Origin of the sequence: Erythrobacter sp., from assembly GCA_019739335.1 — a bacterium.
GTDB lineage: Bacteria > Pseudomonadota > Alphaproteobacteria > Sphingomonadales > Sphingomonadaceae > Alteraurantiacibacter.
The window spans coordinates 1304959-1755996 of sequence record CP073261.1 but is presented as its reverse complement, the minus strand read 5'-3'; the positions used below and the strand labels follow the sequence as shown (position 1 = coordinate 1755996).

Here is a 451038-nt window from a genome sequence, read left to right as displayed (position 1 = left end):
GAGCTGGCGAACGAGGTGATCGGCAACGGCTTCCTCTCGCGGCTCAACAACGATCTGCGCGAAACCCGCGGCTGGACCTACGGCATCGGCTCTGGCATCCCCGGATCGCGCGGGCCGCGCCGCTTGCAGGTCGGCACGCAGGTGCAGGCCGACCGGACGGCCGATTCGATCCGCGTGATCCTCGACCAGATGGCCGCCTTCCCCGCCACTCGCCCGGTCGATGCTGCTGAAGTGCAGCGCGTGACCGACGGCAATGTCCGCAACCTGCCCAACCGCTACGAAACCAACGCGCAGGTGCTCGGCGCGCTGCTCGGCAACCAGTTGCTCGGGCGCGACCTGCGCTATGACGTGACGCTCCCGGCGGTCTATCGCTCCATCGACGGCGCAGCGATCAACGCGGCGGCGGCGCGCTATCTCCAGCCGGACGATTTCGTGATCGTGGTGGTGGGAGACCGCGCGGCGATCCAGAACCAGCTGGACGAACTGGGAACCGAAATCGAATATCTCGACGCATCAGCACTTTAAGGGACAGAAATATGAGCAACGTGGCCGGCAGCTATGACTTTGCCGTCGATACCCCGATGGGCCGCCAGACCGGCACGATGACCGTGGTGCCCGACGCGGCGGGCACCGGCTTCGACGGCTCGCTCACCGGCACGCTGGGGGCGATGGACATCAGGGGCGGCACCATTTCGGGCCAGACCCTCACCTGGCAAATGAAAATGAGTATGCCGCTGCCGCTGACGCTCGATTGCGAAGCCACGGTGGATGGCGACGCGGTGACCGGTACCATCGACGCCGGGATGATGGGCAAGATGGCGCTGACAGGCACGCGGCAGGGCTGAAGTCCATCTGGCGGTTGGCATCCGGCCTACCTAACTACTCCCGCTCACCCTGAGCCTGTCGAAGGGTAGCCACTACCTCGCCCCAATTGGGGGAGAGCATGGTGGCTATGCTTCGACAGGCTCAGCATGAGCGGGTGTGGGGTTGGCTTCCTCGCCTTCCCTCGCCAGCAGGAGCATCCCCAGTGGACGACGAGACCCCCGACTACCGCAGCCGCAAGGTGCCGAGCAGCCGCGCCGCGCGGATCGGCGCTTTCGGCAAGCTTGCGGGCGGGGTCGCAGGAGGAGTGCTGGCCGAAGGCGCGCGGCGGCTGGCTCGCGGCGAACGGCCAAGCCTGCGGCAGGCGATCCTCACCCCCGGCAATGCCATGCGGTTGGCGGACCAACTCGCCCACCTGCGCGGCGCGGCGATGAAGCTGGGGCAGATGATCAGCATGGATGCGGGCGACATGCTGCCGCCCGAACTGGCCTTGATCCTAGCCCGTGTGCGCGAGCAGGCGGACCGGATGCCGCCGAACCAGTTGCGCGATGTGCTCGATGCCGAATGGGGCAAGGGCTGGCTGGCGCGGTTCGACAAGTTCAATCCCCGCCCCATCGCCGCCGCCTCGATCGGCCAGGTTCACCGCGCCGTGGCGAAGGACGGGCGCGAGCTGGCGATCAAGGTGCAGTATCCCGGCGTGCGCGAAAGCATCGATGCCGATGTGGACAATGTCGCCACCCTGCTCAAACTGTCCGGCCTCCTGCCCGCCGAACTCGATTTCGCCCCGTTGCTGGCCGAGGCCAAGCGGCAATTGCACGAGGAAGCCGACTACGCGCGCGAGGGCGAGCAGATGATGCTCTACCGCGAACGGCTGGCGAGTGAGGATCACTTCGTCGTCCCTGCCATTGCGTCCGAATTCTCGACCGCGCGGGTGCTGGCGATGGATTTCGTCCCCGGCCGCCCGGTGGAGGAACTCGAAAGCGCCCCGCAGGACGAACGCGACCGGGTGGCCACGCAGATCATCGCGCTGGTGCTGCGCGAGCTGTTCACTTTCGGGGTGATGCAGACCGATCCCAATTTCGCCAATTATCGCTACCAGCCCGAAAGCGGCAAGCTGGTGCTGCTCGATTTCGGCGCCACCCGCGCGGTCGATCCGCAGGTGGCCGCGAGCTATCGCGACCTGCTGGCGGCAGGGCTGGCGCAGGATCGCGATGCGGTGCGGGTGGCAGCGCTCGAAGCGGGCTTCGTCAGCCCCGGCGTGATCGCCGCGCAGGGCGAACGCTTCGCCACGATCATCGATGTGATCGTCACCGAAATGAACCGCCCCGGCCTGTTCGACTTTGGCGACCGCGCCTTTATTGCCGTCCTGCGCGACGAAGGCATGGAAATGGCCGCAGACCGCGCCGCCTGGCACATCCCCCCGGTCGAAACGCTGTTCGTCCAGCGCAAGATCAGCGGCACGGCTCTTTTGTGTGCGCGATTGAAGGCAATGGTGGACGTGCGCGGGCTGGTACGGCCTTATCTGGAGAGTGCGGGCCTCAGCGCCTGATAGGCCACCGCCGTCACCGTATTCGCCAGATTGAGCGAGCGGATATGCTCCGACCGCATCGGCAAGTGAAACTCCCGCCCGCGATAAAGCTCGCGAATCGCATCGGGCAGACCCTTGGTCTCGCACCCGAACACCAGATAGGCGTCGTCCGGATAGTCCGGCTCGTAGAAGTTGGCGGGTGCATCATCCTCGAACAGGAACAGTTGCTCCGCCCGCGGCTGCCGCTCCGTCAGAAATGCCTCCCAACTGGCAAATTCTGCCAGCCGCACGTGCTGCCAGTAATCCAGCCCCGCGCGCTTCAGCCGCGTATCCGTGATAGTGAACCCGAGCGGATGGATAAGCACCAGCTCGATATCGAGCGCCACACAAGTGCGCCCGATCGCACCGGTGTTCCCGGCGATTTCGGGGTGGACGAGGACGATGGAGGTCAATGGCTGCTCGCGCGCCAAATCACCCCAGCCGCTCCTTCAGCACCGCGTTCACCACCGCCGGGTTCGCTTTGCCCGCCATCGCCTTCATCGTCTGGCCGACGAAGAAGCCGAACAGCTTGTCCTTGCCGCTGCGGTATTCTTCCACCTTGTCCGTGTTGGCGGCCATGATCGCGTCGATCGCGGCTTCGATGGCGCCGGTGTCGCTGACCTGCTTGAGGCCCTCGGTCTCGGCCACCTCGTCGGGTTCGCGGCCCGTCCGCAGCACGATCTCGAACACTTCCTTCGCCTGCCCGCCGCTGATTTCGCCCGCGTCCTGCATCTTCAGGATCGCCGCCTGCCGCGCGGCGCTGGCGTGGGCGACATTGCCCTCGTCCCCCAGCGACTTGATCACACCGGGCGCGACCGAGAGCGACCAGTTGGCCACCTGCGTCGCCACCGCCGCTTCGGGCTTGCCGAGCGCGCGAGCTGTCTCGCCCAGCAGCGTTTCGAAGCGCGCGAACACCTCGACATCGGCGGTCAGTTCGCGGGCGTTGTACGGCGTCAGCCCCAGTTCGCCTTCGTAGCGCTGCCGCTTGGCATCGGGCAGTTCGGGCAGGCTCGCGCGGCATTCGGCGAGGAAGCTCTCGTCGAGTTCCAGCGGCAGCAGGTCGGGATCGGGGAAGTAGCGGTAATCGTGCGCGTCTTCCTTGCTGCGCATCGAGCGGGTGGTGCCGGTGCCCGGATCGAACAGCCGGGTTTCCTGCACGATGGCGCCGCCATCCTCCAGCACCTCGACCTGGCGGCGCGCCTCATATTCGATCGTCTGCATCACGAAGCGCACCGAATTGACGTTCTTCGTCTCCGTCCGCGTGCCGAGCTCGGTATCGCCCACCTTGCGCACCGAGACGTTGACGTCCGCGCGCATCGATCCTTCTTCCATGTTGCCATCGCACGAACCGACATAGCGCAGGATCGCCCGCAGCTTGCGCACATAGGCGCCCGCCTCAGCGGGCGAGGTCATATCCGGGCGGCTGACGATTTCCATCAGCGCGACGCCTACGCGGTTGAGATCGACGTAGGACATGCTGGGGTGCTGGTCGTGCATCAGCTTGCCCGCGTCCTGCTCGACATGGATTCGCTCGATGCGGATCACCTTGTCTTCGGGAATCCCCGCCTTCTCGTCCGCCTCGATAGTGATCGCGCCCTCGCCCACCAGCGGGTGGTAGAGCTGGCTGATCTGGTAGCCCTGCGGCAGATCGGCGTAGAAGTAGTTCTTCCGGTCGAACCGGCTCCACGCATTGATCTGGGCCTTGATCGCCATGCCGGTGCGCACCGCCTGGCGGATGCATTCGCGATTGGGCACCGGCAGCATTCCGGGCATCGCCGCGTCGATCAGGGAGACCTGCGTGTTCGGCTCCGCCCCGAAGGCGGTTGCCGCGCCGGAGAACAGCTTGGCCTGCGAAGTGACCTGCGCGTGGACTTCAAGGCCGATCACGACCTCCCATTCGCCGGTTGCGCCGTGGATGCGGTAGTTACTCATATGATGCCCTGTCGGTTGTCGGCGCGGTCGATGCTCGCAGTCCATCCCGCGATGCGCGCGGCGAATTCATCCGCCACCCGCGTGCGGTCGGCCCCGTCGTAATCGTCTGTTCCATAGGCGAGGAATGGCGCTTCATAGGCGAAATCGCACTGGTTTGCCGTCACTTCCCACGGCCGGAGCAGGTCTTCCAGTGGATAGAGATTTCTTCCACCCGGACGATAGGTGTCCTGAGCCATCCCTGCCGTGGCGGCGACCATGAACGGCAACCCCTTGAGCCGCTTTCCTTCATCCGGACTGGTAAAGAACATGCGGTTCAGCACCAGGTCCTGCCACGCCATGGCCCGCGGGGTAGCCGCGAACCAGTGGATCGGGAACTGCACGCAGAGCCTTTCAGCGCTGTACAGCCGCTCGATCTCGGCATCTTCGGCCGCCTTCATCTGCTCTTCTTCAGGGTAGAGCGCGTACATGTCGACGGTCTCGACCCCGTCCATCCCCGACACTGCGGCAGTCATCGCGGCATTGACCTTTGATGGCACATAGCCGGGATGGAACTTCAGGATCAGTGTGCGACCCATCCTACCACCACTTCTCCGGCTGCGCTACAAACCCCGCGCGCTGTTCGATCGCCAGCCCGGCGTTCAGCACACCCTGTTCGTCCATCGCGCGGCCGATGAGTTGCAAGCCCAGCGGCAAACCATCCGCCGTCAAGGTCGCCGGAACGCTCATCGCCGGGAGCCCCGCAAGCGAGGCGGGCACCGCGAACACGTCGTTCAGGTACATCGCCAGCGGATCGTCCTGCATCTCCGCCAGCGCGAAGGCGGGGGTCGGCGTGGTCGGGGCGAGGATCACGTCACATTGCGCGAAGGCCGCATCGAAGTCGCGCTGCACCAGCGTGCGGACCTTCATCGCCTGGGTGTAATAGGCGTCGTAGAAGCCCGCCGAGAGCACATAGGTACCGATCAGGATGCGGCGCTTCACTTCGTCCCCGAAACCGGCTGCGCGGGTGGCGGCGTACATGTCCTGCAGGCCCGCACCCTCGGGCAAGTCGCGCAGGCCGTAGCGCACCCCGTCATAGCGGGCGAGATTGCTCGACGCTTCCGCGGGGGCGACGATGTAATAGGCGGCGAGGCCATACTTGCTGTGCGGTAGGCTGACATCGACGATTGTCGCCCCGGCATCGCGCAGCCACGCCTTGCCCTGCTCCCAGCTGTCGAGGATGGACTGATCCATCCCCTCCACCCGGTATTCACGCGGAATGCCGACCTTTTTGCCGCGCATATCGGCGTTCAGATTGTCGAACCACTGGGGTGTCGGGGCATCCAAACTGGTCGAATCCTTGGAGTCATAGCCTGCCATCGCGCCAAGCATGATGGCACAGTCTTCCACCGAGCGCGCCATCGGCCCCGCCTGGTCGAGACTGCTGGCAAAGGCGACGATGCCCCAGCGCGAGCAGCGGCCATAGGTCGGCTTGATCCCCACCGTGCCGGTGATCGCAGCGGGCTGGCGGATCGAGCCGCCGGTGTCGGTGCCGGTGGCCGCAGGGCACAGCCGCGCGGCAATCGCGGCAGACGAGCCGCCCGACGAACCGCCGGGGGTGAGCGTGACGTTCGATCCCGCCTTCTTCCACGGGCTCTTGACCGCGCCGAAATACGATGTCTCGTTCGACGAGCCCATCGCGAACTGGTCCATGTTCAGCTTGCCGAGCATCCCCGCGCCCGCATCCCACAGCTTCTGGCTGACGGTGCTTTCGTACTGCGGAGTGAAGCCTTCGAGGATATGGCTCGCGGCAGTGGTCTGCACGCCTTTGGTGGCGAACAGGTCCTTCATGCCGATGGGCACGCCTGCGAGCGGGCCGAGCCGTTCGCCCTTGGCCCGCGCCGCGTCCACCGCGTCGGCTGCAGCGAGCGCGTGATCGGGGGTGGTGACGATGAAGGCGTTGAGCTCGCTCGCGGCGGCGACGGCGGCATTGTGCGCCTCGGCGACTTCGCGCGCGGTGAAATCGCCTGCGGCCACGCCATCGCGCAGGGCCCGGACGCCAAGCTGGGTCAGGTTGGTCATGGGAATATCCGGAATGTTGGTGGCTGGCCTTCGACAAGCTCAGGCTGAGCGGATTTGTGTTCTATGTTCCCAGACCCGCTCAGGCTGAGCCTGTCGAAGCCCGCGTGCAATACTCGATCCAAGACCAGCATCACTCGATCACCTTTGGCACGCCGTAAAACCCGTGCTCCGCCACCGGAGCATTGGCAAGCACATCGGCCTGCCGCCCGCCACCGGTGAGCGGATCGGCATCGACCACGTCGGCGCGCAGCCGCAGCGCCTGCGGGATCACCGCGGTCATCGGTTCGACACCGCTGGTATCGACCTCGCCCAGCTGTTCGACCCAGTCGAGGATCTTGTTGAATTCGGGCACCATGCGGTCGAGATCGTGCTCGTCCATACGGATGCGCGCCAGCGCGGCGATTTTCGCCACTTGTTCTCGGGTAACGGACATGGGTTGCCGATAGCGAGACGGCGGGCGGGCTTCAAGCTGCGATGATGCTCTTAGGTTCCCAGAAAACTGAACGGGCCATATGCTGGCTGACCATCAATGAAGATGTAGCGGGTGGGAACATCCCTCACTTCTACCGTCGAATCTTCTGTCAGCTCTGGTCGGGACCGTGGTGGGCTATCAGGGCAACCGTTCTCAACGCATTCGGCCTTTGGTGAGGTTAGAGCTGCGACCCAATATTGATCCTTTTCGACAACCGCCACTTCACGCTGCCCAGTGTCGTTTTCTCCCCAATCGAGAACCACACAGAACTCCAAGCACCTTGCCTCGTTGCGAAGCATGTCGACGACCAAAGTCCTTAACGTCTCATCCTGAGACTCTAAACGAAAGTTTAGGTCAGCTTCGTCTCTCGGCTCTGCAACTTCGTCATAGACATACCGCTCCCAGTCATAAGGCCGCTCGGTCTGCGCCTGCGCCGCCGTAGCCAGATCGGCCACCTCGCCCTCGCCCTCAGCCAGTTCCGCCAAAGCCTCGCGCCCGGCATCACCGAAATCCCAGCGCAACGCGGCATAATCGAACTCCTCCGGCGTCACCTTGCCGCTTTCCAGCCGCGCCACCTGATCCCGCGCCGAAACCGCCCCGAAATCCACCAAGGGCAGCGCCAGCAGCAGCGCCACCACGCAGGTCACCGCCGCGAGATGCAGGTTCGCGCGCCGCAGGTAATGCGACCACGCCGCCAGCCGCCCGCGCGCCAGCCCGGCCCAGTAGGCCACGCCATAGGCACAGGCGATCACGATGGCGATCAGCGCCCAGATGCGTTCGGGCGCGAGGCCGTACTGGTCGATCCGGATACCCATGCTGATCGCCGCGAACAGGCTCAGAGGCAGGATGCACGCGGCCAGCGCAATCGCCGCCGCCTGCATCACCACATTGCGGCTGCGCGCTTCGTCATCGTCGCGCACCACGGCATTGGTGAGCACGAAGGCGCCCACCGCGCAGGCGAGCAGCACCGGAGTCGCCGCATCGGTCGCGTCCCACAGCGCGCTGCCGCCCGATGCGAGCAGGATCACGAGGAAAATCAGCAGCGCCACGGCAAACGGCACCGCTAGCAGCGCGAAGACCAGCATCACCACCCGTTGCAGCGTGCCGATGATCGAAAGCTGGTTGCGCAGCACCCCGAGCGCGCCGCCGAAGGTCGCGCCAATGAACATGGGCGGGAACCAGCCCTCCATGATCAGGTCCTCGATGGCATTGATGCCGATCAGCCCGAACAGCGCATCGAGCAGCCACAGCAGCAGCCATGACAGGCCCATGAAGGCCACTGCTCCGCCCGCGCTGACCGCATCGGACCAGACGTGGAAGTGAGTTTCGGCATAGGGCGTGGCAAAGCGGGTGCGATGGAAGCCTGCCTGGAACAGCGGCACTGCCAGCACCGAGAAGAACACGCCCGCCCCCAAAGCGAATTCCTCACCCGCCAGCCGCTCGCCCGCATCGGTGACGAGGAAAGCTACCCCGCCCATCACCGCGCCGAGCAGCAGCGAAAAGATCACCGCTTCAAGCGGGCGCTTTTCGTTGAGAGTGAAGGCTGCGGCAACGCTGGCGAAGAACACGAAAGCCGCCCCGGCAAAGCGCGCAGGCGATTCGGTATCGCCATCGTCGAGCAGCAGCCACATCGCCAGCCCCGCCAGCGCGCCCAGCGCCGCCAGCAGCCACGGCCGCAGCGGCCATTCGTCTTGATCGTGACCGCTGCTTGCGGTTCCGACTCCGCTTTCGCCCATGCTCTCGCTCATTCCCGCACTCCCTGTTTCCGGTCACCTAGCGTGGCGGAAACAGGGCGTCGAATCATGATGCTTTCATGAGCAATTGGAGAAAGCGCCTACTCAGCTGGAATGGGAACCGGCTGGTCTTCAGGAGCAGGAGCACCCGGTGCACCCGGCGCGCCACCTTCAGGCTGCATCTGCTGCATCATCTGCACCATCGTCATATAGCGCTGCTGCGCTTCTTCCTCGGGCAGGAAATCGACCAGAGTGACGTTGAAATAGAGGTCCGAACCCGGCGGGATCGGCGATCCTTCGCGCTGCTCATCGCCATAGGCCAGTTCGGCCGGGATGAAGACTTCGTAAGTGCCGCCCTTCTGCATCTGCAGGATCGCCTGGAGGAAGCCGTCGATCAGCGCGCCTTCCTGCAAGCCCATCGGCGCACCGTCGGGCATGATGTCGGGGATCGGCCAGCCGCCACCTTCTGACTGGTCGAATACCGTGCCGTCTTCCAGCCTGCCGCTATAGCGGATGAAGGCAATATCGCCCATTTCCGGCGTCGGCCCTTCCCCCGCAGTTACCGTATCCACCGTCAGGCCCTTGGGCATCGCGGCCCAGGCAATGCCTGCCGCAACCAGCACGGCGATCAGGACGCCCAGCCACAGCTTGAGCAGCGAACCCTTGGCAATCGGCTGCAAGGGGACACGGGTAACTTCGGTCATTGGCTGGGATTCCTGCTGGTATGGTAGGGCGTAAACACTGGCTTGATTAGCCCAATGGAAAAGGGCGCGGAGGTTCTCTCTCCACGCCCCTTTGGCTTAGCAATGCGGCGCAATCAAGCGCAGCAACAGGTTAAACCTTGATGCCGTCCCGTTCCATGCGCTTGCGATCCATCTTGCGGGCGCGGCGCACGGCAGCGGCCTTTTCACGGGCGCGCTTTTCGCTCGGCTTTTCGTAGTGGCGGCGCAGCTTCATTTCGCGATACACCCCTTCGCGCTGCAGCTTCTTCTTGAGCGCACGCAGGGCCTGCTCGACATTGTTATCGCGGACGATGATCTGCATAAAACCTAAGCCACCTTTCAAAACCTGTACGAACCCGCGGCGATCTGGCGCGGGGGCACCGGATATTCGATCAAAGAAAAATGCGCCGAATCCTGTGGGGATCGGCTCGATTGGGCGCGAATAGGCGAATCGGGGGCAAAAGGCAAGGCGCGGCGTGCCGCAAAGGTGGCTTTAGGGTTCCGCGCGCCCTCGCCTTGGTCTAACAGGCGCGCCATGTCCCAAACCGCTTCCCCGTTTCTTGCATCGCTGAGCGTCGCCTTTGGCGGCGGGATCGGTGCGCTGGCGCGATACCAGCTTGGCCGGGCGATGACCGGCTGGCTCGGTGCGCCGGCGATCAACGCCTTTCCCTTTGCCACGCTGGCGGTCAACACGATCGGCAGCCTGCTGATGGGGCTGCTGGCGGGCTGGCTGGTCCGCTCCGCCCCGGAAAATTCGGAGCACCTGCGGCTGCTGCTGGGTGTCGGCCTGCTCGGCGGGTTCACCACCTTCAGCGCTTTCAGCCTCGAAATGGCCTACCTGATCCAGCGCGGGCAACTGGGTCTGGCGGCGATCTACATCATGCTTTCGATCGGGCTCGGGGTGTCGGGGTTCATTTTCGGCCTTACCGTATCGAGGCTCTTTACATGAGTACTGCCCCGTCCGACCAGGTTCGCCAGTTCACCGTCGATGCGGATGACGACGGCTTGCGGCTCGACCGCTGGTTCAAGCGGCACCTGCCGCAGGTCGGCTTCGGCACGGTCAGCCGCTGGGCGCGCACCGGGCAATTGCGGGTGGACGGGAAGCGGGTGAAGCCGGAGGACCGGATCGCCACGGGGCAGGTCGTTCGAGTCCCTCCCGGCGGCGAAGAGCCGAACCGCGCCCCCCGCCCGCGCGCAGAACTGACGCCGGAGCAGGAAGCCGAAGCCGAAGCGATGCTGATCACGCGCACCAATTCGGCGCTGGTGCTCAACAAGCCGCCGGGCCTTGCCACACAAGGCGGCACCAAGACGAACAAGCACGTCGACGGCCTGCTCGACGCCTATGCCAACGATGACGAAGCGCGCCCGCGCCTTGTCCACCGGCTCGATCGGGATACCTCCGGCGTCCTGCTGGTCGCCCGCAGCGCAAGCAGCGCGGCGTTCTTTGCCAAGCGCTTTGCCAGCCGTGGCGCGCAGAAGATCTACTGGGCGCTGGTGGTCGGCGTGCCCGATGTCCACGAAGGCACCATCGACGCACCGCTCGCCAAGCAGCCGGGCAGCGGCGGCGAGAAGATGCACGTCGACACCGAAAACGGCCAGACCGCGCGGACGGTCTACCGCGTGGTCGAGCGCGCGGGCAATGCCGCCGCCTGGGTCGAAATGCAGCCCTTCACCGGGCGCACCCACCAGTTGCGCGTCCACATGGCCGCCATCGGCCACCCGATCGTGGGCGACGGCAAGTACGGCGGGCAGGATGCCTTCCTGACGGGCAGCGTCAGCCGCAAGATGCACCTCCACGCCCGCCGCCTGATCATCGAGGCGCCCAAGGGCGAAACCATCGACGTCACCGCGCCCCTGCCCGATCATTTCGCCGCGAGCATGGCGCAGCTGGGGTTCGACGAAGGGCTGAGCGATGCAAGCCCGCTCGCCCAGCCGAAGCCGGAACGCACCAAGGCGGAAAAGAAGCAGGCGTCGAAAGCCCACAACAAGCAAGAACGCCGGAGCAAGCCCACGCGGCGCGGACGCGGTGCGGCGAAACTTGATGCGAAGGCAGAGGCAAAGCCGCCAGCCAGGAAGACTTTCGGGAAGCCTTTGGGGAAGCCGGTGCACAAGCCCAAGGCTCCGGCGAAACCCCCAGCCAAACCAAGGCCGAAGCCGAAACCATGATTGTGTCACGCGGAGACGCGGAGTCTCGAGCACTCGCATGGCGGTAAGGCTCGCCGTCTTCGATTGCGACGGCACCCTGACCGACGGGCAGGCGGGCGTTTGCAATGCTATGGAACTGGCCTTCGCCGCTGCGGAACTGCCCGCGCCGGAGCGCCACCTCGTCCGCCGCATCGTCGGCCTGAGCCTGCCGCAGGCGGTGCGTGATCTTGCGCCGGAAGCCCCGCCCGAACAGCACATGGTCGCGGTCGAGGCCTACAAGCGCGCCTTCCGCGAATCGCGCGAGAACGGATCCTTGCGCGAACCGCTCTTTGAAGGAATGGCGGACCTGCTCCGCCAGCTTCACGGCCAAGGCTGGCTGCTCGGCGTCGCCACCGGCAAGTCCGATCGCGGTCTCGCCGCCACGCTCACCACCCACACACTCGGCGACCTGTTCGTTACCACTCACACGGCGGACCGCCACCCCTCCAAACCGCATCCGGCGATGCTGCTGGCGGCCATGGCGGATGCTGGCGCCGACCCCGCCGACACGGTGATGATCGGCGATACGGTGTACGACATGCAGATGGCCAGGGACGCAGGCACCCGCGCCGTTGGCGTCGCCTGGGGCTATCACGAACCTGCCGAACTGATCGCCGCCGGGGCGCTGGGCGTGGCGCAGGACATGGCGCAATTGAAGGACATGCTCGATGGCTGACGAACCTGCCGACCCCGCGAAATCGCGCTTCATCATGCTCCAACTGATGCGGCTTGGCGGCCTGTTGCTGATCCTCGGCGCAATCCTTATCCTGACCGACAAGGTCGCAGGCCCGCATCTGCTTGGCTATGGCCTGCTGGTGTTCGGCCTGTTCGAATTCTTCTTCCTGCCGCTGATCCTCAACCGCCGCTGGCGCACCCCCAAGGGACCGCCAAAGGAATGAAGCGGTTCTACAAGGACGTTACTGTCGAGCATTCGGATGGCGGCTGGCGCGTGCTGCTCGACGGAAAGCCGATCCGCACCCAGCTTGGCAGCGCGCAACTGGTGCCGACACAAGCGGCGGCGGAATTGCTGGCGGGCGAATGGCGGGCGCAGGGCGAAAAGCTCGATCCGCGCAGCTTCGTTTTTCGCGATCTCGCCGATCTCGCCATCGACGTGATCCGCCCCGACCGCGCGGCTGCACTGTCCAAACTGCTCGCCTTCGCCGGAACCGACACGCTCTGCTACCGCGCCGATCCCGACACGCCGCTGTTCGAGCGCCAGCAGACTTTGTGGGAGCCGCTGGTTAGCACCTGCGAAGCACGCCACGGTGTGCGGCTGGAACGGGTCAGCGGGGTGATCCACCATGCGCAGCCCCAAGCCACGCTGGCCGCGTTCCGGCAACGGCTGGAGCTTGAGGGCGACTTCACCCTTGCCGCGCTCATCACCCTCGCCACGCTCGCCGCTTCGCTGGTGGTGGCGCTGGCCACGCTGGAAGAGGGCGCGGATGTGCCCGCGCTGTTTTCGGCGGGCAATGCCGAGGAGGACTGGCAGGCCGAGCTGTGGGGCTGGGACTGGCAGGCGGAAGATGACCGGAAACTGCGGCTGGAGGCGTTCAGCAAGGCAGCGGAATTTGCTGCGGCGGTGCGGGGCTGATCATCACACCTGATCTTGTCACCCCGGACTTGTTCGGGGGGTGGTGCTAACTTCTAGCGTTGAAAAAATGAGAAGCACTGGCCCGGAACAAGTCCGGGCTGACAGAAGCACACTACCCCACCCAATCCGCAACCTGCGCCGCCACGCGGTTGCTCGCCTCATTCAGCGCCGCCCCCACCGCGCCAGCCTCGGCCGGAATACCGCTCACCCGCTCCTCGAACCGGCGCGTCAGGATCCGGCCTTCGGGCAGTTCGAGCACCGCGTCATACCGCACCACCACGCTGCCGCTCAGCGCATCGTAATCCATCGCCACCAATTGCCCACCAAGCTGGGTCTGCGCGACATATTCGAGCTCTCCGCCACCAACCACCAGCCGGTTCCCATTCGCCCGGATGGTTTCCATGAGCACGGTGCGGAACAGGTCTGCGGGCTTTTCGACCCAGACGGCATCGGCAAGATAGGCGAGCGAACTGTCCGAAGTGATGACGGGAATCCGGGGGACATTCAGCCGCTGCTCTACGCTCGGCACCAGCACCGCCAGCGCGGCGCTGGCATTGCCTTCACTGGCAGCACCGGCGGGGACGCTGGCCGCTGACGTCAGCGTCAGCAACTGATCGGGTGGCTCCGCACCGAAGCTGATGCAGCCCGACAGCAGGCCAAAGGCAGCGAGAGCGGGAAAGATGATGGCATTGCGCATGGGGTTCACTCTCATGGCTCGTAATCGGGCAAGGCCGGGCCGCCAAGCAGCGAAGTCACGCCCTCGGTTTCCAACTGTTCGGTTAGGCTGCGCAAGGTTGCCGATGTCGCCCGCAGATCGCGCATGGTGGCGGTGGCGGCGGGCAGGGTGTCCTGCGAAAGTTGGCGGGTCAGCGGTTCGACATTGGCGAGCGAGGCCTCCAGCGCTGCCGCTGCTTCGCGCGCAGAAGCCAGCGTCTGGCGCAGATCCGCAGTCAGCGCCGCGCCGTCGTTCTCGACCAGACCGTCTACCGAAACCAGCGTGTCCTCGAACGCGGCCAGCGTGGCGGTGGACTGGTTCAGCGTGCCCTGCAATTCCTGAAGGGTCCGCTCGATCTCCGGCGAGGTGCGGGCCAGTTCGCCGCTGATGGCATTGGTATTGCGCAGGATCCCGGCGATCGAATCCTGGTTGTCGTCGTCCAGCACGCGGGTCAGCCTGTCGGTCAGGGTCGCTAGCCGTTCGAGCAACAACGGCGCGCTGGCGAGAATTTCCCCGATCGCGCCTGGCGCTGGCGGGATCACCGGCACGCCTTCGGGGCAATCTGTGGTCTCGCAGCTGATTGGTGGCAGGTTACTGCGCCCACCCGTCAGCGAGATATTGGAAACGCCGGTGAAACTGGCGGAAACGCTTGCCTGGGTGCCGACAAGGATGGGCGTATCGGCATCGATCCGGACCCGCACCTTGACGAATTCTGGATCCTTGTCCCAGATCGAAATGTCGGAGACCTGCCCCACTGGCACCCCCGAATAAGTGACTACCGAACCGTTGGCCACGCCACCGACCGACTGTTCGAAGAAGATGTCATATTCCTTGTTGTTCTGGTCTCCCAGCCGCGCGAGCCAGACGAAGAACACCGCCAGGGCGGCGAGCAGCAGGAGGGTGACAGCCCCAACCCAGACGTGGTTTGCTCTTGTTTCCATGGGCTTCGTCCTATGAACCCTTGCTCATTGCATTGTCCATTGCTTTCCCTTTCGCCTCCCCGCGTGCAGTCTGGCGATCGCGGCTCTGCGCCGCGGCGCGGCTGCGCGGGCCGTCGAAATATTCCTGGATCCACGGATGGCTGGTTTGCAGCAGTTCGGGAATGGTGCCTACCCCGATAACCTGCTTGTCGGCAATCACCGCCACCCGGTCACAGATGGCATAGAGCGTATCGAGATCGTGGGTGATGAGGAACACCGTCAGCCCCAGCGTATCGGTCAGTTCGCGCAGCAACTCGTCGAACTTGGCCGCGCCGATGGGATCGAGGCCCGCGGTCGGCTCATCGAGGAACAGCAGTTCGGGATCGAGCGCCAGCGCCCGCGCGAGGCCGGCGCGCTTCTTCATCCCGCCCGAAAGCTCGCTCGGAAACTTGCTCGCCGCATCTTCGGGCAGGCCGGTCATCACCGTCTTGTAGCGCGCGATCTCGTCGAGCAGTTCCTGCTTCAGTTCCGGGTAGAACTGTTTCAGCGGCACCTGCACGTTTTCTCCCACCGTCAGAGTGGAGAACAGCGCCCCGCCCTGGAACAGCACGCCCCAGCGGTTGCGCACGCCGATCACCTCGTCCGGCTCGGATTCGGTAATGTCCTTGCCGAACACCTCGATCTCGCCCGCCGACGGAATCTGCAAGCCGATGATCGAGCGCATCAGCACCGATTTGCCGGTGCCGGACCCGCCCACCACGCCAAGGATTTCGCCGCGCCGGACGTCGAGTTCGAGATCCTCGTGGATGACGTTTTCGCCAAAGGCATTGACCAGCCCGCGAATGCGGATCGGATAATCGCCTTCGAAGCGATCCGGAATATCTTCCGCGGCTTCTTCCAGTACCGGATCGGGGGCGGTGTTCTCGTTCATCCCCAGCCCAGTTCGGTAAAGAAGACCGCAAAGAAGGCATCGAGCACGATCACCATGAAGATCGCTTGCACCACCGCCATCGTCGTGCGCAGGCCGACTTCCTCGGCATTGCCCTTGACCTGCATCCCCTGATAGCAGCCTGCCATCGCGATGATCAGGCCGAACACCGGCGCCTTTATCATGCCGACGTAGAAATCGTACATCGGCACCACTTCCTGAATGCGGGCCAGGAAGGTGAGGAACGGGATGCCCAGCATCAGGTCCGCCACCACGGCCCCGCCGATGATCGCAACCACCGAAGCGTAGAAGCCGAGCAGCGGCATCATCAGCACCGAGGCCAGGATGCGCGGCAGGACCAGCGCTTCCATTGGCGAAACGCCGATGGTGCGCATCGCGTCGATTTCCTCGGTCAGCTTCATCGTACCGATCTGCGCGGCGAAGGCGGAACCGGACCGACCCGCGACCATGATCGCGGTCATCAGCACGCCCAGTTCGCGCAGGGTGATCCGCCCGACCAGGTTCACTGTCAGCGTTTCCGCGCCGAACTGTTGCAATTGCACCGCGCCCTGCTGCGCGATGACGATGCCGATCAGGAAGCTCATCAGCCCGATGATCGGCAACGAGGAAACCCCCACCAGCTCCATCTGCCGCACCAGTGCCTTCATCCGGAACCGGCGCGGGTGGCGCACTACCGAGAGAAAGGCCACCAGCACCGCGCCAAGGAAGCCAAGATACTGGCGAAAGCCCTTGGCGAATTCAAAAACCTTGATACCGACTTCTTCGCTCACCCGGCCGAACACGTAGGGTCGCGGCGGTGTGACGGCGGCAGTGCTGGCGCTGTCTTCCACCGCTTGCAGCAGCACTTCGGCAGCCTCGCTCGCGCCGGTGATTTCCGCACCCTTTTCCTCGGCAAAGCGATGCACCACCCAGGCGCCGACCGTATCGACCGAGCTCGCGCCGGAAATATCGACGAACTGCACCGAGCCATCGTGCGCGCGCAATTCCGGATCGAGCTTGCCGATGCCCGACACCAGCAAGGGGCCGGTGATCGAGAGCGTTACCCGCCCCCCGCGTTCGTCCACGCTATACTCGGCCCATTCACGCATCGGGGGCAGCTATGCGCACAAATGGCGGCGCGGGCAAGATTTTCGCGTGTTGCCCTTGGGGGTAGTCGCTGGCAAAGCGCGGCCCATGACCACCGAGCTCGACAAGACTTTCGATCCCGCCGCGATAGAGGCGAAATGGTACGCGCATTGGGAAGCCACGGGCGCCTTCCGCCCGCACCGGCCGGACGCGGAACCCTTCACCATCGTCAATCCGCCCCCCAACGTGACGGGATCCCTGCATATCGGCCATGCGCTTGATAACACTCTGCAGGACATAATGATCCGCTACGAACGGCTGCGCGGCAAGGATGCCCTGTGGGTGGTGGGTACCGATCACGCCGGGATCGCCACGCAGATGGTGGTCGAACGCCAGCTGGAAGCGCGGCAGGACAAGCGCACCAACTATTCGCGCGAGCAATTCATCGAGAAAGTCTGGGAATGGAAGGAGGAAAGCGGCGGCACGATCACCGGCCAGCTCCGCCGCCTCGGCTGCTCGATGGACTGGTCCAGAGAACAGTTCACGATGGACGAGCATTTCACCAAGGCGGTGCTCAAGGTGTTCGTCGATCTCTACAATGACGGGCTGATCTACCGCGACAAGCGGCTGGTGAACTGGGACCCGAAGCTGAAGACCGCGATCAGCGATCTCGAAGTCGAGACGCAAGACGTGCAGGGCCACTTCTGGACCTTCTCCTACCCGCTGGCCGACGGTTCGGGCGAGATCCGCGTCTCCACCACCCGCCCCGAAACGATGCTGGCGGACATGGCGGTGGCGGTGCATCCCTCGGACGAACGCTACGCCGATCTGGTCGCGCGCGGAGCCACGGTGCGGCTGCCGATCACGGGCCGCGAAATTCCGGTGATTGCCGACGAGCACGCCGATCCGGAACTGGGTTCGGGCGCGGTGAAGATCACCCCGGGGCACGATTTCAACGATTTCGAAGTCGGCAAGCGCGCGGGGATCGCGGCGGGCGAGATGCTCAATATGCTCGATGCCGAGGCGCGGGTCTGCCAGACGGCGGACGGGCTGATCCCGGCGGAGCTGCTGGGGCTGGATCGTTTCGAGGCGCGCAAGCGCGTGGTGGAAATGCTGCGTGACAGCGGCCACCTGGTGCCGTGGGCGGACGCGGACGGACTCTTCCACGACGCCGAACCGCGCGTAATCGCGACGCCTTTCGGTGATCGCGGCGGCGTGGTGATCGAACCCTGGCTGACCGACCAGTGGTATGTCGATGCGGCCGAACTGGCGAAGAAGCCGATCGAAGCCGTGCGCTCCGGCGAGATCGAGATTGTCCCCAAGACGTGGGAGAAGACCTTCTTCAACTGGATGGAGAATATCCAGCCGTGGTGCGTCTCGCGGCAGCTCTGGTGGGGGCACCGGATTCCGGCTTGGTATAGCGAGGACGGCAGCGTGTTTGTTGCGAAGACGGAAGCCGAAGCACAAGCGAAAGCAGGCGCAGGCGTAAGCCTGATGCGCGACGAGGACGTCCTCGACACCTGGTTCTCCAGCGCCCTGTGGCCCTTCGCCACGCTGGGCTGGCCGGGCGACCAAACTCCCCTCCCGCTGGCGGGAGGGGCCGGGGGTGGGCCTGAAACCGCTAGCCTCCTCGAAACCGACAGCGTGGTCGCTCCCACCCCTGACCCCTCCCGCCAGCGGGAGGGGGATTCACTCCTCGCCAAACACTACCCCAACTCCCTCCTCATCTCCGGGTTCGACATCCTGTTCTTCTGGGACGCGCGGATGATGATGATGGGGTATTACAACACCGGCCGGAAGCCGTGGGACAAGCTCTACCTGCACGGGCTGGTGCGCGCGGCGGACGGGTCGAAAATGTCCAAGTCAAAGGGCAATGTCGTCGATCCGCTGATCCTGATCGAGCAGTACGGCGCCGATGCGCTGCGCTTCTTCATGGCGGCGATGGAAAGCCAGGGCCGCGACATCAAGATGGATGAGCGGCGGGTGGAAGGATACCGCAACTTCGCCACCAAGCTGTGGAACGCGGCGCGGTTCTGCCAGGCAAACGGCGTGGGGCTGTCGCGCCACGTGGCGGCGCCCGAAGCGAGGCTGGCGGCGAACCAGTGGATCATCGGCGAACTGGCGCAGACCGCCGAGGCGCTCGACAAGGCGATGGCCGAACTGCGCTTCGATGCAGCGGCGAACACGGTGTACCACTTCGTCTGGGACCGGTTCTGCGACTGGTACCTGGAACTGATCAAGCCGGTTCTTTCTCCCCTCCCGCTGGCGGGAGGGGCCGGGGGTGGGCCCGACACCGATAGCGTGGACAGTCCCACCCCTAACCCCTCCCGCCAGCGGGAGGGGGACTTTGATCCCGCCACCGAAACCCGCGCGGTTGCCGGCTGGGCGCTCGACCAGATCCTCGTCATGCTGCACCCGTTCATGCCGTTCATCACCGAGGAGCTGTGGCATTCGCGCGGGCATCCGCATGATCTGATCGTCGGGGCCTGGGTCGATCCGCAGGCGAAAGTAAACAAGCACGCGACCGATGCGATCGACTGGGTGATCGAGCTGACCAAGGCCACCCGCAGCGCCCGCGCAGAACTGGGCATTGCCCCCGGCGCCAAGCTGGCGGCGTGGATCGCTGCGCCTTCCGACCTGGCCGCAAGCGTGATCGACCGCAGCAGCGCCGCGATCGAACGCCTCGCGCGGCTTGCACCGCTTACCGTGGGCGAAGCACCCGCTGGCGCGGCGATGCAGGTCTCGGCGGGCGGCGATGTGTTCGTTGTCCCGCTCGAAGGCGTGATCGATGTCGCCGCCGAACGCGCGCGGCTCGAAAAAGCGCTGGCCGCCTCGCAGAAGGAAGCGCAGGGGCTCGCCGGGCGGCTGGGCAATGCCGCCTTCGTCGAAAAGGCCAAGCCCGAAGCGGTCGAAAAAGCCCGCGCCGATCTCGCGCACCATCAGGGTGAGGCCGAGCGGTTGCAGGCGGCGCTGGCGCGGTTGGGGTAGCTATCGAATCCCCCTCCCCTTAAGGGGAGGGAGGAGGCGAGATTTCCTACATCGCCGCTTTGTGCCATGGGACCGGGGATGACTTTCGCTGCCTTTATCCTGTCCCACGAGACCTGCTCGGACACCGGGCACAACACCGCGCTTTGGCGTCAACTTGGTGTAAACTTCGGCGCACCGCGATGCTGACACTCGCCACCCAATCCCCGGGAGAACCCGAGATCTTCGCCAGTCTGCAGGGCGAAGGGCCGAGCGCCGGAATGCCGGTCGCGTTCCTGCGCATGTCGCGCTGCAATCTCGCCTGCGTGTGGTGCGATACGGATTATACGTGGCATTTCGAGGGCGACGACCGCCCGCACCGCTCCGGCGAAACGCATGATCGCCGCGCCAACCAGCTTGAACTGGAGGAGGCGGATGTCGCCGCGCGGATTGCCGCGCTGGGGCAGAATCGCCTCGTTATCACCGGGGGCGAGCCGCTGCTGCAGGCCGGCAGGCTGGCAGCGATGCTCGAACACCTGCCGGACATCGCGGTGGAAATCGAAACCAACGGCACCGTTGCGCCCCCCGCGCGGCTCGACGTGCGGGTCGATCAGTACAATGTCAGCCCCAAGCTTGCCCATTCGGGCAATCCGGCGGAACTGGCGCTGAAGCCGCAAATGCTCGACCATTGGGCGAGCGACCCGCGCGCGTGGTTCAAGTTCGTGATCGCCCAGCCTGCCGATGTGGAGGAAGTGCTGGCGCTCGTGGAATGGCATCGCGTACCGCGCAATCGGGTGTTCCTGATGCCCGAAGGCACCGACAGCGCTACCCTGCGCGAACGCGAGCAATGGCTTGCGCCGCTATGCCTCGAACACGGTTTCCGGATGAGCGACCGGCTGCATATCCACCTCTACGGCGATACGCGGGGAACGTGAGAATAGTCGAGACCCCGACGACGGGCCGAATGACCTGCGAGGGCGACCGCCCGCCCGCAGGTGCCCCGCAGCGCAGCGGAGGGAATAGCACCGAGGACGAAGCCGCGGAAGCGGCCTCGCAAGATCAGGAGCCCTGCGCGCGCCAGCGTTGGACGGTGCGGTGGACCATGTCCTCCTCGCCGCCGCCCTGGTTCCACAGCTCGACAAAGCTCGGGTCTTCGGAAGCCGGGCGCTTGTTCTCTTCGAGGTTGTCAAAGGATACCCGCATCGGGATCGACACACCTTCGCCGCAGATGATGCATTCGCGGTTGCGCAGCGCCGGGATGGAATCGAGGAAGCCGCGCGCGCCTTCGGGCATGGCTGCTCTCACGAAGGCCTGGTCGCGATCGTTGTTGAGGCGCATCGAAATGATGGTGCCGCACTGCGACAGCACCCCTTCCGCAAGATCGCTCGGCCGCTGGGTAATCAGGCCGAGAGAGATGCCGTATTTGCGCCCTTCCTTGGCGATCCGGCTGAGCACGCGGCCCACGGAATTGCCATCGGCATTGCGTTCATTCGGCACGTACCGGTGGGCCTCCTCGCACACCAGCAGGATCGGACTGGTCTTCTCGTTGCGGCCCCAAATGGCGAAATCGAAAACGAGTCGGCTGAGTACCGCCACCACCGTACTGGTGATATCCGACGGTACGCCGGATACGTCGATGATGGCGATCGGCTTGCCGCTGCTCGGCATCCGGAAAATCTTGCCGATGAAGTCCGACATCGTGTCACTTACGAGCATGCCGGAGAACATGAACTGGTAGCGCGGATCGGCCTTCAGCTCGTCGATCTTGGTCTTCAGCCGCATATAGGGCGCGGTGTTGGTGGCCTTGTCCAGCTTGCCCATCTCGTCCTGGATCAGGTTGGTGAGATCGGAAAGCATATAGGGGATCGGCGAATCGACGGTGATCTTGCCCATGGTTTCGGCAAGCCGGTTCTTCTGCCGCGCGGCGAGCAGGCATTTGGCAAGGATGTCCTTGTCGCTCTGCATGTCCGCGCCCTTGTTCTTGATGAGGACTTCGCAATGCTCTTCGAAGTTCATCAGCCAGTAAGGCATTTGCAGGTTGGACACGTCGAAGATCTGCCCGGTATTGCGGAATGCGGCGGAATATTCGCCGTGCGGGTCGATCATCAGGATATGGCCCTGCGGCGCAGCCTGGCAGATGCGGTGCAGGATCAGTGCGGCACTGGTGGATTTGCCGGTGCCGGTGGAACCGAGCAGCGCAAAATGCTTGCCAAGCATCGCATCGACATACACCCCGGCGCGAATGTCGCTGGTGGGATAGACCGTGCCGATCTGGATCGAGCTGCGCCCGTCGCTGGCGTAAATCTGGCGCAGATCCTCGCTGGTGGCGGGATAGATCATCGCGCCGGGAATGGGATAGCGCGTTACGCCGCGGCGGAAGCTGTGGATCTTGCCAGTCAGCTTTTCCTCGCGCCCTTCGCCGAGGAAGTCGATATTGGCGACGATGGAATTGCCGTCACCCCGGCGGTCCTGCCGTTGGTTGCGCACGCTGGCGAGCAGCCAGCCGTCGTTCGTCTTGATCTTGATTTGCGAACCGACCTGGCCAGCCAGGGCGATGGAGGGATCGGCATCGTCCATACATTCGTTCAACCGCCCCAGATCGAGCGCGATGGCCGATCCCGATCCGGCGATCTCGAGGACGATGCCAATGGGCTGGCGCGCACAATCCGCGCTGCGCGCTTCCTGCACTTCGCGTTCGTGCGCAACATAATCGGGTTCTGCGCCGGGGCCACCGGCCAGACTTGCGTTGGTAAACTGGCTGCCGTGCATATCGGTCATAGGGGCTCACATGGCTGACGAACTTCCCGCTTGCCCTATGCTGACAGGGTTAAGATCAGGTCAATTGCGCCGGATGAGCGGGTCAGACCCCCGATCAAGTCCCGATCAAGCCCCCCCGATCAAACAAGCGCAAACAGCCGACCTGCGACCCAGCCCATGAACAGCGATAGCCCGACCGCAAACAGACCATAAAGAAACGCATTGTCCTCAGCTTCCTCCGCTACCACCCCCTCGAAACCTTCCTTGCGAACCAGAACTTCGGAGGTAGCCGAAGTGATCACGCGGCCGTCGGCAATCGCAAAGGTTTCCGCCACATAGCGCCCCGGGATAACGTTGGAGGGAATGGGAAAGCGAGCGCGGTAGAGGACGTCTTCGCTCACCGTTACTCCGGTATCGTATTGTGCATATAGCCCCTGCCGTTGCCGCAGATCGACCAGCCCGGCGGAGAATCGGGTCTGTTCGCCAGGATCAATCGAGCCAGTGGGCGAAAGCTGGAGCCACGGGAGGCCCAATTCGTATATGGCAGCGGTGCTGTCATCTACGATCTCGGCAATCGGGCGCGAACTGGCGATGGCGTAGAAACTGGGCACCGAGCGATAGGCAGTGCTGTCGGCATTCACCCAGATGCCGAACCACCGTTCCTTTTCGCGCAGGCGGATCTCCTCGGTCGGGCCTTTCAGTACGACCACAACGTCATATGCACCATTGGCGCGCCCGCCCGACGGATCGAGCAGCGCCCCGAACAGCAGCAGGTCCGCGCCCGTGAAGCCCTGACGCAGCACGATGTCATGTTCCGAGATATCCGGCACCAGAATTGGCTCGCGGCCTTGTGCGAAGGCCGGACCAGCTATGCCGAGCGCCAGCAACAGGACGAACAACAGGCGCATCATAACGGCACCACGGTGTACACCTCGTCGGGCCGCACTGTCAGCCCGTAGGCCATGCGAAGCGCGATCAGGAGCACAATCGCCGCAAGGGCCAGCCGCAAGTGTTCGGGCTTGGCGAACTGGGCGATGCGGGTGCCGAACTGCGCGCCGGTCACCGATCCGATCAGCAGCAGGCCTGCCAGCACGATGTCGACCGCTTGGGTGGTAAAGGCATGGACCATCGTCACCAGCATGGTGGTGAAGAGGATGTTGAACAGGCTGGTGCCCACCACCACCCGTGCGCTCATGCCGAGGATGTAGAGCATCGCGGGCACCATCAGGAAGCCGCCGCCCACGCCCATCAGCATCGTCAGGATTCCCACCACCAGCCCCAGCAGAAGCGGCGCAATCGGGGAAATGTAGAGGCCTGAGCGGTAGAACCGCCAGCGGTAGGGCAGCGCCGCGACCCACGGATGATGGCGACGTTTGGCCGCGCGCGACTGATCGCCGCCGCCAGGTGCGATCAGGCCAATCGATTGCAGCGCCTCCTTCAGCATCACCCCGCCGATGGAGCCGAGCAGCACGACATAAAGGATATTGATGACCGTATCGATCTGGCCGACCGCACTGAGCAAGGCAAATAATCCCGCCCCGATCAGCGCGCCGATCATCCCGCCAGCCACCATTACCAGCCCGATCTGGTAATCCACCCCGTTATTGCGACTGTGCGCGAAGACGCCCGAGACGCTGGCCCCGGTTACCTGCGTTGCGGCAGATGCGGCGGCCACGGTGGGCGGGATTCCGTAGAAGATCAGCAGCGGCGTGGTCAGGAACCCGCCACCGACACCGAAAATGCCCGACAATATGCCCGTCGCCAGGCCCAGGACGATAATGACCAGCCCGTTGACCGCGAGATTCGCTATGGGGAGGTAAACGTCCATCCCGCTCGCCTACCCCAGCCGGGCGCGGTTATGAAGGCGAATGACAAGCCGTTGCTAAAATCCGGCGGACAGTGTGAGCGCAGGACCACTTGCGGGTTTGGCATCGCCTGCCACCCGGAAACGGTAGTCCGCGGAAATCCGCCCACGCGCCGCGCCGACGCGGAAGCTCACTGCGGCGCTTGGTCCGACATCGAGCCGCCGCGCATCCTCCTGCGCCCCACCCCATGCCCCGCCGCCCGCTTCCAGCCGGAAGTCCTCGCTACCTGCCAGTTCGCGTGTGATCCGCGCCTGCCCGTCCACAAACGGCGTGGCGAAATTGCCGCTGACATAGCCACCCTGCGCGTAGACTTCGCCGCTAAAGCCACCCGGCAAACGGACCGGCGCAAGTTCGGTTACCGCATAGGCTGCCGCGCGAGCTTCGGTACCGCGATCGGTTTCACTTACCCGCGCTTCGGCAGCCAGCCGCACCGGTACACCGGGAATCGGCCGCGCCGATCCGCCGAAGGCCGCCTCGCGCTCCTGCAGCCCTTCCAGCGCGACACTGCCGCGCAGGTGCAGTTGCGGGGCGTGTCCGCTCGCCGGGGCGAGGTGATAACGCAAAACTGCGCCCGCCTGGCTACGGCCATAGCTGGGCCTACCGGAGAGCAGCGGTGAGGGATCGTCCTGCCGCCACATCGCCCATGCATCCATCGACCAGCGCGGGAGGTTGACAGGATCGCGCCGCATTGCTTCGGCCGCGTGCGGAACGTAGGTCGGCTGCGGATTGCCGTCTGCCTGCGCGAAATTGGCGGGCGGGGACAGTGGTTCGGCGCTCCCATTGCCGCGATAGCCGGCCTGCAACAACAGGACATGCGCGACAAGATTGCTCGCTCCCGCAAAGCCTCGCCGTGCGAGTGGAGAATTGCCGGGCGCAAGTTGCGGAAGAAAGGAAATCTGCTCGGGCGGGAGATCGGTTCCAAGTCGCAAAGCCAGCGGCACCGGATTCCACGCGGGAAGCACAGGCACGGGCGCAATGGGGTATGCCGGCGATGCCTGTTGTACCGGCACGGGCGGCTCAGCCAGGGGCATCGGATTCGAAACCGCAGGCACATCTCCCAGCGGCAGTGCCGCCAGCGAGGCGGGCGCGAACGGTGCTTCCCATATCGCTGCGCGCAGCACCAGCCAGACGGCCACGGCTCCGCCCAAGGTTACCAGGGCACCGCCCCGGCGGGACGACGAAGTCGGTCCGGCGCGGCTCACCCTGCGCTTTCCAGCGAAGTTACCTGCAATGCTGCGAACGAGGGATGGTCTTCGCGCGTGGTCTTGTCCCACGTGGGGTCACCACCGCCCATCGTGCGGGCATAGGCAAACAGCGCGCGACGCCCCGCCATGATGGCGATGATGTTGGCGAGCGGTATGCGTACGATTGCGCGCAAGCCTTCCATCGCTCCGTATTCGCGCGCGGTGAAGCCGAAACGCATCACAGCCCGCCACAGAAAGGCAGCGAGGTTAATTCCGAGCAGTGCCAGCAGTAACGGCGTGGGTTCCCAAGGGCGATCGTATCCCGCGAAATCGAGCGCCGTCAGGCCCGCCGCAAGAACGAACAGCGTATATCCGGTCAGCAAGACCAGCGCGGACAGCGGCCCGCGGCGGTCGCGCATGCGCATCCAGTTTTCCGCCAGCGAACCGGTCCAACCCAGCCGGTCCCAACCCTGAAATGCAATGCCGTGCAACCAGCGCGACTTCTGCCGCACCGACTGCGCAAGTCGGGCCGGAAAATAGGCGCGGGTAGCGATCAGTCGCCCGTCGTCGCCGCGCACCCGCAGGAACCGCGACCGCCCGCCCGAGACTGCGACTTTCAACCCGAGTTCGTAGTCTTCGGTCAGCGAGGCATCTGAAAAAGGGCCTTTCTCAGTGCCATTGGCCAATGCCATTTCTGCCAACATCGAACGGCTGAACCCGCAGCCAACGCCTGCCGCCGGGATTCCTGTTCCCAGAGCATCGCGGACCACCAACGCCTTGGCGTGCGATTCGGCAAATTCCTCGCAATAGTGGCTCCCCACCCAGCGCGACGAGGGGTGCGGGATCGGCAGCACCGGCAATTGCACGAAATCGCAATCCTGCATTGCCCGGTCGATCAGCGCGATGGCGGCGGAATCAACCATGTCCTCGGCATCGTGCAGCAGCACGGTGTGGATTGTGCGCCCGCGCCGCACCTCATCCTGAGCCATCGCCTGGTACAGGCAGTTGAGGCAATCGGCCTTGGTTGTCGGCCCATCGCGATCATGCACCACCAGCCGTACACGCGGATCGCATTCCGCGCCGGCCATTGCCGCCTCCAGGCTGGCGGGATCGTTGCGATAGAGGCCGATATAGAAAAGCACATCGGCTTGCGGCCATGCGGCGCGGGCGTGGGCCAGTGTATCCCCGATCACGCGCGCTTCCTGCCATGCGGGGATCATCACCGCGACCGCAGCGGAGAGCTGCCGGTGCAGCAGGCTGTCACGCGATACGGTCAGCGTCTTCGCGCGGCCCGTGGCGCGCAGCCACAGCCAGATCGCATCCATCGCGAACTCGTCGATTGCGCCAAGCAGAAAGAAAAAGCCTGCGAACAGCAGCAATTCGTATTCGGCCAGCGCCAGCCATTCCAGCGCGGACCAGGCCCCCCACTCCATACCGCAGCCCCCTGAATTTACGTATGACTACGCAGGACTACATTTTACATCGCCGATTGCAACCGGGGCGGAGAAATTCCCGGACCGGGCGACAAATTTCGCCAAGGTCATTAGCCAGCACACTTGAAAAGTCGGGGCAATTGCGGAAGGGACAGCCGCATGGCCAAACCAAGCATTATCCGCACCGCTGCCCGCAACTTCAGCGCGCTGTTTCGCGCCGACGCGTTTTCGGGGATATTGCTGATCGCCGTTGCGGCACTGGCGATGATCGTCGCCAATTCGGGCGTCTCTGGCGCCTATATGGAACTGTTCAACGGCTACCTCTGGTCGAAAGAGGCTTTTTACCTCAACACGCTGCACCTGTGGATCAATGACGGATTGATGGTGATCTTCTTCTTCGTCGTCGGGCTGGAAGTGAAGCGGGAAATTATCGCTGGGAACCTGGCCGATCCGAAGGCGCGCACCTTGCCGATCCTTGCCGCGATTGCCGGCATGGCCGCCCCGGCGGCGGTCTACATACTGATCGCGGGCAGTGAACCCGGTCTGGCGCGAGGCTGGGCGATTCCCGCCGCTACCGACATTGCCTTCGCTATGGGCGTGGTAGGGCTGCTCGGCACCCGTGTTCCGGCACCGCTGCGGCTATTCCTGCTGACGGTTGCCATTGTCGACGATATCGGCGCGGTGGCGATCATCGCCATTTTCTACACCGAAGACATCAACATGATGTTCCTCGCCGCTTCCGCCGTGGTGCTGGCGATCATGTTCGCCCTGAACCGGATCGGGTTCAGCTCGATGTTCCCATTCATCCTGCTGACCGTACTGCTCTGGTACTGCGTCCTTTACACTGGCGTGCACGCGACGATCGCGGGCGTGCTGGCGGCGCTGATGATCCCGTTCCGAGACCGCAAGGGCAATCCCATGCTGGAAAACATGGAGCACGCGCTGGTGCCGTGGAATGCCTATCTGGTGGTGCCGATTTTCGGCTTCGCCAATGCAGGGGTAAACCTGTCAGGGATGGGGCTCGAAGCCCTGCTCGACCCATTGCCGCTGGCAATTGCTGCGGGTCTGGTTGTCGGCAAGCAGGCGGGCATTTTCGCAATGGTCTGGGCGGCAGTGAAATTGAAGATTGCGCCGAAACCGCCCGGCTGCACCTGGCCCGAAATCTGGGGCGTTACCGTTTTATGCGGGATCGGCTTCACCATGAGCCTGTTCATCGGCGAACTCGCATTCCCGGGATCCACTGAAACAGCGCGCTTCCTGCGTGACGAAGCGAAGATCGGCGTGCTGGTCGGCTCGCTGATTTCGGCGCTGCTGGGCTATGCCATCCTGCGGTTGACCGCCACGCATCCGGAAATGCGCGACGATCCCAACGATCCGGTGGTGTGATTCGAGGGCCGCTCAGTCGGCCTTGGCGACGGGCGCGTCTTCGCCCAGATCCTCGAACCAGGCTTCGACCGGGCCGTTCAGCTTGATCGTCAGCGGGCGGCCCTTGCGGTCCATCGTCTTGCCTGCCTGCACCCGCACCCAGCCTTCGGAGATCGAATACTCCTCGATATCGGTGCGCACGCGACCCTTGAAGCGGATGGCAACGCCGCGTTGCAACAGGTCAGCGTTGAAATGCGGACTGCGCGGATCGATCGCCAGATGATCGGGCGGGGTGTCGGCAGCAGCGGTAGCCGGGGACGTTTCGGGAGTGTTTTCTTCGCTCATGTCCACGCCCCTAGCCGCCGCGCTGCAAAAATCAATCGGGCGATGGCGGAGTCACCGGGGCAATTTCGTCGGGTGTGGTCCCGGGATTGCTGGTATCGTCTGGAAGCGGGCCGACTTCATCCGGACCGCGGCCGGGATCTTCGGTATCGTCCGGCAGCGGCGTGACCTCGTCCGGCGTTTGTCCCGGATTGTCGATATCGTCACCACCGGGGGTGGGTTCGCTGGCGTCCTGTTCAGGGAAAATCATTATCCAGACCTTTCGTTTGAGCCTGCAATCAATACGTCCCGCGCAGCAAACCCGTTCCCTGTGCATTTTCCCCATATCGTGCGCCTTGCCCTTTTGCCCGCGCCCTTATAAGGGCACCGCTTCGTTTCGCAGGCGCATCGCCTGTTGGTTCGCATGGCTGCGGGCGTGGCGGAATTGGTAGACGCGCTGGTTTTAGGTACCAGTATCGCAAGATGTGGGGGTTCGAGTCCCTTCGCCCGCACCAGTTCCGCTGGTCAATTCCCGCCGTGCAGAACCGGTATTGAGAGAGATTAGAAGGCTGGACATGCAGATCGTCGAAACCACCAATGAAGGCCTCAAGCGCGCCTATACCCTGACCATCGCCGCGAAGGATATCGACGCGAAGATCGAAGCCGAGGTGAAGAAGGTTGCCCCGCAGGTTCGGATGCCCGGCTTCCGCCCCGGCAAGGTGCCCGCCAACCTGGTGCGCAAGATGCACGGCGAGGCGCTGCATGCCGACGTCCTGAACACGACGCTGCGCGAATCGGTCAACAACCTGATCCGCGACAAGAAGCTTCGCCCCGCGCTGCAACCCAAGGTCGAAATGGCCGAAGGCTATGCCCAGGGCAAGGATGCCGAGCTGACCGTGGAAGTCGAAGTGCTGCCGGAAATCACCGCGCCTTCGCTCGACGGCCTGAAGCTGGAAAAGCTCACCGTCCCGGTCAGCGATACCGAGCTGGACGAAGCACTGGCCAAGATCGCCGAGGGGCAGAAGGCCTACAAGGATGCTCCCAAGAGCAAGAAGGCCGCCGCAGGCGACCAGCTCATCATCGATTTCACCGGCAGCATCGATGGAGAGGAATTCGAAGGCGGCAAGGCCGAAGACGCTCCGCTGGTGATCGGCTCGGGCCAGTTCATCCCCGGCTTCGAAGAACAGCTGACCGGCGCCAAGACCGGCGATGAGAAGACCATCACGGTCACTTTTCCTGAAGACTATCCCGCCGCCCATCTCGCAGGCAAGGACGCGCAGTTCGCCATCGTGGTGAAGCAGGTGAAGGTCGAAGCCGAGACCAAGGTGGATGACGATTTCGCCAAGTCGCTCGGCCTCGAAGGGCTGGACCAGCTCAAGGGCCTCGTGAAGGGCCAGATCGAGCAGGAAAGCGCCGGCCTCACCCGCACCCAGATGAAGCGCCAGCTGCTCGACACGCTGGCTGCCGGGCACGATTTCGCCGTTCCGCCAACCATGGTGGAAGCCGAGTTCGAGCAGATCTGGCAGCAGCTGACGCAGGAAGCCGCGCGCGAGGAAGATCCCGAAGCGGCGATGAAGGAACTCGAAGCCGAGAAGGCCGATTATAAGCGCATCGCCGAACGCCGCGTGCGGCTCGGCCTGCTGCTGAGCGAAATCGGCCAGGCTAATGGAGTCGAGATCAGCCAGCAGGAAATGCAGATGCTGATCCAGCGCGCGGCGCAGCAGTATCGCGCCGAAGATCGTGAGCGCTTTATCGAGTATGTCCGCAACGAGCCGATGGCACAGGCCCAGCTCCGCGCTCCGCTGTACGAAGACAAGGTGGTCGATTTCCTGTTCGACAAGGCCGAAGTGACCGAGCGCGAAGTGACCCGCGAGGAGCTGGAAGCCGCAATCGAAGCGGAAGAAGCCACGGCCGCTCCGGCCCCGGCGGCAAAAAAGGCTCCGGCCAAGAAAGCCCCGGCGAAGAAGGCAGCTGCGGCGGAAGACGAGCCTGCGGAAAAGCCTGCTGCGAAGAAGGCCCCGGCCAAGAAGGCTGCTCCCAAGAAGGAAGCGGCTGAAGAGCCTGGTGAAGCCAAGAAGCCCGCAGCCAAGAAGCCTGCGGCGAAGAAGCCAGCGGCAAAGAAGGCTTCGGCCAAGAAGTAGACACTCGGTCCGCTCGTCATTGCGAGCGACCGCAGGAAGCGCTGCAATCCGGTCCCCAATCTTGCGCACAAAGCGAGAGGCCGGGACTGGATTGCTTCGTCGGCTACGCCTCCTTGCAATGAGAAGGAGGCTCTCTAGAAGCTCCCCGAAATCGTCAGGTTGATAACCTGCCCGATTTCGCGGCGACGATCCTCGGTGAACAGCACTGCACCACTATCGCGCGGCCCGTCATAGACGGTGCGCAGCAGCGTGGTGTTGGCGTTGAACAGGTTTCCCACCCGAATCCGCGCCGTCGCACCCAGCACGTCCTTGTGCTCGAAGAAAACCGCAGCGAAGGTGCTGGGAGAATGGTCGAAGAACACTTCGCGCACCCGGTAAAGCGGTGCCCGCTCGGTGTCGCGCAACGACAGGCCCCAAGCATAGTCCGTCTGCGGCACATCGTGGCGGAAATCGAGCGCGATCTGGAACGGATCGTTGCCATCAAAGCGCCGCTCGATAGCCGTCACCGGATCAACGAGTTGAGAGTCTTCCCAAGCTAGTTGCACGTCCAACCGCCCGCCGCGCAGACCCAGCGGCTCCATTTGCAGCGTGCCCGTCAGGCCCATGCCGGTGCGCCGCGCACTGGCGATATTGCCGCGCGCCTCGCCCCCGCCTGCCACCGGCACGATCAGCACCAGGTCCTCGATCCGCTCGTCGAAGAGCGAAAGTGTCGCCGATCCCCAGCGGCCGAAGTTCTTCGCAACTTCCACCGTGATATCCCAGTTCTGCTGCGGGCGCAGGTTGTTGTTCCCGGCATCCGCCTGATCCTCGGACAGGCTGACGCTGGCGAGAAAGTCCTCGAAATCGAGCTGGCCGATCCGGCGCGCGATCTCCAGATTGAAGTCCAGCCCGGCAACCGGAGCCCAGGCAAGGTTGAGCGAACCCTTGGGCCGTTCGAACGTTCGTGAAAGTGCGTTGCTGCCGGTCTGCGCGATCTGCGAATATTCCGCCCCGCCAATCAGTTGCAGCGTCAGGTTATCAGCAAGCGGGAAGCCGACGCTGAGCAGGCCCTCGTAGCGATCCTCGCGCACTCCGCCCACGCCAGCCGGGAAATCAACCTCGACATAGTCCGTCACCAGCGGATCGTAGCTGAACAATCGCCCCACCTGATCGAGCCGGTTGAACGCAGCTTCGCCGGATACTTGCCAATCCGCGCCCCACATCCCCCAACTGAACTCGCCGCGCCCGATCCGTTCGCCTTCCTGCGAACTGCGATTGAATCGGAAGCCACTCGCGCTCTGGTCCTCGGTTTCGAGCAGCGATGTCGAATTGCTATCGCCGTCTTCGAAACTTTCCAGCACGATCAGTTTCATCTGTCCGCCGGCCAGCGGGAAGGTGATGTCGCCGCCAATCTCGTAATACCATTCGTCGCTGTCGGAGCGAAAGCGTTCGAGCAAGGGGGGCAGGGGATTGCCCGCCACCCGCCGCTCGCGTTCCTGACTGCTAAAGAATTCCAGCCCCGCCGTCATATTCAGATTGGCCGTCACATCCGGCGCGGGATCGAAGGCAAAGTTGCCGTTGATGCGCGGGCGATTGAATTCGCCGGTGGAGAAATTGCGCCGTGCGTCCACCACGCCTGCCGCATCGGTGAAGATTGCCGGACCAGCCGACCCGCGAATGAAAGCGCCGTTCTCCAGCGACAGCGTGTAATTCACACCAGCGGTCGATCCGGTGAGCGAGACTTCGCCTTCGAACCAGCCGGGGGTGGCGACCCCGGTGGAAAACTGCGGTCGCCATTCGAACTGGCCCGATGCTCCGCCCTGTATCACGATGATGTTCGCGACCCGACCGGACAAACCTGGGATGCCAAGCGTCGCTCCATCGACCACTTCGATCCGCACGACGTTTGCGATCGGAATGCGGGAAAGCTGGTCGGCGGTGCTGGTGGACTTGCTGGAAATCCGCGCACCGTTGATCAGCAGGTTCTCCCCCGCCTGCCCGAAGCCGCGACTGCTCCCTCCGTCGTCGGCAACGGTGAAGCCGGGGATACGTTCGATCAGGTCGAGCGCGTTGCGCGGAGCGAACCGGGCAAAGTCCTCCGCCGTGTAGATCTCGCTGGAAACGGCTACGGCGATCGGCGGAGTGTCCTGCGCCCGCAGCGGTGCAACCCCGCCCGCCAGCCCACTGGCAAGCGATGCGGCAAGCACCAGCATTCCTGTCTGCACGCGGCAAGGTGACACGCGATATCCATCCCAGATTGATTATGTCCGGCGCGGCTAGAGCAAAGCCACGTCTGCGGCAAGGCGTGTTATCAATCGGTTGGAGTGGCCTGCGCTTGCCAGCGTTCGAACTCCGGCACCGGCGGTGGCACAGTGCGCGCGCGCTCGTAGGCTGCACCCGCCTGGAGGATGGCGTGGTCATGCCATTTGGTGCCAATGAAGGATAGACCCACTGGCAGGCCTTCGACCTGCCCCATTGGCACGGTCAGGTGCGGATAGCCGGCAATTGCGGCCAGGCTTCCGATTCCTACGCCGCCGCGCCAGTGATCGCCCAGCAGCACATCAATGTTCCACGCCGGTCCGGTGGTGGGCGCGATTAGGAAAGCGAGATCGTTTGCCGCCAGCAGCGCATCGATCCCTTCCGGCCCGGCGAGGCGGAAGCTGTTTGCGCGCGCGGCTTCGTAAGCGGCGCGGTCAGTGGTTTGCTGCGCCTGCTCGAAAATGTCCTGCCCGAACCAGCGCAACTCGGTGGCGGCATTAGCCTGGTTGAAGGCAATCAGATCGGCGAGCGAGCGCACCGGGATATCGGCGGGTGACGCTGCCAGATAGGCGTCGATTCCCTCGCGGAATTCGTACAGCAGCACGGTGTATTCGTCGCGGCCCATCGCCGGATCGGTCGTATGGGTGATATCGACCAGCACCGCGCCTGCCGCGCGCAGATCGGCAAGCGCCTGTTCGTAGACCGCGCACAGCGGGCCGAAGTTACCGCATCGCTCGCGCAGCACGCCGATGCGCACGCCTGTGAGCGAGTAATCCGCCAGTCCATTGGTGAAATCGTAGGCGAGATCGGCCTCACCCATCTCACCATAATCCGGCCCGGCGATGGCGGAAAGCAGCAGCGCGGCATCGTAAACGCTGGAGGCCATCGGCCCGGCTGTGTCCTGGCTGGCGCTGATCGGGATCACCAGCTCGCCACTGACGAGGCCCACGCTCGGCTTGAAGCCGACCACGCCGTTGACGCTTGCGGGGCAGGTAATCGATCCGTCGGTCTCGGTGCCAATCGCTGCCCAGGCCAGCCCCGCCGCCACCGCCGCCCCGCTGCCGGAGGAGGAGCCGCAGGGGTTGCGATCGATGGCGTGCGGATTGCGCGTCTGCCCGCCCACCGCGCTCCAGCCGCTGCTGCTCTCGCTGGAGCGGAAGTTGGCCCATTCGCTAAGGTTGGTTTTGCCCAATACCACTCCGCCATTGGCGCGCAGCCTGGCAATCAACGGCGCATCGCGGCCGGTCATGTTATTGGCGAGCGCGAGGCTGCCCGCTGTGGTCGGCCATTCGCGGGTTTCGATATTGTCTTTGACCAGTACTGTCAGGCCCGCCAACATTCCCTCGCCATGCGAGATGTTGAAGGCGTCGGTCCACGCATCTTCATTGAAGGTGATTACCGCGTTGAGCGCAGGGCCTGCATCGTCGATGTCGGCGATGCGTTCAAGGTAGGCCCGCGCTTCTCCCTCCGGTGTCCAGTCGTCGGCAGACAGCGGCGAAGTGCTTGGCGGCAGTTCCGCTTCCTGCGCAATTGCACCTGACGGGAAAGCGAAGGCGCTAGCGAGGATGACGAACGACAGGGGCTTTTTCATCCTCCCTGTCTGCCCCTCGCCCCCACGCGACGCAATACCCCTAAAAATCCCCGCTCAGCCGGAACTGGAAGATCGGCTGCACCGAGAGGTTCTGCGTTTCGCGGAACAGCAGCGGGCTGCGGTCGCGATAGCCTTCGTAAACGTAGCGATCCTGCCGCCCCCGCCCGTCGGTGAGATTGAACACGGTGAGGTTGGCGGTCATTCCGAACACGTCCTTGTGCTCGATAAAGCCGAAAGTGTAGGTCGGCCCTTCGTAGTTCAGGCCCGTCTCGCCCAGCCGGTAATAGGGGAGCGTGTGGTTGTATTCCGCGCCCACGCCCCAGGCCCAGTCGCTTCCGGGGATGTCGTGGCGGAGGCTGATATCGACCTCGCGATCCTCGTGCCCACCCCATGGCCGCGACAGGCCGGTGAGTGGATCGGTGAGGTCGGTCTCCTCCGCCTGCAAGGTCAGTTCGAGCTGCGCGCCGTTGAAGCCCAGCGGGGCCAGCTGGAAAGTGGAATTCCAGCGGATGCCGTAGATGCTGGCAGAATCGATATTGCCGCGAGTTTCCAGCCCGCCTTCTACCGGAATGAACTCGATGTAGTCCTCGATCGACTGGGCGAAAATCCGCAGCTCGGTGCTGCCCCAGCGGCCAAGGCTCTTGGTCAAATCGAGGCTTGCTTCCCAGCTCTGCTGTGGCACCAGTTCGACGTTGCCGGCGTTCTGCTGGTCCTGGTTGAGGGAGACGGTAGCGAGAAAATCCCCGAATTCGAGCTGTCCTACCCGGCGTGCCAGTTCGAGCGATACGTCCAGCCCCTGCTCCACCTGCCAAGCGAGGTTGAGCGAGCCCTTGGGCCGCCAGAAGCTGCGTGTAAGGCCATTGGCGCCCGTCTGCGCGATGGTCGAGTATTCGCCGCCGGCGCCGATCTGAAGCGTCAGGTTGGAGGCGAGCGAACGCGAGTGGGTCAGGATCGTTTCGTAACGATCCTCGGTCACTCCGCCGGTTCCGTTGGGGAATGGAAGTTCGACAAAATCGCCAGCAGGCGACAGCTCGAACAATTGCGCCGAGCGGTCGAGCCGGTTGAAGGCGGCTTCGGCATCGAGCTGCCAGTCCCCGCCCAGCATTGCCCAGCGATATTCCGCGCGGCCGATCCGCTCGCCGGTCTCCCGCCGCGCGGCGAAGCGGCTGCCCGCGTCGGGCGAGTCGTCATCGAAAATCAAGATCGCGTCCGAAGTAGAACGTCCGCGGGAGTACCGCTCCAGCCCGATCAGCTTCAGCCGCCCAGGCCCCAGCCCGAATTCCACATCTCCACCGAATTCGTAGCCCCAGCCACGAAAGCGATCCTCGAAGGTGCGCAGGCGATCGACCCCGGTGGTCAGGTCGCGGTACTGGGTCTCGCGCATGTTCTGGTAATCGCGGCGGTAATTGGCGTTCGCATTGACGATGGTGCCACCGGGACTGGTCCATTGCACAGTGCCCGATGCGCGCGGGAAATCGCCGACGAACTGCATCCGGATGTCGCGCTGTTCGAGCACATTGCCCTGGGCATCGTAGATAAAGGCATCGCTGCCCCCCGCCGCGCCGCGCCCGACTCCATTGGCCACTGCCACCGTCCATTCGAGGCTCTCGGTCGATCCGCTGAGCGAGACTTCGCCGCCGATAAAGCTTGGTTCGGCGTACCTGGGGCGGAAGCTGGCGCGGTAGGTGAAGCGCCCGGAAATGGCGCTCGGGCGGGTGATGACATTGGCGACTTGTCCGGAGAGCCCGGCGATACCCAGCGTCGCGCCGTCGACGATCTCGATCCGCTCCACGCGGTCGGTAGCAATCCGCTGCAAAGTGGTGAACACACCCTCGGACTTGCTGGTGATGCGCTGGCCGTCGATCAGCACATTGGCGCTGGCCTGGCCCAGCCCGCGCTGGCTTTCCTCGCCGCGCAGGGTGAAGCCGGGTACTTCCTCCAGCATGTCGAGCGCATTGCGCGGTGAAAATCGTTCGAAGTCGGCGGGGATAAAGGTGCGCGTACCACCGGCGGCTTCGGCGGCGACCGGCGGCGGAACATCCCCCGCTTCCTCGATCGATTCCTGTGCGAATGCCGCTCCGGACCAGCCCGCCATCAGCGCCGCAGTCGCAACAGTGGTAAAAATTCCCCGCAAGACCAATCCCTTCCCTCAACCACACTTGTAATCGTGCTGGTCTCACAGGAAACCGGATGCGGCGCGCGGCATTCGACCGGAGTCACAATTGCGCCGATCAATCGACCAACGCCTATCCTTGGCGGACGAAGGGATTACCTCTTGAACTTGGTGCGGTGCGGGGCGACATAGGCGCCTTATCAGCGAGACGAGAGGAACGCCCGCATGCTCGACCTGTTCGGCGACAGCAAAGACCAGTTTACCCACGATCCCATCACCGGCCAACTGGTGCCGGTCGTTGTCGAATCGACCAGCCGGGGCGAACGCAGCTTCGACATTTTCAGCCGCCTGCTGCGCGAACGCATTGTCTTCGTCACCGGCCAGGTGGAAGACAACATGGCCAGCGTGATTGTTGCCCAGCTGCTGTTCCTCGAAAGCGAGAACAGCAACGATATCTCGATGTACATCAACTCGCCCGGCGGCGTGGTAACGGCCGGCATGGCGATCCATGACACCATGCAATATATCAAGCCCAAGGTCCGCACCGTGTGCATCGGCCAAGCGGCGAGCATGGGGAGCTTCCTGCTGGCGGCAGGCGAGCCGGGAATGCGCGTGGCACTGCCCAATGCGCGGATCATGGTCCACCAGCCGAGCGGCGGCGCGCGCGGGATGGCATCGGATATCGAGATTCAGGCCAAGGAAATCCTCCGCATCCGCGCGCGGATGAACGATCTCTACGTGCAGTACACCGGGCGGAGCCTGACCGAGATCGAGCGCGCGCTGGATCGCGATACCTTCCTCGAAGCCGACGAAGCGCTGAAATTCGGCATCGTCGACGCGGTGTTCGCGCATCGCCCGAAGGATGACGAAGGCGGCGAGGCCAAGGGCTCGGGTGGCGCACCCACCAAGGACTGAGCGTCGCGCAATCCCTCCCGCCGGTAACGTCCGGCGGAGGGATTGTAGCATTTTGGCAACCCTGCCCCTTCAGGATGGAGCAAGGCGGGGATGTTAAGCATGGGCAAGATTGATATTGCGGAACCTCGCCCTAGGGTGGGCGTCTGATTCCCGCGCCTTGCGCAAATGGCCGAAAAGGCGCACTGGATTAAGGACTATGACCAAGTTGAGCGGAACCGATAGCAAGAGCACGCTGTATTGCAGCTTCTGCGGCAAATCGCAGCACGAAGTGCGCAAGCTGATCGCGGGCCCCACCGTCTTCATCTGCGATGAATGCGTGGAATTGTGCAACGACATCATCCGGGAAGAAGCCAAGAGCGGGCTTGCCGGGCGCAAGGACGGCGGCATCCCCACGCCCCGGGATATCTGCGATACGCTGAACGATTACGTAATCGGGCAGGAACGGGCCAAGCGCGTGCTCAGCGTTGCCGTGCACAACCACTACAAGCGGCTGAAGCACAGCGGCAAGGGCAGCAACGAGGTCGAACTCGCCAAGTCCAACATCCTGCTCGTCGGCCCCACCGGTTCCGGCAAGACGCTGCTGGCGCAAACACTGGCACGCACCTTCGACGTGCCGTTCACGATGGCCGATGCCACCACCTTGACCGAAGCAGGTTACGTGGGCGAGGATGTCGAAAACATCATCCTCAAGCTGCTCCAGTCGTCCGACTACAATGTCGAGAAGGCGCAGCAGGGCATCGTCTATATCGACGAGATCGACAAGATCACCCGCAAGGCGGAAAATCCGTCGATCACCCGCGACGTGTCCGGCGAAGGCGTGCAGCAGGCCCTGCTCAAGCTGATGGAAGGCACCACCGCTTCGGTGCCGCCGCAGGGCGGTCGCAAGCATCCGCAGCAGGAATTCCTTCAGGTGGACACCACCAACATCCTGTTCGTGGTCGGCGGCGCGTTCGCGGGCCTCGACAAGATCATCAGCGATCGCCTCCAGAAGCGCTCGATCGGTTTCGGTGCCAACGTGGCAGAGCCGAGCAAGGCCAAGATCGGCGAGATGCTGGAGAAGTGCGAGCCGGAAGATCTGCTCAAGTTCGGCCTGATCCCCGAATTCGTCGGCCGCCTGCCGGTGATCGCCACCCTGCACGACCTCGACGAGGAAGCGCTGGTGACGATCCTCAAGGAGCCGAAGAACGCGCTGGTGAAGCAGTATCACAAGCTGTTCGAGCTTGAAGATGTCGATCTTTCTTTCACCGACGATGCGCTGGTCGAAATCGCCAAGAAGGCGATCAAGCGGAAGACCGGCGCGCGCGGCCTGCGTTCGATTGTCGAGGCGATCCTGCTCGATACCATGTTCGACCTGCCGTCGATGGATGGGGTGTCAGAGGTCGTGGTCGATGCGGAGGTGGTGGCAGGCCGCAAGGAACCTGTGCGTGTCCTCGCCAATGACAATCCGAAGCGCAAGAAGGATGAAGCGGCTTAACTCCCGCCTGCACGCGGCAGGCTGGAGGCCGACACAATTCGCTGATCGGCAAGTGCGGGAACCGCCCGTCGGAGCGGGGCTGCAATCAGCCCTCGCCGTGATAGCCGTCGAGTTCGTCGCCCTCCACCGCCACCACGTGCACGAGGTTGGTGGCCCCGGCTTGGCCGAACGGCACGCCTGCCATCACCGCCAGCCGCGATCCCGAGCCGCCGAAGCCATGGCGCAGCGCCATGCGCTTACCCTTGGCGATCATTTCCTCGAAGCTGCCGATGTCCCTGGTGGCCACCGGATGCGCGCCCCATAGCAGCGCCACGCGACGGGCCACCGATACAGAGGGTGTGAGCACCATCACCGGCACTGCCGGACGCTCGCGCGCCACCCGGCGGGCGCTGCTGCCCGAACTGGTGAACACGGTAATCGCACTGATTTTCACCGTGTCGGCAATCGTCATGCAGGCGTGGGCCAGCGCGTCGGCGGTGGTGGCATCGGAGGGCGTATCGAGCATCCGCACGCGGGCGAGGTAGGTCTCGTCCTGCTCCACGCTCTTGGCGATATTGGCCATCATCGTCACCGCTTCCTCGGGCCAGTCACCCGCTGCGGTTTCGGCGCTGAGCATTACCGCATCGGCGCCGTCATAGACCGCATTGGCCACGTCCGAGACTTCGGCGCGGGTCGGGGCGGGGCTTTCGATCATCGATTCGAGCATCTGCGTCGCCACGATCACCGGCTTGCCGGTCAGCCGGGTGGCATTGACGATCTTCTTCTGGAGCGGCGGCACTTCTTCGGGAGCGAGTTCGACACCGAGATCGCCGCGCGCGACCATGATCCCGTCGGCCGCCTCGATGATTTCGTGCAGCCTCCGGATCGCCTGCGGCTTTTCGATCTTGGCGCAGAGCGCTGCGCGCTGTTCTCCATTGGGGCCGCGCATCAGGCGCTTTGCTTCGGCCAAATCTTCGGGTCGCTGGACGAAGCTGAGGCCGATCCAGTCCACGCCCTGATCGAGCGCAAAGGCCAGATCGCGGCGGTCCTTGTCGGTCAGCGCGGGGATCGGGATTTCGGCGTCGGGCACGTTCACGCCCTTGCGGTCCGATATCACTCCGCCAACTTCGGCCTTGCAGACGATCGCCTCCGGGCTGACCGACTTGATCCGGAAGCGCATCTTGCCATCGTTCACCAGCAGCCGCTGGCCCTCTTCGGCAACGTCGAAAATTTCCGGATGCGGCAGTTCGACCCGCGCTTCATTCCCGGGTTCGGGCGATCGGTCGAAAGTAAAGCTGGCCCCGTGCGCGATGGTCGCCCTGCCCTCGGCGAACTTGCCCACCCGCAGCTTCGGCCCCTGCAAATCGGCGAGGATGGCGATCGGCTTGCCGAATTCCTTTTCCAGCTGGCGGATATTGTTGATCGTTTCGGCGTGGACCGCGTGCTCGCCGTGGCTCATATTGACGCGGAAGGCATCGGCCCCGGCGCGGAACAGGCGGCGCAGTACGTCCGGATCGGCAGTGGCAGGCCCGGTGGTGGCGAGAATTTTGACCTTGCGGCCGCGCGGTTCGAGTTTCGAGCGTTGATGCTGTGCCATGGCGCCGCTTATGGCGCGCCGATACGACAACACAAGGTCACAATTGAGGAGAAATTGGTATGCACGATTCATCCGACCCGCTCGACATGCTGCCGGATGCGGTGGCTGCAGACGCTTTCCGCCGCCTGGTGCGGCACCTGCGCCATCGCCACGATGCGCAGAATATCGAACTGATGGGGCTGGCCGGATTCTGCCGCAATTGCCTCGCCGACTGGATTCGCGACGCCGGTTACGATGGCGACAAGGCCGCGGCGCGCGAACTGATCCACGGGATGCCGATGGACAAGTGGAAAGCGGCGCACCAGTCGGAGACGACGCAGGAACAGCTTGAGCGGATGGATGCGAGCCTGGCGAAGAACGCTCCCGATTTGCGTTAGGGGAAAACTGCCACGCACGTTTCCCTTGGCCCTTCACCGTTGCAGGCATCACCGCTAACCAGCCGCCAACCGATTCTCGCATTACTGGAGTTTACCCCACATGGCCGAAGCCACCGACGACCGCCTGCGCTTGCTGATCGAGCGCATCGAACGCCTCGAAGAGGAAAAGAAGGGCATCGCCGACGATATCCGCGATGTTTATGGGGAAGCCAAGGCCGTGGGATACGATCCCAAAATCATGCGCCAGATTGTTCGCCTGCGGAAGATGGAACCCAACGATCGCAGCGAACAGGAAATGATCCTCGACACCTACAAGGCCGCGCTCGGCATGGGGTAAGGCCGGGGCAGGCTTGCCGCGCCGCCCGGTCTGTGCCAGCCTCGTTTGGCTCGGCAGAATAGGGGTCGACTGGATGCTTTCTCGCTTTCTCAGGCAGACCACAGTTGCGGTTTGCGCTCTTCTGCTCCCCGGTACGGCACTGGCGCAGCAGGTCATCGAGCTCGAAGCGGGAGAAGCGTTCACTCATCCGCACAGCGGCGTGGTGATCCCGGCCATTCTGGGCGGCAATCCGCGTACCGCGGCCTATGTGTATGCCGAGGATTTTCTCGACATCGGGGTAAATTTCGAAACCGAGGGGGCCGCGCAAGCGCTCAGCGTCTATATTTTCCGTAATACCAACGGTTCGGTTCCCCTGTGGTTCGCGCAGGCACAGTCGGTGGTCGAAGGGCGCGATGCCTACGATGATCCCCAACTGGTCGCGGGTCCAGAAGCGTTCAACCCACCGGGACAATTGAACGCATCGGGGCTGCGGGCGATTTACGAGGCTGGGCGGCGCAGTCCAACGCGCACCACCGGCGTGGCCCTGTTCGCGGTGGGCGACTGGTACGTCAAGCTGCGCGCGTCCTCCGCCACGCGGACACCGGATGGCTTGCAGCACTGGATGGAAAGCGTGCTGGCGGAGCTCACGCTGCCCGCACAAGAGACCAGCCCGGTTGCCCCGATTGCCGATTGCCCTGAACCGCTGCGTTTTCGCGGCCGTGCGCGAGATGCACAGGTCGATCCTGCGGATGCGGTCGTGAACCGCATGTTGAGCGGGATGCTCAGTTCTGCAGCAGCGGTACAACGGATCGAACAGCTTCCGACGGTCTGGTGTCGCGATACGGAAGTGACGCTGGGACAGGTGGTTTATCGGACCGAGGCCAGCAGAGACAGCTATCTGTTCGCGCTGGGCGACAATGGCAACGCCGTACGGGTTGCCCAGGAACTGCGGCTGGATGGCATTTCCCCCGGTAGCGATGATGACCAACGGCGCTACAGCGTCGAACTCATCACCGCCGGGCGCAGTATCAACTACGTCACACAAGACCGTCTGCCTTCGCCGCAGCGGGTGATCGAACTGGTAGAAGCGGATCGCGTAATCTCTGCCGCCAACACCTGGGGCAATGACCGGGCTATCGAGGTCAACTCCGGCTTGTTTTCGGACTAGCCAGTCGCCGCTTCCACGCCCGGCATGGGGTGAAATGACCGCGGGTTGCGGTGATTCCCCGGAACATCGCGCCGCCTCTTGCCGTTGGTCCTGCATTCACTCGCAATTGCAGGACCAGCACCATGACCAACGATCTCGAAACGCGCGACAAGGCGCATATCGCCGAAACGCCCGAAGAACCGGCAATGCCCGGCCACGAATCCGAACTCGACCGGCAGCCCAAGTGGCAGCCGCGCTATCCGGGATCGGGTCGCCTCGAAGGCAAGGTGGCGATCATCACCGGCGGCGATAGCGGCATCGGGCGGGCGACGGCCGTCCTGTTCGCCCGCGAAGGGGCCGATGTCGCGATTGCCTATCTCGAGGAACACGACGATGCACACGAAACCCGCGATGCCTGCGAGGCCGAGGGCGCCCAAGTGCTGCTCTGTCCCGGCGATCTCGGGGATCCCGTCCATTGCCAGAACTTCGTCGAGAAGGTGATCGGCAAATTCGGGCGGATCGACGTGCTGGTGAACAACGCGGGCGAGCAGCATCCCGATGAAGAGATCACCGACATCACGACCGAGCAGCTCCAGCGCACGTTCCAGACCAACATCTTCTCTATGTTCTATATGGTCCAGGCCGCGCGTCCGCACATGGGAAAAGGCTCGGCGATCGTCAATTGCACCAGCGTGACAATGTACAAGGGGGCAAAGATCCTGCTCGATTACAGCGCCACCAAGGGAGCGATCACCGCCTTTACCCGTTCGCTGAGCGAGAATCTGGTGAGCGACGGTATCCGCGTCAACGCCGTGGCGCCGGGACCGATCTGGACCCCGCTCAATCCCTTCGGCGGCCAACCTCCCGAGAAGATGGAGGATTTCGGCAAGGGCACTCCGATGGGCCGCCCCGGCGAACCGAACGAGGTTGCCCCCGCCTTTCTGTTCCTGGCTTGCGAGGACAGCTCCTACATGAGCGGCCAGGTGCTGCATCCCAACGGCGGGATAATCGTCAACGGATAGGCTTCGTGCTAACCCGGGGTGATGATTCGACGCCTTGGCCCCGGCGACCTTCCAGGATTGCGCGCGCTGAACCGACTGTTCGGCGAGGTATTCGATGAAGCGGAGAACTATACCGCAGCGCCGCCGGACGACGCGTACTGCGCGGAATTGCTCGCCGATCGGGATATCGTGCTGCTCCTTGCCGAAATGGATGGCCAGGCAGTTGGTGGGCTTGCCGGCTATATGTTGCGCAAGTTCGAGCGCGAACGAGCGGAATTTTTCATCTACGATCTGGGCGTTGATGAAGCCTTTCGGCGACAGGGAATCGCTACAGCGCTGATAGACCAGGCACGCCAGATCGCTCGCGAATGCGGCGCATGGACCGTCTTCGTCCAGGCCGACGTATTTCCGGAAGACGAACCCGCGCGCCGCCTCTATCGCAAGCTGGCGCGCGAGGAGATGACCGCGCTCCATTTCGACATCGCACCCTGACCGTCGAACCTTGGCGATTGTCGCCCCGCCCCCGCTTCGCTAAGGGCAGCGGCATCCCAATTCCACTGCAACATTGAAAAGACTCATGGCAGGCCATTCCAAGTTCAAAAATATCATGCACCGCAAGGGTGCGCAGGACAAAAAGCGGTCCAACCTCTTTTCCAAGCTCAGCCGCGAGATCACCGTGGCGGCGAAGATGGGGATGCCCGATCCGGACATGAACCCGCGGCTGCGGCTGGCGGTGAACGCCGCCAAGGCGCAGTCGATGCCCAAGGACAATATCCAGCGCGCGATCGACAAGGCCTCCGCCAACGACGGCGAGAATTACGAGGAAGTGCGCTACGAAGGCTACGGCCCCGGCGGCAGCGCGATCATTGTTGAGGCGCTGACCGACAACCGCAACCGCACCGCCACCAACATCCGCACCGCCTTCTCCAAAAACGGCGGCAACCTTGCCGCATCGGGCGCGGTGAGCCACGGGTTCGACCGCAAGGGGCTGATCGAATACCCCGCCAGCGCCGGGGATGAAGAGACCGTGCTGATGGCCGCAATGGAGGCGGGCGCGGACGATATTGAATCGAGCGAGGACGGCCATGTCATCTGGACCGAGGCCGATGTCCTGCACCAGGTCGCAGGCGATCTGGAAAAGGTGCTGGGCGCGGCGGACGGCGTGAAGCTGGCGTGGAAGCCCAGCCTCACGGTAGCGATGGACGAGAAGGATGCGGGCACGCTGATGAAGCTGGTCGATGCGCTCGACGACGATGACGACGTGCAGACCGTCTGGGGCAATTACGAGATCCCGGACGAAGTGATGGAGAAACTGGGCGGCTGATGTGGAGCCTGGTCGCCAAGGCATTGCTCGCAGGAGCGATGATCGCGGCGATCGCGGAAGTGGGCAAGCGCCTGCCGACCATGGCGGCGCTGGTCGCCAGCCTGCCACTGGTGTCGATCCTTGGCATGATCTTCCTGTGGCACGCACGGCCCGATGCGGAGAACATGGCGCGCCATAGCGAAGCGACCTTCTGGTTCGTACTTCCCAGCCTGCCGATGTTCCTCGCGATCCCGCTGATGCTGCGCAGCGGCCTGCCGTTCTGGCTGGCGCTGGCGCTCGGCTGCGCGCTCACCGTGGGGCTGTACCTGCTGATGGTGCAGTTCGGGCCGCGGCTGGGAATCCGGTTGTGACGCTCGCTTGCCGATGCGGGTAATCCCATGCTGATCCTCGGCCTCGATCCCTCGCTCTCCTGCACCGGCTGGGGCGTGATCCGCAGCGAGGGGAGCCGCCTGTCGCACGTCGCCAACGGGCAGATCGCCACCGATACCAAGGCCCCGATGGCACAGCGGCTGGCGCAGCTTCACCGTGAAGTCGCAGCGGTGATCGCCCTCCACGGTCCCGATCGCGCGGCCTGCGAGGAAGTGTTCGCCAATTCCAACGCCCAGAGCACGCTCAAGCTGGCGCAGGCGCGCGGGAGCGTGCTGGCGGCCTGCGGGGTCTCCGGACTGGAAGTGCACGAACATGCCGCGCGGCTGGTGAAGAAGGCAATTGTCGGCACCGGCGCGGCGGAGAAGGCTCAGGTGCAGGCGATGCTCAAGGTGCTGCTGCCGGGAGCGAAGATCGCCGGGGCCGACGCCGCCGACGCGCTGGCGGTGGCGATTGCCGACGCCAATCTGGGATAGGAGAGCCGCGATGTATCTCGTCGTATTCCGCAACCGCAAGCGCGCAGATATCGATCAGGCCACCTACAGCGCCGACGCCGCGCATATGGAAGCGATGGCCAAAGAACAGCCCGGCTACCTCTTCTTCAAGAGCTACACGGCAGACGATGGCGAAGTCGTCGCACTTTCCGAATGGACGGACGAAGCCAGCGCGCGGGCCTGGGGGCGGCAGGAAGAGCATCGCGCCATGCAGGCCCATTCACGCGCGGCCTATTACGCCAGTTACACGCTATTTGCCTGTTCGCCGTCACGGATACACAGATTCACCACCAAGGACGAAACATGATCCATTTCTACGGCATTCCCAATTGCGACACGGTGAAGAAGGCCCGCGCCTGGCTCGACGCACGCGGTCTCGAATACACCTTCCATGACTACAAGAAGGAAGGCGCCGATGTCGTCCAGCTCGAACAGTGGATCGGCGCCGAGGGGCTCGACGCGGTGCTCAACCGGCGCGGTACGACCTGGCGCAAGCTGCCCGACGCCGACAAGGCACGCGCCGACGATGCCGCCCACGCAGCGGCCTTGCTCGCCGAACAGCCGAGCATGATCAAACGCCCGGTGGTGGAGCATCCGGGAGGGCTGCTGGTGGGCTTCGACGCGGTGGCCTGGCAGGCGGCGCTGGGCGGTTGATCGGGCAGGCATGAACCCGCTGGAAATTGCCGCGGTGATGCTGGGGCTGGCCAACGTCGGCCTGCTCGTCCGGCGCAGCATCTGGAACTACCCCTTCGGCATGGCCATGGTGGCGCTCTACCTGTTGATCTTCTGGGAAGCGCGACTGTACGGCGAATCGCTGCTGCAGGTGTTCTTTTTCGTGGTGCAGGGGTGGGGCTGGTACCTGTGGGCCAAGGCGGGCGGTCTCGCGCAGCCAGTGCCGGTGCGGTGGATGGGCTGGCCTGCGCGCGTCGTCTCGCTGCTTGCCGTGGTCGCTGTGACCCTGTCGCTCGGCTGGGCCATGCACCGGTTCACCGATGCCGCCATGCCCTTTGCCGATGCCGCGATCACCGGGGCCAGCGTGGTCGCCCAGATATTGCTGTCGTGGCGGCGGGTGGAAAACTGGGTGCTATGGGTGGCGATCGATTGCGGCGCGATCTGGCTCTATATCGAGCGCGACCTGCACCTCACCGCAGGGCTCTACGTCGCTTTCCTGCTGCTGGCCATGCTGGGCCTGTTCCAGTGGGTGCGCGCTGCGCAAAGCGGCAAGGCCCCGGAGTGACCACGCGCGGCTTCCTGCTCGGCAAGTTCATGCCGCCGCACGCCGGGCACGTGGCGCTGATCGAGGCGGCGCAGGCGCTCGTGGACGAATTGACCGTGCTGGTCTGCTGGCTGCCGGACGATCCGATCGCGGGCGAGACGCGGCTCGGCTGGATGCGCGCGCTCTTCCCCGCGTGCCGGGTGCTCGGCCACGGCGAGGTGGTGCCGCAGGAACCCGACGAAAGCGCAGAGTTCTGGCCGGAGTGGCGCGGCATCGTGCGCACGGCCCATCCCGAACCGATCGACTATGTGTTCGCGGGGGAAGGCTATGGCGCGCGGCTGGCGCAGGAACTGGACGGGCGCTTCGTGCCCTTGGGCGGGCGCGTGCTGGGCATGGCGGACGTGCTTTCCGGCATCTCCGCAAGCGCGGTGCGCGCCGATCCGGCAGCGCACTGGGCGCTGCTGCCGCCTCCGGTACAGGTGCACTACAGGCGGCGGGTGTGCCTGCACGGGGCGGAGAGCACGGGCAAGTCGACCCTAGCGGCGCAGCTTGCCCAGCGCCTTGGAGCTATCGTCGTGGGCGAATACGGTCGCAGCCATTGCGAGGTCCACCGCGAACCGCTGACTATGGCCGACCTGCTGTTGATCGGCCGCGCGCAGCAGGCGATGATCGCCGCAGCGGAGCGCTGGGCAGGACCGATCCTGTTGGGCGACACCGATGCGCTGATGACCGCCGCATGGTGCGAAATGCTGCTGGGCGAGCGGCCCCATGAGCTGATGGATGCGCCAAAGGCCGATCTCTACCTGTTGCTGGAGCCGGACCTGCCCTGGATCGACGATGGCACCCGCTTTTTCGCCGATCCGGCTGAACGCGAGAAATTCGCCGCGATCACCGAACAGGTGCTGCGCGATGCGGGGGTACCCTTCGCGCGCATATCCGGCGCGGGCGAAGCGCGGCTGGCATCGGCCATGGCGGCGCTGGATGCGTGAAGTTGTCACAAACTGTTGGCAAAAGAGCTGCTTGGTTCAGTCTTCGACTGGTGCTCGCCAGTGGCACATTCAAGGATCCTTCATGCTGAAGCATTTGATAGCTATAACAACACTTTGCTGCGCAGCATTTGCCGCAATATCGGCGCCCGCTTTTGCGCAGCACGAAGGGGGTCGGACGATGCTGATTATCGCCCATCGCGGCGCATCGGGGGATCGGCCCGAACACACGCTGGCGGCCTACGAACTGGCAATCGACCAGGGTGCCGATTACATCGAGCCGGACCTTGTGGCGACGGCGGACGGCGTGCTGGTGGCCCGCCACGAGAACGAGATTTCCGGCACCACCGACGTCACCGACCGTCCCGAATTCGCCAGTCGTCGCACTACCAGGGTGATCGACGGCGAGGAAGTCACCGGCTGGTTCACCGAGGACTTCACCCTCGCCGAACTCCGCACCCTGCGCGCGCGTGAACGGCTGCCGGAGATCCGCCCGCAGAACACTGCTTTTGATGGGCTCTATCAGGTACCCACACTGTCAGAGATCATCGCATTGGTGCGCGCCAAAGAGGCCGAGACCGGCCGGGTGATCGGGCTTTACCCGGAGATCAAGCATCCGACCTACTTCGCCGGGATCGGCCACGATTTGGCGGCGATCCTGGTCGAGCAACTGCACGCCGCAGGATATCGGGGCGCGGACGCCCCTGTGTTCATCCAGAGCTTCGAGGTAGCGCCTCTGCGGCGGCTCGATACGATGACCGAGCTGCGGCTCGTGCAACTGGTAGCGGCGGAGGGCGGACCTGCGGACGAGCCCGCAATGGCCTACGCGCAGATGGTAACGCCAGTGGAGCTGGCAGCGATTGCGCAGTATGCTGACGGGATTGGGGCTGCCTTACCTCTCTTGATTGGCGATATGGGACTCCCGCTCAGCCTCACCATGGACGCTCATGCTAGTGGCTTGCTCGTCCATGCATGGACAGCGCGAAAGGAGAACGCTTTTCTCCCGGATTTGCTGCAATCGTCTGACGATTTGAGTGCAACAGGGAACCTGCCTGCACTCATAGTTCTGCTCGATCTGGCGGGAGTCGATGGCGTATTTACCGATGATCCGGGGATCGTCCGCTCGACGATTCCTGAGGATGGGGAAGCAAATCTGCTTCGAACCGTCATGACTACTGGTGCAGACGGACGTTAGCGATTCCGCGCCGTCAGGATGTAGTTCAGCGCCATGTCGTCCGACAGGTGCAGCCCCTTCACCGGAGAGAAGCCGATGCCCTTCACCTGCATCACTTCCAGCCCTGCCACCGCCAGCAGGTCGGTCAGCTCATCGGGCGTCACGAAGTCCTCCCAGTGATGCGTGCCGCGCGGGACCATGCCGAGCAGTTCCGCCCCCTCCACCAGCAGCGCGCGGCTCGCCAGCGTGCGGTTGGGGGTGGACATCACCAGCAGCCCATCCGGCGCGAGGTGCGCGGCGAGGGCAGCGGCGAACATGCGCTTGTCGGCAACGTGTTCGATCACTTCCATGCAGGTGACCAGATCGAACTGGCCCAGCCCCAGGGTGGCCAGCTCGCCGGGAACATAGCGAATATCCAGCCCCGCGCCCTCGGCATGCAGCGCGGCGACCTGGGTGTTCTCCGGCGCGGCGTCGACGCCCGTCACCGCAGCACCCAGCCTTGCCAAAGGTTCGCAAAGCAGCCCTGCCCCGCAACCCACATCGAGCGCCGCCTTGCCCGCCAGCGGTTTCCCCTGCCCGAGATCGCCGCCCCAGTGCAGGTCGATCGCGTCACGGATAAACCCCAGCCGCACCGGGTTCAGCCGGTGGAGCATCGCCGAGGAGCCCTTCGGGTCCCACCATTCGCGCGCCAGCTTGCCGAAATGCGCCGCCTCTTCGGGGCGGATGGTGGCCGAACTGGTTGCAGTTGTGACAGTTGCATCGCTCATCACGCCATCCTAACAGCGCGCCGGGGATTCAACCATACCTGCAAAGAGAGTGGCGAGAGAACACCGTGGCACGGATAGTGATGAAATTCGGGGGCACCTCGATGGCGGGGACCGAGCGGATTCGCCGCGTCGCCAACCTCGTGCGCGCGCAGGCGGCCGGAGACGGTTTTGGCGGCAACGAGGTCGCCGTGGTGGTCAGCGCGATGGCGGGGGAGACAGACCGGTTGGTCAACTTTTGCCGCGAGGCCAACCCGCTCTACGATCCGGCCGAATACGATGTGGTCGTCGCTTCAGGCGAACAGGTGACCAGCGGGCTGCTTGCGCTAACCCTGCAGGCGATGGGCTGCAAGGCGCGCTCATGGCTCGGCTGGCAATTGCCGCTGCGCACTTTTGCCAATCATGCCAATGCCCGCGTGGGCGATATCCCGGCCGACGCGATGGTTGCGGCCATGGCAGCGGGCGAGATTGCGGTGATCCCCGGCTTCCAGGGTATCTCCGACCTCGGTCGCATCACCACCATGGGGCGCGGCGGATCGGATACTTCGGCAGTGGCCATTGCGGCGGCGATCGGGGCGGACCGCTGCGACATCTACACTGATGTCGACGGGGTCTACACCACCGATCCCCGCATCGTGGCGCGGGCGCGCAAGATCAAGCATATCTCGTTCGAGGAAATGCTCGAACTGGCCTCGGTCGGCGCCAAGGTTCTGCAGACCCGTTCGGTCAGCATGGCGATGAAGCACAATGTGCGGGTGCAGGTGCTTTCGTCCTTCGTCGATGAGGACGCCCCGCCCGCCGATACCCTGCCCGGCACTATGATCGTGTCCGAGGAAGAAATGAGTAGATTACTGGAGGAAGGCCAAGTGGAACGCCAGTCCGTTACCGGCATCGCGCATGACAAGAACGAAGCGCGCGTGGTGCTCACCCGCGTGCCCGACAAACCCGGCGCGGTGGCCGAGATCTTCACCCCGCTCGGCGATGCCGGCATCAACGTCGATATGATCATCCAGAACGTCGGCCGCGACAAGGGCGAGACCGACGTGACCTTCACCGTCCCGCAGGCCGAACTGGCGCGGGCCCAGGCGCTGCTGGAAGACAAGCGCGACCTGATCGGCTTCAACCGCATCATCACCGATGCCAAGGTGGCGAAGATCTCCGTGGTCGGCATGGGGATGAAGAGCCACGCGGGCGTGGCGGCGACGATGTTCAAGGCATTGGCCGATCGCGGCATAAACGTGCAGGCGATTTCGACTTCGGAAATCAAGGTTTCCGTGCTGATCGACGAGGACGAGACAGAACTGGCGGTGCGCGTGCTGCACACCGCCTACGGGCTCGATGCGGAAGATCCGGTGGCTTGAGCGGACCATAGGTTCGCGACGACAACGCCGCGAACCCTCAGAGCGTCAGTTGAACTGGATGGTGTAGACCGCGCAGACATCGACGTTGCGCTGTTCGATTTCCCGTCCGCTCGCTAGCCGCGCCTTAAAGTCGAAACGGCAGGCGCCCGAAGCATCGTCCACCGTCACGTTCCAGTTCTGCCCTGCTGCCAGCACGCCCGATCCCAGCCGGTCCTCCCCCCAGCCGCTGGCAGCGACGTTGGACCAGTAGAGGTACATGATGGTTTCGCCGGTAGCATTGACGATGGAGACATCCCGGTTGTTGCCGTCATTCGATCCCAGCACCACGCCGCCGGGCTTGCCAGAAGCGGCCACTGGCGCCACGCTGTCATAAACCAGATCGGTGAGCGACACCTGGTAGAGATTGTAGACTCCGCCAAGGTTGGTGGTGGTCAGGTCGAACTCCTCGCACTCCACCCCGCTGGCGCGGTACAGTACAGCGGAGGTGCGATCGGTCAGGCCGTAGTCCGAATGCGCCGTGGCCCCGCGCGAATTGGTGATGACGTAATCGAGATCGGTGTCGCCGTCGCCGGCAATGTCGATGCGGACCTGCGGGTTGCAGATCGACAGGTCCACCCGGTGCACGCCATTGGCTTCCACCCGGTAGCTGGCCGTGCTGACCGAGGCGCCGTCATTGTTCTGCAGCGTGTTCATGGACACGTCCATCAGGTTCCAGATATTGCCAAGATTGCGCGTTTCGACAGTGAAATTCTCGCATTCCACGCCGGGGCGGCGGCGCAGGGTGGCCACCGTCTCGTCGCTGAAGCCGTAGTCCGAATGGACAATCTCGCCGCGCGAATTGCGGATCACGTAATCGAGGTCGGTATCGTCATCGCCATTCAGCCGCACTTCGACCACCGGATTGCACACGGTCAGTTCGGTGGTGTGCGTGGCATTCGCTTCTACGCGATAGCTGTCGGTTTGTGCCGCTACGCTCCCCGAAGCGAATGCGAAGCCTAATGTGGCCACCGCGATCGCAATCATGCGTGAGAATTTCATTGTTCGAAGCCCCCTGTCGTCTTGCAGGATTCGCCCCGAATCCATCGCAAGGACGCTATGATTCTTCGCTCGCCGCCGCAAGATGTTGTGGTAAAACTAACAGCATTCTTCACCGACGCTTCGATCCTTGTCATCTGCGCGCAAATTGCAATCGCTTGTCCGCAAGCGAGGCCGTGGCTAAGGGGGGCGCGCATGGACACCTATCCCAAGACCCACGCGCTGATGGCGCGCGCCACCCAGTTTCTCGGCACCGAACACGCCATCATGTGTGGCGCAATGAGCTGGGTTTCCGAACGCCACCTTGTTGCCGCGATCAGCAACGGCGGCGGGTTCGGGGTAATTGCCTGCGGTGCAATGACGCCCGAACTGCTCGACGCCGAAATCGCCGCGACCAAGGCGCTGACCGGCAAGCCGTTCGGCGTGAACCTCATCACCATGCACCCGGACCTGTTCGCCCTGATCGGGGTGTGCGAGCGGCACGGGGTCAGCCACGTGGTGCTGGCTGGCGGTATTCCGCCCAAGGGCAGTGTGGAGGCGATCAAGGCCTTCGGCGCGAAAGTGATCGTGTTCGCGCCCACGCTAGCGCTGGCGAAGAAGCTGCTGCGGAGCGGAGCAGATGCGCTGGTGATCGAAGGCAGCGAGGCGGGCGGGCATATCGGCCCGGTCTCCACATCGGTGCTGGCGCAGGAATTTCTGCCCGAACTGGCGCAGGAATTTGTGGTCTTCGTGGCCGGCGGGATCGGCACCGGGACAATGATCGCCGCCTATCTGGAAATGGGCGCGAGCGGCGTGCAGCTCGGCACCCGCTTCGCTTGCGCCACCGAGAGCATTGCCCATCCCAAGTTCAAACAGGCCTTCTTCCGCGCCAAGGCCCGCGATGCCGAAGCCAGCGTCCAGGTCGATCCGCGCCTGCCGGTGATCCCGGTGCGGGCGCTGAAAAACAAGGGCACAGAGGAATTCACCGCCAAACAGCGCGAAGTCGCCAGAATGCTCGACGAAGGTCAGGTGGACATGGGCGAGGCCCAGTTGCTGATCGAACGCTTCTGGGCTGGAGCACTGCGCCGCGCGGTTATGGACGGCGATGTGGAAAGCGGCTCCTTGATGGCGGGCCAATCGGTCTCGCTGGTGCGCGAGGAAGAGCCCGCGGCAACTATCATCGCGACGCTGATGGCGGAGTGCGAAGCGGCGCTGCGGCGGCGGTGATCAGCCGTATTTGTCGGTGAATTGCTCGTCCTCCATCGTCATGTAGACGATCCCTTCGATCAACCCGAGGATGGCCGGGATTCCGGTCCAGAAGAACAGCGTGTAGAGGACCCCCTGGCCAACCCGGCCAAGATAGTACTTGTGCGCGCCCATCCAGCCGAGCAGCAAGGCAAGCAGGAAAGCGGCGATCTTGTTCTTCGAGCCGGTGCGCGGAGCGACCCGTCGCAGCTGCGTGCGCATGGCCGGATCGAGAACCTCGCCGCAATGACGGCATTTCTTTGCGCGAGCGGAAATCTCCTCATCGCAGACCGGGCAATTCACCCGGTCCTCGGCAGTCGCTGGCAAGGAAGCGGGCTCGTCCACTGCAACCCTGACGCTTGGATTTGTAATATCCAACGGGCCCTTGCGGCTCAGCCTGCGGATTTCTTCGACGCGCTTGTCCATGTCCCCGAGGATGCCCGCAAACGGGAACGGAATCCAGTCCTAGCAGTACTGGCATTTCCCGAAAGCACGATACCAAGGCTTGCCTTAAGGTGCGAGCCAGCTGCGCAGGACCATTGCGACGGCTCCCAGCACGGCAACACTCGCCGCCCAGATGCCCGCCATCCAAAGCAGTCGCTTCCACAAGGAAGACGGCTCACTTACGTTTTCTTCAGCGCTATCGCTTCGCTGCTTGAGCGCCATCAGTGATACCCCTCGTCGGCCACCTTCCCGCGGAATACCCAGTAGGCCCAGGCTGTGTAGCCGATGATGAGCGGCATGGTGATCGCCACGCCTACCAGCATGAAGATCTGGCTCCGTTCCGGCGCGGCGGCGTCCCATATCGTGATCCCCGGCGGCACGACATAGGGCCACATCGTCACGCCCAGTCCGGCCATGCCGAGGAAGAATAGCGCAATGGCGAGCCAGAAGGGCTTAGAATGCCGCTCCGTCGATAATGCCCGAAGCAGCGCCAGCGCCACTAGTCCCGTCAGAACCGGCACCGGCGCGGCGAAGTAAATCTCCGGCGCGGTCAGCCAGCGGGCGGCATAGTCGGCATTGAGCGCGAGATTGTACAGGCTCACCGTGCCCATCAGCGCGAAAGTGGCCAAGGCGGCGCGTTTGCCCAGCTTGCGGGCGTGGTCCTGCGCCGGTCCTTCCAGCTTCCAGACCAGCCATGCCGCGCCGAGCAGCGCATATCCCGCCAGCGTGCCCAGCCCGGTGAGCAGCGTATAGGGCGTCAACCAGTCCCACCAGCTACCCGAGTAGGAGCGGCCGGTTACTTCGATGCCCTGCAACAATGCGCCAAGGATCATCCCCTGCGCCATGGCCGCGACAATGCTCCCGCCGGTAAAGGCCGCGTCCCAGTACCGCCGGTGGCCCGGATCGCGCCAGCGGAACTCGAAGGCGACGCCGCGAAACACCAGCCCCAGCAGCATGGCGATAATCAGCGGATAGGTTGCGGGCAGGATCACTGCGTAGGCAAGCGGGAAGGCCGCGAACAGGCCGCCGCCGCCGAGCACCAGCCAGGTCTCGTTGCCGTCCCACACCGGCGCGATGGAATTCATCGCCCGGTCTCGCTCGCTGCCGACGGCGAAGGTGGGGAAGAGAATGCCGATCCCCAGATCGAACCCGTCCATCACCACATAGGCGAAAATGCCGAAGGCGATGATGAAGGCCCAGATTACGGTGAGATCAATGGCCATCGGTCGCCTCCCCCTTCGAGGTGGGCAGGACATCGGGATCGCCGGGGTTCTGAGTCGGCCCTGGTGTGATCCCGGCGGTGCGGATCGGCCCGCTCTCGCCGCGCTTCACGCCAATCTCGCCGGTGTGTGGGATGTGGCCCATCAGCTTGAGGATATAGAGGGTGCCCGCGCCGAACACGGCGAAATAGATTACTACGAAAGCCAGCAGCGATGCGCCGACAGCGGGTGCATCGAGCGGGCTGGCAGCATCGGCGGTGCGCAGCAGGCCGTAGATCACCCAAGGCTGGCGGCCGACCTCGGTAGTGATCCATCCGGCGATCACCGCGACAAAGCCCGATGGCCCCATCACCAGCGCGGCGCGGTGCAACCAGCGCCAGTCGTACAGCCGCCCGCGCGTGCGTGCCAGCAGGCTCCATGCGCCGATCGCCAGCATGGCCATCCCGATCGAGACCATCACCCGGAACGACCAGAACACGATTCCGACCGGCGGCTGCTCGTCATCTGGAATAGTGTCAAGCCCGGCCAGCGGGGCATCGAGATCGTGCTTGAGGATCAGGCTGGAAAGCTTGGGAATGCCGAAGGCGTAATCGAGCCGCTGCTCGTCATCGTTGGGGATCCCGAACAGGTAGAGCGGTGCGCCTTCGGGGTGGCTTTCGTAGTGGCCTTCCATCGCCATGACCTTGGCGGGCTGATGCTCCAGCGTGTTGAGCCCGTGCATATCGCCGACGAAAATCTGGACCGGGGCAACCAGCGCCGCCATCCACATCGCCATCGAGAACATGGTTCTTGCGTGAACATTGGTGCGGTCGCGCAGCAGGTGCCACGCACCCACGCCGCCGACCACGAAGGCCGTGGTGAGATAGGCGGCGATCACGGTGTGGACCAGCCGATAGGGAAAGCTGGGATTGAAGACGATGTCCCACCAGCTCGGACCCGGCAGGAACTGACCGCTGGCCGCTATTTCGAACCCCACCGGAGTCTGCATCCAGCTGTTGACCGAGAGAATCCAGAAGGCCGAAACGAAGGTCCCGGCAGCGACCATACAGGTGGCGAAGAAGTGCAGCCTCTTGCCCACCTTGTTCATCCCGAACAGCATCACGCCGAGGAACCCGGCTTCGAGGAAGAAGGCGGTCAGCACTTCATAGGCCATCAACGGCCCGATCACCGGCCCGGCCAGATCGGAGAACACCGACCAGTTGGTGCCGAACTGGTAGGACATGACGATGCCCGAGACGACCCCCATCGCGAAAGTCACCGCAAAGATCTTCAGCCAGTATTTGAACAGGTCGAGATAGCGCTGCTGCCCGGTCTTCAGCCACAGCCCTTCGAGCACCGCAAGGAAGCTCGCCAGCCCGATGGAAAAGGCCGGAAAGATGAAGTGGAAGCTCACCGTGAAGGCGAACTGGATGCGGGCGAGCAACAGGGCGTCTGCCTGATCGAACATAGGCTGGCTCTCTAGCACAAGTGGCGGTTCCGCCGAAGCGGCTCAACCGCACCAGGTGTTGCGGTGTTTGCAACAGGGATGCCGATGCGTCCCGGGAGGGTAGGACGCACCGGCAAGGCAGCAGGTCAATCGACCTTGGTCATCCGCAGGTACGGCTTGAGGGTGGTGAAGCCCTGCGGGAATTTGGCCCTCGCGTCCTCGTCGCTTACCGAAGGCGGGATGATGACATCGCCGCCCGGCACCCAGTCTGCCGGAGTGACGACGCCCGCGCGATCGGCCAATTGCAGGCTGTCGATCACCCGCAGGATCTCGGCAAAATTGCGCCCCACGCTCATCGGATAGGTCATCATCAAGCGGATCTTCTTGGCGGGATCGATGATGAAGACCGAACGCACGGCAGCAGTTTCGCTCTGGCCGGGATGGATCATGTCGTAGAGGTTTGCAATCTTCAGGTCGGCATCGTCGACGATCGGGAATTGCAGGTCCACGCCCTGCGTTTCGTTGACATCGGCGATCCACGCGCGGTGCTCGGCAGCGGTATCGGTAGAGAGGCCGAGCGGCTTCACGTTGCGCTTGGCGAACTCCCCGGCGAGCCGCGCGGTGGCACCCATTTCGGTGGTGCAAACGGGCGTAAAATCGGCCGGGTGGCTGAAGAAGAACACCCAACTGTTACCTGCCCACTGGTGCAGGCTGATCGGCCCGATGGTGCTGTCGGTAGTGAAATCGGGGGCGGTGTCGCCAATGTGCAGGCTCATGTCGATTCTCCGTTGATTGATAGGGGCGTGATACGCGCCCGTCGGATGATCGGCAAATTCAATTATCAACTTACACTAAACGATTATCTCATAATGTGCATTTGCCAGGGAATTGGCGATATTTGGCAAGGAAATTGGCTATTAATCATTGAATTTCGTAAAGTGAATACCGCCGAATCTGCACTGCCTTCTCTCAAATCATCCCGCGCGCAAAGTCGTCGGGTGGGCCAGTGGCAGACCCGTCATCCGGCAGCAGCTCGGCAAAGGCGCGCGATTGGGAAAGGTAGACCCTGCCGTTGAGTTCTTCGACGAAATGGGTGCGTTGCAGGCGGTCCATCACCGGGCCTTTGACTTCAGACAGGTGCAGCCCGATCCCGCCGTCCGCCAGCCGGTGGTTGATCGCTTCGAGGCTCTCCAGCCCTGAGGCATCGATCTCGTTGACCGCGCTGGCCATCAGGATCACGTGGCGCAGCTCGGGCCGTTCGGCCACGCGCTCCAGCACATATTCCTCCAGCCAGCGGGCGTTGAGGTATGTCAGGCTTTCGTCGATGCGGATCGAGAGCACATGCGGCGCGGTGAACACCTGATGCCGCTCGACATTGCGGAAATGTTCGGTCTCCGGCACCCGCCCGACAATCGCGGCGTGCGGGCGGCTGGCGCGCCACAGGTAGAGAAGCAGGCCCACCGCCACCCCCGCGATCACGCCAAGCTCGACTCCCGCCAGCAGCGTGACGCCGATGGTGGCCATATGCGCGGCGAAATCGGGCTTCGAATAGATCCACAACTGGCGCGGGGTCTTGAGATCGACCAGGCTTAGCACCGCAACGATGATCGTTGCCGCCAGGGTGGCAATCGGCAAGCTGAACAACAGCGGAGTAAGGAACAGGCTGGCGAGCGCGATGCCCACGGCGGTGTAGGCTCCGGCGGCGGGGGTCTCGGCCCCGGCATCGAAATTCACCACCGAGCGGGCAAAGCCGCCGGTCACCGGATAGCCGCCGGAAAGGGCGCTGGCGATGTTCGATGCGCCGAGGCCGATCAGTTCCTGATTGGGGGCAATCCTTTGGCGCCGCTTGGCGGCCAAGGTCTGCGCCACCGAGACGCTTTCGACAAAGCCGATGATCGAGATCAGCAGCGCGGGCACCCAAAGCTGCTCGATCAGCGCGAGGTCGGTAGAGGGCAGAGCGAAGGGTGGCAGCCCGGCGGGGATCGCGCCGACAAGGTTCACGCCCTTTTCGCCCAGCTCCAGCGCTACCGCGGCAAGGATTGTCACCGCCACTGCGAACACCGGTCCTGCCTTGGCCGCGATTTCCGCGGTGCGCGGTTTCAGGCCCAGCTTGACCAGCGCAGGCTTCAATCCCTTGCGCACCCAGAACAGGAACAGGGTGGTCGGTATGCCGATCGCCAGCGTCCAGACATTCGTTTCCCCTATCGTCGAGGCCAGTCCGCCCAGCATGTCGGGCCAATTGTCCCCGCCTGCCGAGATGCCGAGAATGTGCTTCACCTGGCTGGTAGCGATCAACACTCCGCTCGCGGTGATGAAGCCGCTGATGACGGGATGAGAGAGCAGGTTGGCGAGGAAGCCCATCCGCAGCACCCCCAGCACTGCCAGCATCACGCCCGAAAGCGCGGCCAGCGTGATCGCCGCTTCCCAGTATTCGGGCGTTCCCTGTGCCGCTACCGCACCCGCCGCGCTCGCGGTCATCAGGCTGACCACCGCCACCGGCCCCACCGCCAGCGTGCGGCTGGTGCCGAAAATGGCGTAGGCGACCAGCGGCAGGATGCTGGCATAGAGGCCGACCACCGGCGGCAGTCCCGCCAGCAGCGCATAGGCAAGGCTTTGCGGGATCAGCATGATGGTGACGATCACCGCCGCCACCAGATCGTTGGTCAGCACCGCGCTGTTGTAGCGGCGGCCCCAGTCGAGAATGGGAAAGGTGCGGGCCAGCGCACCGATTGCTCGGGGGGAAGCGCTGGCCCGCGGCCCTTCGGGAGAGACCGCTTCGGGGGGCGAAGCGGCCAGGTGCGACCCGTCGGGCTTATCGATAGACATTAAACGTCCTTCGGCTGCAAAAGGTTACTGCCGCGCAAGAAAATCAGGGCGCGATGAGGTTGCCCGGTCCCGCCAGCCATTCGCGGCCCTTGAGCATCCCGTTCCAGTAGATCCACGGCAGCGCATCGGCTTTCAGCATCCATGAGAGGCGCTGCGCCTTGGTGCCGTCGATCAGCCACTTCGGAAAGCTGGGCTGCAGCACCCCGCCATAGCCGAATTCGGCCAGCACGATCTTGCCGCGCTCTACCGTCAGGGGGCAGGAGCCGTAGCCGTCATAGCCCACGGTCGGCTGCTTGCCGTCGAGCACGTTGAGCGCGTTCACCGCCACCACCGGCGCCTGCTTGCGCACGGCAGCGGCGGTCTTGGCATTGGGCATGCCGCCGGCATCGCCCAGCGCGAAGACATTGGGATAGCGCACATGCTGGAGCGTGTGATGCTCCACATCGGCAAATCCGCTGGCCGCCGCGAGCGGGCTACTGGCGATAAAGTCGGGCGCGACCTGCGGCGGGACGACATGCAGCATGTCGAATTCCACCACTTCCTCGCCTTCGGCAGTGGCGAAGGTCGCCTGCCGGTTCGGCCCGTCCACCTTCACCAAATTGCTGCCGAGCCGCAGCCCGATGCCGTATTTCTCGACATATTCCATCAGCGCCGGGACATAGGCCTCGACCCCGAAGAGCACGCCGCCTGCATTGCGGAACTGCACGTCGATGGCGTTCAACACCCCGGTATGCCGCCAGTGATCGCACGAGAGGTACATCGCCTTCTGCGGCGCGCCTGCGCATTTGATCGGCATCGGCGGCTGGCTGAAGATCGCGCGCCCGCTCTTCAGGCCCTGCACCAGTTCCCAGGTGTAGGGCGCGAGATCGTAGCGGTAATTGGAGGTGACGCCGTTCTTGCCCAGCGTCTCTTCCAGCCCCGCAATCTTCTCCCAGGCCAGCCGGATGCCGGGGGAAACAATCAGCAGGCGATAAGTGATTTCGGACCCGTCTTCGAGCGTGACCAGATTGCGTTCGGGATCGAAGCGGGCGGCTGCGCCATGCAGCCATTTGGCGCGGTCCGGCATGACATCGGCCATGGCCCGGCGCGTCTGTTCGGGCTGGAACACCCCGCTGCCCACCATCGTCCAGCCGGGCTGGTAGAAGTGATCCTCCGCCGGTTCGATGATCGCAATATCGAGCCCCGGTCGCCGCGCCAGCAGCGAGGAGGCGACGGCAATACCGCCCGCGCCACCGCCGACGATAACGATCTCATGGCTGGCGTTCACGACGAAAGATGCCCGGCAAGGCTGGAGAGATCATACCCCGCCGCCGCCGCGCGTGCGATCCGCTCTTCGACGGGGAGGTCCATCGGGTTGGCCAGCGCATCCATCGTGATCGAACGGGTGCCGCTGCGGCAATAGGCGAGCACCGGTCCGGTCGCTTCCTGCCGGATGCGGCGGAATTCGGCGAGCGCCTCGGAAGGGAACATTCCGCCGCTTACCGGCACATGATGGAATTCTAGCCCCGCAGCCTCTGCCGCCGCGCGCAGCACTGCCAGCGGCGGCTGGCCGGGTTCCTCGGCGTCGGGGCGGTTGCACATCACCGTGGTGAAACCCAGCTCCGCCAGCGCCGCCATATCCTCCGGCTGCACTTGCGGGGCGACCGCGAATGTCTCGTCTACTTGCCGAATATCCATTACGCCTTGCCTTCCATCAACCGGTGCAGTGCCATCCCTGCCAGCAGCGCGACCACAAAGATCGCCGCGCTGACCGGCTCGATGGCGAGCGCGGCGAAACCCGGACCGGGGCACAGGCCAGCCACGCCCCAGCCTATCCCGAACAGCGCCGCACCGCCCAGCAATTTCGGATCGAGATCTTTCGATGTCGGAACGTGAAACCCTTCATCGAACAAGGGCCGCGCCATGCCGGGAACGATCCGCCAGGCAATCGCCATCACCACCAGCGCTCCGCCCATGACGAAAGCGAGGGTCGGGTCCCAATTGCCGAACAGGTCGAGGAACCCGCGCACCCGCGCCGGATCGGTCATCCCGCCGACAGTGAGACCCGCGCCGAACACGGTTCCGGCAACAAGGGTGACAATGGGGCGCATCATGTCAGCTTCTCGCGCAGGTCTTGATGCCGAACGGCAGGTAGGCAGGACAAGTGCCGACAAGACTGGTGAGGACAAACACTGCGGCAACGACATAGGCGACTATCGCCCAGGTGCCGGTGATCGCGCCCGTCGCAGCCAGCGCCACCAGGACGATGGCAACCACCAGACGCAAACCGCGATCAAGCGAACCCATATTCTTGCTCATGACAGTACCTCCATGCCGAGTGCATTCATTATCGTGACGGTGGCTATGCCGGTGCCGATAAACACCAGCGTGGCGACAATCGAGCGGACCGAGAGGCGGCTGATCCCGCAGACGCCGTGGCCGCTTGTGCAGCCGCTGCCCACGCGGGTGCCGAAGCCGACCATCAGGCCGGCGATCACCAGCGGAACAGGGCCGGCAAAGCTGGGCTCCAACCCGCCCATTGCCAGAGCAATTAGGAAGGCGCCGAGCGGCAGCCCGATGATAAAGGCAAAGGCGCTGGTGCGGTCCATCCCGCTGCCGCCCATGCCAGCCGCCTTGGCCGCGATGCCGGAAACGCCCGCGATTCGGCCGACGCCCAGCAGCATGATCGCTGCCGCCAGTCCGATCAGTCCGCCGCCGATCAGGCCTTCGACGGGAGCTGCGTCTGGGAAGCCGGGAATAATCATACCGCGTTCACCGGAATCTTGAGGTAGGTCACGCCATTCTCCTCCGCCGGGGGCAAATGTCCGGCGCGCATGTTGACCTGCACGCTCGGCAGGATCAGCCGCGGCATGTCGAGCGTCGCATCGCGTGCTTCGCGCATCTGCACGAATTCGTCTTCGGTCACCCCGTCATGCGCGTGGATATTGCCTTCGCGCTCCGCCGCCACGGTGGTTTCCCAAACGTAGTGATTGCGGTTCTTGGGGAGGTAATCGTGGCACATGAACAGCCGTGTGGCAGGCGGTAGCGAGAGGATCCGGCGCAGGCTCTGAAACAGCTTGCGGGCATCCCCACCAGGAAAATCGGCGCGAGCGGTGCCATAATCGGGCATGAACATCGTATCGCCGACGAACACCGCATCGCCCACGACGTAGGCAATGCAGGCGGGGGTGTGGCCGGGGACGTGCAGCACTTCGACTTCGAGGTTGCCGATGGCAAAGGTATCGCCGTCAGCAAACAGCACGTCGAATTGCGAACCGTCATGAGCGAAATCGCTGCCGGTATTGAACAGCTTGCCGAACACGTCCTGCACCGTCGTGATATGCTCACCGATAGCGATCTTGCCCCCAAGCCTTTCCTGGAGGTAGGGCGCGGCTGAAAGATGATCGGCGTGAGCGTGGGTTTCCAGCAGCCATGTCACTTTCAGATTATGTGTAGTAACATGATCGATCACGCGGTTCGCGGCATCAAAGCCCGTGCGGCCCGAAGACGGGTCGAAGTCGAGCACCGAGTCGACGATCGCTGTTTCTTTCGTCGCCGGGTCGGTGACGACGTAGGTGACGGTAAAAGTCGCTTCGTCAAAGAAACCCGTCACTTCCGGGCGCAGCGCGGCATCGGCCTGCGCGCGCTCGACGAGGGCATGGGCCTTGGCGAGTGCAGAATCGGTGGCGCTCATCGCAATCTCCAATTAAATTACATAAAATGTGTATATGACTTGCATTCGATTTGTCAAGTGCTAGTCAGTGCCGATGAGCAACGAAACCACTCTCCAGCCACTTGGCGCTGGTCTGCGTATAGGCGACCAGGCACCTGACTTCACCGCCCGCAGCACCTGCGGCGATGTTCGGCTGTCCGACTTCGCCGGAAAATGGCTGATCCTGTTTTCGCACCCGGCGGACTTCACCCCGGTCTGCACCACCGAATTCGTCGAACTGGCGCGGCGGGCGGAAGACTTCGCTGCGCGCGACTGCAACCTGATGGCGCTATCGGTGGACAGCCTGTTCTCGCACCTCGCGTGGCTGCGCCTGATCCGCGACCGCTTCGACGTCGAGGTGCGCTTCCCCATAGTGGAAGACCCGACGCTGGTGGTGGGCCGCGCCTATGGCATGGTCCACCCGCAGGACGATGACAGCGCGACAGTGCGTACCACCTTCTTCATCGATCCCGAAGGCACGATCCGGGCGATGACCTGCTACCCCGCCAATGTCGGTCGTTCAGTGCCGGAAATGTTGCGGCTGCTCGATGGCTTGCAGGCGGTAGATGCGCAGGGTGCGCTCGCCCCTGCCAACTGGCAGCCGGGGGACGCGCTACTCGCCCCGCCACTCACCGGCCTCGACGATGTCTATCGCGCCAAGGGCGATGGTGACTGGTTCCTGCGCGATGCCAAGCCCGCGAAGGGGAGGGGCAAGTGAGCGCCGAGCCGCCGATCGAGGCGCTGAAAGCCGTCGCCCATCCGCTGCGCTTCCGCATTCTCGAAGCATTGCAGAGTGGGGAACGCAATGTCGGCGAGATCGAGCAGGCGACTGGTATCACCCAGCCTTCACTCTCGCAGCAACTCGCCGTGCTGCGCGCCGCTGATCTGGTGGAAACCCGCAAGGATGCGAAGCTGGTCTATTACAAGTTGGATGGCAAAAGCCTTTCCGCACTGGCCGCTGCCCTGGGCCAGTTTGCCGGAGACAATGCTTCACCGGCCCCGCCTGCCCGCCGCCGCGCCGCCGGAGCGGCCAATTTTGCTCGCCTGACCTAGCGACTTTCTCCGGCCAGCAAAGCCAGCAGCGCAAAGCTCGCCAGCCAGTGCGAGCCCATGTAATCGCCGTCCACCGCGCCCATCGACGCGGCGAGGTGGTGCCGGGCATTCTCATCGGGCAGGTCCAGTTCGCGCCAGCACCAGGCGCGGGTGAAGTTTACGCCATCGAGATGCGCGGCCTTGCCGTCGGTCGGGTCGGTGACAAGTGCGGGCGTGAAAAATGCCACCGGTTCGCCTCTATCGAGGTGCGGCAGGAAAGCAGCAAACCACCCGGCAAAGTCATCCGGCGCAAGCATTTGCCGCATGAGCGCGGCTTCCACCAGTATCGGCGAAAGGAATTCGTCGCCTCCGGGTTCGTTGCAGGGCAGGGCGCGATCCTCGGCAAAGAACCTCTTGCCCGACTGCTCGATCAATCCGGCCAAATCGCTATCGAAGACTCTCGCCCATTCAAGTGAGATTCGCAGCGCAAAAGCCGTATTGGCATGCGCACCGTGACGGATCGGATGCGCTAGCGTAGCGAGGTAATCGCGCCAGCCTGCCGCGAAGTGCCGAGCCAGCGGCTCCAGTCGATCGGCCCATCCGTGACCTTCATGACGACTGGCCTCAAGCTGCAGGTAGAGCAGCCATGCCCAGCCATAGGGCCGCTCGAACCCGCGCGCGGTCGGACGCCGGGCATAGGACAATTCGGCCGCGAGATTGGCCTCGCTCAACGTCTCCTCTGCCAGCGCGGCGATTTGTGCCGCTCCGGGCAAGCCGGGATACAGGCGACGAATGGTCAACAGCGTCCACCAGCTATGGACACAGCTATGCCAGTCATAGCTCCCGTAGAAGGCGGGGTGCAGTTCGCGCGGCGAACGGGCATCCTCTGGCCCGACCATCACATGATCGAGCTTGTTGGGATATTCCTGCGCGACATGCCCCAGCGCGGTGCGGGCGAAGCGCGCGGCTAATACTGCGCCGAGCTTCATTCCGCTTCCCCATAGCCGCCACCACCAGGCGTACGGATCACCACAACATCCCCCGGCCCGACATCCGCCGCGCCGGTTGCGCCCAGCGTGGTGACCGAACCATCGTCGTGCTCGACAAAGGTATCCCCCGGATGCGCGTCGCCGCCACCCATGATCCCCCGCGGGGCCACCAGCCGGCGATTGGCGAGGATCTGCGCCCGCATCGGTTCGAGGAAGGCGATCCGCCGTTCAACTCCGTCTCCGCCGCGATGTAGCCCCGCGCCGCCCGAACCCTCGCGGATCGAAAAGCTTTCCACCCGCACCGGCAGCCGGGTTTCGAGCACTTCGGGATCGGTCAGGCGCGAATTGGTCATATGCGTCTGCACCGCGCTGGTGCCGTCGAAATCCGGCCCCGCGCCCGACCCGCCGCAGATCGTTTCATAATATTGCCGCGTCGCGTCGCCGAAGGTGAAATTGTTCATCGTTCCTTGTGACGGTGCCAGGGCCCCGCAGGCGGCGAGCACGCAATCGGTGACGACCTGGCTGGTCTCGACATTGCCCGCCACGATCGCCGCGGGCGGCTGCGGCGCAAGCATCGATCCGGGCGGAATGCGCAGGGTGACCGGGCGCAGGCAACCGTCGTTCAGTGGCACCTCGTCGTCGATCAGGCAGCGCAGGGCATAGAGCACAGCAGCGCGTGTAATCGCTTCAGGAGCGTTGAAATTGTCGGGCAACTGGTCGCTGGTCCCGGCGAAATCGAACAGCGCCATACGTTTGTCTCGGTCGATAGTGATAGCCAGACAAACCTGCGCACCGTTGTCCATCGCGTAGCTGAACCGGCCTTCGGGCAAGTGACGCAACAGCGCCCGCACCGCCGCTTCGCCGTTGTCGAGCACGTGGCCCATATAGGCGGCGACCACTTCCCCGCCATGCTCTGACGCCGCCGCCTTGAGCAGGTCCGCCCCGCGCGCGCAGGCAGCGAGTTGCGCCTTCAGGTCGGCCAGGTTGCGATCCGGATTGCGCGCCGGATGCGGGCCGGAGCCGAGCAGGGCGCGCATCTCCGCTTCGCAAAGGTGCCCCTCGTCCACCAGCAGCACATCGTCCAGCCGCACCCCTTCGTCATCGATGCTGCGGCTGTCGGGCGGCATCGAGCCAGACGCGATTCCGCCGACATCGGCATGGTGGCCGCGCGCGGCGACGAAGGCGTCGGGGCTGGTGCTGCCGTCACTCCAGAACACCGGCACGATCACCGTTATATCGGGCAGGTGGGTGCCGCCGTGGTAGGGATCGTTGAGGCAATAGGCATCGCCGCGCCGAATGCCGCGCGCGCTCTCGGCGCGATTTGAAATCACACGGCGGATACTCGCCGACATACTGCCCAGATGCACCGGAATATGCGGCGCATTGGCGATCAGCGACCCCTCGGCATCGAACAGCGCGCAGGAGAAATCCAGCCGTTCCTTGATGTTGACCGAGCTGGCCGTGGCTTCGAGCACCACGCCCATTTCTTCGGCAATCGCCATGAAGCGATTGTTGAACAGCGCAAGGCGGAGCGGATCGACCGCAAGATCGTCAGGCGTGCTTTCTGCTTGATGCTGCGCGCGCGAGGCAGTGCGGGTGACCACATAGCTGCCGCAGGATCTCCGCCGTGCTTGCCAGCCCTTCTCGACGATCAGGGTAGAGCCGTCTCCGGCGATCATGGCCGGGCCGGTTACCTCGGCTTCGTCGCCTGTCTCCGCCGCCTCCACACCGTCCAGCCCCCCGGCGCTCCCCTGCGCTTCCACGCTCAGGGCTTCGAGCACTACCGGAGCGTTGTCGTCCGACCAGCCAAAGCGGTGGCGGTGTTGGGTGCGGAACGCGACATCGGCATCGTCGGTCAATGGCAGGTCGAGCGTCGTATCGCTGCCTTCGAACCGGAGCCGCAGGCGTGGTGTGAGCGATATGCGATCCGCAGAGATGCCCTGCGCCAACAGGTCGCCCTTGGCCTGCTCCTCCAGCATGGCGAGCGCCGCCGAAAAATCTTCAACCAGTGGCTTCACCACCCCCGCCTCGCGGATTGCCACCACCGGGGCAAGGCCGATGCCGTAGGCGCTCAGCATCCCGGCGAGCGGGTGGACCAGCACTGTTGCCATTCCCAGTTCGTCCGCCACGCGGCAGGCGAATTGCCCGCCTGCGCCGCCGAAACTGGCGAGCGCATGGCTGGAGACATCGTGCCCGCGCGCGGTGCTGATCTTGCGGATGGCATTGGCCATTTCGTCCACCGCCAGCGCGAGGAAAGCCTCGGCCAGTTCCTTCGCGCTTACCGGCGTCGGCAGCGTGGTGCGCATTTCCTCCAGCCGCGCCAGCGACGCTTCGGGATCAAGCGGCAGATTGCCTTCAGCGCCGAATACGTGCGGGAACTGCGCCGGGTCGATCCGGTCCAGTACCAGGTTACAGTCGGTCACCGTCAGCGGCCCGCCCTTCCGATAGCAGGCCGGACCAGGGTCCGCCCCTGCGCTTTGCGGGCCGACGCGCAGCCGCTGCCCGTCGAACCAGCACACCGAGCCGCCGCCCGCCGCCACCGTGTGCAACTGCATCATCGGCGCGGCAATCCGGACGCCTGCTACCACGCTGCTGCCGGTCCGCTCATACTCGCCCGCATAGTGGCAGACATCGGTGCTGGTTCCGCCCATGTCGAACCCGATCAGCTTGGTATAGCCGAGCGCGGCACTGGTCTGCACCATGCCCACCACGCCTCCCGCCGGGCCGGACAGCACGGCATCCTTGCCGCGAAAGGCATGGGCGTCGGCCAGCCCGCCGTTCGATTGCATGAAGCGCAGGGCGCCATGATCGGGCAGCCGTGCGGCCAGTTGTTCGACATAGGTGCGGATCACCGGCGAGAGATAGGCGTCCGCCACGGTGGTATCGCCGCGGGGCACCAGCCGGATCAGCGGCGAGACCTCATGGCTGGCGCTCACCTGCGTGAACCCCAGTTCGCGGGCGATTGCCGCCAGCCTTGCCTCATGATGGGTGAAGGTCCAGCCGTGCAGCAGGATGATCGCGAGCGCTTCCACCCCTTGTTCGCGCAGGGCCACCAGATCGCGCCGCGCGGACTCCTCATCGAGCGGGTGGATCACTTCACCCTGAGCGCCCACCCGTTCGTCGATTTCGATCACATGCCGTTCGAGCCGTTCGGGAAGGACGATATGGCGGGCGAAAATATCCGGCCGCGCCTGATTGCCGATCCGCAGCGCATCGCGGTGGCCGCGGGTGATGGCCAGTGCCACTTTCGCGCCCTGCCGTTCCAGCAGCGCATTGGTGGCGATGGTGGTGCCGATCCGCAGTTCGGAAATTGGGGCAGGACCGTGCTCGGCCAAGATCCGCCGTACGGCCTCGCTGGCGGCATCGGCATAGTGCTCTGGGTTGCTTGAAAGCAGCTTTGCCGTCGCCAGCCGCCCGTCGGGCAATTGCGCGACTACGTCGGTAAAGGTGCCGCCGCGATCGATGGCGAAGCGATAGGAGCCGGTCATGCGCGCCGGTCTAGGCATTCGCTCCGCCCGCGTCGAGCGGTTGCGCCGTGCCCTCTTCGCGGGCAGGATGGCGCCCGGAGAAATTGGGCCGGGGAGGGCCGGATGACCACATTCACACGCCGCAACGCCATGGCGAGCGCCGCCGGAGCCGCCACGCTGGCGCTGACCGTGCCGGGACTGGCCCATACACCCGGACGCAGGCCGAACTTCCTGTTCATCATGGCCGACGATCTGGGCTACGCCGATCTCTCCTGTTACGGACGGCGTGACTATGAAACGCCGGTGCTGGACGGGCTTGCGGCGCAGGGAATGCGCTTTACCCACGGCTATTCAAACAGCGCGGTCTGCTCCGCCACGCGCGTGGGGCTGATCACCGGGCGATACCAGTACCGCATTCGCATCGGCCTGGATGAGCCGCTGGGCACGCCCGGCATCGGTCTGCCGCCCGACCATCCCACCCTGCCATCGCTGCTGCGCGCCAGCGGCTATCACACCGCACTGGTCGGCAAATGGCACATGGGGCCGCTGCCCGACTTTGGCCCATTGCAAAGCGGTTACGACGAGTTCTGGGGCAACCGCGGCGGCGGGGTCGATTACTTCACCCATGAAGTGAATAATGCGCGCGATCTGTGGGATGGCGACGTGCCGATCGAGCGGGTCGGCTATTACACCGATCTGCTGGCGGACCGCAGCATTGAATTCCTCGACGCCCGCGCCGCCGAAGCAGACAAGCCTTGGCTCCTCTCGCTGCACTTCACTGCGCCGCACTGGCCGTGGGAAGCCAACGACGCGCAGGGTCGCGCCGAATCCGCGCGGCTCGCCGATCTTCCACCGGACAGGCTCGGCCTGACGATCACCCATTTCGACGGCGGCGACATGGAAACCTATGCCGCTATGGTGACCAATCTCGATGCCAACATTGGCCGGGTGCTGGCGCGGCTGGCCGTACTGGGGCTGGAACAGGATACCGTGGTGGTATTCACCAGCGACAACGGCGGGGAGCGGTTTTCGGACACCTGGCCGTTCAACGGGCGCAAGACCGAACTACTCGAAGGCGGGATCAGGGTGCCTTTCATCGTCAAGTGGCCGGGCCTCACGCCGCCGGGCAGCGAAAGCGACACCCCGGCGCTGTCGATGGATTTCCTGCCGACTTTCCTTGCCGCCGCAGGCAGCGCTCCCGATCCGGCGTTCCCCAGCGACGGGGTGGATATTCGCCCCGCACTGGCTGGCGGTGCCATGCCCGAACGCACGCTGTTCTGGCGTTACCTGTCGGGAGACCAGAAGGCGGTGCGGCGGGGGCCGTTCAAATACCTGTCGATCCGCGGAAACGAATTCCTCTTCAACGTCGTTGACGATCCGATGGAGCGCGCCAATCTCAAGACCCGGATGCCTGACCTGTTTGCCGAACTGCGCGATGCTTTCGATGCCTGGAACGCGAGGATGTTGAACGATCCGACCGCGCGCAGCTACCAGTTCAGCCCCGGCGAAATGGTCGACAGGTTCGGTTCGCCCAATCCATGATCGAAGTGCCCGACGACCAGCCGCCGCCCAGCTTTGCCGCGACCCGCAAGCGGCTGGACTGGAAGCTCGTGCTGCTGCTGGTGCTGTTCCACCTGGCGGTGCTATATGGACTTGCGCGGCTGCTGGTGCCCGAATTCACCGCCAGCGTGATCGAGCAGGCGACCTCGATCGTCACCGTTACCGTGCGCACCTACGAAGAGCCCGAAGTTGAGCCGAGCATTTCCCCGCCTGCGCCGGACGAAGGCGCGGCGGGCGAGGAGGGGCGCGAGGCGACGCCGCGCGCGGTTGTCGCGCCTGAAAACCCGCTACCGCGCCCCAGCCCCGCGCCGCGCGCCTCCTCCACTGGCGCGGAGAACAATTCCGGCGCGCGCAATGATGGCGACGGCACCGGCGCTGGCGGAACAGGGAGCGGCACCGGCAGCGGGCGCGGCGGATCGGGGACTGGCGGCGCGGTGGCCGTGGGGCCATCGGTGCGTTCGGGCCGGATCGATGCGGCGCGCGATTTCCCGATTCCCGCAGGCGGTCGAGAAATCCGCTATGGAACGTCGGTAACCGTAGCCTTCACCGTGGGAGTGGACGGGCGCGCTTCGGATTGCAGCGTGACCAATCCCGGCCCGGACCCGGCCACCAACGCGCTGGTCTGCCCGCTGGTGATCGAGCGCATCCGCTTTAACCCGGCCACCGACGCGGCGGGCAATCCGGTGCCCGCGCGCTACGGCTGGCGGCAGGATTTCACCCGGCGGTAGCAATTCTGCGCCATCGCGCTATTCGCAATGAAACCGCGTTTACGAAGGCCCAGCATGACCCTGATCCATCCTGTCATCATGTGCGGCGGCAGCGGCACCCGGCTCTGGCCGCGCAGCCGCAAGGTCAAGCCCAAGCCGTTCCTGCCACTGGTGGGGGAAACGACACTGTTCGAACAGACGCTCGCGCGCTGCGCTGACCCCGCGAAATTCGCCGCGCCGACGATCGTCACCGGCACGGCACATCTGGAACATGTCGAGGAACAGTTGCACGGGGCGCAGGCGCGGATCGTGGTGGAGCCCGAAGCGAAGAACACCGCCGCCGCCATTGCGCTCGCCGCGCTGCTGCTGCCCGCAGATGCGGTGATGCTGGTTTGCCCGAGCGATCACCATATCGCCGATGTCCCAGCCTTCCGCGCCGCTGCGCAGGCCGCTGCTGCATTGGCCGCACAGGATTACATGGTCGCCTTCGGCATCACTCCGACCCATCCCGAAACCGGCTATGGCTACATCTTGCGCGGCGAGGAATTGCCAGGTGGTTACGCCGTGGAGCGGTTTGTCGAAAAGCCCGATCTGGAGCGTGCGAGCCAGTTTCTCGCCCACGGCGGCTACAGCTGGAACGGCGGGATTTTCGCCTTCCGCGCCGGGGCTTTCTTGGCGGAATTGGAGCGTCATCGCCCGGCGCTCGCTGCGGCGGCGCGGCAATCGGTAAGCGAAGGCCGGGAGGATGGCGCGCGCTTTCATCCCGCTCCAGAGCCCTTTGCGTCAGTCGAATCTGAATCGGTCGATTACGCGGTGATGGAAGCCACCGACCGCGCGGCGATGGTGCCGGTGTCGATGGGCTGGTCCGATATCGGCGGCTGGCCTGCGCTGCGCGATGCGCGCGAAGGTGACGCGCAGGGCAACCGGGTGCGCGGCAATGTCGAGCTGATCGATTGCACCAATGTCCTCGCCGATACCGATGGCCCGCGCATTTCGGTGATCGGGCTTTCCGATGTGGCCGTGGTGGTCGATGGCAACGAAGTGCTGGTCACCAGCATGGCGGGCGCACAGAAAGTCGGCAAGCTGACCGGGGCGAGTAACCAGTAGCATGGGCGGGCTGATCGGCAGCGACGGGATGATCGCCCAGACCATCCAGCTGGCGCTGGCGCCGGTGTTCGTGCTGGTCGCGATCGGCAACCTCATCGCCACGCTTACCCAGCGGCTTGGCCGGGTGGTCGATCGCAGCCGCGAACTGCAGCAGCTGCATAGCACGACCGAGGGGATGGAGCACGACATGGTTGTGCGTGAAATCCGCACGCTCGATCACCGCATCGCGCTGATCGGTCGGGCGCTGCTGCTGCTGGTGCTGGCTGGGCTGGCGATCGGAGTCACGGTGATGCTGCTGTTCGTGGAGGAATTCGCCCACGCCGGGCTCAATCCGGTGGCGGCCGGCACGTTCATCTGCGCCATCGGCCTGCTGATGGCGGCGCTGCTGACCTTCCTGCGCGAAACCCGGGAGGCGACGGCGGCACTGCGGATCCCAGAGAGCTATCTGGAAAAAGGGCGGAAGCTTTAGAGTCATCTCGCACGTCGCGAAACGGAACGGGAAAGTGGCTGACGAGGAGTTTCACTGCTGGGTGACCCATCCCCCCTTTGCAGCGTCTGCTCAGGATGGCGGGTATCCGGGCGGCGAATGTGGCCACGCTGGGATTGGTCGGAATGATCCTGCGCGGTTGGCTTTAGTCCTGGCGCGCGCCCCCGAGCACACGCCGGTCGAATTCGGTCTGGGCGAAATCGGTATTGTTGCGGGCATACCAGCGCGGCGCGGGTAGGTCTCGCTGCCAGGCAATCTGCTCGGTCAGGGTGCCCTGCGCAGAGGGCGTGTCGTAGGTCGCGGCGAGAGGCGCGATGGGATCGGCGAAGGCCTCGTCGGCGGAGATGATCGTCCAGCCGTTCGCCCGTAGCGCCGCCACCAGATCGCCGATATAGAGCGCGGCCAGATCGGTCTCGTGCAGCAGCATAACGTGCGCAGGCGAGCGGCCCAGCGCCTGCTGTGCCAGCGCATCGTAGAACTCCGCCGCCTCGACATGGCTTTCGACATAGAGGTCGCGCAGCGCTTCCCGGTCGATTGCTTGCCCTGCCGCGGTGGCATCGATGGCCGCCTGCTCGTAGAACCAGTCGCTGGCATCGACGGTGACATAGCCGTTGACTAACCCCCGCTCGGCCAGCGCCGCGCGCACCGCATCGCGCTTGGCCACATCATTGCGTCCTTCGTCGAGATAGGGATAGCGGAACCACGGGCGGTGGCCTTCCAGTTGCGAGAGCCATGCCTCCGCCGCATCGATATCGGCGATGTAGTCCGCCGCCGGGGTCTGGCTGAGCGCGGGGTGGGTGTTCGAATGGTTGGCGAGCACGTGGCCATCGGCGGCATAAGCGAGGATCTGTGTCACCCCGTCAGGATGCCGGTTCAGGCTGGCGGGATTGATGAAGAACGCGGCCTGCTCCACCCCCGCCTCGCGCAAAGCCGCGCGCAGCATGGCGGGTCTCTCGCCGCGGTCGAGGAAGGCCCCGGCATCGCGCGGAATGTCGTCGAAGGTCAGTGCTATGCGCTTCTCGCCAGAGCTGGGCTGCACTGCCGCGCAGGCGGCGAGCGCAAAGGCCAGCAACAGGGCGCAAAACGCGCGCAACACAGCGCCTAGCGCCCCTTCCACGCCGCCGGGCGCTTCTCGACGAAAGCCTTCATCCCTTCCACCCGGTCCTCGGTGGCGGTGAGGATCTGGAACAGGCGACGTTCGTGCAGCATCCCCTGCGCCAGCGTGGTCTCGAACGCGGCGTTGACCAGTTCCTTGTTCACCATCGCGGCCATCGGCGGCATTGCCGCAATCGCCTCGGCGGCCTTGATTGCTTCCTCCAGCAGGTCCGCGTGGGGCACCACGCGGCTGACCAGCCCGGCGCGCTCGGCTTCGGCCGCGTCCATCATCCGCCCGGTCAGGCACAGGTCCATCGCCTTGGCCTTGCCCACCGCGCGGGTGAGCCGCTGGCTGCCGCCCATGCCGGGGGCGACGCCGAGGCGGATTTCCGGCTGGCCAAACTTGGCATTCTCCGAAGCGATGATGAAATCGGCCATCATCGCCAGCTCGCAGCCGCCGCCGAGCGCAAAGCCGTTGACCGCCGCGATCCACGGCTTGCGGGTGCTGGCGGTCATCGTGTTCCAGCCGGCAAAGAAATCTTCGAGGAAGAAATCGGCGGCAGGCTTGTCGGCCATTTCCTTGATGTCGGCACCGGCGGCAAAGGCCTTGTCGCCCGATCCGGTCACGACGGCGCAATGCTGCCCCGCAACGGCCTCGAAGGCGGCGAAAGCGTCGCTCAGTTCGGCCAGCACCGTGCTGTTGAGCGCGTTCAGCGCTTCGGGGCGGTTGAGGGTGATGACGGTGACAGCACCGTGGGTGCGGGTGGTGATCGTTTCGTAAGCCATCGGGGTTCCTATTCGAGTTCCAGAATCACCGCGTCCACCACCAGCGTTTCGCCTTGGGCAGCGTTGATTTTCGCGACCTTACCCGACTTTTCGGCGCGGAGGATGTTTTCCATCTTCATCGCTTCCACCGTGGCGAGCGGCTGACCAGCTTCCACCGCTTCGCCTTCGCCGACGTGCAGTTTCACCAGCAGGCCGGGCATTGGGCAGAGCAGCAGCTTGGAAGTGTCGGGCGGCACCTTCTCCAGCATGTGCGCGGCGTGGCTGGCGTGCCGCGCAGGGAGCGCCATGCCGCGATGGCGCGCGCCGCGGGTGGTGAGCTTCCACCAGGCTCCGTCGCGCTGCAATTGCACGCCAAGTTCGGTGTCATCGGCACTGGCGGTGGAAAGCCGCATTCCCGGCTGCCAGTCCCAGGTGCCCGCGACCCACTCGCCATCGACATGCGCGCCGCCGTCACCCAGCGTGACCGCATATTGCGCTCCGCCCAGCTTCACGGCCCAGTCCGATCCGGGCGACGGCGCACCGTTGAGCCGCTCGCTGATCCGCCCGGCGCGGGCGCGGTGGGTGCATTCGGCCCCGGCGATCAGCGCCGCGATAGTGCGCAGCAGTTCGGGCGAGGTCTCCGCCCCGGTAAAGCCATCGGGATATTCCTCCGCGATGAAGCCGGTGGTGATCTCGCCGCTGCGGAAGCGCGGGTGTTGCATCAGTGCGGAGAGGAAATCGATGTTGTGGCCGAGGCCTTCGATCTCGAACTTGTCGAGCGCGGCGATCTGGAGATCGGCGGCTTCCTCGCGGGTCGGTGCCCAGGTGATCAGCTTGGCGATCATCGGATCGTAGAAGATCGACACCTCCCCGCCTTCGGTGACCCCGTCATCGACGCGGATGTAACTCCCACTCCCGCTTGCGGGAGGGGGCTGGGGGGTGGGCATGTCGGAGTGCGCGCCAATTTCAGGCCCACCCCCGGCCCCTCCCGCAAGCGGGAGGGGAGTGCGATACCGCACCAACCTGCCCGTGCTCGGCAGGAACCCGCGATAGGGGTCCTCCGCATAAACCCGGTTCTCGATCGACCAACCATTGATGCCGACGTCGACCTGCGTAAACGCCAGCGCCTCGCCCGCCGCCACGCGGATCATCTGTTCGACGAGGTCGATCCCGGTGATCGCTTCGGTCACCGGGTGTTCCACCTGCAGCCGGGTGTTCATCTCGAGGAAGTAGAAGCTCTCCCCCGTAGGGTCCGCGCCCGAGACGATCAGTTCCACCGTCCCCGCGCTGAAGTAGCCCACGGCCCGCGCCAGCGCGACGCATTGCTCGCCCATCGCCTGCCGCATTTTCGGCGTCACGAAAGGCGAAGGCGCTTCCTCCACCACCTTCTGGTGGCGGCGCTGGATCGAGCATTCGCGTTCGTTGAGGTAGAGGATATTGCCGTGCTGGTCGCCGAGGATCTGGATTTCGATATGGCGCGGGTTGAGGATGAATTTCTCGATGAACACCCGGTCATCGCCGAACGAGTTCAGCCCCTCGCGCTTGGTCGCCTCGAACCCTTCGCGCACATCGGCTTCGGAGTACGCCAGCCGCATTCCCTTGCCGCCGCCACCCGCAGAGGCCTTCATCATCACCGGATAACCGATCTCGCCCGCGATCCGCACCGCGTGCTCGGTATCGGCGATCTCGCCGACAAAGCCGGGGACGACATTGACGCCTGCCTTGAGCGCGAGCTTCTTGCTCTCGATCTTGTCCCCCATCGCGGCGATGGCATTGGCGGGGGGGCCGATGAAGGCGATGCCCTCTGCGGCGAGTGCTTCGACGAAGCTCGCGCGTTCGGAGAGGAAGCCATAGCCCGGATGCACGGCCTGCGCGCCGGTCTGCTTGCACGCGGCGATGATCTTCTCGGCGACCAGATAGCTTTCGCTAGCGGGCGACGGGCCGATATGCACCGCCTCATCCGCCATCTGGACGAAGGGGCTGCGCGCATCGGCATCCGAATAGACCGCGACCGTGGCAATGCCCATGCGGCGTGCAGTGCGGATGATCCGGCAAGCGATTTCGCCGCGATTAGCGATGAGGATTTTGGTGAACATGTGGCTCTCTTGGCCCCTCTCAGTTTTCAGCAAGCCTCACAGCCAGCGGTATTGGGTCTGCAATTGTCTGGTGCGGTCATTAGTTAGTTCAGCGAGACAACCGTATTGCCAGATGAGCTCTTCTCGACCGCCAATCGCACCATTCTGGGAAGTGCACTCCAAGTCGCGCCACACCAACCAAGCTCGCTGTGCCTCGATAAGTCTCTCAGGATGCGGCATTCGGCGCCATTGCTCGTTGAGCTCTTGATCAGCTGTTTGCCAAGCATCGTAAGCACAACCTAGAAGCTCATTGTAGACCGTAGAATCGCAACGGGGATCATGGTCAACCTGAAGCGTCGCCAGCGCGAGCAGTGCAAGAATCATTCGATCCTCTCCCCCAAAGGCGGCATATTGTGCCCCAGCAGCCGCAACAAATCCGCTGCCGCTTCGACCACATTCGTGCCCGGGCCGTAGATCCCCTGCACCCCGGCCTGGCGGAGGAAATCGTAGTCCTGCGGCGGGATCACGCCGCCGGCCACCACCTTGATATCGGCGCGGCCTGCGGCGCGCAGGTGCTGGATCAGTTCGGGGATAAGCGTCATGTGGCCCGCCGCCAAGGATGACGCGCCCACCGCGTCCACCGCGTTGTCCAGCGCCAGCTTCGCGGTTTCCTCGGGCGTCTGGAACAGCGGGCCGGAAAGCACGTCGAACCCCATGTCGGCAAAGGCGCTGGCGATCACGTTCGCCCCGCGATCGTGCCCATCCTGCCCCATCTTGGCGACCAGCACGCGCGGGGTATGACCGAGCCGCCGCGCCACCGCCTCGACGCCCGCGACCACCTGCTCGTACCGCGCATCGCCCGCATAGGCGCTGGCATAGATACCGCGCACCGGAGTGGGGCGGGTTTCGTAGCGGCCGAACACATCCTCCATCGCGGCGCTAATTTCGCCAAGGGTGGCATCGTGGCGGGCGCATTCGATGGCCAATTGCAGCAGATTGTGATCCCCCGCGAAGGCGGGGGTCTCAGGCCGGGGAGCGCCATCGGCTGGGAGGTCCCCGCCTGCGCGGGGACTCGCACGCTGGGCTGCCCCTTCCGCCAGCGCCTTGAGCGCCGCTTGGCACGCCGCCTCATCGCGCCCGGCCCGCACGGCTGCCAGCCGCGCCACCTGCCCCGCGCGCACGGCGTGGTTATCGATATCGAGCGTGTCCAGCCGGTCTTCGGTGGCGAGGCGGTACTTGTTCACCCCGACGATCACCGTTTCGCCCCGGTCGATGCTCGCCTGCTTCGCCGCTGCCGCGCTTTCAATCGCCGCCTTGGGTTTGCCCGAAGCGACATACCGGGTCATCCCGCCCGCCGCGTCCACTTCGGCAATCAGTTCGCGCGCCTTCTCGGTGATCTCCGCCGTCAGCGCCTCGATATAGTACGAACCGCCCAGCGGATCGGCCACATTGCACACCCCACTTTCCTCCTGCAGGATCAGCTGCGTGTTGCGGGCGATGCGGGCGGAGAAATCGGTCGGCAGGGCAATCGCTTCGTCGAGCGCGTTGGTGTGCAGGCTCTGCGTCCCGCCGAGCACGGCCGAGAGCGCCTCCAGCGTGGTGCGGATCACGTTGTTGTATGGGTCCTGCTCCTGCAGGCTAACCCCCGATGTCTGGCAATGGGTGCGCAGCATCTTCGACTTTTCGCTTTTCGCGCCCAGCTCGGTCATGACATCGTGCCACAGCGTACGCGCGGCGCGCATCTTGGCGATCTCCATGAAGAAGTTCATCCCGATGCCCCAGAAGAAGCTGAGGCGCGGGGCAAAGGCGTCGATATCAAGCCCGGTGGCGATGGCGCGGCGGGCATATTCCTTGCCGTCGGCGATGGTGAAGGCGAGTTCCTGCACCGCCGTCGCCCCGGCTTCGTGCATGTGATAGCCGCTGATCGAAATGCTGTTGAACTTGGGCATGTGCGCGGAGGTGTAGGCGATGATATCGCCGACGATCCGCATCGAAGGCTCGGGCGGGTAGATGTAGGTGTTGCGGACCATGAACTCCTTGAGGATGTCGTTCTGGATCGTGCCGCTGAGCTGTTCCTGCGCCACCCCCTGCCGCTCCGCCGCGACGATATAGAAGGCCAGCACCGGGATCACCGCGCCGTTCATCGTCATCGAGACCGACATGGTATCGAGCGGGATCGCGTCGAACAGGATCTCCATGTCGCGCACCGTATCGATGGCGACCCCGGCCTTGCCGACATCGCCGACGACGCGCGGATGATCGGAATCGTAGCCGCGATGGGTGGCGAGGTCGAAGGCGACCGACAGCCCCTTCTGCCCTCCCGCGAGGTTGCGGCGGTAGAAGGCGTTGCTCTCCTCCGCCGTCGAGAAACCCGCGTACTGCCGGATCGTCCACGGGCGGCCGGTGTACATCGAGGCATAGGGGCCGCGGGTGAATGGCGCGAAGCCGGGGAGGCCTGCGTCTTCTGGCGCATCCTGCGCCGTGTAGAGCGGCTGCACGGCGATGCCTTCGGGCGTGTGCCAGGTCAGGTCCCGCCCCTTGACTTCCTTCGCGGCGGCGGTCTGCCAGTCGGATTTGGTGGTCATGCCCCCCCTCCCGCTTGCGGGAGGGGGCCGGGGGGTGGGCCTGTCCGGCTGGCGATGGACAGGCCCACCCCCAGCCCCTCCCGCAAGCGGGAGGGGAGTTTGATTGTATCAATGCCCATCCGGCGTCTCCATGATCTCGGTCAGCATTCCGCCCATGTCCTTGGGGTGGAGGAAGAAGATCGGTGTCCCGTGCGCGCCCACGCGGGTGGGGCCGAGAATGCGCTTGCCCAGCCCTTCGAACCATTCGCGCGCCGCGCCGATGTCCTCGACTTCGAAACAGACATGGTGCTGCCCGCCGAGCGGGTTCTTGGCGAGGAAATTGTGGATCGGAGAAGTCTCGTCGAGGGGCTCGATCAGTTCGATCTGGGTGCCGTTGTTGGGGGTGTTGACGAAGCAGACCAGCACGCCCTGATCGGGCATGGCGAAGGGTTCGGTAATGTCGGTCGCGCCCATCGCGTCGCGGAAATGCGCGATGCTATCCGCGATGGACGGCGTGGCGACGCCGAGGTGATTTAGGCGTCCGAGTTTCATTGACCGAACCCCGTCATTGCGAGGAGCGAAGCGACGCGGCAATCCAGTCCTGCACTATCCATGCGCAATCTCCTCGAACAAATCGCGCCAGGTCGGGTTCATGCCCTCTATCAGCGCCAGTTTCCGCTTCCGCGAGCCGCCCTTCACTTGCTTCTCCCGCACAATCGCTTCTTCCATTGTCGCGTGCTGTTCATACCATACCAGCAGCTTGCAGCCGTACCGCTTGGTGAACCCTTCGACAGCGCCCTCACGATGCTGCCACACACGTTGCGGCAGGTCAGAGGTGACGCCAGAGTAGACGGCGCCGTTCTGACGGTTGGCCATCAGATAGACGCACGGGTTCTTCTCCAACTCACACCTCCCTCGTCGTTGCGAGCGCAGCGAAGCAATCCAGTCCTGCCGATTGCCCGAAAGTCCGACGGCGGGACTGGATTGCTTCGTCGCTTCGCTCCTCGCAATGACAGTTCCTAGAGAGGCAGGTTGTCATGCTTCTTCCACGGGTTCTCCAGCACCTTCCCGCGCAGTTTCCGCAGCCCCAAAGCGATCCGTCGCCGCGTCGAATGCGGGTGGATCACCTCGTCGATATAGCCGCGTGATGCTGCCACGAACGGGTTCGCGAACCGATCCTCGTATTCCTTCGTCTTCTCGGCAATCTTCTCCGGATCGTCGCGGTCCTGCCGGAAGATGATCTCTACCGCTCCCTTCGCGCCCATCACCGCGATTTCCGCCGTGGGCCAGGCGTAGTTCAAGTCGCCGCGCAGGTGCTTGCTCGCCATCACGTCGTAGGCGCCGCCGTAGGCCTTGCGGGTGATGACGGTGATCTTGGGCACGGTCGCCTCGCCATAGGCGAACAGCAGTTTCGCGCCGTGCTTGATGATCCCGCCCAGTTCCTGCGCGGTTCCGGGGAGGAAGCCGGGGACGTCCACGAAAGTGACGATCGGGATCGAGAAGGCATCGCAGAAACGCACGAAGCGCGCCGCCTTGCGGCTGGAATTGATGTCGAGCACGCCCGCCAGCACCATCGGCTGGTTGGCGACCACGCCCACCGGGCGGCCCTCGATCCGGCCGAAGCCGGTGATGATATTGCCCGCGAACCTGGGCTGGATTTCGAAGAAGGTTCCCTCGTCTACAACCTTGGCGATGACTTCGTGCATGTCATAGGGCTGGTTGGCATTGGCGGGAATGATCGTATCGAGGCTGTCCTCGCGCCGGTCCCAAGGGTCATCGGTGGGCAATTCGGGGAGCGGGGCGCGGTTGCTGGCGGGGAGGAAGCCGATCAGTTCGCGAGCGGCGAGCAGCGCTTCGATATCGTTTTCCAGCGCCAGATCGGCGACCGAGGTCTTGGTCGTATGCGTGATCGCCCCGCCCAGTTCCTCCTGCGTGACGACCTCGTTGGTGACGGTTTTCACCACTTCCGGGCCGGTGACGAACATGTACGAGCTGTCCTTCACCATGAAGATGAAGTCGGTCATCGCCGGGGAATAGACCGCCCCGCCCGCGCAAGGGCCCATGATGAGCGAGAGCTGCGGCACCACGCCGCTGGCGAGCACGTTCAACTGGAACACGTCGGCATAGCCGCCAAGGCTGGCGACGCCTTCCTGGATGCGCGCGCCACCGCTGTCATTCAGGCCGATCACCGGCGCACCGACCTTCATCGCCATGTCCATCACCTTGCAGATCTTCTCCGCATGGCGCTTGCTGAGCGAGCCGCCGAAGACGGTGAAATCCTGGCTGAAGACGTAGACCAGCCGCCCGTCGATCGTGCCAGAGCCCGTCACCACACCGTCGCCGGGGATCTTCTGGTCCTGCATCCCGAAATCGGTGCAGTCGTGCTCCACGTAAGTGTCGAGCTCTTCGAAGCTGTCTTCATCGAGCAGCACATCAAGCCGCTCGCGCGCGGTCAGCTTGCCCTTGGCGTGCTGCGCGTCGATCCGCTTCTGCCCGCCGCCCATGCGGGCAGCGAGACGGCGGCGTTCCATTTCGGCGATATTGGCGGACATCGGCAGGCTCCTCTGCGGCCATGCCGTTGCACGGGAAACCTGATGCGGTCAACCGGAGCGGACCGCGCTGCTGCGATGCATGGCGCTACCAGCGGGCGGGCGCGAAATTGCTGGCGCAGGCGGTGAGCAGGGCGCGGATCTGCTCGACATTGGCGGCATTTGCGCCGGGCGGGAGGGGGAGCATTTTCTCCGGTGGCGGGAAAGTGCCGTAGCCTGCGAAAAGGCAATGCCAGCTCGAGGCGGAATAGGCTTCGATGCGGTATTGCTGACGATTGGCGGTGCCCATGTCCTGATGGGTGAACCACGCGGTCAGCATCGCTTTCAGCCCGTCCGACAGGTTCTGGTTGGCCGCATTGTCGCGCCAATAAGGCGTGTCGCGCCGCTGGTTCAGGCGGTAATGCGCGACGATGTAATCGCGGATCGCATCGTAGCGCGCGACAATGTCGGCGTTGAACTGGTCGCGGTGTTGCGGGGTGAACCCACCCCTCTCCCACGCATCGGCGAATTCGAGCGCGGTGGCGATGACAATGTGCAGCGCAGTCGCCTCCAGCGGTTCGATGAACCCCTGCGCCAACCCGGCGGCAAGGCAGTTGCCGCGCCAGCTTTCCGCCATCCGCCCGACCTTCATCTTGAGGAAGCGCGGCTCCGCCTCGCCTTCCTCGAGCCCCACGGCGGCGAGCAGTTCGGCGGCGGCGGCCTCGTCGGAAATGTAGCGCGAGGAATAGACGTAGCCGTTGCCGGTGCGACTGGTGAGCGGGATGTTCCAGCGCCAGCCCGCCGCCATCGCCACGGCCCCGGTCTGCGGGCGGAGCTCGGCCACCCGCGCAGTGGGGATGACTACCGCACTATCGTTGAACAGGTTATCCGCGAAGGGCAGGAATTCGCCCCCCAGCGCACCCTGCGCGATCTTGGCGCGGAAGCCCGAGCAATCGACGAACAAATCGCCTTCGACCCGCTCCCCGCCCTCGCAGAGCAGCGCGGCGACTTCGCCCTCGCCCGCAAGTTCCACCTCGACCACTTTCAGCGACCGGTGCTCAACACCGCGCGCCACCGCCCAGTCGCGCAGGAAAGCACCGAGCTTGTAGGCATCGAAATGGTAGCCGTAGCTGGGCGCGAAGGGGAAGTTCTCCGCCGGATGCGGCCCCCTGCCCGCTTCCGCCAGCACGCTCGCCAGAAACCAGTCATCGGGATGCGCCGGCACATCGAACCCGCGCCGGGCGAGCGTGCAATTGTGGACAAAGCCGGGTTCGGAATGCAGGTCCACCGGGCCGGGAAAGGGATGGAAGTAGCTGTCGAAGCCCGCCCGCTCGCTCCAGCCGGTGAAACAAATGCCGAGCTTGTAGGTGGCATCGCAGGCGGCCATCCATTCGGCTTCGGCAATGCCGAGATGATCGAACATCGCCTTCAACTGCGGGGTCGAGCCCTCGCCCACGCCGATGATGCCGATTTCCGGGCTCTCGACCACCGTCACCCGCCCGCCCTTCGCTCCCCAGCGATGGTGCAGCAGGCAGGCGGTGATCCACCCGGCGCTGCCCCCGCCGAGGACGACGATGTGCGGTGTGGGCGTGCTCTCGCTCACTGCACCGGCTGGAGCCGGATCGCCAGACCGCCGCCGGGCGCGAGGTGGAAGCTGTGTTCCTCACCCGCACGAACCTCGAAGCTGTCATAGGCAATGTTGTGCCGCGCCTCGGTAAGGTAGGTCGCACCTTCGCCGTCCTCCCACACCGTCGCGCGATAGGTCACGCCCTCTTCGAGGAAGGCGAAATCGAGCGTCACGTCCCGCGGCGTAGCGTCGTTGATGCCGCCCGCATACCAGTCCTGAGAATTGCGGTCCTTGCGCGCGAAAATCGCGTAGTCGCCCACTTCGCCCGCGATCAGGTGGCTTTCCGCCCAGTCGGCGGGCACGGCGCGGATGAATTCGAGCTCGCGCGGGTGCGCTTCGAGGCTTTCGATGAAGTCCGCCGCCATCTGGATCGGCGAATAGATCGCCAGATAAAGGCCAAGCTGCTTCGCGAGGGTCGAGGAGAACGGCACGCCATTGTCGCCCATCAGGCTGAGCACGCCCGGTGTGTAGTCCATCGGGCCGGACAGCATCCGGGTATAGACCAGCGTCGGTTCATGATCGGGGCCATTGCCCCATTCGCTCCAGGCATTGTATTCCTGCCCCCGCGCGCCCTCACGCGCCACCCAGTTGGGATAGGTGCGGCGCAGGCCTGTATCCTTCACCGGCTCGTGCGGATTCACCGCCACGCGGTTGGCTGCCGCTTCCTGCACCACGCGCAGGTGATGCTGCACCTGCCGCTGCCCGTCGTGCCATTCCATCACCTGTCCCTCGCACGGATCAGCAATATCGGCATTGCAGGAGATGATCGAACCCGCATCGGCGACATAGCCGGTCTTGACCAGATCGACACCCAGCCGCCCGTAGAGCGCCATCGCGTCTTCAAGCTGCGCTTCGTAATTGGCGATGTTGCCGCCGGTTTCGTGATGGCCGATCAGCCGCACGCCGCGTTCACGGGCATAGCTTGTCACCCGCCCCAGATCGAAATCGGGATAGCTTTCGGTAAAGCTGAAATCGCGCCCGTTGCCGAACCATGTTCCGTCCCAGCCATAGTCCCAGCCTTCGACCAGCACCCCGCGAAAGCCGTTCTCGGCGGCGAAATCGATATATTCCAGCGTCCGTTCGGTCGTCGCGCCGTGGCGGTCGCCCTGCGCCCAGGTCCAGCGGTTGGAAATCATCCCCCACCAGATGCCGATGTACTTGGCCGGTTCGAACCAGCTGACATCGCCGAGCACATTGGGTTCGTTGAGGTTGAGTTCGAGATCGTTCTCGACCAGCCCAGCGGCGTCATCGCTGATGCGCAGCGTCCGCCACGGGGTAGTGAAAGCCCCGTTGCGCACGACCTTGGCCCCGCGGCTCGACGGCGCGAGCGTCGAGCGGAAGCGTTGCCCGCCCATGTGCTGCAACCACATGCCCGAGTAATCGACCAGCGCGGCTTCGTGCAGCGACAGGTGGGTGCCGTCTTCCAGCCGGAAAGTGATCGGCGTGTGCGCCATGGAAACCGCGTCGATCGGTGTGTTGTGGTAGAGGTATTCGTAGCGGTTCCAGTCGCCTGCCTGAATCCACCACGCCTCGCCTTCGGGCGCGATGACGAATTCGGTCAGTTCCTCGGCAATCCGCGTTTCGCCGCGATCGGGCATTTCGTAGCGAAAGCCCAGGCCATTATCGAACACTCGCAGGCGCACGGTGAATTCGCGCGCCATCGCGTCCTGCTGGCGGAAGGTGACCGCCAGTTCGTTGTGGTGATCGACCACGAACCGGCGCTCGCCCCACGGCTGTTCCCAGGTGCTTTCGCTGCTCGAAGTGCCTTCGGCCACGATTGCGAAATTGCGCCGCAGCGGATCTTCGTTCTCGAGATTGAAGCCGAGGCCCGACGGCGCGATCAGTACTTCGCCGTCGCGTGTCACCGTCCAAGTGGGCTTGCCCTCGCCGTCCACAGTGAGCGAAGCGGTGATGCGCCCGTCAGGCGAAGTGACTTCTCCCGCCAGCGCGAAGCCGGGAACGGCCAGAAACGCCGCAAATGCGATCAGCGAACGAAGATAGGTCATGCCTGCACCACCAGTACTGCAAAGGGAGGAAGGATTGCGGCGCTCGCGCCATTGACGGCGGCGAGCACTTCACCATCGGCCTCGCCCGGAACGAGCGCGACCGGATCGGGGCCGAGATTGACGAAGGCGCGCACACATTCCTCGTCGGAGCGGCGGCCGAGCACCAGCATCTGGCCGCGCACGTCGCAGCGCGACACCGCACCGTGCCGCAGCGCCGGATGCGCGCGTCGCAGCGCCAGCATCGCGCGGGTGTGGTGGAGCAGCGAGGCTTCTTGCGCGTTCTGCGCCTGCACCGCGCGGCCAAGGTTTTCCTCGCCCAGCGGCAGCCATGGGGCCGTCTCGCCGAACCCGCCGTGTTCGCAGCTCTCCCACGGCATCGGCGTGCGCGCGCCATCGCGGCTCAGGGTGAGCGGCCAGTTGGCGATGGCTTCGGGATCGTGGAGCTGTTCGAACGGAATATCGACCTGAGTCAGTCCCAGCTCCTCGCCCTGATAGAGGATGATGTTGCCGCGCAAGACAGCCAGCAGCGCCATCTTCATCCGCGCGAAGGCCTCGCGCTGATCGGGTTCGCACCAGCGGCTCAGTGCACGCGGGGCATCGTGGTTCTCGAACGCCCAGCTCGGCCAGCCCACGCCTTCGGTCGCGGGCCAGTGCGACAGCGCCGCGCAGACCAGCGAAGGGGTCAGCCGCTCGGCGTAGAGGAAATCGAAGCCGTAGGCGGAATTGAGGTGAGTCTCTCCCGCCGTGAAGGCCTTCATTTCGGCATCGGCCTCATCCCCGCCCACTTCGGCAACGGTGAAAATGCCCTGATAGCTGTCGGTCAGCGCACGGATGCGTTCGATGAAGCGCGGAATGTCAGGGTGCGACTGGTTGTGCACCTTGAGCTGGAAATCGAACGAGCGGGTGCGCTGCCTGTTAGTCTCCGGCGCGGGGGGATTATCGCGCAGCGCGGGATCGTGCATCGCGAAATTAAGCGCATCGATGCGGAAGCCATCGACTCCGCGATCCAGCCAGAAACGCATCACGTCCAGCACGGCGTCCTGAACCGCAGGATTGTGCAGGTTCAGCTGCGGCTGCGAGCTGAGGAAATTGTGCAGGTAATACTGCCGCCGCCGCGCATCCCAGGTCCATGCCGGGCCGCCGAACACCGACTGCCAGTTCGAAGGCGGCGAGCCATCGGGCTTGGGATCGGCCCAGACGTACCAGTCGGCCCTGGCGTTCTCGCGGCTGGAGCGGCTTTGCGCAAACCACGCGTGTTCGTCCGAAGTGTGCGAATAGACCTGGTCGATCAGCACCTTCAGATCGAGCTCATGCGCCCGCGCCACCAGTGCATCGAAGTCTGCCAGCGTCCCGAAGATCGGATCGACATCGCAGTAATCGGCCACGTCGTAGCCGAAATCCTTCATCGGGCTGGTGAAGAACGGGCTGACCCAGATCGCATCGACGCCGAGCGAGGCGACGTGATCGAGGCGGCTGGTGATGCCCGGCAGATCGCCGATGCCGTCGCCGTTCGCGTCCATGAAGCTGCGCGGATAGATCTGGTAGATAGCCGCGCCCTTCCACCAAGGGAGGCCAGTGCTCATGCGGCTGCTCATTCGGCGCTCTCGCTCACACGGCACACTGCCCAGCCGAAGGCGGGCACCGTGAATGCCGCGCTACCGGGGGCGGTGACGGCCGCGGGGCATGCTCCGGCCAGCGTCTCGAACTCGCGGGCGGCGTAGTTGACCCAAATGTTGGCCGAGCGTTCCTCACCGGTGGTGTTGAACACCGCGAGATATTCGGTGCCGTCATCGGGATCAAAGCGAGCGGCGGCGAACAGGCCCGGTTCCTGCTCGTAATGGCGAACCTGCTGGCGGCCACGAGTGAGCGCGGGGTGCGCGCGACGGATCGCAGCAAATTCGGCGATCAAGCGGTAGAGCGGATGGTCCTGATCGAAATTGCTGTCAGCCGTGGTGGCGCTGGTGCCGATCAGCACGTTGTCGTTGTATTCGGCGGTCCGGCTGGGGAACATGTCCTCGCGCGCGCGCTGGTCGTTGCCGTCGCCGACGAAGCCCTGCTCGTCCCCGTAATAGATCACCGGCGAACCGCGCAGCGTGAGCATCATCGCGTGGCCGAGCATCACGCGGGCGAGCAGTTCCTCCTGCGAAATGCCGGGGCGGTCCTCGCGGATCAGGGTGGAGAAGCGGCCCATGTCGTGATTGCCGAGGAAGGTCGGCAGGGTCAGCGCGGTCTCCTCCCCGCCTTCATAGAGCACGTCGCCATCGAACATGTGCGCCAGCACCACGGTGCCGCTCTCGCGTCCGATCAATTCGCGCATCGCCGCCTGGAAGGCGAAATCGAGAACAGCGGGCAGCCCATCACGGCGGGTATATTCGGCGATATAGCCGTTCTGCGGAATGTCCTTGTAGACTTCGCCGAACATGTGGAAGTTCGGGATGCCTGCGCCTTCCGAGCAATCTTCCATCGCCGGGACGAAGACCTGCCAGAAGCCAGGATCGACATGCCGCGCAGTGTCGATGCGGAAGCCGTCCACGCGGGTCCGGGTGATCCAGTCGCAGAAGATTTCGATCATCCCTGCCCGCACGCGCGGATGTTCGGTGAACAGGTCGTCGAGCCCGGAAAAGTCGCCGAAGCGGCTGTCCTCGCCAGTGAAGCTGCTGTTGCCACGGTTGTGGTAGTAGATCGGATCGTTGAGCCAGGCAGGCACTTTCACCTCGCGCTCGGCTTCGGGCACTTGCGGGATATAGGCGTAGTTCGGATCGACCAGTCGCGCGAAATTCTCCTCGCTCGAATCCTCGTGCCCCATGAAGCCGGGATTGACCGGCTCCCCATCCGGCCCGCCGCGCGTGGAATAGGGATAGTCCGCCATGCTGCGGTATTCGAAGTTCGTCTCGTCGCCATCGGCATAGGTGATGACATCGGCGGTGTGGTTGGTGATGATGTCCATGTAGACCTTCATCCCCCGCGCGTGGGCGGCATCGACGAAGGCAGTAAACTCTTCCCGCGTGCCGAAATGCCCATCGGGCCGGGTGAAATCGGTGACCCAATAGCCGTGATAGCCCGCGCTCTCGTCGCCCGGCGGGCCTTGCACCGGCTTGTTCTGGAATATCGGCGCGAACCAGATCGCGGTGACGCCCAGCCCTTCGAGGTAATCGAGCCGCGCGGTCAGCCCCGCCAGGTCGCCGCCGTGGAAGAACCCGCGCGCGGCGGGATCGAAGCCGGTTTGCAGCCGGTCGCCGGTGAAATCGCCGGTGTCGTTGCTGGGATCGCCGTTCTCGAACCGGTCGGGCAGGACGAAGTAGACGATCTCCTCGCTCGGCGCGCGGTCGAGGAAGGTGGTTTCGGCGGGAGCGTCGGCCTGTTGCGCGGTGGCGCAGCCCGGCAGCGCGGCGCTCGCCAGCAGCAGGGCGACAAGGTGGCGGGAAATCATGCGGGTTCCTCCATGCGGGCCGCCCCGCGCACATATTTTTGCAGGAAATCGAGATGGCCGGCCATTGGCCGCACCGCTTCGACCAGCGCCAGTTCGGTCTCGTCCAACAACCTGCGCAGATCTGCCTCGGGCAGTGCATCGGCAATCGGATTGTACCCGCGCGAGGCTACGCCCTGCCCCGCCAGCACCTGGAACCAGCCCACTTCGGTGAACAGTTCCTCATGCTCGCGGTGGATGAAGCCGCTCGCGCGCCACTGCTCCAGCTTCGCCGTCAGCGTAGAGGGCAGTTCCATCGTGCGGACGTGATCCCAGAACGGCTGCCCCATCCGCTCGTTCGCGGTGTAGTGCAGCACGAGGAAATCGCGGATGCGCTCCCATTCGAAATCGGCCTGCGCGTTGAACCAGTCGACCGTTGCCGCCTCACCCCGCCCCTGCGGCAGCACCGCCATGAAGCGGCTGATCGCACTCTGGATCAGGTGGATCGAGGTCGATTCCATCGGTTCCATGAACCCGGCGGCGAGGCCCACGGCGAGGCAATTGTTCTTCCAGTGGACCCGCCGCTTGCCGGTGGTGAAGGAAATCGGGCGCGGATCGGCTTGCGGCGCACCGTCGAGATTGGCGAGCAGGATTTCGCGCGCTTCCTCGTCCGAAAGATAGTCGGTGCAATAGACCAGCCCGTTGCCGATCCGGTGCTGCAAGGGGATGCGCCATTGCCATCCGGCCTTGCGGGCGATGGCCTTGGTATAGGGCGTGAAATCGCCGCCGCCTTCGCAGGGCACCGCCATTGCCCGGTTGCAGGGGAGGTAGCGGCTCCAGTCATCGAACCCCGCGCCCAGCGCCTGTTCGATCAGCAGGCCGCGAAAGCCGGTGCAGTCGATGAAGAAAGTCCCCTCGATCCGCTCCCCGTCGCCCAGCACCAGCGCTTCAATATCGCCGCTGTCGCCGTGCTGTTCGACATCGGCAATCGTCCCTTCCAGCCGCACCACGCCGCGCGCCGCGGCATAGCGGCGCAGGAACGCGGCATAGAGACCCGCATCGAAATGATAGGCATAGGGCATTTCCCGCCCCGCAGCGGTCTTGCCGCGATGCATCCGGAAAGTGCGCGCAGCGAGTTCGTTGAGCGAGTAGCGTTGCAGCGGCTTGGCGAACCCCGCCTTTTGCGCGCGCAGCCAGTAATGCTGGAACGGCAACAGGCCGAGCGGGCGGCCCACGTCACCGAAGGCGTGCATGTAGCTTTCGCCCTCGCGCCGCCAGCCGGCAAATTCGATACCGAGCTTGAAGCTGCCGCGCGTTTCGCGCAGGAATTCGGCCTCGTCGAGCCCCAGCGCGGCGTTGAACAGGTGGATCTGCGGGATCGTCGCCTCGCCCACGCCCACGGTGCCGATGGCGTCGCTTTCGACCAGCACGATCTGCGTGCCGGGCGGGGCAAAGCGCGCCAGCGCCGCTGCCGTCATCCACCCGGCGGTGCCGCCACCGGCGATCACATATCGGGTCTGGACGTTCTCAATCATGGCTTCCCCCTGTGCCCGGGCCTGCGTCGATTTCTGTCATACTCAGGCCGTAAGGCACAGTGAACCGGCGGGAAGTCAAAGGGAGGAGCAACTCCCCGCCGGCCATCGATCGGTCAGAAGCGGTAAGACGCCCCGACCAGGTAAGTGCGACCATACTGTTCGTAATCGATGATCTGTTCCGGATCGCCATTCTGGAACGAAACGAACGGCTCGTCGGTGATATTGAGCGCCTGCACGGTAATCGACAGGCCATCGAGCGTGCCACCATCGAAGCGGTAACCGATCTGCGCGTCAAAAATCGATTCCGGCTCGGTTTCGCGGAAGGTGCGGCTGGCCGAGATGCCGATGAATTCGGCAAGGAATTCGGTCCGGTAACGATGGCTGACGCGCGCCTCGAAGCCGCTCTGTTCGAAGAATGCGGTGGAGTTCACCACCCATTCGGACAGACCCGGCACATCGACATTGAACGAACCGCCGCCCGGAGGAGTAACCGTCAGTTCGCTCTCGGTGTAGGACACGCTGGTCTGGAAGCCGAAGCCTTCGAGCGCATCCGAAAAAATCCCGAAGGGAAGCGCGAGACTGGCCTCGACACCGAAGATGTGACCCTGCGCACCGTTATCCGGACCGGACACGAACCCGCGGGTTTCCTGACCGCTCTGGTTGAAGGCCTGCAATTGCGCTCCGGAAAGCGACGGCACCAGATAGGAGAAATCGCGCAGCACCGAAGCATTCGGGTTCACGAAATCGTCCAGCCACTTGTAATAGGTGGCGACGGCCACATAGCCTTGCGATCCGGCGAAATAGTGTTCCATCGACAGATCGACACTGTCCGCGACATAGGGGCGAAGCTGAGGATTGCCGCCGCCACCGCTGAAGATCGAGCCGAGCGGCTGCTGCGGCTGGTTGGCGATGCTGGCATTGGACGAGGCGTTGAGCTGGTCCATGCGCGGACGGGCCAGCGTGCGCGCTGCACCAAGGCGTACCAGCGTATCCGGAGCGACTTCAAAGCTCAGCGTTGCGCTGGGGAGGACGTGCAGATACTCGTCGCCATCGGTCACCGGGATCAGCGTCGCGCCGATCCCGCCGGGGGAGTTGAACCCGCTGGAGGACTGGTCGGTATGCACGAATTGCACGCCCACATTGCCGGTCATCGGGATCGAGGCCACTTCGGTGTCCAGGTCCATCCGAACATAGCCGGTGTAGACTTTCTCGTTCACCACCCAATCGCCGGGGAAGGGCAGGCTGGAGCTCTGCACATCGGTCAGCACATAGGTGCCATCGTTAAGCAGCACGAACGGATCGTAGATCACCTGCGGACCGAAGCCGAGAAAGTCGAGCGCGGCAGTCGGCTCAAGCAGTGCGGACTGCGGGATCGGCAGGCTCGTTACCGCCCCCTGATCGGCATAGACCGACGGGCCGCCCGACAGGCTGAGGAAGTTCTGCACGATGTCGCGCGCCTTGCTGCGATCGTCATAGGCTGCGCCCAGCACAATGGCATCGATCACGCTGCTCGATTCGACCGGGAAGGCGGCTTCGCCGCGGATCGTCCATAGCTCGTCTTCGGTGTTGGTATCGTTGATGAAGCCTGCCTGGACGATGCCGTTGGCACCCCAGCCGCGCGGATCGGTCAGCTGGATCAGGTTGGTGTTCGAATAGTCGATGGTGTTGGTGAACTGGAACGGGAAGCCGCTTGAACTGCGGTTGTAGGTCACCGTATCCGAGGGAGCGGAGGTATCCGGGCGGAAGCTCAGACCTGCGTAGCTTTCGATCTGCTGGAGGCGGCGGTCCGAGCGCGAGTAGGAGACGTCGAGCATCAGGCTGACGGCTTCGGCATCGTATTCGGTGTTCCAGCCGATGGCGAAAGTTTCGGTATCCTTGCGGTCGAAATCGTTACGCACAACCGGCTGCACCTGCGAGTAGGTCACGCTGTCGGCAATGCCATCATTGTTGCTGACATCGGTAATGACCGTGGTCGCGCCCCAACCGGGATTGAGCGGGAATTCGATGCCGCGCTGCGCGATGCGCTCGCGGTAATCGGCGTAGAAGACGTCGATGGTGGTGTTCCATTCAGGGGCTGGTTCCCACTGCACCGTGCCGAACAGGCCGAGCCGGTCAAGATCGACCGAGCGGGCGTAAGGCTTCATCCCGCCGAGCACCAGCGCGCCCTGCGACCCTTCGGGGGCCACGCCATTGTCGACATCGCCCTGGCCAAGGCCCGGATAGCCCCACGAGTTGAAGCGCTGCACCTGGCTGGGGCTCGACTGGTAGGCCACGCCGAGCGCGATCCCCAGCGTGTCGTTGGCGAACTGGTCGACATAAGTCGCCGTGGCGCGATAGCCGTAGCCGTCGATATCGGGATTGAGCGAACCGTCTTCGTTGAATTCGCCGCGCGCGCTGACCGCGATCACCCGGTCGTTCTGGTCGAGCGGACGGATCGTGCGCAGGTCCACCGTCCCGGCGAGACCCTGGCCGATCAGACCCGCGAACGGAGTCTTGTAGACTACGCCGCTGTTGATCAGTTCGGAGGGATACTGATCGTATTCCACCGCGCGGTTGTCGCCCGAGGACACCAGCTGGCGGCCGTTGAGCAGCGAGGTCGAGTAATCGGGGCCGAGGCCACGGATCGAGAGGCTCTGCGCACGGCCATCGACACGCTGTACGGCGAGGCCGGGGAGGCGGCCGAGCGTTTCGGCGATCGAGACGTCAGGCAGCTTGCCGATATCCTCGGCGGAGAAGGCTTCGACAATCGCGGTGTTGGTGCGCTTCTGGCCGATCGCGCTTTCCAGTGCCTGGCGATATCCGGTGACGAGGATCGTGCCCTCGACATCGTCCATATCGTCTTCGGCGGTGGTTTCGTCCTGCGTATCCTGCGCGAATGCAGTGCCCGGCAGGGTCAGCGCGGCGATGGCGAAGGCGGTGGTGCTGGCGCCAATGCGAAGTGTGTTACGGATATTCATTCGGTCCCCCGGATCTATGGCCGGCGGACACCTGTGGTCGCTTCCGGCATTCCTGCTCCTGACTCGCGGGTCTTGCCACGTGTGGCCCTGCTCGCTTGAGCATTACATACGTCCGCAGAATGGCAGGCGGGAAGTCAGCATACGTATACGCAAATATGCAGGAGCGTGATGCGTGGCTGAAATGGCGCAGCAGCCCTGTGTGTTTTCAGGCTCTTAGGAAAAGGTTGAGCGTCAGTCTGCCGTGGCGCGGATCGGTGTCCGGCACGAATTGGGCGGGCATGGCGGCGCAATGCAGGGTGTTGCCGCGATAGGCGATCAGGCGGTTGGCTGCGCCGTCGACCTTGAGGGTCCGTTCGAACATTGGTGAGTTTTCGCCGATGTATTCGGCGTGCGGCAGGCCATGATGTGCGGTGGCCGTTTCCAGTTCCGCCCGGTAATGATCGAACCGGGCGGCATCGACGCTTTCGTAGCCGGTGCTTCGCTGGCGATAAAAGGCCGTGCCGCCCTCGCTGTCATCCGAAAGGTAAAGCAGCACCGCAATCCGCTCCGGCTCGGTCCCGTCGAAATGCGGCAGCCGCTGGATCGGTGCCAGTTCGCCCGGAGCCTTGGTGACGATGGACAGGAAACATTCGAAATAGGCCGGCTCGCGCGCCAGTCCGAACAGGTCCGCCATCTGCTCCAGCAGCGGCGCGACCAGCGGCATCGCCACGGCTTTCGAAACCGAAGCCCGGATTCCGGGATAGAACGGCCCGATGGGTTTGTAGGAATGGCGCGCGGCAATGTCCCGCACCAGTTGCAGGTCCGACAAGGCATCGTCCACCACCATCAGCGGCTGCCCCTCGGCCCCGAACCGGGTGAGCGAAAGCCGGTGGTTCGGCGACAGGGCAAGCGGGGACGATTGAACCATTTGTGCGGTGCGCTGAAGGCCGAAAGGTGCAGAGGAAATGTCACACCCACCATGCAACCCGAAGGGCAGGTTTGCAATCGCGGGGGTCGGCTATACAACCGTTGGGCCGGGCGAAGAGGAGCCGTGCGGCGGGAGAGGACATGGGACGCACGCCAACGGGTCGGCCGACCAGTTTCGATATTGCCTATCTGGCCGGGGTCTCCAAGCCCACCGTCAGCCGCGCGCTGCGTGGCGACAAGTCGGTCAGCGAAGCCACCCGCGCGCGGATCCGGAAGATCGCCAGCGAGCTCAATTACACCGTCGACAAGAACGCCTCCTCGCTGCGCTCGCAACGCTCCAACACCATCGCCCTGCTGTTCTTCGAGGACCCGACCCCCGACGAATCCATGATCAATCCGTTCTTCCTCGCCATGCTGGGATCGATCACGCGGGCCTGCGCCAACCACGGCCTGGACCTGCTGATCTCGTTCCAGCGGATGGAGGATGACTGGCACGTCCGCTACCAGGACAGCCACCGGGCCGACGGACTGATCCTGCTCGGCTACGGCGATTACACGCTCTACCGCGAGCGGCTGGAGCAGCTGGCGCGGCAGGGGACGCATTTTGCGCGCTGGGGCTCGGTGAGTGGCGATACGTCGGGCAGCACCATCGGTTCGGACAATTTCGGCGCGGGGCGGCTGGCGGGCGAACACCTGCTGGCGCGCGGACGGGGGCGGCTGGCTTTCCTCGGTCATGCGAGTGACCAGTATCCCGAGTTCGCGCAACGCTATCGCGGCATGTGCCGGGCGTTGCAAGAAGCTGGTATCGCACCGGAAAATGCGCTCCAGCGCGATGCCATCACCACCGAGGAAGCGGGGTACGAAGCCACGCGGAGCCTGATTGCGGGGGGCGTCCATTTCGATGGCGTGTTCGCCGCCAGCGACTTGATCGCCATCGGCGCGCTGCGGGCGCTGACCGAAGCCGGGCTGGCCGTGCCCGGTGATGTCGCGCTGGTGGGGTTCGACGACATTCCCGCCGCCAGCCTCACCAACCCGCCGCTGACCACGATCATGCAGGATATCGGCGGCGCGGGCGAGCGGCTGGTGGAGACGTTGCTGGCGAAGATCGAAGAGCGCGAAGGGCCGGACAACCGCCTGCCCACCCGCCTGATCGTGCGCGCCAGCAGCGGCGGTGCGGCCGCGCTCGCCCCGTCCTGATCCGGGCCCGATCGCCTGCATACATTCGTATACGTGTTGTCGCGGCGGCGCATTCGTGCCAGCCGAAGGCATCGATCGAGGCGGCGGAGACTGCCCGGATCAAGTGACAACGGGAAGAGGAAACGCGAATGGCATCGGTTCAGGGGCCTGCGCCCGTAACCACTTCGGCACGCAAGCCGCAGATGGGATGGGGCGGTCTCGCCAATATCAGCTTCGGCTTTTTCGGCATCCAGATCGGCTTCGTGCTGCAGAATTCCAACATGAGCCGGATCTTCCAGACGCTGGGCGCCTCCATGGACGATCTGCCGATCCTGTGGGTGGCTGCACCGCTGACCGGACTGATCGTGCAGCCGATCATCGGCCACTTGTCGGACAAGACCTGGAACCGCTTGGGCCGCCGCCGCCCCTATTTCATGACCGGCGCCCTGTTCGCCGCGATTTCGCTGCTGCTGATGCCGCTGGCACCCACATTTGCGGCACCTCTTCTCTTCGCGGCAGCGCTGCTGTGGGTGCTCGATGCCAGCCTCAATATCGCGATGGAGCCGTTCCGCGCTTTCGTCGGGGACATGCTCGACAAGTCTCAGCATTCGACCGGCTACGCCGTGCAGACTGCATTTATCAGTGCGGGCGCGGTGGTGGCGGCAATTTTTCCCTGGCTGCTTGAACAGTTCGGGGTCAGCAATGTCGCCGCCGCGGGCGAAATTCCCGCCACCGTCCGCTGGAGCTTCTGGGCCGGCGCACTTGCGCTGTTCCTCGCGATCGGCTGGACCGTGATGACCACACGCGAGTATTCGCCCGAGCAGATGGCTGCTTTCGAAGCGGGGCGAGAGGCAGCAGGCATCGCGACAGACGGCGCGCTTGCCGCCAAGAGCTTTGCCACTCCTCTGGTCTGGATCGGCCTCGGGGCAATCGTCGCCCTCTCGGTCGATCCGCTGGAACTCGAAAAGGAGATTTTCCTTCTCGGTGGCCTGCTGGCGACCTACGGCATCCTAAGCGCGGTGGGAATCTGGCTGGCCAAGCAGGGCAGGTCGGCGAACATGCTGTCGAGCATTGTCGGCGACTTTTCCGGCATGCCGCCAATGATGAAGCGGCTCGCACTGGTCCAGTTTTTCAGCTGGTCGTCGCTGTTTATCATGTGGATCTATTCCGGCCCGATCGTCTCGCAATACTATTTCGGCAGTGCCGATCCGACCACCGCCGCCTATAACGAGGGCGCCAACTGGTGGAACCTGATCTACACGGTGCAGAACGGGGTCGCCGCCGTTGCCGCAATGCTGGTGCTGCCCGCGCTGTCACGCAGGTTCGGCAAGGCGCTGACCCACATGACCTGCCTCCTGCTGGGCGCGCTGGGTTTCCTCGGCTTCTTCCTCCTCCGCGATCCGAACCTCCTGATTATCTGCGAAGTGCTGAAGGGCATTGCCTGGGCCAGCATTCTTGCGATGCCCTACGCCATCCTCGCCTCCAACCTGCCGCAGGCGAAGCTGGGCATCTACATGGGGCTGTTCAACATTTTCGTTGTGGTGCCGCAATTGCTGGTGGCGACGGTGATGGGATCGATCATGCAGGCGTTCTTCCCCGGTGAACCGATCTGGACGATGCTGTTCGCGGCGCTGGCCTGGGTCCTCGCCGCCGCCGCGATGCTGCGGGTGAAGGCCGCTATGCCGGAAGATGCGCGATGATTGGCGCGGTAGAGGCTGGGGGCACGAAATTCGTCCTCGCGCTGGCGCGACAGGACGGCACGATTGTCGAGCGCACGCGAATCGACACCCGCCATCCGGACGCGACCTTTCCGGCGATGGCCGACTGGTTCGCCGGCGCTGCCGAACGACACCGCCCGATCGCCGCCTTCGGCGTTGCCAGCTTCGGCCCGATCGACATCGATCCCGCCTCCTCCGCCTATGGCACCTTCACCACCACCCCCAAGCCGGGGTGGAGCGGCGCGCGCTATCACGATGCGCTGGCGCGGTTCGGCGTGCCGCTGGCCATCGAAACCGATGTGAACGGCGCGGCGATGGGCGAGGCCATGGCGGGCGCAGGGCGCGGGGCGCGCACACTCGCCTATACCACTGTCGGCACGGGCATTGGCACCGGCGTGGTGACTGGTGGCAAGCCGCTGGCGGGCCTGTCGCATTACGAAAGCGGCCACATCCGCCCTGCCCGCGCAGCCGGAGATGACTGGCCCGGCTTCTGCCCGTTCCACGGTGCTTGTCTGGAGGGTCTGGCTAGCGGCCCCGCCATCATCACCCGCTGGGGGCACGATCTCTCGCAGGCGAGCGCCGACCAGATCGCTCTGGTCGCCGATTATCTCGCCGAATTCGCGATGACGCTGGCGCTGCTGCACATGCCCGACAGGATGATTTTCGGCGGCGGCGTGATGAAAGCTCCCGGCCTGATCGAGGCCCTTCGCGAGAAAACCCGCGCCAAACTGGCAGGCTATGTCAGCGCCTATGACCGGCCGCTCAACGATGTGATCGTCCCGCCGGGGCTGGGAGACGACGCCGGGATCACTGGCGCCATCGCATTGGGGCGGTCCCTGCTTCAATCGAAAGGACAACTTGCATGAAAAAGCTCCTCACCGTCTCCGCGCTCGCCCTGCTGGCGGGCGGCACTGCTTTTGCCATGACCAGCGGGGCGGACGAGCCCGGCGCGCAGGAAGCGACTGCCGAAACGTGGGCGCCGCAGCCGTTCGTTCAGATCGAAGCGCCCGAATGGACGCGCAACGCGGTGCTGTACCAGATCAACACCCGCAATTTCACCGCCGAAGGCACCTTCGCCGCTGCCGAAGCCGAATTGCCGCGGCTGAAGGAACTGGGCGTCGATATCCTCTGGCTGATGCCGATCCATCCCATTGGCGTGGAAAACCGCAAGGGCACGCTCGGCAGCCCCTATTCGGTGCAGGACTATTACGCGGTGAATCCCGAATTCGGCACCGAGGAAGACTTGCGTAGCTTCGTCGATGCGGCGCATGAACAAGGCTTCCACGTCATCCTCGATCTGGTCGCCAACCACACCGCGTGGGACAACGAACTCGCGACCGAACATCCCGACTGGTACGAAAAGACCTGGGACGGCAATTTCCGCCCCACCCCGTTCTGGGACTGGTCCGACATCATCGATCTCGACTGGAGCCAGCCGGGCGTACGCGAGCATGTGGGCGGGGCGATGGAATACTGGGTGCGCGAGTTCGGGATCGACGGCTACCGCGCCGACGTGGCGGGCTATGTGCCGATCGATTTCTGGGAAACCATGCGCGCCCGATTGGATGCGATCCGTCCGGTGTTCATGCTCGGCGAAGTGCAGCAGACCGTCCACCACCGCGCCGCTTTCGATGCCAGCTACGGCTGGGACTGGCACGTTGCCTCCAAGCGCATCGCGCAGGGCGGCGCGGATGCGACCGGGTTCTTCGGCTATTATGCGGAGCACCAGAGCCTGTGGCCCGCAGAGGCCATGCGGCTGACCTATATCGAGAACCACGACAGCAATGCCTGGGAAGGCACGATCTACGAGAACTATGGCCCGGCGCTGGAGGCGATGACTGCGCTCAGCTTCACACACGAAGGGCTGTCGATGGTCCACAACGGACAGGAAGCCTGCAACGCCACGCGGCTCGAGTTCTTCGAGAAAGACCCGATCGACTGGAGCCAGGGCGAGGACTGCACCTATGGCGACCTGCTGGCGGACCTGATTGCGTTCCGCACCGAAAATCCGGCGCTCCACAATGGCCGCTGGGGCGCGCGGATGAACCCGGTGACGAGCGACAAGCCGCAGCAGTTGTTCGGCTTCGTGCGCGAACGGGACGGCAACCGGGTGCTGGCCTTGTTCAACCTGTCGGGCCAGCCGGTGACGGCGACTCTGGCGGACGCGCTGGCGGCGGGGAGCTATGCCGAGTTCCAGTCCGGCGAGGCGGTGACCATTGCCGAGGGCGATACGGTGTCGCTCCCGGCCTGGGGCTTCCGGCTCCTATCCAGCACGGCGGAGGCCAGCGCAGAGTAACGCCGCGCTGGACAACGGGCAGCCAGAAAAGGCATAGGCCGCGCCCATGCACGACCTGCGCCTGATCCGCGAAAATCCTGACGCCTTCGACGCCGCGCTGGCCACGCGCGGGGTGGAACCGCAATCCGCGCGCCTGCTGGCGCTGGACGAGGAACGCCGCGCCTTGCAGACGCAATTGCAGTCCGCGCAAAGCCGCCGCAACGACGCGTCCAAGGCTATCGGCGCGGCGATGGGCAAGGGCGATAAGGACCTGGCGGAGACGCTCAAGGCCGAAGTAGCGGCGATCAAGGCGGACATGCCCGCGCTGGAAGAGCGCGAGAAGGTGCTGGGCGTGGAACTGGACGGCGCGCTCGCCACCCTGCCCAACCTGCCCGCCGAGGACGTGCCGCAAGGTGCGGACGAAGAAGGAAATGTCGAAGTCAGCCGCTGGGGCACCCCGCGCTCCTTCGACTGTACTCCGCAGGAACACGCCGATCTCGGCCCCGAGCTGGGGATGGAATTCGAAACCGCCGCCAAGATGAGCGGCGCGCGCTTCACTTTCCTGCGTGGGCCCATGGCGCGGCTGCACCGGGCTTTGGCGCAGTTCATGCTCGACTATCAGGCGGGGGAGCGCGGTTATACCGAATGCAATCCCCCAGTCCTGGTGCGTGACGAGGCGCTGTTCGGGACGGGGCAGTTGCCGAAGTTTGCCGAGGACCAGTTCCGCGCCAACGAGCACTGGCTCATCCCCACCGCCGAAGTCTCGCTCACCAATTCGGTGCGCGAGGCGATCATCGACGATCTCACCCAGCCGATTCGCCTCACCGCACTCACCCCCTGCTTCCGCTCCGAAGCGGGCGCGGCGGGGAAGGATACGCGCGGGTTCATCCGCCAGCACCAGTTCGAGAAGGTCGAACTGGTCAGCATTTGCCGCCCCGAAGACGCCGATGCCGAGCACGCGCATATGGTCGAAAGCGCGGAGGGCGTGCTCAAGGCGCTCGACCTGCCCTATCGCAAGATGCTGCTATGCACCGGCGACATGGGCTTCACCGCGAAGAAGACTTTTGATCTCGAAGTCTGGCTGCCGGGGCAGAATGCCTATCGAGAAATCAGCTCGGTCAGCTGGTGCGGCGATTTCCAGGCGCGGCGGATGCAAGCTCAGTATCGACCTGAAGGCCAGAGCAAAGGTCCGTGGCCCTATGTCCACACGCTCAACGGCTCGGGCCTCGCGGTCGGGCGCACGCTGGTGGCGGTGCTCGAGAACTACCAGCAGGAGGACGGCTCGGTGCTCGTGCCGGAGCCTTTGCGCGGCTATATGGGTGGTGTCTCCAAACTGGAACCGATCATTTGATGCGCATCCTCCTCACCAATGACGATGGCATCCACGCTCCCGGTCTCACCGTGCTGGAGGAACTGGCGGCGCAATTGTCCGACGATGTCTGGGTCTGCGCCCCGGCAGAGGAGCAATCGGGCGCGGGCCATTCGCTGACGCTGCACATGCCGGTGCGGCTGCGCGAGCATGGCGGGCGGCGCTTTTCGGTTACAGGCACGCCGACCGACAGCGTCAATCTGGCGCTGCGCAAGCTGTTTCCCGACCAGCCCCCCGATCTGGTGATTTCCGGTGTCAACGCGGGCGAGAACCTCGGCGACGATATTACCTATTCGGGCACCATCTCCGCCGCCATCGAAGGCGCGCTGGCAGGCATTCCGGCCATCGCGCTGAGCCAGGCCTTCCGCGACAACGGCGCCAGTTTCTCGGCGACGCAGCACTGGGGCGCGCGCGTGCTCGAACCGCTGATCGATATGGCGATGGCGCGGCGCACGCTCATAAACGTCAACTTCCCTGCCCTGCCCGCCGAAGCTGTGCGTGGCATCCGCGTGGTGCGGCAGGGGTTCCACGATTACGGACGCGGATCGCTGGTGGAAGGCGAGGACCCGCGCGGTCGGCCCTATTACTGGTTCGGCCTGCAGGATGCCGAACATACATTGGACCACGGCACCGATCTGGAAGCGGTGGAGGACGGCTACATTTCCGTCACTCCGCTGCAATTGGACATGACCCAGCACTCGGCCATCGGCGCTTTGGCTGAGCGATTTGAGGCGGAGCGGTTTGCCGGATGATGGGAGCACGCTGACCGATGGCGCTTTCAACCAGGAAAACGGCGAAGCGCAAGGCCGATGCCGGGCTGGTGCCCCTGCGCCGGGCGGTGAAGATACCGGTCTGGGGCGATCTGGGTATCCGCCTGGGCGTGGCACTGTTCCTGATCTTTGCCGTCATCATGATCCACTGGTGGGATCGAGACGGGCTGGTCGATAACGTCGACGGGCACATCAGCTTTTCGGATGTCGTCTATTTCACGATGATATCCGTCACCACCACCGGCTTCGGCGATATTGCTCCGATCAGCGACCGCTCGCGGATGATCGAGGCGATCATCGTGACCCCGGTGCGGGTGGCGGTGATCTTCATTTTCGTGGGAGCGGCCTACAGTTTTGTCATCAAGCGCAGCTGGGAGAAATGGCACATGGCCCGCATTCAGGAGAAGCTCTCCGACCATATCGTCGTCCTCGGCTTCGGTGTCTCCGGCTCCGAAGCCGTGGGCGAACTGATCGATCGCGGGATTGAACCGGAATGCATCGTGGTGATGGACCCGAGCGCGGAGCGGCTGGAGAAGGCCGAGGCGCTCGGCTGCAACGTGATTCAGGCCGACGCCACGAGAGACGAAAGCCTTGAGGCAGTACGCATTCGCGAAGCGCGGACGGTGCTGGTATCGGCAGGGCGCGACGACAGTTCGATCCTGATCGTTCTCACCGTCCGCCACCTCGCGCCCAATGTCCCGATCAGCGTGGTGGTGCGCGCCGCGGACAACGAATTGTTGGCACGGCAGGCCGGGGCGGACAACGTGATCAATCCGGTGCGCTTTACCGGCCTGCTGCTGGCGGGCAGCGCTGCGGGCGCGCATATCGCCGAATATATGTCCGATCTGGCTTCGGTAAGCGGGCGGGTGCAACTGATCGAACGCAAGGTGCTGCCCGAGGAAATCGGCAAGCCGCTGAGCGAACTCGCTACCGGCGGCAAGGGCGTGCGGGTCTATCGCAACGGCAAGCCGTGTGGCTTCTGGGAACACGAAGCCGATTGCCTGCAAGCGGGCGATGTGGTGGTGGAAATCCTCCCCAGTGAAGCAACCGAAAGCGACGAGGACTAGTCGAACGCGGCGAAAACCCCGCCCATCAGCGCCATGCCGACGATGAAATGGCCCGCATCGATGGCGAACAGCTTGCCCGGCCGCATCTGGAACAGGTAATTGATCCCCAGCGCCGGGGCCATCAGCGTCGCCCCATAGCCCACCGCGATCATCATCTTGCCGCGATCCGAAGGCGTGGTCATCGCGAACTGGTGTGCCAGCATCAGCGCGATCAGCAGTTCGAACGCGAAGGCCAGCCCCATGATTAGCCAAGTCGGGTTCTGACCCGGCTGCGGCCCGGCCTTCACCATTTCGTCTGTGATTCCGTTCATCGCGCGCCACGGCTTGCCGAACAGCATCCCGTACCACAGCGCGCCAAGCACGAAGAAGGCCGTGGCCGCCAGAAACACCGCCAGCAGATTGATCTCGCCCATGATGAATTCCCCTCCAGATTGCGTCCCACCGCTACCCCTAGCCGAAAGCGCCCCGCACGTGTAGGGGCGCGCTCGTGATGGCAACGCAAATCCCCGAGCAAAAGAAAGTCGGCATGGTCAGCCTCGGCTGCCCCAAGGCGCTGGTCGATTCCGAACGCATCCTCACCCGCCTGCGCGCGGACGGCTATGCGATGAGCGCCGACTACGCCGGGGCCGACGTGGTGCTGGTCAACACCTGCGGCTTTCTCGACTCCGCCAAGGAGGAGAGCCTCGACGCGATCGGCGAAGCGATTGCCGAGAACGGGCGGGTGATCGTGACCGGGTGCATGGGCGAGGAAGCCGACGTGATCCGCGCCCGCTTCCCGCAGGTGCTGGCGATCACCGGGGCGCACCAATACGAGGATGTCGTCCACGCGGTTCACGAAGCTGCGCCGCCCACCCAAGGTCCGTTCATCGACCTGATCCCGCAGCCGGACGTGAAGCTGACACCGCGCCACTACAGCTATCTCAAGATCAGCGAAGGCTGCAACCATTCCTGCGCCTTTTGCATCATCCCGCAACTGCGCGGGAAGCTCGCCAGCCGACGGATCGATGCAGTGCTGCGCGAGGCGGAAAAGCTGGTCGCCGCCGGGACGAAGGAGCTGCTGGTCATCAGCCAGGACACCAGCGCCTACGGGGTCGATACGCGGCACGAGGAGCGGATGTGGAAGGACCATCCGGTCCGCGCCCACATGACCGATCTTGCCCGCGAGCTCGGCCAGCTGCGCACGCCCGAAGGCGCGACGCCGTGGGTGCGGCTGCACTATGTCTATCCCTACCCGCACGTCGATGCGGTGATCCCGCTGATGGCGGAGGGGCTGCTGACGCCCTATCTCGACATTCCGTTCCAGCACGCCAGCCCCTCGGTTTTGCGGGCGATGAGACGCCCTGCGAACGAGGCGAAGGTGCTCGAACGCATCCGCAACTGGCGCGCGATTGCGCCCGATCTGACCATCCGTTCCAGCTTCGTGGTCGGCTTTCCGGGCGAGACCGAGGCCGATTTCCTCTACCTGCTAGAATGGCTGGAGGAGGCTCAACTCGACCGGGTCGGCGCGTTCCGCTTCGAGCCGGTGGCGGGCGCGGCGGCCAACCTGCTGCCCGATCCGGTGCCTGATGCGCTGAAGGAAGAACGCTACGCGCGGCTGATGGAACTGACCGAGCGGATCAGCGCCGAAAAGCTCGCCGCCAAGGTCGGCCGCACCATGCCCGTCATCATCGACGAAGTGGGCGAGCCGGACGAGGACGGCGACATCGGCGCGACCGGACGCAGCCAAGCGGATGCGCCGGAAATCGACGGCGCGGTCTACCTGCGCAATGTGCCCGCAACGCTCGTCCCCGGCGACCTCGTGCAGGCGACAATCGAGGATGCCGACGCGCACGACCTGTTTGGGTCGCTTGCCTGATCCTCTGCGCGCCGACTGAACAATGCGGCGAAGTTTACACTAAGGCGACACCAAAATCGTGCTCCGCGCGAGCTACCTGAATGGCAAAAGGGAACCGACGCGGAGAAAAAACCTGCCCTTCGCACGAGGCAGTGCGCGTCGGATCTAATCAGCATATCCAGCTGTAGGAAAGCGCTGTTCGGCCGGCATTTGTCCTACCGCACCGCGCGGCTTTCCACCACGCCCTCGATCACCACGCCGGTGACATGGCTGGTATATTCGAACGGATCACCGTCGAACATCGCCACATCGCCATCCTTGCCGACTTCCAGCGATCCGATCCGCTCGCCCATGCCGATGATCCGCGCGGCATCGATGGTGATGCTCGCCAGCGCATCCTGCGGCGCGAGGCCATTGCCCGCCGCAAACCCCGCTTCCCAGAGCACCACGCGGGTCTTGGGCACATAGGCTTCATATCCCGATTGCAATGCGAACGGCACGCCCGCTTCGGCCAGCATCGCGGCAGTGGTGAAGGCGGCGTTTTCCAGCTCGCCATCGTTGCGCGCCATCGTGGGGTGGAGGATTACCGAGACCCCCGCTTCGCGCAGTTCGTCCAGCATCAGGTGCGCGTCCGCCGCGCCGTCGAGTACCACGGTGATGCCGAATTCATCGGCCAGCCGCAGTGCGCTCTGCATGTCCTGCATCCGGTTGGCGGTAATCATCAGCGGGGTTTCGCCGCGAATGACCGACTGGAACGCCTCGCGCACCAGATCGCGTGCGCCCGCTTCGCCCGCTTCCTCATCGTCGTCGTCCGCATCGCCAGCACCCTGCGCGTCGAGCAGCGCCTGGCGCAGCATCGCCATCTGCTTGGCGCGGGTACCCGGCGAACTGTCCTGATCGAGCGCCCATGCACCGAGGTTGGTGGCGATCATCGTGCCGTCTTCCACCAGCGCCGCTTCCACGGTGTTGCCGCGCGTCTTGACCACCATTGTCTGCCCCGACACCAGCGCGCCGGGGCCATGCCCGGTGTGCAGCGTCGTCACGCCCAGTTCGCGCACCCATTGCACCAGCCGGTCATGCGGATTGTAGGCATCGATCGCGCGCAGCTGCGGTTGCATCGGCGCGCTTTCGTCCAACTGGTCCTGATCGTCGGGCTGGTTGAGATAGCCGGTCAGTCCGACGGTCGAATGCGCGTCGATCAGGCCGGGCGTCACCACCGGCGCGCTCAGCACTTCGATGCCCGCCGGGATCGGCGTGCTCGCTGCCGGGCCTACCGCCACGATGCGCCCGTCCGCGATCACCACTACGCCGTCGGCAATCACGCCCTGCGGCCCCATCGTCCAGACCTGTTCGCCGCGCACGGCGACATCTTGCGCCAGGGCAGTGGAGGATAGCAACGCGGCAGCGAGTGTGCCTGCGAGAGCCTTTACCAGCGTGCTCAATGGACATCCTCCTGCATATGCGCTTCCCGTTCGAGCACGTGGGTATTGGTCTGCGGATTGCCTGCACCAAAACCGCCGGTCGCATGGACCAGGTCTTCCGGATCGTCCGCATCGTAAAGCAGTTCGCCCAGCACCCAGGTTTCCGCAATGTCGGTATAGACCGAGAGCGGATCGCCGGTGAGGATCAGGAAATCGGCATATTTGCCTTCTTCCAGGCTGCCCACGCGGTCCTCCAGCCCCAGCTGCACCGCGCCGTTGATCGTGAGTGCGCGCAGCGCCCCATCGCGGCTCATCCCTCCGCGCACCGCAAGGCCTGCCTGCCGGAACATCAGGCGGCTATCGATGATGTTGTCATCCGAATGCAGCGAGAGGAACACGCCCGCCGCTTCCAGCGTGGCTGCGGTTTCCAGATTGGCCTCGACCGCTTCCAGCTTGCCGCCGGGGCTGTCCACCAGGATCGCCGAAACGGGCACGCCTTCGGCAGCGATTTCCTGCGCCACCCGCGCGCTTTCAATCCCGTGCTGGAGCAGCATCTCGAAGCCGAATTCGCGGCGCAGGCGCAACGCGGTCATGATGTCGTCCGAACGGTGGGTGTGGAAATGGACCAGCCGTTCGCCTTCGAGCACTTCGCACATGGCGTCCATGCCGATGTCGCGCGGCGAACGCTCGCCGCCGCAATATTCCTGCGCCGCCACGAAGTGCGAACGCACCATCGCCGCCGACCGCGCGCGGGTGCCAGGGAAACCGGGCGTCTCGCGCAGGGGATTGGTGCCGTTGGCCATTTTCATTCCGCCGATCATGTCACCGTCTTCATCCAGGAAGGCGTAATCCTCGATCCGGTTGGCATCCACCAGGTGCATATAGAAGGTCTGGCCGCTCATCAGATAGCCGGAGCCGGGCATGATATTCGCCGTCGTCACACCGCCCGAGCGGGCGCGGGCAATCGAGCTGTGGCGCACGTTGATCGAATCGAGCGCGCGCACATCGGGCTGGATCGCGCCCGAACTGTCCGCCCCGGAAACCTGCCCGATATGCGAATGGGTATCGACGATACCGGGCATGATGACCATGCCACTGGCATCGCGCACCTCGGCATTTGCGGGGATGGCGACATTCGCCCCCACGGCAATGATCCGCCCGCCCTGCACCACTAGCGTGGCCCCTTCGATCGTGCCGGTGCCACCGGTGCCGGACATCGTGTGGATGGTCGCGCCGGTAAAGGCGATGGGCTGGTCTTGCGCGGCAGCAGGCGCAGCCGCAATCGCGCCGAGCGCGCTGGCGGCGAGGATAGCCGCTTTCAGGCGTGTCATTCGGATTAACTCCCTGTCGTTGCAGGCGAGACTAGTCGCTGGGCGCTCATGCACAAGCCCTGTTTCACCGCCCTGTTTCACCGGGCCTGTTTCACCGGGCCTGTTTCGCCGCCCCAGTGCGTGCTAGCTTCAGGCGATGCAGCAACGGCAAACCACTTTCACGCTGAACACCCGTGGACAGGCGCTGTACGAATTCACCGGCGAGGTGAGCGACTGGCTGGCTGGCACCGGGATCGCCACCGGCCTCCTCACCCTCTTTTGCCGCCACACATCCGCCAGCCTGCTCATCAACGAGAACGCTGCGCCCGCGGTGCAGCGCGACTTGCTGCGCTGGCTGGCGCGAACAGTTCCCGAAGGAGAGGGGTACGAGCACGACAGTGAAGGCCCGGACGACATGCCCGCGCACATCCGCACGATGCTGACCGGCACATCGCTCTCGATTCCCGTTACTGCCGGCCTTATGGCGCTGGGTACGTGGCAGGGGCTATACCTTGCCGAACACCGCCGTGCCGCCCACCGGCGCGAAGTGGTGGCGCATTTATTCGGCGAATGATCCCCCCGCGAAACCCGCCGGTTCGCCAGCCGTTGAGCGTTCCATGACCATCGAAATCACCAGCAGCTTCTCTTTTCATATCGACCAGCCGACCGATCTGCTGTTGCAGTTCCAGGCTGCGGCCATTCCCGAACAGGTCATCCTCGAACACGATACCTGGCTGACCAAGGCGCTGCACCTTGCCAGCATTCCCGCGCAGGCGCGGATCGGGGAGCGGCTGTGGGTGCGGGCGACGGGGGATTACCGCGTCGATTACACAGCGAAAGTGGACGTCAAGCGGCAGGTCCACGATCTCGGCAGCCTCGCCCAGCTCGATCCGCACGACCTGCCGGGGGAGGCAGTCGAATACGTATTCGATTCGCGCTACTGCCAGGCCGACCGTATGCAGAACTTCGTGGCGGACACTTTCGGCAATCATGCGGGCGGCGCAAAGGTGGTCGCCATGCGCGACTGGATCGCCGAGAATTTCACCTATACGCCAGGCGCTTCGGATGCGAGCACCACCGCTCTCGAAACTTTCGTGGAACGGCGCGGGGTGTGTCGCGATTTTGCCCATGTGATGATCTGTTTCGCCCGCGCTTCCACCATCCCGGCGCGCTACGTCAGTTGCTATGCACCCGGCGTAACGCCGCAGGATTTCCACGCGGTCGCCGAGGTGTTCCTGGCGGATCCGCAAATGCCCGGCGGTGGATCATGGCAAATCGTCGATCCCACCGGCATGGCCGATCCGGCCACGACGGTGAAAATCGGCATCGGGCGCGATGCGGCGGATGTCAGCTTCATGACCAGTTTCGGCTTCGCCCGGTTCGACGGCAGCAGCGTGGACGTGCGCGAAATGGCGTGAGGCTTGCGCCGCAGACAGGTTTATGTTGCACTGCAAAATGTTGGTGCAGACCAGAGGAATCGAGATAACTTCCATGCAGACCAAGGCCGATACGCTGATCCTGTTCGGGGCGACCGGCGACCTCTCGCAGCGGATGCTGCTGCCCTCGCTCTGCGCACTGGCGGCGGAAGGCCTGCTCGCGGACGACCTGCGTATTGTCGGCACCGCACGATCGGCGCACAGCGATCACGAATTCCGCAATTTCGTGCGAGCGGCGGTGGAGAAATACCTGCCTGCGCACCGGCGCGGCGGGATGGCCGATTTCCTCAACCGCTTCAGCTACAGCCAGCTCGATGTGACCACGCCCGAAGGCTATGCCGATCTGGCGGCAAAAGTCGGCACTGATCGGCAAGTCGCGATTTTCCTCTCCACCGCGCCCAGCCTGTTCGAGCCCACGATCAAGGGGCTGGCCGACCACGGGCTGGCGGGGCCGAATTCGCGCATCTGCCTCGAAAAGCCGCTTGGCACCGATCTCGCCAGTTCCTGCGCCATCAACGATGCCGTGGCCGCCGCTTTCAGCGAAGACCGGATTTTCCGCATCGATCACTATCTCGGCAAGGAGACGGTGCAGAACCTGATCGCGCTGCGGTTTGCCAATATCCTGTTCGAACCGCTGTGGAATGCCCAGCATATCGACCATGTGCAGATCACCGTGGCGGAAACCGTGGGGCTGGAAGGTCGCGCCGATTTCTACGAGAACGCCGGCGCGCTGCGCGATATGGTGCAGAACCACATGCTGCAATTGCTAGCACTGGTGGCGATGGAGCCGCCGAGCAGCTTCGATGCCGGGGCCGTGCGCGACGAAAAGGTGAAAGTGTTGCGCGCTTTGCGCTCGGTCGAAGCGAGCGAGAGCGTGACCGGCCAGTATCGCGGCGGGGCTTCCACAGGGGCGATCGTTCCCGGTTATGACGAGGAACTGGGGCGCGACAGCAATACCGAGACCTTCGTTGCCCTCAAGGCGCATATCGACAACTGGCGCTGGCACGGGGTGCCGTTCTACCTGCGCACCGGCAAGCGGCTGCCCGAACGGGTTACGGAGATCGTCGTGCAATTCCGCTGCGTCCCGCATTCGATTTTTCCCGGCGCAAAGCTGAAACCGAACCGGCTGGTGATCGGCATCCAGCCCGAAGAGAACATTACCCTGTCGATGATGTCCAAGGTCCCCGGCATCGAGCATGAGGGGATGACGCTGCGCGAGCTGCCGCTCCACATCGCCATGCCCGATGCTTTCACCGGCAAGCACAAGCGGATTGCCTACGAACGGCTGCTGCTCGATCTGGTTGGCGGCGACCAGACGCTGTTCGTACGGCGTGACGAGGTCGAAGCCCAGTGGCGCTGGGTGGACGATATCCGCGCGACCTGGCTCACCGAAGGCAAGCAGGTGAAGACCTACAGCGCCGGAAGCTGGGGCCCAAGTGCGGCCATCGCGCTGGCGGAGCGTGACGGAGTAAGCTGGCATGAGTAACCTTCACCCCACCATCGCCCGGGTCACCGATCGCATCATCGAGAAGTCGAAAGACAGCCGAACGGCCTATCTGGCGCTGATCGAACGCGAAGCCGCCAACCGGCCGGACCGCAGTCAGGTGAGTTGTTCCAACCTCGCCCACGCCTATGCCGGGGCAATGGAGGACCAGGCGGCGCTAAAGGCCAATCGCGGGCCGAACATCGGTATCGTCACCAGTTACAACGACATGCTGAGCGCCCACGCGCCCTATTACCGTTATCCCGAACGGCTGAAAATCTATGCGCGCGAGATCGGCGCGACCGCACAGGTGGCCGGCGGAACTCCGGCGATGTGCGACGGGGTGACGCAAGGCGAGACCGGCATGGAACTCAGCCTGTTCTCCCGCGATGCCATTGCCATGGCGACGGGGATCGCGCTTTCCCACGCGATGTATGACGGCGTGTTGCTGCTCGGCATCTGCGACAAGATCGTCCCCGGCCTGCTCATCGGCGCGCTGCGGTTCGGGCACCTGCCCGCCGTCTTCGTGCCCGGCGGGCCGATGCCCAGCGGGATTTCCAACCGCGAGAAGCAGCGCGTCCGCCAGCTCTATGCCGAAGGCAAGGCGACTCGCGCGGAACTGCTCGACAGCGAACTGGGCAGCTACCATTCGGCAGGCACCTGCACCTTTTACGGCACGGCCAATTCCAACCAGATGATGATGGAACTGATGGGGCTGCACGTGCCGGGTGCCGCCTTCATTCAGCCGGGCACGAAGCTGCGGCAAGCGCTCGACCGGGCGGCAGTACACCGCGTTGCCGCGTTGGGGCAGGACGGCAATGACTATCGCGCGCTCGGCCACTGCGTCGATGAGAAGGCGATCGTGAACGCGATGGTCGGGCTGCTGGCGACCGGCGGATCGACCAACCACGCGATCCACATTCCCGCCTTTGCCCGCGCGGCCGGGGTGCAGGTGGACTGGACCGATCTTTCAGAGCTTTCGAGCGTCGTACCGCTGCTGGCGCGGGTCTATCCCAATGGCGCAGGGGATGTGAACCATTTCCACGAAGCGGGCGGAATGGGCTTCGTTACGCGCGAACTGCTCGATGCCGGGCTGGCGCATCGCGACGTCGTCGGTGTCGGTGCGCAGCGCGGCATGGACGAATACGCGCAGGAGCCGGGACTCGATGAAGACAATCTGGTGTGGCGCGATGTCGGCCCTTCGGGCGACGCAGAGATGCTCCGCCCCGCCGCCGCGCCGTTCCAGCCCGACGGCGGGATGAAGCTCGTCACCGGCAATCTGGGTCGCGCCTGTTTCAAGAGCTCCGCCGTGGCAGCGGACCGCATGACGATCGAAGCGCCGTGCCGGGTGTTCCAGACCCAGAAGGCTGTGGCAGAGGCCTTCGTCGCCGGGGAGCTGGACCGGGACGTGGTGGTAGTGGTGCGCTTCCAGGGGCCGCGCGCCAACGGGATGCCCGAATTGCACAGCCTCACGCCGCCGCTGGGCGTGTTGCAGGATCGCGGCTACCGCGTGGCGCTGGTCACCGATGGCCGGATGTCGGGCGCAAGCGGCAAGGTGCCCGCGGCAATCCACTGTTCTCCGGAAGCACTGGGCGGCGGGCCGCTGTCGCTCTTGCAAGACGGCGACATCGTGCGTCTCTGCGCGGCAACGGGCGAGCTTTCTACCAGCGCCGATCTCAGCACCCGCAGCCCTGCCCCCGATCCGGTTCCCGAAGTGGGCACCGGGCGCGAACTTTTCGCCATGTTCCGTTCCTTGGCGGACGAAGCCGAAAAGGGTGGCAGCGCGATGCTGGCGAGCGCGGGGCTGTAATAAAAATGGGACAGGGGGAAGAGGGCATGACCGAGATTGTTACCGTAGACATCGGCGGCACTCACGCCCGCTTTGCGCTGGCCAGCCAGTCGGGCAACGGCACGATCACGCTGGACGAGCCGATCACCCTGCACACCGACGATCACGCCAGTTTCCAGACCGCCTGGGAAGATTACCGCGAACGCAAGGGCGGCACCCTGCCCCCGCGCGTGGCGATGGCGATTGCCGGGCCGGTGGGCGGTGACGTGATCCGCTTCACCAATAACCCGTGGATCATTCGCCCGGCGCTGATCCCGGAAAAGCTGGGGTGCCAAGGGTACGTGCTGGTCAACGATTTCGAAGCCGTGGCCCATGCGGTTGCCCGCGCCCCGGCAGACCAGTTCCTGCATCTCGCCGGGCCGGACGAGGATCTTCCTGCCAGCGGCACGATCAGCGTGCTTGGCCCCGGAACCGGGCTGGGCGTTGCGCACCTTTGGCGCGACGGCAAGGGATTCACCCATGTGCAGGCGACCGAAGGCGGACACGTCGATTTTGCCCCGCTCGATCCCATCGAGGATGCGATCCTCGTGCGGCTGCGCAAGCGCCACAACCGCGTTTCGGCCGAGCGGGTGGTATCCGGCCCCGCTATTGTCGATATCTACGAAACGCTCGGTGCGCTCGAAGGTCGGGCGATGGCCGAACTCGATGACGTTGCGATCTGGACCGCCGGAATGGACGGCAGCGACAGCCTCGCTGCTGCCGCAATCGACCGCTTCTGCCTCTCGCTCGGCGCCGTCGCGGGCGATACCGCACTGGCGCAGGGGGCAAGCGCAGTGGTGATCGCGGGCGGTCTGGGGTACCGGCTGCGCGATCATTTGCCCAAGTCGGGCTTTGCCGAACGCTTTCGCGCCAAGGGCCGCTTCGAAGGGCTGATGGCGAAACTGCCGGTCAAGCTTATCACCCACCCGCAGCCGGGCCTGTTCGGCGCGGCGGCAGCCTATTTCCTCCAGCACGGAGAGCAAGCATGAGCATCAGCGCCGCTATCGACAGGATAATGCGAACTGCTCCGGTCATCCCGGTGCTGGTGGTGGACGATGTGGGCCACGCCCGCGAAACCGCGGAAGCGCTGGTGGAAGGCGGGCTCAGGGTGCTCGAAGTCACGCTGCGCACGCCCGATGCGATCGCCGCGATCCGTCGCATGAACCTCGTTCCCGGCGCGATTGTCGGCGCGGGCACAGTGGTAAACGAAACGCAGCTCGAAGAGGCGCTGGCAGCAGGAGCGGAATTCATCGTCTCCCCCGGCCTGACCGAGAAGCTGGGCAAGGCGGCGATCAAGCACGCCGTGCCGTTCCTGCCAGGCATTGCCAACGCCGGCGACATCATGCGCGGGATGGATCTCGGTTTGAAGCACTTCAAGTTCTTCCCTGCCATGACCAACGGCGGCATTCCCGCCCTCAAGAGTCTCGCCGCGCCGTTTTTCCAGTGCAAGTTCTGCCCCACCGGCGGCATATCGCTCGACAATGCGGCGGACTGGCTGGCTTTGGAGCCGGTGCTCTGCGTCGGCGGCAGCTGGGTCGCGCCCAAAGGCGCCTCGCCCGAGGAGATCGTGGCGCTGGCACGCGAAGCGAGCGGATTGGCGGCGGCATGAGCCGGGTCGGCGAACTGACCGACCGCTTGCAGGCGCTGCACCAGCGCACCGTCGAAACCCCGCTGTTCAATCCGGTCTTCCAGCTGGCCCACGATGTCTCGCGCCAGCTTGAGGCGGGCGAGCTCAGCCTCGACGACATCGAGGCGATGATTGCCGAGCTGGAAGTGGCAGCGCTGGAAGCGCGGGCGGACCGACTGGTGCGAATGGTCGCCCCGCTCGATCATGCCAGCAATGCGGATGCGCTCGCGGAGGTGCTGGATGCGGGCGATTTCGACGCATTCCGCGCGCGCTGGGAGCGGCCGAACCTGCACGCAGTGTTTACCGCGCACCCGACGTTCCTGCTGACGCCCAGCCAGTCCGAGGCGGTGGCATCAGCGGCTTCGCAGGGCGATGCAATTGCGGCAGAGGTTGTGGGCGGCCCGCGCCCGCAGGTCACGCTCGCCTACGAACACATGCGCGCCATGCAAGCCATCGCCCATGCGCAGGACGCGCGCGATGCCATCGTCGCGCAAGTGCTTACCCATGCGCAGGCGACCTGGCCCGGCCGCTGGCACGAATTGGCCCCCCTCCCCTTCCGCTTCGCCAGCTGGGTGGGATACGACATGGACGGGCGGACGGATATCACCTGGGCCAATTCGATCGGCTTCCGCCTCTCCGAAAAGGCCGAGCGGCTGGCGCGGTACACGGCCTCACTTGAAGCCATCGATGTCGCGCACCCGCTGCTCGGTGAAGTGCGCCCCGCCGCCGATTATGCGCGGGAACGCGCCGACGACTTCGCCGCCGACTTGTCCGATCCTGCCGCGCTTTCGGTCGCCGCCAACCGGCTGACCGCCAGCGACCCGCGCAAATTGCTCTCGCTCGGGAACTATATCGATGCGCTGGAGGCAGAGGCGGAAGACTGCACGGATGGTCCCCGCGCCGTCGCTCTCAAATCCCTCGCCGCCGCCATGCGCGCAGACGGGCTGGGCATGGGCTGGATCCATTTTCGGGTGAACGCCAAGCAACTCCACAACGCCATCCGCCGCCGCATCGATCCCGACGGCAATCTCGATCTCGCCAGCAAGGGTGCAGTGGTGCACCTGCGCCGGGCGATTGCGGAGATCAAGCCGAGGCGGAGTAATTTCGGTGCGCTGGCGATCGAGGCCTCCACCGCGATCCGGCAATTCCTGGCGATGGCGCAGATCCTTGCCCATGTGGACGCCGATGCGCCGATCCGGATGCTGGTGGCCGAGTGCGAGGAGCCCGCGACGGTACTCGCCGCGCTCTATTTCGCGCATCTGTTCGGAATTGCCGACAAGGTCGATGTCTCGCCGCTGTTCGAAACCGAATCTGCGCTGGAGCACGGCGGGCGGTTCCTCGACGAGCTGCTCGCCGAACAGGTCTATCGCGATTACGCCCGCAAGCGTGGCCGGGTGGCGATCCAGACCGGGTTTTCCGATGCCGGACGCTTCGTCGGGCAGGTGCCCGCGAGCCTCGCCATCGAGCGGTTGCAGGGCCGCCTCAGCCAGGCGATGGAAGCGAACGGTCTCACCGATGTCGCGGCGCTGATCTTCAACACCCACGGCGAAAGCATGGGCCGCGGCGCCCACCCGACCAAGATGGCGGACCGGCTCGACTGGGCGCTCTCGCCCTGGGCCAAGCGGCGGTTTGCGCGCGCTGGCATCGTGCTGGAACCCGAGGTGAGCTTTCAGGGCGGCGACGGCTACCTTTGGTTTGCCACCCCCGAACTGGCGCGCGCCACGCTCACCCGGATCGCCTGCCTGCGCCCCGCCGATACCGATGCCGATGCCCCGGTCGATCCGTTCTACCGCCGCACCGATCTCTCCCTCGATTTCTACCGCGCGATCAAGGATCACCAGCGCGAGCATCTCGAAAGCCGTACCTATTCCCGCGCGATCACTGCCTTCGGGCTGGGCCTGCTCAACGCCACCGGCAGCCGCGTCAGCCGCCGCCAGAGCGACCTTTCCGCCGACCGCGAAATGTCCTTAAGGCAAATCCGCGCCATCCCGCACAACGCCATCCTGCAGCAACTCGGCTATCCGGTGAACGTGATCGCCGGGATCGGCCATGCCGCGGAGAGCAACTACGAAGAACTCGGCGCGCTGCTGGCCGAAAGCCCGCGCGGGCGCGAGCTGGTGCGGCTGGTTCGCGCCGCCAGTGCGCTCGCCAGCGTCAAGACCGTGGCCGCCTATGGCGAACTGTTCAATTCCGCCTACTGGGCCAGCCGACCCTATCGCGGCACCGAAAGCCAGTTGACCTCTGCCTGCGAGGCGCTGAGCGAGTATCTGGTGAAGGATGACCGCGTCGGCGTGTTCCGCCGCCTCGCCAGCCGCTTGCGGGTGGATGCGATGAAGCTGCACCGGCTGCTCGCACACATTCCCGACGAAGCCCCGACCGAGGGCCGCGAGGACAAGCGGCGGATGATCGGGGTGTTGCAGGCGCTGCGGCTGGCGCTGCTGCAGGCGATGTTCATCCGCGCGGTGAGCGTGCCGGTGTTCAGCCGCGCCAACGATGTCAGCCGTGACGACGTGCTGGAAATGGTCTTTACCCTGCGCATTGACGAGGCGCTGGCACAGTTACGCCGCGCCTATCCGGTCAGCTTCCCGCAGATTTCGCGCTTCGATCTTAGCGAACCGACCGACTGGCCCGATGGCTCCGACGAAGGCTACGAAGCGATCCACAGAGACTTCATCGACCCGATTGAACGCGCCCACGCGCTCTCGCTGCGGATCGGCACCGCGATTGCCAATGTGTTCGGTGCGCATGGTTAGCTGCGCTTAACTTCCTGGCAGGCGCCGTCTCGCATCGGGACGAGCCGCAGCGGGCGATGGAAATTGCAGCGAATTTCCGGTAAGCCCGTTCGCATGAACACTGGCGTGAAATGGATCGGCGGACTGACGCTGCTCGTGGTGGCGCTGCTGGGCAGCGTGCTGTTCTTCGGCAATCCGCTCGAAGCGCAGGAGCAGGATGTCCGGCTCTCCGCCGAGGATGTGCTGGCTGACGAGGATGGTGCCATCGCCACTGCGGACAGCGCGCCGACGGCAGCGGACGAGCACTATTACGGCAACGATCCCGCGTCCGCGGAGGAGATGGCCCGCTTTGAATCGCGCGCAGTGGTGCAGGATGTGCCCGCCTATGACGCGGACAACCCCTTCGTTATCAAGCGGGTCCTGCCGATCGAAGGGCCAATCCGCTACGGCGAATGGCACTGGGATGACGAGGGCGTTCCGGATGGCCCGCTGGTCATCACCGTCGACTTGCAGGCGCGCGTCATCAGCGTGTTCCGCAATGGCTATGAAATTGGCGCCGCCGCCGCGCTGCTCGGCACCGAACGCCACCCGACGCCGACCGGCGTGTTCCCGATCCTGACCAAGGAGCGCCACAACGTCTCCGAACGCTACAACAACGCGCCGATGCCCTGGACGCTGCGGCTGACCTGGGACGGCATCGCCATCCACGGCGGCTCGACGGTGGAACTGGGCTACGCCAGCCACGGCTGCATCGGCGTGCCGGACGAATTCGTCTCGCGCCTCTACGAGATTGCGGAAGTGGGCGACGTGGTGATTATCACCGACGGGGTGATGACTGGCGTCGGCGGTTCGCTGGAGCATTCGGACGGCTGAGTTCTCCCTGAGCGCAGAGTATCACCCCGTCCGCCGCGGCGGTTCGGGGCGGAACACCCACTCGTCACCGTCGATCGTAGCGAGGACGCCGCCCACATTTCCTCCTTCGCCGCGCCTCAGACCAACTAATAACCTCCAGACCGCGTCCCCACGGACCGACTTTTCATCTGTGAAACACAGGCTGCGGACGATGCGAAAGTCCAGCGAAGCATATCCCGTGGGGCGGAAGCGCGTTTCCCCACCAACCCAGCGGACTTGCCGGTAAATCGCCTCCGCTTCGAAGGCAGTCAGAATTCCATCTGTTTCTGCAATCAGACGAACGGACTTGGCAACCGCCTGAAAATCGATCCAATCGCATTCGGCAAGAGCCTTGCGCATGCGCACGCGATCATAACGGTCATCCTCATTGCTCGGGTCGCTTGCGTAGGCCACCCTGCTGCTAGCGATGATGCCAGCTAATTCGGCGCGCCGAAAAGTTAGCAAGGGGCGGACAAGGGCGATAATCCAGACAGGATGTGGAACTACATCGCTTTCCCGGATCGCGGACAGTCCAGCCAATCCACTACCGCGATTCAACCGCATGAAGAACGTTTCGACCTGATCATCCAGATGATGTGCTGTCGCCACCGTCTCGATAACCTTCGCATTGGCCCAATCGGCGATTGCATGATACCGCGCTTCCCGTGCCATCGCCTGCACGTTCCCCGCGCCCACCTGCACGGTCAGCACCTCGCACGGCACCCCCCGCTCCGCACAAGCCGCCACCACCAGCGCGCATTCGTCCTTCGCCTCAGGTCGCAGTCCGTGATCGACCGTCGCCACCTCGAACCCGCCGGGAATCGCTTCCTGCGCCAGCAGCAGCATCGCCATCGAATCCGGCCCGCCGCTGACGGCAAGGCCGATCCTGCCGCCATCGGGGTTCAGCCGATCGAGCACTGCCTTGAAGCGTGCGACCAATGCGGGGTCTACGGCAGGATCGGAGGGGCTATCAATCGCAGTCGACCCTTCCGGTCAGCGTGGCGTACTGGCCCTGCAAGCGGCCCGTCGCCAGCGCCGGATAGCCTTCACCGAACTCGGCAAGCGCGATGCAGGCGCGGCGGGTGTCGTTCAGGGCGATCATGCTTTCGGCGAGGTAGAGCAGGCTGTCGGCTGCCCGCGCGCCCTGGCCGTCGGACTGGTAGTTCTCGAAGAAATGCGTCGCCGCGGTGCGTGGATCACCGGCATCGAGGAACGCCCGACCGAGCAGGTTGCGGCCGAAGGAAATCATCCGGTGGCCGGGATAGCGTTCGATAAACAGCGCCAGCTGCTGCTGCGCTTCGGGGTAGAAGCCCGCATCCCAGAGGCGGAAGCCATAGGTATATTCGTCCTCACCCTGATCGCCGGTGGCGGGCTTTGCGATCGCCTGTACGGCGGCGACGCGCGCAGGCGTGGGCGCGGCCTGCTGGGGTTGCGGTGGCGGGGCGGGAAGTGCCGCATTTCCCCCCGGAACCGGAATCGTGCCCGTCGGCGCGGGCGTGGGCGCAGGTGTGGCGGCCGCCGCGAGCGGTGGATTTGCAGAGGCGCCGCTTTCCAGCGCCACCAGCCGCGTCTCCAGCGAGGAAAGCGCATTCTCGTTCACTTCGGTCGCAGCGGTGAGGCGGGCGAGCTGCGTTTCGATGGCATCCAGCCGTGCCAGCACATCGGTGAGCGCGCTGGTGTTGACCTGCGGCAAGGGCTGTTGCGGATTGGTGGTGCGGGCTTCGGGGGTAATCTCCGGCTCGAAAAAGCGCTCATCCCCGCCAGGGAAGACGGCGCGCTGCAGGGCGCTCAATTGCGCTTCGATCCGTTCGAGCCGCGAATTCGACTGCGCCGCCGCCGGGGTAGCAACCAGCACCAACGCCGCGCCCACCGCGCCAGCCACGAACCGGGGTGCCAGCGGAGCGACCACAATCCTGTCCGCGCTCAACCATTTCATCGCCTAAATCCTCCTCGTCACACTTCGATGCCCAGATCCTGAGCGAAGCGACCCTGCCATGCTGCGCCAAGATAGAGGATTAACCATGCGGCGAAAGCGGGCAATCACCCTTATTCCCCGCTAATCGGCGCTTACTCGGAAGTTGCGGCAGGCGGTCCGGCACCGGTTGCGGTCGGCGCTGGCGCGTTGCGCGCCAGCAAGCCGGCGGCAGAGACGTCCACGTCGCTAACGGTCACCAGCTCCTCCGACAGCGGGGGCACCGCTTCCCCGCCCACGGTGATCGTCAAAAGATCGGGCCGCCCGGTGATGATTTTCGGACCCACCGCATCGGCGGGCACGGTATAACTCTCGCCTTCGGCAAGCGTCTGTTCCGAAAGAATGCGATCCTGCGAATCGTAAAAGCGCACCCACACCTCGCCCGTTGCAGTGAATACCACCGGCCCTGTAGCATTCGCGGGCGCGGCAGTGTTGCCCGAAGTCCCGGCCTGTTGCGCTTGTGCTGCCTCTTGCCCATCCTGTTCGGCCTGCGTCAGCGAGGGCAGTTCTGCGGCCGGGGCAAAGAATACCCGCGCGGCGAAGAAAATCCCCGCCAGCAACAGCACCACCGCGAAAAGCGAAAACCACACCAGCCTTCCGCCCGGCGATCGGGCCGGATCACCCGGCTCGAATGTTCCGCCACCTGTTCCGGCATGGCGATCACGCGGGCGATCGTCCTGCATTTCGGCGTGCACCATCGCCACCACGTCGGCCTGATCCAGCCCGACCGTCTTGGCCAGGGTGCGCGAAAAGCCTACGGCGTAGGCGCGCGCAGGCAGGGCATCGAATTCGCCCGCCTCGATATGTTCGATATGCCGTTTCGAGATACGAGTTTCCGCAGCGACCTGTTCGAGCGACAGGCCCTTCTCCTCACGCGCCCTGCGCAGGTGCCAGCCCACGCCATTCGGCTCGGAAACCTCCGGCAACTCGTTTTCCAATTTCGTATTATCGACCATGTGTGTTCCAGCTGGGGGATGCTGGGTTATGCGCGAACCCGGTGGCGCGCATTTCCACTGCCAAGACCCTATGAGTCAAGCCATTGTGCAGCGCAACAGCGACTAATCCACTTCGATACCCCGCTCCCCGGCCCAATCCTGCAATGCCTTGCGCATATTCGGCGGGGGCGAGGCGAGCCAGCCGCGCATGGCTTCGCCGATCTCGCGGGTATCGACCTTGCGCACCAGTTCCTTGATCGGCCCGACCCCGGCAGGCGTGATCGAAAGGCGACGGATGCCCAGTCCGATCAGCGCCAGTGCTTCCAGCCTTCGCCCACCCATTTCCCCGCACACGCCCAGATCGACCGGATGGCCCACGCAGTTCTGCACCACGCGCGCCAGGAAGCGCAGGATCGAAGGGCTGACCCAGTCGTAGCGCTCCGCCAGCATTGGATTGGCGCGATCGGCAGCGAACAGGAATTGCGTCAGATCGTTGGTACCGATCGAAATGAACGACAGCCGCGGCAGCAGCAGATCGAGCGTTTCGGCGAGCGAAGGGACCTCCAGCATCACCCCGTAACGGATCGCGCTGGGCAGCTGGCGGCGCCGTTCCTTCATCCACGCCAGCTGCCCATCGAACACGGCCTTGGCGGCGTCGAATTCCCACGGTTCGGAAACCATCGGGAACATCACGTTCAATTCGCGCCCCGCCGCGCCTTCCAGCAGCGCGCGGGCCTGCGCCTTCATCAGTCCTTCGCGCTCCAGCGCCAGCCGCAACGCGCGCCAACCCATCGCCGGGTTCTCGTCTTCCTGCGCGCTGGCGCTCGAAATATAGGGGAGCGACTTGTCACCGCCGATATCGACGGTGCGGAAAATCACCTTCTTGCCCTTCGCAGCATCGAGCACTTCGCGATAGAGCCGCGCCTGTTTTTCGCGCGCCGGAAGCGCGGAGGACACGAGGAACTGGAATTCGGTACGATAAAGTCCAATGCCGTCCGCCCCGGTCATCGCCAGCATCGCCAGATCGTCTCTCAGACCGGCGTTCATCATCACCTGGATGCGTTCGCCATCGCGGGTGAAAGGCTCGACATCGCGCATTTCCGCATAGGCGGCCTGCTTCTCGCGGCTGCGCAGGAAGCGCGTTTCGAAGGTGGACAGCACACTCTGGCCGGGTCGCAGCGTCACCTTGCCGGCATCGCCATCCACCAGCACCATATCGCCATCGCGCACTTGCCCGCGCAGATTGCGGATACGGCCGACCACCGGCACCCCCATCGCCCGCGCCACGATTACCACATGCGCGGTGAGCGAGCCTTCTTCCAGCACCACCCCTTTCAGCCGCCGCTTGTCGTATTCCAGCAGTTCTGCCGGGCCGAGGTTCTTGGCGACAAGGATCGAATCGCGCGTCAGCCCCTTCTGGGCCGCTGTGCCGAGTTGGCCGGAAACCGTGCGGATCAGCCGGTTGGCGAGATCTTCGAGATCGTGCATCCGGTCCTGCAACAAAGGATCGGCGATTTCCCGCATCCGCATCCGGGTGCGTTGCTGCACCCGCTCGATCGCGGCCTCGGCGGTGAGGCCGGAATCGATCGCTTCGTTGATACGGCGGCTCCAGCCTTCGTCGTAAGCGAACATCTTGTAGGTCGCGAGGACCTGCTCGTGTTCCTCACCTGCGCCGAATTCAGCCAGATTGGCCATATTATCGATCTGTTCGCGCATCTTGTCGAAGGCGAGATAGACACGCTGGCGCTCGGCCTCGGTATCTTCGGCGACTGTCTGCTCGATCTGGATGCGCGGCTGGTGGAACACCGCCTCGCCAATGGCCAGCCCGGCCACCAGCTTCAGCCCGTCGCAAACCAGCTGTCCGGTAAGCGCCTCGGAGGCTGCGCCGTTGAGAACCTCGCCATCGACCAGCCCGGCGCTGTAGATCAGTTCGGCGAGCACCATCGCCACTGTCTGCAGGGCCTCGATCTCGACTTCTTCGTAGCGGCGCGACTCGACATGCTGGACGGTGAGGACGCCGATGGCCCGTTCGCGCCTGACGATCGGCACCCCGGCGAAGGAATGGAACTTCTCCTCGCCGGTTTCGGGCCGGTACTGGAATTCGGGATGCGCGGTGGCTTCGTCGAGATTGAGCGTCTCGATATTCTGCGCAATGGTGCCGGTCAGCCCTTCGCCCACCCCCAGCCTGGTGACATGGACGGCGGCCTGGTTCAGCCCGCGCGTGGCGTAAAGCTCCAGCATCCCCTCGCGCAGGAGGTAGACCGAGCAGACCTCGCTATCGAGGGCTTCGCCGATGGTCTCGACCACCTGGTTCAGCTTGGCCTGCGCGTGGGTACGCGAAGCCATTACCTCATGCAGCGACTTCAGGATCGAGCGGGCGGCGGTAGCTGCGGTCATGCTATGGGTCTCATGCTATTTGACTATAGCACGCCGCAGCTTTTGCAAATCGTCCCTGCGGTGCGACCCGAAGGGATCCAAGTGAATCTAATGCAGGGCGATTTCTTCCTTGATCCGCAGCTTTTGCTTCTTGAGCATCTGGATTGTCACTTCGTTGGGTGCCGGGCGGTTCATTTCTTCCTTCAACCGGCTTTCCAGGCCCCGGTGCTTTTCCTGAAGGGCGCTGACATGCGAAGATTCCATCTGCTCGTCTCCTTGCCTCTGGCGGGCGGCCAATCCGCCCTTTGATGGAGCGGCCGGGAGGCGGATAAAGCCTGTAAGACCGCTTCGAAGCGGCGACTCGCCAGGTGCGACGAGCGCCGCGCAATTGTCATCAAACCATAATAGTCCTAATTCTCCAAATCCTCTGGCGACGAATTGCCCTTGTGCCCGGACGGGCGGGAGTTGATAGGCCGCACAGGTTCGTGAGGGGTCGGGAAATAGCGGTGGGCGCACAGGCGTGACGGAGCAGGAAATCATCAAGCGGCTGGCGGCGCTGCGCACCGAGCACCGCGATCTCGACACCGCGATCGCCGCGCTGCTGGAAACCGGCGGGCCCGATCAGTTGCAGGTCGCTCGCCTCAAGAAGCGCAAGCTGCTGCTGCGCGACCAGATCGCAATTCTGGAAGACTATCTCACCCCCGATATCATCGCCTGAACTGCGCAGATTCCACCAGTGAACCGTACCCGCGCGGGACAGAGCCAATTCGCTGCGGAGATTAACCCTGTTGCTGCTGGCGCAGGGAAGGCAACGGGCGTAGTCTCTCGCCTCCATGGCCATAGCTGCAACTATAACCCCGGCGATTGTAGAAGCTCTCTACGAGGACGCGCTCGCGCTGACCGAGGAAGCGCGGATGGTGTTCGAGCTGGAAGACACGCGCGCACCGCGCGGCGCACAGGAAAATGCGCGGCGAGTGGCACTGTCCTGCGAGGCTTTGCGAACGACCACGCGGATGATGCATGCGATGGCCTGGCTGCTCAACCACCGGGCCCATTTTGCCGGCGATCTTTCGGAATTCCAGCTGCGCCGCCACGGCCGCCTGCCGCCGGCCCAGCCCGATCCGGACCGGGCGCAGGTGGCCCTGCTCGATTTCTATATCCGTGACGTGGTGGAACGCTCGCTCACGCTCTATGCCAGGATAGAGCGTCTCGATCGGGCCTGGCGCGCGCAATTCAATATGCAGCCCGAAGCCGTGCATCGCTTGCGCGAGCGGCTGGGGCAGGCATTCTGCTAGATCCTCGCCAGCGCCGCCTTCCAGCGCGCTAGCCGTTTTGCGCGAATTGCAGGGGCCATTTGCGGAAGAAAAGTCCGCCCCGGTCCGATCATGGCCTCTGCCGCCTCCTCCAGTGACGCGTGCCAGCCGCAGCCCACTGCCGCCAGCATTGCGGCGCCAAGCGCAGTCGTTTCGACGAAGTCGGGACGGCAGACTTCGATATCGAGCAGGTCGGCGATGTCCTGCGCCATCCAGTCGTTGGCGGCCATGCCCCCGTCGATCCGCAGCGATTTCCAAGGCGCGGCATCGGCAGCGAAGGCCGTGGCAAGATCGCGGGTCTGGTGGGCCATCGCTTCGAGCGCAGCGCGGGCGATGTGGGCGCGGCCGGTATCGAAGCCAAGCCCGGAAATTATCCCCCGCGCTTCCGGCAGCCAGTGCGGCGCGCCAAGGCCGGAGAGCGCCGGCACGACTACAACCCCCCCATTGTCCGGCACCGATCGCGCCAGCGCCTCGGTCTCCGCCGCGTTGCTGATCAAGCCGAGGCTGTCTCGCAGGTATTGCATCAGGCTCCCGGCGACGAACACCGCACCCTCGATGGCATAATGCCTTGTGCCCTCGATCTGGTGCAGCACCGTGCCGAGCATCCGGTGTTCCGATTGCGGGGTGCTGGCGCCCGTATTGCCCAGCACGAAGGCCCCGGTGCCGTAGGTAGCCTTAGTCTGCCCCGGCGAGAGGCAGCCCTGGCCGATAGTGGCCGCCTGCTGGTCGCCTGCCATGCCGGCGATCGGAATGCTTGCGCCGAATAGATGGGGATTGGTCATGGCCAATTCGCCCGCGCAATCGACCACTCGGGGAAGCGCAGTTCGTGGCACGCCAAACAGGTTGCACAGGCCTTCGTCCCAATCTGCCCCATCAAGAGCCATCAGCAGCGTGCGGCTGGCATTGCTGGCATCGGAAATATGCCGCGATCCGCCGGTGAGATTCCACACCAGCCAGCTTTCGACTGTGCCGAAAGCCAGCCTGCCATCTGCCGCAGCAGACTTTACCGCCGCGTCATGATCGAGCAGCCAGCGCATCTTGGTAGCCGAGAAATAGGGATCGAGCAGCAGGCCAGTCTTGCGCTGAACTGCCTCCTCGTGCCCCGCCACCTTGAGCTCGGAGCAGAAATCGGCAGTGCGGCGATCCTGCCAGACGATTGCGCGGGCAAGCGGTTCTCCGGCCTTACGGTCCCACGCCACCACAGTCTCGCGCTGGTTGGTGATGCCGATCGCGGCGATATTTTCCGCCCCACCGGCCTGAGCCACCATCGCCTGGGCGCAGGCGAGCGTCTTCGCCCAGATTTCTCCCGCGTCGTGCTCCACCCACCCTGACTGCGGATAAAACTGTGTCAGCTCCTCCTGCGCCACGCCGCGCAAGCTCCCATCGCGCGCGAACAGCATCGCGCGGGCGCTGGTGGTGCCTTCATCCAGCACGAGGATGGACGGGTCGGTCATTACAATCTCCTCCCCTCCCGCTAGCGGGAGGGGTTGGGGGTGGGTCTGTTGCGCATTCTTGCCCACCCCCGGCCCCTCCCGCAAGCGGGAGGGGAGTGACTTGCACATTGGCAATCACCATAAAGGGATCATGTCCATTCCCCCGCAACCCTGGCCGACCGGCCTTGTCGATCAGGTCGAACCGCTGGTGGCGCGGGTGCTGGCGCCCAATCCCTCGCCTTTCACCTACACCGGCACCCAGACCTGGCTGGTGGGTGCCGACGACTTGGCTGTGATCGATCCCGGTCCCGCCGATCCGGCGCACCTTGCCGCGCTCACCAGCGCGATTGGCAGCCGCAGGGTGGTCGCGATCATGTGTACCCACACCCACCGCGACCATTCGCCCGCCGCTGCGCCGCTTGCCGCCGCGACCGGCGCGCCGATTGTTGGCTGTGCGCCGCTGGCGCTGGCCGACGATGTGCCGCGGCTCGATGCGGCCTTCGACACCAGCTACGCGCCGGACCGAGTGCTGGTGGACGGCGAGACCATTTCGGGCACCGGCTGGACGCTTACCGCCGTCGCCACGCCTGGGCACACCTCGAACCACTTGTGTTATGCGCTGGAGGAAAGCGGCGCGTTGTTCACCGGCGATCACGTGATGGGCTGGGCCACCAGCGTCGTTGTTCCGCCCGATGGCGATATGGGCGATTATCTGGCCAGTCTGGCGCTGCTCTACGATCGCGAGGATCGCATCTACTATCCCGCCCACGGCCCTTCCGTCGAAAAGCCGCGCCAGCTGGTGCGCGGCATGATCGGCCACCGCCGCGCGCGGGAAAGGCAGATTGCGAAGCTCCTCACCTCCGGGATCCTCCCGCAGGCGGGGACCTCAGGCGATAATGGCATGGGGTCCTCGCCTGCGCGGGGACTCGGTATTTCGGAGATGGTCCCCGTCATGTACAAGGGCGTCGACGAACGCCTCTGGCCTGCCGCCGGGATGAGCGTGCTCGCCCATCTCATCGATATGGAACGCCGCGGCCAGGTCAGCCGTTCGGGGGATCTATGGTCGATCAGCTGAGAGAAAGCGAAACCCTGCGCCCCACCCTGCGCGAACAACCGCGCGCCTACGGAGAACCGGCGCTGCGCCCCGCTTCGCCGGCATTGTGGGTCCTCATAACGCTGATGGCTGTCGCACTAGCCTGGCTCGCGTGGGAGAAATGGGGGCCGCAAGAGGAAGGCGACGTGGTCGCCAGCGCGATGGTCGCCTTCGAGAAGCAGAATTCGCTGACGGTCTTTTCCAGCCGCTTCGATGTGGTCGCCGAAAGCGTATCCACTCCCAGTCTGGGTCCGGTGGAAATCGGCGCGCTGGAATCGCGGCAGGCGATGATCGTGCCCGCGACGGTGGAATACCGGCTCGACCTGTCCACCATGGACCGCGCCGACTTCGTCTGGGACGAGGCCAGCGCCACGCTCGACGTGGTGCTGCCCGCACTGACCGTCTCGACGCCCAATCTGGATGAGGCTTCGGCGCGCTATTTCACCGATGGCATCTATGTCAGCCGCGACGCCTCGACTTCGCTCAGCCGCAGCAATTCGCAGATCGCCGAACGCAGCGCGCGCCAGTTTGCGGAGAACCCCGAAGTCATGGCGCTCGCCCGCACCGCCGCGCGCGAGGCGGTGCAGCAGAATCTCGCCATTCCCCTGCAAGTCGCGGGCTTTGGCGATGTCACCGTGAGCGTCCGCTTCGAAGGGGAGCCTGCTCCCGGCAGTTGAGCCGAAGTCCGTAAAGTGGTAAGGAGCCCCCACAGGTTCGGCAGGGGGCAGGCCGTGGCAACCAGGCAAACTTCAAGTAGACCGTTTTCCGGCGCACAGGATCGCGGCGAAGCGACCTTTTTCCTCATCATGGCCTGCGTCATGTCGGCGACGATCCTCGCCGGGTTCACGCTGAACATCGCGACGGGCCGATCCAGTTTCGCCGCGCCGCTGCTGGTGCATCTGCACGCTGCCGTGATGCTCGGCTGGATCGGACTTTATCTGGCGCAGAACAGTCTTATTTTCCTGAACCACGTGGCGCTGCATCGGCAACTGGGCTGGCTGTCGGTGCTGATGATCCCAGCGGTGGTCACCATGGGGCTGCTCATCACCCGCTATTCGATCCAGTCGCACGGCGGGCCGCCGTTCTTCGACGTGAACCAGTTCCTGATCAGCAATCCGCTGCACCTGCTCGGTTTCGCCGGACTGGCGAGTGCGGCCATCGTGGTCCGCCGCAACACCGGCTGGCACCGGCGGCTGCTGTTCTGCGCTTTCGCCATGCTCACCGGGCCGGGGGTCGGACGGCTGGTCCCCGCGCCCTTGCTGATCCCTTATGTGTGGTACCTCACCGCCGTGCTCCCGGCGCTGCTGTTCATGGGCACCGGCGCGCTGGCGGACAAGCGCCGCTACGGCGCGGTGCATCCGGCGTGGCTGGTGGGGATCGGCACCGTGATCGCGATCCAGATCGTGGCTGACCTGTTCGCCTACAGCGCCTTGGGCGAGCAATTTACGCTGTGGTTCATCGAAGGCACAGCGGGGGCACAGCGGCCTTTGGAAGCGTTCTTCCCGCCCCTTTGATGTTGCTGTCCACTCCCTTGCCGCCTATCTCCCACGCATGACCGACCAGCCCACCAGCCTTGCAGGGCTTGACCTGCGCGCCGAGATCGACCGCCTGCGCAAGGAGCGCAACGCCGTCATCCTCGCGCACTATTACCAGAAGCCCGAATTGCAGGACCTCGCCGATTTCGTCGGCGATTCACTGGAACTGTCGAAGAAGGCGGCGGAAACCGATGCCGATGTGATCGCCTTTTGCGGGGTCAAGTTCATGGCCGATACGGCCAAGATCCTCTCACCCGAAAAGATCGTGGTGCTGCCGGATATGGACGCCGGCTGTTCGCTGGAGGATTCCTGCCCGCCGGAGAAATTCCGCGCCTTCCGCGAAAAGCATCCCGATCATATCGCGCTGACCTACATCAATTGTTCGACCGAGGTGAAGGCGCTGAGCGACGTGATCGTCACAAGCTCGTCTGCGGAAACCATCCTGTCGCAGATCCCCAAGGACCAGAAGATCATCTTCGGACCGGACCGGCACCTGGGTGGCTACCTCAACCGCAAGTTCGATCGCGAAATGCTGTTGTGGCCGGGCGTGTGCATCGTCCACGAGGCGTTCAGCGAAAAGGAACTGCTCAAGCTGAAGGCGCAGCACCCCGATGCGCCGGTGGCCGCGCATCCCGAATGCCCGCCGCACATCGTCGATCATGCCGATTACGTCGGCTCGACTTCTGGCATCCTCACCTTCGCGCGTACTTTCCCCGGCGACACGCTGATCGTGGCGACCGAGCCGCACATCATCCACCAGATGGAAAAGGCGCTGCCGGAAAAGAATTTCATCGGCGCACCGGGCGCGGACGGCAACTGCAACTGCAATATTTGCCCCTATATGGCGCTCAACAATCTCGAAAAGCTGTACCTGTGCCTGCGCGATCTCGAACCACGTATCGAGATCGAGGAAAGCCTGCGACTGGCCGCGAAGAAGAGCCTGGACGCTATGCTCGAAATGGCGAGTGGGACTATCGGCAAAGGCGATTTGGGGAGGGTGTGATTGAGGCGGATCGGGCCGCCAAAGTCATAGCCAGATCACGTAAGCCGCTTCGCCGGTTTCTAGCGCACCGCATGATGCCCTAGCGGTCCGTTACCCAGCCCATAGCCCGGGGCTGCCATCAGCGCCGCCCGGACGAAACGGCGGGCTTCGGCTACGGCCTCATCAAGCGCAAGCCCGCGCGCGAGGTGAGTGGCGATGGCGCTTGAGAGGGTGCACCCGGTGCCGTGAGTGTGCTTGGTGACGATGCGAGCTTCAGTCCACACGACATCGACCATGCCGGTACGCACCAGCCGGTCCTCCACCATCGGGCCTTCCGCGTCGCCGCCCTTGGCGAGATAGGCGACACCTCGATCAGCCATCGCCGCGGCACCGCCGAGTGCCGCCAGTTCGGGCACGTTGGGCGTGGTCAGCGTGGCCAGTTCCATCAGCCATTCGAACACTTCAATGGTTGCCGGATCGGCCAGTACCGATCCGCTGGTAGCCACCATCACCGGATCGAATACGATCGGGCAAGGCAGGTCTTCCAGCCGGTCCGCCACCACTTCGGCGATATCGGCGCTGCCAAGCATGCCGATCTTCACCGCGTCCACGCCAATATCTTCAAGGCAGGCATCGATCTGCGCGGCGACGAAATCGGGCGACAAAGCTTCCACCCCGCGCACACCGCGAGTATTCTGCGCAGTAACGGCGGTAATCGCGGTCATCGCGTAGCCGCCGAGCATGGTGATGGTCTTGATATCCGCCTGAATGCCCGCGCCGCCCGAGGAATCCGATCCGGCGATGGCAAGAATTCGGGGGGGGCGTGCGGGATTCCCGCTCACACGACCTCGCTAACTGCCTTGGAAACGGCATCGCAGATTGCGTCCACCACCCGCTCGACCTGCACTGCATCGTCGCCTTCGGCCATTACCCGCACCAGCGGTTCGGTGCCTGACTTGCGGATCACGAGGCGGCCCGATTCAGCCAGTTCCGCCTCGGCATCGGCGATCACCGCCTGCACGCTCGCCGCCGCCAGCGGATCGCCGCTTTCATAGCGAACGTTCTTGAGCAATTGCGGCACCGGCTCGAACAGGTTGAGTAGCTCGGAGGCGCGTTTGCCGGTGCGAATCATCGCCGCCAGCACCTGCATGGCCGCGATCGTGCCGTCGCCCGTGGTGGCATGATCGAGCAGGATCATGTGCCCCGACTGCTCACCGCCGACATTGTAGCCGCCGCTGCGCATGGCTTCGAGGACGTAGCGGTCCCCCACCCTCGTGCGGACAAGATCGAGCCCCTCGCCCTGAAGGAAGCGTTCGAGCCCGAGGTTGGACATGACGGTGGCAACCACGCCGCCGCCCTTGAGCAAGCCTTTCAAATTCCAGCGGCTGCCGATCAGCGCCATGATCTGGTCGCCGTCCACCGCTTCGCCCTTCTCGTCGATCACGATCAGCCGGTCGGCATCGCCATCCAGCGCAATGCCGATGTCCGCGCCTTCGGCGATCACGCGGGCCTTGATCGCATCCAGCGATGTCGAGCCGACCCCGTCATTGATATTCAGGCCATTGGGTGTGACGCCCATTGCGATCACATCCGCGCCCAGTTCCCAGATCGCGGTGGGGGTAACATTGTAAGCCGCCCCGTGCGCGCAATCGATGACGATCTTGAGCCCGTCGAGCCGCAGGTCCGAAGGCAGCGCGCGCTTCACCGCGTGGATGTAGCGCCCGCGCGCATCCTCGATCCGCCGTGCGCGGCCGATGGCCTCGCCCTCCGCCAGCTCCTGCTCCTGTCCCATCAGCGCTTCGATGGCTTCCTCGTCGGCATCGGAGAGCTTGAAACCGTCCGGGCCGAACAGCTTGATGCCGTTATCGGCAAAGGCATTGTGACTGGCGGAGATCATCACCCCGATATCGGCGCGCATTTCGCGCGTGAGCAGCGCGACGGCCGGGGTCGGCATCGGCCCGGTCATGATCACGTCCATGCCCACGCTGGTGAATCCGGCCACCAGCGCGTTTTCCATCATGTAGCCCGAAAGCCGCGTATCCTTGCCGATCACAACCCGGTGCTTATGATCGCCGCGCAGGAAGTGGCGGCCCGCCGCCTGCCCCACTTTCATCGCGATGGCCGCGTTCAGCTTCTTGCCGTTGGCCCGGCCACGAATGCCGTCGGTACCGAAATAGGTGCGTCCCATAATTCTCTCTTGCCGCGCGTCAGATGCGCGGCCATGCATGCCGCCTGTCGCCCGTATTGTCACGCCCCAAGCGGGCGGACAGGGTGGATGGTGAAAACTCCGGCCACGATGCAACTTGCGCGGACCTGACGCATTGTATCGATACGACCGGAAGCGAACAACAGGAAGGACATAACCCCATGGCTATCACTCTCATGCCGCTCCCCTACGATGTCGAGGCGATTGCGCCTGCCATCACAGCAGAGACATTCAGCTACCACCACGGCAAGCATCACAAGGCCTATGTCGACAAGACCAACGCTGCGATCGAAGGGACCAACCTGGCGGACAAGCCGCTCGAAGACATCATTGTTGCTTCGCGCAAGTCCGACAAGGGCCTGTTCAACAACTCGGCGCAGGTGTGGAACCACGGCTTCTACTGGCACTCGCTGGCGCCGCAAAGCACGGGGCCGAGCGGCGAACTGGCCGCGATGATCGATGAAAGCTTCGGTTCGCTGGGTGAACTGAAGGATCAGCTGAAGGCCAAGGGCGCAGGCCATTTTGCCAGCGGCTGGGTGTGGCTGGTCGCAAAGGGTGGCACGCTGCAGGTGACCGACACCCACGATGCCGACACGCTGGCTGATAGCGGCGCGAACCCGCTGCTGGTGATCGACCTGTGGGAGCACGCATACTATCTCGATCACCAGAATGCCCGCCCGAGCTACCTCGATGCAGTGGTGGACGGTCATCTCAACTGGGATTTTGCTTCCGACAACCTGGCACGCGGCACGGCGTGGACTTACCCCGCCTGACGCCATCAGGTCCAAGCTTGCGAAAGGCCCGCTCCGCCGGAGCGGGCCTTTTGCGTTGCAGATTCAGCTTTCGGCCTGCAAATCCAGCACGTTGGAGCGGAACAACGGTTCTCCAAAGAGGAAACCGATGAAATTCGGTCTGCCAAGATGGTCGACCAGCGCGGTCAGCGTCAGCAGGATCGGCACCGAGAGCAGCGCTCCGGCGACGCCCCAGATCCAGCCGAAGTAGGACAGTGCCAGCAAGATCGCCACCGGGTTCATGGTGAAACGCGCGCCCAGTACGCCGGGGGTCACGACATTGGCCTCCACGGTGTGCAGCCCCAGATAGGCGGCGGCGGGTATCAAGCCGACGAACACCGAATCTGCCGATCCCAATCCAAACAGGCCGAGCAGCACCATCATCAGCAGCGGACCGATATAGGGGACAAAATTGAGCAACGCGGCCAGCCCGCCCCACATGATCGGTGCTTCAAGGCCCAAGGCCCAGGCACCCACCGCGACGATAATCCCGACACCCACATTGATCAGCCCGACGGTAAGAATGTAGGCAGCGACCCTGTCCTGCACTTCGCGCAGCGCGCGCGCAGCCTTGAGGCTGGCACCGACCTGCTGCCGCTCCAGCAACAGGCGACGACGCAACCGCACCCGCGCTTCGATCATGAAGAAAGCCAGCAGGAAGGTAAGCAGGACTTCGAGCAGCACCGTGGGCGTCGCGAAGGCGAGCTGTTCGAGCATGGTCGGGCTGGCGAGGACGACTTTCTCCCCCTCTTCCCCGGTCAGTGCCGCGAGTTGCTCGTTGAGGTCGCCCACCCAGGCGAAGGTCACTTGCAGATCATTGAAATGCCGCGCCACCTGCGCCGACATTTCGGGAATCGAATCATACAGGGTGATCGCCGGGGTCAGCACAGCTGTCAGCGCCAGGGCCAGCACTGCGAGAAACACCAGCAGCGCCAGCAGCGAAGCGAGGAAATTGGGAATGCCCCAGCTTGCAAGCTTGTCGGCCAGCGGGGAAAGGATGATCGTCAGGATCAGGGCCGCCACCAGCGGCAGGAACACCACCGACCCGATTGACAGGACAAACGGCAGGGCCAGGAATAGGCCGATCGCCAGCAGCACCACCAGCGCGGAAATCAGCCGCAGTTCCTGCGCGGCGAAAGTCATGGCGCGGCGGCGCGGCGGCGGCTCGCTCATTCCGGCGATATTGTCACTGTCCCCCGCCGGTGTCATGCCGCTGCCTTTTCGCTGAATTGCCGGCTCTTATCGCAGATGTCTACTTGCTGGAAGCGGCAGCTTCACCGCGACCGGCGGCGACCTCGTCGAGTTCGTGGAGTATCGCCCGATGGGCGGAAGGATCGCCGATCGCCCGGTCAGGAATGCCGCCGTCCTCGATCATGCTCGCAAGTGTGGCACGGGCACGGCCCACACGACTCTTGATGGTACCGACAGCGCAACCACAGATATTTGCCGCTTCCTCATACGAGAAGCCGCCCGCGCCCACCAGCAGCAGCGCCTCGCGCCGCTCCGCGGGAAGCGTGAGTAGCGCGCGATGCAAGTCAGACAGATGAATCGGTTCTTCTTGCCCCGCAGGTGCGGTAAGAATGCGTTCGGCCACACCCTCATCGTATTCCCCGCGAAAGCGATTGCGGCGCATATCGGTGAGGTAGGCATTGCGGAGGATAACGAAAGTCCAGGCGCGCATCGAGGTGCCGGGCTCGAACCTCTTCTGCGCCGCCCAGGCCTTGAGCAGGGCTTCCTGCACCAGATCGTCCGCCATGTCCGGTCGACCGCAGAGGCCGCGTGCGAACGCCCGAAGGTGCGGGATGACCTCGGTCAGTTCCCGCTTGAAGGCGCGTTTGTCGTCCGAACTGCGTTCGGTGACTTCGGCTTGCTGACTATGCTCGCTCATTTGCTCTCGTTTTCGTCCAGCTTGGAGAGCAAGGCTTTGAAGGTGTCCGGAAGGGGCTCATCCAGCACACTGTCGTAAAGACGCTTCAGTCCTGAAGTCCATTCAGGCTCGGAGTCCTTTATTTTTTCACTTGTTTTCAAAGGCTTGGAAATCTTCTTCTGATCCTCAGGCGGAGCCATGGCATTATTAATCCCGTCGATCCCACCCGATACGATCCTGTCCCGGAAGGGCCAAATTTGCAAAATCACGCGCAATCTAGTTAGGCAGGAACGAAACCGCCCGTCTCTTGTTCCCGCATAACAAGATTTTTGCACGTGTATTGCGTGGGAAATCACGGCAAAGCGTGCAGACGGATGGGGCGCGGTGCTGTGGGATACCGCAGGCGGGGATTTGAGTTGCAGCAGCCAGGGCGACGGAGCAGGACGAAGCGGTGGCTACTCCGCTATCCCCGCGGCATGCCGATCGGCATCTTTTTCCTGCTCTCTGCGATTACCATCCTCAGCATTTTTGCTATCGAACGCGGCGAAGATCAACGGCAGTGGGCCCAGCTCAACGCGCGCACGGTGGCTGTCGCCTCGGCTCTCGAGCGTCGGGCCAACGCCAGCAGCGCCTATCTGCGTGCAGGGGCGGCGCTGCTATCGACGATGGACGAAGTGCCCCCGGATGATTTTCGCCGCTTCGTTTCAGAGCTGCGGCTGGATGCAGATTATCGCGGCGCCGACGGCATTGGCTGGGCACCGGTCGTAACCGCTTCGCAGGTCGAAGCTTACAATGCGCGCGCAGCGGAACAGACCCCCGCGTTCGAACTCTATCCCCGGCCCGACGGCAGCCAGCCCTTTGCAGCGCCGGTCACCTATCTGCAACCCGATACCGAGCGCAATCGCCGCGCTTTGGGGTTCGATATGTTCTCCGAACCGGTCCGCCGCGCGGCAATGCAGGAGGCCCAGCGCACGGCGCGTCCCGCCGCAACTGACAAGGTGGTGCTCCGGCAGGATGTCGACAATGAACAACCCGGGTTCGTTATCTATATGCCCGTGTTCGAAGCGGGCGCGGGCGGTCGGGCCCTCAAGGGCTTTATCTACAGTCCGTTCAATGCCGAAGACTTCCTGCAGAGTGCGCTAGCGCTGGAAGATGCGGGTGCTTTCGGCGTCCGTGTGTACGATGGCGACGGGGAAGACGCGACGCTCCTCGCAAGCACCTTCGAGGGCGAGGCCGACTCTTTGCGGCGCGTCGTCCAGACCGTAACGATTGCGAACAACCCGTGGCAGCTGGTCATCAGCGAACGTGGCCAAGGTGGATTGTCCGGCCTCTCGATGGCGACACTGATCTTCGGCTTGCTGGTGGCGGCGCTACTGATGCTGCTGGTGCGGATGCTGACGCAGCAGGCGCAGGAGGATGAGGCCTCGCTGGCCTGGTTCGAGGAACAGGCGTCGATCCGCAATTCGTTGACGCGTGAACTCAACCACCGCGTGAAGAATACGCTGGCCAATGTGCTCTCCATCATCGCCCTGACCAAACGACGGGCGGACAATGTCGATACCTTTGCCAAAAGCCTCGACGGTAGAATTCGCGCGCTTTCGGCAACGCACGACCTGCTCACCCAGTCGGACTGGGGCTCCACTCCCGTGGGCGCGGTGATCCAGGCCGAACTGCTGCCCTATGCACACGGCAGTGATCGCGCCGTGACGATGACCGGACCCGAGGTGGATCTGGCTCCCAACGATGCCCTTTCGCTGGGATTAGCCATTCACGAACTGGCCACCAATGCCGCCAAATACGGTGCGTTGAGTACGCCGGGTGGTCGGGTGGAAGTCGAGTGGCAACCGGTTGCGGATAATCTGGTCCGGGTCGAATGGGTCGAGCGAGGCGGCCCACCGGTCAAGCAGGAACGGACGCGCGGCTTCGGCACCGATCTGATCGAGCGGATTGTGGCGCACGAATTGCGCCATCCGGTTGAACTGGAATTCGATCCGGCCGGCGTGCGCTGCGCGCTTTTGATCCCCGTCCGCCGCGCGACCGAATTCGTGATCCGCGCCGGTCGCAGCGAAGTGAAACCAGACTGATCCTTCGGCCCGCTGGACGCTGTGTCCCGCGCCGATTAAGCATCGGCTGGATGAATTCTTCCGGTTTCTTCAAACGCTGCCTTGCGTTCATGCTCACCCCGTTCCTGCTAGCCTCCTGCGGGCAGGAAGTGCCGCGCGGGCCGGTGGTGCTGGCGGCGGCCAGCATGCAGGAATCGTTGACAGAAGTGGCGGCGGCCTGGGCTGCGCAGGGGAATCCCGCGCCGGTGCTGTCCTTTGCCGGAACCCCGGCGCTGGCGCGACAGGTCGAGCAGGGTGCACCTGCCGATCTGGTCATTTCTGCCGATGCCGGGTGGATGGATTGGCTGGAGGAAAACCGGCTGGTGAATACCGCAAGTCGGCGTGATATCGCCGGCAATGCTCTGGTATTCGTCGCCTCAGGAAATACCGACCAAACCGCTGATATCGCAGAAATTGTGCGTGGACTGGGTGACGGACGGCTGGCGCTGGCCGATCCGCAAAGCGTGCCTGCCGGGCGCTATGCCCGTGCCGCGCTGGCAAGCATGGGGCTATGGGACGAGGTAGAAAGCCGCGTCGTCCCGGCAGAGAATGTCCGCGCAGCGCTGGCGCTGGTGGAAGCGGGCGAAGCACAACTCGGCATTGTCTATGCCACAGACGCCAAGGCTTCGCAGCGAGTACGGGTAGTGGCACAATTCGCTCCCGAACACGCACCAGCGATCACTTATCCCGCTGCACAACTGGTTCAATCTCGCCATCCACAGGCTGCCGACTTGCTCGCCTTCCTATCCAGTACGCAAGCGCAGCAAATTTTTGCCGGGCATGGCTTCGTGCCTCCAGCGAGTGCCGAGTGATGCTCACCGCAGCCGAATGGTCAGTGGTCGAACTTTCTTTGCGGGTCAGCCTGATGGCGGTGCTGGTGACCCTGCCGGTCGCCTATGCGCTGGCATGGCTGATCGCGCGGCGGCGGTTTCCGGGGCGGACCTTATTGGATGCAGCGATCCATCTGCCGCTGGTGTTGCCGCCGGTCGTGACCGGCTGGCTGCTGCTGCTGTTGCTGGGCCGCAACGGGGCGCTGGGCAGCTGGCTTTACGAGACCTTCGGGCTGGTGCTGGTGTTCCGCTGGACCGGCGCGGCTGTGGCGGCGGCAGTGATGGCGCTGCCGCTGATGGTGCGGGCGATGCGGCTGTCGATCGAGGCGGTGGACCGGCGGCTGGTGGGCGCGGCGCGGACCCTGGGCGCATCGCGCTGGCATGCTTTCCTGACGATCACCCTGCCGCTCAGCCTGCCCGGTATCGCCGCCGGGGCGATGCTCGGCTTCGCCCGCTCGCTGGGCGAATTCGGCGCGACGATCACCTTCGCCGCCAATATCGAAGGGCAGACCCGCACCCTGCCGCTGGCGATATATTCCGGCCTGCAGATTCCCGGAAGCGAGAGCATGGTGGCGCGGCTGGCGGTGATTTCGATCGTGCTTTCACTCGGCGCGCTGCTGCTGTCCGAATGGCTGGTGCGGCGATCGCAGGGGAGCCGCGCGCATGTTCTTTGACGTGGATGTGGCGCTGCGGGTGGGCGACAACGAGATCGCCCTCACCTTTGCCTCCGATGCGAAGCTGACCGCACTGGTAGGGCCTTCGGGCGTTGGCAAGACCAGCGTGCTCAATGGCATTGCCGGATTGCTGAAGCCCGCTTCCGGCCGCATCGCGGTGGCGGGCGAAGTGCTTTTCGACAGCGCGCGGGGCGTGGACCAGCCGCCCGAACGCCGCCGCGCGGGCTACGTATTCCAGGATGCCCGCCTGTTCCCGCACAAGCGGGTCGCCGCCAACCTTGCCTATGGCGAGAAACTGGCCGCGCCAGAGCACCGCTGGATCGGTCAGAACGAAGTGGCCAAGCTGCTCGAAGTGGGCGACCTGCTGCACCGCTGGCCCGCTACGCTGTCGGGCGGCGAGGTCCGCCGCGTCGCCATTGCCCGTGCGCTGCTGTCGGCCCCGCGCTTCCTGCTGCTCGACGAACCGCTGGCTTCGCTCGATGCCGGAAGGGGCGAGGCGCTGACCGTGCTGATCGAACGCATCCGTGACACGCTCGAAGTGCCGATCCTGCTGGTCAGCCACTCCGCCGCCGAAGTGGATCGGCTGGCGGGCAAGGTGGTGGAGATGGTTGGCCAGTAACACCCCTCCCGCAAGCGCGAGGGGTGTTTCAGGTAAACAGCGCCGGATCGATCGGCAGGCTGCGCACCCGCTTGCCCGTCAGCGCGAACAAAGCATTGGTCAGCGCCGGGATCACCGGCGGCAGCGCCGGTTCGCCCAGTCCCGTCGGAGCATGGTCCGACAGCACAAATTCGACGTGGATTTCGGGCGTCGCCGGCATCCGCGGCAGCTGGTATTGATGGAAATTGCTCGGCACCGCCGCGCCGCCTTCTATCTCCACCGCCAGTTGCGTCGCGTGGCCGATGCCTTCGATGATCGATCCGTGCACCTGGTTGAGCGCCCCGTGCGGATTGATGATCTGGCTGCCGACATCGCCCGCGCACCACACCGTGTGCACGACCGGGCTGCCGCGCGCATCGAGGCTCGCTTCGACCACTTCGGCGAAATAGCCCATGTGGCTGTAATAATAGCCGAACCCTTTCGCGCGGCCTTCGCCTGCCGGCGTGCCCCAGTCCGCCATGTCGAGCACCTTGCGGGTGACGGCGGTGAGGCGGCCCGGATCGAAGCCGGGCACCGGGCCGGTGAAGCTCATCGAAGCCGGTTCGGCTTGCTCGCCTTCCACCAGTTCGAGCATCAGCGTCGGCAGGTCCTTGCCGGTGGCATGGGCCACTTCGTCGAGCATCGACTGCATGACGAAGGCCATCGCGTTCGATGTCGGCGCGCGCAGGGCGCCCATCGGCACCTTGCTCGCCATCTTGGTCTGGCCGAATTGCAGGTTATCCACGTAGCGCGCGGGGAATTCATCGGGCGACATCACCGCCGGATTGAATGGCCCGTCACCCAGATCGAAAGTGACGAAATGATCGGCCCAGCCTGTCAGCCGGCCCTCGGCATCGACCGCCGCGCGCAGCTTGTGCCAGCCGGCAGGGCGGTAGAAATCGTGACGGGTATCGTCCTCGCGGCTCCAGATCAGTTGCACCGGAACGCCCGGCATCTGCTTTGCAATCGCGGCTACCTGAACCATGTAATCGTTGTTCAGCCGCCGCCCGAACCCGCCGCCCATGCGGGTAATGTGGACGATGACCTGCGACGGCTCCAGCCCGAGGTAGCGCGCAACATTGGCCTGCCCGCCCTGCGGCGTCTGCGATGGCGCCCACATTTCCATCCGCCCGTCTTCGTGCATCAGCGCGGTGCAATTCATCGGCTCCATCGCCGCATGGGCGAGGAAGGGGTAGGAATACTCCGCCTCGATCACCTGCGCCGCCTGCGCAAAGACCGCGTCAACGTCGCCCTTCTCGGCAAACACTTCGTCCGGCGTGCCGTTCGCCCATGCGGCCTGTGCGGCAGCAGCGTATCCGGCGGAGGAATGCGAGGCCCACTCGCCCGTGTCCCACTGCGCCGCCAGCGCGGTGCGCGCCTTGTTGGCCAGCCACCAGTTGCTGGCGACCACCGCAATGCCCGGATCGAGCTCGACCGAAGCATCGCCTTCGATTACGAACGCATCCCGCACCCCCGGCTGCGCCTTGGCGGCATCGAGATCGGCGGAAACGAAACTCGCCCCGAACACCGGTGAGCGTTCGTAGGCGGCATAGACCATACCGGGAAGTTGGGTATCGACCCCGAAGATCGGTTCCCCGCGCACCACCTTGTGGCTGTCCACCCCGCCGATGGCACGGCCGATGATGCGGAAACTCGCGGCTTCTTTAAGCGTCAGGCTGGCAGGATCGGGCACGGGCATCAGCGCGGCGTCGGCAGCCAGTTCGCCATAGGTAGCGCTGCGGTTGGTGCCCGGCTGGACCACCCGGCCCGGCTCGGTCGCCAAGGCCGAGGCGGCGACGTTCCAGCGCTGCGCGGCGGCGGCGATCAGCATCGCCCGCGCGGCGGCACCCGCCTGCCGCATGGGAATCCAGTTCATCGGGGTAGCGAAACTGCCGCCCGCCAGTTGCAGGCCGTACCTGGCCATATCGGCATCGGCCTGTTCGACCCGGACATCATCCCAGTCGGCATCCAATTCTTCGGCGATCAGCATCGGCAGCATCGTCTTGATGCCCTGGCCGATTTCTGGGTTCTTGCCGATGATGGTGACGGTGTTGTCGGCGTGGACGGTGACGAAGGCGGAAAGCTCCGCCCCGGTCGCCTCTGCAGTCGCCTGAGCGGAACCCGGCAGGCCGATCCCCAACATAAAGCCGCCCCCGGCCACGGCGCTGGCTTGCAGGAACAGGCGGCGCGAAAGTTGCCCGGTCTTAGCTATCACCTCAGACATCGGCCGTCTCCCCGTTGCGCGCCACTGCGGCGATGGCCTTGTGGATCCGCCCGTAGCAGGCGCAGCGGCACAGGTTGCCGCCCATCGCGCTCTTGATTTCCTGATCGCTGGGATTGGCATTGCGGTTGAGCAAGGCGGTAGCGCTCATCAACTGGCCCGCCTGGCAGTATCCGCACTGCATCACGTCCTCGTCCAGCCACGCCTGCTGCAGCGCCTGCCCGACGGGAGAATTGCTCAGCGCCTCGATCGTGGTGACTTGCTTGCCGCCGACCGCTGCCAGCGTCAGCGAGCACGAGCGGGTGGCCTGCCCGTCGACATGGACCGTGCAGGCCCCACACATACCGATCCCGCAGCCGAACTTGGTCCCGACCATGCCCAGCTCGCCCCGCAGTGCCCAGAGCAGCGGCATATCCCCCGGCGCATCGATCTCGCGCGTTTCCCCATTGATGCTGACCGAAAAGGCCATGTGCTTGCTCCCGCTGAATACCGAACCCGTTGCAGATTGACTCTGTCTACAGGAGGAATGGCGAGCTGCCAACCGGGGCCAAGGGCTTACGTTCCGGCATACAAATTACGTATCCACAGATCGGAAGGATGCGCAGGTTCTTCCCCCTGCAGCCATGACCTGTCGGCCGCAGCGAAACGGATAGACAAGGGCTGCGAATTCCACGATGGATCGCCCGAATGCGCGAATCCGTCGTGGTTTCACAAGGTCTCTCCCGATGTTTCCCGGATCGCCTGCTGGATGTTGACGGAGTATTCGGCCCAGATCGGGCTTCTCATGCTGCTGGCATTGTTCGTTGCCTTTGCCCTCGAACGCCGGCCTCCGGTCGTCATCGCCCTGTTCGGTGCAGCGGCGATGATGGTGCTCGGCTATCTGCCCACCGCGGACATGCTGTCGGTGTTCGGTAACTCGGCTCCGATTACCATTGCGGCCATGTTCATCCTCTCCGGCGCCCTCATGCGCACCGGGGCGCTGGAGGAAGTGACCGGCTGGGTCATCCGCCGCACCTTGCGCAGGCCCAGGCTGGCCTTGGGCGAGGTCGCGGCGGGAACGCTGGTGGCTTCGGCTTTCATGAACAACACCCCGGTGGTGATTGTGATGATCCCGATCGTGCGCCGCCTCGGGAGGGTACTGGGAATCGCGGCAACGCGGCTACTTATACCGCTCAGCTACCTCACCATCCTCGGTGGCACGCTGACGCTGATCGGCACCTCCACCAACCTGCTGGTGGACGGGGTGGCGCAGGAACAGGGACTTGAGCCCTTCGGCATTTTCGAGATCACCGGAGTCGGGCTGGCGGGCGCGGCGGCCGGGCTGCTGACGCTAGTTGTGCTTGGCCCGCTGCTGCTGCCCGCGCGCGGCCCGCGTTCGATGGATGAGGACCGCGAAAGCGATGTCTATCTCTCGCATCTCACGCTGGCACCCGAAAGCAAGCTGCGCGGGCGCAGGCTGGATGAAACCAGCGTTTTCCGCCGCCCCGGCCTCAGCTTCCTCGCGCGCCAGAACGGGCGCGAGCTGGAGCGGAACGGGTTTGGCGCGGGGGAACTGGTGGAGGGCGACCAGTTCGTCGTTTCCGCCACTCCCGAGGAACTGGCATCGCTTGCCGAAGCGGTGGATTTCCGCACCGGGCTTGTCGGCCTGGGGGGCGGGGTGCTGACCCGGAAAGATCAGCGACCGCAGGACCTGCGGATTGTCGAGGCGGTGGTTTCCGCCTCGCACCCGGTCGTCGGGCGACGGCTGGCGGAAATTCCGATGCTGGCCCGGTTGCAAATCCGGGTGCTGGGCATCTCGCGTCCGCGCCATCTCGCCGGGCCGACCCTTGCGGATGTGCGGGTGCGCGCCGGGGACCGGCTGCTGATCGCTGCCACCGAGGATGCGGCGCAAGCGATCCAGGCGAATGTCCAGCTCACAAATGTTTCCGAAAGCGGCGTGCGCTCTTTCCGTCGCGACAAGGCTCCACTGGCACTGCTGACCCTGGCGGCAGTGGTGGTGGGAGCGGCGATGTTCGGTGCCCCGATCGAGGCGATGGCGATCATGGGCGTCGCCTTCGTGCTGATAACCCGCTGCCTCGAGCCGGATGAAGCCTGGTCGAGCCTCGAAGGGAGCACGCTGGTGCTGATCTTCGCCATGCTCGCGTTCGGGATAGGGCTGGCGAATGCCGGAACCGTCGAACTGGTGGTTGCGGGGTTGCAACCGCTGATGGTTGGCGGATCGCCGCTGGTCATGCTGGTGCTGGTCTATGCCATTGCCAGCGTGCTGACCGAAGTGGTCACCAACAACGCCGTTGCCGTCATCCTCACTCCGATCGCCATCGGGCTGGCCCAGACCGCCGGGATCGATCCGCGCGCGCTGGTGGTGGCGGTGATGTTCGGTGCCAGCGCCAGCTTTGCCACTCCGATCGGTTACCAGACCAACACGCTGGTCTATGGCGCGGCAAATTACCGCTTCATGGATTTCGTGCGTATCGGCTTGCCAATGAACCTGATCGTCGGCGCGGCAGTCTGCGCCGCAATTACCGCATTCTACTGACCGGCTGACAATGCAGCTAGCGCGCGGTCCCGCTCCAGTCCGAAATGGGCGGCAAAGGCGCGGGTAGCCATGGACAGCAAATCACCAGTGGGGCGCAGGTCGCGGCCGTCATAAAGCTGGTTACGGGATAGCCCCGGCCAGTCGCTTTCCACCATCTCGCCCGCAGGCAGGGAGCCCCCCAGCAGTAGCGCCGCCGACGCCGTACCGTGATCGGTACCCATCGTGCCATTGATCGCAGCAGTGCGACCGAATTCGGTGGCTACCAGCACGAGCGTATCCGCCCATGCCGCGCCGAGACCCTGCCTGAGCGCGACCAGCAGGCTGTCCATCGCTGAAAGCTGGCCAGCCAAAGCCCGTTGTTGCGCCCGGTGTGTGTCCCAGCCGCCGGTTTCAATCATCAGCACATCGGCGCCGCCCTCTCCTGCAAGCAGCGTGGCCGCGAGCTGGCCAAGGTCAGCACCACCACCGGCAGCAGTATTGCCAAGCCCCCCTGTCACCATGCGCGTGCGCATGGCCTCGTCCCACATCGGGCCGAGCTGCGCGTCCTCGGCATACATGATGGCAAGCCTTGCGAGCAGGTCTTCGTTGGGATCGGGCAGGCGATTGGGCGTGTAGGTCGCCACCGGGACCGACCCGCGCAACGCCATCGGTGCGGTAGCGGAAACTGCCATGGCCCCGGTCCCTTCGGGCAGCAGCGGCATCATCCGGCCAAGCCAGCCGGTATTCACGGCGTAGGCCCGCTCACCGCCTGTCTCCAGCACGTTTTGCGCTTCGAAGTGCGAGCGCTCGCGATAATTGGTGGCGACCGCATGCCAGGCACGCGCCTCGCCGCTGTGAAAAAGCCCGGCGGTGCCCGCCAGCGCGGGGTGCAAGGCGAAAAAGCCGTCCAGCCGAAGCGCGTCATCGTCAACCAGTGCCCCACGCAGATCGCGCAGATTGCGATCACCGTGCGGCTGGACGATAGCCAGTCCATCCGCCGCGCCGCGCTGGATCACGAAGACGAATTTGCGCCGTCCTGTCGCTGCGCGGGCAATCGATAGCGGCACGGCACTGGTGCCCAGCAAGGCCGAGCTAGCCAATGTTCCTGCCAGCAGCCGGCGGCGGGTGATCGGCAAGGAATGGGTGCGGGCCATCATGGTGTCATCTCCGCTGGAATTCCGGGCTCGCGAACAACAGCGCCAGCCGCAGGGGCTGTTCGGTCACGCTATCGATGGCATCGCTCGTGGTGCTATGCAGCGCGTCGCCCAGGACTTCGCGAGCGAGCGCTGCGGCATCGGCAACATTGCCGACGCGGCGGGCAACCAGGCTGGCGATTTCCACCCGCGTAAGGAGGGCTCCGGAACCCGCCCAATCCTGCGCCGTGTCTCCCCAGCCAGCCGGGCTGTCGACCCGCCATACCGACTGGCCCATCTGTTGCAGCAAACCGGGCGACAGCTCTGCGAGCCGGGCAGATCGTTCGACACCCACGGCGCGGTTCGTGGCCACCATCCAGTCCCAGGGATTGCGAATCTTGGTCCGTTGCGCGCGCCACACTTCCGGCTCATCGATCAAGGCAGCATAGACCGAAGGCAAATCGCCCCCGCTATCCTGGTAAGCCCGTTGCAACCTTTCGATAGCGGCAGCGGGCGGATCATCCGCGATGAAATGGCGCGCCAGCTTGGTGGCAATGTGGCGCGCGGTCGAAGGATGCAGGGCAAGGTCGCGAAGGATCGCCACCGCTTGCTGCTGGCCATCTTCGGCATAGTTCCGCCCCAGCACAGTTCGCCGGCCGGGTTCATGTGCGGCCGGAAGGAATCCAGCCTCACCGGGAGCCCAATCGATCTCCCGCGCAATTCCCCCACCTCCGAGGCCGGCTACCGTCCAGCCCGTCAGCGCCAGAGCCAGTTCGGTCACGTCGGCTTGGGAATATCCTCCACCCGCACCCAACGTATGCAATTCCAGCACTTCGCGACCGAGGTTTTCATTGAGTCCCTGCAATCGTCTGTAGCGGCCTGCCAGCGGACTCGATGGCCCGATCGAAATGTTCTGGTCGAGGTATTGCAGCATCGCCGGATGCAACACCGCAGACCGCAGCAGATCGCGGAAGTTGCCCATGACGTGCGGGCGAACGGCCGAAAACTCGAAATCGGCGACGAACGACCCGACCAGCACCTTTTGCATCGAGACGGAAAAGTGGTTGGACCAGAAATGGACCAGACGTTCCGCGAACGGGGTGGCACTTGCGGTCGCCACCCGAAGCCGCGCCAACACGGCCTCGGCATGGGCACGCCGGATATCCTCGCCAAGTTCGCGATTGCTCGCCAGGGCGGCATCCTGCTCGGCCTGATTGCCCTCCCGTTTCAACCGGTTGTTCGCCACGCGCGTCGGCAGGATACGGGCAAGCTCCGCCATCCGCGCGGTGCGGCTGCCAAGCGCCGCCGGAGCGGGATCGAACTGGCGCAACTGGCTCGTAAGCCAGCCACGCAAGTCGCCCGGCAGCGTCTCGCCGGGAATAGCTCCCAGACCGAAACGGTCGGTGGCAATGCGAATTGGCGCGGTCATGTCATCGGCAATACAGCGCCAAGCGCTTGAATTGCACCTGAACCCGCCGTTCCGGCTGCGGTTAACCCAGGATCCCCGCGCTCGCCAGCACCGCCAGGGTCAGCACATCGGGCGCGATGGCGGTCATCGGGGCGATCTGCACCGGTTTTTCCGAACCGATCAGCATCGGCCCGATGGTGGCATCACCCGACAGTTCGCGGAGCAGCTTGGCCGATAGATTGGCGCTTTGCAGCCCCGGCATGATCAGCACGTTGGCCGGACCGGACAGGCGGCTGAACGGATAGAGCTTCATCACCTTTGGATTGAGAGCAGCATCGGGAGCCATTTCGCCTTCGTATTCGAAATTCACGGTTTCGTCCGCGTCGAGCAGCGCCACCGCCTCACGGATGCTGCCGAGCCACTGGCCCGACGGATTGCCGAAAGTCGAATAGGAGAGGAAGGCGACGCGCGGCTCGTGCCCCATCCGCCGCGCCACAGCAGCGGTTTCTTTGGCGATATGTGCCAGTTGGGTCGCGCTGGGGCGTTCGTTGATCGTGGTGTCGGCAAGGAAGGTAGTGTGGTTCTTGCCCACGATCATGTGGATGCCGAAGGGTGTTGCGCCGGGCTTGGAGTCGAGCACGCGGGCAATTTCGCGCGCGGTCTGGCTGTAGGTGCGGGTGAGGCCGGTGATCATCGCGTCGCCTTCACCGATCGCAAGCAGCAGCGCGGCGAACACGTTGCGCTCCTGATTGACCATGCGCCGCACGTCACGCTCGGTATAGCCGCGCCGCTGGAGTCGCTTGTAGAGGTACTCCACCATCGGCTCGATCTTCTCGTAGTTCGCCGAATTGGCGATCTCGAAGCTCTCGGGATCGTCCACCTGCAATTCGCGCAGCTTGTCGAGCACCTTCTCAGTCCGCCCGACGAGGATCGGGGTGCCGTAACCGAAATCGCGGAACTGGATCGCCGCTCTCAGCGCGACGTCCTCTTCCGCTTCGGCGAAGACCATCCGCTTGGGGTTGGCCTTGGCATCCTCATATACGCGGGTGAGCGCGGAGGTGGTGGGATTGAGGCGGCTGCGCAGCCGCAGGGTATATTCCTCGAAATCGGCAATCGGCTCCTGCGCCACGCCCGAATCCATCGCCGCCTTGGCTACGGCGCAGGACACCCGCTCCATCAGCCGGGGATCGAAGGGCGCGGGGATGATGTATTCGCGGCCGAACTTCTGGTTGATGCCATAGGCGGCGGCGACTTCTTCGGGCACCCGTTCGCGCGCCAGCTCCGCAATCGCGCGCGCGGCGGCGACTTTCATCTCCTCGTTGATCGTCGTCGCCCGCACATCGAGCGCACCGCGGAAGATGAAGGGGAAGCCGAGCACGTTGTTGACCTGGTTGGGAAAATCGCTGCGCCCGGTGGCGATGATCGCGTCCGGGCGGACGGCTTTGGCTTCGTCGGGCATGATTTCGGGCGTGGGATTGGCCATCGCGAAGATGATCGGCTGGTCCGCCATCTTGCGCACCCATTCGGGCTTCAGCGCGCCCGCTGCCGAGAGGCCGAGGAAGATGTCCGCGCCTTCGAGCGCTTCCTCCAGCGAACGGTGCGGGGTGTCCACCGCGTGTGCGCTCTTCCACTGGTCAACCCCCTCGCGACCCGGATAGATCGGCCCGGACCGGTCGCAGACGATCACATTCTCGTGCGGCACGCCCATCGCCTTGATCAGCGCGGTGCAGGCGAGCGCCGATGCGCCCGCGCCGTTCACAACCATCTTGCAATCCTTGAACTCGCGTCCGGTCAGATGCGCGGCATTAAGCAGGCCCGCCGCCGCGATGATCGCGGTGCCGTGCTGATCGTCGTGCATCACCGGGATCTTCATCCGTTCGCGCAGCGCCTGCTCGATGATGAAGCATTCGGGCGCGGCGATGTCTTCCAGGTTGATGCCGCCGAAGGTGGGCTCCATCAGCGCCACGGCGTTGATGAAGGCTTCAGGATCTTCAGTATCCAATTCGATATCGATCGAATCGACATCGGCGAAGCGCTTGAACAGCACCGCCTTGCCTTCCATCACCGGCTTGGACGCCAGCGCGCCGAGATTGCCGAGGCCGAGGATCGCGGTGCCGTTGGAAATCACCGCCACCAGATTGGCGCGTGCGGTATATTTCGCCGCCAGCGAGGGATCGCGGGCAATGGCTTCGACCGGGGCGGCCACGCCGGGGGAATAGGCGAGGCTGAGATCGCGCTGGGTGGTCATCGGCTTGGAGGCGATGATCTCGATCTTACCGGGGCGGATCGTCTCGTGATAGAACAGCGCTTCGCGCGTGGTGAAACCGGTATTCTCTTTTTCGTCCAAGGCTCGCACTCCTGTATTGCGGCCCGCATAGAGGCACTTGCCGCGCGGGGATAGGGGAAAGCTGGTCCGTTGCCCTTCCCGAATCGCCGCATTGGCCGCTACGCCTCGCGGTTCGATGGCCGGCCCCGCAACTCCGATGATGCAGCAGTATTTCGCCCTCAAGCAGGAGGCCGGGGATTGCCTGCTGTTCTACCGCATGGGAGACTTCTTCGAACTGTTCTTCGACGATGCAAAAGTGGCGGCGGGCGTGCTCGATATCGCGCTCACCAGCCGGGGCGCGAACGATGGCGAGCCGGTGCCGATGTGCGGGGTGCCTGTGCATGCGGCAGAAGGCTACCTGGCGCGGCTGATCAAGGCGGGCTGCCGGGTGGCGATTGCCGAGCAGGTGGAAACGCCGGACGAAGCCCGTGCGCGCGCCAAGCGCGAGGGCACGCCATCGTCCAAGGTACTGGTGAAGCGCGACATCGTCCGATTTGTGACGGCGGGCACGCTGACCGAAGAAGCGCTGCTCGAACCGCGCCGTGCGAACGTGCTGGCGGCGGTGTGCGAAGTGCGCGGGGTGATCGGGGTGGCGGCCTGCGATATTTCCACCGGGGCAACCACGCTTGAGGAATGCGTGCCCGAAGTACTGCCAGGAGTGCTGGCGCGGATCGGAGCGAGCGAGCTGGTCGCGCCGGAAGATATGGAAGGGTTGCCGCTCGATACGGTGCCACGCCCGCGCGCCGACTTTTCCAGCGACGGCGGCGAAGCGCATCTGCGGCGCGTCCACGGAGTGGCGACGCTCGACGGCTTCGGCCAGTTCAGCCGCGCCATGCTGGCAGCGGCAGGCGGCTTGCTGGCCTATCTCGATCACGCAGGGCGCGGCACGCTGCCGCTGCTGCTGCCGCCGGTGGCACGGCCAGCGGGTGGTCACATGGCGATGGACGAGGCGACCCGTGCCAGCCTCGAAATTCTCGCCAGCCAGCAGGGCGGGCGCACCAATTCGCTGATCGCCGCGGTCGATCGCTGCGTGACCGGGGCCGGGGCGCGGCTGCTGGCGGAAGACCTCTCCGCACCGCTGGCAGAGAAAGCACCGATCGAGGCGCGGCTGGCACTGGTGCAGTGGTTCTACGCCGACCCGCTGCTGCGCAACGATGTACGTAGCGTTCTGCGCGCCTTGCCCGACCTCGGCCGCGCGCTGGGGCGGCTGGTGGCGGGGCGCGGTAGCCCGCGCGATCTGGGGCAGGTGCGCGATGGCCTGATCGAAGCGCGGCGCCTGCACGATCTCCTGAAGGGCAAGCCCGATCGCCCTGCCCTGCTCGATCTGCTGCTGCCGGCGCTGACCGGTCACGCCGAACTGACCGACCTGCTCAGCCGCGCGCTCGTCCCCTCCCCGCCCACCGAGCGGGCCAGCGGAGGTTTCATCGCCGCGGGATACGACTTCGCGCTCGACGAATTGCGCGAAGTCTCGGGCAACGCCCGCCGCGCCATTGCCGCGCTTGAAGCGCGGTACCGCGAGCAGATCGATACTCCCTCGCTCAAGATCCGCCATAACGGCGTGCTCGGCTATTTCATCGAAGTGCCCGCGCGCCACGCCGATGCGCTGATGGCGCCCGACAGCGGCTTCACCCACCGCCAGACGATGGCCGGCGCGGTCCGGTTCAATTCGATCTCGCTGCACGAGGAAGCGACGCGCATTGCCGAGGCCGGCGGACGGTCGCTGGCGGCGGAAGAAGCGCATTTCGAGGAGTTGTGCGAACAGGTGGCGCAGCGCCGCTTGGCGATAGCCGATTGCGCCGCCGCTCTGGCGCGACTCGATGTGACCGCGGGGCAAGCCGAGCGCGCCAGCGAAGGCGAATGGTCGAGGCCCAGCATTGTCGATGAGCCTGTGCTGGCCATCGAAGCGGGGCGGCATCCGGTGGTGGAGGCGGCGCTGGCGAAAGCAGGCGAACGCTTCGTCGCCAACGATTGCGCGCTTTCGGATCGCAACCGGTTGTGGCTGGTCGGCGGGCCGAACATGGGCGGCAAGTCCACCTTCCTGCGCCAGAACGCGCTTATTGTCCTGTTGGCGCAGGCTGGCGGCTTCGTGCCCGCCGCATCGGCCACAATCGGACTGGTGGACCAGCTGTTCAGCCGGGTCGGCGCATCGGACAATCTCGCACGCGGGCGCTCCACCTTCATGGTCGAGATGGTCGAGACCGCTGCGATCCTCACCCAGGCCGGGCCGCGCAGCTTCGTGATCCTCGACGAGGTCGGGCGCGGCACTTCCACCTACGACGGGCTGGCGCTGGCCTGGGCCGTGGCCGAGGCGATCCACGAGACCAACCGCTGCCGCTGCCTGTTCGCGACGCACTATCACGAAATGGCGCGGCTGGCGGAGACCTGCGACGCGCTTTCACTCCACCATGTCCGGGCGAAGGAGTGGAAAGGCGATCTGGTGCTGCTTCACGAACTGGCCGAAGGCGCGGCGGATCGCAGCTACGGTCTCGCGGTGGCCAAGCTGGCAGGCGTCCCCGCCCCGGTCGTGAAGCGCGCCAGATCGGTGCTCGACCGGCTGGAGAAGGGACGCGCCGAGACCGGCGGGCTGGCAGCGGGACTGGGCGAACTGCCGCTGTTCGCTGCTGCTTTCCGGGCCGAGGAAGCAGAGGCGGATGCCCTGCGCGAGCGGCTCGACACCACCGATGTGGACGCCTTGACCCCCCGCGAGGCGCTTGACCTGCTCTACGAACTCAAGCGACTCGCGGCGCAAACCGGCGGTTAACCTGCTGCTGGTATCCCCGTCCCATGCGTGGTTACATGTTCCGCAGCAGGCTGGGTGCGCTCGTCTTTCTGGGCAGCATCCTGTTCGCCGTTTACCGGATGGTTGGAACTGAAGATCAGGCGGGCGAGATCGCGCTGGCCGGCGAACGGATTGCGGCGCAGCGCGAGCAGGTTGCTTCGCAGCAAGCTGGACCTTCTCGTCACCAAAGCTGGCAAGAAGACGACCTTGCCGCAGACGGCTGGGGCGACGCGGCCATCGCACCGGATCGATAACCGGCGGAACTTACCTGCGCCTCCGGCCATTTGTCCGGCATGGCTACCTACGATCCCGATCGCGACGGAGACAAGAACACCCAGTGGGCGGAAGAGCGTACCGACTGGGCGGAGGATCGCACGATCATGGCGCTGGAGCGGACTTTCGCCGGGTGGATGCGCACCGCCTTCGCGGCCATCGCCATCGGCATTGGTTTCAATGCGCTGTTCGGTGAGTTCGAGCCGCCGTGGCTGGCCCGCGCTATTGCAACCCTGTTCATCGCCCTTGCCATCGTCTTCGCGATCAGCGCGGAGCGGCGTGCGTGCCGGGCTTTCCAGCGACTGTCGTCGCACGATGTCGATTCTCCCAGGATGCCGAATATCCGCCTGATCGCCTGGTCGATTTCCGCAGGTGCGGGCCTGCTGATCTTCGCACTGTGGTGGCTAGACGACGGCGCGCTTTCGCGGATCTAGGTTCCGTCGCCGCGCAGGCCGTCGGGCTTGTTCGCCTTGCCGTACTTGTCGACATTGTCATCGTGGTTCGGCTCGCCGTCAAAGGCGTGCATGTCGATCCGGCCCGAGCTTTCCATGTCACGCATGTGATCGACCACGTCCTGCGTCGAATCGTTCATCAGGTCGCTCTTGGTCGGACTCTTGGTGCTTTCGGTGGGGCTTGCACTCTCCTCGGTCAGCGCTTGCGCTTCCTCGGCGACTTGCTGCGCCTGGTTGCGATGATCGTCCTGCTCGTCGTTATGCGTCTCTGGAGCAAGGTCGGCCTGGCGTGCTTCGGGACTTTCGTTGGACTTGGTATCGGTCATGTCGATCTCCTTTGCAGGCTCAACGGACCGGCTGCCATGCGCGTTCCCGACTAGCGACTCGCCCCCGGCTTCCAGAGCACATCGGCTCTGCCGCCATCGTTCACCGCACGGCCGAGCACGAACAGGTAATCGGACAGGCGGTTGATATAGGCGAGCGCTGCCGGATTGACCGGTTCTGCCGATGCCAGCGCGGTCATCGCGCGTTCGGCACTGCGGGTGGCCGTGCGGGCGAGATGCAGCCGCGCGGCCAGTTCGCTGCCGCCGGGCAGGATGAAGCTGGTGAGCGGCTCGAGATCGGCGTTCACCGCATCGATCCGCGCTTCCAGCCACTCGACCTGCGAGGGGACCACCCGGAGCACCATTTCGGATGGCGTGAAATCGGCGCCGCCCACTTCGCCCAGCGGGGTGGCGAGATCGGCACCAAGGTCGAACAGGTCGTTCTGGATCCGCGTTATATCGGCCCCCGGTTCGCCGCTCATCAGGATCGCGGCGAAGCCCAGCGCCGAGTTGGCGCTGTCCACCTGCCCGACCGCTTCCATGCGCGCGGCGTGCTTGGGCAAGCGCGAACCGTCGACGAGGCCCGTCGTCCCGTCATCCCCGGTGCGGGTGTAGATCTTGTTGAGCTTGACCACGATGCTAAACTTAGCGGTTCACGGCCAGCAGCACCGCGATCACCACGATGGCAAGCGCCTGGTACTTTATGCGCGCGAACATCGCCTGGTTCTGCTTGGCCTGCATCGCGGGCAGGTTTTCGCCGCCGGTCTCCAGATCGATCTTGGTGGTCTGCAGAAAGGCGACGATGCCGCGCACCAGCGAAACCACCACCATGATGGCGAGGAGGGCGATCACGATAACGAGGAATGTGTTCATGGGGCACCATGTGGGAACGGGGACAAGCTTATGCCATAGGGCATTTGGCCCATGCGGAGGCTTTGCGCCAGTGCCTTGCCGTCCTCGCCTGCATTTCGGCGGTCGGAAAGTGAAGGCGAACCACGCCGCTTGGCCAGCTTCTCCCCGCTTTCGTCGAGCAGCAACGCGTGGTGATGCCACACCGGCACCGGCAGGCCGAGCAGCGCCTGGAGCAAGCGATGGACATGGCTGGCGGCAAACAGGTCCGCGCCGCGCGTCACCAATGTCACCCCGTCCGCCGCGTCGTCCAGCGTGGCGGCGAGATGGTAGCTGGCTGGGGCATCCTTGCGCACCAGCACGACATCGCCAAACTGACTTGGGTCAGCCTCTTGCGTTCCAGCGAGTTCGTCCTCCCACTTCATTGATCCCGCCTCGTGGATAGCCCAATTCATATCGAGCCTTAGTGCAAACTCCCGCCCGGGACTTAGCTTTGTCTTGCACGTGCCTGGATAAATTGGCCCCTCAGGCCCGATGTGAGGATTTAGAGCCTCAATCTCGGTCCTGGTGCAGGTGCAAGGGTAAAGCAAACCTCGATCGAACAACTCGATAAATGCGTGCCGATAGCTTGCCAGCCGGGTCGATTGCGCGGGCACTTCCTCCCATTCCAGCCCCAGCCATGCCAGATCGCGGCGGAACTCGTCCGCCAGTTCGGGGCGGCTGCGCGCGCCGTCGATATCCTCGATCCGTAGCAGGAAACGCCCGCCGCGTTCTCGCGCCAGATCGTGCGCGACAATGGCGCTGTAAGCGTGGCCCAGATGCAGCGGGCCATTGGGACTGGGGGCGAAACGGGTCACTATCACCCCTCGTCTTTGCGAGAAGCGCAGCGACGAAGCAATCCATCTCCTGCACTCGCGAATAGCGCGACATTTGCCCGCGCCGAACCTTCAGGTGATGGATTGCCGCGCCGACTTTGTCGGCTCGCGATGACGAGGAAACGCGGGGTGCTTGTGAATATCCCTGTGGAAAGCCTGCGTGTAACGGGGTTGACGCTTTTGCGTGCAAGTGCACATTCCCGATCAATCAGGAAAGGCACCCTATCGTGTTCAAGGCCGAACTGATCGAACGGGCGGCGGTGTTCCGCAGCTCCGATGGCGATCCGCATCGCAAGCTGGAAAGCTGCCCCGCGCTGGTGCTCAACGCGGATTACACCCCGCTGTCCTATTACCCGCTCAGCCTGTGGCCGTGGCAGACCGCGATCAAGGCGGTGTTCCTCGAGCGGGTGGACATCGTCGCGAGTTACGATCGCGCGGTGCATTCGCAGTCGCTCGACATGAAAGTGCCCAGCGTCATCGCGCTGCGCCAGTACGTCAAGCCCAGCCAGTTTCCCGCCTTCACCCGCTTCAACCTGTTCCTGCGCGACAAGTTCGCCTGCCAGTACTGCGGCAGCCCGAAAGACCTGACCTACGATCACGTTGTCCCCCGGCGGCAGGGCGGGCGCACCACCTGGGAAAACATCGCCACCGCCTGCGCCCCGTGCAACATGAAGAAGGGCGGACGCACCCCGAAGCAGGCGGGAATGCACCTGCACGTGCCGCCGATCCGCCCGACCAGCTGGCAATTGCAACAGCAAGGCCGGGCGTTTCCGCCGAACTACCTGCATGAGACGTGGCGCGACTGGCTCTATTGGGACATCGAGCTGGAGGAGTAGCGGGTATTTATGGAGCGCCGACCGGGGGTGTTTCAGAAACTTTGGTTTGCGGGTTTTGGCTGCGATTGCAGGGGTTTGTGGCGGATTTCCGTGCGCGAGGTGTCACCTTTGCGAATTGGGCGGTAATCGTTGGGGTGGAGGTGAACATGGGGATGTTCAGCCGGAGTTGGGGGAGAGTAGGAAAGCCGCGGGTTAAACCATGACAAAAATGTTATCCGGTTGGCTAACCTACAACCTCTCATCACCTTCGGCGGAAAACAGGCTTAAATCCATTCGTCTATAGCTGTGAATTTCTTCGATAAAGAAAGTTCGTCTTGAGCTTTCACTTTCCTGGATCGTTTCAATGTAGCCAGAAAACTCAATCTCAATGGGAAAATTATCTTGAACCTGACTTATGGTTATAAGGTCTTTTAATTGATTATTTATCTGCGCTTGATAGTCAAGGAGCGATAGGTCAACAGCGATTGCCGCATTATTGCAATCCGGAATTTGAATGAATGAGCCGTGAAAACTGGGCTGCAGAGTAACTTTCGTTCGTGTTATTCTCTCGGTATATTCGGAACGAATTGTATCGCAAAATTTAAGCTGACTTTCAAAGTCGCTTGTTTTGCACCCGGCGGACAACATAGAGGTAACAACTATTAGAGAAGCTGCTTTCACACTATCCATATGTTGCTTCATTTTTCACCTGAGAACATACGGCCTGCGATTGAGCCCGCCAATAGTGTTGCGCGTTTGAGCGAGATAATCAAACGTTCCATACGACGCCGTCGCTGGATGAGGATTTCCCGCTTGATCTACTTTTTGACTTTCAAGTCACCCTCCCCCGCTCCGCATATTCTGGCTCCCGCCATTCCCCGCTGTCGAGAATGTCCCGCAGTTCCCGCACCGCGCTTGTCCGGCGATCCTATCCAATCGCTTCCAGCGCCCGCAGGATCGCGGTCAGGTCGTAGGGTTTGTTGACCGTCGGCACCCCGGCAAAGCGCGGCGGGTGGGTGACGCTGCCGTAGCCGGTCGCGAAAATGAACGGGCAGCCGCGATCGGCGAGCATGTCGGCAAGCGGATAGCTGACGTCCCCGTGCAGGTTCACATCAATGATCGCCATGTCGAAACGAGTTTCGCCCAGCGCCTGTTCGGCATCGGCCTTTGACGAGGCGAGCGTCGTCCGTGCACCCTCTCCGGAGAGCATGTCATCCAGTGCGAAGCCGATGATGATCTCATCCTCGACCAGCAGGATACGCTTGTCTTGCAATGTCATTCTTTCTCCACCCTTGCGCGCATGGAGAAAAGCAGCCCGTCGGGCTCGAATTCCATCCTGGCAGTTCCGGTTGCGCGATCGCCGATCCCGCGTGTTATGAGCCGCGTGCCGAAGCCCGCGCGGGCGGGAGGCGTGACTTCCGGCCCGCCGCTTTCCTTCCAGTGGAAGACGAGATCGCGGCCATCCTCACCCTCGGTTTCCCACCAGATGCGCACGCTGCCTGTGGCGTTGGAAAGCGCGCCGTACTTGATGGCGTTGGTGCACAATTCGTGGACGATCATCGCCAACGAAACCGATGTCTGCGGCGGCAGGCGGACAAGATCGCCCCCGAATTCCATCCGGCTCACGGCGTCGCCGGCTGCCGCTTCGGCGGACTGGCGGACGATATCGCGCACTTCCGCCTCGCCCCAGAAGCCTTCGGTGAGAAGATTGTGCGCGGCGGCCAGCGTTTTCAGCCGCGCTTCGAACACGTGCCGGCCCGCTTCGCTCTCACTGCCCCTGAAGGACTGCATCGCCAAGCCCTGGACGATGGAGAGCGTGTTCTTCACCCGGTGATTGAGTTCGTTCACCAGCAGGCTCTGCCGTTCCAGCGCAAGGACTTCCTCAGTCACATCGTTGCCCTGGACGATGATCCCGAGCGGCTCCTTTTCGCCGTCGAAAATCGGCTGGAAAATGAAATTGAGGTAGCGCGCGCGGGGAGCCTCTTCACCTTCTCCCCCGAGCAGCACTTCCTCGCGGTGCGCGTGATAGGCCTGGCCGCTCACATAGACTTCATCGAGCGTGGCGACGAACCCCTGCTCAACGATTTCGGGCAGCGTTTCGAACACGGTGCGACCCACCAGATCGTCCCGCCCCACCAGCGCCCGATAGGCCTGGTTCACCATGCCGAAACGATGTTCCGGACCGACCAGCACGGCGGTAAATCCGGGCGCCTGGTCGAAATATTCGAGCAGTCTTTTCGTCTCGCTTTTCAGGCTCTGGTTTTCGTCCTGCACGCTGCGCGCGCGCCGGATCAGGCCCATGCCGTCGCGCGACTGCCGCCATTCCTCCAGTTCGGTCACGTCAACCGTGTGCTGGAGAATATAGCGCAGCGCCCCGTCTTCATGGATGGGCGTGTGGGTCGCGCTCCAGTAATGGGTTTGAGAGGTCCCGTCGGGCGCAGCGATATCGTAGCGGATCAGCGCGATCTCGTCGGCTTCGCCGCTCTGCAGCACTTTCTCCAGCGAATTGACCAGCAGGCGGTGGCTCTCGCCTTCGCTGGGAAAAGCATCGAACATCCGGCGACCGATGATGTCTTCCCGGCTGCGCATGGTCGCCGCAAGATAGGCCTCGTTCATCCAGACGAGAACCAGGTCGGTATCCATAATGACATAGGGGTTCGGTGATGCCCCCAGAATATCTTTGAAATCCAACGTCCAACGCCCTTTAGGGGCGATAACTCGGTCGTCCCTGCCTGCATCAACGCAGGTGGGCGGAGTTGGTTTCCGCCTCCCCAGATTTCGCGCAGGCCATCGAGAGGCCGGACTGCTACCTTTTCAGATGGTAGAACTGCGCTATCGCATCCCATGCCTCTTCCGCGGTTTCGCACCAGGTGAGCAGGTCCAGGTCTCGCCGGGAAATCGTCCCTTCCTCCGCCAAAGCCTCGAAATTGATCACGCGGTTCCAGAACTCCTTGCCGAACAGCAGGATCGGGATCGGCTTCATCTTGCCGGTCTGGATCAGGGTGAGCAGTTCGAACATTTCGTCGAAGGTCCCGAATCCGCCAGGGAACACCGCCACCGCGCGGGCGCGCATCAGGAAATGCATCTTGCGCAGCGCGAAATAATGGAACTGGAAGCTGAGGTAGGGCGTGACGTAAGGATTGGGCGCCTGTTCGTGCGGCAGGACGATGTTCAGCCCGATGCTCTCCGCTCCGGCTTCGCTTGCGCCGCGGTTGGCCGCTTCCATGATCGAGGGGCCGCCGCCCGAACAGACCACGAATTGCCGCTTGCCGCCTTCGATAATGGCCTTTTCGCCGACCACCTTGGCGAGCTTGTAGGCCTCGCCGTAATACTTCGCCTTGGCCGCCAGGTTGCGGACGATCAGCGCCTCGGCTTCGGGCAGCCTTTCGGCTTCTTCCAGCGCCAGTTCGACCGCTTCGGGCGGCGGAATCCGGGCCGAACCGTACATCACCAGCGTCGAGCCGACGCCCGCCTCTTCCAGCAGCATTTCCGGCTTCAGCAGCTCGAGCTGGAAGCGTACCGGGCGCAGTTCCTCGCGCAGCAGGAAATCGGTATCGCGGAAGGCCAGCTTGTATGCGGGATGCCTTGTCTGTGGCGTCGACGGCGCGAGCTTGTCGGCAAATTCGGCTTCCCGGTCGGCATGGTAGAACCGATGATCGCCCAGTTCGCCATCACACTTGTCGTCTTTCGCGCTCACGCATCACTCCTCAAAGTCCTGAAATCACCACCTAGTGCCGAGTGGTGTGGATGGGAAGGACCGATGCCCGCCGCGATCTGCACTTCGCGTACCGCCGCGTGGGAAGTCGATCGCAATGCCCCGTGTGCGGCGCGCTGAAACCAAACGCCGACTCAATCGCTTTTCCCCCAGGAGGCATTCGCATGGCAGCACGTGCATATTGGCAGGGTCAGATCAGGCTGGCGCTGGTATCGATCCCGGTCGAAATCTATTCCGCCACCAAATCGGGCGCGAAAATCAGCTTCAACCAGATCCACGAACCCAGCGGCAAGCGCATCGCCTACGAAAAGGTGGTGCCCGGCGTCGGTCCGGTCGATCGCGATGACATCATCAAGGGCTACGAGATTTCCAAGGGCAATTATGTCCTGCTCGACGAAGACGAGATCGAGGCGGTGAAAATCGAGAGCAAGCGCACGCTGGAACTGGTGCAATTCGTCGATAGCAGCGAAATCGACCCGCTCTATTTCGAAAAGCCCTATTACGTGGCTCCGCAGGACCAGTTGGCCGAAGAAGCATTCGTGGTGCTGCGCGAGGCGCTGCGCAAATCGAAGAAGATCGCGCTGGGGCAGCTTTCCCTCCGGGGCAGCGAAAAGCTCGTCGCGCTCAAACCCTGCGGCAAGGGCATGCTGCTCGAAACGCTGCGCTATGCCGACGAGGTTCGTCAGGGGCAGTCGTTCTTCACCGAGATCGACGATATCAGGCCGGACAAGGAATTGCTCGAACTGGCAACCACCCTGATCGACAAGCGCACCGCGCCTTTCGATGCCAGCGTGTTCAAGGATCGCTATGTCGATGCCTTGCGCCAGCTGATCGAGAAGAAGGCCAAGGCAAAGGGCGGCAAGAAGGTCATCGAAGACGCGGGCGAACCTGCGGGAAAGGGCAGTGGCAATGTGATCGACCTGATGGCTGCGCTGAAAAAGTCCGTAGGCGAGGCGAAACCGGCACCTGCCCGCAAACCGGCCAGCAGGAAGAAGAGTGCCTGATGGAGCTCAACGATCCCGTACTGGTGAGCTGGATCGACTATGACCTGCTTGCGCGGCTGGGCATTGCTGCCGTCCTTGGGCTGCTGCTGGGGCTGGATCGCGAACTGAGAGGCCACTCTGCGGGCCTGCGCACGCACGGGCTGATCTGCTTCGCTGCGGCGGCCATGACCGTGTCGATCCTGGGCTTGTGGCATTCGCTGGACGCCCCGCGCGCCGATCCGCTGCGCATTTTCGAAGCGGCAGGCACGTTCATCGGAATTATCGGTGCCGGCCTGATCGTGTTCAGCCGCGGTGAGGTGCATAACCTGACCACCGCCGCGCATCTCTGGCTGACGGCGGTGATCGGGATCGCCTGCGGTGCGGCGCAATGGCCGCTGGTGCTGATCGCCAGCGTCATCGGAGTGATCATGCTCACACTACTGCGGCTGATCGAACGCAAGGAAAACCAGCGCCGTCTGGGTAGAGGCGACAATGCCCCGCAAGAGTGACCCCCTTGCCGCCTACAATGCCAAGCGGGACTTCGGCAAGACGCCCGAACCCGCCGGCAGGGCGCAGCGTAGCAGCAAGGGCAACCTGTTCATCGTCCAGAAGCACGATGCGACCCGGCTGCACTGGGACCTGCGGCTGGAAGTGGACGGGGTGCTGAAAAGCTGGGCAGTGACCAAGGGACCGTCTCCCGATCCGGATATCAAGCGTCTCGCGGTGCGGACCGAGGATCACCCGATGGCCTATGCCGAGTTCGAAGGCACCATCCCGAAGGACGAATACGGCGGCGGCACGGTAATGCTGTGGGATCGCGGCACCTGGCAGCCGATCGAAGGGAAAAGCGCCAAGGACCTCGACAAGGGCCACCTCCATTTCTGCCTCCAAGGCGAGCGGATGAAGGGCGAATGGCTGCTCATCCGGTTGAAGAAGAAGCCCGGCGAAAAGCGCGAGAACTGGCTGCTGCGCAAGCTGGCCGACGATCACGCAGAAGCGGGCGACGCACTGGTCGAACGCGAATTGACGAGCGTGCTGACCGGGCGCGCGATGGCGCAGATCGCGGCGGACAAGGAAGGGCAGTTCGCACTGTCGGGAAAGCAGGACGATGCTTTTCTCGAGCAGATGCAAAAGGCCTCAGCCCACAATGCCTCAGCCGCGAAGCCGAAATCCCGCCGCAAGACCGCAGCACCGCTGCCCAAATGGCGCCAGCCCCAGCTTGCCACGCTGGTCGATCATGTTCCGGCGGGAAACCGCTGGATGCACGAGATAAAGTTCGACGGCTATCGCGCGCTGGTGGCCTGCAAGGGCAGGGAAGTGCGGGTCTATACCCGGAACGGCAAGGACTGGACCGACAAGTTCGCGCCGCTGGTCTCCTCGTTCGCCGAACTCGACCTGCCGCCTTCGCTGATCGACGGGGAGATCGTCGCCTATGGCAAGTCGGGCAATCCCGATTTCTCCACCTTGCAAGCGGTGCTGAAGCGCGGCCACGGTTCGCAATCGGCTTCGGACAACCTCGCCTTCCACGGTTTCGACCTGCTCGAACTCGACGGTCAGGATCTTTCCGGGCTGCCCAATATCGAACGCAAGGAACGGCTCGAGGCGCTGCTCGGTAGTGCCTCTGCGCCGATCCATATTTCCGATCACGTCATCGGCGCGGGCGAGCAATTGTATCGCTCGCTGTGCGACAATGGCCAGGAAGGGATCATTTCCAAGACCATCGATGGCACCTACGCCGGACGGCGCAGCAAGGGCTGGGTGAAGGTCAAATGCACCCGGCGACAGGAGTTCGTGGTGGTGGGTTGGAAGGCTTCCAGCACGCGCGCACGCCCGTTTGCTTCGCTGCTGCTGGCGCAAAACGAGGGCGGGGAACTGGTATACAAGGGCAATGTCGGCACCGGTTTCGACAGCGATACGCTCGCCGATCTGGCCGCCCGGATGAAGCGGATCGAGCGCAAGACCGCGCCCGTTGCAGTGGCCAAGGCTTCGGCCCGCAGAGTCACCTGGGTCACGCCCAGTCTGGTCGCCGAGGTGGCCTTCGCCGAATTCACCGCTGACGGAAACGTCCGCCACGCCAGCTTCCTCGGCTTGCGCGCCGACAAGCCCGCGCGCGATGTTACCCCTGAAAGGCCCGCCGAATTGCCCGATGCCGAGAAAAGCGTAGCGATCAGCAATCGCGAACGGGTGATCTTCCCCGATAGCGGCCAGACCAAGGGCGAACTGGCCGACTATTACGAAGCGGTGGCCGGGATCATGCTTCCCTTCGCGGGGAAGCGCCCGCTCAGCCTGGTCCGCTGCCCGCAAGGCCGGGCGAAGAAGTGCTTTTTCCAGAAGCATGACAGCGGCCAGTTTGGCGACGGGGTTCACCAGGTCCCGATCCGCGAGAAGGACGGCGGCACCGAGGATTACCTCTTTGTCGAGGATGTGCGCGGCCTGCTCCAGTGCGTGCAGATGGGCACGATCGAATTCCACGGCTGGGGCTCGCGCAGCAGCGATGTCGAGGCGCCCGACCGGATGGTGTTCGATCTCGACCCTGACGAAGGGCTGGATTTCGATGACGTCAAGCAAGCCGCGCGCGATATTCGGGATCGGCTGGCCGATCTCGGCCTCACCAGCTTTGCCTTGTTGTCGGGCGGTAAAGGCGTGCACGTGGTCGTGCCGCTCGCCACCGGCCACACGTGGGACGCGCACAAGGACTTTTCGAAACGGTTTGCCGAAGCGCTGTCGATTGCCGAACCCGATCGCTTCGTGGCCACGATGAGCAAGGCCAAGCGCAAGGGCAAGATCTTCATCGACTGGCTGCGCAACCAGCGCGGCAGCACCGCGATCCTGCCCTATTCGGCCCGCGCCCGCAGCGGCGCGCCGGTGGCAGTGCCGCTGGCCTGGGGCGAACTTGCGGAGATGGACAACGCCCACCCCTGGTCTATCTCCGACATCAGGCTCCTGCTCGACCGGTCGGCTTCCCGGTCACTCGCGGGCTGGGGCTTCGCCGAACAAGGCTTGCCCGACCTGTAAGGCCCGGGTTGGAAGGCCTACAGCATGTAGCGCATGCGGATCGTCTGCCGCACAGCGGAGGAGCCGACGGTAATCGCGGCTTCGTCGAACGAGGGCGGACCCATGCGGACCGCTGCATCGCGGGAGAAGCCGAAGCCTTCGCGCGGCATCATGCCCAGCGCCCGGTCGGCGCGACCATTTCCGTTCTCGTCATGCAGCAGGGCGATGGCATAGGTGCCGGGCGCGACATCGTTGAAGCGCAGCACGGTAGCTTCGCCCGCCGGAAGCGCGACCCGGTACCCTTGCGTCGAATCCTGGCAGCGCGGGAAGCGGGCTGCGTCGCGCGTCATGCAGGCGCGCACGGTGCCATCATGGTTGCGCAGGTTGGTGACTTCGATCGTCACCTGCACGCCGGGAGGCGCAGCCTCGGTCGCGCTGGCGATGAAAGGCACGGCCAGCGCCGCCGCCACCGCGGTCAGGCCCGCTGCCCTGAATGCTCCTGAGCCAGATACTTGTCGGCCAAACCCTCGTCGGTGTTGCACAGGCGATCCCAAAATCTGAAGTAAAGACCATAATTGCAGCGATATTCGTCATGATGCCGCTGGTGATGGCTGGCGGTTATCAGCCAGTTTCCCAACCTTGTATGAACAAGCCAGCGCGGGAACATCTCCCAACCCATGTGATTGGTCACCCCCATAAGCGTCATGATCGCCAGCACCAGCCCCAATATGCCGACATGCACCGGGATCACGAAGACCAGCAGCGGGATCACGAAGGCCCCGGTCAGCGCCTCGATCGGGTGAAAGCTCATCGCTGCCCAGGCGGTGGGCGGGCGGCTGGCGTGGTGGACGGCGTGAGCAATGCGGAACCACTTGGGCCGGTGCATCCAGCGATGGGTCCAGTAAAACCATGTATCGTGCGCGAACAGGTAGAGGAACAGCGATAGCGGCAGGTACCACAGCGGGAAATCCGCGACATCGGTATAGATGCGCGTCCAGCCGCGTTCCTGCCAGCCCCAGGCGACCACGCCCGCAGGCACACCGTAGATCCCGGCGGAAGCGAGCGACCAGAAGATCTCCTTGCGGATCTGCGGTTCGAGCCCGGCATAGAGCCCCGGCCGCACCCGCGCTGTCGCCCAGGCGAACAGTCCGCTGGTGGCGAGATAGCGCAGGCCCACGATTGCAGTCATCGCCAGCGCGGAAAGGAGGATGGCCGTGTACATCGTGGTCCAGCCTATAGGGCGGCAGACCCGCGCTGCACAGCCTGCCTTTCGGCTACCCCGCCAGCTCGCCACCCCAGTTGTGGCAATGCGGGTCGAGCGCCACCAGTTGCCGCCGCAGTGCGGTGCGCGCCAGCCGTTCGACTTCCACTCGGCGGCGGGCGGCGGCGAGCGGGTGGCTGGGGGCGGGGCGGACGATTTCGGCATCATATTCATCCGCCACGATCACTCCGCAGCAATCGGGGCGATAGTCAGCGCTTTCGAGGATCTTGCGGTCCAGTTCGGGCGGCAGGCCCCAGTAGAAGCGGTCACAGAATTCGAGGTAATCGGGCCATTTGCCATCGCCGAGCAGATCGCCGCGCGCGGTTTTCACTTCGACGATGACGATCTTGCCCTTGGCATCGATGCCCATCAGGTCTGCGCGTCGCCCGTTGCGCAGCGGCATCTCGGCCAGCGTCCAGATATCGTTGCGCGCGAACAGGCGGGAAATCCCCCGGCACACCGCGCGCGAACGCAGCGCGAGTGGATCATTGAGGGCGAGAGCAGGGGCAACGGTTAGCGAATCACTCATGCAGTGAAATTGGAACGAATGTGGAACACCGTCAAGCACGATGCTCGCGCCTGTCAAAATCAGGCGCTGCGCTTCGGCCCCATTCCGCCGCTCGGCGGCAGGAGCGCCAGCATGGCCCGGCGCGCAGCGGTGAACTCTTGCCAGAGGGCATGGGCGGCGGGGCGACAATCTGCGCCGCGCGCGTGGATCGCCAGCAGCGCGGAAATCCCCGGCTCCATGATCGCAGTGAGATCGGCGCAGCCATTCTCGGCCAGTGTGCGCCGCCACGGATCGGCATCGCGGATCAGCACCGGGAAGCTGCGCACTTCGCGGTCTTGCTCCTCGCTGTCGACGCCAGCCAACATGGCGACGACCTTGCCCGCTTCGGCGAGCGCGGCCCAGCGCTTGCCGGCGGTGTTTCCGGCAGGCGGTGCCGTGCGCGGGGCGCGGGGACCGAATTTGGGCGTGACGGCGTTCATGCCGCCGGACTACTCCGGCAGTGGTTGCCAACAGGTTACCCTGGTTGACGGCTACCCTTATTCGACGGCGGGGCCGAACGGATCTTCCTCGTCCAGCCCCAGATCGACATCGGCGCCGTTCTCGCCCTCGATCAGCCGGTTGTTTTCCGAACAGACATATTCGCGGATCTCCCAGTCCGGCTGGCGGCGATAGGCCAGCCGCTGGACGAACGGGCGGGCAAGCACGCCGGGATCGGTGATCGTCGTCTCCAGCCACAGCAGATCGTCGCTTTCGAGCCAGAAATGCTCGTGAATCCGCATGTTCTCGGACGGTGTGACCCCGGCTAGGTAGGTGACGAAGGGATTGAAGCCCACCGTATCCACCACCAGCATGTCGCCCTGCCAATATCCAACGGATGTGCCGTTGAACAAAGGATCCGGCTCTGCGGGCAGGTCGCGCTGCGCATCGACATAGATGCGGCGCGCCTGGCTGTAGGTTTCTGCGAATATTGTGACGCGGCCCGGCGAGAACAGGAACTCGATCGGGTAAGGCTGGCGCATGATTCCGGGCATTCCCGGCGGGATGCAATTCACCTGCAGGAACTGGTCCACCCCATCGCGCGCCTGCCGTTCAAGGAAGGCATTGTACTCCGCCTGCGCTTCGGGCGTAAGCACCGGCCGCGCGGGCACGCGCCCGTTGCGCCCGAACAGGAACGACCAGTCGGGATTCCAGACGCCGGTGAAATCGGGCCATGATGTTACCGGCGCATAGTGGTCCGCACGCGCGGGGCTGAAGGTGTCGGCCTCCTGTGCCAGGACGGGGACTGCTGCCGGAGCTGCCAGCCACAGCGCCATAACCGCGCTCATTATCCACTTTCCTGCCATCGCCACCTCTCCCCGGTTGCCACTCTCATTGACTGTGTTTTTCAGCAATCTGCTGCCTCGTGAGGGAACAAGTCAAGCTAGAGGTTGATTCTGTCCGGCTTTTGCAGGAAACTGCCGATACAACAGCAGGTGGCCCGCAGTGGCCCCGCGAGGAGAGAGAAACGCCATGATCCGCAAGCTCGCCACCATCTTCGGCACCTCGCTGATTGGGCTTGCCCTGCTCGCCGTCCCCGGATCGGCGCACCACTCCACCGCGATGTTCGACTGGGGCAACGAAACCCGGCTGGAAGGCATGACGGTGGAGCGCTGGGTGTGGACCAATCCGCACACCTTCATCTACGCGCGCGACGGCGCGGGCAATCGCTGGGCCTTCGAAGGGATGAGCCCCAACCACCTCAGCCGCGCCGGCTGGTCCCGCGCCTCGCTGCGCCCCGGCGAGGAAGTGGACCTGACCTACTACCCCCTCCGCGACGGCCGCCGCGGCGGGTTTAATGTGAGAGTGTTCCGCGAAGGCGGGGAGTCGCTGCTGCAATTGCCGAGCGCGATGTAGGGTAAACAGGAGACTGGCGCACCCGACAGGATTCGAACCTGTGGCCTCTGCCTTCGGAGGGCAGCGCTCTATCCAGCTGAGCTACGGGTGCGGACAGGAGGGGGCGATTAGCAATGCGCGGGCGTAACGCCAAGCCAAAAGCTACGCCCAGCCCTTTTCCAGGAATTCCGCCGCGCAGCCGGCAAGGAATGCCGCGCCTTTGGGCAACACGCTCTCGTCCACCACCATGCGGCTCGAATGGAGGCCGCAGCAGCCTTGCCAGTCCACGCCTTGTGCTGCCACGCCGAGGAAGAACATCGCGCCGGGAACCTTCTCCAGCACGTAGGAGAAGTCCTCCGCGCCCATCGTCGGGGTGGCGCGGTCGGCCCAGGGCTCTTCGCCGCCGAGCCCTTCGGCAACCTGCCGCCCGAGCGCCACGGCGCGGGCGTCGTTGATCGTGGGCGGGAAGCCGGGGGTGATCGTGATCTCGGCCTCGCAGCGGTGAGCGCGGGCGATGTTCTCGGCCACTTCGCGCACCGCGTCCTTGATCGCCGCGCGACGTTCTGGCGAGAGGTTGCGCATAGTGCCGAGCAGGTAGGCGCTATCGGGGATGATGTTGTTGGTTGTGCCAGCCACGATCTTGCCGATCGTCAGCACACTCGCCTCGGTGGCGGCAAAACGGCGAGTTATCATGGCTTGCAGTGCGAGAACGATTTCTGCGGCCACCGGGACCGGATCGATTGTATCTTGCGGCATCGAGGCATGGCCACCGCGCCCCTTGATGGTGATCTCCAGCATGTCCGCCGATGCCAGCAAGGCGCCAGTGCGCGATTCCAACCGTCCGTGCGGGGCATTGGGCCAGACGTGGATCGCGAAGGCGGCGTCGGGCAGCGGATAGTCCGCGCTTCCTCCTAGCAGCCCGTCCTCGAGCATGAAGCGCGCGCCGTGGAAGCCTTCCTCGCCCGGCTGGAACATGAAGCGGACCTCGCCCGCCAGATCGCCCGCGCGCCCTGCCAGAATGCGCGCCGCGCCCGCCAGCATCGCCGTATGCGCATCATGCCCGCAGGCATGCATGCGGCCGGGTACGGTGGAGGCGAAGTCGAGCCCGGTGTGTTCGTCCATCGGCAGCGCGTCCATGTCGCCGCGCAGCAGTACCGCCGGGCCGGGCCGCGTACCCTTGAGAACCGCCACCGCGCCGGTGCAGCTTGGGCCTTCGTGCCATTCGAGCGGCAGATCGGCCAATGCCGCCTTCACCTTGGCCAGCGTCTTGGGTGTTTCCAGCCCCAGCTCCGGCTCGGCATGGATGGCGCGGCGCAGGGCCACGATCGCGCTCTCCTCGCCCTTGGCGGCGTCGAGCAGGCTGGCGGTCAGCATAGGTTCACTCCAGAAAGAACAGGCGCGCATCCTATGCCGGATTGCCGCCAGCTTGCAACGTGGCCGATGGCCCCCATCTTGCGGACCAGGAACAGGCGGCTTGTTGCAGGCGGATGACAGTTTTGCGTCAATTGTGCAAAAGCGATAGCCTTCACAGTGGCCCAGTGTGTAAGGCGAGCCGGTAATGCAGGGTAGCATCCATCTTTTCGAGCGCTTGCCGCAAATTGATGCGCGCCCTGCCGCGGCCAACGATCATGTCCTGTCCGCGGTGCGCAGCAGCCCGCTGGTGGGGCTGATCCGCAATGCCCGCAGCCATCGCAATGCGGGCGGAGACGGGGGCGGGGGTGAGCCCGAAGGGGTGATCGTCACCTCGCCGCGCCGCCGGAGCGAACTTCCCGGCATCCTCGCCGATTTCGCCGCGCGCGGGGTCGATTGCATTGCCATCGACGGCGGTGACGGGACCGTGCGCGACGTGCTTACCTGCGGTGCGGGAGTGTTCGGCGATGCATGGCCGGCGCTGATCGTGCTGCCCAACGGAAAGACCAACGCGCTGGCACTCGATCTCGGTATTCCGGTGGGCTGGACGCTGGACGCGGCGCTGGAAGCGATGCGGCGCGGGCAGGCAGTGCGCCGCCAGCCGATCGTGATTTCCGAGCGGGCCAATCCGTCGGCACAGGTGCGTGGCTTCATCATGGGTGCAGGCGTGTTCAACCGCGCCATCGCGCTGGGGCAGCGCAGCCACGATCTCGGCGCGTTCAACGCGGCAGCCGTGGGGGTTACGCTGGTGTGGAGCGTGTTGCAGGCGCTGCTCGGTACCCGCAACAATGCCTGGCGACGCGGCACACCGATGCGCCTGCGTGGCGCGGACGGCACCGAAGTGCCGCATTATGGCGGACTGCCTGCCGAAGAGCGCTATCTGATGCTGGCCTCTACGCTGGAAAATTTCCCCGTCGGGATCGACCCGTTTCGCGGGATTTCCGAAAAGCTGCGCGTGGCGGTGCTGGACAATCCGCGCCGCAGCCTGATCCTGCGCATCGGCGCGCTGGCGCGCGGCACGGCGAGCGAGGCGACCATGCGTCGCGGGGGCCATGTGCTGGGGACCGAGGCGCTCGACGTCGATCTGGCGGACAGCTTCATCCTCGACGGCGAGGCCTTCCCGGCGGGCCATTACCGGCTGACGACGGGCGCCAAGCTGCGCTTCGTCGTTCCCTGATCTGCCGCTAGTGTCCTCTCTGGCGAGGTCGTGACTCTCCAAGCCCGTATCGAAGCATCCCAGTCCCGCCCGGTGGACGTGGCAGTGCGCAGGTTTGCCGCGAAGCTGGGCGAAGAGGCGGGCGCGCTGGCAGTGCTGTTTTACGGTTCCAACTTGCGCACCGGATCGCGTGAAGGGGTGCTCGATTTCTACGTGCTGCTTCCAGGGGAGGCCGAGCGCGGCATGTGGCCGACGGTTTCCTATCGCGAGTGGGAGCATGAAGGCGAGACGCTCCGCGCCAAGATCGCTACGATGACGCTGGCCAAGTTCGCAGCGGCGGCGGCGGGGCAATCGCGCGATACGACAATCTGGGCGCGCTTCGTGCAGCCGAGCGTGCTGGTCTGGAGCCGCGATGCCGCACAGCGGGACAAAGTGGTACACGCCATCCATTCCGCCTGCATAACGGCGGCGCGGCTGGCCATGGCGGTGGGACCGCAATCGGGTGAGGAAGCGGATTACTGGCGCGCACTGTTCCGCGCTACTTATCGGGCGGAACTGCGGGTGGAAAAGCCCGGGCGCGAGGATTCGATCATCGCCCTCAACGCTGCGCATTTCGACGGGCTGTTGCCCGAAGCACTGGCTGCTGCGGGCATTCCGTTCACCAGCCAGGGCGATGCCATCCGACCGACCATCACGAAGAACGAGCGGAAGCGGGTGCTACGCTGGTGGCGAAGTCGCAGCCGCCTCGGCAAAGCGCTTAACATCGCCCGCCTGCTGCGCGCCACTCGCACTTTCGACGGGGCGGGACGCTATGCCGCGTGGAAGATCGAGCGGCACACCGGAGTGAAGGTGAAGGTTACGCCGTGGCGCGAGCGGCACCCGGTGCTCGCGGCACCGTGCGTACTCTGGCAGGTCTGGCGCGCCAAACGCCAGCCTTAGCGGCTTACATATAGCGCATCCGGATCGACATGGTCTTGACCTCTTGCCCGATCGAAAAGCGGGTGCGATCGATGCTGGGACGGCCAAGGTTGAACACGTTGATGCTGGGATTGTTCGACATTCCGCCACCATCGGTGCTGATGTCGGTGCGGCCATTGCCGTTGACATCATGCCGGATAGCGATGGCGTAATTCCCCGCGCTGGGCACAGGCATACACACTTGCATTGAACCCGCCCGCGCGGGCACCTCGATGCGGTGCAGCCAGCGACCGCTTTCGAGCCAGTCGGCGCGGGTGCCGGGATAGAGCTGGATGCGCATCGTTCCGGTTGAAGCCTCGACTTCGGTGATGTTGATCCACACCGCCGGGCCACTGCCCCGGCATGGGGCGACCGAATGGCGCAGTTCCTGCCGGTATTCCTGCGCCTGCACGGGTGCGGCGACCCCTGCTGCAAAAACAGGCGCAAGCAAAGCGGCGCCCAAAAGGCTGGTGAAGCGAGTGTTCATGGCGACCCTGTTCCTAACAACAATTCTGTCCGGCGGGAAATGGGGCAGTTTCGCCCCGTGACATTTCCCAAAGTTGCGCAGAGTTTTACTACTATTTCACTGAATGGCGGCTGAAGCCCGGGCTTATCCGCGCGAAATGCGGAGTTTTCCCCCGCGAAGGCCGAATTTGCCCCTCTCTACTCCTTGAGGCGCGAATCACAGAGCCGTATCGTCCGGGCGCAGCCATGAACCGCCCGCTAATCTCACCCTCGATCCTGTCCGCCGATTTTGCCCGGCTGGGGGAAGAGGTGCGCGCGATCGACGCTGCGGGCTGCGACTGGATCCATGTCGACGTAATGGACGGGCATTACGTGCCCAATATCACCATCGGCCCGGACGTGGTGAAGGCACTGCGGCCGCATTCGGCCAAGACCTTCGATGTCCACCTGATGGTTTCCCCGGTCGATCAGTGGATCGAGGCCTTCGCCGCTGCCGGTGCCGATATCATCACCGTCCACCCCGAAGCCGGGCCACACGTTCACCGTTCGGTGCAGGCGATCCGCGCGCTGGGCAAGAAGGCAGGGATTTCGCTCAATCCCGCCACGCCCGCCAAGATGCTCGATTACCTGCTCGAAGAGATCGACCTGGTGCTGATCATGAGCGTCAATCCCGGTTTCGGCGGGCAGAGCTTCATCCATTCGCAATTGCGCAAGATCGCCGCAATCCGGTCGATGATCGACAAGGGCGGCCATCAGGTGCTGATCGAAGTCGATGGCGGGGTAAATGCGGAAACGGCGCGCCTGTGCGTCGATGCCGGTGCCGACGTGCTGGTGGCGGGATCGGCCACGTTCAAGGGGGGGCCGGAGCACTACGCCGGCAATATTGCTGCGCTGCGCGGCGGCGATGGCAATGGCAATGGAGGCGAGCAGTGAACGCCCAGTCGCCCGGCCTCAAACTTGAAGCACGGGCGCGCGCTGCCGAAGCGAAGTCGGAACGGGCCCTGCCGCTCGATCACGGTATCGAGGCAGGGCTGGTCGAAAGCACGACACCTCCCGCCAGCACCAGCGAAACCATCGCTGCGGACCGCGCGCTGGTGCTGACCGATTTCGACCCGCCGGCGATTTCAGCAGGCGAGCGGCTGCTGCGGCTCGCCTATCGCATGGGAATTCCCGGCAGCACGCTGGCTGCACCCTTTCGCAAACCCGCGCGTCCGCGGCTGCTGGCGACGGTTGAAAACCCGCTGGCGGGCGAACGCGCCGCCGGAATGGCACTGCGCGCCGGGCATTTCTACGTCCATGGCGTAAAGGCCCCCATAGCCCAGGTGGATTTCGGGTCGACAGCCAAGCTCACTCCGCCGTTCGAGCGCGTGGTCCACGGTTTCACCTGGCTGCGCGATCTGGAAAGCTGTGCGCCGCGCGCGCAATGCACGCAGGTGGCGGAGCGAGTGCTCGATAAATGGCTTTCCGCAAACCCGCGCCCCGGAAAGGGTCCGGCGTGGAAGGTGGAACACGCCGGGCTGCGACTGCTCGGCTGGCTGGTCCACGCACCGCTGATCCTTTCGGGTGAAGACAAAGGCCGGCGGCTCAAGATGATGCTCGCCATTGAGGAAACCGCGCGCTGGCTCGATCGCAACGTCACCCGCGCACCCGACAGGATGGGTGAAGTCGCCGGATGGTGCGCGATCATCGCCACCGGGCTGCTGCTTCCCGACGGCAAGCCGCGCCGCCTGTTTGGCGAAGCGGGTTTGGCCCGGGCATTGGGCGAGCTGGTGGGCGAAGATGGCGGCGTGCTGTCGCGCAGCCCGCTCGCGCAGATGCAGGCGATCGAACTGCTGGTGGACCTCTCGGCCTGCTATCGCGCGGCCAAGCGCGAGATCCCCGATGCGATCCAGGCAGTGCTGGCGCTGCTGGTGCCGCCATTGCTGGCGCTGACCCATGGCGACGGCGGGCTGGGCAGTTGGCAGGGCGGTGCGGCGGTTCCGGCTGACCGGCTGGCCGCGCTCGTGGAGGCGAGCGGCGTGCGCGCCCGTCCCTTACGCGAACCGCGCGGCTGGGGCTATCACCGGCTGGTCGCCAAGCCGGCAATATTGCAGGTCGATGCTTCGCCGCCGCCGCTCGCCCGCCATGCGCGCAGCGGCTGTGCTTCCACGCTGGCATTCGAATTCAGTCACGGCGACCATCGCCTGATCGTCAATTGCGGCGGCGCAGCGCTGGCAGGCGGGCAGGTGCCGATCCGCATTGAACAGGGGCTGCGCGCCACTGCGGCGCATTCCACGCTGACCTTGGGCGATGCCAATTCCACCGCCGTCCTGCTCGATGGAAAGCTGGGTAGCGGCGTGGGCGAAGTCGAGCTGGATCTGCGCAGCGTTACGCTGGGTCACGGCTCCGCGCGACGGCTGGAAGCCAGCCATGATGGCTATGCGGCGCGCTTCGGCCTGCTGCACAAGCGCATCCTGATCCTGCGCGATGACGGCAGCGAATTGCGCGGGGAGGATGTGCTGCTGCCTTCGGGGCGCAAGGGCAAGCGCGGCAAGGTTCCCTTCGCCATTCGCTTCCATCTTGGCCGCCATGTCGAAGCGACCCTGGCGCAAGGCGGCAAGAGCGCCAGCCTGTTATTGCCCGATGGCAGCCTCTGGCAGTTCGGCACCGGCGCGGAAGCGCTCGAAATCGAGGAAAGCATGTGGGTCGATGGCAATGGCCGCCCGCATCCGGTACAGCAGCTGGTGATCCAGGGCCTCGCCTCGCGCGGCGGCGGCACCTTCGCCTGGCTGCTCAAACGCATGGGATAGAAAGCCTTAGATGACAGACGTTGCGATAAAGCGGGCATTGCTTTCGGTGTCCGACAAGGCGGGCATTGTCGAACTGGCGAGCCGGCTGGCCAAGAACGGGGTAGAGCTGGTCTCGACCGGCGGCACCGCAGCGGCGCTGCGCGATGCCGGATTGCAGGTGCGCGACGTATCGGACGTAACCGGCTTTCCCGAAATGATGGATGGGCGGGTGAAGACGCTGCACCCGCTGATCCACGGTGGGCTGCTGGCGGTGCGTAGCGATCCCGCCCATGCAGAGGCGATGGACGTGCACGAGATCGGTGCTATCGACCTGGTGGTGGTCAACCTCTATCCGTTCGTCAACACGGTGATGCGCGGGGCGGACCGCGATACGGTGATCGAGAATATCGACATCGGCGGGCCGAGCATGGTGCGCTCTGCGGCCAAGAACCATGCCTTCGTCACCATTGTCACCGATCCTTCGGACTATGCCGCGCTCTATGACGAGCTGGCGCAGTACGACGGGGCGACCACGCTGGACTTCCGCAAGCGCATGGCGGCCAAGGCCTTCGCCGCCACCGCCGCCTACGATTCAGCGATTTCGAGCTGGTTCGCCTTCGCCGATCAGGGACAGCGGTTCCCGGAAGCGCTGACCCTGGCGGTGAACCTCGATTCCACCCTCCGTTACGGCGAGAACCCGCACCAGCAGGCCGCGCTCTACCTGCCCAATGGCCCGGCCTCCGCCGGGGTGCCGCAAGCCGAACAGGTGCAGGGCAAGGAGCTCAGCTACAACAACCTGAACGATGCCGATGCGGCGCTGGGGCTGGTAGCCGAATTTGCCGCCGACATGCCCGCCATTGTCATCGTAAAGCACGCCAATCCCTGCGGCGTCGCGCAAGGCGCGAGCCTGCTTGAGGCATGGCAGAAGGCGCTCGCTTGCGATCCGGTCTCCGCCTTTGGCGGGATCGTCGCAGCAAATGTGCCGCTCGACGGACCAACCGCCGAAGCGATCACGCAGATCTTCACCGAAGTGGTCATCGCACCCGGAGCCGACGATGCCGCGCGTGCAGCCTTTGCCGCCAAGCCCAACCTGCGATTGCTCCTGATCGAGAACTTGCCCGATCCGGCGCGCCCCGGCCTCGAAATGAGGAGCATTGCCGGAGGAATGCTGTTCCAGTCGCGCGACAACGGGGTGATCGGGGAGAGCGATCTCAAGGTTGTGACGAAGCGCCAGCCTTCGCCACAGGAAGTCGCTGACGCCCTTTTCGCGTGGAAAGTCGCCAAGCACACCAAAAGCAACGCCATCGTCTATGCGAAGGACGGGGTGACGGCAGGCATTGGGGCAGGGCAGATGAACCGCCGCGATTCCTCGCGCATCGCCGTGCAGCGTGCTCGCGAGGCTGCCGAGACAGCAGGCTGGAGCGAGCCGATGACTGCGGGCAGTGCGGTGGCATCGGACGCCTTCTTCCCCTTCGCCGACGGACTGCTCAGCGCCATCGAAGCAGGCGCGACGATGGTGATCCAGCCCGGCGGATCGATGCGTGACGATGAAGTGATCGCCGCCGCCGACGCAGCCGACATCGCGATGGTGTTCACCGGGATGCGCCACTTCAAGCACTGATATTGCCGAGAACTTTCTGGCGGGTTTTAACCCGATCTTGACCATGTTCGCGCCAATGGCCCGAACATGAACGGCACAATGTGGGCGAGTTCACCAACAGGTCAGTAACCCCGCGCTACCCGGTCACCAAGCACATCATCGACCCGACATTGACCGGACAACCGCCATGAGCCTTTTCAACTCCGAACTTTTCCGCTCCTTCTTTCTGGGTTTCGGCGTAACTGCTACTATCCTCGTAGCGAATATCCTGCCGCAACTCGGAGGAACCTGATGCGATTGAAGTCCGTTTTCCTGGCCCTGGCTCTTGGTGCCGGTACCCTTGCCTGCTCGCTGCCCGCCTCCGCCGAGGTTTTCGACGCTCCGGTGGCGACGCGGCAGGCGGATGAAAGCGGACTGCAGACGGCGATTTTTGCAGGCGGTTGTTTCTGGGGGATCGAGGCCATTTTCAGCCACACCCGCGGGGTGACCAGCGCGGTTTCGGGCTATCATGGCGATACCGAAGCCAATGCCACCTATGAGCGCGTGTCCGGCGGGTTCACTCGCCACGCAGAAGCGGTACGCGTGACCTACGATCCCTCGGTGGTGCGTTACGACCAGCTCTTGCAGATCCTGTTTTCGGTCGGCGCCGATCCCACCTCGCTCAACCGGCAGGGGCCGGATCGCGGTACCCAGTATCGCGCCGCCATCGTGCCGATGAATGCCGAACAGCGTGCCGTGGCGCAGGCCTATGTCCGACAGATGGGGACATCGGGCGTGTGGGACGATCCCATTGTCGTGCGGATCGAGAACCACCAGCGGTTCTACGAGGCTGAGGCCTATCATCAGGATTATCTGCTGAACAATCCCAACAGCGGCTACATCCGCCGCTGGGACGCGCCCAAGGTCGAGGCCTTGCAGGCGAATTTCCCCGGCCTCTGGCGCGCCCGATTCCGGACCGGCTGATTGCCGTTTGGCCCGCGCGCTCCTATGTAGGCCCAATGGCCAGCCATCATAACCATCACGAGCATTCTGGCGACAAGCTGATCGCCGAAGCCTCCGCCGCGCTCACCGGCGCGGGTGAGCAATGGACGGCCATGCGCGAAGACGTTTTCCGCGCCCTTGCCGCGCGGGAGCGGCCCGCCAGCGCCTATGACATTGCCGAGGATGTCGGCAAGGCGCGCGGCAAGCGGGTGGCGGCGAACTCTGTCTATCGCATTCTCGACCTGTTCGTGCGGACCAATCTCGCCAACCGGATCGAGAGCGCCAACGCCTATCTCGCCAACAGCCATCCCGGTTGTCACCATGATTGCATCTTCCTGATCTGCGACGATTGCGGCCAGGCCGATCATTTCGACGACGACAAGCTGACCGGCGCCCTGCGCGAGGCTGGACAAAAGGCGGGCTACACCAACGTCAGCCCGGTTGTGGAACTGCGCGGCCTTTGTCGCGATTGCACCGGCTAGCCCGCGACGAAGCGTGCATCTCTATAGGTAAAGCGTTCATCGACAGGCGAGATTTTGCCGTGTAAGACCGCACGATGACTTCAACACGTCCTTTGACCCCATTGCTCGACACTGTCGATGTTCCCGCCGACCTCCGCCAGCTCAAGCCCGAGCAATTGCGCCAGCTGGCCGACGAATTGCGCACCGAAATGATCGATGCGGTCGGCTCCACCGGTGGGCATCTCGGTTCAGGGCTGGGCGTGGTCGAGCTGACCGTGGCGCTGCATTACATTTTTAACACTCCGACCGACCGGCTGATCTGGGATGTCGGCCACCAGGCCTATCCGCACAAGATCCTCACAGGACGGCGGAGCCGGATTCGGACCTTGCGGCAGGGTGGCGGGCTTTCGGGCTTCACCAAGCGCAGCGAAAGCGAATACGATCCGTTCGGCGCGGCGCATTCCTCCACCTCGATTTCGGCGGGGATCGGCTTTGCCGTCGCGAACAAGCTGAACGACCGGCCGGGCAAGGCCATCGCGGTGATCGGCGACGGCGCGATGAGCGCGGGCATGGCCTACGAAGCGATGAACAATGCCGAAGCGGCGGGCAATCGGCTGATCGTGATCCTCAACGACAACGACATGTCGATCGCCCCGCCGGTGGGCGGCCTGTCGGCCTATCTCGCCCGCATGGTCTCCTCCAGCGAATATCTCGGCCTGCGCTCGCTCGCCAGCCGGGTGGCGAACAAGATCAGCCGCCGGGTGCACAATTCGCTGCACAAGGCGGAGGAATACACCCGCGGCATGGTCACCGGCGGGACGCTGTTCGAGGAACTGGGCTTCTACTACGTCGGCCCGATCGACGGGCACAATCTCGATCACCTGGTGCCGATTCTGGAAAACGTGCGCGACAGCGAGCAGGGGCCGATCCTCGTCCACGTCGTTACCACCAAGGGCAAGGGCTACGCCCCGGCCGAGGACAGCGCCGACAAGTACCACGGCGTGCCCAAATTCGACGTGATCACCGGGGAAAAGGCCAAGTCCAAAGCCGGGCCGCCCGCCTACCAGAACGTATTCGGGGAAACGCTGGCCAGGCTGGCGGACACCGATCCGCGCATCTGCGCGATCACGGCCGCCATGCCGAGCGGCACCGGAGTGGACAAGTTCGCCAATGCCCATCCGGCCCGCGCCTTCGACGTCGGCATTGCCGAACAGCACGGCGTCACTTTCGCGGCGGGGCTGGCTGCACAGGGAATGCGGCCGTTCTGCGCGATCTATTCCACCTTCCTCCAGCGCGCCTACGATCAGGTGGTCCACGATGTGGCGATCCAGAACCTGCCGGTCCGCTTTGCGATCGATCGCGCCGGACTGGTGGGGGCCGACGGGGCGACCCACGCGGGCAGCTTCGATCTCACCTACCTCGCCAGCCTGCCCAATTTCGTGGTGATGGCCGCCGCCGACGAGGCGGAGCTGATGCACATGACCTATACCGCTGCCGAGCATGACTCTGGCCCGATCGCCTTCCGCTATCCGCGCGGCAACGGCGTGGGTGTGGAGATGCCGGCAGAGCCGCAACTGCTGGAGATCGGCAAGGGCCGGGTGGTGCGTGGCTCTGCGGAGCGCGGCGGCAAGGTGGCCATCCTTTCGCTCGGCACCCGGCTGGAAGAAGCGCAGAAGGCCGCTGATCAGCTCGAGGCCAAGGGGCTTTCCACTACGGTGGCCGACATGCGCTTTGCCAAGCCGCTCGACGAGGCGCTGATCCGCCAACTCGGCGCTACGCATGAAGTGCTTGTGACGGTGGAAGAAGCCGCCATCGGCGGGCTCGGCGCGCATGTGCTGACGATGGCCAGCGACCTCGGCCTGACCGATCCCGACAGCGCCACCGGCGGCCTGAAAATCCGCACCATGCGCCTGCCGGATGTGTTCCTCGATCACGACGATCCGATGAAGCAGTACGACGCCGCCCGGCTGAATGCGCCGCATATCGTGGAAACGGTGCTTGCGGCTTTGCGGCACAACAGCGCGGGGGTGGAGGAAGCGCGGGCGTAACGATCAATCTATCCGACGTAGAGCAGGGCGTCGACCTCAAGGTCTTCCACTCGGGGCTGGTGACGAGTGGCGGGCATGTGCTTGATGTGACGGCTTTGGGGCGTGATGTGGCTGCGGCTAGGGATGCGGCCTATACGGGCGTGGATGCGGTGGTGTTTCCGGGCGGGTTCTGTCGGCGGGATATTGGCTGGCGGGAGATTGAGCGGGGTTAGATGAGACACGTTGAAGAACTTCCCGCAGCATTCAATCGCTACCGGAAGATCGGCGGCGTCCTGGATTTCGCTGTCTTCGAAGGAACAAAGGGGACCGACGAAGAGGTCCTGAAGGCGATCCCTCACGCATTGCAGCGGTCCAAACACTTCAACCAGAACAAGCTGCGCTCGCTGGGATACCGCCGGATTAAGGAGCGGAAGTTCTTTGGCGAATGGTATGACTTTGACAGCCGGCAATTGCTGAAGCGGGGAAGCTGGCGCACGGCTGGTGGAACAGAGTTGCAAGACCCGACTCTGAAGGTGCTCGACCAATACAAGATCGTCTCCGGCGCGGCGCCATGCCCTGAAATCGGTTTGGGCGGCCAGTTCGCCTATGCCTTTTCAAGCCCGCCCTATAATTTGCACGATCGACCCGGCAAAGTGCAGGAGCTATTCGACGCAATCACAGATTTCATCCTGCCGCCATCGCTTCAAAGCGACATTCGCGACTGGAGCAGCCCGCAGATGCTGGAAGTGTCAGACTATTTCGCCGCAGGGATGGGATGGTGGGGCGTATTCCTGTTTAGCATCCATATTCCAGCAATCGAGCGGCTTACTATCATAGCGGGCTCGACCACGGACTGACGCGGAGGTGGCACCGGATGCTTCGACAGGCTTAGCATCAGCAGGGTCTTTGGAGCACACCAGCCAAGGAGCGCGACCTGCGGTTATCGCTCCACCCGTTCCCTCTCCCCTTGCGGGAGAGGGTTCCTGCCGCGTTAGCGGCGGAGGGAGAGGGGACGGCGGCGCGAGCCGCCGCTTGTGTGCATCGCCTGAACGCCCCCTCACCCTCCCACCGCTGCGCGGCGGGCCCCTCCCTCTCCCGAAATGGGAGAGGGGTTGATAGTCGAGTATCTGCCAGACAATCTCCGGACTGGACTGTGTAAGCTCGACAAGGCTCTTTCCTACACGGCGGATGCGCGCCTAGCCTAGCCTCGCCGCGCTTCGCCTCTCGCGAGGGGCGGCAGGCTCTTTCACTTTGTCGATCCGCCGGCCAGTGTGGCCACCGCCGAACGTCGATATTGGTGTCAACTTCGTGTAAACTTTCGCCGCATCAGAAAAATCCTCCCCAGCAAGGGGAGGGGGACCGCGCGCGCAGCGCGGGGTGGAGGGGCTTCCCGACTCTCGCAGATTCGAGCAGCCCCTCCACCATCCTGCGGATGGTCCCCCTCCCCTCCTGAGCTTGTCGAAGGGCCGGGGAGGATTTACAGTGTCAACCCTCCAGCTTCTCCGCCATCAACGCCGCCAGATCGGCTTCGGGCCTTGCGCCATAGTGCGAGATGATTTCCGCCGCTGCGATCGCGCCGCGCTTCAGGCAACGGGCGGGTTCCTCGCCGCGGACGTGGCCGAACAGGAAGCCCGCCGCGAACAGGTCGCCCGCACCGGTGGTGTCGACCACCTTGTCGATCGGCTCGGCGGCAACATCGGTGCGGGTGCCACCGGTGACGCAGGTGGCGCCCTTTTCCGAGCGGGTGGCGACCAGCACCGGCACCTTGGCGCTCAGCGCATCGAGCCCGGCGTCGAAGCTGTCGGCCCCGGTCAGCGCTGCGAGTTCGACTTCGTTGGCGAAGAGGATGTCGATCATCCCTTCGGCGATCAGGTCACGGAAATCGTCGCCGTGGCGGCTGATGACGAAAGCGTCCGAGAGCGTGAAGGCAACCTTTCGCCCCGCGGCGCGTGCCGCCGCAATCGCCGCGCGCATTGCCTTGCGCGGTTCTTCCGGATCCCACAGGTAGCCTTCGAGATAGAGAATGCTCGCGCCCGCGACGGCCTTCTCGTCAAGCGCGGCTGCGGGGAGGAACTGCGTCGCGCCGAGGAAGGTGTTCATCGTCCGCTGGCCATCCGGGGTGACGAAGATCAGGCAACGCGCGGTCGGCGGTTCGCCTTCGCGCGCGGGCACGTCGAAATCGATGCCCACCGCGCGGATATCGTGCGCGAAGACGCTGCCGAGCTGGTCATCCGCCACCTGGCCAACAAATGCGCACTGCGCTCCCATCGCCGAAAGCCCCGCCAGCGTATTCGCCGCCGAACCACCCGAAATCTCCCGCGCCGGGCCCATCGCCGCGTAAAGCTCTTCCGCCTGGTCGGCGTCGATCAACTGCATCCCACCCTTTGTCAGGCCCAGTTCCTCAACCAGTTCGTCCGAAGAGGGAGCCATCACGTCGACAATGGCGTTACCGATGGCAATTACGTCGTATCGGGGGGCAGTCATGCAGTCTCCTGAAGCTTTTACGGCGGGTTTCGCCGCGTCGGCGTTGACTTGGCGGAAGGGCCGCGCAATCGCAAGCGACGATGGCATCGGTTCCCGCATCTCTGGCTTTGGGCTTCGGGCAATTGTTCGACTGGGCAGTGCTGCGGATACTGCTCAAGAGCATTGCGGTGACCCTGCTGGTGTTCGTGATTGTCGCCTTTGTGGGCTGGTACGCGCTCGACTGGGCGCTGGCGGCTGGTGGGCTGGAAGACGGTTCCTTCGCCGGAGCCGATGGCCTGCGTGGCGCGCTGTCGGCTGTGCTCACCCTCATCGCACTGTGGTTCACCTGGCGGATCGTGGCGATGGTGGTGGTGCAGTTCTTCGCCGACGAAGTGGTGCAGGCCGTCGAGGCCAGACACTATCCGGACGAGGCGAGCACCGCGCGCGATCTCTCCTTCGGCGAGGAACTGCGCAATGCCGCGCGCGCCGGGGGACGGGCGCTGCTGTTCAACCTGATCGCCGCGCCGGTGGCGCTGGTGCTGCTGTTTACCGGAGTGGGCACCTTCGCGGTGTTCTGGCTGGTCAATGCATTGCTGGTCGGCCGCGAATTGCAGGACATGGTCTGGCTGCGCCACCGCGCGGACAAGGACCATGCCGCGCCGGTCGGGCGAGGGGAGCGATTCCTCCTTGGCGGCGTGATCGCGGCGCTGCTGGCAGTGCCCTTCGTCAATTTCCTCGCGCCGGTGCTGGGCGCGGCGAGTGCCACCCATCTCGTTCATCGTTCCAACCGCAAGGTTCTGCCTGACTGACATGCGCCTGATCCCGCCCCTCCTTGCTGCCGGCTTGCTGTCCGCCTGCGCCACAACCGCGCCGCAACAGCAAGCGCCGCCCCCGCCGCCGCGCCCGGTCACGCAGACGCAGGTGCCACCCACGCGCCCGCCGCCGCCTGCGCCGGTTGCGGGCTTTCGACTGCCGCAGATCATGGAAGGACCGGGACTCGGCGGAATCATCCGCGAGGGTGCGAGTGCGCTCACCCGCCGGTTCGGCCAGCCCCGGCTCGACGTGGCCGAAGGCGATATGCGCAAGCTGCAATTCGCCAGCGAGGCCTGCGTGCTCGACATTTTCCTCTATCCGCTCGCGCCGAATGGCCCGCTGCAGGCAACCTGGATCGAAGCGCGGCGCGCATCGGACGGGGCGGAAGTGGATCGGCTGGCCTGTATCCAGGCTTTGTCCCGGCCAGGATCGTGACGGGGCCAGCAGGGCGGTAACGCGAATTTAAGCCTGTTGGGGCATATCCTCCGCCAAACGAGGGGGACAGACCCAAGCCATGAGCATGCATTTCGCCGATATCGCCCGTTCCGCCGCTGCCGATGGCGGTGTGTCGCCAGAGGAAGTCCTCGCCCTGCGCCGCGCCGGCTGGGCCGACGGCAAGATGACCCGCGCCGAAGCGGAGAGCCTGTTTGCCTTGCAGCAGGCTACTGCCAATCCGGGCGCGGAGTGGAGCGATTTCTTCGTCGAGGCCCTCCAGGTCCACGTCCTCGAAGCCAGCGAACCGCGCGGCTACGCCAGCGAGGAAGAAGCGCGCTGGCTGATCGAGCAGGTCAGGGCGGACGGCAAGGTCTGCTCGATGACCGAGCTGGAACTGCTTACCCGCGTGATCGAAAAGGCGGGCAATGTGCCCGACGTGTTGAAGGACTTCGTGCTCGAAGTACTCGAAGCCGCGGTGCTGACCGGCACCGGCCCGACCCGCAACGGCGGCGAATTGTCCGCCACCTATGTGACCGATGCCGAATGCAAGCTGATCCGCCGGGTGATCTTCGGCTCCGGCGGCGATCGCCCCGCAGCCGTCAGCCGCCGCGAGGCCGAAATGCTGTACCGCATCAAGGATGCCAGCGAGCACGCTGCCAATGCCCCCGAGTTCCAGCGCCTGTTCGTGCAGGGGGTGGGCAACTACCTGATGGGTTTCGCCAGCGATACCGCGCAGTTGAGTCGCGAGCGCACGCTCGAACTCGAAATGTTCGTGGCAGACAATTCGGTCAGCATTGGCCGCTTCATGGGCGCAATGGCGACCACTGCCCCGAATGCTTTCGGCAAGGTGTTCGGCCAGCGCAAGCCGGAAAGCCGCGAAACACAGGTGCAGAAGGATGCAGCGGTGACCGTGAGCGAGCAGGACTGGCTCGACCGGCAAATTGCGCTAAGCGGCAAGATCGACACCTACGACCGGGCGCTGCTGGACTTCATCGCCGAGGAGTGCGGGCAGGCCTGAGCCTGCTCCGCTAGACCATAAAACTCTCGCCGCAGCCACAGGCGCCCTTGGCGTTGGGATTGGTGAACACGAATCCGGCGGTGAAATCGTCCTCAACCCAGTCCATCGTGCTGCCCACAAGGTACAGCACCGAAGCCCCGTCGATGTAGAAGGTGCCCCCGGGCGTGACGATCTTCTCGTCGAACTTTACCTCTTCCGACACGTAATCGACCGAATAGGCGAGGCCCGAACAGCCCCGGCGCGGGGTCGAGAGCTTCACGCCGATCGCATCGGCCGGCGCCTTCGCCATCAGCTCGGCCACCCGCGCTTCGGCGGCCGGGGTGAGCGACACAGCGGCGGGCAGGGTGCGGACCTTGGTGTCGGCCATCACAACATCCCCAGTTCGAGCCGCGCTTCGTCGCTCATCTTCGACGGGTCCCAGGCCGGATCCCAGGTCACTGCCACTTCGGCATCACGCACGCCGGGCAGGCCCATGATCCGCATCTCGATTTCGCCAGGCATCGTTTCGGCCACCGGGCAATGCGGGGTGGTGAGCGTCATGGTGACGACGACATCGGAATCGCTGCTCACCTCGACATTGTAGATCAGGCCGAGATCGTAGATGTTCACCGGGATTTCCGGATCGTAGATATCCTTCAGCGCCTCGATCACGCTTTCGTACAACGCCCCGCCGGGTTCGCCCGCGCTGACCTCGATCGGCTTCTGCGAGAGAAAGCCTTCGAGATAGTCGCGCTTGCGCTCCAGCTTCGCGCCCATGCTTTCAGGCGCCGTTTCTTCCGGCAGTTCCGCATCGGAAACGCGGGCGCGCGGGGGCTTGGTGGTCATGTCGTCGGAGTGCTGTTCCATCAGCCGAAAATCCTTCTTGTGCGTTCAATCCCGCGCAACAGTGCGGCAACGTCTTCCTCGTCCGAATAGATGCCGAAGCTGGCGCGCGCGGTGGCGGTAATGCCCAGCTTGGCCATCAGCGGCTGCGCACAGTGGTGCCCGGCGCGGATGGCGACATTCTCTTCGTCCAATATGGTGCCCAGATCGTGCGGGTGAACCCCGTCAATGAGGAAACTGACGATTCCGGCGCTGGCTTCCGGGCCGAACAGGGTGACATCGTTCATCGCCCGCAGGGCTTCGCGGGTCTGCGCCACCAGCCGCGCTTCGTGCGCGTGGATCGCGTCCAGCCCCACGGCGGAAACATAATCGCAGGCCGCACCAAAGGCGATCGCCTCGACAATCGCGGGCGTCCCGGCCTCGAACCGCTGCGGCGGCGGGGCATAGGTGGCGCGTTCGAACGTGACCGTGTCGATCATCGCCCCGCCGCCCTGCCACGGCGGCATCATATCGAGCAGTTCCGCCCGACCCCACAGCGCACCGATGCCGGTGGGGGCGTAGAGCTTGTGTGCCGAAAAGGCGTAGAAATCGCAATCGAGCGCCGCGACATCCACGGGCAGGCGCGGCACCGCCTGGCAGCCGTCGAGCAGCAGCTTCGCACCAACGGCGTGGGCGAGATCGGCCGCGCGCTTCGCGTCGAGTACCGAGCCGAGCACGTTGGAGACATGCGCGAAAGAGACCATCGTGTGCTCGCGCGTCAGCATCGCTTCGGCGGCGTCGAGATCGATTCGCCCGTCGGCGGTAAGCGGGCAGACATCGACCTGCCACCCGGCGAGCTGCCAAGGGACGATGTTCGAATGGTGCTCCAGTTCGGACAGCAGCACCCGGCCCTTGTCAGGAAAGCTGTAGGCGACAAGATTGATCGCCTCGGTCGCGCCGCGCGTGAACACCAGCTCGCTTTCCGCGCCGCCGATGAACCGCGCGACCTTGCGCCGCGCCTCTTCGTAGCCGAGCGTCATTTCCGCCGAACGAGAGTAAACCCCGCGATGCACGGTGGCGTAATCGACGCCGACCGCGCGGGTCAGAGCGTCGATCACCACTTGCGGCTTCTGCGCTGTCGCGGCGCTATCGAGATAGTGCCAGCGTTTGCCAGAAGCGGTCACGAGGCCGGGGAAGTCGGCTTTCCAGTCCCCCTCCCGCTGGCGGGAGGGGTTAGGGGTGGGAACGACCACCGCCCGCGTTACAGGCCCACCCCCGGCCCCTCCCGCCAGCGGGAGGGGAGAAGTTTGCACTTCACTCACGCCACATCCCCCAACACATCAAGCGCCGCTGCCAGCAGCCGCTCGGCTTCGCTCTCATCATCCAGCGCGGCAAAGGCATCGGCGATGAAGGCACGGATCAGCAGGGCGCGGGCTACATCGGGCGCAAGGCCACGGCTGGCCATGTAATAGCTTGCCGCCTCATCAAGCTGGCCGACCGTCGCGCCGTGGGCGCATTTCACGTCGTCGGCGAAGATTTCCAGTTCGGGCTTGGCATTGGCCGAAGCTCCGCGTTCGAGGATCAGCGCCTTGAAATCCTGCGCCGCATCGGTCTGCTGACCGCCGCGCCCAACATGGATCGCGCCGAGGAAATTGCCGCTCGCCTGTCCCCAGTGGACCGCGCGGACCACCTGGTTGCTGGTCGCGGCCAGCGCATCGTGGCGGGTGCGGGTAACGATCTCGCGCACCGCGTCCCCGCCGCCGATGGTGACGCCGCCAAATTCGAAATGCGCGCCTGCGCCCAGTTCGACCTCGACTTCGACGCGGGTGTAATCCTCGCCCGCGATCACCACGAACAGTTCCGCCCGCGCGCCTTCAGCCACGTTCAGGCGGATGCGGTGCAGTTCGGGTGCATTCCCGCCTACCACCATGCAGTGGCGGCGGGTCTCGCCGGGAGCGAGCGCGATCTCTTTCCAAGCATCGAGCGCCGCCACGCCCAGCCGCTCGATCGCGGCCACGTCGGCGTAGCGCCAGCTTTCCTCGCGGGTGGTCGGAAGCGCTGTCATGCCGCCATCACCTCGTCATAGCCCTCGGCCTCCAGCTGGCGCGCGAGATCGGCACCACCAGTCTTCACGATCCGGCCCTTGGCGAGGATGTGGACGAAGTCGGGCTGCACATAGTCGAGCAGGCGCTGGTAGTGCGTGATCAGGAGCACGCCCTTTTCGGGCTTGCGCATGATCGCATTGATCCCTTCACCCACCACCTTGAGCGCGTCGATATCCAGCCCGCTGTCGGTCTCGTCGAGCACGGCGAACATGGGATCGAGAATGCCCATCTGCACCATCTCGTTGCGCTTCTTCTCGCCGCCCGAAAAGCCGACGTTCACGTTGCGCTTCATCATGTCCATGTCGAGCCTGAGCAGCGCCGCCTTTTCCTTGGCGAGCCGGAGGAAATCGCCGCCCGAAAGCGGCGCTTCGCCGCGCGCCTTGCGCTGCGAATTGAGCGCTTCGCGCAGGAACTGGACGTTGGACACGCCGGGAATCTCGACCGGATACTGGAAGCCGAGGAAGAACCCCGCCGCCGCGCGTTCGTGCGGTTCGAGCGCGAGCAGGTCCTGCCCCATGAATTCGACCGAGCCGCCGGTCACTTCGTATCCGGGCCGCCCGCCGAGCACATAGGCTAGCGTCGACTTGCCCGCGCCGTTCGGGCCCATGATCGCATGGATTTCCCCCGCGCCCACTTCGAGCGTGAGGCCGTTGAGGATTTGTGTTTCGCCGATGGTGGCGTGAAGGTCAGTGATTTTCAGCATCAGTCTTTCCTGTCGCGGCCCGTGGGCCGGCGCGGTGGGCCATTGCCGTCGCGATCGTTGCGCGGCGTGGTCTGGCGGGGATGGTTGGCATTGTGCTCGCGGCGCGCGACACCCTTGTCGGCGATGCGCATGCGCATTCCGGCGGTGATGCGGGCGAGCACGTCGTCCATGTTTTCAAGGATATCCTCGGCCTTCAGCCGCATCACCCGGATGCCCACCGATTCGAGGCTCTTGTCGCGGCGCTTTGCCAGCGCATCGTCCTGCTCCGGCTCGTCGATCACGATCGCCATGCCGAGATTGTGGCAGTTGAAGTCGACAATCGCACTGCCCACCACCGCGTGGCGGGTGAAGGCGTAGCGCCCGAAATCCGCCTTGGCGAACCGTTCGTGGAGCGCCTTGTGCGCCTCGGACGAATAGCGCCGCATCTCCCGCGCCCGCTCATGCAGCGCATCGAGCCGCGAATCGGAAATCTCCCACCCGCGCCCCTTCTTCTTGAGCGCGGGGGCTTCGGTGGGTTGGTCCGAGGGATCGGGGAGGGCGAGGGTTTTGCGGGTGGTCATTCGCTTCGTCCGGAATTCCGTGCTGCCCGTGCTTCGAACATCTGAGCTTTCACGTCATCCTCAACCATTCCGGAATATCGCTCCCGGAACCAAGCTGCAATTTCCACGATATCCTCGGTGCTTCTTTCAGGAAATGCCCGCTGTGCATCGCCCAAAATATTCATATTGAACGATAGCTTTTCCTCGGCGCACATTGCGTCGATGACTTCCCATGTTGCCTCGATTGGCTCATTCGCGGGCTCCAGACGCAAGGCGTTTTGTGAGGTGCAGTCGTGATATGCTTGGAGGGATGCATTTGTCTCCGCACTCCGAAACTCTGACTCTTGGGCCTCAACAGGCGTGGCGAATGCCACCAAGCTAGCAAGCAGCAAAAGCTTCATCACCCCACGCTCCCCTCAAGCGAAATCGCCAGCAGCTTCTGCGCTTCCACCGCGAATTCCATCGGCAGTTCCTTCAGCACTTCCTTGGCGAAGCCGTTGACGATCAGCGCCACCGCTTCCTCCTGCGCCAGCCCGCGCTGCATCGCGTAGAACAGCTGGTCGTCGGAGATCTTCGAGGTCGTCGCCTCGTGCTCGATCTGCGCGGTGGGGTTCTTCACTTCGATATATGGCACAGTGTGCGCGCCGCATTCCGCGCCGAGCAGCAGCGAATCGCACTGGGTGAAGTTGCGCACATTGTCCGCGTTCGCGCCCACGCGCACCAGCCCGCGATAGGTGTTGTTTGATTTGCCCGCAGAAATGCCCTTGGAAATGATCGTCGAGCGGCTGCCGCGCCCGTTGTGGATCATCTTGGTGCCGGTATCGGCCTGCTGGTAATTGTTGGTGACGGCAACCGAGTAGAACTCGCCCACCGAATCCTCGCCATTGAGCACGCAGCTGGGATATTTCCACGTCACCGCAGAGCCGGTTTCCACCTGCGTCCACGAAATCTTGCTCCGCGCGCCCTGGCACAGCCCGCGCTTGGTGACGAAATTGTAGATCCCGCCAACACCCTCGGCGTTGCCGGGATACCAGTTCTGCACGGTAGAATACTTGATCTCGGCATCTTCGAGCGCCACCAGTTCCACCACGGCGGCGTGGAGCTGGTTCTCGTCGCGCATCGGCGCGGTGCAGCCTTCGAGGTAGCTGACATAGCTGCCCTTTTCGGCAATGATCAGCGTGCGTTCGAACTGGCCGGTATTCTCGGCATTGATGCGGAAATAGGTGGAGAGCTCCATCGGGCAGCGGACGCCTTCGGGAATGTAGACGAAGGTGCCGTCCGAAAAGACCGCGCAGTTCAATGTGGCGAAGAAATTGTCGTGCTGCGGCACCACCTTGCCGAGCCACTTCTTCACCAGTTCGGGGTATTCGCGGATCGCCTCCGAAATGCTACGGAAGATCACCCCCGCCTTCTCCAGCTCGGCGCGGAAGGTGGTGGCGACGCTGACAGAGTCGAACACCGCATCCACCGCCACCTTGCGCGCGCCTTCGACACCCGCAAGCACTTCCTGCTCGGCAATCGGGATGCCAAGCTTGTCGTAGATCGCCTTGATTTCGGGATCGAGTTCATCGAGCGAACCCAGCGTCGGCTTCTTCTTCGGTTCGGCGTAGTAGAAGGCGTCCTGATAATCGATCCTGGGATAGCCGACCTTGGCCCAGTCCGGCTCCTCCATCGTCTGCCACAGGCGGAAGGCCTTCAGCCGCCAGTCGAGCATCCATTCGGGCTCGTTCTTCTTGGCCGAAATGAAGCGGACGGTGTCCTCGGTGAGACCCTTCTCCGCGAACTCTGTTTCGATTTCGGAGGACCAGCCGTGTTCGTAATCGGCGGCCTTGGCGGCGGCTTCGCGCGCGTCCCTGTCGGTTTCAGGGCGGTCTGTAAGTTCAATCTGATCGGTCATGCCACTTCCGGCTCTTTGATGGGGGCGCGCGAGAGCTGGACGAGCGAGATATTCGCCAGCGCTCCGCGCAGGGCCGCATTGACCAGCGGCCAGTGCGGTTTGACGCTGCAATTGTGATCGACCACGCAATCATGCCCGTCGACGCAGGCGGTGAGCGCGATCGGCCCTTCAACGGCTTCGACTATATCCGCCACGCTGATCGCCGCCGCCGGACGCGCCAGCTGCAACCCGCCGCCCGCGCCCCGCGTCGAGCGCAGCAGCCCGGCGGCGGTCAGCTTGCTGACGACCTTCTGCACCGTAGGCACCGGCAGGCCGGTTTCCGCCGCCAGCTCGGCCGCAGAGGTCCGCCCGCCGCCACAATGGCGGGCAGCCGCACACATGGTGACGACGGCGTAATCGGCGAGGTTTGACAGTCTCATTTCTGGCGCATAGCTTAAATCGGACCAAATCGTTCTGATTAGCCACCTATGCAGGATCAGCGCGGAATCAAGCCGAAACCGACTGTTGCGAGTCGTTAGCATTCTTGTTTGTGAAGCCGCCTCCGCGGCTTCATCCTCGCTATGCGCGCAGCAAAGCTGCGCCCGCTGCGGGCGGCCAGTCGGCCTTGCGGTCAGCTGCGCCGCCCGGAACGTGCCTTTTCAATCCTGCTCCGCAATCCACGCGTCAACCTGCTCTTCGAGAATATCGAGCGGAACAGGGCCATTGACCAGCACCACCTCGTGGAATTCGCGGATATCGAAATCATCGCCCAGCGCCGTCCGCGCCCGTTCGCGCAGTTCCATGATCTTCAGCTTGCCGATCATGTAAGCCGTCGCTTGCCCCGGATAGACGATGTAGCGCTCGATCGCCTTTTCGATGTCGCCGGGCGGGTTGGGAGTATTCTCGGCCAGGTAGGCAATCGCTTCCTCGCGGCTCCAGCGCTTGGAATGGATGCCGGTATCCACCACCAGCCGCGCCGCGCGCCACAGTTCCATCTGCAGGCGCCCGAAATCGGAATAGGGATCGGTGTAGAAGCCCATGTCCTTGCCGAGCTCCTCCGAATAGAGGCCCCAGCCCTCGGTATAGGCGGTGAAGCCGCCGAACCGGCGGAACGGCGGCAAGTCGCCCAGCCCGGTCTGGATCGCGCGCTGCATGTGGTGGCCTGGCAGCCCTTCGTGATAGGCGAGTGCTTCCAGTTCGTTGCGGCTCATGTCGTTGAGATTGTACAGGTTAACGTAATAGGTGCCGGGGCGCGATCCGTCGGGTGCGGGGCTCTGGTAGAAGGCCTTCCCGGCGCTTTGTTCGCGGAAGGCTTCCACCGCTTTCACCTGCAATTCGTATTGCGGCAGGGTGATGAAATAGTCGGGCAACCGCGCGGTCACGGCGTCCAGTACGGTATCCACCTCCGCCAGATAGTCCTCGCGGCTGGTGTGGTAGAATTGCGGATCGCTGCGGGTAAATTCGAAGAAGGCCTGCAGATCGCCCTCGAACCCGACCTGCGCCATAATCGCGCGCATTTCCCCGTGGATACGCTCGACTTCGTTGAGCCCGATGGCGTGGATTTCGTCCGCCGTCAGATCGGTGGTGGTATAATAGGCAAGCAGCGCATCGTAGTACTGCGCGCCCTGCGGGAAGCGCCAGATCCCGTCCTCGGTGGGCGCCATCGCCTGCTGGCGGAGCATTTCGCCGCGCAGGCGCTGGTAGGCGGGCACGGCGGAGGAGGCCCAGGCGGCTTCGGCCGCAGTGATCAGGCTGCCGCTCTCGTCTTCGGACAGATCGAGCGCGGCGACTTCGCTGCGGAAGTCTTCCAGCACTGCGTTGTCCATCCCGGCATCGAGCAGGTTCTGGATGTCTGACAGGACGTAGGGATAGACCCAGTCGGGCGGCATTACGCCGTTCCCGGCACGCTCGGCCGACCGTGCGATCAGCGTGTCCATCAGCGGGCCGATGCCCTCGATCCGCGACACATAGGCCCGCGCATCCGATGCACTCGTGACCGTGTGCGTATTGATGAGGAAGGCAGGGATTCCGCTCTGCTCGCCGTTCATCTGGTCGAAAATGAAGCCATATTCGCGATAGGGTTCGAGCGACGCGGAGCGCGCGGCACTGGCTTCGAACAGGCGGTAGGACAGTGCGTCCTGCCCGGTGAGCGCAGAGAGATCATATCCGCTGCGCATCTGCGCGAGATACTGATCGCGCAACGCTTGCTGGGCTTCATCTGCCTCGGCGCTGGCGTCGTCCCACAGGCCGTAATCCTCGTCGCGAATCCCGCGATAGGCCTTGCTCTGCGGCGAAAGGGCGAGGCTGGCGGCATCGTACTGCTCGAAGAAAGTGCCAATATCAGACGGAGCCTGTGCCGGGGCGCTGGCGGATGGGGTAGCCGCGCCCGATTCGCCCGATGCTGCCGTGCAGGCCCCCAGAGCGAGCAGGGCAGAGGCAAGGGCCGCGGAGCAAAGCAGGGGGAACTTCATCGAATATCCTTTCACATGATACCTTTAGCCTAGGTGAAAGCGGCGGGCGAGGAAAGGGCGGGCGAAAAAAGGGGGCGGCAACCGTTGCCGGTTACCGCCCCTCTAAGTGGAGAACTCGTCACGCCTGGCGCTTCGAGCCCTTCGGGTCGCAGGGGTCGTCTAAGCGAGTCGTGTGACAATTGCTTGTAGAAAGGCGACAGGAATGGCCGGAAAAGCAAATCTGACGGAATTTGTGTGCTTTTCGTTGCGTGCAAGCCTCGGCTGCTGCCAAGGAAGGGCATGATTTACCGCCTGCTGCGCCCAGCCCTGTTCACGCTCGATCCCGAACGCGCACATCGACTTGCGATCGTGGGATTGAAGGCCTCGCCTGCGGGCAAACCGGTGCCGCCGGGTGGAGCGCTGGCCATCGAAGTGGCGGGGCTGCACTTTCCCAACCCGCTCGGCATGGCAGCCGGGTTCGACAAGGATGCCGAGGTGCCAGATGCGCTGCTCGGCCTCGGCTTCGGCCATGTCGAAGTCGGCTCGATCACGCCGCTGCCGCAGGCGGGCAATCCCAAGCCCCGGCTGTTCCGGCTGACCGAAGATGCTGCCGTCATCAACCGGATGGGGTTCAACAATGGCGGGGCAGAGCTTGCCCATGCGCGGATCAGGGCGCGCGCGGGCAGGCCGGGCGTGCTCGGCATCAACATCGGCGCGAACAAGGATAGTGATGACCGGATCGCCGACTACGCATTGATGGCAGAGGTGATGGCTCCGCTGGCGAGCTATCTGGCGGTCAACATTTCCAGCCCCAACACGCCGGGATTGCGGGCCTTGCAGGATGAGGGGGCCTTGGCAGGCCTGCTCGATGCCGTGCTGGCGGCGCGCGGGGCGGAGGGGCCGCCGGTGTTCCTCAAGGTCGCGCCCGATCTGGAGCCGGCCGACGTGGACTCGATTGCGCGGATCGCTGTCGGAAAGGGGCTGGGGGCGCTGATCGTCTCCAACACCACGATCGACCGGCCGCCACTGAAATCCGCCCAGCGCGAAGAGACGGGCGGCCTTTCGGGCGCGCCATTGAAGGCTAAGGCACTGGAAAGACTGCGTGATTTCCGCAAGGCCACGGGTGGTGCGATCCCGCTGGTCGGCGTCGGCGGGATCGCCACGTCGGAGGACGCGTGGGAGCGGATTCGCGCGGGAGCAAGCCTCGTCCAGCTCTACAGCGCGATGACCTATCGCGGCCCCGGCATCGCCCGCGAGGTGACGCGGGGGCTGGAGGCGCTGATGGCGCGTGACGGGTTCGCCACGATTGCGGATGCGGTGGGAAGCGAATAGCAGTCCCCCCATGACTATCTTGCGTGCCATTTTCGCCCCGTTTGCGCTCGTTTTGCTGGCCGGATGCCAGACAATTGCTCCCGAACCGGTCGCACAATCGGTTCAATCGTCCGTTTCCGGCGTTGTCAGCGCGGCAGACCCGCGCGCCGCGGCAGCCGGAGCCGAAATTCTGCGACAGGGCGGCAGCGCGACCGATGCAGCGATTGCGGTGATGCTGGCGCTGACAGTGGTTGAACCGCAAAGTTCGGGCATCGGTGGCGGCGGGTTTTTCCTTCATTCCGATGCGACCGGTTCGCTCGCAACTTTGGACGGGCGCGAAACTGCTCCTGCGGAAGCGGGAGCGGACTGGTTTCTCGATGAGAGTGGCGAACCATTGGGCTATCGAGAGGCGGTACTGAGCGGACGCTCGGTGGGCGTTCCCGGCAATGTGGCGCTGGCCGCCGAAGCGCACCGGCGGCATGGCAGCTTAACGTGGGAAGCGCTGTTCCAGCCAGCCATCGCACTGGCGCGCGACGGCTGGACGCTTTCCGAACGCGGCGCCGATTTTGCCGAGCGGTTTCGCGAACGCGCAGCAAGCGATGCCGGGGGGCAGGCGCTATTCTATGACGAGTCGGGCAATGTCCTGCCTGTCGGCACCCGCATCACCAATCCGCAGCTCGCCGAAACTCTGCAAGCTATCGCCACGCGCGGGCCGGACTGGCTTTATCGGGACAATGCCGAGGTACTCGCCCTCACGGTCAGCTCCGCCACCCCCGGCAATGCCGGAATGCGCACCGCCGACCTTCACAATTACGCCGCCGTTGAGCGCCCAGGAATCTGCGGCCCTTATCGCGAATACCTGATTTGCAGCATGGGCCCGCCCTCTTCCGGCGCGACGACGGTGCTGGCGATCCTCGGCCAGCTTGAACGGTTCGACATTGCCGCGCTCGGCGCGCAGTCTCCCGTCACCTGGCACCTGTTCGCCGAAAGCCAGCGGCTCGCCTATGCCGATCGCGAGGCCTATCTCGCCGATCCCGCCTTCGTCCAAGTTCCCGCCGGGCTGACCGATCCCGCCTATCTCGCGCAGCGCAGCATGCTCATCAGCGCCGATTCGCGCATGGCCAGCGTTGCCGCCGGGACTCCCTCGGGTCTCGCGCTCGCCCCGCCCGATGGCGACGAACCGGTGGACAACGGCACCAGCCATTTCTCGGTGGCGGATGACGAAGGCAATGTGGTTTCGTGGACTTCCACCATTGAAGGGCCGTTCGGCTCCGGCCTGATGTTCGGGGGCTTCTATCTCAACAACGAGCTGACCGATTTCAGCTTCGTACCCGAACGCGGCGGCGTGGCCGTGGCGAATCGGGTCGAAGGCGGCAAGCGCCCGCGCAGCTCGATGGCCCCCACCATCGTTTACGATGCCGAGGGCCGCGCGGTGCTCTCCATCGGTGCGGCGGGCGGATCGACCATTCCGGTGCAGGTAGCCAAGGCACTGGTCGGCTACATCGATTTCGATCTCACAGCGCAGGAAGCGATCGCCATGCCAATCGTCTTCGCGCCAGGTGACACGGTGACGCTGGAAGCGGACAATGCGCTCCCCGGGCTCGCCGAAGCGCTCACCGCGCTGGGCCACACCGTTTCCGCGCGCGAACTGCCGCTCAAGGCCAATGCCGTAGAGTTCCGCGACGGTCGCTGGATCGGCGCCGCCGACCCGCGCAGTGAGGGCGCGGTGATCGCGCCATAGCACAACCCTTGCCGGGGAACGCCGCGCGCCCTAATTCGCTTGTCAAACTGCGGCAGCCAGAAAAATCCGGTGCCCATCGGGAGACCCTTAGCGTGCAACTGGACCACATCGATACCACGCCCAATCTCGTCGCGCTGTTTCTTGCCCGCGCGGATGAAAAGGGCGATGCGCCGTTCCTGACCACCAAGATCGACGGCAAGTGGACTTCCACCAGCTGGCGCGACGTGGCGCAGAAGGTCTGCCTGATGGCCGAGAACCTGCGCGCACTGGGCCTGCGCGACGGAGACCGAGTGGTAATCGTCTCCGAAAACCGCCCCGAATGGTGCATTGCCGATCTGGCAATCATGGCGGCAGGTTGCGTGACCACGCCCGCCTACACCACCAATACCGAGCGCGATCACAGCCACATCCTCGACGATTCGGGCGCGGCCGCGGTTATCGTTTCCACCGCCAAACTTGCCAAGGCGCTGTTTCCGGCGATCATGAGGACGGGCAAGGTGCGCCACGCGATCACCATCGAACCCATCGCCAGCTCGCAATCAGGATCGTTCGATGTCCACGGCTGGGACACGATGATGGCGGGCGATCCGGAAGCGGCCCGCGCCGCAGTGGACGCGCGGCTGGCCGGAATCGCGCGGGCGGACGTGGCCTGCATCATCTACACCAGCGGCACCAGCGGGGCACCGCGCGGAGTGATGCAGCCGCACGGGGCAATCCTGTGCAATGTCAGCGGCGCGGCGGAAATCCTGTCCAACGATTTCGGTGTGAAAGACGAACGCTTCCTCTCCTTCCTGCCGCTTAGCCACGCCTATGAACATTCGGGCGGACAGTTCCTGCCGATCGGGGTGGGCGCCGAAATCTGGTATTCTGAGGGACTCGAAAAGCTCGCCAGCAATATCGAGGAGGCGCGGCCCACACTGATGGTGGTGGTCCCTCGCCTGTTCGAAGTGCTGCGCACGCGGATCATGAAGCAGGTCGAAAAGCAGGGCAAGTTCGCCAACTACCTGATGGATCGCGCGCTGGAGATTGCCCAGCACGAAGCCGCGCACGGCAAAAAGCGACTGCTAGACCGGCCGATGGACATGCTTCTCGAACGGACGCTGCGGCCCAAGATCAGGGCCAAATTCGGCGGGCGGATGAAAGCGATGGTTTCCGGCGGTGCGCCGCTCAATCCCGAAGTCGGCACTTTCTTCGAAGCCATGGGGCTGACCATGCTGCAAGGTTACGGCCAGACCGAAAGCGGTCCGGTGGTCAGCTGCAATCGCCCCAGGGCCGGCCTGAAGATGGATACCGTCGGCCCGCCAATGCGCGGGGTCGAAGTGAAGATTGCCGAGGATGGCGAAATCCTCGTGCGCGGCGAACTGGTGATGAGCGGTTACTGGCAGCGGCCCGAAGATACCGCGCGGACCCTGCAGGACGGCTGGCTGCACACCGGCGATGTCGGGCATCTGGACGAGAAGGGCCGGATCAAGATCACCGATCGCAAGAAAGACATCATCGTCAACGACAAGGGCGACAATGTCGCGCCGCAGAAGCTGGAAGGGATGCTGACGCTGCAACCCGAAATCAGCCAGGCGATGGTTTCGGGCGACCAGCAGCCCTACATGGTGGCGCTGATCGTGCCCGATGCCGAATGGGCGCTGCAATGGGCGCGGGCGAACGATATTCCTTTCGATCTGAAGAGCTTGCAGGACCTGCCCGCTTTCCGCAGCGCGATGAAGGCGGCAATCGACCGGACCAACGCGGACCTCTCGGTAATCGAAAAGGTCCGCAAGTTCGCCTTCGCGGATGAGCCGTTCAGCACCGACAACAACCAGATGACCCCTACGATGAAGATCAGGCGGCACCAGATTCGTGAGGTTTACGGGGAGCGGCTGGCGGAGTTGTACTAGGCCGCCTCAGCCTCGATCTTTTCCGGATAGAATGCCGGTTCGCGCGGGGACCAGCCGGGGGCGGTGGCGGCGGCTTCGCTCAGCGATTGCAGCAGCATCTTGCGGCGGCACGGGCGGATCTGTGGCAGGGCTGCCGCGCCGCAGAAGGCTGCGGGGAGGAATGGCCGCGCGCTTGCGCCGAGCAGGCGTTCGTAGAGGAATCGGTAGGCGGAAAAGCCGTCGAGCTTTTCCTGCGCCAAGTCGGCGGCGCTGATGCGGATCATCGGGCCGATGAAGCTCTCGATCCCTTCGAACCCGTTGCCGCCGGGGATCAGGCCGCGCAATTGCCGCAGTTCGCGATAGGCGAGATATTGCGAACGAATCGCCCGCTGGTCATCCGCACAGCGGCTCCACACCTTGAAGGCATCGCCGCGCCCCATGCCGATATCGAGCGCGCGTTCGATAAAGCCGCGCTCATGCTCGGCAAAGCCGGCAAATTCGCGCATTTCGGCAATCGTCAACGAAGCGGTCTGCGATGTCGCCATTGTGGCTCTCCATCAGATTAGGAGAGCAGCTTCGCGCATGATGGTTAATATTGGGTGTTTGGGGCGCTTTTGTATTCCGCACGCCCGTCCGGGCGCGCGGTCCTCGGTGCTGTTCCCTCCGCTTCGCTGCGGGGCACCTGCGGGCGGGCGGTTGCCCTTGCGGACGGCTTCGCCGTCCGATTGCCGTCAGATCAATCCTGCCAGCGGACTAGAGGGATCGGCATATTTCCGCCGTCCCATACGCCCCGAAAGATAGGCCAGCCGCCCCGCTTCCACAGCCAGTTTCATCGCGCGGGCCATGCGAACGGGATCCTTCGCTTCGGCGATGGCGGTGTTCATCAGCACCCCGTCGCAGCCCAGTTCCATCGCTACGGCAGCGTCTGACGCGGTGCCGACTCCGGCATCGACCAGCACCGGTACGCTCGCGCCTTCGACGATCAGGCGGATCGTCACCTGGTTCTGGATTCCCAGCCCCGAACCGATCGGTGCGCCCAGCGGCATGATTGCCACCGCGCCGACATCCTCCAATTGCTTCGCGGCAATCGGATCGTCGGTGCAATAGACCATAGGCTTGAACCCTTCGTTCGCCAGAACTTCGCAGGCGCGGATGGTTTCGACCATGTTGGGATAGAGCGTTTTCGCCTCGCCCAGCACTTCGAGCTTCACGAGGTCCCAGCCGCCCGCCTCGCGTGCCAGCCGCAGGGTACGGATCGCATCCTCGGCGGTGAAGCACCCGGCGGTGTTGGGGAGATAGGTGATCTTTTTCGGATCGATGTAGTCCATCAGCACCGGCTGGTTGGGATCGGAAATGTTCACCCGCCGCACCGCCACGGTGACGATCTGCGCGCCCGAGGCTTCGACCGCGGCGGCGTTCTGGGCGAAATCCTTGTACTTGCCGGTGCCGACGATCAGGCGGCTGGTGAAGCGGTGCCCGGCGACTTCCCATGAGTCATCGGTGGAGTCAGGTGCGGTGTTCAGTGTTTCGGTCATGCCGGGGCGGTATCTGCCTGTTCGCGCAGTGGCAAGACTGTTGCCTCTCCTTCGCGCAGGCGATCAGCCGCCGCCGACGAAGTGGACGATTTCCAGCACGTCGCCGTCAGCCAGCGCCACCTGCTCCAGCGTCGAGCGGGGAGCGATTTCGCCGTTATGTTCCACCGCCACCTTCTGCGGCAGCAGGCCGAGTTCGCGCACCAGATCGGCGATGCTGGCAGCGGCGGTTCGGCGCATATCGCCGTTGACGGTGATGGAGTTGAGTGCGGACATGGTCCACCAGACATAGTGCCTGTCAGGCGTGGCGCAAGTTGAGCAGGTGCCCGGCGGCAACGAGACCGACGCCGATCACCGTCAGCACCACTTCTTCGGCACCATGACCCACGGCGAGTGCGCCGCCCATGAAGGACAGCCCCATCATCGCCACCACGAAGGGGCCGGCGCGCCGGTGTCGCACCGCGCCAATGCCGATCGCTACCCCGGCCACCAGAGTCGCCAGCAGCAGCCCGACCTTGTGCACCACCGGATCGAGCAGGAACCCCGCGCCAAGGCCGAGCCCTGCCACCAGCACCAGTCCGGCAATGCAATGCAATACGCACAGGGCCGACAACAGTATGCCGGCGCGGTCAAGCCTGCCGCGAATCCAGGGGAGCATCTGCGCCATGCAGGCTATCTATGTAATCATATCTCATTACGCAAGCCATGGTTTGGAAGAACTTACGCTGCCCGGCCCATCGTCCCGCTTGCGATTCGGGCCGGAATGGGCAAATCGGCGGACACTATGGTCGCAAATGTATCATCCTTCGACGAGACGCCACGCAGCCAGGGCATTCCCCGTCCGCTGGCGCTCGCCAACTGGCTGTTCGCGGTCGCCGCGCTGGTGCTGGTGATGGTCGCGGTGGGCGGAATCACCCGGCTGACCGAGAGTGGACTGTCGATCACCGAATGGAAACCCGTCACCGGCGCATTGCCACCCTTGAGCGACGCTGCATGGCAGGCCGAGTTCGATCTGTACAAGGCCACCGGCGAATACCGCAATGTCACCGGCCCGGCGGGTATGGACCTTGCGGCGTTCAAGTTCATCTACCTCTGGGAGTGGTTCCACCGCCTGCTCGGGCGGCTGCTGGGGTTGGCCTTCGCGCTGCCGCTGGCATGGTTCTGGATGAAGCAGGCGATCCCCACCGGCTACAAGCCGCGCCTTGTTGCGCTGCTGGCGCTGGGCGGGATGCAGGGCGCGTTCGGCTGGTTCATGGTCCGCTCCGGGCTGGGCGGCGAAATGACCGATGTCTCGCACTTCTGGCTCTCGATCCACCTGCTCACCGCGCTGTTCACGCTGGCAGGGCTGATCTGGACCGCGCTCGACCTGCGACAGCTGGCCGCCGGCAATGCGCGTTCGGCGGGAGTGACCGGATTGGTCGGCTGGGTCGGGGCAGTGCTGTTCGTCCAACTTCTGCTCGGCGCCTGGGTCGCGGGCCTCAATGCGGGGTTGGCGTCGGACTCGTGGCCGCTGATGCAGGGGCAATTGGTGCCCGAAGTGAGCTGGGCGCGCGGAGTCCTGTGGACTTTCCTGCACGATCCCTTCTGGCTGCATTTCCTCCACCGCTGGTGGGCCTGGGTTGCCGTGGCGGCGTTGGTGGTCATGGCGCGCAAGCTACGCCCGCTCGACCGGCGTGCCTCGGTGGCGATCCATTCGGCCTTCGGCGTGCAGATCATCCTTGGCATTGCCACCGTGATGACGGGCGTCGAATTGTGGATCGCCGTGGCCCATCAGCTTGTCGGCGCACTGCTGGTGGCGAGCTTTGCCTGGGGTTCGCACGTGCTGGGGCGCCGCGCATGAGCGAGGCTGCCGAGGCAGCGCTGATCTGGTGCCCCTTCGGCGATGAAGCCAGCGCGCACGCCGCGGCGGTCACTCTGGTCGAGGAAAGGCTGGTCGCCTGCGCCAATGTGTTGCCCTGTGTCACCTCGATCTATCGCTGGCAGGGCGAAGTGATGCAGGGGCGCGAAATTGGCGTACTGTTCAAGACCACTGCCTTGCTGCTAGGGGAAGCGAGCGAGCGGCTGGCGCAATTGCATCCCTACGACGCCCCCGCGATTGTCGGCTGGCAGGCCGACCGGGCACCGCAAGTGACGCTGGACTGGCTGGTGGGGCAGACACGGCAGGGGAGCCGGGAATGACGGACGAAGAGGGCAGAGCAATCGATCGGCGCGCGGCCCTGCGGCTGGCGCTGGCTGCTGCGCTGGCACCTGCCACCATTTCTGCGCAGGCGCGCGCCCAGCAATTCTCCGGTGGCCTGATCGCCCCGCCCACAGACCCGATGCGCTACAGCCGGATCGTCAGCCGCGACTTGGTCGATGGCCGCAGCTTCCGCGTCGCGCGCAGTTTCGCCGTCGAGTTCCGCCGTTTCGATCAGGGGTTCATGTTGCACGGGCGGCAGGTCGAGGTTGCGGTGTACGCGCCCGCGCCGCTGGCGCAATTCGCCGAGCTTGAACGCAGTCGCGACGAAAGCGGGCTGTTCCCGATCGCGCTCGATCCGTTCGGGCGCATCCTTTCGCCCGGCAGCGATCTGGGCGATCAGGCCAATGTCGGTCGGGCAGTCGAACGCGCCTTTGCCGCCCTGTCCCGGCAGCAGCTGGCGCAGGATGAGCGGGCGACGCTCGAAGGCTTCGTGGCGGCACTGCACGCGGCGGGTGGCGAACTGGTTGCCCATTTGCCGGTCGACCTGTTTGCTCCTGCGGGCAGCCCACGTCAGCGGGAACAGCAGGTGGCGCTGCCCGATGGCAGCCAAGGGCGCGTGCTTACTCGCTTCGAGGCCGAACTGGACGACGCGACGGGGCTGATGCGGTCGGCCCAGCGCGAGGTCGTGACCGAAGTGAACAACACCCGCCGCGCTACCAGCGAAAGCTGGAGTCTGGCCCTCGCATCAGGCAGCCACTAATCGAACGGTATTATTTTACCTCTCTCGAATCGCCCGGATTTGCTTGACTTGCGGGGTGCAAATCGACAGATGCGCGCCTTCGCCGGGTCTGGCGGATGATTCCGGCAGGCCCGCGCAAGCACTTCGCAAAACGAAACACAGGAACGAACAGCCATGAAGGCGCTGACCAGGACCACACGGTCGATCAAGCCGGCCGAGGTCGAGAAGAACTGGCATGTTATCGATGCCGAGGGGCTGGTTGTCGGCCGCCTCGCCACGATCATCGCCAATCTCCTCCGCGGCAAGCACAAGCCGAGCTACACTCCGCACGTCGATTGTGGTGACCACGTCGTCGTGATCAACGCGGGCAAGGTGCAGTTCACCGGCAACAAGGCCGGCAAGAAGCACTATTACAAGCACACCGGCTACGCCGGCGGCATCAAGGACGTAACCGCAGACAAGGTTCTGGCCGGTCGCTTCCCCGAGCGCGTGCTGGAAAAGGCTGTCGAGCGCATGGTGCCGCGCGGTCCGCTGGGCCGGGCGCAGATGCGCAACCTGCACCTCTACAACGGCACCGAGCACCCGCATGACGGCCAGCAGCCGACCGTGCTCGACGTTGCCTCGATGAACCGCAAGAACAAGGTGTCCGCATAATGGCGACCGAAGAAAACAACACCGCCAACGACCTTGCCGATATCAAGGACGTGATCGGCGATGCGCCCGTGGCCGCCGAAGCCGCTGAAGCCGCTGCCCCTGTTGCTCCCGCCGCGCCGACAATGCCGCTGCGTGAGCAGGAAATCGACGCACAGGGCCGCGCCTATGCGACCGGCCGCCGCAAGGATGCCACTGCTCGCGTCTGGATCAAGCCCGGCACCGGCAAGGTGACTGTCAACGGCCGCGACCAGGAAGTCTATTTCGCGCGCCCGACGCTGCGCCTCGTCATCAACCAGCCTTTCACCATTTCGGAACGTGAGGGCCAGTATGACGTGGTCTGCACCGTTGCCGGTGGCGGTCTCTCCGGCCAGGCCGGTGCGGTAAAGCACGGCATCAGCCAGGCACTGACCCGTTACGAGCCTGCCCTGCGCAGCATCATCAAGGCCGCCGGTTTCCTTACCCGCGACAGCCGCGTGGTGGAGCGCAAGAAGTACGGCAAGGCCAAGGCCCGCCGCAGCTTCCAGTTCAGCAAGCGCTGATTTGGGGCGCTGATTCAGTTCAAGAGTTCCCGCGACGGTGGGAAATGCGAAGGGCGGCTCCCCACGAGGGGGTCGCCCTTTTTGCTGCCCCCCTCTGATCGGCTTCGCGTCAGGAGGGTCATTCTCGATCTCGAAAGCGCGGCTTGCCGAGTCCCCTCACGTACATCGCCGCGGCAAGCAAAGCAGTCAGCGTCAATCCTGCCTCAAGGAGCCAGTTCAGGCGCACCGGGCCCGAATAGAGCAGGCTGTCGACAGCGTGCAGCGAAATTATCCGCATCGCGAACAGCGGTATGAACAACAGCACTGCCTGCCGCGAAATCCATACGGCCAAACGCGGTGGCGATCCCTTTCCGGGGAAGCTCCTGACTGCCAACCACACCAGGATGATGCCGAGCAGCGCCGCAATAGCGGCGAGCGGGGCCTGCCATGCAAAGCGATCGGCATAGAGGTTCTCGTCCTGCGCGAACGATCGCAGAGTTGCTCGCACGCGTTCTTCGAGATCGAATGCGCGGATCACCACAAGCGATGAAAAAAAGATCGCGCAAGCCAGCCAATGCAGATTGTCCATGCGCGGGCGCCCGCCACTCGCGCCTTTCCGAAGCGCCAGCAAGCTGACGCCGACCGTTACCCCGTAGCCGAGGACGGCGAGGCCAATCAAGATCGAGGACATGGCCAACCGTCCGTACCTTTACCCGAGTGCCCACAGCCATCTGATACTGGGACTATTACGTAAGTCCAGCTTGCTTAGCCGATGATGCCCGCGTGATAATGCATTGTGACGTGGCCGATCTACGTCTAGAACATGGTAAATATACGGGGGTTGCAAATTTGAAGACGGGGCTTCCATCGCCAAGGCCTGTGCGCGCTTGCGCCTGGCTTCCAATGCTCGGGCTCGCCGGGGCGGCGCTTGGCGCCTGTGCGCCCGCCATGCAGGTTGCGCCGGGTCCGGCAGTAATGGTGCCGTCAGCGGGACTGAACCAGCAGCAATTTTCGGCCTTGAACGATGTCGAATATGCATTGCGTCCCGCCGACGTTGTATCTGTAACCGTGTTCCGCGAACAGGAGCTGTCACTCGAACGTGTGATCATTGCTGCTGACGGATCGGTCATCATGCCATTGCTGGGCCAGGTACAGGCGCAGGGGCTTACGCCTGGACAGTTCGCCGGTCGCCTGGAGGGGCTGCTCGGCAACCGTTATCTCCGCTCGCCAGATGTCACGGTCAATGTGATCGAATATGCATCGCATATCGTGACAGTGGAAGGCGCAGTGGAACGACCGGGGATGTATCCCTTCCAGCCCGGCACGAGATTGTCTGGCTCGATTGCGCTGGCCGAGGGGCCGACTCGCGTGGCGAGGGGCGGAGAGATCGCCGTATTCCGCCAGGTCGAAGGCGGGATCGAAATCGCCAAGTTCGATTATGCCGCACTCCAGGCGGGCGCAATGCTCGATCCGGTGCTGCAACCCGGAGACCGGGTGGTGGTAGGAACCGATCGCCTGTCGCAATTCTGGCAGGACTTCCTCACCGCGCTGCCCGCATTCGCACTGTTTACCCGAATTTGAGGCGTGCCCGCTCCGATGAACGATAACTCACCCATTGTGACCAGGACGCCGTCGTTCGTCGATCGCTACCTGCCTGATCGTGGCGAAGCTTATCGCGATGCCGCTCCGGCCAAGGTGCTCAGCGCCGAAGCACTGCGCGCGATGCTGTGGCGGCAGCGGTTCATCCTGGTCACGGTCATCACCTTTGCGCTGCTGCTCGGCTTCATCTTCTACCTGCTGGCAACCCCGGTGTTCCAGGCTACGGCATCGGTCCGGGTCGATCTCAACACCGGTGGCCGGCAATTGGTCGAAGGGCAAGAACTGGCCGATCCCTACGTGCCCACCAACCAGATCGCGACCGAACTGGAAACGCTGTCGCAAGTCATCGCCAGCCGCTCGATGGCCCGTAACGTGGTCGATTCGCTCGATCTGCAGAACAGCGCGACCTTGCTGGGAGACCTAGTGACCGAGGGCCCGCCCGCCGGGATGGACGAGGAGAGCTTCGCGCAGCAGCGGCGGGAAGCCGCAGTGTCGATGGTTCGCGCGGGCGTGAGCACCGAGATTCCGCCCAACACCCAGATTATCAGCATCTCTTTCGCTTCGCGGGATCGGGTGCTGGCGGCGCAGATCGCCAATTCCTATGCCGAGAATTTTCTCGCCGACGACCTCAACCGCTCGATCGCGGCAAACGCATATGCGCGCGAATTCCTTGAGGAACAGATCGCCGACGTGCGCGGGCAACTGGGTGAGGCGGAGGTCAGTGCCAACCAGTATGCGCGCGCAAATCGCATCATCGGCGAGCCGTTGCAGATGGCTTCCGAAGACGGGAGCGAGAGCGGCTCTGCCCCCACTCTCGCCGCTGCCAACCTTATGCAGGTGAACCAGGCTTTCGGGGATGCCCGCGCAGCGCGGATTGCCGCAGAGCAGCGCTGGCTCGCGATTGCCAATGTCCCGGCAGCGCAATTGCCCGAAGTGCAGCAGAATTCGACGATTCAGACGCTGCGAACGCAACTGGCGCAGCGCAGCAGTGCGCTGGCCGATCTGCAGGAGCGATATCGCGAGGACTATCCCGAAGTGCGCGAATTGCAGTCGGAAATTTCTGTACTGGAGCGCCAGATTGCGCGGGCATCGGAAGAGATCAAGGCCGGCATCCGCAACGAATACCGTGTTGCCCAGCGACAGGAAGTTGGCTTGCAGCAGGAACTGTTGTCGGTCACCGATGCCTCGCTGGATGAGCAGGATCTCCAGATCCAGCGCAGCCAGCTCGATCGTGAAGTCGTCTCGCTGCGCGACCAGCTTGCCGCGCTGATGGAGCGCTACAACCAGATTTCGGCAGTGGCCAATCTGCGCAGTTCCAAAGTGACACCGCTTGATCCGGCGATTGTGCCGACAGTGCCTTCGTCGCCCAATCTGCTCAACAATCTGATTGTCGCACTGGTGCTCGGCATTGGCCTCGCAGCTGCGATCGCGCTGTTGCGCGAAATCCTCGATGACCGTCTGCATTCGATCGACGACGTCGAAAACCGGCTGGGGATGCCCGCTATCGGCCAGACGCCCTTTGTGTCCGAACAGGCGGCGGAGGAACTGGAAGATCCGTTCAGCCCGCTCAGCGAGGCCTATTCCTCGATCCGCGCTTCGCTCGATTTTGCCCTTTCAACGGGCGAACAGAAAGTGATCCAGTTCACCAGCAGCCAGCCGGCCGAAGGCAAAACGACGTCCTGCGTAGCCGTGGCGCAGAAATATGCGTCGGTCGGGCGCAAGGTTCTGTTGATCGATCTCGATCTCCGGCGTCCTTCGGTCGCCCGCCATCTGGGTATGGCCAAGTCCGATGTGGGCGTGGTCGACGTGCTGTTCGGGCGGGTGACGCTGGCGCAGGCTGTAAAGAAATCGACGCAGGGCAATCTCGATGTGTTACCAGTCGCCGCGATCCCGCGCGAACCGGTGGAAATCCTCTCCTCCGCCTTGGTGGCGGAAATGCTGAAGCAGGCGCGGGAGACCTACGATATCGTGCTGATCGACAGCTCGCCGGTGATCGGCATCGCCGATGCGCCGTTGCTATCGCGCTTTGTCGATGCGGTTGTGTTCGTGGTTGAAGCCAATCGCGCCAATGGTCGCGTGACCCGCAGTGCGGTACGCCGCCTGCGCGACATGAACGCCCACATCGTCGGTGCCATTGTCACCAAGTTCCGCGCGCTTGAAGCGGGACAGGGCTATAACTACCAGTACCAGTACTATTCCTACGAAGCGAAAGCGTGAGGCTGCCGGAAGGTAAGCGCAGCAAGAGGAAAACCGTGCCAGCCGGACGCAAGCCTTCGGTGCTACACCTGTCGGCCGACTATCCTGACGCAGTGGCTGGCAAAAAGACGCAGGCGATACGTACCTTGATTGGGCTGACCGATGACGCTTTCGACAACCGGGTTATCTCGCTCAATCGCCGGGGAGTGAACCCGGCGCGTTTTCTAAGCTCTGTGTTTGGAGGCTTGGGCAAGCCGCGGCTGGATGTGGAGCGCGTGCCGCCGCAGGTGAAGGCCGAGGTAGGGGGACCGCCGCAAGCCATCATCTATTGCGCGCCTGGCAAGGGCCTGTTCCACCGCACCATGCTCGAACAACTGGCCGATACGCTTGTCGCGGACATCGGCGCATCCGCCGTGCCGGACTTGCTGGTGGGCCACAAGCTGACGGTGGAGGGCCTCTGCGTCCGCCGCATGGCTGGCGCACTGGGGATCCCCTATGCAGTGACAATCCAGGGCGATACCGACACGAAGATTCTTCACGCCCGTCCCGATCTCTCGCCAGCGCTGCACCAAGTGTTTCACGAAGCAGCAACGGTTGTTTCTTTCGCGCCATGGTCGCTATCGGCAGTGGAAGCGAAACTGGGCAAACGCAGCGGGCCTGTGGCGGTCATCCCCTGCCCGACCGATCTCGATGAGATACTCCGCCCCAATCCCGATGGCAGCGGGTTGGTGAGTGTATTCCATCTCGCCAGCGCCCGCCGCAAGAACCTGGCGCTGTTGGTGCAGGCGATGGAATTGTTGCACCGGCAGGGACGATCGGCGACGCTGTCGATCGTGGGCGGCGGCAGCGAGTCGGACATGGCACAGGCTCGCGAGATAATCGGCGCTACAAGGGGCATTCGGCTTGAGGGACCGCTGGATCGCGCCACCTTGGCTGCACGGCTGAACCGCGCTGCCGGATTCGTGCTGCCCTCAAAGCGGGAAACCTTCGGGCTGGTGTTCACCGAGGCGCTGTTCGCCGGGTGCCCCATCATTTATCCCGAAGATCGCGCGGTTGCAGGCTATTTCGACGATTGCACTTTTGCCATGCCAGTCTCGCCCCGCGATGCTGCAGGATTGGCTCGGGCAATGGCGGACTTGCTGGATCGGCAAGCCGAATTGAAGGCTGCGCTGGGAGATTGGCAGGCGAATGGCGAGGCTCAACGCTTCACCCGCCCGGCCATTGCGCAGGCCTATACTGCTGCGCTCCGCGCTGCGCTCGGCGCAGGTGAGGCGGTATGAGCGCCGCTTCTTCCCCCCCTGAACCGCAGGTTTCGGTGCTGGTCGTCGCCTACAACTCACGTCGCTGCATCACCCGCGCAATCGCAGCAATTGCGCCGGCAGCGCGCGAGACCGCAGTGGAAGTGCTGCTGGTGGACAACGGACAGGACGGCACCGGAGATCTGGTGGCAGAGCAGTTTCCGCAGGTCCGGATCGTCCCGTCTCAGGGAAATATTGGCTTTGCCCGCGGCAACAATCTGCTCGCCATGCACGCCCGCGCCCCGCTCCTTTTGCTGCTCAATCCGGACATGTATTGCGAGCCCGGTGCGATCGACGCGCTGGCGGCTGCCGCGCGCCGCTATCCCGATGCGGTGGCCTGGGGCGGGATTTCACTCGATGCCGCCGGTCGTCCCGATACCGGCAATGCCATCATCGTGCCCTCATTGCGACAGTATGCCTCGGCGGCGCTGGGGCGGACACTGGCGCGGCGCGATCGCCTGCAACTGACGCAGGACGAGCGGGCCAAGGTATTGCTCGGGGGGTTCGTGATGATTGCGCGGCCTGCATGGGACGCGGCAGGAGGGTTCGACGAGCGGTTCTTCCTCTATTGCGAGGAGGTCGATCTGTTTGCTCGGATGGGCAAGGCCGGGGGCAAGCTCTGGTCGATCCCCGCCGCGCGGGCGCAGCATGAACTGGCGCATGGAGAGAATCTTGCGCCGCGTCGCCTGCTGTATATGGCGGCGGGTACTGCCGAATACCTGCGCAAGCACTGGAGCGCTCCCAAACGCACGCTCGGTTTGGGGCTGCTGTGGCTGGCTTCGTGCGAGCGCTATCTCGCGGGCAAGCTGCTCGCCAAGTGGCGCCCACGCCTGGCGGCGCTGGGTGACGGCCATCGGCTGGTAGCGACGCGACCGGGGCTGTGGTTATATGGCTATGACCCGGTGCGCGGATTGAAGGCAAAACTCGATCGCGGCGAAGCACCCTGACCATGCCGACGCAGCATTTCCTGCTCACCCGCTTCAACATCGCCAGTCCGGGGCGCGAAAGCGCGATCCGTAATGCCCCCGGCTGGCTGGAGCGACGCTTTGCGCTGTTCGAGGCCTATTGCCTGCCCAGCATCGCCGCGCAGACCACGCGCGATTTCCATTGGCTGATCTACTTCGATCCCGCCACGCCGGAGGCATTCCGCGAACGGATCAGCGCCGCTCAGCAGAGCTTCCCGTTCGAAGCGCGGTTTGTCGAAAGCTTCAGCGCGGAAATGGTCGCGCGCGATGTGGTGGAACGGCTGAACCCCGCCGCCCGCCGTGTGCTGTCCACGCGGCTCGACAACGATGATGCCGTATCGCGCGATTTTCTGAAGCGTGTGCGGGCGGCGGCAGAGGCGCACGCGCCGGGCACGGTGCTCAATTTCCCGCAGGGTATCGCGCTTCGGCACGGGCGGCTGTTCTCGGCCGATGACCCCAGCAATCCTTTCACCACGCTGATCGAGGACACATCCGGCCCGGTGCAGACCATCTGGTCGGCCCAGCACCGTGATCTCGGGACAAAGTGGCAGCTGGTGCAGATCACTTCTCCGCCGGTCTGGCTGCAAGTGGTGCATGGCGAAAATGTCGCCAACCGGATCAAGGGCGCACTGCTCGACGGGGCAGACTTGCCCGCCGTGTTTGCAATTGCCCCCGAAGTGCCGCTGCTGCCGTGCAGCCGTGCGGCGCTCTTGGCGGATCGTTTCGTCGCCTATCCGCTGCGATGGCTGCGCGAGCGCGCGATCGGGTTGCTCAAGGCCGTTCGCGATGCCCTGAGACAACGATAGCAGCATCGATCAGGCCGGTTCCTCGAGCGGCTGGGCCGCGTGGTAATTGCTGACGATACCGATACCCATATTGCCCTGCGCCGGGTCTTCCACAATCTCCTCGGTGGCGTAGCGCGCCTTCACTTCCTCCCAGAAGCGATCCACCTGGATTTCCGCATCGTAGCGATTGGGCAGGACATCGTGCATCACGATGATGCCGCCGGGCGCCACCAGCGGGGCATAGAGTTCGAAATCGCGCTTCACCCCTTCGTAGCGGTGATCTGCATCGATCATGATCAGGTCGAACGGTTCGCTTCCCGCCTGCCGCAGAACCTCGTCGCGGCTGGCGGCCAGGTGCGAATCGCGGCGCAGCAGGATCAGTTGCTGCTCGCTTTGCGCGAACGAGCGATAGATCGGCGCCTTCCACTCGGGATAGCCGCCGCCGTTGATGGCATAGGGCAGGTCGAGGCTGACAATCGTCGCATCCGGGGCAGCATTGCGGCAGAACAGGAACAGCGTGCCTCCGCGTGCGGTGCCGATTTCGAGAATGCGCCTGGGCTGCATGGCGCGCACCCGTTCCATCAGTCGGACAAGTTCGCTGCGGTTCTGCATCGGGCGCAGGAAGCGGTCTGCCGCCTCCATCGCGAAGTCCACCTGCCGGTCAGGTGCCGTGTCCGGCGCTATGGCGGACAGGGAATTGTCCAGCTTCCGGCGGTTGAAATAGTCGCGCAGATTAACCCGCTGGTAATTGGCCTGCGCCAACAGGGTCAGCGGCGCGACGAACTTCCCTTCGGACCGCAATTTGCGCAAACGGGATTTGAGCCGCATTATCATTGTCCAGTTTGGGTGCCGCGTGCAGACGGGGTGGCAATGGCCAACGATACGGCGATTCCCAACAGCATGAAGAACCACACCTGGGTGGATTGCCACAGCGTAACCGAGATCGCCCCCATCGCGAACACCGCGAGAGCGACTGCAGTGCCGCGCAGCAGCCGCCGGTCGGCCAGCGAGTACTGACTGGATCTCACGCCGAGCTTGACGACCGCATAGGCGGCCGCGCCAAGGACCAGGAGAGGTGTCATGATGCCGTACTGGATCGCCAGCAGCAGCCAGTAATGGTCGATCGAAGATATGACCATCCATGCCGGCCGCTCATACTCCGCGAAACCGATCCCGAACACCGGGTGCTCGACCACCGAGGCTGAACCGTAGCGCCATGTCAGCACGCGATAGTAGGAACTGCTCGAATTGAACGAGGCGAAACGTACCAGCAGCGAATAGGTGCCCGACTTAGTCGCCAATTCCAGCACGAAAAACAGGATCGATCCGACGATCACGAAATTGCGCCACGAGAGGATCGCCACCCGCTCGCTCGCCCAGTTGTACAGCGTGGTTAAAATCCCCGCCATCAGCACCAGCAAGGCAGCCGAACTAATCGTGAAGAAAGCGCAGCAAGCGGCTACGAAGCCGACCACCTTGGGCCAGCCGCGAATGGCCGAGAAGGAATACAAGGTGAGGAACGAGCCGAGAAACACCCCGGCCAGGATAGGATGCGGGAAGGGGCCGGGCGCGCGCAGCAAGCCCAGCCGGGAATTGTAACCGATGCTTGCAGCAAGCATATCAGCCTGCCCAAGCAGGGCGGCGAACAAGGGCTGAACGATGTAGCCGCCGGTCAGGGATTCGGCAGCGATCAATGCGCCAGTCAGGAACAGGCCAGGAGCAAGCAGGATCAGGAACATACGCAGATCGGTCAGAGATCGCAGCGTGGTGCGAGCAAAGAAGTAGCCGATCACGCAATCGACAAACTGCGATCCCGCCCCCTCGGACGCGCGTTCGAAACCCATCGTTGCGCTGAGCGCGAAGGCCATCCACACGCCGGCGCCAAGGATCATCAGGTCGGGCAGGCAAATCCGTAGCCGCCCATTGAACAATGCGGCCAGGATAATGAAGACGGCCCCGAGCAGGGCGGCGCGATAGGCCGGGAGAATCAAGGGGCCGATCGTCACGCTCACCTGCGGCGGGAACAGCAGCAGATAGCCCATCGAGGTGGCGAGCAGCAACAACCAGGGCACACCGCCAAACCCAGCGCGCGGGAAGGATGACGCCGATAGATACGGGTTATCTCGCGGAATGCTGGCCATCGCTACCCCGTCACCCTAGCGACTTTGTTGCGCGACCTTAAGTGCTGCGGCGCAGCATGGGAAGCCCCGTAGCGGGTGGGCGAGATCATTCCTTCACCTTGGGACGCAACAACTGCCCGTGTCGCGAGAAATCGCCAAGGCCGGGCACCCGCGCGAGAAGGCGCTTCACTGCCTGCGCAGGCCAGGATTTGTGCCGCAGCGCCGGGGCTTCGATGAAGTGCCAGCTGCACGCCGCTACCAGGCAGGAGCAGCCAAGTCCTAGCGCGAACAGGGCCCACCAGTGCGCGAAAGGATAGAGGTTTACCAGTATCATCAGGATCACGCTGTGGGTGAGGTAAACGCCATAGGACAGATCGGCGCGCGCCAGCTTCGCTGTCCATGGGAACCGCAACAGGCCAATGCCGATGGCGACGTAGGCCGTGAGCAACGGCGCGAAGACGTGGCCTGCGCCGAGAACCAGCGCGAAAACAAGCAACATCAGCGCGGTCAGCAGCGTTGAACGGGAAAAGCGGATCACATCGCCGAACAGAAACACCAGCGCCCCGGCACCGAAATAGGCGAACAGATACAGTAGGACATACAGATTGCCCTGTGGCTCGTCTGCGATGGTCGGTCCGTAAGCTATTGCCAAAACGCTCATCGCTGCCAGCCATAGCGCCAGAAATGCGAGACGGTGGCGCAACAACGCCAGCAGCGAGGCGGCAGCGACCAGCAGATAGCAGAGCCATTCGTAACGCAACGTCCAGAGCGGATCGTTGATGGTGTTCCCGCCGTCGAGATCGATCACGCCAGGTAACGGCAAGCTGAGCGAAGTTGTTATATTGCGCAGGTAGAGCCAGGTTTCAGGCCGTGCGAAATACTCGCCGGCGGGCAGCGTGGTGAACAGCGGCCCGATCACCAGCGCGGTGACAATCACCACAAAGACCAGCAACGGCATGATCCGCATGAACCGGCGGCTGAGATATTCGATCACGTCTCCGTTCTTCACCAGCCCCGGCGTCACCAGGAAGCCGCTGATGGCGAAGAACACCGCCACTGCCAGCAGCCCGGTGTGGGTATAGCCGCCACTGAAAGCGAACAGCGCATCGTTGCGGACGATGTCGTATTCCACTCCCAGTGCATGGTGCAGCACCACTGCGCTCGCCGCCAGTAGCCGGACAGTATCGAAACCGGGGCCGCGGTTACCGCAATCATCCAGCCTCGCGTGGATGGTTGAAGCACGCAGGAGAGGGGAAGCCGCCATCGGCTTAAGGCGATAAACCTGTGGTTTCTACTTGGGAAGACGTTCCGGCAGTTTTTCCTTTCCTACAGCCGTTCCGGTGCCTAGCCCGCGTTCCTGTTTTGTTTTGCCTATTCGACAGGAGCCCCCATGATCGACGATCCTTTCCGCAACACCGCCGATAGCCCGATGGCTCCGGCAGAAGACTGCTTTGCCATCCTCCCCAGCGACAACGGCGATCTCGCTCGCTCGCCCAAAGCCATTTTCGTCGGCGAAGGCGGTGACATTGTGCTCAGGCCGCTCAAGGGTGAGACAGATGTAACCTTCCGCAATCTGGCATCGGGATCGGTGCTCGAAGTGCGAGTCCGCGCCATCCGCGCCACGGGCACCACTGCTGCCAGCATTATTGGCCTCGCCTGATGCCGGGTTTTGGATACGGCTTCGGGATCGGCCACCGCTCGCTGGCCAGTGCGGTGATGCCTCTGCCCCAGATCGCGCCATCGCCCCTCTGGATTGGCACTGCCGGAAGCGGCTTCGCCTCTGTGCCGCTTGATCCTGTCCGCACCACGGCGAAACCCGCTTGTCGCCTGCTGGTGCCGCCGGGGCAGTTCTTCACCGATTCGCTGGTGGTGGGCGTGGCGGCGGCCGCGAATGACGGGGGTTCGTTGATCGCCAATCTCGGGCTAGCGAAGGTCGTGTTCCACTACGAGGGCGAAAGCGTCGAAGTGCTGGCCCCCAGCTATCACACGCTGAGCGATGCCAACGGTGTCGAGCGGACCTACCTGGGCTGGTGGGCACGGCTCCAACCTCCCGCCAGCGGCGTAACGCAGGGGCTCGCCCGGCTTTATGTCGAAGCCGTGGCTATCGATCCGACGATGCAAAAGCGGGTGATCGGCCCGTACCTGTTTTGCCCTTCCGCACAGATTTACGACGTGGCGGTGGATGTCGCGCCATTGCAGCCGACAATCGCCGGACAGCGCTATCCCTCGATCACCGCCGCCGCGACCTATGTGAAGGCGCAGCTGGCCAAAAATCCGCATATCTGCATCATCGAGGCCGGCACCTACGATATCGGCGACAGCAATCCCGATGCCTGGACCATTCCCGGATACTGCACGATCAGCGCAACCCAGCCGGTCACCTTGGGCAAGAGCGCCTATACCACCGACAATGCCTCCCGCATGACCGCGCACCGGATGCCGCTGCATCTGCTCGGCGCGAATATCACCGTGGATTTCCGCCATGTGCTGGAAATCGACGCGCCTTCGATTGTCGGGGTCAATCACTGGCTGGACGGGGTGACGCTCACCAATTCGCATCCCGACGGGCGCGATATGCTCTGGCGCGGCGGGCCGCCTGCGATTCTCGGGCGGCTGGTGGAAGGCGAGCCGTGGTTCACCGAATGCGTGTTCTCCGAAGTCCACACGCCTGCCCGCAATGCCAATCTGGTGCGTGGGTGCACTTTTACGCGGATTTCGCAGGATGTGGTCTCGAACGCGCGCTGCGTGGTCGGGACCAGCGTGGTCGATCATTCGAACCTGACATGGAACACCGACTTCCCGGCTTTCACCGTCACCTATTCCGGGGCGGAGGCGACGGCCACGCTGGCGCGCAGCGGCGGGACCGAAAGCAGCGGCGGTGGCGGGCTCTATACCGCGCGATGGGGTGCAAGCAGCGCCACCTTCGATGTCGGCAACGGCTCGTTCAATCACTATGCCGGGACCGCTGGCCAGGGCTACTGGTTCGCCGATGTCGTGGCATGGCTCAACACTCTGCCGGGCTGGAACGCAACCCTACTGATCAACCCCGATCGCCGCGCCTGCACCGGATCGCTGGAAGGTGACAAGGGACTTGGCTTCGACGGCGTGGCAGGGCGCAGCGCGCCGGTGAACGTGAAGGATGCGACCGTCACCATTGTCTCGCTGCACGACAAGCACGGCGACTGGTACCAGCAGGACACCGGCACCTCCGAAAACGTGATCGTTTACGACAACACCGGGGTGGACATGGAAGTGCAGTGCATTTTCCTCTCCCCGATCGCCAATGGCGACAGCCTCGATTACGTGTTCTTCAACAATGCCTTTTCGATCACCGCCACGGTCAGCGACTACTTCACCGCCGCCTATTCCGCCAGCCAGCTTGGGCGCGACAATACCTTGATGAGCCATGTGGTGATCGCGCACAACAGCTTCGCCAATCAGGGGTTCCTGATGCGGACGGATCGCCCCGGCTGTGATTTCGATTCCTATTGCCTGTTCGCGAACAATGTCAGCCGTTCGATGGTTTGGCAGGGCGCCGTAGACACCGATCTGGTCAATACGGCCAATCACCAGCATGGCGGCTTCGCCTTGCCGGGGGGTGACAGCGGGACGAGCAGCGGGGGCAGTGAGGCAAGCCTGTTTGCCGGTGCCTCGGCTGGCGACTTTACACCAGCCGGGGAACTGCTGGCCAATCCGGCAGCACCCGTGGTGTCCTACGATCTGTTCGGTAAACGGCGCGGAGCGTCGGCGGCGAAGGGCGCGGTGGCGTAAAGGTGAGAGTCAGGCGGCTGCTGGCTTGGCCTTCCGGCACAGCCACAGGCTTTCGAACGGATCGAGCTGCCAGTCGGTTGCTGCCTGACCGTTTTCTGCGAAGGAATCGAACAGGTCCACCGCGAATCCCGCCGCCTCCAGCGCAAGCTGATAATCGCCTTGGGTGAACAGCCGCAGGTGATCGTCTTGTCCGGCCAAGGCGATCCGCTCTGCCGGAGTGCTGGCGCTGCCCAGTTCGATCATGGTCTCCAGCTTGAGCGCAATGGGAACCTGCAGCACGGCCACCCCGTCCGCTGCCAGTACGCGGAATATTTCTCCGAGCGCGCGGGGCACGTCCGGCACGTGCTCGATCACGTGGTTGCAGACCAGCAGGTCGACGCTGCTGCTTTCGATAGGCAGGTCGGAGAGGTCGGCAGGCCGCACTTCCGAAAGGTGCCGGTAGCGCGAAGGATCGAAATCGTAGGCGGTGTAGTTCTTCCCCGCTGCCGCGCGTAGGCGTGCCGAAAGTCCCTTTTCGGGCGCGAAATGGGCAATCCGCAGGTCCGGCGCAAAGCGGAAGTCCGCGCCGCCCTGGGTGAGCCAGAACCACAACAGCCGCTCGCGCGAGGTCGCATGGCAGATCGGGCAGCGATCCGCGCGCCGCTTCAGCCCGCCGACCACCTGCAGGCGTTCGAGCACTTCGAAACCGTAGCCGCTGTCTCCCAATCGCCGAACGCGCCCGCCGCAGACCCGGCAGCGATGCGGCCCGGCATGGATCAGCCGACGCCCCGCTTCGATCAGCGGATAGGGAATCATCCGGCCGACCCGCTTTTTCATGCCCGTTGCTGCCGTTCTTGCCATGCCTGCGAAAAGCACCCAAAGCCGCGCTCTGCAAGCCTGTTGTGGCCGGGGGTGAATATCGATGCGGATCGGCGGGGGCCTGCACTGGGACATGCTGCTCGGCCTCGGCCTGCGGGCGGCGGGAGCGCTGGCGAGTTTCGTCCTGGTCTGGCTGGTGGCGCGAATGTTCGGTGCCGATGCGGTCGGCCTGTACCAGCTGGGCGTGACCACCGCGACCACGGTATCGATGTTCGTCAGCCTCGGGCTCGATATCCTGCTGGTCCGTGAAGTCGGGCCGCTGCTGAGCGGCGGACAGGCGGACAGGGCAATGGCGATCTACCGCGCCATGCAGAAACTGGTGCTCCGAGCCGGGGTGGCGATGCTGGTGCTGTTGGTGTTGCTCGCCCCGCTTCTGAGCGATCGGGTGCTCGACCAGCCCGAGGCCCTCGCTTTCCTCCAGTTGTCCGCACCGATCGTGCTGCTGCTGCCTTTGCTCAAGCTGGCCAATGCTTTCCTGCGTTCGCGCGGCGACGTGGTGCTGTCGCAATCGCTGGAGGGAGTGTTCTATTCGGGCCTCGCGGCGCTGGGGCTGGGGCTGGTGTGGTTCTTCGGAGCAGACTCGGGACCGCTGTTGCCGCCTGCGCTCTACGTCGGCGGGTTGCTGCTGGCGACCGGGGTCGGGCTTTATGCCGTGCATCGGATGGTCACGGGCGATCCCCTCCCTGCCGTTGAGCGACCCGATACCATGCGTGGTGCGGCGATCATCGCTCCACAGATCATCCAGATGCTGGGCGATTGGCTGCTGCTGGTGATCGTCACCGCATGGCTCAGCGTTGCCGATACCGGGATTTACCGCACCGCGTTCCAGATCGCGCTGCTGCTCGGCATCGTTTACGCCTCGTTCGGGCTGATGGCCTCGCCGCATCTGGCCAAGGCAGCGGCGGGTGAGGACCGCGGCGAGATCTTCCGCATCCTGCGCAGCGTGCGCTTGCTGGGTTTGGCGTTATGCCTCCCTGCCGCTATCGGCATTGCCCTGCTCGCCGACCCTTTGCTTGGCCTGTTTGGCGAGACCTTTGTTTCGGGCGCACTTGCGCTGCAACTGCTGTTGCTGGGGCAACTGGTGAATGTGGGCTTCGGTCCGGTGGGTGGCGCTCTGGTGATGATGAAACGCGAGGGGTTGGTGGCCGGGATTGAAGTGGTCGCGACGTTGGCCGGAATGGGGCTGGCCGCCGCACTGATCGCGCCTTACGGGCTGGCCGGAGCAGCGGCGGGGGCGTTGGCGGCAGTGCTGATCCGCAATTTGGCCCAGTTCATCGCCCTGCATTGGGTCGCGCGGCGGATGGCGTTATCGCAATAGCGACCGCCACCACACCTCGTTTTCAAGATACCAGCACAAGGTCTGCGCCAGCCCGGCGGCAAAGCCATGCTGCGGCGCATAGCCCAGTTCGGCTCGCGCGCGCGAAGCATCGATGGCATAGCGGCGATCATGCCCCGCACGATCGGTGACGAAGGACTTGAGCTCTGCCGTCGACCGGCCCTGCGCGGCGGGAGCGTCCGGGAACCGTTCGGCCAGCCCGGCAATCCCGGCAAAGGCGCGGTCCACTTCAGTACACAGCGTGTCGATCACCGCCAGATTGGGCAATTCCGCGCCGCCGCCGATATTGTAGGTCTCGCCCGGCGTGCCGCGCGCCAATGTGGCAGCGATTCCCCGGCAGTGGTCCTCGACATGCAGCCAGTCGCGCACGTTCATCCCGTCGCCATAAATCGGCAGGGGGCGGCCGTGCAGCGCGTTGAGCAGGAACAGCGGGATCAGCTTCTCGGGATACTGGTACGGCCCGTAATTGTTCGAGCAATTGCTGGTGGTGACCTGCAGCCCGAAGGTGTGATGCCACGCCCGCACCAGATGATCGGACGCGGCCTTGCTCGCGGAATAGGGTGAATTGGGCGCGTAGGGCGTGGCTTCGTGGAACGCCGGATCGTTGGGGCCGAGCGAGCCGAACACCTCGTCGGTCGAGATATGGTGGAACCGGTGCGGCACGCCGCTTCCTTCCAGCCACACCGCGCGCGCGGCCTTCAGCAGACTGTTGGTGCCGAGGATGTTGGTCTCGATAAAGGCATCCGGCCCACTGATCGAACGATCGACATGGCTTTCGGCGGCGAAGTGGACAATGGTTTCAATGCCCCGCTCACGCAAAAGGCGCTCGACCAGCGCGGTATCGCGGATATCGCCCACCACCAGTTCGGCCTGGGGCACCCCGGCAATGGTCGAGCGATTGCCCGCGTAGGTCAGGCTGTCGAGCACCACCAGCGTGTCGTCGGGATGCTCCGCTGCCCAGTAATGAACGAAGTTGCCGCCGATAAAGCCCGCGCCGCCGGTAATGAGCAGGTTAGCCAAGCGCCTCCTCCTCGCGCAGCATCAGCCGCAGATTCTCGCGCCAGTGGGTGTGGCCGTCGCCCAGCAGCGCGCGAGTCTTGCTGCAATCGAGCAGCGAGAAGGCGGGTCGCGCGGCGGGGGTGGGGTAATCGGCATTAGTTATGGGGATCACCGGCACCGCACGGCTGAGCATCCCCAGCGCGAGTGCCTCCTCCTGAATCGCGACAGCGAAATCGTACCAGCTTGCCACTCCGGCATCGCAGTGGTGGAATATGCCCTGCGCTTGCTTGTCCACCAGTCCCCAGATCGTCCGCGCGAGGCCGGTCGCCCATGTCGGCGCACCGATCTGGTCTGCCACCACCCGCACTTCGTCGCGCTCGCGCATCAGTCGCAGCATGGTGCGCACGAAATTCGCACCGCCTGCGGCATGGACCCAGGCGGTGCGCACCAGCAGGTCGGAAACGCGCAAGTGATCCTCCCCCTCTGCCTTGGTGCGGCCATAGGCGGAAAGCGGTGCGCGCTGGTCATCCGGCCTGTACGGACGGCTGGAGCGGCTATCGAAGACGAAATCGGTCGAGACATGCACCAGCTTGCCGGAATGCGCCTGTACCAGCGCGGCAACGGCGTCGGCGTTGATCGCCCGCGCTGTGGATTCGTCGGTTTCGGCCCGGTCGACGGCGGTATAGGCGGCGGCGTTGATGATGAGATCGGGAGCCAGGCCGGCGACCAGTGCCTTGGTCGCTTCGGTATCGGTCAGGTCGCACTCATCGACATCGACGGCGTGAATGTGCGCACCTTCGGGCGCAGTCGCCAGCAAGGCGCGGCCCAATTGGCCCTTGGCTCCGGTCACCAGCACCTTCACGCGAATGTCTCCACGTCGGCAAGACACTTGCCCACGCGATCCTTGGCCGCGAGCTGCACATCCAGACCGTCGAGCGGCCAGTCGATTCCCACATCGGGATCATCCCAGGCCAGCGTATGCTCCGAACCGGGCGCATAGGGGGCATCGCATTTGTAGAGGAAATCGGTGTCATCCTCCAGCGTCAGAAAGCCGTGGGCGAAGCCGCGTGGCACCCACAACATCCGCCGGTTCTCTGCCGACAACTCGAACCCGGACCATTGCCCGAATGTCGGCGAGGAGCGGCGCAGGTCCACCGCCACATCATAGACCGCACCCGATACCACCCGCACCAGCTTGCCCTGCGCGCCGGGGTTCTGGAAATGCATCCCCCGTAGAACGCCCTTCTGCGAGCGCGAGTGATTGTCTTGTACGAAGGACACATCCAGCCCCGCCGCCGCGAATTTCTCTGCGCTCCAGCTTTCCAGAAAGAACCCGCGGTCATCGCCGTACACCTGCGGTTCGATCAGCAGCAGCCCTTCGAGGGCGGTGGGAACGAACCGCATCAGCGCGCGCCTTCGCGCAGCAGGCCGAGCAGGTATTCGCCATAGCCCGATTTGCGCAAGGGAGCGGCAATCGCTTCCAGCTGCGTGTCGTCGATAAAGCCCTGTCGCCAGGCGATTTCTTCCGGACAGCAGATCTTCAGTCCCTGCCGTTCCTCGGTGATGCGGACGTAGGTGGCGGCATCGAGCAGCGAGCCGTGGGTGCCAGTATCGAGCCAGGCAAACCCGCGCCCCATGATCTCCACTGCCAACCCGCCTTCGTCGAGATAGAGGCGGTTGAGATCGGTGATTTCCAGCTCGCCGCGCGGCGAGGGCTGCAACTTGCGCGCGCGTTCGACCACCGTCTCGTCGTAGAAATAGAGTCCGGTGACGGCATAGTGCGATCTGGGCTGCGCGGGCTTTTCCTCCAGCGACCCAGCCTTTCCGTCCGCGTCGAACGAGACGACCCCATAATCTTGCGGGTTGTTCACCCGATAGGCGAAAATGCTAGCCCCCACCGCGCGCGCCGAGGCGCACGCCAGCAGTTCGGGGAGGCCGTGGCCGTAAAAGATATTGTCCCCCAGCACCAAGGCAACGGGGTGATCGCCGAGGAAATCCGCGCCGATGTGGAAGGCCTGCGCCAGCCCTTCGGGCTGCGGCTGGACGGCGTAGGAAAGCGAAATCCCGAAGTCGGAACCGTCGCCCAGCACGCGGCGGAACTGGTCCTGATCCTCCGGCGTAGTGATGACGAGAATCTCGCGAATCCCCGCAAGCATCAGTGTGGACAGCGGATAGTAGATCATCGGCTTGTCGAACACCGGCATCAGCTGTTTCGAAACACCGCGCGTCAGCGGGTAGAGCCGCGTGCCCGATCCACCGGCCAGGATGATGCCTTTGCGGGATTTCATGCGCCATGCCCCTGCCCGCGCCTGGCGGTGGAGCCTCGCGGGAATACGTAGCGCATGGCAACGGGCGTGCCTGCGGTCAACCGCGAACTGGTGGAGTGCGGGGGCCAATCGCGCTAGGTGCGCGCAATGACGGGCGAAAGCGATATCGATGGCTTCCTGACCGATTGCCTCGCCGGGAAAGCGGCGCTGTGGCCCGCTATGTTTGACAGTGCGAACGTATCGCAGCGCGTCTCCTATCACGGCATCGCCGGACTACTGCTGGCGCGCGAAGAGTTGATGCACGGTTGGCCCGATAGCTTGCGCCACGCGATCCGCGCCGAAGCGCATTTGCAATCGCTGTGGGAGGCCTCGCATCATGCTGTGCTGGCAGCACTGATCGAACGGCTGGCCGCCGCCGGAATGGCCTCGCTGGTGCTGAAGGGAACGGCACTGGCCTATTCGGTCTACGCCGATCCGGCGATCCGGCGGCGCGGGGATTCGGACGTGCTGGTGCGCGCGAGCGATCTGGCCAAAGCGCAGCAAGTACTGGCGCGCGAGGGATTCATCCGCAACGAAGGCCGCCAACTGGCGCAGGAAACCTGGTTACGCACTGCCGGGGACGGTTTCACTCACGCAGTGGACCTGCACTGGGAAGTGACGGGTTCCCCGGCGCTGAACACGGTGTTGCGGGCGGAGCAGTTCTTTGCCCAGCCGATGGCCCTTCCGCGCCTGTCCCCCTCCGCGCTCGCTCCCGATACCGTCAGCCTGTTCCTCCACAACTGCGTCAACCACGCACAGCACCGGGAACTGGGCTATCTGGCCGGAAATGCGCGGGTGCTGTCGCGCTATCGGCTGATCTGGTGCCACGATACCTTCCTGCAAGCCGCTGATTTTGAGAGCAGCGAATGGCGAAGTCTGGCCGAAAAGGCTCTGTCCGCCGGTCTTGCCAAACTGTGCCTTTCCGACTTGCGGCAGGCCGCCGCGATTTTCGCTTTTGCAATTCCGCCGGAAGTCGAAGACACTTTCGCGCAGGCGTCGGAACAAACACCCGCCAGCCATTATCTCTCGCGCGCATCGGCGCACCAGCGGATCATTGCCGATTTTCGGGCAACGGCGCAATTCGGGGATCGCTTGCGACTGATCGGCAATCACTTGTTCCCCTCAGGCGCGCATCTGCGTGAGCGATATCCCGAAGCGGAAAAGTGGCCGCTGCCGATGCTGCAACTGCGCAGGCTCGCAGCCTTGCCGTGGCGGCTTGTCACGCGCCGCTGAAAGTCAGCCCTTCACCGTGTCCAGCAGTCCGTTGGCGCACAGATCGCTGGCTAGCGCGAGGACATCGGCGCGGGCTTCGCTTTCGTCGACCTCGTATTCCTCCACCAGCATCGCGCAGACTTCGCCGAGAGTCCGGACCTGCCCGTCAAGGAAGCTCCAGATCCGTCCGCCCACCGGGTTGAGGCCGAAATAGGTCCCCTCGGTGAGATGCAGCAGCACGGTCTCGCCGCCGACTTCGCGGGCGACGACTTCGCTCGATTGCTGCACCCGGTCAGTCAGTTCCATCGGCTGCTTCGCTCTCTGCAAAGTGGTCGGCGATTGCCTCCACCACGCCTGCCAACTGGTCAAACCGGCGGGGGTAGTCAAGCCGATAGCATGGCACGGCCCCAGCCAAAGCCGCGACCCTGCCAAAGTGGGCGTGCAGCCGCGCCTTGTCCTCGACGTCGAGAATGAAACCGTGGCGCAGCACTTCGGCCAGCGCCGCCGCCTCGCCGAGCGGAGTCATCTGCAAGGATTCCGCAACGCCCGGGCCGAGAATGCAGATCGCCATCAGGGGAACAGCCTTGTCGGCAGAAGGCAGGCCAGCGCTACTCGACAATTCGTGCTTCTCATCTTCGGGGTGCGCCTCTGCGGCAACACCCAGCAGCCAGGCCGCGCTATCGCCGAAAACCCGCAATCCCGGAGCTTGCGGAGCGACAAGATAGCCGCCGTCACGCGGTTCCAGCGCCAGCACGTCCTCGGTCAGGAACGGAAAGCCGGCCTTGGCAAAAGCTCCCGCGAGCGTGGTCTTGCCGCGGCGGGAGAGGCCCATGAATGCCAGTGCCTTCCCATCCACCACCACCGCGCTGCCGTGCAGGTTCAACTCGCCACGATGGTTGCCGATCACCGGGGCGACCGAATTGGCGAACAGCGCGGCAATAGCCTTGGAATCGGAATCGGACACGGGGTGACAAGTCGCGCTGCTTCCATCGGCGGCAATCGCGAAATCGGCGCGGTCGGGGAAGCGCAGCAGGAAACCGGTGGGCGTACGATGGAATTCGGCCACCGTGTAGCCATCGGGGGAGAGCCAGCGATCGTAGGGTGCGCTCGCCAGCTCTTCCTGCTCCCGCGCTTCGCCTTGTTGCAGGCGCGGCCCCGGGCTCATTCGCTCACGCTGCCGAGCTCGGCTTTCACGAAGCGGCGCAGTTCTGCGCTGGTGGGGAACAGCGGCGGCTCGACGGTGAGCAGGTGGGCTTCGATTTCGGCGGCATTGCGTGTCCCGTCGAGCAGCGCCAGCAGTGCCTTGCGGGCGCGGGCCAGAGCATTGGGGCGCAAATTGCGCCCTGTCTGCACGGCGAGATCGGCCTGCGTCAGGATCGTGCTTTTCCAGGTGGACATGACCTGCCGCTCGCCCGTGCGGGGAACGGTGAGAGTCCAGGTGATGATGGGGTGATCGTGGCGGATCGAGAACGCGACATCGATCAACTCACCCTTCTCCACCGCCAAAGTCGTTGTCAGCGGGAAGAATGCTTGCGAACGCCTGATCGAATTTTCCGCAAGCGGCGAATTGGTCATCCACACGCCTTCTGCCAATTCGCAGTCGAACCACCCGGCCAGTCCGTGAAGCTGGCCATCGTGCGACACTTCGATCCGGGCGCTGAATTGGAGGGTGGCAGGATTATCCTCGCCCAGCGGAACGCTGCCCAGTGTGACCGGCGGCGAGCAGACATCCCCCGCCCCCAGATCAACTGCATGGCGGGCATTTGCGGCATAGCTGTCCAGCCAGTGATATTCGCGGGGCACCGGCGGCTGGCTCCACATCCGCGCCAGATCGCCGCATCTCGCGGAAGAGACCCCCGCCACTTGCAGCACGATCCGGCGCGGCATCACTTTCCCGCCCGGCTTGAGCATCCGGCGGTGCGCGTCCTCCAGCATTTCGACTATGCCATAATCGACGCCGAAAAAGCCGACATGGTCGCAAATGATGACATCGACGAGTGCGGGCAGTTCGGCGCGGAAGCTGCTGGCGCGAATGCAGGTGTAGTGATCGCCCAGTCCCTCGCGGGACACGGTTTCGCGGGCAATCTCAATCGCGTCGGTACGATCGATCCCGATCACATGGGCCGCACCCGCTTGCAGGCACTGGATGCCGAGAATGCCGAAGCCGCAGCCCAGATCGGCCACCACGTCTCCGGAGCGGACGACTTGGGCAATAGCCCGCGCGTAAAGCGCGTGGCGGTTCTTGAGCGCAAGATAATCGTGATGTTCGGCAAGGACGCCTGCCATTGTCACTGCGTCCCCCGGCGTGCGCCGAAGCGCCGTACCACAAGCTCAATCAGGCGAGTGCAATGCCAAGTTGCGCGTAATCGACGCGGGCATAACCGCTGGCATCGCGGATCACGGCGGCCGGAACGATCGCTTCCACTTCGTCCGCCATCACCCCGAACTGGCGACCGGCGCCGTGTGCGTCGCGGTATTCCGGGCGATAGTCGAACCGGTAAAGCCCGAAGCCCGCAGGATGAGTGCCGACGCGCTGGATGTTTTCTTTCGCGCGCGGATCGGACATGACCATGCTTTGCACTCCGCCGTCGCCAACATCGCCGAGGCTGCCGCCAGTGAGGTTACGAACAGATCCGAACACCGTGAGTGCGGGACGAACGTAAACTGTCTTGCCGGTTTTCTGGCTGTTGTTCATTGCGATAAACCCCCGTGCAGTCCGCTATTTCGGGCTTCAAGAAATGCTGCGGATGCGAAGCTCCCCCATAGCGTCCATATTGGCATCCGGTCAATCGAGTCTTCACGCGCAATTGTAAATTCTCGCCGGAGCTCGTCCGGCACAATGAGCTTGCTATACATGTCATCCTCAAGTGCGTCAGTGCAAGCGGCTTCCAGCCGGGAGAGATGCAAGTGAAAGGTCTGGCTGAAGTGCGCTTTACTTTCGCGCTCGAGCACCTTGTCGGGCAAGATGCCCTGTAGCGCCAGACGATGAATGTATTTGGTGGTCCCGCCGCGCCAGCGGATGTGTTCGGGCGTCGCTGCGCTGAACTCTATGAATTTGCGTGACAACATCGGGTAGCGATATTCGATGCCTACTTGTGACGCTTGCAGGTTCATCATGTCATAAACGAGCCTGGCAAAGGGAAACTCAAGCTTGGCGAGTTTCAGGCGTGCATCGGGAGAGGCACTTGCCCGTCGCTCGATCTGGCTTTGGCGGCGAGCTGCCAGAGCATCCCGCATGGCCGGGCTGAGCAGGCTTGGGTTCGCGCCCTCAAACGGTTTCTCCTGATCCCGCCTGGCGAGCAGTATGCCGCGCAAAGAGTCGGGCAGACAGGCCGTCACAGTCTGGCGCACCATTTCCCTCATGGTCCAGCCCGCGCCCATACCGCTCCAGTCGGCGCGCAGGTTCTGCCGCAGAGCCCGCCAATCGCCCATCCGCAAGGCCTGACGGATGTGGTGCGGGTGTCCGTCGAGCCACTGGTCGCCGCCCTGCCCGACCAGATTTACCCGGCAACCCCGTGCGGCGGCGGCAGCGGCAATATCGCGCAGCATCACGGTGTTGGGCAGGAAAGGAAGGCGGCGGTCGGCTGCGCCCTGCGCCGCGAACCAGTCGAGATCGGGACAGAAAAGGTCAACCGCTTCAACGGTACGCCCGGTCTGCCGTTCGACCGCGCGGACATAGTCCGCCTCATCCGCCGGCGTTCCCGTCGGCGCGCGCAGCGTGAAGCCGAGCAAGTCGGGCGCGGGCAATCGGCCTTCGTGGGCGAGCCGGTCGGCAAGGCAGAAGATGGCCGAGGAATCGAGCCCACCGCTGACATCGCAGGCGAGCGGCGCGTGGGTGCGGGCGCTGGCAGATACACATTCGGTCAGCACGCTGCGATAATGTTCGGCGTATTCCGCGTCGCTCTTGTGGCGAATAGTGACGTCCGTCGGCAAGTGCCAGTATTCGCGCAGGCGCGGCCCGTTCACGTCCAGCGTGAGGCAATGCGCGGCGGGAAGGCGCATTAGGCCCTGCCACGGGGTCTCATTGCTGGTGAACCAGGCATTGGCCACATGTTCTGCGAGATAGGGCAAGTTGGGCGGCGGATCGAAAGGCAGTGCGGCAAGCACTCCGGCGATATCGGTGGCAGCGACGAATGTCCGACCATCCCAGTGATAATGCAGCTGGCGCAGGCCGGTATGATCGCATGCGCAGAACAGCCGCTGCTGGGTCTTGTCGAAAATGATGAAGGCGAACTCCCCGTCTAGGTGATCGAGGCAAGCCTCCCCCCACACGCGGTAGGCGTGCAGCACCAGTTCTGCATCGGACGCGTTGCGGAGGAGGGCGCTCCGCGCCGTAAGATCGTGCCGCAGGTCATAGAAATTGGCGAGATAGCCGTCCAGGACCAGGACGAGGCTTTCGCATGCGCTTGCGAGTGGCTGGCGTGATGTCAGTTCCTCGGCGCTGGTGTCAAAGGCGCAATGACCCAGCGCCAGCCAGCCCTGCTGCCAATGACGGGTGCCATCCGGGCCACGATGCGCCAGGGTGGCAGTCATTGCCGAGATCGTGCAAAGGTCCGCCGCCGGTCCATCGCTATGGAAGACTGCCGCTATTCCGCTCATGCTTTGGCGATAAGCGCGCAGAGAGGAGGCGTCATCAGCAATTAAGTATTACCCCTTATTCGCAGTTGCGGGATAGGCGGCGGTGGAGTATCGTACTTCTGCTGCATTCTTCGAACGGGAGCCAGCCAATGCTGAAAAAGATATTCGCCTCCTTTGCGGCTGCTGGTCTGGCCTTCGCACCGATCGCCGCTCAGGCCAATACGCGTTCGTCGGATGCTGTCGTCAGTTTCGACCGGGCCGCCGTTCCGGTTGGCATGGCAGAAGGCGTGATTGATGACGACGATGACGATTTCGGCGGCCTATGGTGGCTGTTCGGCGGGGCCATTGTTGTCGGGCTGATCTTCGTGATTGCAGGCGATGTCGATGAAGATAACGCCTCCCCTGGTGCCAATTAAGCAAATCGCGAAATCCTACATAGTCGCAGTTGGAATGGCTTCGACTGAGAATGCGGGCCGTTTCTGTCCCGGCAAATCAGTCCCTGCATTTCGCGGCTGATGGTCGGCTCGACTGCAAGGCAAATGTTGGTCGCTCCCTTGCTGCACTTGCAAGCGCTGGTCGTACTGGCCTTGGCCATTGGCGGTGGCGGCGTGGCCTATGGCCTGCACAATCTGGCGATCCAGCTTGCCGCCCTAGCACTGCTTGCCGTCCATGCCGGACGACTGGTGGCGTTTGTCGAGCAGGCACCGCGATTGCTCCTTGCCCTGCTCCTCCTGTCGCTGGCGTTTCCACTGCTGCAGATCATCCCGCTCCCGCCCACAATATGGCAGGAACTGCCGGGACGAGCACCCGTGGTGGAGAGTCATGCCCTGGCAGGGATCGACCCGGCGACCTGGGCTCCGCTGAGTCTCGATCCTGCACGCTCGCTCGTTGCATTCCTCGGCATGTTTGCCCCCGCCGCGATCATCGCGATCGGCAGCACGCTGGCGAGCGAAGAACGAGCGCGGCTTGCGCTGACAATGGCGGCCGCAGCCTTCGCGGCAATGCTCCTGGGAACAGTGCAGCTGGCATCGGTCAACAGCACCGCCATGATCTACCCGATCTCCCCCGCGCCCGATGTCCTCTACGCCACTTTTGCGAACCGCAATTCCACCGGACTGCTGTTCGTCCTTTCGCTGATCCTGCTGGCCGCGCTGCCGCTGGCGCAGCGGAGGTTGTGGCTGCTGGCGCGGGGTGTGGCTGCGACACTGCTGGCATTTGGCGTTGTGTTGACCCAGTCGCGCAGCGCGATGGTGCTACTGGTGCCGGCTGGCGCATTTGTGCTGGTGCGGCTGGCATTTGCGGCTTGGCAGAGGCGGGTTGGTCGGGCGCTCCATCCCGCTCCGATAAGTCCGCAGACATTCATGGCGGGCGTCGCTCTCGCAGGCGTTTTGGCAGCCATTCTGGGGGTATCGGCGCTGTCCGGCGGGCGGGTAGCGGAAAGCCTCGACCGGTTTGATCGGCTGGAAACCGATCGCGTGGAGATGTGGGACGACGCCTATTTCGCTACCGGAAACTATTGGCCGGTGGGCAGCGGAATGGGCACGTTCGACGAAGTGTTCCAGCTCCATGAATCGCTGGAGTACGTGTCTCCGAGAAAGGCAGGCCGGGCCCATAGCGACTGGCTTGAGATCGCCATCGAAGGGGGTATCATTGCGCTGCTTCTTGCCGGGGCCTGGTTGGCTTGGGTGCTGTTCTCCGTACTGCGCGGCCCGGCTAAAGGCGATGGCTGGCTGCATTTCGGCGCCGGGACGGGGCTAGGCTGCATCGCGCTGCAATCACTGCTGGATTACCCGTTGCGCAACCAGGCGCTGTTATGTGCGGCTGCGGTGCTGGTAGTGCTGGTCGCGCGACAGCGGGAGCCAGCTTAGTGATTGGACGGGCCATCTGGTTCACCCTGCTGACTCTGCTCGCATTGCTCGCCACTGTTGCGCAGGTCGATCGCCGTTCACGGTATGACGGAGAACTGGCATCGCTGGTGCCCTCTGCATACGTCGGGTTCGCCAGCGAACAGCGCACGCGACAGGCACTGGCTCAGGGCTACGGCGAGCGCGCGTTGGCCGAGGCGCAGCGATTGCTGCGCTATCGCCCGCTCCCGGCCAATCACCTCACCATGCTGGCGCTGGCCGAAGGGATGCAAAGCAATGCCGCTTCTGCAACTGCCGCGCTCGAAGTCGCAGCGGCGCGCAGCTGGCGCGATCCACTGCCGCAGGCGGCAAGTGCACAGGCGGCGCTCACGCAAGGGGAACACACCATCGCCGCTCAGCGAGTCAGCGCATTATTGGCGACGGGCGAATTGCCCGATCGGGCGGGGGAGTTGTTTGCCCGACTGGTTGCATCCCCGGAAGGGCGCGAAGCGATGGCCGCGCGCTATGCGGCGCCGGGGCACTGGCAAGCCAACTCCCTGACGGGTGCCGCGCTGGTTGCCCGTCCTCCCGATATTGCCCGGGCGCTGGAACTGGCGCTCGAAATGGGTGCGGAACTGCCGTGCGACCGGCTCCTGCGCCTGGCCGAAGATTTCGTCCGTCGCGGTTATGCGAAAGATGCTTCGCGCTTCCAACCGGTAAATTGCACCCGGCGTTAGGCCACGAGGTAACTGCCGAGGCCCGCCGCATGGCTTTCTATCACGTTACTGCCGCCCGCTCGGCAAATTCCGGCTTCAGCCATTCCTCGCTATCGAGAATGCTGCGCAACTCAATCACTGCACGCCAGCAATCGATGAAGCGAACATAGGCGGGGGCAAATCCGAAGCGCAGCACATCGGGGGCTCGAAAATCTCCCACGACCTTGCGAGCAATCAGGGCCTGACACAACTCGTAAGCGTGTGGATGCCGGAAAGAGAGTTGGCTCCCGCGCGCTGTCGCGTTGGCGGGGGAAATGCAGGCGAGTTCGGGTACCAACTCGGCCATTGCTGCACGGAAAAATTCGGACAAGACTCGTGATTTCTTCACCAGCGGAGCAATGCCGATGCGCCCTACCAGCTCCACACCCACTTCCAGCGCGCTCAGCGCCAGGATCGGCGGGGTGCCGCAGAGCAGGCGGGCTACTCCGGGCGCGGGCTGGTAGTCATCGGCGAAGGCGAAGGGTGCAGCGTGGCCCATCCAGCCGGAGAGGGGCTGCACCAGATCGGCGTGGTGGCGCTGCGCAACATAGGCGAAGGCGGGGGCGCCGGGGCCGCCGTTCAAATACTTGTAGCCGCAGCCGACAGCAAAATCGGCCTGTGCGGCAGTGAGGTCCACCGGCACCGCGCCCGCCGAGTGCGACAGATCCCACAGCACCAGCGCGCCCGCCTCGTGCGCCGCCTTGGTCAGCGCGGCCATGTCGAACATTTCGCCCGTCTTGTAATGCACGTGGGTGAGGAGGAGCAGCGCCACATCTTCATCCAGCGCCGCCGCCAAGTCCTCTCGGGCGGCCAGCCGCCGTTCGGCGAGGCCCTGCGCTTCGAGCCCTGCAATCATGTACAGATCGGTGGGGAAATTGCCCGGCTCGCTGAGCACAACCTTGCGCCCCGGCAGCATCGCGAGCGCGGCGCTGATGAGTTTGAACAGGTTGACCGAAACGCTGTCCGCCGCGATCACTTCGTCGGGCGTAGCGCCAATCAGCGGGGCGATCTTCGCGCCGACGCGTTGCGGCTGGTCGATCCAGCCGGCAGCATTCCAACTCGCGATCAGCCCCTCGCCCCATTCTCCGCGCACCACCTGCGCGACCCGCTCCGGCGTCGCCTTGGGCAGCGCGCCGAGCGAATTGCCGTCGAGATAGGCGAGATCTTCGTCGAGCCGGAATTCGCCTCGCCACTGCGCCAGCGGATCGGCGGCGTCGAGCCGCGCGGCTTCCTCGGCCCAGTTCAAAGCTCGGTCCTCACCGCCAGCAGTTCGGGGAAGAACCCCAGCTTGAGCACGCTTTCGAGATAGGGAATCCCCGCCGTGCCGCCGGTGCCGCGCTTGAAGCCGATCACCCGTTCGACCGTTTTCAGGTGGCCGAAGCGCCAGCGCTGGAAATGGTATTCCAGATCGACCAGTTTCTCCGCCAGCTCGTAAAGGTCCCAATAGCGGCGCGGTTCGCGGTAAACCTGTGCCCAGGCCTCGACCACGGCTTCGTTCAGGGCGTGCGGCGCGCGCAGGTCGCTCGCCAGCACCTCGTCGGGGATCGCGAAGCCGCGCCGCGCCAGCAGCGCCAGTACTTCGTCGTAGAGGCTCCGCCTTTCCAGTTCGGCGTGCAGCTTGGCCGCCACTTCGGGCACCGCCTCGTGCATGGTCACCATATCAGGATTCCGCCCCCCGAGGATGAATTCCATCAGCCGGTACTGCGCCGACTGGAACCCGCTCGACTTGCCCAGATGCGGGCGCACCAGCGAGTAATCGTGCGGGGTCATCGTCGCAAGCACGTCCCAGCTCGAAATCAGCTGTCGCTGCGCTTGCGCCACGCGGGCGAGCATCTTGAACGCGGGGCCAAGATCGTCGGCGATCACCAGTTCACGCGCCGCCTCCAGCTCGTGCAGGCACAGCTTGAGCCACAGCTCGCTGGCCTGATGGACGATGATGAACAGGAATTCGTCATGCGCATCGGACGCGGGATGCTGCGCCGAAAGGATGCGCTCGAGATCGAGGTAGGAGGAATAGGTAACGTTGCTTTTGGCCATGCCGCAGCCTTAGCGGCAAGCCGTGACCAATGAAACTACTGCTCGATCACCCCCTACTGCTCGATTACCTTGGTATGCGGGTGATGCTTGTCGAGATGCTTCTTCACGATCCGCAGGTTGCGGCTGTTGGAACGGAACATGAAGTCGAACAGGTCGCCCACCACCGGCACCGCGCCTACCGCACTGTCCATCGCCACATTGCCTGCCATGCGCAGCAACTGGAACTTGGACATACCGAGATTGCGCGCTTCCCAGACGATGTAGGCGCCCATACCCATGGCGATGATATCGCCGACCACGGGAATCAGGCCGACAATCGCATCGAGCCCCACCGGGCGGTTGATGCCGGGAATCACGAAAGCGCGTTCGAGCACCTGCTCCATCGCCTCGATGCGGCGGCGCGCCGAATGCGGATCGTTGCCCAGCGGCAGGTCCAGCCCCATCGGGCGCGGACGCATCGGATCGCCAGTGATTGGAACGGGTTTGCGCAAATCGGCCATCGCAGCGGTTCTCCTTCCCGCTTATCTGGGGAGCTGCGCCATCGGCGGCAAGGGATGGAAGGCATAGGCATTCGCCTCGAACCCATCGACATTACCGCGCACCAGCGACCAGCGCAGCGGCGAGCCGAACGGGATATAGACATTCTCCAGCGTCAGCCGCGCTTCGGCCTGCGCCATCATCGTCGCGCGGAGGGCAGGATTGGCCTGCGCTGCTGCCTGCGCAAGCAGCCTGTCAGCATCCTCGCTGCACAGCCCCCGACGCAGGCCGCAGTGAAACTGGCCGAGGAACCAGCGCGGCGCGGGATAGCGGGCGATCCGGTCGACCAGCACCAGATCGGCATCGCGCAAGGATTCCGCTCGTTCGAGCCTTATGCCGATCTGCGCGAGTTGCTGCGACAGACCGCGCAGGAGCAGATCCCAGCCCGGCCCTTCGTCCATCGACACGGTCAAAATGGCGGGCGCGGCCGGATCGCCTTCGTCGAATTGTCGGCGCCAGGCGGCAACCCTTGCTGCCGCTTCCTCCCGCAATTCGGCAATCTCGGTATCCTGCCAGCGTTCCAGAACGAGCCCGGTATCACCGGGCAGGCCGGGTGATACCGGGCGCGTCGTTGCAGCCCAACCGCCGATGTTGAAGGGGCTGAGCAATGCGGTCCGGTCAATGGCCATTGCCAGTGCCTCGCGTACCCCGTCATTGCCAAGCAGCCCCTCGGCGCGGCGCACATGCAGGCCGAACAGTCCAATAGTGGAATCGATCCGCAGCGTGCCCGAAGTCAGCGGCCCGGTTTCTACCAGCGGCAGACTGCCCAGATCGCCGCCCAGCACCAGTTCGACCTCTCCGGAATCGAACATTGCGATAGCTTCGGCGGCGGAAGCCACCGTAATCTCTACTGGCTGGACTTCCTCCTGCCAGTCCTCGTCCATTGGCAAGCCGCGTTCGATGGGTGGTCGGAATTCGAGCCGCGCTGTGCTGCGCTCTTCACCGTCATTGGTCTCGACGCCCTGCACCAGTGTCATCGGCCCGGTGGCCCCGCCACTGTGACGTAGTGCCAGTTCGGGCTGCGCGAGCAATTGCAGCAGATCGGGTTCGGGCACCGAGAGGCGGATTTCGATCACCCTGCCTGCCATTGCCCGCACTTCCGCAATGGGTGCAAGATCCTGCGCGAGTGATGTACCTGCAAGATCGTCCATCGCCTCCAGCAAGGCGCTGCGGGCGCTCTGCGCGGTCATCGGGCTGCCGTCCGGCCACGGAATGTCTCGCAGGCGGAAGACGTAGCTCATTCCGTCTTCGGTCGGCAGCCAGGTTTCGGCGAGTGCGGGTACGACTTCGCCTTGCGCGTCGAAAGCCACAAGGCCGCTCTGGGTTGCCGCGCGCAAGTGCTGCGCGGTCGCCGAAAGCCGCAGATCCTCGGTAAAAACCGCTTCGGGGGTGCCGATCAGCGCGACATCGAGCGTTCCGTCATTCCCCGAACCGCAGCCCGCCAGCAGCAGTGTCGTCACCAGAGCGAGGCCGGCGCGACAGCCAAAGCGCGTAAGGGTGTGCGGAAAGTCCATCGTGGTCAGCGATAGGCCCCGGCGCGGCCTTCATCAACCGCAAGCGCGTCGCAGTCTTGTCAGAGCTTGCGCAGCGAAGCCGGATCGTCGTTAAGGCCGGCAGGCAGGCGCCGCAGTTCAAAAGTGCTCGGCGCGGTGGCCACCGGTGCGCGAACCAGCCGGGGATCGATTTCGTCGACGAAAGCGATGCCGAAGCGGTTGTCCTGCTTCCACGCCACCGATCCTTCGACCCAGCCGATATTGCGCAACTCCACGGAGACATGCGCACCGCGCATCACCTTGACATCGCCCTCGGCCATCATGCCGCCTGCCGAAAGGTTCCGGACCTTGACGCGGGCCTCTTTCTCCTGCCCGTCCACGCGGACTTGGGCCAACAGGAAGAGACTGTCACGACCGACCTGGCGGGTATCGACGTTGCTCATCGTGTTCACTGTCGTCCTCGAAATCCTGCGCTCCCGGCCCCAATCTGCAATGCGACGGAAGCACGGACTTTGCTATGGCGTGAATTTGCTCCGAAGAAGCCTAACGAGGCGTTAATTTACCCGCCCAAATGTAAAACTGTGCCGGAACGGGTCAGTCGTCGCGGGAAATCTTTTCGCGCCGTTCGTGCGCGGCCTGTGCTTCCACCGTCATGGTGGCAATGGGGCGTGCGATCAGCCGGTTGACGCCGATCGGCTCTCCCGTCACCTGGCACCAGCCGTATTCGCCCTCGTCGATCCGGCGCAGCGCGGCATCAATCTTGGCGATGAGTTTGCGCTGGCGATCGCGAGTGCGCAATTCGATTCCCCAGTCGGTTTCGCTCGACGCACGGTCATTCAGATCGGGTTCGCGGATCGGCCCGTCCTGAAGGCTTTGCAGCGTGCCCTCCGCCGCCTGAACCACCGACTTTTTCCATTCGAGTAGCAGAACACGGAAATAATTCAGCTGCTTGGCGGACATGTACTCTTCGGCGTCATCCGGCGTGTAATCGCGCGGCAGGGCTCGCTTGGCTTTGGTCAGGATGTCGATATCGTCATGCGTGGCAGTAGCCATCAGGTGCTCCGGATCCCTCTACACTGGGCCTTCCCTGCTGCGGCACCGGCCGCCCGTTTACCGGGTCTGTCACCATGCGCCGCAAAGGCGTATCGGTCGGGCGCGCCTATAGGGGCGGCTGTTTGGCCGCACAAGCGGCAATCTGGAACAAGAGGTGTAAGAAACAGCAATGTGCATCGGCATGACACACCAAGCGTCGGGTTTGCCGGACCGGCAAACCCAGAAACCGCCGTCTGCGTTAACAATTTCTTGACCACGTTCGTCAAAACATCGGCCCCACGGAAGCCGGGCGTGTTCGCCGGGCCGAAAACAGGGGTAACAGGATCATGCAACTGGCCAGGATCGAAACTTTCGCCAAGCACACGCCCGCCGATGTAAGCGGGGCCGACATGCTGGTGGCGCGCTGCCTTGCTGCTGCGGCCGACGGGGATACCAATGCCTATTACGATCTCGGGGTCGCTTACTCGACCGGCAGCCACGGCGTGAACTGCGACCTGATCGAGGCACACAAATGGTTCAATCTCGCCGCGACCGGCGGACACGAGGCCGCCAGCTGGTGCCGGGCCGATATTTCCGACGAAATGACTGCGCGCGAAATCTCCGAAGCCCAGCGCCGTGCCCGCGAATGGCTGCGGCAGGGTGAAAGCCGCGCGGCCTAGTTTTTCCGGAACGGTGTGCGCCGCTCCAGGTGCAGCCGGTCCATTGCCACCCCGCGCCGCTCGGCTTCGAGGAATTGTGCCACGGCCTGCCGGAAGCCCGGATCGGCAATGTAGTGCAGCGAATGGGTCGCCACCGGAGCATAGCCGCGCGCCAGCTTGTGCCCGCCTTGTGCGCCCGCCTCCACCCGCTTGAGACCAAGTTCAATCGCCGCATCGATCGCGCGATAGTAGCAGAGCTCGAAATGCAAGAAGGGCTTGTCGACCAGACAGCCCCAATAGCGCCCGTAGAGCGCGTCCCCGCCGATGAAATTGAGCGCCCCGGCAATTGGTCTGCCATGCTCGAAGGCCAGCAGCAGCAACAGCCGGTCGCCCATCCGTTCCCCGAACAGGTCGAAGGCTTGGCGGGTCAGGTACGGCGTACCCCATTTGCGTGATCCGGTGTCCTGGTAGAACAGCCAGAAAGCGTCCCATTGTTCGGGCCGGATATCGCCGCCGGTGAACGCCCGCACCTCCACCCCTTCGTTGGCCGCCGCCCGTTCCTTGCGCAGGTCCTTGCGTTTGCGCGAAGTGAGGGTGCTGAGAAAATCGTCGAAGCTGGCGAACCCGTGATTGGTCCAGTGAAACTGGATGTCCTCCCGCCGCAGCCAGCCCGCCGCCTCGAACAGCGGCACCTGCTCCGGTTCGACAAAGGTGGCGTGCGCGCTCGACCAGCCGTTCTGCGCCACCAGTTGCTGGGCAGACCGGAGCAGCGGTCCAGCATAGACGGGGTCGGCGAGCAGCAGGCGCGGGCCAGTGGCGGGGGTGAAGGGAGCGCTGATCTGGAACTTGGGGTAGTACTGCCCGCCCGCGCGGTGCCAGGCATCGGCCCAGGCGTAGTCGAACACATATTCGCCCTGGCTGTGCAGCTTGAGATAGCTTGGCATGGCGGCGAGCAATCGGCCGGTCTCATCCTCCAGCACCAGCGGTGCGCTTTGCCAGCCGGTGTGGCCCTGCTCGCCCAAGCGGTCGACGCTGCCCGATTCCTCCATGATGGTGAGGAAATCGTGGCTGACGAAGGGATTCGCGCCACTGGCCAGCCGGTCCCAGTCCGCCTTCGGAATCGCGCCAACGGCGGGCAGGATGCGGGCGGTCAGCGCTTGGTCGGCCATGCGGACCTATCTAGGCGAGCGACTCCCACGCCGCCACCCCCGGACCTTCGGCTATGGGGGTCGCTCCTGCGGCCTTGGCGGTCTCAACCTGCGCGGCGCTCCGCACGGTCCATGTCAGCAGCGCCAGCCCCGCCTTCACCTGCCGCGAGGCGAAGCGGCTGGGGAGGTCACGAATATCGTAGGCCAGAAACTGCGGCCTGGCATGGAGCACAGACAAGCGTCGCTTGACCCCGCCCGCCACGGTACGCGAATTCTCCTCGGTCACCACCAGCCCGCGCACCACATCAGGCATCCGCTGCGCGAACCATTCGCCGATCCGCGGATCGAAGCTCATCACCGCAAGTTCGCCTGTGTAGCCGTCGATATCGCGGCGCACCGCGCGGCACAGCGCGTGGACGCTTTCGCGACGATCGGTCTTGAGTTCGAGCAGCAGCGGCACGCGCCCTGCGACCATGGCCAGCATATCACGCAGCGTGGGAATCGTCTCCGATGTACCGCCCAGCGTCAGGGCGGTCAGTTCGCCGACGGTCTTTTCCTGCGTCAGCCCCGGCTGCCCGGTGAGCCGTTCGATATCGGCATCGTGGAACACCATCGCCCGCCCGTCGGCGCTCACCCGAAGATCACATTCGATCCCGAGGCCGCGTTCGATGGCGGCGGCAAAGGCGGCAAGCGAGTTCTCAGGAATCTCGCTGTCGTGCAGCCCGCGATGGGCATAGGCCTGCCGCGTCAGCCAGTCGGTCGCGCCAGAAATCGCTCCAGCCACGGCTTCAGCCAGCGGTCAGCGCAATCACGGCATCCACTTCCACCGCCGCACCCAGCGGCAGCGCGGGGACGCCGACAGCAGCACGGGCGTGCTTGCCCGCTTCGCCGAACACTTCCACCATCAGCTCGCTGGCACCGTTCGCCACCTTCGGCTGATCGGTGAAGTGCCCGGTCGAATTGACGAAGGCGCCCAGCTTGACCACCCGCTCCACCCGGTCGAGCGCGATGCCTGCCGCGCGGACCTGCGCCAGGATCATCAGCGCGCAGGCGCGGGCCGCCGCTTGTCCCTGCTCCAGCGATATGTCTTCGCCCAGCCGCCCGGTGACGAGCTGGCCGTCAATGAAGGGCAGTTGCCCGGATACATGGGCCAGGTTCCCTGCCACCACCACCGGGAAATAGGCGGCCACCGGTGCAGCGGCCTCAGGCAGGGTGATACCCAGTGCGATCAGACGGGCTTCAATCGACATTTCAATCTCCGGAATGCAGCTTTTCGAGAACCCACGGGAGGGCCAAGGCCCAGTCATCTATCCGCGCATGGGCATGGCCTGCAACATGTGCGCAAGGGACATGCGGCGCAATCGCCGGTTCGCCGCACAGGTGCAGGCGATGGACATGGGGCGCTTCTTCCATGGCCGACAGATGGTGCTGGGCAATATCGTCGACGAATACGATCCGGGCCGCGCCATGCTCCGCCACGATCCGCCGCAAGGCCGCGCCCTTCGGCCCCTGGTTGGTGAACACGGGCACATCCACGCCATGCTTGCGCAATTGCGCGGCGCGCGCTTCGTTGCGTTCATCGGTGAGATTGGTCAGCACCACCACGTCGGCATGGCGGCTGATTTCTGCGATCGCTTCGAGCGCGCCCGCGATCGGCTGCTGCGCATCCATCTGCGTATCGAAGAAAAGGCCGAGCATCCGCCAGACTTCGCTCTCGGCCATTGGCTCGGTACTGCCGCGCCGCCGCATCGCCTGAAGGAACGGATTGCCTTCGAGCGCGAAATCGATTGCGTGCTCGCGCCCCAGCCAGTCGCGGAAATGGCGGACCATGTGCAACAGCACTTCGTCGCAATCGGTTACCAGCAGCGGGCGGCTCATGCGCGCAGCTCCATCTGCGCGCGCACCAAAACCTCGGGAGCAATGTCCAATGCTTCTGCCGCACCAATCAGGTCGGGTTCGTGTGCGGCGAGGAAATCGAACACTGCACGATGCGTTGCCGGATCGCCGACTCCGGCCCGCAGGCCTTCCGGAGTCAGCCCGGTCAGATCGAGGAACCGCTGCGCACGATCCTGATCTTCGAGCACCCAGCCGAGTGCGGCGAGAGCAAGGGCAGAACTATCGTTAAACAAAATTTTACATTCCTCGCCAATTGTAACATTCGAGGGTAAGGGGTAGGAAGACAAATAGGTAAATCGCTACAAGCGAGGCCTTCGGGGGCGCAATGACGAAGAGAATCCTCGTTGTCGAGGACAACGATCTCAACCGCAAACTTTTCTGCGACGTGCTGCGCGCCGGGGGTTTTTCGGTCGAACCCGTGGCTGACGGTAATCTCGCCATCGCGGCCGCCCGCGCATTCTTTCCCAATCTGGTGGTGATGGATATCCAGTTGCAAGATGTCTCCGGGCTGGACCTGATCGCCACCCTCAAGGGCGACAGCGCGCTGGCCGACGTGCCGGTGCTGGCCGTCACCGCCTATGCCGGCAAGGGTGACGAGGAGCGGATTCGCGAATCGGGTGCGGAAGGCTATCTCTCCAAGCCGGTGAGCATCGGGCCATTCATGGCCGCCGTGCGCGGATTGATGGACAGCGCGGCGGCGCGGGCCGCCACGGCCTGACCCCCCGGCCTGACCCTAAGCCCTATTTCGAAAAATTTGCGGGCGGGCCATGCACCGCCTATGGGCAGGGCAATCAATTTACCCAAGAGGATTGGACCGTTCATGGACCGTGCCGCCGCCGACAGCAAAATCCGCGACATCATCGAACCCTTCAACAAAAAGGGCGTGGCCATTGCGGATGCCACCACTTTTGCCGGGGACCTGGAATTCGACAGCCTGACGGTGATGGATTTCGTCGCCGCGATCGAGGACGAATTCGACATCATCATCTCGATGAACCAGCAGGCGGAAATCGAGAATTTCGGGCAACTGGTCGATGCGGTCACCGCTTCGGCGAGCAAGTGAGGCCAGCATGAGCGAAGGCGTGATGCAGGCCGACCGGCCCGAAGATCTTGACGGGGGAACAAGGGACCTGTTCTCCAAGTTCGATCCGATCATCCAGATGCGCGAGGGCCTGCTCTCTACCGGGCAGGAAGATCCGTTCTCCCTGGTGATGGAGAAAGTGCTCTCCCCTACCCGCGCGGTGTGCAACGGGCGCGATACGATCCTGCTCGGCACCTACAATTACATGGGCATGACTTTCGATCCCGACGTGATCGCCGCAGGGCAGCAGGCGCTGGCCGATTTCGGCGCGGGCACCACCGGCAGCCGGGTGTTGAACGGCACCTATCAGGGCCATCGCGAGTGTGAGGATGCCCTGCGCGAATTCTACGCGATGGATCACGCGATGGTCTTCTCCACCGGCTACCAGGCCAATCTGGGGATCATTTCCACCATCGCCGGGAAGGGCGATTACATCGTCCTCGATATCGATAGCCACGCCAGCATCTGGGACGGCTGCGCACTGGGCAATGCCGAAGTCGTGCCGTTCAAGCACAACGATATCGAAGCGATGGAAAAGCGCCTGAAGCGGATTCCCGAAGGCGCGGGCAAACTGGTGATTCTCGAAGGCGTCTATTCGATGCTCGGCGACATCGCTCCGCTCGCCGAAATGGTGAAAGTGGCCAAGGCCAACGGCGCGATGGTGCTGGTGGACGAGGCGCATTCGATGGGCTTCATCGGCGAACACGGGCGCGGCGTCTGCGAAGCGGCAGGCGTGATCGACCAGTGCGATTTCATCATCGGCACTTTCTCCAAGAGCGTGGGCACGGTGGGCGGCTTCTGCGTATCCAACCACCCCAAGTTCGAGATCCTGCGGCTGGTGTGCCGCCCCTATGTGTTCACTGCTTCACTTCCGCCAAGCGTCGTGGCGACCGCCGCCACCTCGATCCGCAAGCTGATGGACGCGAAGGACAAGCGCGACCATCTGTGGGAGAATTCGAAGCGCCTGCACCTCGGGCTATCGGCGCTCGGCTTCCAGCTCGGCACCGATGCGCCGCAGAGCGCCATCGTCGCCGTCATCATGCCGGACCTGGAAAAGGGCGCGGCGATGTGGGAAGCGCTGCTGAAGGAAGGCCTCTACGTCAACCTCGCCCGCCCGCCCGCGACGCCTGCGAACATGACCCTGCTGCGCTGCTCGCTCTGCGCCGAGCATACCGAGGAGCAGGTGGGGACGATCCTGGGCATGTTCGAACGTGCGGGCAAGGCCGTGGGGATTATCTAGTCTTCCCGAATGCGGCCAAGGCTCTGCGGCTAACCGGTTCGAGGTATCCGACCGGCGTCAAATCTCTTCGAGGCTGGTCACCTGCGCACACTTGTCCGCCGGATCGCTTTCGCCTTCGCCGCTGCCAAGCTGGGTCAGCAGTACGAAGCCGCCGATCAGCAGCACCACGAACACGGTGGTCACGGTGCCGAGATACTTGTCGATCACCGCCTTGATCGGGGCGCCGAACAGCCGGAACAGGATCCCCACGGTCATGAAGATGAACGCCCGCCCGGCAATCGCCGCCAGCGTGAAGGTGAGGAGGTTCATCTCGATGAACCCTGCCGTGATCGTCAGCAGCTTGAACGGCACCGGGGTGGTGCCCGCCACCACGATCACTTCCCAGTCGTACTCACGCAGGTAGCAGGCGGCCGGCGGAAAGCTTTCGCTTAGCCCTAGCGCGCCGATCAGCCACGCCCCCACCGCCTCATAGAGGAAATAACCGATCGCATAGCCGAACAACCCGCCCAGCACCGAAGCGACGGTGCAGATCAGCGCAAAGCGGATCGCCCTCTTCGGCTCTGCCAGGCACATCAGCCCCAGCAGCGGATGCGGCGGGATGGGGAAGAACGAACTCTCGATGAAAGAGAAGAATGCCAGCCACCATTCCGCTTTGGGGTGAGCGGCCTTGGCCATTGTCCATTCGTAGAGGCTGCGGATCAGGCCCATCATGCGCGCAAAACCTTCGTATTGGCTGGAAGACGGGCCCCTAGGGCAGCCCGATGACAGGTGCAAGTCCTACAAACTAACCGTTATGGCACTTTGTTATTGACATTGTGACGCTGTTAGGTTAGAGAAACGGAACATCGCGATAAACCGAATCGGCAACAGCCGAGCAACGGGCGGTTCCCCACATCGGGAGCCGCCCTTTTGCGTGCCCGGCCCGGATCGCGCCTGGGATTGCATCACATGGATGACAACATCGACACGGCCCCGGAATGGTGCGCCGCGTTTCTCGAAAAGCTGGCCGCCACGTCGAATATCACCGCTTCGGCGCGCGCCGCCGGGATCAACACCAGCAAGGCCTATGCCTTCCGCCGCAAGGATCGTGATTTCGCCCGCGCCTGGCGCAAGGCGCTCTGCGAAGGCTATGACAATCTGGAACTGGAACTGCTGGCGCGGCTGCGCAAGGGCCAGCCGCCCAGTTCCAAGACCCGTTACGACAACGCCGCAGCCATCCGCCTGCTGCTCGCCCACCGTGACGAGGTGAGCCAGCAGCGCGCGCTCGACGAGGAAGAAGACGAGGAAACGGTTCTAGCCTCGCTCACCGCAAAGCTCGACGACATGCGCAACCGGCAGCTCGCTGCCGATGCCTTGCGGGCAGAGCTCGGGATTACCAGGGACAGCGATGCGCTCGATCATTGATCTGCGCGACTGGCTGCTCGAAGAGCCGCCGCTGCGCCGCCAGCAGCGCCTGCGCACGTTAAGCCTTGCAGAACGCAACGGACTGCAAGGCTACTGGAATGTCTGGGCGCGGCCCGAGCAGCTGCCGCCGCCGGGCGACTGGTCGAGCTGGTTGATCTGCGCCGGACGCGGTTTCGGCAAGAGCCGCGCGGGGGCAGAATGGGTCTGCGGGCAGGCGCTGACCGATGGCGAGGCGCGGATCGCGCTGGTCTCCAGCTCGCTGGCGGAAGCCCGTGCAGTGATGGTGGAGGGCGAGAGCGGCATTCTGGCGTGTATGCGGCGTCGCCGGAAGCAAGTGAATTTCGAACCCTCGTTGCGGCGGCTGACCTGGCCGAGCGGCGCGCAGGCAACGCTCTACTCCGCCGCCGAGCCGGAATCGTTGCGCGGCCCGCAGCACAGCCACGCCTGGTGCGACGAAATTGGAAAATGGGACCATGCCCGCGATCGAGCAATCGCGGCGTGGGACAATCTCTGCCTCGGCCTGCGGCTGGGCGAGCGCCCGCAAGTGCTCGCCACCACCACCCCGCGGGCGGTGCCGCTGGTGCAGCGGCTGTTCACTGAATCCGAAAGCGGTGCGGCCGCGATCACGCGAGGCAGCACATATGACAATGCGGAAAACCTGCCACCGCGCTACGTGCGCAATATCAGCCAGCGGCTCGGGCAGACCGCGCTGGGGAGGCAGGAACTCGACGGCGAACTGCTTACCGATATCGAGGGTGCGCTGTGGACCCGTTCGCTGATCGAGCGGTGCCGGATTGCGGCACCTTTGGAAGACACCGTTCGGGTGGTCGTCGCCGTCGATCCGCCTGCTTCGGCAGGGGGCGACGAATGCGGGATCGTAGTCTGCGCGCTGACAGAGTCAGGAATGGGACTGGTGCTCGCCGACGCATCGGTAAGCAAGGCCAGCCCCGAACGCTGGGCGCGCGCGGTGGCTGGTTCGGTGGAGGCGTGGCAGGCCGACCGGGTGGTGGCGGAGGCCAACCAGGGCGGAGCGATGGTCGAAAGCGTCCTGCGCGCCGCTGACTGCGCGATGCCGATCCGTTTGGTCCACGCGAGCCGCGGGAAAGCTGCGCGGGCGGAGCCGGTGGCGGCTCTGTATGAGGCGGGGCGGGTTCTGCATGTGGGCCAGTTCGCCGCGCTCGAGGACCAGTTGTGCGGGATTATGGCGGGGGGTGCTTACGAAGGGCCAGGACGATCGCCGGATCGGGCGGATGCGCTGGTCTGGGCGCTGAGCGAGTTGATGCTGGGGAAGCGGGGGGTGGAACCCTCAGTGAAGCGACTTGACTAATCAGCCCTGTCACCCCGGACTTGTTCCGGGGTGGTGCTTTTCTTCCACACCGCCGTCAAATGAGGAGCCCCGACCCCGGAACAAGTCCGGGGTGACAAATGGGGGACCTCCCGAGGGGACACGAAGGTGGCGAGAGGCCTAATTCTTCTTCACCAGCGGATCGAACCCGAAATCCAGCGCCAGATCGCGCCAATCCGGGTTCTCGGCCTCGATCAGATTGAACTTCCACCGGCGCGGCCAGCGTTTGACGGTCTTCTCCCGCCGTATGGCGAACTCGATATCGTCATGCCGCTCTAACCACACGAGCAACCCGATATTCCGCCGCTCGGTATAGCCGGGCACCACCTTATTACGATGCTGGTAGAAGCGGCCGAGCGGGTCGGTGGTCATGCCAGTGTAAAGAGCGCCGCGGTAGCGGTTTGCGAGCAGATAGACCGTCGGTTCGAAGGTGCGCATCGGGCGGTTTTTGCCCCACGCCGCCGAGTTCGTCACCCCCTTCTGTCACCCCGGATTTATTCCGGGATCGGTGCTTCCCCTTCGAGGGAGGCATGAAGAAAAGCACCACCCCGGAACAAGTCCGGGGTGACAAAGAGAGGTAATCCAATGACATTCCTCAACACCCTGCGCTCCGCCTTCAAGGGCGGGGCGGGCACTCGTGTGCCTTTGGCGCACGCGTTTCAGTCGCCCTGGGGGTGGCATTATGCCAATGGCGGGACGCGGGCGCCGTTCGAATACAACAGCGCAGTGCGCCATGCCTTTCTCGACAACCCGGTGGCGCAGCGCGCGGTGCGGATAGTCGCCGAGGGGGTGGGCTCTGCGCCCTTGGCCGAGGCCGATCCCAAGGCGCTGGCCTTGGTCAAGGCGACCAGCGCGGGGCAGAGCCTGCTCGAAACGCTCGCGGCGCATCTGCTGCTGCACGGCAACGGCTTCGTGCAGATCGCCCGCGATGCCGCTGGCCGCCCCATCGAACTGTTCGCGCTGCGCCCCGAACGGATGACGGTAATCCCCGGAGTGGACGGCTGGCCGCGCGGCTACCGCTACAAGCTCGACGACCGCGCACTCGATCTGCCGGTCGAAGATGCCGAGGGCTGGCCATGCCTCGTCCATCTCAAGGCCTTCCACCCGGCGGACGATCACTACGGCGCGGGATGCCTTTCGGCTGCCGATCAGGCGGTGGCGATCCACAATGCGGCTGCCGCGTGGAACCGGGCGCTGCTGGAGAACGCGGCGCGGCCCAGCGGCGCGCTGGTCTATGATGGCGGGGCAGAGGCGGCTGGGTTGACTGCCGACCAGTTCGAACGGCTGAAGGGCGAATTGCAGGCGGCCTACCAGGGCGGCGGCAATGCCGGGCGGCCGATGCTGCTCGAAGGCGGGCTGAAATGGCAGAGCCTATCGCTCTCCCCCGCCGACATGGATTTCGCCACGCTGAAGGAGGCCGCCGCGCGCGACATTGCGCTGGCTTTCGGGGTGCCGCCGATGCTGCTCGGCCTGCCGGGGGACAATACCTACGCCAATTACCGCGAGGCCAACCGGGCGCTGTGGCGACTGACGCTGCTGCCGCTGGCCGGCAAGATCCTGAACGGGCTGGAGGAAGCGATCAAGCCCTCGTTCCCCGGTCTCGACCTCGCCGTCGATCTCGACCGGGTGCCCGCGCTCTCCGAGGATCGCGAGCGGTTGTGGGCGCAGGTAAGTGCGGCCGATTTCCTGTCGCCCGAAGAAAAGCGCGCGATGCTCGGCATTCGCGAGGAGGCAAAACCATGAACCGCGAAGACATGCTCGCCGCGCTGATCGCGCAGGCGCAAGGTGCAGGAACCGATCTGGTTACCCTGCGTGCCATTGTGGAGGAAGCCAGCGAAGTGGGCGCGCGGCGTGTGCTCGACCGGCTCGGTCTTGGCGACGACAATGCGCAGGACGATCTCGACGAATTGCGCGACCTGCTCGGTGCCTGGCGCACCGCCAAGGCGAGCGCGTGGAAAGCCGTGGTCGACTGGTTCGTGCGAGTGATCGGTGCGCTGCTGCTGATCGGCATCGCCGTGCGGCTCGATATCGCGGGACTGCTGCGATGAGGATCGCCGGATACGCCGCGCTGTTCGACATTGCCGACGGCGCGAAGGACACGATCCGCCCCGGCGCCTTCTCGCGCACGCTGGCGGAGCGCAAAGTGCCGCTACCCCTCTACTGGCAGCACCGCCCCGATCAGCGGATCGGCACGGTGGAGCTGGTGGAGGAAGACGCGCGCGGGCTGCGGGTGATTGCGCTGATCGACAATTCGGGCAGTCGTGCCGTGTCCGCTTTACTCGCCAAGGCGGTGAACGGCCTCAGCTTCGGCTACCGTGCGCGAGCCTTCCGCCATTCCCCTGCGGGACGAGTGCTGGAGGATATCGAACTGCTCGAAGTCAGCCTCGTCACCCACCCGCTCCAGCATGGGGCGCGAGTTCACCTCGTCCAATCCTGAATCCTCCATTTTGTCTCCCCTCCCCCAAGAAAGGTAAGTCCCCTATGGATACCCTCATTGATACCCCCCAGCTCGCCGAAAGCTTCGACATCGTCGCCCGGCAGGACGCTGCCGACGAAAAGATTACCGTGCTGCGTTCCGACGTGGACGAAGTGAAAGCGCGGCTCGACAAGGTCAGCCGGGCAGCTGCCCGTCCGGCCATCGGCGGCAGTGCCGAAACCAGTCCCGAAGTGAAGGGCTTTGTCGACGGCTACCTGCGCCACGGCCGCGAGAGCGAGATCAAGTCGATCAGCGGCGCTACTCCGGGCGACGGCGGCTATGCCGTGCCGCGTGAAATCGACGCGATGATCGCTGCCGAACTGAAGGACGTCTCCCCCATCCGCGCCCTCGCGCAGGTGGTGCAGGTCGGCACCAGCGGCTATCGCAAGCTCGTCACCACCGGCGGCGTGGCTTCGGGCTGGGTCGGCGAGACGGCGGCACGCCCCGAAACCGACACGCCCGAATTTGCCGAGATCGCCCCGCCCTCTGGCGAGCTTTACGCCAATCCGGCGGCGAGCCAGGCCATGCTCGACGATGCGGCCTTCGATCTCGAAGGCTGGCTGGCGAGCGAAATCGCCATGGAATTTGCGCGTGCAGAAGGCGCAGCCTTCGTCGGCGGCAACGGGGTGAACCAGCCGCGCGGCTTCCTCGCCGCCCCCACCTCGCTGGCAGGCGATGCGGCGCGGCCGTTCGGTTCGCTGCAATATATCGGCTCGGGCGATGCGGCGGGCTTCGATGCCAACCCCGAAAGTCGGCTGATCGACCTGGTCCACACGCTCAAGGCGGGCCATCGCCAGGGCGCAAGCTGGGTGATGAATTCGGCTACCCTCAGCGAAGTGCGCAAGCTCAAGACTGCCGACGGGGCCTTCCTGTGGCAGCCGGGCATGGTGGACGGCCAGCCCGATCGCCTGCTCGGCTATCCGGTGGTCGAGGCCGAGGACATGCCCGATGTGGCAGGCGGCGCTTTCCCGATCGCCTTCGGCAACTTCCGCGCGGGCTATATCATCGCCGAACGTAGCGCGACGCAGATCCTGCGCGATCCCTTCACCAACAAGCCGTTCGTGCATTTCTACGCCACCAAGCGCGTGGGCGGGCAGGTGCTCGACTCTGCGGCGATCAAGCTGCTGAAGATCGAGGCGTAGTTTGTGTTGCGTGAGCGCCTCCGCGCTCACGTCCTCGGTGCTGTTCCCTCCGTTTCACCGCGGGGCACCTGCGGGCGGCCGGTCGACCTTGCGGTCGGCTGCGCCGCCCGAAGGGGATCACATTAAATGGGCATCGCGAGAGGACCCTCCATGAACCGCACTATCCTGACGCCGCCGGTGCTCGCGCCGGACGCGCTCGACGAAATCAAGGCCTGGCTCGCGATCACCACCGCGCGCGACGATGCCGCACTGCTCGCGCTGCTGCGCGCGGCGATCGACACATGCGAGGGCTTTACCGGGCAGATGCCTTTGGAAGCCATTGCCGAGGAAGTGCTGCCCGCCACGGGCGGTTGGCACAGTCTGGCCACCGCACCGGTGCGGGCAATGACGGCGCTGGAGGCACTGGCGCAGGACGGCACCCGGTCCGCGCTTGATCCGACATTCTACCTGTTCGACATTGCGGCGGACGGCTGCGGGCAGGTCAGCATCACCGGTCCGGTGAGCGAAAACCGCGTGGTCGTCCGCTTTGCTGCCGGGATCGCGCCCGACTGGGCGAGCCTGCCCGACGGGCTTCGCCACGGCGTGATCCGCCTCGCCACGTACCATTATCGCGAGCGCAATGACGGCGGGTCAGAACGCGGCCCACCCGCTGCGGTGGCGGCACTGTGGCAGCCATGGCGGCGGATGCGGCTCGCATGAGCAGCGGCATGATTCGGGCGCGCTCGACAATCCGCACCGGCTTTGCCGCACGCCTTGCCCGCCGCGCACAGGTGCTGGCGCAGGCCGCCGCCGAAAGCGCATTGCGCGCCCGCCGCGCCGACCCCGCCCGGTGGCGCAAGGCGCGGCTGCTCTGGCCGCTGTTCAGCAGGGATAACTGACGATGGAAACCCAATTGCGCTCTGCGCTGGTCGAATGGCTGGCGAGCGACCCGCTACTTGCCGATCTGCTCAACGATATCACCGAGGAAGCGCCTTCGCGCGCCGCGCCGCCGTGGCTCGCCATTGCCGCCAGCGCTTCGGTCGATTGGAGCACCAAGGAGCGCCGCGGGCGCGAAGTCCGCGTGGCGCTGGAACTGCACCATCGCGGCGAGGAGGCGGGCGAAACTGCATCGCTGATCGCGCTGGTGGAGGCCCGCATCGAGGCGCTGCCGCGCGCGCAGGCGGGCTTCCACATTGCCAGCACGCAGTTCCTCCGCGCCCGCGCCGAACAGCGCGCGCACAACCGCCGTGCGGTGCTGATCGAGTACCGGTTCCGGTTGCTCGAAATGTAACAACCCCTCCCGCAAGCGGGAGGGAGCGAGACTTGGTGAGCCGAAGGCGAACCTAGTCGCAGCGGGGTGGGCCTGTCCGGCCTCCCGCGGTTTCAGGCCCACCCCCAGCCCCTCCCGCCAGCGGGAGGGGAGTTTTTTCCAAGGAGAACCCCACATGACTGCCCAGAAAGGCTCCGCCTTCCTTCTCAAGATCGGAGACGGCGCCCAGCCGCCCGTGTACACCACTGTCGCCGGCCTGCGCACCACGCAGATGTCGATCAATGGCGATGCGATTGTCGTCACCCACAAGGGATCGGGAGGCTGGCGTGACCTGCTTTCAGGTGCTGGCGTGCGCTCGGTTTCGGTCAGCGCGGCGGGGATCTTCCTCGGCAGCGAGGCCGAAGCCGCGATCCGCGCCCATGCCCTGGCCGGGACGATTGCCGATTACGAATTGTCGTTCGAGGACGGCGAGCGGCTGCGCGGGCGGTTCCTCGTCCAGCGGCTCGACTATGCCGGGGACTTCAATGGCGAGCGCAACTACACGCTCCAGCTCGAAAGCTCGGGCGCAGTGGTGCCGGTATGAGTCGCGCTCAAGTAGCCGAAGGCGGTAGTGCATACAAAAGGCTGGCTAACCCTGCGCGCGGCGAGGCCGCCTTCATGATTTCGGGACGGCCATACACCCTGCGCCCGACCTTCACCGCGCTGGTGGCGGCGGAGGAAGAACTCGGCCCGCTGTTCGCCCTGGTGGAGCGCGCGAGCGAGGGACAATTGCGCCTGTCCGAGATCGCGGCGCTATTCTGGCATTGCCTCGCCGAGCGCGAGAGCGTGGCTCGCGAGCACGTGGGCGAGGCGGTGATGCAGGCAGGGCTGGCTGCGGCGATGGCTCCGCTGCGGGTGCTGTTGGCGCAAGTGCTGCAGGGCCGTGGCTGAAAGATTCACCGCTTCTGCCGCACGGTTGGCGGGGCTGAGCGGGCGACTGCTGAGCTGGCCGCCCGACTGGTTCTGGCAGGCCACCCCCGCCGAACTGGCAGCGATCCTGTTTGTCGACCCTGAGGCGACGACGAGCGGCATCGACCGCCAGACAATCGAACAGATGATGGAGCGCGAGCGCGATGGACGATGAAATCGAAACGCTGATGGTCGAAGTGCGCGCCAGCACCGCTGGGTTCCGCGCCGACGTGGAATCGATGCGCTCTGCGCTCGATTCCTCGCTGCTTGGCGGGTTTGCGCAGGCGGGCGAAGTGCTCGAGCGCAGCCTGCTTTCAGCGATACGCCGGGGCAAACTGGGGTTCGATGAACTGAAGGCGATTGCCCTGCGGACGATGGGCGAAATCGCCGCACAGGCGCTGCAATCGGGGATCGGTTCGATTTTCGGCGGCGCCTCTCCTGTGGGCGGCGGGACCAACATCGGCTCACTGCTGAACGGAATTTTCGGCTCGCTGTTCGGCCTTCCCGGTCGCGCGACCGGCGGGCCGGTCTCGCCGGGACGCGCATTTATGGTCGGCGAGCGCGGTCCGGAACTGTTCGTGCCGACCAGTGCCGGACGGGTGGAGGCAGCGCAGGTGGGTGGCAGTCGCGAAGTGCGGGTGGCGATCAATCTGGCCGCCCCGCGCGGCACGCAAGGCCCGGTCATGCTGCGCAGATCCAGCCGCCAGATCGCCAGCGCGGTCGCCCGCGCCATGCGTGAATTCTGAGGAACGACAGGTCATGGCTTATTGGCTCGCCACCGCCCGCGAGGGGCAGGACAGCGACTTTATCCAGCGGTTCGATCCGCGCTTCTGGACGGTCGATTTCCCGCGCCCGATGATGGCCAGCGTGGTCTCGACCGGACCCGATGCGCTGCGGGTGGAATGCGAATTCCATCACCTCGACGCACTGGCGGGATTGATCTGGGACAGCGAGGATCGCTTCGATCACCCGCTCACCGCCTATGCCACCAATCTGGACTACACCAACACCAGCCTGGCCTTTCGTTGGCGCTCGGAAGGCGTGCTCCCGCTCGATGCCGTGCACGGGCCGACTTTGACCATCGAGGGGCGCGATGCTGCCGGGACGGCGCGGGTCTGGTATGTGCGGCTGTGGAATTACGCCGCTGGGACTTCAACCGACGCCGCGATCAGCATAGACTTCTCGGACCTTCGCGAAGGCTGGCTGGCCGACGGCGCGCCGGTGCATCCCGCCGATATCGACCGCATGTTCATTTCGCTCGCCCCCACGGGTTACGATCCGGCGAGCACCGCGCTACTGCCCGCGCGCGTCAATGGCTGGGTCGAACTGAGCGCGATTGCCGCCGACGGCCAGCACGCGATGCTGGTGATCGGCGAGGCGCTGGTGCCGCCGCACGGGATCGGCATGGCGACGGCCTACGACGACAGCTACAACCTCACTCCTGCGAGGATGCTGCGCAATGTGCTGCATCTCGGCTATCGTGGCAGGCTGATCCACTATGTCGGGATGAGCCACTTTTTCCGGCTGGTGCCGAGAGCGGGCGATGCGCTGGTGGTAGATGCGGGCGGAGCGCTCTGCCAGCCGTGCGAAAGCTGGCACGCGGCCTTTCTGGCGGAGTGCGCGCGGCTGGGATTCGAACCGATTGTCTCACTTTCCTACGAGTTGTTCGAAGCGCATTGCCCCGATGCATGGAAGCAGCGGACCTTCGACGGCACGCCGGCACGTACCGGCTGGGTGCCGCCGTCCAACCTGCTGTCCCCCGCCTCTCTGCCTGCGCGTGCCTGGCTCCAGAGCGTCGCGGCGAAATTCGTCGCGCTGGTACAGGCAGCGGGGCTGCCGGTATTGTTCCAGATCGGCGAACCGTGGTGGTGGATCGTTCCCGGAACTTTCGAACCCTGCATCTACGACCCGTCTGCCCGGACGGCATTCCTTGCCTACGTCAGCGTGGCGCCGCGAATAGATGACATGCGCCTGCCAATGGGACCGGCGCGCGCGGCCTTGCTCGATGCCGCCGGAGCCATTCTCGCCGAATCGACCGCTGCGCTGGCAGCCAGCGTGCGCGCCGCTGCCGGAGGACAGGCGGAAGTGTTGTTGCTGGTCTTTACCCCCACCGTGCTCGATCCGTCCATGCCCGAACTGCGTCGCGTCAACATGCCGGAACAATGGGCCTGGCCCGCTTACGACCGGTTGCAACTGGAAGATTACGACTGGTTGACCGGCGGTGCCGAAGCCCTGCGCCGCAGTGCCTATGTGCAGGTGCAGGCACGGCTCGGCTATCCGCTGGAGCAGCAGGATTACCTGTCCGGCTTCGTCCTCGATGCCGTTGATGCCGAAGTCTACTGGGCGCGGATCGACGGCGGGATCGAGGAAGCAGGGCGGCGGGGGATCACGCAGCGCTACGTCTGGGCGCTGCCGCAGGTCGCCCGCGATGGATACGTCCGCCTGCCGCAAGAGGAGACCCAAGTGCAAGCCTTCGACGATGTGCTCTATCCGCTGGCGCTGGGCCGCGATGCCGGGGTCAGCCCCGAATTCTCGACCGCGATCTCGCTCACCGCTTCGGGCCATGAACGGCGCAACAGCCAGTGGAGCGATGCACGGCTTCATTACGATGTCGGCCCCGGCATCCGCAGCCACGCAGAACTGGGCGTGCTGCTGGAGTTCTTCCGCGCCCGACGCGGCCCGGCGCGCGGGTTCCGGCTGGCCGATCCTTACGATTTCAGCTCCAACGGGTTGACCGGGACGCCGACTGCGACCGACCAGCTGATCGGCGTGAGCGACGGGCTGGCGGCGACCTTCCGGCTGCGCAAGAACTACGGCAGCACCAGCGATCCGCAGGTGCGCTTCATCACCCGCCCCCGCGCCGAAACGATTCTCGTCAGTGTGAATGACACGCCACGCACCGACTGGGTGCTCGAAGCGGGTGGCCGGATCGTCTTCAACGCCGTGATCCCCGCAGGCGCACAGGTTCGGGCGGGCTTCCTGTTCGACGTGCCGGTGCGCTTTGCCGAGGACCGTCTGGACATAACTGGCAATACTTTCGCGGCGGGGGAAGCGGCATCGGTGCCGCTGATCGAAGTGCGGGAGGAAGTATGAGCCACGTGTTTCTTGCGACCGCGCTCGAAGGCGTGGCCACCTGGTGGAGCATCAAGCGACGGGACGGTGTGGCGCTGGGTTTCACCAGCCACAATCGCGATCTGGCCTTCGGCGGCATGACCTACCGCGCCGCGCCGGGGATGATCCCCTCCGCCATCCGCCGCACCGCCAGCCTCGAACGCGATGCGGTGGAGGTGGAAGGTGTGCTGGCGCACGATTCGATATCCGCCGCCGATCTGGAGGCAGGGCGCTATGCCCGGGCGCGAATTGCGATTGGGCTGGTGGACTGGGAGACGCTTGACCGGACCACGCTGTTCCACGGCGAACTCGGCAACGTGGCACAGCAGGACGGGACGTTCGAAGCGGAGTTGCGCTCAGCCAAGGCGAACCTCGAACTGGACATGGTGCCGCGCACCAGCCCGACCTGCCGCGCGGTGTTTTGCGATGCGGACTGCGGGGTAAATCCCGCGCGGTTCACGCACCTGCTGGCAGTGACCAGTATCGATCTGTTCGCCAACAGCGTGGGCTTCGCGGGTGCTCCGGCGGCGAGGGAAATGCAGGGCGGCTGGATTAAATGGGTCGACGGTCCGCTCGCCGGAGTGACCATGCAGGTGATCGATGACCTCGGCGCCGCGCTGGTCCTCGACCGCCCGCTAGTCGACGGAATTGCAACCGGCCAGCTCGCTTACCTGCGCGAGGGCTGCGACCACACTGTCGCCACCTGCGCCAGCCGCTTCGGTAATGCCGTAAACTTTCGCGGCGAACCGCACCTGCCGGGGAACGACCTGCTGGCGCGCTACCCGTCCAGTTCGGGATGAACGCCCATTCGCGCGCCCTCGCCGATGCGGCGCGGGCACTGCTGGGGACCCCCTTCCGCCTGTACGGTCGCGATCCAGCGAGCGGGGTGGACTGCATCGGCCTGGTCGCCTGTTCGCTCGTCGCCTGCGGGCAAGAGGTGCCGGAAATCCCGCGCTACGCCCTGCGCAACCTCAGCCTGTCGCCCTTCCTTGGCCTGCTGGCGGAGGCCGGATTTGCGCCCGTCACCACGCAAGTGCAGCCCGGCGACCTGCTGCTGCTCAAGCCCTCGCCCGGCCAGTTCCATCTGGCGATTGCCGTCGATGGGCGAGCCATCGCCCACGCCCACGCCGGTCTTGGGCGCGTCGTTCTTTCTCCCCTGCCCGCCCCGCATTGCATCTCCGGCCGCTGGCGGCTCACCTGAATTGGACCACTCCCCATGGCCACGCTCGTCCTTTCCGCCGTCGGCACCTATTTCGGCGGCCCCATCGGCGGCACCATCGGTTCGCTGATCGGCAGCCGGATCGACGCCGAACTGTTTGGCCCGTCCGACCGCGAAAGCCCGCGCCTGACCGAACTGAAGATCACCACCTCCAGCTATGGCGCGCCGGTGGGCCGTCACTTCGGCAAGATGCGCGCGGCGGGCACGATTGTCTGGGCGACTGAACTGCAAGAATCGAAAGAGAAGGTGGGCGGCGGCAAGGGCCAGCCGAGCACCGTGACCTACAGCTATTCGGCTTCCATCGCAGTGGCGCTCGCCAGTCGCCCGATAGCCGGACTGGGGCGGATCTGGGCGGACGGCAACCTGCTGCGCGGCGCGGCGGGCGACCTGAAGGTGGGCGGGACTTTGCGGCTCTACAAGGGCACCGGGAACCAGCAGCCCGACCCGCTGATCGCCAGCGCCGAGGGCAGCGAAGCGAGCGGCTTTCGCGGCCTCGCCTACTGCGTGTTCGAGGAACTGCAGCTCGCCGAATTCGGCAACCGCATTCCCGCGCTCACGTTCGAAATCATTGCCGACGATGGCGAAGTCAGCCTGACCGAGCTGGCAGCTACGGCGGGCGCGGAGGTAACGGTCGAACGCACCTTGCCCGCGCTCGAAGGCTTTTCCGATGAGGGCGGCGCGCTGGCGGAGACGCTCGCCGCGATCGATCTGCTCTATCCGCTTGCCAGCCACGCCTCGGGCGGCAACCTGACCATCGGCGATGGCGATCCGGCGGGCGAGCCGCTGCTAACCCTGCTCGAAGCGGTGGTCGATGCATCGGGGGACAGCTTCGGCGGCGCTTCCGGCAAGGCCCAGCGCCAGCGTGCCGACGACAACCGCGTCCCCGCGGGCCTGCGCTATTACGATGTCGAACGCGATTTTCAGGCAGGCCTGCAGCGTGTCAGCGGCCGCGCAGCGCCGGGGCGCAGCCGGATCATCGACTTTCCTGGTGCCTTGCAGGCCAGCAATGCCAAGGCTCTAGCCGATCATGCCGCCGAACGGGCGAATTTCGCGCAGGAGCGTATCGCTTGGCGGATCGCCGAAATCGATCCGGCGCTCGTCCCCGGCCAGGTCGTCGCCGTCCCCGGCAAGCCCGGCAAGTGGCGGGTTGATGCGTGGGAGTGGCGCGAGAATGGCGTAGAGCTGGAACTGCAACGGCTGCCGCAACGACGCGGGGCGGCGGTGGCGACGGTTCCGGGGCGGTCGCTTACCCCGGTGGATGCTGTCGCCACCCCCACGGTGCTCGCGGCTTTCGAATTACCGTGGGACGGCATGGGCTCGCCCGATTCGAGCCGGATCTATGCTGCCGCCAGTTCTCCGAGCGCAGGCTGGACCGGGGCAGCGCTCTATGCCGAGGATGGCGGCAGCCTTGCTCCCATCGCTGCGAGTGGATCGCGGCGGAGCGTGATCGGAATCACGCAAGGTCCGCTTGCGGCCATACGCACCGCGCTGGTGGATCGCCAGTCGGCACTGGTCGTAACGCTGGCATCGGCCGACTTCGTACTCGAAAGCCGCAGTCTCGAAGACCTCGCGCAAGGCGCCAACCGGGCGCTCGTGGGCGAGGAGGTGCTCCAGTTCGCCCATGCCGTTCACCTGGGCGGGGCAAACTGGCGAATTTCCACCCTGCTGCGGGGGCGCGGCGGAACCGAGCACGTCTCTCTTGCCGGTACACCAGCCGGAGCGGTCTTCGTACTGCTCGATGATCGACCCTTGTTGCTCGACGAAAGCCAGCTTAACTCAGCGCTTTCGATTGCTGCCATCGGTCTTGCGGACAGCCATCCGGTGCTCGCTTCGATCATCGGGTTCGGCACAACCTTGCGCCCGCTCACTCCGGTGCATCCGCGCGCCGCCGAATTGGCGGACGGTGGCCTTGCCCTGTGCTGGATCCGCCGTGCACGGGGAGCCTTCGGCTGGCCCGCGACCGTTGAAGTGCCGCTCAATGAACAACGCGAGGCGTGGGAACTTGGCCTGGGCGATCCGGACGCGCCAGTAATGCGCTGGGAAGTCTTCAGCCCCGCGCTGACGATCAGCGCGGCAGTGATGGGCCAATTGCGCGCAGACCATTCCGGCCAAGCGCTGTGGGTCCGCCAGATCGGCACCCACGCCCGTTCGCTCCCGCTTTTCCTGACCACCATTGCTTGAGGACCGCCATGACTGATCCCATCGCTTTTGCTTCCGCCACCCCGCGCTACGCCCTGCCCCAACTTTTCGTGGCGCAGGCACAGAAGGAACTCACATTGAACGAGGCACTCGCCCGGATTGACGGGCTGCTGCACCCGGTAGCGGAGGGCGAGGCCGACGCACCCCCCGCCAGCCCTGCCGATGGCGAATGCTGGATCGTCGGGACCGCTCCAACAGGCGACTGGAGCGGCCAGTCCGGCGCAATCGCGCTGCGGCAGGCCGGGAACTGGCTATTCGTTGCTCCGCGCGAGGGCACTTCCGTTTACGACAGGGCGGCAGGGAGCATGGCGCGTTATGACAGTGGGTGGCAGCGCAACTCCGCGATCTCTGCTCCTTCAGGAGGCACTTTCACCGATGTGGAAGCGCGCGCCGCAATTGCCGGACTGATTGCAGCACTGGCCGTAGCCGGGATCGTTCCCGAAATTTGATGGACCTTTCGTGCCGCTTATGAGTTAGGACGGGTGCATGCACGAAAGGACATTCCCCATGGCTTTGCGCCCCCTCCTCGCCGCCCCCTTGGCCCTGATCGCGCTGGCAGGCTGCCAGACCGCTTATGAAACCGCAGCCACGCAGATCGCAGAGGCATCGGTACTCGATCGGCAGGGCCAGCAAGTCGGCACCGCGCGAATGTTTTCGCTAGGTGGCGAAGTGACGCTGAACGCCAGCTTCACCGGGCTGCCCGCAGGCACGCGCGCGGTTCACCTCCACACCACTGGCGATTGCAGCGCCGCCGATTTCACCTCGGCAGGCGGGCATCTCAATCCCGGCGGCAACGAACACGGCACCCGCAATCCGCAGGGCGCGCATCTGGGAGACCTGCCCAATGTCACCATAGCCGCCGACGGTTCGGGCACGATGAGCACAGTGCTGCGCGGTACCCGCGAAAGTGTCGAGGCCGCGGTCTTTGACGCTGACGGTACCGCCATTGTGGTGCATGAAAGTGCCGACGATTATGCGACCGATCCTACCGGCGCAGCTGGTGGCAGGATTGCCTGCGGAGTGGTGGCGCGGGGTTAGAGCGGGGATCTAGGCCGCGTAGGTCGTGGTGTCCGTGACGCCCGCCTCGATAAAGCCCTTACGCCGCAGACGGCAAGAGTCGCACAGCCCGCAGGCCAGCCCCTCCCCCGTCGGATCATAGCACGACCAGCTCCACGCCGGATCGAGCCCCAGTCGCGCGCATTCGCGGGCAATATCGGCCTTGGTCATGTGCTGGAGCGGGGTGTGGATGATGAAGGGATTGCCCTCTATCCCCTGCTTCGTCCCCAGCCGGGCGGTCTCCGCAAAGCTGGCGATGAATTCGGGTCTGCAATCGGGGTAGCCCGAATAGTCGAGCGCATTCACTCCGATAAAGATGTCGCCCGAAGCGCAGCTTTCCGCGAAGGCCGTCGTCAGCGCCAGGAATAGCAGGTTGCGCGCCGGAACATAGGTGACGGGGATATCCTCTCCCACCCCGCCCTTGGGCACGTCGATTTCCGCCGTCAGCGCTGAGCCGCCAAAGGCGCGCAAATCGAGCGGCAGGGTGACATGGCGCACGACACCCAGCCGCTGCGCAATGGCCTGAGCCGATTGCAGTTCACGCCGGTGCCGCTGGCCGTAATCGATGGTCAGCGCGTTCAGCGCAAAGCCCTGCTCCAGCGCCAGCGCCGCCGAGACCATCGAATCCAGTCCGCCCGAGAGCAGAACGATAGCGGTTTTGTTCGGCGCGTTCATGGGGCGGCGCTAGGCAAGTGTGGCGGCGCGGGCAAGCCCGTCAGCAGCTCCCGGTGCGTCGCGCTTCGCCTTCAATGGAAAAAGGCGCACCCGCGCGAATGCCTTCGCTGCGGATCTGCACCAGGGCGTTGCCTTCCTTGCGGATCGTAGTGCGGCCATATCCGTTACCGCGGCAGGTGTATTGCACTGTCACCACATTGGCCTCGTCACGCACCACGAACTGCTCACATCCCGGCTGGCGGTGGCGCAATTGGATGAATTCGCGCCCGGTGCGCACACAGATCTGCTCACTGGTGCCTTCCTCGCGCAGGGTCAGCGTCCAGCTACCGCGCGTCAGGGTATCGAGCATGGCCAGTTCGGGAGCCTGCGCGGCAACGGGTGCGACCAGAAAGGCGGCCGCCAGCAGTCCGCCGGTCAGTCTTTCAGCTATTGCCAAACGCATTGTCGAATTCCCCACGTGCATTTGTCTCCCATAGCAGAACAATTCTGAACGACCAATTGCCCTTTTCGAGGGATGAGTCGTGATATTGCCGAGGTTGCTAGTCCTGAATGGCAAACTCCTTCGAACAGAACGCGCAATCGACCACGATTATCCCGGCTTCATTGGCCATTTCACGGCGCTCTTCCTTCGGGAAGCGCGCCAGTACCTCTTCGAAATGGGTCACCGTGCAGCGGCACCCCTTCCTGATACGCGCACCCGGCACCACCAGCACTTCAGGCTCTTCGTGGTACAGACGCCAGACCAGATCTTCGAGCGACAAATCCGGATCTGCCAGTTCCTCGTGGCGAAGGGTGTCGGCCAGAATCGCAACGTGCTCCCACTCCGGGTGATCGAGCCGTGCATGCAACCGCTCGCGGCCTTCCTCGCCATCGGGCAGGTGCTGGATCAGCATTCCGGCGGCGCAATTGCCTGCTGCGCCTGAGCGGATCGCGGTGCGGATGCGCGTGGGCACCTGCTCACTCTGCGCGAAATAGCCTTCCACCGCAGCAGACAGCGAATCACCTTCCAGCGGCACGATGCCCTGATAGCGCTTGCCCTGACTGCCGATATCGAAGGTGATCGCCAGGTGGCCTTTGCCGAACAGGTTGGCCAACGACACGTTGGCTCCGCCCAGTTCGCCGACCCGCTCCGCATCATGCTCGATATAGCCCCGCAATTCGCCGTTGCGATAATCGCAGACCAGCAGGCTGGCCACGCCTCCCACACTTTGCGCCTGCAGGGTCAGCTGGTCGTTTTCATCCTTGAGCAGACCGCCCATCAGCACGGTCAGCACCAGCGCTTCGGCAAGGCAATGGGTCAGCGCAGGCGGATAGTCGTGCGCGCCGAGAATCTCGTCGAGCACCGGCCCCAGCCGTACGATCCGCCCGCGGCAATCGCGGTCGGGCAGGGTGAAGCCGAGCAGGCGGTCGGTGTGAATGTCTTGATCGATCCGGTTCATGCCCGGAATATGGGGAGTGCTTTCATCCGAGCAAGCCGAAGCACCACAGCAGCACCGACTTCTGCGCGTGAATGCGGTTCTCCGCCTCGTCGAACACAACAGATTGCGGGCCCTCGAACACGCCCTCGCTCACCTCTTCCCCGACATGGGCGGGCAGGCAGTGCAGGAACACCGCGTCAGGCTTGGCCAGCGCCATTAGTGCGGAATCGACGCGATAGGGCTCCATCGCGGCGAGCTTTTCTGCCGAATCGGCCTGCCCCATCGACACCCAGGTATCGGTAACCAACACATCGGCCCCGGAAGCAGCCGCCGCTGCGTCCTGCGTCAGCACGACAGCACAACCGGCAGCGCGCGACATATCGACGAATTCGGCCTCGGGCTCATAGCCCGCAGGCGTAGCGATCCTGACGTTGAACTTCATCAGCGCCGCTGCCTCAAGGATCGAATGCAGCACGTTGTTGCCATCACCGAACCAGGCCACTTCCAGTCCAGGCAGCGGCTTCTTGTGTTCGATCATGGTCAGCAGGTCGGCGACGATCTGGCATGGGTGCGAACGATCGGTCAGGCCGTTGATCACCGGCACGCTGGCATGGCGCGCCATCTCCTCGATCTTGGCGTGGTCGCTGGTGCGCACCATGATCGCATCGGCCATGCGGCTGAGTACGCGTGCGGTATCGGCAATCGATTCGCCGCGCCCCAATTGCGAAGTACCCGCATCGAGGATCAGAGCAGAGCCCCCGAGCTGGCGCATCGCCATATCGAAGCTGACGCGGGTGCGGGTGGAGTTTTTTTCGAACACCATCGCCAGCACCCGGCCTGCCAAAGGCGCATCGGCATCGGCGCGCCCCTTGGGCTGGCCCTGCCGCGCGGCCTTGCGATCGATCGCATCGCCCAGCATCGCCGCGATGGCGTCTCCCCCCGCATCGCTCAGATCGAGGAAATGCCGCGCGGTCATGCCGGAACCGGCTCAGGCTGGTAACTCGCCGCAGCTGCCGACAGCTTGTCGAAGAATTCGTCCATCTCCGCATCGCCGATCACCAGCGGTGGCAGCAGCCGCAGCGTCGAATCCCCCGCCGCAACGGTCAGCAGTTGGTGGTTGTCGCGCAGGTGGATCATGAATGGACGCGGTTCACCCTTCATCTTGAGGCCGAGCATCAGCCCCATGCCGCGCACTTCGACGAACAGATCGGGGTAATTGCCGATGAACTGTTCGAGCCGCCCGCGCAGCCGCTCGCCCTTGGTGCGGACTTCGGCAAGGAATTCCTCGTTCGCCACTGCGTCCAGCACGGCCATGCCCGCAGCCATCGCCAGTGGATTGCCGCCGTAGGTGGATCCGTGGGTGCCCGCCACCATGCCGCGCGCGGCCTTTTCGGTGGCGAGGCAGGCGCCGATCGGGAAGCCGCCGCCGATGCCTTTCGCCGTCGCCATGATGTCGGGCTCCACGCCGTACTGCTCGTAGGCATAGAGCGTGCCGGTGCGGGCAACGCCGCACTGCACTTCGTCGAAGATCAGCATCAGGTCGTGCTTGTCTGCCAGCTCGCGCAGTCCCTTGATGAATTCGGGCGAACCGGCGCGGATGCCGCCCTCGCCCTGCACCGGCTCGACCAGAAAGCCCGCCGTGTTCGGGCCGATGGCCGCCTTGGCGCCTTCCAGATCGTCGAAATCGACGTATTTGAAGCCCGGCAGCAACGGCATGAAACCCTTGTGCATCTTCTCCTGATTCGAAGCGCTGATCGTGGCCATCGTCCTCCCGTGGAAGGCGTTCTTGAAGGTAATCAGCTCGAACTTGTCGTCATTGCCGACATGCTGGTGATAGGCGCGCGCGGTCTTGATCGCGCATTCCACCGCTTCGGCACCCGAATTGGTGAAGAACACCGTATCGGCAAAGGTCAGATCGACCAGCCGCTGCGCCAGTGCCTCGCCCTGCGGGCTGCCGTAGAGATTGGAAACGTGCATCAGCTTCGCCGCCTGCTGCTGGATCGCCCCGATCAGCCCTTCATGGTTGTGGCCAAGCAGGTTGACCGCGATGCCCGCAGCGAAATCGAGATAGCGGGTGCCGTCCTCATCGATCAGGTGGCAATGCTCGCCGCGCACAGGCCGCACGCCGCACCGGGGATAGACGGGCATCAGCGCAGGTATCGACATCGGTTATTCCTTCATCAGACAAAAAGAGAAAGGGCGGCCAGGCCCCGTGGGACCGACCGCCTTTACGCTTCTCTCTTATGATGGAGCAGGCGGCCGGTCAAACGCTCGGCCGCCCAAAACCCGGTCTTGCACCGGGAGCGGCCTTCAGGCCTGAACCGGAACCAGGTTAACGGCCGAGTACTTGCCTCGTCGATCGACTTCGAGATCGAACTCGAAGCGGTCACCCTCTTCGATGCCCTGCAGGCCCGAGCGTTCCACCGCGCTGATGTGCACGAAGGCGTCTTCCTTGCCATCGTCGCGCGTGATGAAGCCGAACCCTTTCATCGCATTGAAGAACTTGACCGTGCCCACGGCCTTGTCACCGGTCAGCTCGCGCTGCGGTGCTGCCTTCGCAGGAGCAGCGATGACATCGCCGACGATCTGCAGATCGGCCGCCGAAACCTTGCCGCCGCGATCGACGAGATTGAATTGCAGCTCCTGCCCTTCGGCAAGCGCTTCCAGGCCGGCACGCTCGACCTGACTGATGTGGACGAACACGTCTTCCCCGCCTTCATCGCGCTGGATGAAGCCGAAGCCCTTCGCGGCGTTGAAGAACTTGACCTTGCCCTGGCCGGTGCCGACGACCTGCGCGGGCATGCCGCCACCGCCGCCACCCGGACCGCGCGGAGCACCGCCGGCGCCACCGCCACGCGGGCCGCCGCTGAAGCCGCCACCACCGCCGCGGTTGCCACCGCCGAAGCTGCTGCCGCCGCCGCCGCCGAAGCGATCACCGCCGCCACCACCGCCAAAGCGATCATTGCCGCCGCTGCGCCAGCCGCCGCTTTCCATCGGCTTGGGTTCGCCGAAAGGATCGAACCCTTCTTCTCCGAAACCATCCCGCTTGTCGCGTCCCCGCCCGCGACGTCCTTTGTCGTAACCCATGTAAACCAAAAACCCTTGACCGCGTCCTGCCACTCAAGCCGGCGATACGGACGATATTCCCGCCGACCGGAAGCGATGGACTTGCCCGCCACTCCAGTTGCGGGCTTATAGACGCAAATCCGGGCCGATGCGAATGATTTAAGAATGCTACCTATTGGCGCCGGTTTGGCCCCACGATTTGAATGCGAAGCGGCGCTTTCGGTAGATATTTGGGAGCAGGAATTGGGTTGGTAATGACAGGTCAGGTTGCACAGTTTACCGCATCGCTCGGCGCAGTGGTGGCGCTGGTTCTGCTGGTGCATTTTCTCGGCTTTTCCAAAGGTGGACTGCTCGGTTCGGAAGCCGAAGCGCGCGAGATGCTGCGGCTGGCTCCCGGTGGGTTCGAACCGATTGCTCTGGCGCTCGATAGCGAGGGGAGCGGAGCCATTGCGCGCGACAGGGATGGCCGGATTGCGCTGCTTGCGCCCCACGGCGGGCAGTTCGTAGCGCGGGTGCTGCTCCCATCCGCCAGACTATCGGCCAGTGACGGCAGGCTCACCATCGTTTGCAAGAATATCGGCCTAAGCGCGTTCACCCTGCGGCTCGGCGATTCGGCAGGAGACTGGGCGGCGCAGCATGAGGATGCTAGCTGACAACATGCCTTTCGATCCTGTCGCCTATGCCATTCCCGTATTCGTGTTACTGATCGTCGCCGAACTGCTGTGGGCAAGGAAGCGCAATCCGGCAGCCTACGAATCGCGCGACACCGCGACTTCGCTTGCCATCGGACTGGGGAGCACGGTGGCGAGTGGATTCGCTGGCGGGGCGGTGGCGGGACTGCTGGTCTGGGCTCACAGCATCGCGCCGGTCGAGATCGGCTGGGCCTGGTGGGCCTGGCCGTTGTGCTTCGTGCTCGACGATCTGGCCTATTATTGCTTCCACCGCAGCGCGCACCGGGTGCGCTGGTTCTGGGCGAGCCACGTCAACCACCATTCCAGTCAGCACTACAACCTCTCGACGGCGCTGCGGCAGAGCTGGACGGGGTTTGTCGCGCTGTCGTTCGTGTTCCGGCTGCCGCTGGCGCTGGCGGGATTGGAGCCGGGAATGATCCTGGTCTGTGGCGGGTTCAACCTGATCTACCAGTTCTGGATCCATACCGAAGCGATCGGGAGGATGCCGCGCTGGTTCGAAGCAGTGATGAACACGCCCTCGCACCACCGAGTCCATCACGCGGTGAACGCGCGCTATCTCGATCGCAATTACGCGGGAACTTTTATCGTCTGGGACCGGGTGTTCGGCACATTCTCACCCGAGGACGATGCGGACCGCATTCGGTATGGGATCGTTCACCAGCTCGGCAGCTTCAACGTGCTGAAGGCGGTGTTCCACGAATGGGTGGCCATTGCCCGCGATATCGCGCGCGCGCCGTGGCGGCACAAGTTGTCCTACCTCTGGCGGGAGCCGGGCTGGAGCCACGATGGAAGCCGCGAAACTTCGGACATGATTCGGGCGCGATGGAGAGAAGGAAACTTGCAGCCGCCCCGGTAATCTCCCCGTCAGGACCAGGAAGCTAGCAAGGCCCAACACAAAGGGCCGGGAGATTGCTCTCCCGGCCCTTCGTTTGTGTGCCGTTGTGGCAGGTTAGGGCTCAGTTGCCCGAACGCCCTTAGTTACCGGAGCCGGGGCCGTAGGTAACTTCCACGCGGCGGTTCTGCAGTTCGCGGACACCGTCGGCAGTGGCGACGCGGGGCATCGATTCGCCGAAGGCTTCGCTGCTGATCCGCGCGGCAGGAATGCCACGACCGGTGAGGTAGTCACGCACCGCAGCGTTACGACGCTCGGACAGGCCGACGTTGTAGGTGGCTGCACCCGAACGGTCAGCGTGGCCTGCCAGCATGACGCGGGCGGTGCCGCAGTCGCGATAGGCAGTGGTGGCCGAGTTGAGCACGGTAGCCGCTTCCGGCGTGATCGCCGACTGATCCCAGTCGAAGAACACGATGTAAGGCCCGGTGTTGCACTGCGCCTGCGGCGGCGGAGGCGGCGGGGGCGGAGGAGGCGGAGGCGGCGGAGGCGGCGGTGGCGGAGGAGGCGGGGGAGGCGGAGGCGGCGGAGCCACATCGCCACCCAGATTGATAATCACGCCAAGCCGCGCCGAATGCGTCGCCAGTTCGAATTCATTGGTCCGGCCGATAGAATCGGTCAGGGTGAATTCCTGGGTGCTGAAGTAGCGATACCCCAGAGAAACTTCGACATCATCGTTCACAGGGAAGCGTAGTTGCGCCAGCGCCTGCCATGCCCACTGGTGATCTTCGTCATCCAGATGACCGGGACCGCTGGGGGAAGCGGTGGTATCGGCGCCAAGCCAAGTGTGACCCGCGCCCGCTCCGATCGAGAAGCCGATGCCGTCTTCACCACCGAAATCGAGCAGCGCATTGGCCATGACCGAAGTCTGCCGCAGTTCGCCACCATAATTCAGTGTTCCGGTTACCGGAGTGTCGTCGAACAAGGGGATGCCAACGCCGTCATCAGGAGTGGAGATTTCGGCCACGTCCCATTCGCGATACGAGCCTTCGATCTCGGTGCGGAGCACACCCCAGTCATAACCCAGGAAACCGGCGAGTTCCCAGCCGATATCGCTCGAGGTGGTCGAGGCATCGGAGACATCGCCAATGTCGGTATCGAAATCATCCGGGAACACCACGCCGCCTTCGGCACCGAAATAGGCCTGGCCGTCCCGGGCCATTGCCGGCACCGAAAGGGCAACCGCAGCAACACCCAGTCCGAGAGCAATTTTACGCATAGCAATAAATCCCCTTTGAACCTTCACACTTCCCCTTAAGAGGCGCGTGGAATTAAGGCAACCGGCACTCCTTTCGAAGCCACTTCAAAAGAAGTTAAGCGATTGGCTTGGAACGCGATACCGCATCGCGGCATAATGGCCAAGTCCCTATAATTCAGGCGCAATTAGCCTGCCGAAGGCAATTCGCTGCCCATCCGCGCCGCACTGTTGCAAAAATATAACGTAGTCGCGAATCTGACACTTCGCGAAGCAATTTGATAAATGCTGCCTCAGAGCGCGAGTTCGCCTTCTTCGCCCGTACGGATTCGCGTTGCGCTACCCAGTTCGAGAACGAAGATCTTGCCATCGCCAATCTGGCCATTGTTGGCCGCGGCACGAATGGTTTCGACTATGCGCGGGGCAAGATCGTTACTGGCGGCGATTTCCAGCCGCACCTTTGGGAGCATGTTCACCGCATATTCTGCACCGCGGTAGATCTCGGTCTGCCCCTTCTGCCGCCCGAATCCCTTGGCTTCGCATGCGGTCATCCCGGTGACACCGATCCCGGCCAAAGCCTCGCGTACATCGTCCAGCTTGTGCGGCTTGATGATAGCGATCACGAGTTTCATCGGGAGTTCTCCTGTTGCTGCGTCACTTGTGCGGCGGATCGCCCCCGGCTGGCAACTGGAAAGTCTGGCAGCGGTTAGGTCTGGTAACAGGAAAAATGACAAAAAAGGGGCCGGAGCGGGTGGCTCCGGCCCTTGTCAGTTGTACGTTCGCAGGAGGAACGTGGTGAGGCGGGGTCGAGAGGGAGAGGAGGAGGTTCCCGACCCCGCCAAGCTGGGTATCAGTTGTAGGCGCGTTCCCCGTGTTCGGAGATGTCGAGCCCTTCGACTTCGGCTTCTTCGGTAACCCGGAGGCCGACGACCATCTTGGTCAGCAGACCGGCAATCAGGGTGCCGATGCCGGCCCAAAGGATGGTGATGACGACGCTCTTGAACTGGATGAACAGTTGCGTACCCATCGCCGTCGATCCGTCGCCGGGGCCGCCCAGGAAGGCCTGGTAGACCACCGCCGTGCCGATCGCGCCGACGATGCCGCCGATCCCGTGGATGCCGAAAGCATCGAGCGAGTCGTCATAGCCGAACTTGCCTTTCACCTTGGCCACCGCGAGGTAGCAGATCAGCGATGAGACAATGCCGAGCAGGATCGCGCCGAACGGCCCGGAATTGCCCGCCGCCGGCGTAACCGCAACCAGACCGGCGATCACGCCCGAGCAGAAGCCCAGCGCCGAACCCTTGTGACCGGCAATCCGCTCGATCACCATCCACGCCAGACCGCCCGCCGCCGTGGCGACAAAGGTGTTGATCATGGCGAGGCCCGCAGAACCGTCGGCTTCGAGCGCCGACCCGGCGTTGAAGCCAAACCAACCGACCCAGAGCAGTCCGGTGCCGACCATTGTCATGGTCATCGAGTGTGGCGGCATCTGCTCATCGGGGTAGCCGCGACGCTTGCCCAGCAGGTAGGCGAGGACGAGGCCCGAAACACCGGCATTGATATGCACCACGGTGCCGCCAGCGAAATCGAGCGCGCCGTCTTCGAACAGCAGGCCACCGCCGGCCCACACCATATGCGCGATGGGAAAATAGACGATGGTGAGCCAGAGCGGCACGAACATCATCGTGGCGGAAAACTTCATCCGCTCCGCCGTCGATCCGAGGATCAGCGCGGCGGTGATGGCGGCGAAAGTCATCTGGAAGCTGATGAAGACATATTTGCTGATGACTTCATCGGTGAAGGTGGCTGCCGTGCTGCTGGCATCGGTGCCGGACAGGAAATAGCTGCCGCCGCTGATGAACAGGCCCAGCGTGCCTTCATAAACCGTATCGCCAAAAGCCAGCGAATAGCCCCACATCACCCAAACCAGCATCGCCAGAGCGGCAGTCGCGCCAATCTGGGTCATGGTGGAAAGCATGTTCTTGGATCGGGTCAGGCCGCCGTAGAACAGCGCCAATCCGGGCAGGATCATCAGCAGGACGAGGATGGTAGCGGTCATCATCCAGGCGTTGTTGCCCGGATTGGGCACGGCCGGAGCAGCTTCAACCACTGCTTCAGCGACTTCCGCCACGGGCGCATCGGCCACGACGGCAGCAAGCGCCGGGTGCGATGCGAGCAGTGCGGTCAGGCCGACAGCACCGATTTTGATAAGTGTCGATTTCATGTTCTTGACCCCCTGATCAAAGCGCGGTTTCGTCGGTTTCGCCGGTGCGGATCCGCGTGGTCGACGCGAGGTCGAGCACGAAAATCTTCCCGTCGCCGATGCTTTGCGTGCTGGCGGTTTGCTGGATGGCTTCGACCACCTTCGGCATCATCTCGTCGCTCACCGCGATTTCGAGCTTCACCTTGGGCAGCATGTTGACCGAATATTCGGCGCCGCGATAAATTTCGGTCTGGCCCTTCTGGCGGCCGAACCCTTTCACTTCCGAGACGGTCATCCCGGCGACACCGACCCCGGCGAGCGCTTCACGCACTTCGTCGAGTTTGAACGGCTTTATGATGGCGATGACAAATTTCATCACTGACCCCTGTTCTTCGCCGGCGTCATCCCCGGCCAGGGGTTCCTTCTGCAAGGGGTGTGCCAGTTTCGCTTTCGGGTGGATTTACAAAGGCGTTAGAGCGAGCGGCACGGTGGGCGCATGTTGCAGCGCACAAAAACCGGGCAGCGGCGCTTAAAATTGAGGCAGGGTTGCGGGCGTCAGGCCTTCAGCGAAAGCACGGCGCGGATCGGCAGATGGTCCGATGCCTGCCGCGCAAGCATGCTATTGTGAACGCCCATCTCCTCTACCTGCCAGTCAGGCGTGTGCATCAGCCGGTCGAGCGCGAGCACCGGGCGGCGCGCAGGGAAACTGTTGCCAGGCGCGATCACTTCCCAGTGCGCCGCCAGCCCGCGCTCGCCGCCGATCGGGCGAATCCATTCGTTGCAATCGCCGAGCATCACCGCAGGGAGGCCGGGCGCGCGGCTGGCGTTGCAGACATGCGCGAACTGCCGCTTGCGCCGCAGCCCGCTGAGATCGAGATGCATGCCCGTCACGCAAATCTCCTGCGTGCCGCTGCGCAGGGTCGCCCGGATAGCACCGCGCGGTTCGATGCGCGGGAGATGCGCGGCCTCGACTTCGACGATCTCCAGCCCCTCGCGCACCAGCAGGGCATTACCGTGCCAGCCCATGCTGGCCGGCAAGGTGGGGACAGCGCCCACCTGCCAGCCGCGCGCGGTCAGGTCGCCCAGATCGAGCACGCTCTGGCGATTGCCGAAGCGGATATCGACTTCCTGCAGCGCGACCACATCGGCATCCAGCTCATCGATCACGTCGAGAATCCGCAGCGGATCGCGCCGCCGGTCCCCGCCAACGCCCTTGTGGATGTTGTAGCTCGCAAAAGTGAGCCGCATCAGCTTTCCCCCCTCAATTTTCGGGGTTCGGCATGGTTCCGGCAATATAGCGATCGGTCGGGCGCGTCGGCAGGCCGTCGATAGATTCGCGCCGCCGCTTGTGCTTGCCCGCCCATTCGACCGGATCGGCCTGCGCATGGTATTTCACCAGCGTTTCGCGGTGCCGCTCGAAATCCATCATCGGCACGCCCCAGCCGCAGCTGGTCTGGACACTTTCGACCGCGATATCGAAAATCTGCCGCGTGCCGGGGAGCAGTGTGAAATGCGCGGAAATCTCGTCCCAGCCGCTTTCCCAAGGCAGCACCGGCTTGCCCGTGCCGTAGATGCGCAGGATCAGCGCCGGGTTCTCGAAATTGCAGACCATCAGCGTTATTCGCCCGTCTGCTATCAAATGCGCATTGGTCTCGTTCCCCGATCCGCCGAGATCGAGATAGGCGACCCGGTCTGGCGCGAGTACCCGAAAGGTATCGGCCAATCCCTTGGGCGACAGGTTGATACGCGCGTCAGGTGCAGCCGTGGCAACGAAGAACACCGGCTGGCGTTCGATCATCGCGATATGCTTGTCGGTGAGGGTGTCGGTGAAATCGGCCATCAGGAAGGTCTAACTGCCCTTTCCCTGACTGTCACCGCTCCTTGGTCGCCGAGAACACGATCTCCGGGTTCTTTTCCTGCTGGTAGCCGACATCCCACGCGCTGCGGGCCATGAACACCAGGTCGCCGTCGCGGTCTTTCGCCAAGTTGCCCTGGTTGAACCGCTCGAACTCGTCGAGCTTGTCCTGCGGTCCCTGCATCCAGCGGGCGGTGGCGAAGGGGCTGGCTTCGAGCGCCGCTTCCACCTTGTATTCGGCTTCCAGCCGCGAAATCAGCACTTCCAATTGCAACTGCCCGACCACGCCGACAATGCTCGATCCGCCGATCACCGGGTAGAACACCTGGATCACGCCCTCTTCGGACAGATCGTCGAGCGCTTTCCGCAATTGCTTGGTCTTGGTGGGATCGCGCAATTGCACCCGGCGGAGGATTTCCGGGGCGAAATTGGGCAGGCCGGTGAAGCGGATGGTATTCTTCTCGCTCAGCGTATCGCCCACCCGCAGCGTGCCGTGGTTGGGAATGCCGATGATGTCGCCCGCTTCCGCCGTATCGGCAATCTCGCGGTCCTGCGCGAAGAACAGGATCGGCGAATGCACGGCAATCGGCTTGCCCAGCCCTGAGGGGGTAAGCTTCATGCCGCGTTTGAAGGTGCCCGAAACCTGCCGCATGAAAGCAATCCGGTCGCGGTGCTGCGGGTCCATGTTCGCCTGCACCTTGAAGATGAAACCGGTCACTTCGTCGCGGCTCGGGCTGATTTCGCCCTGGTCGCCCAATAAATCTTGGCAGGGCTGCGGGCGCGGCGGCGGGGCGTACCTGGCGATGCCCTCGATCAGTTCGGCAACGCCAAAGTTCTTGAGCGCAGAGCCGAAATAAACCGGGGTCAGGTCACCGTGGCGGAAGGCGGCGAGATCGAATTCGGGGTAGCCGCCGCGTGCCAGATCGATCTCGTCACGGTAGTTCTCCGGGATCGCCGCGTCGGCATCGCGCCGCCCGAGATATTCCTTCGATGGCCCATCGGGCCGCGCCACTTCGCCGGTGCGGAAATCGAGCAGCCCTTCGAACAGCCCGCCCATGCCCACGGGCCACATCTGCGGGCTGACATCGAGCGCCAGCTTGTCGGCGACCTCGTCCAGCGTCTCGAACGGGTCGCGGCCCTCGCGGTCCACCTTGTTGACGAAAGTGATGATCGGCACCGAGCGCAGGCGGCAGACCTCGAACAGCTTCAGCGTCTGCGGCTCGATCCCCTTGGCCGCGTCGATCACCATGATCGCCGAGTCGACCGCGGTCAGCGTGCGATATGTGTCTTCGGAGAAATCCTCGTGCCCCGGCGTGTCGAGCAGGTTGAAAGTGATCGTCTTGCCTTCGTGCGCTTTCTCGAACGTCATCACGCTGGACGTGACCGAAATGCCGCGCTGCTGTTCGATCTTCATCCAGTCAGAACGCGCCCGTCGCGCCTGGCCGCGCGCCTTGACCTCGCCAGCGAGATGGATCGCGCCGCCTTGCAGCAGCAGCTTCTCGGTCAGCGTTGTCTTGCCCGCGTCAGGGTGCGAGATGATGGCGAAGGTGCGGCGGGAATTGGTCATGCTAGGCGCGCGATCCCTTGAACAATGTGTGGCGCAAGGCAACGACAATCAGTGCGTAAGAGATGAATACGAACGATACCATCCCGACGATTGCCATGCCCATTCCGCCGTCGTTGGTGGCATAGGAGAGTTCCCACACCCAATAGCCACAAAGGAGTCCGGCAACCCCCACGAGAGACAGTGCATACCTGACTGGAATCGCCGCCAACATCGCCGGGAACAATGCTAGAACTCCTGCGCGTCGCCAGAATGCCACCTTGTTGATGTCACCGACCTCCATCCCAAGGACGAAGATGGCAAGCAGCAAAGTGATCAGTAGCCCGACGAGGAATACCAAGGCTGAAAAGATGCCTAGTCGACGCACTAACCACGCAATTCCGCGCCCAGTTTCGCCGCCGCTGCAACAACGGCATCGGCAATCGCCTTCAGGTCGGCGTCCTTGTAGCTCGCCTCGCCGGGTTGGAGCGTCACTTCGATCGCCACGCTCTTCTTGCCTTCCGGCACGCCTTGCCCGGCGAACACATCGAACACGCGGGCATCGACAATATTCGTCTTGTCCGCGCCCTTCACCGCGCGCAGCAGGTCGGCAGCGGCAAGCGCGGCGGGGACGAGGAAGGCGAAATCGCGCGACACGGCTTGCAGCGCGGGCGGGGCGTAGTCGGGCTTGGCGAAGCCCGCCTTGCCCTGCCTTGATGTTCTTTGGGCCGGGATTGCGTCGAGATAGATCTCCACCGCCATTACCGGGCCATCGACATCAAAGGCATCAAGCGTCGCGGGATGCAGCGCGCCGAAGCGGGCGAGCACCGCCTTGGGGCCGAGCCGCAGCGTGGCGGACTGGCCGGGGTGGAACTGCGGACCTGCCTCGCCCATCACTTGAAGCTTGTCGACCGGAGCACCCGCCTCGGCGAGCAGCGCTTCGGCGACGGCCTTGGCGTCGAAGGCATCGTAAATGGCCGCCTTGCCGGTTGCCCAGCCGCGAGGGGTCTTCTCGCCCGCCAGCAGCAAGGCAAGCGTCGGGCGCTCGTCGCTGGTGCCGTCGGCCCCGCGAAGGTAGCGGCGACCCAGTTCGAACAGCCGCAGGGCATCCGCACCGCGATCCAGATTGCGCTTCGCTGCCGCCAGCAGGCCGGGGAGCAGCGAGGGGCGCATGGCCTTCATTTCCTCGCTGATTGGGTTGTCGAGCACCCACAGCGGCGCGCGCTCATCCTGAGCCTGTCGAAGGGCGGCAAAATGCTCGGCGTGGGCCACCGGCAGGAAGGACCAGGTCACCGCCTCGTTCAGCCCGCGCGCGGCAGCCGCACGGCGCAGGCGGCGTTCGAGCGCCTGCATGGGGGTGGCGGTGGGACGAGCAACACCTTCCTGGCGTGGCAGGGCGACGCTGGCGACCTTGTCCAGCCCGTGGATGCGGACCACTTCCTCGACTATGTCGGGAGCACCTTCGATGTCGTGCCGCCGCAGCGGAACGGTGACGGTCCAATCGCTGGAGATGCTGAAATCGAGCGCCTGGAGGATGCGCTTTTGCTCCGCCTCTGGCACATCCACGCCGCCCAACTTTGCGGTCAGCCCCGGATCGAAGGCAATCACCTTCGGCTCGCTCGGCGGCGAACCTGCGCGCACCACTTCGCTCGCCTCTCCACCGCAGAATCGCTGGATCAGGCTGGTGAGGCTTTCCAGCCCCTCCTCCAGCCACGCCGGATCGACCCCGCGTTCGAACCGCGTGCGGGCATCGGTCGCCAGCCCCAGCTTGCGCCCGGTCACGCCGATGCGCTCCGGATCGAAGTAGGCGATTTCCAGCAGCACATCGGTGGTTTCGGGCTGCACCGAGCTCTGCTCGCCGCCCATGATCCCGGCGATGTCATGCACGCCCGCGTCGTCGGCGATCACCGTCATGCTGGCATCGAGCGTGTAGGTCTTGCCGTTCAGTGCCTCGACCTGCTCACCATCGCGCGCGCGGCGGGCGACCACCGGGCCGGTGAGCTTCGCCAGATCGTAGACGTGCGCCGGGCGACCGAAGGCGAGCATCAGGTAATTGGTGATGTCCACCAGCGCCGAAATCGGACGCTGGCCCGCAGCCTTCAGGCGGCGCTGCATCCAGTCGGGGCTGGCACCGTTGCTGACCCCGCGAATGACGCGGCCGTAGAAGGCGGGGCAGCCCGCAGGATCATCGGTGCGAATTTCCACCGGACATGGGAAAGTCGCGGCAATGTCGTGTTCGCGCAAGGGCTTGAGCGTGCCGAGCCCCGCCGCCGCAAGATCGCGGGCGATGCCGTAGACACCCATGCAATCGGGGCGGTTGGGAGTAACCGCCACGTCGAACACCGGCGATGCGCCGTGGTATTCGGCGAAGAGGGTGCCGACCAGCGCATCACCGGGCAGTTCGATGATCCCGTCGTGCTCGTCGCCCAGTTCGAGCTCGCGCACAGAGCACATCATGCCGTTCGATTCGACCCCGCGAATGGCGCTCTTCTTGAGCACCATGCCGTTGGCGGGAACCACCGCTCCCGCCACGCCGAGCACGCCCTTCATCCCCGCACGCGCATTGGGCGCACCGCAGACCACCTGCAAAGGCTCGCCTTCACCCGTCGAGACGGTGAGCACCTGCAACTTGTCGGCATCGGGATGCGGGGCAGCAGTCAGCACTTCGGCCACGCGGAAGCCCGCCAGCTTGTCCGCCGGGTCCTCGATCCCTTCGACCTCGATCCCGATGGCGTTGAGCGTCGCGGAGATTTCCGCCACGCTCGCCTGCGTGTCGAGGAAATAGGTCAGCCATTCGAGCGAGAATTTCATGCTTTCGCTCCTACGCCAGCGGAAAGCGTCGGCTGGTCGAGCCCGCTGAATCCGTAATGCGCCAGCCAGCGCACATCGCCGTCAAAGAAGGCGCGCAGGTCGTCCATCCCGTATTTGAGCATGGCAAGCCGGTCGACGCCGACGCCGAAGGCAAAGCCCTGCCACTCATCGGGATCGAGCCCGGCAAATTCGATCACCCGGCGGTTGACCATGCCGCTGCCGAGCAGTTCCATCCAGCCATGCCCGGGCGCATCGCCGCTGCCGCCAAGCACCCGCTTGCCATTGACGAGCGCGAAGCCGACATCGACTTCCACCGAAGGCTCGGTGAAGGGGAAGTAGCTCGGACGCAGGCGGAGGACGATGTCCTCGGTCTCGAAGAAGGCCTTGAGGAAAGTTTCCAGCGTCCATTTCAGGTGGCCGAGGTGAATGTCCTTGTCGATCACCAACCCTTCGACCTGGTGGAACATCGGCGTGTGCGTGGCGTCGCTGTCGCTGCGATAGACCCGCCCCGGCGCGATGATCCGGATCGGCGCTCCCTGCGCCATCATGCTCCGGATCTGCACAGGCGAGGTGTGCGTCCTCAACAGCATCTTGCCACCCTTAGGGGCCGTGTCGGGGAAGTAGAACGTATCGTGCATCGCTCGCGCCGGGTGGCTTTCGGGCATGTTGAGCGCGGTGAAATTATACCAGTCGTCCTCGATCTCCGGCCCCGTGGCAACCGCGAAGCCGAGATCGGCGAAAATCTCCGCCAGCTCGTCCATCACCTGGCTGACCGGGTGAACCGAACCCTTCGGCGCGGCAGGCGCAGGCAGGGTAAGGTCGAGCGTTTCGGTCGCCAGCCGCGCCTCGCGCTCCGCCGCCTCCAGCGCCGCCTTGCGCGCTTCGACGGCATCGGCCACGCGGGCGCGCAGGCCCTGGATGCGCGGGCCTTCAACCTGCCGCTCATCGGGCGACATGCCGCCCAGCGTCTTCATCAGCGCGCTGATCCAGCCCGCCTTGCCCAGCGCCTCGACGCGGATCGCCTCGACGTCAGCGGCGCTGCCCGCCGCTTCCAGCCGCGCCAGAGTCTCGTCTGCCAATTGTTCGTGATCGGTGCTCATGATGGCCGCTCGCTTAGTGGGGACAAACAAAAAGCGCCACCCTTTCGGATGGCGCTTCCTGTATTTCAGAACATCATCAGGTCAGGCGGGAAGCGCTTCCTTGGCCTGCTTGATGATGAGGCCAAAGGCCGCCGCTTCGTTCATCGCCAGATCGGCCATGACCTTGCGGTCCAGCTCGATCCCGGCCAGCTTCACGCCGTGCATGAACTGCGAATAGGTGAGGCCTTCGCCGCGCACTGCCGCGTTGATGCGCTGGATCCACAGCGCGCGGAAATTGCGCTTGTTCACCTTGCGATCGCGATAGGCGTACTGGCCGGCCTTTTCGACGGCCTGGCGGGCAACGCGGATCGTGTTCTTGCGACGGCCGCGATAGCCCTTCGCCTGTTCGAGAATCCGCTTGTGCTTGGCGCGGGTGGTAACACCGCGTTTGATGCGAGTCATAGTCTATTCCTTTCCAGAGCGCGCGGTCAGCCGAGGCCGTAAGGGGCCCAGCGCTTGATCGTCGGCGTGTCCGCAGTGGACAGGACCGAAGTGCCGCGGTTCTGGCGGATATACTTCGCATTGTGGCTGATCAGGCGGTGGCGCTTGCCGGCGACACCATGCTTGACCTTGCCTGTGGCGGTGAGCTTGAAGCGCTTCTTCACGCCGCTCTTGGTCTTCAACTTGGGCATTTTCATCTCCTTTGACAGAGACACGTCCAACCAGCCCTGGCAGCCCTTGATGGCCAGACCGGAAAATAATCACGTGTCAGTGAAGCGGGCGCGCATACCGATTCCTGCGGCAATTGCAAGGACCGCGTGCCGCGCCCGCTCCTGAAGTTGCGCTCGCTTAGAAGCGGGCACCCACGGTAACACCGGCATGGCGGCGCTGGAAATTGATGCCGTAGACATCGCCAAGGTCGGCATAGCCAAGCTCGACGCTGCCGTAGAACGTGTCGCCGAAGCCATGTTCGTAACCTGCTGCAAAGGCCACGCCTTCACCGGTTTCAGTCGAATCGAGACCAAGGCCACTGGTTTCGAAACCGAGCTGGCCGTAGCCCAGCTTGCCGAAAAGCTGGCCTTCGGCGTTCAGCGCCACGCCAATATGCAGACCGGCTTCAAGATAATCGGTCGTCGACACGCAGAAGCCTTCTTCGCAGCTTTCGACGCTGGAAACCTCGTACTGGCCATAGGGACCGACGACTACCGAATTGCTCACCGCCAGATCGAAGCCGACTTCGCCACCGAAAGCGAAGGCGCTGCCCAGCTTGTAGACATCGTCGTCTTCTTCGATCGAGCTGACCGTCGGGGTCTCGTAAGTGGCCCGTGCTTCGATGCGCACACCGTCACGAGCAATGGAATCGGTCGTATTGGCTTCCTGTGCGGCAGCCGGAACGGCGACGGCGGCGCAGAGCGCTACCGGAACAACAAACAAACGCATGCAGATTTACCCCTGTTAGATCGCCTCGACGCTCGAAGCGCGGGCGCGCCCTAGGGGAAAGCCTCTGCCCAAGCGATTACCATCGCTTGGGCAGTTGCGAATTGACCGTTACTGTTGCGTGGCAGCAACTTTATTGCGCGGCCAGGCTGCGGAAGTCGGAGCTGGGCAGTCCTAGGTTCCCAACACCTCCACCACATCCTCCAGCCGCGCCGGATCGCCCAGCGCCAGCACGGAACCGTCCGATCCCGCGTGCAAAGGCTCGCCGCGCCAGTCGCTCATCACGCCGCCTGCGCCTTCGACCACCGGCACCAGCGCGGCGTAATCGTGCAGTTTCAGGCCTGCTTCGGCGACGATGTCGATATGGCCGCTCGCCAGCGTGGCGTAGTTGTAGCAGTCGCCGCCCATCACCATGCGCTTGTGATCGGTCTGCCCGGCCAGCGCCATGAAGCGGTCGCCCTGCTCCACGGTGAAGTAATGCGGGCCGGTGGTGGCGATGGTCGCGTGGTCGAGTTCGGGGCACAGGCGCGTGCGCACGGGCTGGCCGTTGAAGGTGGTGGGTTTGCCGACCACGCCGAGCCAGCGTTCGCCAAGGATCGGCTGGTCGATCACGCCGAGCACCGGGAAGCCACCTTCCAGCAGTGCGATCAGGGTGCCGAAGATCGGCCGCCCGGCGAGGAAGGCGGTGGTGCCGTCGATCGGATCGAGCACCCACTGGCGGCCCGATACGCCCTGCTTCTCGCCATATTCCTCGCCGAAAATGCCATCCGCGCTGGCCTCCGCTTCGATCAGGCGGCGCATAGCGGCTTCGGCATTGCGATCGGCCAGCGTTACGGGAGTCGAATCGCCTTTCGATTCGCTGTCCATCAGGGTGCGGAACAGCGGGCGGATTTCGGCGCGGGCAGCATCTGCCAGCCGGTGAATGAGTGCAATATCAGTGCTGGAGGCCATAGTGCTCTCCTAGTAGAAGTTAACGGCGTTGCAATCGCCGGGTTTGTTACGCAATCTTCCGCATAATGAAAAACGGGCCGCAGATTAAGTCGCAGACCGGCGCTACGCGGGGCGGTTCGCCACTGGCCCTGTCGCGCGCTCCGGCCTGGGACCTGCTGCCCTGGGGTTACTGGTGGAGCATTGCCGAGGGCGAGCTTCCCGCAGGGATGCGCATCGAATGCGGGCGGGTGATCGATCATCCGTGCATCACCATCATCTATCATGACGCCTGGACCGCGGGCACGGCGGACGGAGTACAGGTCTGGCAACCCGGTCCCCACGGCACCGCGCTCTATTTCGGGCCGCAATCGCGGCGGATGTCGCTCGGCATTTCGGGCAAGTATGTGGCTATCACCCTGCACCTGAATGCGGGCGCGGCGAGCCTGCTGGGCTTTCCCGAGAACGGCGAAGTGCTCGACCGGATTGTCGATGTCGATGAGTGGTTCGGGCGCGACTTGCCGCTGGGCTCGCTCGTGCCCATGGACCAGCCCTACGAAGCATGGCTGCGCGCGCTGGAAGACGAGTTCCTCCGCCCGCTGGTGGAAGCATCGGGCCGCAAGATTCCCGATCCTATCGTCATCGATTTCGAGCGCCAGTGCCTCGCCAATCCCGATATCAGTGTGGAGCAATTCGCCGAACGCCACGATGTCTCCAAACGCACGATCGAGCGGTTGATCAAATCCGCATTCGGGATCACCCCCAAGCAGGCGCTGCGCCGCGCACGGGTGCTCGACATGGCCTCGGCCCTGCTCGATGTCGCCCGACCCGAGGACCGCCCGGAAATCGAGCTGCGCTATTTCGACCAGTCGCACCGGGTGAAGGAAGTGCGCGCATTTTTCGGGATGTCGCCGAGCCAGCTCAAGAACGGACCGCACCCCTTCCTGCGGCTAGCGCTGGAAGTGCGCCAGCGGCGGCGTCTCGACGCGCTCAACCGGTTGAAGCCTCAAGAGCTGGGCCCGTGGCGCGATCCCGACAGCGAACCGCGTTCGCGCGGACAGGGCTGGTCGGCAAACTGAACCTGCTTCCGCTCGCTAGGCGCAGCTCGCACTGTCCGTGCTCAACGGCGGCGGAACCGGAAGTACCACACTTCGTGCCCGTAGGTATGGCGCGCCTTGTATTCGTAGCGCGTTTCGGGCCAGCCGGAGGGGCGCTGGCGGAACTGGTCCGGCCCGTCGATTACCCATTCGAATTCCTCGCGGAAGCGCCGCATCACCATCAGCGCGTGGCGGACATAGACCGCGTGATCGGTGCCGAAGCGGAATTCGCCGCCGGGCTTCAGCTTGTCGGCGATCATCCGGACCGGGCCATCGTTCATCATCCGCCGCTTGGCGTGCTTGGCCTTGGGCCAGGGATCGGGATGCAGCAGGTAAACCATTGTCAGCGCGCCGTCGGGGATGCGTTCGAGCACCTGCAAGGCATCGCCGTGATGGATGCGGACATTGCCCAGCGCCCCGTCGCGGACGTGGACCAGCGCCTGCGCCACGCCGTTGACGAAGGGCTCGGCTCCGATGAAGCCGTGATCGGGCAGCAGGTCGGCGCGATAGGCCAGATGCTCTCCGCCGCCGAAGCCGATCTCGAAATGCAGCGGGCGCTCCCCATGCGAACTTGGGCCGAACAGCCCCTCCGCCGTCACCGGCCCCTCAAGCGGCACCGCAATCTGCGGCAGCAGCGTGTCGACCAGGTCCTGCTGCCCGGCGCGCAGGGCCTTGCCCTGGCTGCGCCCGTACAGCCGCTTCAGCGTGGTCGGATCGCCTTCCTTGTTCGCACTCATGGCGAGCGCGCTAGAGAAGAACGCCCCGAAAGCGCAACTGCTTTCGAGGCGTCCCCGGGTACCCCTTGCCCCCTCGGGAGCAAAATCACTATCAGGCGGCGACCTGTTCCTCGCCCGGATCGCGCAGCACATAGCCGCGGCCCCAGACGGTTTCGATGTAGTTTTCCCCGCCGCAGGCACTCGAAAGCTTCTTGCGCAGCTTGCAGATGAACACGTCGATGATCTTCAGTTCGGGCTCGTCCATCCCGCCGTAAAGGTGGTTGAGGAACATTTCCTTGGTCAGCGTGGTGCCCTTGCGCAGCGACAGCAGCTCGAGCATCGCATATTCCTTGCCGGTCAGGTGCACCCGCGCGCCATCGACTTCGACGGTCTTGGCATCGAGGTTCACCGCCAGCTTGCCGGTGCGGATCACGCTCTGCGAATGGCCCTTCGAGCGCCGCACCACAGCGTGGATGCGGGCGACCAGTTCGTCGCGGTGGAACGGCTTGGTCACGTAATCGTCCGCGCCGAAGCCGAAGCTGCGGATCTTGCTGTCCATTTCGGAAATGCCCGACAGGATCAGCACCGGGGTCTGCACCTTGGCCACGCGCAGCTTCTTGAGCACATCGTACCCGTGCATGTCGGGCAGGTTCAGATCGAGCAGGATGATATCGTAATCATACAGCTTGCCCAGATCGAGGCCTTCCTCGCCCAGATCGGTCGAGTAGACGTTGAAGCCTTCGGTGGTGAGCATCAGCTCGATCGCCTTGGCGGTCGTCGGCTCGTCTTCGATCAGCAGAACACGCATTGGAAACCCCTTTGCTCCCGGTGGTAACCCTCAATTCAGAGGTGTTGCCGTGAATTAACCACGTCGCTTCTCACCAAAAAAGGTTAACAATCGGTTTCCGCGTTAAGACTTTTGCGGTGAGTCTTTCCGGCAACAGGGGAAATCCGGTTAATTTCTGCGGCTTCGCGGCGGCTGAAAGTGAAGATCGGCCCACTGCGAACTTCGCCGTCACACAGTAGCAGGCACTCGGTTCGTCTCACGTACGGGGCTTTTGGAGCATATGGAGCACGGTTAAGGGCAGGAAAAACCACTTGTGTCACCGTTGGAGACAGAAGTGTGACCTTTCTCGCGTCCAGGCGAGCGGAGGGTGGAATGCGGTCCATGCCATTTAGGGAAGCACAGCGGGCTGCCTGTAGGAAACACACACGCGGCGGCGTAGGGCACAATATCCCCGCATGCGCCTTCGCCGCGGCCCCGGTGAGCCAGCGAGAGGATAGTCCGACACCGGCGTCGTTCGCTGAGCGCGCTTCACTCCTCGCGCACCAGCAGCTTGTCGATCTTGCGGCCGTCCATATCGATCACTTCGAAACGCCACCCCTGGTCGGTAAAGTATTCCCCTTCGGCGGGTAGGTGCTTGAGCATGAACAAGACGTAACCTGCCGCCGTTGCAAATTCACGGCCTTCGGGAAAATCGAGCCCCAGCCGCTCGGCCAGCGCATCGGCCGAAAGCGCGCCCGACACCAGCAGCGATCCGTCCTCGCGCGCGACGATCATCGGCGTGTCGCCTTCGTCCTGGTGGCTGGCGAAATCGCCGGCAATGGCTGCCAACAGATCCGCCGTGGTCACGATCCCGTCGAGATGGCCGTACTCGTCATGCACCATCGCCATGCCGGTGCCCGATTGCTGGAGCACCCGCAGCGCGTCCATCGCATCGAGCTGGTCGGGCACGACCTGGCTCTTGCGCAGGATGTCGGCGAGCACCACCGGCTCACCGGTCAGCATCTGCGCCAACAGTTCGCGCACCTTGATAACGCCGATCACCCTGTCGGCCGTACCGTCCGCCACCGGCAGCAGCGAATGGGGCGATTCTTCGATCACCCGGCGCATTTCAGCTTCGTCGGCATTCGCATCGAGCCAGTCGATCTGTGTGCGGGGGGTCATCAGTTCGCGCACTGGACGATCCTGAAGGCGCATGATGCCAGAAAGGATCGCGCGCTCCTGTTCCTCGATCACTCCGCTGCGCGTAGCATCGGCAAAGATCATCTGCAGTTCTTCGCCGGTCAGGCCGTGCTCGCCCTTGTGACGCACTCGCAACAGCCGCAGCAGCATCGCGGAGGAATTGTCCAGCAACCACACGAACGGCTTCGACACCTTTGCCAACAGGTCCAGCGGCAGCGCCATGATGATCGCCACCGGTTCCGCCGCCCGCAGGGCGAGCTGCTTGGGCACCAGTTCGCCGATCACCAGGCTGAGATAGGTGGTGACGGCAATCACCACGATGTAACCCACATTGTCGGCGATATCCGCATCCACGCCCAGCAGCGCGATCCGGTCCCCCACCGGCCCGCCCAGTGCGGCACCCGACACTGCGCCGTTGATAATGCCGATCAGGGTGATGCCGATCTGCACCGTGGAAAGAAACTTGCCCGGCTCGGCCGCCAGCCGCATTGCCACGGCCGCGGCTTTGCTGCCCTTTTCCGCTGCCATCCGCAGCCGCGCGGTGCGTGCCGAAACAATTGCGAGCTCGGACATGGCAAACACGCCATTGAGAACAATCAGGAAAATGAGCGCGGCGAGATAATGCCAGGGAAACGGATCCATCAGGTCTGCGGCGCTAGCAGATATGCCCGCAGGTGCGAACCCTTCACGTCATCACCGATGTTACGAGAAGTTACGGAACGCTCCGCTGGCCAAACCGTTGTGCGGGATGCAACATGATTACTCGCATCGTGGTCTGCGTGATTCTGGAGGAAGAACCAATGTATTCTAAGAAAGTCCTCATGTCGTCCATCGGCGCGCTTGCGCTGGTCGGTACGACCACTGCTTGCGTCACCGATCCCAATACCGGCAACCAGGTTATTTCGCGCACCGCCATCGGCGGTATCGGCGGGGCCGGGCTCGGCTATCTGCTCGGCGGTTTGATCGGCGGCAAGACCGCCCGCATCGTCGGCGCGGGGATCGGCGCAGCCGCAGGCGGCTATGTCGGCTACCGGATGGACGAACAGATCCGCGAACTGGAAGAAGTCACCGCCGGTACCGGCGTGGACGTGACCGAGACCCCGAATGGTGACGGCATCCTGGTCAACTTCCCTGACGTTACCTTCGCGGTCGATTCGACCAACATCTCGCCCACCATGCGGTCCACGCTCGATGGCGTGGCGCAGAACATGGTTGATCGGCCCAACAGCCTGATCGACGTGATGGGCCACACCGATTCGACCGGCAGCGAGCAGTACAACCTCGACCTGTCGCGCCGCCGTGCCGAATCGGTCGCCAACTACCTCGTCTCGCGCGGCGTTGCCCGCGCCCGCATCGAGACGATCGGCTATGGCGAGCAGTACCCGATTGCCGACAACACCACCGAAAGCGGCCGCTCGGCAAACCGCCGCGTGGAAATCCGGATTACCCCGGTAACGCAGGCGGACGTGAACGCCGCCTATTGAGCAAGTCGCTCTGGCAAGAGTGAGGGCGTCCCGCAAGGGGCGCCCTTTTTCTATTCTCCCACGATCCGCGCCGCGCGTTCCGCCAGTCGCTCCACGGCTGCATCATGGATGGCAGGCGCGGTGACGAGCAGGCCGAAGGCGCGCGGATCGCGTTTGTTGTAGGCGAGCGGTTGGCCGAAGGCATCGGTCACGCGCGCCCCTGCCTCGCGGGCGATCAGCGCGGCGGCGCCGATATCCCATTCATAGCCCCAGCGCAGCGTGGCCAGCAGGTCGGCCTCGTCAGCAGCTACCATTGCTACCCGAAGGGCGATCGAATTGGGCTTGTCGACTGTCGTCAGGTCGCGGTCCTCCTTCGCCAGCGAATCGGCGGGCACCCGCGCGCCGGAAAACTCGCGCCGCGTGCTCGCCGCCAGCCGCTCACCGTTGCGCCACGCACCCCTGCCCGCCGTGGCCGACCAGACTTCGCCGCGTGCGGGGGCAACCAGCGTGCCGATCAGGGGCCGCCCGCCGCTGATCAAGGCCACCGACACCGCCCAGCCCGGCCGCCCACGAATGAAATCGCGCGTGCCATCGATGGGATCGACCAGCCAGATCAGTCCCTTGTCGAGCCGCCCGGCATGGTCCGCAGTCTCCTCGCTCAGCCAGCCCGCCGCAGGCAGCAGGCGACCCAGTTCGCGCTTGAGGAAGGCGTCGACTTCCATGTCGGCCTCGCAGACCGGATTGCCGGGCGATTTCTCCCAGCTCTTCAGGTCATGGCCACCACCGGGCCAGCGGCCATGGGCCATGTGCCCCGCCTCTCGGCAAATCTGTTCAAGTTTCATGCTGTCGATCATGGGTGATCGCGCCAATGATTGAGGAAGAGAGGGTTTGCAAGCCGCGCTTGATGATGCTTAAGCGCCCGACGAAAAGCTGACCAATTGCTCTCCCAAGATACGAAGGCCCATTCCCATGAACATCCACGAATATCAGGCCAAGGAACTGCTGGCGAAATTCGGCATCGGCGTGCCCACCGGCTATCCGGCGCAGAGCGTGGAAGAAGCCGTGGCGGCTGCGGGCAAGCTGCCGGGGCCGCTCTACGTGGTGAAGGCGCAGATCCACGCGGGCGGACGCGGCAAGGGCAAGTTCGCCGAACTGCCCGCCGATGCCAAAGGCGGCGTGCGGCTGGCCAAGAGTGTCGCCGATGTCGAAGCCGATGCGAAGGACATGCTCGGCAACACGCTGGTGACGATCCAGACCGGCGATGCGGGCAAGCAGGTCAACCGGCTCTACGTCACCGACGGGGTGGATATCGCCAGGGAATTCTACCTTTCGATGGTTATCGACCGCGAAACCAGCCGTGTCGCACTGATCGTGTCCACCGAAGGCGGGATGGATATCGAGGAAGTGGCGCATTCCACGCCCGAGAAGATCACGACCCTCACCGTTGACCCCGCAACCGGCTTCATGCCGCACCACGGCCGCGCAGTGGCCTTCGCGCTCGGCCTGTCGGGCGATCTGGCCAAGGCGGCGCAGAAGCTGGCGAAGCAGCTCTACGATGCCTTCGTCAAGCTCGATTGCGCGATGCTGGAAATCAATCCGCTGGTGGAAACCGCTGGCGGCGAACTGCTGGTGCTCGACACCAAGATGAGCTTCGATTCGAACGCGCTCTACCGCCACCCCGATGTCGAGGCGATGCGCGACGAAACCGAGGAAGACCCGATGGAGGTCGAGGCCTCCAAGTACGATCTCGCCTATATCAAGCTGGATGGCGATATCGGCTGCATGGTCAACGGCGCGGGGCTGGCGATGGCGACGATGGACATCATCAAGCTGAATGGCATGTTCCCGGCCAACTTCCTTGATGTCGGCGGCGGCGCCAGCAAGGAGAAGGTGACGGCTGCGTTCAAGATCATCCTCTCCGATCCGGCGGTGAAGGGCATTCTCGTCAACATCTTCGGCGGCATCATGAAGTGTGACGTGATCGCCGAGGGGATCGTGGCGGCGGCGAAGGAAGTGAACCTCTCGGTCCCGCTGGTGGTGCGTCTGGAAGGCACCAACGTGCAACTGGGCAAGGATATCCTTGCGAACTCCGGCCTGCCGATCATCGCGGCGGACGACCTGGGCGACGCGGCGAAGAAGATTGTGGCGCAGGTGAAACAGGCGGCGTGAACTGCGCCGATCGCGCTGCTGGATCAGCGGGCCGCGTCCGCCATGCCGGACACATCAAGGCTTGACGCACCCGCCCCGCCAATGGCAATCGGCCCAGCGCAAACGATAGGGCACCGAGGTGCCCGGATTGCGGGTATAGCTTAGTGGTAAAGCTCCAGCCTTCCAAGCTGGCTATGCGGGTTCGATTCCCGCTACCCGCTCCAATCCCTTGCCCCAGCGAACCTTTCCTCGCGCTGCCGAAACCGTCCGTCGCACCTGAGAATCCACAGGCGTCAGGTGGTCCGGGCAGCGCCACTTACTATCGATTGTGGAAGGCACGTTTGGCTTAGAGGACTATTTCTCTGCGTGGGGGCCCTGAGATGGAGAACCGCCATGAAGAGCCATAAGATTGTGTCCGCTATTGTAGCTTCAGCAGCCGGAATCGCATTTGCCGCCACCGCGACTGCTCAGGCGAACGGACAGCCTCAACGCTCCTCCGATAGTCCACCCGGACTGATACGTGTCTTAGCCAAAGGTATACCGGGAATTGCCAGGGCGATTGTCGCAACCGAAGGCTCGAACAGTCGGTTGCAGGACTTGCCCGCCAGTCCCTGAACACGTCGATACCCATACGAGAGACCCCGCTTCGGCGGGGTTTCTTTTGCCCAGGGCAGCAGTTCGCAGTTCAGACCGCGGAGCTGAACCGGCGCGGGGAGTGCTGGCGGTAGGGATCGAAGCAGGCGGCAATGCTGCGGGCATAGGGAAGAGCGCTGGCAGGAATGGTCAGCATTCCGCCGGCATATTCGCACAGTCCCGCGGCAAGGAACGGCTCGAGTCGCTCCCGGGCCTCGGCCATGATCGGCTGGTCGATTCGCGCCCGACCCCGGCAGAGCAGTTCCTCGATGATCGAACCCCGGCGCTGGTCGTCCACCGAGCGGAGCTTGCCCGACGCGGCGGGCAGGCGCGACTGTGAGAGCAGCATTCGGTAACGCCCGGCATTCTTCTCGTTTTGCGCCAGCAGGCCGGGGAAACTGCTGATTGCCGATGCGCCAAGGCCTATCACGGCTGTGGCAGGATCGTCCGTAAAGCCCTGGAAATTGCGCCGCAACCGACCGGACATCGCCGCCTGCGCCAGTGGATCGCCGGGCAGCGCGAAGTGATCGAAACCGACAGGGGCATAGCCCGCATCGACCATGTGGCGGAATCCCGCCTCGGCCATGGCGAAGCGCTGGTCCTGATCCGGCAGGGCATTGCCATCGATCCGCTTTTGCCGCGCGATCAGGTGCGGAACATGGGCATAGCCGAACAAAGCCACCCGCTCCGCGCTGAACCCCCGCGCAAGATCGAGCGAAGACAGGACGTTGTCGATCGTCTGCCCCGGCAAACCGTACATCAGGTCCATATTGAGTGAAGTCACGCCAGCGCGCCGCAGCATTCCCACCGCACGTTCGATCATGGCCAGCGGCTGCACACGCCCGATGGCATCCTGCAATTGTGGGGCAAAGGTTTGCACGCCGAGCGAGGCATGGCTGGCGCCCACGCCACGCAGCACGCCTTCCCATTCGTCGGTGAGCGTGCGGGGATCGAGTTCGATCGACACCAACGGATCGGCAAGCGGGAATTTCAGCGTCAGCTGGTCGAACAGCCGCACGAAATCGACCGGAGCCAGCGCGTTGGGGCTGCCTCCGCCGAAGGCGATCCGGCGTACGCGCGCTCCGGCGGGCAGCAGATCTGACACCAGCGCAATCTCGCGGTGCAGCGCGTCCAGGTAGCTGGCGAGCCGTTGCGGGCGGTTGGCGGCGCTGGTGTTGCAGCCGCAGTACCAGCAGATCTTCTCGCAGAAGGGGATATGGACGTAGAGCGAGACGTCGCCCGTCGCTGTTCCGACGGCATCCTGGAATTGCAGCGGGCCGACGCTGGCGTCAAATTCGGCAGCGGTGGGGAAGCTGGTGTAACGCGGCACCGGCGTGGCGAGCAGGTCTGGGTGATAGGTCCACATGCCAGCCTGCATGGCGCGGGGCGTGGCTAGTGTCCTTGTCCTGCGTCAAACGCCTTGCCACGCTTGCGCGATTGGCAGCCCTTGGCGCAGCACGGCGTGGTGGCGGGAACGGCAGGCCCATTGCGTTCGATGGGAATACTCAGCATGCCGCCGTTGCACATCGCCATTTCCAGCATGAGCGGAGCAGGCCCGGCCAGCGGCAGCGGGCCGACTATCGCCGGAAACAGCGCCGCGATGGCGAGGGTGGGGACATTCACGGAATTTTCCCCTCCTCGTCCTCATCGATGAGGATGCGCGAGGCGGATCCGGCGGGATCGTCGAACTGGCCGCTGCGCAGCGCCCAGAAGAACGCCGCCAGTCCGGCCAAGCCGAGCAGCAGCGCAATCGGCACCAGGATCAGCAGCCCGTTCACCGCGCCGCGCCTACCAGTCGCAGTGAATTGGCAATTACCAGCAGCGAACTGGCGGACATGGCGACGGCAGCCACCAGCGGGGTGACATGGCCGAGAACCGCGAGCGGGACGGCAAATGCATTGTAGCCGATGGCGAGCGCAAAGTTCTGCTTCACCACCGCCATGGTCCGGCGGGATGCCGAAACCGCACGCGGCAGGGCCAGCAGCGATTCCTGAACGAAGACCATGTCGGCGGCTTGCAGCCCGACATCGCTGGCCGAGCCCGGTGCGATGGAAGCATTTGCGGCGGCGAGCGCGGGGCCATCGTTGAGCCCGTCACCGACCATCAGCACCCGGTGCCCTGCCTTGCGCTCGGCCTCGACCCTGGCCTGCTTTTGCGCGGGATCGGTCTGCGCTTGCGTTGCGATTCCCAGATCAATGCCTATGGCTTCGACGGCGGCTACCTTGTCGCCGGAGAGGATCGAACAGTCGATCCCCAGCGCCCGCAGCTTGTCAAGCGCCTCGACGGCATCGGGACGGAGCGCGTCGGCAAAGGGCAGCAGGCGCACCGGGCTAGTGCTGATGGAGAGCGCCACGGCCGAACCCTTGCCGCCGTCCGGACGGCGCAGCGAGACCGGGTGCCCGTTCCAGCGCGCGAACACGCCCATGCCGGGGCGCTCCGCGATCTCTTCCAGCAAGGCCGCTTCGACCCCGCGCGCCGCGAGCGCCTTGGCCAGCCCGCGCGACAGCGGGTGAGTGGAATGCGAGGCGAGCGCGAGCGCCACGCTGCGCTCTTCCGCGCCGAACAAGTTGATGACGGTTTCATCCGGCACCGGGCGGCCCAGCGTCAGCGTCCCGGTTTTGTCGAGCAGTGCGCGATCCACGCCTGCCAGCCGTTCGAGTGCCGAGCCGTCCTTGACCATGATCCCGGCGCGCATCAGCGACCCGCTCGCCACCACCTGCGCTACCGGCACCGCCAGCCCCAGCGCGCAGGGGCAAGTGATGATCAACACTGCCACTCCGATCACCAGAGCCTGATACAGACTGGCTCCCGCCAGCAGCCAACCGATCACCGTGATGGCGGAGAGGGTGTGCACGGCGGGCGCATAGAGCCGCGCGGCGCGGTCGGCGATTCGGACATAGCGGCTGCGGTTCTGCGTGCTCGCTTCCATCAGCCGGGCAATTTCAGCCAGCGTGGTGTCGTGCCCGGCGTGGCTCACCTGCACGTCCACCGGAGCGGACAGATTGAGCATTCCGGCCAAGGCCTTGTCACCCACCCCGGCACTGACCGGCGCGCTTTCGCCAGTCAGGATCGACTGGTCGAAGCGGCTGCTGCCAGCGACAATCTCGCCATCGGCGGCCAGCCGTTCCCCTGCCGCCACGCGCATCACCATGCCCGCTTCGAGCTGTGCCGCATCCAGCCAAGCCACCGTGCCGCCCGGCTGAACCACGGTTGCACCCTGCGCCGCCTGACTGAGTAGCGCGTCAACTCCGGCGCGCGCGCGGTCGCGCATCATCGCATCGAGCACCCGGCCCGCGAGCAGGAAGGTGAGCAGCATCAGCGCGCCGTCAAACCAAGCGTGTTGCCCCGCAGTGACGACTTCGTAGAGGCTCAGGCCGCTGGCAACGATCACGCCGATCGAAATCGGCACGTCCATGTTGGTGGTGCCGCGCTTCACCGCACGCCAGGCCGAAGTAAAGAAAGGCCGCCCGGCAAAGGCGATGGCCGGAAGGGCGATCAGCGCGGAGAGCCAGTGGAACAGCTCACGCGTCGAACCTTCCGCGCCCGACCAGACGCTGACAGAAAGCAGCATGACATTCATCGCCGCGAATCCGGCGACAGCCAGCGGGGCGAGCAGCGGGCGCACGGCAGACGGCGCTTTCGCAGACAGGTCGCGCCGCGCCTGCGATTCAAAGCCGATGCCGCCCAGCGCCTCGGTCAGCGCGCGCGGCTCCAGTTCCGCATCATGCTCCACCGTGACCGTGCGCGCCGTCAGATTGACCCGCGCCGAAGCCACTCCCGGCACCGCGCCAAGCGCGCGTTCGACCTTGCTCATGCACCCGGCGCAATGCATTCCCGGCACTGCCAGCGAAGTGCGCGACAAATCACCGGTCAAGGTCGCAGCACTCGCCATCAGAGTGCCTCCTCGCTCCGCCACACATCGGCCCCGTCGCGAAGCTCGAGCCGCAGCAGCCAGCGCCCGCTTGCTAGCATTTCGCGCGAAAGGAAGCTGCCGTCCGCCTGCCGGTCGAACTGCAATTGCTGCGGTGTCTCGCGTCCGAGCGGATGCCGTGCGGCTCCGACAAGGCTGGCGCTTTCGTCCGGCCCGCTGACCTGCACCTGCACCCGGCCGTCCTCACGCCAGAGAGCCTGCGCCTTCCAGCCGAGCGCCTGCTGCGCTTCGGCTGCCTCGAGCCAGCCGTTGAATTCCTGGCTTGCGACATAGGTGTTGCGCACCACCACGCCGCCGAAGGTGTCGGTCGCGCGCCAGGCCATGGTGAAATTCACCGCCATCACCGTGCCGAAGAAAGTCACGAGGATCGCTGCCATGTGAAAACCGGTAAACCTGCGCGGCATCATTGTTCTCCCGGGGTGGTGAAACCCGCTTCGACCACATCCTGCTCGCGCTGTTCGTCTTGCGAGGTGAGTGTGAAGGTAATCTCGGTCGCCGCCGCTCCGGGAGGGGCCGCGACATAGGCGCGCACCGGCAAGGTGGCATCGGCGGGAACTGTAAATGTCTGGCTTGCAGCAGCTTCGTTCTGCCCGATGGTATCGGTCCAGAACACCCCACCTGGAAGACCAGCGATCGCCACTTCCATGTCGCGCGGGCGACTTTCCATGTTGCGCAGCCGCAGCGTGTAGGAATTGCGGATCGATCCGTCGCTCATCAGCATGAAGGGCGGATTGCGGTCTGCCGAGACGGTCAGGTCGGTATGGGTGCGCGTCCCCAGCGCGAACAGCAGCGCCATGCCGATGCTGCCCCAGATCAGCGTGTAGGCAACGGTGCGCGGGCGCAGCAGCGTCTTCCAGATCGGCTTGGGAGCCTTGCCTGCCGCTTCTGCCGCGCAGTCTTCCAGCGTGGCGTAATCGATCAGCCCGCGCGGGCGACCGATGTCGGCCATCACCTTGTCGCAGGCATCGATGCACAGCGCGCAGGTGATGCAGCCGATCTGCGGCCCTTCGCGGATGTCGATCCCGGTCGGGCAGACCGCCACGCATTGCAGGCAATCGATGCAGTCGCCGAACGCCTCGGGGTCCTTCTGCGCCTTCTTCACGCTACCGCGCGGCTCGCCGCGCCAGTCCTTGTAGGTCACAGTGAGCGATTTCTCGTCCATCATGGCCGACTGGATGCGCGGCCAGGGGCACATGTAGATGCACACCTGTTCGCGCATGAACCCGCCCAGCGTGAAAGTGGTCAGCGTCAGCACCGCCACCGTCGCATAGGCAATCGGCGCGGCATCCAGCGCGAAGAATTCCGCGAACAATGTAGGCGCGTCGGCGAAATAGAGGATCCACGCGCCGCCGGTGGCAAAGGCAATGGCAAGGTAGATCGTCCACTTCACCCCGCGCCGCAGTACCTTGCTCCAGGTCCACGGCGCAGCTTCCAGCCGGATGCGGGCATTGCGGTCGCCGTCGATCAGCCGGTCGACATGCTGAAACAGGTCGGTCCACACCGTCTGCGGGCAGGCATAACCGCACCATGCCCGGCCCACGGCACTGGTAATGAGAAAGAGGCCGATCCCTGCCATGATGAGCAGGCCGGCGACGAAATAGAATTCGTGCGGCCAGATCTCGATGCCGAACATGTAGAACCGGCGGTTGGCCATATCGACCAGCACCGCCTGATCCGGCGCATAGGGCCCGCGATCCCAGCGCAGCCACGGGGTGACGTAATAGATCGCCAGCGTGACGATCATCATCAGCCATTTGAACCGCCGGAAGCGCCCGTCGATCCGCTTGTTGTGGACCGTCTTGACCGCTTCGTAGAGGTGATTAGGGCTGTTCATCGACGGCGACCTCGGGGTCGGCAGCGACCTCCACAAAGTCTTCGCCTCCCCCCAGCGAATGGACATAGGCCGCCAACATGCGGATGGTCACAGGATCGAGCCGCCCTTCCCACTTGGGCATCATCCCCATGCGGGGCGCGAGTATCTGGCTAGTGATCGCCGCACGCGTGCTGCCGCGCAGCCAGATGGCATCGGCCAGATTGGGCGCGCCATAGGTGCGATCGCCCTGTCCGGCGGGGCCGTGGCACAGCGAGCAGTTCTGTGCGAACAGCGCTGCGCCTTCCGCGTTGGGCTGCGCCTGGCCGCTGAGCGAAAGCACATGATCGACGACCGCGCCCACCTGCGGCGGCGTGAGAATTCCGGCGAAGGCAGGCATCTGGCTTTGCCGGGTTTCCGGATGGTCCTGCTGGCGGATGCCGTGGGTCAGCGTATATTCGATGGCGCGGATATCGCCGCCCCACAGCCAGTCGTCGTCGTTCAGATTGGGATAGCCTAGTTCCTGGCTGCCCGCTGCGCCCGAACCGTGGCACTGGACGCAATTGACGAGGAACGCCGCCCGCCCGCCCGCAACCGCCTGTGCCAGCAGCGCGCTGTCCTCGGGCAGCCGTTCGAGCGGGGTTGCGGCGATCTGCGCACGCACGTCTGCGCGGGCCATTTCGGCTGCCGACATCTGCTCCGCCAGTTGTCCCCGGCTGGTCCAGCCGAGCACGCCCTCGGTGCCTTTTTCCAGCAGCGGCCATGCCGGATAGGCGATCACATAGGCGAGCGACCAGGCGATGGTGAGGTAGAAGGTCCACAGCCACCAGCGCGGCATCGGGGTATCGAGTTCCTCAATCCCGTCCCATTCGTGGCCGACAAATTCGGTGTTCGTCGCTTCGTCGACACGGCGCTTGTCCTGGATGTCATTCGCCATCGTGATCGTCCTTGAAAATCATGTTCGCCGCGTCCTCGTGGTGCCCTTTCGCACCCGGACGGAAGGCCCAGAGGCCAAAGCCCAGCCACAGCACCAGCATCGCCAGCAGCCCCCAGCTGTCGGCAATCTGGCGCAGCATTTCGTAGGTCGAATGCTCGTTCATCGGCCCGTCTCCGATGCCAGCTCTTCCTGTGCGGCAGCGCTGTTCACATCGACCAGCGTGCCCAGCATCTGCAGGTAGGCGATCAGCGCATCCATTTCGGTCAGCCGCTGTGGATCGCCGTCGAAATCGCGCACCTGCGCCTTGGGATAGCGTTCGGTGAGATCGCCTGCAGGCACATCGGGATCGCCCTGTGCCACCAGATCCTGCGCGGCCATTTCGATGTCGGTCTCGCTGTAGGGCACGCCGACAATGGCGAGCGCTTCCAGCATGGCCGCGGCATCGGGGACCCGCAGCGTGGTCTCGGCGAGGAAGCCGTATTGCGGCATCACGCTTTCGGGCACCACGCTTTGCGGGTTGATCAGGTGCTGCACGTGCCATTCGTCCGAATAGCGCCCGCCCACGCGCGCCAGATCCGGCCCGGTGCGCTTGGAGCCCCACTGGAACGGGTGGTCGTACATGCTTTCCGCCGCCAGCGAGTAGTGGCCGTAGCGCTCCACCTCGTCGGGGAAAGGGCGGATCATCTGGCTGTGGCAGAGATAGCATCCCTCACGCACGTAGATATCGCGCCCCGCCTGTTCGAGCGGGGTATAGGGGCGCATCCCCTCCACTTCTTCGATCGTGTTGTCGATCCAGAACAGCGGGGCGATTTCCACGATCCCGCCGATCGAGACGGCGACCAGCGCCCCCAGCCCCAGCAGCGAGACGTTGCGTTCGAGCCGGGCGTGACCCTTCACCGTTGCCGCCACATCGGGCGGCACTTCGGACAATGGCGGTGCGGAGATGGGAGTTTCGTCGGTGCTCATGTCCGTATCTTTCATTCAGCCGGGATGGCCGCAGCGGGGCGGTCGGCTTCGCGATTGTAAGGGGTCTCGGTCATCGGCGCTTCGGCGCGTTGCTTGCCAAGGATCGTGGCCCAGACATTGATCACCATGATCACCGCGCCTGCGAGATAGAGCAGCCCGCCGAAGGCGCGCAGCACATACATCTCGAACAGCGCGGCAACGGTGTCGGCAAAGCTGTTCACCAGGTAGCCGTCGAGCCCGTATTCGCGCCACATCAGGCCCTGGGTGACGCCCGCCACCCACATGCTGGCAGCGTAGAAAACGATGCCGATCGTGGCGAGCCAGAAGTGCCAGTTGACCATCCGCAGGCTGTAGAGCCGCTGCCGTCCCCACAGCCGGGGCACGAGGAAGTAGATGGCGGCAAAGGTAATCATGCCGTTCCACCCCAGCGCGCCCGAATGGACGTGGCCGATGGTCCAGTCGGTATAGTGGCTGAGGCTGTTGACCGCCTTGATCGACAGCATCGGCCCTTCGAAAGTGCTCATGCCGTAAAAGGCCAGCGCCATCACCATCATGCGGATGATCGGATCGGTGCGGACCTTGTCCCACGCGCCGTTGAGCGTCATCAGCCCGTTGATCATCCCGCCCCAGCTCGGCATCCACAGCATGATCGAGAACACCATGCCCAGCGTCTGCGCCCAGTCGGGCAGGGCGGTGTAATGCAGGTGGTGCGGCCCGGCCCAGATGTAGAGGAAGATCAGGCTCCAGAAGTGGATGATCGACAGCCGGTACGAATAGACCGGCCGCTCGGCCTGCTTGGGCACGAAGTAGTACATCATCGCGAGGAAGCCGGCGGTGAGGAAGAAGCCCACCGCGTTATGGCCATACCACCACTGCACCAGTGCCCCCTGCACCCCGCCGAACACCGGATAGCTGCGCGATCCGAGCAGGCTGACCGGCACGTCGAGATTGTTCACCACGTGCAGCAGCGCCACGGTAATTATGAAAGCGAGATAGAACCAGTTGGCCACATAGATATGCGGCTCCTTGCGCTTCATGATCGTGGCGACGAAGACGATCAGGTAGCAGACCCAGACAATGGTGAGCCACAGGTCGACATACCATTCGGGTTCGGCATATTCCTTGCTCTGGGTAACGCCGAGCAGGTAGCCGGTCGCTGCCAGCACGATGAACAACTGGTATCCCCAGAACACGAAGCGAGCCATGCCCGGCAGCGCCAGCCGGGTGCGGCAGGTGCGCTGGACCACGTAGAAGCTCGTCGCGATCAGGGCGTTACCGCCAAAGGCGAAGATCACCGCACTGGTGTGCAGCGGGCGCAGCCTCCCGAAATTGAACCACGGCTCTATATTGAGCATCGGGAAGGCCAACTGCAACGCAATGAACAGCCCGGCCAGGAAACCCGCCATGCCCCAGAACACCGTGGCGATCACGCCCCAGCGCACCGGATCGTCATCGTAGCGCGTGGGATCGGCGGGCACCCGCAGGACGTCGCGCGTCACAGCGTCGATCTCGGTTCGCCACACCGTGACGACCAGCGCGATTCCCGCTGCCAGCGCAACAATCGTCATGTGCACGGCAAAGGCTGCATCGTGTGCGAGGCCCGCTGCGGCCAGCGCAGCAAACATCAGCACAAAGAATATCCCTGTGCGGGTGAGCGTAGATTCCATGATTCGATCCTTGAATATTCCAGCCACCGCTAGCGGGCTGCTCATCGGATTCGTTGATCGCGGTCAAAAACATCGTTTCTCCGCGAAGAAATTTTCGTGCGCCCAATCTTGCGCCAAATCAAGGCATCCCTGTTCCGCCGCGCCCATTGGCGCATCGCCGAAGGCCGCAAGGGACGGCCGGTGTGGCATCAACGGAGTAATAATCGATGACCCAGAATTCGCCGCCCATCCTTGGTGTAACCGCGCTGGCGCTTGCATGCCTCGCCGCTCCTGCTGCGGCGCAAGAAGCGGGCGATGTCCAAGCCAAGGTGCTCGGCACTGCAGTTCTGCCCGACGGGGAAATAGACCGCGTCCTGCTCGACGATGTCGGGCTTCCCGCGGGCTCGCAGACCGTGGCTAACGACAATGTGGTACCGACCGTGGCGATTGAATACTTTTTCTCGCCGAACATATCGCTGGAAACGATCTGCTGCGTCACCCAACACGATGTCGACGGAGTAGATGGAGCGGCGGGTACAGAACTGGTCGCCGACGCATTGCTGGTGCCCGCTACCTTCACGCTGAAGTATCATCTCAACCCCGGCGGCATTTCGCCCTATGTCGGCGCAGGCCCGGCCTATTTCCTCTGGCTTGACGACGAGCCCGGCGCGACGGCGGTTGCCCTAGGTGCGGACGATTTCAGTCTCAGCGACGAACTTGGTTTTGCCCTACAGGCAGGTGTCGACGTGCCGGTCAGCGACCGGTTCGCCCTGTCGCTTGATGCCAAGCGCTATTTCATCGGCACCACGGCAACCTGGTTTGCCGATGGCGTTGCGGTGATCCGAACCGAGCACAATCTCGACCCCTGGGTGCTCAGCGCGGGCGTCGCGTTCCGGTTCTAGAAGCCGTTTCTAGCCGGCCATGCTTTCCAGCGCCGCGCGGTCGCGGATTTCGACTGCGCGGCGGCTGGGCAGGGCGATGACGCCCGCGCGGCTAAGCGCGGTGACCTGGCGGCTGACGGTTTCGATCGTCAGCCCCAGAACATCGCCGATCTGCTGGCGCGAAAACGGCAGTTCGAAGTCGTCGAGCGGCGTGGCCTCTTCGCCAGCCTTGCAATCTGCACCCCCCAGTCGCTCGGACATTTCCAGCAGGAAAGTCGCCACCTTTTCCTCGGCATTCTTGCGCGAGAGGAGCAGCATCCATTTGCGCGTGCGATCGAGTTCAGCCAAGGTGCGCTGAAGCAGCTTGTGTTCAAGCTTCGGGTGCTCGCCCGCGAAACGGTCAAAATCGGCTCGCGAAAAGACGCAGACATTGGCATCCGTCAGTGCAGTGATTGAATGATCGGTGGTGGCGCCGAACGGGCGACCGATGAAATCGCTCGGATAGACCACCCCGACAATCTGCTCGCGCCCGTCTGCGGTCCCGGTGCTCAGCTTGAGCATCCCTTCGATGACGTTCGCCACCAGCACCGAACGGTCGCCTTCCCACACCAGCGATTCGCCCGCCACCATTTTCCGGCGCCGGCCGATATTGTTGAGAGCCTCGATCTCGGTGGAGTCGAGTGCCGAACAGATGGCCGTGTTGCGGACTACGCAAGTATCGCATGCAGTCATTCAGGTTTCCGATCCACCGCCATATTATCGATCAGCCGTGTGGCCCCAATGCGGGCGGCAACGAACAGGCGGGCATGGCCTTTAGCATTTTCAAGCGGGACGAGCGAATCGGCATCGCGTAATTGTGCATAATCCACGCTGGAGAAACCCGCGCCACGCAATTCGCCTGCCAGAATGGCGAGCACCGGAGCCGCTTCCCGCCCGTCTCCCAACCGCACAGTCGCTTCCCGCATCGCGCGCGGCAGGGCGGCTGCGGCGGCACGCTGTTCGTGCGAGAGGTAGGCATTGCGGCTGCTCATCGCCAGACCATCCGGCTCACGCACTGTCGGCACCGCGTGAATCGCATCGGCCTTGGGAAACGACAGGTCGAGATCGCGCGCCATGCGGCGGATTACCGCGAGCTGCTGCCAGTCCTTTTCGCCGAACAGCGCTATGTCCGGGCGGACCTGGTTGAACAGCTTGCACACCACCGTCGCCACCCCGTCGAAGTGGCCGGGCCGGGCCGCGCCGCACAGGCCGTCGCTCACACCCGCCACGCTGACATTGGTGGCGTAGCCGGGGGGATACATGGCTTCGACTCCCGGTGCCCAGAGCAGCGCAACCCCTTCGTCTGCCAGCTTCGCGGCGTCCTCCGCCAGCCTGCGCGGATAGGCATCGAGATCCTCGTTCGGCCCGAACTGGCGCGGATTGACGAAGATCGAGGCGACCACATGCGCGGCCCGCGCCGCCGCTTCGCGGACCAGCGTCAGATGCCCCTCATGCAGCGCGCCCATCGTCGGGACGAGCGCGATCGTACCCGTAAGCCGCAAATCTTCCACAGCTGCGCGCAGGCTTTCGATTGTGGTGACGGTTTGCAAGGGTGCATGCCTCCGGTAGAACGAGGCGGCACGCTAGCCGCCGCGATAGCACAGAGAAAGCCCGCAAATGTCCACGCCGCACCGTATTGTCTTCGCCAACGAGAAGGGCGGCACGGGCAAGTCGACCACGGCGGTGCATGTGGCGGTGGCGCTCGCCTATCAGGGTGCCAGAGTGGCGGCGCTCGACCTCGATACGCGGCAGGCCACTTTCTTCCGCTATTGCGAGAACCGCGCCGCCACGCAGGACCGGCGCGGCGCACGGCTGGCCGGCCCGATGTTCGATACCTGCCACGGCGATACCATCGAAGCTCTGGAGGAAGAGGCCGCGCGGATCGGCGAGGGCGCGGATTTCCTCGTGTTCGACACGCCGGGGCGCGACGACCCCTTCGCCCGCCATGTCGCCGCCAGCGCGGACACGCTGGTGACGCCGATGAACGACAGCTTCGTCGATTTCGACCTGATCGGGCAGGTCGATGCCGAGACCTTCAAGGTCCGCAAACTGAGCTTCTACGCCGAACTGATCTGGGAAGCGCGGATCAAGCGCAGCCGCGCGCAGATCGAACAGCAGCGGCGCGAGATGGACTGGGTAGTGGTGCGCAACCGCACCGGCTACACCGATGCACGCAACCAGCGCCGCATCGACGAGGCATTGGCCGAGCTGTCCAAGCGGGTCGGCTTCCGCGCTATCCAGGGGCTTTCCGAACGCGTGATCTATCGCGAACTGTTCCCTTCCGGACTGACGCTGCTCGACAAGGGACAACTGGGCGAACTGGGCACCAGCCATCTGGTTGCGCGGCAGGAACTGCGCAATCTGGTGCAGAACCTGCGCCTGCCCCTGCCCAAGAGCGAACCTGGCAAGGGTGCGGTTCTCCCCGCCACCGAACCCGCGCGCGAACCTGCATGATGAAGTATCTCGTCCTCATCGCGCTCGGCGTGCTGGTGTTCCGCTGGGTCGCCGGGCGCTGGCCGTGGCAGGCCAAGGTTTCCACTCGCAGCCAGGCGATTTTCCGTGCGCGACGCTTGCTCGGGATCGAGGCGGGTGCCAGCCGTTCGGACATCATCGCCGCACACAAGCGGCTGATCGCGATGGTTCATCCCGATCGCGGCGGCTCGAACGATCAGGTCCACGAAGCCAACGCCGCGCGTGACCTGCTGCTTGACGAGTTGCCCCACGAGATAGGCTGAGATAACGGGCGGGAAACGAAAGGCTGTTCCCCCGCATGACCCACCAGTTCCACTCCACCGTGCTGCGCGAATACGATATTCGCGGGATCATCGGCGAAACGCTGGGGCCGGACGATGCCCGCGCCATCGGGCGCGGCTTCGGTACGCTGCTGCGGCGGGATCTTGCCGAGGAATTGGGCGAAGAAACGGTGCCGCTGGTGGCGGTGGGCTATGACGGTCGAGTCAGTTCGCCAATCCTCGAACATGCACTGGTCGAAGGGCTGACGGGGAGCGGCTGCAACGTGCGCCGTATCGGCATGGGCGCCACCCCGATGCTCTATTACGCCGAAGCCTCAGCCGAAGAGGTGCACGGCGGCATTCAGATAACTGGCAGCCACAATCCCGCCAATTACAACGGCTTCAAGATGGTATTTCGCGGGCGACCGTTCTTCGGTGCCGATATCCAGCAGCTCGGGCAAATGGCCGCCGAAGGCGACTGGCTGAGCGGTGCGGGCAGCGTCGAGACCGTCGTGATCCTGCACGAATATGTCGAGAACATGCTGGGCGCGCTGGCCGGGATCGATCGCGCCGCGCTCGAACACCTCACCGTCGCCTGGGACGCGGGCAACGGCGCGGCGGGGCCGGCGCTGGAACTGCTCGCCGCGCGCCTCCCCGGCACCCATCACCTGCTCTATACCGAAGTTGACGGAAACTTTCCCAACCATCACCCTGATCCCACTGTCGAGGCAAACCTTGTGGACCTGAAGGCCGTGGTTGCCGAGAAGTCCTGCGACTTCGGAATTGCCTTCGACGGCGATGGCGACCGGATCGGCGCGATCGACGGCGAGGGCCGTGTCATCTGGGGCGATCAACTACTGATGATTTACGCCGAGGACCTCCTTGGAAAACTACCTAATGCGACCATTATCGCCGACGTGAAGGCGAGCCGCGCGCTGTTCGACCATGTCGAGGCCCACGGCGGGAAGGCGCTGATGTGGAAAACCGGGCACTCACTGATCAAGTCCAAAATGAAGGAAGTTTCCTCGCCGCTGGCGGGCGAGATGAGCGGACATGTGTTTTTTGCCGACGATTACTACGGGTTCGACGACGCGCTCTACGCCGGCGTGCGACTGATCGCGGCCTCGGCGCGGCTGGGCAAATCGGTCACGCAATTGCGCGGTGATATGCCGAAGATGCTCAACACCCCCGAACTGCGCTTCCAGGTGGACGAAAGCCGCAAATTCGCCGCCATCGAGGAAGTGAAGGCGCGGATGGCCAATTCGCCCGACCAGGTGAACGATACCGACGGCGTGCGCGTGACCAGCGGCGACGGCTGGTGGCTGCTGCGCGCTTCCAACACGCAGGATGTGCTGGTGGCACGCGCGGAAAGTGATACGGCTGAAGGAATGGAGCGATTGCTCGCCCAGATCGACGAGCAATTGCAATTGAGCGGCCTCGAACGCGGGGAAAGCGTGGGCCACTGACGGGGGGATTTCGGTAATGTACAGGGGGATTTTTGGGGCGGTAGCGGCGGCGCTACTGATGACGCAGGCGATGGCTTCGCAAAAGGCGGCAGCGCAGGAAGACGGAGCCTACGATGCCTATGCCGAAGAATTTGCCGTCGAGCCGCTGACGGCGGAACAGCAAGCGCGAATGCCCGCCGCGCGGCGGTTGGCGGACCTGGCCATGCCCGAAGGATCCTATGCCGAACTTGCTGGCTCGACTTTCGGTATTTCACCGGAATACGAGCTGGAAGCCGACCCCTTTGGCGCACTCTATGGTGCCCTTGCATATTCGTCCGCCGTCGCCGAGATTGCCGGAGCCAAGGCGGGGCAGGCGATGGACATCCTCGATCCGGCATGGCGTGAACGGCAGGAAGCCCAGTTCGCCCATCAGGCATCCTACAGTCGCGCAATGATCGAACGGTTCGAACCGATCATGCGCGATGCTTACGCCGAACTTTTCGCCATCCGGTTCACGCAGTCACAACTGCAAGACATTGAAGCCTTCCTCCGCACCGATAGCGGCGCGGCCTATGCACGCGAAGCGCTTTCTATGGCGACCGATCCGAGGGTGTCGGCATCGATCTATTCGCGACCGGAACTTTGGGAAGTGCCCGCCGCCCTCGACTATTCCGCGCTTGAGGCAACTCTTGCAGCCTTGCCCGCAGCCCGGGCATTCGCAGATCTCTCCGCGCGTGAACGCGCCCGCCTGGCCGCGCTGACGGGCATGAGCGAGGCGGAGTTGGAGCAGGCGATGCGCGAGGGGGCGGAAATGAATGCGGCCGCAGAAGCCGCCGCTGTGGCGACAGATGCGGCGATCGATCACGGACACTGACAACAAACGCGAAATACTGGACTCGTTTTCGAAAACAGGCGAAGAATTGCCGTGATGCGCACCCTGATCCTGCCCTCGCTCGCCTTCGCCGCCAGTCTGGCTGCTCCCGCACAGGCGCAGGACGCCAGCTGGGGGCTGGCCGGGGTCAGCATCGAAGACTACCGCACCGATGCGGTCGAATGCGCAACGCAGGCCTATTACACCGATCTCTCGCAGACCGAAGATGCAGAAGTATTCCGTCGCGCGACGTCACGTCTCGAAGCGCTTGAGGGCACGGCCGGCACCGGTGATGCCGCTGGCGGCGCCTTTGCCGGCGGAATCGACTCGCTCACCCTGCAACGCGCGCAACAGGAGGCGCAGATTGTGGAAAGCACCCGCGCGGATCGCCGCTTCCGCGATCTGCGCGAGATCTTGCAGGATGAACTGGAAGCGTGCCTGATCGAACGCGGCTACCGGCAATTCGCGCTGACAGCCGAGCAACGGGAAGCTCTGGAAGACCTTGATCGCGGCTCGGACGCGCGGCGGACCTATCTTCATTCGCTTGCTTCGGACAGTGCGGTGCTCGACGCCCAGCCCTTTGTCAGCGACTGAGCGCCCGCTTCCAGCCGAACAATAAAGAACGGGCCCGCCATCGGCGAGCCCCTTCCAACGGGAGGTCCCCTGCCGCTTTGGCAAGGGAGGTCCCGAATGGACAAGTTGCTTACGAAGAACGCGACCCCATCGTGGGTTCGTTACCCGCCCGCATCTCGGTCTGCTCGATGCGCAGGTTGTTCTGAACGTGCTTCACGCCCGACAGGTCGTGCACACAATCCTCGGCACGACGCTTTTCCCAACGGGTGTTCACCTTGCCGTCGAGCGTTACTTCGCCTTCATCGACCGTTACGGTGATGTTGCGGGCATCCACCCCGCGATCATCGGTGAGCCGGTCACAAGCCTCTTCGAGAATGCGTTCGTTGGAACGCGTGTAATTTGCCGGGCCGCGTCCGCGGTGATCCTCACGGCGCCGCCGCTCGGCATCTTCATCGCCGAACCAGCTGGAGATCTCGTCCCCTGCCTTTTCGAAGAACCCGCGCTCGTGACTGTCGCCGCCGCGGTCATAGCCCCGACCGACTGATCGGCTCCCGCCAATCGTGCCGCCGTATCCGGAGGTGTTCCCGGCGAAATTTACCCCGCCGAAATCATCTCCGCGGAAAGAGCCGTGAGTGCCTCGCGCATTTTGACCTCCGTAGTCGGGTCGGTCGTCCGATCCGAAGCGCCCACCCTCGTATTGCGCGAACGAGTCGTCGTGGCGGCTGCTCCGGAAGCCCCGGTCGCGATAACCACCCTGGCCGCTGCGCCCGTCTGCCTCCATACCACGGTTTCGACCGCCATAGCCGCGATCTTCGTAAGGATTGGAATAGGTCTCGCCGAACTGCCGATCTCGCTCGCCTTGGAACTGCTCTTCCTGACTGCGATTCCGGTCCGAATAGCTCTCCTGCTGGCGTGAACGGTTGTTGTCGTTGTAGCGGTCCACCATCGTGTATCTCCTTTGCTGTTGGCTCCACGTTCGATTAGCCCGGTCCTGGGCGAACGGCCCGACCGAGCTTTCGTGGTTCATGGTGAATTAACGCACGAAGGAAGCCGGAGTTGCGCGTCTCGACGCAGCGGCATGGCATTTGGCCGCATTGAAGCATTTGTATATGAACCGTATTTTGGCCTCAGGTGGCGAAGGGAGGATGGTCTGCAATGTTTGAGGAGGGCACAATCCTGATCATTGCCGTCCCCCTGTCGCTTTCGGGGTCTGGCGCGATCGATTTCTGCCAGATCGGCGATGCTCCTATTTCCGCATGACCAGTTCTTCGGTCCCACCTGAAATCACAAACTGGTTCGAAGGCCGTGGCTGGCGGGTCCGTCGGCATCAGGCGGAGATGCTCGCGGCGAGTGATGCGGGCAAGCATGCCATGCTTGTGGCTGATACGGGGGCGGGCAAGACGCTCGCGGGGTTCCTGCCGACGCTGGCGGATTTCTGCCCCTCGCGCATCGGCGAGGGCGCGGCGCCCGAAGGCCTGCATACGCTCTACGTCTCGCCGCTGAAGGCGTTGGCGCACGATGTGCAGCGCAACCTCGTGACGCCGGTCGAAGAGATGGGGCTCGATATCACGATCGAAACGCGCAGCGGGGATACCTCTTCCGACAAGAAGCGCCGCCAACGCAGCAAGCCGCCCAATGTCCTGCTGACCACGCCCGAAAGCCTTTCACTGCTGGTCAGCTACGAAGACAGCTTCACCCTGTTCGCCGGACTGAAACGGGTGGTGGTGGACGAAATCCACGCCTTCGCCACCCAGAAGCGCGGCGACCTGCTGGCGCTGGCGCTGAGCCGCCTGCAAGCCATCGCGCCCGACATGCAGCGCGCCGCGCTTTCCGCCACGGTGGCCGATCCGGAAGGCTTTGCCGCTTGGATCGCTCCGTGGGGGGTTATGGATTCGGTCGAACTTGTGAACGGTGAGAAGGGGGCCGAACCGGAGCTCGAAATCCTGCTCCCGGTCGAGGAGCGGGTGCCGTGGGGCGGGCACGCGGCGACCTGGGCGATCCCGCAGCTTTACCAGCGCATCCGCGACAACCGCACCACACTGGTCTTCACCAACACCCGCTTCCTCGCCGAATATATCTTCCAGAACCTGTGGGACGCGAACGAGGACAATCTGCCCATCGGCATCCACCACGGTTCGCTAAGCAAGGAAGCGCGGCACAAGGTGGAGGGCGCGATGGCGCGCGGCGAACTGCGCGCGCTGGTCTGCACGGCCAGCCTCGATCTCGGCATCGACTGGGGCGATATCGATCTGGTTGTGCAGATGGGCGCACCCAAGGGCAGCTCGCGGCTTCTCCAGCGGATCGGGCGGGCAAACCACCGGCTCGATTGCCCCAGCCGCGCACTGCTGGTGCCGGGCAACCGCTTCGAATTCCTCGAAGCCGCGGCGGCGATGCAGGCGGTGGAGGAAGGCCAGCGCGATGGCGAGGACTTCCGCCCGGGCGGGCTCGACGTACTCGCCCAGCACGTGATGGCCTGCGCCTGCGCCGCGCCGTTCGACGAGATGGCGCTGCTGGCCGAAGTACGAAGCTGCTGGCCCTACGCGCAGGTTGACGAGGCCACGTGGAGCCGCGTCCTCGAATTCGTCGCCACCGGCGGCTACGCGCTGCGCGCCTACGACAAGTTCAAGAGGATCACGCGCGACAAGCACGGAGTCTGGCGGCTGACGCACCCCGAGCAGGCCTTCCGCCACCGGATGAACGCCGGGATCATCGTCGATGCCGAGATGCTCGAAGTGCGGTTCCGCAACGGTCGCTCGCTCGGCAAGGTGGAAGAACGGTTTGCTGCCTCGCTGCGCCCGGGTGACACGTTTCAGTTCGCCGGTGTCACCGTTGAAGTCGAACAACTGAAGGATCTCGAACTGATCGTCCGCGCCAGCAAGAAAGCGGCGATGATCCCCAGCTACGGCGGGCTGCGGCTGCCGCTGACCACCCATCTGGCAGACCGGGTGCGCGGCTTGCTGACCGATCGCGCGGGCTGGGCGCGGTTTCCCGACGATGTGCGCGAATGGCTGGAGGTGCAGGATTGGCGGAGCCACATGCCCGGGCCGGATAACCTGCTGGTCGAAAGTTTCCCCCACGCCGGGCGGCACTACACCATCTATTACACCTTCACCGGCTGGAACGCGAACCAGTCGCTCGGCATGCTGATCACTGCGCGGATGGAGAAGCTGGGGCTGATGCCGGGTGGGTTTGTGGCGAACGACTATTCGCTCGGCGTCTGGGGGCTGAAACCCGTCACCGATCCGCGCCCGCTGCTCTCGCCCGATGTGCTGACCGACGAATTCATCGATTGGGTGCAGGATTCGCACCTGCTGCGCCGCGCCTTCCGCGAAGTGGCGGTGATTGGCGGGCTGGTTGAGCGGCAGCATCCGGGCAAGAAGAAGAGCGGACGGCAGGTCACCTTCAGCACCGACCTGATCTATGACGTGCTGCGCAAGTACGAGCCCGATCACGTGCTGATCGAAGCGGCCTGGGCCGATGCGCGGGCGCGGATGACCGACGTGGGGCGGCTGGCCGACCTGCTCGATACGGCTGCGGAGCGGCTTGACCACGTGGTGCTCGACCGGGTGAGCCCGCTCGCGGTGCCGGTGATGGTGATGATCGGGCGCGAGTCTGTGCCGCAGGGGGCGCAGGACGACGAGCTGCTGCTGGAAGCCGAGACGCTGGCGGGGGCGGCGATGCGGGTGGAGGGGCTGGGAGACTAGCTCGAAAATCTCTTGCTAGTTATCGGATACTTTCCGGGCGCGTGAGAAGGCTTACCTGCGGATAGCCAGCAACCTGCCCAATGTAGATAACACCCGCAACGCACCGCCACGGGACGCCTCCATCGGCCCGTATAAGGAACGGGAGAGCACTAACTTCCTGCGGCGCGTAGTAATCCGAATACATGTGCCCCTCTGTCGGGAAGTGTGCCATGACAAATCTATCCAGGCGATCAAACGCGCGATCGTAGAGTTCGGAAGAGTCGACCGGCTCAGAACCTTCAAGAAATACAAGGCATTGGCGGGATTCTGACGATGACCGATTAGGGGGCGGGAGATTGCCGTCTCCGATATCAGTTGCGGCGACGGTCACGACGAAGCTCTCGTCGAGGGGCGCTGCGCGCTGCGCTGAGATATAGGGCAGGTTGACGGGTTGGAGGTGCGGCTCTTCCGATGCCTCAGCGGTGGTCGCTATGATCGCAAAGATCACTGTAAAAGTTCCGACCATACTCAGGATACCGTGTTGAGACAGGGTGGGGCAGTTGGAATGCACCTTTTCGCCATGACTGGCGTGCGAGGACTGCCGCGCTCTCGATTTGGTGTATGGCATCAGTCCGCATCGAACTCGCGATACCGCTCGTTCCCGTCGAAGGCGAAGCGTTCGATGTTCGCCTCCCCCACCAGATGGATCACCTGCACCGCATCGTTGTAGCTTGTGTTCGCGTCGGGCTGGAAGCGGATTACCGGTTCGGCTGGGCTTGCGGCGGCTAGGGCGAGGCGGGCTTCAAGTTCGGGCTCGTCCACCTGCTCGCCGTTCCACAGCACCGCGCCCGCCTGGGTGAGCGAAAGCATGATCTGCTGCGTCTCGCTCGATGAACGCGGGCCTTGCGGCAGGTCCACCTCCAACTGGTGCGTGGCAATGGGGATGGAGAGGATCATCATCACCAGCAGCACCAGCAACACGTCGATCAGCGGCGTGATGTTGAGTTCGCGCATGGGTTCGGGCTGGGTGTTGTAGCTGCGTTCGAGCAAGCGGGATCGTATCGCCATCGTGACTGCTCCTGCGCCGGCATTCTGCTGCGAAGCGCGGCAGGATGTAATGAGATACCATCACGAATTCCTGAGGGTGTCAAGCGCGGTTGCGCTGCGCGTTTCAGGCACAAAAAAAGGCGGCCGAAGCCGCCCTTTCCTCCGGTCGAAACCGGTATCTCCCGCGCAGATTACTCGCCGCTGCCGAACTGCCGGTACTTGTCGTTTCCAACGAAGCCGAACTTGGTCACGCCCGACGCCTTGATCAGGCTCAGTACGCGGGCCGAGAGATCGTAGCTGGCGTTGGCTTCCGGCTCGAACTGCAGCTCCGGCTCTACCGCAAAGGTGAGCGATTGTTGCAGGTTCTGCACCAGACCACCCTGATCGATGTTTTCGCCATTCCACAGGATCTGGTCGTCCGGGGTCAGCACGATCTTGTTGGTGACCGGATCGACCTCGGGTGGAGTGGAATTGGGATCGGGAGCGGGCAAATCGATATTGATCGCGTGCGTCGCCACCGGGATGGTGATGATGAACATGATGAGGAGCACGAGCAGGACGTCGATCAACGGCGTCATGTTCATTTCCATCATCGGTGCGCCGTCGTCGCTACCGCCTGACATTGCCATGAGATGCTACTCCTAAATCTGCTGCCGGATCGATGCCCGCTTAAGGGGTCGGGTCGATCGGGTTGGAAATGAAGGCGACGGTCGGGTAACCGGCGGCCTGCACATTGAAAATCGTGCCCGCAACACAGCGCCACGGGGCGTTGACGTCACCACGGATGTGAACCTGCGGGATCGCTTCCGGATCGTTGATGATCGCCTCGGCACCACCGGGATAGGCCTGCACGATCGCGTCCAGACGCGCGAAGGCCGCATCGTAAAGCTCGGTCGAATCCATCAGCGTCGTATTGTTGAAAAACACCCGGCATTCGCCGTCGCGCGTCGCACCGGTATAGCCGGAACGGACCGTGCCTGGAGTCCGCCCTTCGGCGTCGGTGGTGGTGACGGTGATAAGGAGGTTTTCAACCTTGTCATCCGATTCCTGCACCGGAATGATCGGAATTTCCAGCCGCTCAACCGTCTGGATGGCGACGGGAACGGCGATCAGGAAGATGATCAGCAGCACCAACATCACGTCCACCAGCGGCGTGGTGTTGATGTCGGACATCGGCCTTTCTTCGCCGCCTACACTGATTGCCATAGTCTCGTCCTATCTCACGTAATCGAAGGAAGCGGCGGGCGCCGGCATGCGACGGCGCCCGCCCTTTCGTCTCGCTGCCGATCAGGCCTTCTTGATCGTGGTGGTCGACGCGGTCGAAGGCGACGCCGGAGCCGTGGCGGCACTCTTCGCGGGAGCCGTGGTGGCGCCCTTCGCGGGAGTCGTCACAATGGCCGGGCGAACCTGACCGTGCGAGGTGATGTTCGCCTGCAGATCGGTGGAGAAGCCCGAGAGCATCGCGGCGATCGTGCGGTTGCGCGACTGCAGGTAGTTGTATGCGAACACCGCAGGCACGGCGACGAGCAGACCGATAGCGGTCATGATCAGCGCTTCGCCGACGGGACCGGCAACCTGGTCGATCGAGGCCGAACCCGATGCACCGATCTTGATCAGCGCGCGGTAGATGCCGATAACCGTGCCGAGCAGGCCGACGAACGGCGCGGTCGCGCCGACGGTGGCGAGAAACGGCAGGCCGCCCGCGAGCTTGGCGTTGATGGAGGCTTCCGAACGGGCAAGGGTGCCGTGCAGCCAGTCGTGCGATTCAAGGCTGTCACTCATCTTGTCCGATTCTTCACCGGCGCGGATGCCATCGTCGACGAGCTGGCGCCAGGCGCTGTTCTTCTCGAACTTGGTCGCACCTTCCTTCATCGAACCCGCACGCCAGAAGGCGGCGCGATTGGTGCGGTATTCCTTCATCACCTTGTTCTGTTCGAAGTACTTGGTGATGAGGATGTAGAACGATCCCACCGACATGATGATCATGATGGCAAGGATGGACCAGGCGACGGGGCCGCCTTCTTCCATGGCTTCCATGAAGCCGAACTGAGTGGTCGGGGCCGCTTCGCCTGCCGCGACGGAAAGTGTTTCGATAAGCATGCTAGAAAATCCTCTTCCTAGAGAAATCCGTTAGATCAGTTGATCTGGTAAACGATGTTGGTGGACCAGGTGGCCGATGTCGGGTTGCCGCTTCGGTCCAGCGCAGGGTTGAAGCGGGCATAGCGCGTCAGATCGGCGCAGGCCGCTTCGTCCAGCACGGGATCGGCAGGGCGAGTGACGCGGCAGCTTTCGACCCGACCATTGGCACCCACGGTAACCGAAACACCGACCGTACCCTCAATCTCGCGACGCAGGGCGCGCGACGGGTAATTCTCGATGATCCGCCGGGTCCAGCTTGCCTGGTTGTCCGGGCTGAGCGCACGCGAGCGATCAGGCGCCGGCGGCGGAGGCGGCGGGGCCGGGGGCGCAGGCGGTGCGGGCGGCGGAACGATCCGCGCAGGCGGTGCCGGCGGCGGAATGTTCGGCTGCGTACGCACCGGCGGCGGATTGGGCGCAATGCTGATCGGCGGCGGCGGCGCCACGGGCGGCGGCGGCGCGACATTTTCTTCCGGTGGCGGCGGCTCTTCGTCCGGCTCTTCCGGTGGCGGCGGCTCCTCGATATCCACTGTCGTCACCCGCTCCACCGCTTCCTTGAACGCCGAGTAGGCGAGGCCGGTGATCAGCAGGTAGCCGAGCCCAATGTGGATGAGGGCAACGATAACAATCGCAATAATGCGACTGCCGCTCATTTCTTGGTCAGCGTAAGCCATCCAGTCCCTTCACTCCGTTTCACGCGCCGGGTAGTCCCGGCTGTCTCAACCAACAGGATTCGCATCCTGCCAGCCGCAGTTCCGTCTTGTCCAGCCCAACTTCAGCTTGGCTAGCCAACGGGCTGCGACAAATTTTGTGCCCGTTTGGCAACAGCCGTAAATTATTTTGTTCTGTTAGCGGGCTGCAAGGCGGCTCTTAACCAGCCGCAAGGGTCTGGGCAAACGGTTTATCGGTTCAGTCGCAATTCACGGCTGTGCGGCTCAGCTGTCAGCGCTTGCCATTTGCCGGTGTCCGGGGGCAGGAGGAGGCCATGATGCACAGCAAACCGAATTCGCCCCGCTTTCGCTTTCGCCCGACCATTCTGGCCATGTTTGCCAGCGTGGTGCTGGCCGCCTGCTCCACCACGCTTCCGGCGCCGGTGCGCGGCAACGATCGCGCCCCGCAATCCGACGAAGTGGCGGCAGCCCAACAGCCCACCTATGTCGATCTGGTGACCTTCGCGCTTGAGGCAGAACTTGCTGCCATCGTAATGATCGAGGACCAGACGGCCTTCCGCCCCGAACGGGTGCCGGATGTGCCACCGGGGCGGGTGCGGCTCTACCTCGAATCGCTCACCCAAAACCTCCTCAGTGGCCCTACCGGCGTCGGCGAATCGCTGATTTTCGTTACTGATACCAACCGCGATGCCGACGGCGATGCACCCGATTGGGAGGAGCGCAGTTTCGTCATTTTCGCAGATTTGGTGCGCGCGCGTCCCGGCGAGGTGCAGCTGGTTTCCAGCCGCGCGATGTTCCCGCACGGGCCGGTGATCGAAGAGCGGGTGCGCCGGGTGCTGCGCCAGCTTGCCGCTGCCGAACTGCCGCCGGAAATCACCGGAGTGCGCGATGTGATTTCGGTGCCCGGCAATCTGGCGGGCGAATCGGAAACCCAGATGTTCGTTGAAACCGCCAATGGCGCGCCTGTCTCGCTGACCGTGGTGCGCCGCCCGGGCCTCGCTCCGCAGTGGGGCATTTCTTTGGGTGAAATCGTCGACACCAACCTGCGCCCGCCCGAAACCGAATCGCTCGCCTGGTTCCGCTTCGCCTGCTTCCTGCCCAAGGAACTGCCGCAGGACGCCTTCCTCCAGGCGGACCGCGAATCGCAGAACCGCGCGCGGGAGGATTACGCCTTCGTCCTGAACGAACTGGGCGAGTGCGAGCGGCGCTACAGCTGACGCCTCCCGTCACTTCACCTCTGGCCAAGCCGCGCGCGGCTGACTAACGCCCGCCGCGCATAGGGTAGCAGGACGGGGTATAATGGCGGACACATTGCGAATTGCGCTGGCGGGGCTGGGCACGGTGGGTGGCGGAGTTATCCGGCTGCTGGCCGAGAACGGCGAGCTGATCGCCCGCCGCGCCGGTCGCCCGATCGAAATCGTCGCCGTATCGGCGCGCGAACGCGGCAAGAATCGCGGTGTCGACCTCTCTTCCTTCGCCTGGGAAGACGATATGACCATGTTCGCCGCGCGCGACGATGTCGATGTGGTGGTGGAGCTGGTCGGCGGATCGGATGGCCCGGCGCTGGCGCTGGCGCGCAAGGCACTCGGCGGTGGCAAGGGACTGGTTACTGCCAACAAGGCAATGATCGCCCACCACGGCATGGAACTGGCGCAGCTCGCCGAAGCAAACGGCGCTCCGCTGCGCTACGAAGCAGCGGTGGCGGGCGGCATCCCGGCGATCAAGGGGCTGGGCGAAGGTGCGGCCGCCAACCGGATCGAGCGGATTTACGGAATTCTCAACGGCACCTGCAATTTCATCCTCTCCGAAATGGAAAGCACCGGGCGCGATTTCGGGGATGTGCTGGGCGAAGCGCAGGGGCTGGGCTACGCCGAGGCCGATCCTACGTTCGATATCGAAGGTGTCGATGCGGCGCACAAGCTGACGATTCTCGCGGCGCTGGCTTTCGGCACCCGGCTCGATTTCGGCGCGGTGGACGTGTCGGGCATCAGCCGCATCCGCGCCGCCGACATCGCCCAGGCCCGCGCGCTGGGCTATGTGATTCGCCTGATCGGGCTCGCCGATTGCGCTGACGAGAGCGATGGCCGCCACCTGTTCCAGCGCGTCGCCCCCTGCCTCGTCGCCGTCAGCCACCCGCTCGCGGGCGTGCGCGGGGCAACCAATGCCGTGGTCGCGGAAGGCAATTACGCCGGTCGCCTGCTTTTCCAGGGCGCGGGCGCGGGCGACGGGCCGACCGCCAGCGCGGTGGTGGCAGACCTGATCGACATTGCGCGCGGCAATACCCCGCCGCCGTTCTCGCTGCCGGTAGCGATGCTCGAAGCCAGCGCGCCCGCTGATCCCGGCCACCGCCGCAACCGCGCCTACCTGCGCTTCATGGTCGCCGACCGGCCCGGCGTGCTGGCGGAGATCACCGCTGCCATGCGCGATGCCGGGGTCTCGATCGAAAGCCTGATCCAGCAGGGGCAGGCCGATGGCGACGATCCGGTGCTGGTGGCCATGGTGACGCACGACGGGCCGGAAGGCGCGGTGGCGAAAGCGCTAGCGCTGCTCGAAGGATCGCCCAGCCTGACCGAAGAACCGCTGGTGATGCGGCTGCTGGATTAGATCGATATTTTATCAGTTTCAGCCAAATTCACTCCCCTCCCCAGGGGGGTGGGGGGTCCCATCATCGAGAGGACAGTACACCCCCACCCAGCCTCGCCCTTAAGGGGGAGGAGCAGTGAGGTCCTACCTGATCTAAACCCGCTCTATTCCTCTTCGGAAAGATCGATCGCCACCCGCTCGCCGGTGACTGGCGCCGCACTGTCAGGTTCCGCCTCCACCTCGCTCACGAGCGCTGCATCGGCTTCGGCCAGCGGTTCGGGAAACTGCGTCAGGTCGACGATAATGGCGGGCGGCGGGACATAGCCGAAGCGCATGCAGCCCATCGTTCCCTCTGCCGCAGGATTGCTCACCCAGCACGGCGGATCGGTGAGGCCCGGAATGATTGCCCGGTCCGACTGCACCGGTTTGGGCAAGGGCGACATATACCGTTCCGATTCGGTCAGTTCGCGGCAGACGAGGATGACATTCTCCTCCTGCGCCTGCGTTTCGCAGGGCTGGATTTCCTGCAGCGGATTGGGAGTGTCCTCCTCGCCCTCGAATTCCTCGGCGGGGCCATAGACCTGCTGGGCATGAGCCGGGGCAACTGCGCCAAGGCTGGCAAAAATCAAGGCCGCCAACATTCTCGACATTGCCCCACTCCCTGCCGAGACCCTGTTACGGTGGGATGGAAGCATCGTCATCGTGTCAGGAAATCCGCTGGATAGGAGCGGCGCGCAGCAGGGGCTTTACCGCCCCTTCAAGCGGCGCGACGCCGCCAGCGGATTTCCTGACACGACCCCGGAGGGGCGGGCCGAATAAGGCCCAGCGCGTCGTTGCTCGTCGGTTACTATGCTTTGGCATGGCTCCCTCCTCGCGCCTATCGCTGGGCCTTATTCGGCTCCGTGCCGACGCTTCCATCCCACCGAAACAGGGTCTATGCGAGCCGGGACTTCGGGATTGGAGGCTGAATTACCCATGAACTCGCCCACTGGCACTGTTACCCCCAAAACTGAAAGCGTGCTCGATCGCGTGCTCGTGATGGAACTGGTCCGCGTGACCGAGGCGGCGGCGATTGCCGCTTCCGAACTGATCGGGCGCGGGGACGAGAAAGCCGCCGATGCCGCCGCCGTCGAAGCCATGCGCCGCGCTTTCGATACGCTCTATATGGACGGCACCGTGGTGATCGGAGAGGGTGAGCGCGACGAGGCACCGATGCTCTATATCGGCGAGAAGGTCGGCGGTGCGCCCGGCAAGGGACCAAGGATCGACATCGCGCTCGATCCCTTGGAAGGCACCACCATCACTGCCAAGGCCGGGCCGAACGCGCTCGCCGTGCTGGCGGCGGCGGAGGAAGGCTGCCTGCTCAACGCGCCCGATGTCTATATGGACAAGATCGCGGTCGGCCCCGGCTATCCCGAAGGGGTGATCGACCTGGCGAAGACGCCGACCGAGAACGTGCGCGCGGTAGCTGCGGCCAAGGGTGTCAATCCCGCCGAAATCATCGTCTGCGTGCTCGACCGGCCGCGCCATGCCGAACTGATCGCCGAACTGCGCGGGCTGGGCTGCGGGGTAGTGCTTATCGGCGACGGGGACGTGGCGGGCGTGATCGCCACCACCGATCAGGACACCACGATAGACATGTACATGGGCAGCGGCGGCGCGCCCGAAGGCGTGCTGGCGGCAGCGGCGCTGCGCTGCGTCGGCGGCCAGTTCAATGGTCGCCTGCTGTTCCGCAACGACGACGAACGCCGCCGCGCGCACAAATGGGGGATCGAGGATCTCGACCGCATCTACAAGTTGGACGATCTCGCCAAAGGCGACTGCATCTTCGCCGCCACCGGCGTAACCTCCGGCTCGCTGCTCGACGGCGTCAAACGCATCCGCCGCCCGAATGGCGATCGGGTGATGACAACAGAGAGCGTGGTAATGCGCGCGAGTTCGGGCACCGTGCGCTGGGTGCGCGGGGAGCACCGGATCGGGTAGGGGGTCGCTTCAGCACAAACACCCGACCTTGATCCCGAAGCTATTGCGAACGTGGTCGACTTCGGCAACTTTGCGGAATGAAGCAGAAAACTGACGCTGAAGTGCTTGTCGAGGTTCGACGGCATACAACGGGCAATCGCCATGACATCGAGCGAAGTGAAGTCGCTGGCTGCGTGTCTTGCTGTGCCAGATTTGATGCCAACGATATTACTGATTGGCTGGATGAATGGAACGACATAGCGAAGCAGAACAGAGCCAGGCGCTGGACTGCCAAGTGCCCTCGTTGTGGTCAGCCAAGCGTCATCGGAAGCTCGACCGGGTTACTTGCAGATCAAGCCTACGAGCCGGTAGTAAAGCTTATCCTCGAACGCTCCCCAAAACGCGGAGCATAATCGGGCCCCCCCTCACCTGCGGACAACCGCCCCCCGCACATTTGCGTTTCCCCGCCGCTCCACTAGGGCGTTCCCCTCAGACGCCACAAGGGATTCGCGCGCCATGAAGATCATGTCCGGCAACTCCAACCTGCCGCTTGCCCGCGCCATTGCCGGCTATCTCGAAGTCCCGCTCACCGATGTCTCGATGCGCCGCTTTGCCGACGAGGAGATCTTCGTCGAGATTCACGAGAACGTGCGCGGGGAGGACGTGTTCATCGTCCAGTCGACGAGCTATCCGGCGAACGACAACCTGATGGAACTGCTGATCGGGATCGACGCGCTGCGCCGCGCCTCGGCCAAGCGGATCACCGCCGTGGTGCCCTATTTCGGCTATGCCCGGCAGGATCGCAAACCCGGCCCGCGCACCCCGATCTCGGCCAAGCTGGTCGCCAACCTGATTACCGAAGCAGGCGCACACCGGGTGCTGGCGGTGGACCTGCACGCCGGGCAGATCCAGGGCTTCTTCGATATCCCGACCGACAACCTCTATTCCGCCCCGGTCATGGCCGCCGATATCCAGGCGCGCTACGGCGAGCAGGAACTGATGGTGGTCTCCCCCGATGTCGGCGGCGTGGTGCGGGCGCGGGCGCTCGCCAAGCGGCTCGACAACGCCCCGCTCGCCATTGTCGACAAGCGGCGGGACCGGCCGGGCGAAAGCGAAGTGATGAACATCATCGGCGACGTGAAGGGCCGCGCCTGCATCCTGATCGACGATATCGTCGATTCGGGCGGCACGCTGTGCAACGCGGCGCAGGCGCTGCTCGATGCGGGCGCGAAGAGCGTCGCTGCCTATATCACCCACGGGGTGCTGTCGGGCGGGGCCGTGGCGCGGGTGAATTCCTCGGCGCTGACCGAGCTGGTCATCACAGATACGATCAAGGCGACCGAAGCGGCCAAGGAATCGAGCCGCATCCGAGTGCTCACGATTGCGCCGCTGCTGGGCGAAGCGATCCGCCGGATTGCCGACGAATCGAGCGTGTCGAGCCTGTTCGACTGAGCAGGGCGCCGCTCCACGGGCGATCAGGGAACGGGCGAAAAGGTCCGCGCCTCATCCCCGCTCGATCTCCCGCCAGCCGATATCGCGCCGACAGTAGCCGCCGGGAAACACCACCGCGTCCACGCCAGCATAGGCGGCATCTCGTGCTGCCGACACATCGCGGCCCAGGGCGGTCACGTTCAGCACCCGTCCGCCATTCGCCACCAGCGTATCGTCGTGGAGCAGCTTCGTCCCCGCGTGGAAGACCTTGAGATCGTCCCCCTGCTCCACCCGCGACAGGTCGATGGGTGCGCCCGGCTCGACCTTGCCCGGATAGCCCGCAGCCGCCATCACCACTGTCAGCGCGGTCGCCCGGTCGAAGCGCGGCGGGCTGAGCGTGCCCAACGTGCCGTAGGCACAGGCGAGCATGTATTCGGCGAGATCGCTTTCGAGCCGCAGCATCAGCACCTGGCATTCTGGATCGCCAAAGCGGCAATTGTATTCGACCAGTTTGACGCCCGCATCGGTCAGCATCAGTCCTGCGTAGAGCACTCCGCGATAGGGGGTGCCTTCCTCCTTCATCTGCCGCACGGTGGGGAAGACGATCCGCTCCATCGCTTCGGCCAGCAAGTCTTCGGTGAGCACCGGGGCGGGTGAATAGGCACCCATGCCGCCGGTATTGGGGCCGGTATCGCCATCGCCCACGCGTTTGTGATCCTGCGCCGAGCCGAAGGCAATCACGGTCTCGCCATCGGTGAGCGCGAACAGGCTCACTTCCTCGCCGTGCATGAATTCCTCGATCACGACTTCGGCGCCTGCCTCTCCAAAGGCCCCGCCGAACATGTCTTCGAGCGCTTCCTCGGCATGGGCTGCGCTTTCGGCGATCACCACGCCCTTTCCCGCGGCCAGCCCGTCGGCCTTCAGCACGAAGGGCGGGGCAAAGGTGCCAAGCGCCTTCTTGGCCTCCTCCAGCGACTTGCAACGGACGAAGGCAGCAGTGGGGATCCCCGCCCGCTCGCACAGTTCCTTAGTGAAGGCCTTGCTGCCTTCGAGCTGCGCCGCCGCTGCGGATGGGCCGAACACCGCCACGCCTGCTTCGCGCAAGCTGTCCGCCAGTCCGTCCACCAGCGGCGCTTCGGGGCCGATCACCACCAGCCCCACATCGTGCTTGCGGGCGAAAGCGATCACCTCGTCGTGCTTGCGGGCATCGACCAACGCGATCCGCGCCACGTCTTCCATGCCGGGATTGCCGGGGGATACGTAGAGTGTGCCGCCCTCGCTATCGATCGCCCTGGATTGCGCCAGCTTCCAGCACAGGGCATGCTCGCGGCCGCCCGAACCCAGGACAAGGATATTCATGGCAGGCTTTCCCCCATTCGATGACGACGATGACGCAGGTGCCCTCGTAGCCAAGGGGCGCGATGGCGACAATGCCGTGCCGCTGACGATTACCGAGATTTCGCAGGCGCTGAAGCGCACGGTGGAGGACCGTTTCGGCTTCGTCCGCGTGCGCGGCGAGCTTTCGGGGGTGAAGCGCGCGGCTTCGGGGCATGTCTACATGTGCCTGAAGGACGATGGCGCCGTGCTCGACGGAGTGATGTGGAAGGGGCAGGCGGGGCGGCTGGGCTTCGCGCCGGAAGACGGCATCGAGGTGATCGCCACCGGCAAGCTGACCACCTTTCCGGGGCGCAGCAAGTACCAGATCGTGATCGAGCGAATGGAAATCGCTGGCGAAGGAGCGCTGCTGGCGCTGCTGGAGAAGAACCGCAAGCGGTTCGAGGCCGAGGGGCTGTTCGATCCGGCCCGCAAGCGCGCCCTGCCCTTCGCTTCGAAGGTGATCGGGGTGGTGACATCTCCGACCGGAGCGGTGATTCGCGATATTCTCCACCGGCTGGAGGATCGCTTTCCCACCCATGTGATCGTCTGGCCGGTGCTGGTGCAGGGGCAGGGCGCGGCGGCACAGGTCGCGGCCGCGGTGCGCGGGTTCGGGGCGATTGTTCCGGGCGGGCCTGTCGCGCGTCCGGACCTGCTGATCGTCGCGCGCGGGGGCGGGGCAATCGAGGACCTGTGGGCCTTCAACGAGGAAGCGGTGGTGCGCGCGGTGGCCGATTCGCCGATCCCGGTGATCAGCGCGGTGGGGCACGAGACCGACACCACGCTGTGCGATTTCGCCGCCGATGTTCGCGCGCCCACGCCCACTGCGGCGGCGGAAATGGCAGTGCCGGTACGGCGCGAACTGGCGACCCTGCTCGACGAACTGGGCCTGCGCCAGCGCAAGAGCATTGCCCGCCCGCTCGATCTTGGGCGCGAACGGCTGGCCGCGCGGGTCGCGCGGATGCCTTCGCGCGAGGCTTTGCTGCAATTGCCGATGCAGCGGCTGGACGAAGCCGGCGAACGGCTGCGTCGCGGCTTGCTCGATCGCGCGGCGCTGGGGCGCGAGGCCTTGGGTCGGCTGCGGCTTGCTCCTGCGATGCTGGAGCGCAACCTGCGGGATGCGGCGATGCGGCTTTCGGCAGTGCGGTTCGCTCCCGCTCTGGTGACACGACCAATCGCCGAGAAGCGCGAGCGGTTCGCGGTGCTGGCGCGACTGGCAGAACAATTGCATCCCGAAAGGCCGCTCTCGCGCGGCTACGCGATGGTGTTCGATGGTGCGGGAAAGCCTCTTACTGCGGCGGCAACGGCGGGACGTGAACCGCTACTGGCGATCAAGTTCGCCGACGGTTCGATAACTGCAACGCCCGGCGATACCCCACGTTCGCCGCGGAAGAAAGCCGAAGCCTTGCCCGATAGCGGCCAACCGAAATTGCTTTGAGCGGGCCAAGCCCCTACAATGGCACCCATGCTGATGAACTCCTCCGAAAACCCCGCCACGCTGCTCTACGGCCCGAATGGATTCCGCGTGATCCGCCCTGGACATTTCGTGCTCTGCGCGGTGAGCGGCGCGCGGGTGCCGCTGGAAGAATTGCGCTACTGGAGCGTGGACTTGCAAGAGGCCTATGCCAGCGCGGACATTTCCACCCGGCGGGCGCTCGACGCGCGGTGACCGGTTTGCGGATTGGTGTGATTGCAGGATTGGTGGCGCTTCTGGGCGGGTGTGCGGTAGTGCCGCCCGCAGCCGAGGTGCGGCCACCTGCCGAAGTGGTCCAGCCCGTCGCTACTCCCGCACCCGCACCCGCTCCCACGCCAAGCCTGCAACCGCCGGGTCCCAGCACATTCCTCTACGATGGCGAACTGACCCAGGGCGGCTGGCTGCGCGGGCAGGTTCCCGGCGGCACGGTCTCGGCGCGACTGGGCGAGCAGGAGCTTACCTTCGATAGCGAAGGGCGCTTTTTCGCTGCCTTTGACCGCGATGCCGGGCCGAGCGCCGAACTCGAAGCCACGCTTGCCGACGGGCGGGTGATCCGCAGCCCGCTGACCGTGTCCCCGCGCGCCTGGCAGATCGAGCGGATCAACACCCCGGCCCGCCCCGGCGGCGTGTCTAGCGAAGCCTTCATGCGCCGCCGGCAGCCGGAACTGGATGCGATCTGGATTGCCCGTACCGCCAATTCGCCTTCCGACGGCTGGCGGCAGGACTTCATCTGGCCGGTGACGGGGCGAATTTCAGGCCGGTTCGGTTCGCAGCGGGTCTACCAGGGTGAACCGGGTGCCTATCATTCGGGGCTCGACATCGCGCCGGGGGCGGGCACGCCCTTCGTTGCGCCCGCCGATGGCGTGGTAACGCTGGCCGCCACAGAGCCCTATAGCCTCGAAGGCCATCTCATCATCATCGATCACGGCGCGGGCCTGAACAGCGCCTTCCTCCATGCCTCGGAGATTTTCGTGACCCAAGGCCAGCGCGTGCGGCAGGGTGAGCGGATCGGGCTGGTGGGCGCGACCGGGCGCGTGACCGGGCCGCACCTGCATTGGAGCATCAAGTGGCATCTCGCGCGGCTCGATCCGCTGCTGTTTGTCGGTCCGATGCCGTGATAGCGCGGGGTGATTCCCGCATTTCCCGCCGCCGTCGCCTGATCCTCGCCTTCCTTCTGCTGGCGGCCATTGCGCCCGGAACCCTGTTGCGCACCTCCTTGCCCGAAACGCAGGTCGATATCCTTTCGGTGACGCCAGTTGATGGCCCGCCTGGCGCAGTAGAGGTATCGGGATTCCGTCGCGTGGGCCTGTGGGAACTGGACAGCCCGAACATCGACTTCGGCGGCTATTCCGCACTGCTGGTGCCCGGCGAGCGCGGTTTGTTGCGCAGCTTTTCCGATCGTGGGACAATGGTGACGTTCGGGATTCCTGGCACCGAAAGCGAAGGTGAGGTCGATTTCGCACAAGTTACCGATCGCGCCGAATTGGGTCGTTTCATTCCCGATATCGAATCCGCAACCAGCAACCCTGACAGCGGCGACTACTGGCTTGGTTTCGAGGGGCGTCATGCCGTCATCAGCTATTCCGCCGATGGCACCAGGCTGGCCTTGCGCGAGCCGACCGAATGGGTGGGCTGGCCGGAAAATTCAGGGGCCGAGGCGATGGCCCGGCTCGCGGACGGGCGCTTTCTCGTCCTGCCCGAAGGTCGAAGGCAAGGTCTGCTGCACCCCGGCGACCCCACGCATGGCGAGCCGGCACTGCAATTCGCCTTCACCTTGCCGGGAGACTATGCCGCGACCGATCTCGCTCCGCTGCCCGATGGCAGGGTGCTGGTGCTGTTGCGGCGCGTGACCTGGGCATATCCGCCGTTCAGCGCCGCGCTGGGCGTGGCCGATCCCGCTGGACTGAAGCAAGGCGACACATTGGTGGTCGAGCAGGTGCTCGATCTCGATGCGCTATTACCGCGCGAGAATTACGAAGGGCTGGCGGTAGAGGAAACGGCGGATGGATCGCTGACGGTGTGGATTATCGCCGACGACAACCTTGCTTCGTTCCAGCGCACCCTGCTGGCGCGGCTGACATGGACCGCGCCCGCACCCGCCGCACAAGCAAAAGCGCGCGAGGACTGACCCCGCGCGCTTTCAAATTCTAAACCCGATTCGGAAAGTGGCTTACGCCGCTTCGGTGGTCGACTCGGCAACGGCCTTCTTCAGCTCGCGCTTCACCTTCTGGGCGCGGGTCGAAAGCTTTTCGCTGCGCGTCTTGAGCAGCCAGTTGTCCAGCCCGCCATTGTGCTCGACCGAGCGCAGACCGTGGGTCGATACGCGGAACTTGAACGCGCGATCGAGCTTTTCACTCAGCAGCGTGACGTTCTGCAGGTTCGGCAAAAAGACCTTCTTGGTCTTGTTGTTCGCGTGGCTGACGTTGTGGCCGACCTGGCGGCCCTTGCCGGTAAGTTCGCAAATGCGCGACATGACGAAATCTCTCGTTAGAAACGTGGTTCGGTACAGCTTTGTGCCGGGAAAGGCGCGCGCATACAGGGGGGGTGGAGATTCGTCAAGCCAGCGAGTAGCGCATTGTCATGACCCGCTGGCCTATTCCCGACCCGATGTTGCGCGCGCTGGAACTGGCACGAGAGGCGGCGGCGGCGGGCGAAGTGCCCGTGGGCGCGGTGGTCGTCAAGGACGGAGCGGTGCTTGGCGAGGGTTACAATCTCACCCGCACCCAAGCCGACCCTACCGCCCATGCCGAAGTGGTAGCGATTCGCCGCGCGGCTGCGGTCTTGGGGAGCGAGCGGCTTTCGGGCTGCGATCTTTTCGTGACGCTGGAACCCTGCGCCATGTGCGCGGGCGCGATCAGTCACGCGCGAATCGGGCGGCTCTATTACGCTGCCAGCGATCCGAAGGGCGGCGCGGTGGAACACGGCGCGCGGGTATTCGACCAGCCGCAGTGCCTGCATCGGCCGGAAGTCTATACGGGGATGGGCGAGAGTGAGGCGGGCGAACTGCTACGCGGGTTCTTTTCGGAGCGGCGGTGAAGCAATCAATCCACCGGCGGCACACCGGGCGGGCAGTAGGATACTTCCACCCGCAAGCCGTCTGGATCGGGCACAAACAGTGCAGTGATGCCGTTGCCGAATTCTTGCAGGCGCGCCGCTATTCCCGCATCTTCAAGCTCAGCCGCCAGCGCGTGGACGGCTTCCGGGCTGGGGGCGGAAAGGCCGAAATGGTTGAGCCCCGGTGCGTAGCGACCGTAGTCCGCCGTATCGGCCTTCGCCTTGCCGAACTGGAGATAGAGCCCTGCCTGGTTGTGCCAGATATTCGGCTTCTTCTGCACGAAGCCAAGGCGCGGCAGCAAAAAGCCATAGAATTCTGCCGCCTGCTCGGGCGAGCGCGAAAGGATGGTGAAATGATCCAGCGTGAACATCTTGGCTTCAGGCTCCGTGCTTGGTGCGGGTTTTCGCGCGCTGGCGAGATGTGGTTTCCCCGGCACAGCTACAACCCCCGCCAGATCCGCACTTCCTCGCCATCATCCGGCCCCAGCCGCCGCGCATCGCAGGCAATCGGCATGAAGTCCGCTCCGTAGCAGAGGCGCATTTCGGTCAGCCAGCCACGTTCGTTGGCGACCAGCCCGACATTGTCTTCCTCCCATTCGGGATTGGCAGTGACGAAAGCCTCGCGAATGTCTCCGGCCGTCAGGCCACGCTGGCGGGAGAGGCGGTCGTAGTCGGGCCAGCGCAGGCTCCGCCACAAGACATCCGTGATGCGCAGGTAGGCGTCGGGATCGCGGGTCATGCAGCTGCCGTGCTTGAACCACTGGCGGGCGACCAGCGCGACATCGGGGGACATACACAGCGCGGCGCTGACGCGGGTGGCGCTTGGCTCGCGGCGCGTCGGGCACCATTGCGGCCACTGCCCGCCCGGGCCTTCGGGCCACAGCCCGTGGACGACGAAGGCGAAACTCCCATCGCGCCCCGAACATTGCCGCGCGTGACGGCGCGAATCCTCGCGGAAGCGGCAGAACTCCGGGCTCCAGCTCAGTGCCAGCGTGTAGCCGGTAACGCGGGTCTGCCGCACAGGGCCGTCACGCTCGATAACCGGCAGGGCGATCTGGCTTTGCGGAATGCGGCACTGGTAGGCCTGCGCGGACGCGAGGGCGGGAAGCAGCAGCGTTGCCGCTGGAAAAATCGCTGCGAGGCGGCGCAGGCTCACTTTTCGGCTGCGGCGAACCATTCCCTGGCGTCCGGCTGAAACAGGAAAAATACTGCGATCGCCTTCAGCAGCACATTGACAAGGCCGGTGAGGCTCAGGTTGAAGCCGACGGTTGTAAGCGCGACGCCAATCGAGAGCACCGAATAGATCAGGAAAGCGAGCAGCAGCCATTTAACCCAGCCGATGCGCAGGCGTGAGACGAGGAACCACAGCAGCAGATTGACCGCTAGGCCGATCCCCAGCGTCGCGAACATTACCGTTCCGGCGTGCTCCGCCATTCCCGCTTCGCCGAGTTGCGTGGTTATCGCGCCCATCTGGGTATCGTAATTGAGCAGCGCACTGGCCACGCCCACGGCGAGCGCGGCGAGAAAGAACAGGTCGAACTTGCGAATCGAATCGGGCCGCATGGTGCTCCCCCTCCTTGCGTGGAATTGATCGCGTGATTCCTGACCCTACAGCGGGGTAAAGTCGAGGCCGATATCGGCGGCTGGCGCACTTTGGGTCAGTCGCCCCACCGAGACGAAATCCACTCCGGTGGCGGCTTTCGCCCTGATCGTCTCCAGATTGATCCCGCCGCTGGCTTCGGTAGGCACCCGGCCATTAGTGATTTTGGCCACCAGCGTCACCGCTTCGCGCAAGGTTTCGGGCGGCATGTTGTCCAGCAACAGCCGGGTCGCGCCCGCCGCCAGTGCGGGTTCGATCTGATTGACCCGGTCCACTTCGCAGATGATATCCCGCACCCCGGCGTCGCGCGCACGGCGCACCGCCTCACCCACATCGCCTGCGACAAGGATGTGGTTGTCCTTGATCATCGCCGCGTCCCAAAGGCCCATGCGGTGATTGCTGCCGCCGCCCATGCGCACCGCGTACTTCTCCAGCATCCGGAGGCCAGGAATGGTCTTGCGGGTATCGAGCAGTGTGCAGGCCGGATTGTCCATCGCGATGACATAGGCGCGCGTCAGCGTGGCAATGCCCGAGAGATGCTGCACGGTGTTGAGCGCGCTGCGTTCGGCGGTGAGCATGGCGCGGGCATTGCCAGACAGGCGCATCAGGTCGCTGCCGGGCGGCACCTGCGCGCCTTCCTCCACCAGCAGTTCGATCTGCATATCGGGATCGAGATGGCGGAAGAAGGCGGAAGCAATCGGTAGCCCCGCGACCGTAATCGCATCGCGGCTGTCCATCACCCCGTTGAAGCGCGCCTCAGCGGGGATGACACTTTGTGCGGTGACGTCGATGCCGCCACCGGGAAGCCCTTCGCCAAGATCCTCGGCGAGGGTTTCGCGGACGAAGTGTGCAAGGTCGAAGCCGGGGAGTGTGAAATCGGTCATCCAAAGCCTTCGTCATTGCGAGCGCAGCGAAGCAATCCATCTCTCAAGGTCGCGACGATCGAAGCGTCGGGAGATGGATTGCCGCGTCGCCTTCGGCTCCTCGCAATGACGAGGGAAGAGGTCAATGCACGAACCGCGCCACCACGTCCCGGTAACTGCGGCTTACCTTCACCTCCGCCCCGCTCGAGAGCACCAGGAAGCATTCGCCATTGGTATGCGGCTTTACCTGCCGTACCTGGTCGAGATTGACGATGGTGGAGCGGTGGACACGCTGGAAGGCCTTCGGGTCCAGCCGCCGTTCGAGATCCTTCATCGTTTCGCGCAGGATCAGCGAATTGTCGCCGGTGTAGATGCACATGTAGTCGCCCGCCGCTTCGATATGTTCAATCGAATCGACATCGACGCGGAAGATCTGCCCGCGATCCTTGATGTTGATCATCTTTTCATAGCGGCCAGCGCTCTCTTCCTCGGTGCCGAGCGATTCGAGACTTTCGGGGCTGACTTCGGCGAGCACATCTTTCAGCTTGCCAGCTTCCTCGGCGCTGCGCTTTTCCGCGAGCCGCTGGCGCACGCGCTCCACCGTATCGGCCAGCTTGTCCTCGTCCACGGGCTTCATCAGATAGTTGACCGCATTGGCTTCGAACGCGCGGATCGCGTGTTCCTGGTAAGCGGTGACGAAGACGAACAGCGGTGGATCGATTTCCATCACGCCTTTCACCACCGAGAAGCCGTCGAACCCCGGCATCTGGATGTCGAGGAACACCAGATCGGGCTTCAGCGTCTTGATCGCGCGGATCGCTTCGCGGCCATTGGCGCAGGTTTCGATGATCTCGATGTCTTCGTAAGGTTCGAGGCGAAGTTGCAGGCCCTGGATGGCCAGTTTCTCGTCATCGACGAGGATAGTCTTGATAGTCATGCGGGGGCTCCGGTCTGGGGGGTTCGGAAAGCGGGTTCCCTGTCCGCTTCAACGGACTCTGCGGTAACGGACGGGGGGCGGCTAAGTTTCGGCGCGACGGCAGCGGAATTTGCCGTCTCTGCCGCTTCGTAGGGAATTTCGATAATTACAGTGAAGCCACCGTCGGGTGGCGTTTCGATCTCGAAGCGATGATCGTCGCCATAGGCCTGTTGCAGCCGCTCCATGATATTGGCGAGGCCGACCCCGGTGGACGAGTGCCCGCGCTTCACCGCTTCGGCGGCATCCTGGCTGCCTTGCAGGCCCGGGCCGGTATCGCTGACGGTGATCCGCAGGCGAGAGCCGATGATCCGTGCATTGAGGCTGATCCGCGCGCCCTCTTCCTGCGCGGAAACGCCATATTTGATCGCATTCTCGACCAGCGGCTGGAGAAGGAAGGAGGGGATGGCAGCACCCGCAGCATCGTCCTCCACGCGGAATTCGGTGCGCAGCCGTTCCTCGAACCGCATCCGCTCGATTTCCAGATAAAGCTGTAGGGTCTCAACCTCTTGCGCCACGGTTACTTTCGCACCCGGCTGGGTGACGAGCGTATGCCGAAGGAAGCTCGAAAGCTTGGTCAGCATGGCATTGGCGGGAGCGGTCTGTTTCAGCAGCACCAGTGTGCTGATCGAATTCAGGGTGTTGAACAGGAAGTGCGGATTAAGCTGGTAGCGCAACATCGCCAGTTGCGCGCTGGTGGCCTGCGCTTCCAGCCGTTCGAGCCGGTCTGCCTGTTCTTCCACCTGGAGGAAGAAATTGATCGCGTAATAGAGCGCCGACCACGCGCCGAGCAGCGTCATGTCGAGATAGAACACGCCCAGCATCAGCTGCGCAAACCCGGTTTCGCTGCCGCCCTGATAGACGTCGATTGTCCAGGCGTTGATGAACGCGGAAACCGCCACGGCGCAGCCCAGTACGATAACCGTCAGGCTCCACGTAACCAGCGGAGTTCTGTTGATGAGGTGGCTGTAGATCACCGAGAGCACGGTGCTGATCGAAAACCCGGTGATCGCGGCAATCACCACGATGACGAGGAAATCGAACGCGCGTTCATTGGCGAGCGAATTGGCTGAGCGCAGGATGAAGGCCCCGCCCCATCCGAGCATCTGTAAACGCCAGAACGCGCGGTTCTTGTCCTTGAAGAACGGCGTCGGCTCGAAAGGCAGCATGGCGATGCCGCTCTTGCGCGCCGAAGCAGGCTTGCCGCTCAGCCGGAACTGCATTGGCGGACCTCCCCGCTCCGGATTTTCGAGTCAGGACTCACGCGCTGCAACGATCGCTTCGCCGATCCGCGCCGCGCCCACCGCGCCGTTCAACACCTCGTCTCCCACGATAAATGCCGGAGTGCCCGAAAGCTGCATTGACTGGCCGAGGAAGACGTTGTTCTGCAACTGGGCTTCAAGGCGCCCCGATTCTATGGCGCTGCGGGCGGCGGCAAGATCGATTCTAGCGGCGCGGGCTGCGGCTTCGATACCTTCCGGCGAAGGTCCATCCTGCGCAAACATGGCGTTGTGAAACTCTTCGAACTTGCCCTGTTCGGCGGCGGCCAGCGCCATCCGCGCGGCATTGGCGCTGCCTTCGGACAGGATCGGATATTCGCGGATCACCACTTTAAGGTCTGGATTGGCGGCGATCAGCGCGTTCACATCGGCGAGGCTCTGGCGGCAGAACCCGCAGGCGTAATCGCTGAATTCCACCAGCGTGATAGTGCCCTGCGGGTTGCCGAGCACGGCGCCGGGGAAGGGCTCTTCAAGTTCGCCGCGCAAGGGAGCGATACGCGCCACAGTGTCGCGGCGCTGCAATTCCTGCATCGCTTCGGGCAGGACTTCGGGATTAGCCATCAGATAGGCGCGTGTGCGATCAGGGCCCAGCCCGGCATAATCCCATGCCGCGGCCCCGGCAAAACCGGCGATGATCGCGACGAGAGCGGTAACAATCCAACGCATCATAAAGGCCTAGTTGCGTTCGGCCATGCGTTCAAGCTGCGCGCGCGCCTGCAATTGCACGTCCTGCGCGCGTATCCAGTCGGGCGAGCCACGCGGCAGGCCCAATTCGGCCGCTCCCGCACTGGCGAGGGCCGCCTGCGGATTGCCCGACATGATCTGTTGTTCGGCACTGGCGAGCCGCGCGCGGGGCATGTCCCCGCGCTGGCCATAGACGACGCCCAACTGATACCAGGCGAAGGGATTTTCGTGATCGCGCCCGACAGCCGCACGCAGCACCGCCTCGGCCTCGTCCAGGTTGGCAGGATCTTCGGTAGCAATCAGCGCATGGCCGAGCAGGCTGGCGATCAGCGGGTTCGAACCCGTCAGCCTGGTCGCCTCGCGCAGGTCGGGCAGGGCTTCAGTCACCCGGCCCGATTCCATCAGCACCTGCCCGCGCAACTCGCGGAAAAAGGGATTGTCCGGCTCAAGCGCGATCAGCGCGTCAGTTTCTGCGATAGCCTGCTCGATCCGTGCTTCCTTGTGATAGGCATAGGCGCGGGCATAGCGCGCCGGGACATCGGTCAGATAGGCAGGAAAGGCCTGTAGCGTGCGCTCAGGCGGCGCGAGATAGCCGTAGAGCTTCGCCTTCACCCGCTCGAACCGCATTTGCAGATCGGCATCGGTGGAAACTTCCCAAGCGGGATCGACGACATAGGTCTCCCGCAGCCGAGCCAGCCGGTTGCCCGACATCGGATGGGTTCGACCGTATTCGCGCTCGTCATCCTGGCTGATGCCGCGGCGAAATTCGTAGTTCTGCAAGCGTTCGAAAAAGGTCAGGCTGCCGCGCCCACTTATGCCCGCTTCACTCAGGAATTCCGCCCCCGCCGCGTCAGCACTTGCTTCCTGCGTGCGGCTGAAGGCAAGGAAACTGCCCATCGCCGCCTGTTGTCCCGCTGCGAGCACGCCCATCGCTGCTTCGCCACCACCGGCAAAGGCCGCTGCTGCCGCCAGCAGCGCCGAAAGCAGGGTGATCCGCGTGGCGTTGCCCACGCCTTCGGAGAAGCGATTGATGTGCCCGCCGGTAATGTGCCCCAGTTCGTGCGCAAGCACGCCCTGCACTTCACCGGCATCGTCGGCAGCGTTGATCAGGCCCGAATGGACGTAAATCCGCTGTCCCCCGGCCACGAAGGCGTTGAGCGAATTGTCGTTGATGAGCACAACATCGACCGAACCTCTGCCAAGTCCTGCAGCCTCGGCGAGGGGATCGAGCATATCCTGCAGCAATTGCTCGGTTTCGGCATCGCGCAGCACGCTCATCCCTTGCGCCGCAGCGGGCTGGGCGATCATCGCCAAAGCCGCGAGAAACGCGAGCAGGCGGGCAAAGAATCTTGCGAGCGGTTGGGCAATCATGCGCATGATGTGCCCCTGCCTAGCGCCTGTTGCGCTGAACGGGAAATGAAGATCACTGCGCGGTGGCTTCCCCGGTCGCTTCCTTCGCGGTTTCGACTTTTTCCACCGCCCGCACAATCTGTTCGGTTTCGCCGCCGGGAGTAACGCCGATGGTGCCGAGAAAATCGAGGCCCTCGGCGAAGCTCTCCCCCAGCCACAGCGGCACGCCTGCCTGTTCGAGTGTTTCGACCGCCGCCTGCTCTGCGGGCGAAAAGGCTTCGCCGGTCGCCTTGCGGAGGAACACGGCGGCGATGCGCTGCGGGAATCGCTCCGCTGCCTGGGCGAAAGCGGGCAGATCCCCCTGAGTATCGTCGCCGATCAGAGCGAACCGCATGGCAGGATACATGGCAAGGATGTTCTCGATAGCGGCCGACTTGTGATCGCCATGGCTGCCCGATCCGAAGGTATCGCGATTGAAGCCCCAGTCGCGCAGCAGCAGTGGGCCGAGCGGCAAACCTTTCCCGCGCTGGAAGGCGACGAGGTAGGAAAACAGGTTCCAAGGGCTGGAGGAGACGTAGAAGAACGGTCGGCGGGTGGCGGTCATCCGCTTTTCGCCGCCTTTCTCGCCGCATTCCAGCACTTCTCCGCCCAATTGCCCGAAGAAAGTGTCGGCCCCCGGTACCGCGATTCGTTCGTGCGGCAATTGCGCGAAAATGCGTTGCCAGTTGCGGGCCACGTTGCGCGGGCCGCCGGTAATTCCGCTTTCGATAATGGTATCGTCGATATCCGAAATCACCGCCAGATCACTGTGCCGGCCCGGTACCAGCACATGCGCATCACATTGCTGTGGGCCTTCGCGGTTGCGCCAATGAAGCGTGGCCACTTCCCACACCGGATGATCGGGTAGGTCCCACGCGGGATCGAGCGACAGGTCGAAATGGACGAATCCTTCCTTGTCGGTCGCAGCCTCATGGTCGACCAGCGGCCCAGAGGCACCTTCCATTGCCAGCCGAACGGCGACACCTTCGACTTCGCGGCTGGCGAATTGCGCCATCATCGTGCGCATCGCCTTCCACCGTGATCCTTCGCCAAAAGCGGGCGGGGCGGAGCGCAGCGCACGGGCGGAGAGCACCAGCCGCGAACGGCTGCGGTACCCGAAATAGGGTTGTACGCGGGCGGCGACCTTTGACGAGAAAACCATGCGCGGCTGGCTAGCCGAGCATGCTGCCGATTTCCACCTAGCCGATCAGTTCGCGCGCGGCCTTTTCAACCAGCGCGGTATTACCAGGGACTTCGCCCAGCACCACCACTTGGCCAGTGGCATCGCGGCGGATCATCACGAGGGCGAATTCATCGCCTTCGATGGCCAGACTGTCGAACTGCAGCGGCGCAAGCGCGCGCAGCCGTTTGGCAATCGCCTTGCGCGGGCCTTTGTGGATCGGTTGGGCGGGCTTGCCGTCCTGCGCGCGGCGGAAAGCGCGTTCGCTGGCGACCACGCCCTTGAGGCCTCCCTCGGCGGTCTTGAGGTAGGCTCCCAGCGACCCTTGCGCGATTCCATTGCGATCGGCGAAGGCGAGCACGGCGGCATATTCTGTCAGCCGGGTCTTGTCGTAATCCACACCGAAGACGAGCTTGACCACCGGAGTCATGGGCGCGCGTTCCTGCATGGCGATGCCGGCATCTTCGAGCAGTTCGGCAAAGTCGTCGGGCGCGTCGCCCGCGGCAATGGCGAAATCCCACGCTCGGCCTACCGCCTCGTAAAGCGCGGCGCGGGTGCGTTCCTCGGTGCCTTTCGCCTGCTGCGCCATCTCGCGCGCGGCGGCGAGCCAGTCCGCCAGTTCCATCGCGGCAGGATCGAAGCTGTCGCTGGCCATTTCGGCCTGCCCGTCGAGATCGATCGAGGGCACTGGCCGGGTGGCAGCGAAAGCATTGCCGCTTTCGGCCAGCAGGTCGTCGCCCAACACATTGGCGGGGCCATCGGCCCAGTCGGTCAGTGCGGGTCTGCGCGGCTGGCGATCGCCGAAAGTCAGCCCGGCATCGAGCGCCTGATCGATTTCGAGCAGCAGTTCACCGGAGGATCGGGCGTCGGCCAGCTCCTTCCAATTGATCACGCCGAAAATGAAATCGATGCTTTCGTCATTGCTGGAAAACGGCAGCAGGATGCCGCGATAGAGGATCGTCGCGCCCATTGCGTTGACGAATTCGGCTTCGAACCCGATCGGCGACTGGTTGGCGAGAATCTGCATGTAATGATCGGTGATGCGGCTGAGCAGCGAACGCGGCGGCACGTCCGAGAGGCGGCGCGGCGTGGCGTCGGCAATGGCGCAGCATTCGTCCGCCAGCGCGTTTCCGATATATTCGATGCCGGGGTTCTCGATACCGGTGGAAAAGTCCAGCAACACGCTGTGCGGCCCGAAATCGGGCAGCAGCGTGGGATCGAGATCCTCGATCGAAGGGAAATTGCGATCTTCCAGCAGGCTAGCCCAGAAATTGTACGCGCGCACCTGCATCCGGCGTTCGTCGGTGCCGATCGCTGGCGGTGGCGCGTCGTAAGACATATCGTCTTCATCCACGGCACCGAAGTCGGGCATGGCGAATCCGTCCAGGTCCAACGCGTCGTGCGGTCCGAAACTGCCGCGCAAAGTATCCATGCCCAAAAGCCTTTCCATGGGATTGCAGCAACCCTTTTGGCGCGACGTGGTAAATTTTCCGTGAAGTTGCGCCCGGTGGCTCAGATGGGGCAAACCCTAATCGAGCAACAAAATCGAAATCCGCCGGTTGCGCGGATCGCCCGGATTATCGCGCACCAGCAATTCCCGGTCCGCCACGCCCTCGATCCGGTCGAACCGGGTCTCGGCGATCCCGCGCCGGAGCATTTCCTGCCTGGTCGCCTCCGCGCGCCCGGTGGACAGGGACCAGTTGTTCGCTGCCACTCCCGCCCGCCAGGGCAGGGCATCCGTATGCCCGCGAATGGTGAGCTGGCGGCCTTCCGGCGCAACAGCATCGGCGATCACGCCGAGCAATTCGCGCGCTTCGGGCACCAGCACGGTGCTGGACAGGTGGAACATCGAGAAATCGGCGTCATCCACCAGATCGATGCGGATACCCTCCGGCGTGCGGACGACGCGGACCTGCCGGGTCAGGCTGCGCAGGCGCTCTTCGGCCGCCATGCGTTCGGCGATGCGCGCCTCAATCTCCTGCCGTCGCCGCTCGGCATTTTCGGCCCCGCCTTCCACCGGACCACCCTCGGCTCCGCGCGGGATGGTAATCGCTTCGGTGCCGGTCTGCCCGGCAGCGTGGGGATAGTTGTCCACGTCGGTGAGCGAGGAGCCGCCGAGCAGTCCGTCCGCTCCAGCGGAATTCTCGCGCATTTTCACCAGGGTCGGCGTGAAATAATCCGCCAGCCCCTTGCGCTGGTCCTCGGTGGTCGCACCGAGCAGCCAGAGCAGCAGGAAGAAGGCCATCATCGCCGTGACGAAATCGGCATAGGCCACTTTCCACGCACCGCCGTGATGACCGCCGCCACCCTGGACGATCACCTTCTTGACGATGATCGGTGCGAGGGGGACGTCAGGAACGGCGTGCAGGACAGTCGCTTGCGCGACCGGTGGCGCATCGCGGGCGGGAAGATTGTCGGCAGGCAAACTCGCCATGCTACTTGCCCCGGAGCGTGTCGAGCAGGTCGGTCAGCGCCGGGCGATGCGCCGGACTGAGGCCTGAACGTGCGCTTTCGACCACCAGCGGCTGCGGATAGCCGTGCAGCGAGGCGATCACCACCTGCTTCACTGTCTGCAAAATCTGCGCATCGTGCGAATTGACCTGCTTCAGCCGCCCCGCCAGCGGCCCGACGATGCCGTAGGCGAGTAGCACGCCGAGGAAAGTGCCGACCAGCGCCGAACCGATCATCCCGCCCAGCACTTCGGGCGGTTCGTTGATCGAGCCCATAGTCTTGACCACGCCCAGCACGGCAGCGACGATCCCCAACGCGGGCAGTGCGTCAGCCAGCGATTGCAGCGCGTGCTGCGGCTCGTCCATTTCGTGCAGCTGGCTCTTGATGGCATTGTCCATCACATCTTCCACGGCGTGCGTGTCGAGCGAGCCGGAAGAGACGACAATGAGTGTCAGCGTATCGCAGATCAGATCTGTCACGGCCTTGTCCGCCAGCAGGCCGGGATACTCTGCGAAGATCGCCGATTCCTGCGGATTGGTAACATGGCTTTCCAGCGCCACCGGGCCTTCGGTCTTGAGCATCCGCATCAGTTTGGCGGTCAGCGCGATGGCATCTATATGGTCCTGGTCCGAATAGCGCGGCCCTTTGAACACCTTTTTCAGCCCGCCGCCGAACAGCTTGAGCTCGTGCATCGAATTGCCCGCCACGGTCGCGCCCAATGCCGCCCCGCCGATGATGAGCATTTCCAGTGGCAGCGCGGCGAGCACCGGCCCCAGCGATCCCCCGGCGATGACGAACCCGCCGAAGACGAGGACGAGCAGGATCACGATCCCTACGGCTGCAAACATTGGTCAGGCCCCCGATTGGCTGGTTATGCGGTGTTAGAAACGGTCGAAAAGAGTGAGGCCGGCGAGGCGGGCAAATCCGGCCTGACTGGCTTCGAGAACGGTGAGAAGCTGCTGCATTTCGGCGATGGCCGAGGCGATCTCCACTCCGCCGGTGTCCGCCATCTGTTGTACACGGGTGAGCGACTGGTCGGTCTGCCGGTCCTGCACCACATCGAGCCAGGCAATGCGCGCGCCCGTGACGGTTTGCGCACGGGTGACGGTGTCGAGCGCGTCATCCAGCCCGGTGAGCGCATCGCGCGCGGCTTGGGCAGGATCGGCAGAGGCTCCGGTCAGTGCGGCGGTGAGCGCAGCGAGCTCGGCGAAGATATCGGTCGGTGCGCCGTTACTGGTAAAAGACAGAACTTCGGGGCCAGTCAACCCGCGCACCACGCTTTGTCCCTGCCCCAGATCGAGCGTGCCGCTGCTGGAGCTGCCGATGTAGGTGACTGCTCCGCTGGCATCCACCGCATAGGCGCGCCCGCTGTTTTCCCCGCCAAGCAGGGCATTGCCGCTGCTGTCCAAGCCATTGGCCGCCGCCATGATTCGCAGCCGCAATTCGGAAAGCTCAGTGGCAATGGCGGCCCGTTCGCTGTCGCCCACCGTCTCGCTCCCGGCCCACAGGGCCAGCTCGCGGGCGCGGATAATATCCTGCCCGATCGATTCGAGAGCGTTGCCGGCAAGATCGAGATCTTCGGCGGCGCGGCGGGCATTGCTGGCGTCTATCGCGCCCAGCCGGTCAATCCGGGCGAGGCTGCGCAGGCGCGAGGCGGCGACAGGATCGTCGGACGAGCGTGACAGCCGCTCGCCGGTGGAGATCTGCTGCTGCAATTCCTCTGCCTGCGCGCGCAAGGTGCCCATCTGGGTCCGCGTGCGGTTGTAGAAAGCGAGGGTTGAGTTGGTCGCGCCGATCATCGCCCGATCCCCAGAATGGTGTCGAAGATGTCTGCGGCGGTCTGGATTACCTTGCCCGAGGCCTGGAACATCTGCTGATAGCGCAGCAGGTTCGCGGCCTCCTGATCGAGATCGACGCCGGTTTCGGCGGTCAGCGCCACTTGCGCGCTATCGGCCAGCGTGCGCAGGGCATCGCGGGTGACGGTGCGGGCGCTGATCGCGCTGGAAAGGTCGAACAGCAACGCGTCGGCGCTTTTGGCGGGGCCATCGACGAGCAGCGCATCGCGCAGGGCCTGGAGATTGCCGATGTTACGGCTGCCTGCGGCATCCCCGGCGGGCGCAGTGGCGACCTGCTCGCCACCGGAGAGCGCCAGCGTGATATCGCGGGCATTGCTGCCGGAGAAGAACGGCGGCGCGGCAGTGCCATCGGTGCTGACGCCGCTGGCCTGCGCGGCATTGGCGGTGTCGATCAGTTGCACCGCCAGCTCGTCCAGCCGGGCGCGATAGGTGGCGATGCTCGCAATGCCCTGCGATCCGCCCAGCAAGCTGCCGGAAGCGAGGTTTATCGGATTGCCGGCTACGCTGAAGGCGAAACTGCCGTCGGGATTGTTCGCAAGCGCGAGCGTGGAAACATCGCCGCCCGAAACCAGCGCCTGCCCGTCGAGGCTTACCGAAGCGCGTCCGAGCGTATCGAAGCTGGTTGTCGCCCCGGTCAATGCGGAAAGATCGCGCAGCAGCGCATCGCGCTGGTCGTGCAGCGCGGCCATGTTGACAGAGCCGGGGCGTGCGCGGGCGATCCCGGCGTTGGTGCGGGCAATTTCTCCAGCCAGCAGGTTGGCCTGCTCCACACCGGCCTCGGCAGTGAAGCGCAGGTCGGCTTCGGCGACGTCGAGCCCGTTGCTGGCGATCTGGAAAGTCTGCGCCAGCCGCCGGGCATCCTCCACCACGGCGGCGCGCAAGGCTCCTCCCAGCGGATCGGAGGCGAGCCGGGCGAGGCTGGCTTCGAAATCGACCAGTGCGGGGTAAATACCCGCCTGCTCGATGGCAGTCTCGGCATTGCCCAGCCCCGCCAGTTCGGCGTCGGCGCGGGCGACATCACCCGAGGTGCGACGCGCTTCGTTCTGCAGGAACAGCGAATTGGTGCGCAGCACCTGGTCGGGCCGCACGCCCGAAAGCGAAGCGCCCGGCTCCATCCCGATCCCGCCCTTGGCGGCGACTTCGGCCATGCTCAGCGTGCGCCGCGCATAGTCGGCATTCGCGGCATTGGCGACGTTCTGCGCGGTCAGGTCGAGCGCGGCGCGCGCGGCCACGGTGCCGCTCTTGCCGATCAGGAGGAGATTGCTTGACATGGCTATGCCCCCACCGGAGCAGCGAAGGCGGAAAGCTGGCGCTCGATCGCTTCGGCGAGGCCGAAGACGCCGCGCTGCGAAGCGATCTCCGCGAACTGTTCATCCTGCATGGCTTCGAACTGCTTGAGGCCGGGGCCGCCGAACAGTTCCTCGCCGCCGAAGCTGGAGGCGCGCGCGCTGGCGAGCAATTGCCGCAGGAAGATCGCCTCGAACGCCTGCGCCGCTTCGCGCAGCTCGCCCGAATCACTTAGGGGCGGCGGCGCGGAAGGCGCGATGGCAATGCCGCTCTGGAGGGGCGCAATCGTGGTCACATGATCACCATTTCGGCCTGCAAGGCACCCGCCTGCTTCAGGGCCTCCAGGATCACCACCAGGTCCGCCGCGCCGACGCCGAGCATGTTCAGCGCATCGACCACTTCGGACAGGTTGGCCCCGCCTTCCACCAGCGCCACGCGGCTATCGGCTTCCTCAAGCGTGATCGAGCTTGCTTCTTCGAGCGCCGTCACCCCGTCGCTGAAAGGCGCAGGCTGCACGATCCGCGGTTCTTCCTCGATCCGCACCACCAGCCGTCCGTGGCTGATCGCGGCGGGCGCGAGGCGGACGGCGGAATTGATCACCACCGTGCCGGTGCGGCTGTTGACGATCACCCGCGCGGAAGTTTCCGCCGGAGTCACCTCAAGCATTTCGATCTCGGCGATCATCTGCGCGCGCACATCGCTACCGAACGGCATCACAATGGCGAGCGTCACCCCGTCGAGCACCCGCGCCGCGCCGGGGAACAGCCGGTTGATCGCATCGCGCACCCGCGCGGCGGTCTGGAAATCGGCGTTGTGCAGGTGGAAGCGCAGTTCACCCTGGCTGTCGAACCCGGTCAGCACTTCGCGCTCAACGGTGGCCCCGTCGGCGATCCGGCCCACGGTGGGCACGTTGACGGTCAGCTGCGATCCGTCGCGCCCCGATACGCCCAGCCCGCCCACGGCGAGATTGCCCTGCGCCATCGCATAGACCTGCCCGTCCGCACCGTAGAGCGGCGAGAGCACTAGCGATCCGCCGCGCAAGGAACTGGCGCGGCCGATCGAGGACACGGTGATGTCAATGGTCTGCCCGGATCGAGAGAAGGCGGGCAGTTCGGCGGTGATGATGACGGCGGCGGCGTTCTTGAGGCCGGGATTGACCCCCGGCGGCAGGGTCAGACCGAGGCGGCCCGAAACCCCGCGCATGGCTTCGGTCACATAGCTGAAATTGTCATCCCCCGTGCCATCGAGCCCGACCACGATCCCGTAGCCGGTCAGCTGGTTCGGGCGCACGCCTTCGAAGCTGCCGAGATCGCGGATGCGTTCGGCTGCGGCGGGCGTCGCCACCAGCATGGCGAGCGCGGCGAACAGGAGCGAGAGCAGGCGCATGGCGGCAGACTCCCTCACAGCGGGCTGATCATATTGAAGAACCGGCCCAGCCAGCCCGGACGGCTGGCCTGCTGGATCGCTCCGCTGCCGCCGTAGACGATCTGCGCATCGGCAATCCGGCTGGAAACGATGCGGTTGTCGCTGTCGATATCGGCCAGCCGCAGGATTCCTGCGAACTGCACCCATTCATCGCCCTGGCTCAATTGCATCTGCCGTTCTCCGACCACCAGCGCAGTGCCGTTGGGGCGCACTTCCGCGATGGTAACCGCGATGGCGCCGTTGAGCGTGCTGCGCTGGCTCGCACGTCCCTGCCCATTGAACGACGATTCCGCCCCGGCATTAAGGGCATCGGGGCTGAGGAAAGCGAACGGGCCGGTGGCGGGCGGAGTCAGACCGATCTCGCCGTCGCGGCTGGTCTGGGCGCTGGTGGTCTTGCTGGTATCGAGCGATTCGACCAGCACCACGGTGACCAGATCGCCCACCCGCCGCGCGCGTGTACCTTCGTGCAGCGCGGCATAGCCACCCGCCGCCTGATAGATCGCGCCGTTGCTGGGGGCAAAGGCGGGAGCGGCGGGCGGCAGCGTGGCGGCGAAGCCGGGCTGCGGCGTGCCGCCTTCCATGCTGGCGCAGCCGCTGAGGAGCAGGCCGGCGAGCGTAATCGGGGCGATGATGGAGCGGGTCATAGGTTTCCTCACAGCGTCTGGTTGGCGTTGCGCAGCATTTCGTCGACCGCGCTGATCATCTTGGAATTGATTTCGTAGGCGCGCTGGGCGGCGATCATTTCGACCAGTTCCTCGACCACGTTGACGTTCGATTGTTCGAGCATCCCCTGCCGGATCGTCCCGCGCCCCTCGGTGCCGGGAATACCTTCCTCGGCCGCGCCGCTGGCAGCGGTTTCGAGCAGCAGGTTGCCGCCGGTGGCTTGCAGGCCCGCCGGATTGACGAAGCTGGCGACAGTGATCTGGCCCAGCTCGGCAGGTTCGGCCTGCCCGTCGATAATGGCGGTAACGGTGCCATCCGGCCCCACTGCAATCGACTGCGCCCCTGCGGGCACGGTGATACCGGGTTGTAGTGCATAACCCTGCGCGGTGACCAGCTGGCCTTCGGCGGAGCGGGTGAAATTGCCCGCGCGGGTATAGCCGGTCTGCCCGCCGGGCAGTTCGATGCGGAAGAAGCCGTCCCCGTCCAGCGCCATGTCGAGCGAATTGCCGGTGGTGGCGAGCGTGCCCTGAGTCTCGATCCGCGTGGTGCCCTGCACCGCCACCCCGGTACCGAGGTTGAGGCCAATGGCATAGGCGGTTTCCCCGCCCGAACGCTGCCCGGCTACCCGGGCGTCATCGTAGGAAAGCGTTTCGAAATCGGCGCGATCGCGTTTGAACCCGGTGGTGCCGATATTGGCGAGGTTGTGCGCGATCACGCGCATCCGGGTGTCTTGCGCTTCGAGCCCGGTGCGGGCGACCTGCAAGGCGGAATTGGGCATGGGTGTGGCTCCTGTGAGGGTCTAGCGGATCGACATCAGGCGGCTGGAGGCCTGATCGAGCTGTTCGGCGGTGGCGATCATCTGCATCCGCCGTTCGAAACTGCGCTGCGCCTCGATCATCTCCACCAGTGTCCCGGCGCTATCGACATTGCTGGCTTCGAGCGCGCCGACGGTGATTTCGGCAGTAGGGTCTTCGGGCAGCACCCCGCCGCCGACCACGCGGAGCTGGTTGTCGAGATCCTTGTGGACCTGGCTGCCTTCGGGACTGGTCAGCCGGATGCGGCCCAGTTCCTGCGGCGGCACATCGGGCGCGGCAGGGTCGGCGGCGAGCACGGTGCCATCGGTGCCGAAACTGACTTCCCAGCCAGGTGGCACGGTTATCGGCCCGTTCGCGCCAAGCACCTGCAAGCCCTCGCCATTGGTCAGCAGTCCTGCCGGATCGACCGAGAGATCTCCGCGCCGCGAATAGACTTCCTCCCCGGCAGCGTTCTGGAACGCGATCAGCGCTTCTCCGTGCACTGCAATGTCGAGGCTGCGCCCGGTCTGGGTCAGCACGCCGGGCGAAAGGTCCGCCCCGCGCACCGCGCCCTGGGCAAAGCCACGCACGTCGAACGTGTCTCCGCGCATGTGGGAGGGGGTGGTGGCGAAGGTCTCGGCGCGGAAGCCGGGCGTGGAAGCATTGGCAAGGTTGCTCGCCACGGCCCGCTGGCGGTTCATCGCGGCGTCCATGCCGCTCAGCGCAGTGTAGATCATGCGGTCCATTGCTCGGCTCCCCTCTTGCGGCTGGATCAGCTGCGCAGGTTGATGATCGTCTGCGAGAACTGGGTGGCGGTATCGATAGCCTTGGCATTGGCCTGGAAATTGCGCTGGGCGGTGATCAGCCCGACCATTTCCTCCGCCAGATCGACGTTCGAGCGTTCGAGCGCGCCCGAGAGCAACTGGCCGTTCCGCCCGATGCCGGGCAACTGATAGGCAGCCGCGCCGGAAAGGCCGGTCGCTTCCCAGTTGGTCGAACCGACCGATTGCAGTCCGGTGGGCGCAGTAAAGGTGGCGAGCGCCACGCGGCCGACGGTGGCAGTACTGCCATCGGCATAGGCGGCGTTGATCTCGCCGTTCTTCTCGACCTGGATGCTGGCCAGCGCCGATCCTGCTACATTGGCGACCGGCACCACAGCATCCACTGTCGCCCCCGGGTTGACGACATTGCCCGCCGCATCCACCGCGAACATCTGCAGGTTCTTGCCCGCGAAATCGGTGACCGCGCCGACACTGTCGATCTGGAAATTGCCGTTGCGGGTGAACAGCACCTGTCCGCTTTCGGGATTGCGGGTGCTGAAGAATCCGTCTCCGTCGATCGCGATGTCGAGGCTCCGCCCTGTCTGCTCGATCGCGCCGAGGCCGAAGTTCTGGTTGATCCCGGCGACTGTGGCACCGAGGCCGACGGTCATGCGCGGATTGGCCGCAGAACCCTTGGCAACGATGTCGGCAAATTCCACGCTGCTGCGCTTGAAGCCGGTAGTTTCGGCATTGGCGATGTTGTGGGCGATAGTGCTGAGGTCGGTCTGCGAATTCTTGAGGCCGTTCAGCGAAGTGTAGAAAGAGGTCATGCGACTGGCTCCTTAAATGGCGGATTTGTTGGCGGCGGTTTGCGCAGCGATCAGCGCGTCGAGCTTGGCGGAAATGTCGTTCAGCGTGGCGTTGGTTTCGGTTGACCCGGCCAGCGTGGAGAATTGCGCCATCTGCGCGAGCATGTCCTTGTTATCGACCGGCTCCAGCGGGTCTTGCTGCTGGATCTGGACGAGCAGCAGCCGCAGGAAATCGCCCTGGTCGAGCGTGGCATAGGCGGAGGGCGCCGGCGCCGCGCCGGGGGCGTTGATGTCCTGGAGGTTCGCAGGAAGGGCAGTGGAAATAGCGGTCATCACGGGTTCCTGATCGTTTCGAGCATCAGTTGCTTGGCGGTCTGCATCGCCTCGACCAGGTTCTGGTACTGGCGGGCGCTTTCCATCATCTCGACCATCTCCGCCGTCTCATCGACGGGGGCTTCCCACACGTTGCCATCGGCATCGGCGAGCGGGTGATCGGGATCGTGGCGGCGGATCGGCGCGACTTCGGAGCGCATGACTTCGGAGACGCGAACGCTGGACAGGCCACTGGCAGAATCGAGTTCCTGCGCGAATACCGGGCGCAAGGGGCGGTAGGCCTCTGCCGCGCTGCTGGCGACCGAGCCGGAATTAGCGAGGTTGCTGGCGGCGGTGTTCATCCGCACCATCTGCGCAGACATGCCGCGCTGAACGATAGTGAACAGGCTGGGAGTCGTGCTCATGACCTACTCCCCCTTCAGCGCGCGGGTAACGGTCTGCACCCGGCCGTTGAGGAATGTGAGCGTGGCCGAATAGGCCACCGAGTTCTCCGCAAAGGCCATCTGCTCGTTCGCCAGCTCCACCGTATTGCCATCGAGCGAAGGCATGGTCGGCACTCGGTAGCGCATAGCGCTGCTGATCGCGTCGTCGCGGCTGGAGCCGGCGATCCGCGCATCGAGCGCAGCGGCGAAATCGACATCGCGCGCCTGGTATCCCGGCGTCGCGGCATTGGCGATGTTCGAGGTCAGCAGTCCCATGCGGTGCGAACGCAGTTCCAGCGCCGCGCCGTGAATGCCGAATAATCGCTCGCTCATGATCGTACTCCCCTGGTGGCAGTCTTGCAGGACTGTTTCAGCAAGGGGCGTGCCAAACGGCCTTTCAGGGTGGGGGAAGGGCATTTCCGGCAAGGTGCTGCCGCCAGCGGCAATTTCCTGCCGCCCACTGAAACCACAAGCCTGCCGGTCGTCCTCTGGTGCAGGGCAAAGCTTGGCGAACAGGAAAGGGCGGCGAATGGACTATGCGGCAATGTTGAACGCCACCGGCGCGGCTATTGTGCTCGGTGGCACGCTGCTGGCAACCTTGCTGGGGAGCGGACGGCGGGAACTGGCGGCCATGCTGGGCGCGATCGGGCGGCTGTTCGTGCCGCGCTTCCGGCTCGACAAGGCGCGGGCAGAAATCGCCCGCGATGTCGAGGCGATCCGGCATGACGGGCTGCTGCGGGCCTTGCCGTGCCACAGTTCGGACCGCGAAATCGCCGCCGCCACCGACGCGCTGGTGCATGATCGTTCGATCAATTCGCTGATCCTGACTCACAAGGCGCTGAAGAAGAAGCGGGTGGAACTGCGCGAACTGGCGCTGCGTCCCTTGCTGCTGGCAGCGGAGATGGCGCCGGTGTTCGGCATGGTCGGCACACTGTTCGGGCTCGCCCATGTGCCCTTTGGCGAAGTCGAGGATGGCGCGATGCTGGCGACGGTGGGGCTGGCGGTGCTGACCACGCTCTACGGGCTGCTGCTGGCGCACCTGCTGTTCAATCCGCTCGCCCGGCTGATCGCGCGGCGAGGCGCGCAGGAAGACGAGGACCGGCAGCAACTGGTCGACTGGCTGGCGCGGCAGATTGCTCCCGGAATTCCCAAGGTACGCGCGCTGGATGCGGCGGCGTGAAGGGGGCGGGGAGCAACAGCTGGCTGGTGCCACTGGCGGATCTGTCGCTGATCCTGTTCGTCATTACCGGCAGCGGGCTGGCGGGCGTCACGACGGAGCGGGGCGAGGAGGCGCAGCACGCAGGCGCGGTGGAAGGCATTGCCAGTGCGGTTTTCGCTGATGCCGGTAGCGGGGATAGCGAATTTGCCGAATGGCTGGCGCACCATCAGCCGGGGCCAGGGGAGCAGTTCACCGTCCTCGGCACCTATCGCTCGCCCTCTAATCGCGCGCAGGTGGCGGCGCGGTGCGAGGAGCTAGCAGCGGCGGCGGAAGCTCAGGGTCTCGCTCCGCGCGTTATCGTGCAGCAGGGGGAAGCGGGACAGGTGCTGGCCTATTTCGCGTACGACCGGATCGCGCCGGTGGCACGCGACTTGCAGAGTGAGGGCCAATGATCCTTGCAAGGAGTCTGGCCATGATCCGATCCACCCTTACCCTATTCGCCGCTTCAGCACTCGCGATGCCCGCCGCAGCGCAGGATTCGCGCTTTGCCGATCCTGCCGCAATCGACGCCGAAGTCAGTGCCTTTACCGGCGCGCCGCTCGGCACTCCCGGCGGCGCGCGGCATCCGGTGGACCGGCGATTGCGACTGGCGGCCTGCGCCCAGTCGCTCGATCTCGCCTGGCATGGCCGCCGCGCCGACATGGTGCGGGTGGAATGCAACGCGGGGACGAGCTGGCGGATCTTCGTGCCGGTCAACGGCGATGGCGCGAACCAAACGCCCGCCGCCGCCCCGGTCCCGGTAGTCGAACGCGGACAGGTCATCGGCATCGTCATCGAAGGGCGCGGGTTCTCGGTCGCGCAGCAGGGCGAGGCGCTGGAAGACGGCGCGATCGGCCAGTGGATCCGCGTCCGCCCCGAAGGCCAGCGCGAAGCCCTGCGCGCCCGGATCGAAACGCCGGGCCGCGCGGTGATTCCACTCGGTTGAAAAATTTCCTGAAATATTCCTTAAACCCGTGCCCCGGCACCCGTCCTACCCGATGTAAGCAACCAAGGGAGCAAGACCATGTCCCCCTATGACGTAAGCAAATTGAGCGGAGCGGCCCCCGTGCGCGGGATTGGCCGCGAGGCTGCCGAAACGCTGGCCGACAAGCCGCGCGCACCTGCCGCAACCGTGGCCGACAAAGGCGTGGCGGTGCAGACCGGCGCGAAAGTCAGCGCGGGAGAAGCGCCGGTCGATGCCGACCGGGTGGCGCAAATCCGCGATGCGATCCGTGAAGGCAGCTATCCCATCGTCCCCGCGAAGATCACCGACGCCATGATCGCCGCGCGAATGCTGCTGAGTTCCGGCCAGTGAGTGCAGCGCAGACTTCGGGCGGCAATCTGGCCGACAACCTGCGGCAAATGCTTGCCGTTCTCGAAAGCGAGCGGCAGGCGCTTGCCGCGCTTGATGTCGATGCACTGGTGCTGTCGATGCAGGGCAAGCAGGTGCTGTGTGACGCGCTCGAAGGCGACCTGCCACCCAGCGTCGATGCCGAATGTCGTGGACTGGTACAGGCCGCACGTCACCAGAACGAGGTCAACCGCCGCCTGCGCAACCTGCTCGCCGCCAATGTCGCTGCGCGGCTCGATGCACTGACCCATTCCCCCGGCCTTTATCGCGGCCCGGTCGCCCGCGCGCTCTGATCTGGCACGCTCCTTGCTGAACTACCTGCGAGTTATCGCAACGGGAACAGCAGCCAATGAGCGACAGGATTGAAGGTGCCGGGGCGGCCAGCCAGCCATCGCCGACGCAGGCCGCTATCGCGCAGGCCGCCGAGCGCACCGGGGTCGATTTCTCCTATCTTCTGGCTCAGGCGCGGATTGAGTCCGGGCTTAATCCCTCGGCGCAGGCGCGCACGAGCAGCGCCAGCGGGCTGTTCCAGTTTATCGACCAGACCTGGCTTTCGACGCTCGACCGGCACGGTGAAGCGCTCGGTTATGGCGAGGCCGCCAGCGCTATCGACAGCAGTGGCGGGCGGGCGCGGGTGACCGATCCGGCCATGCGTGCCTCGATCATGGCATTGCGCTTCGATCCGCAGGCGGCATCGATGATGGCGGGCGCCTTGGCCAACGACAATCGCGCCGCGCTGCTGCCGGTGCTGGGGCGCGAACCCGATGCCAGCGAGCTGTACCTCGCGCATTTCCTCGGCGCGGGCGGCGCGCGCGAATTCCTCGGCGCGCTCAGTTCCGCGCCGGAACAGTCGGCCGCGAGCATCCTTCCCGCAGCCGCGCGCGCCAACCGGGCGATTTTCTACGAACGTTCGGGCGCGCCCCGCTCCGTGGGCGAAGTGATGCAGGTGATCCGAGACCGGGTGGAGCGGGCGATGGAAGCCGGACCTGCGGGCTCGGTGCCCTTCGCGCCGCCTCCCACTTCGGGAACCCCAGCAAGCGGACCATACCGCCGCACCCCCTTCGCCCCGTTCAACGCGCCGAGCCTGCCGCGCCATGCCCCCGCGCCGTTGCCGTCGATGGCGCAGACCTTGCAGGCCAGCTTCGGGCTTGATCGTGCCGATCCCGCTACCCCCGGCTTGACCCATGTCCGCAGCGCCTATGCCCGGCTGGAGGCGTTCGGCCTGTGACCCGCAATTTCCTCCGCTCGTTCGCAGTGGCTCCGGTCACGCTGGTGCTGCCCGTCGCCATCCTCGCGCTGATCGCGATGATGGTGCTGCCGATCCCGACGCTGCTGCTCGACATGTTCTTCGTCTTCAATATCGCACTGTCGATCGGGGTGCTGATGGCGGCGCTGAATGCGAAGAAGCCGCTCGACTTCTCCTCCTTCCCCTCGGTGCTGCTGTTCGCCACGCTGTTGCGGCTGTCGCTCAACGTCGCATCCACCCGCGTGGTGCTGGTCAGCGGGCACGAAGGGACGGCGGCGGCGGGTCATGTGATCGAGAGCTTCGCCGCCTTCCTGGTGGCGGGCAATTTCGCCGTCGGGCTGTTCGTCTTCGTCATCCTGCTGATCATCAACATGGTGGTGATCACCAAGGGCGCGGGGCGGGTGTCCGAAGTTTCGGCGCGCTTCACGCTCGACGCCTTGCCCGGCAAGCAGATGGCGATCGACGCCGATATCGCGGCGGGCCTGATGACCGGGGACGAAGCTCGCGCCCGCCGCGCGGAAGTGGCGACCGAGGCGGATTTCTACGGCGCGATGGATGGCGCGAGCAAGTTCGTGAAGGGCGATGCGATTGCCGCGCTGCTGATCCTGTTCGTCAACATCATCGCCGGTTTCGGGCTGGGGATGATTGCGCACGGATTGTCGGCAGGCGAGGCGGCGGAAGTCTATATCACGCTGGCCGTGGGCGATGCGCTGGTGGCGCAGGTGCCATCGCTGCTGCTTTCGATTGCCGCTGCCGCCATCGTCACTCGCGTGTCGGACACAAGCGATCTCGTCGGGCAGATCGGGCGGCAGTTCGGCGCGCCTTCGAGCTGGCTGCCGGTGGCGCTGGTGCTCGGCGCGATGGGGCTGGTTCCGGCGATGCCGCAGATGATCTTCCTGCCCGCTGCTGCGCTGGCCTTCTGGCTCTATCGCACCTTACGCAGGCGAATGGATGCCGCCGCAGTTGTGGTCCAGGTGGTTGAGCCGGAGGAGCCGCAGCGCATTGCCGTCAGCGATGTCAGCGACCGCACGCTGGTGACGCTCGAACTGGGTTACGGGCTGGTGCATCTGGTGGACGAGGCGCGCGGTTCGCCGCTGGTCGCGCGGATCACCGGGGTGCGCAAGCAGTTGAGCCAGGGCTTCGGCTTCGTCGTGCCGCAATTCCGCATCCGCGATTCGCTCGATCTGCCTGCCAATTGCTGGCGTGTGCTGCTCGGCGGGGTGGAACTGGCGCGCGCCGAGGGTCAGCCCGATGGCTTGCTGGCGATCGATACCGGCGGGTTGGCCGAAACTTTAACGCGCGCGCACGGAGTGCCGGGTGAAGCGACGACCGATCCCAGTTTCGGCTGCCCGGCGCTGTGGATTCGGCAGGCGGACCGCGATCACGCGATTTCCGAGGGTTTCCTCGTGGTCGATGTGCCCACCGTGATCGCCACCCACGTCAACCAGCTGCTCGCCCCGCGCGGCGATCTGCTGCTCGGCCCGGAGGAAGTGCGCAGCCTGCTCGATGGCCTGCGCGAGGATGTGCCGGGGCTGGTCGAGGCAGTGCATCCCGATCCGCTCTCGCTGGCGGCGGTCACCCGGCTGCTGCGCGCGCTGCTGGCGGACGGGATATCGCTCGGCCATCCGGTGCCGATCCTGTCCAGCCTCGCGCTGGGCCTCCAGACCACCAAGGATTTCGACATGCTAGTCGATCACGTTCGCGCCGATCTGGGCGGCTGGATGGTCGGACAGATTTGCGCGCCCAACAAGCCGCTCGGCGTTCTGACGCTCGATGCCGGACTGGAAGGCGCGATCCTTGGCGGGATGCGCGATCCGGCCACTGGCCAGCCGGTGATCGAGCCCGATTGCGCGCGAATGATCGGCGAAGCGGTGGCAGGACATCTGGCTGCGCAGGACAAGCAACGCGGCCTCGCCCTGATTGTCCAGCCGCCCGCGCGCCGCGCGCTTGCCGCGCTGCTGCGCCAGCGTGCGCCTTCGTGCCTGGTGCTCTCCATCAACGAACTGCCGCCAACCCAGCCGGTGGAAGTCGTCGCCGTGATCGGCGGTCAGGCGGCCTTACCCGACCATTCCCAACCAGAGGTGCTCGCCGCATGAAGCACGATCACGCCCAATTCGCTGCTGCCGCCTACGGGGCGCAGGATATCGTCGCAGACCGGGTCCGCCGCTTCGTGCCGATGGTGCGCAAAGCGGCGTGGCATATCCACGGCGGTAGCCGCGACGGACTGGAAATCGAGGACCTGATGCAGGCGGGTTTCATCGCGCTCACGGAATGCGCGCGCAATCACGCGGGGCCGGGCGAGGACGGGTTCGCCGCTTATGCCAAGATCCGCGTGCGCGGGGCGATGTTCGATGTGATCCGCAAGGCGATGCCCGAAAGCCGGGGCGCGGTGGCAAGGCGGCGCAAGGCGGACGCTGCGCAGGAGCGGCTGCGGCAACTGCTCGGGCGCGAACCTGCGGCGGGCGAACTGGCAGCTGAACTGGGCATAGCGCCCGGCGATCTGGGCGCCTTCCTAATCGAGGAAGTTCAGCTCACTTCTATGGATGCCGCCTATGATGACAGCAATTCCGCCTTCGCCAGCGCCGACCCCGACCCGTTCACATTGCTATGCGAAATGGAGGACGGCGAACGGCTTGGCACAGCGATGGAGCGCTTGCCCGCGCGGCTGCAACTCGTGTTGCAACTCTACTTCGTCGAAGAACTGAACCTCACCGAAATCGCGGCCGTGCTCGAAGTCTCGGTCCCGCGAGTCCACCAGTTGAAGGCCGAAGCGCTGGTGAAGCTGAGGGACATAATGACTTCCGAGTGACCTAAAGCTTCTCGGTCAGCTCCGGAACGGCAGTGAACAGGTCCGCCACCAGCCCGATATCGGCGACCTGGAAGATCGGCGCATCGGCATCCTTGTTGATCGCCACGATCACCTTGGAATCCTTCATCCCCGCCAGATGCTGGATCGCCCCGGAAATGCCGATGGCGATATAGACGTTGGGGGCGACGATCTTGCCGGTCTGGCCGACCTGGTAATCGTTGGGGACATAACCCGCATCCACCGCCGCACGGCTGGCACCGATGGCGGCGCCCAGCTTGTCGGCGAGGGGCGTGATTGTCGATTCAAACGTCGCCGCATCCTTGAGCGCGCGGCCGCCCGACACGATGATCCCGGCGCTGGTCAGTTCTGGGCGCTCGCTCTTCACCGCGTCGAGTCGAACGAATTCGGAGAGCCCGGCGCTGCCTGCGCCAGAGACGCTCTCGACGCTGGCCGAGCCGCCTTCGGGCGAGGCCTTGTCGAAAGTGGTGGTGCGCACGGTGATGACCAACTTGGGATCGCTGCTCTCGACCGTTGCGACGGCATTCCCGGCATAGATCGGGCGCTTGAAACTCTTCGGGCCTTCGACGCTGATGATGTCGCTCACCTGCATCACGTCGAGCAGCGCGGCCACGCGCGGCAGCACGTTCTTGCCGGTGGTGGTCGCAGGCGCGAGCACCGCGTCGTAGCCTTCGCCTTCTTTGGCCATCAGCGAAACGATCAGCGGCGCGACATTCTCGGCGAGGCCATGCGCATAGGCGGCATCCTGCGCGAGCAGCACCTTCGCCACCCCCGCGATCTTCGCGGCGATATCGGCAGCCCCGGCGGCATCATCGCCCCCTGCGACGAGGACATGCACGTCGCCGCCCAGCTTGGCAGCGGCAGTGACAGTGGCGAGCGTCGCATCGGCGATCTGCCCGCCGTGGTGTTCGGCAAAAACGAGTGCGGTCATCAGGCGACTCCCAGGGCTTTGAGCTTGGCAACCAGCGCATCGACATCGGCGACCATCTCGCCTGCCTGCCGCACCGGCGGTTCACCCACATGGGTGGTGGCAATGCGCGGCGTGGTGTCGACGCCGTAATCGGCGGGGGCCTTGACATCGAGACGCTTCTGCTTCGCCTTCATGATGTTGGGCAGCGAGGCGTAACGCGGTTCGTTCAGTCGCAGGTCGGTGGTGACAATCGCGGGCAGCGACAGCTTGACCGTTTCCAGCCCGCCATCGACTTCGCGGGTCACGCTCACGTGATCGCCGTCGATCTCGACCTTGCTGGCGAAAGTTCCCTGCGGGCGGCCCATCAGCGCGGCGAGCATTTGCCCGGTCTGGTTCGAATCGTCGTCGATCGCCTGCTTGCCGAGCATCACGATGCCGGGTTCTTCCTCGTCGGCAATTGCCTTGAGGATCTTGGCCACCGCCAGCGGCTCGACCGCGTCATCTGTCTGTACCAGGATCGCGCGGTCAGCGCCCATTGCCAGCGCCGTGCGCAGCGTTTCGGTGGCTTTGGTGGGGCCGACCGACACGGCGATCACCTCGGTGGCGGCGCCCTTTTCGCGCAGCCGCAGGGCTTCTTCCACCGCGATCTCGTCGAACGGGTTCATGCTCATCTTGACGTTGGCGAGGTCCACTCCGGAACCGTCCGCCTTTACGCGCGGCTTCACATTGTAATCGATCACCCGCTTGACGGGCACGAGAATTTTCATGGATCGTCGTCCTCTACTCTCGGATTTGGCAACTGCCGCTTATGTAAACAGCCTTACGTATAGGTCAAGACACTTGGCCTTTCCAGGGCCGCAGCTTGGCTCCGGATTGTCCGGTTGCCGAAAACCGGCTCGCTGTAAAGGCTTCACCGCCATTCCCTCGGCGGTGATCATGTTGGCGATGGTGCTTGGGTTCAGCGACGCTTCGCAGGTGAATATCGGAACGGGCCTTCTCATCTGCCCAGCCACGCTCAAGGCGGGCGATATCTTGCTTGCAAGAGCGGGAAACATTGCTCGCGGTCAGTGGCCGTCAAAAGCGATCAAGGCGTGGGCGTCGACCTGTTCTGCCGCAAGCGCCCGCCCGCCGCCCAGTTCCGGCAGATCGATCAAGAATAACGCGCGATCCACCAAGGCACCGGCGCGGCGCAGAAGGCGCGCGCCAGCGACTGCCGTACCGCCTGTTGCCAGCAGGTCATCCACCAGCAACACCCGCTCGCCGTCGCGCAACAGGGTGGGATCGAGTTCGAGCCGGGCATGGCCGTATTCGAGAGCGTAATCCTCGCCAATCGCAGCGATCGGCAGCTTCCCCGCCTTGCGAAGCGGGATGAAACCGACACCGAGATGTACCGCGAGTGCCGCGCCGAAGATGAAGCCGCGCGCCTCGATCCCGGCGACGGCGTGGGGCTTGGGATCACCGGCAAGCTCTGCCAGTCCCGATACGGCGCGCGCCATGCCTTCGCCGTGCGCGAGTAGCGTGGTGATATCGCGGAACAGGATTCCCGGTTTGGGGAAATCGGGAACGGTGCGGATCAGGTCGCGCAGGTCGGCGGACATGCTCACCAGCCTGCCCGCACCGAACTCAGCTATCCTTGCGCTTCGGCTTGACCGCCGACCAGACCTGCTTCTTGGCGAACCAGGCGAGGATCGTGGCGAACAGCGTGAAGGCAAGCACCCACCAGCCGGTCTGCTTGCGCTCGATCATGCGCGGTTCGGCCGTCCAGGTAAGGAAGGCGGAGACGTCGCTCGCCATCTGGCTCACCGTGGCTTCGGTGCCGTCGGCATAGGTCACTTGCCCGTCCACCACCAACGGCGGGGCCATCGCCAGGTTGATGTTAGGGAAGTAGGGGTTGAAGTGAAGTCCGGTGCTCGGCATCGATTCCGGAGCCGTCTGGGCGAAGGACTGGCCCTCTTCATTGGTGTAGGTGTTGGGATCGGCGTAGCCGGTCAGCAACGAATAGACATAGGCCGGTCCGTTTTCGCGTGCCTTGGTCATCAGCGATAGATCGGGCGGGATCGCATTGTTGTTCGCGGCACGTGCTGCGACGTCGTTGGCGAAGGGGCGCGGGAAGTAATCCACCGGGGTGCCGGGACGCAACGCATCTTCGCCAGTATCGGGATTGATGCCCGGCACGTTCCATGTGGCAGCTTCGGCCTTCACCTGCTCTTCGGAATAGCCAAGCTCGCCCAGATTGCGGAACGCCACGTATTGCAGCGAATGGCAGGCAGCGCAGACTTCCTTGTAGACCTGGTAGCCGCGCTGCAATTGCGCGGCATCCCAGGTGCCCAGCGGACCTTCGAACGAGAACCCGCCCTCAGGGGCATGGGACTCTTCGAGGAAGGCGTAATAGGCGGGCTGCTCAGCAGGCTCGGTCGCGGCGGTGTAGGCGCCAAAGCCGAACGACACGAGGACCACCAGCGTGAAGCCGAGACCGACAAGGATACCAACTAGGCGGATCATAAACTGCTCTTTCCGTTCAACACTAAACCGCGGGGCCGATCAGACGGCCACCGGCTCGGCGTTTTCGCCCAGCACTGCCTTCTTGTCCGAACCCAGCACCGCCTCGGTAATCGAGAAGGGCAAGGGTTCGGGCCGCTCAATCGAGGAAACGATCGGCAGGATCACGAGGAAGTGCAGGAAGTAGTATGCGGTGGCGATTTGGCTGATCATCACATAGGGTTCTTCGGCCGGCGCACCGCCGCAGATGAACAGCACGATCATCGTCGGGATCAAGCCGAACCAGAAGAACTTGCGGAACAGCGGGCGATAGTGACCCGAACGGACCGGACCCTTGTCCAGCCACGGCAGGAAGAACCACACCAGGATCGACGCGAACATGGCCAGCACGCCCCACAGCTTGGCGGGCAGGATGAAGTCGAAGGTGAAGGCGCGCAGGATCGCGTAGAACGGGTAGAAATACCATTCGGGCACGATGTGCGCGGGCGTGGAGAGCGGGTTGGCCGGAATGTAGTTGTCAGGGTGGCCGAGCACGTTGGGCAGGAAGAACACGAAGCTGAAGTAGATCAGCAGGAACACGCCCAGCCCGAAGCCGTCCTTCGCTGTGTAGTACGGATGGAACGGCAGGGTGTCGCTTTCCGACTTGATTTCCACGCCAGTCGGGTTCGACGAGCCGGGGATGTGCAGCGCCCAGATGTGCAGGATCACGCAGCCCGCGATCACGAAAGGCAGCAGGTAGTGCAGGCTGAAGAAGCGGTTCAGCGCGGCATTGTCCGGTGCATAGCCGCCCAGCAGCCAGATCTGCAGCGGTTCGCCGACGAAGGGAATCGCCCCGAACAGGCCGGTGATGACCTTGGCGCCCCAGAAGCTCATCTGGCCCCACGGCAGCACGTAGCCCATGAAGGCAGTCGCCATCATCAGCAGGAAGATGGTGACGCCGATCAGCCAGATCATTTCGCGCGGTGGCTTGTACGAAGCGTAGAAGAAGCCGCGGAAGATGTGGATGTAGATCACCACGAAGAAGAAACTGGCGCCGTTGGCGTGCGCATAGCGCATCAGCCAGCCCCAATTGACGTCACGCATGATGTGCTCGACCGAAGCGAAGGCGACATCGGCATTGGCGGCGTAATGCATCGCCAGCACGATCCCGGTGACGATCTGCAGCATCAGGCAGAAGCCCGCGAGCACGCCGAAATTCCAGAAGTAGGAAAGGTTGCGCGGCACCGGATAGCCCGCGCCCACGGCGTTGTAGACGAGGCGCGGAAGCGGCAGTTTCTCGTCGAAAAACTTGCTCAGTCCGTTCTGCGGCGTGTATTCCTTGGCCCAGGGAAAGCTCATGTCTCTGTCTCTTCCTTGCCTCAGCCGATCACGAGCGTCGTGTCGGTGACGGTATATTCAGGTACTTCGAGATTGGTCGGCGCCGGGCCTTTACGGATGCGCGCGGCGGTATCGTAGTGCGAGCCGTGGCAGGGGCAGAAATAGCCGCCGTATTCGCCTTTGTTCTCGCCATCGGCGGCACCCAGCGGGACGCAGCCGAGGTGGGTGCAGACACCCATCACCACCAGCAGGTCTTCATTGCCGGGCAGCGTGCGTTCGGCCAGCGTTTGCGGATCGCGCAGATCGTTGACACTGACAGCGTTGGCAGCGGCAATTTCGTCCGGTGTCAGGCGGCGCACGAACACCGGCTGCTTGCGGAACACAGCCTTGATCGCCTGGCCCACTTCGAGGCTGGCGATATCCAGTTCGGTGGTGCTCTCGGCCAGCACGTCCGCCGAAGGGCTCATCTGGCTGATCAGCGGCATGACCATGACGAGGCCGCCGACACCGGCAGCCGAAACGGCAGCGATTTCGATGAAGTCGCGGCGACGAACGCCTTCTTCAACGGCTACTTCGGTAGCTTCAGGAGTGCCTGTGGTGGTTGCCATTTGCCTGCCTTGCCAAGTCCTTGCCTTGAACTTCGGACCACCGGAAGGCTCCTACAAAGGTAGCCTGCGACCCGAAGATTAACCCGTCTGCAGCGTGCGCAGCAGGTCCCCGCGATGCGGAGTGCCGGTCGCCAGCTTGGCGGGGCTGATAGACGAGCAAATCCGCCCTGCCAACCCGCCTTTTGGCCCTGTTGTGACCGCTTATTGCAACGACTGCCCGAATCGACGGGGCGATGCAGGTTTACGACAGGCCGATTAGGGAGAACTGCCTGCCATAGGTGGGTTCGCCGCGATGGGTGGCGCGGCGGTAGGAATGGAAGCGCGCTTCGTCGGTGTAGGTATCGATCGCCAAGGTCTCGATCCAGCCCAGCTTCAGCGCCGCGAGTCGCCAGCCGACATAGGCGGGCAGGTCGAACTGCCACTTGCCCGGGGTGCTGCGAGTGAAAAAGCGCTGGTGGCGCTCCTCGAACTGCTCGACGAAGTCCCAGCCAACCTCGTAGCTGGCCTGCGCAATGGTGGGGCCGATGGCGGCACTGATATTGCCGCGTTTCGCCCCCAGCTCCTCCATCCGTCGCACAGTGGCCTCCAGCACCCCGAAATGCGCGCCGCGCCAGCCGGCGTGGGCAGCACCGATTACGCCCGCTGTCTGGTCCACCAGCAGCACCGGGGCGCAGTCGGCGGTGACAACACCAAGGACAACGCCGGGGGTTGCGGTCACCAGCGCATCGGCTTCGGGGCGAGCGTCATCGGCGAAAGGCCCATTCACCGCCAGCGCGATGGGGGAATGAACCTGCTTCACCAACACGAGCTGCCCGCCGGGGACGATCAGTGACGCATCGGGCGGGCCTTCATAGCCGATGCCAGTGAAAAAGCCGTGTGGCACGCCAGCCAGCGCTTCGGCCTGCAAAAATTCGCGCGGCTCAGCCAAGGCTGCGGCTCACTTGTTCCTGCGTGTCGCGCGACAGGCCGGGCGCGGCCATGATCCGCTCCAGCTGCTGGCGCATCAGCGCCGAGCGCCCCGGCTCGATCCGCTTCCACCGCCCCAGCGGCGGGACGAACCTACTGGCGGTCTGCGGATTGATCGGATCGAGCGCGAGGATCAGGTCGGCGATCATCGCGTAGCCCGTGCCATCGGGAGCATGGAAGGCAGGCGGATTGACCGCCATCGCCATATACAGCGAGCGCACCCGGTTGGGGTTCTTCAGAGTGAAATCGGGATGCTCCGCCAGCGCCTTGACGTGATCAAGCACGTGCGGGTGCAGCGATCCGGCCTGAAGGCTGAACCACTTGTCTACCACCAGCGGATTGGCGCGATAGCGGTTGTGGTTGTAGAAATCGAGCAGGCGATTGGTCCGTTCGATCCCCGACAAACCGGTGAGCACCATCAGCGCCCCCTGCCGGTCGGTCATGTTGTCCGCCGCGTCATACTGCCCTGCCGCCAGTTGTGTGGCGCGTTCAGGACTACCCGCCGCGAGATAGACCAGCGCCTGCGTCTTCACCTTGCGCGCCCCGCGCGCCTCGGCATCGAGGCTGTAGGGCACGGCAGAAGCGCGGGCGTGGAGCGCGGTGAACTCCGCCTCAAGCGCTGCGCCCACCGCAGCGCGCAGCGCCTGCCGCTCGGTGTGGATGCGCCCCGGATCGGCGACCAGCATGGTTTCCGCCAGATAGCCTTCCCCCGGCAGCACCAGCAATTCGCCGCGCATCAGGTCGTCGAGCGCTACGTCGGCCAGCACCGCCTTGATGGCTCCGGCAATGGCCTGCTGCCCCGATTCGCGCGCCGCCTGGTCCAGCCGATCCTCGACAGCGTCCTGCAATTGCCGCACGATCAGTTCTTGCAAGGCCTCGTAACGGGCGAAAGGATCGTCATCGTGCGCGGCGAGGAACACCAGTTCGTCGCGGGCGATCTGGCGTTCGATCACTACCGGGGCGGAAAAACCGCGGTTGATCGACAGCACTGGCGGCGTGGCATGGCCGGGGAAGATGAAGCTGGCCTCGGCCTCATCCAGCACCAACAATTGCTCGCCCGCATGGCTCCCCGTCTTTGCGTCATAGAGCGCCACCTTGAGCGGAATCGGCATCGGCTGCTTGTCGGGCTGGCCGGGAGTGGGAGGAACTTCCTGCGCCAGATGCAGCGTGGCGGCGTCCCCTTCGTGGGTCAGCCGCACCGTCACCTTGGGCGTGCCCGCCTGCGCGTACCACAAGCGGAACTGCGTCAGATCGAGCCCTGCACCCTCTTCCATCGCACGGATGAAATCCTCGCAGGTAGCGGCCTCGCCATCGTGGCGGTCGAAATAGAGATCACAGCCGGCGCGGAACCGCTCTTCACCAGCCATCGTGCGCATCATGCGGATGACTTCGGCGCCCTTGTTGTACACCGTGGCGGTGTAGAAATTGCTGATCTCGCGGAAGCTGTCGGGCCGGATCGGATGGGCGAGCGGGCCCGAATCCTCGGGGAACTGCGCCCCGCGCAGCACTCGCACATCCTCGATCCGCTTGACCGGGGCCGAACCCATGTCCTGGCTGAACAGCTGGTCGCGCAGCACGGTGAAGCCTTCCTTCAACGAAAGCTGGAACCAGTCGCGGCAGGTGACCCGGTTGCCCGACCAGTTGTGGAAGTATTCGTGCGCGATCACGCCTTCCACCCCGTCGAAATCGCCGTCGGTGGCAGTGTCCTCGTCCGCCAGCACATATTTGGTGTTGAAGACGTTGAGCCCCTTGTTCTCCATCGCCCCCATGTTGAAATCGCTAACGGCGACGATGTTGAACCGGTCGAGATCGTATTCGCGCCCGAACACCTCCTCGTCCCAGCGCATCGAGCGCTTGAGCGATTCCATCGCGTGCCCGGTGCGGCCCTGGTCGCCGTCCCGGACCCAGATGGCGAGCGCGACTTCGCGGCCCGACATGGTGGTGAAGCTGTCTTTGTTGGCGACCAGATCGCCCGCCACCAGCGCGAAGAGGTAGCTCGGCTTGGGCCAGGGGTCGTGCCATTCGGCCCAGTGGTTACCGTCCGCTTCCTCGCCCTCGGCCACCAGATTGCCGTTGGAGAGCAAGACCGGAAACTGCGCCTTCGGCCCCTGCATCTTCACGCGATAGGTCGAGAGCACATCGGGGCGATCGGGGAAGAAGGCGATCCGGCGGAACCCCTCGGCCTCGCACTGGGTGCAGAGCATCCCTTCGGAAGCGTAGAGGCCCATCAGCTTCGTGTTGGCAGAAGGGTCAATCTGCGTGATTACCTTGATTTCGTGCGCACCACCAGGCAGCGGAACAAGCAGGTCGCCGCCGTCCATAGACCAGTTGCTGACGTGTTCGCCGTCGACAGATACACTGAGCGGGACCAGTTCGTCTCCGTTGAGCCGGATCACCGGCGAGGCATCGGCCCTGGCATTACGCGCAACCGTCAGCCGCGCGACCACCCGCGTCGCATCGAGACCCAGATCGAAATGGAGCGCCACTTCGGGCACCAACCAGGGGAACGGCTTGTAATCCTTGCGGTGGATGGTTGCAGGATCGTGCGGTTCACCGGCGGCGTCGGCCATCTCGGGGTTGCCATCGGGGGTGGAGGGGGTGCGGGCAATATCCATCATCGAAAACTGGGGCCTTATCCTGCGCGTGTCGAGAGGCTAAACGTTCGGCATGGCACATCTGTTCATTTTCGGGCTGGGTTACACGGCAAAGCGCATCAAGGCACGAGCCGATGCTCTGGGGTGGCAGGTTTCCGCCACCGGGAGAGACGGCAACATCGACTTTGGGGACGAGGCTCTCGTTCGCGCTGCCTTGCAGGACGCCAGCTTTGTCTTGTCCAGCGTACCACCTGCCGATGGGTGTGATCCAGTTCTGACACGCTACCGGCATCTCCTAAATGGTCGAGGTCACTTCTACCTCTCTTCCACCGGCGTTTACGGCGATACCAAAGGGGCTTGGGTGGATGAAAGCGCGCCTACAGGCGGCGGCAGACGCGGCGCGCGCTCCGATGCTGACGCTGAGTGGCTTGCGCGCGGGGCAGTCGTCTTCCGCCTGCCGGGCATCTACGGGCCGGGTCGCTCCGCTCTGGACCGCGTGCGCGAAGGCAAGGCGCACCGGATCGACCTGTCCGATCAGGTCTTCAGCCGGGTGCATGTCGAGGACATCGCCAGCGGCGTGATCGCGGCGATGACAGGTAATGCGCCGCCCGGAGCCTACAATCTCGCCGACGACCTGCCGTGTAGCCAGAACGCGGTGATCGAGGAGGCGTGCCGCCTGCTCGGTGTTGCACCGCCGCCGTTGCAGACGATGGACCAGGCAGGCCTCAGCCCGATGGCGCGCGGTTTCTATGCCGAGAACCGCCGGGTCGCGAACGGCAAGGCGAAGCGGGTGCTCGGCTGGCAGCCGCGCTATCCGACCTATCGGGACGGCCTCAAGTCCCTGCTTTGACCTGCCGCGCCCGCAGCGCCACGATCATCCCTACCGTCGCCAGCATACCCCCGGCTACCGCCAGCGGGGTCCAGCGATAGTCCTCGAACAGGGTCGAGATCAGCATAGCGATCACCACCACCAGCACCCCGTTGTAGGCTGCGCGCCCTGCTCCCAGATCGCGCACAAGCTGGTAATAGAGCGGGAAAGTCACTACCGATCCTGCCAGCGCCAGCCATGCCGTGCCCAGCCAGAACCCGGCATGGGTTGGCAGTATCGGCGGGCCGTCCACCACCCAGGCCAGCCCCCCGTCGATCAGTGTGCCGTAGAGCATCGACCACGCCAGCAAGCTGATCAGTGGGACACTGCGCCCCGTGCTCCCCGCTTGCACCACATTGGCGATCGAGGCTGCGAGCATCGCTCCCAGCGCCAGCATGGTGCCGAGCGCCACATTGCCACCCAGCGGCGCGGCGCGCGCCTCGTTGACCAGAAGCAGCGCAATGCCCGCCAGCGCCAGCCCGCTGCCCAGCATGAACCGCGCGGTGATCGCCTCACCCAGCATGATCCGCCCAAGGATGGCATTGGGCACCAGCATCATCCCGATCAGCAGCGCGACGATCCCCGAAGTCAGGTGAAGTTCGGACAGGTAGACCAGAGTGTAATTGCCGCAGAACTGGAATAGCCCCATCGCCAGCGCCAACCCATGCGCCTTTGCGCCCATGCCGAGCGGCTTGCGCATCAGCAGCGCCAGCGCAAACATCGCCGGAGTGGCCATCGCGAACCGCCAGGTGACCGACCATAGCGCGGTCTCGTCATCGATCTGGGTGGTGATGACGAACCAGGTCGAACCCCAGATCAGCGCCACCAGCACGAAGGGCAGCACGATGGCCGGGCGTAGCAGGGCGTGCGGAGGGTTCTCGCTCATAAAGCGGCAATCGCGCGGCCCAGCGCCCGCGCGTCGTGGGGATCGGTAGCCCAGCTGGTGACCAGCCGCACGCAGGTGTCGTCCCAATCGTAGAAGGCAAAGCCTTGCGCGCGAAGGGCAGCGCGTTCGGCAGCGTCCATCCGCACGAACAGTTCGTTGATCTGCGCCGGATGGACCAGCCTGTCGTCAGCGTCTTCCGCGATGATCGCCGCCGCCGCATTGGCCGCGCGGGCGTTTTCGAGCCACAGGTCGTCCTCCAGCATCGCCAGCACCTGCGCCGCCAGATAGCGTCCCTTGCTCTGCAAATGCCCGGCGCGTTTGCGCCGCCAGCGGACCAGATCGGCCTTGGCCGGATCGAAGAACACGATCGCTTCGGCCCCCATGCCGCCGTTCTTGACGCAGCCGAAGCTCAGCGCGTCGATCGGCCCTGCCGCATCGGCGGGCGCGCAAGCAAGGAAGGCCACCGCATTGGCAAACCGCGCCCCGTCCATGTGCAGGCCGAGACCATGCTCCCGCGTCAGTGCGGCAATCGCCGCCACTTCTTCGGGGCGGTAGGCGAGGCCGTATTCGCTCGCTTGCGTGATGGAGGCGGCCTGCGCCGGAACCTGATGCACGCCGCGCGTGATGCCTGCCAGCACTTCGCCGATCCCTTCCGGAGTCAGCTTGGCCCCGTCGCCCTCGGCCAGCAGCAGCTTCGCCCCGTGCAGGTAGAACCCCGGCGCGCCGCACTCGTCCATCTCGATATGCGCCTCACGGTGACACACCACGCCGCCGTGCGGCTCCACCATTGTCGCCAGCGCGAGGCAGTTGGCCGCCGTCCCCGTCGCCACCCACAGCGCCGCGCAGTCCCGCCCGAACAGCGCGGTAAACCGCGCGTCAAGCTCGCGGCTCAGCGCATCAGTGTCGTAGGGCGAATCCGCCACATCGGCCTTGCGCATGGCTTCCCACACGCGCGGGTGGACGGGGGCGGCATTGTCGGACAGAAATTGCATCGCGGAACGCAATGGCGGTGGAGGCGGTTGTGCGCAAGCAGGAGAACATGATGACCGAGATCGAAATTATCGCCACCGACGAGACCACCCACGGTGCCTACCGCGCCGATGTGCCCGGAACCGAGGTGCAGGCCGAACTGACCTGGCGCGCTCGGGGCGAGGCGCGTATCGCCAATCACACGTTTACTCCGCCGCAGGCGCGCGGTCAGGGGATCGCGGCAAAGCTGGTCGAGGCGATGATTGCAGATGCCCGAACGAAAGATTTCACGATCGTCCCACAGTGCCCCTACGTCGCCGCGCTGTTCCGCAAACATCCCGAATGGGCTGACCTCCTGGCTGACACGCCGAGTTGAGCCCAAGCTGCGGTAAAGCTAGGAAATTCCGGAACGGCGAGACCTCTCACCCGTTGAGAGATTGAACACGCCGACGGCGTTTTCAAGACGCTTTGGGCCGTGTGCCCGCCAAGCATCCGTCCGGGATCGCGTCCGCAGTCGGCTCCAGTGGAGCAGCACCATGAATCAGACCATGCAGACCAATCGCAGCAATTATTCGGATGACGAACTGAATCGCCGTGCGCAGTTCGATCGCTCGCGCCCGCTTGAGCGCGACGAGACCGATAGCCTGATTTCTTCCGACAAGGTCGAGGGAACCAAGGTTTACTCAACCGACGGCGAACACCTGGGAACGATCGATCATGTCATGCTCGGCAAACGGTCGGGCCGGATTGAATATACGGTGATGAGCTTCGGCGGTTTTCTTGGCATGGGTGAAAGCTATTTCCCCGTACCTTGGGACGCGCTGGACTACGATACCGATCGCGGCGGCTATGTCGTCAATATCGACAAGTCGCGCCTGAGCGATGCCCCGTCGTATGGTCGAGACAAGACCCCTTCCTACGATGAGCAATATGGGCGCCAAGTCTATGGCTATTACGGCCTGATGTACTGATCTCGCCATCAATGCGCGAAGAGGATGGCAATGCGCGAAGCGAATGGGCTCCGGTGAAATGTCGGGGCCCATTTTCGTGCGGGCGATTATTTTGGCAACCGCGCGAAGTCGACACTGGCGATGCTTTCGAGCACGGCGGAGCGCAGCTTGCGCGCATCCTCGAGCGCCAGCCCGTTAAAGGCCATGCTCCCGCCTGCCAGTCCGAACCGCAGGTCGCAATAGCCGCGCCAGCGCGCCAGCGGCCCTTGCGCGATCTCTACCGAATGGAGCTTCACCCGGTTCGCCACTTGCGTGCGCGGAGCGAGCCAACCGCGCCGCGACAGCACCTGTGCGGGATCGAGCGCATGGCGATCATACCGCCACAGGTAAAACTCGCGCGCGGCGATCACGCCGACTATGCCAAGAATGACAGCCCCGATCACGGCGAGTCCGGGCACGAAACCCTCAGTCGAAGCGGCTGCAGCGGTTAAGCCAATGATTCCCAGCACGGTCACGACGAGGCAGGCTATCATCGCCCGATCGAAATAGTAGTTCGGGCTGGGCCTGCGCCATTGCTCGCTCTCATCGGGCAGGCTGAATCCGGCTTCCTGCGCAATCGGCGCCACCTCCGCGAGCCGGGCGAACGGCGCGACTTCGTGATTGGCACTGCCCGAATCCTGCGCCAGGCTGATGAAGGACAGGCCGTACCAGCCGAACCGGCGCCGGAGGATGCCGGTAGAAAGCACCAGCGCCTGCACCCGGTGAGCCGGCATCACCACATCGGTCTTGGTCAACAGACCCCGACGGCGACGGAATCCCTTGGCCGTGCGATCGAGCCGGAAGCCCCAGTCGCGCACGAAAGTCTTCACCACCCCGCTCGCCAAACCTACCACGATCACACTGGCGAGCAGATAGAGCACCGCAAGCACCCGCGCCCCGGTATCGAAGCTGTCGATGTAGCTTCCCGCCTCGGCATAGCGCGCGTCTTCAAACCACGATCCGACATATTCCCACAAATCGAACGGCAGCAGGAATTCAAATTGCTGCGCCGCGCCCAGCAGCACCGCGAACACCACTAGCGAGAAACTGAACAGGCCATAAGTGAACAATCGCCCCTGCCCCATTGCGAACAGCAGGCGGCCCTCCGGCACCGCCTCGACAGGCTCGCCATCGGCGGGTGCGGCGACGTCGCCTTCCGCCCCCTCCACGAGTGCCCGTACTACTTCGCGCAGGCGCTCGCCCTCTGCCTCGCTGACATAGGCCAGCTTCAGCTCGTCCTTGCCGCCCGCACCGGTTTCGAACCGCACTTCGACCAGCCCAAGCAGGCGCGGGATCAGTTTCTGTTCGAGGCTGACATCCTGGATCCGGTCATAGGGCACCGAGCGCGCCGAACGGCTGATAATGCCCTGCTCCAGCCGCACATCGCTTTCCCCCACGCGATAGCGAAGCCGCACCCAGCCGAGCCATGGCGGCACCAGGTTGAGCGCGACGACCACCAGCAGGATCGGCACGGCGTAAGCCGCAATCGTCGCGAGCTCGCTGCTCTGGCTGGAAGCTCCGAACAGGACGAAACCCAGCGGAATCGCCGCCGATGCAAGCGAACGCACGCCCTGAGCGGCTATGCTCAGCGGGCTGACCCGCCGCCATTCGCCGATTTCGATCTCGTCCGCGCTGTCGCTCACAGGGTGGCTCACAGCGACTCGCGTTTCACATGGGCGCGAATGTCCTCGCGCATCGCAATCGCATCGGCATGGGCCAGCCCTGGCAGCGTGACCGAGGCATTGTGCGTCCCCGCGGTGTGCAGGATCAGTCTCGCGATTCCGAACGCGCGTTCAAGCGGCCCCTGCTCGACATCGAGATGCTGCACCCGGCTGAACGGCACCACGGTATCGGCATGGAACAGCACGCCCTTAACCACTCGTAGGCGGTCCACCGCCATGTGATAGCCGCGCGACTGGTACTTCTTGATTGGCACAATGCCGATGAGGACAATAGCGAGCAACAGCACCGGAATTCCGGGCGCCCAGGGCGGCAACGCCTCGACGAGCGCAAGCACGGTAGCTGCGACGATAAACGGCAGGGTGATAAGCAGCCCCTCGATCCGCAGGATAGTGGTGTAACCAGGATCGAGCGGAGTGAGAGGTTCTTCGGTCATCCGGTGCATTATAGAGATAAGGCACCTTTGGGGGAAGGGGAATAGGGAATAGGGAATAGGCAATAGGCAATAGGCAATAGGCAGTAGGCAGTAGGCAGTAGGCAGTAGGCAGTAGGGTCACTGAACGGGCCGAAGGCCCGCAAGCGCGAACGCGCGCCCGCAGGTGCCCCGCAGCGCAGCGAAGGGAGCAGCACCGAGGATGATCGCCCGGACGGGCGATCCTAAAGAAAAATGGTGCTGCTGGAGAGGATTGAACTCTCGGCCTCACCCTTACCAAGGGTGTGCTCTACCACTGAGCTACAGCAGCGTCCGGCCCGTTCCGGGTCGTCCCGTCGGGCAGGGGCGCGCTATTGGCGCGGGGCGGGGGAAAGTCAAGCCATGCTTGAGCCTGCGCAACGCTTGCTGCACTATGCGTGGCATGACTAAGGATACTGCCCGCGAGGAACGGCTCGCTGCCAAGCTGCGCGAGAACCTGCGGCGCCGAAAGGTACAGGGCAAGGCGCTTGCGGGCGATGCACCTTCCGAGTCCCTACCCCAGCCCGATTCGCCGAGTCTTTCCAATCCCGCCGCAGACCGCTAGGGCGCGCAGCTTAGCCGACAACCGGAGAAATATCCCCGTGCCCACGCTGATCCTCGTCCGCCATGGCCAGAGCGAATGGAACCTTGCCGACCGGTTCACCGGCTGGTGGGATGTCGATGTCACCGAAAAGGGCGCCGAGGAAGCACGCGCCGCCGGGCGCCTGCTCAAGGAGCACGGCCTGTTCCCCAGTGTCGCCTTCACCAGTGTGCAGAAGCGCGCGATCAAGACACTGCATCTTGCACTGGAGGAGTGCGAGCGGCTGTGGATTCCCGAAACCAAGGACTGGCGGCTCAACGAGCGGCACTATGGCGGGCTGACCGGGCTCAACAAGCAGGAAACCCGCGAAAAGCATGGCGACGAGCAGGTGCTGGTCTGGCGGCGCAGCTTCGACGTACCGCCGCCGGTGCTGGAGAAGGGCAGTGAATTCGATCTCTCCACCGATCCGCGCTACGCCGGGATCGCCATTCCGCAGACGGAGAGCCTCAAGCTGACCATCGCGCGGGTGCTGCCCTATTGGGAAAGCGCGATCCTGCCGCAGCTGGCGAGCGGCGAGACGGTCATCATTTCCGCACATGGCAACAGCTTGCGCGCACTGGTGAAGCACCTTTCGGGCATTTCGGATGACGATATCACCGGGCTGGAAATCCCTACCGGGCAGCCGATCGTCTATGAGTTCGATGAGGTGATGCAGCCGGGCGCGATGCGTTATCTGAAGGACATGTGAGAGGATGACTGCTCCTGTAGCAATCGTGATGGGCAGCCAGTCCGACTGGCCGACCATGCAATGCGCCGCCAAGGTGCTCGACGAGCTGCGTGTGGCTTACGAAGCGCGCATCGTCTCCGCGCACCGCACGCCGGACCGGCTGCACGCTTTCGGCAAGAGCGCGGCGGGCGAGGGGTTCAAGGTGATTATCGCAGGCGCAGGCGGGGCGGCGCACCTGCCGGGGATGCTGGCCGCGCTCACCCACTTGCCGGTGCTCGGCGTGCCGGTGAAATCCAAGGCTCTGAACGGCCTCGATAGCCTGCTCTCGATCGTGCAGATGCCTGCCGGGATTCCGACCGGAACGCTGGCGATCGGCGAAGCGGGGGCGACCAATGCGGGTCTGCTCGCCGCCTCGATCCTGGCGCTGGGGGACGAAGGGCTTTCGATCCGGTTGCAGGCATGGCGCGCGGCGCAGAGTGCTTCGGTGGCGGAAGTGCCGCAGGACTGATCTTCCCCGGCTACGGATCGCCCGGCGCTTGTCGAAGCGAGGGTTTTCCTTTTTATCAGTGGCAGGACAATGTGCAGGGCTCCGACAGGCCCGGCCTGAGCGGGATTGGGAGTGGGAATGCTGAAGCCCGGTGCGACAATCGGCATCCTCGGCGGCGGACAGCTGGGGCGGATGCTGGCCATGGCGGCCGCGCAGCTCGGCTATCGCTGCCATATCTATGCGCCCGAGGCCGACAGCGTTGCTGCCGATGTCTCCGCCCGGTTCACCTGCGCCAAATGGCATGACCGCGAGGCACTCGCCGCATTTGCCGCCGCCTGCAATGTCGTCACTTACGAATTCGAGAATGTGCCGGTGGAGCCGCTGGCAGTGATCCCGGCGGACATGCTCGCTCCCGGCACCCGCGCGCTCGAAGTGGCGCAGGACCGGGTGCGGGAAAAGAACTTCATGCTCGAACTCGGCGGTCATCCCGCGCCCTTCGCCGCGGTCGATCATGACAGCGAACTGGCGGGCGCGGTGGACCGGATCGGCACGCCCGGCATCCTGAAGACCCGCCGCGACGGCTATGACGGCAAGGGCCAGTGGGCAATCGCGCGCGCCGAGGAAGCGCAGGGCATCCGTATCCCGCAATCCGGCTGCGTCTATGAAGCGAAAGTGCGGTTCGAATGCGAGTTCTCGGTAATCCTCGTACGCGGGCGGGATGGCGCGGTGCGGTTCTGGGATTCGCCTCGCAATACCCACGCTCAGGGTATCCTGTCGCACAGCGAACTGCCCGCCCCCGCCGTGGTCGGCCAGCAGGTGGGCGAAGCGCGGGCGCTGGCCCAGAGGCTGGCTGAGGCGCTGGGCTATGTCGGGGTGCTGACCTGCGAGTTCTTTGCCACGGCGGACGGCCCGGTGTTCAACGAAATGGCCCCGCGCGTGCACAATTCGGGGCACTGGACGATCGAGGGTGCGGTCACCAGCCAGTTCGAAAACCACATTCGCGCGATCTGCAGCCTGCCGCTGGGCGATACGTCCAGCTTGGCCGAGCGGATCGTGATGGACAACCTTATCGGCGCGGGCGCGCTCGATATTATGCGGCACCTCACCGATCCTGCCGCCCACCTCCATCTCTACGGCAAAGCCGAAGCGCGTGACGGGCGCAAGATGGGCCACATCACGCGGGTGGGTTGAGGCGTGGCACAGGATATCTCTTTCATCGTCGCCCGCGCGACCAATGGTGTGATCGCCCGTGACGGCGCGGTGCCGTGGGCGATTTCGGAGGACCTGCGGCGGTTCAAGGCGCTGACCATGGGCCAAAACAAACTGGGACTCCCGATGGTGATGGGGCGCAAGACGTTCGAAAGCCTGCCGGGCCTGCTGCCGGGACGTCGCCATGTGGTGCTCACCCGCGACAGGCATTGGCAGGCTGAAGGCGCTGAAGTGGCGCATTCGCCGGAGGATGCGCTGGCGCTGGCTGGCGATGGCGACATTGCGGTGATCGGCGGGGCGGAGATTTTCGAACTGCTATGGGACAAGGCGACCACGTTCGAGCTGACCGAAGTGTATGAGGAAACCGAGGGCGACGTCACGATGCGTTCCCCCGCTGACGATCCCGCCTGGCGCGAAGTGGCGCGCGAAAGCCGCCCGGCGGCTGGCGGCTTCCCGCCCTACGATTTCGTCACCTTCGAGCGGCGCGCGTGAAGCTGCGGATCGCCAAATGGCTGGGGACCCTGCTGCTTTTCGGCGTGGTCGGCTTCTTCGTCTTCGGCCCCGGCATGGCCGAGCGGCGGATGAACCTGATCGCCGACGCGCCGCTCCCCGAAATTTCCGACGGGGCGCGCGCGCTGCACGCCAGCCTCGTGATCGTCGATCTGCATTCGGACACGCTGATGTGGAAGCGCGATCCGCTCGAACGCGCCGAGCGGGGCCACATGGACCTGCCCCGGCTGATCGACGGCAATGTCAGCCTGCAGGTCTTCTCCAGCGTCAGCAAATCACCTGCGGGGCTGAATTTCGACAACAATTCCGCTACGGCGCGCGACGATATCACGCTGCTCGCGATCGGGCAGCTGCAGCCGATGCCGACCTGGTTCTCGCTGTTCGAGCGCTCGCTGTGGCACGCGCGGCGGCTGGAACTGGCGGCCGAGCAGGCGCCCGATGCGCTGCGCACGGTGCGCTCGCCCGAAGATATCGACGCTGTGCTGGCCGAGCGCGATGCCACCGGGCGGCCCATCGGCGGGATCTTCTCGGTCGAGGGGCTGCACAATCTTGAGGGCGATGGGGCCAACCTCCAGCGGTTGTACGATGCCGGATTGCGGATGGCGGGGCTGACCCATTTCTTCGACAACGAATTGGCCGGATCGATGCACGGCGAGGACAAGGGCGGGCTGACTCCGTTCGGGCGCGAAATGGTGGGCGAAATGGAGCGCATGGGCATCGTGGTCGATATCGCCCATTGCAGCCACCAGTGTGTCAGTGAAGTGCTGGCAATGGCCACACGGCCCGTCGTCTCCAGCCACGGCGGGGTGCAGGCGACCTGCGCGGTCAACCGCAACCTGACCGACGAGGAAATTCGCGGAGTCGCCGCCACCGGCGGGGTGATCGGGGTAGGCTACTTCGACGGCGCGGTCTGCGGCACCTCTCGGCAAGCGATCGTCGCCGCCATGCGCCACATCACCGATCTTGTCGGGGTGGAGCATGTCGCGCTCGGCAGCGACTACGATGGCACGGTAACGGTGGGTTTCGACACCGCACAATTGGTTCAAGTGACGCAAGGACTGCTCGACGGCGGATTCACCGAAAACGAGATCCGCGCGATCATGGGGCTGAACGCGCTGCGGGTGCTGCGGGCGGGCATTTCTCCCCTCCCGCTTGCGGGAGGGGCCGGGGGAGGGCCTGTCAACGAACCAGCGCGCGAAACAGGCCCTCCCCTAACCCCTCCCGCGAGCGGGAGGGGGACCTGATGCGACTGGGCCATCGTGACGCTGTCCCCGAGGTTTTGCGCGGCGCAATCCTGGCGCTGGGGAATTTCGACGGGTTCCACCAGGGCCATCAGCGGGTGGTGGCCGAAGCGGTGGACTGGGCGCGGGCCGAGGGCCGCCCGGCGGTGGTCGCCACCTTCGATCCGCACCCGATCCGCCACTTCGCCCCGCATGTGCCGCCGTTCCGCCTGACCAGTCTCGACCAGCGCGAGGAGTTGTTCATGGCGGCGGGGGCCGATGCCATGCTGGTGTTCCAGTTCGATGACGAACTGGCGGCGACCACCGCGGACGCGTTCGTCCGTGACTTGCTGGCGACACAGATCGGCGCGGCAGGGGTGGTGACGGGAGAGGACTTCACTTTCGGCAAGGGGCGCGGCGGCAATGTCGGCGTGTTGCGCGATGTCGGCAGCACCTGCGGGATTGCCACGCGGCAGGTCGGGCCGGTGGAGCAGGACGGGCAGGTGATTTCCTCCAGCCGGGTGCGCGATGCGCTGAAGGCGGGCGATTGCGAAGCCGCCGCAAGACTACTCACCCGCCCTTTCACGGTGCGCGGCACGGTGATCCACGGCGACAAGCGCGGGCGCAAGCTGGGCTATCCCACCGCCAATCTCGACATGGGTGCCTACCTTCGCCCCCGCTTCGGCATCTATGCCGTCAGCGGGCGGGTGGTGGCGACCGGGCAGGCGTTGCAGGGCGCGGCGAACCTTGGCGTGCGGCCGAGTTTCGATCCGCCCAAGGAACTGCTCGAACCCTATTTCTTCGACTTTGTCGGCGATCTCTACGGGCAGGAACTGGACGTCGAGTTCCGCCACTTCCTGCGGCCGGAGGCGAAGTTCGAGAGCATGGATGCGCTGATGGCGCAGATGGAAGCCGATTGCGAACGGGCGCGCGACCTACTAGTTGCCGCCTCGCAATGACCCAGAAGCGCGATTACCGAGACACCGTCTTCCTCCCGAAGACCGATTTCCCCATGAAGGCCGGGCTCCCGCAGAAGGAGCCGGGCATTCTCGCGCGCTGGGAGAACGAGGGCCTCTACCGCCTGATGCGCGAAAGCCGCGCGGGGCGGGAGAAGTTCGTCCTCCACGATGGTCCGCCCTATGCCAATGGCGATATCCATATCGGCCACGCGCTCAACAAGGTGCTCAAGGATGCGGTGGTGCGCACGCAGGGGCTGCTGGGCAAGGATGCGCCCTATGTGCCCGGCTGGGATTGCCACGGCCTGCCGATCGAATGGAAGGTGGAAGAAGCCTACCGCAAGCAGAAGAAGAACAAGGACGAGGTTCCCCCGCGCGAATTCCGCGCCGAATGCCGCGACTATGCGCAGAAGTGGGTCGATGTGCAGCGCGAGCAGTTCAAGCGGCTGGGCGTGCTGGGCGAGTGGGACGATCCCTACCTGACGATGGCGCCCGAGGCCGAGGCGGGGATTGTCGCCGAATTGCTCAAGTTCGCCGAAAGCGGCCAGCTCTATCGCGGCGCGAAGCCGGTGATGTGGTCGCCGGTGGAAAAGACTGCGCTAGCCGAGGCCGAGGTCGAGTACGAGGACATCGTCTCGACGCAGGTGGATGTGGCCTTCGAGATTGTTTCGTCGCCGATTCCGGAATTGGTCGGCGCGCACGCGGTGATCTGGACGACCACGCCGTGGACGATCCCGGTGAACCAGGCTTTGGCTTATGGGCCTGAGGTTGAGTATGAACTCAATTTCCTGGGTGGGCGACGGTATCTGGTCGCAAGGGAACTCGGACCAAGTTTCAGGGCGCGCTATCACAATGGCGGTGACGGCCAGCAAATGCTTGCCGACCATAGTGTCTCGGCTAGCGAGTTTCGTGACAATTATGGTGAGTTGGCCGAACGATCGGGCGGCAGCGTTTGTACGGAGTTCAAAGGCTCCGACCTAGCCGGAACCCTCTGCCGACACCCGATGGCCAACCTTTTCCGTCACCCCGGGCTTGACCCGGGGTCCCGCTTGAATGCGGACAGTAGCGAGGGCAGCGGGACCCCGGATCAAGTCCGGGGTGACGATTTAGAGGGCAATATCGACCCAAGCTCCCCACTCGCAGAATTCTTCCTCCGGCCCCGCCCGATGCTCCCCGGCGACTTCGTCACCACCGACTCCGGCACCGGCCTCGTCCACATGGCGCCCGATCATGGCGAGGACGATTTCGATCTGTGCAAGGCGCACGGCATCAATCCGGTGTTCGCGGTGGAAGCCGACGGCAGGTATCGCGCGGACTGGGCCTGGCTCGGCGGGCAGGGCAGCGTCATCAATCCCAAGTTCAACGCGCCCGACGGGCCGATCTGCACCGACCTTCGCGAAGCGGGGGCGCTGCTGGCTGCCTCGGCGGATTACCAGCACAGCTATCCGCATTCGTGGCGGAGCAAGGCCAAGGTGATCTATCGCTGCACCCCGCAGTGGTTCGTGCCGATGGATCGGGGGCTTGGGGAGAGCGCGGTGGCTGTCCTTCGACAAGCTCAGGATGAGCGGGTTTTGGACAGTGGTTCAAGCACACATTCCGCTCAGCCTGAGCCTGTCGAAGGCCACGCGCCAAGGTCCGCCCAAAGCACTCTCCGCCAAACCGCCCTCAACGCCATCGAACAAACCCGGTTCGTTCCGACCAAGGGTAAGAACCGTATCGGTTCAATGGTCGAAGGCCGCCCCGATTGGGTGCTCAGCCGCCAGCGGGCCTGGGGCGTGCCGATCACGCTGTTTGTCGATCGCAAGAGGGGCGAATACCTCGTCGATCCGGAAGTCAACGCGCGCATTGTCGCCGCCATCAATACCGAAGGCGTCGATGGCTGGTCGGCGGATAACGCGGCGCATTTCCTTGGCCCGGATCGCAACCCCGACGATTACGAGATGATCCACGACATCCTCGATGTGTGGTTCGATTCGGGCTCCACCCACGCCTTCGTGCTCGAAAGCGGGCGCTGGCCCGATCTCCAGTCGCCCGCCGATCTCTATCTCGAAGGCAGTGACCAGCATCGCGGCTGGTTCCAGTCGAGCTTGCTGGAAAGCTGCGCCACCCGTGGTCGCGCACCGTACAAGGCGGTGCTGACCCACGGTTTCACCATGGCCGCCGATGGCCGCAAGATGTCCAAGAGCCTCGGCAATACCGTCGATCCGCTCAAGGTGATGGAGGAATACGGCGCGGATATCATCCGGCTGTGGGCGCTCAGCGTCGATTACACCGAGGATCACCGGATCGGCCCGGAAATCCTGAAAGGGGTGGCCGACCAGTACCGCAAGCTGCGCAACACCTTCCGCTACCTGCTCGGGGCGCTGGACGGGTTCAGCGAGACCGAGCGAGTGGATGTGGCGGCGATGCCCGAACTGGAGCGCTACATGCTCGCGCTGCTGGGCGAACTCGACGGCAAGCTGCGGCAGGCAGTCGATGATTTCGATTTCAACGCCTACATCCGCGAGCTGAGCACCTTTGCCAACGAGGACCTCTCGGCGTTCTTCTTCGATATCCGCAAGGACCGGCTCTATTGCGATGCGCCCGCGAGCGTGGAACGCCGCGCCTATCGCACCGTGCTCGACGTGCTGTTCCACGCGTTGATCCGCTACGCTGCCCCGGTGCTGGTGTTCACGGCGGAAGAGGTTTGGGGGACACGCTATCCGGACGAGGGGAGCGTGCATTTGCTGGAGTGGCCGGAGGTGCCGGTTGCCGAGGCTGATTTGGCGCGTTGGAGCGTCCTGAGGGCGCTGAGAGAAAGCGTGTCCGAGGCGATCGAACCGCTTCGGCGCGAAAAGATCATCCGGTCCAGCTTGGAAGCAGAGATTGCAATCTCCGACTTGGAGGCAATCTTTAGCGATTACAGCGAAATTGATGAGGGCTTCTTGGCTGAACTGTTCATCACTGGCCTGGTCACGTTCGTCAAATCCAGCGAACCGCCGCAGGTCCAGAAGTCGGACTTTGCCAAATGCGGCCGCTGCTGGCGTCACCTGCCCGAAGTCACCGAGGACGGCGACCTCTGCAATCGTTGCGAGGAAGTCGTCGCCGAAATGGACGCGCAAGCGGAGACCCCAATGAGTACTGGCGCATGAGTCCGCTCGCCAAATTCCGCGCCTTGGGCCTCGCGCTGGCCGCGCTGATCTTCGCTGCTGACCAGTGGCTGAAGAGCTACGTCGTCGACGATCTCGGGCTCGACCAGGTGGGCGAGAACTATCCCATCCTGCCGTTCTTCGATTTCACCCGCACCAACAATTACGGCGTCTCGCTCGGCATGTTCGAGGCGACGAGCATGGAAATGCGCTGGATTCTCGTCGGTGTCACCGCGCTGATAGCCAGCGTGGTGGCCGTATGGATGTTCCGCGAAAAGCTGCTCGGCGATATCCTTGCGCTGGGCATGGTTCTCGGCGGCGCGGCGGGGAATATCGTCGATCGCTACACCTACGGCTACGTGATCGACTTTGCCGACCTGCATTTCGGGGATTTCCGCCCATTCCTGATTTTCAACGTCGCCGATGCCGCTATCACCGTGGGCGTGGTGATTATCCTTGCCCGCGCGCTGTTCATGCGCGAGAAACCGCCCGAAGCGCAGGATCCCGCTCCTGCCGAGACACCAGACAAGAGTTTTTGACCATGGCCCGTAAATCCAGCATTCTCCTCCTCGCCCTCGGTGCGACCGCGCTTTCGGCTTGCGGCGGCGTGAATCTCGCCAGCCGCGAAAGGCCCGACGAATTCGCCGTGCAGCGGCAGGCCCCGCTGGTAGTGCCGCCCGATTTCCACCTCGTTCCTCCCGCCCCCGGCGCCCCGCGCCCGGTCGAAGGTACCGCCTCGCAGCAGGCACTCGAAGCGCTGTTCGGCGGCCCGGCGCAGCGCAGCGCGGTGGAACGCGCGACGCTGTTGCAGGCAGGCGTTGTCGAACCCGGCATCCGTTCGAGCGTCGGCGATCCTGACACCTACACGGTGGACAAGGGTGCGGAAGTCCGCGCCATTCTTGCCGCGCCCGAAGGTGACGGGCAGAGCGCCCGGGCGGTGATCCCCTCCTGATTTCGTGCCTGAGCGCACGCGTCCGCCCGGCTGTTCCTTCGTGACAGCTAGGCTTTGCGCGCTGTTATTCGGGCGCGATTGTTGTTCCTAGAACCAACGCCAGGCTCCCGCGGGTATCTCCGCCAGCGCCAGATGCAGCCATGTCAGCGCCAGCCATCCCGCCAGCGCTACCAGCCACAGCAGCCAGCCCGCGCCAAAAAGCCTGCCCCAGCGCGGCCAGTAAGTGGTGCGCGCCTGCCACGCCTGCCAACCGTCCCCCATCAGCGCGGCCTTCTTGCGGTCCTGCAAGTGCGCGCCGAGCAGGGCAAGGACCAGGATGGCGAGCGCGACCACATTGGTGCGCCAGCTCCACCACAGCACGATGTGGGAGACTGCCCAGAGCGCGAAGCTCCACATCATGGGGTGGCGGGTGACGGAGAACACGCCGCTCGGCTCGCGGGTGGCGGCAAGCTGCTCTGCTCCCGGAGCGGGAAGTGCGGGATTGCTTTTGAACGAACCCAGCAGCAGCACCACGGCCACCAGTGTCAACGCGCTGGCGATCACCCAGCCAACCGTTCCACTACCGCCCAGCGACCTCGCGGGCGCAGCCTGGAACGCGCTGCTCATCCAGTACAGGCACGCCAGCGCCACCAGCGAATAAAGCGCCATGAACCCGGTCGCACCAAGCACCCGCGCCAGCGGTGCGCGCAGCGGGTGCGAGAGCGCGAAATGGGTGCCGACGAAGGCCAGGCTGGCGGCGATCAGCGATGAGAGCGCCGCCTCCATTGACTAGCGCCGGTATGCTGCCGGTAACTGGCTTTCGTCGAGCGTGCGGTAGCGTTCCCGGAGCCGCGTCTGGTGGTTGTCGAGCGGCTGTTCGACCCCGTCGATAAACACCCGCAAGGGCGCGCTCGACAGTTCGAGCGGATCGCCATCCCAGATCACCAGATCACCGTGCGCGCCCGCTTGCAGGACGCCAGCCGTGCCTTCCAGTCCGCCGATACTGGCAGGGACTGAAGTTATAGTCGCGAACGCCTCGCCCCAGCTCAAGCCAGTCGCGCCGGGTACGCCGTTCAGCGCAACCATGTTGCCCGCCTGCTGTGGCAATCCGCGTGGATGATCGCCGCTGCTTTCATAGCCGCCGATAGCCACCCGCACTCCGGCATCAACCATCCGCCCGACATTGCTCTGCGTCGCAGCCAGCCGCTCGAAGCTGGAGGGGAGATCGACCAGCGCATTGGTGATCACCGGCACGTCCGCCGCCGCGATCTGCGGGGCGACCATCCAGCCTTCGGTGACGCCTACCAGCACCATGTCCAGCGCGGGGAATTCATCACGGAGCGCCAGCACCGAGAGGATGTCCGCCGCGCGGTGGACGGTGACGTAAAGCTTCTGTTCGCCGCGCACCACAGGTGCCAGCGCCAGCGCATCGAAGCGGGTGAGCAGGGCATCGTCATCCCGCTCGCCGGTTTCGGCGAGGCGGCTGGCTTCGAACAAGGCGTTGCGGATCAGCGTATGCACGGCAGTGCGGCTGCCGCCCGCGAGCCGCGCGCCGCGTTCGCCCATTTCGACGTGCTGGAAAGCGCGGCGCTGACGCACCGCGTCGAAATCCGCTCCCAGATCGATCACCGCGCCTTGGCCAGCAAAAATGTCCGAACCCGCCGAGGGGGTAACCGAGGCACGGGTCACTCCGCCTGCGCGGCTGTAGCCGAAATCCTGTGCTTGCGGATTGATAGCGGGCGCAACGTCGAGCGCGGCATTGAACGGCGAGTTGCCGGCCTCCTCATCGTTGCTTTCGCCCACCGCGCCCACATCGACGAGGCCGAGATTAGTGATCGAAGCGAACAGGCCGGGGGTGACCCACAGGCCGCTGCCATCGACAACGGTCATGCCCGCAGGCACGGCAACGCCCGCTCCGGCGGCGACCACGCGGCCGCCCTGCACCACCACGGTGGCATTGCGGATCGGCTCGCTGCCGTCTCCGGTGGCGACGGTGGCCCCGGTTACCGCGACATCCTGTGCGGCGAGTGGAGTGGCGCTGAGCGCGAGGGCGGCAACGCCAAGGAGAAGGGCGCGGCTCATTTCGTGTCTCCCTCACCCGGCTGGCCAAGTTCGAAATCGCTCACCGGGCGCATCGCCGGATTGTTCATGTCGTACATCACCGCCCCGTCGATCCAGACCATTTCCGGCCGCGAATAGATCGACAGCGGATCGCCGTTCCACAGCACGATGTCGGCCATCTTGCCCGCTTCGAGGCTGCCCGTCATGTCGGCAATCCCCATCGCCCGCGCGGCGTTGAGCGTGATCCACGAGATCACGTCCGCATCGGATATGGCTATCCCCATCCTTGCCCCGTCGGCTTGCGCCTTGGCGGCTTCCTGGTTCAATCGCTGGATGCCGTTCTCGTCATCCGAATGGATCACCACGCAGGCCCCGGCTTGGTGCAGCAAGGCAGCGTTTTCGGGAATGGCGTCGTAGGCTTCCATCTTGAAGCCGTACCAGTCCGCCCAGACGGCCGAGCAGACCTCGTTCTCGCGCAGCAGGTCGGCGATCTTGTAGCTTTCCACCGCGTGGTGGAAGGCGGCGACAGTATAGCCGAATTCGTCCGCCATATCGAGCACCAGCGCCATTTCGTCGGCCCGGTAGCAGTGGTTCTGGATCAGGATTTCGCCACGCAGCACGCCCGCCAGCGTTTCCATCGCGAGGTCTCGATCGGGGCTTTCCTCCGCCATGTATTCCTGCGCTTGCAGGAAGGTTTCGCGGTTGACAGCGAAATTGCCCATTCGCGTGGATGGCATCCGGTTGCGGCCGCCGTAGACGCGCTTGGGATTCTCCCCGCAGGCCATTTTCATCGAGTAGGGCGCGCCGGGGAATTTCATCCCCTGCACGGTGCGGCTGGGCACGTTCTTGAGTGTAACCGTGCGCCCGCCCATCAGGTTGGCCGATCCGGGTAGGATCTGCAGCGAAGTGATGCCGCCATTGGCCAGCGCGCGGGAAAAGCCGGGGTCCTGCGGCCAGACCGAATGTTCGGCCCAGACTTCGGGCGTGGTCGGATCGGTGGCCTCGTTCCCGTCGCTGTGCGCATCGACCGAAGGCGTGGGATAGTTGCCGAGGTGCGAGTGGATATCGATGATGCCGGGGGTGACGAATTTGCCCGTCGCATCGATCCGCGTGTAACCTGCCGGGATGGCGAGGTCCGCCCCGCCGATGCCGACCACTTCGCCATCGGCAAACAGCACGGTGCCGTTCTCGATCATGCCCCCTGCGCCATCGTACACCGTCGCGCCGACCAGCGCGGTCGGCACTCCGGGATAGCGTTCGTAGGTCGACGGGTAAGGCGCATCCGCCTCGGTGGCGGCGCTCGCTGCCGCGGGAGCTTGCGTACCCGATGCCGTAGTACAGCTTGCCAGTACGAGCGCGAAAAGCGCGACGAGGGTGGGTCTGGTGTTCATGTGTATATTATCCCTGCGGCCGGATCGTCGGGTGAATGCCGGCTTCCTGCGCCTCGACCCCGGCTTGCGCCTGGCCTTCGAGATCGTCGCCGACATTGTCATCGCGTAGCGAGTCGAGATGCATCATTTTCTTGATCAGCGGGCTGAGCACCATGACTGCAAGGCCGATGCCGACGGCATAGAGCCCCACCGTCCAGTACACATCGAGCACGACCTGCTTGCCCGCTTCCTCACCTACTCCTTCGCCCCCGGTGGCGGCGGCAATCATGCCGGCGGCGAAATTGCCGGTGGCCGAAGCGAAGAACCAGGTGCCCATGATGAGCGATGCCATGTGCGCCGGGGCAAGCCGGTTCATGGCGGAAAGGCCAACCGGGCTGAGGCACAGTTCGCCGGTGGTGTGCAGCAGATAGATCAGGAAGATGAAGATGACCGGCGTGGGCACGTCGATCCCTGCAGCTTCCGAACCCCAGACAAGCACAAGGAAGCCAAGGCCGACCTGGATGATTGCAAGGCCGAACTTCATCGGTGTGCTCGGTTCAGCGCCCTTGCGGGCCAGCCCCTGCCACAGCATCGCGAACAAAGGTGCCAGCAGCACGATGTAGATCGCATTGACCGACTGGAACATCGAGGCGTTGACGCCCGCCGTGTCGACATGCCGGTCGGTAAACAGGTTGAGCGAGGAGCCCGCCTGTTCGAAGAGGGCCCAGAACACGATCGAAGTGAGGATCAGGAACATCGCTGCAAAGATGCGGTCGCGCTCCTCCGGTGCCAGCTTGGTGACGGCGGTGAACAGTACATAGAGCACCAGTGCGCCGCCGAATCCGCCGACGACATAGCCCACCAGCGCCTGATATTGCACGGCCAGCCAGCACAGCGCCACCATGGCGAGGCCAGCGCCGTAAATGCCCCATTCCTTCATCCCGGCGATCTTTGCCGGATCCTTGGGCTCACCCTTGCCCAGCAACAGCGGCTTGCCGATGACGAAGAACACCAGGCCGAGCAGCATGCCGAAACCGGCAAGGCCGAAGCCGTACTGCCAGCCATATGTCTGGCCGAGATAGCCGCAAATGATCGATGCGGTCGCCGCGCCGACGTTAATGCCCATGTAGAAGATGGTGTAGGCGGGGTCGCGGCGAATGTCGGTGCGCGAATAGAGCTGGCCGACGATGACCGAAATGTTGGCTTTCAGGAAGCCCGAGCCGACGATGATCAGGGCTAGCGCCAGCCAGAACACGTTGATAATCGGATCGTCCTGTCCGCCGCTGCCTTCGAAAGCCATGAAGAAGTGGCCGAAGGTGAGCAGCACTGCGCCGAACAGCACCGCCTTGCGCTGGCCGATGTAACGATCCGCCAGATAGCCGCCGACCACCGGCGTGATGTAGACCAGCGCGGTATAGGCACCGTAGATGATCGAAGCCTCGCTGTCCGAGAACAGCCAGTGCTGGACCAGGTAGAAAATCAGCAATGCGCGCATACCGTAGTAGGAGAACCGCTCCCACATCTCGGCCATGAACAGCAGGAACAGACCCTTGGGATGGCCGATCACTTCTGCCTGCGGCCGGGTTACCAGCACCACGCCGCCGATCAGGAAGGCGGCCAGAGCGATCACCGCGATGCGGAAGGCCCACATCTCGAAGCCGGAACCGAATGTGAAGAACATGCCTTCGACCATAGTGATGCGTCCCTAATCTGTTTGTCCCGACGCTTCTAAGTGGCGCGGGTGTAGCCCGGAAAGCGCGCACCCTAGCGATTGTTTCAGTCATGTGAAGCCGCAAAAAGTTGCCGGTGAAACTGTCTTGCCCAATGTCAACTCTGGTGTCGCCGCGCTTGACCTGCCCCGCTGTATTATGGCACTGCTGCACCCATGAGCGACACCCGCCCCGTCTACCTGCGCCTGCGCGAACAGATTGCCGCTGCAATCATCGACGGGCGTTATGGCGAGGGCGAAATGTTGCCATCGGTGCGCGCGTTTGCCGCCGAGCAGGGGGCCAACCCGCTCACCGTGGCCAAGGCCTACCAGCAATTCCAGTCCGACGGCCTGATCCGCGTGCAGCGCGGGGTCGGCATGTTCGTCCGCGAAGGCGCGGCACTCAAGCTGCGCGCCAGCGAACGCGCGGCATTTTTGCGCGAGGAATGGCCGGGTATCCGCGAACGGATGGAGCGGCTGGGGCTCGGCATCGCCGATCTGTTCGAAGAGGCGTGATCGCCCATTCCGGAGTGGATTGTCCTTCCTGCGAACCAATCCACCTAAATTGTCCGGAAATGCGGCTATGCCATTGCGCAGGATGCGATTCTCTGGCAATCTTAATGCAAATCAGTACCGGGTCGCGTTGGCTCGGCGATCGACGTCATGCGGGTCGCACCCATAACCCGATCGGGGAATATTATGATCAGGTCCGAACTCCTCCAGGCTCTGTCGGCAGACAACCCTGAACTGCGCCCCGAAGAGGTGGAGCAGGTGGTGGATATTTTCTTTGATGAAATCGCCGCTCGGCTGGCCGAAGGTGGCCGGGTGGAATTGCGCGGTTTCGGCACCTTTTCCACCCGCCAGCGCGATGCGCGCAACGGCCGGAACCCGCGCACCGGGGCGACGGTGGATGTGCCCGCCAAGCGGGTGCCCTATTTCAAGCCGGGCAAGGAAATGCGCGAGCGGCTTAACACCGAATAGCCTTTTCTCATCAGGCGGCAAAAATGGGGCGCGGACCGATCTGGTCCGCGCCCCATTTTTGCGTCGTGAGCGATTCGGGAGAAGGCCCCCGGCCCGCCACTCAGCTATACTGCTGGGGCGGGACCGGGGGCTCTCCCCTCCCAAGCTCAGAAGCGGCGTTCGACCGACAGCGCCCAGGTGCGTGGCAGGCCGGGCACGCCGGTGACGACACCGAGCGAACCGGAAACGTCGCTGACACTCTGGTAGTAGAAGTGATCGAACACGTTCTGTACCTCGAGCGCCACGGTCCAGTCTTCGTCCGTGGTGGTGAAGCCGACGCGTGCATTGCCGAGGAAACGATTGTCGATCCGGCTCCAGAACGAATTGTTGGCTTCGGTGAAGGTTTCCGACTGGTACGAACCGTCGAAGCGCACCATTACGGTGCCCGGGTCGATTTCCATGTCGTACTGGATGCCGAAGCTGTAGGTCCATTCCGGCGTGTAGGGCGTGATTTCATCGCCCGTGAGGCCCGAAGTGCCCACTTCGGTGTACTGGAAATCGAGGTAGGCAAGACCGGCGTCGATCGAGAGACCATCGACCGGGTAGGCCGTGACTTCGAGTTCGAAGCCCTTCACTTCCGCCGAACCCACATTGTTGGGCTGGAGGCACGGCGAGGCCGGGCAGGCGGTCAGCTGCAGGATGATATCGCTGTAGTCGTTCCAGAATGCTGCACCGTTCAGCCGCAGGCGACGATCGAAGAAATCGGCCTTGAAGCCCATTTCATAGGTGATGATCGTTTCCGGGTTGAACGAATTGATCTGGTTGCACGGTGCCAGCACACCGGGGGGCAGATCTTCGCACTCCCCGGTGGAAGGACCGAAGAACGGCCGCGGATTGACCCCGCCGCCCTTGAACCCGGTGGTGACCGAGGCATAGGCGAGGAACTCATCCGAGAAGCGGTAGTCCGCCGCCAGACGCCAGTCCCACCGGTCGCCGCGGAATTCGCCAGGCACGTTGAACAGGCCCGTCAGCAGGCAGTTCGGCGTATTGCCCAGCGACACCGGCCCGCCACCATCGGGGTCCGCGCCGTAGAAGTATTCGCAGATCGGCGGTGCACCGACAGGCGCCGGGACGAAGGGAACCGAACCATCCGGGTTGGAGCGGAAGTAGGTGTAGGTCTTTTCGTCCTTCGTGTAACGGATGCCGCCGGTGATGCTCAGCATGTCGGTCGGGCTGATCGTCGCGGTAGCAAACAGCGCCTGCGTGGTGCTCGGCGTGGTATCCGGTCCGTGGATGAAGTCGATCCCGGCGTAGTTCAGATCGACGCGGGCGGTGTATTCGCCGTCCTGGTCGAGGTAGAAGCCGCCCACGGTGCCCTGCACCAGGCCATCCGCAACTTCGAAGTTCAAGCGCACTTCCTGGCTCCACGCGCGATGGTTCAGCTGGTTGTCGAGCTGCGCCACCGGAACCGGGGTGGCGTCCTGATCCTGGCCCCACAGCGATTCGTATTCGCGCCAGGAAGCGATCCAGACCAGTTGCAGGTTATCGTTGATATCGAGCGTGGCGTTGCTGTGAATGCCCCAACCCGTGAAATCCTGGTTCTGCATCGCGGCGTAGGGCTTGTACGGCGCCTGGCTTGTCGGGGTGCGGGCATCGAGGAAGTTCGAATAAGAGATGAAGCGCGGATCGCCAAAGCCGCCGCCAAGTGTATCGCAGCTATAGGGGCCAGCGGGGACGAAGGCACAGTTCACCGGTACGGCATTGCCATTGAGCCCGGTCAGCCACGGCAGCGGTTCATAACCGATGATGTCGCCATCGCCATTGCGGATGGCTGCGCCCACGCTGCTGGCGGGATTGCTCGAAGTCGGATCGAACGGCACCGCACCTCCGGTGGGGATACCCGCCGCGATCAGTACGGTCGGCCCGGCTTCACCGCGCGTCGAGGTGAAATCGGCGGACACGTTCCATTCGAAGGTGGACGAGGGTTCCCAGCGCAGCGCGATGCGACCGGCGGTCGTGCTGTCCCCGCCCATCGTGGTCCGGTCCGGATTGCCGCGCCCGCGGGCATTGGTGCTGGGCACGTTGGAACCGGGGTGAGTCAGCCCGTAATCGAGCTGGGTGACGTAGCCATCCACGCTGCGGCCGAAGCCGGACACGCGCACGGCCAGATCCTCGGTGATGGCGAAATCGGCCATGCCGCGAATTTCCATCCGGTCATACGACCCATAGGTAGCGCGGAAATAGCCCGAGTTGTCGCCTTCGGGGCGGGCGCTGAACAGACGGATCGCGCCGCCGATCGAGTTCTTGCCTGCCAATGTGCCCTGGGGGCCGCGCAGCACTTCGATCCGGTCGAGATCCATCAGTTCGAGCAGCGAGGCCGACAGCGTGGGAATAAACACGTCATCGACATAGACGCCGACACCCGGATCGAGTGCGTAGTTGAAATCGACCTGGCCGACGCCACGGATAAAGGCGATCAGGCCGGTTCCGCCGTTCTGCGGCTGAGGGGTCAGGCTGACGTTGGGGGCCTGGTTGGCGATTTGCGAAATATCGGTCTGGCCGCGCGCTTCAAGCATCTCGGCATTGACCGCGGTAATAGCGATCGGCGTATCCTGCAGGTTCGCTTCGCGGAACTCAGCGGTCACCACGATCACGTTGGTGCGGCCGTCCTCGCTTTCGTCCTGTGCCGGTGCGTCCTGCGCAAAGGCGGGCGCGCTGATCGCTGCCGCCATGGCAAACGAAGACACGACTCCCAAAGTCTTGAATTTCATCAGGTAACCTCCCTCAAGCAGGGCTACCGAGGCAGCGCCCGCATGTTGCAACTACCGGCTGCCCGTTTGCCCGGGCTAGTCAGGTGTTCTAAGAGGGATGCAGAAAGCCGCAGTGCAGTGCAGCTCACCTTATCCTCTCCCCGATTGCAGACTATCGTCACGAACGTTACAAACAAGGGCGATGCGCAAGAATTGCAATATCCGCGCGCTTTTGTCGCAATGAAGCAACAGTCAATGCCGGATGATCATTGCATTATCTGCGCGATCCGGCGCGGGAGGAAGAGAGAATGCAAGTAATGGCGCGTGCGGTACAAGATGTTGAAGCGACGATAAAATATGTCATGCGCGGGGAGAAGGCGACTTTCTACGCGGGGGATCGCGAACGCAGTTATTGGCCCGGTGAGGAGCACCGCGTAACCATCCACGATGTGCGCGGCGAGCAGGGGGAGCTTTCGTTCGACCGCAACGGGTTTGTTGTGGTCAAGGAGCCATCGCCGGTTTCCGATCTCGACGATCCGGACCAGCTCGCCGCCTATTGCCGCTATGGGGAGGCACTGGTGCAGCGGCTCACCGGCGCTGCCAAGACCGTCAGCTTTGGGGCGATTCGCCGGGCCAGTGCCATCGGCACCCAAGGACACAACCAGCCGGCGAACGGCGCGCATGTCGATTACGGCGCGAAGACCGTGGCCGATTACACGCGGCTGTTACTGCCGCCAGAGGAGGCGGAGGAGCGACTCGCGAAACGACACGTGCTTATCAATCTCTGGCGCCCGCTCGCCACGGTGGAGAGCGCACCGCTTACCCTCTGCGATGCAAGCACTGTACGGCGAGAGGACCTGTTCCCGAGTGAAATCGTCGGCGGACTGGGCGGGCTCGATTTCTCGCTCTGGGGGTTCAATCTTTCCTATGCACCGGATCATCGCTGGTGCTGGCTGCCACAGATGCGGCCCGACGAAATGTTCGCCTTCAAGCTGTTCGACAGCGATGACAGCGCAGTGCAGTTCACTGCGCACACCGCTTTCGAGGACGAGACCGCGCCGCCCGACGCCGCGCCGCGGCAGAGCATCGAACTGCGGACGATCTCCTATTTCGATTGAGTGCTTGTCGGCGGGCCCATGCCTCGCCTACGCTAACGCTCGTTAGAGTCGCAAAGGCTCGGCGGAAGGGAGAGCCACGGCTTGGGCCATTTCGATTTCGAAGAGCGCGTAGAGGCACGGGGCGAATCCCTCCCGGTCGGCGGCATGTGCGACGAACGGTTCATGCCGGTGTGGGACGCGTTCTGCGAAAACTTCGCTGTCGAGGAGGAACTGGGTGCGGCCTGCTCGCTGGTGGTCGATGGCGAGATCATGGTCGACATTTGGGGCGGCTTTGCCCGCGCCGATCGCAGCGCCCAATGGGAGCGCGAGACCACCGTCTGCATGATGAGCGTCGCCAAGGGGGTGACGGGGATCGCCTTCAACATGCTGGCGGACAGGGGCCTGGTCGATTTCGATGCGCCGGTGGCGCGCTACTGGCCCGAATTCGCGCAGGGCGGCAAGGCGGGCATCACCGTGCGGATGCTGCTCGATCACACCGCCGCGATTCCCGTGCTGACGACGGACACGATGTATCCCGGCGGCTTCTTCGATTACCCCGCCTATATCCGCGCGCTTGAAGTGCAGGAACCCTTGTGGGAACCGGGCACGCGCGCCGCCTATCACGTTCACAATCAGGGCTTCCTGCTCGGCGAAGTGATGCGGCGAGTTACGGGGATGACGGTGGGGCCGTTCCTGCGCCGGAATGTCACCGGACCGCTGGAGGCCGAGTACTATATCGGCGGGATGAGCGCCGAGGAGCAAAGTCACGTTGCCGAAGTGCTGCCCAACATCGGTGCGCGATTGTTCGCGGCGAAGGATGCGCCGCTTCCGGCCAAGCCCGATACGCCCGAGGGCTGGCAGGACGGGGCGGTGCTGCGCAGCTTCGCGTTCCTGCAGAACCCGCACGAGGCGTGGGCCGACTCGATGAATTCCCCTCGCTGGCGCGAGGTCGAGATCGCCAGCGGATCGGGCCACGGCAATGCGCGCGGGGTGGCGCGGATCTATGCGGCTACCGTTGGCGAGTGGGAGGGCATTCGCCTCCTGTCCTCCGGCCAGCTCGAAGCGATGATTGCCGAGCAGCACCAGCAGATCGAGCTGTTGCAGGATAGGCCGTACCATCAGGCCAACGGCGTGCTGCTCAACACTCCGCAAGCGGTGTACATGGGGCCGAACCCGCGCAGTTTCGGGCATCACGGCCTAGGCGGATCGATCGGCTTCGGCGATCCCGATGCGCGGATCGGCTTTTCCTATTGCTGCAACCGGATGCACGCCGTGGGCGACAACGGCCCGCGCGCGCGGCGGCTGATCGATGCGGCCTACTCATGTCTTTGAAGGGACGAATGATGGACAAGGAACTCTACGACAAGGGCATGAAAATCCGCCGCGAGGTGCTCGGCGATGCCTATGTCGATCGTGCGACAGCCAATCCCAACCCGTTTAACGAGCCGCTCCAGGAAATGGTGGCGAGCCATTGCTGGGGCTGGGCCTGGGGGCGCGAGGAGGAACTGCCCCGGCGCGATCGAAGCCTGATCAACCTCGCCATGATCGCCGTGCTGGGGCGCAGCCACGAATTGAAGATCCACACGCGCGGCGCGCTCAACAACGGGCTCAGCCGTGAGGAAATCCGTGAAGTGCTGCTGCAGGTCGGCGTCTATGCCGGCATCCCGGCGGCGGTAGACAGCTTCCGCATCGTCAATGAAGCTTTCGCCGAGATCGATGCTGAAGGAGCCGGGGAATGAACGCCGAAAAACGCGCCCGGATAGAAGCGGCGTGCGGCAAACTGCCGCTGCTGTTCGCCAGATTTGCGGACAGTGGCGATCACGCCGCGCTCGCCGATCTGTTCACCGAGAATTGCGATTTCGCCCGCCCGTTCCAGCCCGATTATCCTTTCCACGGTCGCGACCGGGTGCAGGCGATTTTCCGCGACCGTCCGCCGATACTGGTGCGGCACATCGTTACCAATGTGCTGGTGGAGGTGATCTCCAAGACCGAGGCGCGCGGGACCAATACCCTCACCATGCTCTCCAGCCACGGTTCCATAGAGCCGCCGCAGGAAGCGGGCGGGATCTACGTCGGCGAGTTCGAGGACCATTATGTAAAGAACGAAGGCGCGTGGCGATTCCAGAGCCGCCGGGGCCGCGTGGTGCTGCACATGGGTGGCCCCATGCCCGATCTTCCCCCACCTAGCGACGAAGCGAGAGGACTTGCCTGATGGTGCAGGCCGCCAACCCGCAAGAGCAACTGGTGCTCGATTTCTTCGCCGTCCTTTCCAGCGGCGATCTGGAAAAGCTGCGCGGCTTCTACCACGAGGCCAGCGTGTGGGAGCCCAAGGTAAAGGATATCGCCGGAGCCGGGCGGCACGTGGGCATGGACATCATCGACAAGTTCCTCGCCCCGGTGCGCGGGATGTTCGAACCCGGCGATCCCAAGGTGCATGTCCACTCCATGTTTTCACGTGACGGCTGGGTCTGCGTCGAAAGCAATTCGACCGGGCGGACCTCGGACGGCAAGGTCTACGACAACGACTATTGCTGGGTGTTCGAGATTTCGAACGGCAAGATCGACGCGATGCGCGAATATATGGACAGCCATTACACCGCGAAACTGTTCGGGATGGACTGATGCGGTTTGCCCAACGATTCCTCGGCCAGCCGATCCTGATTTCGGGTGCCGGTCGCGGGCTGGGCGCGGGGATTGCGCGGCATCTGGCGGGCGAGGGAGCGATTGTCGGGATCGTCGAGATCGACGGCGACAGCGCCCATGCCTGTGCCGAGGGCATCGTGGCAGCGGGCGGATGCGCCTTCGCCTATCAGGCCGATTGCGGGCAGCGGCAGGCGTTCTTCGATGCCGCCGATTGCTTCGCCAAGGATGCCGGGCCGCTGCGGGCAGTGATCAACAACGCCAGCGTGCTGGTGTACGAACCGATCGAGGCGGTGACCGAGGAGACGCTCGACCGGATGCTTTCGGCAGGACTCAAGAGCGTGTTCTGGGGGGTGCAGGCGTTCCTCGCCAACCGCGACGAGGGGGTGCCGGGGAGCATCCTCAACTACTCGAGCCCGGTCGCCTATCGCGGGCGGCCCAATACCGGTGCCTATACCACGATCAAGGCCGGGATTGCCGGGCTTACCAAGGTGTTGGCGGGCGAACTCGGCCCGCGCGGGGTGCGGGTGAACGCGATTGCGCCGGGTTCCGTGCCGACGCCAGCGACCGAAGGGTTCGTGACGGCGGAGCAATATGCAGCGCGGGCGAAAAGCATTCCCCTGCGCCGCAACGGCACAGTGGACGACGTGGCGCAGGCTGCGGCTTTCCTGCTCAGCGACGAGGCTTCGTTCATCAATGGCGCGATGCTGGCGGTGGATGGCGGGATCATTGCGGCGGGATGATGAACACGAGCTTTGCCCCTCACCGTCACCCCGGACTTGATCCGGGGTCCCGCTTGGTAGGAGCGCGCAGTGTCGCAAATGAAGCGGGATCCCGGATCAAGTCCGGGATGACGAACAAGGGGACCCGGACATGACCCAAATCTGGCAGGAGCGGCTCGATCACCTCAGGGCCACCATCGAAGCCGATGTCGCGCGAGGGGACTATTACGGCGCGGTGCTCAAGATCGGGCGCGGCGGCGAAGTGGTGTTCGATGAAGCCATTGGCCACGCCGATGCCGGGGGCGAGCGGGCGCTGGCGCGGGACGATGTGTTCTCGCTGTTCTCGGTCACCAAGGCTTTCACCAATGTGCTGGTGATGAAGGCGATCGAGGAGGGCCGCTTCCAGCTCACCACCAAGGTGGTCGACGTGCTGCCCGAATTCACCGGCGCCCCGCGCGACATGGCGACTTTCTGGCACCTGCTGACCCATACCGCCGGGATGCCGGGGGTCTGGTCGCCCAGGCCGGGGATGTATCTCGATCGGCTGTCGGAGCTTTACGAAGAGAGCATTGCCAATGTCCACGGCACCACTCTGCCGGGGGAACGGTGCGACTATTCACCGCTGGTCAACCACGTGCTGATGGGCACTGCTTTGGTCCGTACCGATCCCGAGGGGCGCAATTTCCAGACGCTGCTGCACGAAGATCTGTTCGCGCCGTTGCAAATGCATTCGACCAGCATGGGCCTGCGCGCCGATCTCAATGCGCGCCACGTTCGCCCGGACATGCGCGGGACGGTGCCGATCAAGCACCTTTCGCGCACTATCGACGGCGACCATGCGCTGTTCGAGGATCCCGATGTCGAGGCCCCGCACGTCGGCTGTGCCAGTACCACTGGCGACCTTTGGCGCTTTGCCGAGATGCTCCGGCGCGAAGGCGAGCTGGACGGCGCGCGCCTGCTCTCCCCGCGCATGGTGCGCCTCGCGCGCCGGGTGCACACCGGGGACAAGGTGAACGAGCTCTATCGCGGGGTGGCGCTGCGCTCCGGCTGGGAAGTGCCGCCCGCTAACCAGGGGCTGGGCTTCCAGGTGCGCGGAACCGGGGTGTTCCAGCACCTGTTCGGCCAGCTTTCCAGCCCCGAGACTTTCGGCAACTATGGCGCGGGCAGCACGATGTTCTGGGTCGATCCGGAAGCGGATATGTCGTTCGCCTTCCTCAGCGCGGGAGTGATGACTCAAGGCGCCAATATCGAGCGCTGCGGGCGGTTGTCCGACATTGCGCTTTCGGCCTGCTTGTAAGGAAACACACATGAGCGACGCAGATATCATCGTCATCGGATCGGGCCATAACGGGCTCGTGGCCGCCGCTTACCTTGCGGTGGCGGGCAAGCGGGTGATTGTGCTCGAGCGCAACCCATGGCACGGCGGCGGGGTGGTCAGCCGCGAGCTGACCCGGCCCGGCTTCGTCCATGACCAGCATTCGATGAGCCACATCTTCATCCAGGGCAATCCGCTGCTGGAGCAGGACGAGCTGGCGCTGAAGCGCAAATATGGCCTGCGCTACATTTTCCCCGACGTGCCGATGATGAGCGTGTGGGAAGACGGCACTACCCTGCCGCTGCACCGCGATCCGGCGAAAAGCGCGGCGGCCATCGCTCATTTCAGCCAGAAGGATGCGGCCACTTTCCTCGAAATGTCGCGGCAGGCGGCGCAGTGGCTGCCGATGATCCAGGCCGGGCTCTATTCGCCACCGATGCCGCTCGGCGCGCAGACGGCGATGATGGACCAGAGCATCGAAGGGCAGGAGATCATGCGCACGATGGGCGTCTCCACCTTCGACCTGATGGAGGAACTGTTCGAACACGAGAAGGTGAAGGCGCATTTCGGGCGCGTGGCGGGCGAGAACCTCGTCTCGCCCGACGAGAAGGCGACCGGGATCGGTGCCTATGTCTTCCTCGGCTTTCTGGAAAAGTACGGCTTCGGCGTTGCGGTGGGCGGCTCCGGTAGCCTCACCGGCGCGCTGATCGCCTGCATTGAGGATCACGGCGGGCAGGTGCGCGCCTCGGCATCGGTGCGTGAAGTCAGCACCATCGGCGGGCGCGCGTCGGGCGTGGTGCTCGACAATGGCGAGCGGCTGGTGGCCAGCGATGGCGTGATCGGCGCGCTGCACCCGCACGTGCTGCCCGACATGGTCGACGGCATTCCGCCCGCCACCGCCGCGCGTGCCAAGCGCACCCACATCACCGATGCCGCCTGCTTCACCGTCCACGCCGCGCTCGACGCGCCGCTGCGGTTCAAGGCAAGGAACGCCGACGGCAGCGACTTGTCAGCCGTGATGTACGAACTGATGCCCGCGCACTACGAGGACATGCGCCGCGCCTTCGACGAACTGCGCTACGGCAATTTCAGCCCCACGCCGCTAGTGGGGGTCGGCCAGTTGACCCAGCACGATCCGAGCCGTTGCCCTGATGGCAAGGCGATTTTCCACGCCTGGGACTACGTGCCCTATGCCCGCAAGGACGGGCGCGACTGGGATGAGGCGAAGGGTGAATTTGCAGCTGGCATGATCTCGCGGATGGGCAACTACATCGAGAACCTGCCCGACATTGTGCTCGATACCCATTGCGACAGCCCGGTGGATATGGAGCGCACTTCGCCCAGCTTTTATCGCGGCGACCTGCACGGCATTGCCACCACCCCCTACCAGTCGGGCGCGCACCGACCGACGCCCGAACTGGGCGGCTACCGCGTGCCGGGAGTGGAGCGGCTGTACCTGGTCGGGCCGTTCCAGCACCCGGGCGGCGGGGTGTTCGGCGCGGGGAGGGCCACCGCGATGGTGATGGCCGAGGACATCGGTGTCGCTTTCGATCAGATCCGGGTGGGTTGAGTAAGTCTTGGTCATTGCGAGGAGCCGAAGGCGACGCGGCAATCCAGTCCCGAGGGTTGTGCGAGGGCGCAACAGCGGGACTGGATTGCTTCGCTTCGCTCGCAATGACGAAAGAGGAGAGAGAGAATGACATTACGGCATCAAGGAAGCTCGATCATCGTCACCGGCGCGGCGGGGGCGATCGGCTTTGCCACATGCGAAATTCTCGCCCGTGAAGGTGCGCAGCTGTTAATGGTCGATATCGACGGCGAACGGCTGGCCGCGCGGGCGGCGGAACTGACGGCAGCGGGCCACACCGCCATTGGGCATGTCGCCGATTGCGCCGACGAGGCGGCCGTGGCGGGCTATGCAGATGCCGCGATGCAGGCTTTCGGCAGAATCGACGGCTTCTTCAACAACGCCGGAATCGAAGGCGACCTCGCCCCCACCCACGAATACGACATTGCCATGTTCGACAGGATCATCCGCGTGAACCTGCGCTCGATGTTCCTCGGCCTGCGCTTCGTCCTCCCGCACATGGTCGCTGCCGGGAAGGGCGCGGTGGTCAACACCGCCTCCATTGGCTCCGAACGCGGGCTGGCGGGCGCCTGCGCCTACAATGCCGCCAAGCATGGCGCAGTCGGGCTGACGCGCACCGCCGCGAGCGAAGTCGCGCAAAAGGGCGTGCGGGTGAACTGCGTGATGCCCGGCGTGATCGAAACCCCGCTGCTGGTGGGCATGCTCGAACAGATGTTCGATGGTGACGTGGCGGCGGGGATGGAGAAGCTGGGGCAGGTGGCCACGCTCAACCGCGTCGGCCAGCCGCGCGAAGTGGGCGATGTGGTCAGCTTCCTGCTCAGCGAAGAGGCGAGTTACGTCAACGGCGCGAAGTGGGAAATCGACGGCGGGGCGCTGGCGACGATCCGCAACGATATCTAACCCGCGCGGACGAAATTCGCCGCAACCGAGCCTTCGAAATCGTTGATCGCGGTGCAGGCGATGGTCGAGACTTCGTCGCCCGAGTAATAGACCTGGCATAGCCCGCGCACCGGCAGCGTGCGGCCATTGCTCAGGGTGACGCTCTCGACCGTCAGGCGGTCGCCATCGAACGTGCCCGAAAAGCGCGTTTCGACATTCCATCCCGCCAGCCCGAAAGCGATCGAATCGCGGGCAATCTCGGCGCGTTGGCAGGTCAGCAGTTCGGTGCCTTCGGCGCGGTCCACCACCGCCTGCGGATAAATGCAGCTGCCTTCGTACTGCCCAACCGGCAACACATCGGCAGCGAACTGTGCGGCGAGGAGGAGGGCGAAGAGCATGGAGCGGAATATGCGCTCCCGCCTTTGCGGGTGCAAGCGCGTAAACCATGATGAAGCAACGGCTTAGTTGCTGCGTTCCGGGTCCAGCCCCGCCGCCTCCTCCACCACCTTGGCAATCGCGGTGAAATCCGCCTGCGGCCCCTCACGCGCCAGAGTCCGCTCAAGATAGTCCGCAACGATTTCGCCGATCGGCAGGGGCACGCCGGCTGCCGCCGCTTCGTCGAGAAGTAACCGCGTGTCCTTCAGGCTCAGCGCGGCGGCGAAGCCGAAGTCGAAGGTGCGCGGGAGCACGCTTCTGGGCCACTTGTCGCGGGTGGCGGAATTGATCCCGGTCGACTGGTTGAGCACCGCGATCATCTTCTCAGGGTCCAGCCCGGCCTTGATCCCGAAGGCCATGCCTTCCGCCGTCACCCCGATGGCCACCGCGCCGAGCAGGTTGTTGACAAGCTTCATCACCTGCCCGGAACCGGGCGCTTCGCCCATGTGCGTCGGCCTCCCGATCGCTTCGAGCAGCGGGCGCAGCACGGCTTCATATTCGGCATGCGGGCCGCCGACCATGATCGCGATCGTCGCTTCGACCGCACCCTTGATTCCGCCCGATACCGGCGCGTCGAAACAGGCCACCCCGCGCGGAGTGAGCGCAGCGGCAATTTCCTGCGCGGCTTGCGGGCCGGAGGTGGACAGGTCGCAGAAGAGCCTTGGCTGGCCGCGCACGAAAATGCTGTCCGGGCCGAGCGTCGCTTCGCGCAAGACAGCGGGGGTGGGCAGGCTGGTAAACACCACTTCGCACTGCCGCCCCAGCGCCGCTGCCGATCCCGCCGCGGTCGCGCCCTGCTGTACCAGTGCGGCAACGGCGTCGGGCGAGAGATCGTGCACGAACAGGTCGTGCCCGGCCGCGAGCAGATTGCCCGCCATCGGCGCGCCCATGCGGCCAAGGCCAAGGAAGCCGATTGTGGTCATACCGTCCCCGCTATCGACCGGTGCGGCGGCAGGTCAACTCTCGCAATGTCGTTCGCCGACGGGAAGCAAGCGAGCACCAGTGGATCGTGGCCGGGGATCAGGTGATCGAGCGAACCATGTGCCAGTTCCAGTGCGCGGGCCTGCGCGCGGGCGTAATCCTCTCGGTCGATGAAAATCGGAAAGGCGATCTGCCGCGTGATATTGGCCCAGAGGTGGGCGGCATCGCTCGCCAGGACCACCGTGCCGCGCGCGGTCTCGCAGGTCACCACCTGCAATCCCGCCGTGTGACCGTGGGCGAGGCGCAGGCCAATGCCGCGGGCGAACTCCGCATCGCCATGATGGAACACCACCCGGTCGGCATAGAGCCGCTCCACCAGCGCAGCCACCGGCTCGCCATCGAACGGCGCGCGCACCGTGCGATCGCAGACATGGCGGCTGGTGGCGAAGGCCAGTTCGGCTTCCTGCACGTGGAAGCGGGCCTTGGGGAACAGGTCCAGCCCGCCCGCGTGGTCGTAATGCAAGTGGGTGAGGATCACATCCTCCACTGCCGCCGGATCGATCCCCGCATCGCGCAGCCCCTGCTCTACTGGCCGCGTCACCACGCGCCCGCGCGCCTCGGCCGCTGCCGCGCCGCAGCCGGTATCGACCACCAGCGGCGGGAATCCGTCGCGGTGCACCGCCCAGACATAGTAATCGAGCGGCATCGGCAGGTCATGATCGTCCACTGGCGCTGCAAAATTGTCCGCTGCGGGGCGATCATGGCGCGCGTAACGAATGGCATCGATCCGGGTCACCGGGGCAGGATTGCTGCGCGAGTCCATGGTTAACTCAAGTTCACTTCAGGTTCTGTGGAATCGATCCGGGTCACCGATCCGCCACACCCAGCCCGCGGAACCAGACCTGCCCGTCGTTGCCCGTGAGGAAATGGCCCGCCGTCGGTTCGAAGAAATGCATCCCGATCACCAGCGCGCCGCTGTCCCTGTATTGGTCGACAAAAGCCTGCCGGGTGGCGCTGCCTGCGACCCGGTCCATATCGAAGGTGGCGTGGCGAGAAGGCATTGCGCATTGCATCGGGTGGTGCATCAGATCGCCGGTAATCACCGTGCGTTCGCCCTTGCTTTCGATCACCACGTGGTGGTGCCCCGGCGTGTGCCCGTGGCTCGCCTCGACCCGCACGCCCGGCGCGATCTCGTGGTCGGAAGCGATGAACTCTGCCAGCCCCGCCGCCACAATCGGATCGACGCTTTCGACCAGGTGCTTGTCGTCATGGTGACCGTCGTGGCGCAGGCTTTCCTGCCAGGCGGCATATTCGGTCTTGCCGAACAGGTAGCGGGCATTGGGAAAAGTCGGCTTGAACACGCCGGTTTCGGGGCAACGATAGGTGTTCCAGCCGACGTGATCGAAATGCAGGTGCGAGCAGAAGACGATGTCCACCTGCTCGCGCGCAATGCCAAGGCTGGCAATGTCCTCGATAAAGCCCTCGGGCAGATCGGTGAACACCGCGTACTCGCGCTCTCGCCCTGCGCCGATGCAGGTATCGACCACGATCGTGTGTTCGGGCGTCTGCACCACGAAGCCCTGGAAGTTCATCCGCATCTGCCCCGCCGCCGTGGCATAGTGCGGATGCAGCCAGTCGAGCGCGATCACCTCTTCGGGCGTAGCATCGGGCATGGCCATGTGGATGTCGTCCTGGAAATCCCAGATCTCGACGATCCGGCTGACTTTCACGTCCCCCACCTGCCAGCTCTTGATATGCTCTAACGCCATTGTCTCTCCCTCACTTGTAGCGCGCCACACTCTCCAGCGGCAGTTCCGCTTTGGGCAAGGCCGGTTTGCCGAGCATTAAGTCGGCGCAGCGTTCGCCGATCATCACTGATGGCGCATTGGTATTGCCGCCGATCACGCTCGGCATCACACTGGCATCGGCGACGCGCAGACCGGCAATGCCTTTCAGTCGCAACTGCGGATCGACGACGGTGACGCTGTCCGCCGGATCGCCCATGCGGCAAGTGCCGACCGGGTGATGCACGGTATAGCCGGTGGCGCGGATGTAGGCATCGAGCTCCGCGTCGGACTGTACCTCCGGCCCCGGCGCGACTTCTGTGCCGTTGTAGCGCGCAAAGGGCGCACTGGCGAAGGCGGCGCGGGCGATCTTCAGCGCCCGGATCAGCGGCTGGATGTCCTCCGCTTCGCCGAGCAGGTTCGGATCGATCAGTGGCGCCGCTTCCGCGTCGGCGCTGGCGAGCCGCACGGTCCCCCGGCTTCGCGGATAGAGCGCCACCGGGCTGATCGCGTAACCGTGGCCCAGCGGGAACGGCACTTTCGGATTGGTCAGACGCTTGGCCGGCTGGAAAACGAACTGGACATCGGGCCGCGCCAGCGATGGATCGGTGCGCAGGAAGGCCACGCTTTCAAACACATTGCCCGCCAGCGGCCCTTTGCGCGTGGCGAGATAGCCGAAGAACCAGAATATGTCGCGCGGCAGCGCCTTCCAGCTGATGCCGTAGCTGGTGGGATCGCTCGTCTCCATATGCAGCGGGCTGGCGACATGATCGTGATAGTTTGCGCCGACACCGGGGAGATCATGGACAACGTCGATCCCGTGCTCGCGCAGGTGCGCCGCCGGGCCGATGCCGCTCAACATCAGGATCTGCGGACTCTGCACCGTGCCCGCGCTGAGCACCACTTCGCGCCGCGCGTGGATCATGCGCCCGTCGGTGAGCAGCACGCCCACGGCGCGCCCCTCCTCCACCACGATCCGTGCCACCCGCGCCTGGGTCTGCACATGCACATTGCCGCGCGCCACGGCGGGCTTGAGCATGTTGGTCGCCGTACTCTCGCGCCGCCCGTTGCGAATCAAGCCCTGCCGCCGACCGTAGCCTTCCGGGTCCGGTCCGTTGAAATCGGGGCAATGCGGAAATTGCAGGCTGGCGAGCGCATCCATGAAGGCGAAATTGAGCGCATTCGGCCCCTCGACGTGCTTGACGTTGATCGGGCCGCCCGCCCCGTGAAACACGCTTTCGGGGTAATTCTCGTTGTGCTCGGTGCGGGTGAAATAGGGCAGCACTTCGGCGTAGGACCAGCCCTTGCACCCCATATCGGCCCAGTCGTCGTAATCGGTCGGATGGCCGCGAAAATAGACCATGCCGTTGATCGCGCCGCTGCCGCCGATCACGCGCCCGCGCGGCACCGGTATCGCGCGGCCCGCCATGCCCGGCTGCGGCACGGTGGCGAAGTTCCAGTTGCTCTCCTTGCGCCCGATCGCGGCGGCGACGAAGCTGGGGACATGGATGAAGGGGTGGCTGTCATGCCCGCCTGCTTCGAGCACGCAGACAGAACTACCCGCGTCTTCCCCCAGCCGCGCGGCCACGGCAGCCCCGGCAGAGCCCGCGCCAATGACGACAAAATCGAATATGCCCGCGCTCATTGCGCCCTGCTCTCCCTAACGGGCGTTAGAGTGCGGGCATCATGCGCCATTGGCAAGGGGGCATCACAGCGGCTAGGCGTTGCCAGCGCGGCGGGCGTGGCGGAATGGTAGACGCCGGGGACTTAAAATCCCCTGTCCTTTGAGACGTGCGGGTTCGAGTCCCGCCGCCCGCACCATGACATCGTAAACGTCCGATTATCGCTGCGCTGGGGCTTACCCTGAGGCGGAGGCGCGGTTTTCCTCATCATGTTCGGCCTATTTCTGCCGGACTGAAGCAATGGAGAATGCAGCACGGTCATGGGAAGTCTTGCCGGTTCCGAAGCCCTCGTGGCGGCACAGGCCAGCGTTCCTGCAGATTTGGCGGAACTGCGGGCCGCACCGCGCTATACCTTGCTGATCCGCGCGGCGAAGCTGGTCTCGCGACAGGGCGAGTATCTCTGCGTGATTCGCGATGCTTCCGAAACCGGCATTTCCGCACGCGTCTTCCATCCCATCCCTTCTGCCAAGAGCATGGCAATCGAGCTGCAGAACGGCGATCGCTACAAGGTCGAGCTTGTCTGGCAGGATGCAGAGCGTGCTGGCTTCCGCTTTTCCGACATGGCCGATGTTGCCCGGTTAATAGCATGTCCCAGTGCCTTCACCCGCCGCCCGGTACGGATCAACCTGGCAGCTCCGGCGCTGGTGGAAGCTCACGGTATCAGCACTTACGCAACGATCCAGGATATCTCCCAGCAGGGGGCGAAAGTGGCCTGCGCCGCATCCTTCGCCATCGACCAGCGGGTGAAACTGCTCGCAGAGGGAATGCGCGACATTCCCGCCAAGGTCCGCTGGCGGCGTGAGGGGACCTGCGGCCTCGTGTTCGAGGAGACGTTTCAATACGGCGAACTGGCGCGCGTGGTGCTGCATTTGCAGGATCGCGGCTGAGGCTCCCGTGCCTGCCGCGTTAACCGCCCCATAACCATTTTCCTTCACTTCCGGCCAAGACGAACAACCGGGGGTTTTCATGCTGGACGATGCGCAGGCCGATAGGGGCGAAGTGGCCGTTGATGTCGCGATTATCGGTGCCGGCCCGGCGGGGCTGACCGCAGGCTATCTGCTGACAAAAGCCGGCAAAAGCGTCGCCATTATCGAAAAGGACGCGACCTATGTCGGCGGCATCAGCCGCACGGTGGAGCACGAGGGCTACCGCTTCGACATCGGCGGCCACCGGTTCTTTTCCAAGAGCGCAGCGGTGGTCGACCTGTGGAACGAGATCCTGCCCGACGATTTCATCCAGCGCCCGCGGATGAGCCGCATCTATTACGAGGGCAAGTTCTACTCCTACCCGTTGCGCGCCTTCGAAGCGCTGTGGAATCTCGGCGTCTGGCGCTCCACCCTGTGCATGGCGAGCTATCTGAAGGCGCGGGTGTTTCCCAATCGCGATGTCCGCAGTTTCGAGGACTGGACCAGCAACCAGTTCGGCCACAAGCTCTATTCGATCTTCTTCAAGACCTACACCGAGAAGGTGTGGGGGATGCCGTGTGATGAAATGAGCGCGGACTGGGCGGCGCAGCGGATCAAGGGCTTGTCGCTCTGGGGAGCGGTGGTCGACGGACTGAAGCGTTCGCTCGGGCTCAACAAGCTGAACGATGGCAGCGGCGCGCAGGCGAAAACGCTGCTCGAAACCTTCCGCTATCCGCGCCTCGGCCCGGGCATGATGTGGGACGCGGCGCGCGACAGGATCGAGGCGAGCGGCAAGGGCCAAGTACTGATGGGGCACGAGCTGAAACAACTCGCCTCTGATGGGCAAGACGGCTGGCGGATGACTGCCAGCGGACCCGATGGCGAGGTGGTGATCCGCGCTGCCCATGCGATCAGCTCGGCACCGATGCGCCAGCTCGCCGCGCGGCTGCATCCGCTTCCCGAAACGACGCTGGAGGCCAGCCGCCTGAAATACCGCGATTTCCTCACCGTGGCGCTGATGGTTGAGGGCGAGGACCTGTTCCCCGACAACTGGATCTATATCCACGATGCCAAGGTGCAGGTGGGTCGGGTGCAGAATTTCCGCTCCTGGTCGCCCGAAATGGTGCCGGACGAGAATGTTGCCTGCGTGGGGCTCGAATACTTCTGTTTTGAAGACGACGGGCTGTGGTCGATGAGCGATGACGATCTGGTTGCGCTGGCGACCCGCGAAATGGACTTGCTGGGGCTGGTAAGCCCCGACAAGGTTATCGGCGGCGCGGTGGTGCGGCAGGAAAAAGCCTATCCGGTCTATGACGAGGACTACGCCGCCAATGTCGCCGCGATGCGCCGCGAACTGGAAAGGCGCTTCCCCTCGCTGCACCTCGTCGGTCGCAACGGGATGCACCGCTACAACAACCAGGATCACGCGATGATGACCGCGATGCTGACGGTCGAGAACATTCTGGCGGGCGAGCGGGTCTATGACACCTGGTGCGTCAACGAAGATGCCGAATATCACGAGGCGGGCGATGAGGGGGCCGAAAAGACCCTGCCCGAACCGCGCAGGGCCGTGACCGAGGATCAGGCCGCCGCACTGGCCTCGGTGCGCCAGGTGCCGGGGCGGATTGCAGCGGACAAGAAAGCCGCCTGACATGCAAGCGCTGATGCTGCGCCTTATCGACTGGCGGTTCAGCCGCTACCTGCTCGCCAGTATCGGCGCGCTGGCGGTGGACATGGGAGCGTTCCTGGCGCTGCTTGCGTTGGGAGTATGGCCCGCCGCCGCCGGGGCTGCGGGCTACTCGCTGGGGATTGTCGCGCACTGGCTGCTCAGCAGCCGCGCGGTATTTTGCGGCAATGTAGCCAATCGCGGCCCGGCGCGCACGAAGCAGAAGGCGCTGTTCGTCGTCTCCGCGCTCGTCGGGCTGGCGCTGACCACCGGGATCGTCTGGGCGGGGGACGCTGGCGGGATCGACCCGCGCCTTGCCAAGCTCGCCGCCATCGCTGTGAGTTTTTTCGCCACTTGGTTGCTGCGCAGCCGCGTGGTTTTCCGCTAGACGCCCTCCGATGATCAAACGGGGGACTGACCGGGCCGACTTCCTGCGCTCGGCATGGGCGCTGCTGGCGCTGTGGGCGGCCTATGCCGCTGTGCGACTGGCGATCCAGCCGTGGCTCGGCTGGTATCCGCCCACGGCCGACGACTGGACTCGGCTGATCGAAGTCCGCGCGCTGCTCGACGGGCAGAGCTGGTGGGACGTCACTCAATACCGGATCGCTCCGCCGGACGGCTTCTCGATGCACTGGTCGCGGCTGGTGGACCTGCCGCTGGCGCTCGCCATTGGCTTGCTGGGCGAGGACTGGGGCATGGCCACGGTGCCGCTGCTGTGGCTGCTCCCGGCGCTGTTCGCGCTGCGGAGCATCATGCTGCGACTGGGCTTCTCCCGCGCGGCCTACCTTTTCGGGCTGGTGCTGCTCCCGCTGTTCCCGCTGCTGCCGGGCACCTTTGCGCCATTCGCTGTCGATCATCACGGCCCGCAGGCGGTGCTGGGCCTCGCCTGCGCGGCGCTCCTGCTGTCGGATAGCCGATGGGGAGCAGCGGGCGCGGGGTTTTTTGCTGCCACATGGGTGGTGATCTCGCTTGAGGGGCTGCCGATGGTGGCGGTGCTCGCGGGTCTCTACGGCCTGCGCTATCTGGGTGAGGAGCGGCGCTTGCTGCCGTGGTTCCTGCTCTCGCTGACGCTCTGCGCCACATTGCTCTCGCTCGCTACACGGCCCAATGCCGAGCTGCTGGGGAGCTTTTGCGATATTCTGCTCCCCGGCCACATCGCCGCCTTTGCCGTGGCCACGCTGGTGGCGGGGATGGTGCCGTTCCTGCCCTATCAGCACAGCGTGGCGGGACGACTGGCGGGGCTGGGCCTGATCGCGCTCGCAAGCCTGCCGGTGGCGCTGGCCGTGCTCGGCCCCTGCGCTGCCAATCCGATGGCCGCGCTCGATCCGGTGCTGGCGACCTGGTGGCACGGTTATATCACCGAAGGCCTGCCGTTCTGGAACCAGCCGCTCTCGGTTGCCGCTATGCTGATCTGGGCGCTGGTGCCGATTGTCGGCGGCTACTGGCTGGCGGGGCGCGGTGGCGGCTTTACCGATGGCATGGGGGTGCGCTGGCTGCTGCTCTTGCTTTATGCGCTGGCGGCTTGGGCCTATTCGCTGCTGCTGATGCGCGAGGCGGTGCTGGCGCAATTGCTCGCGATTCCCTTCGCCGCGGTGCTGCTGGCGCTACTGCTACCGCAGGCACGCGCGCTGACGAGAGCCGTGCCGCGCATTGCCGCCACGCTCGCCTGCGTGGTGCTGGCAACACCGATGGTCGCCAGCGCGCTGACCAAGCCACTCGATCCGTTGCTGCCCTCGGCGACAATGGCGCGCGGGGCCGCTGCGCCGATTGTCGAAGGTTCCTGCGATTACAGCCGCCTTGCCGTAAATGATTCGGGGCTGGAACCGGGGCTGGTGTTCACGACCATGGATGCGGGGCCGCGCATTCTCGGCCTCACCGATCACAGCATTGTCGCCGCGAGTTATCACCGCAACCAGCGCCCGATGGCCGATGTCATCACGGGCTTTACCGGTTCGGTAGAGCAGGCTCGCGAGATTATCTCGAGCTACCGGGCCGACTACGTGCTGGCCTGCCTTTCGGCGAGCGACTTCGCGCTCTATCGCACTGCCGCGCCGGACAATTTGGCCAATGTGCTGGCCGGGGGCGAAGTGCCCGTATGGCTCCAGCCCGTTCGCGGTTACGAAGACGGCGCACTGCGCCTTTACCGGGTCCGCTAAGCGGGACGGAAAGTCATCGCCACGCCGTTGATGCAATGGCGGTGCCCGGTCGGCTCCGGGCCATCGTTGAAACGATGCCCCAGATGACCGCCGCAATCGGCACAATGCTCTTCGGTGCGCGGATAACCGAGCAGGCGATCGGTCGAATAGCCCACCGCGCCGCTATCGATCGGCTGCCAGAAGCTCGGCCAGCCGGTGCCGCTGTCGAACTTGTGCGCGCTGGAAAACAGCCGGTTGTTGCAGCCCGCGCAGTGGAACACTCCGCGGCGGCTTTCCCGGTCAAGCGGCGAAGTGAAAGCCCGCTCCGTCCCCGCTTCGCGCAGGATGCGGAATTGCTGCGGGGTCAGCCGCCGCCGCCATTCGGCCTCCGAATAGGACACCCGGAAATTCTGCTGCGCCTGGGCTTCGCTGCCACCGCAGGCGGCCAGCACCGGGATCGAACCCCCCCCGCCCAGCAGGGCAAGCGCGGAGCGGCGGTTGAGCGAAAATCCAGTCATGCGACAAATCCTATCCAGCGGCAGACTTACCCTTGCTGAACATTCCCGCCAACCCCGCCGAAAGACCGCTGCGTTTCGCACCGCGCGGGCCGCTTTTCATCACCCGCCTGCGGAACAGGGATGCCCCGCCGCGAACGAAAATCGCCACCCAAAGCGCCTGCCAGCCCAGCGCCAGCAGGTGCGGCCACAGCCCTTCTTCCGCCGCTGCCCGCGCCACCATGGCGAAGGGCGAGCTGAGCGGGAATGCCATGGCGGTATATTCGATCACACCCCCGCGGTCGGTTACCGCGAGGCTGGCGAAAAAGAACACCAGGATCTGGAACATCGTGGCAGGCATCGAGAGCGTCTGCACTTCGCGCACCGTGGTGGCGAGCGAGCCCACCGCGAGGAAGATCGAGCCGAGTAGCAAGTAGCCCATCCCGAAGTAGAGCGAGAACAGCACGAAGAACATCGGCCAGCCAACGCCGGGATTGGCATAGTCGGACAGCGATTGCCCGCCCGCCGTGAGGATCGCCGCCGCCGTGCTGCCCCACACCGCGATGCCGACCACCGAAATGCCAAGCATGGCGAACAGTTTGCCGAGGAAAACCGCGTCCATCGGGATCGCCGCAGCCAGCACTTCGATGATCTTGTTGCCCTTTTCCTCGACCAGATTGGACAGCACCATGCTGGCGAGTAGCATGATCAGGAGGAACAGCAGCACTTGCCCGCCCTGCGCGGTGCGCAAGCGGCCGGAATTCTCCGCCGCGCCGCTCGTGACCACCACTTGCGTTTCGACCGGCGGATAGGCGAGCGCGCGGCCATCTGCGGCGCGGGCGGCGATCATCCCCATGGTGCCCTGCCAGCGCTGGATGCGCCCTTCGGTAGCCGTGAGGACGGGCGCACTAAGGGAGCCAGTGACCATAGCGGCCAAGCTGCCCTCGCCATCCTCCAACACCCCGCGCGCGTCATAATCCTCGCCCGGTTGCAGCCGCGCGACTTCGACCAGCGGCGGGAAGGCTCCGGGCATTTGCTGCGCCAGTTCCTCGCGCGCCGCCAGCATCGCGTCGACATCATCCGCCTGCATGGCAATGCCGACATCGGCGGCTGCCGCTTCGCTTTCGACCTGCGCCCCCACACCGCCCGCCAGCACCATCACCACCACCGGAAACAGCGGGCCGAGCAGGAAGAAGATGAACGCGCGGCTGAACAGGATCGCGGTGAAATCGCGCCGGGCGATCACCCAGGCCGCGCGCCACAGCGACAGCCGCCCGCCGCTTTCGATGGCTGCATTGCTCATGCCGGTTCTCCATTGCTTTGCGCCAGCATGTCACGCGCGGCCGCTTCGCCGGCGATGGCGACGAAGGCATCGTGCAGCCCCGCGCGTTCAATGCTGAGCGAGAGAATCCCCGCCTCGCCTTCGATCAGTGCCTTGAGCAGCGGTTCAACTCCGCTTTCGGGCAGCGGGAAGTACCAGAACGCCCCTTCGCGCCGCGCAGAAGCGGGCAGCGCCGCGCGCCACGGCCCGTCGGCATTGCGGGTTTCCAGCCGCACTTGCGCCGGAATGCGGTCACGCGCTTCGTCCACCAGCCCGGCGAAGGGCACCTTGCCCCCGGCGATGATGGCAATGCCTTCGCACAGCCGTTCGGCATGGGCGATGACATGGGTAGAGAAGATCACCGTCGTCCCGCGCTCGGCCAGCCCGCGGATCAGCACTTCCAGCTTGCCCTGGTTGATCGCATCAAGGCCGCTGAACGGCTCATCGAACACCACCAGTTTCGGATCGTGCACCAGCGTGCCGAGCAATTGCACGGTCTGCGCCATTCCCTTGCTGAGCTGGCGGATCTGCTTGTCGATCGCATGGCCCAGCCCGTGATTCTCCAGCAGCTCCTTCGCCCGCTTGCGCCCTTCGGGCAGCGGCAAGCCGCGCAGGGCGCCCATGAAGGCAATCGCTTCATAGCATTTCATCGACGGATAGAGCCCGCGTTCCTCCGGCAGGTAGCCGATCCGCCGCGCGACATCCTGCGGATCGTCTGCGCCCAAGACCCGGCGATAGCCCGCGTCGGGTTCGATAATCCCCAGCAGCATCCGCAACGTGGTGGTCTTACCCGCGCCATTGGGGCCAAGGATGCCGTAAATCGCGCCCTCGGGAATGGAAATATCCACCCCGTCCACTGCCAGCGTCTTGTCGAACCGCTTGACCAGCCCGCGCGCCTCGATCGCCAAGGGGCGTGTCGCCGCCTCGGCGGACGAAAATTCACCTGTCGCCATATCCATGCCTTAGCGGCTAATGCCTATGAATGAACGGGATAGTCCCGCGTTATGGTTACCATGCCCGATACCTTTTCACTTGAACACCGCCTGCGGGCCAAAGCGCAGGAGCTGGGCTTTGCGGCGCTGGGCATTACTCCGGCGCAGGACGATCCCGTGCGGAGTGAGCGACTGCACCAGTGGCTGGCTGATGGAAATCACGGCGAAATGTCATGGATGGAGGACCGCGCCGAAGTCCGGCAAGGCCCGCAAAGCATGTGGCCCGAAGCGAGGAGCGTGATCGCGCTGGGCATGAGTTACGCACCGCAAGTCGATCCGTTGGCGCTCGAGGGCGATAGCGAGGCGGCGCGGATCTCGGTCTATGCGCAGGGACGTGATTACCACGACGTGCTGAAAAAGGCGCTCAAGGCACTGGCGCGGTGGCTTTGCGAGGAAGTGCCGGGCACACAGCTCAAGGTGTTCGTCGATACCGCGCCGGTGATGGAAAAGCCGCTCGGCGAGGCGGCAGGGCTGGGGTGGCAGGGCAAGCACACCAACCTCGTGAGCCGGGAACACGGCAGCTGGCTGTTCCTCGGCGCGATCTACACCACGCTGGAGCTGGTGCCAGATGCGCCGGGAACGGACCGCTGCGGCTCGTGCAATGCCTGCCAGACGGCTTGCCCCACCGATGCTTTCCCCGCCCCTTACCGACTCGATGCGCGGCGCTGCATTTCGTACCTCACCATCGAGCACAAGGGACCGATCCCGGAAGAATTCCGCAAGGCGATGGGCAATCGCATCTACGGCTGCGACGATTGCCTCGCAGTATGCCCGTGGAACAAGTTCGCCGATACAGCTGCTCGCCATGCGGCTTTCGTGCCGCGCGAGGAACTGCTGGCGCCCAGGCTGGAGGAGTTGCTGGCGCTGGATGATGCCGGATTCCGGGCCAAATTCTCCGGCTCCCCGATCAAACGGATCGGCCGCAACCGATTCATTCGCAATTGCCTGATCGCGGCGGGCAATAGCGGCAATTTGGGGCTACTGAGGAAGGTTCAGCCGTTGCGCCACGATCCTGATGAGGTCGTGAGCGAAGCAGCACACTGGGCGTTCGAACAGCTCAGCGCAAATCCTTGAGCGCCTTCTCGGTATCAGCCAAGTCAGCCGGATCGACCACCGCGCGCGCTTCCACCAGCTTGCGGCCCTGCACGTAGTCCTTGGTCCGGTTGACGGCATCGACCGCGAGCACCCGCCCTTCCTTCAGGTAGACTACCGAAAAGCTGCGTTCCGCCGGGTCGCCGCGCAAGACCGCCGCATCGTAGCCGATGTTCAGCCCCGCCGTTTGCAGTTTCAGGTCATACTGGTTGGACCAGAACCACGGAAACGCATGATACGGCTGCGGATCGCCACAGATCGCCTTGGCCACCGTACCGGCCATGTCGTGGGCGTTCTGCACGCTTTCGAGGCGGATCACCGCACCATCGGCATAGGGGTTGGCATGGGCGGCGCAATCGCCGATGGCATAGACCTGGTCGAGGCTGGTGTGACAGATCTCGCTGACATCGACGCCGTTGGCCCCGGCGGCTCCCGCAGCGATCAGCGGTCCGACAGCGGGGACGATGCCGATGCCGACCACTACCCCGTCGCAGGGCAGTTCCTCGCCGTCGGCCAGCACCACGCCGGTGACGCGACTCTCGCCGGTCAGCCGCTCGACCCCGACGCCGAGCCGCAGGTCCACACCGTGTGCGCGGTGTTCGGCCTCGTAGAAGCGCGATAGCTCTTCGCCCGCCACCCGGTTGAGCACCCGGTCCATCGCTTCGACCACCGTGACCTCGCAGCCCAGCTTGCGCAGCACCGCCGCTGCCTCCAGCCCGATAAAGCCGCCGCCGATGACCACGAAGCGCCGCGCGCCACGTTCCAGATCGGCGAGCATATTGTCGACATCGCGCTTGTCCCGCACGGCGTGGACACCATCGAGATGCGCGCCGGGGCAGGACAGCCGCCGCGCATCACCACCGGCCGCCCAGATCAGCCGTCCGTAACCAACGGCCTTGCCGGAACCGAGCAGCACTTCGTGCGCTTCGGGATCGACCTTGGTGACTGATTCGCCGAGCATCAGCGTGATCGCCTTGTCCGCCCAGAACGCTTCAGGGCGAATCAGCAGCCGCTCGAACGGTTTGTCGCCGGCAAGGTACTCCTTCGACAGCGGCGGGCGTTCGTACGGGGGAACGCGGTCCCGCCCGATCATCGCGATAGAACCTTCGAATCCATGCTGCCGCAAGGAAATGGCCGCCTGCGCGCCGCCATGCCCTGTCCCCACGATCACGACATCGAATGTGCTCATGGCTGCGCGGTGCGAAATAAAGGTGCTCTCGTCAAGCTAACCCTGCAACACGTTGCGCGCTTGGCTGGCGATCTGCGCCAGCATCGCCGGTGCGACGGGGCTGGCCGCCTGTGCCCGCGCGATCATCCGCCGGAACTGCACAATTGCGGAATTGTTGCGATCCGCCCAGCCGGACACCAGCGTTTCAGGATCGCCCGCCGCCTTGCCAGATTGACCCTTTGGCCCGCCCGCAAGTCCGCGCAGGAAATCGAGCCGCATCTGCTGGAAATCGCGCGCGAGGCCCGCCACCAGCAGTCGCTCCCACGGGTCCGCCGGGTTCATCACGGCCGCGCGCGACTGCGCCCAGTCGATGCCCAACAGCGCGCCCAGTTCGATGAAGGCGTTGGCGAGTGCCACCGGCTCGCCGCCGGTATCTTTGGCCAACTTGGCAAGCCCGATCGCGCCATCGACCGCGAACAGCCGCGCCACCGCCTGCGCCTGCTCCTCAGTCGCGCCCGCTTCGACCATGCGCGCAGCAATCCCGTCGATATGGGCGCGCGCTTCCACGCCGAGCAGGCTTTCCGCCTTGTCGACCAGTTCGCTCACCATCGGACCGATCTCGTCAGCAAGCTGTGACGGCGATTGCGCCCCACCCCCAGCCCGGAGTGCGTCCGCCATATGTCCGCGCAACGCCATTGCCGCTTGATCGAACATCATCAGTCGCGCATTTTCGGGCATGGCGGCAGTGTCGAGCATCTGCCACACTGCTTGCATGTCCAGCAACGCGGTGGCGGACACGAAAGCCGAGCCGACGGCGGCAAGGCTTGCGCCTTCTTCTTCGGCAAGCTCGAACGGGTGGACCATGCCCATCCGGTTGACGATCCGGTTCGCCACAACCGTGCCGACGATTTCATTGCGCAGCCGGTGATCGAGCACCTGCCTGGTGAACTGCTTCTGCATCTGCGGGGGGAAATCCCCAAGCACCAGCGGGTCCGCCGCCGCGTCGCCCGCCAGCGCGCTCCCTTCGATGGCATCCTGCAGCACCAGCTTGGAATGCGAGAGCAGCACGGCGAGTTCGGGCCGGGTGAGCCCGCGCCCTTCACCGGCGCGCCGCGTGAGGCCTTCGCTGTTGGCTAACCCTTCATTGGAGCGATCCATGCCGCCCTGTTCTTCGAGCACTTCGATCAGCCGCGCCTGCGCGCCGACCGCTCGGCTGCCGCCGCGCTCGGCAATGGATAGCGCAAGCGCCTGCAGGCGGTTGTCCTCCAGCACCAGTTCGGCAACTTCCTCGGTCATGTCGCTAAGAATCGCGTTGCGGCGTTCTTCGGAAAGTTTCCCGGCCCGGCGCGCGGCGGCCAGCGCGATCTTGATGTTGACCTCGTTATCCGAGCAGTCGACGCCTGCCGAATTGTCGATGAAATCAGTGTTTACCCGTCCCCCGCCCAGCGCGAATTCGATCCGCCCGGCCTGAGTGACGCCAAGGTTTGCACCTTCACCGATCACTTTCGCGCGCACATCCTGCGCGTCAACGCGCAAGCCGTCGTTCGCCGGATCGCCGACGTCGAGATGGCTCTGGTGGCTCGCCTTGATGTAGGTGCCGATGCCGCCGAACCAGATCAGATCGACCGGGCTTTGCAGGATCAGGTGGATCAGGCTTTCGGGATCGAGCGCACCGTCTTTCAGCGCAGTCTCAGGAATGCCCAATGCTTCGAGCGCCTGCGGGGTAAGCTCGATCCGCTTGAGCGAGCGCGGGTAGATGCCGCCGCCTTTGGAAATCAGCTTTTCCGAGTAGTCCGCCCAGCTGGAACGGTCGAGCCCGAACAGCCGCTCGCGTTCCTTCCAGCTGGCCGCAGGATCGGGATCGGGATCGATGAAAATATGCCGATGATCGAAAGCCGCGACGAGCTTGATCGACTGGCTGAGCAGCATTCCGTTGCCGAACACGTCCCCCGACATATCGCCGCAACCCGCCACCCGCACCGGATCTGCTTGAACATTCACGCCCATTTCGCTGAAATGGCGCTGCACCGATAGCCAGGCCCCGCGCGCGGTAATGCCCATCGCCTTGTGGTCGTAGCCGTTCGAGCCCCCGCTGGCGAAAGCATCGCCGAGCCAGAAATCGCGTTCGAGCGCGATCGCATTGGCGGTGTCCGAGAACGTCGCCGTGCCCTTGTCCGCCGCGACCACGAAATAGGGATCTTCCCCGTCGTGGATCACTACGCCTTCGGGATGCACCACCTTGTCATCGACGATATTGTCGGTGATCGACAGCAGTGTGCGGATGAACAGCTTGTAGCTTTCCTTGCCCTCGGCAGCCCAGGCATCGCGATCCAGCGCCGGATTGGGCAGTTGCTTGGGATAGAACCCGCCCTTCGCGCCGGTCGGCACGATCACCGCGTTCTTGACCTTCTGCGCCTTCATCAGCCCGAGCACTTCGGTGCGGTAATCGTCGCGCCGGTCGGACCATCGCAGGCCGCCGCGCGCCACCGGCCCGGCGCGCAGGTGGATGCCTTCCACCCGGCGCGAATAGACGAAGATCTCGCGCCACGGCACCGGCTTGGGCAGGCCGGGCACCAGCGTGCTGTCGAACTTGAACGCCAGCGCATCCCTCGCGGCGGGGGCGAAGGCATTGGTGCGCAGAACCGCGCGCAAGCTGTCCCAGTAACGGCGCAGCAACCGGTCGTCATTGATCGCCACCACTTCGGCAAGGCCCGCGCGAATATCGGCTTCGACCTTTTCCGCCGCTTTCGCGCGGTCGCCCTTGAACGCGGGATCGTGCAGTGTGCGCAGCAGGTCGATCAACCCGCGCGTCACCTTCGCGGCTCCGGCCAATGCATCGACAACGGTGTAGATGGTGAATGCGATATTGGACTGGCGCAGGTAGCGGTAGAAGGCACGCAGCCAGTCGACTTCCTGCGCATCCAGCGCGGCGGAAATAACCAGACGGTTGAACACGTCGTCCTCCGCCTTGCCATTGAGCACGCAGCGGATCGCGTGCTCAATCACTTCGTTTCGGGCAATCAGTGCTGCAGGCTCCATCCCCGCGGGCAGGCCGAGCAGGAAATCGTGGATGGTGCCGCTGTCTTCGCCGCTCAGTTCGCTCGGCACTTCAGACAGCACGCGGAAGCCGAAGTTCTCAAGCGCAGGCACGGCGTCGGACAACGGCAGTGAGCCGTGCTGCTGGTAAACCCGCAGCCGCAGGCGATTTTCACCGTCGCTGGCCGAGGCATAGAGCCGCGCATCGCGGCCCAGTCCGCCGTTCTCTGATTGGGTGGAAAGCTGACGCAGTCGCAGGATGTCCGCCGCCGCTTCGCTGGCACCATAGGTGGTGCGATAGAACAGCGGGAAGCTGGCGGCGAAACGCGCGGCAAGCGCGGCGGCACGCCCGGCTTCGCCACCTGGCGCCAGCGTCTGCGCCAGCGCTTCTTCCACAGCATCGCCCCAGCCGCGCAGCATGTCCTGCAAGGCAGCATCGATGGCGGCATTATCCGGCTCCTGCTCGGTACCGCGAAAATCCATGACGTAGCGCAGCAGCGCAAGGTTGCCACCTTCGACGGTGAGGCTCCAGTCGAGCGTCACCGCGCCGGTCTCGCGTTCCAGCAGCGCCTGGATCTGTTCGCGAACCGTGGTCGAGAGCAGATCCCTCGGCAGCCAGACGAAACCGAACAGATGGCGGCCCAGCGGCGCGGTAACCAGCGTGGCGCGCGGACGTGGTCGATCACCCAGGCTCATCATCGCCGTAGCGACGCAGGTGATATCCTCGTCCGAGAAGCCGATCACCAGATCGTGCGGCAACACGGTGAGTGCGTGGACCAGCGCCTTGTAATCATGACTTCCGGTCTCGATCCCGAGCTGCTGGGTCATCGACTTCAGGTGCTGGCGGAGCACCGGCACCGAGTCGGGCGCGGCGACCAATGCGGCGCTGGTCCAGACTCCCGCGTGGACCGACAGGGCTTCAACCCGGCCCTTTTCCACCAGCGGCACCACGAACAGATCGAGCGGCACCCTGCGGTGCACCTTGCTCAACCGGTTGGCCTTGACGATCAGCGGCGCCCTCCCTGGCTTCTTGGACCCCGGTTTTCCGTTCTCGCCGTCGAACCAGGCGAAGGCGCGTTCATAGGCTTCGTCCGATAGCAAATCGGGCGTGGAGCGGCGGCAGATGCCGAGCCTGTCGCTTTCCTTGCCCTCGCGCCGCCGGGTAACGTGGCCGAGCTGCGTCAACATTCCGCCGGAGAACCAGCGTAGCAATGCCGCCCCCTCTGCGTCGGGAATGCGGTCGGCGTCCTCTTCCATCGTGGCGCGCATCTGCGGCCAGTCGGCCACGGCCGCGCGAACATCGAGCATGGCCGCTTCCAACTCTTTTTCCAGCGCCCGGCGTTCCTTCGCCTCGACGCGCGGAGTTTCGAGATAGACCCAGCTTTCCTTCTTCTCGCCCGTACCATCGCCTTCGGGAAGTTCGCTAAGCGCGCCGTCATTGCGGCGGATGGGGAGGACCGGATGGACCAGGACGTCGATCGCCAGCCCGCGCGCAGCCAGCGCCGCACCGATGGAATCGACGAGGAAGGGCATGTCCTTGTTGATGACGGCAATGCGCATGAAGCGCCGCCCCTCGGCAGCCGAGCGCACGAGGATCGCGGGCTTGCCGTCTTCGCGATGCCGCGCGGCTTCGATCACGAAGGCAGCAGCGGCTTCCAGCCGTGCGCCCTGGAGCGGAGTTTCGCCGGGCAGGATCGAACCGCTGATGCGGGTGGCGAGAACCTCAGCAAATCCGCGCTCCGCCTTGGTGAGATCGGGTGACGCATCACTCTTGCCGGTGTTGCTCGCCATGCTCTGTCTCTCCTGCTCGCCCGGCCTTCGACTCCGGACATTAGGTTTACGGCTCTAGCCTAAGATTTGGCCCGCCTCTATCGCCGGGATACCCCTGATGCGAGAAAAATGTTTCAAGAGAAACTTGTTTGAGGGTAGTGGGCCAAGGCCTCCATAGTCAGCCGCAACGAGTGCATCCGCGCTTCGGGATCATGCGTTGCTCCGGCGAAGATAATCTCTTCGGCCTGCGTCCGCCGCACGAAAGCCTCGATCTTCCGCCGCACCGTTTCGGGCGAACCGACCGCCCGGGCCTCATCCATGCCTTCGAGCATCATCCGCGACTGCGGCGGCAAGCTCTCGCGGTAATCGCGCACCGGCGGCGGCAGCTTGCCCGGATCGCCACTGCGCAGCGCCACGAAGGCCTGGTCCTGGCTGCTGGCGAGATACTGCGCCTCGGCATCGGTCTGTGCGCAGAGCACGCCCATCGCTGCCATTACGTGCGGCCTTTCCAGCGCAGCCGAGGGGCGGAATTCGCTGCGATAGACGGCCAGCGCCTCGTCCAGATGGCGCGGGGCGAAGTGGCTGGCGAAAGCATAGGGCAGGCCCAGTCGCGCGGCGAGCTGCGCGCCGAACAGGCTCGAGCCGAGCATCCACAGTTCAACATTCGCCCCCATGCCCGGCGTGGCGGTGATCGGCAGGTCGAGATCGCCGGTCAGCAGTGCCCGCAGTTCGACCACGTCCTGCGGGAAATACTCCGCCGCGCGGTGCAGGTCCTTGCGCAGCGCCTGGCCGATGATCGGCGCCGACCCGGGCGCGCGGCCCAGCCCCAGATCGACTCGCCCCGGAAACAGCGCCTCGAGCGCGCCGAACTGCTCGGCAATTACGAAGGGATTGTGATTGGGCAGCATGATTCCGCCCGAACCGATGCGGATGGTGCTGGTAACGTGGCCGATATGCGACAGCACCACGGCCGTCGGCCCGCCCGCGATGCCGAGGCTGGCGTGGTGTTCAGCGACCCAGAAGCGCTTGTAGCCCGCTTCCTCGGCCACCTGAGCGAGCCTGCCCGCATCGCGGATCGCTTCGGATATCCCGCTGCCTTCGCGTACCGGAACGAGATCGAGAACGGAAAAATCGGTCATTAGAATAGGACCCTTTGAAAGTCGTCGACGGCTTTCATTAGCAAGTGAATGTCCTCCTCGCGCGAAAGCCGATGATCGCCACCCTCTACAATCGTGACTGTCACGTCCTCGCTCGCCAGCGCCTTCGCCAATCGCCATGAAATCTCTGGTGGAACCTCAGTATCATTCGAGCCGTGTAGCAGCCGGACCGGGCAGGTCAGGGGTATTGTCGAATCCAACAGCTTGTGTGTTTCTGCATCTCGCCAAAACTTGCTGTAGGTGGGCGTGGGTTCGGGTCCGTAGGGATTTTCCTCGTAGATCGTTTCGCCGGCTCGCAACTTGGCCTTCTGGTCTTCGGAATATCCCCAGTCCGAGAAATCGGGGGCAGCGGCAACTCCGATCATTCCAGCCAGTCGATCACCTAGCGCCATACCAACGAGAAGCATCAGCCAGCCACCCATCGACGAGCCGATCAAGACGATCTTCTCGCATTCGATCTTCGCGCTAATCACCTCAAGAACTTCATCACGCCAACGGCTCAAGGTGCCGTCTGCGAAGCTACCATCGCTTTCACCACAGCCGGTATAGTCGATGGCCAGGTATTCGTAGAGCAAAACCTCGCAATCCAAGGCAACAGCCTGCGCTTTCGTGCCGGTCTTGTCCGACATGTAGCCAGGCAGAAACACGAAAGCCGCGTTGAAATACGGAACGTGTTCGAAGGCCAATTTCCTACCGTCAGGCATTTGGTAGAATTGCGTTGTGCTCATCTGTGAAACATGGGCCTTGCAAGCCGGGTCGCAAGCCAAATCTGAGCCGACATCTCGCTTAGAGTTAGTGACATTTCAGCATTTGCTCCTTATGTCGCCCGCATGGACAACCGTGTGACTACCACCACGATTACTACCACTTCGGGCAACCGGGGGCGGTCGGTCGTTGGTTAAGCACGAACGTCGCCACCCGGTTTCGGGTGGTGCGGCGTCCCCTCGAAACCGGTTAGAACAGCAACGTCGCTCTTCAAGCACGCGCAGGCTTGTGCCATGGCGCGCGCAAACGTGACGAAGTGATGATGCCATGACCGAACTGCTCAAGATCAGCCTGCCCGATGGTTCCCTGCGCGAAATGGCGCCCGGCAGCACGCCTGCCGATGTCGCCATGGCGATCGGGCCAGGGCTGGCCAAGGCCGCGCTCGCTGCCCGCGTGAACGGCGAAGTCCGCGATCTCCACCGCCCATTCGATGGCGACAGCGAATTGGCGCTGATCACCGCGCGCGACGAGGCCGATGCGCTCGAACTTGTCCGCCATGATTACGCGCATGTTCTCGCCGAAGCGGTGCAGGCGCTGTGGCCTGGCACACAGATCACCTTCGGCCCGGCGACCGACGACGGCTTCTATTACGACGTGAAAGCGCCCGACAACCGCGATCCCTTTGGCGTCGACGACCTGCCGCAGATCGAGGAAATGATGCGCCAGATCATCCGCGCCGACAAGCCGCTGGTGCGGCAGGTGTGGAGCCGCGAGCAGCTGATCCAGAAATGGACGCAAGAAGGCGAGAGCTTCAAAGCCGAATGGGCCGAGGGCTTGCCCTTCGATGAGGAGCTGACCGTCTACTGGTCCGGCGAACCGGGCAGCGATGGTGCGTGGCTGGACATGTGCCGCGGCCCGCACCTGCCCTCCACCGGCAAGCTCGATCCCGATGCCTTCAAGCTGATGCGGGTGGCCGGCGCTTACTGGCGCGGCGACCAGAACAATGCCCAGTTGACGCGCATCTACGGCACCGGCTGGCTCAACAAGAAGCAGCTTACCGCGCACCTGACCCGGCTGGAAGAAGCCGCCAAGCGCGATCACCGCAAGCTGGGGCGCGAGATGGACCTGTTCCACTTGCAGGAAGAGGCCCACGGATCGGTATTCTGGCACCCCAAGGGCTATCGCATCTGGCGTGAACTCGAAGCCTATATGCGCCGCAAGATGGACGGCGCGGGCTACCGCGAGATCAAGACCCCGCAATTAATGGACGTGCGCCAGTGGACCCAGTCGGGCCACTGGGGCAAATATGCGCAGAACATGTTCGCCGTGCCCGACATGGTGCCCGAAGTGGACGAGGAAAGCGGTGCGGCGTCACCCAAGGTGGCCGACGACGCCGCGTGGCTGGCGATCAAGCCGATGAACTGCCCGGCGCACGTGCTGGTGTTCAAGCAGGGCATCACTTCGTACCGCGACCTGCCGATCCGGCTGGGCGAAATGGGCTGCTGCCACCGCAACGAACCGCACGGCGCGCTCCACGGGCTGATGCGCGTGCGCCAGTTCACGCAGGACGACGCGCATATCTTCTGCACGGAGGCGCAGGTGGTGGACGAGGTGCGCGACTTCTGCGCGCTGGCGGACAGCGTCTACAAGGACTTCGGCTTCTCCTACCACGTCAAGCTGGCGCTGCGGCCCGATGCGCGGTTCGGTTCGGACGCGGACTGGGACAAGGCCGAACAGGAACTGCGCGACGCGGTGGCCGAAGCGGGCATGGCGAACGACGATTACGGCTGGGAAGAACTGCCCGGCGAAGGCGCGTTCTACGCCCCCAAACTCGAATGGCATCTCACCGACGCCATCGGCCGGACCTGGCAGGTCGGCACGATCCAGGGCGACCGGGTGCTGCCCGAACGGCTCGACGCGGTCTATGTCGGCGAGGATGGCGAAAAGCACCGCCCGGTGATGCTCCACCGTGCGATTTTCGGTTCGTACGAGCGGTTCATCGGCATCCTGATCGAACATTTCGCGGGCCGCCTGCCCGTCTGGCTCGCCCCGGTACAAGCCGTGGTGGCGACCATCGTTTCGGATGCCGACGACTATGCGCACGAAGCGGTTGCCAGGCTGGCGGCAGCGGGCATCCGCGTCGAAAGCGACCTCAGGAACGAGAAGATCAACTACAAGGTGCGCGAACACTCGCTGGCCAAGGTCCCATACCTGCTGGTGCTCGGCAAGCGCGAAGCCGAGGAAGGCACCATCGCGCTGCGCACACTGGGCGAGCAGGAACAGCGGGTGATGCCGCTGGACGAGGCGATCGCGCTGCTGCGCGATGCGGCAACGCCGCCCGATTTGCGGGATTAGTGTCTAGAGCGGGAGGAAATTGCCCGCCGCGATCAGCGCGAAGGCGCAGAAGCTGGTGATCGCAATGCGCGCATATTCCTGCGTCGAGGCAGTTACGGAGCGGGTCAGGGCGATTGCACGGGCCATCGGCAGAATGTGCGCCCAAATCCCTAACGAATCATTAATTCGCTAGTCTGTCACGCTTGGCACATGCTGGCTGGCGCAGTGGAAGCTTCCGCCGCCGGTCAGCACCGCATCGGCGCGCAGGCCCACGGCGGCCCGATCCGGAAACAGCGCACCGATCGCCGCCACCGCATCGGAATCATGCGGAGAGCCATAGGTCGGCACCACCACAACGTCATTGCACACCGCCCAGTTCATGTAGCTGGCGGGTTCCGCCTCGTCGTCATCGCCGAACCAGCCGGGCGAGGGCACGTCGCGCACCTCCAGCCCGAAAGCCTGCGCGCGGGCGCGGGCATCGGCAAAGACCGCGGCGTTGGGATCGTCCGACCCGCTCGCCAGCGGGATCGCGATCACACCCGGTGCGACCATCCGCGCGAGGTTGTCGACATGCCCGTCGGTATGGTCGCCCGCCAGCCCGTCGCCCAGCCAGAGCACACGGGTGAACCCCAGATCGCGCTGGAGATTCGCCCAGATCTGTTCGCGGGTGAGTTGCGGATTGCGGTTGGGATGGAGCAGGCACTGTTCGGTGGTGACAACCAGCCCGGTGCCATCGGTCTCGATCGCCCCGCCTTCGAGAATCCAGTCGGCGCGGGAATAGGCCATGCCGCCCGCTGCGGCGAGCGAAGGACCAAGCTCGAGGTCGCCCTCAAGCAAATACTTCCCGCCCCAGCCATTGAATCCGAACCCCTGCGCGCGGCGACTGCCATCCGCCTGTGGCAGCACCAGCGGCCCGGTGTCGCGGATCCAGATGTCGCCATAGGGGTGCTGCTCGATAGACACCGCCGCCGAAACCAGCCGCCGCGCCTGCGCCTCTGCCACCCCGTCGCGCACCACCAGCCGCACCGCCTGCCCGGTCTCCGCGACCGCATTGGCAAAGGCAGTCATCTGTGCCTGCGCGGGTTCGAGGTCTTCTTCCCAGAGCTCGGCATGGGCGGGAAAGCCGATCCAGATCCAGTCCTGCCGGGCCCACTCGGCGGGCATCATAAGTGTCATCGGTTCAGCATCCCGCCGCTTCAGCCGCGCAACTGGCATCACGAATGGCGCGGAATTCGTCGCCTGCATTCCAGTTCGGCCAGTCGTCCGAATTGCCCAGCGCGCGGGCGAGGCGCAGGTAGAGGTCGAGGTCCTGCATCACTCCTGCCCAGTCCCAGCTCTCGTCGTATTCGTCACCCGGCGCGTGGTAGCGATTGGTGTTGTAATCCTGATAGGCGGCCTGCCCTGCGGCGAAACCGCCCTCGACCAGCGTCTCGCCCGACTTGACATAGAACATCGGCACCCCGCGCTTGGCCAAGCTGAAATGATCGGAGCGGTAATAGCGCCCTGCCTGTGGCACCGCGTCGGGCGTGGCCACGCGGCCCTGTGCCGCCAGCGCGGCGGCGAGATAGGTATCGAGCTCGCTCTTGCCGCCGCCGATCACCGTCACGTCGCGCGCTTCACCGAGCACGTAGAGCGCATCGATGTTCACGCCGCCCACAGTACGATCGAGCGGATAGACCGGATTGGCACCGTAATACTCCGAACCGAGCAGCCCGCTTTCCTCCGCCGTTACCGCAAGGAACACCTGCGAGCGCGCGGTCGGCCCGGCGGCGACGTGCGCCTCTGCCAGCGCCACCAGCGCGGCGGTGCCGGTGGCATTGTCCACCGCGCCGTTACAGATCCGGTCCGCATCGTCGGGGTCGCCGCAGATGCCGAGGTGATCCCAGTGGGCGGTGTGCAGTACGACTTCGTCGGGCCGCTCGCTGCCGGGCAGAATGCCGATCACGTTCTGCGACGCATAGCGGCGGATCGTGTTGTCGAAGCTCGCGGAGACTTCCTGCTCCAGCGGCACGGCGCGGAAGCCGGGGCGGCTGGATGCGGCGATCAATTCGCCCAGATCATGCCCCGATGCTGCCACCACCCGCTCCGCCGCAGCGCGCGTCATCCAGCCGTTCATCGCGGTCGCATTGGCCCCGCCCCCACCCGTATCGGCATAGGCCTGCGCGCCGGTCCAGCCGTCCTGCACCACGTTCCATCCGTAGCTGGCGGGGAAATCCTCGTGAATGATGATCGCCGCCGTCGCGCCCTGCCGCGCGGCTTCCTCGTACTTGTAGCTCCAGCGCCCGTAATAGGTCATCGCCCGGCCGTTGAACGGGCCTTCAAGCCCCTCGCTGGCATAGTCGGCATCGTTTACCAGGATGAGCGCGGTCTTCCCCTGCATGTCGAGGCCCGCGTAATCGTTCCAGCCGCGTTCGGGGGCATTGATGCCGTAGCCGACGAACACCAGTTCACTGTCGCTTATCTCAGTGCGCGCCACCTGCGGATAGCTGACCCCGACCCATTCGCTGCCGTGCGCGAACTGCTGATTGCCGATGGTGAGCGGGGTGAAATTGCTGCCGGTGATTTCGACCAGCGGAACGTCCTGAACCCAGCTGCCATTGTTGCCGGGCTGCAGGCCAGCGGCGGCAAATTGCTCGACCAGATAAGCGACCGTCCGCTCACCCCCCGGCGTGCCCGGCTGGCGGCCTTCGAAAGCATTGGAAGACAGCGTGCGGGTGACATCCTGCATGGTTTCCAGCGACACTTGCCGGCCTTGCGGCGCAGAAGCAGTGGTGCAAGCAGCGAGCGCGAGCATGGCTGCGGGGGCAAGGATGCGGATCATGGAGGGCCTCTCGGAGCGCGATATCGACGTTGTCGCCATGTGGCATTGCAATGCCGATAGGACAAGCCGCGCTTGCCCGCTGCGCCCGGTGCGGGCAGAGGCTTCGGCATGGTACCGGACTGGCAGTGGGCAATCGATCGCGCGCGGGCGCATTCGCCGTTCCTGCGGCTGGCGCTGGAGCGGCGGCCCGAACTGGTCGAGCTGCTGACGCAGGGGCGAGGCGACGAAGCGCTCGCCTTGGCCAAGGCAAGCGGCGCAGATATCGCCGACACCGGCGAGGCCTTGCGCCGCGAACGCCTGTCGCTGGCGCTGGTGCTTGCCGTGGGCGATCTGGCGGGGGTATTCCCGCTGACGCAGGTGATGGCCGATTTGAGCAGCTTTGCCGACCGCGCGCTCGATACCGCCATGCTGGCGGCGGTGCAGCGCCGCGTGCCCGACGGCGATACCAGCGGATTCTTCGCACTGGCGCTGGGCAAGCAGGGCGCCTGCGAACTCAATTACTCCTCCGACATCGATCCGATCCTGCTCTACGATCCCGATCTGATCGCAAAGCGCGAGCGGGACGAGCCGGGCGAGGCGGCCCAGCGCTATGCCCGCCACGTGGTCGAACTGCTCTCGCAACCCAGCGGCGAAGGCTATGTCCTGCGCGTCGACTTGCGCCTGCGCCCGGCGAGCGAGGTCAGCCCGCTGGCAATCCCGGTGAACGGAGCGATCGCGCATTACGAAAGCTCGGCGCTGGCGTGGGAACGCGCCGCCTATATCCGTGCGCGCGCAGCAGCGGGGGACATTGCGGCGGGCGAACGCTTCCTCGCCGACATTCGCCCGTTCGTCTGGCGCAAGAGCCTCGATTTCACTGCCATCGAGGAGATCCGCCGCCTCACCGCGCGGATTCGCTCGGCCTACAAGGGTCCGCTCCAGCCGGGGCCGGGGTTCGATGTCAAGAAGGGTCGCGGAGGGATTCGCGAGATCGAATTCTACGCCCAGACCCAGCAACTCATCTACGGCGGGCGCAATCCGGTGCTACGCTGCCGGGGCACCCGTGCGGCGCTCGATGCGCTGGCAGGGGCGGGCGTGATCGGTAGCGAGGATGCGCGCGTGCTTGGCGAAAGCTACGACCGGCTGCGCGCCATCGAACACCGGCTGCAAATGGTCGATGACCGGCAGACCCATGCCATTCCCGCCAGCGCCGAAATGATCGACAATGTCGCGCAGCTCGACGGGTTGGCCGATGGCGCAGCTCTGCTGGCAGAACTGACCGAAGTCTGCGGCGCAGTGGCAGCGCGCTACAGCGACCTGCTGGGTGAGCATGACAGCGCACCGGTTTCGGTCAACGTGCCCGCCGATTTCCAGAGCAAGTTCGATGAGCGGGTGGAGCATTGGCGCGGCACCATCCGCGCGCTCCGATCATCGGAAGCGAGAGCGGCCTTCGCGGCGATGCAAGGCGAACTGTTGCAGGCCTTGGCCGATGCGCCTGAGCCGGAGCGAGCGCTGGCGCGGTGGGAGACCTTCCTCTCGCGGCTGCCCACCGCGATCAACCTGTTTCGGCTGTTCGAGGAGCGCCCCGGCCTGCTCGAACGGGTACTGCGCATCCTCACGCTCGCCCAGCCGCTCGCCGATGCACTGGCGCTCCGGCCCGAACTGCTCGACGTGCTGTTCGATGCCAGCGGGGGCGAATTGCCCGGCGATGTCGCTTCGCTGGCCGAGCGGATGGGCGCGAGCGAGGCGGGCGATTACGAAGCGCGGCTCGACCGGTTGCGGCAAGTGGTGGGGGAGGAGCGATTCGCGCTTGGCGTGCAGATGATCGATTGCCGCCACGATCCGCTCGCCATTGCCGAGGGGCTGTGCCGGGTGGCCGAAGCGGCAGTGGCCACCGGGGCCGTCGCCGCCACCGACGAATTTCGCGCCACTCACGGCGTGATCGCGGGCAGCGAACTGGTGGTGCTGGGGCTGGGGCGGCTGGGCGGCGGGGCGCTGACCCATGCTTCCGATCTCGACGTGGTGTTCCTGTTTACCGGCGAGATCGGCGAGGAATCGGACGGGCGGCGACCGCTATCCTCCACGCTCTATTACAATCGCCTCGCCACCCGCGTTACTGCGGCGCTGAGCGTGCCTACCGCCGAGGGCGCGCTCTACGAGATCGACACACGGCTGCGCCCACAGGGCAAACAGGGGCCGCTGGCGGTAAGTTTCACGGCATTCGAACAATACCAGCGCGTGGATGCCTGGACCTGGGAACACATGGCGCTCGCCCGCGCGCGCCCGCTTTATGGTTCTGCGGCGGCGAAGGCGCAGCTTGCCGCAATTGTCGAGGGGGTGCTGCAAACGCCACGCGATCCGGACACGCTGCGCGCCGACGTGCTGACAATGCGCAGCGAAGTGCTGGCGGCCAAGCCGCCGCAGGGCCCGCTCGATGTCAAATTGCTGCGCGGGGGGCTGATGGATTCGGAATTCCTCGTCCATTACCTGCAATTGCGCGAAGGCAAGGGGCTCGCTCCAGCGTTGGAAGTAGCGATCGGCGGGCTTGCGGATGCAGGATTGCTTTCGCGCGAACACGCCGACAATCATCTAACACTCACCCGCTTTCTCGTCGCTGCGCGGCTGTTCGCGCCCGATGGCAGTGAACCAAGCGACGCAGCCAAGCCGGTGCTGGCCCTGGCCTGCGGGCACCCTGACTATTCGGACCTGTTGCAATCGCTGCTGACAGCGCGGCAAGGAATTGCGGCGCAATGGCAGCGGCATTTCGGCGAGAGACTGGAGATCGAGTGATGACCAAGCAGACTGACACCGGCGAACTGATGCCCGATGTGGCGATGACCCTGCCCGACGGAAAGACCGTGAAGCCGTCCGATTTTCGCGGGAAGCCGCTGGTGATGTTCTTCTACCCGAAGGACGACACGCCCGGTTGCACCACCGAAAACAAGGACTTCACCGCACTCAAGGCAGAGTTCGATGCAGCAGGCCTCGCTTTGCTTGGGGTGAGCAAGGACCCGCCGAAGAAGCACGAAAAGTTCATCGCCAAGCATGGCCTTGCCGTCCCGCTCGCATCGGACGCGGAAAGCGACGGGATTGCCGATGCGCTGGGCATCTGGGTCGAAAAGAGCATGTACGGTCGGACCTATATGGGCATGGAACGCACCACCTACCTGGTCGATGCCGAAGGCCGGATTGCGCAGGTCTGGCGCAAGGTGAAGGTCAAAGGTCACGCCGAGGAAGTGCTGGCGGCAGCAAAGGCGCTCTGACGATTCGCACCTGGCGGTCTGGCGCAAAGACTCAGTTGACGGGGAATTTGTCGGCCAGCGAAATTGGCCGGGCGAATTGCGCGAACCTTCGGCGCGACGCGATAGAAATGGCGGACTGCCCGGAAATGTCCGGTTTTTGTTGCGATTGAATCGATTGCGCGCAGTCGAAAACGGCGATTGTAAACGACTCGCCGTGTCTTGCAGGCAACCCGTCGCGCGATCCCGACGCTGCTGTTGCCTAGTTAACTTTTTCCCGCATACCCACAATCAACGAGACGGCGGGGGGTTCCGACCATCTCAAAAAAACACCTTTCCGCTTCCGCCCACGGGCATCTGCGGGGATCAGAATTGGGCGTGCAAGCGCCTGACAACGAAGAAAAAAGGGATCGCACCTTGTTGAAGATCACCACTATTCTCGCTGCCAGCGCGATGTTTTTTGCCACCCCGGCCTTGGCCGATGAAACTACTCCCACCGGCGCTATCGAGGCCACATCCGCCGTCTCCGGCGGTGTCGATGCAGAGTTCAGCGAATTGTTCGCTTCGTGGGAAAGCCTCGAAAACGGCGGTCGCGTTACCGCAACGGGAGAGATCCACGCTGCTCCGCGCATTGCTGTTTCCGTTCCGTCGCGGATGCCGGTGGACGGCGTAACGCTGACCAGCGGCTTCGGGATGCGCAATCACCCGATTCTCAACCGCCGCGCTCGCCACAACGGCGTCGATCTCGCCGCTCCGCACGGCACTCCGGTTTACGCGACGGCAGACGGTATTGTCGAAATGGCGCAATGGTATAGCAGCTACGGCAACTACGTTCAGATCGGGCACGGCGCGGAGATGGAAACCCGCTACGCCCATCTTTCCAGCTACACCGTCAGCTCTGGTGAGCAGGTGCGCTCCGGCGACCTGATCGGTTATGTCGGTTCGACTGGTCGCTCCACCGGTCCACATCTGCATTACGAAGTGCGCGTGGCGAATGAAGCAGTGAACCCGATTCCCTATATGGTCGCTCAGATCGATTCGACCGATGCCGGTTACGCGGCGCGCGGCGGTCCGGAAGAATAAATCTTCGTCAACTGGTCGTGCTTTGAATGAGGCGGGCCGCGATGCCCGCCTTTTTCGTTTCGGCGGCTTATTTCGCCAGCAGCCGCTCAGCCATCGCCCGCACCTGGGCGCCCATATCTTTGCGTTCCAGCGCCAGTGCCAGCGTCGCTTCGACATAGCCGAGCTTGCTGCCGCAATCGAAGCGCCGCCCGGCGAATGTGACCGCATGGAACGGCTGCTGCCCGATCATTCGCGCCATCGCATCGGTTAGCTGGATTTCCCCGCCCGCACCCTTGCCCTGGTTTTCCAGCGTCCGCATTACTTCGGGCTGGAGGATGTAGCGGCCCGAAATGATCTTGTTGGACGGGGCCTGATCCACCGGCGGCTTCTCCACCAGCCCCAGCACTTCGGTAAGTGCGCCCGAGCTGGCACCCGGATCGATCACGCCGTAACTCGAAACTTCCTCGTGCGGAACTTCTAGTACCGAAATCAGATTGCCTCCGACCTCGTTATAGGCCTCCACCATCTGCGCCATGCAGCCCGGCTCACCGACCATCATCTCGTCCGGCAGCAGGATCGCGAAGGGCTCGTCTCCCACGATTGCCCGCGCACACCAAATCGCATGGCCAAGGCCGAGGGGCACCTGCTGGCGCACGGTAATGATGTCTCCGGGCGTAAACCGGCTCGAATCGAGCACCCCGAGATCCTTGCCGCGCTCTCTCATCGTCGTTTCGAGTTCGTAGGCGACATCGAAATGCTCGACGATGGCGGTCTTGCCGCGTCCGGTGACGAAGATCATCTGCTCGATCCCCGCCTCGCGAGCCTCGTCCACCGCATACTGGATCAGCGGCTTGTCGACGATCGGCAGCAGCTCCTTCGGGATCGCCTTGGTGGCGGGAAGGAAACGGGTGCCGAGTCCGGCAACGGGGAATACGGCTTTGCGGATGGGTTTGCGGCTGCTCATGCGCTATTGGTGGACAATGGCAGCGACACGGTCAACCGCCATTGTTTCGCGGCAGATTCACGTGTCGGGGCAAGCTGGCGTGAACCATCGAGGGCGCAGTGCGTTGTCTTGGCATCGAAAGGAATTTCATATGCTTATCAAACTCGCCGCTCTCGGGGCCATCGGCTATGCCGGGTACCGCTATTATGAAAAGAACCAGTCAGAGAAGAACGAAGCCTTCGCCGCCGGGCAGGCCGGAGGGAGCAACTTTGCGCAAGTCCGCGATGCCGGACCGGGCGCTACCGCCACAGGGAAACGGGACACATGGGATAGCATCGACGAAGCCAGCGACGAAAGCTTCCCCGCCAGCGATCCGCCTGCAAACTACTGAGGCACCTGCCGCCGCAGATCGGCAACGAGCCACAGCCTGACCGCCGTCGCGAGGCCGGGTGCATTCCCGGCCTCGATTCGCTCGGCATCGATTTGCGCCACCACGGCGTTGAGCGGCAACCCTTCCCGTTCTGCTACGGCTTGCAGCATTTCCCAGAAAAGCGGTTCGAGGCTGATCGAGGTCTTGTGCCCGGCGATCTCGACCGAGCGTTTGACCGGGGGGTGGTAGGGTGTGGTCACAAGCCGACATCACCACTGACTACCGAACAAGTCACGCCAAAGTGATCGCTTACGTTCCCGTCGTTCAAGCGCAAGTTAGATAGGACTCCGCATTCCTGCTTCTGTAAATCGCGTGACAAGCATATGTGATCAATGGTCTGCTTACCATCGGGACCATGCAAACCCTGTGTTGCTGCCGGGAAGCGCTTGAGCACATTATGGTCGAGCAATTCCCACATTTCGCGCTTTTGCCATTTGGGCGGAATCCGTTGGTTGAAGTCCCCCAACACGATCACTCGGTCCTTCATGTTTTCCAGAAAACAGCCCAGCTCCTCCAAATAGCGCTGGTGATTGGCCCATAGCCGGTTGGCGGAGAGCTACGCCGCCCAGAGAAGCGATAGGGAATGCAAACCCCAACCACTGTCGTCATTCCGAGAGATGTTACCGTCCGCCCGGCCGCAAATCCCGATTGGCACAGCCATTCGCTACCCTGCAAGGCGCCCCAAGGTTGTGCACTCCATAGCAGGACACGTCGGCGGACTGGTGGTGACAGATTGGCCCAGGATTCCAGTACGTGGCCGGCACTGGAAAAGTATCCGGTCTGTGCTTCCGTCAGACACACGATCTCCGGCCCCGCTAGACGCAAGCGCTCCGCGATTAGCTGCCCATCGCGCGACTGTGGATCGCGCCACTCGCAGTTGAAGGTAGCAATGATGGCTTCGGCCATCACCCAAGTCCTCAATACATATGCTGGCCGCCGTTGATCGAGAGCGTTGATCCGGTGATGAATGCACCTTCCTCGGATGCCAGGAAACTTACCCCGCGGGCGATTTCGCTTGCCTGGCCGAGTCGGCCGACGGGAATTTTGGCGACGATCTTTTCCAGCACGTTTTCCGGCACCGCAGCGACCATGTCGGTGTCGATATAGCCCGGCGCGATTGCGTTCACGGTGATGCCGTAGCGCGCGCCTTCCTGTGCCAGCGCCTTGGTGAAGCCGTGGATGCCGGACTTGGCGGCGGCATAGTTCACCTGCCCGTATTGCCCGGCCTGCCCGTTGATCGAGCCGATGTTGATGATCCGACCCCACTTGCGGTCTTTCATGCCTTCGAACGCGGCCTTGGCCATGTTGAAGCAGCCGCCCAGATTGGTGCGCATCACGTCGTCCCAGTCCTGGTAGCTCATCCGCATCAGCGTACCGTCGCGGGTGATCCCGGCGTTGTTGACCACGACTTCGATTGGGCCGACTTCCTCGGTGATTCTGGCGCAGGCGGCCAGCGTTGCCTCATGGTCGCCCACGTCGAACTTGTAGGTAGCGATCCCGGTGTCGGCGGTGAACTTGCGCGCGGCTTCGTCGTTCCCGGCGTAGCTGGCGACGACGGTGAAGCCATCGCGCTGGAGTGCTTCGCAAACCGCCCGCCCGATGCCGCGCGTTCCCCCGGTGACGACTGCTACCTTACCCATGCTTCGCACTCCCTCATGTCCGGTCGCTTGCCGACCTCGTGGCAAACCTTACGCAGGGGCAGGGAGCGGCGCAAAGAAAAACCCCGCCGAAGCGGGGTTCTGCATACCAATTCCAAAGCCCATTTCTCCGGGCGTAAGGATCAGAATCGGAACTGGGTGCCGACGTAAACCGCCTGGCTGTCCTGCTGGTCAACATCGGGCAGCGGCACGATGTCGCGGTCCTGTTCGTAGCGGACACCGGCGGTAATATCGAGATTGCGCGTCAGGCTGTAGCTGCCGCCAACATCGAGCATCTGGTCGCCCAGCGATTCGCGAGCATCGCGCGCGGCGACCGGCGGGCTGCGATCCAGTTCGACGCGAGCGGCAAAGCGGCTATCGTCCTGCTGCGCGCGCGAGCGCGGCTCGAACGTAGCGAGATCGGGGATGTTTGCCTCCGACAGCGAACGGGACAGCGCGGGCGCACTTGCTGCCGCACTGCGCGGGGCAGCGGCAAGCGAGGTATTGGCAAAGCTGCCGTAGCCGCGGGCAATGCCGAGATTGTAACGTGTAGGCGCAAGCCGCAGTCCGCTGACAAGGCCAGTATCGCGGCCCGAAGCGATCGAAGTCGATGCGGCCAGCGCCTGCGCCATTTCCTGATCGACGCGCACGGCGACGGTCACCGACCGTTCCGCGCCGGACGAAGCGGCACCGGCGGGCGTAAAGCGCATCATTCGCGTCTGGCCGCCACTGCTCTGGGCGATCATCTCGGCAATATCGGGATCCGCCGAAGCGGGCGTGAAAGCGAACTGGCTACCTGCGCCGAGCGCACCGCTATCGCTGAGCATGCCCACGGCAAAAACCGAGCTGGGCAGCGCGACGGCCAGCATCGCGGCAGACGCTGCGAACGCCACCTTACGTGCTGCACTGTTGCGAATCTTGCCCATGACCCTGCCTGTTTACTCCCTGCGCGGTGCACCCCGGATTAATGGGCGGATGAATGAAAAGAATCACCCCGCACACCATCCAGACTCGTTCGTTACCTGCTGGTTCCTGCTTTTGCTACCGTTCACAAGCGGATAATGCTGCTTTTGTCAGACTGTTGCAGGCTAGGCACAAATTTTGAGCGCTATCGTGCCAATTCACTGCCACGTTGCCAGCACCCCCGCATTAAGCACGGGTTCACCACTTGCACGCGCATTTGTGCCCCTTGATGCCGCTTCGCCTTGCCGCGTGGCCAGCGGCTTGTATAGAAGCGGCACAGCAGGGCCCTGCGGCCCTTCCACCCGATTGCAGGAAACATGATGGCCAATTTCTCCCTTCGCTCGACTGCCAGCGCCGCGCTTCTCGGTCTCGCCACTCTCGGCCTGACGGCCTGCGGCAGCAGCGGAAATGACGAGCGGTTGCGCGCCGATCTGGCGGCTTCGCAGGTCACTTCCATCGGGGTGAACGCCTATCTCTGGCGCGCCGCGCTGGAAACGCTGTCTTTCATGCCGCTGACGCAGGCAGACAGCGCGGGCGGGGTGCTGATTACCGACTGGTATGTGAATCCGGACAGCCCTAACGAGCGGGTCAAGGTTTCGGTTTCGATCCTCGACCAGGATCTGCGCGCCGATGCGCTGCGCGTTGCCGCCAGCCGCCAGACCTTGCAGGGCGGCCAGTGGGTCGAGGCGCCGGTGCAGGCCGCCACGATCCAGCGGTTGGAGGACATCATCCTCACCAAGGCGCGTGACCTTCGGCGTTCCACCGTCCTCTAAGTCCCGCTAGGGGGACCCAATGAGCACCGAAAGATTCGATCCGTCCGCAGCAGACGGGCGCTGGCAACGCGCCTGGGATGAAGCCCGCAGTTTCGAGGCGGATTCCGCCAGTAGCAAGCCCAAGAGCTATGTCTTGGAGATGTTCCCCTATCCCAGCGGGCGCATCCACATCGGCCACGTGCGCAATTACACCATGGGCGACGTGCTGGCGCGGTTCCGCAAGATGCAGGGCTACGAAGTCCTGCACCCGATGGGCTGGGATGCTTTCGGGATGCCTGCCGAGAACGCGGCGATGGAAAAGGGCGTCCACCCAGCCGGCTGGACCTACGCAAATATCACCACGATGAAGGGCCAGTTGAAGCAGCTGGGCTTCGCGCTCGACTGGAGCCGCGAATTCGCCACCTGCGATCCGGAATATTACGGGCACGAGCAGGCGCTGTTTATCGACCTGTTCGAGGCGGGCCTCGTCTATCGACGCGAGAGCGAGGTCAACTGGGACCCGGTCGACATGACCGTGCTCGCCAACGAACAGGTGATCGACGGCAAGGGCTGGCGCTCGGGCGCGGAGGTGGAGAAGCGCAAGCTCAACCAGTGGTTCCTCAAGATCACCGCTTTCGCGCAGGATCTGCTTACTGGGGTGCAGGGGCTCGAACACTGGCCCGCCAAGGTGCGGACGATGCAGGAAAACTGGATCGGCAAGAGCCAGGGGCTGGAATTTTCCTTCGATCTTTCCAGCGGCGACAGACTGCCCGTTTACACCACCCGGCCCGATACGATCTTCGGCGCCAGCTTCGTCGCCGTGGCAGCGGATCATCCGGTGGCGCAGGGCGTGGCGATGAACAATTGCGAGGCCGCGCAGTTCATCGCGCTGTGCAAGAAAGGTGGCACCACGGCGGCGGAACTCGAGACGGCGGAAAAGCTCGGCTTCGATACCGGTATCTCCGCGCGCCATCCGTTCACCGGCGTGAACCTGCCGGTCTACATCGCCAATTTCGTGCTGATGGATTACGGCACCGGCGCAATCATGGCGGTGCCGGGCCACGACCAGCGCGACTTCGAATTTGCGACCAAATACGATCTGCCGATTCCGCGCGTGGTTGCATCAAGTGTGCAGGAAGCAGCCAAGCCTTTCGACGGTCTCGCGGAGGCAGGGGAAGGCGTTTTGGTGAACTCCGGCTTCCTCGACGGAATGAGCGTGGAAGACGCCAAGCGCGAGGTCATCACCCGCGCCGAGGCAGGCGGCTGGGGCAAGGGCACCACCGTCTGGCGGCTGCGCGACTGGGGCGTCTCTCGCCAGCGTTACTGGGGCACGCCGATCCCGTTCATCCACTGCCCGGCCTGCGGCGTGGTGCCAGTGCCGAAGGACCAGCTCCCCGTGAAGCTGCCTGAGGATGTCGATTTTTCGACGCCGGGCAATCCGTTGTCGCGGCACCCAACCTGGAAGCACGTCGCCTGCCCCACATGCGGCGGCGCGGCGGAGCGGGAGACCGACACGCTCGATACTTTCGTCAATTCCTCGTGGTATTTCCTCCGCTTCGCGAGCCAGCCTGCCGACAAGCCGTTCGATGCCGCCGAAGTCGCGCAGTGGCTGCCGGTGGACCAGTACATCGGCGGGGTCGAACACGCGATCCTGCACCTGCTCTACGCCCGCTTCTGGACCCGCGCGCTCGCCCATGTCGGCAAGCTGGAAGTGCAGGAACCGTTTGCGAGCCTGTTTACGCAGGGGATGGTGACGCACGAGACTTATCAGGTATTTATCCCGAACGAGAAGGGTGAGACCCACGCGCCCCGTAGCTACTTCGTTACCCCCCATGAGGTAGAGCGTCGTGGCGGTAAGGTCTTCGAGATCGAAAGTGGCTTGGAAGTCGAAGTTGGCCGCGTCATCAAGATGTCCAAGTCGAAGAAGAACGTCGTCGATCCGGAGGACATCATTGCCCAGTACGGGGCCGATGCGGTCCGCTGGTTCATGCTCAGCGATAGCCCGCCGGAGCGCGACCTGCCGTGGTCCGAAAGCGGGATCGAGGGCTGCTGGCGGTTCGTCCAGCGGCTGTGGCGGCTGTTCGGGCAAGTCGGCGCTGGCGGCGCCGAGGCTGACGCCAATCACGACGGGTCGCTCGATCGGAAGGTGCACCAGACGATTGCCGGAGTGACCGCCGATATCGAGGCGCTGTCGTTCAACAAGGCGGTGGCGCGGATCTATGAATTGACCGGAGCCATTGAAAAGGCGGAGCTTTCGGCCAGCCGCTCCGATGCCATCCGCACCCTGCTGCACCTCGTCTCGCCGATGATGCCACACTTGGCGGAAGAGGCCTGGGCGCAGCGCGGCTGGTCCGGGTTGATTGCCGAAGCGCCCTGGCCGACCGTCGATCCGGCACTGCTGGTGGAGGACGAAGTCACCATTGCCGTGCAGCACAAGGGAAAGCTGCGCGACACGCTGACCGTCGCCAAGGGCCTGCCGCAGGCGGAGCTGGAAGCGCTTGCGCTCGCCAGCGAGAAGGTCCAGCGTTCGCTTGATGGCGCAGAGGTTCGCAAGGTGATCGTGGTGCCCGACAGGCTGGTAAACATCGTCACATGATGCGGCTCGTCGCCCCGCTTGCCCTGCTGCTCACCCTCGCCGCCTGCGGCCTCCAGCCGCTGTATGCCGGTGGCGCGAGCGGAGCCCTCGCAAGCGGGCTGGCGCAGGTCGAAGTAGCGCCGATTCCCGGCAACGAGGGCTGGCTCGTCACCAATGCGCTGGAAGACCGGCTCGGGCGCGGTCAGGCGAGTGCTAGCGGCGCGCAGTACCGCCTCGACGTGGTGCTCGACGACCGGCTCGAAGGCCTCGGCCTGCTGACCGACGATACCGTCGGGCGCGAACGCCGCACTCTGCGTGCCCGGTATCAACTGGTGGAAGTTGCAACCGGCACCATCCTGGTTGACGCCACCGCCGGATCGGATGCGGGGATCGACGTGGTCGGGAGCGAATATGCCACCATCGCCGCCGAACAGACCGCGCTGGAAAACCTCGCGGTGGAAGTCGCCGACCAGATCGTTACGCGCCTGTCCCGGGCCTTGCGCGACCGCGCAGAGTCTGGGCAGCCGTGAAGGCGGGTCATCGCGACTATCTGAAGGTCGCCAAGCGCAGCGGCGCCGCATTCCGCCTGCACTTTTTCTGCGGCCCGGACGAGGCGGGCGCGTCTTCAGCCGTCGCCAAGCTGGTCGAGCTGCTGCCGGAAGCAGGCGAGCGGATCGACCTGTCGGGCGCGGACCTGCGGAGCGACCCCACGCGGCTGGTGGACGAGGCCCGCTCCACTTCGCTGTTCGGGGATAGCCGCCATATCGTCGCCCGCGTGTCCGGCGAGGATGCGCAGGCCGCCGTCGCCAGCTGGTGTGAGCTGGCCGACCGGGGCGAAATGGCGCAGGGCTGGCCGATCTTCATCGTCGCCACTTCCGCCACCGACAAGGCGCGCACGGCTGCACCCTTGCTGAAGCGCGCCGATGCGCTGGTGGCAATGTTTTACCCGCCCGATATGACCGATCTCGTCGCCGACGTGCGCGCGCGGGGTTACCGGCTGGGGCTGCGGGTCGATGTCTCATTGGCCGAGACGATTGCCCACGCTGCGGGCATGGATGTGCGACTGGCGCTATCAGAGGTTGAGAAGCTGGCGCTCTATTGCGATGCCTCGCCGCAAGCACCCAAGCAGGCGGATCGCGCGGCTTGGGAGGCCATTGGCGCTTCAACAGAGGATGACGATTTCATGCCGCTGGTCAATGCCTCGCTTGGTGCGGAGCTGAACCGTTTGCCCGCCGAACTGGTGCGGCTGCGCGAAGTTGCGATGAATCCCGTGGCGGTTGCGCTGGCGATGGAACGCCGCGCCGCGCAACTGGCCATTCTCGCGCCCAAATTGCGTCAGGGGCAGGATATAAAGGCGCTGCTCAGCTCGCACGGGGTGTTCTTCAAGGAGCACCGTTTTGTCATCGAGCAATTGAAACTCTGGAGTTACGCTCGACTGGAAAAGCTCATCCCGCGCTTGGCAGATCTACATCGATTGCTGCTCGCCAATAGCCAGACTGCCGAACTGCTGCTGGCCCGCGAACTCACCAATATCGCACGCTACGCCGCTGCAAGGCGGTGAACTCAACCAAGTCGGACCAACCATCCCGGAAGTTGTAACATCTGATATTATGGTTTACTCCGGCTAGGTATTTCTACATATGCAGATTGGCGCGCTGGGGGGCGTGCATTGCATATGGTTGACGGGCTTAAAGTACGGCAAGTCGAGACTGATCGGCTATCCGGCGCACTTCTCGAAGGTGGCGCGCTGTGCGGGGCCCTGGCTGAGGTAAGGCTGGTCCGAACCGAACTTCCGACGGCTCCTGTAAATGGACTTGTCCGGTCGCTCGAACAATGGAGGCTGCGAGCCTATCTGGCGTTACTGGTTGGTGATGTCGTGATCCTGCTGGGCAGTTTTCTGGCAGTGTCGGTGATCTACTTCGGCACAATCACCAACTGGGCGATGCTTCAGGGTGGGATGCTGTCGGCCTATGTCATCCTGCCGCTCTATCTTACCATTGCGCTGTATAACGGCACCTATTCGCGTCGTTCGTTGACCGACTGGCAAGCTACTTCGATCAAGGCGATTGCCGCGTTGCTGCTATCTGCAGCGTTGCTAAATTTGCTGGCGTTTTTCGCCAAGAGCAATGCCGAACTTTCGCGGCTCGTCTTTGCGGTCGGCCTGATAGTCTCCATTGTGCCGCTCGTCGCGCTGCGAATTGGCATGACGAAAGCGATCAGGCGGAAATTCGGGCGAAGCGTGATCAACCGGCTGGTAATTCAGGCCGGAGGGCCCCCCATCGACCTTCCCTATGCACAAGTCATCGATGCGGTTGCGCACGGACTCCGTCCCGATGCGGGCGACCCCTGGGCGCTCGACCGGTTGGGCAAATACTTGCGCAACATGGACGAAGTTATCGTCAGTTGTTCGGGTAACGATCGCGGTGATTGGGCACGTGTCCTGAAGGGCACGGGCATTCACGGCGAGGTTCTTCACCCGCTCTCGCGGGAAATCGGCGCTATCGGGGTGGTTCATCACGATGTCGCCGGGGTTTCTGCATTGCAGGTTTCGACGGGACGACTGGGAATGCGCGCCCGTGCGGCGAAACGCGGGTTCGATATCGTCGTATCGCTAAGTGCACTGGTTTTGCTTGCTCCGTTGATGCTGCTGGTGGCGCTGGCAATCAAGCTGGAAGATGGTGGGCCGGTGTTCTTCGTCCAGCAGCGCATGGGCCGGGGCAACCAGCTCTTCGACATCCTCAAGTTCCGCTCGATGCGTGCGGCCGATGCGGCGGGCGACCGCTCAGCTGCGCGCGATGATGATCGAGTAACGCGGATCGGGCGCTTCATCCGCAGGACCAGCATCGATGAATTACCGCAACTTCTCAATGTATTACGTGGAGATATGGCAATCATCGGCCCGCGTCCACATGCGTTAGGATCGAAAGCGGGAAGCAAGCTGTTCTGGCATGTTGATCGCAACTACTGGCAGCGGCACGGCTTCCGGCCCGGCATCACGGGGCTGGCGCAGGTGCGCGGACATCGCGGCGCTACCGATACCGAAGAACATCTCACTGACCGGCTCCTGGCGGATATGGAGTATATGCAGAACTGGAGCCTTTGGCGCGATATGGGCATTTTGCTCGCCACCCTGCGGGTGCTGGTGCACGACCGCGCGTTCTAGACTGTATCTAGACCTTCCGCTCGCCTTCCAGAAAGGCGCGATAGGCATCGGCGATACCATCCCGCAGCGCAATCTTCGGTTCCCAGCCCATCGCCGCGATCTTGTCGCCGCTCATCAGCTTGCGGGGCGTGCCGTCGGGCTTGCTGGTATCTTTGATGATGCTGCCGGTGAAGCCGACCACGTCGCAAACCATCTGCGCCAGCTCGATGATCGGCAGGTCGGTTCCGGAGCCCAGGTTCACGTGCTCCTCGCCCGAATATCCTTTCAGCAGGAATACGCAGCCATCGGCCAGATCGTCGACATGGAGGAATTCGCGGCGCGGGGAGCCGGTACCCCAGATCTCGATAGATTCGGCCCCAGCCAACTTCGCTCCATGCGCCTTGCGGATCAGCGCGGGCAGGACATGACTGTTGGCAAGGTCGAAATTGTCTCCGGGGCCATACAGGTTGGTCGGCATGGCGCTGATGAAATCGCATCGGTACTGGCGACGATAGGCCTGACACAGCTTGATCCCGGCGATCTTGGCGATCGCATACCATTCATTGGTCGGTTCGAGCGGCCCGGTGAGCAGCGCATCTTCCGGGATCGGCTGGGGTGCCAGGCGCGGGTAGATGCACGAAGAACCGAGAAACAGCAGCTTTTCCGCGCCTTGGCGGTAAGCGGCTTCGATCAGGTTCGCCTCGATCATCAGGTTGTCGTAGAGAAATTCGGCAGGGTACGTATCATTGGCCAGAATCCCGCCGACCTTGGCAGCCGCCACTACTACGGCATCGGGCCGGTTGGCGGCAAACCAGTCGCGCACCGCCGCCTGCTCGCGCAGGTCGGTGGAGCGGTCCGAGGTCAGGACTTCGCAATTCTCGCTTGCCAGTCGCCGCACGATTGCGCTGCCGACCATGCCTTTGTGGCCGGCGACATAGACCCGCTTGCCCGCCAGCGCGTAGGCCATCAGTCGAAGCCCGCGATCGGTTCGGCGCGCATCACTTCCAAGTCTGCCAGCACCATTTCCCGCGCGAGGTCGCGGGGTGAGGTTTCGTGTTCCCAGCCCAGCTTGGCCTTGGCCTTGGCCGGATCGCCGAGCAGCAATTCGACTTCGGTAGGGCGGAAGTAGCGCGGATCGACTTCGATCAGGCAGCGCCCATCGGAGACGGCATAGCCCTTTTCGTCCACGCCCTCGCCGCGGAATTCGACCGGAATGCCCGCATCCTCGAACGCCCAGCGGACGAATTCGCGCACTTCGGTGGTGATGCCGGTGGCAAGCACGTAATCGTCGCTCTCGTCTTGCTGCACCATCAGCCACATGCCGCGCACATATTCGCGCGCATGACCCCAGTCGCGCTTGGCATCGAGATTGCCGAGATAGAGCTTTTCCTGCCGCCCCAGCGCAATGGCGGCGGCGGCGCGGGTGATCTTGCGGGTGACGAAGGTCTCGCCGCGCAGCGGGCTTTCGTGGTTGAACAGGATGCCGTTGGAGGCGTGGATGCCGTAGGCCTCGCGATAGTTGACCGTGATCCAGTAGGCATAGAGCTTGGCCGCAGCGTAAGGGCTGCGCGGGTAGAATGGCGTCGTCTCGCGCTGCGGCACTTCCTGCACCAGCCCGTACAATTCGGACGTGGAGGCCTGGTAGAAACGGGTCTTCTTTTCCAGCCCGAGAATGCGGATCGCCTCGAGCAACCGCAGTGTACCGATAGCATCTGAGTTGGCGGTATATTCCGGCGTTTCGAAGCTGACCGCGACGTGGCTCTGCGCGGCCAAGTTATAAACTTCGTCCGGCTTCACCTCCTGCATGATGCGGATCAGATTGGTGCTATCGGTCAGGTCGCCGTAATGCAGGTGGAACTCCTGGTTATCGACGTGTGGATCCTGATAGATATCCTCGATCCGCCCGGTGTTGAAGCTGGAGGAGCGGCGCTTCACCCCGTGAACTTCATAGCCCTTTTCGAGCAGCAAGTGGGAAAGATAGGCGCCATCCTGTCCGGTGACGCCAGTAATGAGTGCGGTTTTGGCCAAGGTTTATTCCCACATCTGTGAACGGTTGCGATTGCGGCGGTTAGCGGCATCACCCGAAGCTGGCAATCCGACTTGTGCCCTTGTTTTTCAGGCGCGCGCGAACATTGTCACGGTGTCGGCGCGCCCGCTGGCGCAGGCTTGGCGCTGCTGTGCCAGCAAGGGTGCATATTCGGAGGGATCGAGCGGTTCGCGGGCCATGCTGGTCCGACCGCGCCGCAGGTGCAGGCTGCCCCGAACGCCGAATTCGTTGTAATCGTCACGGATCAAGGTGACTTCCAGGCCTGCCCGCTTCGCCGCGATCCGGAGGCTCTTGCGGCTATGCAGGTAGAAATGCCGGGGCGGATCGAGATGGGCCCAGTTTTCGCCGAAATGGTCCGCCGCCCAGCTGTCGATCACCGGGACGCGGATGATCGCCGTGCCGCCGGGATTCAGCGCGCGGCGAACCTGCCGCAAAGTCTCGACCTGATCGACGACGTGCTCCAGGCTGTGGTGCATCATCACCACGTCAAATAGCTCGGTAATCGCGGCAATATCGCGGTTCTGCACGATCACTTCACCATTTTCGATCACTTCACGATCGATGAAAGGATCGGTCCCGCGCGCGTCATACCCCATCGCCCGCAGCGAGCGGAGGAACTCGCCCGCGCCGCAACCGACATCGAGGATGCTCGCCGTTTTCGGCACTCCGGCAATTGCGCGCCAGTTGCCCTGTTTGTACCAGTCGAAACCGCCGGCTAGCGCGGCGGGAGCGTTCAGCGTCAGCCAGTCGCGCAGCTTTTCCTTCAGCCCGCGATGGCGCGGTGCGAAGGAATAGTATCCCTTACCGTAATGCTCGGCCATGTCGGCGGGCGGGTCGACGATCTGCAAGCAACCGCAGGCCGCACAGGCGCGATAGTCGAAAGGTTTGCGGGTGCCGAACATCATTTCATGCAAGATGCGGACTTCGCCAAGCGCGCTCGCATCGCAGATCCGGCATTGCGGCGCAGTCGCCATTGTCAGTCCTTCGCCTCGCAGCCGGAAGCAGCAGCCCTACCAGCGCAAGGTTGTGCAGTGCAATAAGCGGTTGCGGGGACTGCGGCGGATCAACTACGGGAAAATACTGGTCGGCAAGGTCCGGCAAAGGGGCTCTCGGTGAAGGTTGCCATTTTCGGACTCGGCTATGTCGGTAGCACCGCTGCGGGCTGCATCGCGCGCCAGGGTCACACGGTTATCGGCGTGGACGTCAGCGAAGCGAAGGTCGCCACGATCAATGCGGGGCGCTCTCCGGTGCGTGAGCCGGGGCTCGATGAACTTGTGGCCGAGGCGCGCCAAGCCGGATTGCTTGGCGCGCGATGTGACGTGGGCGACGCGCTGGATGATTGCGATGTGGCAATCGTCTGCGTCGGCACGCCCAGCGGGGTCGATGGGGCGCATGACATGCGCTACGTGATGCAGGTCACACGCGATATCGCCGCCGCCATGCGCCCTGATCGCGCCCGCCCGCTGACCGTTGCCTACCGTTCGACCATGCGCCCTGGATCGTGTGAGCACTTGATCCTGCCGATCTTTCGGGCTGCTTTGGGAGAGCGAACGGGAGAGTTGGTTGAGCTGGTCTACAACCCCGAATTCTTGCGTGAAGCGAGCGCCATCCAGGACTATTTCGCGCCGCCCAAGATCGTGATCGGCACTGTGGGTGGGCGGCCGAGCGCGGACATGGAAGCGCTCCACCTCGGTATCGAAGCGCCTACTTTCCATGTCGGCATTCGCGAGGCCGAGTTGACAAAATTCGTCGACAATAGCTGGCACGCGGTGAAAGTGGCTTTCGCCAACGAGATCGGCCGGGTCTGCCAGCAGCTCGACATCTCGGCAGGGCAGGTACACGACATTTTCGTTGCCGATACCAAGCTCAACATTTCGCCCGCCTACACCCGCCCCGGCGCGGCGTTTGGCGGTTCGTGCCTGCCCAAGGATGTTCGCGCACTCCAGCACATTGCCTCCGATGTCGGGGCGAATACCCATCTCGTCGATGCGCTGATCCGCAGCAACGAAGCGCACAAGCACCACCAGTTCCGGCTGGTGACACAGGGGCTGGAATCGGGCGCGCGGGTGCTGCTGGTGGGTTTGGCGTTCAAGCAACATACTGATGATCTTCGTGAAAGTCCGGCTGTGGACCTGGCGCGCAAGCTGCTCGATGCGGGCTTCGCGCTCGACATCCATGATCCGGGGCTGGAACCCGAGCATCTCATCGGCCAGAACCTCGGCTATGCTTTCGCCATTCTCCCGACCATCGAGACGCTGCTGGTGGACAAGGCCACGGCGGAAAGCCGCACCTATGCGCGGGTGATCGCCACCAACCGGCTGGTCGATGCGCTCGATCTCGGCGAGACCCCGGTGATCGATGTGAGCCGGATCGCTTGAGCACTGACAACATGGAAGATTTTGCCTTCCCCGACGCGATCGAAGGCCAGCCGCTGGCGGGCAAGTCGGTGCTGATCGTGGTCGAAAACCTGCCCCTGCCATTCGACCGGCGGGTGTGGCAGGAAGCGCGCACGCTGAAGGCGGCGGGGGCGATTGTCTCGGTGATCTGCCCGACCGGCAAGGGCTACGAGAAGCGCTACGAGGAAATCGAGGGCGTCCACATCCATCGCCACCCGCTGCCGCTGGAAGCCGCTGGGGCGCTGGGATTCCTGCTCGAATACGGCGCGGCGCTGTTCTGGGAAACGATTCTGGCGTGGCACATTTGGTTCAAACGCGGAATCGACGTGATCCAGGGCTGCAATCCGCCCGATCTGATCTTTCTGGTGGCCCTGCCGTTCCGGTTGCTGGGGGTGAAATACATCTTCGACCACCACGACATCAATCCCGAGCTCTACGAAGCCAAATTCGGCAAACGCGGGTTTTTCTGGCGCCTGATGCTGCTGTTCGAGAAGCTCACCTTCAAGGCAGCGCATGTTTCGATGGCCACCAACGAAAGTTACCGGGCGATTGCCATCGAACGCGGCGGGATGGCCCCTGACAGGGTTTTCGTTGTCCGCTCCGGCCCCGATCTCTCGCGGCTCAGGTCGGTCGAGCCGGTGCCTGAGTGGAAAGACGGCAAGCGCTATCTGGTCGGCTATGTCGGTGTGATGGGTGAGCAGGAGGGGATCGACCTGTTGATCGATGCGGTGGATCACCTGGTCAATGTGCGGGACCGGCGCGACATTCGATTCGTGCTGGTGGGCGGCGGCCCCAGTCTGGCCGGGCTGAAACGCATGGCGACAGTGCGCGGGCTGGGCGAATGGGTCCACTTCACCGGCCGCGCGCCGGACCAGCAATTGTTCGAAGTGCTTTCTACAATGGATGTGGGCGTCAATCCGGATCGGGTGAACCCGATGAACGACAAGTCCACCATGAACAAGATCATGGAATACATGTCGCTGGGCAAGGCAATGGTGCAATTCGATGTCACCGAAGGGCGCTTCTCGGCACAGGAGGCCTCCCTCTACGCCAAAGCCAACGACCCGGTGGACCTGGCGGAAAAGATCGCCGAACTGCTCGACGATCCGGCGCGGCGCGAAGCGATGGGGGCATTCGGGCGGGCGCGGGTCGAGAGCGATTTGAACTGGAACCGCCAGATCCCCCCGCTGCTCGCAGCCTATCGCAAGGCGCTCGGCTGATGATGACCCAAAGACCCCAATTGCGTCAGTGGTGGACCGAAGCCTCGAGCGGAACGGCTGCAGACGCAGCCAACAAATCGTCAACCTCTTCCAGCAAACGCTCGATACTCAGCGGCTTGGCAAGGTATCCGCGCGCACCCGCGCGGCGGATATCCGCTTCGTCCTGCTTGCCCGCATAGGCGGTGATCGCAAGGATCGGGATATGTGCGGTTTGCGGATTGCGCATGATCTGGCGGATCAGCTTGCGGCCCGACACGTGGGGCAAGTGGATGTCCATGGTGATGAGATCGGGCGCGAAACTGGCCACCGCGTCGATCACCTGCGCGCCATCGTCCACGGCCATCAGCTGATAGCCGCGCTGCTGGAAGACTGCCTCGTAGAACATGCGGTTCAGGAGGTCGTCTTCGACGATCAGCACCTTCGTTGTCACCGCCGGATAATACACCGCCGTGGCAAAAGGTTCCCCGGCCTTGCGACAGGGCGCCGAGCGAATGCGACCAAATACGCGATTTGGCTCAGTGGACGGGCGGATCGGTGCGCGGCACCTGGTTTACCGGCGCCACCGGTTCGCCGGGAGTGCGTGGCGGCATGGCATCTTCAGGAACGTCGTCGATCAGCATGTCTGCCGTGGCAACGTCCTCCAGATTGCGCACCTGCACTTCGAGCGAGGCCCCGTCCCAGCGCAATTCGTTGAAGCTGGGCGGGGTCGAGCGTACCCGCTGTGACAGGGTGCCGGCGCCGATCATCCGCACCGCGCCGTGTGCAGTCGCCTCCATGATGTCAAAGGCATCGTGGACATGGCCGGTGAGCACTGCCAGCACCCCGCGCTTCGCCAGTTCGTCGAGCGCCTTGCCGCCGTGCTTCGTCAGCGCGGTGCCCTGCGTGCCGACTTCGCGCAGCGGGTGATGCGCTGTTACCAGCGCTTGCGTGCCCTTTGGTAGCGCGTCGAGCGCGGCGAGGCAGCGCTCCAGCGCTGCGTCGGTGATCCAGCCTTTCGACCAGTTCATGCGCGGTTGCCATCGCCGCACCGTCTTCAGCGGCACGATGGCAAGGCCCGGCAGGTCGATTTCCCGCTCGATCAACTCCGCCACCCCGTGGAAGCGCTTGTAAGGAGTAAAGAACCGTTCGACCGGATTAAAATAGGGCAGATCGTGATTGCCGACCTCGATCGTCACCGGCAGGTCGAGCGAGCGGATCCAGCGCACGGCGGCGGTCCATTCGCGGTGCCTTGCCCGCATGGTCAGATCGCCGGTGATCGCCACCACATCGGGGCGACGGGTGGCGATCTCCTCTACCACCCAGTCGAGTGCGCGATTGTCTTCGAGCCCGAAATGGATGTCGGACAGGTGGAACAGGAGTTTGTGGTCAGGCATCGGCCACGGTGGCTAGCAGGTGCACATCGCATTCGACCAGTGCGAATCGGGTCGGGCCATCCACTTCGCAGGGCTCGCCATCCACCAGCACGCCAAAGTTTCCGCCAGCCACGTTAGCGAGCGTGAGGCTGCGCGCGGTCCCAAGCCTTTCGTGCGGTCCATTGCGAAAATCCCGTCGTGCCAGCGCCGCTGCCTGTTCCAGATATTCGCTTGCCGTTTCCGCGTGATAGGCTTCGACCACGATCCCCGCTTCGGTCGGCGTGAGCAGCAATAGCGGATAGCCATCGCGGCGCCCCAGTGGCGGCTCCTCGCAGGCAAGCATGTCGCCGAACAGTGTTTCCGCCAGCGCCGCCTGAGCTCCACTTGCCATTTGCAGCGGGTCCTTAGATCGCATGGCTTCGCGCACATCGTTCCACGCTGTCCCTGGCCCCGCGAGCAGTCCCGCATAGGCATTGCCGCAAGGTGCGGAGATAATGGCCGGGCGACGCGGTTGCGCCTCTCCTGCGGCGACCGCCATGAGCACTTCCGCCAGCTCCGCCTTCCCGAACAGGCGGTGGTAGAACAGGTTCATGGTGCCGCCGGGCAGGACAAGCACCGCGCCGGACCAACCCGCCAGCGCGTGCAAGGTAGCATTTACCGTCCCGTCACCTGCATAGATCGTCACTAGATCGATTCCGGCAGCATCCAGAACATCGGGCGTGGGCAACTCCTGTTCGGGAAAGCTGGTACGATGGGCGATGGTGAGGGCGTTCTGCCCGCACAGCTTTTCGCATTCGGCCAGCAGCGCCACATCGTTGGAGCCGCTCGCCGCGTTGTTGATGAACCAGATCCGGCGGGCCTCATGCATATCCACACAAGTATCGGGCGCTCCCGCGGTTCCGCCGGCTATTTCAAATTCGCCGCGAGACGATCATCCACGCCGCGCCGCCGTTGATCGCCGAATATCCCAGATAGGCCCACAGCCAAACGGTATGCCCGCTGCGCACCGCGAACAGCGCACCGCACAGCAGCAGGAATTCGAACGACAGGCTGAGCCAGTGGATCGCCTGCAGTTGCGCCGGTTCCATATCCCTGACCATCCGGTGACCGCTTTCGATCACCGCGCGGTGCCAGGCGAAATTGCCCATGCCGAGGAGAAAAGTAAGAATGACAGCCATTGCGCCAGTCCTGCTCCAGCGTCTCGCAAAGCGCAATCGGTTGTTCGTGGGCTGGTGAAAGCGGTTCGTCGGGCGAATGATCGCCGGTCGAGCCAGCAGCCCCGCAGGTCGAGCGCTTGCAGCGTAGCGGGAGCGCTTGGCCTATCTCTCTGCTTGCACCGCAGCCGTTCCAGTCCCACCGGCTGCGGTGCGACCCTCCCCGACCAGATCAGCGCCCGGCAATCGCCTTCACGCGCTTCAGGTAGGTGCGGCCGATCCGCAGCTGCTCGCCATCAGCCAGTTCTGCGCACCATACGCCCAGCCCTTCGTGGCGAAGGCCGCGTATGTAATCTCGCCGCAGGATGGTGGAGCGGTGGATGCGGATGAATTTCTCCGGATCGAGCCGTTCTTCCAGCCCGGCGATGGTTTGCAACAGCAGGTAGCTGTTCTGCCCGACATGCAGCCGGACATAGTCGCGCTCGGCATCGATGCGGAACACTTCTGCGGCATCGATCCGCAGCAGTTCGGAACGGTGCGGGACCCAAAATTCGCTTAGCCATTGGCTTTGTTCGCCCGATCCGGCAGCCCGTTCCCCGCGCCGCGACAGCGCCCGCTCGATCGCGCGCTCGAGCCGGTCGGCAGCGACGGGCTTGAGCACATAGTCGATGGCTTCCAGATCGAAGGCCTCGACGGCAAAATTTTCGTGCGCGGTGACGAAGATCACGGCCGGTTGCGGCTCCTGCTTGCGCGCGGCGGCGGCCACTTGCAGGCCATCGATCCCCGGCATGGTCATGTCGAGCAGCAGCAGGTCCGGCGCGAGCTTGTCTGCCAGTCGCAGTGCCGATTCGCCGTCATTGGCGGTGCCGATCACAGTCAATTGCGGAATCTCTGCGCAAAGCACCTGCATCCGCTCCACCGCCAGTGGTTCGTCATCGACGATCAGCGTGCGCAGCACTTGCTCCCGATCACCCTGAGCTTGTCGAAGGGTCATGCAGCCACCGCCTCCCTTAGGCGCACCAAGGGCAGCCGCAGGTGGGTGACGAAGCCGTCGGGCGAATGGCCCGAAACCACGGTCGCTTCCTTGCCGAAGCGCGCTTCGAGCCGCTCGCGGACATTGTTCAGCCCGATGCCGAAACCGGGGCGTACGTCGTCACGGCTGGCGGCGGAATTGCCGTTGTCGGAGACGCTCACCACCAACCGCCCGTATTCCTCGCGCGCGCTGAGCGTGATCGTCACCTGTCCGCCGGTCGGGGCAACCGCGTGCTTGACCGAATTTTCCACCAGCGGTTGCAGGATCATGCCGGGTACCAAAGCATCCTCCAGCGCAGGCGGAATGTCGTAGACAGCCGCCAGCCGCAGCGGGAAGCGCACCGTCTCGATATCGAGGTAAAGCTTCTGCAAGGCGATTTCGTCGCGCAGCGGCACTTCCGAGGTAGGATCATCGGCGAGGCTACGGCGATAGAAGGTGCTGATCATGTGGATCATCCGCTCCGCCGCCTGGGTCTTGCCCGTCAGCACCAGTGCCGAGAGCGAATTCAACGTGTTGAACAGGAAATGCGGATTGACCTGATAGCGCAGGCTTTTCAGTTCTGCGGCCTTGGCGGCGTTGCGGAACTGCTGTTCGCGCCGCTCCGCCATCCGCGCCTTTTCGCCCGTCAGCAGCGCCAGATAGAGCGCGCACCAGGCCAGCATCATGAAATAGCGGCTGAAGGCAATTTCGATGATCTGTTCACGATTGCCCATCAGCACCAGTTGCGACAGCTCCGCGAGCATATCGCCGTTCACTTCTTCGGCGGGGAGGCCGCGCGATTGCGCCAGTTCCTGCAACACCTTGTCATCCAGCGCCGCCTGCAAGTCGGCAAAAACGATCCGGTTGGCATGGGCGCTGAGCAGCGCGGCGGGGAGGGCGAACAGCAGCGCGGCGGGCAGCTTCATCCACAACGGCTTGCCGTCGAACGGGCGCAGCACCACCCACAGGCCCAGCGTGATGATAATGCCGAACAGCGTGGAGACGACCCGCCGCACCAGCATCTCGTCGGCGAATTCCATGCCCAGCAATTGCGTGCGCAGCGTCATCAGCACCAGATAGGTCGCCCACAGCCCCACGATCGAGGCGAGGACAATCCTGAACGGCACCCGTGCGACCGGCTTTTCGGTATCGGCCTTATCCATCCGGCCCGTTTAGCCTGTAAACTGGGCAGACCGCCAGCCCTTCGGGTGGTTCCCATCGAAACCAGTGCGCCGCTGGTCGATGATCAGGTCTTCAGCAGGTCCTCGGCCTTGATCTTCTCGCGCCAGTGCAGCGGCGCGAGGGTGTGGACGTTATTGCCTTCCGAATCGACCGCCACCGTTACCGGCATGTCCGTCACGGTGAATTCGTAGATCGCTTCCATCCCCAGATCTTCGAACGCCACGACTTTCGCGCCCTTGATCGCACGCGCGACCAGATAGGCCGCGCCGCCTGTCGCCATCAGATAGGCGACCTTGAAGCGGCTGATCACTTCCACCGCATTGGCGCCGCGCTCGGCCTTGCCGATCATCGCCAGCAGGCCGAGATCGAGCATCATCTCGGTAAACTTGTCCATCCGCGTGGCCGTGGTCGGGCCGGCGGGGCCGACGACTTCGCCCATCACCGGATCGACCGGGCCGACATAGTAGATCGCCCGCCCCTTGAACGGCACCGGCAGCTCCTCGCCCCTCTGGAGCATATCGTGAATACGCTTATGAGCCGCGTCGCGCCCGGTGAGCATCGCGCCGTTGAGCAGCAGCCGATCGCCCATTTTCCAGCTCGCCACCACTTCTGGGGTGAGATTGTCGAGATCGACGCGCTTGGCCTCCACATCGGGTTCCCACTGCACGTCGGGCCATTGCGACAGGTCGGGCTGCGGCAGGTAGGCGGGGCCAGAGCCATCGAGCGTCACGTGCGCATGGCGGGTGGCGGCGCAGTTGGGGATCATCGCCACCGGCTTGCCCGCCGCGTGGCAAGGCCAGTCGAGGATCTTGACGTCGAGCACGGTGGACAGCCCGCCGAGCCCCTGCGCGCCGACCCCCATCGCGTTGACGGCATCGAAAATGTCGATCCGCAACTGCTCGATATCGCTCTGCGCCCCGCGCGCCTTGAGCTGCGCCATGTCGATCGGTTCCATCAGCGAAAGCTTGGCGAGCTTCATGCAATGCTCCGCCGTGCCGCCGATGCCGATCCCGAGCATCCCCGGCGGGCACCAGCCCGCGCCCATCGACGGGATCTGCTCGACCACCCAGTCGACGATATTGTCGCTGGGGTTCATCATCTTGAACTTGCTCTTGTTTTCCGAACCGCCACCCTTGGCCGCGACGTCAACCGAAACGGTGTTCCCCGGCACCATTTCCACGCTCAGCACGCAAGGCGTGTTGTCGCGGGTGTTGCGGCGGGTGAAGGCGGGATCTGCGAGGATCGAAGCGCGCAGCTTGTTTTCCGGATGATTGTAGGCGCGGCGCACCCCTTCATCGACAACGTCCTGTAAGCTGCGATCCGAAATCAGGCGGCAGTCCTGCCCCCATTTGACGAACACATTGATGATGCCGGTATCCTGGCAGATCGGCCGGTGCCCCTCTGCGCACATACGGCTGTTGGTGAGGATCTGCGCAATCGCGTCCTTCGCCGCCGGGCCCTGCTCCACCTTGTAGGCCTCGCCCAGCGCGTGGATGTAGTCCATCGGGTGGTAGTAGGAGATGAATTGCAGCGCGTCGGCGACCGTTTCGATCAGGTCTTCCTCGCGGATGGGGGTCATGTCGCTCATCGTGCCAGCACTCCTCTTGGTCGATGCGCCCATAGGCGCGCGCGGCGGGACTCGTCAAAACGCTTTGCAAGGGTGTGGGCAACGGTCCGGCTTGGCGCGACCCTTTGCGACAAGGCGGCCATTGCCCAGCGGGGACGCAGCGCCTAAGGCTCCAATCGCTTAATCAGACGAGACAATATTGCCGTGATTTCCGATCCGATCGCAGAAACTCCCCGGGCAGCAGACGCCGCCAACACCACCACGAACCGCGCCCGCCGCGCGATGATCGACAGCCAGCTGCGCACCAGCGGCGTCAATGCGCCTGCGGTGCTGATGCGGATGGCGGCGGTGGCGCGGGAGGACTTCGTTCCCGCCGCGAGCAAGGGCGTGGCCTATATGGATCGCGCAATCCGGCTCGATAACGGCGGCTGGCTGCCCGCGCCGCTGGTGCAGGGCAAGATGCTCGAAGAGGCTGATTGCACGGGGACCGAGCATGCTTTGCTGGTCGATGGCGGGTCGGGCTATCTCGCCGAACTGCTGCGCCCGCTGGTGGCGAAACTGACGGTGATTTCGCCCGAGGAAGCGCTCGGCGCTGGCAAGAAGGGCAAGGGCGCGAACCTGCTGATGATTGACGGCGCGGTTGAGGAATTGCCCACAAAACTCGCCAATCGCCTGGCCGACGGCGCGCGAATCGTCACAGGACTGGCCGAGAACGGCGTCACCCGCATTGCTGTGGGTCGCAAACTGGCAAGCGGCGTTTCGCTGATCCCGGTCTATGATGTGGGCATTCCGCAATTGCACGCCTTCGACAAGCCCAAGGGCTGGAGCTTCTGACTATGCGTAGCCGCCGGATCATCGCCGGTTTGCTGGCAGGCGCATGCCTGTTCGCGGGTCCCGCATCGGCGGAAACGCTGAAAGAGGCATTGCTGCGCACCTACGAGGAAAACCCCACACTTGCCGCCGCGCGGGCGCAATTGCGGGCGACTGATGAAGGCGTGGTGATCCAGCGTTCCTTCGGCCTGCCGTCGCTCAATGCCACCGGGCAATATTCCGAATTCCTGCAACAGAATTCGACCAGTTTCATCGCGCCCGAAAGGCAAGTCACGGCCAATCTCGATCTCGGCGTGCCGCTCTATCAGGGCGGCGGCGTGCGCAACGGCATTCTTGCGGCGGAAAACCGCGTGGAAGCTGGGCGCGCCGACCTGCGCGGGACCGAGAGCTTCATCTTCACCCAGGTCGTCGCCGCCTACATGAACGTGATCCTGCAGGAAGCGCTGGTTGGCCTTTCTGCAAACAATGTCGGCGTGCTCGAAATAAACCTCGAGGCTACCAGCGACCGTTTCCAGATCGGCGACCTCACCCGCACCGATGTCGCCCAGTCCGAAAGTCGGCTGGCACTGGCACGGGGGGATTTGCGCAGCGTAGAGGCCAATCTCGTGGCTGCGCGCGAGGATTACATCGCGCTGACCGGCGCTGCTCCGGGCGATCTCCAGCCGCCGCCGCCGCTGCCCGGTCTGCCGTCGAGCCCCGACGAGGCGGTAGACATTGCGCTGGAAAACAACCCGGACCTGATCGCAGCGCAGGAACGTGCCGAGGCGGCCGGGTACGATGTCCGCGTTGCAGGATCGGATCGCCTCCCCACCGTAAGCGTGTTCACGAACGGCGGCTACCAGAACTTCCTCGGCACGCTGGGCGCAGCGCCAGGCGCCACGGCCGACCAGACTGCCACCAGCGCCACTGCCGGGGTGCGGCTGACCGTACCGCTGTTCCAGGGGGGACGCGTAGCAGCGCAGCAGCGTCAGGCTACCGCGCAGGCACAGGCCGCGCTCGAGCAGATCATTGCCACGGAGCGGGACATTATCGCGCAAGTGCGCGCCGCCTTCTCCAGCTGGCGGGCTGCCAATGCCATCATCGCTTCCAGCGAGGCCGCGGTCGATGCCGCTTCGCTCAGCCTCGAAGGGGTGCGGGCGGAAAACTCCGTCGGCAATCGCACCGTGCTCGATATCCTCGACGCACAGCAGGAATTGCTGCGCGCGCAGGTGCAGCTCGTCACCGCGCGGCGCAATGCCTATGTCGCCGGCTTCTCGCTGCTTGCCGCGATGGGCCGCGCCGAAGCCCGCGATCTGGGACTGGAAAGCGAAGGAACGCTTTACGATCCGGTGGCCAATTACGACCGGATTCGGGGTATCATCTGGGATTGGCAGCAGGATCCCGATCCGGTTGCCACCAGCACGCGCACCGTTGACATCCCGGCGCAGGATGGGGACATTCCGTCCACCGTGTCGCCGCTCGATTCAGCGCGCGATATTGATGGCGTTTCCACGGGGGACTGAATGCGGCAGGCTGGCGAACCTTCGGTCGAGGAGATTCTCGAATCGATCAAGCGGGTGATCGAGCGGGACAACGCCGTCATCGCCCCGGCGCAGCAGGCCACCGGACGTCGCCGCAGCGGGTTGCTGGGGGAGGAAGAACGTAGCGCCTTCCCGATGGACCCCGTCGATGCCGACAAGGAGGATGACATTCTCGATCTGTCTGAAGCTGCTGCTACATACGACGAGAATACCGAAGGTCTTGGCGACACGCGCGAAACCCTGACCAATGAGCAGGCAGCCGAAGCGATGCGCCGCTCGCTCGCCGCGCTGGCCATGCTTTCCGATCCACCCGCACGCCCGCAGATCGTTCGTTCGGGAGAGACTTCGCTCGAAGGCCTGGTGCGCGAGATGCTGCGGCCGATGCTGGCGCAGTGGCTGGATGCCAACTTGCCCGACATGGTCGAGCGACTGGTAAAGGCGGAAATCGCCCGGATCGCGGGCAAGAAAGGCTGATCCTGTCCGACTCACAAGCTGTGGCGGCGGCGCAGGCCGCACTCGCCGCGATCGGCGGGAATGCGATCGAACGGCACATTTTCCTCTGCGCCATGTCCGAAAAGCAGCAGTGCTGCTCGAGGGAGTCGGGCGAGGCCGCGTGGAACTACCTCAAGGCGCGGCTGAAGGAACTGAGACTGGCGGGCCGGGGCGGGGTCCAGCGAACCAAGGCCGACTGCCTGCAATTGTGCGCGGCTGGGCCGGTCGCGGTCGTCTGGCCGGACCGGGTCTGGTATCATTCGTGCACTCCGGAAGTGCTCGAAAGGATTATCCAGGAGCACCTGATCGGTGGGCTGCCGGTGGAAGAGTTCCGGCTTCACCCAAGCAGGTAGGCTACTCCCGCCAGCCCATCTTCCGGCGATCCGGCACGGACACCTTGGGGTCCAGGCTATCGAGTGAATTGTCGACCGAACTGTCGTGCCCGGTGCCGCTGGAGAGGAACACCAATCCCATCAGCGCGCTCATCAGCAGCATCGAAAAACCGATGCCGAGCGCGGTGGCGATGAAGAAGTGCGGCGAGACGTTCTCGACTTCCTTGTAGATGATGACCAGCGCGATGATAACCACACCGGTGGTGATCCCGAACATCAGCCGCATCAGCCGCCGGTACCGCGCCCAGGCGTGGGCGGCGTTCTGCGGATCGTCGAGCGGGGATGGCTTGTTCATGCTAGTCCACATGGTCGTCTGGGGGGCCGATGGCAACATGGACATAAGCAAGCATTTGGTGGGACTCGACGGTTCGTGGCACACTCGCGGCCATCGACCGCGCGGAATCGCGTCAGCAGGAGGAGAGAGACCATGTCCATCACCAGCCTTATCGCAGGCCAGAGCGAGGCAGTTGTCTCCTGTAGCCCGCGCGACTCGGTCCATCACGCCGCCCGGCTGCTGGCGGAAAAGCGCATTGGCGCGCTGCCGGTAATGGAAGGGGAGAGCGTGGCGGGAATCTTCTCGGAGCGCGACCTGCTGTACTGCATCGCCAAGGAAGGCGCGGCGGTGTTGGACCGGGCTGTGGCCGAAGTCATGACGTCCCCCGCCATCACCATCGAGCGGGGAGAGAATGTGCTCACCGCACTGTCGATGATGACGCGGCGGCGGATCCGCCATCTGCCGGTGGTGGAGGACGGGCGCATGGTCGGCTTCGTTTCGATCGGCGATCTGGTGAAATACCGGATGGACCGGATCGAAGCCGAAGCGCAGGCAATGCGCGATTATATCACCACCGCTTGAGTGGCGGCTTGAGCGCGGGGTCGCGACCTCCTACATCACAGGCATGTCAGACACTATTACCCTCAGTCCCGCAGCCGCACAGCGTGTCGCCCTGATTGCATCCAAGCAGGGAAGGCAGGCGGTGCTGCGGCTTTCGGTCGAGGGTGGGGGCTGTTCGGGGTTCCAGTACAAATTCGACCTGGGCGAGCCAGAGGCCGATGATTCAGTCAGCGAGACCGAGGGCGTGAAGCTGGTGGTCGATCCGGTCAGTCTCGATCTGGTGGCAGGGAGCGTGGTCGATTTCGTCGAGTCGCTGGGCGGCGCTGCATTCAAGGTCGAAAATCCCAAGGCCGCCGCCGGTTGTGGTTGCGGTTCCAGCTTCGGCATCTAAGGTCCGCGCCATGCGGATCGCCAGTTTCAACATCAACGGAATCAAGGCGCGACTGCCACGGCTGAAGGAATGGCTGGTCGAGACTCGCCCCGCCATCGCCTGCCTGCAGGAAATCAAGACGCAGGACGAGGGCTTCCCGGCCGCCGAGTTCGAAGAGATCGGCTATCACGCGATCTGGCACGGGCAGAAGGGCTTCAACGGGGTAGCGATCCTGACCGACGGCGAGGCGGTGGCGGACCATACCAAGGGCCTGCCCGGCGACCCGGAGGACGAGCAGGCGCGCTTCATCGAATGTGACTTTCGCGGCGTGCACGTCGTCAATCTCTATCTCCCCAACGGCAATCCTCAGCCGGGGCCGAAATTCGATTACAAGCTGGCGTGGATGGAACGGCTGCGCACGCGGATGCTCGAACTGCTGGCGAGCGAGGTGCCAACCGTGGTGGTGGGCGATTTCAACGTGATTCCCTGCGACCGCGATACCTTTTCGGTGCGGGCGATGGCCAATGACGCGCTGATGCAGCCCGAATCGCGCGATGCGTACTTCCGCATCCTCAGCGACGGCTGGACCGATGCCTTGGCCACGCTCAACCCTCAGGGCGGTGTCTGGACCTTCTGGGACTACCAGGCGGGCGCTTGGCAGCGCGACCACGGCTTCCGCATCGACCACTTGCTGCTTTCCCCCGAAGCTGCCGACCGGCTGTTGGCAGCGGGCGTCGACAGGGAGCATCGCGGACGCGAAAAGGCCAGCGATCACGCCCCGGTGTGGGTCGAGATCAGGGACTGATCGCGCTGGAATGTGAGACCAATCGGTCGCTCTTGCGACCGCAAGCGCAAAGGCGCGCCCGCAGGTGCCCCGAGGCGCAGCGCAGGGAATAGCACCGAGGCCGAACCCGCGGAGGCGGGTTCGCAGAGCAAGCTACCTATAAAATATATGATTATCGATCGTCGCGCGCGTCGTCAGCCGACCAGCCCAGCTGGGTCGCACGTGCGAAGCGTGGAAATAGAGCGCATCGCCTACGGGGCTTTCCCACTGGTCGCGGTGCGCGATACGGGCCACCGCAACCGCCCGGTTCCATGCGGCGGACCCGGTGTTCGGTTGCGGAATGGTGCCGCCACGCACAAAAGAAAACTGGCTGCGCTGGGTGACGACCGAACAGTAGTCGTCAGGGAACGAACTGCTATCGCTGCGGTTGATGATTACCCGTGCGACTGCGAGCTGGCCTTCGAGCGGTTCGCCCCGCGCTTCGAAATAGATCGCCTGCGCCAGGCACATCACTTCGCGGGACAATTCCCCGGAGGTATCGGTGCTGGCAACCAGCTGGGGGAGGGAGGCGGCATCACTCGCCGCAATTGCAGATGCTTCCCGCTCTGCGGGAAGCTCCTGCACCACTTCGGCGGCAACGAAGCGGACCTGTGGTGCTTGAATCTCATCTTCGACCGGCTGGGAGAGGTTCTGCTCCGCCTGGTCCTGGGCAATCGCCCCGCTGCCCGCCGCTCCGAAAGAGCCTGCAAACAGCATTGTGGCCAAGGCAATCGCCCCGGCCCGCTTGGTGATAATTTTCATCGATCCCGTAGCTTACGGCGGTGAGAGACCCGGCAGGTCTGCGGTCGCGGCCACGATCTGTGCCGTCTGTTGTCCGCGATCCGTCCCAAACGGACCTGCTGGTCGTCCCCCCGTCTGCGCGCCGCGAGGCATCACCGCATTGCGATCCCTTGCAACCTACGCTCTTTCTGGAAGTCGCGGGCCAAATAGCGCTGCAGTGCAACATGTCAACGCCCGAGTCATATCAGCCCGATGAAGCGTTCCGCATTTGCGATATCGAGCTCGACGATCCAAAGATCGCTGTCCTGGCGCTTCCTGCGGGCGATGAATTCGGAAAATTCGGAAGGATTATCATCGTCTTGGTGCTTGGAAAGCACCCATTCGCGCGCACCATCGGGCAGCGGCATGCGTTCGTAGGCGCGCGATTTTGCACCATTTTCGCAACAAATGACAAGCAGTGTCCCCGCGTCGCGTTCGCCCTTGGCCAGCACGGTGGCGAACCCGCCTGCGGCCTGAACGGCGCGCAGGAGGCCGGAAACTTCGAGATGAGCGGGGAGCCGCGAATCCATCAGGAGCGCTCCGGCGGGCGATAGCCCGCCAGTCCGGAAAGCGCGATGTGGGAGCGCATGAAGGTGCCGGTACCGCGCCCGATTTCGTCGCCTTCTTCGTCCAGTAGATGCGCTTCGGCGATGAACACACGCCGCTTGCCGCTGATCCAGCGGCCTTCGGCAATTACCTTGCCGCTTCGCAACGGCTTGGTGAAATGCAGGTTGAAACCGGTCGTCAGGAGGAATCGGTCCGAGACCAGCGAATTGGCGGCGTAGAAAGCCGCGTCGTCGAGCATCTTGAAGTAAAGCGTCCCGTGCGTCGCTCCGGCAGCATGGAAATAGCGCTCGTCGGCCTGGAAAGTAATCCGCGTATGACCCGGAGCGAGTACGTCCAGCGAAGATGCAAAAAGCACATTGACCGGAGCCGAAGCGTACAGCGCTTCGAGCGCGCGGAAATGCGCCTGCTCGCCGGTTTCCGCGCCGTCCAGCCGGTCAGGCGGCGTCACGGTCCGTCACATTGGTGATCAGGCTGTAGATCGCCTCTGCATTGGGAGCATCGACCAGCGCATCGTGCATCCGCTCATCCCGGACCAGCCGCGAGGCAGCCGCCAGCGCCTGCAAATGCGCCGCGCCAGACTGTTCGGGCGACAATAGACCGATCACCAGATCGACCGGCAGACCGTCTGCCGCGCCGAAATCCACCGGGCGTTCCAACTTGATCACGGCGACAATCGGGCGGCGGATGCCGGGAATTCGCGCGTGCGGAATTGCCACACCGCGTCCGAACCCAGTACTGCCCAACTTCTCCCGCTCTTCCAGATGGTCGAGCACAAGCGCCGCATTGAGCTCCCACGCTTTCGCGAATACCTGCGCCAACTGGTGCAGAATATCGGACTTCGAAGCAGCGTTCAGGATCGCCACGGATTCAGGCTTCAAGGCAAAATTGGTGGTCATTGTTCTGGTCTGGCGGCTTCCGAGTAAGCTCCCGCGCGATTTAACACGCGTGAAAATCAGCGGAAATGATTGATTTCAAACACGATCATAGTTTCGCGTCATTACGCGAAGTTCGATCAGGATGGTTCGACCCACCCGATCGACCCGTCATCGCGGCGATAGACCATATTATGCCGCCCGGTGCCAGCATTTTTGAAGAACAGCGCATTTGTGTGGCGCAGATCGAGCAGCATCACTGCATCCGAAACACTGACCTCGGGGATGTCGACCCGGGTCTCGGCGATCACGGGCGGCGCATCCTCGGATACTTCGGCATCGGAATCGATGTCCTCACGCGGAGCGAAGATGGTGTAGGCTGCGTCTTCTTCGCGGGCAGCATATTGTGCCTGTTCGTGACGATCCTTCAGCCTGCGCTTGTAGCGGCGCAACTGCTTTTCGATCTTCTCCGCTGCCTGATCGAAGGCCTGGTGCGCATCGTGCGCCTGCCCGTGGCTCTTGAGGATCAGCCCGTGATTGACGTGAAGGACGATGTCGGCCGCAAACGAGCTCGCTGGCGCCTTGCCGAAGGTTACCGTGGAAGAAAGCGCTCGGCTGAAATGCTTGTCGACGATGGAGCTGAGACGGTCCGATGCATGTTCCTGCAAGGCGGCTCCGGTATCGACCTGATGTCCCGACACGCGAATATCCATGAGCGGTAACTCCTTCCCTAATGGTTGTCCTGTGGAACCCATGTGGTGAGCCGTGCTCACGAGGTCCAGAGGGGAGATTCCATAGTTTTGAGGAAAGCAGCGTGGCGTGCAAGTTCTTCCGCACTTGGCAGGTGCGGACGAGGGGCACGATATTCGCCTAGACGGAGGCGGAACACAGCATTTTCTACTGCCTTCTCAACGGTATTGTCCACCGCCAGCTGCAAGCCGATCTGCCGCCCGCCGGTCAGTTCGACATAGACCTGCGCCAGCAGTTCCGCGTCGAGCAGTGCTCCGTGCAGGACGCGGTGCGAGCGGTCGACTCCGTAGCGGCTGCACAGCGCATCGAGCGAATGCTTGGCGCCGGGATGGCGGCGACGCGCAATGGCGAGGGTATCGATCATCCGTTCAAGATCGACCACCTCCAGTCCGCATGCGGTCAGTTCGGCATTGAGGAAGCCGAAATCGAACTGCGCATTGTGCGCCACCAACGGCGAATCACCGATGAAATCGAGCAATTCAGCAGCCCGTTCGCGGAAGCATGGCTTGTCGGCGAGGAATGTGGCGGACAGGCCATGGACCCGCTCGGCTTCCACCGGCATGTCGCGCTCGGGATTGAAATAGGCGTGGAAAGTCGCCCCGGTCGCCACGCGGTTGACCATTTCGATGCAGCCGATTTCCACCATCCGGTCACCCGTGGCGGGATCGAGGCCGGTAGTTTCGGTATCGAAGATGATTTCGCGCATGGCGGGACTATTGCCGTAAGGCTCTAGCCGCGCAAGCCGGGGGCAAGCTTGTCCACCAGCGTTTCGACCGCTGCCTGCGTTTCTTCCAAAGTTGTGCCGGTATTGATCACATGATCGGCGCGCGCCCGCTTCGCATCGTCGGGCAATTGCAGCGCGAGGATCTGGGCGAATTTCTCTGCGGTCATCCCTTCCCGCGCCAGCACGCGGGCGCGTTGGACATCGGCAGGCGCGGAAACGACAAGCACCTGATCGACATCGGCCAGCCCGCCCTTTTCGAACAGCAGGGGAATATCGAATACCACCAGCGGGGCCTGGTAATGCCGCCAGAGGAAATTGCGCCGCGCCCTGCCAACTTCGGGATGGACGATCGATTCAAGGCGGGCGAGCTGGTCGCGGTCACCGAATACCATCGCGCCCAACGTACCGCGATTGACGCCTTCCGCTCCGGTTGAGCCGGGAAAGGCTGCCTCGATCTGCGGCACCAAGGCCCCGCCCGGCCCCTGCATGGCCCGCACCTGCGCATCGGCATCGAACACCGGTACGCCAAGCTGCTCGAACATCGTCGCGACAGTGCTCTTGCCCATGCCGATCGAGCCGGTGAGGCCGAGGATCAGCGGGCGCTTTTCGCTGGCATTGCTCATCGGGTGAGCAATTCGCGCAAGTCTAGGTCCCCGTCATCGCGCGGGGGTGGCTGGCCGAAGAAACGTTCGAAAGCCACGGCAGCCTGACCGATCAACATCGCAAGCCCGTCGATAGTGCGCAGGCCCTTGGCCTTCGCTTCGGCCAGCAGCGGGGTTTCCAGCGGGTGGGTGACAATATCGTAGACCACGCTTCCCGGGGGCACATGGCTGAAGTCGAAATCGAGTGGCGGCTGCCCCGCCATCCCCAGCGGACTGGCATTGACGATAAGATCGCAGCAGCCTTCCCGATCATCGAAAGCGAAATCGGTCGGCTGCGCAAAATAGACCAGCGGCGCGGTGTGGTGCTCGCCCTCTGGATCGATTTCTTCAAGGATCGCCCTCGCCTTGGCCGTGTCGCGTCCCGCCAGCACCAGCGTGAAGCCATGCTCGGCCAGCGCCGCCACCACCGCCCGCGCCGCACCGCCGGTGCCGATCACTCGCGCCATGCGGAAATAGTGCTGCTGCGCCAGCAGGGGGCGCAGGGGTTCGAGGAAGCCTTCGACATCGGTATTGGTGCCGATCAGGCCCCCATTGTGGCGCCGGGTAATCGTGTTGACCGCACCTACCAGTTCGGCACCGATCTCCATCCGGTCGAGCAAAGGAATCACCGCCTGCTTGTGCGGCATGGTGACATTGCACCCGCGCCAGTCGGGATCGTTGCGGCGATTGGCCACGTAATCGGCAAGGCCATCCGGCGTGACATGGCAGGCGCGGTATTCGGCATCGAGGCCCAGCTTTTCCAGCCAGTAGGAGTGAATCGCGGGTGATTTCGACTGGGCGATGGGATCGCCGATCACTTCGGCATAGGGGGGCGTCATGACGGCAATTCACCCAATTCGCGCAATGCGCCGAGCACCGGGAGCAGCGGCATTCCCAGCACGGTGAAGTGGTCGCCTTCGATATGATCGAACAATTGCACCCCCAGCGCTTCGATCCGGAACACCCCGACGCATTGGCTGACCTCGGGCCATTCGGCAGCGAGGTAGCGGGTGATGAAATCTTCCGACAGTAGGCGCACCTTGAGCCGGGCGTGCGCAACTTCGCTCCAGCGCAACTGCCCGCCGGTTGCGATCGCGGCGGCCGAGTGCAGTTCCATCGTCCGGCCGGAGAAGAAGCGCAGGTGCTCGGCGGCCTGCGCCCGGCTGGCGGGCTTGTCGAAGCGCATGCCGTCAACCGAAACCACCGAATCGCTGCCCAGCACCGATTGCCCCTGGCCATCAACCGAAAGCGCCTTGGCTTCGGCCAGCGCGAGCGCGACATGCGCGGGCGGCACAGCCCCAAGCTCCGCTTCAAGCGCGCGTTCGTCGAGCGCAGCGGGAACAACGGTAAAGTCCACCCCCGCCGCCGTCAGCATGGTGCGGCGCGACGCCGATTTGGACGCCAAGACTATCATAGCATTGCGATCATATCGGCCAACTCATATCGGTTTGATCCCGGGCGGCATCGCCTGATCGCGACCCGCGCGCTCCTGGTACAGCTTGATCACTGCGGCGGCGGTCTCCTCGATCGAGCGGCGCGTCACATCGATCACCGGCCAGCCATTATCGGCGAACATGCGGCGGGCAAAAGCCAGTTCGTTCTTAACCCGCTCCTCATCGACGTAGGAGGTTTCGGTATTCTCGTTAAGCGACAGTAGCCGGTTGCGGCGAATCTGGATCAGGCGATCAGGCGCGGTGGTAAGACCAACCACCATCGGCCTGCGTAGCCGGAACAGCAGATCGGGCGGCGGGCTTTCCACCACCAGGGGGATATTTGCCGTCTTGAAGCCGCGATTGGCGAGGTAGATGCTCGTCGGCGTCTTGGATGTGCGTGATACGCCTGCGAGCAGCAGGTCCGCCTCTTCCCAGTTCTCCCAGCCGATCCCGTCATCGTGGGCGATGGTAAACTGGATCGCATCGACACGGGCGAAATAGGCTTCGTCCATCGCGTGTTGCCGGCCGGGGCGACCCTTGGCTTCCTGGCCCAGCCGTTCTTCCAGAGCCACGGTGATGGCATCGAGCGCATCAACGTGTTTCAGCCCCAACGCGCGACACCGCTCCTCCAACTGCTCACGAATATCCAGATTTACTAGCGTATAGAGCACCAGTCCCGGCTTGGCCTTGAATTCATCGACGATCCGTTCGAGATGCTGGCGCGAGCGGACCATCGGCCAGAAGTGCCGCGTCACGTCACTGTCCTCGAACTGCGCGAGCGCGGCCTTGGCGATCATTTCCAGCGTCTCGCCGGTGGAGTCTGACAGCAGGTGAAGGTGGAGTGAAGTCAAGTGATGCGCCCTGTGGACAGTTGGCCGCATAAACCACGGGAGGGAATGGCGGACAAGCTATGGATGGAATTGTACCCCCGCTACCGGCCATTGCGCGCGCAGCTTCATGCGCAGGCTGTAGCACTTTTGCCCAGCCTGTGGGTAACGGGGACAAGCATTGCTTGACGCGCAAAGACAACGAGTCGATGCCTGCCGCATCGCCGATCGGCGCGGGAGGAGTCCGGCGAAGACCGGTAATCCCCGCAATCCACAGGCCCAACTATCTACTGAATCCTTATATATAATAATTATTTATTGGATTGGACTCTCTCAGGATGCCCGGACTCCTTCTCGAAAACCTGTGTGGTACACGAACCGAAAAGCGCCCCGTGTGGCTGATGCGGCAGGCTGGGCGCTACCTGCCGGAGTACCGCGCGTTGCGGGCGGAAAAGGGCGGATTCCTCGAACTGGTCTATGACAGCGAGGCAGCGGCAGAGATCACCCTGCAGCCTATCAATCGCTTCGGTTTTGATGGGGCGATCCTGTTTTCGGATATCCTGATCGTGCCGCACGCGCTGGGGCAGGATCTGTGGTTCGAAGCCGGGGAAGGCCCGCGCCTCGCGCCGCCGCTGGTGGACGGGGCATGGCAGGCGCTGGAAGCGGCACCGCGGCATTTCGAGCCGGTCTGGCGCACAGTGGCGCTGACCAAGGCTCAGCTTTCGGACGATGTGACAATGCTCGGTTTCATCGGGTCGCCGTGGACGGTGGCGACATATATGGTGGCGGGGCAGGGGTCGAAAGATCACCACGCGGCGCGCTCGCTCGCCTATCGCGATCCTGCAGCTTTCCAGTCGCTGATCGATGCGATCGAAGCGGCAAGTCTCACCTATCTGCTCGGCCAGATCGATGCGGGCGCAGAAGCGGTGCAATTGTTCGACAGCTGGGCGGGTTCGCTCAGCCCCGACCAGTTCGAACGCTGGGTCATCGCCCCCAACGCGCGGCTTGCTGCTGCCATCCACGAAGCGCGACCGGGGGTTCCGGTCATCGGCTTCCCGAAAGGTTCGGGTGCCAAGCTGCCCGCCTATGCCCGCGAAACCGGCGTGGATGCGGTGGGAGTGGACGAAACCATCGATCCGCACTGGATCACCGCCCAGTTGCCCGGCGGAATGCCCGTGCAGGGCAATCTCGATCCGATGTTGCTGTTGGCAGGCGGGGAAGGTCTGGACGCGCAGGTGGGCAAGATCTGCCATGCCTTTGCCGACCGTCCGCATGTGTTCAATCTGGGCCACGGGATCGACAAGGAAACTCCGATCGCCCACGTCGAGCAATTGCTGGCGGTGCTGCGCGGTTAGTGGGTGACGGCGCGGCGGAAGCTGGATAGAGGACAGCGATGCAGGAATTTCTCGCGCCGATCTATCTCTGGCTCAAGGCGGGGCACATCATCTTCGTGATTTTCTGGATGGCCGGGCTGTTCATGCTCCCCCGGCTGTTCGTCTATCACCAGGAAGCGCCCGCCGGATCGGAAGAAGCTGCGCGCTATGCCGATCGCGAACAGAAGCTGCTCAAGATCATCCTGCTGCCTTCGATCATCGTCGTCTGGGTGCTGGGCCTGTCATTGCTGGGCACCCGGCTGGTGCCGATGGGCGGCTGGTTCCATCTGAAGCTGCTTCTGGTGTTGGCCCTGTCCGGCTACCACGGATATCTCTCGGCCTATGCGAAGAAGTTGGCGCGCGGCGAACCGTCGCTGTCGGGCAAGCAGATGCGGCTGCTGAACGAAGTCCCCGGCGTGGCTGCGGCGCT

Annotated in this window: 461 protein-coding genes and 5 tRNA genes (2 of these 466 cut by a window edge); 209 read left to right on the top strand and 257 right to left on the bottom strand. The window is 64.4% G+C overall.

All coding sequences use genetic code 11. The features are described 5' to 3' along the window. The 3 genes from JY451_08720 to JY451_08710 all read left to right on the top strand — a co-directional run. A protein-coding gene (locus JY451_08720; protein ID QZH73860.1) for an insulinase family protein crosses the window boundary here: on the top strand, positions 1-525 show its end. It extends 2349 nt beyond the left edge of the window; the window shows 525 of its 2874 coding nt (coding positions 2350-2874); its start codon lies off the left edge, out of view; its stop codon occupies positions 523-525. 11 nt (positions 526-536) lie between these two features. Beyond that, positions 537-845, top strand: coding sequence for a hypothetical protein (locus tag JY451_08715; GenBank protein QZH73859.1), 309 nt, complete (start codon positions 537-539; stop codon positions 843-845). 107 nt (positions 846-952) lie between these two features. Further along, complete coding sequence (locus tag JY451_08710; GenBank protein ID QZH76654.1) at positions 953-2371, top strand: AarF/ABC1/UbiB kinase family protein; 1419 nt, start codon at positions 953-955, stop codon at positions 2369-2371. Here the strand turns inward: JY451_08710 and JY451_08705 are convergent. The 8 genes from JY451_08705 to JY451_08670 form a co-directional block, all read right to left on the bottom strand. Further along, positions 2341-2802, bottom strand: coding sequence for a tRNA (cytidine(34)-2'-O)-methyltransferase (locus JY451_08705; protein QZH73858.1), 462 nt, complete (start codon positions 2800-2802; stop codon positions 2341-2343). The two genes, JY451_08710 and JY451_08705, sit on opposite strands and share 31 nt — an antisense overlap. Before the next feature lie 19 nt (positions 2803-2821). Beyond that, complete coding sequence (gene gatB, locus JY451_08700; protein QZH73857.1) at positions 2822-4321, bottom strand: Asp-tRNA(Asn)/Glu-tRNA(Gln) amidotransferase subunit GatB; 1500 nt, start codon at positions 4319-4321, stop codon at positions 2822-2824. Then, positions 4318-4896, bottom strand: a complete 579-nt coding sequence (locus JY451_08695; protein QZH73856.1) for an NAD(P)H-dependent oxidoreductase — start codon at positions 4894-4896, stop codon at positions 4318-4320. The genes gatB and JY451_08695 overlap by 4 nt, the downstream gene beginning before the upstream one ends. A 1-nt stretch (position 4897) precedes the next feature. Further along, positions 4898-6379, bottom strand: a complete 1482-nt coding sequence (gatA, locus tag JY451_08690; GenBank protein QZH73855.1) for an Asp-tRNA(Asn)/Glu-tRNA(Gln) amidotransferase subunit GatA — start codon at positions 6377-6379, stop codon at positions 4898-4900. Between the two features lie 130 nt (positions 6380-6509). After that, the gene (gatC, locus tag JY451_08685) at positions 6510-6812 is read right to left on the bottom strand and encodes an Asp-tRNA(Asn)/Glu-tRNA(Gln) amidotransferase subunit GatC (protein QZH73854.1); all 303 of its coding nucleotides are present in this window, start codon (positions 6810-6812) and stop codon (positions 6510-6512) included. 50 nt (positions 6813-6862) lie between these two features. Next, on the bottom strand, positions 6863-8599 hold the full coding sequence (locus tag JY451_08680) for a DUF4153 domain-containing protein (protein ID QZH73853.1): 1737 nt from the start codon (positions 8597-8599) through the stop codon (positions 6863-6865). 86 nt (positions 8600-8685) lie between these two features. Next, on the bottom strand, positions 8686-9288 hold the full coding sequence (locus JY451_08675) for an FKBP-type peptidyl-prolyl cis-trans isomerase (protein ID QZH73852.1): 603 nt from the start codon (positions 9286-9288) through the stop codon (positions 8686-8688). A gap of 130 nt (positions 9289-9418) precedes the next feature. Continuing rightward, the gene (locus JY451_08670) at positions 9419-9628 is read right to left on the bottom strand and encodes a 30S ribosomal protein S21 (GenBank protein ID QZH73851.1); all 210 of its coding nucleotides are present in this window, start codon (positions 9626-9628) and stop codon (positions 9419-9421) included. A gap of 213 nt (positions 9629-9841) precedes the next feature. Here JY451_08670 and crcB point away from each other — a divergent pair, with 213 nt between their 5' ends. Genes crcB through JY451_08645 form a run of 5 tightly spaced genes read left to right on the top strand, consistent with a single transcriptional unit; the run spans position 9842 to position 13081 of the window. Then, positions 9842-10255, top strand: a complete 414-nt coding sequence (gene crcB / locus JY451_08665) for a fluoride efflux transporter CrcB (GenBank protein QZH73850.1) — start codon at positions 9842-9844, stop codon at positions 10253-10255. Then, a complete protein-coding gene (locus JY451_08660) occupies positions 10252-11472 on the top strand; it encodes an RluA family pseudouridine synthase (GenBank protein ID QZH73849.1) in 1221 nt (406 codons plus the stop codon). The genes crcB and JY451_08660 overlap by 4 nt, the downstream gene beginning before the upstream one ends. 37 nt (positions 11473-11509) lie before the next feature. Then, entirely contained in the window at positions 11510-12166 is a 657-nt protein-coding gene (locus tag JY451_08655) for an HAD-IA family hydrolase (GenBank protein QZH73848.1), read from the top strand. Further along, on the top strand, positions 12159-12389 hold the full coding sequence (locus tag JY451_08650; protein QZH73847.1) for a hypothetical protein: 231 nt from the start codon (positions 12159-12161) through the stop codon (positions 12387-12389). Before JY451_08655 ends, JY451_08650 begins: the two co-directional genes overlap by 8 nt. Then, on the top strand, positions 12386-13081 hold the full coding sequence (locus JY451_08645) for a molecular chaperone (protein ID QZH73846.1): 696 nt from the start codon (positions 12386-12388) through the stop codon (positions 13079-13081). The genes JY451_08650 and JY451_08645 overlap by 4 nt, the downstream gene beginning before the upstream one ends. Before the next feature lie 112 nt (positions 13082-13193). Here the strand turns inward: JY451_08645 and JY451_08640 are convergent, their stop codons facing one another. The 4 genes from JY451_08640 to JY451_08625 are packed head-to-tail and all read right to left on the bottom strand — an operon-like array spanning position 13194 to position 16753. Next, positions 13194-13778 carry a membrane integrity-associated transporter subunit PqiC gene (locus JY451_08640; GenBank protein QZH76653.1) on the bottom strand — a complete coding sequence of 195 codons (585 nt, stop codon included), beginning with the start codon at positions 13776-13778 and terminating at the stop codon, positions 13194-13196. Positions 13779-13789: 11 nt separating this feature from the next. After that, on the bottom strand, positions 13790-14737 hold the full coding sequence (locus JY451_08635; GenBank protein ID QZH73845.1) for an MCE family protein: 948 nt from the start codon (positions 14735-14737) through the stop codon (positions 13790-13792). A gap of 10 nt (positions 14738-14747) precedes the next feature. After that, positions 14748-15647, bottom strand: a complete 900-nt coding sequence (locus JY451_08630) for an ABC transporter ATP-binding protein (GenBank protein ID QZH73844.1) — start codon at positions 15645-15647, stop codon at positions 14748-14750. Continuing rightward, positions 15644-16753: an ABC transporter permease gene (locus tag JY451_08625; protein QZH73843.1), complete on the bottom strand. Its 1110-nt coding sequence runs from the start codon at positions 16751-16753 to the stop codon at positions 15644-15646. The genes JY451_08630 and JY451_08625 overlap by 4 nt, the downstream gene beginning before the upstream one ends. An 85-nt stretch (positions 16754-16838) precedes the next feature. Here JY451_08625 and JY451_08620 point away from each other — a divergent pair, with 85 nt between their 5' ends. Together JY451_08620 and JY451_08615 are read left to right on the top strand one after the other, a co-directional pair. Next, the gene (locus tag JY451_08620) at positions 16839-19718 is read left to right on the top strand and encodes a valine--tRNA ligase (GenBank protein QZH73842.1); all 2880 of its coding nucleotides are present in this window, start codon (positions 16839-16841) and stop codon (positions 19716-19718) included. Positions 19719-19897: 179 nt separating this feature from the next. Beyond that, positions 19898-20629 (top strand): 7-carboxy-7-deazaguanine synthase QueE, encoded by a 732-nt coding sequence (locus JY451_08615; GenBank protein ID QZH73841.1) that lies wholly within the window; start codon positions 19898-19900, stop codon positions 20627-20629. Positions 20630-20753: 124 nt separating this feature from the next. Here JY451_08615 and JY451_08610 read toward each other — a convergent pair whose 3' ends face one another. From JY451_08610 to JY451_08590, 5 genes are all read right to left on the bottom strand, one after another. Next, positions 20754-22472 carry a DUF87 domain-containing protein gene (locus JY451_08610; GenBank protein ID QZH73840.1) on the bottom strand — a complete coding sequence of 573 codons (1719 nt, stop codon included), beginning with the start codon at positions 22470-22472 and terminating at the stop codon, positions 20754-20756. A 119-nt stretch (positions 22473-22591) separates the two neighbouring features. Further along, complete coding sequence (locus JY451_08605; protein ID QZH76652.1) at positions 22592-23359, bottom strand: TIGR02186 family protein; 768 nt, start codon at positions 23357-23359, stop codon at positions 22592-22594. Continuing rightward, on the bottom strand, positions 23359-24279 hold the full coding sequence (locus JY451_08600; protein ID QZH73839.1) for a sulfite exporter TauE/SafE family protein: 921 nt from the start codon (positions 24277-24279) through the stop codon (positions 23359-23361). The genes JY451_08605 and JY451_08600 overlap by 1 nt, the downstream gene beginning before the upstream one ends. Before the next feature lie 54 nt (positions 24280-24333). Continuing rightward, on the bottom strand, positions 24334-25518 hold the full coding sequence (locus tag JY451_08595; protein QZH73838.1) for a hypothetical protein: 1185 nt from the start codon (positions 25516-25518) through the stop codon (positions 24334-24336). After that, a complete protein-coding gene (locus JY451_08590; protein ID QZH73837.1) occupies positions 25515-26933 on the bottom strand; it encodes a glycosyl transferase family protein in 1419 nt (472 codons plus the stop codon). The genes JY451_08595 and JY451_08590 overlap by 4 nt, the downstream gene beginning before the upstream one ends. A 159-nt stretch (positions 26934-27092) precedes the next feature. On the opposite strand from JY451_08590, the gene nhaA reads away from it, so the two are divergent. Next, complete coding sequence (gene nhaA / locus JY451_08585) at positions 27093-28319, top strand: Na+/H+ antiporter NhaA (protein ID QZH73836.1); 1227 nt, start codon at positions 27093-27095, stop codon at positions 28317-28319. Positions 28320-28331: 12 nt separating this feature from the next. Here nhaA and JY451_08580 read toward each other — a convergent pair whose 3' ends face one another. Then, the gene (locus JY451_08580) at positions 28332-28643 is read right to left on the bottom strand and encodes a DUF3297 family protein (GenBank protein QZH73835.1); all 312 of its coding nucleotides are present in this window, start codon (positions 28641-28643) and stop codon (positions 28332-28334) included. A gap of 31 nt (positions 28644-28674) precedes the next feature. Next, entirely contained in the window at positions 28675-28890 is a 216-nt protein-coding gene (locus JY451_08575; protein ID QZH73834.1) for a hypothetical protein, read from the bottom strand. A gap of 159 nt (positions 28891-29049) precedes the next feature. Between JY451_08575 and JY451_08570 the strand changes: the two genes are divergently transcribed. Next, positions 29050-29134: transfer RNA gene (locus tag JY451_08570), tRNA-Leu, on the top strand. Positions 29135-29194: 60 nt separating this feature from the next. Further along, positions 29195-30760 carry a trigger factor gene (locus JY451_08565; GenBank protein QZH73833.1) on the top strand — a complete coding sequence of 522 codons (1566 nt, stop codon included), beginning with the start codon at positions 29195-29197 and terminating at the stop codon, positions 30758-30760. Positions 30761-30894: 134 nt separating this feature from the next. On the opposite strand, the gene JY451_08560 is transcribed toward JY451_08565, so the two are convergent. The 3 genes from JY451_08560 to JY451_08550 all read right to left on the bottom strand — a co-directional run bounded on the left by JY451_08560 (position 30895) and on the right by JY451_08550 (position 36723). Further along, the gene (locus JY451_08560) at positions 30895-32979 is read right to left on the bottom strand and encodes a TonB-dependent receptor plug domain-containing protein (GenBank protein ID QZH73832.1); all 2085 of its coding nucleotides are present in this window, start codon (positions 32977-32979) and stop codon (positions 30895-30897) included. A 71-nt stretch (positions 32980-33050) separates the two neighbouring features. Beyond that, entirely contained in the window at positions 33051-34589 is a 1539-nt protein-coding gene (locus JY451_08555) for an amidase (protein QZH73831.1), read from the bottom strand. A 40-nt stretch (positions 34590-34629) separates the two neighbouring features. Then, positions 34630-36723 carry a TonB-dependent receptor plug domain-containing protein gene (locus JY451_08550; GenBank protein ID QZH73830.1) on the bottom strand — a complete coding sequence of 698 codons (2094 nt, stop codon included), beginning with the start codon at positions 36721-36723 and terminating at the stop codon, positions 34630-34632. Positions 36724-36927: 204 nt separating this feature from the next. On the opposite strand from JY451_08550, the gene JY451_08545 reads away from it, so the two are divergent. Both JY451_08545 and clpX read left to right on the top strand, forming a co-directional pair. Continuing rightward, positions 36928-37617 (top strand): ATP-dependent Clp protease proteolytic subunit, encoded by a 690-nt coding sequence (locus JY451_08545; protein ID QZH73829.1) that lies wholly within the window; start codon positions 36928-36930, stop codon positions 37615-37617. A 196-nt stretch (positions 37618-37813) separates the two neighbouring features. Next, positions 37814-39091 carry an ATP-dependent Clp protease ATP-binding subunit ClpX gene (gene clpX, locus JY451_08540; protein ID QZH73828.1) on the top strand — a complete coding sequence of 426 codons (1278 nt, stop codon included), beginning with the start codon at positions 37814-37816 and terminating at the stop codon, positions 39089-39091. 85 nt (positions 39092-39176) lie between these two features. Here clpX and pyk read toward each other — a convergent pair whose 3' ends face one another. Next, the gene (pyk, locus tag JY451_08535; GenBank protein ID QZH73827.1) at positions 39177-40667 is read right to left on the bottom strand and encodes a pyruvate kinase; all 1491 of its coding nucleotides are present in this window, start codon (positions 40665-40667) and stop codon (positions 39177-39179) included. A gap of 59 nt (positions 40668-40726) precedes the next feature. On the opposite strand from pyk, the gene JY451_08530 reads away from it, so the two are divergent. The 13 genes from JY451_08530 (at position 40727) to JY451_08470 (ending at position 49089) form a co-directional block, all read left to right on the top strand. Further along, positions 40727-41044 (top strand): DUF1244 domain-containing protein, encoded by a 318-nt coding sequence (locus tag JY451_08530; GenBank protein QZH73826.1) that lies wholly within the window; start codon positions 40727-40729, stop codon positions 41042-41044. Positions 41045-41144: 100 nt separating this feature from the next. Then, positions 41145-41381 carry a DUF2312 domain-containing protein gene (locus tag JY451_08525; protein ID QZH73825.1) on the top strand — a complete coding sequence of 79 codons (237 nt, stop codon included), beginning with the start codon at positions 41145-41147 and terminating at the stop codon, positions 41379-41381. Between the two features lie 73 nt (positions 41382-41454). Continuing rightward, the gene (locus JY451_08520; protein QZH73824.1) at positions 41455-42528 is read left to right on the top strand and encodes a hypothetical protein; all 1074 of its coding nucleotides are present in this window, start codon (positions 41455-41457) and stop codon (positions 42526-42528) included. Between the two features lie 122 nt (positions 42529-42650). After that, on the top strand, positions 42651-43529 hold the full coding sequence (locus JY451_08515) for an SDR family oxidoreductase (GenBank protein QZH73823.1): 879 nt from the start codon (positions 42651-42653) through the stop codon (positions 43527-43529). A 21-nt stretch (positions 43530-43550) separates the two neighbouring features. Then, positions 43551-44000: a GNAT family N-acetyltransferase gene (locus JY451_08510; protein QZH73822.1), complete on the top strand. Its 450-nt coding sequence runs from the start codon at positions 43551-43553 to the stop codon at positions 43998-44000. Between the two features lie 85 nt (positions 44001-44085). Then, positions 44086-44832 carry a YebC/PmpR family DNA-binding transcriptional regulator gene (locus tag JY451_08505; protein ID QZH73821.1) on the top strand — a complete coding sequence of 249 codons (747 nt, stop codon included), beginning with the start codon at positions 44086-44088 and terminating at the stop codon, positions 44830-44832. After that, positions 44832-45182 carry a DUF3147 family protein gene (locus JY451_08500; GenBank protein QZH73820.1) on the top strand — a complete coding sequence of 117 codons (351 nt, stop codon included), beginning with the start codon at positions 44832-44834 and terminating at the stop codon, positions 45180-45182. Before JY451_08505 ends, JY451_08500 begins: the two co-directional genes overlap by 1 nt. A gap of 27 nt (positions 45183-45209) precedes the next feature. Next, entirely contained in the window at positions 45210-45674 is a 465-nt protein-coding gene (gene ruvC, locus JY451_08495) for a crossover junction endodeoxyribonuclease RuvC (GenBank protein ID QZH73819.1), read from the top strand. A 10-nt stretch (positions 45675-45684) separates the two neighbouring features. Next, positions 45685-45999 (top strand): antibiotic biosynthesis monooxygenase, encoded by a 315-nt coding sequence (locus JY451_08490; protein QZH73818.1) that lies wholly within the window; start codon positions 45685-45687, stop codon positions 45997-45999. Beyond that, the gene (locus tag JY451_08485; GenBank protein ID QZH73817.1) at positions 45996-46346 is read left to right on the top strand and encodes an ArsC family reductase; all 351 of its coding nucleotides are present in this window, start codon (positions 45996-45998) and stop codon (positions 46344-46346) included. The genes JY451_08490 and JY451_08485 overlap by 4 nt, the downstream gene beginning before the upstream one ends. Positions 46347-46356: 10 nt before the next feature. Continuing rightward, the gene (locus JY451_08480) at positions 46357-46929 is read left to right on the top strand and encodes a nicotinamide mononucleotide transporter (GenBank protein QZH73816.1); all 573 of its coding nucleotides are present in this window, start codon (positions 46357-46359) and stop codon (positions 46927-46929) included. Then, complete coding sequence (locus tag JY451_08475) at positions 46890-47897, top strand: AAA family ATPase (GenBank protein QZH73815.1); 1008 nt, start codon at positions 46890-46892, stop codon at positions 47895-47897. The genes JY451_08480 and JY451_08475 overlap by 40 nt, the downstream gene beginning before the upstream one ends. 82 nt (positions 47898-47979) lie before the next feature. Then, positions 47980-49089, top strand: a complete 1110-nt coding sequence (locus JY451_08470; GenBank protein QZH73814.1) for a glycerophosphodiester phosphodiesterase — start codon at positions 47980-47982, stop codon at positions 49087-49089. Here JY451_08470 and ubiG read toward each other — a convergent pair. Continuing rightward, positions 49086-49835 carry a bifunctional 2-polyprenyl-6-hydroxyphenol methylase/3-demethylubiquinol 3-O-methyltransferase UbiG gene (ubiG, locus tag JY451_08465; protein QZH73813.1) on the bottom strand — a complete coding sequence of 250 codons (750 nt, stop codon included), beginning with the start codon at positions 49833-49835 and terminating at the stop codon, positions 49086-49088. The genes JY451_08470 and ubiG overlap by 4 nt on opposite strands. A gap of 80 nt (positions 49836-49915) precedes the next feature. Here ubiG and JY451_08460 point away from each other — a divergent pair, with 80 nt between their 5' ends. Next, complete coding sequence (locus JY451_08460; protein ID QZH73812.1) at positions 49916-51193, top strand: aspartate kinase; 1278 nt, start codon at positions 49916-49918, stop codon at positions 51191-51193. 45 nt (positions 51194-51238) lie between these two features. On the opposite strand, the gene JY451_08455 is transcribed toward JY451_08460, so the two are convergent. Beyond that, positions 51239-52231: a hypothetical protein gene (locus JY451_08455; protein QZH73811.1), complete on the bottom strand. Its 993-nt coding sequence runs from the start codon at positions 52229-52231 to the stop codon at positions 51239-51241. A 192-nt stretch (positions 52232-52423) separates the two neighbouring features. On the opposite strand from JY451_08455, the gene JY451_08450 reads away from it, so the two are divergent. Next, positions 52424-53434 (top strand): nitronate monooxygenase, encoded by a 1011-nt coding sequence (locus JY451_08450; GenBank protein ID QZH73810.1) that lies wholly within the window; start codon positions 52424-52426, stop codon positions 53432-53434. On the opposite strand, the gene JY451_08445 is transcribed toward JY451_08450, so the two are convergent. The 12 genes from JY451_08445 to JY451_08390 all read right to left on the bottom strand — a co-directional run bounded on the left by JY451_08445 (position 53435) and on the right by JY451_08390 (position 63041). Then, positions 53435-53674 (bottom strand): TM2 domain-containing protein, encoded by a 240-nt coding sequence (locus JY451_08445; GenBank protein QZH76651.1) that lies wholly within the window; start codon positions 53672-53674, stop codon positions 53435-53437. 288 nt (positions 53675-53962) lie between these two features. Then, positions 53963-54118, bottom strand: coding sequence for a DUF2474 domain-containing protein (locus tag JY451_08440; GenBank protein ID QZH73809.1), 156 nt, complete (start codon positions 54116-54118; stop codon positions 53963-53965). Beyond that, complete coding sequence (gene cydB / locus JY451_08435) at positions 54118-55119, bottom strand: cytochrome d ubiquinol oxidase subunit II (GenBank protein ID QZH73808.1); 1002 nt, start codon at positions 55117-55119, stop codon at positions 54118-54120. The genes JY451_08440 and cydB overlap by 1 nt, the downstream gene beginning before the upstream one ends. Next, a complete protein-coding gene (locus JY451_08430) occupies positions 55109-56563 on the bottom strand; it encodes a cytochrome ubiquinol oxidase subunit I (GenBank protein ID QZH73807.1) in 1455 nt (484 codons plus the stop codon). The genes cydB and JY451_08430 overlap by 11 nt, the downstream gene beginning before the upstream one ends. A gap of 125 nt (positions 56564-56688) precedes the next feature. Beyond that, complete coding sequence (locus JY451_08425; GenBank protein ID QZH73806.1) at positions 56689-57318, bottom strand: peroxiredoxin; 630 nt, start codon at positions 57316-57318, stop codon at positions 56689-56691. Between the two features lie 193 nt (positions 57319-57511). Then, the gene (gene sulP / locus JY451_08420) at positions 57512-59368 is read right to left on the bottom strand and encodes a sulfate permease (protein ID QZH73805.1); all 1857 of its coding nucleotides are present in this window, start codon (positions 59366-59368) and stop codon (positions 57512-57514) included. A gap of 43 nt (positions 59369-59411) precedes the next feature. Next, complete coding sequence (locus tag JY451_08415; GenBank protein QZH76650.1) at positions 59412-60617, bottom strand: NAD(P)/FAD-dependent oxidoreductase; 1206 nt, start codon at positions 60615-60617, stop codon at positions 59412-59414. A 14-nt stretch (positions 60618-60631) separates the two neighbouring features. Beyond that, positions 60632-61045 (bottom strand): TIGR01244 family phosphatase, encoded by a 414-nt coding sequence (locus tag JY451_08410; protein QZH73804.1) that lies wholly within the window; start codon positions 61043-61045, stop codon positions 60632-60634. After that, a complete protein-coding gene (locus tag JY451_08405; protein ID QZH73803.1) occupies positions 61045-61461 on the bottom strand; it encodes a YeeE/YedE family protein in 417 nt (138 codons plus the stop codon). Before JY451_08405 ends, JY451_08410 begins: the two co-directional genes overlap by 1 nt. 1 nt (position 61462) lies before the next feature. Beyond that, complete coding sequence (locus tag JY451_08400) at positions 61463-61666, bottom strand: DUF2892 domain-containing protein (GenBank protein ID QZH73802.1); 204 nt, start codon at positions 61664-61666, stop codon at positions 61463-61465. Further along, complete coding sequence (locus JY451_08395; GenBank protein ID QZH73801.1) at positions 61663-62112, bottom strand: YeeE/YedE family protein; 450 nt, start codon at positions 62110-62112, stop codon at positions 61663-61665. The genes JY451_08400 and JY451_08395 overlap by 4 nt, the downstream gene beginning before the upstream one ends. Next, positions 62109-63041 (bottom strand): MBL fold metallo-hydrolase, encoded by a 933-nt coding sequence (locus tag JY451_08390; GenBank protein QZH73800.1) that lies wholly within the window; start codon positions 63039-63041, stop codon positions 62109-62111. Before JY451_08390 ends, JY451_08395 begins: the two co-directional genes overlap by 4 nt. Positions 63042-63114: 73 nt before the next feature. Here JY451_08390 and JY451_08385 point away from each other — a divergent pair, with 73 nt between their 5' ends. Continuing rightward, on the top strand, positions 63115-63777 hold the full coding sequence (locus JY451_08385; protein ID QZH73799.1) for a peroxiredoxin: 663 nt from the start codon (positions 63115-63117) through the stop codon (positions 63775-63777). After that, the gene (locus JY451_08380; protein QZH73798.1) at positions 63774-64112 is read left to right on the top strand and encodes a winged helix-turn-helix transcriptional regulator; all 339 of its coding nucleotides are present in this window, start codon (positions 63774-63776) and stop codon (positions 64110-64112) included. The genes JY451_08385 and JY451_08380 overlap by 4 nt, the downstream gene beginning before the upstream one ends. On the opposite strand, the gene JY451_08375 is transcribed toward JY451_08380, so the two are convergent. Continuing rightward, a complete protein-coding gene (locus JY451_08375; protein ID QZH73797.1) occupies positions 64109-65080 on the bottom strand; it encodes a DUF2891 domain-containing protein in 972 nt (323 codons plus the stop codon). The genes JY451_08380 and JY451_08375 overlap by 4 nt on opposite strands. Further along, a complete protein-coding gene (locus tag JY451_08370) occupies positions 65077-68568 on the bottom strand; it encodes a hydantoinase B/oxoprolinase family protein (protein QZH73796.1) in 3492 nt (1163 codons plus the stop codon). The genes JY451_08375 and JY451_08370 overlap by 4 nt, the downstream gene beginning before the upstream one ends. Positions 68569-68670: 102 nt before the next feature. Between JY451_08370 and JY451_08365 the strand changes: the two genes are divergently transcribed. From JY451_08365 to JY451_08350, 4 genes are read left to right on the top strand one after another with little or no spacing between them, the layout of a single operon-like run. Next, positions 68671-70089 carry a sulfatase-like hydrolase/transferase gene (locus JY451_08365; protein QZH73795.1) on the top strand — a complete coding sequence of 473 codons (1419 nt, stop codon included), beginning with the start codon at positions 68671-68673 and terminating at the stop codon, positions 70087-70089. Beyond that, positions 70086-70835 carry a hypothetical protein gene (locus tag JY451_08360; protein QZH73794.1) on the top strand — a complete coding sequence of 250 codons (750 nt, stop codon included), beginning with the start codon at positions 70086-70088 and terminating at the stop codon, positions 70833-70835. Before JY451_08365 ends, JY451_08360 begins: the two co-directional genes overlap by 4 nt. A gap of 54 nt (positions 70836-70889) precedes the next feature. Then, a complete protein-coding gene (locus JY451_08355; GenBank protein ID QZH73793.1) occupies positions 70890-71921 on the top strand; it encodes a mannose-1-phosphate guanylyltransferase in 1032 nt (343 codons plus the stop codon). 28 nt (positions 71922-71949) lie between these two features. Continuing rightward, the gene (locus JY451_08350) at positions 71950-72390 is read left to right on the top strand and encodes a DUF2721 domain-containing protein (protein QZH76649.1); all 441 of its coding nucleotides are present in this window, start codon (positions 71950-71952) and stop codon (positions 72388-72390) included. A 163-nt stretch (positions 72391-72553) separates the two neighbouring features. Here the strand turns inward: JY451_08350 and JY451_08345 are convergent, their stop codons facing one another. The 15 genes from JY451_08345 to JY451_08275 form a co-directional block, all read right to left on the bottom strand. After that, positions 72554-73483: a polysaccharide deacetylase family protein gene (locus JY451_08345; protein QZH76648.1), complete on the bottom strand. Its 930-nt coding sequence runs from the start codon at positions 73481-73483 to the stop codon at positions 72554-72556. Positions 73484-73509: 26 nt separating this feature from the next. Beyond that, positions 73510-74289 carry an enoyl-CoA hydratase/isomerase family protein gene (locus JY451_08340; protein ID QZH73792.1) on the bottom strand — a complete coding sequence of 260 codons (780 nt, stop codon included), beginning with the start codon at positions 74287-74289 and terminating at the stop codon, positions 73510-73512. Positions 74290-74297: 8 nt separating this feature from the next. Continuing rightward, on the bottom strand, positions 74298-76364 hold the full coding sequence (locus tag JY451_08335; GenBank protein QZH73791.1) for an acetyl/propionyl/methylcrotonyl-CoA carboxylase subunit alpha: 2067 nt from the start codon (positions 76362-76364) through the stop codon (positions 74298-74300). A 36-nt stretch (positions 76365-76400) separates the two neighbouring features. Beyond that, positions 76401-76727: a DUF1311 domain-containing protein gene (locus tag JY451_08330; protein ID QZH73790.1), complete on the bottom strand. Its 327-nt coding sequence runs from the start codon at positions 76725-76727 to the stop codon at positions 76401-76403. Beyond that, positions 76724-78928 (bottom strand): methylmalonyl-CoA mutase, encoded by a 2205-nt coding sequence (gene scpA / locus JY451_08325; protein QZH73789.1) that lies wholly within the window; start codon positions 78926-78928, stop codon positions 76724-76726. The genes JY451_08330 and scpA overlap by 4 nt, the downstream gene beginning before the upstream one ends. Positions 78929-79036: 108 nt before the next feature. Further along, positions 79037-79459, bottom strand: coding sequence for a methylmalonyl-CoA epimerase (mce, locus tag JY451_08320; protein QZH73788.1), 423 nt, complete (start codon positions 79457-79459; stop codon positions 79037-79039). A 54-nt stretch (positions 79460-79513) separates the two neighbouring features. Continuing rightward, positions 79514-79783, bottom strand: a complete 270-nt coding sequence (locus JY451_08315; protein ID QZH76647.1) for a GIY-YIG nuclease family protein — start codon at positions 79781-79783, stop codon at positions 79514-79516. Positions 79784-79926: 143 nt separating this feature from the next. Beyond that, a complete protein-coding gene (locus JY451_08310) occupies positions 79927-81459 on the bottom strand; it encodes an acyl-CoA carboxylase subunit beta (GenBank protein QZH73787.1) in 1533 nt (510 codons plus the stop codon). Positions 81460-81544: 85 nt separating this feature from the next. Next, positions 81545-83038 (bottom strand): tryptophan 7-halogenase, encoded by a 1494-nt coding sequence (locus JY451_08305; protein ID QZH73786.1) that lies wholly within the window; start codon positions 83036-83038, stop codon positions 81545-81547. Next, positions 83035-85068: a glycoside hydrolase family 97 protein gene (locus JY451_08300; GenBank protein QZH73785.1), complete on the bottom strand. Its 2034-nt coding sequence runs from the start codon at positions 85066-85068 to the stop codon at positions 83035-83037. The genes JY451_08305 and JY451_08300 overlap by 4 nt, the downstream gene beginning before the upstream one ends. Then, positions 85065-86663 (bottom strand): DUF3459 domain-containing protein, encoded by a 1599-nt coding sequence (locus JY451_08295; GenBank protein QZH73784.1) that lies wholly within the window; start codon positions 86661-86663, stop codon positions 85065-85067. The genes JY451_08300 and JY451_08295 overlap by 4 nt, the downstream gene beginning before the upstream one ends. After that, on the bottom strand, positions 86660-88498 hold the full coding sequence (locus tag JY451_08290; protein QZH73783.1) for an alpha-amylase: 1839 nt from the start codon (positions 88496-88498) through the stop codon (positions 86660-86662). The genes JY451_08295 and JY451_08290 overlap by 4 nt, the downstream gene beginning before the upstream one ends. Further along, positions 88495-90009 (bottom strand): tryptophan 7-halogenase, encoded by a 1515-nt coding sequence (locus JY451_08285; GenBank protein ID QZH73782.1) that lies wholly within the window; start codon positions 90007-90009, stop codon positions 88495-88497. The genes JY451_08290 and JY451_08285 overlap by 4 nt, the downstream gene beginning before the upstream one ends. 113 nt (positions 90010-90122) lie before the next feature. Next, positions 90123-92966 carry a TonB-dependent receptor gene (locus tag JY451_08280; GenBank protein ID QZH73781.1) on the bottom strand — a complete coding sequence of 948 codons (2844 nt, stop codon included), beginning with the start codon at positions 92964-92966 and terminating at the stop codon, positions 90123-90125. Positions 92967-93171: 205 nt separating this feature from the next. Next, positions 93172-93873, bottom strand: a complete 702-nt coding sequence (locus JY451_08275) for a hypothetical protein (GenBank protein QZH73780.1) — start codon at positions 93871-93873, stop codon at positions 93172-93174. Positions 93874-94013: 140 nt separating this feature from the next. Between JY451_08275 and JY451_08270 the strand changes: the two genes are divergently transcribed. The 7 genes from JY451_08270 to JY451_08240 all read left to right on the top strand — a co-directional run bounded on the left by JY451_08270 (position 94014) and on the right by JY451_08240 (position 102247). Continuing rightward, positions 94014-95069 (top strand): LacI family DNA-binding transcriptional regulator, encoded by a 1056-nt coding sequence (locus tag JY451_08270; protein QZH73779.1) that lies wholly within the window; start codon positions 94014-94016, stop codon positions 95067-95069. Positions 95070-95197: 128 nt separating this feature from the next. Continuing rightward, positions 95198-96748, top strand: a complete 1551-nt coding sequence (locus JY451_08265; protein QZH73778.1) for an MFS transporter — start codon at positions 95198-95200, stop codon at positions 96746-96748. After that, positions 96745-97632 carry an ROK family protein gene (locus tag JY451_08260; GenBank protein QZH73777.1) on the top strand — a complete coding sequence of 296 codons (888 nt, stop codon included), beginning with the start codon at positions 96745-96747 and terminating at the stop codon, positions 97630-97632. Before JY451_08265 ends, JY451_08260 begins: the two co-directional genes overlap by 4 nt. Then, positions 97629-99062, top strand: a complete 1434-nt coding sequence (locus JY451_08255; GenBank protein QZH73776.1) for an alpha-glucosidase C-terminal domain-containing protein — start codon at positions 97629-97631, stop codon at positions 99060-99062. The genes JY451_08260 and JY451_08255 overlap by 4 nt, the downstream gene beginning before the upstream one ends. A gap of 46 nt (positions 99063-99108) precedes the next feature. Next, a complete protein-coding gene (serS, locus tag JY451_08250) occupies positions 99109-100392 on the top strand; it encodes a serine--tRNA ligase (protein QZH73775.1) in 1284 nt (427 codons plus the stop codon). Continuing rightward, positions 100392-101162 (top strand): 5'/3'-nucleotidase SurE, encoded by a 771-nt coding sequence (gene surE, locus JY451_08245; protein ID QZH76646.1) that lies wholly within the window; start codon positions 100392-100394, stop codon positions 101160-101162. The genes serS and surE overlap by 1 nt, the downstream gene beginning before the upstream one ends. Positions 101163-101179: 17 nt before the next feature. Further along, positions 101180-102247 carry an NAD-binding protein gene (locus JY451_08240; GenBank protein QZH73774.1) on the top strand — a complete coding sequence of 356 codons (1068 nt, stop codon included), beginning with the start codon at positions 101180-101182 and terminating at the stop codon, positions 102245-102247. Here the strand turns inward: JY451_08240 and JY451_08235 are convergent. Then, positions 102244-102660 carry a DUF1761 domain-containing protein gene (locus JY451_08235; GenBank protein QZH73773.1) on the bottom strand — a complete coding sequence of 139 codons (417 nt, stop codon included), beginning with the start codon at positions 102658-102660 and terminating at the stop codon, positions 102244-102246. The two genes, JY451_08240 and JY451_08235, sit on opposite strands and share 4 nt — an antisense overlap. 77 nt (positions 102661-102737) lie before the next feature. On the opposite strand from JY451_08235, the gene rimO reads away from it, so the two are divergent. Next, complete coding sequence (gene rimO / locus JY451_08230; protein ID QZH73772.1) at positions 102738-104102, top strand: 30S ribosomal protein S12 methylthiotransferase RimO; 1365 nt, start codon at positions 102738-102740, stop codon at positions 104100-104102. Between the two features lie 194 nt (positions 104103-104296). Here the strand turns inward: rimO and JY451_08225 are convergent, their stop codons facing one another. Further along, positions 104297-105523 carry an amidohydrolase family protein gene (locus JY451_08225; GenBank protein QZH73771.1) on the bottom strand — a complete coding sequence of 409 codons (1227 nt, stop codon included), beginning with the start codon at positions 105521-105523 and terminating at the stop codon, positions 104297-104299. After that, positions 105520-106833 (bottom strand): amidohydrolase family protein, encoded by a 1314-nt coding sequence (locus tag JY451_08220; GenBank protein QZH73770.1) that lies wholly within the window; start codon positions 106831-106833, stop codon positions 105520-105522. The genes JY451_08225 and JY451_08220 overlap by 4 nt, the downstream gene beginning before the upstream one ends. Positions 106834-106969: 136 nt before the next feature. Here JY451_08220 and JY451_08215 point away from each other — a divergent pair, with 136 nt between their 5' ends. The 8 genes from JY451_08215 to JY451_08180 all read left to right on the top strand — a co-directional run bounded on the left by JY451_08215 (position 106970) and on the right by JY451_08180 (position 116791). Continuing rightward, positions 106970-107386, top strand: a complete 417-nt coding sequence (locus tag JY451_08215; protein ID QZH73769.1) for a YjbQ family protein — start codon at positions 106970-106972, stop codon at positions 107384-107386. Between the two features lie 43 nt (positions 107387-107429). Continuing rightward, on the top strand, positions 107430-108230 hold the full coding sequence (locus JY451_08210) for a transglutaminase family protein (protein QZH73768.1): 801 nt from the start codon (positions 107430-107432) through the stop codon (positions 108228-108230). A gap of 73 nt (positions 108231-108303) precedes the next feature. Further along, on the top strand, positions 108304-109734 hold the full coding sequence (zwf, locus tag JY451_08205; protein ID QZH73767.1) for a glucose-6-phosphate dehydrogenase: 1431 nt from the start codon (positions 108304-108306) through the stop codon (positions 109732-109734). Then, the gene (locus JY451_08200; GenBank protein ID QZH73766.1) at positions 109727-111541 is read left to right on the top strand and encodes a phosphogluconate dehydratase; all 1815 of its coding nucleotides are present in this window, start codon (positions 109727-109729) and stop codon (positions 111539-111541) included. Before zwf ends, JY451_08200 begins: the two co-directional genes overlap by 8 nt. Before the next feature lie 26 nt (positions 111542-111567). After that, positions 111568-112548: a glucokinase gene (locus tag JY451_08195; GenBank protein QZH73765.1), complete on the top strand. Its 981-nt coding sequence runs from the start codon at positions 111568-111570 to the stop codon at positions 112546-112548. Then, a complete protein-coding gene (eda, locus tag JY451_08190; GenBank protein QZH73764.1) occupies positions 112545-113168 on the top strand; it encodes a bifunctional 4-hydroxy-2-oxoglutarate aldolase/2-dehydro-3-deoxy-phosphogluconate aldolase in 624 nt (207 codons plus the stop codon). Before JY451_08195 ends, eda begins: the two co-directional genes overlap by 4 nt. Then, positions 113165-115939 (top strand): phosphoenolpyruvate carboxylase, encoded by a 2775-nt coding sequence (locus tag JY451_08185; GenBank protein QZH73763.1) that lies wholly within the window; start codon positions 113165-113167, stop codon positions 115937-115939. The genes eda and JY451_08185 overlap by 4 nt, the downstream gene beginning before the upstream one ends. Positions 115940-116032: 93 nt before the next feature. Continuing rightward, positions 116033-116791: a L,D-transpeptidase family protein gene (locus JY451_08180; GenBank protein ID QZH73762.1), complete on the top strand. Its 759-nt coding sequence runs from the start codon at positions 116033-116035 to the stop codon at positions 116789-116791. 21 nt (positions 116792-116812) lie between these two features. On the opposite strand, the gene tilS is transcribed toward JY451_08180, so the two are convergent. The 5 genes from tilS to JY451_08155 all read right to left on the bottom strand — a co-directional run bounded on the left by tilS (position 116813) and on the right by JY451_08155 (position 122356). Beyond that, entirely contained in the window at positions 116813-117661 is an 849-nt protein-coding gene (gene tilS, locus JY451_08175; protein QZH73761.1) for a tRNA lysidine(34) synthetase TilS, read from the bottom strand. 118 nt (positions 117662-117779) lie between these two features. Continuing rightward, positions 117780-118745: a tetratricopeptide repeat protein gene (locus tag JY451_08170; GenBank protein ID QZH73760.1), complete on the bottom strand. Its 966-nt coding sequence runs from the start codon at positions 118743-118745 to the stop codon at positions 117780-117782. A 131-nt stretch (positions 118746-118876) separates the two neighbouring features. Next, positions 118877-119737: a helix-turn-helix domain-containing protein gene (locus tag JY451_08165; GenBank protein ID QZH73759.1), complete on the bottom strand. Its 861-nt coding sequence runs from the start codon at positions 119735-119737 to the stop codon at positions 118877-118879. A 102-nt stretch (positions 119738-119839) separates the two neighbouring features. Continuing rightward, positions 119840-122113, bottom strand: a complete 2274-nt coding sequence (gene ptsP / locus JY451_08160; GenBank protein QZH73758.1) for a phosphoenolpyruvate--protein phosphotransferase — start codon at positions 122111-122113, stop codon at positions 119840-119842. A gap of 87 nt (positions 122114-122200) precedes the next feature. Next, positions 122201-122356: a YdcH family protein gene (locus JY451_08155; GenBank protein ID QZH73757.1), complete on the bottom strand. Its 156-nt coding sequence runs from the start codon at positions 122354-122356 to the stop codon at positions 122201-122203. Between the two features lie 256 nt (positions 122357-122612). Here JY451_08155 and JY451_08150 point away from each other — a divergent pair, with 256 nt between their 5' ends. Next, complete coding sequence (locus tag JY451_08150; protein ID QZH73756.1) at positions 122613-122810, top strand: DUF465 domain-containing protein; 198 nt, start codon at positions 122613-122615, stop codon at positions 122808-122810. A gap of 115 nt (positions 122811-122925) precedes the next feature. Then, the gene (locus tag JY451_08145) at positions 122926-123387 is read left to right on the top strand and encodes a DUF1465 family protein (protein ID QZH73755.1); all 462 of its coding nucleotides are present in this window, start codon (positions 122926-122928) and stop codon (positions 123385-123387) included. Here JY451_08145 and glpK read toward each other — a convergent pair. After that, positions 123384-124859 (bottom strand): glycerol kinase GlpK, encoded by a 1476-nt coding sequence (glpK, locus tag JY451_08140; protein ID QZH73754.1) that lies wholly within the window; start codon positions 124857-124859, stop codon positions 123384-123386. The two genes, JY451_08145 and glpK, sit on opposite strands and share 4 nt — an antisense overlap. A gap of 130 nt (positions 124860-124989) precedes the next feature. On the opposite strand from glpK, the gene JY451_08135 reads away from it, so the two are divergent. From JY451_08135 to nadA, 4 genes are read left to right on the top strand one after another with little or no spacing between them, the layout of a single operon-like run. Then, positions 124990-125913: an MBL fold metallo-hydrolase gene (locus JY451_08135; protein ID QZH73753.1), complete on the top strand. Its 924-nt coding sequence runs from the start codon at positions 124990-124992 to the stop codon at positions 125911-125913. Then, entirely contained in the window at positions 125898-126608 is a 711-nt protein-coding gene (locus JY451_08130; GenBank protein ID QZH73752.1) for a DUF4230 domain-containing protein, read from the top strand. The genes JY451_08135 and JY451_08130 overlap by 16 nt, the downstream gene beginning before the upstream one ends. 54 nt (positions 126609-126662) lie before the next feature. After that, entirely contained in the window at positions 126663-127445 is a 783-nt protein-coding gene (locus JY451_08125) for a hypothetical protein (GenBank protein ID QZH73751.1), read from the top strand. Positions 127446-127482: 37 nt separating this feature from the next. Beyond that, entirely contained in the window at positions 127483-128469 is a 987-nt protein-coding gene (gene nadA, locus JY451_08120) for a quinolinate synthase NadA (protein ID QZH73750.1), read from the top strand. Between the two features lie 59 nt (positions 128470-128528). On the opposite strand, the gene thiD is transcribed toward nadA, so the two are convergent. After that, positions 128529-129290: a bifunctional hydroxymethylpyrimidine kinase/phosphomethylpyrimidine kinase gene (thiD, locus tag JY451_08115; protein ID QZH73749.1), complete on the bottom strand. Its 762-nt coding sequence runs from the start codon at positions 129288-129290 to the stop codon at positions 128529-128531. Then, a complete protein-coding gene (locus tag JY451_08110; GenBank protein QZH73748.1) occupies positions 129287-130636 on the bottom strand; it encodes a phosphoglucosamine mutase in 1350 nt (449 codons plus the stop codon). Before JY451_08110 ends, thiD begins: the two co-directional genes overlap by 4 nt. 179 nt (positions 130637-130815) lie before the next feature. Here JY451_08110 and JY451_08105 point away from each other — a divergent pair, with 179 nt between their 5' ends. Then, positions 130816-131427, top strand: a complete 612-nt coding sequence (locus tag JY451_08105) for a superoxide dismutase (protein QZH73747.1) — start codon at positions 130816-130818, stop codon at positions 131425-131427. 63 nt (positions 131428-131490) lie between these two features. Here JY451_08105 and JY451_08100 read toward each other — a convergent pair whose 3' ends face one another. From JY451_08100 to JY451_08090, 3 genes are read right to left on the bottom strand one after another with little or no spacing between them, the layout of a single operon-like run. Then, the gene (locus tag JY451_08100; GenBank protein ID QZH73746.1) at positions 131491-132654 is read right to left on the bottom strand and encodes an AI-2E family transporter; all 1164 of its coding nucleotides are present in this window, start codon (positions 132652-132654) and stop codon (positions 131491-131493) included. Positions 132655-132697: 43 nt separating this feature from the next. Beyond that, positions 132698-133333 carry a sigma-70 family RNA polymerase sigma factor gene (locus JY451_08095; protein ID QZH73745.1) on the bottom strand — a complete coding sequence of 212 codons (636 nt, stop codon included), beginning with the start codon at positions 133331-133333 and terminating at the stop codon, positions 132698-132700. Then, positions 133330-133512 carry a hypothetical protein gene (locus tag JY451_08090; protein ID QZH76645.1) on the bottom strand — a complete coding sequence of 61 codons (183 nt, stop codon included), beginning with the start codon at positions 133510-133512 and terminating at the stop codon, positions 133330-133332. Before JY451_08090 ends, JY451_08095 begins: the two co-directional genes overlap by 4 nt. Positions 133513-133788: 276 nt before the next feature. On the opposite strand from JY451_08090, the gene JY451_08085 reads away from it, so the two are divergent. From JY451_08085 to JY451_08070, 4 genes are read left to right on the top strand one after another with little or no spacing between them, the layout of a single operon-like run. After that, positions 133789-135396: a CHASE domain-containing protein gene (locus JY451_08085; protein ID QZH73744.1), complete on the top strand. Its 1608-nt coding sequence runs from the start codon at positions 133789-133791 to the stop codon at positions 135394-135396. Positions 135397-135446: 50 nt separating this feature from the next. Then, on the top strand, positions 135447-136226 hold the full coding sequence (gene modA, locus JY451_08080) for a molybdate ABC transporter substrate-binding protein (GenBank protein ID QZH73743.1): 780 nt from the start codon (positions 135447-135449) through the stop codon (positions 136224-136226). Then, on the top strand, positions 136226-136918 hold the full coding sequence (gene modB / locus JY451_08075; protein ID QZH76644.1) for a molybdate ABC transporter permease subunit: 693 nt from the start codon (positions 136226-136228) through the stop codon (positions 136916-136918). Before modA ends, modB begins: the two co-directional genes overlap by 1 nt. Next, positions 136908-137537 (top strand): ATP-binding cassette domain-containing protein, encoded by a 630-nt coding sequence (locus JY451_08070; protein QZH73742.1) that lies wholly within the window; start codon positions 136908-136910, stop codon positions 137535-137537. Before modB ends, JY451_08070 begins: the two co-directional genes overlap by 11 nt. Positions 137538-137565: 28 nt before the next feature. On the opposite strand, the gene JY451_08065 is transcribed toward JY451_08070, so the two are convergent. Both JY451_08065 and JY451_08060 read right to left on the bottom strand, forming a co-directional pair. Further along, a complete protein-coding gene (locus tag JY451_08065; protein ID QZH73741.1) occupies positions 137566-139779 on the bottom strand; it encodes a xanthine dehydrogenase family protein molybdopterin-binding subunit in 2214 nt (737 codons plus the stop codon). After that, positions 139772-140245: a (2Fe-2S)-binding protein gene (locus JY451_08060; GenBank protein ID QZH73740.1), complete on the bottom strand. Its 474-nt coding sequence runs from the start codon at positions 140243-140245 to the stop codon at positions 139772-139774. The genes JY451_08065 and JY451_08060 overlap by 8 nt, the downstream gene beginning before the upstream one ends. Positions 140246-140524: 279 nt before the next feature. Here JY451_08060 and JY451_08055 point away from each other — a divergent pair, with 279 nt between their 5' ends. Continuing rightward, positions 140525-142312, top strand: a complete 1788-nt coding sequence (locus JY451_08055) for an SLC13 family permease (protein ID QZH73739.1) — start codon at positions 140525-140527, stop codon at positions 142310-142312. Here the strand turns inward: JY451_08055 and JY451_08050 are convergent. The 3 genes from JY451_08050 to JY451_08040 all read right to left on the bottom strand — a co-directional run bounded on the left by JY451_08050 (position 142306) and on the right by JY451_08040 (position 147179). Then, on the bottom strand, positions 142306-143445 hold the full coding sequence (locus JY451_08050; protein ID QZH76643.1) for a DUF1501 domain-containing protein: 1140 nt from the start codon (positions 143443-143445) through the stop codon (positions 142306-142308). The two genes, JY451_08055 and JY451_08050, sit on opposite strands and share 7 nt — an antisense overlap. Positions 143446-143452: 7 nt before the next feature. Further along, the gene (locus tag JY451_08045; GenBank protein ID QZH73738.1) at positions 143453-144853 is read right to left on the bottom strand and encodes a DUF1800 domain-containing protein; all 1401 of its coding nucleotides are present in this window, start codon (positions 144851-144853) and stop codon (positions 143453-143455) included. A gap of 61 nt (positions 144854-144914) precedes the next feature. Beyond that, positions 144915-147179 carry an NADP-dependent malic enzyme gene (locus tag JY451_08040; protein QZH76464.1) on the bottom strand — a complete coding sequence of 755 codons (2265 nt, stop codon included), beginning with the start codon at positions 147177-147179 and terminating at the stop codon, positions 144915-144917. Positions 147180-147294: 115 nt separating this feature from the next. Between JY451_08040 and mutS the strand changes: the two genes are divergently transcribed. From mutS to JY451_08025, 3 genes are read left to right on the top strand one after another with little or no spacing between them, the layout of a single operon-like run. Beyond that, entirely contained in the window at positions 147295-149919 is a 2625-nt protein-coding gene (gene mutS / locus JY451_08035; protein ID QZH76642.1) for a DNA mismatch repair protein MutS, read from the top strand. Between the two features lie 35 nt (positions 149920-149954). Continuing rightward, on the top strand, positions 149955-150191 hold the full coding sequence (locus JY451_08030) for a hypothetical protein (protein QZH76463.1): 237 nt from the start codon (positions 149955-149957) through the stop codon (positions 150189-150191). A gap of 39 nt (positions 150192-150230) precedes the next feature. Then, the gene (locus JY451_08025) at positions 150231-150644 is read left to right on the top strand and encodes a DUF202 domain-containing protein (GenBank protein ID QZH76462.1); all 414 of its coding nucleotides are present in this window, start codon (positions 150231-150233) and stop codon (positions 150642-150644) included. Here JY451_08025 and JY451_08020 read toward each other — a convergent pair. The 4 genes from JY451_08020 to gluQRS are packed head-to-tail and all read right to left on the bottom strand — an operon-like array spanning position 150641 to position 152697. Beyond that, complete coding sequence (locus JY451_08020) at positions 150641-150988, bottom strand: hypothetical protein (GenBank protein QZH76461.1); 348 nt, start codon at positions 150986-150988, stop codon at positions 150641-150643. The two genes, JY451_08025 and JY451_08020, sit on opposite strands and share 4 nt — an antisense overlap. 50 nt (positions 150989-151038) lie before the next feature. Beyond that, complete coding sequence (locus JY451_08015; GenBank protein QZH76460.1) at positions 151039-151620, bottom strand: cob(I)yrinic acid a,c-diamide adenosyltransferase; 582 nt, start codon at positions 151618-151620, stop codon at positions 151039-151041. A gap of 10 nt (positions 151621-151630) precedes the next feature. Continuing rightward, complete coding sequence (locus tag JY451_08010) at positions 151631-151858, bottom strand: HIG1 domain-containing protein (protein ID QZH76459.1); 228 nt, start codon at positions 151856-151858, stop codon at positions 151631-151633. Further along, complete coding sequence (gene gluQRS / locus JY451_08005) at positions 151855-152697, bottom strand: tRNA glutamyl-Q(34) synthetase GluQRS (protein QZH76458.1); 843 nt, start codon at positions 152695-152697, stop codon at positions 151855-151857. The genes JY451_08010 and gluQRS overlap by 4 nt, the downstream gene beginning before the upstream one ends. A gap of 239 nt (positions 152698-152936) precedes the next feature. Between gluQRS and JY451_08000 the strand changes: the two genes are divergently transcribed. Then, positions 152937-153545, top strand: a complete 609-nt coding sequence (locus JY451_08000) for an HNH endonuclease (protein QZH76457.1) — start codon at positions 152937-152939, stop codon at positions 153543-153545. Between the two features lie 228 nt (positions 153546-153773). Here the strand turns inward: JY451_08000 and JY451_07995 are convergent, their stop codons facing one another. The 4 genes from JY451_07995 to JY451_07980 all read right to left on the bottom strand — a co-directional run bounded on the left by JY451_07995 (position 153774) and on the right by JY451_07980 (position 157221). Continuing rightward, on the bottom strand, positions 153774-154226 hold the full coding sequence (locus JY451_07995; GenBank protein QZH76456.1) for a hypothetical protein: 453 nt from the start codon (positions 154224-154226) through the stop codon (positions 153774-153776). Between the two features lie 226 nt (positions 154227-154452). After that, positions 154453-154803 (bottom strand): response regulator, encoded by a 351-nt coding sequence (locus JY451_07990; GenBank protein QZH76455.1) that lies wholly within the window; start codon positions 154801-154803, stop codon positions 154453-154455. Then, positions 154800-156167 carry a PAS domain-containing protein gene (locus JY451_07985; protein ID QZH76641.1) on the bottom strand — a complete coding sequence of 456 codons (1368 nt, stop codon included), beginning with the start codon at positions 156165-156167 and terminating at the stop codon, positions 154800-154802. The genes JY451_07990 and JY451_07985 overlap by 4 nt, the downstream gene beginning before the upstream one ends. Positions 156168-156330: 163 nt before the next feature. Beyond that, complete coding sequence (locus tag JY451_07980) at positions 156331-157221, bottom strand: TIGR00730 family Rossman fold protein (GenBank protein QZH76454.1); 891 nt, start codon at positions 157219-157221, stop codon at positions 156331-156333. 182 nt (positions 157222-157403) lie between these two features. On the opposite strand from JY451_07980, the gene JY451_07975 reads away from it, so the two are divergent. The 3 genes from JY451_07975 to ligD are packed head-to-tail and all read left to right on the top strand — an operon-like array spanning position 157404 to position 161237. Next, positions 157404-158243, top strand: a complete 840-nt coding sequence (locus JY451_07975; protein QZH76453.1) for a Ku protein — start codon at positions 157404-157406, stop codon at positions 158241-158243. Continuing rightward, positions 158243-158731 carry an MgtC/SapB family protein gene (locus JY451_07970; GenBank protein QZH76452.1) on the top strand — a complete coding sequence of 163 codons (489 nt, stop codon included), beginning with the start codon at positions 158243-158245 and terminating at the stop codon, positions 158729-158731. The genes JY451_07975 and JY451_07970 overlap by 1 nt, the downstream gene beginning before the upstream one ends. Then, positions 158715-161237 carry a DNA ligase D gene (gene ligD / locus JY451_07965; protein ID QZH76451.1) on the top strand — a complete coding sequence of 841 codons (2523 nt, stop codon included), beginning with the start codon at positions 158715-158717 and terminating at the stop codon, positions 161235-161237. Before JY451_07970 ends, ligD begins: the two co-directional genes overlap by 17 nt. A 17-nt stretch (positions 161238-161254) precedes the next feature. On the opposite strand, the gene JY451_07960 is transcribed toward ligD, so the two are convergent. The 5 genes from JY451_07960 to JY451_07940 form a co-directional block, all read right to left on the bottom strand. Beyond that, entirely contained in the window at positions 161255-161668 is a 414-nt protein-coding gene (locus JY451_07960) for a DUF2141 domain-containing protein (protein QZH76640.1), read from the bottom strand. Between the two features lie 23 nt (positions 161669-161691). Continuing rightward, positions 161692-162438 carry a sterol desaturase family protein gene (locus JY451_07955; protein ID QZH76450.1) on the bottom strand — a complete coding sequence of 249 codons (747 nt, stop codon included), beginning with the start codon at positions 162436-162438 and terminating at the stop codon, positions 161692-161694. 52 nt (positions 162439-162490) lie between these two features. Next, entirely contained in the window at positions 162491-163006 is a 516-nt protein-coding gene (locus JY451_07950; protein ID QZH76449.1) for an MmcB family DNA repair protein, read from the bottom strand. 59 nt (positions 163007-163065) lie between these two features. Further along, complete coding sequence (locus tag JY451_07945) at positions 163066-163350, bottom strand: hypothetical protein (GenBank protein ID QZH76639.1); 285 nt, start codon at positions 163348-163350, stop codon at positions 163066-163068. Positions 163351-163521: 171 nt separating this feature from the next. Beyond that, on the bottom strand, positions 163522-164310 hold the full coding sequence (locus tag JY451_07940; protein ID QZH76448.1) for a hypothetical protein: 789 nt from the start codon (positions 164308-164310) through the stop codon (positions 163522-163524). A gap of 184 nt (positions 164311-164494) precedes the next feature. Between JY451_07940 and JY451_07935 the strand changes: the two genes are divergently transcribed. Next, complete coding sequence (locus tag JY451_07935; protein ID QZH76447.1) at positions 164495-164878, top strand: hypothetical protein; 384 nt, start codon at positions 164495-164497, stop codon at positions 164876-164878. 14 nt (positions 164879-164892) lie between these two features. Here JY451_07935 and JY451_07930 read toward each other — a convergent pair. Further along, positions 164893-164969, bottom strand: a tRNA-Arg gene (locus tag JY451_07930). A 50-nt stretch (positions 164970-165019) separates the two neighbouring features. Next, entirely contained in the window at positions 165020-166231 is a 1212-nt protein-coding gene (locus JY451_07925; GenBank protein ID QZH76446.1) for an amidohydrolase, read from the bottom strand. A gap of 184 nt (positions 166232-166415) precedes the next feature. Between JY451_07925 and JY451_07920 the strand changes: the two genes are divergently transcribed. Together JY451_07920 and JY451_07915 are read left to right on the top strand one after the other, a co-directional pair. Continuing rightward, positions 166416-167444 carry a diacylglycerol kinase gene (locus tag JY451_07920; protein ID QZH76445.1) on the top strand — a complete coding sequence of 343 codons (1029 nt, stop codon included), beginning with the start codon at positions 166416-166418 and terminating at the stop codon, positions 167442-167444. Positions 167445-167474: 30 nt separating this feature from the next. Further along, the gene (locus JY451_07915; GenBank protein ID QZH76444.1) at positions 167475-168362 is read left to right on the top strand and encodes a hypothetical protein; all 888 of its coding nucleotides are present in this window, start codon (positions 167475-167477) and stop codon (positions 168360-168362) included. 4 nt (positions 168363-168366) lie between these two features. Here the strand turns inward: JY451_07915 and JY451_07910 are convergent, their stop codons facing one another. Next, the gene (locus JY451_07910; GenBank protein QZH76443.1) at positions 168367-168867 is read right to left on the bottom strand and encodes a DUF2141 domain-containing protein; all 501 of its coding nucleotides are present in this window, start codon (positions 168865-168867) and stop codon (positions 168367-168369) included. A 224-nt stretch (positions 168868-169091) separates the two neighbouring features. Here JY451_07910 and JY451_07905 point away from each other — a divergent pair, with 224 nt between their 5' ends. The 8 genes from JY451_07905 to JY451_07870 all read left to right on the top strand — a co-directional run bounded on the left by JY451_07905 (position 169092) and on the right by JY451_07870 (position 177539). Further along, the gene (locus tag JY451_07905) at positions 169092-169778 is read left to right on the top strand and encodes a ribulose-phosphate 3-epimerase (GenBank protein ID QZH76442.1); all 687 of its coding nucleotides are present in this window, start codon (positions 169092-169094) and stop codon (positions 169776-169778) included. A 227-nt stretch (positions 169779-170005) separates the two neighbouring features. Continuing rightward, on the top strand, positions 170006-171634 hold the full coding sequence (locus JY451_07900) for a heparinase II/III family protein (protein ID QZH76638.1): 1629 nt from the start codon (positions 170006-170008) through the stop codon (positions 171632-171634). Between the two features lie 10 nt (positions 171635-171644). After that, positions 171645-173234: a bifunctional phosphoribosylaminoimidazolecarboxamide formyltransferase/IMP cyclohydrolase gene (gene purH, locus JY451_07895; GenBank protein QZH76441.1), complete on the top strand. Its 1590-nt coding sequence runs from the start codon at positions 171645-171647 to the stop codon at positions 173232-173234. A gap of 270 nt (positions 173235-173504) precedes the next feature. After that, on the top strand, positions 173505-174176 hold the full coding sequence (gene msrA / locus JY451_07890) for a peptide-methionine (S)-S-oxide reductase MsrA (GenBank protein ID QZH76440.1): 672 nt from the start codon (positions 173505-173507) through the stop codon (positions 174174-174176). A gap of 35 nt (positions 174177-174211) precedes the next feature. Next, positions 174212-174676: a transcriptional repressor gene (locus JY451_07885; GenBank protein ID QZH76439.1), complete on the top strand. Its 465-nt coding sequence runs from the start codon at positions 174212-174214 to the stop codon at positions 174674-174676. 74 nt (positions 174677-174750) lie between these two features. Next, entirely contained in the window at positions 174751-176703 is a 1953-nt protein-coding gene (locus tag JY451_07880; GenBank protein ID QZH76438.1) for a 1-deoxy-D-xylulose-5-phosphate synthase, read from the top strand. A 2-nt stretch (positions 176704-176705) separates the two neighbouring features. Then, positions 176706-176915: a hypothetical protein gene (locus JY451_07875; protein ID QZH76637.1), complete on the top strand. Its 210-nt coding sequence runs from the start codon at positions 176706-176708 to the stop codon at positions 176913-176915. Then, complete coding sequence (locus tag JY451_07870) at positions 176916-177539, top strand: hypothetical protein (protein ID QZH76437.1); 624 nt, start codon at positions 176916-176918, stop codon at positions 177537-177539. It begins immediately after the preceding gene. A 628-nt stretch (positions 177540-178167) separates the two neighbouring features. Here the strand turns inward: JY451_07870 and JY451_07865 are convergent. Next, on the bottom strand, positions 178168-179166 hold the full coding sequence (locus tag JY451_07865; protein ID QZH76436.1) for an adenosine kinase: 999 nt from the start codon (positions 179164-179166) through the stop codon (positions 178168-178170). An 80-nt stretch (positions 179167-179246) separates the two neighbouring features. On the opposite strand from JY451_07865, the gene JY451_07860 reads away from it, so the two are divergent. The 3 genes from JY451_07860 (at position 179247) to JY451_07850 (ending at position 181411) form a co-directional block, all read left to right on the top strand. After that, complete coding sequence (locus tag JY451_07860; GenBank protein ID QZH76435.1) at positions 179247-179954, top strand: EI24 domain-containing protein; 708 nt, start codon at positions 179247-179249, stop codon at positions 179952-179954. Position 179955: 1 nt separating this feature from the next. After that, positions 179956-180393, top strand: a complete 438-nt coding sequence (locus JY451_07855) for a hypothetical protein (GenBank protein ID QZH76434.1) — start codon at positions 179956-179958, stop codon at positions 180391-180393. 79 nt (positions 180394-180472) lie between these two features. Beyond that, on the top strand, positions 180473-181411 hold the full coding sequence (locus JY451_07850) for a hypothetical protein (GenBank protein QZH76433.1): 939 nt from the start codon (positions 180473-180475) through the stop codon (positions 181409-181411). A 10-nt stretch (positions 181412-181421) separates the two neighbouring features. Here JY451_07850 and JY451_07845 read toward each other — a convergent pair whose 3' ends face one another. The 10 genes from JY451_07845 to JY451_07800 form a co-directional block, all read right to left on the bottom strand. Then, positions 181422-181778 (bottom strand): iron-sulfur cluster assembly accessory protein, encoded by a 357-nt coding sequence (locus JY451_07845; GenBank protein QZH76432.1) that lies wholly within the window; start codon positions 181776-181778, stop codon positions 181422-181424. After that, a complete protein-coding gene (locus tag JY451_07840) occupies positions 181778-182236 on the bottom strand; it encodes an SUF system Fe-S cluster assembly protein (protein ID QZH76635.1) in 459 nt (152 codons plus the stop codon). Before JY451_07840 ends, JY451_07845 begins: the two co-directional genes overlap by 1 nt. Before the next feature lie 20 nt (positions 182237-182256). Next, on the bottom strand, positions 182257-183465 hold the full coding sequence (locus tag JY451_07835) for a cysteine desulfurase (GenBank protein QZH76636.1): 1209 nt from the start codon (positions 183463-183465) through the stop codon (positions 182257-182259). Positions 183466-183530: 65 nt separating this feature from the next. Next, positions 183531-184277 (bottom strand): SufD family Fe-S cluster assembly protein, encoded by a 747-nt coding sequence (locus JY451_07830; protein QZH76431.1) that lies wholly within the window; start codon positions 184275-184277, stop codon positions 183531-183533. Continuing rightward, positions 184274-185020, bottom strand: coding sequence for a Fe-S cluster assembly ATPase SufC (gene sufC / locus JY451_07825; protein QZH76430.1), 747 nt, complete (start codon positions 185018-185020; stop codon positions 184274-184276). Before sufC ends, JY451_07830 begins: the two co-directional genes overlap by 4 nt. After that, complete coding sequence (locus JY451_07820) at positions 185020-185580, bottom strand: DUF559 domain-containing protein (protein QZH76429.1); 561 nt, start codon at positions 185578-185580, stop codon at positions 185020-185022. Before JY451_07820 ends, sufC begins: the two co-directional genes overlap by 1 nt. Continuing rightward, the gene (locus JY451_07815; GenBank protein QZH76428.1) at positions 185577-185960 is read right to left on the bottom strand and encodes a hypothetical protein; all 384 of its coding nucleotides are present in this window, start codon (positions 185958-185960) and stop codon (positions 185577-185579) included. The genes JY451_07820 and JY451_07815 overlap by 4 nt, the downstream gene beginning before the upstream one ends. Continuing rightward, a complete protein-coding gene (gene sufB, locus JY451_07810; GenBank protein QZH76427.1) occupies positions 185960-187456 on the bottom strand; it encodes a Fe-S cluster assembly protein SufB in 1497 nt (498 codons plus the stop codon). The genes JY451_07815 and sufB overlap by 1 nt, the downstream gene beginning before the upstream one ends. Next, positions 187453-187875 carry an SUF system Fe-S cluster assembly regulator gene (locus JY451_07805; protein QZH76426.1) on the bottom strand — a complete coding sequence of 141 codons (423 nt, stop codon included), beginning with the start codon at positions 187873-187875 and terminating at the stop codon, positions 187453-187455. Before JY451_07805 ends, sufB begins: the two co-directional genes overlap by 4 nt. 219 nt (positions 187876-188094) lie before the next feature. After that, the gene (locus tag JY451_07800; GenBank protein ID QZH76425.1) at positions 188095-189906 is read right to left on the bottom strand and encodes a DUF885 domain-containing protein; all 1812 of its coding nucleotides are present in this window, start codon (positions 189904-189906) and stop codon (positions 188095-188097) included. 279 nt (positions 189907-190185) lie between these two features. Here JY451_07800 and JY451_07795 point away from each other — a divergent pair, with 279 nt between their 5' ends. The 3 genes from JY451_07795 (at position 190186) to JY451_07785 (ending at position 194829) form a co-directional block, all read left to right on the top strand. Then, complete coding sequence (locus JY451_07795) at positions 190186-191217, top strand: quinone-dependent dihydroorotate dehydrogenase (protein QZH76424.1); 1032 nt, start codon at positions 190186-190188, stop codon at positions 191215-191217. After that, on the top strand, positions 191198-192937 hold the full coding sequence (gene ggt, locus JY451_07790; GenBank protein ID QZH76634.1) for a gamma-glutamyltransferase: 1740 nt from the start codon (positions 191198-191200) through the stop codon (positions 192935-192937). The genes JY451_07795 and ggt overlap by 20 nt, the downstream gene beginning before the upstream one ends. A 92-nt stretch (positions 192938-193029) precedes the next feature. Further along, positions 193030-194829, top strand: a complete 1800-nt coding sequence (locus tag JY451_07785) for a long-chain fatty acid--CoA ligase (protein ID QZH76423.1) — start codon at positions 193030-193032, stop codon at positions 194827-194829. Here the strand turns inward: JY451_07785 and JY451_07780 are convergent. From JY451_07780 to JY451_07765, 4 genes are all read right to left on the bottom strand, one after another. Continuing rightward, a complete protein-coding gene (locus tag JY451_07780; protein QZH76422.1) occupies positions 194826-195353 on the bottom strand; it encodes a hypothetical protein in 528 nt (175 codons plus the stop codon). The genes JY451_07785 and JY451_07780 overlap by 4 nt on opposite strands. Before the next feature lie 186 nt (positions 195354-195539). Next, entirely contained in the window at positions 195540-196343 is an 804-nt protein-coding gene (locus tag JY451_07775) for a thiazole synthase (protein ID QZH76421.1), read from the bottom strand. A 63-nt stretch (positions 196344-196406) separates the two neighbouring features. Continuing rightward, entirely contained in the window at positions 196407-196616 is a 210-nt protein-coding gene (gene thiS, locus JY451_07770; protein ID QZH76420.1) for a sulfur carrier protein ThiS, read from the bottom strand. Positions 196617-196638: 22 nt separating this feature from the next. Further along, positions 196639-197007, bottom strand: a complete 369-nt coding sequence (locus JY451_07765; GenBank protein QZH76419.1) for a MerC domain-containing protein — start codon at positions 197005-197007, stop codon at positions 196639-196641. A gap of 117 nt (positions 197008-197124) precedes the next feature. On the opposite strand from JY451_07765, the gene JY451_07760 reads away from it, so the two are divergent. The 5 genes from JY451_07760 to rpsI all read left to right on the top strand — a co-directional run bounded on the left by JY451_07760 (position 197125) and on the right by rpsI (position 200451). Next, positions 197125-198180, top strand: a complete 1056-nt coding sequence (locus JY451_07760; GenBank protein ID QZH76418.1) for a COX15/CtaA family protein — start codon at positions 197125-197127, stop codon at positions 198178-198180. Next, positions 198177-198518, top strand: coding sequence for a divalent-cation tolerance protein CutA (locus JY451_07755; protein ID QZH76417.1), 342 nt, complete (start codon positions 198177-198179; stop codon positions 198516-198518). Before JY451_07760 ends, JY451_07755 begins: the two co-directional genes overlap by 4 nt. Beyond that, positions 198515-199279 (top strand): hypothetical protein, encoded by a 765-nt coding sequence (locus JY451_07750; GenBank protein ID QZH76416.1) that lies wholly within the window; start codon positions 198515-198517, stop codon positions 199277-199279. Before JY451_07755 ends, JY451_07750 begins: the two co-directional genes overlap by 4 nt. Before the next feature lie 153 nt (positions 199280-199432). Continuing rightward, positions 199433-199912 (top strand): 50S ribosomal protein L13, encoded by a 480-nt coding sequence (gene rplM / locus JY451_07745; GenBank protein ID QZH76415.1) that lies wholly within the window; start codon positions 199433-199435, stop codon positions 199910-199912. After that, positions 199912-200451 (top strand): 30S ribosomal protein S9, encoded by a 540-nt coding sequence (gene rpsI, locus JY451_07740; protein ID QZH76414.1) that lies wholly within the window; start codon positions 199912-199914, stop codon positions 200449-200451. The genes rplM and rpsI overlap by 1 nt, the downstream gene beginning before the upstream one ends. A 118-nt stretch (positions 200452-200569) precedes the next feature. On the opposite strand, the gene JY451_07735 is transcribed toward rpsI, so the two are convergent. After that, positions 200570-201127 (bottom strand): hypothetical protein, encoded by a 558-nt coding sequence (locus tag JY451_07735; protein ID QZH76413.1) that lies wholly within the window; start codon positions 201125-201127, stop codon positions 200570-200572. A gap of 206 nt (positions 201128-201333) precedes the next feature. Here JY451_07735 and JY451_07730 point away from each other — a divergent pair, with 206 nt between their 5' ends. The 5 genes from JY451_07730 to JY451_07710 all read left to right on the top strand — a co-directional run bounded on the left by JY451_07730 (position 201334) and on the right by JY451_07710 (position 207294). Then, the gene (locus tag JY451_07730; GenBank protein ID QZH76412.1) at positions 201334-202011 is read left to right on the top strand and encodes a polysaccharide export protein; all 678 of its coding nucleotides are present in this window, start codon (positions 201334-201336) and stop codon (positions 202009-202011) included. A gap of 36 nt (positions 202012-202047) precedes the next feature. Then, positions 202048-204246 carry a polysaccharide biosynthesis tyrosine autokinase gene (locus JY451_07725; protein QZH76411.1) on the top strand — a complete coding sequence of 733 codons (2199 nt, stop codon included), beginning with the start codon at positions 202048-202050 and terminating at the stop codon, positions 204244-204246. Positions 204247-204371: 125 nt separating this feature from the next. Beyond that, on the top strand, positions 204372-205505 hold the full coding sequence (locus JY451_07720) for a glycosyltransferase (protein QZH76410.1): 1134 nt from the start codon (positions 204372-204374) through the stop codon (positions 205503-205505). Continuing rightward, positions 205502-206470, top strand: a complete 969-nt coding sequence (locus tag JY451_07715; protein QZH76409.1) for a glycosyltransferase family 2 protein — start codon at positions 205502-205504, stop codon at positions 206468-206470. The genes JY451_07720 and JY451_07715 overlap by 4 nt, the downstream gene beginning before the upstream one ends. A 2-nt stretch (positions 206471-206472) precedes the next feature. Further along, complete coding sequence (locus JY451_07710) at positions 206473-207294, top strand: hypothetical protein (GenBank protein ID QZH76408.1); 822 nt, start codon at positions 206473-206475, stop codon at positions 207292-207294. Between the two features lie 9 nt (positions 207295-207303). Here JY451_07710 and JY451_07705 read toward each other — a convergent pair whose 3' ends face one another. The 3 genes from JY451_07705 to JY451_07695 form a co-directional block, all read right to left on the bottom strand. Then, on the bottom strand, positions 207304-208101 hold the full coding sequence (locus JY451_07705; protein QZH76407.1) for a class I SAM-dependent methyltransferase: 798 nt from the start codon (positions 208099-208101) through the stop codon (positions 207304-207306). Positions 208102-208103: 2 nt separating this feature from the next. Continuing rightward, positions 208104-209414: a hypothetical protein gene (locus JY451_07700; GenBank protein ID QZH76406.1), complete on the bottom strand. Its 1311-nt coding sequence runs from the start codon at positions 209412-209414 to the stop codon at positions 208104-208106. An 85-nt stretch (positions 209415-209499) separates the two neighbouring features. Next, positions 209500-210657 carry an acyltransferase gene (locus JY451_07695; GenBank protein ID QZH76405.1) on the bottom strand — a complete coding sequence of 386 codons (1158 nt, stop codon included), beginning with the start codon at positions 210655-210657 and terminating at the stop codon, positions 209500-209502. 126 nt (positions 210658-210783) lie between these two features. Between JY451_07695 and JY451_07690 the strand changes: the two genes are divergently transcribed. Both JY451_07690 and JY451_07685 read left to right on the top strand, forming a co-directional pair. Continuing rightward, positions 210784-211053, top strand: a complete 270-nt coding sequence (locus tag JY451_07690) for a hypothetical protein (GenBank protein ID QZH76404.1) — start codon at positions 210784-210786, stop codon at positions 211051-211053. Further along, positions 211053-213164, top strand: coding sequence for a hypothetical protein (locus tag JY451_07685; GenBank protein QZH76403.1), 2112 nt, complete (start codon positions 211053-211055; stop codon positions 213162-213164). Before JY451_07690 ends, JY451_07685 begins: the two co-directional genes overlap by 1 nt. Before the next feature lie 9 nt (positions 213165-213173). Here the strand turns inward: JY451_07685 and JY451_07680 are convergent, their stop codons facing one another. Next, complete coding sequence (locus tag JY451_07680; GenBank protein QZH76402.1) at positions 213174-213980, bottom strand: class I SAM-dependent methyltransferase; 807 nt, start codon at positions 213978-213980, stop codon at positions 213174-213176. An 85-nt stretch (positions 213981-214065) separates the two neighbouring features. On the opposite strand from JY451_07680, the gene JY451_07675 reads away from it, so the two are divergent. After that, on the top strand, positions 214066-215340 hold the full coding sequence (locus JY451_07675; GenBank protein QZH76401.1) for an oligosaccharide flippase family protein: 1275 nt from the start codon (positions 214066-214068) through the stop codon (positions 215338-215340). Here JY451_07675 and rfbB read toward each other — a convergent pair. The 4 genes from rfbB to rfbA are packed head-to-tail and all read right to left on the bottom strand — an operon-like array spanning position 215329 to position 218645. Continuing rightward, on the bottom strand, positions 215329-216378 hold the full coding sequence (gene rfbB / locus JY451_07670) for a dTDP-glucose 4,6-dehydratase (GenBank protein QZH76400.1): 1050 nt from the start codon (positions 216376-216378) through the stop codon (positions 215329-215331). The genes JY451_07675 and rfbB overlap by 12 nt on opposite strands. Then, positions 216371-217219 (bottom strand): dTDP-4-dehydrorhamnose reductase, encoded by an 849-nt coding sequence (gene rfbD, locus JY451_07665; GenBank protein QZH76399.1) that lies wholly within the window; start codon positions 217217-217219, stop codon positions 216371-216373. Before rfbD ends, rfbB begins: the two co-directional genes overlap by 8 nt. Then, positions 217216-217761 (bottom strand): dTDP-4-dehydrorhamnose 3,5-epimerase, encoded by a 546-nt coding sequence (gene rfbC / locus JY451_07660; protein ID QZH76398.1) that lies wholly within the window; start codon positions 217759-217761, stop codon positions 217216-217218. The genes rfbD and rfbC overlap by 4 nt, the downstream gene beginning before the upstream one ends. Further along, the gene (rfbA, locus tag JY451_07655; protein QZH76397.1) at positions 217761-218645 is read right to left on the bottom strand and encodes a glucose-1-phosphate thymidylyltransferase RfbA; all 885 of its coding nucleotides are present in this window, start codon (positions 218643-218645) and stop codon (positions 217761-217763) included. The genes rfbC and rfbA overlap by 1 nt, the downstream gene beginning before the upstream one ends. Positions 218646-218771: 126 nt before the next feature. Between rfbA and JY451_07650 the strand changes: the two genes are divergently transcribed. Further along, positions 218772-219896 carry a nucleotidyltransferase family protein gene (locus JY451_07650; GenBank protein ID QZH76396.1) on the top strand — a complete coding sequence of 375 codons (1125 nt, stop codon included), beginning with the start codon at positions 218772-218774 and terminating at the stop codon, positions 219894-219896. Between the two features lie 3 nt (positions 219897-219899). Here JY451_07650 and JY451_07645 read toward each other — a convergent pair whose 3' ends face one another. The 5 genes from JY451_07645 to JY451_07625 are packed head-to-tail and all read right to left on the bottom strand — an operon-like array spanning position 219900 to position 224408. Further along, positions 219900-220181 carry a PqqD family protein gene (locus tag JY451_07645; GenBank protein QZH76395.1) on the bottom strand — a complete coding sequence of 94 codons (282 nt, stop codon included), beginning with the start codon at positions 220179-220181 and terminating at the stop codon, positions 219900-219902. Then, positions 220168-221040 (bottom strand): hypothetical protein, encoded by an 873-nt coding sequence (locus JY451_07640; protein ID QZH76394.1) that lies wholly within the window; start codon positions 221038-221040, stop codon positions 220168-220170. Before JY451_07640 ends, JY451_07645 begins: the two co-directional genes overlap by 14 nt. After that, entirely contained in the window at positions 221037-222161 is a 1125-nt protein-coding gene (locus JY451_07635) for a methyltransferase domain-containing protein (GenBank protein QZH76393.1), read from the bottom strand. The genes JY451_07640 and JY451_07635 overlap by 4 nt, the downstream gene beginning before the upstream one ends. A 49-nt stretch (positions 222162-222210) precedes the next feature. After that, on the bottom strand, positions 222211-222570 hold the full coding sequence (locus tag JY451_07630; protein ID QZH76392.1) for a tail fiber domain-containing protein: 360 nt from the start codon (positions 222568-222570) through the stop codon (positions 222211-222213). After that, entirely contained in the window at positions 222567-224408 is a 1842-nt protein-coding gene (locus tag JY451_07625) for a hypothetical protein (GenBank protein ID QZH76391.1), read from the bottom strand. Before JY451_07625 ends, JY451_07630 begins: the two co-directional genes overlap by 4 nt. A 194-nt stretch (positions 224409-224602) precedes the next feature. On the opposite strand from JY451_07625, the gene JY451_07620 reads away from it, so the two are divergent. The 3 genes from JY451_07620 (at position 224603) to JY451_07610 (ending at position 227034) form a co-directional block, all read left to right on the top strand. After that, entirely contained in the window at positions 224603-224869 is a 267-nt protein-coding gene (locus tag JY451_07620) for a hypothetical protein (protein ID QZH76390.1), read from the top strand. Positions 224870-224992: 123 nt separating this feature from the next. After that, positions 224993-226321: an O-antigen ligase family protein gene (locus JY451_07615; GenBank protein QZH76389.1), complete on the top strand. Its 1329-nt coding sequence runs from the start codon at positions 224993-224995 to the stop codon at positions 226319-226321. Next, complete coding sequence (locus tag JY451_07610; GenBank protein QZH76388.1) at positions 226321-227034, top strand: hypothetical protein; 714 nt, start codon at positions 226321-226323, stop codon at positions 227032-227034. The genes JY451_07615 and JY451_07610 overlap by 1 nt, the downstream gene beginning before the upstream one ends. A 40-nt stretch (positions 227035-227074) precedes the next feature. Here the strand turns inward: JY451_07610 and kynU are convergent, their stop codons facing one another. The 6 genes from kynU to dksA form a co-directional block, all read right to left on the bottom strand. Then, positions 227075-228298, bottom strand: a complete 1224-nt coding sequence (gene kynU / locus JY451_07605; GenBank protein ID QZH76387.1) for a kynureninase — start codon at positions 228296-228298, stop codon at positions 227075-227077. Beyond that, positions 228295-229089, bottom strand: a complete 795-nt coding sequence (locus tag JY451_07600) for a tryptophan 2,3-dioxygenase (GenBank protein ID QZH76386.1) — start codon at positions 229087-229089, stop codon at positions 228295-228297. Before JY451_07600 ends, kynU begins: the two co-directional genes overlap by 4 nt. A 53-nt stretch (positions 229090-229142) precedes the next feature. Then, on the bottom strand, positions 229143-229532 hold the full coding sequence (locus JY451_07595) for a DUF4112 domain-containing protein (GenBank protein ID QZH76633.1): 390 nt from the start codon (positions 229530-229532) through the stop codon (positions 229143-229145). Positions 229533-229610: 78 nt separating this feature from the next. Continuing rightward, positions 229611-231140, bottom strand: coding sequence for an ABC transporter substrate-binding protein (locus JY451_07590; protein ID QZH76385.1), 1530 nt, complete (start codon positions 231138-231140; stop codon positions 229611-229613). A gap of 59 nt (positions 231141-231199) precedes the next feature. Beyond that, positions 231200-231562: a PilZ domain-containing protein gene (locus tag JY451_07585; GenBank protein QZH76632.1), complete on the bottom strand. Its 363-nt coding sequence runs from the start codon at positions 231560-231562 to the stop codon at positions 231200-231202. Positions 231563-231713: 151 nt separating this feature from the next. After that, entirely contained in the window at positions 231714-232172 is a 459-nt protein-coding gene (gene dksA / locus JY451_07580; GenBank protein QZH76384.1) for an RNA polymerase-binding protein DksA, read from the bottom strand. Between the two features lie 326 nt (positions 232173-232498). Here dksA and JY451_07575 point away from each other — a divergent pair, with 326 nt between their 5' ends. Beyond that, the gene (locus tag JY451_07575) at positions 232499-232831 is read left to right on the top strand and encodes a sel1 repeat family protein (GenBank protein ID QZH76383.1); all 333 of its coding nucleotides are present in this window, start codon (positions 232499-232501) and stop codon (positions 232829-232831) included. On the opposite strand, the gene JY451_07570 is transcribed toward JY451_07575, so the two are convergent. The 5 genes from JY451_07570 to JY451_07550 are packed head-to-tail and all read right to left on the bottom strand — an operon-like array spanning position 232828 to position 236087. Continuing rightward, positions 232828-233979 carry an N-acetyltransferase gene (locus JY451_07570; protein ID QZH76382.1) on the bottom strand — a complete coding sequence of 384 codons (1152 nt, stop codon included), beginning with the start codon at positions 233977-233979 and terminating at the stop codon, positions 232828-232830. The two genes, JY451_07575 and JY451_07570, sit on opposite strands and share 4 nt — an antisense overlap. 10 nt (positions 233980-233989) lie before the next feature. Beyond that, a complete protein-coding gene (locus tag JY451_07565; protein QZH76631.1) occupies positions 233990-234754 on the bottom strand; it encodes a glycerophosphodiester phosphodiesterase in 765 nt (254 codons plus the stop codon). Further along, entirely contained in the window at positions 234747-235208 is a 462-nt protein-coding gene (locus tag JY451_07560; GenBank protein ID QZH76381.1) for a RidA family protein, read from the bottom strand. The genes JY451_07565 and JY451_07560 overlap by 8 nt, the downstream gene beginning before the upstream one ends. A gap of 1 nt (position 235209) precedes the next feature. Beyond that, entirely contained in the window at positions 235210-235836 is a 627-nt protein-coding gene (locus JY451_07555) for an HAD family hydrolase (protein QZH76380.1), read from the bottom strand. Beyond that, complete coding sequence (locus JY451_07550) at positions 235833-236087, bottom strand: DUF3572 family protein (protein ID QZH76379.1); 255 nt, start codon at positions 236085-236087, stop codon at positions 235833-235835. Before JY451_07550 ends, JY451_07555 begins: the two co-directional genes overlap by 4 nt. A 92-nt stretch (positions 236088-236179) precedes the next feature. On the opposite strand from JY451_07550, the gene JY451_07545 reads away from it, so the two are divergent. From JY451_07545 to JY451_07535, 3 genes are all read left to right on the top strand, one after another. Further along, positions 236180-236572, top strand: coding sequence for a response regulator (locus JY451_07545; protein ID QZH76378.1), 393 nt, complete (start codon positions 236180-236182; stop codon positions 236570-236572). Between the two features lie 102 nt (positions 236573-236674). Continuing rightward, the gene (locus tag JY451_07540; GenBank protein QZH76377.1) at positions 236675-236917 is read left to right on the top strand and encodes an acyl carrier protein; all 243 of its coding nucleotides are present in this window, start codon (positions 236675-236677) and stop codon (positions 236915-236917) included. A 7-nt stretch (positions 236918-236924) separates the two neighbouring features. Next, on the top strand, positions 236925-238175 hold the full coding sequence (locus tag JY451_07535) for an aminotransferase class I/II-fold pyridoxal phosphate-dependent enzyme (protein QZH76376.1): 1251 nt from the start codon (positions 236925-236927) through the stop codon (positions 238173-238175). A gap of 57 nt (positions 238176-238232) precedes the next feature. On the opposite strand, the gene JY451_07530 is transcribed toward JY451_07535, so the two are convergent. Next, positions 238233-238877: a DedA family protein gene (locus JY451_07530; GenBank protein ID QZH76630.1), complete on the bottom strand. Its 645-nt coding sequence runs from the start codon at positions 238875-238877 to the stop codon at positions 238233-238235. Positions 238878-239123: 246 nt separating this feature from the next. On the opposite strand from JY451_07530, the gene JY451_07525 reads away from it, so the two are divergent. Continuing rightward, a complete protein-coding gene (locus JY451_07525) occupies positions 239124-239579 on the top strand; it encodes a hypothetical protein (protein QZH76375.1) in 456 nt (151 codons plus the stop codon). Further along, positions 239563-240906 carry a DNA-packaging protein gene (locus JY451_07520; protein ID QZH76374.1) on the top strand — a complete coding sequence of 448 codons (1344 nt, stop codon included), beginning with the start codon at positions 239563-239565 and terminating at the stop codon, positions 240904-240906. Before JY451_07525 ends, JY451_07520 begins: the two co-directional genes overlap by 17 nt. Before the next feature lie 138 nt (positions 240907-241044). Here JY451_07520 and JY451_07515 read toward each other — a convergent pair whose 3' ends face one another. Next, positions 241045-241362: a GIY-YIG nuclease family protein gene (locus tag JY451_07515; GenBank protein QZH76373.1), complete on the bottom strand. Its 318-nt coding sequence runs from the start codon at positions 241360-241362 to the stop codon at positions 241045-241047. 147 nt (positions 241363-241509) lie between these two features. On the opposite strand from JY451_07515, the gene JY451_07510 reads away from it, so the two are divergent. The 17 genes from JY451_07510 to JY451_07430 all read left to right on the top strand — a co-directional run bounded on the left by JY451_07510 (position 241510) and on the right by JY451_07430 (position 254306). Next, positions 241510-242667, top strand: coding sequence for a phage portal protein (locus JY451_07510; protein ID QZH76372.1), 1158 nt, complete (start codon positions 241510-241512; stop codon positions 242665-242667). Continuing rightward, complete coding sequence (locus JY451_07505) at positions 242664-242972, top strand: hypothetical protein (protein QZH76371.1); 309 nt, start codon at positions 242664-242666, stop codon at positions 242970-242972. Before JY451_07510 ends, JY451_07505 begins: the two co-directional genes overlap by 4 nt. Continuing rightward, positions 242969-243361: an HK97 family phage prohead protease gene (locus tag JY451_07500; GenBank protein QZH76370.1), complete on the top strand. Its 393-nt coding sequence runs from the start codon at positions 242969-242971 to the stop codon at positions 243359-243361. Before JY451_07505 ends, JY451_07500 begins: the two co-directional genes overlap by 4 nt. Positions 243362-243405: 44 nt before the next feature. Next, positions 243406-244542: a phage major capsid protein gene (locus JY451_07495; protein ID QZH76369.1), complete on the top strand. Its 1137-nt coding sequence runs from the start codon at positions 243406-243408 to the stop codon at positions 244540-244542. A 150-nt stretch (positions 244543-244692) separates the two neighbouring features. Further along, entirely contained in the window at positions 244693-245241 is a 549-nt protein-coding gene (locus tag JY451_07490) for a phage head-tail connector protein (GenBank protein QZH76368.1), read from the top strand. Further along, positions 245238-245420, top strand: coding sequence for a hypothetical protein (locus JY451_07485; GenBank protein QZH76367.1), 183 nt, complete (start codon positions 245238-245240; stop codon positions 245418-245420). Before JY451_07490 ends, JY451_07485 begins: the two co-directional genes overlap by 4 nt. Before the next feature lie 2 nt (positions 245421-245422). Then, positions 245423-245812, top strand: a complete 390-nt coding sequence (locus tag JY451_07480; GenBank protein ID QZH76366.1) for a DUF3168 domain-containing protein — start codon at positions 245423-245425, stop codon at positions 245810-245812. Positions 245813-245966: 154 nt separating this feature from the next. Next, entirely contained in the window at positions 245967-246374 is a 408-nt protein-coding gene (locus tag JY451_07475) for a phage major tail protein, TP901-1 family (protein ID QZH76365.1), read from the top strand. Then, positions 246371-246721: a gene transfer agent family protein gene (locus JY451_07470; protein ID QZH76364.1), complete on the top strand. Its 351-nt coding sequence runs from the start codon at positions 246371-246373 to the stop codon at positions 246719-246721. Before JY451_07475 ends, JY451_07470 begins: the two co-directional genes overlap by 4 nt. Continuing rightward, complete coding sequence (locus tag JY451_07465; protein ID QZH76363.1) at positions 246714-246914, top strand: phage tail assembly chaperone; 201 nt, start codon at positions 246714-246716, stop codon at positions 246912-246914. Before JY451_07470 ends, JY451_07465 begins: the two co-directional genes overlap by 8 nt. Continuing rightward, entirely contained in the window at positions 246904-247485 is a 582-nt protein-coding gene (locus JY451_07460; GenBank protein QZH76362.1) for a tail tape measure protein, read from the top strand. Before JY451_07465 ends, JY451_07460 begins: the two co-directional genes overlap by 11 nt. A 13-nt stretch (positions 247486-247498) precedes the next feature. Beyond that, positions 247499-249832 (top strand): DUF2460 domain-containing protein, encoded by a 2334-nt coding sequence (locus tag JY451_07455; GenBank protein QZH76361.1) that lies wholly within the window; start codon positions 247499-247501, stop codon positions 249830-249832. After that, positions 249829-250650: a DUF2163 domain-containing protein gene (locus JY451_07450; GenBank protein QZH76360.1), complete on the top strand. Its 822-nt coding sequence runs from the start codon at positions 249829-249831 to the stop codon at positions 250648-250650. Before JY451_07455 ends, JY451_07450 begins: the two co-directional genes overlap by 4 nt. Further along, positions 250647-251051 (top strand): C40 family peptidase, encoded by a 405-nt coding sequence (locus tag JY451_07445; GenBank protein QZH76359.1) that lies wholly within the window; start codon positions 250647-250649, stop codon positions 251049-251051. The genes JY451_07450 and JY451_07445 overlap by 4 nt, the downstream gene beginning before the upstream one ends. Before the next feature lie 15 nt (positions 251052-251066). Continuing rightward, the gene (locus JY451_07440; GenBank protein QZH76358.1) at positions 251067-253250 is read left to right on the top strand and encodes a phage tail protein; all 2184 of its coding nucleotides are present in this window, start codon (positions 251067-251069) and stop codon (positions 253248-253250) included. A gap of 8 nt (positions 253251-253258) precedes the next feature. After that, positions 253259-253717 carry a DUF2793 domain-containing protein gene (locus tag JY451_07435; GenBank protein ID QZH76357.1) on the top strand — a complete coding sequence of 153 codons (459 nt, stop codon included), beginning with the start codon at positions 253259-253261 and terminating at the stop codon, positions 253715-253717. A 58-nt stretch (positions 253718-253775) separates the two neighbouring features. Continuing rightward, positions 253776-254306, top strand: a complete 531-nt coding sequence (locus JY451_07430) for a superoxide dismutase family protein (protein ID QZH76356.1) — start codon at positions 253776-253778, stop codon at positions 254304-254306. 9 nt (positions 254307-254315) lie between these two features. Here the strand turns inward: JY451_07430 and queC are convergent, their stop codons facing one another. The 6 genes from queC to JY451_07400 form a co-directional block, all read right to left on the bottom strand. Next, positions 254316-254999 carry a 7-cyano-7-deazaguanine synthase QueC gene (gene queC / locus JY451_07425; protein ID QZH76355.1) on the bottom strand — a complete coding sequence of 228 codons (684 nt, stop codon included), beginning with the start codon at positions 254997-254999 and terminating at the stop codon, positions 254316-254318. Between the two features lie 40 nt (positions 255000-255039). After that, a complete protein-coding gene (locus JY451_07420; protein ID QZH76629.1) occupies positions 255040-255417 on the bottom strand; it encodes a hypothetical protein in 378 nt (125 codons plus the stop codon). A gap of 121 nt (positions 255418-255538) precedes the next feature. Beyond that, positions 255539-256438 (bottom strand): Hsp33 family molecular chaperone HslO, encoded by a 900-nt coding sequence (locus JY451_07415; GenBank protein QZH76354.1) that lies wholly within the window; start codon positions 256436-256438, stop codon positions 255539-255541. A gap of 22 nt (positions 256439-256460) precedes the next feature. Next, positions 256461-257393: an ornithine carbamoyltransferase gene (argF, locus tag JY451_07410; GenBank protein QZH76353.1), complete on the bottom strand. Its 933-nt coding sequence runs from the start codon at positions 257391-257393 to the stop codon at positions 256461-256463. Then, positions 257390-258583: an aspartate aminotransferase family protein gene (locus JY451_07405; GenBank protein ID QZH76352.1), complete on the bottom strand. Its 1194-nt coding sequence runs from the start codon at positions 258581-258583 to the stop codon at positions 257390-257392. Before JY451_07405 ends, argF begins: the two co-directional genes overlap by 4 nt. A gap of 144 nt (positions 258584-258727) precedes the next feature. Beyond that, entirely contained in the window at positions 258728-259504 is a 777-nt protein-coding gene (locus JY451_07400) for a cold-shock protein (GenBank protein QZH76351.1), read from the bottom strand. A gap of 233 nt (positions 259505-259737) precedes the next feature. Between JY451_07400 and JY451_07395 the strand changes: the two genes are divergently transcribed. Both JY451_07395 and JY451_07390 read left to right on the top strand, forming a co-directional pair. After that, complete coding sequence (locus JY451_07395; protein ID QZH76350.1) at positions 259738-260136, top strand: hypothetical protein; 399 nt, start codon at positions 259738-259740, stop codon at positions 260134-260136. A gap of 4 nt (positions 260137-260140) precedes the next feature. Then, complete coding sequence (locus JY451_07390; GenBank protein ID QZH76628.1) at positions 260141-261031, top strand: sterol desaturase family protein; 891 nt, start codon at positions 260141-260143, stop codon at positions 261029-261031. A gap of 118 nt (positions 261032-261149) precedes the next feature. On the opposite strand, the gene JY451_07385 is transcribed toward JY451_07390, so the two are convergent. From JY451_07385 to JY451_07320, 14 genes are all read right to left on the bottom strand, one after another. After that, a complete protein-coding gene (locus JY451_07385) occupies positions 261150-262283 on the bottom strand; it encodes an OmpA family protein (protein QZH76349.1) in 1134 nt (377 codons plus the stop codon). Between the two features lie 269 nt (positions 262284-262552). Further along, positions 262553-262891: a P-II family nitrogen regulator gene (locus JY451_07380; GenBank protein ID QZH76348.1), complete on the bottom strand. Its 339-nt coding sequence runs from the start codon at positions 262889-262891 to the stop codon at positions 262553-262555. A 218-nt stretch (positions 262892-263109) separates the two neighbouring features. Then, on the bottom strand, positions 263110-264483 hold the full coding sequence (locus JY451_07375) for an ammonium transporter (protein ID QZH76347.1): 1374 nt from the start codon (positions 264481-264483) through the stop codon (positions 263110-263112). Between the two features lie 16 nt (positions 264484-264499). Next, the gene (locus JY451_07370) at positions 264500-264838 is read right to left on the bottom strand and encodes a P-II family nitrogen regulator (GenBank protein ID QZH76346.1); all 339 of its coding nucleotides are present in this window, start codon (positions 264836-264838) and stop codon (positions 264500-264502) included. A 179-nt stretch (positions 264839-265017) separates the two neighbouring features. Continuing rightward, a complete protein-coding gene (locus JY451_07365) occupies positions 265018-265710 on the bottom strand; it encodes an endonuclease/exonuclease/phosphatase family protein (GenBank protein ID QZH76345.1) in 693 nt (230 codons plus the stop codon). 13 nt (positions 265711-265723) lie between these two features. Continuing rightward, positions 265724-266302, bottom strand: coding sequence for a pyridoxamine 5'-phosphate oxidase family protein (locus JY451_07360; GenBank protein ID QZH76344.1), 579 nt, complete (start codon positions 266300-266302; stop codon positions 265724-265726). A 31-nt stretch (positions 266303-266333) separates the two neighbouring features. Further along, positions 266334-267884 carry a peptide chain release factor 3 gene (locus JY451_07355; GenBank protein ID QZH76343.1) on the bottom strand — a complete coding sequence of 517 codons (1551 nt, stop codon included), beginning with the start codon at positions 267882-267884 and terminating at the stop codon, positions 266334-266336. A 1-nt stretch (position 267885) separates the two neighbouring features. After that, positions 267886-268221, bottom strand: coding sequence for a hypothetical protein (locus tag JY451_07350; protein ID QZH76342.1), 336 nt, complete (start codon positions 268219-268221; stop codon positions 267886-267888). A 26-nt stretch (positions 268222-268247) separates the two neighbouring features. After that, positions 268248-270671: a phenylalanine--tRNA ligase subunit beta gene (locus tag JY451_07345; protein ID QZH76341.1), complete on the bottom strand. Its 2424-nt coding sequence runs from the start codon at positions 270669-270671 to the stop codon at positions 268248-268250. Beyond that, positions 270668-271771, bottom strand: a complete 1104-nt coding sequence (pheS, locus tag JY451_07340) for a phenylalanine--tRNA ligase subunit alpha (GenBank protein QZH76340.1) — start codon at positions 271769-271771, stop codon at positions 270668-270670. The genes JY451_07345 and pheS overlap by 4 nt, the downstream gene beginning before the upstream one ends. Positions 271772-271852: 81 nt before the next feature. Continuing rightward, complete coding sequence (rplT, locus tag JY451_07335) at positions 271853-272212, bottom strand: 50S ribosomal protein L20 (GenBank protein ID QZH76339.1); 360 nt, start codon at positions 272210-272212, stop codon at positions 271853-271855. Between the two features lie 26 nt (positions 272213-272238). After that, entirely contained in the window at positions 272239-272442 is a 204-nt protein-coding gene (gene rpmI / locus JY451_07330) for a 50S ribosomal protein L35 (GenBank protein QZH76338.1), read from the bottom strand. 157 nt (positions 272443-272599) lie between these two features. Then, entirely contained in the window at positions 272600-273190 is a 591-nt protein-coding gene (locus tag JY451_07325; protein QZH76337.1) for an outer membrane beta-barrel protein, read from the bottom strand. 171 nt (positions 273191-273361) lie between these two features. Then, positions 273362-274138: an inositol monophosphatase family protein gene (locus tag JY451_07320; protein QZH76336.1), complete on the bottom strand. Its 777-nt coding sequence runs from the start codon at positions 274136-274138 to the stop codon at positions 273362-273364. Between the two features lie 65 nt (positions 274139-274203). On the opposite strand from JY451_07320, the gene JY451_07315 reads away from it, so the two are divergent. Next, the gene (locus tag JY451_07315) at positions 274204-275193 is read left to right on the top strand and encodes a helix-turn-helix domain-containing protein (GenBank protein QZH76335.1); all 990 of its coding nucleotides are present in this window, start codon (positions 274204-274206) and stop codon (positions 275191-275193) included. A 41-nt stretch (positions 275194-275234) separates the two neighbouring features. On the opposite strand, the gene trmB is transcribed toward JY451_07315, so the two are convergent. From trmB to JY451_07300, 3 genes are all read right to left on the bottom strand, one after another. Further along, the gene (gene trmB / locus JY451_07310; protein QZH76334.1) at positions 275235-275948 is read right to left on the bottom strand and encodes a tRNA (guanosine(46)-N7)-methyltransferase TrmB; all 714 of its coding nucleotides are present in this window, start codon (positions 275946-275948) and stop codon (positions 275235-275237) included. A 91-nt stretch (positions 275949-276039) separates the two neighbouring features. Next, a complete protein-coding gene (locus JY451_07305) occupies positions 276040-276735 on the bottom strand; it encodes a response regulator transcription factor (protein ID QZH76333.1) in 696 nt (231 codons plus the stop codon). A 507-nt stretch (positions 276736-277242) separates the two neighbouring features. Then, a complete protein-coding gene (locus JY451_07300; protein QZH76332.1) occupies positions 277243-278535 on the bottom strand; it encodes an HlyC/CorC family transporter in 1293 nt (430 codons plus the stop codon). 158 nt (positions 278536-278693) lie between these two features. On the opposite strand from JY451_07300, the gene JY451_07295 reads away from it, so the two are divergent. Next, entirely contained in the window at positions 278694-279377 is a 684-nt protein-coding gene (locus JY451_07295; protein ID QZH76627.1) for an OmpA family protein, read from the top strand. Between the two features lie 50 nt (positions 279378-279427). Here the strand turns inward: JY451_07295 and JY451_07290 are convergent, their stop codons facing one another. After that, positions 279428-280210, bottom strand: a complete 783-nt coding sequence (locus tag JY451_07290; GenBank protein QZH76331.1) for a 3'(2'),5'-bisphosphate nucleotidase CysQ — start codon at positions 280208-280210, stop codon at positions 279428-279430. A 115-nt stretch (positions 280211-280325) separates the two neighbouring features. On the opposite strand from JY451_07290, the gene sucC reads away from it, so the two are divergent. Together sucC and JY451_07280 are read left to right on the top strand one after the other, a co-directional pair. Further along, positions 280326-281525, top strand: coding sequence for an ADP-forming succinate--CoA ligase subunit beta (gene sucC, locus JY451_07285; GenBank protein ID QZH76330.1), 1200 nt, complete (start codon positions 280326-280328; stop codon positions 281523-281525). A 129-nt stretch (positions 281526-281654) separates the two neighbouring features. Then, positions 281655-281728 (top strand) — tRNA-Gly (locus JY451_07280). Positions 281729-282189: 461 nt separating this feature from the next. Here JY451_07280 and JY451_07275 read toward each other — a convergent pair. The 10 genes from JY451_07275 to ccoN are packed head-to-tail and all read right to left on the bottom strand — an operon-like array spanning position 282190 to position 291448. Continuing rightward, positions 282190-283503, bottom strand: coding sequence for a coproporphyrinogen dehydrogenase (locus tag JY451_07275; protein ID QZH76626.1), 1314 nt, complete (start codon positions 283501-283503; stop codon positions 282190-282192). Positions 283504-283529: 26 nt separating this feature from the next. Continuing rightward, positions 283530-283760, bottom strand: a complete 231-nt coding sequence (locus JY451_07270) for a hypothetical protein (protein QZH76329.1) — start codon at positions 283758-283760, stop codon at positions 283530-283532. After that, positions 283757-283915: a cbb3-type cytochrome oxidase assembly protein CcoS gene (ccoS, locus tag JY451_07265; protein QZH76328.1), complete on the bottom strand. Its 159-nt coding sequence runs from the start codon at positions 283913-283915 to the stop codon at positions 283757-283759. Before ccoS ends, JY451_07270 begins: the two co-directional genes overlap by 4 nt. Next, on the bottom strand, positions 283912-286029 hold the full coding sequence (cadA, locus tag JY451_07260; GenBank protein ID QZH76327.1) for a cadmium-translocating P-type ATPase: 2118 nt from the start codon (positions 286027-286029) through the stop codon (positions 283912-283914). Before cadA ends, ccoS begins: the two co-directional genes overlap by 4 nt. Beyond that, the gene (locus JY451_07255; GenBank protein ID QZH76326.1) at positions 286029-286472 is read right to left on the bottom strand and encodes a FixH family protein; all 444 of its coding nucleotides are present in this window, start codon (positions 286470-286472) and stop codon (positions 286029-286031) included. The genes cadA and JY451_07255 overlap by 1 nt, the downstream gene beginning before the upstream one ends. After that, positions 286472-287902 carry a cytochrome c oxidase accessory protein CcoG gene (ccoG, locus tag JY451_07250; GenBank protein QZH76325.1) on the bottom strand — a complete coding sequence of 477 codons (1431 nt, stop codon included), beginning with the start codon at positions 287900-287902 and terminating at the stop codon, positions 286472-286474. The genes JY451_07255 and ccoG overlap by 1 nt, the downstream gene beginning before the upstream one ends. Next, positions 287889-288815 carry a cytochrome-c oxidase, cbb3-type subunit III gene (ccoP, locus tag JY451_07245; GenBank protein QZH76324.1) on the bottom strand — a complete coding sequence of 309 codons (927 nt, stop codon included), beginning with the start codon at positions 288813-288815 and terminating at the stop codon, positions 287889-287891. The genes ccoG and ccoP overlap by 14 nt, the downstream gene beginning before the upstream one ends. After that, a complete protein-coding gene (locus JY451_07240) occupies positions 288805-288978 on the bottom strand; it encodes a cbb3-type cytochrome c oxidase subunit 3 (GenBank protein QZH76323.1) in 174 nt (57 codons plus the stop codon). The genes ccoP and JY451_07240 overlap by 11 nt, the downstream gene beginning before the upstream one ends. Further along, the gene (gene ccoO, locus JY451_07235; protein QZH76322.1) at positions 288975-289781 is read right to left on the bottom strand and encodes a cytochrome-c oxidase, cbb3-type subunit II; all 807 of its coding nucleotides are present in this window, start codon (positions 289779-289781) and stop codon (positions 288975-288977) included. Before ccoO ends, JY451_07240 begins: the two co-directional genes overlap by 4 nt. Before the next feature lie 11 nt (positions 289782-289792). Beyond that, complete coding sequence (ccoN, locus tag JY451_07230) at positions 289793-291448, bottom strand: cytochrome-c oxidase, cbb3-type subunit I (protein QZH76321.1); 1656 nt, start codon at positions 291446-291448, stop codon at positions 289793-289795. A gap of 206 nt (positions 291449-291654) precedes the next feature. On the opposite strand from ccoN, the gene JY451_07225 reads away from it, so the two are divergent. Further along, positions 291655-292329, top strand: coding sequence for an outer membrane beta-barrel protein (locus tag JY451_07225; GenBank protein ID QZH76320.1), 675 nt, complete (start codon positions 291655-291657; stop codon positions 292327-292329). A gap of 9 nt (positions 292330-292338) precedes the next feature. Here the strand turns inward: JY451_07225 and JY451_07220 are convergent, their stop codons facing one another. Beyond that, on the bottom strand, positions 292339-293040 hold the full coding sequence (locus tag JY451_07220; protein ID QZH76319.1) for a Crp/Fnr family transcriptional regulator: 702 nt from the start codon (positions 293038-293040) through the stop codon (positions 292339-292341). Beyond that, a complete protein-coding gene (locus tag JY451_07215) occupies positions 293037-293897 on the bottom strand; it encodes a pantoate--beta-alanine ligase (GenBank protein QZH76318.1) in 861 nt (286 codons plus the stop codon). The genes JY451_07220 and JY451_07215 overlap by 4 nt, the downstream gene beginning before the upstream one ends. 67 nt (positions 293898-293964) lie before the next feature. Here JY451_07215 and JY451_07210 point away from each other — a divergent pair, with 67 nt between their 5' ends. The 5 genes from JY451_07210 to JY451_07190 are packed head-to-tail and all read left to right on the top strand — an operon-like array spanning position 293965 to position 297989. Next, entirely contained in the window at positions 293965-294801 is an 837-nt protein-coding gene (locus JY451_07210; protein QZH76317.1) for an AAA family ATPase, read from the top strand. Then, on the top strand, positions 294798-295082 hold the full coding sequence (locus JY451_07205; protein ID QZH76316.1) for a J domain-containing protein: 285 nt from the start codon (positions 294798-294800) through the stop codon (positions 295080-295082). The genes JY451_07210 and JY451_07205 overlap by 4 nt, the downstream gene beginning before the upstream one ends. Before the next feature lie 35 nt (positions 295083-295117). Beyond that, entirely contained in the window at positions 295118-296545 is a 1428-nt protein-coding gene (locus JY451_07200; protein QZH76315.1) for a phosphomannomutase/phosphoglucomutase, read from the top strand. A gap of 16 nt (positions 296546-296561) precedes the next feature. After that, entirely contained in the window at positions 296562-297398 is an 837-nt protein-coding gene (locus JY451_07195; protein QZH76314.1) for a hypothetical protein, read from the top strand. 54 nt (positions 297399-297452) lie between these two features. After that, positions 297453-297989 (top strand): hypothetical protein, encoded by a 537-nt coding sequence (locus tag JY451_07190; protein QZH76313.1) that lies wholly within the window; start codon positions 297453-297455, stop codon positions 297987-297989. Between the two features lie 109 nt (positions 297990-298098). Here the strand turns inward: JY451_07190 and JY451_07185 are convergent, their stop codons facing one another. After that, positions 298099-298914 (bottom strand): BON domain-containing protein, encoded by an 816-nt coding sequence (locus tag JY451_07185; GenBank protein ID QZH76312.1) that lies wholly within the window; start codon positions 298912-298914, stop codon positions 298099-298101. A 310-nt stretch (positions 298915-299224) separates the two neighbouring features. Here JY451_07185 and JY451_07180 point away from each other — a divergent pair, with 310 nt between their 5' ends. Further along, complete coding sequence (locus tag JY451_07180; GenBank protein ID QZH76311.1) at positions 299225-301672, top strand: ligase-associated DNA damage response DEXH box helicase; 2448 nt, start codon at positions 299225-299227, stop codon at positions 301670-301672. 606 nt (positions 301673-302278) lie between these two features. On the opposite strand, the gene JY451_07175 is transcribed toward JY451_07180, so the two are convergent. The 5 genes from JY451_07175 to JY451_07155 form a co-directional block, all read right to left on the bottom strand. Next, the gene (locus JY451_07175; GenBank protein QZH76310.1) at positions 302279-302719 is read right to left on the bottom strand and encodes a biopolymer transporter ExbD; all 441 of its coding nucleotides are present in this window, start codon (positions 302717-302719) and stop codon (positions 302279-302281) included. Positions 302720-302889: 170 nt separating this feature from the next. Then, positions 302890-303327, bottom strand: a complete 438-nt coding sequence (locus tag JY451_07170; GenBank protein ID QZH76309.1) for a biopolymer transporter ExbD — start codon at positions 303325-303327, stop codon at positions 302890-302892. A 40-nt stretch (positions 303328-303367) separates the two neighbouring features. Continuing rightward, positions 303368-303904 (bottom strand): biopolymer transporter ExbD, encoded by a 537-nt coding sequence (locus tag JY451_07165; GenBank protein QZH76308.1) that lies wholly within the window; start codon positions 303902-303904, stop codon positions 303368-303370. An 81-nt stretch (positions 303905-303985) separates the two neighbouring features. Then, positions 303986-304798: a MotA/TolQ/ExbB proton channel family protein gene (locus tag JY451_07160; GenBank protein QZH76307.1), complete on the bottom strand. Its 813-nt coding sequence runs from the start codon at positions 304796-304798 to the stop codon at positions 303986-303988. Positions 304799-304833: 35 nt separating this feature from the next. Then, positions 304834-305508, bottom strand: coding sequence for an energy transducer TonB (locus tag JY451_07155; GenBank protein QZH76306.1), 675 nt, complete (start codon positions 305506-305508; stop codon positions 304834-304836). A gap of 311 nt (positions 305509-305819) precedes the next feature. Between JY451_07155 and JY451_07150 the strand changes: the two genes are divergently transcribed. After that, positions 305820-306722: a hypothetical protein gene (locus tag JY451_07150; GenBank protein ID QZH76305.1), complete on the top strand. Its 903-nt coding sequence runs from the start codon at positions 305820-305822 to the stop codon at positions 306720-306722. Between the two features lie 82 nt (positions 306723-306804). After that, on the top strand, positions 306805-308109 hold the full coding sequence (locus JY451_07145) for a homoserine dehydrogenase (GenBank protein ID QZH76304.1): 1305 nt from the start codon (positions 306805-306807) through the stop codon (positions 308107-308109). Positions 308110-308252: 143 nt separating this feature from the next. On the opposite strand, the gene JY451_07140 is transcribed toward JY451_07145, so the two are convergent. Then, positions 308253-308738: a hypothetical protein gene (locus JY451_07140; GenBank protein QZH76303.1), complete on the bottom strand. Its 486-nt coding sequence runs from the start codon at positions 308736-308738 to the stop codon at positions 308253-308255. A gap of 325 nt (positions 308739-309063) precedes the next feature. On the opposite strand from JY451_07140, the gene glpX reads away from it, so the two are divergent. Together glpX and JY451_07130 are read left to right on the top strand one after the other, a co-directional pair. Further along, positions 309064-310071, top strand: coding sequence for a class II fructose-bisphosphatase (gene glpX, locus JY451_07135; GenBank protein QZH76302.1), 1008 nt, complete (start codon positions 309064-309066; stop codon positions 310069-310071). A gap of 495 nt (positions 310072-310566) precedes the next feature. Then, entirely contained in the window at positions 310567-311502 is a 936-nt protein-coding gene (locus JY451_07130; protein QZH76301.1) for a ribose-phosphate pyrophosphokinase, read from the top strand. A gap of 51 nt (positions 311503-311553) precedes the next feature. Here JY451_07130 and purD read toward each other — a convergent pair whose 3' ends face one another. Further along, complete coding sequence (gene purD / locus JY451_07125; protein ID QZH76300.1) at positions 311554-312840, bottom strand: phosphoribosylamine--glycine ligase; 1287 nt, start codon at positions 312838-312840, stop codon at positions 311554-311556. Here purD and JY451_07120 point away from each other — a divergent pair. From JY451_07120 to JY451_07105, 4 genes are read left to right on the top strand one after another with little or no spacing between them, the layout of a single operon-like run. Beyond that, on the top strand, positions 312839-314293 hold the full coding sequence (locus JY451_07120) for an exodeoxyribonuclease VII large subunit (protein ID QZH76299.1): 1455 nt from the start codon (positions 312839-312841) through the stop codon (positions 314291-314293). The two genes, purD and JY451_07120, sit on opposite strands and share 2 nt — an antisense overlap. A gap of 27 nt (positions 314294-314320) precedes the next feature. Then, positions 314321-314524, top strand: coding sequence for a DUF2093 domain-containing protein (locus JY451_07115; GenBank protein ID QZH76298.1), 204 nt, complete (start codon positions 314321-314323; stop codon positions 314522-314524). A 59-nt stretch (positions 314525-314583) separates the two neighbouring features. Beyond that, a complete protein-coding gene (locus tag JY451_07110) occupies positions 314584-315447 on the top strand; it encodes a M23 family metallopeptidase (protein ID QZH76297.1) in 864 nt (287 codons plus the stop codon). Next, the gene (locus JY451_07105; protein ID QZH76296.1) at positions 315444-316457 is read left to right on the top strand and encodes an esterase-like activity of phytase family protein; all 1014 of its coding nucleotides are present in this window, start codon (positions 315444-315446) and stop codon (positions 316455-316457) included. Before JY451_07110 ends, JY451_07105 begins: the two co-directional genes overlap by 4 nt. 42 nt (positions 316458-316499) lie before the next feature. On the opposite strand, the gene rpmB is transcribed toward JY451_07105, so the two are convergent. Further along, positions 316500-316802: a 50S ribosomal protein L28 gene (rpmB, locus tag JY451_07100; protein ID QZH76295.1), complete on the bottom strand. Its 303-nt coding sequence runs from the start codon at positions 316800-316802 to the stop codon at positions 316500-316502. Positions 316803-316909: 107 nt separating this feature from the next. Here rpmB and JY451_07095 point away from each other — a divergent pair, with 107 nt between their 5' ends. Continuing rightward, positions 316910-317365 carry a nucleoside deaminase gene (locus JY451_07095; GenBank protein QZH76294.1) on the top strand — a complete coding sequence of 152 codons (456 nt, stop codon included), beginning with the start codon at positions 316910-316912 and terminating at the stop codon, positions 317363-317365. Between the two features lie 5 nt (positions 317366-317370). On the opposite strand, the gene JY451_07090 is transcribed toward JY451_07095, so the two are convergent. The 23 genes from JY451_07090 to flgB all read right to left on the bottom strand — a co-directional run bounded on the left by JY451_07090 (position 317371) and on the right by flgB (position 336486). Then, positions 317371-317754 (bottom strand): glyoxalase, encoded by a 384-nt coding sequence (locus JY451_07090; GenBank protein QZH76293.1) that lies wholly within the window; start codon positions 317752-317754, stop codon positions 317371-317373. Positions 317755-317822: 68 nt separating this feature from the next. Beyond that, complete coding sequence (locus tag JY451_07085) at positions 317823-318560, bottom strand: ribonuclease T (GenBank protein ID QZH76292.1); 738 nt, start codon at positions 318558-318560, stop codon at positions 317823-317825. Then, positions 318536-318946, bottom strand: a complete 411-nt coding sequence (locus tag JY451_07080; protein QZH76291.1) for a hypothetical protein — start codon at positions 318944-318946, stop codon at positions 318536-318538. Before JY451_07080 ends, JY451_07085 begins: the two co-directional genes overlap by 25 nt. A 45-nt stretch (positions 318947-318991) precedes the next feature. Then, on the bottom strand, positions 318992-319867 hold the full coding sequence (nadC, locus tag JY451_07075; protein QZH76290.1) for a carboxylating nicotinate-nucleotide diphosphorylase: 876 nt from the start codon (positions 319865-319867) through the stop codon (positions 318992-318994). Between the two features lie 121 nt (positions 319868-319988). Further along, positions 319989-320783 carry a LytTR family transcriptional regulator DNA-binding domain-containing protein gene (locus JY451_07070; GenBank protein QZH76289.1) on the bottom strand — a complete coding sequence of 265 codons (795 nt, stop codon included), beginning with the start codon at positions 320781-320783 and terminating at the stop codon, positions 319989-319991. Continuing rightward, complete coding sequence (locus JY451_07065) at positions 320780-321994, bottom strand: sensor histidine kinase (protein ID QZH76625.1); 1215 nt, start codon at positions 321992-321994, stop codon at positions 320780-320782. The genes JY451_07070 and JY451_07065 overlap by 4 nt, the downstream gene beginning before the upstream one ends. A 78-nt stretch (positions 321995-322072) precedes the next feature. After that, positions 322073-322768: a thioredoxin domain-containing protein gene (locus JY451_07060; protein QZH76288.1), complete on the bottom strand. Its 696-nt coding sequence runs from the start codon at positions 322766-322768 to the stop codon at positions 322073-322075. A 6-nt stretch (positions 322769-322774) separates the two neighbouring features. Next, a complete protein-coding gene (locus tag JY451_07055; GenBank protein ID QZH76624.1) occupies positions 322775-324154 on the bottom strand; it encodes a M48 family metalloprotease in 1380 nt (459 codons plus the stop codon). 52 nt (positions 324155-324206) lie between these two features. Next, positions 324207-325334, bottom strand: a complete 1128-nt coding sequence (locus JY451_07050) for a DUF2183 domain-containing protein (GenBank protein ID QZH76287.1) — start codon at positions 325332-325334, stop codon at positions 324207-324209. A gap of 37 nt (positions 325335-325371) precedes the next feature. After that, the gene (locus tag JY451_07045) at positions 325372-326784 is read right to left on the bottom strand and encodes a hypothetical protein (protein QZH76286.1); all 1413 of its coding nucleotides are present in this window, start codon (positions 326782-326784) and stop codon (positions 325372-325374) included. A 96-nt stretch (positions 326785-326880) separates the two neighbouring features. Beyond that, positions 326881-327786, bottom strand: coding sequence for an OmpA family protein (locus tag JY451_07040; protein ID QZH76285.1), 906 nt, complete (start codon positions 327784-327786; stop codon positions 326881-326883). 1 nt (position 327787) lies between these two features. Continuing rightward, positions 327788-328651 (bottom strand): flagellar motor stator protein MotA, encoded by an 864-nt coding sequence (gene motA / locus JY451_07035; protein QZH76284.1) that lies wholly within the window; start codon positions 328649-328651, stop codon positions 327788-327790. A gap of 33 nt (positions 328652-328684) precedes the next feature. Then, on the bottom strand, positions 328685-329602 hold the full coding sequence (locus JY451_07030) for a flagellar biosynthesis protein FlgL (protein QZH76283.1): 918 nt from the start codon (positions 329600-329602) through the stop codon (positions 328685-328687). Continuing rightward, the gene (flgK, locus tag JY451_07025) at positions 329599-330930 is read right to left on the bottom strand and encodes a flagellar hook-associated protein FlgK (protein ID QZH76282.1); all 1332 of its coding nucleotides are present in this window, start codon (positions 330928-330930) and stop codon (positions 329599-329601) included. Before flgK ends, JY451_07030 begins: the two co-directional genes overlap by 4 nt. A gap of 2 nt (positions 330931-330932) precedes the next feature. After that, on the bottom strand, positions 330933-331241 hold the full coding sequence (locus JY451_07020; GenBank protein QZH76281.1) for a rod-binding protein: 309 nt from the start codon (positions 331239-331241) through the stop codon (positions 330933-330935). Next, complete coding sequence (locus tag JY451_07015) at positions 331238-332332, bottom strand: flagellar basal body P-ring protein FlgI (GenBank protein QZH76280.1); 1095 nt, start codon at positions 332330-332332, stop codon at positions 331238-331240. Before JY451_07015 ends, JY451_07020 begins: the two co-directional genes overlap by 4 nt. A gap of 14 nt (positions 332333-332346) precedes the next feature. Next, entirely contained in the window at positions 332347-333015 is a 669-nt protein-coding gene (locus tag JY451_07010; protein QZH76279.1) for a flagellar basal body L-ring protein FlgH, read from the bottom strand. 8 nt (positions 333016-333023) lie between these two features. Beyond that, positions 333024-333812: a flagellar basal-body rod protein FlgG gene (gene flgG / locus JY451_07005; protein QZH76278.1), complete on the bottom strand. Its 789-nt coding sequence runs from the start codon at positions 333810-333812 to the stop codon at positions 333024-333026. A gap of 21 nt (positions 333813-333833) precedes the next feature. Beyond that, entirely contained in the window at positions 333834-334574 is a 741-nt protein-coding gene (flgF, locus tag JY451_07000; GenBank protein QZH76277.1) for a flagellar basal body rod protein FlgF, read from the bottom strand. 26 nt (positions 334575-334600) lie between these two features. After that, positions 334601-335419, bottom strand: a complete 819-nt coding sequence (locus JY451_06995; GenBank protein QZH76276.1) for a flagellar hook basal-body protein — start codon at positions 335417-335419, stop codon at positions 334601-334603. A gap of 12 nt (positions 335420-335431) precedes the next feature. After that, positions 335432-335731, bottom strand: coding sequence for a flagellar biosynthesis protein FlgD (locus tag JY451_06990; protein QZH76275.1), 300 nt, complete (start codon positions 335729-335731; stop codon positions 335432-335434). Next, positions 335731-336135, bottom strand: coding sequence for a flagellar basal body rod protein FlgC (gene flgC / locus JY451_06985; GenBank protein QZH76274.1), 405 nt, complete (start codon positions 336133-336135; stop codon positions 335731-335733). Before flgC ends, JY451_06990 begins: the two co-directional genes overlap by 1 nt. A gap of 3 nt (positions 336136-336138) precedes the next feature. Then, on the bottom strand, positions 336139-336486 hold the full coding sequence (flgB, locus tag JY451_06980) for a flagellar basal body rod protein FlgB (GenBank protein QZH76273.1): 348 nt from the start codon (positions 336484-336486) through the stop codon (positions 336139-336141). A gap of 196 nt (positions 336487-336682) precedes the next feature. Between flgB and JY451_06975 the strand changes: the two genes are divergently transcribed. The 8 genes from JY451_06975 to JY451_06940 all read left to right on the top strand — a co-directional run bounded on the left by JY451_06975 (position 336683) and on the right by JY451_06940 (position 342757). Continuing rightward, positions 336683-337333 carry a MotA/TolQ/ExbB proton channel family protein gene (locus tag JY451_06975; protein ID QZH76272.1) on the top strand — a complete coding sequence of 217 codons (651 nt, stop codon included), beginning with the start codon at positions 336683-336685 and terminating at the stop codon, positions 337331-337333. Beyond that, complete coding sequence (locus JY451_06970) at positions 337330-337764, top strand: hypothetical protein (protein ID QZH76271.1); 435 nt, start codon at positions 337330-337332, stop codon at positions 337762-337764. Before JY451_06975 ends, JY451_06970 begins: the two co-directional genes overlap by 4 nt. A gap of 65 nt (positions 337765-337829) precedes the next feature. Next, on the top strand, positions 337830-338297 hold the full coding sequence (locus tag JY451_06965; GenBank protein ID QZH76623.1) for a flagella basal body P-ring formation protein FlgA: 468 nt from the start codon (positions 337830-337832) through the stop codon (positions 338295-338297). Between the two features lie 78 nt (positions 338298-338375). After that, positions 338376-338666, top strand: coding sequence for a flagellar biosynthesis anti-sigma factor FlgM (locus JY451_06960; GenBank protein QZH76270.1), 291 nt, complete (start codon positions 338376-338378; stop codon positions 338664-338666). Between the two features lie 47 nt (positions 338667-338713). Next, the gene (locus JY451_06955) at positions 338714-338995 is read left to right on the top strand and encodes a hypothetical protein (protein QZH76622.1); all 282 of its coding nucleotides are present in this window, start codon (positions 338714-338716) and stop codon (positions 338993-338995) included. Positions 338996-339051: 56 nt separating this feature from the next. Next, positions 339052-339930 carry a transglycosylase SLT domain-containing protein gene (locus JY451_06950; GenBank protein QZH76269.1) on the top strand — a complete coding sequence of 293 codons (879 nt, stop codon included), beginning with the start codon at positions 339052-339054 and terminating at the stop codon, positions 339928-339930. Between the two features lie 77 nt (positions 339931-340007). Beyond that, positions 340008-342044 (top strand): FHIPEP family type III secretion protein, encoded by a 2037-nt coding sequence (locus JY451_06945; protein QZH76621.1) that lies wholly within the window; start codon positions 340008-340010, stop codon positions 342042-342044. Further along, positions 342041-342757 carry a sigma-70 family RNA polymerase sigma factor gene (locus JY451_06940; protein QZH76268.1) on the top strand — a complete coding sequence of 239 codons (717 nt, stop codon included), beginning with the start codon at positions 342041-342043 and terminating at the stop codon, positions 342755-342757. The genes JY451_06945 and JY451_06940 overlap by 4 nt, the downstream gene beginning before the upstream one ends. Position 342758: 1 nt before the next feature. On the opposite strand, the gene JY451_06935 is transcribed toward JY451_06940, so the two are convergent. From JY451_06935 to pepN, 8 genes are all read right to left on the bottom strand, one after another. After that, positions 342759-343706: an FAD-binding protein gene (locus tag JY451_06935; GenBank protein QZH76267.1), complete on the bottom strand. Its 948-nt coding sequence runs from the start codon at positions 343704-343706 to the stop codon at positions 342759-342761. Further along, a complete protein-coding gene (locus JY451_06930; protein QZH76266.1) occupies positions 343706-344452 on the bottom strand; it encodes an electron transfer flavoprotein subunit beta/FixA family protein in 747 nt (248 codons plus the stop codon). The genes JY451_06935 and JY451_06930 overlap by 1 nt, the downstream gene beginning before the upstream one ends. A 297-nt stretch (positions 344453-344749) precedes the next feature. Then, entirely contained in the window at positions 344750-345283 is a 534-nt protein-coding gene (locus JY451_06925) for an adenine phosphoribosyltransferase (GenBank protein QZH76620.1), read from the bottom strand. 25 nt (positions 345284-345308) lie between these two features. Continuing rightward, positions 345309-346187, bottom strand: coding sequence for a cytochrome c1 (locus JY451_06920; protein QZH76265.1), 879 nt, complete (start codon positions 346185-346187; stop codon positions 345309-345311). Between the two features lie 39 nt (positions 346188-346226). Then, positions 346227-347522, bottom strand: coding sequence for a cytochrome b N-terminal domain-containing protein (locus JY451_06915; GenBank protein ID QZH76264.1), 1296 nt, complete (start codon positions 347520-347522; stop codon positions 346227-346229). Positions 347523-347542: 20 nt separating this feature from the next. Then, complete coding sequence (gene petA / locus JY451_06910) at positions 347543-348109, bottom strand: ubiquinol-cytochrome c reductase iron-sulfur subunit (GenBank protein ID QZH76263.1); 567 nt, start codon at positions 348107-348109, stop codon at positions 347543-347545. A 241-nt stretch (positions 348110-348350) separates the two neighbouring features. Further along, on the bottom strand, positions 348351-349037 hold the full coding sequence (gene pgeF / locus JY451_06905) for a peptidoglycan editing factor PgeF (GenBank protein ID QZH76262.1): 687 nt from the start codon (positions 349035-349037) through the stop codon (positions 348351-348353). After that, complete coding sequence (gene pepN / locus JY451_06900) at positions 349030-351690, bottom strand: aminopeptidase N (GenBank protein ID QZH76619.1); 2661 nt, start codon at positions 351688-351690, stop codon at positions 349030-349032. Before pepN ends, pgeF begins: the two co-directional genes overlap by 8 nt. A 52-nt stretch (positions 351691-351742) precedes the next feature. Between pepN and JY451_06895 the strand changes: the two genes are divergently transcribed. Beyond that, positions 351743-352519: an SDR family NAD(P)-dependent oxidoreductase gene (locus JY451_06895; protein QZH76261.1), complete on the top strand. Its 777-nt coding sequence runs from the start codon at positions 351743-351745 to the stop codon at positions 352517-352519. Here the strand turns inward: JY451_06895 and JY451_06890 are convergent. Both JY451_06890 and JY451_06885 read right to left on the bottom strand, forming a co-directional pair. Further along, positions 352503-353423: a DMT family transporter gene (locus JY451_06890; GenBank protein ID QZH76260.1), complete on the bottom strand. Its 921-nt coding sequence runs from the start codon at positions 353421-353423 to the stop codon at positions 352503-352505. The genes JY451_06895 and JY451_06890 overlap by 17 nt on opposite strands. After that, positions 353420-354415, bottom strand: a complete 996-nt coding sequence (locus tag JY451_06885; protein ID QZH76259.1) for a low specificity L-threonine aldolase — start codon at positions 354413-354415, stop codon at positions 353420-353422. The genes JY451_06890 and JY451_06885 overlap by 4 nt, the downstream gene beginning before the upstream one ends. Before the next feature lie 50 nt (positions 354416-354465). Between JY451_06885 and JY451_06880 the strand changes: the two genes are divergently transcribed. Together JY451_06880 and JY451_06875 are read left to right on the top strand one after the other, a co-directional pair. Next, on the top strand, positions 354466-354768 hold the full coding sequence (locus tag JY451_06880) for an N-acetyltransferase (protein ID QZH76258.1): 303 nt from the start codon (positions 354466-354468) through the stop codon (positions 354766-354768). A gap of 172 nt (positions 354769-354940) precedes the next feature. Continuing rightward, a complete protein-coding gene (locus JY451_06875; protein QZH76618.1) occupies positions 354941-355363 on the top strand; it encodes a PRC-barrel domain-containing protein in 423 nt (140 codons plus the stop codon). Positions 355364-355449: 86 nt separating this feature from the next. Here the strand turns inward: JY451_06875 and JY451_06870 are convergent, their stop codons facing one another. The 3 genes from JY451_06870 to JY451_06860 all read right to left on the bottom strand — a co-directional run bounded on the left by JY451_06870 (position 355450) and on the right by JY451_06860 (position 357804). Next, the gene (locus JY451_06870; GenBank protein ID QZH76257.1) at positions 355450-357036 is read right to left on the bottom strand and encodes a PH domain-containing protein; all 1587 of its coding nucleotides are present in this window, start codon (positions 357034-357036) and stop codon (positions 355450-355452) included. Beyond that, a complete protein-coding gene (locus tag JY451_06865; protein ID QZH76256.1) occupies positions 357033-357506 on the bottom strand; it encodes a PH domain-containing protein in 474 nt (157 codons plus the stop codon). The genes JY451_06870 and JY451_06865 overlap by 4 nt, the downstream gene beginning before the upstream one ends. A gap of 223 nt (positions 357507-357729) precedes the next feature. Then, positions 357730-357804 (bottom strand) — tRNA-Thr (locus JY451_06860). A gap of 111 nt (positions 357805-357915) precedes the next feature. Here JY451_06860 and JY451_06855 point away from each other — a divergent pair. The 10 genes from JY451_06855 to JY451_06810 all read left to right on the top strand — a co-directional run bounded on the left by JY451_06855 (position 357916) and on the right by JY451_06810 (position 367242). Beyond that, positions 357916-358077, top strand: a complete 162-nt coding sequence (locus JY451_06855) for a hypothetical protein (protein QZH76771.1) — start codon at positions 357916-357918, stop codon at positions 358075-358077. A 37-nt stretch (positions 358078-358114) separates the two neighbouring features. Beyond that, positions 358115-358801: a 2,3-diphosphoglycerate-dependent phosphoglycerate mutase gene (gene gpmA / locus JY451_06850; GenBank protein ID QZH76255.1), complete on the top strand. Its 687-nt coding sequence runs from the start codon at positions 358115-358117 to the stop codon at positions 358799-358801. Positions 358802-358805: 4 nt separating this feature from the next. Then, on the top strand, positions 358806-359288 hold the full coding sequence (gene purE, locus JY451_06845; protein ID QZH76254.1) for a 5-(carboxyamino)imidazole ribonucleotide mutase: 483 nt from the start codon (positions 358806-358808) through the stop codon (positions 359286-359288). 117 nt (positions 359289-359405) lie between these two features. After that, on the top strand, positions 359406-360458 hold the full coding sequence (locus JY451_06840; protein ID QZH76253.1) for a 5-(carboxyamino)imidazole ribonucleotide synthase: 1053 nt from the start codon (positions 359406-359408) through the stop codon (positions 360456-360458). 3 nt (positions 360459-360461) lie between these two features. Next, positions 360462-360968 carry a dihydrofolate reductase gene (locus tag JY451_06835; protein QZH76252.1) on the top strand — a complete coding sequence of 169 codons (507 nt, stop codon included), beginning with the start codon at positions 360462-360464 and terminating at the stop codon, positions 360966-360968. A 74-nt stretch (positions 360969-361042) separates the two neighbouring features. After that, a complete protein-coding gene (locus tag JY451_06830) occupies positions 361043-362230 on the top strand; it encodes a dipeptidase (GenBank protein QZH76617.1) in 1188 nt (395 codons plus the stop codon). Then, positions 362230-363165, top strand: a complete 936-nt coding sequence (locus JY451_06825; GenBank protein ID QZH76251.1) for a bifunctional riboflavin kinase/FAD synthetase — start codon at positions 362230-362232, stop codon at positions 363163-363165. The genes JY451_06830 and JY451_06825 overlap by 1 nt, the downstream gene beginning before the upstream one ends. Further along, a complete protein-coding gene (ileS, locus tag JY451_06820) occupies positions 363162-366293 on the top strand; it encodes an isoleucine--tRNA ligase (GenBank protein QZH76250.1) in 3132 nt (1043 codons plus the stop codon). Before JY451_06825 ends, ileS begins: the two co-directional genes overlap by 4 nt. After that, positions 366290-366829 (top strand): signal peptidase II, encoded by a 540-nt coding sequence (lspA, locus tag JY451_06815; protein QZH76249.1) that lies wholly within the window; start codon positions 366290-366292, stop codon positions 366827-366829. Before ileS ends, lspA begins: the two co-directional genes overlap by 4 nt. Before the next feature lie 2 nt (positions 366830-366831). Continuing rightward, a complete protein-coding gene (locus tag JY451_06810; protein ID QZH76248.1) occupies positions 366832-367242 on the top strand; it encodes a DUF3035 domain-containing protein in 411 nt (136 codons plus the stop codon). An 87-nt stretch (positions 367243-367329) separates the two neighbouring features. Here JY451_06810 and JY451_06805 read toward each other — a convergent pair whose 3' ends face one another. Genes JY451_06805 through JY451_06790 form a run of 4 tightly spaced genes read right to left on the bottom strand, consistent with a single transcriptional unit; the run spans position 367330 to position 372345 of the window. Continuing rightward, positions 367330-368007: an MFS transporter gene (locus JY451_06805; protein ID QZH76247.1), complete on the bottom strand. Its 678-nt coding sequence runs from the start codon at positions 368005-368007 to the stop codon at positions 367330-367332. 3 nt (positions 368008-368010) lie between these two features. Then, complete coding sequence (locus JY451_06800; protein QZH76246.1) at positions 368011-369303, bottom strand: amidohydrolase family protein; 1293 nt, start codon at positions 369301-369303, stop codon at positions 368011-368013. Further along, positions 369300-370673: an amidohydrolase gene (locus JY451_06795; protein QZH76245.1), complete on the bottom strand. Its 1374-nt coding sequence runs from the start codon at positions 370671-370673 to the stop codon at positions 369300-369302. Before JY451_06795 ends, JY451_06800 begins: the two co-directional genes overlap by 4 nt. Before the next feature lie 7 nt (positions 370674-370680). Beyond that, positions 370681-372345 (bottom strand): peptide MFS transporter, encoded by a 1665-nt coding sequence (locus tag JY451_06790; GenBank protein ID QZH76244.1) that lies wholly within the window; start codon positions 372343-372345, stop codon positions 370681-370683. Between the two features lie 192 nt (positions 372346-372537). Here JY451_06790 and JY451_06785 point away from each other — a divergent pair, with 192 nt between their 5' ends. Both JY451_06785 and JY451_06780 read left to right on the top strand, forming a co-directional pair. Next, positions 372538-372876 carry a GntR family transcriptional regulator gene (locus JY451_06785; GenBank protein ID QZH76243.1) on the top strand — a complete coding sequence of 113 codons (339 nt, stop codon included), beginning with the start codon at positions 372538-372540 and terminating at the stop codon, positions 372874-372876. Positions 372877-373059: 183 nt separating this feature from the next. Next, positions 373060-373341, top strand: a complete 282-nt coding sequence (locus JY451_06780; protein ID QZH76242.1) for an integration host factor subunit beta — start codon at positions 373060-373062, stop codon at positions 373339-373341. Positions 373342-373487: 146 nt separating this feature from the next. Here the strand turns inward: JY451_06780 and JY451_06775 are convergent, their stop codons facing one another. Next, positions 373488-376052: a TonB-dependent receptor gene (locus tag JY451_06775; GenBank protein QZH76616.1), complete on the bottom strand. Its 2565-nt coding sequence runs from the start codon at positions 376050-376052 to the stop codon at positions 373488-373490. A 326-nt stretch (positions 376053-376378) separates the two neighbouring features. On the opposite strand from JY451_06775, the gene JY451_06770 reads away from it, so the two are divergent. The 9 genes from JY451_06770 to JY451_06730 all read left to right on the top strand — a co-directional run bounded on the left by JY451_06770 (position 376379) and on the right by JY451_06730 (position 384332). Continuing rightward, complete coding sequence (locus tag JY451_06770) at positions 376379-377188, top strand: hypothetical protein (GenBank protein ID QZH76241.1); 810 nt, start codon at positions 376379-376381, stop codon at positions 377186-377188. 81 nt (positions 377189-377269) lie between these two features. Further along, positions 377270-378499 carry a beta-lactamase family protein gene (locus JY451_06765; GenBank protein ID QZH76240.1) on the top strand — a complete coding sequence of 410 codons (1230 nt, stop codon included), beginning with the start codon at positions 377270-377272 and terminating at the stop codon, positions 378497-378499. Positions 378500-378510: 11 nt separating this feature from the next. Beyond that, positions 378511-378906: a carboxymuconolactone decarboxylase family protein gene (locus tag JY451_06760; protein ID QZH76615.1), complete on the top strand. Its 396-nt coding sequence runs from the start codon at positions 378511-378513 to the stop codon at positions 378904-378906. Continuing rightward, complete coding sequence (locus tag JY451_06755; GenBank protein QZH76239.1) at positions 378903-379379, top strand: nuclear transport factor 2 family protein; 477 nt, start codon at positions 378903-378905, stop codon at positions 379377-379379. Before JY451_06760 ends, JY451_06755 begins: the two co-directional genes overlap by 4 nt. Next, a complete protein-coding gene (locus JY451_06750; protein QZH76238.1) occupies positions 379379-379789 on the top strand; it encodes a nuclear transport factor 2 family protein in 411 nt (136 codons plus the stop codon). Before JY451_06755 ends, JY451_06750 begins: the two co-directional genes overlap by 1 nt. Next, the gene (locus JY451_06745; protein ID QZH76237.1) at positions 379789-380550 is read left to right on the top strand and encodes an SDR family oxidoreductase; all 762 of its coding nucleotides are present in this window, start codon (positions 379789-379791) and stop codon (positions 380548-380550) included. The genes JY451_06750 and JY451_06745 overlap by 1 nt, the downstream gene beginning before the upstream one ends. Positions 380551-380680: 130 nt before the next feature. Beyond that, positions 380681-381826 (top strand): beta-lactamase family protein, encoded by a 1146-nt coding sequence (locus JY451_06740; protein ID QZH76236.1) that lies wholly within the window; start codon positions 380681-380683, stop codon positions 381824-381826. Between the two features lie 10 nt (positions 381827-381836). After that, a complete protein-coding gene (locus tag JY451_06735) occupies positions 381837-383414 on the top strand; it encodes an NAD(P)/FAD-dependent oxidoreductase (GenBank protein QZH76235.1) in 1578 nt (525 codons plus the stop codon). Between the two features lie 126 nt (positions 383415-383540). Continuing rightward, positions 383541-384332: an SDR family oxidoreductase gene (locus JY451_06730; protein QZH76234.1), complete on the top strand. Its 792-nt coding sequence runs from the start codon at positions 383541-383543 to the stop codon at positions 384330-384332. On the opposite strand, the gene JY451_06725 is transcribed toward JY451_06730, so the two are convergent. From JY451_06725 to JY451_06705, 5 genes are all read right to left on the bottom strand, one after another. Then, positions 384329-384709 (bottom strand): hypothetical protein, encoded by a 381-nt coding sequence (locus tag JY451_06725; GenBank protein QZH76233.1) that lies wholly within the window; start codon positions 384707-384709, stop codon positions 384329-384331. The two genes, JY451_06730 and JY451_06725, sit on opposite strands and share 4 nt — an antisense overlap. Positions 384710-384772: 63 nt before the next feature. Continuing rightward, entirely contained in the window at positions 384773-385669 is an 897-nt protein-coding gene (locus tag JY451_06720; GenBank protein QZH76232.1) for an NAD(P)-dependent oxidoreductase, read from the bottom strand. Next, on the bottom strand, positions 385666-386490 hold the full coding sequence (locus tag JY451_06715; protein QZH76231.1) for an N-acyl homoserine lactonase family protein: 825 nt from the start codon (positions 386488-386490) through the stop codon (positions 385666-385668). Before JY451_06715 ends, JY451_06720 begins: the two co-directional genes overlap by 4 nt. 43 nt (positions 386491-386533) lie before the next feature. After that, a complete protein-coding gene (locus JY451_06710; GenBank protein QZH76230.1) occupies positions 386534-387436 on the bottom strand; it encodes an MBL fold metallo-hydrolase in 903 nt (300 codons plus the stop codon). Between the two features lie 10 nt (positions 387437-387446). Then, positions 387447-389096 (bottom strand): GMC family oxidoreductase N-terminal domain-containing protein, encoded by a 1650-nt coding sequence (locus JY451_06705; GenBank protein QZH76229.1) that lies wholly within the window; start codon positions 389094-389096, stop codon positions 387447-387449. Between the two features lie 90 nt (positions 389097-389186). Here JY451_06705 and JY451_06700 point away from each other — a divergent pair. From JY451_06700 to JY451_06680, 5 genes are all read left to right on the top strand, one after another. Next, a tRNA-Leu gene (locus JY451_06700) sits at positions 389187-389272 on the top strand. A 121-nt stretch (positions 389273-389393) separates the two neighbouring features. Further along, entirely contained in the window at positions 389394-390020 is a 627-nt protein-coding gene (locus tag JY451_06695; protein QZH76228.1) for a PilZ domain-containing protein, read from the top strand. 79 nt (positions 390021-390099) lie between these two features. Next, positions 390100-391689, top strand: coding sequence for an NAD(P)/FAD-dependent oxidoreductase (locus tag JY451_06690; GenBank protein QZH76227.1), 1590 nt, complete (start codon positions 390100-390102; stop codon positions 391687-391689). 1 nt (position 391690) lies between these two features. Next, entirely contained in the window at positions 391691-392092 is a 402-nt protein-coding gene (locus JY451_06685; GenBank protein QZH76226.1) for a GtrA family protein, read from the top strand. A 10-nt stretch (positions 392093-392102) separates the two neighbouring features. After that, a complete protein-coding gene (locus JY451_06680) occupies positions 392103-393860 on the top strand; it encodes a hypothetical protein (GenBank protein QZH76225.1) in 1758 nt (585 codons plus the stop codon). On the opposite strand, the gene msrB is transcribed toward JY451_06680, so the two are convergent. Genes msrB through JY451_06665 form a run of 3 tightly spaced genes read right to left on the bottom strand, consistent with a single transcriptional unit; the run spans position 393857 to position 396613 of the window. Then, complete coding sequence (gene msrB / locus JY451_06675) at positions 393857-394357, bottom strand: peptide-methionine (R)-S-oxide reductase MsrB (protein QZH76224.1); 501 nt, start codon at positions 394355-394357, stop codon at positions 393857-393859. The two genes, JY451_06680 and msrB, sit on opposite strands and share 4 nt — an antisense overlap. Positions 394358-394367: 10 nt before the next feature. Further along, positions 394368-395636 carry an ABC transporter permease gene (locus JY451_06670; protein ID QZH76223.1) on the bottom strand — a complete coding sequence of 423 codons (1269 nt, stop codon included), beginning with the start codon at positions 395634-395636 and terminating at the stop codon, positions 394368-394370. After that, complete coding sequence (locus JY451_06665; protein ID QZH76222.1) at positions 395633-396613, bottom strand: ATP-binding cassette domain-containing protein; 981 nt, start codon at positions 396611-396613, stop codon at positions 395633-395635. The genes JY451_06670 and JY451_06665 overlap by 4 nt, the downstream gene beginning before the upstream one ends. Positions 396614-396667: 54 nt before the next feature. Between JY451_06665 and queG the strand changes: the two genes are divergently transcribed. Next, on the top strand, positions 396668-397720 hold the full coding sequence (gene queG / locus JY451_06660) for a tRNA epoxyqueuosine(34) reductase QueG (GenBank protein ID QZH76221.1): 1053 nt from the start codon (positions 396668-396670) through the stop codon (positions 397718-397720). On the opposite strand, the gene JY451_06655 is transcribed toward queG, so the two are convergent. From JY451_06655 to JY451_06640, 4 genes are all read right to left on the bottom strand, one after another. Beyond that, the gene (locus tag JY451_06655; GenBank protein ID QZH76220.1) at positions 397704-398927 is read right to left on the bottom strand and encodes an oxidoreductase; all 1224 of its coding nucleotides are present in this window, start codon (positions 398925-398927) and stop codon (positions 397704-397706) included. The genes queG and JY451_06655 overlap by 17 nt on opposite strands. Before the next feature lie 36 nt (positions 398928-398963). Further along, positions 398964-403733 (bottom strand): NAD-glutamate dehydrogenase, encoded by a 4770-nt coding sequence (locus JY451_06650; GenBank protein QZH76219.1) that lies wholly within the window; start codon positions 403731-403733, stop codon positions 398964-398966. A 113-nt stretch (positions 403734-403846) separates the two neighbouring features. Then, positions 403847-404851 carry an LLM class flavin-dependent oxidoreductase gene (locus JY451_06645; GenBank protein ID QZH76218.1) on the bottom strand — a complete coding sequence of 335 codons (1005 nt, stop codon included), beginning with the start codon at positions 404849-404851 and terminating at the stop codon, positions 403847-403849. Next, positions 404851-405597 carry an alpha/beta hydrolase gene (locus tag JY451_06640; protein ID QZH76217.1) on the bottom strand — a complete coding sequence of 249 codons (747 nt, stop codon included), beginning with the start codon at positions 405595-405597 and terminating at the stop codon, positions 404851-404853. Before JY451_06640 ends, JY451_06645 begins: the two co-directional genes overlap by 1 nt. A 304-nt stretch (positions 405598-405901) precedes the next feature. On the opposite strand from JY451_06640, the gene thrS reads away from it, so the two are divergent. Further along, complete coding sequence (gene thrS / locus JY451_06635) at positions 405902-407929, top strand: threonine--tRNA ligase (protein QZH76216.1); 2028 nt, start codon at positions 405902-405904, stop codon at positions 407927-407929. 168 nt (positions 407930-408097) lie between these two features. Here the strand turns inward: thrS and JY451_06630 are convergent, their stop codons facing one another. Beyond that, positions 408098-409084, bottom strand: coding sequence for an agmatine deiminase family protein (locus tag JY451_06630; GenBank protein ID QZH76215.1), 987 nt, complete (start codon positions 409082-409084; stop codon positions 408098-408100). A 4-nt stretch (positions 409085-409088) separates the two neighbouring features. Continuing rightward, positions 409089-410729 carry a M28 family peptidase gene (locus JY451_06625; GenBank protein QZH76214.1) on the bottom strand — a complete coding sequence of 547 codons (1641 nt, stop codon included), beginning with the start codon at positions 410727-410729 and terminating at the stop codon, positions 409089-409091. 108 nt (positions 410730-410837) lie between these two features. Between JY451_06625 and JY451_06620 the strand changes: the two genes are divergently transcribed. The 3 genes from JY451_06620 to JY451_06610 all read left to right on the top strand — a co-directional run bounded on the left by JY451_06620 (position 410838) and on the right by JY451_06610 (position 415027). Next, on the top strand, positions 410838-413495 hold the full coding sequence (locus JY451_06620; protein QZH76213.1) for a glutamine-synthetase adenylyltransferase: 2658 nt from the start codon (positions 410838-410840) through the stop codon (positions 413493-413495). Next, the gene (locus JY451_06615) at positions 413495-413968 is read left to right on the top strand and encodes a peroxiredoxin (GenBank protein ID QZH76212.1); all 474 of its coding nucleotides are present in this window, start codon (positions 413495-413497) and stop codon (positions 413966-413968) included. Before JY451_06620 ends, JY451_06615 begins: the two co-directional genes overlap by 1 nt. A gap of 429 nt (positions 413969-414397) precedes the next feature. Continuing rightward, complete coding sequence (locus tag JY451_06610; GenBank protein ID QZH76614.1) at positions 414398-415027, top strand: M23 family metallopeptidase; 630 nt, start codon at positions 414398-414400, stop codon at positions 415025-415027. Between the two features lie 67 nt (positions 415028-415094). On the opposite strand, the gene galU is transcribed toward JY451_06610, so the two are convergent. Continuing rightward, the gene (gene galU, locus JY451_06605; GenBank protein QZH76211.1) at positions 415095-415970 is read right to left on the bottom strand and encodes a UTP--glucose-1-phosphate uridylyltransferase GalU; all 876 of its coding nucleotides are present in this window, start codon (positions 415968-415970) and stop codon (positions 415095-415097) included. A 130-nt stretch (positions 415971-416100) separates the two neighbouring features. On the opposite strand from galU, the gene JY451_06600 reads away from it, so the two are divergent. Then, positions 416101-416340, top strand: a complete 240-nt coding sequence (locus JY451_06600; GenBank protein QZH76210.1) for a hypothetical protein — start codon at positions 416101-416103, stop codon at positions 416338-416340. Here JY451_06600 and JY451_06595 read toward each other — a convergent pair. The 4 genes from JY451_06595 to JY451_06580 form a co-directional block, all read right to left on the bottom strand. Further along, on the bottom strand, positions 416334-416579 hold the full coding sequence (locus JY451_06595; GenBank protein QZH76209.1) for a ribbon-helix-helix domain-containing protein: 246 nt from the start codon (positions 416577-416579) through the stop codon (positions 416334-416336). The genes JY451_06600 and JY451_06595 overlap by 7 nt on opposite strands. Next, the gene (locus JY451_06590) at positions 416576-416896 is read right to left on the bottom strand and encodes a hypothetical protein (protein QZH76208.1); all 321 of its coding nucleotides are present in this window, start codon (positions 416894-416896) and stop codon (positions 416576-416578) included. The genes JY451_06595 and JY451_06590 overlap by 4 nt, the downstream gene beginning before the upstream one ends. 400 nt (positions 416897-417296) lie before the next feature. After that, entirely contained in the window at positions 417297-418019 is a 723-nt protein-coding gene (gene phbB / locus JY451_06585; GenBank protein ID QZH76207.1) for an acetoacetyl-CoA reductase, read from the bottom strand. A gap of 140 nt (positions 418020-418159) precedes the next feature. Then, entirely contained in the window at positions 418160-418942 is a 783-nt protein-coding gene (locus tag JY451_06580) for a hypothetical protein (protein ID QZH76206.1), read from the bottom strand. 357 nt (positions 418943-419299) lie between these two features. Between JY451_06580 and JY451_06575 the strand changes: the two genes are divergently transcribed. The 5 genes from JY451_06575 (at position 419300) to JY451_06555 (ending at position 425469) form a co-directional block, all read left to right on the top strand. Then, positions 419300-419752: a DUF3576 domain-containing protein gene (locus tag JY451_06575; protein QZH76205.1), complete on the top strand. Its 453-nt coding sequence runs from the start codon at positions 419300-419302 to the stop codon at positions 419750-419752. A gap of 19 nt (positions 419753-419771) precedes the next feature. Beyond that, positions 419772-422327, top strand: a complete 2556-nt coding sequence (locus JY451_06570; protein QZH76204.1) for a leucine--tRNA ligase — start codon at positions 419772-419774, stop codon at positions 422325-422327. Then, complete coding sequence (locus JY451_06565) at positions 422324-422836, top strand: hypothetical protein (GenBank protein QZH76203.1); 513 nt, start codon at positions 422324-422326, stop codon at positions 422834-422836. Before JY451_06570 ends, JY451_06565 begins: the two co-directional genes overlap by 4 nt. Further along, complete coding sequence (locus JY451_06560; GenBank protein ID QZH76202.1) at positions 422833-423867, top strand: DNA polymerase III subunit delta; 1035 nt, start codon at positions 422833-422835, stop codon at positions 423865-423867. Before JY451_06565 ends, JY451_06560 begins: the two co-directional genes overlap by 4 nt. Before the next feature lie 114 nt (positions 423868-423981). Next, positions 423982-425469, top strand: a complete 1488-nt coding sequence (locus JY451_06555; protein QZH76201.1) for an exopolysaccharide biosynthesis polyprenyl glycosylphosphotransferase — start codon at positions 423982-423984, stop codon at positions 425467-425469. A 7-nt stretch (positions 425470-425476) separates the two neighbouring features. Here JY451_06555 and JY451_06550 read toward each other — a convergent pair whose 3' ends face one another. From JY451_06550 to JY451_06540, 3 genes are all read right to left on the bottom strand, one after another. Continuing rightward, a complete protein-coding gene (locus tag JY451_06550) occupies positions 425477-426403 on the bottom strand; it encodes a GDP-L-fucose synthase (GenBank protein ID QZH76613.1) in 927 nt (308 codons plus the stop codon). Positions 426404-426414: 11 nt separating this feature from the next. Next, entirely contained in the window at positions 426415-427476 is a 1062-nt protein-coding gene (gmd, locus tag JY451_06545) for a GDP-mannose 4,6-dehydratase (GenBank protein ID QZH76200.1), read from the bottom strand. Positions 427477-427563: 87 nt separating this feature from the next. Then, positions 427564-428469, bottom strand: a complete 906-nt coding sequence (locus JY451_06540; protein ID QZH76199.1) for a class I SAM-dependent methyltransferase — start codon at positions 428467-428469, stop codon at positions 427564-427566. A 138-nt stretch (positions 428470-428607) separates the two neighbouring features. On the opposite strand from JY451_06540, the gene JY451_06535 reads away from it, so the two are divergent. After that, positions 428608-429873, top strand: a complete 1266-nt coding sequence (locus JY451_06535; GenBank protein QZH76198.1) for a nucleotide sugar dehydrogenase — start codon at positions 428608-428610, stop codon at positions 429871-429873. Positions 429874-429884: 11 nt separating this feature from the next. After that, positions 429885-431111 (top strand): glycosyltransferase family 4 protein, encoded by a 1227-nt coding sequence (locus JY451_06530; GenBank protein ID QZH76612.1) that lies wholly within the window; start codon positions 429885-429887, stop codon positions 431109-431111. Positions 431112-431136: 25 nt separating this feature from the next. On the opposite strand, the gene JY451_06525 is transcribed toward JY451_06530, so the two are convergent. From JY451_06525 to JY451_06495, 7 genes are all read right to left on the bottom strand, one after another. Continuing rightward, the gene (locus JY451_06525) at positions 431137-431541 is read right to left on the bottom strand and encodes a response regulator (GenBank protein ID QZH76197.1); all 405 of its coding nucleotides are present in this window, start codon (positions 431539-431541) and stop codon (positions 431137-431139) included. A gap of 85 nt (positions 431542-431626) precedes the next feature. Beyond that, positions 431627-432484 (bottom strand): metallophosphoesterase, encoded by an 858-nt coding sequence (locus JY451_06520; protein QZH76196.1) that lies wholly within the window; start codon positions 432482-432484, stop codon positions 431627-431629. Further along, the gene (locus JY451_06515) at positions 432477-433331 is read right to left on the bottom strand and encodes a hypothetical protein (protein ID QZH76195.1); all 855 of its coding nucleotides are present in this window, start codon (positions 433329-433331) and stop codon (positions 432477-432479) included. The genes JY451_06520 and JY451_06515 overlap by 8 nt, the downstream gene beginning before the upstream one ends. Before the next feature lie 43 nt (positions 433332-433374). Continuing rightward, positions 433375-433641, bottom strand: a complete 267-nt coding sequence (locus tag JY451_06510; protein QZH76194.1) for a hypothetical protein — start codon at positions 433639-433641, stop codon at positions 433375-433377. Positions 433642-433849: 208 nt separating this feature from the next. Continuing rightward, positions 433850-434611: a response regulator transcription factor gene (locus JY451_06505; protein QZH76193.1), complete on the bottom strand. Its 762-nt coding sequence runs from the start codon at positions 434609-434611 to the stop codon at positions 433850-433852. Beyond that, positions 434608-435792: a histidine kinase gene (locus tag JY451_06500; protein ID QZH76192.1), complete on the bottom strand. Its 1185-nt coding sequence runs from the start codon at positions 435790-435792 to the stop codon at positions 434608-434610. The genes JY451_06505 and JY451_06500 overlap by 4 nt, the downstream gene beginning before the upstream one ends. 83 nt (positions 435793-435875) lie before the next feature. Beyond that, on the bottom strand, positions 435876-437390 hold the full coding sequence (locus JY451_06495) for a fumarate hydratase (GenBank protein ID QZH76611.1): 1515 nt from the start codon (positions 437388-437390) through the stop codon (positions 435876-435878). A gap of 270 nt (positions 437391-437660) precedes the next feature. Between JY451_06495 and JY451_06490 the strand changes: the two genes are divergently transcribed. The 4 genes from JY451_06490 to JY451_06475 are packed head-to-tail and all read left to right on the top strand — an operon-like array spanning position 437661 to position 440574. After that, a complete protein-coding gene (locus JY451_06490; protein QZH76610.1) occupies positions 437661-438212 on the top strand; it encodes a protein-L-isoaspartate O-methyltransferase in 552 nt (183 codons plus the stop codon). Between the two features lie 2 nt (positions 438213-438214). Continuing rightward, complete coding sequence (locus tag JY451_06485) at positions 438215-439711, top strand: TolC family outer membrane protein (GenBank protein QZH76191.1); 1497 nt, start codon at positions 438215-438217, stop codon at positions 439709-439711. Beyond that, positions 439712-440203: a DUF2497 domain-containing protein gene (locus tag JY451_06480; GenBank protein ID QZH76190.1), complete on the top strand. Its 492-nt coding sequence runs from the start codon at positions 439712-439714 to the stop codon at positions 440201-440203. Then, entirely contained in the window at positions 440203-440574 is a 372-nt protein-coding gene (locus JY451_06475; protein QZH76609.1) for a (2Fe-2S) ferredoxin domain-containing protein, read from the top strand. The genes JY451_06480 and JY451_06475 overlap by 1 nt, the downstream gene beginning before the upstream one ends. A gap of 1 nt (position 440575) precedes the next feature. Here JY451_06475 and JY451_06470 read toward each other — a convergent pair whose 3' ends face one another. Beyond that, a complete protein-coding gene (locus JY451_06470; protein QZH76189.1) occupies positions 440576-440908 on the bottom strand; it encodes a hypothetical protein in 333 nt (110 codons plus the stop codon). A 132-nt stretch (positions 440909-441040) separates the two neighbouring features. On the opposite strand from JY451_06470, the gene JY451_06465 reads away from it, so the two are divergent. The 3 genes from JY451_06465 to xth are packed head-to-tail and all read left to right on the top strand — an operon-like array spanning position 441041 to position 442623. Further along, positions 441041-441469 (top strand): CBS domain-containing protein, encoded by a 429-nt coding sequence (locus JY451_06465; GenBank protein QZH76188.1) that lies wholly within the window; start codon positions 441041-441043, stop codon positions 441467-441469. Between the two features lie 43 nt (positions 441470-441512). Beyond that, on the top strand, positions 441513-441839 hold the full coding sequence (locus JY451_06460) for an iron-sulfur cluster assembly accessory protein (GenBank protein QZH76187.1): 327 nt from the start codon (positions 441513-441515) through the stop codon (positions 441837-441839). Positions 441840-441849: 10 nt separating this feature from the next. Next, positions 441850-442623, top strand: a complete 774-nt coding sequence (gene xth / locus JY451_06455; protein ID QZH76186.1) for an exodeoxyribonuclease III — start codon at positions 441850-441852, stop codon at positions 442621-442623. Between the two features lie 132 nt (positions 442624-442755). Here xth and JY451_06450 read toward each other — a convergent pair whose 3' ends face one another. The 10 genes from JY451_06450 to JY451_06405 form a co-directional block, all read right to left on the bottom strand. Then, positions 442756-443403, bottom strand: coding sequence for a cell wall hydrolase (locus JY451_06450; protein ID QZH76185.1), 648 nt, complete (start codon positions 443401-443403; stop codon positions 442756-442758). A gap of 218 nt (positions 443404-443621) precedes the next feature. Beyond that, a complete protein-coding gene (locus JY451_06445) occupies positions 443622-443951 on the bottom strand; it encodes a DUF1491 family protein (GenBank protein ID QZH76184.1) in 330 nt (109 codons plus the stop codon). Further along, positions 443951-444418: a PaaI family thioesterase gene (locus JY451_06440; GenBank protein QZH76608.1), complete on the bottom strand. Its 468-nt coding sequence runs from the start codon at positions 444416-444418 to the stop codon at positions 443951-443953. Before JY451_06440 ends, JY451_06445 begins: the two co-directional genes overlap by 1 nt. Positions 444419-444422: 4 nt before the next feature. Further along, positions 444423-444884, bottom strand: coding sequence for a PTS sugar transporter subunit IIA (locus tag JY451_06435; GenBank protein ID QZH76183.1), 462 nt, complete (start codon positions 444882-444884; stop codon positions 444423-444425). A 116-nt stretch (positions 444885-445000) separates the two neighbouring features. Then, positions 445001-445573: a ribosome-associated translation inhibitor RaiA gene (raiA, locus tag JY451_06430; GenBank protein ID QZH76182.1), complete on the bottom strand. Its 573-nt coding sequence runs from the start codon at positions 445571-445573 to the stop codon at positions 445001-445003. Between the two features lie 56 nt (positions 445574-445629). Then, positions 445630-446316, bottom strand: coding sequence for a DNA polymerase III subunit epsilon (dnaQ, locus tag JY451_06425; GenBank protein ID QZH76181.1), 687 nt, complete (start codon positions 446314-446316; stop codon positions 445630-445632). A gap of 23 nt (positions 446317-446339) precedes the next feature. Then, positions 446340-446957 (bottom strand): dephospho-CoA kinase, encoded by a 618-nt coding sequence (locus JY451_06420; protein ID QZH76180.1) that lies wholly within the window; start codon positions 446955-446957, stop codon positions 446340-446342. Continuing rightward, on the bottom strand, positions 446954-447814 hold the full coding sequence (gene aroE / locus JY451_06415) for a shikimate dehydrogenase (GenBank protein QZH76179.1): 861 nt from the start codon (positions 447812-447814) through the stop codon (positions 446954-446956). Before aroE ends, JY451_06420 begins: the two co-directional genes overlap by 4 nt. After that, the gene (locus tag JY451_06410) at positions 447811-448389 is read right to left on the bottom strand and encodes a Maf family protein (protein QZH76178.1); all 579 of its coding nucleotides are present in this window, start codon (positions 448387-448389) and stop codon (positions 447811-447813) included. Before JY451_06410 ends, aroE begins: the two co-directional genes overlap by 4 nt. 24 nt (positions 448390-448413) lie before the next feature. Beyond that, the gene (locus tag JY451_06405; protein ID QZH76177.1) at positions 448414-449259 is read right to left on the bottom strand and encodes a kinase/pyrophosphorylase; all 846 of its coding nucleotides are present in this window, start codon (positions 449257-449259) and stop codon (positions 448414-448416) included. A gap of 314 nt (positions 449260-449573) precedes the next feature. Here JY451_06405 and JY451_06400 point away from each other — a divergent pair, with 314 nt between their 5' ends. Both JY451_06400 and JY451_06395 read left to right on the top strand, forming a co-directional pair. Beyond that, complete coding sequence (locus tag JY451_06400) at positions 449574-450590, top strand: uroporphyrinogen decarboxylase (GenBank protein ID QZH76176.1); 1017 nt, start codon at positions 449574-449576, stop codon at positions 450588-450590. A 38-nt stretch (positions 450591-450628) separates the two neighbouring features. Continuing rightward, positions 450629-451038 carry the 5' portion of a CopD family protein gene (locus JY451_06395; protein ID QZH76175.1) on the top strand. The gene runs 34 nt beyond the window's last position, so only the first 410 of its 444 coding nucleotides appear in the window; it begins with the start codon at positions 450629-450631; its stop codon lies off the right edge, out of view.

Coding starts and splice junctions, on each gene's coding strand:
- JY451_07295 (QZH76627.1), top strand. CDS start 278,694: ATGTATTCTAAGAAAGTCCTCATGTCGTCCATCGGCGCGCTTGCGCTG.
- JY451_06935 (QZH76267.1), bottom strand. CDS start 343,706: ATGACCGCACTCGTTTTTGCCGAACACCACGGCGGGCAGATCGCCGAT.
- JY451_08530 (QZH73826.1), top strand. CDS start 40,727: ATGCACGATTCATCCGACCCGCTCGACATGCTGCCGGATGCGGTGGCT.
- JY451_07495 (QZH76369.1), top strand. CDS start 243,406: ATGGATACCCTCATTGATACCCCCCAGCTCGCCGAAAGCTTCGACATC.
- JY451_06540 (QZH76199.1), bottom strand. CDS start 428,469: ATGGCGACTGCGCCGCAATGCCGGATCTGCGATGCGAGCGCGCTTGGC.
- JY451_06400 (QZH76176.1), top strand. CDS start 449,574: ATGCCCGGACTCCTTCTCGAAAACCTGTGTGGTACACGAACCGAAAAG.
- JY451_06990 (QZH76275.1), bottom strand. CDS start 335,731: ATGACCGCTATTTCCACTGCCCTTCCTGCGAACCTCCAGGACATCAAC.
- JY451_07985 (QZH76641.1), bottom strand. CDS start 156,167: ATGGATACCGACCTGGTTCTCGTCTGGATGAACGAGGCCTATCTTGCG.
- JY451_07175 (QZH76310.1), bottom strand. CDS start 302,719: ATGGCGATACGATCCCGCTTGCTCGAACGCAGCTACAACACCCAGCCC.
- JY451_08095 (QZH73745.1), bottom strand. CDS start 133,333: ATGAGCGAGCATAGTCAGCAAGCCGAAGTCACCGAACGCAGTTCGGAC.
- JY451_07975 (QZH76453.1), top strand. CDS start 157,404: ATGGCAGCACGTGCATATTGGCAGGGTCAGATCAGGCTGGCGCTGGTA.
- JY451_06955 (QZH76622.1), top strand. CDS start 338,714: ATGCTTGCCGTTCTCGAAAGCGAGCGGCAGGCGCTTGCCGCGCTTGAT.
- JY451_07795 (QZH76424.1), top strand. CDS start 190,186: ATGATTTACCGCCTGCTGCGCCCAGCCCTGTTCACGCTCGATCCCGAA.
- JY451_08295 (QZH73784.1), bottom strand. CDS start 86,663: ATGAGCAGCCGCATGAGCACTGGCCTCCCTTGGTGGAAGGGCGCGGCT.
- JY451_07885 (QZH76439.1), top strand. CDS start 174,212: ATGGCCAGCCATCATAACCATCACGAGCATTCTGGCGACAAGCTGATC.
- JY451_08460 (QZH73812.1), top strand. CDS start 49,916: ATGAAATTCGGGGGCACCTCGATGGCGGGGACCGAGCGGATTCGCCGC.
- JY451_08490 (QZH73818.1), top strand. CDS start 45,685: ATGTATCTCGTCGTATTCCGCAACCGCAAGCGCGCAGATATCGATCAG.
- JY451_06695 (QZH76228.1), top strand. CDS start 389,394: ATGGGAAGTCTTGCCGGTTCCGAAGCCCTCGTGGCGGCACAGGCCAGC.
- JY451_07470 (QZH76364.1), top strand. CDS start 246,371: ATGAGTCGCGCTCAAGTAGCCGAAGGCGGTAGTGCATACAAAAGGCTG.
- JY451_08695 (QZH73856.1), bottom strand. CDS start 4,896: ATGGGTCGCACACTGATCCTGAAGTTCCATCCCGGCTATGTGCCATCA.
- JY451_07940 (QZH76448.1), bottom strand. CDS start 164,310: ATGAGCGCGGTTATGGCGCTGTGGCTGGCAGCTCCGGCAGCAGTCCCC.
- gatB (QZH73857.1), bottom strand. CDS start 4,321: ATGAGTAACTACCGCATCCACGGCGCAACCGGCGAATGGGAGGTCGTG.
- JY451_06950 (QZH76269.1), top strand. CDS start 339,052: ATGAGCGACAGGATTGAAGGTGCCGGGGCGGCCAGCCAGCCATCGCCG.
- JY451_08485 (QZH73817.1), top strand. CDS start 45,996: ATGATCCATTTCTACGGCATTCCCAATTGCGACACGGTGAAGAAGGCC.
- JY451_07375 (QZH76347.1), bottom strand. CDS start 264,483: ATGAAATCGACACTTATCAAAATCGGTGCTGTCGGCCTGACCGCACTG.
- JY451_07750 (QZH76416.1), top strand. CDS start 198,515: ATGACGGACGAAGAGGGCAGAGCAATCGATCGGCGCGCGGCCCTGCGG.
- JY451_08565 (QZH73833.1), top strand. CDS start 29,195: ATGCAGATCGTCGAAACCACCAATGAAGGCCTCAAGCGCGCCTATACC.
- JY451_07870 (QZH76437.1), top strand. CDS start 176,916: ATGAGACACGTTGAAGAACTTCCCGCAGCATTCAATCGCTACCGGAAG.
- JY451_08195 (QZH73765.1), top strand. CDS start 111,568: ATGACCGAGATTGTTACCGTAGACATCGGCGGCACTCACGCCCGCTTT.
- modA (QZH73743.1), top strand. CDS start 135,447: ATGAATTCTTCCGGTTTCTTCAAACGCTGCCTTGCGTTCATGCTCACC.
- JY451_08450 (QZH73810.1), top strand. CDS start 52,424: ATGGACACCTATCCCAAGACCCACGCGCTGATGGCGCGCGCCACCCAG.
- JY451_07945 (QZH76639.1), bottom strand. CDS start 163,350: ATGTTGGCTGGCGTCGACAGCGAGGAGCAAGACCGCGAAGTGCGCAGC.
- JY451_08010 (QZH76459.1), bottom strand. CDS start 151,858: ATGAACACATTCCTCGTTATCGTGATCGCCCTCCTCGCCATCATGGTG.
- JY451_08100 (QZH73746.1), bottom strand. CDS start 132,654: ATGACACCGGCGGGGGACAGTGACAATATCGCCGGAATGAGCGAGCCG.
- JY451_08455 (QZH73811.1), bottom strand. CDS start 52,231: ATGAAATTCTCACGCATGATTGCGATCGCGGTGGCCACATTAGGCTTC.
- JY451_07290 (QZH76331.1), bottom strand. CDS start 280,210: ATGATCGACAGCATGAAACTTGAACAGATTTGCCGAGAGGCGGGGCAC.
- pheS (QZH76340.1), bottom strand. CDS start 271,771: ATGAGCACCGATCACGAACAATTGGCAGACGAGACTCTGGCGCGGCTG.
- JY451_07570 (QZH76382.1), bottom strand. CDS start 233,979: ATGGCCGACCAAGCGCTGACCGCCCGCATCCTGCCCGCCGTTGGCGCG.
- JY451_08340 (QZH73792.1), bottom strand. CDS start 74,289: ATGGCTTACGAAACGATCACCACCCGCACCCACGGTGCTGTCACCGTC.
- JY451_07650 (QZH76396.1), top strand. CDS start 218,772: ATGACGGGCGAAAGCGATATCGATGGCTTCCTGACCGATTGCCTCGCC.
- JY451_08500 (QZH73820.1), top strand. CDS start 44,832: ATGTGGAGCCTGGTCGCCAAGGCATTGCTCGCAGGAGCGATGATCGCG.
- JY451_06460 (QZH76187.1), top strand. CDS start 441,513: ATGTCAGACACTATTACCCTCAGTCCCGCAGCCGCACAGCGTGTCGCC.
- JY451_07910 (QZH76443.1), bottom strand. CDS start 168,867: ATGAACACTCGCTTCACCAGCCTTTTGGGCGCCGCTTTGCTTGCGCCT.
- JY451_07855 (QZH76434.1), top strand. CDS start 179,956: ATGCGCCTGATCCCGCCCCTCCTTGCTGCCGGCTTGCTGTCCGCCTGC.
- glpK (QZH73754.1), bottom strand. CDS start 124,859: ATGACCGACCCGTCCATCCTCGTGCTGGATGAAGGCACCACCAGCGCC.
- JY451_08625 (QZH73843.1), bottom strand. CDS start 16,753: ATGCGTGAATGGGCCGAGTATAGCGTGGACGAACGCGGGGGGCGGGTA.
- rplM (QZH76415.1), top strand. CDS start 199,433: ATGAAGGCGCTGACCAGGACCACACGGTCGATCAAGCCGGCCGAGGTC.
- JY451_06800 (QZH76246.1), bottom strand. CDS start 369,303: ATGAGCCGCGCCCTTCTCCTTGGCGTTGCCGCCCTCGCGCTCAGCGCC.
- JY451_08170 (QZH73760.1), bottom strand. CDS start 118,745: ATGAAATGGTTGAGCGCGGACAGGATTGTGGTCGCTCCGCTGGCACCC.
- JY451_08515 (QZH73823.1), top strand. CDS start 42,651: ATGACCAACGATCTCGAAACGCGCGACAAGGCGCATATCGCCGAAACG.
- JY451_07050 (QZH76287.1), bottom strand. CDS start 325,334: ATGGTTTTCTCGTCAAAGGTCGCCGCCCGCGTACAACCCTATTTCGGG.
- JY451_06965 (QZH76623.1), top strand. CDS start 337,830: ATGCCCGCCGCAGCGCAGGATTCGCGCTTTGCCGATCCTGCCGCAATC.
- JY451_07520 (QZH76374.1), top strand. CDS start 239,563: ATGCGCTCGATCATTGATCTGCGCGACTGGCTGCTCGAAGAGCCGCCG.
- JY451_07880 (QZH76438.1), top strand. CDS start 174,751: ATGACTTCAACACGTCCTTTGACCCCATTGCTCGACACTGTCGATGTT.
- JY451_07685 (QZH76403.1), top strand. CDS start 211,053: ATGCCGGGTTTTGGATACGGCTTCGGGATCGGCCACCGCTCGCTGGCC.
- JY451_08470 (QZH73814.1), top strand. CDS start 47,980: ATGCTGAAGCATTTGATAGCTATAACAACACTTTGCTGCGCAGCATTT.
- JY451_08715 (QZH73859.1), top strand. CDS start 537: ATGAGCAACGTGGCCGGCAGCTATGACTTTGCCGTCGATACCCCGATG.
- JY451_07165 (QZH76308.1), bottom strand. CDS start 303,904: ATGGCAATCAGTGTAGGCGGCGAAGAAAGGCCGATGTCCGACATCAAC.
- nhaA (QZH73836.1), top strand. CDS start 27,093: ATGGCCAAACCAAGCATTATCCGCACCGCTGCCCGCAACTTCAGCGCG.
- JY451_06930 (QZH76266.1), bottom strand. CDS start 344,452: ATGAAAATTCTCGTGCCCGTCAAGCGGGTGATCGATTACAATGTGAAG.
- JY451_07820 (QZH76429.1), bottom strand. CDS start 185,580: ATGACCACCCGCAAAACCCTCGCCCTCCCCGATCCCTCGGACCAACCC.
- JY451_07115 (QZH76298.1), top strand. CDS start 314,321: ATGCTGATGAACTCCTCCGAAAACCCCGCCACGCTGCTCTACGGCCCG.
- JY451_08280 (QZH73781.1), bottom strand. CDS start 92,966: ATGAATATCCGTAACACACTTCGCATTGGCGCCAGCACCACCGCCTTC.
- JY451_08165 (QZH73759.1), bottom strand. CDS start 119,737: ATGGTCGATAATACGAAATTGGAAAACGAGTTGCCGGAGGTTTCCGAG.
- JY451_08060 (QZH73740.1), bottom strand. CDS start 140,245: ATGGCCTTTTCGGTCAGCATCAATGGGGAAACGCGCGAGATCGATGCG.
- JY451_07805 (QZH76426.1), bottom strand. CDS start 187,875: ATGAGACTGTCAAACCTCGCCGATTACGCCGTCGTCACCATGTGTGCG.
- JY451_07640 (QZH76394.1), bottom strand. CDS start 221,040: ATGAGCCCGGGGCCGCGCCTGCAACAAGGCGAAGCGCGGGAGCAGGAA.
- JY451_08425 (QZH73806.1), bottom strand. CDS start 57,318: ATGAGCCTGCACATTGGCGACACCGCCCCCGATTTCACTACCGACAGC.
- JY451_07815 (QZH76428.1), bottom strand. CDS start 185,960: ATGAAGCTTTTGCTGCTTGCTAGCTTGGTGGCATTCGCCACGCCTGTT.
- JY451_06630 (QZH76215.1), bottom strand. CDS start 409,084: ATGACACTTATGATGCCCGCCGAGTGGGCCCGGCAGGACTGGATCTGG.
- JY451_06670 (QZH76223.1), bottom strand. CDS start 395,636: ATGAGCAATGCAGCCATCGAAAGCGGCGGGCGGCTGTCGCTGTGGCGC.
- JY451_07405 (QZH76352.1), bottom strand. CDS start 258,583: ATGTCGATACCTGCGCTGATGCCCGTCTATCCCCGGTGCGGCGTGCGG.
- JY451_08350 (QZH76649.1), top strand. CDS start 71,950: ATGATCGCCCAGACCATCCAGCTGGCGCTGGCGCCGGTGTTCGTGCTG.
- JY451_06615 (QZH76212.1), top strand. CDS start 413,495: ATGACCAAGCAGACTGACACCGGCGAACTGATGCCCGATGTGGCGATG.
- JY451_07200 (QZH76315.1), top strand. CDS start 295,118: ATGACCCACCAGTTCCACTCCACCGTGCTGCGCGAATACGATATTCGC.
- JY451_07505 (QZH76371.1), top strand. CDS start 242,664: ATGAACCGCGAAGACATGCTCGCCGCGCTGATCGCGCAGGCGCAAGGT.
- JY451_08135 (QZH73753.1), top strand. CDS start 124,990: ATGTCCATTCCCCCGCAACCCTGGCCGACCGGCCTTGTCGATCAGGTC.
- JY451_06735 (QZH76235.1), top strand. CDS start 381,837: ATGAGCGACGCAGATATCATCGTCATCGGATCGGGCCATAACGGGCTC.
- JY451_08480 (QZH73816.1), top strand. CDS start 46,357: ATGAACCCGCTGGAAATTGCCGCGGTGATGCTGGGGCTGGCCAACGTC.
- JY451_06620 (QZH76213.1), top strand. CDS start 410,838: ATGGTACCGGACTGGCAGTGGGCAATCGATCGCGCGCGGGCGCATTCG.
- JY451_08520 (QZH73824.1), top strand. CDS start 41,455: ATGCTTTCTCGCTTTCTCAGGCAGACCACAGTTGCGGTTTGCGCTCTT.
- JY451_08445 (QZH76651.1), bottom strand. CDS start 53,674: ATGCGCACGCAGCTGCGACGGGTCGCTCCGCGCACCGGCTCGAAGAAC.
- purE (QZH76254.1), top strand. CDS start 358,806: ATGACTGCTCCTGTAGCAATCGTGATGGGCAGCCAGTCCGACTGGCCG.
- JY451_08640 (QZH76653.1), bottom strand. CDS start 13,778: ATGCGCAATGCCATCATCTTTCCCGCTCTCGCTGCCTTTGGCCTGCTG.
- flgF (QZH76277.1), bottom strand. CDS start 334,574: ATGGACCGCATGATCTACACTGCGCTGAGCGGCATGGACGCCGCGATG.
- JY451_07090 (QZH76293.1), bottom strand. CDS start 317,754: ATGTTCACGCTGGATCATTTCACCATCCTTTCGCGCTCGCCCGAGCAG.
- JY451_08545 (QZH73829.1), top strand. CDS start 36,928: ATGCTCGACCTGTTCGGCGACAGCAAAGACCAGTTTACCCACGATCCC.
- JY451_07990 (QZH76455.1), bottom strand. CDS start 154,803: ATGACATTGCAAGACAAGCGTATCCTGCTGGTCGAGGATGAGATCATC.
- xth (QZH76186.1), top strand. CDS start 441,850: ATGCGGATCGCCAGTTTCAACATCAACGGAATCAAGGCGCGACTGCCA.
- JY451_08610 (QZH73840.1), bottom strand. CDS start 22,472: ATGACCGATATGCACGGCAGCCAGTTTACCAACGCAAGTCTGGCCGGT.
- JY451_08430 (QZH73807.1), bottom strand. CDS start 56,563: ATGTTCGATCAGGCAGACGCCCTGTTGCTCGCCCGCATCCAGTTCGCC.
- ccoG (QZH76325.1), bottom strand. CDS start 287,902: ATGAACAGCCCTAATCACCTCTACGAAGCGGTCAAGACGGTCCACAAC.
- JY451_06465 (QZH76188.1), top strand. CDS start 441,041: ATGTCCATCACCAGCCTTATCGCAGGCCAGAGCGAGGCAGTTGTCTCC.
- JY451_07275 (QZH76626.1), bottom strand. CDS start 283,503: ATGTGGACCTATCACCCAGACCTGCTCGCCACGCCGGTGCCGCGTTAC.
- JY451_08185 (QZH73763.1), top strand. CDS start 113,165: ATGAGCCGGGTCGGCGAACTGACCGACCGCTTGCAGGCGCTGCACCAG.
- JY451_08090 (QZH76645.1), bottom strand. CDS start 133,512: ATGGCTCCGCCTGAGGATCAGAAGAAGATTTCCAAGCCTTTGAAAACA.
- msrB (QZH76224.1), bottom strand. CDS start 394,357: ATGACTGGATTTTCGCTCAACCGCCGCTCCGCGCTTGCCCTGCTGGGC.
- JY451_07690 (QZH76404.1), top strand. CDS start 210,784: ATGATCGACGATCCTTTCCGCAACACCGCCGATAGCCCGATGGCTCCG.
- JY451_08130 (QZH73752.1), top strand. CDS start 125,898: ATGGTCGATCAGCTGAGAGAAAGCGAAACCCTGCGCCCCACCCTGCGC.
- purD (QZH76300.1), bottom strand. CDS start 312,840: ATGAATATCCTTGTCCTGGGTTCGGGCGGCCGCGAGCATGCCCTGTGC.
- JY451_07645 (QZH76395.1), bottom strand. CDS start 220,181: ATGGAACTGACTGACCGGGTGCAGCAATCGAGCGAAGTCGTCGCCCGC.
- JY451_08335 (QZH73791.1), bottom strand. CDS start 76,364: ATGTTCACCAAAATCCTCATCGCTAATCGCGGCGAAATCGCTTGCCGG.
- JY451_07840 (QZH76635.1), bottom strand. CDS start 182,236: ATGACCACCAAGCCCCCGCGCGCCCGCGTTTCCGATGCGGAACTGCCG.
- JY451_08210 (QZH73768.1), top strand. CDS start 107,430: ATGACCATCGAAATCACCAGCAGCTTCTCTTTTCATATCGACCAGCCG.
- JY451_07955 (QZH76450.1), bottom strand. CDS start 162,438: ATGTACACGGCCATCCTCCTTTCCGCGCTGGCGATGACTGCAATCGTG.
- JY451_07675 (QZH76401.1), top strand. CDS start 214,066: ATGCGGATCGGCGGGGGCCTGCACTGGGACATGCTGCTCGGCCTCGGC.
- JY451_07555 (QZH76380.1), bottom strand. CDS start 235,836: ATGAGCCGCCCGCTGCTGGTAACCGATTGCGACGAAGTGCTGTTGCAC.
- JY451_07255 (QZH76326.1), bottom strand. CDS start 286,472: ATGCCGCGCAGGTTTACCGGTTTTCACATGGCAGCGATCCTCGTGACT.
- JY451_07490 (QZH76368.1), top strand. CDS start 244,693: ATGAACCGCACTATCCTGACGCCGCCGGTGCTCGCGCCGGACGCGCTC.
- JY451_07920 (QZH76445.1), top strand. CDS start 166,416: ATGCAGGGTAGCATCCATCTTTTCGAGCGCTTGCCGCAAATTGATGCG.
- JY451_07070 (QZH76289.1), bottom strand. CDS start 320,783: ATGACTATCAAGACTATCCTCGTCGATGACGAGAAACTGGCCATCCAG.
- JY451_06790 (QZH76244.1), bottom strand. CDS start 372,345: ATGGTCGAAGGCATGTTCTTCACATTCGGTTCCGGCTTCGAGATGTGG.
- JY451_06945 (QZH76621.1), top strand. CDS start 340,008: ATGATGGTGCTGCCGATCCCGACGCTGCTGCTCGACATGTTCTTCGTC.
- raiA (QZH76182.1), bottom strand. CDS start 445,573: ATGGATATTCGCGTGTCGGGACATCAGGTCGATACCGGAGCCGCCTTG.
- JY451_06680 (QZH76225.1), top strand. CDS start 392,103: ATGATCAAACGGGGGACTGACCGGGCCGACTTCCTGCGCTCGGCATGG.
- JY451_08085 (QZH73744.1), top strand. CDS start 133,789: ATGCCGATCGGCATCTTTTTCCTGCTCTCTGCGATTACCATCCTCAGC.
- nadA (QZH73750.1), top strand. CDS start 127,483: ATGACCGACCAGCCCACCAGCCTTGCAGGGCTTGACCTGCGCGCCGAG.
- JY451_08290 (QZH73783.1), bottom strand. CDS start 88,498: ATGATTTCCCGCCACCTTGTCGCCCTGCTGCTGGCGAGCGCCGCGCTG.
- surE (QZH76646.1), top strand. CDS start 100,392: ATGCGCATCCTCCTCACCAATGACGATGGCATCCACGCTCCCGGTCTC.
- JY451_06565 (QZH76203.1), top strand. CDS start 422,324: ATGATGCGGCTCGTCGCCCCGCTTGCCCTGCTGCTCACCCTCGCCGCC.
- JY451_08110 (QZH73748.1), bottom strand. CDS start 130,636: ATGGGACGCACCTATTTCGGTACCGACGGCATTCGTGGCCGGGCCAAC.
- dnaQ (QZH76181.1), bottom strand. CDS start 446,316: ATGCGCGAAATCATCTTCGATACCGAAACTACCGGCCTCGATCCCGCC.
- JY451_06610 (QZH76614.1), top strand. CDS start 414,398: ATGTTTTTTGCCACCCCGGCCTTGGCCGATGAAACTACTCCCACCGGC.
- rpsI (QZH76414.1), top strand. CDS start 199,912: ATGGCGACCGAAGAAAACAACACCGCCAACGACCTTGCCGATATCAAG.
- JY451_08355 (QZH73793.1), top strand. CDS start 70,890: ATGACCCTGATCCATCCTGTCATCATGTGCGGCGGCAGCGGCACCCGG.
- JY451_07150 (QZH76305.1), top strand. CDS start 305,820: ATGATGCACAGCAAACCGAATTCGCCCCGCTTTCGCTTTCGCCCGACC.
- JY451_07950 (QZH76449.1), bottom strand. CDS start 163,006: ATGAGTGATTCGCTAACCGTTGCCCCTGCTCTCGCCCTCAATGATCCA.
- JY451_07395 (QZH76350.1), top strand. CDS start 259,738: ATGACAGGTCAGGTTGCACAGTTTACCGCATCGCTCGGCGCAGTGGTG.
- JY451_07730 (QZH76412.1), top strand. CDS start 201,334: ATGCTCGGGCTCGCCGGGGCGGCGCTTGGCGCCTGTGCGCCCGCCATG.
- JY451_07145 (QZH76304.1), top strand. CDS start 306,805: ATGGCGGACACATTGCGAATTGCGCTGGCGGGGCTGGGCACGGTGGGT.
- JY451_08300 (QZH73785.1), bottom strand. CDS start 85,068: ATGACCTATCTTCGTTCGCTGATCGCATTTGCGGCGTTTCTGGCCGTT.
- JY451_07045 (QZH76286.1), bottom strand. CDS start 326,784: ATGGATACTTTGCGCGGCAGTTTCGGACCGCACGACGCGTTGGACCTG.
- JY451_07700 (QZH76406.1), bottom strand. CDS start 209,414: ATGGCCAGCATTCCGCGAGATAACCCGTATCTATCGGCGTCATCCTTC.
- JY451_07560 (QZH76381.1), bottom strand. CDS start 235,208: ATGTCGATTGAAGCCCGTCTGATCGCACTGGGTATCACCCTGCCTGAG.
- JY451_07850 (QZH76433.1), top strand. CDS start 180,473: ATGAGCATGCATTTCGCCGATATCGCCCGTTCCGCCGCTGCCGATGGC.
- JY451_07205 (QZH76316.1), top strand. CDS start 294,798: ATGATGAAGTATCTCGTCCTCATCGCGCTCGGCGTGCTGGTGTTCCGC.
- JY451_07845 (QZH76432.1), bottom strand. CDS start 181,778: ATGGCCGACACCAAGGTCCGCACCCTGCCCGCCGCTGTGTCGCTCACC.
- JY451_07510 (QZH76372.1), top strand. CDS start 241,510: ATGACATTCCTCAACACCCTGCGCTCCGCCTTCAAGGGCGGGGCGGGC.
- aroE (QZH76179.1), bottom strand. CDS start 447,814: ATGACGCCCCCCTATGCCGAAGTGATCGGCGATCCCATCGCCCAGTCG.
- JY451_08410 (QZH73804.1), bottom strand. CDS start 61,045: ATGGATATTCGGCAAGTAGACGAGACATTCGCGGTCGCCCCGCAAGTG.
- JY451_08390 (QZH73800.1), bottom strand. CDS start 63,041: ATGAGCGCCACCGATTCTGCACTCGCCAAGGCCCATGCCCTCGTCGAG.
- JY451_06505 (QZH76193.1), bottom strand. CDS start 434,611: ATGACCCTTCGACAAGCTCAGGGTGATCGGGAGCAAGTGCTGCGCACG.
- JY451_07935 (QZH76447.1), top strand. CDS start 164,495: ATGATCCGCAAGCTCGCCACCATCTTCGGCACCTCGCTGATTGGGCTT.
- JY451_07305 (QZH76333.1), bottom strand. CDS start 276,735: ATGCGTGTTCTGCTGATCGAAGACGAGCCGACGACCGCCAAGGCGATC.
- JY451_06880 (QZH76258.1), top strand. CDS start 354,466: ATGACCGAGATCGAAATTATCGCCACCGACGAGACCACCCACGGTGCC.
- JY451_07615 (QZH76389.1), top strand. CDS start 224,993: ATGTTGGTCGCTCCCTTGCTGCACTTGCAAGCGCTGGTCGTACTGGCC.
- JY451_07575 (QZH76383.1), top strand. CDS start 232,499: ATGCAACTGGCCAGGATCGAAACTTTCGCCAAGCACACGCCCGCCGAT.
- rfbA (QZH76397.1), bottom strand. CDS start 218,645: ATGAAATCCCGCAAAGGCATCATCCTGGCCGGTGGATCGGGCACGCGG.
- JY451_07360 (QZH76344.1), bottom strand. CDS start 266,302: ATGGCCGATTTCACCGACACCCTCACCGACAAGCATATCGCGATGATC.
- rpmB (QZH76295.1), bottom strand. CDS start 316,802: ATGTCGCGCATTTGCGAACTTACCGGCAAGGGCCGCCAGGTCGGCCAC.
- JY451_06755 (QZH76239.1), top strand. CDS start 378,903: ATGAACGCCGAAAAACGCGCCCGGATAGAAGCGGCGTGCGGCAAACTG.
- JY451_06470 (QZH76189.1), bottom strand. CDS start 440,908: ATGAACAAGCCATCCCCGCTCGACGATCCGCAGAACGCCGCCCACGCC.
- JY451_06825 (QZH76251.1), top strand. CDS start 362,230: ATGCGACTGGGCCATCGTGACGCTGTCCCCGAGGTTTTGCGCGGCGCA.
- JY451_07620 (QZH76390.1), top strand. CDS start 224,603: ATGCTGAAAAAGATATTCGCCTCCTTTGCGGCTGCTGGTCTGGCCTTC.
- JY451_08645 (QZH73846.1), top strand. CDS start 12,386: ATGAAGCGGTTCTACAAGGACGTTACTGTCGAGCATTCGGATGGCGGC.
- petA (QZH76263.1), bottom strand. CDS start 348,109: ATGGCAACCACCACAGGCACTCCTGAAGCTACCGAAGTAGCCGTTGAA.
- JY451_07445 (QZH76359.1), top strand. CDS start 250,647: ATGAACGCCCATTCGCGCGCCCTCGCCGATGCGGCGCGGGCACTGCTG.
- JY451_08605 (QZH76652.1), bottom strand. CDS start 23,359: ATGCGCCTGTTGTTCGTCCTGTTGCTGGCGCTCGGCATAGCTGGTCCG.
- JY451_07015 (QZH76280.1), bottom strand. CDS start 332,332: ATGCGCCTGCTCTCGCTCCTGTTCGCCGCGCTCGCCATGCTGGTGGCG.
- JY451_08580 (QZH73835.1), bottom strand. CDS start 28,643: ATGAGCGAAGAAAACACTCCCGAAACGTCCCCGGCTACCGCTGCTGCC.
- JY451_08600 (QZH73839.1), bottom strand. CDS start 24,279: ATGGACGTTTACCTCCCCATAGCGAATCTCGCGGTCAACGGGCTGGTC.
- JY451_07865 (QZH76436.1), bottom strand. CDS start 179,166: ATGACTGCCCCCCGATACGACGTAATTGCCATCGGTAACGCCATTGTC.
- JY451_06435 (QZH76183.1), bottom strand. CDS start 444,884: ATGACCACCAATTTTGCCTTGAAGCCTGAATCCGTGGCGATCCTGAAC.
- JY451_06780 (QZH76242.1), top strand. CDS start 373,060: ATGATCAGGTCCGAACTCCTCCAGGCTCTGTCGGCAGACAACCCTGAA.
- JY451_07525 (QZH76375.1), top strand. CDS start 239,124: ATGGATGACAACATCGACACGGCCCCGGAATGGTGCGCCGCGTTTCTC.
- thiS (QZH76420.1), bottom strand. CDS start 196,616: ATGTCCGCACTCAACTCCATCACCGTCAACGGCGATATGCGCCGAACC.
- JY451_07450 (QZH76360.1), top strand. CDS start 249,829: ATGAGCCACGTGTTTCTTGCGACCGCGCTCGAAGGCGTGGCCACCTGG.
- mutS (QZH76642.1), top strand. CDS start 147,295: ATGGCCGGCCCCGCAACTCCGATGATGCAGCAGTATTTCGCCCTCAAG.
- ptsP (QZH73758.1), bottom strand. CDS start 122,113: ATGACCGCAGCTACCGCCGCCCGCTCGATCCTGAAGTCGCTGCATGAG.
- JY451_07345 (QZH76341.1), bottom strand. CDS start 270,671: ATGAAATTCTCGCTCGAATGGCTGACCTATTTCCTCGACACGCAGGCG.
- JY451_08505 (QZH73821.1), top strand. CDS start 44,086: ATGGCAGGCCATTCCAAGTTCAAAAATATCATGCACCGCAAGGGTGCG.
- JY451_06730 (QZH76234.1), top strand. CDS start 383,541: ATGACATTACGGCATCAAGGAAGCTCGATCATCGTCACCGGCGCGGCG.
- pyk (QZH73827.1), bottom strand. CDS start 40,667: ATGGCACAGCATCAACGCTCGAAACTCGAACCGCGCGGCCGCAAGGTC.
- JY451_07210 (QZH76317.1), top strand. CDS start 293,965: ATGTCCACGCCGCACCGTATTGTCTTCGCCAACGAGAAGGGCGGCACG.
- zwf (QZH73767.1), top strand. CDS start 108,304: ATGCAGACCAAGGCCGATACGCTGATCCTGTTCGGGGCGACCGGCGAC.
- JY451_08260 (QZH73777.1), top strand. CDS start 96,745: ATGATTGGCGCGGTAGAGGCTGGGGGCACGAAATTCGTCCTCGCGCTG.
- JY451_08630 (QZH73844.1), bottom strand. CDS start 15,647: ATGAACGAGAACACCGCCCCCGATCCGGTACTGGAAGAAGCCGCGGAA.
- JY451_08670 (QZH73851.1), bottom strand. CDS start 9,628: ATGCAGATCATCGTCCGCGATAACAATGTCGAGCAGGCCCTGCGTGCG.
- JY451_07925 (QZH76446.1), bottom strand. CDS start 166,231: ATGCTGACCGCCAGCCTGCTCGACGCCGCCAAGGGCGAGGAGAGCGCG.
- JY451_07400 (QZH76351.1), bottom strand. CDS start 259,504: ATGGGTTACGACAAAGGACGTCGCGGGCGGGGACGCGACAAGCGGGAT.
- JY451_07180 (QZH76311.1), top strand. CDS start 299,225: ATGACCAGTTCTTCGGTCCCACCTGAAATCACAAACTGGTTCGAAGGC.
- JY451_08105 (QZH73747.1), top strand. CDS start 130,816: ATGGCTATCACTCTCATGCCGCTCCCCTACGATGTCGAGGCGATTGCG.
- JY451_07775 (QZH76421.1), bottom strand. CDS start 196,343: ATGACCGAAACACTGAACACCGCACCTGACTCCACCGATGACTCATGG.
- JY451_06875 (QZH76618.1), top strand. CDS start 354,941: ATGCAGACCAATCGCAGCAATTATTCGGATGACGAACTGAATCGCCGT.
- JY451_08220 (QZH73770.1), bottom strand. CDS start 106,833: ATGACACGCCTGAAAGCGGCTATCCTCGCCGCCAGCGCGCTCGGCGCG.
- ruvC (QZH73819.1), top strand. CDS start 45,210: ATGCTGATCCTCGGCCTCGATCCCTCGCTCTCCTGCACCGGCTGGGGC.
- JY451_08590 (QZH73837.1), bottom strand. CDS start 26,933: ATGGAGTGGGGGGCCTGGTCCGCGCTGGAATGGCTGGCGCTGGCCGAA.
- JY451_06690 (QZH76227.1), top strand. CDS start 390,100: ATGCTGGACGATGCGCAGGCCGATAGGGGCGAAGTGGCCGTTGATGTC.
- ggt (QZH76634.1), top strand. CDS start 191,198: ATGCGGTGGGAAGCGAATAGCAGTCCCCCCATGACTATCTTGCGTGCC.
- JY451_06855 (QZH76771.1), top strand. CDS start 357,916: ATGACTAAGGATACTGCCCGCGAGGAACGGCTCGCTGCCAAGCTGCGC.
- JY451_06420 (QZH76180.1), bottom strand. CDS start 446,957: ATGAGCAATGCCAGCGAAAAGCGCCCGCTGATCCTCGGCCTCACCGGC.
- JY451_07630 (QZH76392.1), bottom strand. CDS start 222,570: ATGAACAACAGCCAGAAAACCGGCAAGACAGTTTACGTTCGTCCCGCA.
- JY451_06715 (QZH76231.1), bottom strand. CDS start 386,490: ATGGACTCGCGCAGCAATCCTGCCCCGGTGACCCGGATCGATGCCATT.
- msrA (QZH76440.1), top strand. CDS start 173,505: ATGCGATTGAAGTCCGTTTTCCTGGCCCTGGCTCTTGGTGCCGGTACC.
- eda (QZH73764.1), top strand. CDS start 112,545: ATGAGCATCAGCGCCGCTATCGACAGGATAATGCGAACTGCTCCGGTC.
- JY451_08200 (QZH73766.1), top strand. CDS start 109,727: ATGAGTAACCTTCACCCCACCATCGCCCGGGTCACCGATCGCATCATC.
- gatA (QZH73855.1), bottom strand. CDS start 6,379: ATGACCAACCTGACCCAGCTTGGCGTCCGGGCCCTGCGCGATGGCGTG.
- JY451_06895 (QZH76261.1), top strand. CDS start 351,743: ATGGCACATCTGTTCATTTTCGGGCTGGGTTACACGGCAAAGCGCATC.
- ccoP (QZH76324.1), bottom strand. CDS start 288,815: ATGGCGAATGACATCCAGGACAAGCGCCGTGTCGACGAAGCGACGAAC.
- JY451_07315 (QZH76335.1), top strand. CDS start 274,204: ATGAAAAACGGGCCGCAGATTAAGTCGCAGACCGGCGCTACGCGGGGC.
- JY451_07325 (QZH76337.1), bottom strand. CDS start 273,190: ATGCGTTTGTTTGTTGTTCCGGTAGCGCTCTGCGCCGCCGTCGCCGTT.
- sufC (QZH76430.1), bottom strand. CDS start 185,020: ATGCTGAAAATCACTGACCTTCACGCCACCATCGGCGAAACACAAATC.
- queC (QZH76355.1), bottom strand. CDS start 254,999: ATGAACGCGCCGAACAAAACCGCTATCGTTCTGCTCTCGGGCGGACTG.
- cadA (QZH76327.1), bottom strand. CDS start 286,029: ATGGCGAGTGCTGCGACCTTGACCGGTGATTTGTCGCGCACTTCGCTG.
- JY451_06510 (QZH76194.1), bottom strand. CDS start 433,641: ATGGCTGTCATTCTTACTTTTCTCCTCGGCATGGGCAATTTCGCCTGG.
- rplT (QZH76339.1), bottom strand. CDS start 272,212: ATGACTCGCATCAAACGCGGTGTTACCACCCGCGCCAAGCACAAGCGG.
- JY451_07040 (QZH76285.1), bottom strand. CDS start 327,786: ATGGCGAGTTTGCCTGCCGACAATCTTCCCGCCCGCGATGCGCCACCG.
- JY451_06570 (QZH76204.1), top strand. CDS start 419,772: ATGAGCACCGAAAGATTCGATCCGTCCGCAGCAGACGGGCGCTGGCAA.
- JY451_07225 (QZH76320.1), top strand. CDS start 291,655: ATGACCCAGAATTCGCCGCCCATCCTTGGTGTAACCGCGCTGGCGCTT.
- JY451_07635 (QZH76393.1), bottom strand. CDS start 222,161: ATGGCAGGCGTCCTTGCCGAACATCACGATTATCTTGCGCTCAAGAAC.
- JY451_07380 (QZH76348.1), bottom strand. CDS start 262,891: ATGAAACTCGTGATCGCTATCATCAAGCCGCACAAGCTGGACGATGTA.
- ligD (QZH76451.1), top strand. CDS start 158,715: ATGCCCCGCAAGAGTGACCCCCTTGCCGCCTACAATGCCAAGCGGGAC.
- galU (QZH76211.1), bottom strand. CDS start 415,970: ATGAGCAGCCGCAAACCCATCCGCAAAGCCGTATTCCCCGTTGCCGGA.
- JY451_07120 (QZH76299.1), top strand. CDS start 312,839: ATGGCAGGCTTTCCCCCATTCGATGACGACGATGACGCAGGTGCCCTC.
- JY451_08360 (QZH73794.1), top strand. CDS start 70,086: ATGATCGAAGTGCCCGACGACCAGCCGCCGCCCAGCTTTGCCGCGACC.
- argF (QZH76353.1), bottom strand. CDS start 257,393: ATGACCGCGCGGCATTTCCTCGATCTGAGCGATGCGGGGGGAGACGCC.
- JY451_07760 (QZH76418.1), top strand. CDS start 197,125: ATGGTCGCAAATGTATCATCCTTCGACGAGACGCCACGCAGCCAGGGC.
- JY451_07625 (QZH76391.1), bottom strand. CDS start 224,408: ATGACTGCCACCCTGGCGCATCGTGGCCCGGATGGCACCCGTCATTGG.
- mce (QZH73788.1), bottom strand. CDS start 79,459: ATGAAACTCGGACGCCTAAATCACCTCGGCGTCGCCACGCCGTCCATC.
- JY451_08405 (QZH73803.1), bottom strand. CDS start 61,461: ATGATGCGCCCCATTGTCACCCTTGTTGCCGGAACCGTGTTCGGCGCG.
- JY451_08180 (QZH73762.1), top strand. CDS start 116,033: ATGAACACTGGCGTGAAATGGATCGGCGGACTGACGCTGCTCGTGGTG.
- JY451_06685 (QZH76226.1), top strand. CDS start 391,691: ATGCAAGCGCTGATGCTGCGCCTTATCGACTGGCGGTTCAGCCGCTAC.
- JY451_07900 (QZH76638.1), top strand. CDS start 170,006: ATGGGAATTCCCGGCAGCACGCTGGCTGCACCCTTTCGCAAACCCGCG.
- JY451_08370 (QZH73796.1), bottom strand. CDS start 68,568: ATGACCGGCTCCTATCGCTTCGCCATCGATCGCGGCGGCACCTTTACC.
- JY451_06500 (QZH76192.1), bottom strand. CDS start 435,792: ATGGATAAGGCCGATACCGAAAAGCCGGTCGCACGGGTGCCGTTCAGG.
- sulP (QZH73805.1), bottom strand. CDS start 59,368: ATGTCTATCGATAAGCCCGACGGGTCGCACCTGGCCGCTTCGCCCCCC.
- JY451_07240 (QZH76323.1), bottom strand. CDS start 288,978: ATGAACGAGCATTCGACCTACGAAATGCTGCGCCAGATTGCCGACAGC.
- JY451_07995 (QZH76456.1), bottom strand. CDS start 154,226: ATGAAGCAACATATGGATAGTGTGAAAGCAGCTTCTCTAATAGTTGTT.
- JY451_07080 (QZH76291.1), bottom strand. CDS start 318,946: ATGCGGCCCGATTCGATTCGCAAGTTCGACCTGTTCTTTCTCGCCGCG.
- thrS (QZH76216.1), top strand. CDS start 405,902: ATGACCGAACTGCTCAAGATCAGCCTGCCCGATGGTTCCCTGCGCGAA.
- JY451_06625 (QZH76214.1), bottom strand. CDS start 410,729: ATGATCCGCATCCTTGCCCCCGCAGCCATGCTCGCGCTCGCTGCTTGC.
- JY451_08065 (QZH73741.1), bottom strand. CDS start 139,779: ATGTCTGAGGTGATAGCTAAGACCGGGCAACTTTCGCGCCGCCTGTTC.
- JY451_06575 (QZH76205.1), top strand. CDS start 419,300: ATGGCCAATTTCTCCCTTCGCTCGACTGCCAGCGCCGCGCTTCTCGGT.
- JY451_08030 (QZH76463.1), top strand. CDS start 149,955: ATGTTCCGCAGCAGGCTGGGTGCGCTCGTCTTTCTGGGCAGCATCCTG.
- JY451_06650 (QZH76219.1), bottom strand. CDS start 403,733: ATGGCGAGCAACACCGGCAAGAGTGATGCGTCACCCGATCTCACCAAG.
- purH (QZH76441.1), top strand. CDS start 171,645: ATGACAGACGTTGCGATAAAGCGGGCATTGCTTTCGGTGTCCGACAAG.
- JY451_08285 (QZH73782.1), bottom strand. CDS start 90,009: ATGATTGAGAACGTCCAGACCCGATATGTGATCGCCGGTGGCGGCACC.
- modB (QZH76644.1), top strand. CDS start 136,226: ATGCTCACCGCAGCCGAATGGTCAGTGGTCGAACTTTCTTTGCGGGTC.
- JY451_07590 (QZH76385.1), bottom strand. CDS start 231,140: ATGGACTTTCCGCACACCCTTACGCGCTTTGGCTGTCGCGCCGGCCTC.
- JY451_08615 (QZH73841.1), top strand. CDS start 19,898: ATGCTGACACTCGCCACCCAATCCCCGGGAGAACCCGAGATCTTCGCC.
- JY451_06665 (QZH76222.1), bottom strand. CDS start 396,613: ATGGATATGGCGACAGGTGAATTTTCGTCCGCCGAGGCGGCGACACGC.
- JY451_06940 (QZH76268.1), top strand. CDS start 342,041: ATGAAGCACGATCACGCCCAATTCGCTGCTGCCGCCTACGGGGCGCAG.
- JY451_07010 (QZH76279.1), bottom strand. CDS start 333,015: ATGACCCGCTCCATCATCGCCCCGATTACGCTCGCCGGCCTGCTCCTC.
- JY451_08525 (QZH73825.1), top strand. CDS start 41,145: ATGGCCGAAGCCACCGACGACCGCCTGCGCTTGCTGATCGAGCGCATC.
- JY451_07800 (QZH76425.1), bottom strand. CDS start 189,906: ATGAAGTTCCCCCTGCTTTGCTCCGCGGCCCTTGCCTCTGCCCTGCTC.
- JY451_07755 (QZH76417.1), top strand. CDS start 198,177: ATGAGCGAGGCTGCCGAGGCAGCGCTGATCTGGTGCCCCTTCGGCGAT.
- JY451_08155 (QZH73757.1), bottom strand. CDS start 122,356: ATGGAATCTTCGCATGTCAGCGCCCTTCAGGAAAAGCACCGGGGCCTG.
- JY451_08635 (QZH73845.1), bottom strand. CDS start 14,737: ATGGAAACAAGAGCAAACCACGTCTGGGTTGGGGCTGTCACCCTCCTG.
- flgB (QZH76273.1), bottom strand. CDS start 336,486: ATGAGCGAGCGATTATTCGGCATTCACGGCGCGGCGCTGGAACTGCGT.
- sufB (QZH76427.1), bottom strand. CDS start 187,456: ATGACCGATCAGATTGAACTTACAGACCGCCCTGAAACCGACAGGGAC.
- JY451_06710 (QZH76230.1), bottom strand. CDS start 387,436: ATGGCGTTAGAGCATATCAAGAGCTGGCAGGTGGGGGACGTGAAAGTC.
- ubiG (QZH73813.1), bottom strand. CDS start 49,835: ATGAGCGATGCAACTGTCACAACTGCAACCAGTTCGGCCACCATCCGC.
- JY451_06495 (QZH76611.1), bottom strand. CDS start 437,390: ATGACCCCCATCCGCGAGGAAGACCTGATCGAAACGGTCGCCGACGCG.
- JY451_07680 (QZH76402.1), bottom strand. CDS start 213,980: ATGAAAAAGCGGGTCGGCCGGATGATTCCCTATCCGCTGATCGAAGCG.
- JY451_07390 (QZH76628.1), top strand. CDS start 260,141: ATGCCTTTCGATCCTGTCGCCTATGCCATTCCCGTATTCGTGTTACTG.
- JY451_06750 (QZH76238.1), top strand. CDS start 379,379: ATGGTGCAGGCCGCCAACCCGCAAGAGCAACTGGTGCTCGATTTCTTC.
- JY451_06640 (QZH76217.1), bottom strand. CDS start 405,597: ATGAGCACAACGCAATTCTACCAAATGCCTGACGGTAGGAAATTGGCC.
- JY451_06530 (QZH76612.1), top strand. CDS start 429,885: ATGGAAGATTTTGCCTTCCCCGACGCGATCGAAGGCCAGCCGCTGGCG.
- JY451_08215 (QZH73769.1), top strand. CDS start 106,970: ATGCAGCAACGGCAAACCACTTTCACGCTGAACACCCGTGGACAGGCG.
- JY451_07460 (QZH76362.1), top strand. CDS start 246,904: ATGGACGATGAAATCGAAACGCTGATGGTCGAAGTGCGCGCCAGCACC.
- JY451_07140 (QZH76303.1), bottom strand. CDS start 308,738: ATGTCGAGAATGTTGGCGGCCTTGATTTTTGCCAGCCTTGGCGCAGTT.
- JY451_08650 (QZH73847.1), top strand. CDS start 12,159: ATGGCTGACGAACCTGCCGACCCCGCGAAATCGCGCTTCATCATGCTC.
- JY451_06555 (QZH76201.1), top strand. CDS start 423,982: ATGGTTGACGGGCTTAAAGTACGGCAAGTCGAGACTGATCGGCTATCC.
- JY451_08620 (QZH73842.1), top strand. CDS start 16,839: ATGACCACCGAGCTCGACAAGACTTTCGATCCCGCCGCGATAGAGGCG.
- JY451_07190 (QZH76313.1), top strand. CDS start 297,453: ATGCGCACCCTGATCCTGCCCTCGCTCGCCTTCGCCGCCAGTCTGGCT.
- JY451_06810 (QZH76248.1), top strand. CDS start 366,832: ATGGCCCGTAAATCCAGCATTCTCCTCCTCGCCCTCGGTGCGACCGCG.
- JY451_06915 (QZH76264.1), bottom strand. CDS start 347,522: ATGAGCTTTCCCTGGGCCAAGGAATACACGCCGCAGAACGGACTGAGC.
- sucC (QZH76330.1), top strand. CDS start 280,326: ATGAACATCCACGAATATCAGGCCAAGGAACTGCTGGCGAAATTCGGC.
- crcB (QZH73850.1), top strand. CDS start 9,842: ATGTCCCAAACCGCTTCCCCGTTTCTTGCATCGCTGAGCGTCGCCTTT.
- ccoN (QZH76321.1), bottom strand. CDS start 291,448: ATGGAATCTACGCTCACCCGCACAGGGATATTCTTTGTGCTGATGTTT.
- rfbC (QZH76398.1), bottom strand. CDS start 217,761: ATGCGGTTCGTTCCCACCGCCCTCGAAGGGCTGCTGCTGATCGAACCG.
- ileS (QZH76250.1), top strand. CDS start 363,162: ATGACCCAGAAGCGCGATTACCGAGACACCGTCTTCCTCCCGAAGACC.
- JY451_08020 (QZH76461.1), bottom strand. CDS start 150,988: ATGACCGATACCAAGTCCAACGAAAGTCCCGAAGCACGCCAGGCCGAC.
- JY451_06925 (QZH76620.1), bottom strand. CDS start 345,283: ATGTCCGCCGACCTGCGCGACCTGATCCGCACCGTTCCCGATTTCCCC.
- JY451_06480 (QZH76190.1), top strand. CDS start 439,712: ATGCGGCAGGCTGGCGAACCTTCGGTCGAGGAGATTCTCGAATCGATC.
- JY451_08070 (QZH73742.1), top strand. CDS start 136,908: ATGTTCTTTGACGTGGATGTGGCGCTGCGGGTGGGCGACAACGAGATC.
- trmB (QZH76334.1), bottom strand. CDS start 275,948: ATGAGTGCGAACAAGGAAGGCGATCCGACCACGCTGAAGCGGCTGTAC.
- JY451_08145 (QZH73755.1), top strand. CDS start 122,926: ATGGCCATAGCTGCAACTATAACCCCGGCGATTGTAGAAGCTCTCTAC.
- JY451_07860 (QZH76435.1), top strand. CDS start 179,247: ATGGCATCGGTTCCCGCATCTCTGGCTTTGGGCTTCGGGCAATTGTTC.
- JY451_06520 (QZH76196.1), bottom strand. CDS start 432,484: ATGCCTGACCACAAACTCCTGTTCCACCTGTCCGACATCCATTTCGGG.
- JY451_06920 (QZH76265.1), bottom strand. CDS start 346,187: ATGATCCGCCTAGTTGGTATCCTTGTCGGTCTCGGCTTCACGCTGGTG.
- JY451_07440 (QZH76358.1), top strand. CDS start 251,067: ATGGCCACGCTCGTCCTTTCCGCCGTCGGCACCTATTTCGGCGGCCCC.
- pepN (QZH76619.1), bottom strand. CDS start 351,690: ATGGATATTGCCCGCACCCCCTCCACCCCCGATGGCAACCCCGAGATG.
- JY451_08680 (QZH73853.1), bottom strand. CDS start 8,599: ATGAGCGAGAGCATGGGCGAAAGCGGAGTCGGAACCGCAAGCAGCGGT.
- JY451_06720 (QZH76232.1), bottom strand. CDS start 385,669: ATGACCACAATCGGCTTCCTTGGCCTTGGCCGCATGGGCGCGCCGATG.
- clpX (QZH73828.1), top strand. CDS start 37,814: ATGACCAAGTTGAGCGGAACCGATAGCAAGAGCACGCTGTATTGCAGC.
- JY451_08270 (QZH73779.1), top strand. CDS start 94,014: ATGGGACGCACGCCAACGGGTCGGCCGACCAGTTTCGATATTGCCTAT.
- JY451_07160 (QZH76307.1), bottom strand. CDS start 304,798: ATGCTTATCGAAACACTTTCCGTCGCGGCAGGCGAAGCGGCCCCGACC.
- JY451_07715 (QZH76409.1), top strand. CDS start 205,502: ATGAGCGCCGCTTCTTCCCCCCCTGAACCGCAGGTTTCGGTGCTGGTC.
- JY451_07600 (QZH76386.1), bottom strand. CDS start 229,089: ATGGCCAAAAGCAACGTTACCTATTCCTCCTACCTCGATCTCGAGCGC.
- rimO (QZH73772.1), top strand. CDS start 102,738: ATGGCAACGCAAATCCCCGAGCAAAAGAAAGTCGGCATGGTCAGCCTC.
- JY451_06840 (QZH76253.1), top strand. CDS start 359,406: ATGCTGAAGCCCGGTGCGACAATCGGCATCCTCGGCGGCGGACAGCTG.
- JY451_06740 (QZH76236.1), top strand. CDS start 380,681: ATGACCCAAATCTGGCAGGAGCGGCTCGATCACCTCAGGGCCACCATC.
- JY451_08400 (QZH73802.1), bottom strand. CDS start 61,666: ATGAGCAAGAATATGGGTTCGCTTGATCGCGGTTTGCGTCTGGTGGTT.
- JY451_06960 (QZH76270.1), top strand. CDS start 338,376: ATGTCCCCCTATGACGTAAGCAAATTGAGCGGAGCGGCCCCCGTGCGC.
- JY451_06580 (QZH76206.1), bottom strand. CDS start 418,942: ATGGGCAAGATTCGCAACAGTGCAGCACGTAAGGTGGCGTTCGCAGCG.
- JY451_07545 (QZH76378.1), top strand. CDS start 236,180: ATGACGAAGAGAATCCTCGTTGTCGAGGACAACGATCTCAACCGCAAA.
- JY451_07060 (QZH76288.1), bottom strand. CDS start 322,768: ATGATGCGTTGGATTGTTACCGCTCTCGTCGCGATCATCGCCGGTTTT.
- JY451_06705 (QZH76229.1), bottom strand. CDS start 389,096: ATGAGCGCGGGCATATTCGATTTTGTCGTCATTGGCGCGGGCTCTGCC.
- JY451_07435 (QZH76357.1), top strand. CDS start 253,259: ATGACTGATCCCATCGCTTTTGCTTCCGCCACCCCGCGCTACGCCCTG.
- JY451_06515 (QZH76195.1), bottom strand. CDS start 433,331: ATGCATGAGGCCCGCCGGATCTGGTTCATCAACAACGCGGCGAGCGGC.
- JY451_08385 (QZH73799.1), top strand. CDS start 63,115: ATGAGCAACGAAACCACTCTCCAGCCACTTGGCGCTGGTCTGCGTATA.
- JY451_06745 (QZH76237.1), top strand. CDS start 379,789: ATGCGGTTTGCCCAACGATTCCTCGGCCAGCCGATCCTGATTTCGGGT.
- JY451_07195 (QZH76314.1), top strand. CDS start 296,562: ATGTACAGGGGGATTTTTGGGGCGGTAGCGGCGGCGCTACTGATGACG.
- JY451_08240 (QZH73774.1), top strand. CDS start 101,180: ATGGCGCTTTCAACCAGGAAAACGGCGAAGCGCAAGGCCGATGCCGGG.
- JY451_08315 (QZH76647.1), bottom strand. CDS start 79,783: ATGGCCAACCGTCAGAACGGCGCCGTCTACTCTGGCGTCACCTCTGAC.
- queG (QZH76221.1), top strand. CDS start 396,668: ATGCCCGATACCTTTTCACTTGAACACCGCCTGCGGGCCAAAGCGCAG.
- JY451_06645 (QZH76218.1), bottom strand. CDS start 404,851: ATGACCGATTTTTCCGTTCTCGATCTCGTTCCGGTACGCGAAGGCAGC.
- JY451_07705 (QZH76407.1), bottom strand. CDS start 208,101: ATGCGGCTCAAATCCCGTTTGCGCAAATTGCGGTCCGAAGGGAAGTTC.
- JY451_06995 (QZH76276.1), bottom strand. CDS start 335,419: ATGACCTCTTTCTACACTTCGCTGAACGGCCTCAAGAATTCGCAGACC.
- JY451_06450 (QZH76185.1), bottom strand. CDS start 443,403: ATGAAAATTATCACCAAGCGGGCCGGGGCGATTGCCTTGGCCACAATG.
- JY451_08710 (QZH76654.1), top strand. CDS start 953: ATGCTTCGACAGGCTCAGCATGAGCGGGTGTGGGGTTGGCTTCCTCGC.
- JY451_06830 (QZH76617.1), top strand. CDS start 361,043: ATGGCCGAGCGGCGGATGAACCTGATCGCCGACGCGCCGCTCCCCGAA.
- JY451_06865 (QZH76256.1), bottom strand. CDS start 357,506: ATGCACCGGATGACCGAAGAACCTCTCACTCCGCTCGATCCTGGTTAC.
- JY451_07155 (QZH76306.1), bottom strand. CDS start 305,508: ATGGCTTACGCTGACCAAGAAATGAGCGGCAGTCGCATTATTGCGATT.
- JY451_08330 (QZH73790.1), bottom strand. CDS start 76,727: ATGATTCTTGCACTGCTCGCGCTGGCGACGCTTCAGGTTGACCATGAT.
- gatC (QZH73854.1), bottom strand. CDS start 6,812: ATGTCCGTTACCCGAGAACAAGTGGCGAAAATCGCCGCGCTGGCGCGC.
- JY451_07095 (QZH76294.1), top strand. CDS start 316,910: ATGACCCGCTGGCCTATTCCCGACCCGATGTTGCGCGCGCTGGAACTG.
- JY451_07030 (QZH76283.1), bottom strand. CDS start 329,602: ATGATCGGCGCGACCAACTCAACCCTCGCTTTCTACAACCGCACGCGG.
- motA (QZH76284.1), bottom strand. CDS start 328,651: ATGTTTGCAGCCGTAGGGATCGTGATCCTGCTCGTCCTCGTCTTCGGC.
- JY451_08045 (QZH73738.1), bottom strand. CDS start 144,853: ATGACCGCGCCAATTCGCATTGCCACCGACCGTTTCGGTCTGGGAGCT.
- JY451_07765 (QZH76419.1), bottom strand. CDS start 197,007: ATGGCGCAGATGCTCCCCTGGATTCGCGGCAGGCTTGACCGCGCCGGC.
- JY451_07300 (QZH76332.1), bottom strand. CDS start 278,535: ATGGATCCGTTTCCCTGGCATTATCTCGCCGCGCTCATTTTCCTGATT.
- JY451_07455 (QZH76361.1), top strand. CDS start 247,499: ATGGCTTATTGGCTCGCCACCGCCCGCGAGGGGCAGGACAGCGACTTT.
- JY451_08275 (QZH73780.1), bottom strand. CDS start 93,873: ATGGTTCAATCGTCCCCGCTTGCCCTGTCGCCGAACCACCGGCTTTCG.
- JY451_06785 (QZH76243.1), top strand. CDS start 372,538: ATGAGCGACACCCGCCCCGTCTACCTGCGCCTGCGCGAACAGATTGCC.
- JY451_07535 (QZH76376.1), top strand. CDS start 236,925: ATGAGCGAAGGCGTGATGCAGGCCGACCGGCCCGAAGATCTTGACGGG.
- JY451_07830 (QZH76431.1), bottom strand. CDS start 184,277: ATGACAGCGCTTCCGACCACCCGCGAGGAAAGCTGGCGCTACGCCGAC.
- JY451_07585 (QZH76632.1), bottom strand. CDS start 231,562: ATGAGCAACGTCGATACCCGCCAGGTCGGTCGTGACAGTCTCTTCCTG.
- JY451_08265 (QZH73778.1), top strand. CDS start 95,198: ATGGCATCGGTTCAGGGGCCTGCGCCCGTAACCACTTCGGCACGCAAG.
- JY451_07085 (QZH76292.1), bottom strand. CDS start 318,560: ATGGTTCGCCGCAGCCGAAAAGTGAGCCTGCGCCGCCTCGCAGCGATT.
- JY451_07485 (QZH76367.1), top strand. CDS start 245,238: ATGAGCAGCGGCATGATTCGGGCGCGCTCGACAATCCGCACCGGCTTT.
- JY451_08235 (QZH73773.1), bottom strand. CDS start 102,660: ATGGGCGAGATCAATCTGCTGGCGGTGTTTCTGGCGGCCACGGCCTTC.
- lspA (QZH76249.1), top strand. CDS start 366,290: ATGAGTCCGCTCGCCAAATTCCGCGCCTTGGGCCTCGCGCTGGCCGCG.
- JY451_07055 (QZH76624.1), bottom strand. CDS start 324,154: ATGATTGCCCAACCGCTCGCAAGATTCTTTGCCCGCCTGCTCGCGTTT.
- JY451_06725 (QZH76233.1), bottom strand. CDS start 384,709: ATGCTCTTCGCCCTCCTCCTCGCCGCACAGTTCGCTGCCGATGTGTTG.
- JY451_08555 (QZH73831.1), bottom strand. CDS start 34,589: ATGAAAAAGCCCCTGTCGTTCGTCATCCTCGCTAGCGCCTTCGCTTTC.
- nadC (QZH76290.1), bottom strand. CDS start 319,867: ATGACCGATTTCACACTCCCCGGCTTCGACCTTGCACACTTCGTCCGC.
- JY451_06655 (QZH76220.1), bottom strand. CDS start 398,927: ATGAGCACATTCGATGTCGTGATCGTGGGGACAGGGCATGGCGGCGCG.
- JY451_06485 (QZH76191.1), top strand. CDS start 438,215: ATGCGTAGCCGCCGGATCATCGCCGGTTTGCTGGCAGGCGCATGCCTG.
- JY451_06795 (QZH76245.1), bottom strand. CDS start 370,673: ATGAACACCAGACCCACCCTCGTCGCGCTTTTCGCGCTCGTACTGGCA.
- JY451_07480 (QZH76366.1), top strand. CDS start 245,423: ATGGAAACCCAATTGCGCTCTGCGCTGGTCGAATGGCTGGCGAGCGAC.
- JY451_08375 (QZH73797.1), bottom strand. CDS start 65,080: ATGAAGCTCGGCGCAGTATTAGCCGCGCGCTTCGCCCGCACCGCGCTG.
- JY451_08025 (QZH76462.1), top strand. CDS start 150,231: ATGGCTACCTACGATCCCGATCGCGACGGAGACAAGAACACCCAGTGG.
- flgC (QZH76274.1), bottom strand. CDS start 336,135: ATGAGCACGACTCCCAGCCTGTTCACTATCGTTCAGCGCGGCATGTCT.
- JY451_07220 (QZH76319.1), bottom strand. CDS start 293,040: ATGACTGCATGCGATACTTGCGTAGTCCGCAACACGGCCATCTGTTCG.
- JY451_08510 (QZH73822.1), top strand. CDS start 43,551: ATGATTCGACGCCTTGGCCCCGGCGACCTTCCAGGATTGCGCGCGCTG.
- JY451_07365 (QZH76345.1), bottom strand. CDS start 265,710: ATGCGGCTCACTTTTGCGAGCTACAACATCCACAAGGGCGTTGGCGGG.
- JY451_08055 (QZH73739.1), top strand. CDS start 140,525: ATGTTGACGGAGTATTCGGCCCAGATCGGGCTTCTCATGCTGCTGGCA.
- JY451_08310 (QZH73787.1), bottom strand. CDS start 81,459: ATGTCCGCCAATATCGCCGAAATGGAACGCCGCCGTCTCGCTGCCCGC.
- JY451_07905 (QZH76442.1), top strand. CDS start 169,092: ATGAACCGCCCGCTAATCTCACCCTCGATCCTGTCCGCCGATTTTGCC.
- JY451_06410 (QZH76178.1), bottom strand. CDS start 448,389: ATGATAGTCTTGGCGTCCAAATCGGCGTCGCGCCGCACCATGCTGACG.
- flgG (QZH76278.1), bottom strand. CDS start 333,812: ATGCCCAATTCCGCCTTGCAGGTCGCCCGCACCGGGCTCGAAGCGCAA.
- ccoO (QZH76322.1), bottom strand. CDS start 289,781: ATGAGCACCGACGAAACTCCCATCTCCGCACCGCCATTGTCCGAAGTG.
- glpX (QZH76302.1), top strand. CDS start 309,064: ATGAACTCGCCCACTGGCACTGTTACCCCCAAAACTGAAAGCGTGCTC.
- JY451_08365 (QZH73795.1), top strand. CDS start 68,671: ATGACCACATTCACACGCCGCAACGCCATGGCGAGCGCCGCCGGAGCC.
- JY451_07355 (QZH76343.1), bottom strand. CDS start 267,884: ATGACCAATTCCCGCCGCACCTTCGCCATCATCTCGCACCCTGACGCG.
- JY451_07430 (QZH76356.1), top strand. CDS start 253,776: ATGGCTTTGCGCCCCCTCCTCGCCGCCCCCTTGGCCCTGATCGCGCTG.
- scpA (QZH73789.1), bottom strand. CDS start 78,928: ATGACCACCAAATCCGACTGGCAGACCGCCGCCGCGAAGGAAGTCAAG.
- JY451_06600 (QZH76210.1), top strand. CDS start 416,101: ATGCTTATCAAACTCGCCGCTCTCGGGGCCATCGGCTATGCCGGGTAC.
- cydB (QZH73808.1), bottom strand. CDS start 55,119: ATGGCCATTGATCTCACCGTAATCTGGGCCTTCATCATCGCCTTCGGC.
- JY451_08660 (QZH73849.1), top strand. CDS start 10,252: ATGAGTACTGCCCCGTCCGACCAGGTTCGCCAGTTCACCGTCGATGCG.
- JY451_07500 (QZH76370.1), top strand. CDS start 242,969: ATGAGGATCGCCGGATACGCCGCGCTGTTCGACATTGCCGACGGCGCG.
- JY451_06445 (QZH76184.1), bottom strand. CDS start 443,951: ATGGATTCGCGGCTCCCCGCTCATCTCGAAGTTTCCGGCCTCCTGCGC.
- JY451_07475 (QZH76365.1), top strand. CDS start 245,967: ATGACTGCCCAGAAAGGCTCCGCCTTCCTTCTCAAGATCGGAGACGGC.
- JY451_07695 (QZH76405.1), bottom strand. CDS start 210,657: ATGGCGGCTTCCCCTCTCCTGCGTGCTTCAACCATCCACGCGAGGCTG.
- tilS (QZH73761.1), bottom strand. CDS start 117,661: ATGGCGATGCTGCTGCTGGCGCAGGAAGCGATTCCCGGCGGGTTCGAG.
- JY451_07515 (QZH76373.1), bottom strand. CDS start 241,362: ATGCGCACCTTCGAACCGACGGTCTATCTGCTCGCAAACCGCTACCGC.
- JY451_08395 (QZH73801.1), bottom strand. CDS start 62,112: ATGATTATTCCCGGCTTCCCAGACGCAGCTCCCGTCGAAGGCCTGATC.
- JY451_06975 (QZH76272.1), top strand. CDS start 336,683: ATGGACTATGCGGCAATGTTGAACGCCACCGGCGCGGCTATTGTGCTC.
- JY451_07415 (QZH76354.1), bottom strand. CDS start 256,438: ATGAACCGGATCGATCAAGACATTCACACCGACCGCCTGCTCGGCTTC.
- JY451_06760 (QZH76615.1), top strand. CDS start 378,511: ATGGACAAGGAACTCTACGACAAGGGCATGAAAATCCGCCGCGAGGTG.
- phbB (QZH76207.1), bottom strand. CDS start 418,019: ATGGGTAAGGTAGCAGTCGTCACCGGGGGAACGCGCGGCATCGGGCGG.
- JY451_07130 (QZH76301.1), top strand. CDS start 310,567: ATGAAGATCATGTCCGGCAACTCCAACCTGCCGCTTGCCCGCGCCATT.
- JY451_07710 (QZH76408.1), top strand. CDS start 206,473: ATGCCGACGCAGCATTTCCTGCTCACCCGCTTCAACATCGCCAGTCCG.
- JY451_07320 (QZH76336.1), bottom strand. CDS start 274,138: ATGGCCTCCAGCACTGATATTGCACTCATTCACCGGCTGGCAGATGCT.
- JY451_06490 (QZH76610.1), top strand. CDS start 437,661: ATGATCGACAGCCAGCTGCGCACCAGCGGCGTCAATGCGCCTGCGGTG.
- JY451_07370 (QZH76346.1), bottom strand. CDS start 264,838: ATGAAATTTGTCATCGCCATCATAAAGCCGTTCAAACTCGACGAAGTG.
- JY451_08655 (QZH73848.1), top strand. CDS start 11,510: ATGGCGGTAAGGCTCGCCGTCTTCGATTGCGACGGCACCCTGACCGAC.
- JY451_07185 (QZH76312.1), bottom strand. CDS start 298,914: ATGGTGGACCGCTACAACGACAACAACCGTTCACGCCAGCAGGAGAGC.
- JY451_08050 (QZH76643.1), bottom strand. CDS start 143,445: ATGGCCCGCACCCATTCCTTGCCGATCACCCGCCGCCGGCTGCTGGCA.
- JY451_08675 (QZH73852.1), bottom strand. CDS start 9,288: ATGACCGAAGTTACCCGTGTCCCCTTGCAGCCGATTGCCAAGGGTTCG.
- JY451_07170 (QZH76309.1), bottom strand. CDS start 303,327: ATGGCAATGTCAGGCGGTAGCGACGACGGCGCACCGATGATGGAAATG.
- JY451_07970 (QZH76452.1), top strand. CDS start 158,243: ATGGAGCTCAACGATCCCGTACTGGTGAGCTGGATCGACTATGACCTG.
- JY451_08255 (QZH73776.1), top strand. CDS start 97,629: ATGAAAAAGCTCCTCACCGTCTCCGCGCTCGCCCTGCTGGCGGGCGGC.
- JY451_07780 (QZH76422.1), bottom strand. CDS start 195,353: ATGGCGACATCGCAGACCGCTTCGTTGACGATTGCCGAAATGCGCGAA.
- JY451_08575 (QZH73834.1), bottom strand. CDS start 28,890: ATGATTTTCCCTGAACAGGACGCCAGCGAACCCACCCCCGGTGGTGAC.
- JY451_06805 (QZH76247.1), bottom strand. CDS start 368,007: ATGGAGGCGGCGCTCTCATCGCTGATCGCCGCCAGCCTGGCCTTCGTC.
- rpmI (QZH76338.1), bottom strand. CDS start 272,442: ATGCCCAAGTTGAAGACCAAGAGCGGCGTGAAGAAGCGCTTCAAGCTC.
- JY451_06775 (QZH76616.1), bottom strand. CDS start 376,052: ATGGCGGCAGCGATCAGCGCGCCCGCCTTTGCGCAGGACGCACCGGCA.
- serS (QZH73775.1), top strand. CDS start 99,109: ATGCACGACCTGCGCCTGATCCGCGAAAATCCTGACGCCTTCGACGCC.
- JY451_06890 (QZH76260.1), bottom strand. CDS start 353,423: ATGAGCGAGAACCCTCCGCACGCCCTGCTACGCCCGGCCATCGTGCTG.
- JY451_06885 (QZH76259.1), bottom strand. CDS start 354,415: ATGCAATTTCTGTCCGACAATGCCGCCCCCGTCCACCCGCGCGTGTGG.
- JY451_06770 (QZH76241.1), top strand. CDS start 376,379: ATGCAAGTAATGGCGCGTGCGGTACAAGATGTTGAAGCGACGATAAAA.
- dksA (QZH76384.1), bottom strand. CDS start 232,172: ATGGCTACTGCCACGCATGACGATATCGACATCCTGACCAAAGCCAAG.
- JY451_08440 (QZH73809.1), bottom strand. CDS start 54,118: ATGGCGCTCAAGCAGCGAAGCGATAGCGCTGAAGAAAACGTAAGTGAG.
- JY451_07540 (QZH76377.1), top strand. CDS start 236,675: ATGGACCGTGCCGCCGCCGACAGCAAAATCCGCGACATCATCGAACCC.
- JY451_07595 (QZH76633.1), bottom strand. CDS start 229,532: ATGGGGCTGGACCTGCCGCTGGGCAACGATCCGCATTCGGCGCGCCGC.
- flgK (QZH76282.1), bottom strand. CDS start 330,930: ATGTCAAGCAATCTCCTCCTGATCGGCAAGAGCGGCACCGTGGCCGCG.
- JY451_07385 (QZH76349.1), bottom strand. CDS start 262,283: ATGCGTAAAATTGCTCTCGGACTGGGTGTTGCTGCGGTTGCCCTTTCG.